Below are 453,929 nucleotides of genomic sequence, written 5' to 3'. Positions count from 1 at the left end.
TAACGTGAATTCGGCGCATGTGGACATTGACCTCGCGCGTGGGCTCGTCTAGAAACCCGCCACGAGAGAGGTGCGGGCATTCCGCGCCCTTGCATATGGATTTTCCCATGAAGACGTTTTCGGCAAAACCCGCCGATATTCAGAAGAAATGGGTCGTGATCGACGCTTCCGGCCTCGTGGTCGGCCGTCTCGCGACCATCATCGCTACCCGCCTCAAGGGCAAGCACAAGCCGATCTACACCCCGCATGTCGATTGCGGCGACAATATCGTCGTCATCAATGCCGACAAGGTGGTGCTGACCGGCCGCAAGCGCGACGACAAGGTCTATTATCACCACACCGGCTTCCCCGGCGGCATCAAGGAGCGGACTGCTAAGTTCATCCTCGAAGGTCGTTTCCCCGAGCGCGTGGTCGAAAAGGCCGTGGAGCGCATGCTGGCGCGCGGCCCGCTTGGCCGCAAGCTGATGGGCAATCTGCGCGTTTACAAGGGCGCCACCCATCCGCATGAAGCCCAGCAGCCGGAGACGCTCGACGTCGCCGGGCTCAACCGCAAGAATGTGGGGATCTGATCATGGCTGAGCTCATCCAGTCGCTCGACGGGCTCGAAGCCCTCAAGTCCCAGGCCCCCGAGGCCCCCAAGCATGTCCAGAAGCTGGACCGCCAGGGCCGTGCCTATGCCACCGGCAAGCGCAAGAACGCGGTCGCCCGCGTCTGGGTCCGTCCCGGCACCGGCAAGATCCTGGTCAATGAGCGCGAGATCGAGGTGTATTTCGCCCGTCCTGTGCTGCGCCTCATCATCCAGCAGCCCTTCACCACGGCGGCCCGTACCGGCCAGTATGACGTGGTCTGCACCGTCTCCGGCGGCGGCCTCTCCGGCCAGGCCGGCGCGCTGCGCCATGGCATTTCGCGCGCGCTCACCTATTACGAGCCCGAGCTGCGCGCCCCGCTGAAGAAGGGCGGCTTCCTGACCCGCGATTCGCGCGTTGTCGAGCGTAAGAAGTACGGCAAGGCCAAGGCCCGCCGCAGCTTCCAGTTCTCGAAGCGCTGATCGGCGTCTCTACCAATACGAAAGGGCGGGTCCTTGGACCCGCCCTTTTTGTTTGCCTCTCGCTCTGTGTGCCGGGTGCTTCCGTGGCTGCCGTACGGCGCCAGCGGGCGGCGAAGTCGGCAATCGCCGCCCCGCCGCCTCCGCTTTGAAGAGGGTCAGAACGGCACGGTCAGCCGGGCGGTGCCGGTCCACACGCTGTAATCGGCGCCAATGCCGCCATATTCGCCGCCGAGCGACAGCGATCCGGCCGTGAGAACACGCATGCTGAAACCGCCCGTGACCCGTGCCGACCAGCCGTCGCCGATGCCGGTGTCGGGCACATCGGCCACCACTGCATCGTCCGAGGCAAAGCGCCAGTCGGCGTAAAGACCGAGATAGGGCATCACGCCCTCGACCCAGTGCGGCGCCGTCACCTTGCCGCCCAGCGCGACGCGCCCGGTGGAGAAATCGCGCGAATCGTGGAGACCTCCCAGCGTGTCGATATAGTTGCCCTGGCTTTCCCAGAGGGCGAACACATCGGCGGAGGGTTCGACGACATAGCCGCCGACATCAAAGGTGCCGTTGATCCCGGTGGAGAGCAGCCAGCGCGAGCCGTCGAAGCTGCCGGCCGCCAGCCCGGCGGAGGCGTCGTAGCTGAGCCCGGTCCAGCCGACCATGCCCTTCCAGCGCAGCGTCGGCGTGATCTGCCAGCCGGCATAGGTGCCGACCGTGGCGCCGTCGCCTTCCAGATTGCCGGTGAGCCAGGCGAAGTCATAGTTGAAATTCTCGTAACCGCCGAACACGCCAACCACCACGGTGGGGGCGAGGCGATAGGTGAGGCCGGCGGTGGCGTTGATCTGCGTGCCCTTCATCAGGTCGGAATCGGACTGCTGGAATCCGCTGCCGCGCACATCGACCCAGGCGCTCCAGTTCTGCTCGGCCATCGGCGTGGCGAACGAGAGCGACTTGTTGACGTTCGCATAGCTGAGGGCCGAGAAGGCCTCGTCGGTGGTTCCCGACACGCCGGAGCGGCCCTCGGCAGTGAACCGGGAGGCGACCGAAGATTGTGCCACCCACTTATAGCCGTCCGCCGTCCGTACCGGCACCTGACCCTTGGCAAGATATAAATCGTAAAGCTGCAGCGCCTCCTTGTAAAAGTAATTATAGACCTTCGCACTAGGGCCGCCGTTTTCCGGGCCTGCCCCATGAGAGGCCTTCCGGGCTACGTAATCAGCAAACTCCTCGCGGGTCATCGCCACGGCGGCCGGTGTCGAGGTGCCGGGTGCGCCCCCACCCAGCGTGGAATCGATGGCGGTGGACACCGAGGTGCTGATGGCGGCGCCCGACGTGTTGGCCACGACCGTCGAACCGATGGACTGGACGCTGGTCAGTTTCTTGCTGTCGGTGACGCCGCCGCTCCCACCGCCGCCGGCCGTGCAGCTCCACGAGAAATTCGAGCCTGCGTTGGACTGCGTGCCGCTGATGATGAACTCATCCGAGGTCGCCTCCGGCACGACATAGGTCTGCGATCCGACCGTGTCGAAGCTCAGGATCAGAGGATTGTGGGTCGTGGCGTCATAGAGGCCGAGCCTGTCGGAGCCGCCGACGGCGGTGACGGTCAGCTTGATCGTGTCGCCGGCCACGAACCCCGTGCCGGAGGTGCTGCCGGAGATCGAACCGCCGGAGAAGGTGCCGTTGAAAGCGGAGCAGCCGGCCGACGCGAGCGCGGCGCTGCTGGTCCCCAGCAGCAAGACGGACGCGAAGGCGCCCAACACGGTATGACGCATATAACCCCCCTGAGGTACCACAGGAAAGTCCTACACGATTCACGCGTGCGTGACAGAGCTGGATTAGGTTACCGCTGGATTTCCGCAGCAAATCGACGGGTGGGCCCACGAAAAAAGGGCGCCTCGCGGCGCCCCTTTCCGTTGGTCGAACGGCGTGCCGGTCAGACCGAATAGTACATCTCGAACTCGACCGGGTGCGGGGTCATTTCGAACCGCATCACCTCGACCATCTTCAGCTCGATATAGGCGTTGATGAAGTCGTCCTCGAACACGCCGCCCTTCTTGAGGAAGTCGCGATCCTTGTCGAGCGACGACAGCGCCTCGCGCAGCGAGCCGCAGACGGTCGGGATCTTCTTCAGCTCCTTCGGCGGCAGATCGTAAAGGTCCTTGTCCATGGCCGGACCGGGATCGATCTTGTTCAGGATGCCGTCGAGGCCGGCCATGAGCAGTGCCGCGAAAGCGAGGTAAGGGTTCGCGCCGGGGTCCGGGAAGCGGGTCTCGACGCGCTTCGCCTTCGGCGAGGTGGTGTAGGGGATGCGGCAGGAGGCCGAGCGGTTGCGCGCGGAATAAGCGAGCAGCACGGGAGCCTCATAGCCGGGAACCAGCCGCTTGTAGGAATTGGTCAGCGGGTTGGTGAAGGCATTCAGCGCCTTGGCGTGCTTGATGATGCCGCCGATGTACCACAGGCATTCCTGGCTGAGGTCGGCATATTTGTTGCCGGCGAACAGCGGCTTGCCTTCCTTCCAGATCGACTGGTGCACATGCATGCCCGAGCCGTTGTCGCCGAAGATCGGCTTCGGCATGAAGGTGGCCGTCTTGCCATAGACGTTGGCGACCTGGTGGATGCAGTACTTATAAATCTGCAGCTGGTCGGCCATCGTCACCAGCGTGTCGAACTTCAGCCCCAGCTCATGCTGGGCGGAGGCGACTTCGTGGTGGTGCTTCTCGACCTTGGCGCCCATGCGGGCCATGGCGGCGAGCATCTCGCCCCGCAGGTCCTGGCAGCTGTCCACCGGCGGCACCGGGAAATAGCCGCCCTTGGTGCGGACGCGGTGGCCGAGATTGCCGCCTTCATATTCGGTGCCGCCATTGGTCGGCAGTTCGACCGAATCGAGCTTGAAGCCGGTGTTGTAGGGGTCGGCCGTGAAGCGCACGTCGTCGAAGATGAAGAATTCGGCTTCGGGCCCGATATAGATGGTGTCGCCGATCCCGGTGGACTTCAGATAGGCTTCGGCCTTCTTGGCCATGCCACGCGGGTCGCGGCCATAGGGCTCGCCCGTGGTCGGCTCCAGCACGTCGCAGACCACGACCATGGTGGTCTCGGCGAAGAACGGGTCGATGCTGACGGAGTCGAGATCGGGCTGCAGGTGCATGTCCGATTCGTTGATCGCCTTCCAGCCGGCAATGGAGGACCCATCGAATGCCTGACCTTCGGCGAAGAAATCTTCGTCGACCATCGTGATATCGAAGGTCACGTGCTGCCACTTGCCGCGGGGATCGGTGAAGCGCAGGTCGACGTATTTAACGTCGTTGTCCTTTATTAGCTTCAGTACATCCTTGGCCGTCGTCATATTGTTCGTACCTCTTCTGATACTGCCGACTTTTGAGGGGCAGCTGGTCCCAAGCGGATGGTCAACGACGATACGCGCCGCACCCTGTCAGGATGCGGCGCGCTCATATGCGCGACCATACTACGCTGGCTCTCAGATGGCGTCGACGCCCGACTCGCCGGTACGAATGCGAATGGCCTCTTCGATGTTGGACACGAAGATCTTGCCGTCGCCGATGCGGCCGGTCTGGGCGGCGCGGCGGATGGCGTCGATAGCGGTTTCCACCGTCTCGTCGGCAACCACGATCTCGATCTTCACCTTGGGCAGGAAATCGACGACGTATTCCGCGCCACGATACAGTTCCGTATGCCCCTTCTGCCGGCCGAAGCCCTTGGCTTCCGTGACGGTGATGCCCTGCAGGCCGATTTCCTGCAACGCCTCCTTCACCTCGTCGAGCTTGAAGGGCTTAATGATGGCCTCAATCTTCTTCATCTGACCTCGTCTCCCTGACTCGTCGATCCGCGACGCCCGGCCGAGTCGGGTCGCGAAGAAGCAGAACCCATGCCAAGCATCCCAGTGTCGCCGGAAACCGTTAATAGCGCATCATCGCACGCCGCTACCGAGCGGGCCAAACAGCTTCATTTTTGATGGACGATGAAGTTGTAGGCATATTGCTTAAGGAATGGGCTATTTGAGGCGGACTTCGCCGCCGAGGGCTGCGTGGAAGTTGGGCATTTGCCCCCGTTTGCTGCGACGATGCCACGGCTCGCCGGGAGTCGCCGGTTTCAGCTAGGCTCTCGTGTCCGCCCGCCGCACCGCCAGACCGTGCAGGAGCAAGGCTTCATGGAGCTACTCACCCCCAGCGAGATGGCGCGCGCCGACGCCTTCACCATTGCCGCCGGCATGCCCGGTGCCGTGCTCATGGAAAGGGCGGGAGAGGCGGTCGCCCGCCTCGCCGCGCGGGTGACTTTGGCGGGTGGGCGCGTGCTGGTGCTGTGTGGGCCGGGCAACAATGGCGGCGACGGATTCGTCGCCGCACGGCTGCTGCGCGAGGCCGGCTACCGGGTGCGGCTCGCGCTGCTCGGGGACCGCGCGCAGTTGCGCGGCGATGCCGCACTCATGGCGGCGAAATGGACGGGGCCTGTCGAGCCGGCGGAAGGCGCGGCACTGGAGGCCGTCGATCTCATCATCGACGCGCTGTTCGGCGCCGGGCTGGCGCGCGATCTCGAGGGTCCGGCGCGGGCGCTGGTGGAGCGGGTGAATGCCGCCATAGCCGCCGCCGGCCTGCCGGTGCTGGCGGTCGACCTGCCCTCGGGCATTGACGGCGCCACCGGCGCCGTGCGCGGGGCGGCGGTGAAGGCGCGCTGGAGCGTCACCTTCTTCCGGCCCAAGCCCGGCCATGTGCTGCTGCCGGGCCGCCTGCATGCGGGCGAACTGAGCGTCGCCGACATCGGCATCCTGCCTGAGGCGCTCGACGAGATTCGTCCGCTGACCCACGAGAACGTGCCGGCGCTGTGGGCGGATCATTTCCCGGTGCCGGCGCCGCAGGGTCACAAATACAGTCGCGGTCATCTCGTCGCCGTCTCCGGACCGGCACAGGCGACGGGCGCGACGCGGCTGGCCGCCCGCGCCGCGCTGCGGGCCGGGGCGGGGCTGGTGACGGTGGCATGCCCGGCCGAGGCGCTGCCGATCCACGCGGCGAATCTCTCCGCCGTCATGGTGCGGCCGGTCGAGGACGCCGCCGGGCTGGCGCATGTGCTGGCCGATCAAAGGCTGACCACTGTGGTGCTCGGCCCCGGCCTCGGCGTGGGGCAGGGCGCGCGGGACCGGCTGGCGGCCTGCGGCGACCGGCGCCTGGTGCTCGACGCCGACCTTCTCACCTCGTTCATGGGTGGGGTGGACGCGCTGGCACATGCCATCGCCGCTGCGCCGGCCGCGGTCGCCACCCCGCACGACGGCGAGTTCGCGCGGATTTTCGAGGGCTGCCCGCAGGTGCTGGACGCCCCCTCGCGGCTGGAGCGGGCGCGCGCCGGCGCTTTGCGGCTGGGGGCGACGCTGCTGCTGAAGGGGCCGGACACGGTGGTCGCGAGCCCGGACGGCCGCGCCACTATTGCCGCCAACGCGCCACCCTGGCTCGCGACGGCAGGGGCGGGCGACGTGCTGGCGGGCATCGTCGGCGGGCTGCTGGCGCAGGGCATGCCGCCCTTCGAGGCCGCCTGCGCTGCCGTATGGCTGCACGGCGAGGCCGCGCAGGAGGCCGGGCCCGGCCTTGTCGCCGACGATCTGATCGACGCGCTGCGTCCGGTCTATCGCCGGCTGTTCGCGCTTCTGGGGGCCGTGTAGCGGGTGGGCGAGGGCGCGCATTTTGCGCTGGCGCAGCGTCATGACCGTGTTATAAGCCCGCACCCGGCTGGCGGTACCTTCTCGGGTGCGCGCCCATGCGTCCATGCGCGTCCTTCCCGGACGAGGTGGCGGGCGACAGGCGCGACCGCGGGCGTGGCGGAACTGGTAGACGCGCTGGATTTAGGTTCCAGTGGCGAGAGTCGTGGGGGTTCGAGTCCCTCCGCCCGCACCAGTGCCTTCCCTTGTCCGGTGCCGCCTTCCGACCCATTTGCACCGAGCGAGGCTCGCTCCGTTCACGCGGTGGGCCCGCACACAGACATTCGAGAGCTCGCGCAAGCGGCAAACAAGACGAAGGCCGATTGAAAATGCAGGTCACCGAACTCCTCGCCGAAGGTCTCAAGCGCGAATATCGCGTGGTGCTGCCGGCCGCCGAACTTGACGCCAAGGCCAATGCGCGCCTCAGCGAGCTCAAGGACAAGGTCCGCCTCAACGGCTTCCGCCCCGGCAAGGTGCCGGTCGCCCATCTCAAGCGCATGTACGGCAAGTCCGTGCTGGCCGAGGTGATCGACCAGGCGGTGAACGAGGCCAACACCAAGATCATCGAGGATAACGGCTTCAAGCTCGCGATGCAGCCCAAGGTCGAGCTGCCGCAGGACGAGGCGGCGGTCAACGAGGTGATCGAGGGCAAGGCCGACCTGTCCTACACCGTGAACCTCGAAGTGCTGCCGGCGATCGCGCTCGGCGACTTCAAGAGCATCACCCTCGACAAGCCGGTGCTGGCGGTGTCCGACGAGGAGGTCGAGGAGACCGTCAAGCGGATCGCCGAGGCCAACCGCCCCTACGCCGCCAAGCCCGACGGCATCGCCGAGAACGGCGACCGCGTCACCCTGTCCTTCGTCGGCTCGATCGACGGCGAGGCGTTCGAGGGCGGTTCGGGCGAGGACGTGCCGCTGGTGCTCGGCTCCAACAGCTTCATCCCCGGCTTCGAGGAACAGCTCGTCGGCATCAAGGAAGACGAGACCCGCACCGTCAACGTGACCTTCCCCGAGGCCTATCAGGCGGCGCATCTGGCCGGCAAGGAAGCCTCGTTCGAGGTGACGGCGAAGATGATCGAATCCCCGACCGAGATGGACATGGGCGACGAGTTCGCCAAGACGCTCGGCATGGACAGCCTTGAGGCGCTCAAGGAGCAGGTGAAGAGCCGCATCGCCCAGGAGCACAACGCGCAGAGCCGCAACAAGGCCAAGCGCCGCCTGCTCGACGCACTCGACGGGCTGCATCAGTTCGACGTGCCGCCGACGCTGGCCCAGCAGGAATTCGACGGCATCTGGGGCTCGGTGACGGCCGAGATGGAAACCCAGAAGAAGACCTTCGCCGATGAGGACACCACCGAGGAAGCCGCCCGCGCGGACTACCAGAAGATCGCCGAGCGCCGCGTGCGCCTTGGCCTGGTGCTTGCGGAAATCGGCGAGAAGAACAACATACAGGTTACGGACGACGAAGTGACCCGCGCCGTCGTCGAGCGTGCCCGCCAGTTTCCCGGGCAGGAGCAGCAGGTGTGGGAGTTCTACCGCAGCAACGCCCAGGCGCTGGCCAGCCTGCGGGCGCCCATCTTCGAGGAGAAGGTCGTCGACTACCTTCTCGAACTCGCCACGGTTAATGAGATCCCCGTCACCCGCGAGGAACTCTACGCCGACGACGAGGATGAAAAGGCGGCCTGAGGCCGACGGAACTCGCGGAGTCGTGCGCTGCGCGCGGCTCCGCCCACCGCGGCTTTCGCGCCGGCGGGCTGGTAGGGACGCGCTTTCCCTTTATTGTAGGGTGGTTGGATTCGCGGGCGGCGCCGGCGCGCCGTACCGCCGAGGATCGAAATATGCGTGACCCGATTGATACCCTCAATAACTACCTGGTCCCGATGGTGGTCGAACAGACCAACCGGGGCGAGCGTTCCTACGACATTTATTCCCGGCTCCTGAAAGAGCGCATCATTTTCCTGACCGGCCCGGTCGAGGACGGCATGGCGACCCTCATGGTCGCCCAGCTGCTGTTCCTCGAAGCGGAGAATCCGAAGAAGGAAATCTCGATGTACATCAACTCCCCGGGCGGGGTGGTGACATCGGGACTGGCGATCTACGACACGATGCAGTTCATCAAGCCTGCGGTGTCGACGCTGTGCATCGGCCAGGCGGCCTCGATGGGCTCGCTGCTGCTGACGGCCGGCGAGAAGGACATGCGTTTCGCCCTGCCCAACGCGCGAATCATGGTGCACCAGCCCTCGGGCGGCTTCCAGGGCCAGGTGACGGACATCATGCTGCACGCGAAAGAGATCATGAGCCTCAAGCAGCGGCTCAACGAGATCTACGTGAAGCACACCGGCCAGGACATCAAGGCGGTTGAGGACGCGCTGGAGCGCGACAACTTCATGACCGCCGACGTCGCCAAGTCCTTTGGCCTTATCGACAAAGTGATCGACAAGCGTCCCGAAGAGGCCCCGGCGAAGCCCTGACGGGCGTTTGCGCCGTGTTTCCGAAGCCGTGTCGGCTTCCTATATTGAGACTGGGGCCCGCGCCGAGATGAAGCGCGGGCTTGCATGCTTCGCGGTATCGCGCTTGCATGACTTCAGAATGAAGTGTCGCCCGGAGGTGTGACGGGGGTACGACGGGACCAGCGCCCCATCCGCGAAATCGGGGATGGTTCGATTGCCCGCTTGATCGTGTCGCTGCTAGCGTGCTTGGCTGTGCCATCGAACAAGGACCCTTAAGTCGCTTCCTTTTGACGGCGTTTTCGAGCCGTCGCGTTTCTCCCCTCTTGGAGGCCCGCGGCGGCCGCGGGACTGGGGCGGTTCCGGGCAATGCCTGGACCGCCGAGCGGACGGAGAGACGCATGAGCAAGGTTGGCGGCGGCGACAGCAAGAATACTCTTTACTGCTCGTTCTGCGGCAAGAGCCAGCACGAGGTCCGCAAACTCATTGCGGGACCGACCGTGTTCATCTGCGATGAATGCGTCGAGCTGTGCATGGACATCATCCGCGAGGAGAACAAATCCTCGCTGGTGAAGTCGCGCGACGGCATCCCGACCCCGAAGGAAATCTGCAAGGTCCTTGACGATTATGTGATCGGCCAGTTCCATGCCAAGCGCGTCCTCTCGGTGGCGGTGCACAATCACTACAAGCGCCTGAACCACGCGACCAAGCACGCCGGCGATGTCGAGCTGGCCAAGTCCAACATCATGCTGATTGGGCCGACCGGCTCGGGCAAGACGCTGCTTGCGCAGACGCTCGCCCGCATCCTCGACGTGCCCTTCACCATGGCGGACGCGACCACGCTGACCGAAGCGGGCTATGTCGGCGAGGATGTCGAGAACATCATCCTCAAGCTGCTGCAGTCGGCCGACTACAATGTCGAGCGGGCGCAGCGGGGCATCGTCTATATCGACGAGATCGACAAGATCAGCCGCAAGTCCGACAACCCGTCCATCACCCGCGACGTCTCGGGCGAGGGCGTGCAGCAGGCGCTGCTGAAGATCATGGAAGGCACCGTCGCCTCCGTGCCGCCGCAGGGCGGGCGCAAGCATCCCCAGCAGGAATTCCTGCAGGTGGACACGACCAACATCCTGTTCATCTGCGGCGGCGCCTTCGCCGGCCTCGACAAGATCATCTCCTCCCGCGGCAAGGGCACGTCGATCGGCTTCGGCGCGGTCGTCCACGCGCCCGAGGACCGCAAGCCGGGCGAGGTGTTCCGCGAGGTCGAGCCGGAAGATCTGCTGAAGTACGGGCTCATCCCCGAATTCATCGGCCGCCTTCCCGTCATCGCCACGCTGGGCGATCTCGACGAGGCAGCGCTGAAGAAGATCCTCTCCGAACCGAAGAACGCGCTGGTGAAGCAGTATCAGCGCCTGTTCGAGATGGAGAATGTCGAGCTGACCATCCACGAGGAAGCGCTGGGCGCCATCGCCCGCAAGGCTATCGAGCGCAAGACCGGCGCGCGTGGCCTGCGCTCGATCATGGAGGGCATCCTGCTCGACACGATGTTCGACCTGCCGGGCCTGGAAGGGGTCGAGGAGGTCGTCATCAGCAAAGAGGTCGTCGAGCAGAACGCCCGTCCGCTCTACATCTATGCGGACCGCGCAGCTGGCGATGCGGGCGCGAGTGCCTGAGGAACCGGCGGTGGGCACGGCCGGGCAGCCATGCCCGGCCAGCGGCGCGGCCCGCTCCCTTGACGGGGGGCGGGGGCATCGCCATCTGAGCCCCAACCCCCGGTCCTCGACCGCATCGACGTGCCCAGCGCGCCTCACGCAGCCCCCGCACAGAGATCAACGTTCGCGTTCCGGCCGCATTGCGGCACGGTTCCGCCCGACGACGCCTGTCGTCCGGGCACGTCGCCTGCCGCCAACAGAAAGGAAAGAGCCATGACGAGCCCCAAGCCTCGCACCGCGCTCACCCCGGGAGTCGCGCAGACCTTCCCGGTCCTGCCGCTGCGGGACATCGTCGTGTTCCCGCACATGATCGTGCCCCTGTTCGTCGGCCGTGAGAAATCCATCCGCGCCCTCGAAGAGGTGATGCGCAACGACACCTTCATCCTGCTGGCGACGCAGGAGAACGCCTCCGACGACGACCCGGAGACCTCGTCCATCTACAAGATCGGCACGCTCGCCTCGGTGCTGCAGCTGCTCAAGCTGCCGGACGGAACGGTGAAGGTGCTGGTCGAAGGCATTTCGCGCGCCAAGGTCAACCACTACACCGACCGCGCCGACCTCTATGAGGCCGAGGCGGAAGCGCTGGAGGAAGAGCTTGGCGCCAAGGTCGAGGCCGAGGCGCTCGGTCGCTCGGTGTTGGCCGAATTCGACAGCTATGTGAAGCTGAATAAGAAGGTTTCGCCGGAAGTCGTCGGTGTCGTCACCCAGATCGAGGAGCACTCGAAGCTGGCGGACACGGTGGCCTCGCATCTCGCGGTCAAGATCCCCGAGAAGCAGGCGGTGCTGGAAATCCTCAAGGTCACGACCCGCCTTGAGAAGGTGCTCTCGCTGATGGAGAGCGAAATCTCGGTCCTTCAGGTCGAGAAGCGCATCCGCACGCGCGTCAAGCGCCAGATGGAGAAGACCCAGCGCGAGTACTATCTCAACGAGCAGATGAAGGCGATCCAGAAGGAACTGGGCGACGGCGAGGACGGCCGTGACGAAATGGCCGAACTGGAAGAGCGCATCAAGACCGTCAAGCTCTCCAAGGAAGCCCGCGAGAAGGCCACGCACGAGCTGAAGAAGCTGCGCCAGATGTCCCCCATGTCGGCGGAAGCCACCGTGGTGCGCAACTATCTCGACTGGATGCTGTCGATCCCGTGGAGCAACCGCAGCAAGGTCAAGAAGGACCTGCCCTTCGCCCAGAACGTGCTCGACACCGATCATTTCGGCCTCGACAAGGTCAAGGACCGCATCGTCGAATATCTCGCCGTGCAGAGCCGGCAGAACAAGCTGACCGGCCCGATCCTGTGCCTGGTTGGCCCGCCCGGCGTCGGCAAGACCTCGCTCGCCAAGTCCATCGCAAAGGCGACGGGCCGCGAATATGTGCGTGTGGCGCTTGGCGGCGTGCGGGACGAGGCGGAGATCCGCGGCCATCGCCGGACCTATATCGGCTCCATGCCCGGCAAGATCATCCAGTCGATGCGCAAGGCCAAGAAGTCCAACCCGCTGTTCCTGCTGGACGAGATCGACAAAATGGGCGCCGATTTCCGCGGCGACCCGTCCTCTGCCCTGCTCGAGGTTCTCGACCCCGAGCAGAACCACACCTTTGCCGATCACTATCTGGAGGTCGACTATGACCTCTCCAGCGTGATGTTCGTCACCACGGCCAACACGCTGAACATCCCGCCGGCCCTGTTGGACCGGATGGAGGTGATCCGCATCGCCGGTTACACCGAGGACGAGAAGTTCGAGATCGCCCGTCGCCACCTCATTCCGCAGACGCTGACCAAGCATGGTCTGCAGCCCAAGGAATGGTCGATCGACGACGAAGCGCTGCTGACGCTGGTGCGCCGCTATACGCGGGAAGCGGGCGTGCGCAACCTTGAGCGCGAGATTTCCAACCTCGCCCGCAAGGCGGTGAAGGACCTGATGCTGACCAAGAAGAAGTCGGTCAAGATCACGGTCCAGCAGCTGGAGGACTATCTCGGGGCACCGAAGTACCGTTACGGCGAGGCCGAGACCGAGGACCAGGTCGGCGTGGTGACGGGCCTTGCCTGGACCGAGGTGGGCGGCGAGATCCTGACGATCGAAGGCGTGATGATGCCCGGCAAGGGCAAGATGACCGTTACCGGCAACCTGCGCGACGTCATGAAGGAATCGATTTCGGCAGCGGCCTCTTATGTCCGCTCGCGCGCTCTCGATTTCGGCATCGAGCCGCCGCTGTTCGACCGTCGCGACATCCATGTCCATGTTCCCGAGGGGGCGACCCCGAAGGACGGCCCGTCGGCCGGCGTCGCCATGGCGACGGTGCTGACCTCGGTGCTGACCGGCATCCCGATCCGCCGTGACATCGCCATGACCGGCGAGGTCACATTGCGCGGCCGGGTGCTGCCGATCGGTGGCCTCAAGGAGAAGCTGCTGGCGGCCCTGCGGGCCGGCATCAAGAAGGTGCTGATCCCCGAGGAGAACGCCAAGGATCTGGCGGAAATCCCGGACAATGTGAAGAACGCGCTGGAGATCGTGCCGGTGTCGCGGATGGACGAGGTGCTGCAGCATGCGCTCATCCGCCAGCCCGAGGCGATCGTCTGGGAAGAGAAGGTGCTGGCGCCGACCACCGAGGTCGAGCCGGTGATCGCCCGCGATGAAATCGGCGGCCTCGCCGCTCACTGAACGGGCGTTTCAGAACGGAGCGCGATCCGCTCGGATTGAGTGGGTCGGCGCATACGGAAACAGAAACGGCGGTGCCCGGCAGGCGCCGCCGTTTTTGCGTACCGGGCGTGTGGCGGCAGGCCGCCACCGTGGGCCTTTCTTGGCCAATGCTGGCAAACTATGGCGACATAAAAACGCTCCGGCCGATGAGCCGCAGAGCCCTTTCCTGCTTATCCTGTACTTTCATCCGGTCGGAAAAGCCTCCCGCCCGGTCCGCCGCCCGGCGCGGGTGGAGAATGGGTCGCATCCGCCTAAATTGCGGGCGTGCTCGATTGTCACAAAATGCGGTATCAAAATACACGCGAACCCCTTGAAGTCGTGTATTTGTGCGGGTTTCTCGGCGCGGGCGCTTGCAATCGCCGCATTTTGGGGAAAGTGTGCCCGCCCGTCGTCGGTGCATGCGACCGACGATTCTTGTGCAATCAAGGGAAGGACCGGTCAAATGACCACGAAGAACGAACTCGTCGCCGCCGTGGCCGAGCAGGCCAAGCTGACGAAGGCCGCTGCTGCGGCCGCGGTCGACGCGACCTTCGATGCTATTGCCGCCTCGCTGAAGGCCGGTGAAGAAGTCAAGCTGATCGGCTTTGGCAGCTTCTCCGTCGTGACCCGCGCCGCGCGCGAGGGCCGCAACCCCCGCACCGGCAACCCGGTCAAGATCGAGGCCTCCAAGGCCCCGAAGTTCACGCCCGGCAAGGGCCTGAAGGAAACCGTCAACGGTTGATCTTCATCCGGGGCCGCGCCCCCCGTGCCAAACGGCGCGGGGCGTGGTGCGGTACCACAGGGACAGGTTCGCCGGTAGCATTACCGGCGGACCCGTACCCGAAAGCCGGCCCGGCAGATCCTGCCTGGTCGATCCAGGCCCGGCCAGTGGGGGCTGGTGGGGTTCGGCGGTCCGGATATACCGCCTCTGCTATTGCCGCAGCGCGCCACCGTCGCGCTGTTGCAGCCCCGGGGCCGATGCCCGCCACGCGGGCAGTGCGGCAGGGCGGCGCCAGCTTTCATATGGAAGCGTGCCCCGCATAAGGCGCTCTCCTCAGTAAGCGCTGTCCTCAGTAAGCTCTTGCCCCCTTCCGCCGTCGATGCTTAAAGGCGGCCGGCGAAGGCCGTTCGGGCGGTTAGCTCAGTTGGTAGAGCATCTCGTTTACACCGAGAGGGTCGGCGGTTCGAGCCCGTCACCGCCCACCATTTGCGGCCCGCCGGGTAGCGCCAGCGACCACGCAGCGGCCCGGTGCGACGGGGCGGAGAGCCGGCGACGGCAAGGGGCTTCTGCCGATGAAACTCATCCTGTTCGATTGCGACGGCACGCTGGTGGACAGCCAGCACGTCATCGTCGCCGCCATGGGCCGGGCGTTTGCCCGCGCCGAACTCGCCGTGCCGCCGCGCGAGGCAGTGCTGGGCATTGTCGGCCTGTCGCTGGTCGAGGCGATGCAGCGGCTCGGCGAAGACGATCCGCGTTTTCCCGCCGAGCGCCTGGCCGATCTCTACCGCGAGGCCTTCCGCGAATTGCGCACCGAGCCGGATTTCAGCGAGCCGATGTTCCCCGGCATGCGGGGGCTGATCGACACGCTTTCCGCCCGCGACGACGTGCTGCTCGGCATCGCCACCGGCAAGTCGCAGCGGGGCGTGGCGGCGGTGCTCGGCCATCACGGGCTGGAAGGGCGCTTCGTCACCATCCAGACGGCGGACGACGCCCCCTCCAAGCCACACCCGGCCATGGTGCTGCAGGCGATGGCGGCGACCGGGACCGAGCCGGTCGACACGGTGCTGATCGGTGATACCAGTTTCGACATGGTGATGGCCCGCGCCGCCGGCGCCCGTGCCATCGGGGTCAGCTGGGGCTACCACGCACCGGACCTGTTGCAGCAGTCCGGCGCCGAATGGCTGGTCTCGGACGCCGACGAGTTGCTGCGAGCGATTGACCATGCATGGGAGCCGGTAGCGTGAACGATGCGAGCCCCGACACCCCCAAGGCGCCCGCCCGGCCGGGCTTCACCGAACGCACGCCGCTGCCCAAGCGCTTCTACAAGGAGGCGCGGGCGGCAGCGACGGAGGACGGGCGGTTCCGCATCGAGCTCGACGGGCGCCCGGTGCGGACGCCGGGCCGCAACCTCGTCGCCGTGGCGAGCCAGCCTCTGGCGGCGGCGCTGGCAGTGGAATGGCAGGCGCAGGTTGAGGTCATCGACCCCATGACCATGCCGATGACCAGGCTGGCCAATTCCGCAATCGACGGCGTCGCCCCGGCGATGGAGGAGGTCGGCGCCGAGATCGTGCGCTATGCCGGCAGCGACCTGCTCTGCTACCGCGTCGACACGCCGGCGCAGCTGGTGGCGCTGCACGCGGAGCTGTGGGACCCGCTGCTCGCCTGGGCGCGCGAGCGCTTCGGCGCGACCTTCATGCTGAGCGAGGGCGTGGTGCATGTGGCCCAGCCGCCGCGCACGCTGGAGGCGCTGGCCGCCGCGCTGCCAGACGACCCGCTGCGTCTGGCGGCACTCAACCTGATGACGACGCTGAGCGGCTCGGCCCTTCTTGCCTTCGCCGTTGCGCATGGCCGCCTCTCCCCGGAAGAGGCGTGGCGCGCCGCCCATGCCGATGAAGAGGTGCAGGAACAGCTCTGGGGCACCGATGCCGAGGCGCAGGAGCGTCGCGCCAAGCGTTTTCGTGATTTCGAGGCGGCATCACGGGCCTACGCTCTGATTTAGGCAGGGCGAAGCAGGCGCAGCGTGTGCAGGGCGATCATCCGCTCCTCGTCGGTCGGGATGACGAGCACATGCGGGCCGGTCCCTTCGGCGTCGATCCAGGTCTCGCCGGCTGCATTGGCAGGCGCGTCGAGGGCGACGCCGAGCAGGCCGAGCCGGGCGCAGATGCGGGCGCGGATGTCCGGGGCGTGCTCGCCGATGCCGGCGGTGAAGACCAATGCGTCGAGCCCTCCCAGCGTCACGGCGAGCCCCGCCACCGCCTGCGCGACATGAAGGGCGAAATAGTCGACCGCCAGCGCGGCGGCGGGCACATCGCTCGCCAGCAATTCGCGCATGTCGCTTGAGAGACCGGAAAGGCCCTTCAGTCCGCTGTCGTGATAGAGCATGTGGCCGACCTGGGCCGGGCTCATGCCCTTCTGCTCGATGAGGTGCAGCACCACGCCGGGGTCGAGCGCCCCGCAGCGCGTGCCCATCGGCAGGCCGTCGAGCGCGGTGAAGCTCATGGTCGATTCCATGCTGCGCCCGTCCAGCAGGGCGCAGGCCGAGGCGCCCGAACCGAGATGGCAGATGACCACCCGCCCGCGCGCCAGCTCCGGCGCCAGTTCGCGCAGGGCGCCCGAGACATACTCATAGGACAACCCGTGGAAGCCGTAGCGACGCACGCCATCCTCGTAGAGGGCGCTGGGCAGAGCGAAGCGATCGGCGATGTCCGGGTGGCCGCGGTGGAAGGCGGTGTCGAAGCAGGCGACCTGCGGCAGGTCCGGCCGGCGTTCGGCGATGACGCGGATAGGGTCGAGATTGGTCAGCTGGTGCAGCGGCGCGAGCGGGATGAAGCTTTCGAGCGTGCGCAGTACCTCGTCGTTGACCCGCTCCGGGTGGGAATAATGCGGCCCGCCATGCACCACCCGATGGCCGACGCCGATCAGGTCGACGTCGGCGAGATGCGGCAGTACCCATTCGCTGATGGCGTGCTGCGCCTGCGGGGCGCTGGCTATCTCTTCGGGTGCGAAGCGGCGGTCCACCAGCACCGTGCCGGCCTCGTCCTTCGCGTGCAGGCGCGGGCGGGTGCCGATGCCGTCCAGCGCGCCGCCGAGCACGAGGGCGACATCGCGGCCGGTGACGCGGTAGAGCTTGAACTTGATGCTGGACGAGCCGGCATTGACGACGAAGATCGCTTCGCTCATTCGATCACCCTCCCAGTCCCGGCTGTCGCAGCCGCGCTTGCGCGTAAAGCACCGCTACCGCGCAGGAGGCGAGGCGGGTCTTCAGCGTGTCGGCGCGGCTGGTCAGGATGATCGGCACCCGCGCGCCCAGAACGAGGCCCGCCGCATCGGCACCGGCCATGAAGGTGAGGTTTTTCGCCAGCATGTTGCCCGCTTCGAGGTCTGGCGCGACGAGGATCTGCGCCCGGCCGGCGACGGGGGAGACGATGCCTTTGATCCGCGCGGCTTCCGGCGAGATGGCGTTGTCGAGCGCCAGCGGTCCGTCGAGATCGGCGCCGGTTATCTGGCCGCGATCGGCCATCTTGCACAGGGCGGCGGCGTCGATCGTGCTGGGAATGGAGGTGGTGACGGTCTCCACCGCCGAGAGGATGGCCACGCGCGGACGCCCGAGGCCGAGCCCGAGATGCAGGTCGATGGCGTTCTGCACGATGTCGCGCTTGGCATCGAGGTCGGGAAAGATGTTGACCGCCGCATCGGTGATAAACAGCGGCTCGGCATAGCGCGGCACGTCCATGACGAAGACATGACTGATGCGCCGCCCGGTGCGCAGGCCGGTGTCGCGGGCGGTGATGGCGGCGAGCAGTTCGTCGCTGTGCAGGCTGCCCTTCATCAGGAGGCTTACGCGCCCCTCGCGCACCAGTTCCACAGCCCGCGCCGCCGAGGCGGCACTGTGCGGGGTGTCGACGATCTCGGTGCCGGCCAGGTCCAGCCCTTCCGCCAGCGCCACCGCGTGGATGCGGGCGCTCGGGCCGACGAGGACCGGAAGGATGAAGCCGGCCTTGGCCGCGTCGAGCGCGCCCCTCAGCGAGGCCGCGTCGCAGGGATGGGCGATGGCGGTGGCCATTGCCTCAACCGCGCGGGCACCGCCGATCAGGCGCTCGTAATTGCCATGATCGATGCCGGGGACGGTGCCGGGCCGGGTGGCCGTGTCCATGTGCTCGCTTCCCGTTCCGCCGGCGCCGTGCCGGTCTGTGCCGCTTTCCAGTGTCATCATTGCCGCTGACGACAGGACGACACAGGCCGGCCCTCGGCGCCAGCGTCCATGATCTGACGCAACGGCATCGGTGAGGGCGCTCAGCCCGGGCGGTGGGCGACGAGGTCGATCTCCACCAGCGCGTCGCGGGCGAGGCCGGTGACGCCGACGCAGGTGCGCGCCGGGCGGCGGTCGCCGGGGAAATAGGAGGCGTAGACCGCGTTCATGGCGGGGTAGTCGCCCTTGAAATCGGTGAGGTACACGCGCGCCTGCACCACATGCGACAGGTTCAGCCCGATGCCCCCAAGCACCAGCACCAGATTGTCCATGACGCGGCGCGTCTGTGCTTCGGCCCCTTCGGGAAGCGGGCGGGAATCATCGTCCGGCCAGGTCGGCATCTGGCCGGTGATGAACACCCAGCCATCGGCCTCCACCGCATGGCTGAAGGGGGCGACCGGCGTGGGCGCGCCGGGGATCGTGTGGAACTGCGCCAAGGTTTCGTCTCCTCATTGGCCAACGGTTCCGGACCTTTCACCGGTGGCACCGGCGCCGTCAATGCGGCACGCGGGCGGGCGGCGTGGGGGGCTGGCATTCGGGATGGACCGGGAGGACAATGGGCGCGTCGACGGCCCGTGCCGGGCGCGCCCGGAATTTCCTGAGTAGCGAGCATGAACCACCGCGTCTGCGCCCGTATCCTGCGCGAGCCTTTCGGCAGCCTGCCCGATGGAACCGAAATTCAGCGATTCCGGCTTCTTGGCGAGGGCGGATTCGAGGTCGCGGTGCTCGACCTCGGCGCCATCGTGCAGGCGCTTCACGTACCGGACCGCGACGGGCGGCTTGCCGACATCGTCCTCGGCCATGAGGCGCCGGGCGCCTATATCAGCGAGCCGCGCTTTTTCGGCGCGGCGGTGGGGCGCTATGCCAACCGCATCGCCGACGGGCGCTTCGCGCTGGACGGGATGGAGTATCGCGTTCCCGCCAATGATGGCGACCACGCTTTGCATGGCGGGCCGCAGGGGTTCGACCGGCGCGTGTGGAAGCTGGCCGAGCTGTGCGAAGGGCAGGCGCCTTCGCTTCGCCTCACCCTGGTCAGCCCGGATGGCGACCAGGGCTTTCCCGGCACGTTGGCGGCCAGCGTGACCTACACGCTGAGCGGGGCGGGCGAACTCACCATTGCCTTCGAGGCGACCACCGACGCGCCGACCCTCGTCAACCTCACCCATCACGGCTATTTCAACCTTGGCGGGGTGGAGGCGGGCGGCGACGTGCTGGACCATCGGCTCACCATCCATGCCGACGATTACCTGCCCGTCGGCGACGGAGCGGTTCCACTGGGCAGGCCGGAAAGCGTGGACGGCACGCCGTTCGATTTCTGCACGCCGCACCCGATCGGCGCCCGCATCCGCGACGCCCACCCGCAGCTTCATCGCGGGCGCGGGTATGACCACAATTACTGCCTCGACGACCGCCCTGCCCCAACGCCGCGCCTTGCCGCCCGGGTCGAGCATCCCGGCTCCGGCCGGGTGATGGAGTTGCTGACCGACCAGCCGGGGCTGCAGTTCTATTCCGGCAATTTTCTCGATGGCACGGCGGCAGGCAAACAGGACCGGCTCTACCGCCAATCCGACGGCTTCTGCCTGGAGCCGCAAATCTGGCCCGACGCGCCGAACCGGGCGGACTATCCCTCCGCCCGGCTCGACCCCGGCGAGACCTACCGGCACGTCTCCGTCTACCGCTTCTCGGTCGCCTGAGGCGTCGGCGCGCTCAATCCGCGAGATATCGCCGGGCGAGATGAGCCTTGAACACAGCGGCATCGAGCGGGCGGCCGGTGGCGCGGGTGAGCAATTCGTCAGTGTCGAGCCGCGCGCCCTGCGCATGCACATGGGTGCGCAGCCAGCCGACCAGCGGGGCGAAATCCCCGCGCGCGATGCCGGGCAGCGTGTCCGGCTCGGCTTGGCAGGCGGCATCGAACAACTGGGCGGCGGCGATGGCGCCAAGGGTGTAGGTGGGGAAATAGCCCCAACCGCCGCTCGGCCAGTGAATATCCTGAAGGCAGCCCAGCCGGTCATTGGGCGGCACGGTGCCGAGCAGGTCCCGCATGCCGGCGTTCCAGGCCGCGGGTAACTCGCTGAGCGGCATTGTGTCGGCAATCAGCGCCTTTTCCAGGCGGTAGCGCAGGATGACATGGGCGGGGTAGGTGACTTCGTCGGCATCGACGCGGATGAAGCCGCGCTCGATGCGGGTGTAACGCCGCCAGAGCGCGCCCGCCTCCCAGTCCGGCCCGGAGGCGTTGAACGCCTCGCGCATCAGCGGGGCGGCGAAGCCGAGGAATTCGGGTGAGCGGCAGGCTTGCATCTCCATCAGCAGCGACTGGCTCTCGTGCAGCACCATGCCTCGCGCCTGCCCCACGGGCTGGCTCATGAAGGCGGCGGGGCGGCCCTGCTCATAGAGCGCATGGCCGGTCTCGTGGATCACCCCCATCAGCGCCTTGGAGAAATCGGCCTCGTCGTAGCGGGTGGTGATGCGCACGTCATTGTCGGCCCCGCCGCAGAAGGGATGGGTGGAGACATCGAGCCGCCCACGGTCGAAATCATAGCCCAGCGCCGCCATCATCCGCTGGCCGAGCCCACGCTGCGCCTCGATGGCGAAGGGGCCCTCTAGCGGGGCGGGGGTGGGGTGGCGGGACTGCACTGCCAGTGCCTGCTCGGTGAAGCCCGGCAGGAAGGCGGCGAGGTCGTCGAACAGCGCGTCGATCTTTTCGGAGCGCCCGCCCGGCTCATAGTCGTTCAGCAGCGCGTCATAGGGGGAAAGGCCGAGCTTTTCGCCCTTGGCGGCGCCAGCTTCGCGCTGAAGGCGCAGCACTTCGGCGAGAAAAGGCAGCAGCGCCAAGAAGTTGGAGTCGGCGCGGGCCTGCCGCCACGCCATCTCGCAGGCGGAAATCGCCTTGCTGGAGGCCTCGACGAGATCGGCGGGGAGGGCGGTCTGGGCCGTCCACACCCTTCTGATCTCGCGCAGATTGGCCCGCTCCCAGTCGCCGACGCCGGCGTCGCCGTCCGCTGCTTCCAGCCACTCGCCCAACTGCGGGTGTGCTGCCATCTCATGCTGCAGAACGCGCAGCAGTGCGAGGCTTTCCGCCCGGCTGGAGGCGGCGCCCTTCGGCATCATGGTGTCACTGTCCCATTGCAGGATGCCGATGGCGTTCGACATCGCGGCGATGCGGCCGAAATGGACGGTGAGGGAGGCATAGGCGGACATGAAAGCTCTCCGGCGGCTGGCGGCGCGGGCCGCCCTGCGGCCTGTTCTAGAGCACGCGCCGATCAGCTTGCAACGCAAGGTGATCGGATAACGCGTTCTCTATCATAGAGTTAGAGGGCGACTGACTGATCAGATTGGTTCAATCTGATCAGATCGCACTCTAGCCGAGGCGATGTGGCGGCGGAACAGGGCCGGCACCGGCCGCGGCGCCATTGAGCCCCACCTCGCGGACAATTCCCGCCATCTGCTCGAAGAAGCCAGCGAGCGGGTTGGTCCGGCGCCAGACCATGCCGATGGTGCGCGAGGGGCGCGGCGTCGCCAGCCGGGCGACCGAGACGGCGGCGGAGCGGGTCTCGATGGCCACCGCCATCTGCGGGATGAGCGTGACACCGATGCCCGCGCCCACCATCTGCACCAGCGTGGTCAGGGAACTGCCCTCCATCAGGTCGCGCGGCAGGCGCGAGGAAAGATTGCAGAACGACAGCGCCTGCTCGCGAAAGCAGTGACCTTCCTCCAGCAGGAGGAGGCGCATCTCGCGCAGCGTTTCGGAACTGGGTACCGGCAGCTCCGCATCGTCCAGCGGACGCACAAGCACGAACTCTTCCTCGAACAGCGCGTGCTCGCTCAGCGAGGGCTCGGAGACGGGCAGGGCGACGATGGCAGTGTCGAGCCGGCCCTCCACCAGATCGTCCACCAGCCTCTGCGTCACCGCCTCGCGCGGGCGCAGGTCGAGGCCGGGGAAGCGGGCTGCCAGACGCTGCATGACGGCCGGGAGAAGATACGGCGCGACGGTGGGGATCACGCCGATGCGCAGCCGGCCGACAAGCGGGCTGTGCGAGGCGCGGGCGAGGTCGTCCAGCTCGTCCACCGCCCGCAATATGCTGCGGGCCCGTGTGGCGAATTCCGCGCCGAGACGGGTGAGCCTTATCTGCCGCATGCCGCGCTCGACCAGCGGCGCGCCGAGGATCTCTTCCAGTTCCTTGACCTGCAGCGACAGCGCCGGCTGCGAGATCGCGCAGGCCTCTGCCGCCCGGCCGAAATGGCCATGCTGGGCCAGCGCCTCGAAATAGCGCAGATGCCGCATTGAGATATCGGTCATAAGCCTAGCTTATCGAGCCAATTAGAAAATGCAAATTTTCATTATGCCCGACCTACGATAAGACCTCTTCTAATTCCAAGGCTCTCGCGCAGGCGGGACGCCTGAGAGAGGCCGGGCTGCCTCGCCGCCGCCGGCACGCCACGACGATTGGAGACTGCAATGGACGACATCACGAACAAGCCGGCCGGCAAATGCCCTGTCATGCACGGCGCCATCACCGAAGTCGGGACGTCGAACATGGATTGGTGGCCCAAGGCCCTCAATCTCGACATTCTCCACCAGCACGACACCAAGACCAATCCGCTCGGCACGGATTTCAGCTACCGCGAGCAGGTCAAGACGCTCGATTTCGACGCGCTGAAGGCCGACATGCGGGCCCTGATGACCGAAAGCCAGGAGTGGTGGCCGGCGGACTGGGGCCATTATGGCGGGCTGATGATCCGCCTCTCCTGGCATTCGGCGGGCTCCTACCGGCTGGCCGACGGGCGCGGCGGCGGTGGCACCGGCGACCAGCGCTTCGCCCCGCTCAATTCCTGGCCGGACAATGTGAGCCTCGACAAGGCGCGCCGGCTGCTGTGGCCGATCAAGAAGAAGTACGGCAACAAGGTGAGCTGGGCCGACCTGATCGTGCTCGCCGGCACCATCGCCTATGAGACCATGGGCCTGAAGACCTTCGGCTTCGGCTTCGGCCGCGAGGATGTGTGGCACCCCTCCAAGGACACCTATTGGGGTTCCGAGCGCGAGTGGCTGGCGCCGAGCGACAACCGCTACACCGACGTCAACGTGCCCTCGACGATGGAGAACCCGCTCGCCGCCGTGCAGATGGGCCTCATTTATGTCAACCCGGAAGGCGTGAACGGCCAGCCGGACCCGATGAAGACCGCCGCGCAGGTGCGCGAGACCTTCGCCCGCATGGCGATGAATGACGAGGAAACCGCAGCGCTGACCGCCGGCGGCCACACGGTCGGCAAGACCCACGGCAATGGCGATGCCAAGGCGCTGGGGCCCAACCCGGAAGCGGCCGCGCTGGAAGAGCAGGGCATGGGCTGGTCCAACCCGAACCAGAACGGGCTCGCCAGCCGCGCCGTGACCTCCGGGCTGGAGGGCGCCTGGACGACGCACCCGACGCAGTTCGACATGGGCTTCTTCGACATGCTGTTCGGCCATGAATGGGAGCTGCGCAAGAGCCCGGCCGGCGCCTTCCAGTGGGAGCCGATCGACATCAAGGAAGAGGACAAGCCGGTCGACGCCAGCGACCCCTCGATCCGCCACAGCCCGATGATGACCGATGCCGACATGGCGATGAAGGTCGACCCGATCTACAACGCGATCTGCCAGAAATTCATGGCCGATCCCGAATACTTCAAGGACACCTTCGCCCGCGCCTGGTTCAAGCTGACCCATCGCGACATGGGCCCGAAGGTCCGCTATATCGGCCCTGATGTGCCGGGCGAAGACCTGATCTGGCAGGACCCCGTTCCGGTCGGCCGCGCCGATTACGACGTGATGGCGGTGAAGGCGAAGATCGTCAATGCCGGCCTCACCATCAGCGAGCTGGTCAGCACCGCCTGGGACAGCGCCCGTACCTATCGCGGCTCCGACATGCGCGGCGGCGCCAATGGCGCGCGCATCCGCCTCGCCCCGCAGAAGGACTGGGAAGGCAACGAGCCGGCGCGCCTCGCCAAGGTGCTGGGCGTGCTGGGGACCATCGCCGCCGAGACCGGCGCGAGCCTTGCCGATGTCATCGTGCTTGGCGGCAATGTCGGCATCGAGCTGGCGGCCAAGGCGGCCGGGCACGACGTTTCCGTGCCGTTCGCCCCGGGCCGTGGCGATGCCACCGACGACCAGACCGACGCCGCCTCGTTCAGCGTGCTGGAGCCGCTCCATGACGGCTACCGCAACTGGCTGAAGAAGGACTATGTCGTCACCCCGGAGGAGATGCTGCTCGACCGCACCCAGCTGATGGGCCTGACCGCGCCGGAGATGACCGTGCTGGTCGGCGGCCTGCGCATGCTGGGCACCAACCATGGCGGCAGCAAGCATGGCGTGTTCACCGCCCGAGAAGGCGCACTGACCAACGACTTCTTCGTCAACCTGACCGATATGGGCAATTCGTGGAAGTCGGTGGGCGAGGGGGTCTATGAACTGCGTGACCGCAAGACCGGCGCGCCGAAATGGACGGCCACCCGCGTCGACCTCGTGTTCGGCTCCAACTCGGTGCTGCGCGCCTATGCCGAGGTCTATGCCCAGGACGATGCGCAGGAGAAGTTCCTCCGCGATTTCGTCGCCGCCTGGACCAAGGTGATGAACGCGGACCGCTTCGACCTGGTGAACTGACCGCCGGATGCGAATTGCGCCTTTCCCGCCGCCACCCGGCGGGGAGGGACACGGACGACAGGCCCGTTGCGCATGGCGCGGCGGGCCTTTAGTTTTTGGGGCGGCGCGGCGCGGCTGGGGGAAGCGCATGACCGAACCCGTTCTCATCGCCGGGGCCGGCCCGGTGGGGCTGGTGGCGGCGCTCGAACTGTCGCGCTATGGCGTCAAGGTGCGGATCGTCGACCCGATGACCGCGCGGGCGACCACCTCGCGCGCCGTGGCGATCTGGCCGCGCACGCTGGAACTGCTGGAGCGGGCCGGGGGCGGGCTCTCCGCCAAGCTCGTCGCCCGCGGCAACAAGGTGACGGCCGGCAATATTCTGGCGGACGGGAAGCACCTTGCCCGGCTTCCCCTCGACGATGTCCAGACCCTTTATCCCTACGCGCTGATGCTGCCCCAGAGCGAGACCGAAGAGATTCTTCTCGCGCATCTGGAGGCGCTCGGCGTCCACCCGGAGCTTGGTGTTTCACTCGCCGACTTTACGCAGGACAGCGAGGCCGTCACCGCCACGCTGCGCCATGCCGATGGCCGCGAGGAAACGGGGCGCTATGGCGCGCTGGTGGCCTGCGACGGCGCCCACAGCCCGGTGCGCCACCGACTCGGCCTTTCCTTCGCCGGCGACACGCTGGGCAGCGACTGGGCGCAGGGCGAATTCCACCTCTCGGGCATGCCATTTCCGGTGGGGGAGTTCGTCACCTGCCTGCACGAGGACGGGCCGGCCGTGCTGTTTCCGCTGGCGCCCGGCCGCTACCGCCTCATCGTCGGCCTCGGCGCCTCGACGGGGGAGGTGCCGTCGCCGCCGTCCATGGAGGGCTTCCAGGCCCTGCTCGACCGGCGCGGCCCCGGTGGCATCGTGCTGCACGACACGCTGTGGACGACTTCGTTCCGCATCAATGAGCGACAGGTCGAGAACTACCGGGCCGCGCGCGTCTTCCTCGCCGGCGATGCCGCCCATGTCCACAGCCCGGCCGGCGGGCAGGGCATGAACACCGGCATGCAGGACGCGGTGAACCTCGCCTGGAAGCTGGCGCTGGTGCTGCGCGGGCTCGCCACCGCCCCGCTGCTGCTCGACAGCTACGACCCCGAGCGTCGGGCGGTGGGGGCGGCCGTCATCGCCACTTCCGGCCGGCTGACCCGGATGGGAACGCTGAAGAACCCGCTCGCCCGCCATCTGCGCAACGCGGTGATGCCCTTCGTGCTCGGCCTGGTGCCGGTGCAGCACAGGCTGGAAGGTGAACTCACCGAAACCGCGCTCCATTACGAGGACAGCCCGCTGAACGGCGTCTCCTGGGGCGCCGGTCCGCGTGCCGGCGATCGCATGCCCCCGCTCGGGGGCGAGGCACCCTATGGCGCCGGCGACACGCCCCGCTTCACCCTGCGCGTCGGCGCCTCGGTCGGCGCGCCGCCCCCAAATCTGCCGGCCGCCCTCGTCGACCCGGCCGTGCGGGCCCACAACGTGGCCAGCGGCATCGAACTGATCCGGCCGGACGGCTATCTCGCCATGGCGGTGGCGGACGGGGAATGGGAGCCGATCGCTTCCTATCTGCGCCGGCTCGGCCCGGTCTGACCGCGAAGGAGAGACGTATGAGCGTGTCCTTCCGCCATTCGCGCGGCGATGAGCCGCCGATCCGCATTCCGGCCATCGGGCTCGACCTGCTCGTCCGCCTGCCCCCGGCAATGAGCGGCGGCGCCTTCTGCTGCATCGAGACCACCAACGCCCCCGGTGCCGGCCCGCCGCGCCACCGCCATCGCGAGGCGGAGATTTTCCGCGTCATCGAGGGCCGCTATCTCTACGAGGTCGACGGGCGGCGCTTCTTCGCCGAGGCCGGCGACGTGGTCAGCATTCCCGGCGGCGCCGCGCATGGCTTCGTCAATGTCTCCGATGCGCCGGCGCGCCAGTACATCCTCATGACCCCGGCGCTGGACGCGGTGGCCTTTTTCACCGAACTCGCCGGGGTGATGCGTGACGGCCTGCCCGACACCGCCGCCCTGAACGCCTTCGGGGCGACATGGCAGGTGGAATTTCTCGGGCCGCCGGTGCGGGCGGCGGAGGGGCCGACGGGGTGATGCGGCCTGAATGGCGCGTGCCGCAGCCTGCTCGCCCTGCCGGGTGAAGGCGCGAACCGGCGCGGCGTTACGTGCGGTTGCCGGCGTGGTCCTGGGGAGCCTCTGGGTGCGGCGTGCCGGGCCGGCGGCGCGATCGGGAACGAGGCCGCCGATGGGCCGGTTAAGGCGAACGACGCGACCGGTCCGGCAGCACAAAATCAACCGCAAGAAAATATACCGCACGGGATAAGAACATATTGCGAACATCGAACAAAGCAAGTACGTTCACGCCAGTCTCAGAGCCATCCCCCTTTTCCCTTGCGTACAGCCCGGAGCCCGGCAATGACTCAGTCCTCACTGCGACTCGTTGAAGGATCTTCCATGGACAAGTCCAAGGCGCTCGACGCCGCCCTGACCCAGATTGAGCGCCATTTCGGCAAGGGCTCGATCATGCGCCTGGGCAAGAACGACAAGATCATGGAGATCGAAACGGTCTCCACCGGCTCGCTCGGGCTCGACATCGCGCTCGGCATTGGCGGCCTGCCGCGCGGGCGGGTGGTGGAAATCTTCGGACCGGAATCCTCCGGCAAGACGACGCTGGCCCTGCACACCATCGCCGAGGCGCAGAAGAAGGGTGGCGTGTGCGCCTTTATCGACGCCGAACACGCGCTCGACCCGATCTATGCCCGCAAGCTGGGCGTCGACCTCGACAATCTGCTGATCTCCCAGCCCGATGCCGGCGAGCAGGCGCTGGAGATCGCCGACACGCTGGTGCGTTCGGGCGCCGTCGACGTGCTGGTGGTGGATTCGGTGGCGGCGCTGACCCCGCGGGCCGAACTCGACGGCGAGATGGGCGACAGCCAGCCGGGCATGCAGGCGAGGCTGATGAGCCAGGCGCTGCGCAAGCTCACCGCCTCGATCAACCGCTCCCACACCATGGTCATCTTCATCAACCAGATCCGCATGAAGATCGGCGTCATGTATGGCAGCCCGGAGACCACCACGGGCGGCAACGCGCTGAAATTCTATGCTTCGGTGCGTCTCGACATCCGCCGCATCGGCGCCATCAAGGAGCGCGAGGAGGTGGTGGGCAACCAGACCCGCGTGAAGGTGGTGAAGAACAAGCTGGCCCCGCCGTTCAAGCAGGTCGAGTTCGACATCATGTATGGCGAGGGCGTCTCCAAGATGGGTGAACTCATCGATTTGGGCGTCAAGGCCGGTGTGGTCGAGAAGTCCGGCGCCTGGTTTTCCTATGACAGCCAGCGGCTCGGCCAGGGGCGCGAGAACGCCAAGTCGTTCCTGCGTCAGCACCCCGAGGTCGCCGGCCGCATCGAGGCGACGATCCGGCAGAATGCCGGCCTCATCGCCGAGCAGATTCTTGCCGGCGCCAGTGAGAACGAGGACGGCGACGACGCCGAGTGATGCTGGCGCCGGGGCTTCGATCTCCTTGCAGGGCAGGTCCTGCCGGCCAACCGCTTTCGAGCCGGCGCCGCGGGCATGCTTGCGGTGGGCCTCTGTGCGAGGGCAAGCGCGCGAAGGCAAGTGCGCGAAGGCAGATGCGCGCGTGGGTGTACCCGGCGAGACCCTTGCTCTTGTTCTGCCGGGCCGCGCGCTGTGTCGCGCAAGGGCCCTTGATGACCCTCGGCGCCCCAGGTGCCGGGGGTGGGGAAAGGCGACGTTGCCGCCCGCCGCCCGGCCGGGGCGTTAGCCGGCGGCTAGTCAGCGGGGCGGGGACGACGACGGCCTGCTTTCTGGACAAGGTGTTGATGCGTCGTTAGAACCGTTGCGCCCGCGCCCGATGGTGCGGGCCGGCGCTTCTGCGGCGCCGGTATCTGGCATCGGCGGACCCGGGTTCATGAGCGGCGTAAACGAGATTCGCGCGACCTTCCTCGACTATTATGCCCGCAACGGGCACCAGGTGGTCGATTCCTCCCCGCTCGTTCCGCGTAACGACCCGACATTGATGTTTACCAATGCCGGCATGGTGCAGTTCAAGAACGTCTTCACCGGCATCGAGAAGCGGCCTTATTCGCGCGCTGTCACCTCGCAGAAATGCGTCCGCGCCGGCGGCAAGCACAATGACCTCGACAATGTCGGCTACACCGCCCGGCACCACACCTTCTTCGAGATGCTCGGCAATTTCTCCTTTGGCGACTATTTCAAGGAGAATGCCATCGAGTTCGCCTGGAACCTGATCACCCGCGAGTTCGAACTGCCGGTCGAGAAGCTGCTCGTCACCGTCTACCATGAGGATGACGAAGCCTTCGGGCTGTGGAAGCGCATTGCCGGCCTGCCGGATTCCCGCATCATCCGCATCGCCACCTCCGACAATTTCTGGCAGATGGGCGACACCGGCCCCTGTGGTCCCTGCTCGGAGATCTTCTTCGACCACGGACCGCACATCGCCGGTGGTCCGCCCGGCTCGCCCGAGGCCGATGGCGACCGCTTTATCGAGATCTGGAATCTCGTCTTCATGCAGTTCGAGCAGTTGCCGGGCGGTGAGCGGGTTCGTCTGCCGCGCCCGTCCATCGACACCGGCATGGGGCTGGAGCGGATTTCCGCCGTGCTGCAGGGCACGCACGACAATTACGAGATCGACCTCATGCGGGCGCTGACCGGCGCCGTGGAGGAATTGACCGACGTGCCCGCCAACGGCCCGCAGAAGGCGAGCCACCGGGTGATCGCCGACCATCTGCGCGCCGCCACCTTCCTGGTGGCCGATGGCGTGCTGCCCTCGAATGAGGGCCGCGGCTATGTGCTGCGCCGCATCATGCGCCGTGCCATGCGCCACGCCCAGCTGCTCGGGGCCCGCGACCCGCTGATGCACCGCCTGGTGCCGATACTGGTGCGCGAAATGGGCCGCGCCTTTCCGGAGATCGTGCGCGCCGAGCCGCTGGTGGTCGAGACGCTGCGGCTGGAGGAAACCCGCTTCCGCAAGACGCTGGAGCGGGGCCTTTCCATTCTGGAGACGGAGAGCGAGGGGCTTGGTGCCGGAGCCAAATTCTCCGGCGAGACGGCTTTCAAGCTTTATGACACGTTCGGTTTCCCGCTCGACCTCACCGAGGACGCGCTGCGGGCGCGCGGCGTTGGCGTCGATGTCGACGCCTTCAACACCGCGATGGAGCGCCAGCGGGCCGAGGCGCGCGCGTCCTGGTCGGGTTCCGGCGAGGCGGCGACTGACGCGGTGTGGTTCTCGGTGCGCGAGGATGCGGGAGCGACGGAGTTCCTCGGCTACGACACGTTGAGCGCCGAGGGCACGGTCACGGCGCTGGTCTCCGAAGGCCGGCGGATGGCGGAGCTTGGTGCCGGCGCCACCGGGCTGGTGGTGCTGAACCAGACCCCGTTCTACGGCGAATCGGGCGGCCAGGCCGGCGATACCGGCCTGCTGACCGGCGAGGATGGCCTGCGGGCCCGTGTCATCGGCACGCAGAAGAAGCTCGGCGACATTTTCGTGCATGAAGTCGAGGTCGAGAGCGGCACGCTCAAGGTGGGCAGCGCGCTGGCGCTGAACGTGGACGGCGAGCGCCGCCAGGCGATCCGCGCCAACCATTCGGCGACCCATCTCCTGCACGAGGCGCTGCGGCGGGTGCTTGGCGACCATGTCGCGCAGAAGGGTTCGCTGGTGGCGCCCGACCGGCTGCGCTTCGACTTCTCCCACCCCAAGCCGGTCGACGACGCCGAACTGCGGCAGGTCGAGGATCTGGCCAACCGCATCGTGCTGCGCAACGAGCCGGTGGTCACCCGCCTGATGGCGGTGGACGACGCCATCGCCTCCGGCGCCCGGGCGCTGTTCGGCGAGAAATATGGCGAGGAGGTACGCGTCGTCACCATGGGCACCGATCCCGGCAATGGTGCGCCCTATTCGATCGAGTTGTGCGGTGGCACCCATGTGGGGCGCACCGGCGATATCGGCGTCATCAGCCTGGTCAGCGAGAGTGCCGTCGGCGCCGGCGTGCGCCGGGTCGAGGCGATGACGGGCGATGCCGCCCGCCACGCGCTGACGGCGGACCGTCAGGCGCTGCAGGCGGCGGCGGGTCTGCTCAAGGCGCCGGTCGGCGAGGTGGAGGCGCGCCTCGCGCTGCTCGTCGAGGAGCGGCGCAAGCTGGAGCGCGAACTCGGCGAGGCGCGGCGCAAGCTCGCCATGGGCGGCGGTGCCGGCGCCGAGGAGCCGGTGCGCAGCGTGGGTGACGTGAAGCTGCTGGCACGCGAGGTCACGGGCATCGAGCCCAAGGACCTCAAGAGCCTGGTCGACGAGGGCAAGAAGCGCATCGGTTCGGGGGTGGTAGCGATTGTCGGCATCACCGGGGAGGGCCGCGCGGGGCTGGTGGTCGGCGTCACCGAGGATCTGACCGGGCGCTTCGACGCGGTGGCGCTGGTGCGGCGCGGTGCCGAGGTGCTGGGCGGCAAGGGCGGCGGTGGCCGGCCCGATCTCGCCCAGGCCGGCGGACCCGATGGCGCGCGCGCAGGCGAAGCGCTGGCGGCGATCGAGAGCGCACTGGCAGGCTGATCGCCCCAAGGGGGCGGGGGAGTGGCCGTTCATGGCGGCGCACAGGCGCGAGGGCGGTTCGTTCACGGCGTCCAGGTGGCGCGTCTGGCGCCGGCGCTGCTACGAGATTTTGGAGCGCGACGCTGCGCATGACCGGACGGCCTACAGGGTCGAACTCGGCCTGATCGTGCTCATCGTGCTGAACGTCGTCGTCGCCGTGCTGGAGACGGTGCCGAGCCTGTATCTGCGCGAATATGTCGCCTTCCTCGCCTTCGAGCGGCTGTCGCTTCTTGTCTTCGCCGCCGAATACGCCCTGCGCCTCTGGGTGGCGCCGGAAAACCCGCGCTATCGCGGCGTCGCGCCGCTGTGGGCACGGCTGCGCTACGCCCGCACGGCAGTGGCGATCGTCGACCTCATCGCCTGGCTTCCCTTTGTGATTTCGGCGCTGTTCGGGGTCAATCTCGTCACGCTCGCCATCTTCCGGCTGCTTCGCTTCATCAAGCTGGTGCGCTATTCGCCGGGCATGCAGTCGCTGCTCGAAGTGCTGCACCGCGAAAGCCAGTCACTGATGGCGTGCTTCTGGCTGCTCTCGGCGGCGGTCCTGATTGCCGCCTCGGCGATGTATGTCGCGGAGGGGCATATCCAGCCCGAGCATCTCGGCTCGATTCCGGCGGCGATGTGGTGGGCGATGGCGACCGTGACGACGGTCGGCTATGGCGATGTCTACCCTCTCACAGTGCCGGGACGGATCATCGCCAGCCTGACCATGGTGACGGGCATCGTGATGATTGCCCTCCCGGTCGGCATCATCGCGACCTCCTTCGTCGATGTGATCAAGCGGCGCGACTTCGTCATCACCTGGGGGATGGTGGCGCGGGTGCCGCTGTTCGCCGATCTCGATGCCGCCGGCATCGGCGAGATCCACAAGATGCTCTCGGCCCATACCGCCCAGCCCGGCGAGGTGATCGCCCGCCGTGGCGAGGTGGCGCGCTCGATGTACTTTATTGCCTCGGGCGAGGTGGAGATGGAGTTCGACGACGGCCTGCATCTGCTGGGCGAGGGCCAGTTCTTCGGCGAAATGGCGCTGCTCCATACGGCCCGGCGCGCGGCTACCGCTCGGGCGCGCACCCGCTGCATGCTGCTGATGCTGGAGGCGGAAGCCCTGGCCGATGTGATCCGGCGTCATCCGGAAATCGGCAAGCGCATCCGCGCCATGGCAAGGGATGAAGAAGGCCCTCGCGCGGTGCGCCGCAGCGCCGATATTGCCGACGATGAACTGAGCGCGGATCCGGACGGGGCGGGGTCCTGATCGCGGCGCGGGCGAGAGGGGTTAGAGGCCGGGGCACGTGGGCTCGCCGGAGTTTCTGAAGACCGGGACGCGCCGCGCGCGCCAGAGCTTTTGGAAACCGGGGTACGTGGGCACGCCGGAGGTTCTGGAGACCGGGAGGCGCCAAGCGCGCCGAGGTTCTGGAAACCGGGACGCGCCGTGCGCGCCCCGGGACGTGGCGAAGGTCGGGCAAGAAAGCTCAGGCGAGCGCCTTGCTGAGATTTTCCGAGATCTTGTCGAGGAAGCCGGTGGTGGAGAGCCACTTCTGGTCGGCGCCGACGAGCAAGGCGAGGTCCTTGGTCATGTAGCCGCTCTCCACCGTGTCGATGCACACCTTCTCCAGCGTGGCGCAGAAGGCGGCGAGATCGGCATTGTTGTCGAGCTTGGCACGATGGGCGAGGCCGCGGGTCCAGGCGAAGATCGAGGCGATGGAGTTGGTCGAGGTCTCCTTGCCCTTCTGGTGCTCGCGGTAATGGCGCGTCACCGTGCCGTGAGCGGCTTCGGCTTCCACCGTCATGCCGTCCGGCGTCATCAGCACCGAGGTCATCAGGCCGAGCGAGCCGAAGCCCTGCGCCACGATGTCGGACTGCACGTCGCCATCATAGTTCTTGCAGGCCCAGACATAGCCGCCCGACCATTTCAGCGCCGAGGCGACCATGTCGTCGATCAGCCGGTGCTCATACCAAATCTTGTGCTTCTCGAACTCGGCCTTGAAGTCGGCCTCGTAGATGTCCTGGAAAATCTGGCGGAAGCGGCCGTCATACTGCTTGAGGATGGTGTCCTTGGTGGAGAGGTAGACGGGGTACTTCCGCATCAGGCCGTAATTGAGCGAGGCGCGGGCGAATTCGGCGATGGATTCGTCGATGTTGTACATGGACAGCGCCACGCCGGCGCCGGGGTACTTATAGACCTCGTGCTCGATCACCTGGCCGTCGTCGCCGACGAACTTGATGGTCAGCGTGCCCTTGCCGGGAACGAGGAAGTCGGTGGCGCGGTACTGGTCGCCAAAGGCGTGGCGGCCGACGATGATCGGCTGGGTCCAGCCCGGCACGAGGCGCGGCACGTTCTTGCAGATGATCGGCTCACGGAAGATGACGCCGCCGAGGATGTTGCGGATCGTCCCGTTGGGCGAGCGCCACATCTTCTTGAGGTTGTATTCGGTCATGCGGCCGGCATCGGGCGTGATGGTGGCGCACTTCACGCCGACGCCGACCCGCTTGATCGCTTCGGCGGCGTCGACGGTGACCTGGTCCGCCGTCGCGTCACGATTCTCGACGCCGAGATCGTAATATTCCAGCGCCACGTCGAGATAGGGATGGATCAACTTGTCCTTGATGTACTGCCAGATGATCCTGGTCATCTCGTCGCCGTCGAGCTCGACGACCGGATTCGCCACCTTGATCTTCGCCATGAAATGTCACCTCGCACGGAAATCGTTGTCGGAGGGGTTGCGGCGCGTGTCCGCGCGGGCAGGCGCCGGGTGCGCGGGTGATACCGCGCGGGGCCGTACAGGGGAAGCAGGTAACGGGCCAAATCGCGGATAAAGCGGTGCCTGAGGCGCCTTCGCCCCCGACGCGTTCTGGCATTTGGTATGCCTTGCACGCGCCGGGCCGGCGGGAGCGCGCCGCTTCGCAAGCGCGACCCATCCGGCTATAGAGCCCACCAAACGCCACCGAGGAGAAAACCGCCATGTCCGGCACCGACAGCACGAAGCCCTGGCTGGAAGGCGGGCCGGTGGTGATCCTGGTCGAGCCGCAACTCGGCGAGAATATCGGCTCGGCGGTGCGGGCCATGGGCAATTTCGGCCTGTCGCGGCTGCGCCTTGTCAATCCACGCGAGGGCTGGCCCAACCCGAAGGCCGTGACCTTTGCCTCCGGCGCAGACCGCATACTGGACAATGCGCAGGTGTTTCCCGATCTGCGCGCGGCGCTGGCCGACCTCAATTTCGTCGCCGCCGCCACGGCGCGCGAGCGCGGGATGCAGAAACCCGTGCTCGGCGCCGATGAGGTCGCGCGCGAGGTGGTGGGGCACATGGCGGGGGGCGAGCAGGTGGGGCTGGTGTTCGGGCGCGAGCGCACCGGCCTCTACACCGAAGAAGTGTCGCTCGCCGACGTGATCCTCACCCTGCCGGTCAATCCCGCCTTCGCCTCGCTCAATCTCGGCATGGCCGTGGCGGTGGTGGCCTATGAATGGTTCAAGCTGTCCTCGGGCGGCGCGCTGCCGTTCCAGCCGCCGGACCGCTACCGCCTTGCGGACAAGGGGGACCTTCTGGCCTTCTTCGATCATATCGAGCGCGAGCTCGACGCCGCGCTGTTCTTCCGTTCGCCGGGCAAGAAGCCCGTAACCACCCGCAACATCCGCAATATCTTCCACCGCGTCGGGCTGACGCGGCAGGATGTCGCCACGCTGCACGGCATCGTGGCTGCGCTTGTGGAGGGAAGGCAGATGCGCGAGGCGCGCACGGCGGCGCGGCTGGAGGGGCGGATCGAGGAGGAACCGGCGGGCAAAGGCGGGGCGGTGGACTGAATCGCCTGCAACGAAGCATTCACCAAGATGCGCCACAATGATGCCCGGGATGGAGGACATCAGATGCGTATCGAGGCTTCTCCTGTAATCGCTGCCGGCCTGCGCGGCGTCTCGTCACCCGCTTCGTCCACCGGGGCTGTCGCCGTGTCGTCTGTTCGTACACCTGCCGCCCTGCACGCGCCGACCATACTGGTGTTTGATTCCGGCCTTGGCGGGCTCTCGGTTTTTCGCGAGCTGGCCCGCGCCCGGCCCGATGCGCGCTTCATCTATGCCGCCGACGATGCCGCGTTTCCCTATGGCGCGTTGAGCGAGGAGGCGCTGGTCGCCCGGGTGATGGCGGTGATGGAGCATTTGATCGCCCGCACCGCGCCGGATGCCGTGGTCATCTCCTGCAACACCGCCTCGACGCTGGTTCTGCCGCCGCTGCGGGCGCGCTTCCCCATTCCCTTCGTCGGCACGGTGCCGGCGATCAAGCCGGCCTGCGAAAGTTCGCTGACGCGGCAGGTGAGCGTGCTCGCCACGCCCGGCACGGTGAAACGCGACTATACCCAGAAGCTCATCCAGGATTTCGCCGGCGATTGCCGGGTGACGTTGGTCGGCTCGACCCGGCTGGCGCCGCTGGCGGAGGCGGCGATGCGCGGCGAAGCGGTGAGCGACGAGGAGATCGCGGCCGAGATCGCTCCCGCCTTCGTGCGCGACGGGCGGGGGCGGACCGACACGGTGGTGCTTGCCTGCACCCATTATCCCCTGCTGCTCGACCGGCTGCAGAAGGTGGCGCCGTGGCCGGTGCGCTGGCTCGACCCCGCGCCGGCGATCGCGCGGCGCCTGTCCTCGCTGATCGGCCCGGTCGCCTTCGCGGCCAACCCGGCGCCGATGCGGCTGTTCTCCACGCGCCAGCCGCTTGACCCGGCCCTGATCGAGCGCATTGGCGGGCGGCGCACGCGGGCGGGCGAAATCCTGGTCATGGACGCGCCGGCGCCCGCGTGATCCACTCTGGCTGCGGTGCCTTGCCGGTGCCGCTATCCCTGCCCAACATGCCGCAACGGCAGGAGCCTTGACGTGACGCGCGACCTTTCCAATGCCCATCCTCCGGCGATGCCCGCCAGCCGCCGTGCCTTCATGCTCGGTGTGGGCGCCAGCCTTGGTGCGCTCGCTCTCGGCGGCGAGGCTGTCGCGCAGGTCGCCAAGCAGCGATTCGAGGCGTGGGTGGTGGCGTTCCAGCCCCGTGCCCGCGCCAAGGGCATCTCCGACGGTGTGTATGAGCGGGTGATGGGCGGTTTGCGGCCGGACATTTCGGTCTACGCCAAGGACAGTGCCCAGCCGGAATTTCGCGAACAGCTCTGGCAGTATCTCAACCGCCGCATTTCCGACTGGCGTCTGATCACCGGCCGGGCGGCGGCGAAGGAGAAAGCGGCGCTGATGAAGCGCCTGCAGAAGGATTTCGGCGTCGAGCCGGACGTGCTGCTCGGCCTGTGGGGCATGGAGAGCGCCTTTGGCGAGCTGGTGCTGGACGAGGACCACATGAAGCCGGTCTTCCCCGCGCTGGCCGCGCTGGCCTGGGGCGAGCCGCGCCGCCGGACCTATTGGGAAACCGAGCTCGTCAACGCGCTCGCCATCGTGCAGCGCGGCTGGGCGCGCCCGGACCAGATGCTCGGCTCCTGGGCCGGGGCGATGGGCCACACGCAATGGATGCCGGAAGTCTGGCTCAATCTCGGCGTCGATTATGACGGCGATGGCGCGCCCTCGCCCTACAGCGTGCCCGATGCGCTGGCGGGCTCCTCGCTCTACCTCATCAAGCGCGGCAAGTATCAGCGCGGCGTGCCCTGGGGGTTCGAGGTGCGGATGGACGGGGTGCCGGATAAATACGCCGACGCCAAGGCGTGGCGCACGGTGGCGGATTGGGCGAAGCTGGGGGTGACGCCGGCCGGGGGCGGGCGCTTCGCCTTCCCCAAGGCGCGCACGCGGCTGTGGGCGCCGGTGGGACCCGAAGGCCCGTGCTTCCTGCTGACGCAGAACTTCTACGCCGTGCGCAGCTACAACCCGTCGATGAACTATGCGCTGGCGGTCTGCCATCTCGGCGACCGGGTGCTCGGCGGCGATCCCTTCATCACGCCGTTCCCCGGCGGCGAGCGTCCGCTCACCCTGGCCGAAATCCAGGACGTGCAGCGCCGGCTGACCCGCGCGGGATTCGATACCGGCGGCGTGGATGGCCGGGTGGGCAACATGACGATGCGCGCGGTGGCCGGCTTCCAGCGCAAGATGGGGGTGGCGCCGGACGGCTATGCCAGCCTTGAGGTGCTGGCGGCGCTGCGGGGTCGCTAGAGTTATTGCTCGGCGTGACGGCCGGATGACGTTTCACCGGCCGAGCCCTTGACCTCCGGGCCTTTTGTGCCTATGCACCCGATCACTTGCGGGGCTGGAAACGGCCCCGCTTGGAGTTTCACGCACCCGTGGGTCGGTCCGGCGCGTTCGGACGATCCTGTCGGCTCCCGAAATGGGGGTAGAGGAGGGGGCGCGATCCAACCCGCAACGATATGCGAGAGGACCTGCGCATGAGCAAGCGCGTTTCGGCCAAGCACAAACTTGACCGTCGTATGGGCGAAAACATCTGGGGCCGCCCGAAGAGCCCCATCAACAAGCGTGAATACGGCCCCGGCCAGCACGGCCAGCGCCGCAAGGGCAAGGTTTCCGACTTCGGCGTGCAACTGCGCGCCAAGCAGAAGCTGAAGGGCTATTACGGCTCGATCGGTGAGAAGCAGTTCTATGCGGTGTATGTCGAGGCCTCGCGCCTCAAGGGCGACACCGGCGCCAACCTGATCGGCCTGCTCGAGCGTCGCCTCGACGCGGTGATCTACCGCGCAAAGTTCGTCCCGACCGTGTTCGCCGCCCGCCAGTTCGTGAGCCACGGCCACATCAAGGTGAACGGCCGCCGCGTCAACATCCCGTCCTACCTCGTGAAGGTCGGCGATGTGATCGAGGTCAAGGAAGCCTCCCGCCAGCTCGTTCTGGTGCTGGAAGCCGTTGCCTCCGGCGAGCGCGACACCCCGGACTATCTCGAAGTCGACCACTCCAAGATGACGACCAAGTTCGTCCGCATCCCGGAGCTCAACGAGGTGCCCTATCCGGTCGTGATGGAGCCCAACCTCGTCGTCGAATTCTATTCGCGCTGATCTCTCACCGGATCGTGAGAAACGAAAAGCCGCCCGGTTGGGCGGCTTTTTTGTTGGGCGGGGCGGCGGGGGAGTTGCTCAGTGCGGCGCGCGGCGCAGCAACAGGGCGAGGTGCAGAAGATGGGCGCCAACAAAGGACAGCGCCGCGACCATTAGCGCCCATGAGGCATCGGCGTTGCCGCGCAGCAGCACCGCCAGCCCGGCAAGAGTCACCGCCGCGAGCAGAGGTGTGAGCGCCAGTGCCAGGGGGCGCGGCGCCGACCAGTTGACCGTGCCCGACAGCGACCACTGCATCGGCAGCCGCGCGTGATCGCGCAGTCGGCCATTGGCGAACAGTGACATGCCGGCGAGAATGGCGAGGCAGGTCAGGACTATTAGTACGTCGATGCTCAAAGTGCAGAACTTCCCAAGGTTCCGAACAGGCTAGCGGCGGCCCGGCACCGCGGCAACAAAAAGCCGCCCCGAAGGGCGGCTTTGCAGAAGCGTCCAGCCGGCCGTGAGCCTCAGGCGGTCGCCTTGCCCATGACGACGACGCCCTTTTCTTCCAGCAGGGTCTGCAACTCGCCGGACTGGTACATCTCGCGGACGATGTCGCAACCGCCGACGAACTCGCCCTTGACGAAGACCTGCGGGATGGTGGGCCAGGAGGTGTATTCCTTGATGCCGGTGCGCATCTCGTCGGAATCGAGCACGTTGATGCCCTTGTAGTCGACGCCGAGCAGGGCGAAGACCTGCGCCACCTGGCCGGAGAAGCCGCACATGGGGAATTGCGGCGTGCCCTTCATGAACACGACGACGTCGTTGCTCTTCACCTGGCTGTCGATGAAATCCTGAATGCTCATGGCGTGCCTTTCGCCCTTGCGGGCCTCGCGAGAGGTGTCGTGGCGGCTGCGGTCAGACGAGCCGGCCGCCTTCAGTCGGGTACATTGGTCTGAAGCGCGAGGGCGTGCAACACGCCGCCCATCTGGCCCTTCAGCGTCGCATAGACCATCTGATGCTGCTGCACGCGGCTTTTGCCGCGGAAGCTTTCGTCAATGACCGTCGCGGCATAGTGATTGCCGTCGCCGGCGAGATCGCGAATTTCGACCGAGGCGCCCGGCAGGCCTTCCTTGATCAGCCGCTCGATTTCGGCCGCTTCCATTGCCATCCGTCAGGCTCCCCTCACATCAAGCCCGCGCCCATATAGATGGGCAGCCAGGCCTCGTGCCGCTCGCGCAGCGCGTCCACTACAATTGGGCGCTCGCCCGCGATATGCAATCGGTCGCCGCCGGTGCTGCCGAGCTTGGCGACGCTTACCCCGGCCAGCTCCGCCCGGCGCAGCACCAGCGCCTTGGCGCTGCTCTCCACGGTGACGATGTAGCGGGCCTGATCCTCGCCGAACCAGAAGGCGAAGGGGTTCATGTCCGGCGGCGGGGCGGCGAGATTGGCACCGATGCCCGATGCCAGCGCCATTTCCGTCAGCGCCACCAGCAGCCCGCCATCGGAGACGTCGTGCACGGCGGTGACGAGGCCGTCAGCGATCAGCCCGCGGACGAGATCGCCGGTCTTGCGCTCCAGCGCCAGGTCGACGGGGGGCGGGGCGCCCTCCTCGCGATCAAGGATTTCCGAGAGGAAGGCGGACTGGCCGAGCCAGCCCGTGGTGACGCCGAGGACGAGGATGGTCTCGCCGCTCGCCTTGAAGTCGAGCGTCGCCATCTTCTCGATGTCGTCGAGCACGCCGACTCCGCCAATGGTCGGGGTGGGCAGGATGCCGCGCCCATTGGTCTCATTGTAGAGGCTGACATTGCCGGAGACGACGGGGAAGTCGAGTTCCAGCGCCGCCGCCGCGATGCCGCGCAGGCAGCCGACGAGCTGGCCCATGATCTCGGGCTTCTCGGGGTTGCCGAAATTGAGGTTGTCGGTCAGCGCCAGCGGCCGGGCGCCGACGGCGGTGATGTTGCGCCAGGCTTCCGCCACCGCCTGCTTGCCGCCCTCGAACGGGTCGGCCTCGCAATAGCGCGGGGTGACGTCGCAGCTCATGGCGAGGCCCTTGGGGCCGTCTTCCACCCGCACCACGGCCGCGTCGCCACCCGGGCGCTGCACGGTGTTGTTGAGGATCAGGTGGTCATACTGCTCCCAGATCCAGCGCTTGGAGGCGAAGTCGGGCGAGCCGATCAGCCGTTCCAGCGCGCCGGGAATGGTGGCGGTGATGTCGAGCGAGGCGGGGTCGATGCGCTGCTGCTTGGGCGTTTCCACCCAGGGCCGGTCATAGAGCGGGGCCTCGTCGCCCAGTTCCTTGATCGGCAGGTCGGCCTTGATCTCGCCCTTGTGCCGGACGACGAAGCGCAGCGTGTCGGTGGTGTAGCCGACAATGGCGAAGTCGAGGCCCCATTTGAGGAAGATGGCTTCCGCCTGCTCTTCCTTGCCGGGGGCGATGACCATGAGCATGCGCTCCTGGCTTTCGGACAGCATCATCTCATAGGCGCTCATGCCGGTTTCGCGGCAGGGCAGCTTGTCGAGGTCGAGCTCGATGCCAAGGTCCCCCTTGGCGCCCATCTCCACCGCCGAACAGGTGAGGCCGGCGGCGCCCATGTCCTGAATGGCGACGACGCAACCCGCCTCCATGATCTCAAGGCAGGCCTCCAGCAGCAGCTTCTCGGCGAAGGGATCGCCAACCTGCACGGTGGGGCGCTTTTCCTCCGCGCCCTCGCCGAATTCGGCCGAGGCCATGGTGGCGCCATGGATGCCGTCGCGGCCGGTCTTGGAGCCGAGATAGACCACGGGCAGGCCGACGCCGGTCGCCTTGGCGTAGAAGATCTTGTCGGCGTCGGCGAGGCCGACCGCCATGGCGTTGACCAGGTTGTTGCCGTCATAGCGCGTGTGGAAGCCGACCAGGCCGCCCACGGTGGGCACGCCGAACGAATTGCCGTAGCCGGCAATGCCGGCAACCACGCCACCCACGAGGTGGCGGGTGCGCGGGTGCTTGGGGTCGCCGAAGCGCAGCGCGTTCAGCGCCGCGATCGGGCGGGCGCCCATGGTGAACACGTCGCGCAGGATGCCGCCGACACCCGTACCGGCGCCCTGATAGGGCTCGATATAGGAGGGGTGGTTGTGGCTCTCCATCTTGAACACGGCGGCCTTGCCGTCGCCGATGTCGATGACGCCGGCATTCTCGCCCGGGCCCTGGATCACCCACGGCGCCTTTGTCGGCAGCCCGCGCAGGTGCAGGCGCGAGGACTTGTACGAGCAGTGCTCGTTCCACATCGCCGAGAAGATGCCGAGCTCGGTGAAGGTCGGCTCGCGGCCGATCAGCGTCAGGATGCGCTCATACTCGTCGGGCTTGAGGCCATGCTCGGCGACGAGTTCGGGAGTGATTTTCGGTTCGGAGGGGTTCATGCGAAGGCCGTCATTCCGTTACGCGGTCGGGCAGGGCGGGCGAGGGCGGGGTCACGCCTTCTCCAGCGCGCCGACGAGGCTCTCGAACAAAGCGCGCCCGTCGGTCGGGCCGACCAGCGGGTCCACATGGTTTTCGGGGTGCGGCATCAGGCCGAGCACGTTCAGCTTCTCGGAGACGATGCCGGCGATGGAGTTGGCGGCGCCGTTCAGCACCTGCGCGTCGTCGCGGTGCCCGTCGGGCATGACATAACGGAACAGCACGCGCCCCTCATCCTCCAGCCGCTTCAGCGTCTGCGCATCGGCGGTGTAGTTGCCCTCGCCATGGGCGACGGGGTAGCGCACGATGGCGCCCCGTGCGTAGCGGCGGGTGAACGGGGTGTCGTTGCGCTCGACCTTGAGCAGCGCCTCGCGGCAGATGAAGCGCAGGCGGGCGTTGCGCACCAGCACGCCGGGCAGAAGCCCGCTCTCGCACAGGATCTGGAAGCCGTTGCAGATGCCGAGCACGAGGCCGCCGCGCGCGGCATGGGCCCGCACCGCGTCCATGATGGGCGCGCGGGCGGCGATGGCACCGCAGCGTAGGTAGTCGCCATAGGAAAAGCCGCCCGGCAGGACGACGAGGTCGGTGCCCTGGGGAAGCGCGCTGTCGGCGTGCCAGACCATGGCCGGCTTGACGCCCGAGACCATGTGGAGCGCGCGCGCGACATCGCCCTCGCGGTTGGAGCCGGGAAAGACGAGGACGGCGGATTTCATGGCGTCAGTCCACGAGCTCGATGCGGTAGGTTTCGATCACCGTATTGGCGAGCAGCTTCTCGCAGGCGTCCTTGAGCGTCGCCTCGGCCTTGGCCGGATCGCTGGTGTCCAGCTCGACATCGAAGACCTTGCCCTGGCGGACACTGGAGACGCCGGGAACGCCGAGCGAGCGCAGGGCGCCCTCAATGGCCTTGCCCTGCGGATCGAGCACGGCGGATTTCAGGGTGACGAGGACGCGCGCCTTCATGGAATCACTCTCGGGGAGGTTCGTGCGACAGAAGCATCGAAAAAACAGAAACGGGGGCTTTGAGGCCCCCGCCTACCATTTGGCCGCGAACGGCTCAATGCTGGAATACGGAATGGCTGACCCGAGGGCAGCGCATCGCGCATCCCGGCACGTCACTCGTCGGGCTCGGACTTCACCAGAACCGGGCCGCCCGTCTGGACGCGCTCGTTCTCGGACATGATGCCGAGGCGACGGGCGACTTCCGAATAGGCTTCGACCAACCCGCCCATGTCGCGGCGGAAACGGTCCTTGTCGAGCTTGTCGTTCGACTTGATGTCCCACAGCCGGCACGAATCCGGGCTGATCTCGTCGGCGACGACGATGCGCATCATGTCGTTTTCCCACAGGCGGCCGCATTCCATCTTGAAGTCCACAAGACGGATGCCGACGCCAAGGAAGAGGCCGGAGAGGAAATCGTTGACGCGGATCGCCAGGGCGATGATGTCGTCGATTTCCTGGGTGGTGGCCCAGCCGAACGCCGTGATGTGCTCTTCCGACACCAGCGGGTCGTTGAGCTCGTCGTTCTTGTAATAGAACTCGATGATCGAGCGCGGGAGCTGGGTGCCCTCCTCGATGCCGAGACGGGTCGACAGCGAGCCGGCGGCGACATTGCGCACGACGACTTCCAGCGGGATGATCTCGACCTCGCGGATGAGCTGCTCGCGCATGTTCAGCCGCTTGATGAAATGCGTGGGGACACCGATCTCGTTCAGTCTGAGGAAGACATATTCCGAGATGCGGTTGTTCAGCACGCCCTTGCCGTCGATGACATCGTGCTTCTTGTTGTTGAAGGCGGTGGCATCATCCTTGAAATGCTGAATCAGGGTGCCAGGCTCAGGACCTTCATACAGGACCTTCGCCTTACCTTCGTAAATGCGGCGGCGGCGGCTCATGGGTGGGTACCGTCGGTTGAGGAAGTCCATTAGGATGCCGGGGCTCCGGTTCCGGGTTCACGGCTGGGGGCGCCGCACGTCTGCGCGAACTCTCGGCGCTCTGACGATTCGTCTCGCATTGGTGCTGACACCCACGGGCGGACACTAGCCCATCGGGGGGGCGGATACAAACGCCGCCGCGCGTCGTCTCGTCCCTGCAGGATCGGGCGCGACACCGTCCACCGCAAAGGCGCGCTTGAGAACGTCACATTGCCGTGGGGGCAGGTGCGCGGCATTCGGCGGCGTTGATTTGGGGGCGGGGTCGCGATAATCAAGCCGACGCTTTCATCGAGAAACGGGGCGATCACATGAGCACGTTCGACGACCGCGGAGACGCGTTCGAGTCCAAGTACGCCCACGACCAGACCCTGCGCTTCAAGGCGATGGCGCGACGCAACAAGGCCCTCGGCCTGTGGGCGGCCGAGAAGCTCGGCCTGACGGGCGAAGAGGCGAGCGCCTATGCCGGCTCCGTCGTGGCGGCCGACCTGGAAGAGGCCGGCGACGAGGATGTCTATCGCAAGGTGAAGGCGGACTTCGACGCCAAGGGCATCGACGTTTCCGAGCACCGCCTCCGCCGCACCATGGAAGAGCTCCTGTCCGAGGCGATCGAGACCCTGCAGAAGAACGGCTGACGCGGCGCGCTCGCCTTTCCGCGAGCCGTGAACGACGCGAGCGCTGGCCGGCGAGCCCCGCCAGCGCTGATTTCCAAAGCTGCTTTCCAGCCCGCTGCGGCGCGACGCAAGGCCCCGCGCCGCTCGCCCGCTTTCAGCGGCCCGGTGAGGTGCGCTGGCGCGGACATGGGCCGCATCCGATCCCGTGACGACCCTGCGCTCCCGCTCTGATTTTGGGGGGTGGGTCGGTGATGCAACCAATTCCGCCCGATTCGATTGTTATCGAGGCGACGTGGTTCGATCGGGTCCGCCGGAAAAGGCACCAGCGGCGCTCCCGCAGGGAGGTTCACATGCAAAAATTCATCAAGACGCTGACGCTGGCCGCCAGTCTCCTTGTCGGCGGGGCGGTGTTCAGTGCCGCGTCGGCGGCCGTGGTGACGCGCGATCTCAACGTGCGCAGCGGCCCCGGGACAAATTACCGTGTCATCGGCACTCTGCCGGGCGGCACACGGGTGGAGGTCGGCGGCTGTCGCGGCAATTGGTGCCAGGTGGCCGGCGGCTGGGCGAGCGCCAGCTATCTCGCCGGCGGCAGCCAGACCGTGATGGTCAATCCCAGTTATGTCGCGGACGATGTCGCCCTCGGTGTCGGCGCCTTCGCGCTGGGTGCCGTTGCGGGCTCGGCCTGGGGGCCGGGCTGGGGCGGTGGCTATTACGGACCCGGCCCCGGCTGGGGGTATGGCCCGGGCTGGCGCCCGCGTCCGATCTGGTGGGGCGGTCGTCCGGGCTGGGGCCCGCGTCCCGGCTGGGGACCGCGTCCGGGCTGGGGCCCGCGCCCGGGATGGGGACCGCGCCCGGGATGGGGTCCGCGTCCGGGTTGGGGTCCGCGCCCCGGTCGTCCGGGTCGTCCGGGCTGGGGCGGTCGTCCCGGCATGGGGCCGCGCCCGGTCTTCGTTCGCGGTGGCGGCTTCAGCGGCGGCCCGCGCGGCTTCGGCGGGCGCGGCTTTGGCGGTCGCGGCGGCTGGCGCTGACAGCACGCGGATATCAGAATCGGAAGAGGCCGGGGGAAACCCCGGCCTCTTTGCGTTGTGAGATGCGTGGCGTCGCGGCGTGATCAGCTGCGGCCGAAGACCCGCTGGAAGATCGTATCGACATGCTTGAGGTGGTAGCCGAGGTCGAACTTCTCGGCGATTTCCTCTTCCGACAGATACTCTCGCACGTCCGGGTCGGCGGTGAGCAGGGTCTGGAAGTCACCCTCGCCGCGCCACACCGGCATGGCGTTGCGCTGGACGAGGCGATAGGAATCCTCGCGGCTGGCGCCCTTCTGGGTCAGGGCCAGCAACACGCGCTGGGAATGGACCAGCCCGCCGAGGCGGTCGAGGTTCTTCTGCATGGTCTCGGGATACACCAGCAGCTTTTCCACGACACCGGCGAGCCGGTTGAGGGCGAAGTCCAGCGTCACCGTCGCATCCGGGCCGATCATCCGCTCGACCGAGGAGTGCGAGATGTCCCGCTCGTGCCAAAGCGCGACATTCTCCAGCGCCGGCGTGACCATGCCGCGCACGAGACGGGCGAGGCCGGTGATGTTCTCGGTCAGCACCGGGTTGCGCTTGTGCGGCATCGCCGAAGACCCCTTCTGGCCGGCGGAGAAGAACTCCTCCGCTTCCAGAACCTCGGTGCGCTGCAAATGGCGGATTTCGGTGGCGACCCGCTCCATGGAGGAGGCGACGACGCCGAGCGCGGCGAAATAGGCGGCGTGCCGGTCACGCGGGATCACCTGCGTCGACACCGGCTCGACCTTCAGCCCCATCTTCGCGGCGACGTGTTCCTCAACGCGCGGGTCGATCTGCGCGAAGGTGCCGACGGCGCCGGAGATGGCGCAGGTCGCCACTTCCTCGCGCGCAGCGACAAGGCGGGCGCGGTTGCGCTGGAACTCCGCATGGGCCTGCGCGAGCTTGAGCCCGAACGTGGTCGGCTCGGCATGGATGCCATGCGAGCGGCCGATGGTGGGGGTGAGCTTGTGCTCGAAGGCGCGGGCCTCCAGAGCGGCCAGCAGCCGGTCGACATCCTTGATGAGGATGTCGGCGGCGCGCACCAACTGAACCGAGAGGCAGGTGTCGAGCACGTCGGAGGAGGTCATGCCCTGATGGACGAAGCGTGCCTCGGGGCCGACGATCTCGGCGAGGTGCGTGAGGAAGGCGATCACATCGTGCTTGGTGACGGCCTCGATCTCGTCGATGCGGTCGACATCGAAGGTGGCGTCCTTCGCCATCTCCCAGATCTTCGCGGCGGCTTCCTTCGGCACCACGCCTAGCTCGGCCAGCGCATCGGTGGCGTGCGCCTCGATCTCGAACCAGATGCGGAAGCGGGTCTGCGGCTCCCAGATGGCAGCCATTTCGGGGCGGGTATAGCGCGGGATCACGGGCGGGCTCTTTCGTCGTGGGCCGGGGTCAAGCGCGGCATTAGCAGGGCACCGGACCGCACGCAACCAAACGAGGTCATCTGTGCATGTGCAACCTTGTGGTGTAGTATGCCTCCCATCAACCATTGGGGGGTGATATGGGCTTCGACATCAAGGCGCACAGGCTCCGGCAGGATGGCAAAGAGACACGCTTTGTCCGCACGCCCAATCAGGGCGGAAAGGTTCAGCCGCTCTATCTGATCATGCACTACACGGCGGGTGTCTCTGCGGAGGGGGCCATCAGCTGGCTCAGCCGCGCCGAAGCGAAGGCCTCGGCCCATCTCGTCATCGACCGCGACGGAACGGTCACCCAGATGGTGACGTTTGATCGGGTTGCCTGGCACGCGGGGAAGTCACGGTGGCAGGATCTGGAGGGCATGAACAGCTATTCGATTGGAATTGAGCTGGTCAATGCGGGCAAGTTGAAGAGGGTTGCCGGCAAGTGGGTGAGCTGGTCGGGCACGGTGATCGCCGAGGCCGACGTGATGGAGGCCACCCATAAGGACGAGACGGCCCCGGCCGGATGGCACACCTATCCTCAGGTGCAGATTGAGACAGCGATCGACGTCGCGGTGGCACTGAATGCAAGCTACCGGTTTCTCGACGTGCTCGGGCATGAAGATGTGTCGCCCAAGCGGAAGGTCGATTCCGGCCCGGCCTTTCCGATGCGGAGCTTCGAATCCCGCGTCATCGGCCGCGCCTGAGCCCTAAACCAGTTCGCCGCGCTCGCGCAGCGCGGCGCTGCGGATGGCGTCGATGTTGCCGGCATAGGCGTCAGCGCCGCCCTTGAACACGGCGGAGCCGGCGACCAGAGCGTTGGCGCCGGCCCTGATGCACGCCGCCGCCGTGTCCTTCGTCACCCCGCCGTCGATCTCGATATGGATTGGCCGCTCGCCGATCATCGCGGCAAGCTGCGCCACCTTGTCCATGACCGAGGGAATGAACGCCTGCCCGCCGAAGCCGGGATTGACCGTCATTACGATGATCACGTCGACGAGGTCGAGCACATGCTCCACGGCGCTCGCCGGGGTGGCGGGGTTGAGCGCGACGCCCGCTTTCTTGCCCAGCGCGCGGATCGCCTGCAGCGAACGGTGCAGATGCGGGCCCGCCTCGGCATGGACGGTGATGTGGTCGGCCCCCGCCTTGGCGAAGGCTTCGAGATAGGGGTCCGCCGGCGCGATCATCAGATGCACGTCGAAGGGTTTTGCCGAGTAGGGGCGGACCGCCTTCACCACGTCAGGCCCGAAGGAGATGTTGGGCACGAAATGCCCGTCCATCACGTCGATATGGATCCAGTCCGCGCCGGCGGCATCGACCGCGCGCACTTCCTCGCCGAAACGCGCGAAATCGCAGGCGAGGATGGAGGGGGAGAGGATCAGCGGGCGGGTGGTCATGGCGCGGGGCTCCGGCTGTTTGCCGGGGCGTAGCATCATGGAGCCGGGGCGGCAATGCCGTCCCGGCCCCGCTTGGGCTCACAGGCCGCAAGAGGCCGAGAGCGTTCCGGCCGGAACCGTGGCCCCGCCGATGGCGAAGACCTGCCCGCCGGTCTGGATCAGCTCCGTGCCGGACCACGCCCCCGCATCCGCGCTGCACGGGGCGGCGACGTTCGTCGTCGCGATATCGCCGGTGATGTCCTGGATCGGGCCCGAGACATAGACGGCGGAACTGCCGCTGGCGACCACCTCGACGTCCGTGAAGCTGACACCCGTCACCGGCCCGCCGGCGAAACCATAGGCGTCGCCATAGAAGTAGACGCCGTAGCTGCCGGGATTGACGATGGTGACATTGGAGAAGCTGATATCGCTCGACGGGTTGAGAAAGATTCCGGCGCGGTACGTGTCTTCGATGAAGGCGTTGGACACGGTGATGTCGGTGGTCTCGCCCGGCAGGTTGAAGGACGAGGCGAACATCAGCCCGTTGATGCCGCCCTTCAGGTTGAGGTTGTCGAGCGTGGCGTGCGAGGTCTTCTGCAGCACGATCAGGTCCATCGAACGCTCAAGGGCGGAATTGTCGATGGCGATGGAGCGCAGCGCGGCGCCGTCCACGCCGACAAGCAGGATGCCTTCGCGGCGGCTGTTGACGATGGAAAGGTTGTCCACGGTCAGGTTGCCGCTCTGCCCGGTGACGACGTTCTCCCAGTCAATCTCCTCATACTGGCTGCCGACGAACAGGCCATAGGTGACGTTTTCCATCGAGACGTCGCGGATCGTCAGGTCCTCCACCGCCAGCGCCGCGATGCCGGCATTGCGCACCTCATTGGGGTTGAAGATCGACCATTCGCATTCCGTGTTGTTCTCGCAGAAGGCGAGATCGTGGATGCGGGTGGCGCTGATGGTGGCGCCGGCGACGTTCTCCAGCGAAATGCCGTGCTCGTCGGTGCCGCCGATGTCGAGATCGCGCATGACGATGCCGGAGACGCCTTCCGCCACCACGCCGGAACGGCCGCCGCGAATGGAGAGCGAGGCCACCGCGCTGCGGTCGCCATCGAGCGAGACAACGTCGTCGAGCGGGTCGATGCCGTTCAGCGTCGCCGCCGGCAGGGCGTTGCGGAGCACTGCCGTACCGCCGCTCATCGCGCCGCGCACGGCCAGCGCGCCGCCACCACCGAGCAGGAACTGGCCGGTGCCCAGCGAGACGGCGGCTTCGAGGTCGATGGTGCCGGAGGCGAGTACCAGCGCGCCGTCACCCGCCGTTGCCAGTTTGGCGCCGATGGTGCCGTCGTCGTCAGCCGCGCCGATGGCGACGACCTTGCCGGCGACGGCGCCGGTCTCGGTGTAGACCGCCGCTTCCGCCGCGCCGGTGGCGCCGACATGAGTGCGGACCGCGTCGGAACGCTCGACCCGGCGGTAGAGCGGATCATAGGGCGCCTGTGCCGACGTATCGCCGAGCGGCACGCGCAGGCGGGCGAGGAAGACGCCCTGCGTGTCGTACTGCTCGTCATGGGTCAGTCCGGCGATGAGCGTCAGCCGCGAGCCATTGCCGAAGGCGGGAAGCCCGGCGCGCGAGACCTCGATCCGGGCGGCGACGCCCGGCACGTCCTCGACGCCCTCGCCGGTGTACCAGTAGCCGCCGGCGAAGAGCTTGATCTGGGTGAGATCGTCCGGGGTGAGGAAGGGCAGGCGGTAGCCGATCTCGCCGTCGAAACCCTGCAGCGCGGTTTCCTCGCCGGCGCGGAACACCAGCCGCCCGGCTTCGACCAGCGCGGCATTGGCGCTGGCCAGCGCGGCCTCGATGTCGCCCACCGGGAGATAGCCATTGGCGCGCAGTTCCCAATCCTGGCTCAGCGCTTCCACGCCGAGGCCGAACTGGGTGAAGCCATTGTCGTACTGGCTGTTGAGATAGTCGAAATAGCCGTTGAACCCGTACACCCAGCCATTCTCGTGCCGGAAGCGGTAGCCAAGGCCGACCGAGCCCTGCTCGATCTCCTGCTCGCTGCCGAAGCTGGCGCGGGCATCGAGGAACAGCAGGCGGTTATCATCGCCCAGCATGGGAAGGAACAGGTCGAAGCTGCCGAAGGCCTCGTCTCCAACGCTGCCGAGCGTCGCTTCCACCGAGGCGGGGGAGATGCCCCGCGGGTCGGCCATCGCCGGCAGACTCACCGTGGCCGCGAAGATCACGGGAAGTACGGCGCGTCTCATGTGCACTCTCCTGGAAAATGTGTCGGAGAATTTCCAGACCCCGAACCGGCCGTCCGATAGCACCGTTCTGCGTCGCAATGAACGACGAATGACTCTAAGGTATTGAAAATAAATGTATCTTTTAATTGTTCGTACTCTAATGAAGGCTCCCGATGTCGTGCCTCCCGCAGCGCCGATGCGTTGCGGGGCAAACGGACGACGCGGTGCGAAACTCACTTATTGCCGGCCGGCCGGAAAAGGCGTCCCATTACCGCAGCGAATCCGCTGCGCGCGAGGCGGCGCCGGAGGCGTTGTTCCGAGGAGGGAAGTGTCATGATGAAAAAGAGCATGCTCGCCGCGCTGGCGGTGCTGTCGACCGCCGGCCTGTTCGGCATGGTTCAGGAGGCCAGCGCCTGGCGTGCCGCCGGCTGCGGCGGACGCGGTTGCGGCGTTGCGTGGGGCGGCGGGTGGCGCGGCCCCGGCCATTATTACGGCCCCGGCCGCTATTACGGCCCGGTGCCGCGCGGTGGCGGCGTGGTCGTGGTCAATCCTCGCCCCTACTGGCCGCCCGGCGGCGCTGTTGCGGCTGGCGCCGCGATCGGCTTTCTCACCGGGGTCGCCGCCGCCAATCTCGCCGGCCCGCCGCCGCAGCCGAATTATTGCTGGTTCTACACCAACCCGCAGCGCACCCAGGGCTTCTGGGAACCCTGCCCCTGATAGTTGCGCCAACGAAAAAAGGGCGGCCGGAACGCACCGGCCGCCCCAAGGGGAGGGTACCCATCCGGGATTGACCGGCCGGGCTCGTTCGCGAGGGCGGGCAACCGGCCCGCTCACTCCTATCGACGCCACGGCGTCGATTTCAGCGCGCAGCTTTACGTCGCGCGTCGCGCCGGCCGGCGCGTCATCCGGCCGGCTTCAGGCGGATCACTTCATCCAGGCGTCGACCGTGGCCTTGTTCGCGGCGACCCAGGCCTTGGCGGTGGCGGCCGGATCAGCGCCGGGCTTGTTGTTCTCGACCATCACCTTCTGTTCGTCGTCGAGCGACAGGCTGAAATTGTCGAGGATCTTGTAGGCCTCAGGCGCCTCTTCCTTCAGCTTGGTGGAGACGATGGTGTTGACCGTCTCCTCGCCGCCGAACACGTTCTTGGGGTCGGCGAGGTACTTCAGGTCCCACTCGGCGAACATCCAGTGCGGCGTCCAGGTGGTGATGACGATCGGCTCCTTCTTGGTGTAGGCGTCCTTGAGCGCGGCGACCATGGTGGCGTCCGAGCCTTCGACCAGCTTCACCTTCAGGTCGTATTCCTTGATCGCGTTCTCCGACGCCTTCATCAGGCCGGCGCCGGGGTCGATGCCGATGACCTTGCCGCCGAACTTGGCCGGGTCCTTGTTGATGTCCTCGATCGAGGCAATGTCGACATAGGTCGGCACGGCCCAGCCGATCTTGGCGCCGGAAAGGTTGGGGCCGAGGTTGACGACCTTGTCCTTAAGCTTGGCGTTGTAGGCCTCATGCGTGGCCGGCAGCCAGCCGGCCACCATCGCATCGGCCTCGCCGGTCGCCACGGCCTGCCACATGGCGGCGCCGGAGAGCGGCACGAGCTTGACCTTGTAGCCGGCCTCTTCCAGCACCGTCTTGACGATATTGGTGGCGACCACGGTGTCGGACCACTCGACATAGGCGAGGGTGAGGTCCTTCTTTTCCGCCTGCGCGGCGCCGGCGGCGAGGCCGAGCGCGGTGGCGGCGACGGCTGCCGTCTTCAGGAATTTCGCGAGAATTGCCATTGCGTTTTCTCCACTCCGTGGGTTGTGAGGTCGGAAGTCCCGATCCGCTTCCGTTGGCGAAGGGTTCAGCCCTGCTGGTGATCGCGTCGCATGTGGCGGGCGATGTGCTGGGTGATGCGGTCCAGGATGACGGCGAGCACAACGATGGCGATACCGGCCTGGAAGCCCTGTCCCGCCTCCAGCCGCTGGATCGCCCGCCACACCTCGCCGCCAAGGCCCCCGGCGCCGATCATCGCGGCGATGACCACCATGGACAGTGCCAGCATGATGGTCTGGTTGACGCCGGCCATGATGGTGGGGATGGCGAGGGGCAACTGGATCTTGAATAGCTTCTGCCAGCGGCTGGAGCCGAAGGCGTCCGCCGCTTCCACCAGTTCCGGCGGGGTCTGCATGATGCCGAGCGCCGTGAGGCGGATGGTCGGCGGCATGGCGAAGACAATGGTGGCAAAGCAGGCCGAGACCGCCCCCAGCCCAAAGAACGGGATGGCGGGGATGAGATAGACGAAGCTCGGCATGGTCTGCATCATGTCGAGCGCCGGCCCGACAATGCGCCAGAACCGCTTGCTGAGCGCCGCCGAGATGCCGATCGGAATGCCGATGGCGAGCGCGAACATGGTCGAAACCAGCACCAGCACCAGCGATTGCAGCGTCGCCCGCCACAGTTCCAGGTTCCACAGGAAGGCGAAGCCGACCACCGTGCCGATGGCGATGCGGATATTGGTGAGGCGCCAGACCAGCAGCCCGCAGGCGATGATGACCAGCCAGGGCGGCAGGCCGACGAGAAAGTCGGTCGTCGTCTCGATAGCGGTGCCGACCACAGCGCTCATCGCGCGGGTGACGCCGGAAAAATGCTCCGTCGCCCAGTCGAGCGCGATGTCGCACCATTCGGCGAGGGGAATGCGCGGGACCTCGAATGCCATGATTCCCTCCCGTCAGTGCGCGGTCTCGACCCGTCGCCGCGCGAGGGCAGCGATGAGGTCGGCATTGGCGATGACGCCGAAAAGCTCGCCATCCGGGCCGGTCACAGCGATCTCGCCGCGGCCGGAGGCGAGACGGGCGACCGCTTCGTTGAGCGTGGCGGTTCCGGGCACGAAGGCGGTGCGGTCGCTAAGCAGCAGCCGAAGCTCGGTAGCGCCCGCGCCCTTAAGCGTGTCGGCGTCGACCGTGCCCTGGAAGCGGCCCAGCTCGCAGACCACCGTCATGACAGGCTCGCCGGACTGGGTGAGCATCTCCAGCGCCTCGGCGGCGCTGCTCTGCCACGGCCGGACCGCCACGGGCGGGCGCATGGCGTCGCCGGCGGTGACCACGCCGAGCACGTCGATGTGCTCCACGAAGCGACGCACATACTCGTCCGCCGGGTTGGCGAGGAAATCGGCTGCGGTGCCCTGCTGGACCACGCGGCCGTCCTTCATCAGCACAATCCGCCCGCCGAGCGCGATGGCTTCGTCGAGGTCATGGCTGACGAAGACGATGGTCTTCTTCAGCCGTTTCTGCAGGGCGACGAGTTCCTGCTGCATGTCGCGGCGGATCAGCGGGTCGAGCGCGCTGAACGCCTCGTCCATCAGCAGCACGTCCGGGTCCAGCGCCAGCGCGCGGGCGAGGCCGGCACGCTGCTGCATGCCGCCGGAGAGCTGCGAGGGAAAATGCTGGTCCCAGCCCTTGAGCCCCACCGTCTCGATGGCCGCCAGCGCCTTGTCGCGCCGTGCCGCCGCCGGCACGCCCTGCACCTCAAGCCCATATTCGACATTGCGCTGGATGGAGCGGTGGGGGAACAGCGCAAATTGCTGGAACACCATGCCGAAGCGGGTGCGGCGCAGTTCCATCAGGTCGCGCTCGCCCAGCGCGGTGACGTCGATGTCGTCGATGTGGACGGAACCGGTGGTCGGCTCGACCAGCCGGTTGATGCAGCGCAGGCAGGTCGACTTGCCGGAGCCCGAAAGACCCATGACCACGAGGATTTCGCCCTCGGCGACATCGAAGGTCACATCGTGGAGGCCGATGACGGCGCCGGTGGCCTTCTGCACCTCGTCGCGATTTTTCCCGGCCTGAAGTAGCGGAAGGGCCGTCTCTTGCTCATCGCCAAAAATCTTGGTGAGGCCGCGAACCCGGATGCGTGGCTGCTTTTCGCTCATGCGCTCCCCTCATTATTGAGGTGAGTGTCAGACGCATAGCTGCCATGCAGATTGGACAGATGCGACAAGCGGGGCTGCAAATACGACAGCAAAGTGGCAGGCGCGGCGAGCGAAGACGACGGCGACGAAGCGGGGAAGGCGATAGTCAGCGATCTTTTCCTCTGTCTGACCCGGAGGCGGGCATCAGTTGGGGATCAGGGGCGATGGCCCCAGCGGTCACGCCAGGCGGGAAGCGTTCCCGGCTGCGGAAGGGCGACCGCCTCGTAAACAGCCCGGGCACAGGCGCGGGCGAGGGTTCGAACCACTGTATCGCCGATCAACGCGAGATCGAAAATCGGATCGGCGAGGGGTTTCCTGCTCGTGGCCGCGGCGAAGATCGTGTCGCCATCGAGCGGTGAATGGACCGGCCAGATGGCGTGTGCATACCCATCATGGGCCATCACCGCAAGCCTTTTGCACTGTGCCTTTGTGAGAACGGCGTCGGTGGCGACGATGGCGATGGTGGTATTTGCCCCCGGCGGCAGGCCCTTCAGCGCCGGGCGCACGGGCAGCGGCGGCAGCGGATGGGGCAGCCCGAGGCTGCCGAATTCGCCGTCCTGCTCGAAAGGAGCCGCCCAGAAATGCGGCCCGCCGGGGAAGTTGGTAGCGCCGCAGGCGTTGACCGCCACAAGGGCGCCCACGGTGTGGCCGGTGGGCGACATCATCGAGGCGGAACCGAGGCCGCCCTTGAGGTCCACCGTCGTCGCCCCAGTGCCTGCGCCCACCGTACCCAGCGGAAAATCGAGACCGGCGGCATTGGCGGCGGCGTAGCCGAGATCGCGATAGGGCGAAAACCGGCCCCAGTTCTTGTCGCCGCCATTGATGAGGTCGAACAGCACCGCGCCGGGCACGATCGGCACCCGGGCGTCGCCGACGGGAAAGCCGATGCCCCGCTCGGCGAGCGCCGCCGCCACCCCGCCGGCGGCATCGAGCCCGAAGGCGGAGCCGCCGGACAGGGTGAGGGCATGAATCGCGCCCACCGTCTCGTCGGGGGCGAGGAGGTCCGTCTCGCGCGTGCCCGGCCCGCCGCCGCGCACATCGACCGAGGCAACACTCGGCTCGTCGAACAGCACGACGGTGACGCCGGAAGCGAGGGCGAGGTCGGTGACATTTCCGACGGTAAGTCCGGCGACATCGGTGATCAGGTTACGCATATGATCCTCGTTCACGGTGCTTCACATCACGGCGCATCACATCACGGGTAGAGGCCAAGCCGCCGCATTGCGCAAGCCCGCATGGCGGTGCATTGGGAGGCTTCGGACAAGGCTAGGGTTGCTCATTTCATGGCTGACGTCACTCTTCCGGCCGCTTTTCTGGCCGGCATCGCCAGCTTCGCCTCTCCCTGCGTGCTGCCGCTTGTGCCGCCCTATCTGTGCTATCTCGCCGGTACCAGCCTCGACCAGATCACCCACAAGGCGCCGACCGATGCGGCGGCGCGGCGCACGCTGGGCGCGGCGGCGCTGTTCGTGGCGGGCTTCTCCACGGTGTTCGTGGCACTGGGGGCGGGGGCCTCGGTAGCGGGGGCGTATCTGCGGATGTACTCGCAGGAACTCGCCATGGTGGCGGGCGTCGCCATCCTGCTGATGGGCCTGCATTTCCTCGGCATTCTGCGCTTCGGCTGGCTGACCCGCACCAAGCGGGTGCATGTCGATGCGCCCACCACCTTCCTCGGCGCCTATGTGATGGGCCTCGCCTTCGCCTTCGGCTGGACGCCCTGCATCGGGCCGGTGCTGGCGGCGATCCTCGCCGTGGCGGCGAGCGAGCAGACGCTGACCCATGGCGCGGGGCTGCTGGCGGTGTATTCCGCCGGGCTCGGCGTTCCCTTCCTCGCCGTTGCGGCGATGGCACGCCCGGCGCTCGGCGTGCTCGGCCGTGCCAAGCGCTATCTGCCGATCATCGAGAAGGTGATGGGCGCGCTGTTGGTGCTGACCGGCATCGGCTTTCTCTCCGGCTGGATGGCGCAGATGAGCTACTGGCTGCTGGAAACCTTCCCCGCGCTCTCGGCCTTCGGCTGAACCGCCCGCGGCCACCGCGCAGCCAAAATAAAACCCGCCGGATCGCTCCGGCGGGTGTCGTCACAGGCGCGGTGGAAACCGGCGCCGCGCGGCGAGGCGCGCGGCAGGCGGCTCACATCTGCGAGTAGCCGCCGTCCTTCCAGACGTACAGCACGTAGTCGAGGGTGGTGCGGTCGCCCTTCTTGTCGAAGATCAGGTCGCCGAGCACCGTCTTGAAGGTCTTGCCCGAGTGGATGTACTCGGCCAGCTTGGCGTTATCGAGCGACTTGGTCGCCTCGGCAGCCTGCTGGAACACCTGGCCGGCGGCGTAGGTGTAAAGCACGTAGCCTTCCGGATCGATGCCCTTCTTCTTGAACTCCTCGACGACGGCGGTGGCGGCCGGGCTGTTGCGCGGGTCGGGACCGAACGTCATCAGGGTGCCGGCGGCGCCCGGACCGGCGATGGTCCAGAACTCCTTGTCGGTGATGCCATCGCCCGAGAACAGGACGGTGGTCATGCCCTGGTCGCGCATCTGGCGCACGAGCAGGCCGGCTTCGGTGTGGAGGCCGCCATAGTAGAGCACGTCGACATTCGCGGCCTTCAGCTTCGAGACGAGCGCGGAATAGTCCTTCTCGCCCGGGTTGATGCCTTCATAGACCACTTCCTTGACGCCGGCGGCATTCATGGACTTCTGGGTCTCGTCGGCAAGGCCCTTTCCGTAGGGGGTCTTGTCGTGGACGATGCCGATCTTCTTGTCTTTCAGGTTCTTGGCGATGTAGTCGCCGGCGACGGCGCCCTGCTGGTCGTCGCGGCCGCAGACACGGAACACGGTGGTCATGCCGCGCTCGGTGAAGGTCGGGTTGGTCGAGGCCGGGGTGAGCTGGAGGATGCCGGCTTCGGCATACTGCTCGGAGGCCGGGATCGACACACCCGAGTTGAAGTGGCCGAGAACGACCTTGACGCCGTCCGAGATGAACTTGTTGGCCACCGAGACGCCCTGCTCGGGCTTGGAAGCGTCGTCGCCGATGATCAGCTCGACCTTCTCGCCGAGGATGCCGCCCTTGGCGTTGACGTCGGCGGCCCACTGTTCGGCACCGTTCTTCAGCTGGGCGCCGAAGGTGGCGTTCGCGCCGGTCATCGGACCGCCAACGCCGACCTTGATCTGCGCCGACGCCGGAACGGCCAGCGCCGCCATGGCGCCGAGCGCGATGCCGGCTATCAGAAGCTTCTTCATGAACGTCTCTCCTGGTTCTGGAAGGTGGAAAGCGCGGCCTCAATGGCTCGGCGGCTGTCGCCCCGGGCCGATATCATGCCTTTTTCGGTGCTCTTGTCGACGAGCAAGCGAAACATGGTGAAAGTGCCCTTCAGGCGTCGCCGGAGCGACGGCTGTCGCCACCCTCAAGCCAGCCGAAGAAGCCCGACTGGCGGTAGATCCAGCCGTAGCGGGTGGCCATCTGCCGGGCCCGCTCGGCGCGGAAGCCGAGGGTGGCAATGGCGACCAGGAAGGCCGTATCGGTGACAAAATAGTGCAGCGAAAGCAGCGTGCCCTCGAACAGCGCGTAATGGAAGAACCGCACCACGCAGCCCAGCAGCAGCGCATAGAGCACCGCCTGCCGGTAGGGCCGCCAGGTGGTGGCGATGGAGCGGCCGGTCAGCCACGCCGCGCCGCCGCCCAGGAACAGGGTGACAAGCACGAAATCGGCGCGCGACACCTCGACCACGAGCGTCGGCATGACGACGGCCGAGGCAATGACAAGGACGACTACCAGAGCGGGCAGGGTGACGGCCAGGCTGGCCGAACTGCCCTTGGAGACGAGGGAACCGGAAATGGCAGCCATCAGTGGGCCCCCCCTTCGAGATAGGCGGCGCGGACTTCCGGACGCTCCAGCAATTCGCGGCCCTCGCCGGAAAGCGTGATGGCGCCATTGACGAGAACATAACCGCGATGGGCGAGCTTGAGCGCGTGGAAGGCGTTCTGCTCCACCAGGAAGACGGTGAGCCCCTCGGTACGGTTGAGCTCGCGGATGGCGTCGAAGATCTGGCGCACCACCAGCGGCGCAAGGCCGAGCGAGGGCTCGTCCAGCATCAGCAGGCGCGGCCGGCTCATCAGCGCCCGGCCGATGGCCAGCATCTGCTGCTCGCCGCCCGAGAGCGTGCCGCCGCGCTGGTTGATCCGCTCCTTCAGGCGCGGGAACAGCACGAAGACTTTTTCGAGGTCGGCGTCGAAATGGGCGAAGCCATCGACCGCCGCGCCCATTTGCAGGTTCTCGAACACGCTCATGCGCGGGAAGATGCGCCGCCCCTCGGGCGACTGGGCGATCTTGAGATGGGCGATCTCATGGGTCGGCACGTTGGTGATGTCGCGCCCTTCAAAGGTGATCGTGCCCTCGCGCGGACGCGGCTGGCCGAAGATGGTCATCATCAGCGTCGACTTGCCGGCGCCGTTTGAACCGATGAGCGTGACGATCTCGCCCTTGTAGACGTTCACATCGACGCCGCGCAGGGCCATGATGTTGCCGTAGAAGGTCTTGACCCCGCGCACCTGCAGCATTGGGGCGTCGGTGCGTGCGGTGGCGACGGGCGCCGTGGCGGTGAGAGTATCGCTCACGAGATGGCCCCCGTCGCACTGTGTTCGATGTGAAGCTCGGCCTCGACCTCCTCCACCGCGTCCTCGTCGACGCCGAGATAGGCGGCGATGACGCGCGGGTCGTTCTTCACCGCTTCCGGCGAGCCGTCGGAAATCTTGGTGCCGTAGTCCAGCACGACCACATGGTCGGAAATCTCCATCACCACGCTCATGTCGTGCTCGATCAGCAGGATCGAGGTGCCGTGCTCGGCGCGGATAGCACGCAGCAGCGTGTTGAGTTCGAGGCTTTCGCGCGGGTTGAGGCCGGCGGCGGGCTCGTCGAGGCAGAGCAGGATGGGCTCCGAGCACATGGCGCGGGCGATCTCCAGCCGGCGCTGGGCGCCATAGGGCAGGTCGCCGGCCGGGTCGTCGGCACGGTCGGTGAGGCCGACCTTGTCGAGCCAGTAGGTGGCCTTCTCCGTGGCCGCGCGCTGGGCCTTCGTCCAGCTCGGCAGCCCGAACAGCCCCTTGAGCGAATAGCCCGAGGCGACCATCAGCGCGTTGTGCTGGGCGACCATGAGGTTTTCCAGCACGGTCATGCCGGTGAACAGCCGGATGTTCTGAAAGGTGCGGGCGACCTTGGCCTCACCGGAGACCAGATAGTCGGGCATCCGCTCCAGCAGGAACACGCCGGCGTCGCGCCCGACCAGCGAGCGCTCGCCGATGCGCGTCACTTCGGCGATTTCGCCGGGCGTCGGCGCGCGGCCATGCGCCAGGATGAGGCGGCCCTCGCTCGGCTTGTAGAAGCCGGTGATGCAGTTGAACACCGTGGTCTTGCCGGCGCCATTGGGGCCGATCAGCGCGGTGATGTCGCCGCGCCCGACCTTGAAGCTGAGGTCGTTGACCGCGATCAGGCCGCCGAAGCGCATGAACAGGTGTTCGACGATGAGGATGGGGTCGGCTTCCCAGCGCGGGAGGCCGGTTGCGGGAGAAGTTGCCATCAGCCGTGGCCCTCCTTCACGAGATCGCCGGAAACCGCCTTGCGCTCTTTGAGGAAGATCGTCGGGTCGCGGGTGGAGACGAGGCCGCGCGGCTTCCAGATCATGATGGCGACCATGGCGAAGCCGAAGATCAGCATGCGGTAGAGGCTGGGGTCGAAATCATTGCCGAAGATCTGCCGGAGGAAGCCGAGATTGCGCAGCATCTCCATGCCGCCCATCATCACCGCCGCCGCCACGGCGACGCCGATCTGCGAGCCCATGCCGCCGAGCACGACGATGGCCAGGATCATCGCCGACACGTCGAAGGTGAAGCTCTCCGGGCTGACGAAGCCGGCGCGCACGGCGAAGAAGCAGCCGGCGAATCCGCCGAACATGGCGCCGGTGGCGAAGGCCGAGAGCTTGGTCGTGGTGGTGTTGATGCCGAGCGAGCGGCAGGCGATTTCGTCCTCGCGCAGCGCTTCCCAGGCGCGGCCCACCGGCAGCCGGCGCAGGCGCACGGTGACAAAGGCGGTGAGCAGCGCCAGCGCCAGAATGACGAAATACAGGAAGACGATGCGGTGCATCGGGCTGAACGGCAGCCCGAACAGGGCGGCGAAACCATCCGGCCCGGCATTGAAGGGAATGCCGAAGAAGGTCGCGCGCGGGATCGAGGCGATGCCCGCCCCGCCATTGGTGAAGTCGACCCAGTTGATGAGCACCAGGCGGATGATCTCACCGAAGGCCAGGGTGACGATGGCGAGGTAGTCGCCGCGCAGGCGCAGCACCGGAAAGCCGAGGATCATGCCCCACACGCCGGCGAAGATGCCGGCCATCGGCAGGCAGAACCAGAACGCCCAGTTGGCCCAGAAGGTGGCGCCGAACAGGCCGGCGAAGAAATCGTTGATCGGTGCCGAAGTGGCCAGCAGCGCATAGGTGTAGGCACCCACCGCGTAGAAGGCGACGTAGCCGAGATCGAGCAGGCCGGCGAGGCCGACAACGATGTTGAGGCCCCAGCCCAGCATCACATAGGTGAGGATCAGGATGCCGAGATCGATGAGATAGCGGCTCTCGTTCAGCCCGCCTTGCGAGAACACGGCGATGGCCGGGAACAGCACGGCGAAGGCCAGCAGCGCCGGCTTGACGCCGGGACCCATCCTCGTGCCGGCGCGATCAAAGAAGGTCGGGCCGGTGTGCGTGGAGGGTTTGCGGTTCGGCGACCAGATGGTGAGGTTGAGCAGCAGCCGGCCGAAGAAGATGATGCCGACCATGATGGCCAGCAGCGAGGGTCGGTAGGCCAGCCCCAGCGCGCCGTCGATGATGATGGTCTCGAACCCGATGAGCGGGCCGAACAGGCCCAGCGCGATAAGGCCCGCGATCAGCGCGTCCTTGAAGGCGGGGCCTAGCACGGGGTTGGTGGCTGCGGGGGCAGCGGTTTCGGCGGTCTGGACAGCCATGATGCGCGACCTCAGACCTTCTCGACCTCAGGCCGGCCCAGAAGGCCCTGCGGCATGAAGATCAGCGTGATGGCGAGGATCGAGAATGCCGCCACGTCCTTGTATTCGATGGAGAAATAGGCCGACCAGAAGGTTTCGATCAGCCCGATCAGCAGCCCGCCGAGCACAGCGCCGGGGAGCGAGCCGATGCCGCCGAGCACGGCCGCGGTGAAGGCCTTGACGCCGGGCACGAAGCCGTCGGCGAAGTTCGCTACGCCATAATACATCAGGTACAGCGTGCCGGCGACGGCGGCCAGCGCGGCGCCGATGACGAAGGTCAGCGAGATGGTGTGGTCGACATTGATGCCGAGCAGCGCCGCCATCTTGCGGTCCTGTTCGCAGGCGCGCTGGGCGCGGCCGAGCGAGGTTTTCTGCACCAGATACCAGAAGCCGGCGAGCAGGATGGCGGTGATGGCCATGATGATGACCTGCTTCCAGGCCAGCGTGACCTGGTAGGAGCCGTTATCCATCAGCACGATCACGTCGGTGACCATCGGCGGGATCGGCTTGTTGCGCGGGCCCTGCGTGACCTGGACGAAATTGGCGAGGAAAATCGACATGCCGATGGCGGAGATCATCGGCGCCAGCCGGAACGAGCCACGCAGCGGCCGGTAGGCCACACGCTCGATGGCCCAGTTCAGCAGCGAGGTGAACACCATCGCCACGACAAGCACGATGGCCAGTGCCAGGAAGATGGAGGTGATGCCCATCACCGTCGTGACCAGCAGGAAGCAGATCAGCGCGATGAAGGCGGAGACCATGAAGACGTCGCCATGGGCGAAGTTGACCATGCCGATGATGCCGAACACCATGGTATAGCCGATGGCGATCAGCCCGTAGATCGAGCCGAGCGTCAGCCCGTTGATGAGCTGCTGAACAAAGATTTCCATGATTGTGCCGGCTCCCCTCAGCCGCATTTGCGCAAGGCGCTGCCGTCGGGCTTTTGCACAGTTTGTAACCGTGCCCGTACGGTGTGCGCCTCTGACTCTTAGCCTGCGCCACGCTCCGATACAATTCGATCGAAAGACGAAATGCAATCGATCGAAAAGCATGATACTAGAGTATCTAAATACCCTTTTTGTGAAACCCCTTGCAACTCAAACGGTTAATGTGGTGGCGCTGCGTTCGCTTTGTGGCGCGGACGGCCATTTTTGTCTTCACATCGTCATGTCCGGCGGCGCGCACCGCGCGGTTTCCAAAAGCGCCCCGTAAGGGTTATGCACAGCGAAGCCGCGTGGAGTGGATCCTTCGCCCCACGCGAGGCCGCAGGAGGCAAGGCAGCGTGGACCAGCCCAAGGCACATGACGCGGCTCACCATGACGCGGCACACGGGGTCGAGGCCGGGCTCTATCGCGAGGCGATGAGCCGTCTGGTGGCGGCCGTGCATGTGATCACCACGGATGGCCCGGAGGGGCGCGTCGGGTTCACCGCCACCGCCGTCGCCTCGGTTTCCGACAGCCCGCCGACCCTTCTGGTCTGCCTCAACCGCCGCATCCGCTCCGCACCCGCCTTTCGCCAGTCCGGCCGCTTCGCGGTGAACATGTTGGGCGCCGACCAACAGGGCGTGGCGGAGAGCTTCGGCGGGCGTGGCGGGCTGGAAGGCGAGCAGCGATTCGGCGTCGGCCATTGGCATGAGGGGGCGTTGGGCCTTTCCTGCCTCATCGGGGCGGTCGCGGTGTTCCAATGTCGCATGGTGGAGATACGCACCATCGCGACCCATGACGTGCTGGTGGGGCGGGTCGAGGCGGTGACGCTCGGCCCCGACAAGGCCAAGCTCGCCTATCTCGGGCGGGGATTCCTGTCGGTCTGAAGGAGAAGGCGCGGCGCGCTCACGCTACCTGCCCGGCGACCCAGCCGGACGACCAGGCCCATTGGAAATTATAGCCGCCGAGCCAGCCGGTCACGTCCACCACCTCGCCGACGAAATAGAGGCCCGGCACCGCGCGTGCCTCCAGCGTGCGCGAATCGAGGCCGGCTGTGTCGACGCCGCCAAGCGTCACCTCGGCGGTGCGGTAACCCTCCGAGCCGGTCGGCTTCAGCCGCCAGCCATTCACCGCCTCGTCGATCCGCCGCAACGCCTTGTCCGAGAGGTCGGCGAGGTTGACCGCACCGGCTTCGCGCTCGGCGATGAGCTGGGCGAGGCGCTTGGGCAGCAGTGTGGCCAGAGCGGTGGCGGGCGATTGCCGGCCATGGGCGGCACGCGCCTCGCGCAGCCGGGCGAAGAGGTCCGTGCCGGGCGCGAGCGCGAGCGCGATTTCGTCGCCCTCGCGCCAGAAGGAGGAAATCTGCAGGATCGCCGGCCCCGACAGGCCGCGATGGGTGAACAGCAGCCCTTCCTCGAACCGGGTCTCATTGCGTCCCTTGCCATGGCTCACCCGCGCTTCCACCGCCACCCCGGCGAGCGGGCCGAGGCGCTCCAGCAGCGCGGGATCGAGGGTGAGGGGTACGAGGCCGGGACGGGTGGGTTGCAACGCGAGGCCGAAGCGCTCCGCCACCTCGTAGCCGAAGCCGGTGGCGCCCATTTTCGGGATCGACTTGCCGCCGCAGGCGATGACCAGCGACGTAGAGGCCAAGGTGCCGTTGACCGTCGCCACGGTGAAGCCGTCGGCGGTGCGCTCGATGCCGGTCACGGCGGTGGACAGGCGCAGTTCACCCCCGGCCTCGCGCAGGTCGTCGGTCAGCATGTCGACCACCTGCCGCGCCGAGCCGTCGCAGAACAGCTGGCCGAGCGTCTTCTCGTGCCAGGCGATGCCGCGCCGGTCCATGCGGGCGATGAAGTCCTGCGCGGTGTAGCGCCTGAGGGCCGAGATGGCGAAGCCGGGATTGGCCGAGAGGTAATTGCGCGGTGCCGCATCGCGATTGGTGAAGTTGCAGCGGCCGCCGCCGGAAATACGGATCTTCTCACCCGGCGCGCGGGCATGGTCGAGCACCACGACGCGGCGCCCGCGTCGGCCCGCCTCGATGGCGCACATCAGCCCGGCCGCTCCGGCGCCGATCACGACCACGTCCACCGGCACGGGGCGGCTCATACACCCTCTCCATAGGCATGCACGCCGCCGCAATAGTCGGTGACGCGCCAGCCCTCCGGTGCCGGCTCCAGATACCCCGGCCCGACCGGCACCTTGCCGTGACCGCCGGGGATGTCGAGCACATAAGTTGGCAAAGCAAGGCCCGAGACGCGCCCGCGCAGCGCCGCCATCAGGGCCTGCCCGCGCTGGATGGTCAGGCGGAAATGCGCGGTGCCGGGGGCGAGATCCGGGTGGTGCAGGTAATAGGGCTTCACCCGGCATTCCACGAGCGCGCGGAACAGCGCGGCCAGCGCCTCCGCCTCGTCATTGACCCCGGCGAGCAGCACGCTCTGGCCGACAAGCGCGATGCCAGCATCGGCGAGGCGGGCGAGGGCGGCACGCGCCTCCGGCCCCAGCTCGCGGGCATGGTTGGCATGGACGGCGACATAGGTCGTCACATCAGCAACGCGCAGCGCCGCCACCAGAGCGGGGGTGATGCGCTCGGGCGCAGCGACGGGCACGCGGGTGTGGAACCGCACCACCTTCACGTGGGGAATGGCGGCGAGCCGGGCCATGAGTTCGGCAAGGCGGCGCGGGGCGGCGATGAGCGGGTCGCCGCCGGTGAGTACGACCTCCCATATCTCCGGCCGGGCGGCGATATAGGCGAGGGCGGTCTCCAGCGCCGCCTCGGAGAGGCTGGTTTCCGCACCCGGGCCGACCATCTCGCGGCGGAAGCAGAAGCGGCAATAGACGGCGCAGGCGCCGACCAGCTTCAGCAGCACCCGGTCAGGGTAGCGGTGGACGATGCCCGGCACCGGGCTGTGCGCGTCGTCGCCGATCGGGTCCTCGCGCTCTTCCGGCCGTGTGTCCAGTTCGCGCGGGTCCGGCACGAACTGGCGGGCGATGGGGTCGGCGGGATCGTCGCGGTCGATCATGCCGGCCAGCGTCGGCGTCACCGCCACGGCATAGCGCGCGGCCACCGCCTCCAGCGCCGCGCCGGGCGCAACCAGCCCGGCTTCCGCCAGCTCGCCGACACGGCGCAGCGTCCGCCCGGGCAGCGTGGTGGCGGCAGGCGGGGCGAGGGAGGAACGAGCAGGGGAGTTCATGCGCGGTCTTGTGATCGTTTCCGCGCGCGCCGGCAAGGCGCAGCCGCGTTGCGGCGCTATACTGGGGCAAATGGTCGAACGCGAAGGGGGAGCCGATGCTCACGCGCGAGGAAGATGTATTGCAGGCGGCGGCAAGCTGGCGGCAGGAGGGCCGGGGCGTGGCGCTGGCCACAGTGGTGGAGACCTGGGGCTCGGCGCCGCGCCCGGTGGGCAGCCATCTGGCGATCGACGAGGAGGGAAATTTCCTCGGCTCGGTGTCGGGCGGCTGCGTCGAGGGCGCGGTGGTGGCGGAAGCGGCAGAGGTGATCGCCGACGGCCGCCCCCGGCTGCTCGAGTTCGGCGTCGCGAACGAGACCGCCTGGCAGGTCGGCCTGTCCTGCGGCGGGCGCATCGCCGTCTATGTCGAGAAGGTTTCCTGATGGATCTGTCGCTGCTTGAAGCGCTGAATCGCGAGCGCGCCGCGCGCCGCCCTATTGTCCTCGTCACGGATCTCGACGGCGGCCGGCAGCGGCTGGTGGGCGCCGCCGAGGTGGCGGGCGACCCGCTGGCGGAGCCTCTCACCGAAGCGCTGCGCAGCGGGCGCAGCGGGCGGGTTGAAGTGGACGGGCAGCGCCTGTTCCTCACCGTCCATCTGCCGTCCCCGCGCCTCGTCATCACGGGGGCGGTGCATATCTCGCAGGCGCTGGCGCCGATGGCCAAGGCTGTCGGCTTCGAGGTCATCATCGTCGATCCCCGCACCGCCTTTGCCACCGAGGAGCGTTTCCCCGAGGTGGAAGTGCGGGCGCAGTGGCCGCAGGAGGCGCTGGCCGACCTGGCGCTCGACCCGTTCACGGCGGTCGCGGTGCTGGCGCATGATCCCAAGATCGACGATCCCGCGCTGGTGGCGGCGCTCACGGCCGGCTGCTTCTATGTCGGCGCGCTGGGCTCGCGCAAATCCCATGCGGGCCGGCTGGCGCGGCTGGCGGAACGGGGCGTGCCGCAGGCGGCGCTGGAGCGCATTCGCGCGCCGATCGGCCTCGATATCGGCGCCGCAAACCCGGCCGAAATCGCCGTGTCCATCCTCGCCCAGGTCGTCGGCGAACTGCGCCGCCGCCCGGCCCGCCCGCCGGCGGCGCTGGTGCTGGCCGCCGGGCAGGGCACGCGCATGCCGCACACGCACAAGCTGATCGTGCCGATTGGCGGCGTGCCACTGGTGCGCCGGGCGGTGGAGACGGCGCTTGCCGCCCGCGCGCGGCCGGTCATCGTGGTGACGGGGCATGAGGGGGACGCGGTGCGCGCGGCCTTGGCCGGGCTCGATGTCACGTTCGCGCCCAATCCCGACTTCGCGCAGGGGCTGTCCACCTCGCTCAAGGCCGGCGTCGCGGCGCTGCCGAAGGAGGTGGAGCGGGTGGTGGTGATGCTGGCCGACATGCCGAAGGTGGAGCCTTCGCTGGTCGATCGTCTCGCCGATGCGCTCGATCCCTCGCGCGGGCGGCTGGCGGCGGTGCCGGTGGCGCAGGGGCGGCAGGGCAACCCGGTGGCGCTGGCGCGGGCTCTGTTCCCGGCGCTGAAGACGCTCTCCGGCGATGTCGGCGCGCGCCAGATCCTCGCCGAGAACCGCGACTTCGTGGTCGAGGTGCCGGTGGAGGGCGCTGGCGCCTTTCTCGACATCGACACCAGCGAGGATCTTGAGGCGCTGGAGATTCACGCCATCGCCGCCGCGTCGGATATCGACGCCGACGCCGCGCTGGAGGCGATGAAGGCGGAAGACGCCTGAGCGGGGGCGGCCTGCGGTTCAGAACGGCATGAACAGCGACAGCGTGCCGTAGGGGCTGGCGTCGCTGTCGCTGCTCCAGCGCCAGCCGGCCGAAGCACGCAGTTCCTGCCCGGCCAGCGGGCAGGCGAGAAACAGGCCGAGGCGGGCGCTCTGGTCGAGCCAGTCGGTGGTGGCGCCGGTCTCGACGCCGAGGTCGAGCCAACTGAAAGCCTGCCAGCCGGCGGTGGCGCGCCCGTTCACGGTGCCGTCCGCCGTGGAGGCGTTGAAGGCGGCCGTCAGCGTCCAGCGCGCGTCGACGCGATAGAACCATTCGGCGACGAATTTGGCGCCAAACTGCGTGCCCTGGTCGCGATTGCCGGGGTCGGGATCGTCGAGGCGGTTGTCGACCACGTTCACCCCGCCATAGAGGGCGAGCGCGTGGGCGCCGCGCAGGAACTGCCAGCCCAGCAGCACCTCGCCATCCGTCTTGTTGCCGGTGTTCCAGCCGCCGGCCACTGCCTGCGTGCGGTACTGGTAGCGCCCGCCGCCGGTCTGGGTGCGCAGGCGCAGGCCCTCCTGATCCATGGGCGCGAAGGGCGCCCACGCCATGCCGCCCCAGCCATAGCCATTGTCACGGGCGATATCGAGGCCGGTATAGAAATAGAGCCGCCGGCGCAGCGACGCCTCCGCACTCTCCTCGGCTGCCGCGCTAGGCACTGGGCACGCGGCGGACAACGCCGCCAGGAGGGGCGCGAGGGTTCGCGCCGGCGAAGGGAACATCGCCGCGCTCACGGTTGCATAGGGTCAGGAAGTACCCCTCATCCGAGCACCGTATCGGAGTGCCCTCAATCAACTGCAGGGCGAGTGAGAAGGCCTTTGCACGCTCCGGCATGGCGCATTTTGTCGCAGGGGAGGGGTGCGGCAGGGATTAGACCGGCGGCGCCATCAGGTGCTGGACCTCGACACCAGCGCGTTCGCAGATGAGATCGGCGACCATCTGCCGGTGGCAATGCTCGGGATGGCGCTCGAAGCACAGCACGCAGACCCGGCGGCCGGCCTTCACCAGCGCCGTGAGTTCGTCGAGCTGCTCCACCGCCCCAGGAGTGGCGAGGTGGGCGTCGTAAATGCGCCGCAACTGGTCGTAATGACCGCTGCGCGCGGCTTGCCGGCCTTCCGCCGGGGTACCGAGCCCGCGCAAATGCAGGTAGCCAATGCCCCGCTCGCTCACGCCGGCGGCGAGGTGGCTCTTGGAGAAGCCGGCCCGGCGCGAGGCGGCGACCGCGCGCACATCGACCAGAAGATCGACCCCGGCGCCGCTCAACGTGTCGAGCACGGCGGCGGAGGAGACCTGTTCATAGCCGATGGTGAAGAAGGGCGGGGACGACATGGGGCGAGGATGACCCCAAGCACGGGGCTTGTCGAGCCGGGCCGAATCTGTGGAGTTCTAGCGCGAGCTCGGCGCTAGGCCTTGTCGCGTGCTAAGGCAGGGCCGAGCGGGGACGGCCGGGCGGGTCCTTCCGTCGGATCGTCCGGTTTTGGGGGCTCGGACAATCAAACCATTAGGCCTTTCCGCATAGGATGGGCCGGCCCAGGGATGCGTCATCGCAGATGAAGATCGGTATCGAGCTCGGAAGCAGCAACGCCGGACAGCCGGTTCGGCTCGATCTGGAAGAGCTCCTGTCCACCCGCCTGCTGGTGCAGGGCAATTCCGGCTCGGGAAAATCGCATCTGCTGCGCCGCCTGCTCGAACAGAGCGCCGGCCATGTGCAGCAGGCGATTATCGACCCCGAGGGCGATTTCGTCGGGCTGGCCGAGCGCTTCGGCCATGTGGTGATCGACGCCGAGCGCACCGCCGGGGAAATCCAGCGCATCGCTGCCCGCATCCGCAAGCACCGTGCCTCGGTTGTGTTCAACCTTGAAGGGCTGGACGCGGACGCGCAGATGCGCTCGGCCGCCGCCTTCCTCAACGGCCTGTTCGACGCCGACCGCGAGTACTGGTTCCCGATGATGGTCGTGGTCGACGAGGCGCAGCTCTTCGCCCCTTCCGGCGGCGGCGAGATTTCCGACGAGGCGCGGCGCGTCTCGCTCTCGGCGATGACCAACCTGATGTGCCGTGGCCGAAAGCGCGGCCTTGCCGGCGTCATCGCCACCCAGCGCCTCGCCAAGCTGGCCAAGAACGTCGCGGCGGAAGCCTCCAACTTCCTGATGGGTCGCACCTTCCTCGACATCGACATGGCGCGTGCCGCCGATCTGCTCGGCATGGACAAGCGCCAGGCGGAGAGTTTTCGCGACCTCAACACCGGCTCCTTCGTGGCGCTCGGCCCGGCGCTGTCGCGCAGGCCGCTGCCGGTGAAGATCGGTCATGTCGAAACCGCCAGCCGCAACGGACGGCCGTCACTGCTGCCGCCGCCGGAAATCGCCATGGCGGAACTGCAGGACCTGATCTTCGACGATCTCGGCACCGAGCCGCTGCCCGTCCCGCCGCCGCGCGGCGAGCCGCGCGCCACCGCTGCCATTCTGGAAACGCTGGAGGACGCACCGGCGCCCGAGTCGGTGCCGGTCGACCCGGAAGTGGCGGCGGCGTTCGATGCCGAGCGCGAGGCGCTGGTCGAGGAGATCGTGCGCCAGTTCGTGTCCGATCCCGAAGCACCGTTCCGGTCCGCCGCCGCGCTCTATCCCGATTTCCTGGTGCATTGCCGGGTGCGGCGGGTCGGCTCGAAAGTGCCGGATCTTGCCGCCTTCACCCGCCGGCTGGCCATTGCCCGTGCCGGGCTCGATTCCCGCCCCGGCGACGAGGGCTGGGCGCGGGCGGTGGAGCAGGCGACCGGGCTGCCGGAAGAGATGCAGGGCGTGTTCCTGCTGCTGGCGCGGGCCGGCATGGAGGGGGCGCCATCGCCCGCCGACGAGGCGCTGGCGCGGGCCTATGGCAGCCGCTCGCCCTCGCGCGGGCGCTGGCTGCTGACCTATATGGAAGAGCGCGGGCATCTGGTCTGCGAGGCGGATTTCCGTGGCCGGCGGGTGGTGCGCTTCCCCGCGCTCGGCTGGAAGACCGCGCCGGGCGACCCCAAGGCGCTGTCCGCCTGAGCCACCTTCGCCGTCGCACATGAAAACGGGCCCCGTCGGGGCCCGTTTCCGTTTGGCGCGGTGCTCGTTGGCCTCAGCCGCCGTAGATATAGTTGGGCAGCCAGAGCGCGAAGCCCGGGAAGGTGTAGAGCAGGATCATCGCGAAGATGACGATGAAGATGAAGGGCATGACGCCGGAGAAGATCTCTTCGATCGTCACATGTTTGGGTGCCACGCCCTTCAAATAGAACGGCGCCATGGCCACAGGCGGGGAGAGGAACGAGGTCTGCAGGTTCAGCGCCACCAGCACGCCGAAGAAGATCGGGTCGATGCCGAAATGGTCGAGCAGCGGCAGGAAGATGGGCAGGAAGATCACGATGATCTCGGTCCATTCCAGCGGCCAGCCCAGCACGAAGATGATGATCTGGGTGAGGATCAGGAAGCCAATCGGCCCGATGTCCAGCCCCATGATGAACTCTTCCACCACGCGCTGGCCGCCGAGCAGGGCGAACACCGCAGAGAACACCGCCGATCCCACGAACAGCCAGCACACCATCGCCGAGGCACGGGCGGTGAGGAACACCGAATCCTTCAGCTTCTCGATGCTGAAGGTGCGGTAGGCCAGCGCCAGCAGGATAGCGCCCGCCGCGCCGATGGCGGCAGCCTCCGAGGGGGTTGCCAGGCCGAGGATGATGCAGCCGAGCACCGAGACGATCAGCGCGACCAGCGGGAAGAACGAGGTCAGCAGCGCCCAGACGATGGTCAGCGTCGGCACGTTGCGCTCCGCCGCGGGCAGCTTCGGTGCCAGCGAGGGGTTGAGCATGGCGCGGATGATCACATAGGCGATGTACATGCCCGCCAGCGCGAGGCCCGGAAAGAAGGCGGCGGCGTAGAGCTTCACCACCGAGACGCCGGCAGTGGCGCCGTAGAGGATGAGCATGACGCTCGGCGGGAGCAGGATGCCGAGACAGCCGCCGGCGCAGACCACGCCCGAGGCGATCTTGGTGTCGTAGCCCGCCCGCAGCATGGCCGGAAAAGCCAGCAGGCCCATCAGCGTCACCACGGCGCCGACAATGCCGGTGGCGGTGGCGAACAACGCGCAGGTGATGAGGGTGGCAACCGCCAGCGAGCCGGGAATCCAACCGGCCGCCAGCTGGATGGAGCGAAACAGCCGGTCGAGGATGTTCGCCCGCTCGATCACATAGCCCATGAACAGGAAGAGCGGGATCGAGATGAGCACGTCGTTCGCCATCACCGAATAGGTGCGCTGGACGAAGAGCTGGAAGATTCCGTCGCCGATCGAGAGGTAGCCGAAGGCAACGCCGAGCGCCATCAGGGTGAAGGCGATGGGGAAGCCGAGCATCAACAGAATAAGGAAAACGACCAGCATCAGGATGCCGAGCGCGGGATCGGAAAGAAACATCACAGGGACCCCCGCGTGGTGGATTCGCGCTCGACGGCATTGAGCCGGGCCTCTTCCTCGGCGGCTTTCGCGGCGGCCTCGTCGAGAATGACCTTCTCCAGCTCCTCCACGTCCTGCAGGCGTTGCGGCCAGTCGCCGTCGCGGATGCAGATCCAGCAACGCACCACCTCGACCAAGCCCTGCAGCAGCATCATCACGCCGGTGATGGGGATCAGCGCCTTGAACGGCCAGATCACCGGCCCGTCCGGGCTGAAGGAGGAATGCTCGTTCAGCAGGTAGGAGAGGTAGAAATAGCCCCAGCCGGAATAGATCAGCGCCAGGATGCCGGGGAAATAGAACAGGAAGTAGAGAACCAGATCGGTCTTGGCCTGGGTGCGCGGGTGCCACTTCCTGTACAGGAAGTCGGCCCGGACATGGCCGTTGCGCGAGAGCGTGTAGGCGCCTGCCATCATGAACAGCGCGCCATAGAGCATCAGGCTGACATCATAGGCCCAGGTGGTGGGGTCGCGCAGCCAGTAGCGGCAGAAGACCTCGTAGCAGATGGCCGCCATGAGAATGACGATGCACCAGGCGAAAATCTTGCCGATGAGGCCGTTCAGCCGGTCGACGCCGAGTAGGATGGATTGCATGGAGAGGGGCCTCTTCGGGCAAGGCAAGGGATGACGCGCCGTCCGCCACGGTCGCACCGCCGCCGCACCACGCCGTCACGTCCGGTGCGGGGATCGCAAATGCTCTACCGAAACGAAAAACCCCTCTCCGTCGCCGGAGAGGGGTGCACGCGACAGGAGGTCAGGCCGACTTGAAGAAGTGGTCGTAGGCGAACTTCGAATCCGGCTCGTATTCGAGGCGGAAGCCGACGATGCGCTTGGCCCATTCCTTCTGGCTGTCCACGACCTTCTTGAACACCGGATCGGCCGAGAGATTGGCGATCACCGTGTCCCAGGCGTTTAGCTGGGCTTCCAGCACCGCCTTGGGCGTCGGCATAACCTTAACGCCGCGCGCCTTGATAGCGGCGAGGTCCTTGGAATAGCGGTCCTGCGCCTTCCACATCATGGTGGCGGAGGTAGCGTCGGACGCGCCCTTGAGGATTTCCTGCACGTCGGCCGGCAGGCCGTCGAACTTGGTCTTGTTGAACAGGATCTCGAAGCATTCGAGCGCCTGATGGTAGCTGCCGAGCATGTAGACCTTGGCCACGTCGGGGAAGCCGAGGATGAGGTCGGAGGAGGGGTTGTTGAACTCGGCACCGTCGAGCAGGCCGCGGTCGATGGCCGGCACGATTTCGCCTCCCGGCACGATCGTTACCGCCGCGCCGAACTCCTTGAACAGGTCCGCGCCGAGGCCGACGGTGCGGTATTTCATGCCCTTCATGTCGTCGGCGCTGGTGATTTCCTTCTTGAACCAGCCAAGCGGCTGGCCGGGCATCGGGCCGGTGAGCATGCCGACAACGTTCAGCTTCAGCGTGTTCTGCACCAGGTCGTCATAGAGTTCCTGGCCGCCGCCGTAGCGAACCCAGCCGAGCAGCTCGTCCGCGTCCCAGCCGAAGGCCGGGGCCGTGCCGAACAGCGAGAACGCCTTGCTCTTGCCGTACCAGTAGGCGGCGACGCCGTGGCCGCCGTCGAGAATGCCCGACGACACGGCATCGAGCATCTGGAAGGCCGGGACGACCGAGCCGGCCGGCAGGATTTCCAGCTCGACGCGCCCGCCGGTCATGGCGTTGACGCGCTTGACGTAGTCGCCGGCGAACTCGTGGAAGATGTCCTTGTTCGGCCAGGTGGACTGGAATTTCAGCTTGATGGGCGCCTGCGCATGGACCGCCGGGGCGGCGATGGTGACGCCGGCGGCGGCCGCTGCGGCGGTGGCGATGAAGCGGCGACGGCTGGTACGGACATCCTGACGCGCGTCCGTGCTCTTCCCTGACGTGTCGGTCATGGGCGGTTCCTCCTATGGCGTTTCCTTGCGGGTCGGGCCCGCCGGGCGGCGCTTCAGCGCCTTGTCCCGATACTCCAAGGAGACGATGACGCAGGGTTGAGTGCAAGCCCTAATTTCAGGCTTTTTGGCCGAATTCCCTCGTCCGAAAGTCGAAGGCCGGACGGTAAGGGCTTCATCTGGCGCGGCGAGAGGCTTTTTCGGGCAGGCGCGGCTGAATGCGAGCCCTCGCGCCAGCCATCCCAGACGCGGCGCCATGAATTGCCGTCCGTCTTCTGCGCTTCGTCATCCGTCTGTCATCGGCAGGGACTTGAACGCTCAGCAGCGCGGGCTGTCCGCCCGCATCCTGATGGGAGTCCCCTCCATGCGCCCGATGCTTCTCGCCAGCGCTTCCGCCGCCGTGCTCGCTCTTGTTGCCCTGGGGTCACCGGCCCTCGCGGCCGACGCGCCGTTCAACCGCATCGCCACCTTCAACGTGGTCGACAACCTGCCCGCCGGCGTCGACCCTGCCAAATCGACGGCCGCCGAGATCATCACCTTTACCGAGGACGGCAACACGCTGATCTACAGCGACAGCCCCGGCCAGCGCATCGGCTTCATCGACATCACCGATCCTGCAATGCCGAAATCCGCTGGCGTGATCGCCCTCGATGGCGAGCCGACCACGACCGTGGTGATTGGCGCCAAGGCCTATGTCGGCGTCAACACCTCCGAATCAAAGGCCAAGCCCTCCGGCCATCTCGCCGTGATCGACCTTGCGACCCGGAAGGTGGAGGAGAAGATAGACATTGGGGGCCAGCCGGATTCGATCACCAAGAGCCCGGATGGCAGCTATCTCGCCATCGCCATCGAGAATGAGCGAGACGAAGATCTCAACGACGGCGCGCTGCCGCAACTGCCGGCCGGCAACCTCACCACCTTCGAGGTGAAGAACGGCCGCGTGGTCGATGCCTCGAAGAAGGTGATCGACCTCACCGGCCTCGCCGCCGTCGGCTCGGAAGATCCGGAGGCGGAATATGTCGACATCAATTCCCGCAACGAAGTCGTCGTAACGCTGCAGGAGAACAACCACATCGTGGTGGTGGACCTGCCCACCGGCAAGATCCTGGCGCATTTCCCCGCCGGCACGGTGGATCTCGACAAGATCGACACCAAGAAGGACGGCATCATCGACCTCTCGGGTTCGATGAAGGCAGTGCCGCGCGAGCCCGACACCGTGCAGTGGATCGACGACGATCGCTTCGTGATCGCCAATGAGGGCGACTGGAAGGGCGGTTCGCGCGGCTTTTCCATCTTCGACAAGACCGGCAAGCTGCTGTTCGAGAGCGGCGCGGCGCCGGAGCACATGGCGGTGCGCCTCGGCCACTATCCCGACAAGCGCAACAAGAAGGGCATCGAGATGGAGGGCGCGGAAGTCGCGACCTTCGGCGATGACCGCTTGATCTTCGTCGCCTCCGAGCGTGGCTCGCTGGTCTTCGTCTATCGCGACAAGGGCGGGGCGCAGGCGCCGGAATTCCTGCAGGTGCTGCCGGCCGGCGTCGGGCCGGAAGGGCTGGTGGCCCTGCCCAAGCGCGACCTCTTCGTCACCGCCAGCGAGACCGACGGCCGCGAGGATGGCGGCATCGGTTCGGTCGTCACCCTGTATCAGCGCCAGCCCGGCGCCATGCCGGCCTATCCCACCATCGAATCGGTCGACGGCCCGGACGGCCTGCCGATCTGGTGGTCCGCGCTGTCCGGCTTCGCGGCCGATGCCAAGGAAGCGGGCAAGCTCTATGCCGTGACCGACAGCGCCTACGCCCAGGCGCGCATTCTCACCGTCGACGCCGCCGCCATGCCGGCGAAGATCACCGCTGCCACCGTGCTGACGCGGGACGGCGCGCCGGCCAAGGGCCTCGACCTTGAAGGCATCGCGGTGCGTCCCGAGGGCGGCTTCTGGGTCGTTTCCGAGGGCAATCCGGAGAAGAAGGAGAAGGCGACGCAGAACCTCTTGCTGCGCGTCGGGGCCGACGGAGTGATCGCGGAAGAGATCGCCCTTCCCGAGGCGGTGGCCGCGCAGGCCGGGCGCTTCGGCTTCGAGGGTGTCGCGGTCATTGGTTCGGGGGCGGACGAGACGGTGTGGATCGCCGTCCAGCGCGAGTGGAAGGACGACGCGAAGGGTTTCGCCAAGCTCATCGCCTACACGCCCGCCACCAAGGGCTGGGGCGCGGTGCGCTACCCGCTCGACACGCCCGCCAAGGGCTGGGTCGGCCTGTCCGAGCTGACGCCCTACAAGGACGGGCTGATCGTCATCGAGCGCGACAACCTCATCGGCGCGGACGCGGCGCTCAAGAAGCTCGTCTATGTCTCGCTCAAGGATGTGAAGCCGGCGCCGCTCGGCAGCGAGGCGGCCCCGCCGGCGCTGGAAAAGAGCGAGGTGAAGGATTTGCTGCCGCTGCTCAAGGCGCCCAATGGCTATGTGCTCGACAAGGTCGAGAGCTTCGCCATCGACGCGGCCGGCAATGCCTTCATCGTCACCGACAATGACGGCGTGGACGGTTCCTCCGGCGAGACGCAGTTCATCCCGCTTGGCAAGATGAACTGATCACCTGCACTGCCGAATTTTGCGACGGGCGCCTGCGGGCGCCCGTTTGCTTTGCCGGGCGTCAGTCGAGCACGGCCGCCTTGAGCAGGCAGACCATGGTGGCGTGGGCGGGCTCGGTTGTGAGGTTGCGGATGACGTGGCGGCGGTCGCAGCGGTAGCGGAGGGTTTCTCCGGCGCGGGCGGTTTCAAGCACGTCGCCGCACTCCACCTGAAGCTCGCCGGAGAGCACGGACAGGCATTCTACCGAGCCGCGCTGGTGGCCGTCGGATATCAGCTCGCCGCCCGGCCCGGCGACGAAATCGAACCATTGCAGCCATTCCACCGTCTTAATCCAGCCGGTGATGGTGAGGCGGCACTTGCCGTCCTCGGAGACGAGGATCGGCGTGTCGGCGCGGGTGAGATGCTCGACGAAGGGCTCGTCATCGGTGGCCGCCATGAAGCGGTCGATCGACATGTCCAGCGCCTGCGACAGCCGCCAGACGGTGGCGAGCGTCGGGTTGGTCTCGTTGCGCTCGATCTGGCTGATGATCGACTTGGCGACGCCGGACTGCTCGGAAAGCTCGGACAGCGAGAGGTTGTAGGCCTTGCGCAGGCGCTGGATGGTGCGGCCAAGCTGGCCGGTGATCGCCTGCGCGCCGGCATCCATGTCGCCCCGATCGAGGCTGCGCGTTCGGCCCGACATGCCGTCTCCTGTTTGGCTTATGGGACATGTATTTAGGTCGGGCCGCCGAGGCGGCGCAAGCGTGCCGGCCGCATCGGGGAAATTGGTGCCGGAATAACGGTGAATTCGCATGCAGGCGTGCTGTCGGCGGACTAAGCTGGACCCATGATGCAGAGCAACGCCCTTCCCACCTTTGACGACATCGTTTCGGCCGCTGAACGCCTCGCGGGCGTGGCGGTTCGCACGCCGCTCCTCTCCAGCACCCGCCTCGACGCGATCACTGGCGGGCGTGTGCTGCTTAAGCCGGAGGCGCTCCAGCGCACCGGCTCGTTCAAGTTTCGCGGCGCCTATAACCGCATTTCGCGCCTTCCCGACTCGCAACGGGAGGGCGGCGTGGTCGCCTGCTCCTCCGGAAACCACGCGCAGGGTGTCGCGGCGGCGGCGGCACTGATGGGCATGCCCTCCGTCATCGTGATGCCGAGCGATGCGCCGGCGATGAAGAAGGCACGCACCATCGCCTTCGGTGGCGAGGTGGTTGAGTATGACCGCGAGACGGAGGACCGCGACGCCATTGCCGGCGAGATCGCGCGGGCGCGCGGCGCCGTCTTCGTGCCGCCCTATGACGATTTCCACATCATCGCCGGGCAGGGCACGGTGGGGCTGGAGATCGCCGAGGACCTGCTGGCGCGCGGCCTCACGCCCGATCTCGTGGTGGCGAACGCCTCGGGCGGCGGCCTCGTCTCCGGCATCGCGCTGGCAGTTAAGCACCATTTCCCCGACGCGCAGGTGATGACCGCCGAGCCGGCCGGTTTCGACGATCACGCCCGCTCCTTCCGCTCCGGCGGGCGCGAGCGCAACAACCAGGCGACCGGCTCGATCTGTGACGCGCTGCTGGCGGCGACGCCGGGGCGGCTGACCTTCGAGATTTCGTCCCGCCTCGTCGGCGCGGGCGTGTCCGCCACCGACGAGGAAGTGGCGCGGGCGGTGGCGTTTGCCTTCGAGGAACTGAAGATCGTCGTCGAGCCCGGCGGGGCGGTGACGCTGGCCGCCGTGCTCGCCGGAAAGCTCGACCTCACCGACAAACTGGCCGTGCTCGTGCTGTCGGGCGGCAATGTGGATGCTTCCACCTTCGCCCGCTGCCTCGCGGTGGCGTGAGGCTGACGCTATCCGCGGCCGTGGCCGGGGAGCCTGCCCTTGCAGGGCGTTGGCAACCCCGGCGTGCCTGCGCCCGCCGCTCAGCCCGCTGCCATCCGGGGCGCGGAGACGCGGGCATGGGCGAGCGCGATATTGTGCAGGAACTGCTCGGTGCAGGCCCGCCAGGAAAAGCGCAGCGCGTAGGTGCGGCAGTCTTCCCTGTCGATGTCGAGCGCGGCAAGTGCCGCCTGCCGAAGGTCGCCGCCCAGCACGCCGACCGAAAGGTCCGCCTCGCCGATCACGTCCTTCGGGCCGGTGACGGGGAAGGCGGCGACCGGCAGGCCGCTGGCCAGAGCCTCCAGCAGCACGATTCCGAAGGTGTCGGTCAGGCTGGGAAACACGAACACATCCGCCGCCGCATAGATGCGCGCGAGCGCTTCGCCTTCCCTAAGGCCGAGGAAATGCACGTCGGGATGGCGGGCCTGAAGCTCGGCGCGGGCCGGGCCTTCGCCGACCACCACCTTGGAGCCGGGCAGGTCGAGGTCGAGGAAGGCGGAAATGTTCTTTTCCACCGCCACGCGGCCGACCGAGAGGAAGATTGGGCGGGGCAGGGCGGCAACACGCGCGTCCATCTCGGCTTCCGGGCGCGGGCGGAACAGTTCGGCGTCGACGCCGCGCGACCAGCGCATGATGTTGCGGAAGCCGCGTCCCTGCAGTTCCGCTTCCAGCGTCGGGGTGGAGACCATCATGCCCGCTCCCGCATTGTGGAAGCGCCGGAGCCACGCATAGGAGAACGCTTCCGGCACCGGCGCGCGGGCCGAGAGATATTCGGGAAAGCGCGTGTGATAGCTGGTGGTGAAGCTCTGGCCGCGCTTGATGCAGGCGCGCCGCGCCATGATGCCGATCGGCCCCTCGGTAGCGATGTGTACATAGTCGGCGCCGCTCTCGCTTATCCGGCGGGCGACGCGGCCGGGCGTCGTCAGGGCCAGCCGGATTTCCGGATAGGTCGGCATCGGCAGGGTGCGAAAATCGGCGGGGGTGAGGAAGTCGATCCGCGCGCCGAGCTTTTCCGCCTCGCGGCAGGTGTTCTGCAGCGAGCGGACGACGCCGTTGACCTGCGGCAGCCAGGCATCGGTCGCAATGAGAATGTGCATCAGGCGGCGACTCTCGGCGGCTCTACCAGCAACGGCGCGCTTACCCGCGCCCGGGACTGGCGCGCCCAGTCGATCAGCTCGAAGCGCCCGTCGGCATGTTCGACGATCGCCGTGCAGCTTTCCACCCAGTCGCCGCAGTTAATGTATTCGACGCCGAAGCTGTCGTGAATGACCGCATGGTGGATATGCCCGCACACCACCCCGTCCACCTTGTGGCGCCGGGCCTCGGTGGCCACCGCCTCCTCGAAGCGGCCGATGAAGTTGACCGCGTTCTTGACCTTCAGCTTGGCCCACTGGCTCAGAGACCAATAGGGAAAGCCGAGCTTGCGCCGGGCCCAGTTGAGATAGGTGTTGAGACCGAGCGCGGCGGTGTAGGCGCCATCGCCGAGGAAGGCGAGCCAGCGGGCGTGGCGCACCACGACGTCGAACACGTCGCCATGGATGACGAGGTAGCGCTTGCCGTCGGCGCCTTCGTGGATCGCCGTCTCGACCACTTCGATGCCGCCGAAATGATTGCCGTAATAATCGCGGAGGAATTCATCGTGGTTCCCCGGCAGATAGACCATGCGGGTGCCCTTGCGGCTCTTGCGCAGCAGCTTCTGCACCACGTCATTATGCGCCTGCGGCCAGTACCAGCCCGAGCGCAGCCGCCAGCCATCGACGATGTCGCCGACGAGATAGATGGTGTCCGCGTCGTGATAGCGCAGGAAATCCAGCAGAAGATCGGCCTGGCAGCCCTTGGTGCCGAGATGGACGTCTGACAGGAACAGGCTGCGATAGCGGTGTGCCTCGGGTGCGTCGTTCACCTCGAAAGCCCCCTCGATCAGGCCCGCAAACGGGCTGGGCAATGTCTCCATGGGGAAAGCATAAGCCCGAGTCGCATCACGCTTTTATGACGATGCTGCGCTGCACCGTCCGGCGCGTCTTTCAGAGGAAGAGCATGAACACGCTCAAAGCCACCAGCGCCGCCATCGCGTAGTTGACGAGGCGCTGCTGGCGCGGGGTCGAGAGCAGGCGGGCCAGCAGCGCGCCGAACCCCGCCCACAGGCACAGGCTGGGGAAGGTGACGAGACCGGACACCAGCGCGATCATCGCCACTTCGGCGAACAGGTCGTCACCGCCCACCGTGGTGAAGGCCGGCACGATGGAGAGGGCGATGGTCCACGCCTTGGGGTTCACCCACTGGAACAGCGCCGATTGCAGCAGGGTCATCGGCTTTTCGACCGTCGTGCCGCCCCCCGGCCCGCCGGCATTGGCGATTTTCCAGGCGAGGTAGAGCAGATAGAGCGAGCCGACGATCTTCAGCGTCTGGTGCATGTAGGGAATGGCGAGGAACAGCGTGCCGAGCCCCATGCCGATCGCCACCACCATGATCGCGAAGCCCACCGTGACGCCCCATATCTGCGGCAGGGTGCGGCGGAAGCCGAAGGCGGCGCCCGATCCCGCCGAGATCATGTTGTTCGGCCCCGGCGTCAGCGCGCCGGCCAGCGCGAACAGGAACATCGGCAGGAACTGGGAGGATAGCGGCACCGGATTTTTCCTCGGCAGGCAGCGGGCCGGATCGGCGCCGCAGAGCTAGGGCGCGCGCGGCCTTCCCGCAACCTAGAATCACCTATCGTTTGCACGAAACGAAAACCGCCGGCCCCTCGTCGGGACCGGCGGTTAGGCTGAGCAAACGAAGGGCGCGGTGCCCCGCCGCTTAATGGGCGACGAACAGTGGCACCGGCGGGTCGACCAGCAGCGAGGCGGTGACGCCGCCGAGGATCATCTCGGCCAGTCGCGAGCGGCTGTAGAGCCCCATCACCAGCAGGTCGGCGCCGAATTTCTGCGCTTCCTGCGCGATGACGTCGCCCGCCTGCCCGTCCGTGACATGACGGTGCCGGGCATTGACGCTGTGGGTCGAGAGATATGCGGCGAGCTTGGCGCCGGAGGCGGCGACATCCACCTTGCTCTCCTCGACGGTGAGCACTTCCACCTCGTCGGCGAGGGCCATCAGGGGAAGCGCGAAACGCACGGCGTGGCCAGCCTCGCGGGAGGGCTTCCACGCCACCAGCACCTTGCCGATGCGGGCCGGCACCGGCTTGCCCGTCGGCACCACGATCACCGGGCCGTTGCAGGCGAGGGCTAGGTGCTCGGGCAGGGTGGCGGCGAGTTCGTCGTCGACCGTGCCATAGCGCGTCTCGCTGACCACGGTAACGTCGGCGAACGTGACCTCGTCGCGGAGCGCGGCCGTGACCTCGCCTTCGATGATCTGCCACACGCCGACCACACCGGCTTCCGCCACGGCGGCCTCGAACTGCGCCTTGATTGTGGTTTCCTTCTCCTTCGCCTCCCGCACCAGCTCGTTCACATAGATCGACAGCGCACGCCCGACGCGCGGAACCCCGGCGGGGTAAAGCGTGTAGACCGCCTTGAGTTGTGCCCCGGTCTGGCGCGCGAGCCCGGCGGCGTAGGCCAGACGATCGCTGAAGCCCGAATCAGGCGCGGCATGCAGCAGGACGGTACGGATGGACATGGCGTTTCTCTCCTGACGACTGATGTTCTGACGTAGGGTTATCGCCGCCCAATGAAAATGCGGGAAACCACGAACCGCAAGAAACATTACATGCCCGCCATGCCTGCTTGTCCCGCCATCACGAGCGCGCGACCACGAGCTGCGGATCATTGCCATCGGTCCGACGCGCAATAAGCTCGGGCGGCGCGCGCGCCTTTCCGGCGCGTGAATGAGGGAGCATTTCATGGTTCGTCGCCTGACGGTTGCGCTTGCAGCCGGCATACTCACCGCCATTGCCGCAACGGCGGCGGTGGCCCAAGCCGATGTGGTGAAGGAACGCCAGACATTGCTCAAGCAGTTCGGCGATGCGACCAAGCCGGTCGGAGGCATGCTGCGGGGCAGCGTGCCCTTCGACCTTGCACAGGTGCAGGCGGCGTTGGACCTCTATGTGAAGGACGCCAAGGTGCTGCCAACCCTGTTCCCGGCGGGCTCCGGTTCCGGTTCCGACACCGACGCGCTTCCGGCGATCTGGACCAACACGGCGGATTTCGACGCACGCTTCGCCAAGCTCGGCACCGATGCCGCGAGCGCGCGCGCGGCCATCACCGACGAGGCCAGCTTCAAGGCAAACTTCCCCGGCGTGATCCGCAATTGCGGCGGATGCCACGACAATTACCGGCAGAAAAATTGACCGAGGCGTCTCTCCTGTCTCCCGCGCCAGCGCCGCTGCTGGCGTGGGACTTGCCGACCCGGCTGGCCAAATGGGGCCTCGCCGCGCTGGTCGGGCTTGCCTTCGTCAGCCGCTATTACGGCGATGTCGGCCTGGTCTGGCACCAATGGAACGGCCTCGCCATTCTGGTGGTGGTGGTGTTCCGCGTGCTGTGGGGGGTGGTCGGCGGTTCGACCGCGCGCTTTGCCGGCTTCCTTCGCGGCCCGGCGGCGGGTCTGCGCTATGCCGCGAGCCTGCTCAAAGGGCGCCCGCAGCACTTTCTCGGCCATAATCCGCTCGGCGGCTGGGTGGTGATGGCGCTGCTGGCGCTGGTGGCGGCGCAGGGGCTCACCGGCCTGTTCACCAGCGACGACATCATCGTCTATGGCCCGATGACGAACGTGGTCAGCGACGAGACCATCCGCAGCGCCTCCACGTGGCACCACCGGCTCTACCCGTTTCTGCTGGGGCTGATCGGGCTACATGTGCTGGTCAATCTCGCCTATTCGCTGTTCGGCCGGGACAATCTGATCCGCGCCATGATCACCGGCACCAAGCCGGCGGCCACCTATGTCGATCGCGCCCCGGCGACGCCGGGCGGGGTGGGGCTGGCGCTCGCGTGCCTCGTGCTCGCCATCCTCGTCGTGTTCGGCGGTATCGCGCTGGCGGGAGGTCATCCCTTCCCGTGAAATAACACCTTCGGCCGGCTTGCCGGGGGGTAGGAACCGTGCTCCATGGCGGCCCCATGAACGCGCTCAAGGGCATCGCGCTGCAGATCGGCGCGACGTTCCTCTTCACCATCATGTCCGCCCTCGTCCGTATCGTCTCGGATCACGTTCCGACCGGCGAGATCGTCTTCTCGCGCTCGTTCTTCGCGCTGTTTCCGCTGCTGGCGCTGCTCGCCTGGCGCGGCGAGATCGGTGCGGCGGTGCGGACGGATAATCCGCTCGGCCACATCGCCCGCGGCACCATCGGCGTCTGCGCCATGGGGCTGAGCTTCGCGGCGCTGGCGCGCATTCCGCTGGCGGATGCCACGGCCATCGGCTTCGCCGCGCCGCTGCTGACTGTCATGCTGGCCGCTCTGCTGCTGCGCGAGCGGGTGCAGATCTTTCGCTGGGCGGCGGTGATTGTGGGGCTGGGCGGCGTGGTGGTGATGCTGTGGCCGCACATGCACGGCTCCTTCGACACGCCGGGCCATATGTTCGGCGCGCTCTACGCCCTGATGGCGGCGGCCTTCACCGCCGGGGCGATGGTGCAGGTGCGCCGTCTCACCCAGACCGAGACCACCGCCGCCATCGTGTTCTATTTCCAGGCGCTGGCCGCCCTTGCCGGCCTTGCCACCGCCGGCTGGGGCTGGGTGCTGCCAAGCGGGTACGAGGGGGCGCTGCTGCTGACGATCGGCTTCCTCGGCGGGGTCGGCCAGATCCTGCTGACCGAAAGCTATCGCTACGCCCCGGCCTCGGTGGTGGCGCCTTTCGCCTATTCCGGCATGCTGTGGTCGCTGCTGCTCGGCTTCATCCTGTTCGCCGAGATTCCGCCGCTGCTGGTGCTGGTCGGCGGCGCGATTGTCATCGTCGCCGGTCTGTTCGTCATCTGGCGCGAGCGCCAGCTCGGCATCGACCGGACGCGGGAGGAGGCGGCGACCACGCCGCCCGCCGCGCCGACCCCGTGAGGGCTCAGAACGCCTTGAAGGTGATGAGGGTGCGGGTGTCCTGGATGCCGGGGAAGAGCTGCACCTTCTCGTTGACGAAATGGCCGATATCGGTGCCCTCCGGCACATAGAACTTCACCAGCAGGTCGAACTCGCCAGCGGTGGAATAGATTTCGGAGGCGATCTCGGCGTCGGCGATGGCGTTCGCCACTTCATAGGCGCGGCCGAGCTGACATTTGATCTGCATGAAGAAGGGAACCATCGCGGCATTCCAGCTTGGGTCGGGGGAGGCCGATATGGACCAGAAGGTGGAAGACGGCGCAACCCCCGTGGCGCGACGAAGCCTTGCGCGCGCCCGTGTCCTCGCCTATCTCGCGGGGACGATCACGTTGGGGTGCCCAAGGCGCGCAAGCCCTCCGGGCTGAGAGGTTCAGGCGTGCCGCAGGGGGCGCCGCCAACCCACGAACCTGATCCGGGTCATGCCGGCGGAGGGAACGGATCGCGCGCATTCGGGGCGATTTTCCCCGAGGGGCGACGCTTCCGGCTCTCGACGGCGAGGGAGGCGTAGCATGGCAGGCTCCACACCGATCGCGGTGACGATGGCAGGCTCGGATTCCGGCGGCGGCGCCGGCATCCAGGCCGATCTCAAGACCTTTTCCGCGCTTGGGGTCTACGGCGCCAGCGTCATCACCGCGCTGACCGCGCAGAACACGCGCGGCGTCACCGCGATTCACGACGTTCCGCCCGCCTTCATCGCCGCGCAGATCGACGCCGTGCTCTCCGACCTCGCAGTCAATGCCGTGAAGATCGGCATGCTCTCGCGCCCCGAGGCGATCCTGGAAGTGGCCTCGGGCCTCAAGCGCCACGGCATGGAAACGGTGGTGCTCGATCCGGTGATGATCGCCGCCTCCGGCGACCGGCTTCTGGTGCCGGAGGCGATCGAGACGCTGCGCCGCGAATTGTTGCCGCAGGCGCTGCTGATCACCCCGAACCTGCCGGAGGCCGCCGCGCTGCTCGACGCGGCGCCGGCGGAGGATATCGCCAGCGTGCGGGCGCAGGCGCAGCTTCTGCTCGCGATGGGGCCCCGCGCGGTGCTGATCAAGGGCGGCCATGGCGAGGGGCCGGACAGCATCGACGTGCTGCTCGATGCCGACGGCTTCCTCGAACTTTCCGCGCCGCGCCTCGTCACCCGCAACACCCATGGCACCGGCTGCACGCTTTCCTCCGCCATCACCGCCGGGCTGGCGAAGGGCCTCGGCCTGCGCGCGGCGGTGGAAGCGGCGAAGGAATATCTCACGCGGGCGCTGGCGCGCTCGGAAGAGCTCGCTATCGGGCAGGGCCACGGGCCGGTGCATCACTTCCACGCCTGGTGGTGAGCGGAGTCCTGCGGGTCGGTGGCGCGTAACGCGCTCGCGCCCGGTCGCCGGGCCTGCTAAGCGAAGCAGCCCTCGCTGCGAGCCGCCTCGTGCCCCTCATTGCCCCGCGCCACGCCATCGCCGCCGTCTATGCCGGGCTGTTCTTCGGCATCGGCGTGTTCATGCCGTTCTTTCCGGTCTGGCTGGAAGGGCGCGGCTTCGATGCGTCGATGATCGCGTTGGCGCTGGCCGTGCCGCAGGTGGTGCGGCTCGTCACCATGCCGCTCGGCGGCCTGCTCGCCGACCGCAGCGGACGCCCCCGCGCGACGCTGATCGTCTACGCCGCCGCCACGGCGCTCTGCTTTGCCGGGATCGCGCTGGCGCCAAGCATGACCTTTATCCTGATCGGGCTGGGGCTCGCCGCCGTATTCTGGCAGCCGAGCCTGCCGGTGCTCGACGCCTATGCGGTGGCGCGCCGGCGCGAGGGGCTGATCGACTATGGCCGGGTGCGGCTGTGGGGCTCCATGGCCTTCATCGGCGGCAATCTGCTGGCGGGCGCGCTGCTCGGCGGCGTGTTTCTCGTGAAGGTGCCGGCCGACACGGTGATCTGGCTCATCGCCGGGGCGAGCGTCGCGGCGGCACTGGCGGGGGCGACGCTGAAGGAGGCCCGGCCGGCGCCGCACGAGACGGCGGTGCGCCGCCCCACGCTCGCCGGCATGGCGCCGGTGCTGCTGGTCGGCCTTGCGGCGGCGGCACTGGTGCAGGGCTCGCACGCCGTGCTCTACGCCTTCGCCTCGCTGATGTGGCAGGGCAGCGGGCTTTCCACGTCGGTGATCGGCCTGCTCTGGTCGCTCGGCGTGCTGGCTGAGGTGGTGCTGTTCCATTCCGGCACGCGTGTGACGCGGCGGCTGGGGCCGGAAAAGCTGCTGCTGATCGGCGGGCTCGCCGGCGTGCTGCGCTTCGGGGTCATGGCGCTCGACCCGCCGCTGCTGCTGCTTCTGCTGCTGCAGCCGCTGCATGCGCTCACCTTCGGCTGCACCTATCTCGGCACGGTGGAACTCGTCGCCCGCCATGCCCCGCCCGGGCGGGGGGCAAGCGTGCAGGCGCTGGCAGCGTGGGCAACGGCGATCGCCATGGCCGGCGCGACGCTCGCCGCCGGTCCGCTGTGGCAGTCCTTTGGCCCGGGAGCCTTCCTCGCCTCGGCCGGGCTGGCTCTGGCGGGAACGACGCTCGCGCTGATTGCCGGGCGGTTGCGTCAGCCCCAGAGCGCGGGTTCGGGCGGGTAGACGACGCTGCCCTCATAGCGCAGCGCGGGGCTACGGTCTGCGGCGAGCAGCAGCGGGCCGTCGAGATCGACGAAGCGCGCCAGCGGCGTCAGCAGCAGCGCCGGCGCCATGGCCAGCGACGTGCCGACCATGCAGCCGACCATGATGTCGAGCCCGGCCGCCTGCGCCGCGCGGGCCAGCATAATCGCTTCGGTCAGCCCGCCGGTCTTGTCGAGCTTGATGTTGAGCGCATCGTAGCGCCCGGCCAGCGTGTCGAGACTGTCGAGCCCGTGCGCGCTCTCGTCGGCGCAGACCGGCACCGGGCGGGCGATCTGCGCGAGGAGCGCGTCGTCGTCGGCCGGAAGCGGCTGCTCGACCAGTTCGACCCCCACTTCGGCGCAGGCGGCCAGATGCGCCACGAGATTGTCCGCCGACCAGCCCTCATTGGCATCGACGATGAGCCGCGCCTGCGGCACCGCCGCGCGGATGGCGGTGAGGCGGGCAAGGTCGCCCTCCGCGCCGAGCTTGAGCTTGAGCAACTCATGCCCGGCCTCGCGGGCCGCCTGCGCCATCGCCTCCGGCGTGTCGAGGCTCAGCGTGTAGGCGGTGACGACCGGCTGCGGCGCCGGCAGGCCGGCCATTTCATGGACGCGCATCCGGGCGCGCTTGGCCTCGATGTCCCACATCGCGCAGTCGAGCGCGTTGCGCGCCGCCCCCGGCGGCAGAAGCGTCATCAGATCCTCGCGCCGGAGCCCCTCGGCGATCAGCTTTTCCAGCGCGGCGAGCTGATCGACGACCCCCTCCACGCTCTCGCCGTAGCGGCCATAGGGCACGCATTCGCCACGCCCGACATAAGCGCCATCCCGGAGCTCGACGGTGACGACGGCGGCCTCGGTCTTGGAGCCACGGGCGATGGTGAAGCGGCCGCGGATCGGAAAGCGTTCCGAGGTGATGATGAGTTCGGTCATGGGCCAGGCCGCCGGTCACGTGGGAATCGTGTCGAGGGGCCAGCATAAGGCCCGCTTGCGCCGGCGGGGCGTCGCATTGAAAGCACAGTGCCGGTGATTACGCCGGCGATGTCACGTCATTGACCGGAATCGCCGGACGGCTCTCTCGACGTCCGCAGGCCCCAACGCTAAGTAGTTCAGTGCGAATTCGTATCGGCGTCGCGGCCGGAGGGTGGTCGTGCCCGCAGGAGAGGTCATCTTGGGAGCTGCTGAAGCGCCGCTTCTGGCCACCGCCCGCAATGGCCGCGAACTCGTGTTCGTGGGCAATGGTCGCTGGGTGGCCGGGCAGGGGCGCGCGTTGGAGGGCAGCGTGGACGCCGCTCTGGTGGAAGTCGGTGCCGGGGCAGGCGAGACGGCCCGGATCGACCTTTCCGGCGTGCGCAGCTTCGACACGCTTGGCGCCGTGGTGCTCGACCGCCTGCTGCAATCCCTCGACAAGGCCGATATCCGCGTCCAGATCGTCGGGCTTGAGCGCCGTTTCCGGCCACTTCTCGATGACATCGTCAAGGGCAGCCACCAGAACCCGTCGCGCCTGCGCCATGTGAACCCGGTGCTGGGCGGTATCCAACTCGTCGGCAAGACGTCCGCGTCCATGGCGGAGGACGGGCTGGCGCTGCTGTCCTTCATCGGCGCGCTGGTGCTGGCCTTCCTGCGTGTGCTCGTGCGCCCGCACACCTTCCGCTTCACCTCGATGATCTATCATCTGGAGCGCGCAGGGCTGCGGGCGGTGCCGATCGTGGCGCTGATCACCTTCCTCATCGGCTGCATCATCGCGCAGCAGGGCATCTTCCATTTCCGCAAATTCGGCGCGACGACCTATGTCGTCGACATGGTCGGCATCCTGACCCTGCGCGAGCTCGGCGTGCTGATCGTCTCGATCATGGTGGCGGGCCGCTCCGGCAGCGCCTTCACGGCGGAACTCGGCTCCATGCGCATGCGCGAGGAAGTCGACGCGCTGCGGGTGATGGGGGTCGATCCCAACGAGGTTCTGGTGCTGCCCCGTCTGGTGGCGCTGATCATCGCCGTGCCGCTGCTCACCTTCATCGGTAACATGTGCGCGCTGTTTGGCGGCGGGCTGGTGGCGTGGCTCTATGGCGACATCTCGCCGACGATCTTCATCGCCCGGCTGCAGGAGGCCATCGCCCTCAACACCTTCGAGGTCGGCATGATCAAGGCGCCGTTCATGGCGGCGATCATCGGCCTCATCGCCTGCATGGAAGGCATGCGGGTCGGCGGCAGCGCGGAATCCCTCGGCGCCCACACCACCGCCTCGGTGGTGAAGGCGATCTTCCTGGTGATCGTGGTGGACGGGCTGTTCGCCATGTTCTTCGCCGCGATCGACATGTGAGGCGCCGGTGAGCACCGAAACCGCAGCGCGACACGCCGACAGCCCGGCTGTCCCCGAAGTCGCTCCCGGGGAGCCGATCATCCATGTGCGCGACCTCGTGGTGGCGTTTGGCGAGCGGACCATTCTCGACGGGCTCTCGCTCGACGTGATGCGCGGCGAGATCCTCGGATTCGTCGGCGCCTCGGGCGGCGGCAAGTCTGTCCTGACCCGCACCATTCTGGGGCTGGTGCCCAAGCGCGCGGGCACAGTGGCGGTGTTCGGCCAGGACCTCGACGGGCTGACCTATGCAGGACGCCGGGCGCTGGAGCAGCGCTGGGGCGTGCTGTTTCAGCAGGGGGCTCTGTTCTCCTCGCTCAGCGTGCGGCAGAATATCCAGTTCCCGATGCGCGAATATCTCGACCTGTCGCAGGGGCTGATGGACGAACTGACCATCGCCAAGCTGGAAATGGTCGGCCTCGCCCCGGATGTTTCCGAGAAGGCGCCTTCCGAACTCTCCGGCGGCATGATCAAGCGCGTGGCGCTGGCCCGCGCTCTGGCGCTCGACCCGGAAATCCTGTTCCTCGACGAGCCGACTTCGGGCCTCGACCCGATCGGCGCGGGCGAATTCGATGAATTGATCGCGACCCTGCAGCAGACTTTGGGGCTGACGGTATTCATGGTAACCCACGATCTGGACAGCCTGCATACGGTATGCGATCGCATCGCGGCACTTGCCGACGGCAAGGTCATCGCCGTCGGGCCGATTGAAACCATGCTGGCGTCGAAACATCCCTGGGTTTCGGCCTATTTTCACGGCAAGCGGGCGCGCGCCGCCGGCTTCGGATCCGAAGGGGCGCGCTGAGGACACCATGGAGACACGCGCCAACTATACGATCATCGGGCTGTTCACCCTCGCCATCGTGGCGGCGGGCTTCGCCTTCGTCTGGTGGTTCACCGGATCGGCCAATCGCGGGCCGCGCACCTCCTATGATGTCGTGTTCAGCGGCGTGGTGAGCGGGCTGCAGACGGGTTCCGCCGTCACGTTCAACGGCATTCCGGTCGGCGAGGTCACGGCGCTGCGCCTCGACGTCCAGGACCCGCGCAAGGTGATCGCCCGTATCGCGGTGCAGCCGACCACGCCGGTCAAATCCGACACCCGCGCCACCCTCGATTCGCAGCTGCTCACCGGCCTTGCCTCGGTCGGCCTTGTCGGCGGCTCGACGCAGGCCGCGCCGCTGCCGGCGCCGCCGGAAGGTCAGCTTCCGCGCATCGAGGCCGATACCTCCGCGGTGCAGGACCTGATGCGCACCGCCCGCGACGTGCTGGGGCGGGTCAACGACATCGCTATCCGGGTCGACGACCTGATCAAGGCCAACGACGCCAAGATTTCCTCGGTCATCGACAATGTCGACAAGTTCACTGCGGCGCTGGGCGAGAACTCCGGCAATATCGACACATTCCTCAAGGAAATGGGCGGTGCCGCCAAGCGCATCACCTCGCTGGCTGAAAACCTCGACAAACTCGTCGTGGCTGTCGATCCTGGAAAAATCAGCAACACGATCAATGACATCAGCGGCTTCACCGCCCAGCTCGACGCCATGGCCGGCAAGGTCAACGTCATCCTCGACAATGTGGATTCGATGACCACGAGCGAGGAGGGCAAGGGCATGTTCAACGAGATTTCGGGCGCCGCTGCCGAAGTGCGCAAGCTTGCCGCCAATCTCGACACCCGCACGGCCGAGCTGACGGCCAATCTCAACAAGTTCGCCGGGCCGGGCCTGCGGCAATACGAGGCGCTGGCGGTGGACGGGCGGCGCACGCTTGGCGAGATCGAGCGCGTTTTCAGGAATTTCGAGCGCAACCCGCGCCAGTTCATCTTTGGCGGGTCGAACGTACCGAGCTACAATGGGCGCTAGGCGATGGGGCGCCATATGATGGAATTTCAGTCGGCCGACGGGGGCAGGGGCGTTCGCGTGACCTTTGACGACACAGGCGGCAACTCGACCGAGCCGCGCCATCCTGGGCGCAAGGTTGCCGGCGCGCTGGGCGTGGCGGCGCTGGCCCTCATGCTCGGGGGCTGCGGCACGCTGCTATCGGGCGGCGACAAGGCCGTGCCGACCTTCGATCTGAGCGCGCCGGCGGATTTCAGCGCCCCCCGCCGGGGAACCGGCCTTCTCGTGGTGGGCCCGCCCAGCGCGCTGGCGGTGCTCGACACCGAGCGGATCGTCGTCGAGCCGCAGCCCGGGCAGATCACCTATCTCGACCAGGCGCAGTGGAGCGACCGGCTGCCGGCGCTGTTCCAGGCGCGGCTGATCGAATCCTTCGAGAACGGCAACCGCGCCCGCTCGGTCGGCCGGGCCGGCGAGGGGCTGAGCGCCGACTACATGCTGCTCTCGGACCTGCGCGCTTTCGGCATCCGCACCTATGAGGGCGGGCCGGTGGCGGTGGTCGAGGTGTCGGTCAAGATCGTCGGGGCCAGTTCGGGCCGCATCGTCGCCGCGCAGGTTTTCACCGCCCGCGCTCCGGCCACTTCCACCAGCGGGCCGGACGCCACGGCGGCACTGGACCGGGCTTCGGACGAGGTGTTCGTGCAACTGGTGCGCTGGGCGTCCAGCCGCTTCTGACGCAGTACGTGGGCGTCGCGCCGCTGTTGACGCGTCCTGTTCCCGCGTTCGGTTGACCCCTTCGCAAGACACAAAAAAAGCCCGGCTCGCGCCGGGCTTTTCCGTTTTGTCAGCAGGCGCGGATCAGAACTTGTAGCTGATCGCGGCGCGGACGATGTTGCTGGTCAGATCGGCTTCGGCGCTGATGAAGCTGCCGGGGGCGCCGGCGAGATAGGTCGTCACGTCGGTGCTGCCGAGATCGACATAGAGGTATTCGGCGCGCAGGATCCAGTTGTCGGTCAGCGCATATTCGACGCCGCCGCCAAGGGTCCAGCCGGTGTTGATGTTGTCATGCGAGCCGGAGGCCGCCGTGGTGAAGTCCGGAGCGCCGCCGCCGTCGAGACCCATGACGGTGGTGGTGCTGCTGACCTTGCCATAGGCGAAGCCGCCGGTGCCGTAGACGAGCAGGCGGTCGAAGGCGTAGCCGAGGCGGGCGCGCACGGTGCCGAACCACTCAAGCTCAGCGCTGGTCTGGTAGTAGGGGCCTTCCGGGGTGGCGTAGAAGGCGAGGCCTTCCTCGGCGCCAGTCCACTGGAAGTCGGCCTCAACGCCGACGACGACGTTGTTCTCAAGCTGGAAGTTGTAGCCGATCTGGCCACCGGCAACCCAGCCGTCCATATTGCCAAAGTTCACGTCGTTGCCGGCATAGAGACCGCCGGGGGTGTAGGTGCCGCCGATGCTGTCGAAGAACAGCACGTCGGTCGCCTTGGATTCACCCCAGGCATAGCCGGCGTTGCCGCCGAGATAGAGGCCGGTCCAGGAGAAGGCCGGGACGAAAACCGCGACCGGCTCGGCCTTGACGGGATAGGGCATGTCGGCGGCAAGGCTGGCGGTGCCGGTGAAGAGCAGGGCAGTCGCGCCAAGAAGCAGCGAGCGGTTCATTGATGTTCTCCAGGTAAGCGTACTGTCTGCATAATGACATTCCCGGCTAAGAGTTCGGCTGTGGTGGGCTACCCCAAGCGTTGTTCTGGGCGGTGCAGCCAAAATGCAACAGATGTAGTTTTATGATACCTTTTCGATGCCATTTCATGGGCAATTAGCCGTGAAAGGTGCTGGAACCATAGCCGTGCTGCGCGAAAGACGGGCGGAGCGTCCTCAAGCGTGACCGGCGCTCGGCAGCAAAAAGGGCGCGGCTTGCGCCGCGCCCTCCCGAAATCGCTTTAGCGATCGATGCCCGCGGAAGCGGGGGCGAACGGACTTCCTCAGAAGTCCATGCCGCCCATGCCGCCCATGCCGCCGCCCGGCATGGCCGGGGCCGCGCCGCCCTTCTTGGGGACGTCGGCGATCATCGCTTCGGTGGTGATCAGCAGCGAGGCCACGGAGGCCGCGTTCTGGATCGCCGAGCGCAGCACCTTGGCCGGGTCAATGACGCCGGCCTTGTACATGTCGACATACTCGCCGGTCTGGGCGTTGAAGCCGAAGGCGTAGTCGTTCTTCTCAAGGATGCGGCCGACGATCAGCGAGCCGTCTTCGCCGGCATTGCTGGCGATCTGGCGCGCCGGGTACTGCACGGCCTTGCGGACGATGTCGACGCCGGTCTTCTGGTCGGGATTGGCGGTGACGACGGCGTCCAGCGACTTGATGGCGCGCAGGAGGGCGACGCCGCCGCCCGGCAGCACGCCTTCTTCAACGGCCGCGCGCGTGGCGTGCAGCGCGTCGTCGACGCGGTCCTTCTTCTCCTTGACCTCGACCTCGGTCGCGCCGCCGACGCGGATCACCGCGACGCCGCCGGCGAGCTTGGCCAGGCGCTCCTGGAGCTTCTCGCGGTCGTAGTCCGAGGTGGTCTCCTCGATCTGCGCCTTGATCTGCGAAACGCGGTCCTCGATCTCCTTCTTGGCGCCAGCGCCGTCGATGATCGTGGTGTTCTCCTTCTCAAGCACCACCTTCTTGGCGCGGCCGAGCATGGCGAGCGTCACGGTGTCGAGCTTGATGCCGAGATCGTCGGAGATGGCGGTGCCGCCGGTCAGGATGGCGATGTCCTGCAGCATGGCCTTGCGGCGATCGCCGAAGCCGGGCGCCTTGACGGCTGCGACCTTGAGGCCGCCGCGCAGCTTGTTGACCACGAGGGTGGCGAGCGCCTCGCCCTCAATGTCCTCGGCGATGATCAGCAGCGGCTTGGAGGTCTGCACCACGGCTTCGAGCACGGGCAGCAGTTCCTGCAGGCCCGAGAGCTTCTTCTCGTGGATGAGGATATAGGGGTCCTCGAACTCGACCCGCATCTTCTCGGCATTGGTGATGAAGTAGGGCGAGAGATAGCCGCGATCGAACTGCATGCCTTCGACGACGTCGAGCTCGGTGTCGGCGGTCTTGGCTTCCTCGACGGTGATGACACCCTCGTTGCCGACCTTCTGCATCGCCTCGGCGAGGTACTTGCCGATTTCGGCATCGCCATTGGCGGAGATGGTCCCGACCTGGGCGATCTCGGCGTTGGACGTCACCTTGCGGGCGTTCTTCTTGAGATCGGCGACGATGGCTTCGACGGCGAGGTCGATGCCGCGCTTGAGGTCCATCGGGTTCATGCCGGCGGCAACCGACTTGGCGCCTTCGCGGACAATGGCCTGGGCCAGCACGGTGGCGGTGGTGGTGCCGTCGCCGGCGAGGTCGTTGGACTTCGAGGCCACTTCGCGCACCATCTGCGCGCCCATGTTCTCGAACTTGTCTTCGAGCTCGATTTCCTTGGCGACGGTGACGCCGTCCTTGGTGATGCGGGGGGCGCCGTAGCTCTTCTCGATCACCACGTTGCGGCCCTTGGGACCCAGCGTGACCTTGACGGCGTTGGCGAGAATGTCGACGCCGCGCAGCATCTTCTCGCGCGCCTCGCCAGCGAACTTAACTTCCTTGGCAGACATGTTCTTTTACTCCGGTAATGCGTTGCGAGCAGCGTGAGAGGCTGCCTCAGGCGGCTTTCTTGGCCGACGAGGCGCCGTCGAGCACGCCGAGGATGTCGGACTCCTTCATGATGAGGTAGTCGACGCCATCGATCTTGACTTCAGTGCCCGACCACTTGCCGAACAGCACCCGGTCGCCAGCCTTCACGTCGAGCGGGACCAGCTTGCCGGCCTCGTCGCGGGCGCCGGGGCCCACGGCGATGGCTTCGCCCTGCGAGGGCTTTTCCTTGGCAGTGTCGGGAATGATGATGCCGCCCGCGGTCTTCTCTTCCGCATCGATACGCTTGACCACGACCCGGTCATGCAGGGGACGGAACTTCATCGGCTCTCTCCAATCGTGAACGATCGTTTGATCCTGCACCTGCGCCCGCCCAGCCGGATGGCCAGCTGGGGGTATCTCGCAGTGCCGTGCGACATCTAGGCGCCGGGGATAGGGGGCGCAAGGTGCGGGCGGCAAAAAACTGGCAGTCTGGGAGAGGGAGTGCCAACGCTGCGGCCGCGTTCCTGTCAGCACTCTGCCATATATGCTGCTAATATATTGATAGTAAACAAGTATTGGAATTTTTAGCCTTGCCGGAAGCCGGCGGCGGCCCCACACTCCTCTTTAGTCACGAAAGGAGCGTCCGCATGACCGATCATGGGGTGTCGTCGCGTAGTGGGCCGTCGCGGCAGGCGGCGGGGGAGGGCGCGGGTTCGGGCGGGCGCGTGTCGCCGGATTTCCGCCGGCAGCTGGAGGGCTACGGCCTCACCACCGCGCAGATTCTTTACCGGATGCCCGATCATCCGGGAATTCTGCAGACCTTTCTCTGGCAGCACTATGATCTGTGCCCGCATTTCCCGGAGCTGAACCGCTTCCTCGCCTTCTGGAAGCGCGAGCTGGAAGGCCCGCTGCATTCGGTGCGGGTGGCGCATTCGCGGCTGATCGGCCCGGCCGAATTGCGCCGCGTGGACGATGAGTTCCGGCTGAACTGAGGCGCGCGGGCCTGCCGCGTCTTTTGAGCGTGCCGCCCTCTTCTTGCCGCGTGCGACGTGCTATGAGCGGGCGAGGGAGGCCGATCCGGCGTCCCAGGGAAGTCAGGCAGCTGGTCACGCCGGTGGATCATCGTTCTCCGCGCACGTCGGAATTGCTCTCGGCGATCGTCACCGCCCATTCGGCGGAACGCATCGGCGTGGGCGAGATCGTGCACGCGCTGCGCAACCGCGCTTTCGGTCTGTCCATCCTGCTGCTGGGCCTGCCAAACTGTCTGCCGATGCCGCCGGGCCTGCCGGTCATCTGCGGCATCCTGCTCTGCCTTGTCGGCGGACAGATGGTGATGGGGCGCGACGAGCTGTGGCTACCGCGCTGGCTGGCCAACCGCACCCTTTCGCGCGGGCTGCTGGAGAAGATCGTCAACGGCTCGCTGAAGCTGATCCGCCGCTTCGAGGGCTATTCGCGCCCGCGCCTGCCCTATTTCTCCTCGCCCTCGGCACGCTTCGTGCTCGGCGGGCTGGTCGTGGTGCTTGGCCTGCTCCTTCTGCTGCCGATCCCGATCTTCGGCAATCTGCCGCCCGGCATCGCCGTGGTGATTCTCGGTCTCGGTCTGGTGGAACGCGACGGCGTTTTCATCCTTGCCGGCGTCGTGGCGACGCTGGTCAGCTTCGGCGTGATGGGCCTTCTGAGCTGGCTGCTGTTCCAGGGCGCGCTGGCGGTGATCTGATCCCACCACCGCGCCAAAGCGCATCGTCCCGCTCCGGTTGCATTTTGTTGTATGCAACTTAAAGTAAATCCTTGCTCTGAGCACACCTTGCTGTGAGGGACGGGGATGGCACCGGAAATTCGCAATCAGGCTGAAGCCAGGCCGGTCCCGGCGCGCACCCGCCGGCGTCTCATCCTGTGCCTGGATGGCACGTGGAATACCGCCAATGGTGAGGAAATCACCAACATCGTCCGGTTGCGGGACATGCTTCAGCCGGGCGTCACCGATGGCGTGGAGCAGCGCATCTATTACGACGAGGGGGTTGGAACGCTGGGCGGGCTCGACAAATATGTCGGCGGCGGCTTGGGGAAGGGCCTCGATATCAATGTGCGGCAGGCCTACCGCTTCCTCAGCCAGTTCTATGAAACGGGCGACGAAATCTACATCTTCGGCTTTTCGCGCGGCGCCTTCACCGCGCGCAGCCTCGCCGGTTATGTCGGCGCGAGCGGCCTGCTGCATCGCGACACCTGCACGCGCGACAATGAGGAAGCCACCTGGCTGCACTACCGGACCCACTCAAAGGACCGCTATCCCACCGAGGGAATCCGGCTGTCGGCGTTGTGCCACGCCGATCTTCGCATTCGCATGCTCGGCGTGTTTGACACGGTCGGTTCGCTCGGCATTCCGCTCGACGCGGTCGATTTTCTCACCGGCCGCCGTCGGCAGTACCAGTTTCACGACACGACCTTGTCCTCGGTTATCGACCATTCGCTGCACGCTCTGGCCATTGACGAGATGCGCCGGTTCTTCCCGCCTTCGCTCTGGCAGGTGCCGCAGCACGCCAATTTCACCACGGTCGAGCAGGTCTGGTTTCCCGGCGTCCATTCGGATATCGGCGGCGGCTATGGCATGGGTGGTATCGGTGCGGTGACGCTCGACTGGATGCTTCGGCGCATCGACCAGCTGAACGCCGATGCCGGGCAGCCGTCTCTCAGCCTCCGTCCGGGGCATCGGCTGGTCTTGTCCGGCGCTGCCCCGCTGGATATCCACGAATCCCGCCACGGTGTGCGGTCGATCTTCAGCAATATCAAGCCGTCGCTGCGGGTGATCGCTCAGCAGCGGCCGGCCGACAGGGGATACAAGCTGGCCTCGCTGCCCCCGCACGCTAGGCCCATCGGCGAATATGTGCATGTTTCAGCGCTGCGGCGGCTGACGGGCGGAAAGAACGCCAAGGGCGGCATCTATCGGCCCCGTAATCTAGGCCACACGCTCGACAGTTTTTTCGCCCCGGCGCATGTGGCGCTGGGCCATCCCACGGTGGAACTCGGCTTCATGGGCGATACCGGACCGCTGGACTGGCTGGACGATCCGGCCGACTTGACGACGCTTAAACAGGCGCTGCCCACGGCTCATCACGCAGCATTGGCGACGGCGCGGGTGAACTGGACCTGACGCCGGCTCCGCTCACCCCCGGCCGATAAACGGCGCGCTGGTGGCCATGATGGTCATTGTGAGGATGTTGGCGTCGAGCGGCAGGCTGGCCATGTGGGCGACCGCGCGACCGGCATGGGCGGCGTCGAAGGTCGGCTCGACCATGATCTGGCCGTTGGGCTGCAGCACGCCAGACTTCATCTTCGCCGTCATGTCGGTCTCGGCATTGCCGATGTCGATCTGGCCGCAGGCGATGTTGTGGGCGCGCCCTTCCAGTGCCACCTGCTTGGTGAGCCCGGTGACGGCATGCTTGGTCGCCGTATAGGAGCCTGTCAGCGGGCGCGGCGCGTGGGCCGAGATCGAGCCATTATTGATGATGCGCCCGCCCTTGGGGTCTTGGGCTTTCATCAGCCGCATGGCGTGCTGGATGCACAGGAACACGCCGGTGAGGTTCACATTCACCACATGCTGCCAGTCAGCGAGCGGGATGTCCTCGATCGGCGTGGCGGGCGACCAGCCGCCGGCATTGTTGAACAGCACGTCGAGCCGGCCGAAGCGCTGCTGCACCGCCTCGAACAGCGCCGCCACCGACGCGGGGTCGGCGACATCTGCCGTGATCGCGTGGCCCCTGCCGCCCATGGCGGCGGCGACCGCGTCCAGTGGCTCGGCCCGGCGCCCGGTCAACAACACGGTGAAGCCGGCCTCGCCTAGGGCGATCGCGGCAGCCTTGCCGATGCCCGTGCCGGCGCCGGTGACGAGGGCGATGCGATTGGCGTCCATGTGGAAGTCTCCCGACGAGCGCGCCGTTGGCCGACGCTTAGGCTGTGTGCCGATGTCCCGGTTGCGGACAGAGGCAACGTTATGTCACGGTTTCGGGCACGATAAGGAACTCAAAAGCAATTTCGACGTTATCAAGGCGAACCCCACGCTTGCTAACCCGGAGGGCAAAATCATGCCTATTCTTTTGTGGCTTATCGGTATTCCGATTCCGATCATTCTTTTGATCTGGCTGCTCACCTGACGGTGAAATGGCTTCTGGTCTGACGCCAAGCGCAGGCTTTTACAAATTGGGTCGCTCGTATACGCATGCGGGCGGCCCATTTTGCTTTCGATCGCCCATCAGCGCCCATAGGGTGGGCGCGGGATTGCAGTATGCGCGGCCCGCAGCGCCGCCGACCAGCGCTCGCGCAGATCGTGATAATAGGGCTCGCCCGCTTCGATGCGATAGTTCACCTCGGCCTGTCCGGCATCGCGCCGCGCCGCCAGAATGTCGATCGGCATGCCGACGCCGAGATTAGAGCGCATGGTCGAATCCATCGAGATCAGGCCGGATTTCAGCGCGTCCAGCAGATCGGTGTCGAAGGTGATGGAGCGGTCCAGCACCGGCTTGCCATATTTGTGCTCGCCGATCTGCAGGAAGGGCGTGTCGCTGGTGCACTCGATGAAATTGCCGGCGGCATAGATCATGAACAGCCGCATGCGCCCGCCATTCACCTGGCCGCCGAAGAGGAATGAGACGTCGAAGCGCAGATCGGCTTCCTTCAGCGCGGTGCCGTAGAGATCATAGACATGACGCACTGCTCGCCCGACCAGCTGGGTGGCGCGGAACATGCTGCTGCAGGTCGCGAGCGTCTCCTTGGCGCCGGTCTCCGGATTCTCCAGCCCCTCCTGCAGCGTGCTGATCACCGCCTGCGAGATCGACAGGTTGCCGGCGGTGGACAGCGCCAGCACATGGCGGCCGGGCTCCTCGAAGACATGGAGCTTGCGGAAGGTCGAGACGTTGTCGAGGCCGGCATTGGTCCTCGTATCGGCGATCATGACGAGGCCGTCACGCACCAGAATGCCGCAACAATAGGTCATGAAAAGGCACTTCTCCCATCCGCGCCGGCGCCAAACAGCGCCGCCCCGCGCCCTTATACCGGGCCGCTTTCCTGCGGGGCAACCTCGGCAATGCCTGTTCGGCTGAGATACTTCAGCCCTGCACCTGGCGGCTCGACTGGTCGACCTTCAGGGCGACGGTGAGGTTTTCATCCCCGCCGCCATAGCGGTTGCCCCGCACCGGGGCGGCGCCGAGATAGTCGAGCCCGACCGCAAGGCGGACATAGGCCTCGGTCGGGCACTGGCACTGGGCGGCGTCGAAGCCGATCCAGCCCAGCCCCTCGACATAGGCTTCCGACCACGCGTGCCCGGCCTGATGGCCGGCGCCCTGCGCGACCTCGGCTCCGTCGCCCACGAGATAGCCGCTCACATAGCGTGCCGGCACACCGATATGACGGGCGCAGGCGGTGAAGACATGGGCGAAATCCTGGCACACGCCGCTCTTCGCCTTGAAGGCGGCGGCGGCGGTGGTGGAGGCATGGGTCGGGTCGTCGTCGAATTTCATCGTCGCGGTGATGGCGTCCATCAGCGCGTGCAGGCGGGCGATGCGGTCGCTCTCGCCGCCGGCGACGGATTCCGCGAAGGCGATCAGCTCGGCGTCGGGGCTGGTGAGCTCCGAGCTTCGCAGGAAGAAGGTCGGCGGGAAGCGCTCGTTTATGCCGCGGATGACGCCGGCGGTGTCCTGCGTCTCGACCTCGCCCTCCACCAGCACGCGCAGCTCCTTGATCGGGCCGTCCAGCGCGAAAGTGTGGGTCAGATTGCCGAACGCGTCCTGATGGGCGCGCAACTGGCAGCCTTCCGAGACGTCGATGCGCCAGCCGACGACATACTGGCCATCATGGTTGCGCGGCGTCAGGCGCAGGGTCTGGATCGCGCCATTGGCCGGCGGGTCGTAGGTGTAGATGGTGGCGTGGTTGACATGGATACGCATGACGCAGGCCGGTTCAGAGCAGGTATTGCTCGTTGACGATGGAGCCGAGGCGGTTGTTCTCGGTCACGAAGGTGTCGATGTATTCGTGCAGTCCGGTCTGGAAAATGTCCTCCATGCGGCTGTTGCCGAGCCGGGTCAGGGTTGAGCGCGCCAGCCTCTGCGAGCCGCCCTGGCGGCCGTAAAAGTTGGCTATATCGTCGAGATAGCGCGTTATGTTCTGGTAGCAACTGGTCAGCGAGCGCGGCATCTGCGCGTTGAGGATCAACAGGTCGGCCACCAGCCACGGCTTCACGCTTTCGCGGTAGACCCAGTGGAACGAGGTCAGCGCCGATACCGAGCGCAGGATCGACGCCCACTGGAAGTAGTCCAGCGGCCCGCCGATGTGCTCGGAATCGGGCAACAGCACATGGTATTTCACATCAAGGATGCGGGCCGTGTTGTCGGCGCGCTCGACATACATGCCCACGCGGGAGAACCAGAAGGCATCGTTGCGCAGCATGGTGCGGTAGGCGGCACCGTCGAAGCGCAGCGAGGTTTCCTTGACGAAGGCCATGAAGCGCGCGAGTTCCTCGTGCGTCATGTTCTTGGTGGAATAGCGCTTCAGCTCCAGCCACGAGGAGTTGATCGTCTCCCACATCTCCATGGTCAGCGCGGTGCGGACCGAGCGGGCATTGGTGCGGGCGATCTCGAAGCAGTTGCGGATCGAGGACGGGTTTTCCGGCGAGAAGGCCAGGAAGGCGATGACGTTCTGCTCGCTGATGTCGTCGCCATAAACGAGCTTGAACTGCTCGGCGCAGCCGGCGGTGAGCAGGGCCGAGCGCCACTCATTGGTCGAGCCGCCATAGGCCGCCGGCAACTGGGCGAGACGCTGCGTCACATCGAGAATGCGGGCGAGGCAGTCCGCCCGCTCCATGTAGCGGGACAGCCAGTAAAGATTGTCGGCAGTACGAGAAAGCATGGGACCCGCGTTCTATTTGGCGTTGCGCCAGGCGAGCGTTGCGACGCCCGCCGCGATCAGCAGCGAACCGCCGACCCGGTTGATGATAGCGACCCGTCGCGTGTTCTGCACCGTCCCGCGCAGGCGACCGGCGAGCAGCGCATAGCCGAAGGCGTTGGCGGCGGCGAGGAACAGGAACGTTGCCTCGAAAATCGCCAGCTGGGTGAGAAAATCCCGCCCCGGATCGAGGAATTGCGGCAGGAACGCCACGAAGAAGGTGATGCTCTTGGGGTTCAGCGCCGTGACGACCCAGGCATGCGCCACCATCGAGACGGCCGATCCCGCCGGGCGGGCCTCGCCGAAGCTGGCCTGCCCGCCGGCGCGCCAGAGCTTGATGCCGAGCCAGATGAGATAGGCGGCGCCGATCCATTTCAACGCGGTAAACAGCGTCGCCGAGGTGGCCAGCAGGGCGCCGAGGCCGAGCATGGACAGTGTCATGGCGGTGAAGTCACCCAGCGCCACGCCCAGCGCCACCGGGAAGGCGACCTTGCGCCCCTGGCCGAGCGCATAGGACACGACGAGCAGGATGGTCGGCCCGGGGATCACCAGCAGGACCGCCGAGGCGGCAACGAAGGCCAGCCATGTTTCAATCGACATCGGGGCTCCCTCAATGCGTTCCAGAGAGCACCGTCATCCCGAGGTGCGAGCGAAGCGAGCCTCGAAGGATGCTCATCTGGGGCGATTATCCCTTAAAGCCCGGCTGCGCCGGGCACCTCAGGATGACGTGGTCCTTTCCGTTTTCCGAATGCCGACCTCAGCTCTCCTCCAGCACCCAGGTGTCCTTGGTCCCGCCGCCCTGGCTGGAGTTGACCACCAGCGAGCCGGCCTCCAGCGCCACGCGGGTCAGCCCGCCCGGCACGATGCGCACCTTGTCGGAGCCGGTCAGCACGAAGGGGCGCAGGTCGACATGGCGCGGAGCGATGCCTTCCTCGACGAAGGTCGGGCAGGTCGACAGGGCCAGCGTCGGCTGGGCGATGAAATTGTTCGGGTCCTGCTTCAACTTGGCGCGGAAAAGCTCGATCTGCGCCTTGTCGGCGCGCGGGCCGATGAGCATGCCGTAGCCGCCGGAGCCGTGGACTTCCTTCACCACCAGCTCGTTCAGATGGTCGAGCACGTATTTCAGGTGGTCCGGCTCGCGGCACCGCCACGTCGGCACGTTCTTCAGCAGCGGCTCCTCGCCGAGATAGAAGCGGATGATATCCGGCATGTAGCTGTAGACCGCCTTGTCGTCGGCAACGCCGGTGCCGACTGCGTTGGTCAGCGTGACGTTGCCGGCATTGTAGGCGCTCATCAGCCCCGGCACGCCGAGCGTGCTGTCAGGGCGGAAGGTGAGAGGGTCGATGAAATCGTCGTCGAGGCGGCGATAAATAACGTCGACGCGGCGCGGCCCCTCGGTGGTGCGCATGTAGACGACATCGTTGCGCACGAACAGGTCGCGGCCTTCCACCAGTTCCACGCCCAGCTTGTCGGCGAGGAAGGAGTGCTCGTAATAGGCCGAGTTGTAGATGCCCGGCGTCAGCACCACCACGGCGGGGTCGCTGTTGGAGGTGCCCGGCGCCAGCGATTTCAGCGTCGCCAGCAATTCATCCGTGTAGTTCTCCACCGGCGCGACGCGGTTATCCGCGAACAACTCCGGGAAGAGCCGCATCATGATCTCGCGGTTCTCCAGCATGTAGGAGACGCCGGAAGGCGTGCGGGCATTGTCCTCCAGCACATAGAACGTTTCGGAATCGACGCGCACCACGTCGATGCCGGCAATGTGGACATAGAGGTCGTGCGGCACCTTCTGGCCGTTCATTTCCGGCCGGAAGGCGGGGTTCTGGTAGACGAGGTCCTCCGGCACCACGCCCGCCTTGAGAACCTCGCGCCGGGAATAGATGTCCTTGAGGTAAAGGTTCAGCGCCTTGGTGCGCTGTTCCAGCCCCAGCGCCAGCCGGCGCCACTCGCTGCCGGCGAGGATGCGCGGGATGATGTCGAAGGGGATCAGGCGCTCCTGCGCATCGCTCTCGCCATAGACGGCGAAAGTGATGCCGATGCGCCGGAAAATGAACTCGGCTTCCCGGCGGCGATAGTCCAGCACGTCGGGCGGCACATTGCTCAACCAGCGGGAGAGCGCGGCATAGGCGGGACGGATCGAACCGTCCGCATTGGTCATTTCGTCGAAGGCGACGCTCATTGGTGCAAATCTACTCCCCAACTCCGCCAAGTTAGCTACAAAGCTCGTGCCAGCGGAAGGGGAGGAACCCGTCCCAAGGCGATAATTGCGAGATAGCGCACCATTTGCCCATTTCGAGGGCATTGTGCCCTCGCAAGCGGCGACGAGTGCGGTGAATTGCGGCGGATGGCGGCGTCGTCATCCCGGTTGGGGGGAGAATCGAATGGCGGATGCGGCAGAGCCGGTGTCGGCAGCGGTGTTGGTCATCGGCGACGAGATACTTTCCGGGCGCACCAAGGACCGGAACATCGGCTATATCGCCGAGTATCTCACGGCCATCGGCGTCGATGTGCGCGAGGTGCGGGTGGTGCCCGACATCGAGGACGAGATCGTCGGCGCAGTTAACGCGCTGCGCGCCCGCTACACCTATGTCTTCACCACCGGCGGCATCGGCCCGACACATGACGACATCACGGCGGATTCGGTGGCCAAGGCCTTCGGCGTGCCGATCGACGTCGACCCCCGCGCCCGCGCCATGCTGCTGGAATACATCAAGCTGGAAGACCTCAACGAGGCGCGCCTGCGCATGGCCCGCATCCCGCAGGGCGCCGATCTCGTGGAGAACCCGGTCTCCAAGGCGCCGGGCTTCTGGATCGGCAATGTGATCGTCATGGCCGGCGTGCCGACCATCATGCAGGCGATGCTCGACCAAGTGGCGCCCAAGCTTCGGACGGGCGTGCGTATGCTCTCGCAGACCGTGCGCGCCGATGCGCGCGAGGGCGATGTCGGCGGGCCGCTTGGCGCCATCGCCCTCGCTCACCCCGAGGTGAGCATCGGCAGCTATCCCTTCATGGCCGAGGATGGGCGGCCCAACACCAATCTCGTGGTGCGCGGGCGCGATCCGGAGCGGCTGGCGGCGGCGGTGGCGGCGGTCGAGGCCATGGTCGCGGCGCTGGCGCAGCGGAAGTGAACCTCCCGGTCCGATTTTCCCGTGCGAAGCGGGGAATTTCCGCCCGGCGGCACTGGAGAAGGCGCGGCGCTGCCGCTAATGATCGCCGCTGACGTTTCTGCCAGCCTTGCCGGGATTTCGCCTGATGTCCGATGACCGCCAGAACAAGGCCTTTCCGGTCTCCTGGGATCAGTTTCACCGCGACGCGCGCGCCCTTGCGTGGCGGCTGGCCGGCGCGGGCCCTTTCGAGGGCATCGTCTGCATCACCCGGGGCGGGCTGGTGCCGGCGGCGATCGTGGCGCGCGAGCTTGGCCTGCGCATGATCGAGACGGTGTGCATCGCCAGCTATCACGACTACACCAAGCAGGGCGAGATGCAGGTGTTGAAGCCTATCGCCGATGTGGTGACGGCGGTGGCGGGCGCGGGCGGAAAGGGGCTGCTGGTGATCGACGACCTGGTCGATACCGGCAAGACGGCGCGCCTCGTGCGCGATATGCTGCCTTCCGCGCATTTCGCCACCGTCTACGCCAAGCCGCTCGGCCGGCCGCTCATCGACACCTTCATCACCGAGGTGAGCCAGGATACGTGGATCTATTTCCCGTGGGACATGGGGCTGAGCTTCCAGCCGCCGATCCGCGACGGGGTAGCGTGAGGACAGGACATGGCCGATAGCATCACGGACAACCCGGAAGATGAAGCCGACGAAGGTTATGACGCCGCCTTCGATCAGCATCGCGCGGCGCTCTACGACATGCTCATGGAATATGCCGACGATCACGATTTGAGCGACGGCTTCATGGCGGTGCTGGCCTCCGATATCGGCCTGTCACTGCGCATGGTCGCCTATGCCGCCGAGACCGAAAAGCCCTCGGTTGGCGGGCTCCGGGTTGATCTCGACCGCTACGCCCGCGAACTCGGCGACAGCGTGCGCGACGCCAAGAAATACGCCGCCGAGTTTATCGCCGAGGCCAAGGCCGCCCAGGAAGGTGACGAGGACGAGGACGAGGACGCCACTGGGCCGGATGAGGACGGGTCGGACGGTAAGGACGGCGATCCGAAAAGCCGGCCGTCCTGAGACAAGGAGGCCGGCGGGCACCTCGCCTTTCGGCCTCCCCTGCGTTATGCCGGCATGCGGCAAATCGCGCCGCTTAAGGGCCCTCACCGATGACACCCGCGATCATCTCCGGCATTCTGCGCTCGCCGATCACGGCCTTTGTTGCCCGTCTCCTGCTTGTCTTCATGTTCCTCGGCAGCGCCATATCCAAGCTCACCGATTTCGCCGGTGCCGAGGCCGAGATGGCCCATTTCGGCCTCAGCCCGCCATGGCTTTTCGCAGCGGCGACCATCATCACCCAACTTGTCGGCGGGCTGCTGATCCTGCTGAACCGGGCCACGTGGCTGGGGGCCGGGGCGCTGGGCATCTTCACGCTGCTGACCATCCCTATCGCGCACCATTTCTGGAGCATGGAAGGTCCGATGGCGCAGTTTGAATTCTATGTGGCTGTCGAGCATCTGTCGGTGCTGGGCGGCATGTTGCTGGTCGCTATCCTGGCCGAGCGCACGCGCGCGGCCTGATGGCGGAAGGGATAAGGGGAGCCGACATGAACACCGCGCTGCGCACGATCGACCCTACCAGCGATGCGGCCATCGCGGCATCGGTCACGCCGCGCCCCATCGAGGAGATCGGCGACAAGCTGGGCGTGCCGGCCGCCGCGCTCTACCGCTACGGTCCCGACAAGGCGAAGATCGCGCTCGACTTCGCCCGCGCTGCCGAGGCAAAGGCGGATGGCAGGCTCATCCTCGTCACCGCCATCAACCCGACCCCGGCAGGCGAGGGCAAGACCACCACGACCATCGGCCTCGGCGACGCGCTGGCCCGCGTCGGCAAGCGCGTGGCCATCGCCCTGCGCGAGCCGAGCCTCGGCCCGGTGTTCGGCTCCAAGGGTGGCGCCACCGGCGGCGGCCATGCGCAGATCGTGCCGATGCAGGACATCAACCTGCACTTCACCGGCGATTTTCACGCCATCAGTGCCGCGCACAATCTGCTCGCCGCCGCCATCGACAACCACATTTACTGGGGCAATGCCCTCGACATCGACACCCGCCGCATCAACTGGCGGCGCGTGGTCGACCTGAACGACCGCGCCCTGCGCAGCGTGGTGGTCGGGCTCGGCGGGCCGGGCAACGGCTTCTCGCGCGAGGACGGCTTCGACATCACCGTGGCGAGCGAGGTGATGGCGATCTTCTGCCTCGCGCGCTCGCTGGAGGACCTGGAGGAGCGGCTCGGCCGCATGGTGGTGGCGCAGAACCGCGCCCGCCAGCCGATCACCGCCGGCCAGATCAAGGTGACGGGGGCGATGACCGCGCTGCTGCGCGACGCCTTCCAGCCCAATCTGGTGCAGACGCTGGAGGCGACCCCGGCGGTGGTGCATGGCGGCCCGTTCGCCAACATCGCCCATGGCTGCAATTCGGTTATTGCGACCCGCACCGCACTCGGCCTCGCCGACTATGTGGTGACGGAGGCCGGCTTCGGCGCTGATCTCGGGGCGGAGAAGTTCCTCGACATCAAGTGCCGGCAGGCCGGGCTGACGCCCTCCGTGGTGGTCATCGTCGCCACGGTGCGGGCGCTGAAGATGCATGGCGGCGTGTCGCAGAAGGATCTGGGGCCGGAGAATGTCGCCGCCGTGTCGGCCGGCACCTCGAACCTTGTGCGGCACATCGAGAACATGAAGGCGTTCGGCCTGCCGGCGGTGGTGGCGATCAACCGCTTCACCAGCGACACATCAGCCGAGATCGAGGCCATCAAGGCGGCCTGCGCGGCGGTGGGCGCCAGCGTGCATCTGTGCTCCCACTGGGCCGAGGGATCGGCCGGGGCGATGGGCCTCGCCGAGGAGGTGGTGGCGCTGGCCGCCGGCCCTTCCAATTTCCGCCCGCTTTATGACAGTGCGCTGCCGCTCGTGGAGAAGATCGAGGCAATCGCGACGCGCATCTACCGCGCCGGCGCGGTGGCGATCGAGCCCGGCGCGCGGCGCAAGCTCGCCGAGTTCGAGGCGCAGGGCTATGGCGACCTGCCGATCTGCATGGCCAAGACCCAGTACAGCTTCTCCGCCGACCCGACGAAGCGCGGCGCGCCGGAAGGGTTCACCTTGCCGGTGCGCGACGTGCGCCTCTCGGCCGGTGCCGGCTTCGTGGTGGCGCTGTGCGGCGAGGTGATGACCATGCCGGGCCTGCCTTCCCGTCCGGCGGCGGAAGACATCTTCGTCGACGAGACCGGCTTCATCGGCGGGGTGTTCTGACGGAAGCGGATCGCCACCGCTGAACGGCCTCGCGGGCGTGGCGAAACTGGTAGACGCAACGGACTTAAAATCCGTTTCTCTCTGAGAGTGCCGGTTCGAGCCCGGCCGCCCGCACCATCTCTTTTGCACCTTGCCGCCTGAAAACCCAAGGCGCGGGTTCGACTTCGCTCCGCTCAGCGGTACTATTGACCATCGTACGGCCCGGCACGACCGGGGGCCGTGACATCGCGGGCGTGCGGTCGCCGGCGCGGCGGGCGTTCCGTTTGTGCGACGCTTGATGGCGGATTCGAGATTAGCGGGGTCGTCGTGCCTTCGCCGCGACGGGGGGCGGCGCACTTTCCGCATGGACCCCGCGTGCCGCCGGCCGCTCGGTCGCGCCTCCTGCCGTCCATGATCGAATACACGTAAAAAGTGTATCAGAAATACAAACGTATCTCAGATTGCGCTTGACAGTTGGGTCCGGTCTGCGGAACTTAACGTGGGTTGCAACTTGGAGTTTTAATTCTCCAATATATGCACTTTTGATCGCCTTTCAGAGCCTGTTTGAGATCGTTCGAGGGAGACCGTCATTCCAGCCGGAGCTGGCGGATGGTCGCCGTGAGCGTGTGCCTGGATACCGTGCCGATACCGGATCGAGTTTGCGGTCTTTCCGGGATAGGGCCTGCGGTTCATCGGTGATGACGCGGGCGGAAATGTAGTCGGACAGATTCCCGACAGGCAGGGCGGACTGAATAAATCGTCTGGGATTAGTAAAAATCGGGTCTGGGGGCAGCTTCCATGAAGACATTTCATGTCGATCTCAGCGATCTCGACATTTCCGGAGACCTGCAGCTCGCCATCGGCGCGCGGCATTTCGATATCCGCGAACACGATGACAAGACACTGGGCGCTGCCGTCGATTCAAACCGCCTTTTTGCCTATTCCGAGACGGCTCGGTCGACATTCACCCACTACATCCGTGTCCCCCCGGAGGAAATAGGGCCTCGCGGCGTGACGATTGTGCGGGTGGTGATGCCAGAGCGCCCGGAGATCCATCTGCGGCAGATGGTACGCATGACCCACCACATTCCCGAGGACGCGCTGCGGGAATTCTTCCGGATGCAGATCGCCCATTATCGTCGCCCGGCCGCCGAGCACGCCGCGTTCGGCGTTCGCAGTCGGTTCGTACGCCCCACGAATTTCTCGGCGATCCTCGATGGGCTCGGCGTACGCGAACTGCCGAAAGACCCCGAGGAGGCGGTGAGGCTTCTGGTCGCCAGCAACAGCGTAGTCAACCTGACCTCCACCGCCGGAAGCCTGGTGGGCCACCATCCCGATCTCGCGAGCGTGCAGCCCTACACGCAATCGGTGCTGATGTACGACCATATACTGGGCGACCCGCGCACGGACCCCGACCAGTTCAACAACATCCAGATACTCAGTTCCGCGATCGACGATGCTGGCGCCGACTGGGCCCCTGTCGTTCCCTGCACCGATCATGAAGGCAATCCGCTCAAGGCCGAATACGATCTCGCGCCGGAGGAGGGCGGGTTCAGGACCGGCCAGCAGCTCTATACCTACACCGTTGTCCCCGGCGTCGAAGACGCTATGGGCTCGCCCATCGCGCGGGCAAACCTGACCGCTGCCAACGACACCCGGCTTCAGGGAAAGACGTGGACCCCGACCGCCGGACAGACCGCGACGCGACGCGAGGGGGCCGCCACTGCCCGATCCACAGCGCGGCGCGCCGGTGCCGGCGACGCGGCCTCGTATAAATGGACGCTGGACCATACCGGGACCAGCTTCGGTGTCCGTGCCGACGCGAAATCGATCAAGGTCAACGCCCAGGACCATTTCTCGATCGATGCAAGCAACGTCTTCATGCGGACGCTGTTCGTCGGCTATCGACTGCTCAATGAGAAGGGCGAACCGATCGGCGGGATAAAGAGGCTCTGGTCGATCTCCGCCACCAACGCGGTTGCCGGCATTCCCATGCCGACCGACCCGACCGGGCTCGATTTCGACCTTGAGGGAGCGGCGGCGGTCGAACTGCTCTTCGGCAGTCTGGGAACATCCGATTGGGAAGAGGATGTCTCGACCTCCGGCGCGCTGCTGACCGGGCTGTGGCAGTACGCCATCCCCGGCATCTTCATGGTCGCCGGCAAGGTCGTGACCTCGACCAAGACTTTCAACGCCATTGTCAGCGATCGCGATCTCACGGCGGCGGCCATCGCGATTGCGATTCCGATCATCGGTGGCGGGTCGGCAACTGTGGCGGCGCTTACCAACGTCAAGAAGGTCGTGTTCGGGCTGGCCAGCGCGGCTCTCGGAATTATCTTGAAGAAGGGACTGGAGAAGCTCGGCGAATGGGTGCTCAAGCAGGTCGCGGCGGGCGAGCTTTCCAATGCCTTCGGGCCGGTGGGCCTTATCCTCAAGGCCGCTGCGGTGGCTGTCGGGTTCGTGGCCATCGCCGAGACGACCATCGAGGTGCTGGCCTCGCCCGCGACCGTGCGGATCAAAGCCACGCGCGCCATCGACGTGACGCTGGTCATGCATCCCGACCCCACCCATGGCGAAGCCGGCAATCCTTCCACGGCGGTCTGGCCGGCCGTCGGCGCGCGATACTATGCGCTCCTGCAGTATAAGAACGGGACGAATTTCGAGCTCAAGGGCCCGATGTCCGACACCACATCGAATGCGCCGATCGCGCTGAGGTTCGAGGATGTGCCGGCTGGCGGCGCGTTCAAGATCATCTTCGGCATCTATTCGAGCAATGGCTGGCTGGCCGGGTCGTGGGAGAGCGGCAACCTCAAGGCGGTTCCCACTGAGGGCACCACGCTGGTTCTGCCGGATGCCAGCATCACCGAGATGCTGGTGCCGTTGTCGGCCGACACGCAGTATCGTTTCAAGGAACAGATCGCCTTCGAGAACGGGGCCTATGTCTGGAAAGGCGGCGCCCCGCCCGCAGCCACCCTTTCCGCGCTGGACTGCGGTGGCAGCGGAACGCTGTGCCAGCCAGTGGCGATCACGGTCAACAACACGGCCTCCCAGATCGGCTATATCTGGCGCGCCTCCGGCATGTCGCTGCCGCCCGACCATCTCTCGGCGCCGACAAGCAACGAGCAACTCTACGCCGTGCAGAACCTCTCGGTATTGGCGCAGCCCAATTCCCGGTTGAAATTCTCCAGGATCGGCTTCACCCAGTCGCCGCAGGTGGCCTATGCGACAGCGCTGGGCGACGGGAAGACCATCAACCAGCAGAATTTCATTCTCGATCCCCGCGAGGGCGGAAACAACCTGCGGCAGGTGGTGCTCAATGACGGCTCAAGCGATTTCGGCCTGACCGGAAGCAATCTGAAATCGTGGGCGCGCTTTCCGATCAATCAGCTCGATGCGCTGGCGGTTCATCCCTCGAACATGGTCGTCGCTGCCTCGTTCCAGAAGCAGAAGATCCTGCTGGCCCCTCTGCCGGAGATCCCGACCGACGACGACAAGGCGCCCGAGGCCTTCTACGTCTCGGGCGACGGAATTCGCGAAGGCCTGATCCGGGGGCCGAAGGCGATGGCGGTGGCGCCGGACGGTCGCCTGCTGCTGCTCGAATCCATCAACAGGCGCGTGCAGGCCTTCGACACCAGGGGCAACCCGGTGCCGTGCTTCACCTGGTCCGGTACGCTGTTCGACCTGCCCACGGCGTCGATTGGCGATGAACTGGATAGCGGCGCGATTCCGGAGGCGTTCAACACCGCGCTGGTCACTGTTGGCCAAACCCTTCTGGGCATCATCGACGCTGATCTCACGGGAGAACTCGACACCGGCCACTACGCGCCCGATGGCCCGCTGGTCTGCGCCCTCTCGAACACCGGCATCACGCCGAGCTTCGATCCCGAGGACATGGACAACCCCGATGTCAGCGCGCAACTACGCGTCATCCGGGCGGGGGAGGCGTGGCGCATCGTCGACCCTCGCGGCCTTGTCTGGCAATTGGAGGCGGTGGACGAGGCGATCAGTGTCTACGGCCTTCCCGGCCGCGCCCAGATCGAGGTGGTCGATCCCGGCAAGGCGTGGACGATCATCGCGCCGCTGCTCGGGAGCGCCTGGGAGGTTTCCCCGTCCACGGCGGACCCGCGCCGGTCGCTGATCAAGCGCAGCTTCTCCTTCTTCCCCCTGGCTCCCGCGCCCGCCACCCCGACCTATCTCGATCTCGGCGTCGAGGCGCAGGGCCACATCTATGTTCTGAGCTATTACGGCGACGGCAGCCAGCCGCAGAACTACATGCTCGACATCTATGCCCCGGACGGAACTCATCTGTCACGGAGCCCCGATCCTTCCGTGATTCAGGATCTGCAGTACCCCGTGCTGTCGAAATTCGCGGTCGATATCTGGCGCAACGTCTTCGGCCTGGGCTACGGCACGCTGCGCGGCGCCGACGGTCGCCCCGAGCCGCAGGTCAGTCACTGGACGCCCACCCCGCCGCTGTTCGATCTCGACATCGCGGTGCAGAAGGCCCTGAACGACCGCAACATCACCGTTGTCGCGGCGGCGTTCAAGGCCAAGAGCCACCCCCTCAGCCCGAACGCCTCCATCGAGGTGATTGACCGCGAAGGTGCCTGGGCGATCAAGGACGGGCTGATCGTCTACCACATCTATCGCACCGGCCAGACGATCCAGGTCTACACGGTTCCGGCTTGAGGAGTATCAGAGATGACCGTTCAGGGCGTTACCCTTGCCATTGGCAAGAAGGGCATCGAGTTCTTCTCTCAATCTCTGGTCAGCGGCGCGGCCGTCAAGAAGTTGCAGAATCTGACCCCGCCATCCAACACAATCAACATACCGGATTTCATGGATGTGGGATTCGGCTATATGAGCTCCTACTCCAACTTCAAGATCCAGCTGTCCAATGGCAGGCTGAACGGGTTTAATCCGTCCTATTCGTCGGTCGCGCAGGGCAGCGGCGGCACGCCGGCGGGCAACCAGTTCCAGCTGATCCTGAGCGCGGGGGGCTTCTCGGCAACCTTCGACTGGCGGGAGACCTACGAGAAATATACCTGTTTCAATTCCGGCGACATGGTGCCGCCTTCCTGCAATACGACGTACCCGGACAAGAGCTTCAGCTACAATCCGGGCTTCGGTGGCATGACGGTCACCGTGCCGACGGAATTCGTCTACAACGCGACCACCAACACCTACAGCTTCAATGTGACGGCGGCGACTGGCGCGGCAAGCGGGCCGGTCGCCAACATTCCCGGAGGGAGCGCGGTCAACGGACAGACCAGCGCGGGCTGCTTCTCGACCAAGGTGAGCGATGCCACCGCGTCGGCGATCTCCAATATCGACTTCAAGACGCCGATCAGCCAGATTCTCTCGGGCGTGCTGAAGTCCATCGACGGCAATACGGATCTGGGCAACGGGATCAAGTTCAACTACGCGCTGGGGCCGGGCGGTCTTGGCTTTCCGAACGCAAGGGGAGTGACGGTCGGGACCACCGGCGTCGCGTCCTACGGCAGCGAGATCTATGCCGGAGACAAACCTCCGGTCCTGCCGATCCCCGCAGTGCCAGCGGACAGCGACGATCACTTCATGAACATCTACGTCTCGGATTGGTCGATAAACGGCTTGTCCTGGGCGTATTTCAAGGCCGGCCTGCTGAACCTGACGCTGACGCCGTCGGATTTGCCCAATCCCTCTGCCCTGAAGGCTGCGACCTACGCCGCTTATGAGCCGGCGTTCAAACAGTATGGGAATGTCGCGCTCACCGCCCTGATCTCACCCCTCGACGCGCCCGTGACGACATTTCAGCAGGTCTGGCTGTTCACCACCGCAGCCATGACACTCCTGCAATCGCAGCTGCCGGCGTCGGTCTACCAAATGCTCATGGCGTTCTCGGGAAACGCCTATGCCAGCCTGTCGACGCTTGAATCGGCAATGACGGATACGCAGATCCCGCCGCAATATTTTGCGACGATCGAGAACGCGGTCAGCCAGAAGGGCAAAGTGACCAACCAGACGATGGAGCTGCAGATTCTGGTCGAGAACGGGGCGACGCCCCGTCCGAACCTCGTCTTCGATCTCCAGCGCACGGACATCATGACCGATCTGTCGCTGGGCACGACCGCCACCAACGCCCAATCGATGATGTTCAGCTTCGCCAATGCCAGCAACCAGGTGACGTTCAAGTCGACCACCATCCCCGGATTCTCCAAGAAGAATTTCGGCGACTTCGTCTGGCCGGTGGTGGGCGAGAGTTCCTATGCCACCGCCATGCAGGGAATGGGACAGCGCGGCGTGGCCATTCCAATCGCCCAGGGGTTCTCGTTCCTCCTGACCCATTCGACGCTAAGCGTCCAGGAGGGCTACATCTCGATCGCGACACAGCTTGAGTTCAAGCCGGCTCAGCTGCCCATGGCCGTGCGCGGGCTGGTTCACACGCTGGTCCATAAAAGGGATGATGAGACCGGCCTGATGCGCGTTTACGCCATCGCGGCGGAGTGAACGCCGTTGGCTGGGGACTTTGCCGGCAAGTTCACCTTTGCATCGTCGGGCATGGGCGCTGTGGTCTATCTCGCCCCGCAGCTCATACGCATCTCCGGCTCGAAAACGATCGAGCTGCCGTGCATGGGCCTTGCAAGCCCGGGAGCTACGGCACTTGCCACGCTCTATCAGTCCGGGGCGAGCAGCGACTTTCTGATCCAGCTGGCGAACGGGCGGTGGCTGAGCTTCGACGCCTCGAACGAACTCAACTGGATCGTCTTTGCCGATGATCGCGCGCAGGCGTCGCCATTTCGGCGAACCGCCAGCGGCGCTGGAAAGGAAAGCTGGGGCCTGTTCGACGGCGCGCAATGGAGGGCCGTGTACTACGCCACCAACGCCGCCGCCCCGCTTCTGACGCTCAACCCTTCGGAGACGAGCGGCAACATCTTCGCCCCGACGACCATCACCCCGTCCCTTGCCGACCTCCGGGTGGCCGCTGCGCGCAAGGCTGATCTCGCGGGTGTCGACTTCACCGGCGCGGACCTCACCGGGATCGACTTCACGGGTGCCGATCTGTCAGGCGCGATCCTGGACGGGACCGTGGCACAGCGGGCCGATTTTTCGGGCGCGCGGATGGCCGGCCTGCGGCTGGGATCGGCGAAAGCGGACGACGCCATTTTCGACGGGGCCGATATGACGGGCGCGGATCTCAGCGGTTCCGCCTGGGGCCGCCCGAAATCCGCCCGCAACCTTGTGCTCGTCAAGGCGATCGTCACCGGCGCGACGCTGGGATCGTCCTCCGCTTCGCTTGATATGCGCGGCGCCAATTTCACCGGGGCGGAACTGACCAAGGCCATGCTCGACGGTCTCGATCTCACCGGAGGCACTTTGGCCGACGCCATCATGACCGAGGCGTCGCTGCAAAAGGCCGTGCTCGACGGCGCCGCCCTCGACCGGGCGACGATCACCCGGTGCCGGCTAAACAAGGCGAGCCTGCGAGGCACGCGCGCGCACGGCACCAATTTCATCGGCGCCGACCTGTCGGGAGCCGATCTGGCGAAGGCGGCCTTCGGATCGCGATCCTATCTTTTCGCGCTCGCGACGAGCTTCGCCGGCGATCTCGACCACAAGGCCTTCCCCACGCCCGCCCTGATCGCGGCCTTCCAGTCCTCGGGTGCCACGCTGGACGGCAGCGCACCCGTATTTGCGCTGATGCCGGGTTTCAAATGGCGCCTCGACGACGAGCGGAACGGGCCGTTCATGCTCACGCTGCTCGCCGGCAGGATTGAGGTGTTCAGGGAGACGGCGCTGCCGCCCGCCTGCCTGTCCGGAATACTCGCCTTCGGGACCAAGGCCAGCGGTGCCGGGCTGTCCGGCGCCGATCTCAGCTTTGCGCGGTGGTATGGCGACGGCGCCACCCTCGACCATGCCGATCTGGAGAATGCCGCCCTGTCGAACGGGTTCTTCGTCGGCACCGATTTCACCCAGGCATTCCTGTCGGGTGCCGATTTCAGCAATTCGGTCCTGTGCCAAGCGAAGATGGCCGGCGTGCTGGTCACCGCCGGCGCGGGAGGCGGCATGACCCGCTTTGCCGGGGCGGCCGTGGCCGGGGTCAATTTCTCGCAGGCGACGCTTTTGTCGGCGCAGTTCTACCGCGCCATGGTGGCGACCGGGAAGGGGGTCCCGATCCTGATCCTGCCGGGCGACCAGAAGCCTAAGCTCGCGGCGGGGGACCTCTCGGGCGCCGCGCCGCTCTTCGCCGCTGCGGGCTACCCGTTCGGGGCCCGGGCGAGCGTCTCTACTGTGGATTTCTGGCAGATCGACAATGCGGCGGTGACGGACCCGACGGCACCGCGCGCCTATCGCGTCGAGACGGCCGCTACGACCTTTCTCGTATTCGATGCGAAGTCAGGCGTGTTCCTGTTTCAGCTGGCGAAGACGAGCGCGACGGATCTCAAGAAACCCACTGCCAGCGCAGCGCTGGTTGCCGCGTTCAGGGGCAATGGCTACGCGCTGGCAGGTCAGGCGCCGATTGCGGGCGACGCCTATTTTTCCATCCTGCCGGCATCGTCTTCCTATGGCGGGCCCTACGGCTTTTCGCGGATCGCGGTCTTTGAAGACGATGCCGGGCTCAGCGCCCATGGAACGGATCTGCTCCTGCTGCGCGACTGGACTATTCTTCCGCAAGGCGCCGCCTTTACGGGAAGCATCGGTTTCACCGATGCGCTCGGCGATTCCGTCATCGGGCCTTCCGGGTCGCGCTATGCCTTGGTGCGGGACGGCAGGATGCCGGAGTTCCAGTTTCTGGCCGCGAGACGCGCCGGCTAAAGGGCATTCCGGGACCGGGCCTGCGGCCGATCCCGGAAGAGTCTTACGTTGGCGATGTCGCCTCCCAGGCGTCAGTCGACCAGCTCGATTTTGTGCTCGTAATGTCCAGCATCGCGGCGCGTCGTGGTCATCTGCCCGCGCTTGCCGATGAACCGGCCTGTGCCGCCAACGATGGCGCGTACCTGCGGGGCATCCACCACCATTTCGCCGGCGCCCACGGCGTAGGTGGAGCGGCCCGCGATCACCAGCGTGTCGGTGCCGCCGAAATCGAGAACGATGTCGGCGAGGCGGTCGAAGAATTTGTCGCCGGAACCGTCGGGCACATCCACCGTGGTGATGAGGCCGCTCATCGTGCCTTTCTTGCCGTCAGGGGCGGTGAAGCCCGCCTCGAAGGCGAGCATGTCGCCATGCGATGCCCCCTCCTTGCCGAGGTCGATATGGACCAGTTCCGGCTTGTCCTGGACGATGCTGAAAGTCTCGCCGGCCTGTGCGGCGGCGGTGGTGAGCAGAAGCGCGGAGAGAAGGCCTGCCAGAGGGGAGAGAATGTTCATGAGGCACGTCCTTTTGGGCGCTGATGCCCGTCCGGAAGCACGATAGCTTCCCATATCGCGGTACCAATCGAGTGGTGCCGCCGTCAAAGGCTATTTTTGACCGCATGTCGTTGTCGGCTCTTGCGTCCGGGTGCCCCGCCGATTCTTGAGGCGCGCTCACTCCGGGCAGGCGGCGCCTGTGTCGACCCAGGCCTGTGCGAGGGCCTTCGCTTCCTTCTGGGTGCCCGGCACCGGGGTGCGCCCGGGGCCCGGTGCCCACCCCCAGCCGACGAGGCCGTCATCGCCGATATGGTGGACGAGGTCGGCCAGCGAGCGGTCGCCATTGGTCTTACGGTCCTTGATCTGGGCGCAGAGCTGGGCGAGCGTCCGGCCCTCGAACGCCATTTCGCGCGGCGCCAGGAACCAGGGGTCATGTCCCGGCATGCGCGCGGGATCGTAATTGGTCGCCTGATGGCAGACGGTGCAGCGCAGGCTGGCGAGGCCCATTCCATCCTCGCCCCGAAACACCGGGGGCTGGTGTGGGCGCTGCGCGTCGCCCTGCAGCGGTCGGTCGCCGACAGGGTGGCAATTGACGCAGCGCGGGCTGGTCAGCACGCGGCCAAGCTCGGTGAACAGCGCCGCCGAGCGCTTGGCCTCGTCGGTGATACCGGCAAAGCTGGCCGGCGGCGCCAGCGCGTCCGCGGCCGCGCCGGAGACCGGGGCGGGCGCCAGCAGCGCCATCCCCATTCCGAGGGCAAGCGCCGCCACGCCAGTGACGGCGATCAGGCTTGGGAAGCGCAGGAGGTTGCTCATCGCCGTTCCCCGTCACCGTAGATAGCGGGCGGGGTCGGCGAGCACGACGTCGCGGACCGCCCCATGGTAGCGCACATAGCCCGAGCACCGGCACAGATGCCCGTCCAGCGATTCGAGAATCGCCTGTTCGAGCCCGGCGCGCGGGATCGGCGTGGCTTGGAGCCCTTCCAGAAAAACCTGCGCTTCATTCAGGAACCCGGCGGTGCAATAGCCGCACTGGAACGCATAATGGGCGACGAATGCCTTTTGCAGCGCGGTGAGCTTGCCCTCTTTGGCGTGCCCCTCCACCGTGCGGATCTGCGTGCCGTTGAAGCTGATTGCCGGCGTGACGCAGGTGGGCCGGGTGGCGCTGGTGCCGTCGTCATCGTCGACGATGACGACGCAGCTCAGGCACTGGGCGGCGCCGCAGGCGAACTTGGTGCCGGTCATCCCCAGCACCTCGCGCAGGAAATCGTTCATCGACAGGTCGTCGCGAACCTCGATCGGCCCGTGCGGCGTCCCGTTGATGGTGAGCGAAAGCGCGGTCATGAGATCACCTTGCGCAGCATGGCTGATGTCACCGGCAGCGACTGGAAGCGGTGGCCGGTGGCGTCGAAGATGGCGTTGAGCAGCGCCGGCACGACGGGGATCATCACCACCTCCGCCATGCCCTTGGGAGGCTCCTTAGGCGACACAGGGGGCAGCACCTCGATCTCAAGCGCGTGCAGCGGCAGGTCGGAGGCACGGGCGATCACATAGTCGCCGAGGTTCCACTGGCCGTTGCCGGGGCCGTCCTCGAAGGGCGGCAGGTTTTCCAGCAATGCGTAGCCGACACCCATGGCGAAGCCGCCCTGCGCCTGCCCCTGCACCAGTTCCGGTACAAGCACTTCGCCGCACTCAAACACGCTATAGGCCTGCGCGATGCGAATTTCCCCGCCGGGCACGTTGATTTCCACCCGCACCGCCGTCCCGCAGGAAGAGGTGAAGGCCGTGCCGATGCGGTTATAGTCCGTGGGCGGGAAGAACACGAAGCTCCGGTCCAGCACCTCGAACGGCCCGTCGCCCTGCCGCACCGCCAGCGCGTCGATTTCGGCCGCCCAGTCCAACCCGCCGAGCGGGAAGGCCGCCTGCGCCCATGCCCAGCGCGAAAAGGCGTGCGCCATCGCTCCGGTAATTCCCTTGCGGGCGTGGGCCTCGGCGGCGATGGCGGTCTGCGCGAGAGGTGGAAGGCCGGACATGATGAGGAACCCGTCCTGCCAGAACGCCTCCTCCCACAGGAATTCGCGGGGATCGCCGGCTTTGATGCCCCAGAGGTCGAGCGCGGCGGGCCAGAGGCCGAAGCGGAAGAGGACCCGTGCCGCCTGCGCCGCCGCCTGCGTGCCGACATGGGCGCCGATAGAGGCGCTGGTGGCCGAGCTGATGGCCGGCACCCAGCGCGGGTTCTTTGCCGCCGCGTCCTGCGTCGCCTGCGTCATCGAATAGGGATCGCCCGAAGTGACGAGGCCGAGCTCCTGGAAGGTGTCGATGCGGGCAACGGTCACGGCGTCGGCGGTTTGGCCCAGGATCGCCGCCACGCGCCGGGCGATCGCGGTGCCGATGCCATTGCCCATCTCCACCGAGTCGGCATGGAGGGTCACGTGGCCCTGCGCGTCGATCTCCACACGGCCCAGCGAGCAGTCGGCGCCGGTGCCGTAATCCTTCGTGCAGCAGGCGAGCCCGGTGCCGACGAGTACGCCGGCGGGGGCCGCCGCTTTCCGGGCCGCACGGTCGCGCCAGATCGGGTGGGCATCCAGCTTGTCGAGAATCTCCGGCGTGCGGACCGACACCGTCCACGGATTGCCGGTCATGGTGCGCCCGCCGGCAGTGAGCAGGTTGCGCCGACGCAGATCGACCGGGTCGATCTTCAGCGCGGTGGCGGCCTCGTCGATCAGCGTCTCGATGGCGGTCATGGTCTGCAGCGTGCCGTAGCCGCGCATCGAGCCGGCGGTGACGCCGCGCGTGTGCTCGGCCACCGTGGTTACGTCGACCTTCGGGATGCTGTAGATGCCGGTGGCCGCGGTGGCGCCAACGGTGGCGACGCTCGGCGAATAATTGGCGAGACCGCCGCCGTCGAGAACGTGGTCGGCGGCAAAGGCGCTGATCAGCCCGGTGGCGCGGTCGATGCCGATCTGCGAGCGCATGTGGAAGGCGTGGCGCTTTATGCCGCCTTGGAACTGCTGGTAGCGGTCATGCGCCAGCCGGATCGGCCGGCCGGGCAGGAACAGCGCGGCGAGGCCGGCATAGAGCGGGAAGGGCGTGTGGTCGCGGCCGCCGAAGCCACCGCCGAGCGAGGCAAAGTCGAGGTCCAGCCGCTTCGGCCGTACCGTGGCGGGCGCCTCCGCCAGCATGTAGTCGAGCGCCTCGGCCGCCTCGAAGGGCGACTGCACGCCGAGCACGAGGTGCAGCGCGCCGGCGCCTTCCTCATACCAGCCAAGGCCACATTCCGGTTCCAGGAACATCGGGTCGACGGACTGGGTCTGGAAATCGCGCTTGAGCACCAGAAGGTCGGAACTTTCCGCCGCCAGCAGGGCGCGAATTTCCTCGCCATAGGTCGCACCGCGCGCATAGTCGCCGCCTTCCGCTGTCGGCAGCGGGCGCCAAATCGGCCGGCCGCTATCCTCGGTGAAGCCGGGGCTGATCCAGCCCTGCTGGAGCGGGGAATAGACATCCGGCGCGCCCGGCGTCGGGCCGGCGATGCGCGTGAACCGCAGCGCGGCGTAGTTCGGGCCGGTGCGCGGGCCGGTCTCGGCGCCGAAGCGCAGCAATGCGCGGTTGTCGCGAAAGGCGATGCGTGCCCGGTCATAGGCATCGAAGCTCTCGAATAGCAGCAGCGCCACCGGCTGGCCGAGATAGAGCGGCGTCTGGCCGACCGGGCAGAACAGGTCGCCGGCGTAGAAGGGCGGGGCGCGCAAGGCGGCGGCCGCGACATCAGTGGCGCCCACCACCTTCGTCGGCCGCGCCTGCGGGGGCAGTGCGTCGAGGTTCAGCCCCTCATAGACATGGCTGGCATCCGGCGTTCGCACCAGCAGCGCGTGCGCGGTGGTGGCCGGCCAGCCCTCCATGTCGGCGGCACGGAAATCGGACGCATAGAGCTTGGCGCCTGTGACCTTGGCGACGCCGTCGATGCGGGCGCGGCCGATCAGCGGCGCGTTGGCGGGGCCCGGCAGGGTCTGGCTCGCCTCGAAGGGCAGGGCGCCAGCCGGGGACAGGCGGGCGAGCGCGAGTGTGAGGCCGCTGGCGGCTACCCAGCGGACGAATTCACGACGTGTTGGCTGCATCGCCTATGGCCCCCGCCACTCGCCGAACCGGCGGCCAAAGCTAGAACACTTCCGAAGAAAGAGCCACCGGAGCGCGATCCGTTGCGATGGAATGAATCCCCGCTATTGAACGCTCTTTAACTCTTTGTAAAAGAACGAATTATCCGGCTTGAGTGCCATCCCGGCTGACCGGCGCGGGCTCTGAACCGCAGCCGGCCCCGCGCTGCTTGCCGGCAGGCGCGCTGCCGCGCAAATCCAACGCCAGCAAGGGCGGCGCGGGGATCGACTGACTTGCCGCGAACACATCAAAATACTTTAGAAATTGCTTGGGAATTTGTATTTGATGCCGCGCTCGTTTGTCTGGCGCCGTGCTACGGTAGCGTGCGGCAATGTAGTCGCGTGGGGTGGCAAGTTGGGCAATCTGGTTCGTGTCGTCGCTCCGGCGATGGTTTCCGCCTTTTTTCTTTGGCTTCCGGGCGCGGGGGCGACATTCGCCCAACCCGCGACCTACCAGCCCCCGGAATACCGGGAGCCTGTGGTGCTTTCCGGCGTCGATGGCGTGTTGGAAGTCACGCTGACCGCCCATCAGGGCGAAGCCAGGCTCGACACGTCGGCGGTGCCGGTGAAGAACACGCTGCTCTATGGCTATGAGCTGGTGCGCGGCAAGGCATCCAACGGCGTCAGCGCCAACCTGAACAATTATCCCGCGCCGACGCTGCAGGTCTTTCCCGGCGAAAAGCTCATCATCCATTACCAGAACGGGCTAGCCGGGCTGTCCATCCGCGACTTCTACGACCCGCTCTACACCCGCGAGGGCGAGGAGGTGCCGATCTATCCCCCGCAGCTCACCGTCTCGCCACTGAACCTGCACACGCACGGCCTGCACGTCAGCCCCAAGGCGAATTCCGACAATGTGCTGCTGCACATGCCACCGGGAACGGTGAATACCTATGTCTATGACGTGCCGCGAAACATGCCGCACGGCATGTACTGGTACCATCCCCATCTGCACACACTGACCTCTCCCCATGTCTATCTCGGCCTCGCCGGCCTGCTGGCGATCGGCCGGCCGGACGGCAATCTGCCTGTCGTGACGCAAAAATCCATTCCGGTGCGCAGCATGGCGCTCCAGTACAATTTCGTGTTCGACCGCACGGGAGCGGAGCCGGGCTTCGGCAATCCCAACTGGCCCCAATTCGTCAGCACGCGGGCGGTGCCGAAAGAAGGCGAACTGGCCGCCGGCACCTATCGCCCCATTCTGGCGCCGGTGGATTTCGCGGCGTCGCCAAAGGGCTCGCGCTTCGCCACCGTGTGGTATGCCGGCCCGCTGTCGATCCACAACATGCGCGGCCGCTTCCAGTTCATCCCCAACAACCTGCAGAGATTTACCGCTTCTGCGGGACCTGAGGGCAACGTGCCGGCCAATCCGGCGCTGCCGGACCATCTGCGCGACATCCAGTTCACGGTGAACGGCCAGTTCCAGCCGGTGCTGCGCGGCAAGCCGGGCCAGACCGAGATCTGGGTTCTCGCGAACATCAGCGAGATGGCCTATATGACCGTGCGCCTCACCGAGACCGCCACGGGGCGCCATCCGAAGATCGCCATCGTGGGCCAGGACGGCAATCCCAGCCCCGCCGTTCGCACTCCCGTGGAAGGGGACGGCACCCGCCTCGTCATCCCCCCGGCCTCGCGCTTCGCCATTGCCGTGACACTGCCGACCGAGGGCGAACTGGTGCTCGACATGCCCGCGCGGGGCGGCGGCGCCCGGACGGAGAACGCGCCGGGCATCCTCTACACCAGCAACGGCACGGAAAACCCGCCCGCCGTGCTGGGCGCGCTCAGCGTGGAGCCCGCCGCCGTGAGCTATTATGACGGGTTCTTCTTCTTCCCCACGCAGAAGCTCATGAGCGCTGTGGTGGAAGGCGAGAAGGGCGAGAGCACGCCCTTCCCCGAGGGCCAGTCGCTTGGCGCCTTCACCTCCTTCGACGACCTGTCCAAGGTGACGCCGGACGTCACCCGCAACATCCTCATCAATGGCGGCTTCCTCAACAACCTCGCCAGCAAGGCGGACCCCAAGGCGTTCATCTACGCCTTCGACAGCGGGGCGTTCCCGAATGTGCCGCTGATGCAGCCGAGGCTGGATTCGGTGGAGGAATGGGTCTTCCGCAACGAGAACAATGACGAGCACCCCATCCATGTGCACGTCAACGACTTCCAGATCATCTCGGTGTCCGATCCCACCATCGGCCTCAAGGTCGGGGCGGTGCAGCAGGGCATCGACAATGCCAATGTGCCGGCCCCCAATCTCGGCCCCGAGGAGTCGGTGATCGAGGCAGGCGAACTCACCATCCGCACCCGCTTCGAGGATTATGCCGGCCTGTTCGTGATGCACTGCCACCGGCTCAACCATGAGGACAACGGCCTGATGGCGCTGGTCAACGTCATCCCGGCGATCTCTTCCTATGCCGTGGCGGTGCCCGGTGCGCCGGGCCGCGCCGCCACCGTGCGGGTGATGGACGGTGACAGGCTGCTGGCGACGGTGACGCCCTTTCCGGGTTATGAGGGCACGCCGAGTGTCGCCATCGGCGATGTCGACGACGATGGCATCTACGATCTCGTTGTCGGCGCCGGCCCGGGCCATGCGCCCGAGGTGGCGGTGTTTTCCGGGGCGGCCCGGCAGGGCGGCGGCGTCTTCGCCACCGAGCTTGCGCGCTTTCTCGCATTCGATGCCGCCGCTACGGGCGGTGTAAGCGTCGCGGCGGCGCAGGTCGACGGGCTGGGCACTGGCGACAACGTCATCGCCGGCTCCGGCCCGGGCGTGTCGAGCGAAATCCGGGTGTTCGTCTCGAAGCTGCCGGCCGTGGGAACGGCGCCGGAGCTGTTCGCGACGTTCAACCCCTTCTATGGCGAGCGCAACGGCGTCACCCTTGCCACCGGATTCGTCGATTTCACCACCGGCCGCCAGAGCATCGTGGCCGCGCCCGGTGCCGGCTCGCCGGCGACCGTCAAGGTGTTCGTGTTCCCGGGGCTCCGGGCGATGGAGGGCGAGATCGGCAGCCACGCGCATCGCAGCAAGGGCCCGCCGCGCCCGGTGCTGTCGGCGTCGTTCACGCCCTTCGGGCCGGACTATCGCGGCGGCGTGTCGCTCGCCACCGGCTGGCTGGCCGGCGTGCTTGGCGGTGCAGAGCGCATCGTCATCGGCCAGCAGGACGGTGCCGAAGTGGCGGTGTACTCCGCCGGCTCGGCGCTCGATGGCGGCCCGCCCATGTATCTGCAAAGCGCCGCGGCCCACCAGAAGGCCGACTTCACCGAGATGGCGCGCTTCACCCCGTTCGGCGCGCAGGCGCGTGGGGTGAGCGTGGCGACATCGAGCACCACCACGGGCGCCGATCTTCTGGTCGCAACCGTGCCCGGCGGGGGCGCCGCCACGGTGCGCCGTTTCGCCATGGAGCGGGCCGGGGAGGGCGCGACCACGCTCGCCGCCTCACCGCTTGGCGAGGCAAGGGTGGAGAGCGCCGGGGCCGTGGTTCTCGGCGGCGACTGAGGTTCGCTCAAGGCACGATGAGGCCGGTGGCGAGACCATAGGTGCAGGCAGCGCCACCGATAAGCGTGACCAGGAATATGCCGAGTTCGACGGGCTTGAACATCACCGCCCCCTGCTCACGCCGGGCCCAGACATAGAAGGCGGTGCCGGGCGCGAACAGCACTGTCGCCAGCAGCATGTATTCAAGGCCGGCGGCGACAAACATGAACAGCGTGTAGACCACCGCGATCCAGGCGAAGATCTGGTCGCGGGTGCGCTCATGCGGCGCCGCCTCATAGCCGACCCCGCTGCGCGCCAGCATCACCGCATAGCCGGCGACCAGAAGATAGGGCAGCAGCGAGGTGACGCTCGCCATGTCGAGCATGACGTTGAAGGCATCGCGTGACCAGTAGGTCGAGATCACGAACAGCGACACCACGATATTGGTCAGCCAAAGCGCGTTGGCGGGCACGCGGTGAGTGTTCTGTGCCGCGAACATCCGGGGCATATCCTTGGATTGGGCAGCGGCGAAAAGGACCTCGGCGCAGATCAGCGTCCATGCGAGATAGGCCCCGAGCACCGATACGAGCACGCCGACCGAGATGAACACCGCCCCCAATGCCCCACCACCAATTCGAGCGCGCCGGCCAGCGAGGGATTGGCCACGCCGGCAATCGCCGCGCGCGGTGCGGTGGCATAGGGCAGCAGCGTCACGGCCACCATCAGTCCGGTGACGGCGACGAAGCCGAGAATGGTTGCCGAGCCGACATCCGAGCGTTTCCGAGCGTAGCGCGAATAGACGCTTGCGCCCTCGATGCCGAGGAACACGAAGACGGTGATGAGCATGGTGTCGCGCACCTGCGCCAGCAGCGACTTCTCCGGCATCTCGACGCCGCCGAAAAAGTTCTCCGAGAACTGCTCACCATTGAAGAACAGCATCAGGATGATGACGGCCACGATCAGCGGCACGATCTTGGCGATGGTGACGATGGTGTTGATCAGCGTCGCTCGTTCCACACCCCGCAGGATGACGAAGTGGAACGACCAGATCCCGACCAGCGAGACGAGAATCGTCATCGCGCTGGCGTTGTCGCCGAAGAACTGCGGGAAGAAGCGACTGAGCGTAGAACCGATCAGCAGCCAGTAGAACACGCTGCCGAGGCAGGTTCCGAGCCAATAGCCGAAGGCCGAGAGGAAGCCCATGTAATTGCCGAAGCCGGCCTTGGCATAGGCGAACACGCCGGCGTCGATATCCGGCCGCTTTTCCGCCAGCGCCTGGAACACCCGCGCCAGCATGTACATGCCGGTGCCGGCGATGGTCCAGGCGATGATGGCGCCGAACGGCCCCGTCGCGGTGGCAAAGCGGCCGGGCAGGTTGAAGATGCCGGCCCCGACCATTGAGCCGACCACCATGCCGGTGAGCGAGAGCAGTGATAGTGAGCCGGCGGACCTTTCGGCCATGATGGCCCTCCTGCGCTGCGCGATAGCCGGCGCCTGGCGCGGGCGGGAAAGGTAGAGCTGAATTCTTCCGTAACGGATGCTACCCGCACTGGCCGATACTTAATTGAATACCCAAGGCTGCCGCCAGTATTGGCTGGCGCCTTTTCCATGGACAAGTATCGCTAACGCTACGTGCGGTCACGGGTTTTTGCATCAGGAGAATGCACGCCCTGCACAAGCCAAAAGGTGACACCGGCGCGGTCCGGTCGTTCAGGCGATGCTCTCGCCGCCGTCGACCACGAGCGCCTGGCCGGTCATGAAGGAGGAGCGGTCGGAGACGAGGAACAGGATCGCCTGCGCGATTTCCTCTGCGCTCGCCCAGCGCCCCATCGGGATCTTCTCGCGCACATAGGCCTCGATGGCGGCGCGCCCGCCCATCTGGGCGATGAACGGCTCGTTGAACGGCGTGTCGACCCAGCCCGGGCACAGCGCGTTCACCCGCACATTGTGGCGGGCATAGTCGACGGCCATCTGCCGGGCCATGGCGATGACGGCGTGCTTGGAGGTGGTGTAGGCAATCATCTCGCGGTCGTAGAACACGCCGGAGTTGGAAGCGGTGATGAGGATCACGCCGCCGCCCTGTTCGATCATCGCCGGCATTGCGAGGCGCGCCGCGAGATAGGACGCGCGCACATTGATCCGCCAAGAACGGTCCATACCCTCCGGCTCGACCTCGGTCAGCGGCCCGCCAACCTGGATGCCGGCGTGGCTATGCAGGATATCGAGCCGGCCATGGCGCGCCAGCGTGCCGGAAATCAGCGCCTCGATCTGCGCGTCGACATCCACGTCCGTCGCCACCGCTTCGCCCCGCCCGCCGGCAGCGCGGATCGCTTCGGCGGTGGCTTCGCCGGCGGCGCGGTCGCGGTCGGCGACGATGACGAGCGCCCCCTCGGCGGCCATGGCGAGGGCCCCCGCGCGCCCTATCCCTGAGCCTGCGCCGGTGACGATGGCGACCTTGTCCTGCAAAATCATGATCTACCTATGGGGAAGTCGGGCGGCGCCGGCGGAGCAGGAGTTGCGCCGCGACGATGAGCACGATGGAGGCGGCCAGCACCAGCGCGCCGATGGCGTTGATTTCCGGCGTGACGCCGCGCCGGATCGAGGCGAAGACGTACATGGGCAGCGTGGTCTGCGATCCCGCGACGAAGAAGGCGATGATGAAATCGTCGAAGGAGAAGGTGAAGGCCAGCAGGAAGCCGGCAAGGATGGCCGGCAGGATCTGCGGCAGCACGATCGAGCGGAAGGTTGTGAAAGGGCTCGCATAGAGGTCGCTGGACGCCTCCACCATGTCGCGCCCGAGCGCGCCGAGCCGGGCCCGCACGATCATGGTCACGAGCGCGGTCGAGAACAGCCCGTGGGCGGCGATGATCGAGCCATAGCCGAGCGACAGGCGCGGCGGGGCATCGCCCGGCCACAGCACCGCGATCGCCGGATTGACGATCCCGAACAGTTGCACCAGCGCCACCAGCGTCGCAATGCCGATCACCACGCCGGGCACCACGATGGCGGCGCCGAACAGCGCGTCAAACACGGCGCGGGTGCGCGGGCCGGCGCGGCCGAGGCCGATGGCCGCCGCCGTGCCGCACAGCGAGGCCAGTGCCGCGCTGGTCGTCGCCACGATCAGGCTGTTGGTCAGCGCCTCCATGAGGAAGGTGTTGGAAAGCGCCCGCCCGTACCACTGGACGGAGAAGCCGGTGAAGTCGCTCGCGTGCCGGCCCGCATTGAACGAGAACACCACCACGAGCACGATCGGCAGATAGAGGAAGCCGTAAACGGCGACGACGAAGGCGCGCATCATAGGAGGTCGACCTGTCGGGCGCCGGAGAGCCGGGCGGTAATGCGGTTGGCGGCCAGCAGCAGCGCGACGGCGATGGCCACCAACGCCACCGCAATGGCCGAGCCGAACGGCCAGTTGCGCGATTGCAGGAACAGGTCGACCAGCGCATTGCCGATGAAGAACACCTTGCCCCCGCCCAGCAGGGTCGGGATGAGGTATTCGCCCAGTAGCAGGATCAGCACCAGCGAGAAGCCGGTCATCATGCCGGGCAGCGAGAGCCGCAAGGTCACGCCAAAGAAGGTAGAGAACGGCGTGGCGCCAAGGTCGGCCGAAGCTTCCAGCAGCCGGCGGTCGAGCCGCTCCAGGCTGATATAGATCGGCAGGATCATCAGCGGCAGATAGCCGTAGACGATGCCGAGCAGCACCGCGCCCGGGGTGTTGATGAGGCGCAGTTCCGGCAGGCCGATCATCTCCAGCCAGGCTGGAATGCCGCGCCCGCCGAGAATGTACATCCAGGCATAGGTGCGGATCAGCAGGCTGGTCCAGAACGGGATGACGATCAGCGCCACCAGCAGAAGCCGGCGCTGCGGCAGCACCTTCAGGGCCAGATAATAGGCGACGGGATAGGCAATGAGCAGGCAGGCCAGCGCCCCGGCCGGCGCCAGCAGCAGGGTGTTCCAGAATGCCGTCGCCCGTGCCGGCAGATTGGCATATTGGGCGAGGGTGAGGGCAGGTTGGTAGCCGCCGGCCGGCGCCCGCTCGCCCAGGCTGAACACCACGATCGCCACGAAGGGCAGCACCAGGAACAGGAACAGCCACACCGCAGCCGGAGCGAGCAGCAGGGCCGTGACCAGTCGCTTGCGAGCGGCGCCAGACATTCGAGGTCCTGTTCACAGGGTGGCACCGGGAGCGTCGCGCGCTCCCGAGCGAAGACGAGACGGGAGCGCGCGGCGGCGCTCCCTGAGTGATGTCGGGAGCGCGCGGGCGCCCCCGACAGGTCGCAGGATCAGGCCGACTTGAAGCGGGCCATCAGTTCGGCGCGGGCCGGGTCGGTCAGCGTGGCCGCCGCGCCGAATTCCAGCGGGGCGAGCAGATCGGCGGCGGGATAGAGGATCGGGTTGTCGAGCAGGTCCTTGGGCAGCAGGGCGTTGACGCGCGCATCAGTGGAGGGCGCACCATTGGCGATGTGCTCCTTCACCGCCACCTTGGGGTCCATCAGATAGTTCAGCAGCGCATAGGCCGCCGCCTTGTTCGGCGCGTCCTTCGGAATGGCGTAGAAGTCGGTCCAGATCTCGCCGCCTTCCTTGCCGAGCACATAGTCGATCTCGGGAATGTCGCGGTGCAGCTGGGCGCCGTCATTGGTCCAGCACATGGTCAGCCAGGCGTCGCCATTGCGCATGGCGGGCTGGTAGTCGCTGGAGATGGCGAACAGATGCGGCTTGACCTTGAGCAGCAGCTCCTCCGCCTTGGCCAATTCTTCCGGCTTCAGCGAGTTGAAGGAATAGCCGAAATATTTCAGCGCGTTGCCAATAGTGGTCAGCTGATAGTCATGCACCATGGCGCGCCCACTGCCGGTGGTCATGGCGGTGTCGAAGAAGTCCTTCCAGCTCGTCATGGGCGGGGTGAGCTTCTGGGTGTTCACCGCGAAGCCTGTGGTGCCCCAGTTCTTCGGCACCGCGCACAGCACGCCGTCCACTTCGCCCTCAGAGGTAAAACGCTTGTTCTGCGCGGCGGCGTCGTAATTGGGCAGCTTCGACACGTCGAGCGGGTCGATCAGGTCGAGCTGGCGATAGGTGGAGATGGTGTAATTGGTTGGCACGAACAGCGACCAGCCGGAGGCGCCGGCCTGCAGCTTGGCCAGCATTTCCTCGTTGGAGCCGAACACGTTCACCTCGACGGCGACGCCGGTATTGCTCTGGAAGTCGATAAAGGTCTGGGGGTCGTGGTAGTTCGGCCAGGTGGCGATCGACATGCGGTCGCCGAGTTCTCCTGCCGCATAGGCCGGCGTCGGCTGGAGGCCGAGTTCGCTGGCCAGCACCGCCGTGGCGACGCCGAGGCCGGTCACGCCGAGAAAGTGGCGGCGGCTGATGGAGCCGCGGCGGAAGCGCAGGAGCTGGTCGACAAATTCCCGTGCCGATAGCGGCAGGCCGTCACGATACGACTTCGACATGGCTGGTTTCCCTCTGGCTGGTCTTGTTGTCCGACGCCGGAAACGCCAGCGGCGCGCCGGGGTTGAAGCTGATGGTGACGCGATCGCCCGGTTTCAGGAGATCGCTCTGCGCCGCATTGTGGTCGGCAGTGGCGAGAAGGGTGCCGAGAAGCGGTACCTCGATGGCGTACTCGGCGGTCGAGCCGAGAAAGATGCGGTTGCGGATGATGCCGGACAGGCCGGTCTCGCCTGCGGGCGCGCCGAGGCGCAGAGCCTCCGGCCGCAGGCTCACCGCCGCCGCGGCGCCGGCGGCGACAGCTCCGCTCTGACGGGCGCTGATCTCCATGCCGTTGGCGAGTCGGATACGGGCGGCCCCATCCGTGCTCTCCAGAACGGTGCCGTCGAGGAAATTGGTCTTGCCTACGAAGGCGGCGACGAAGCGGTCGGCCGGGCGATCATAAATCTCGTCCGGCGCGCCAAGCTGGACGATGCGCCCGCCATTCATCACGCACACCACGTCGCTCATGGAGAGCGCCTCTTCCTGGTCGTGGGTGACGAGCACAAAGGTGATGCCCAGCTCGCGCTGCAAATTCTGTAGCTCGATCTGCATGTCGGTGCGCAATTTCTTGTCGAGCGCCGCCAGCGGCTCGTCGAGCAGCAGCACGGAAGGGCGGTTGACCAGTGCCCGTGCCAGCGCCACGCGCTGCTGCTGGCCGCCGGACAATTCATGCACCTTGCGCGCGCCGAAGCCGGCGAGCTGCACCATGGCCAGCGCATCGGCGGTGCGCCGGCCGATCTCGGAGGAGGTCAGGCGCGGGCGAATCTGGCGAAGTCCATAGGCGACATTGGCGCTGACATCGAAATGCGGGAACAGCGCATAATGCTGGAACACCATGTTGACCGGGCGCCGGTGGGGCGGCACCTCCGCCATGTCGGTGCCGCCGATCAGCACCTGCCCGGTGCTCGGCTGCTCGAAGCCGCCGATCATGCGCAAACAGGTGGTCTTGCCGCAGCCCGAGGGGCCGAGCAGGGCGATGAACGCGCCTTTCGGCACGGCGAAATCGGTGGGGTGGACGGCGGTGACATCGCCATAGCGCTTGCTGACGCCGCGAAACTCGATGTCGAGGGTCTGCTGGCCTGCCACCGGACGTTCTCCGCAGCTTTCCGGCCGCCGTCGGAGCGCGGCCGGGTCGTCATTGGTCAAAAAGCTAATACCGGCGCGTTTGAGGGTATATACCTTTGCAGTGGTAGAAAGAGCCTATTTATTCGTCACGAGGGGTATAGATGCTGGGCAGGCGCAAAGCCTCTGCGGGCGGGGCCGGGCAGGGAGAGGGTACGCGCCGAGAAGGCGAGCGGCCCTCGGCTGCGTGGCTGCTCGCCGAAACCATCGCGGCCGCCCATGAGCGCAGCGCCGATGTGCTTACCGGGCCGGGCGACGACCCCTTCGGCCACGCGCTCATCGCGTGGCTGCGGGCTCATGTGCCGTTCGACCATTGCGTGACCTTCGGCTATCGCGGCACGGCGCGCCCGCCGCTGCTGTTCGAGACCTTCAACCCGGCGGAGAGCCACGTCTACGTGACGCTGTACCAACTGGGGCCCTATCTGCTCGACCCATTCTACCACGCCGCGATCGAGCGCGTTGAGGGCTTCCGGCGCATGCGCGAGCTGGCGCCGGACCGCTTCTATGCCAGCGAATATTACCGCTCCTATTACAGCCAGACCGTGCTGGCTGAGGAGGTCGGCTTCTTCGTGCCGCTGGCCAATGGCGCGAGCGTGGTGGTCTCGCTGATGCGCAAGGCGGCGTCCGGCACGTTCGGCGCGGCGCAGGTTCGCCTCCTGCGCGAGCTGTCGCCGGTCGTCCTCGCTTTGTGCCGGCTTCGCTGGAGTGGGGAGGTCATTGGCGAGGCAGGGCGCGGCCGCCCGGGACGCGGGACGGACGGGCAGGGTGGGCGCGAGCTGGACCGCGGCACCATCTGGCAGGAACTGGCGCTGACCGCCCGCGAGGGCGAGGTGGTCGACCTCATCCTCCAGGGCCATTCCGCCGATTCCATCGCCCGCCTGCTGTCCATCTCAGCCGGCACGGCGAAGGTTCACCGTCGCAACATTTACCGCAAGCTCAACATCAATTCGCAGGCCGGCCTGTTCGCCCACTTCGTCGCCACCATGCAGCGCAAGCCGTGAACCGTTAAGACTTCGCCGCTGCCGCGCTCTCGCGCATCATCAGCGCGGCGCCGAGGAAAAAGCCGAACGCGCCGAGGCCGAGCAGGATGTTGGCAAGGTCCGGTATCCACCACGCTTCGCCCCCTCGCGGCACATAGGCGAGGGTCGAGGCGGCCATGAAGGCAAAGCAGCCAAGCAGATTGACGAACACGATCTGCCAGTCGAGCTGCCGGGGTCGCCAGCTCCAGTAGCGGTGCGCGGTCTCGACGAAGGCGAGATAGCCGGAGGCCAGGAACAGCACCGAGCCGATCATCCCCGGCAGCCACACGGCGAGGTCCTGCACCTCCCAGCCGTCACCGACCACGAGCGGGTCGAAGGTGTTGAAATTGAACGCCACCGTGCCGACGAACTGGCAGAAGGTGCTCAGCCATCCCGGGCTTTGCGGGTGCCAGCCGATCAGCGCGATCCGGCGCGGCGCGGCGGTGTCGCTCGGGTCGAGCGTGAAGGCGCTCGCATTGGCGGCCTGGAAGTGCTGGAGATACCCCGCCAGCGTGAAGGGGATGGACCCCATGAAGAACACGACATTGATCGGAGTCGCGGCAAGCCCGAGGTCGGCCGGCAGCAGGCTGAGCAGGCTGCCGAGCAGGAACAGCAGCGAGCCGAGCGCAAACAGCCCGCCGGTCCACCAATTGTAGCCCTGCGTCTGCCAGAACGGGACCGGCGCGTTCTCCAGCGCCCGGGCCGCGCGCGCCAGCCCCTTTCGGTGCTGGCGCGCCTTCCAGACGATGCGCCGGCCGGCATAGCCGTAGCTGCGCCTGGTGATGAAGGGCCCCGGTCCGGCGACATGCATGCGCAGGCCGGTGGAATGAAGGAGCGTCGCCTTCATCCGGCTTGTCCGCGGGGTTCTTCGCCGCGCGCGCCGGGTCTCACGTCGCCGTCGCCGCTTTCAGCGCCGCCGTGGCATCGCTTGCCTCCTGGTGGAGCAGGTGAAGCGGAAGCACCTTCGGCTCGGTCGCATCGGCCAGCGCGGCGAGGTCGAAGCGGGAGAAGTTGAGGCTCCTGTAGTCGCGCAGGAAGAACAGCTTGCGGTCGAGGTCCGACAGGCTGGTCCAGCAGGTGTATTCGGTGGCGTAGGTTTCGCTCGCCGGCTGGTCGAGCCCCGCCACCTCCATATGGCCGCCGCCCCCGCCGGGAGGGTCGATGCTCACCCCGCGCGGCCGGTCGAAATTGTTGAGGACGTGCGCCAGCGTTTGCACGGCGAGGTCCGGCGTCGCCGCCTTCTCGGTGAACTGGGCGTAATAGGCGGCGCGAACGAAGCGCCCGACCGAGGTGTTCGAGGCCGGCAGGCCGGCGGTGGCGATGCCGGAATCCGGCTGCACCGCCGTGTAGCCCCCAAAGCTGGCCGACGACTTATCGACATTGGAGAGGAAGGTGTAGTTGTTGAGATTGGTGAGGTGCCAGCCGAAATCCGGCCCGTTGGTCATCACCCCGACCGGATTGTCATAGATCTTCATCTCGCCGCGATCGAACTCGATCACCAGCGCCGCCCCGGTGGCGTCGTGCACCACATAGTGGAACGGTGATTCCACCCCGCCCAGCATCGCCAGCGGCACGAGCAGGATCGGCTGGGCCGCGACCGCCGCTTTCACCTCGGCGACGGTAGCGAATTGGCCGAGGCACCAACTGCCGAGATCGGAGGCGGAAAGCACGGCCTGCGTCATCGCCACCGAGCGGTACCCGCCACCGGCGGTGGGGTAGGACAACAGGCTGAAGGTCAACCCCTGGTCGTTCAGCCCTTCCAACACCTTCAGATCGTCGATGCCGGCGGGAGCCTCCGGCGTCGGTACGCGGTACGGCATGGTGACGGCGAGCATGGCGTAGCGCGCGGTGTATTCCGTCGCCGGATGCCCCTCGACCTGCGAGCGGGTGCGGAACCCGGCGGGAAAGAAGGCGATCTGGTAGGGCAGGTCGATGGTGAGTTCGAGCGTGCGGCCGAAATAGGCCCTGCCGCCTGCGTCGCGATAGCCGAGCGATGTGCACATCTCGTCCGTCCTTCCCGTTCGAGCGAGGGCCTGTGCCCCGCCACCGCGCCTCTCCTGTCGCGCCGCGCCGCCGGCCGGCGGACGTCGCCGCCCGTGGTTGGTGGCATGATTCAGCGGGAGGGGAAAGGCCGGCTCCCGTTTCATGCGGGTCGCCGCGCGGAGGTGAGGGGAGAACCGGCGGACGGTGCGCCATGCCATCTCCAAGCCTCGGATCGTGGCGGAAATTTGCCCTCACCCCAAGCCCTTGCTACCCCTTTGCCCAGTGTTTCCGACTCGCACGCCCTGCCGGAGAGTGGCGTTGACCTATTGGTGTCCCGTCTCAGCACGATCGGGTCGGTGGTGGCCGCGCGGTGCCGCCGCGCCGCTGCGCGCGGCAGTGGTGTGCCTCGCCGCGTTGCCGCTCGCCGGTTGCATGACGACCGGCACGGCGCCGGCGATCCCGCTGTTCGGCGCCTATTTTCCTTCCTGGCTGCTTTGCGCGCTGATCGGCATTCTCGGCGCCGTTATCGTCCGGCTCGTGTTCATCCGGGCCGGTCTCGACGATGCGCTGCCGATCCGGCTGCCGGTCTATGTCTGCATCGCCGCTGCCATCGGCTTTGCCGTTTCTCTCCTCGGCTTCGGACGCTAGGCGGTGGACGAGGAGGTGCACACCACCCCCCGCCGCCGGCTCGGCATTCTGGTAAGCCTTCTCGCGGTGCTGGCGGCGGCCTTTTTCGGCTGGCACTATCTGCGCCATGCCGAACTCAACCCGCTGTCGCAGGATGCCGAACTGACGGCGGACGTCACCGCCATCTCCGCTTCCGTGGCCGGCCGGATCGTCAGCATCGCCGTTCGCGAAAACCAGTCGGTGGCAAAGGGCGAGCTGCTGTTCGCCCTCGACCCGACGACGTACCGGCTGCTGGTGGAGCAGGCGGGCGCCGACCTCAAGCTCGCCGAGGCGGCGCTGGCCGACAAGCAACGCACCGTCACCGCCGAGCGGTCCAATGCCGTGATCGCGCAGGGCCAGATAACGCGGGCGCGGCAGAACCTCGCCCTTACGACGCAGACCCTCGCCCGGCTGGAGGCCCTGCGCCCCAAGGGCTATGTCAGCGCCCAGCAGGTGGACGACGCCGCCACCGCCAAGCGCGATGCCGAGGTGAGCCTCAAGCAGGCGATCCAGCAGGAAGCGGCGGCCCTTGTGCTGGTCAGCGACACGGCGGCGGCGGTGGCGCTGGTGGAGGCACGGCGCGCGGCGCTGGCGATCGCCGAGCGCGCGCTGGCCGACACGCAGGTGGCGGCGCCGTTCGACGGCAAGGTGGTGGGGCTGGAGACAGCGGTGGGCGAATATGTGCTGCCCGGCCAGTCGATCTTCGTGCTGATCGACACCGGCGCCTGGTTCGCCTCCGCCGCCTTCGTCGAGACAGAGCTTGCCGGCATCCGTGCCAGCAATTGCGCCACCGTCTATACGCTGGCCAACCGCGACGTGAAGATACGCGGCCGGGTGGAAGGCATCGGCTGGGGCGTGCAGTCGACCGAGCAGATCACGCTGCCGCGCAAGATGCCGATCGTGCCCAAGAGCCTCGACTGGGTGCGGGTGGCGCAGCGCTTTCCGGTACGCATCCGCCTGCTCGATCCCCCCGCCGATCTGATGCGGATCGGCGCCTCCGCCACCGCGACCGTGCATCATGACACGGAGTGCTGAATCGCCCTGGGGCGGCATCCTCCGCGAGGCCTGGGCCGACCTGCAGCCCACGCCCGGCCGCTTCGCCATGGCGTGGCGGGTCGCCCTGCTGTGCGCGCTCGTCTGCGGTACGGCGATGCTCTACAAAGTGCCGGAATCGGCGATCAGCTGCTACCTCATCATCTTCCTGATGCGCCCGAACGGGGCGGAGAATGTCGGGCAGGCGCTCGGGCTCATCGTCCTGGTGAGCCTCATCGTCCTGCTCATGGCTCCCATCATCCAGCTGACGGCGGAGCAGCCGCTGCTGCGCATTGCGGTGATCGCCGCGACCTCGTTCGCCTTCCTGTTCCTCAGTTCGGCGTCCCAACTGGGCGAGATCGGGGCGATCATCGCGCTGGTCATCGCCTTCGTGCTGACGCTCGTGGACCAGGTGCCGGCCGGCGAAATCGTCACGCGCGGCCTGCTCTATGCCTGGCAGATGGCGGTCATGCCGATGGTTCTGCTGGCGATTTTCTCGATGGTGCTCGGCACGTCGCCGCACCGCCTGCTGCGCCGGACGGTGATCCGGCAGCTCGACGCCGCTACCCTTGCGCTGTCGGGCAAAGGACGCCACGCCCTGCACGCGGCGCTGGAGGAGGGGCGGGCGGCGAGTGACAAGCAGGCCCTGCTGGCGCGCCTGTTCCACACCGCGCCGCGCCGTGAACTCGCCTGGCTTTCCGGTTCGGTGGCAACGACGTATCGCCTTCTTCTGGCGGTGGCGGCCCTGCCGGCCGGGCTCACCGACGGGGCGCTGGCGCAGCAGTGCCGGGCGATGGCCGCACAGGTTCGCGGCAGAGGCCGGCCGACGGCCGAGGCTGCACCCCTCCGCGAAGGCGAAGGGGAGGGCGCGCTGGACGCGGCCCAGAGGGCGCTGGCGGACCTCGTCCGGCCCAATGGCGGCACGGACGTGGTGGCGGCCAAGCCGCCCTTTCTGGCGGCGGACGCCTTCACCAATCCCGACCATCAACGCTACGCGCTGAAGACCACGGCGGCGGCGATTTCCTGCTACCTCATCTATTCGCTGATCGACTGGCAGGGCATCCATACGGCGATGGTGACATGCTATGTCGCGGCCCTCGGCACCACGGGCGAGACGGTACACAAGCTGGCGCTGCGCATCACCGGCTGCCTGATCGGGGCGGTGATGGGGCTGGGGTCGATCCTGTTCGTGATCCCGCATCTGCAATCGGTCGGCGGCCTTATGGCGCTTGTGTTTGCCGGCGTGCTGGTTGCCGCCTGGGTGTCGTCGGGAAGCGAGCGCATTTCCTATGGCGGCGTCCAGATCGGCCTTGCCTTCCTGCTCACCATCCTCGACGGTTTCGCGCCCAGTACCGACATGGATTCAGCGCGCGACCGGGTGGTCGGCATCCTGCTCGGCAATCTGGTCGTCTATGTCGTCTTCACCCAGATATGGCCGAAGAGCGCCGTGGCCGATGTGCGCGAGAGGCTCGCCAAAGCGCTGGGGGCGCTGGCGCGACTGGCCACGCTGGATCGCGCGGCGCGCGGACAGGCGGTCAACGAGGCCGGTATGGTGGAGACCGAACTTGCGAGGGCGCGCGACGTGCTCGCGCTGCTGCCTTTCGAGCCGGCCCATCAGCGGCCTCCCGCCGCGCGGGTCCAGCGCCTGCACCGGCTGGTGGAGGAGGCCGGCGCGGTGCTGCCGCTGCTGGTCTTCGCCGGGAACGTGCCGCAGGAGACGGCCCGGCGTCTTGCTGCGGCGGCGGAACAGGTCGCCCGCCGCGACGGCTGGCAGGCGCATGCGGAGGCGAGTGCGACGCCCGGCGGCGAGGCCACCGATGCTCTCGCCCGGCACACCGAGCGCATCGCCGATCTGGCAGCGGTGTAGCCCATGGAAACGAGGCGCTCATCCCCCCTTTCCCGAGCCGGCCCGCTTGCGCTGCTGCTGGCGGGGCTCCTGCTGTCCGGCTGTGCGACCAGTGCCCTGAAGACCGCGCCGCAGGACTCCTCGCAGCCTTGGGCGCCGATTGACGCAGCGTCGCCGGCTTCCGTCGACGGCGGAACGTCGGACTGGGCGACGAAGCAGTTCAGCGTGCCCGCCGACCCGGAAGTGGCGCAGATGCAGCCGGCGCCGGGCATCGACCCGCGCCGCGCCTATGGTCTGCCCGAGCTCATCGACATCGCCCAGACCCAGAACCCACTGACCCGCCTTGCCTGGCAGCAGGCCCGGCAGGCAGCGCTGGCGACAGGCATGGTGGAGGCGACCTATCTGCCCTTCATCTCGGCCAATGTGATCGGCGGCTGGCAGGAGACCTCGGCCTCACTGCCCGTGGCGGCCGGCAGCACCAACCAGGTGTCCAGCCGGATCGAGGGCGTGTCGCCGCAGGTCGCGCTGCAGTGGCTGCTGTTCGATTTCGGCCAGCGCGACGCGCTTCACAAGACGGCGCGCCACAACGCCACGGCCGCCAATATCCTGTTCAACGGCGCGCACCAAAAAATCATCCACGACGTGACGCGCAGTTATTTCCTCTACAGCGCTGCCCGCAGCCGGGTGCGGATTGCCGAACAGAACGCCGCCAACGCCAGAAAAGTCTCCGCTGCCGCCCAGGCGCGCAATGACGAGGGGCGGGGAACCACGGTGGAGGTGGCGCAGGGGCGGCAACTCGTGGCGCAGGCGCAGTTCGGCCTGGTGCAGGCGCAGGGCACGGAGCGCGATGCCTATCAGCTGCTGCTGGGGGCCATGGGGGTATCCCCGATGACGAAGATCACCATCCGCGAGGCTGGCCGGCGCGCGCTGCCGGCCAGCGTTGGCGCACCGACCGAGGAGATGATCAAGGCCGCGCTTGCCCGCCGGCCGGATGTCCTCGCCAGCTTCTCTGCCTTGAAGGCGAGCCGCTCGGCGATTGGCGCGGCGCAGGCCGAGTTCATGCCCAAGGTGTTCCTCGGCGCGGTGGCGGCCGGCGGCGATGCCAGCTTTAGCGCGACCGGCCTGCCGACCATCGGCCAGCAGGCCTCCGCCACCGGGGTGCTGCTGGGCGTGACCATGCCGATTTACGATGGCGGGCTGCGCGCGGCGCAATTGAAGAACGCGGAATCGCTGGCGGCGGCGAGCGAGGCCACCTTCGAGCAGACGCGCGACGCGGCGGCGCGGGAGATCGTCATCAGCGCCGACACGCTGCGCTCGGCGCTGGCCTCTTATCGCGCCGCAACGGCGCTGGTGAGCGCCGCGACGGTCACCTATGACGCCGCGCTCGACGCCTACACCAGCGGCGTCGGCGACATCACCGCCGCCACCGCCGCCGATAGCGGCCTGCTGACCGCGCGACTGGCGCAATCCGACGCCCATGCCGCCTCGCTGGTGGCGGCCGCCAACCTCGCTTTTGTGCTCGGCGCCATGACCTCCGCCGAGGTGCCTGCCGGCTTGACGGGGCGGTGAGCGAGGCCTTCCGTCGCCCGGCGGTAGCCGAAGCGGGGCGGATTGCTTGCTCTCACCGCCCCTCTGTCGCTACCCTTCGGTCATACGCGGCCACCGCGGTCGCCGATCCCACTTGCCTCCGCCTCGTGAAAGGACGCCCGTCTTGACGTCAGAAAAGTCCAGCGCCGACCTGCGCAGCGACCTCCTAGACGACATCTATTCGTCGGCCGACCTGCTGGGGATGCTGCCGAAAACCCAATTCCCCGCGACGGAGCGAGAGCCGCGCCACGTCTTCGCGGCGGTGCGCGACGAACTGATGCTGGATGGCAATTCGCGCCAGAACCTCGCCACCTTCTGCCAGACCTGGGTCGATGACGAGATCCGCGACCTGATGGACCTGTCGATCGACAAGAACATGATCGACAAGGACGAGTACCCGCAGACCGCCGAGATCGAGGCGCGGTGCGTGCGCATGATGGCCGATCTGTGGAACGCGCCCGACCCCCAGGGCACGCTCGGGTGCTCCACCGTCGGCTCTTCCGAAGCGGCGATGCTGGGCGGTCTCGCTCTGAAATGGCAGTGGCGCAAGCGTCGCGCCAAGGAGGGCAAGCCGGCCGACCGGCCGAATATGATCTGCGGCCCGGTGCAGATCTGCTGGCACAAATTCGCCCGCTATTTCGATGTCGAACTGCGCGAGATTCCGCTTGAGGGCGACCGGCTGATCATGACGCCGGAGGAAGTGCTCAAGCGCGTCGACGAGAACACGATCGGCGTCGTGCCGACGCTGGGCGTCACCTTCACCTGCCAGTACGAGCCGGTGAAGGCGGTCAGCGATGCGCTCGACAAGCTGCAGGCCGAGACCGGGCTCGACATCCCCATTCATGTCGACGGCGCCTCGGGCGGTTTCCTCGCTCCCTTCTGCGCGCCTGAGATCGAATGGGATTTCCGCCTGCCGCGCGTGAAGTCGATCAATGCCTCCGGCCACAAATTCGGCCTCGCACCGCTGGGGGTGGGCTGGGTCATCTGGCGCGAAGCCGGGGACCTGCCGCCGGAACTCGTCTTCGACGTGAACTATCTCGGCGGCGACATGCCGACATTCGCCCTCAACTTCTCGCGCCCGGGCGGCCAAATCATTGCGCAGTACTACAATTTCGTCCGGCTCGGGCGGGAGGGCTACGCCAAGATCCAGAACGCCTGCTACGACACGGCCGAATATCTCGCCCGCGAGATCGCCGCGCTCGGGCCGTTCGAGATGCTCTATGACGGTAACCGGGCCGAGGGCATTCCCGCGCTGTGCTGGAAGCTGAAGGACGACAAGGGAATTGGCGGCTACACGCTCTACGACCTTGCCGACCGGCTGCGCTCGCGTGGCTGGCAGGTGCCGGCCTATTCCATGCCCGCGAACCGGCAGGACATGGTGATCCAGCGCATTCTGGTGCGCCACGGGGTGAGCCGCGACCTGGCCAGCCTGCTGCTCGACGATCTCCGTCGCGCGCTCGACTTCTTCGCCAAGCATCCCGTCACCCACCCGCTCACCGACGACGAGGCGGCCGGGTTCAATCACAACTGAGCGCGGAAGGGCCGGGCGCTTCGGAGTCTCCGGCCCTTTTCGCTGCCTCAGCCGAGCGTCATCAGGCTGGCATTGCCGCCGGCGGCGGCGGTGTTGGTGCTGGTGGAGCGCTCCAGCATCAGGAGGTCGAGCGGGTAGGTCTCGCCACGCGCGACATCGTCCGGCGCCAGCCCGTGCACCAGCACGATCGACCCCTCCCGGCCGGCGATCGCCTCGTTGAGCCGGCGCAGCGCATCGCCATCGCCCTCGAACAGCACGGCGTCGAAGCTCGCATCCGCGTGGCTGGCGGTCAGGCTGATCCGGTCTTCCAGCCCGTTTGGCAGCGCCGGCATCCGGGAGCCTTCCAGCAAGACCCGATTGCCGGTGGCGAGCGCCGAGGCGATCTGCACGGCGAAGCCTTTTTCGGTCGCCGCCAGGCACAGCACGGTGCCGCGCGGAGACAGCGCATACATATTGCGCTCGCCCACCGGGCCCGGCAGCTCTGCCCTGTGGCCGTGCGGCGAGGCGTCGAGAACCGCGCCGCATAGCGTCCTCGTGCCGGCATCGGACTGGAAGTCGACCCAGAGCTGCGCGAGGGCGGGGGCATCGGTTCCGATCTTCGCCAGCAGGGCGGCGGGACGACGCGCGAGCAGGCGGCCGAGATAAAGCGGCCCGCCGGCTTTCGGTCCCGTACCGGAAAGCCCATGCCCGCCAAAGGGTTGCACCCCGACCACGGCGCCGATGAGGTTGCGGTTCACATAGACATTGCCGACCTCGATGCGCGCGCAGACGCGGGCGATGGTCTCGTCGATGCGGGTATGCAGGCCGAAGGTGAGGCCGTAGCCGGTCGTGTTGATCGCGGCGATCAGATCGTCGATCTCTTCGCGGCGGTAGCGCACCACATGCAGCACCGGGCCGAACACCTCGCGGGTGAGCGCGCCGACACCGTCGATCTCGATCAGCGTCGGAGGCACGAAAGTGCCGTGAAGCGTGTCCTCGCCGAGCGCGATCTGCTCGACGGCACACCCGCTCTGCCGCAGGCGCTCGATATGGGCGTCGATTCCGGCCTTCGCCTCGGCCGTAATGACGGGGCCGATATCGGTCGAAAGAAGCACCGGGTTTCCGACGCTGAGCTCCTTGAGCGCCCCGCGCAGCATGGCCAGGATGCGGTCCGCGACATCCTCCTGCAGGCAGAGAATGCGCAGCGCCGAACAACGCTGGCCGGCGGAATCGAAGGCGGAGGCCAGCACGTCGGCCACGACCTGCTCGGCCAGCGCCGAGGAGTCGACGATCAGCGCGTTCTGGCCGCCCGTCTCGGCGATCAGGGGAATGACACTGCCATCGGGGCTGAGCCGGGTAGCGAGTTGGCACTGGATGAGGCGCGCCACTTCGGTCGAGCCGGTGAACATGACGCCGCGCGTGCGGGCGTCGCCCACCAGCGCCGCGCCCACCTCGCCGCCGCCGGGCAAAAACTGCACCGCGCCCGCCGGCACGCCGGCCTCTCGCAGGATTTCCACCGCCGCGAAGGCGATGAGCGGGGTCTCCTCCGCCGGCTTGGCCAGCACGACATTGCCGGCCGCCAGCGCGGCACTGACCTGCCCGGTGAAGATGGCGAGCGGGAAGTTCCACGGGCTGATGCAGATCACCGGGCCGAGGGGGCGGTGCGCGTCGCTGGAAAATCCGTCGCGCACCTGCGCGCCGTAATAGCGCAGGAAATCAATGGCTTCGCGCACCTCGCCAACGGCGTTTGGATAAGATTTCCCGGCCTCGCGCACGATGATGCCGATCAGCGCCGGCATCCGCGCTTCCATCAGCTCGGCGGCGCGGAACAGGCAGGCGGCGCGCTCGGCCGGGGGTGTGGACTGCCAGATCGGGGCGCTCGCATGGGCATGCTCCATGGCGCGGGCGACGATCTCCGGGGTGGCCTCGACCACCGTGCCGACCTGGTCGCGGTGGTCGGCCGGGTTGAGCACCGCGCGGGCGCTGCCCGCCACAGGGCCGTCGGCCAGCAACGGCCTGGCCGCCAGCGGCACGGCGCTGCCGGCCAACAGGGCGGCGGCGAGGGAGCCGAGGCGCTGTTCGTTGGAGAGGTCCAGCCCGGCCGAATTGCGCCGCTCGGCACCGAACAGATCGGCCGGGGCGGCGATGCCGGGATGCGGCGCGCCGAGCGGCTCGATGCGCTGGGCGGCCTCCACCGGGCTCTCGGTCAGTTCGTCCAGCGGCACGTTCGGGTCGGCGATGCGGTTGACGAAGGAGGTGTTCGCGCCATTCTCCAGCAGGCGCCGCACGAGATAGGCCAGCAGCGTCTCGTGGGTGCCGACGGGCGCATAGATGCGGCACGGCCGGCCCAGCTTCTCGCGGCCGACCACCTCCTCATAAAGCGGCTCGCCCATGCCGTGCAGGCACTGGAATTCATACTGCCCGGCATAGTAGTTGGCGCCGGCCATTTCCATAACGGTAGCAAGGGTTTGCGCATTGTGGGTGGCGAACTGCGGAAACACCGCATCCGGCGCCGCCAGCAGCTTGCGGGCGCAGGCGAGGAAGGCAACGTCGGTGTGGACCTTGCGGGTATAGACCGGAAAGCCTTCCAGCCCGTCGACCTGCGCGCGCTTGATCTCGCTGTCCCAGTACGCGCCCTTGACCAGCCGCACCATCAGCCGGTGGCCGGAGCGGCGGGCGAGGTCGATCAGGAAGTCCACCACATAGGGGCATCGCTTCTGATAGGCCTGAATGACGAAACCGATGCCGTTCCAGCCATTTAGCGCCTCATCGAAACAAAGAGATTCAAGCAGGTCGAGCGAGATTTCCAGCCGGTCGGCCTCCTCGGCGTCGATGTTGAGGCCGATATCATAGTGGCGCGCCAGCTTCGCGAGGGCGGTCACACGCGGCAGCAGCTCGTCGACAACGCGGGAATATTGCGCGCGGGTGTAGCGGGGGTGCAGGGCGGAGAGCTTGATCGAGATGCCCGGCCCTTCATAGATGCCGCGCCCCGCCGAGGCCTTGCCGATGGCGTGGATGGCTTGCTCGTAATCGGCGAAATAGCGCTGCGCGTCGGCTTCCGTGGTGGCGGCCTCGCCGAGCATGTCGAAGGAAAAGCGGAAGCCCTTCGCCTCCATGCGGCGGGAATTGGCGAGCGCCTCGGAGATGGTCTGGCCGGTGACGAACTGCTCGCCCATCATCCGCATGGCGACATCGACGCCGCGCCGGATCAGCGGCTCGCCGCCGCGACCGATCAGCTTGGTGAGCGCGCCTGTGAGGCCCGCCTCGCTTGAGGTGGAGGTCAATTTGCCTGTGAGAACAAGGCCCCAGGTGGCGGCGTTGACGAAGAGCGAGGGGCTGTGGCCGAGATGGGCCTGCCAGTCGCCATGGCCGATCTTGTCGCGGATCAGCGCGTCGCGGGTGGCGCGGTCGGGAATCCGCAGCAGCGCCTCGGCGAGGCACATCAGCGCGACGCCTTCCTGGCTGGAGAGCGAATATTCGTGGATGAGACCTTCCACCGCCCCCTTCTGGCCCTTCTCGCGCAAGGCTTCCACCAACGAGCGGGCGCGCTCCCGGGCGACTTCGGTCTTCGCCGGCGGCAGGGTGGCGGCCCCCATCAGCACGGGAACGGCTTCGGTTTCCGGCAGGCGATAGGCCGAGGTGATACGGGCGCGCAGCACGCTCTGGGGTTGGATGCCGCGGGCGAAGGGCAGGAATGGGCCGTCGGACGGTGCGTCACCGAGGGTGGGCGCTGCTGCCACATCAAGCTGCAGAACGGCGCCGAGACCGCGCTCGGTGCGCTCGATGGCGGCAGTGAGCGCGTTCTTGACCAGTGCATGCGGGGTGCAACCCTGGCGCTCGGCAGCGGCCTTCAGCCGGGCACGGAGCGCCTCGTCGATCTTTACGCCAATCGTCGTGCTGCTCATGCCGGTTGCTCCCCATAGATTGCCGCTTCTGGATAACGTGTAACCCTTGATTCAGGTAGGTGCAACCGGCTGGTTGCTCCGCTTTTCTGGCAGGTGATCGCCAACGCGACGGGAAGCCCGGCACGAGATCTGGCGCCGCCGAACCGCCATCGGGGGCTCACGTTCTCTTGGTCACATCGAGGATACTCCTTGGCAGGTGCCGGGGGCGTGCTTACGTCCCGCCTATGACCCGTCTCGCAAACACACCTCTTTCCGTTCTCGACCTCTCCTTTGTCGCTTCTGGCGGCACAGGGCCGGAGGCGCTGCGCGGCACGCTCGACCTCGCTCATCATGTCGACAATCTCGGCTTTTCCCGCTTCTGGGTGGCAGAGCATCACAATCTCGCTTCCGTCGCTTCGGGTGCGCCAGATGTGATGGCAGGGCAGATTCTCGCCGCCACATCGCGCATCCGGGTCGGTTCCGGCGGGGTGATGCTGCCCAATCATGCGCCGCTGATGGTGGCGGAGCGCTTCAAGGTGCTGGAGGCGCTCTATCCCGACCGGGTCGATCTCGGCCTAGGCCGGGCGCCGGGCACCGACCAGTTGACGTCGCACGCGCTGCGCCGGCGGCAGGATGTCGATCCCGGCGATGATTTCCTCGACCGGCTGAAGGAGCTGATGCTCTGGGATACGGGCCTTTGGCCGGCGGACCACCCGTACCGCAACATTCAGGTGATGCCGGTGGATGTGAGGCTGCCGCCGATCTGGCTGCTCGGCTCGTCCGGCTACAGTGCTCGGCTCTCGGCGCAGATCGGGGTGGGCTATGCCTATGCCCACCATTTCGCCCAGCACGACGTGCTGGACGCGATGTTGAGCTACCGCGCCGGCTTCCAGCCCTCCGAGAGGCTGGCCGCTCCCCATGCCATCCTCGCGCTGGCGGTGGTGTGTGCGCCCACCGACGAGGAGGCGGAATATCTCGCGGGCAGTGTCGATCTCGCGCATCTCAGGCGCGCGCGCGGCCATTACGGCCCTATACCTACTGCCGATGAGGCTGCCGCCTATCCCTACACGGAGGCCGACCGCGCCTTTATCCGCCGCAACCGCGACAAGGTTCTGGTCGGCGGGCCGGACAAGGTGGCGCAGGGGCTGGAGCACCATCTCGACGCCACGCTGGCGGACGAGCTGATGATTACCACCGCCATTCCCGACCTCGCGGCCAAGAAGCGTTCCTACACGCTGATCAAGGCGCTGCAGGCGGCGGCCGAGGCGGCCTGACGCTGCATCCCTGACACAGCGTCATCCCGGACGGCCGCAGGCCGATCCGGGATCGCGTGCCGATACCGGATGACGACCCCGGCTCTCCGCTGCGCTGCGGCTGGGATGACGTCTGGGGAGGCTATGCCCCCGCCTTCGCCGGGCGCGTCACCAGCCAGATGCCAAGGGCGATCGGCACGATGCCGAGAATGTCGAGCGGCGGCACGGCCTCCCCGAGCAGCAGCCAGCCGAAGAACAGGCCGAGCGGCGGCATGAGGAAGTGCAGGCTCGAAGCCGCCGTCGCCGAGGCGCGGGTGAGCAGATAGAACCACAACCCATAGCCGCCTATTGACACCGCGATCACCAGGAAGGCGAGCCCGCCGACCAGATTGGCGGTGAGGCGGATATCGCCGGCGCTCTCGGTGGCCAGCGCCACGGGAATGAGCGCGAGCCCGCCGGCCAGGCACTGCACGGCATTGCCGCTCCACACGCCGCCGCGCGGGGCGAAGTACTTGAACGCCAGCGTGCCGGCGGCCAGCGCGGTCACCCCGCCGCCGATAAGCAGCGTGCCGGCCAGCGTCTCGTGCGCGCCGGCGAGGCGCGAGCGCAGCACGATGACGACGCCAATGAGCCCGAGCGCGATGCCGGCCCATTTGGCGACATTCATCCTCTCGCCCAGCAGGGGCCCGGCGCCCAGCGCCACCAGTAGCGGCAGGCAACTGGTGAGCACCGCCGTATAGGCGGAGGAGGTGAAAGTGAGCGCGGTCCAGTTCAGCCCGAGATAGACGGCGTTGTTGAGGATGCCGATGCCGATGAGCGCGAGGATGTCGCGCCGGCGAATGGGCGGCAGATCGCGGCGGCGGGCGTCGCTGTCCCAGAGCGGGGCGAGGGCCAGCATGATCGAGCCGGCCAGCAGCAGGCGCACCGACAGGAGGATCAGCGGCGGGCAATCGGCGAGCGCCAGCTTGGCCCCGGCAAAGGCCGAGGACCACAGCACGCAGAACAGCGCGACAAGCAGCGGCAGGGGCAAAAAGGTGCGGGGCGCGGAGGCGGCCGCCGCCAATGGCGCCGGGGTCGCCTTCGATGCGGGTGGCATCGCTCGTCTCCATTCTCGGTTGCGCGCACCCTAGGCGAGGCCGCCTCGATCGGAAAACGAGATGTTTTCATGCCCCCCATGAGGAAATTCGATCCTGACGGGGGCGCGGTCACGGTGGGGGCGCCTCACGCCCGCCAGTCATAGATCCAGCGATAGCGCTCCAGCACCGCGTTTTCCGACTGCGTCCGCATGACGAGATCGCGGGCGATCCGGGCCGGGCCGGAGAGGTGATAGATCCGGTCCATGCCGCGGGCGGCGCGCTGTACCCGCGCGGTGCGGGCAAGGCGCGCGGCCTCGTATCGGCGCAGCGCGGCCGGGATGTCTGGCGCGCCTTCTATTTCGCGGGCGAGCACCAGCGCGTCCTCGATCGCCTGCGCCGCGCCCTGCGCGAGGAAGGGCGGCATGGCGTGGGCAGCGTCGCCCAGCAGCGTCACCGGGCCCTCACCCCAGCGGGGCAGCGGGTCGAGATCGAACAGCGCCCAGCGCAGCCAGCGCTCGGGCGACCCGAGCAGCGCGCGGGCGTCGTCGCACCAGCCACGATAATGCGCCAGCAACTCTTCGCGCGGGCCGGCTTCGCTCCAGCCATGCGCCTCGCGTTCGTCCGGGGTGACGGCGACGAGGTTTATCGCCCGGCCGGCTTTGACGGGGTAGCTGACGAGGTGGGCGCCCGGGCCGAGCCAGAGCCGGGTCACCGGATCGGTGAGGCGGGCGGGCAGGGCCTCCACCGGCACGGTGGCGCGCCAGGCGGCGCGGTGGCGGAACGAGGGGGCGGCCGAGGGATGGAGGCCACCGCGCACCACCGAGCGCAGGCCATCGGCACCGATAAGCGCATCGGCGGCCAGCGACGCCTCGGCCCCTGCGTGGCGAAGCTTCAGGGTGACGCCGGCGCTGTCGTGAGTGAAGCTCTCAAGCGCGTGGCCGAGCCTGAGCGTGATCGCCGGCCGCTCGCTAACCGCGTCGAGCAGGGCGGATTGCAGATCGGCGCGGTGGATGACGAGGAAGGGCCCGCCGAACCGCGCCTCGGCGGCCACACCCATCGGGCCGCCGGCGAGCCGCGTGCCGCGCCGCCCGTCGAGTACCGCGAAAGCCGTGGGGACCACCGCCTGTTCGGCGACGCGCTCATAGACACCGAGCGCCTGGAGGCAGCGCGTGGCATTGGCAGCGAGCTGGACGCCGGCCCCCGCCTCCTCCAGCGCCGTCGCGCGTTCAAGCACCGTGACGGCACAGCCTGCCTTCGCCAAAGCAAGGGCGGCCGTCAGTCCGCCTATGCCGGCGCCGACGATGGCGATGGAGCGGGCCGGCATGAGCGCCGCTCAGGCGGCGGCCGGAATCTCGAACAGCGCGCCGGGCGGGGTCGATTCGGTGCCGTGCAGGTGGGAGTCGAGCTTGTAGAGCGTCGAGCAATAGGGGCAGACGATCTCGTCGTCCGAGCCCATGTCGAGGAAGACATGCGGGTGGTCATAGGGCGGCAGCGCGCCCACGCACATGAACTCCCGCGCCGCGATGAGGATCTTTGGCACGCCGGCCGTATTGTGGAAGTGGGGAACGACGTGGCCCGCCATGATGTTCGCCTGTCCGCGCTCGTGTTGAAACCGGCGCGACCATAGCCGCTGGCGCGCCGCGGTCCAAGGGGCCGGATGCCGCGCCTGTGCATCGCGCCCCATCGCTTCGCCATAATGGACGGGCAGAAAGAGGCAATCGCGCCGCGTGATCCCCATATCATTGCCATGTACCGCTTCTTCGCTGCCTTCGGCTGCCTGCTCGCCTTTGCCGGCGCCGCCCATTGGGTGGTGCCGGCGGGACGGCATGCCTTTGCGCTGGTGAGCGCGCAGGACGACGCGGCGCGGCTGGCCGATCTCCAGCTCGACGGGGTGCTGACCCCCGAGCGGGCCGCCGTGGAAATCGACGCCGCGCTGGTGGACGACGACGCCGAAATGGCGGCCAGCTTCATCGAACTTGCCGACGCGCGCGGCGTGCCTGTCACGGCCGAACGCCGGGCGAGGGTCACGCTGGCCAATGCGCCGGGAGCGAGCTTCGCGCGCGGCGCCGGCAGCTTCGGGCAGGGGTTCTTCACCGGGCAGGGCGAGGACCTCGCGGGGCTCGCCGGCGCGACGGCAGGCGATCTCACCGTGTGGGGCGATGTGCGCGACCTCAGCCGCGAGGCGATGAACTGGGCACGTGGCGAGCCGGTGGACCAGTTCATGGTGAACCTTGCCGGCATCGGCATCGTGGCGACAGGGGCGACCTATGCCGCCTTCGGCGCGCCGTTGACCCTGCGGGCCGGGCTGTCCGTGCTGAAGGGCGCAAGGCGGGCCGGCGTGGTGGGCGGGCGCTTCGCCGGCAACATTACGGCAGCGCTGCGCGGCGGCTCGAAGGCGCAGCTCACGGCGCTGGTGGGCGATCTCGGCACCGCCGGAAGCAAGGCCGGCACGCGCGCCACCTTCGCCGGGCTGCGCCATGTCGACGACGCGGCCGGCGCGGCGCGGCTGAAGGTGCTGGCGCAGGCCAAGGGCGGCAAGACGCTGGCGGTGGTGAAGACGCTGGGGCGCGGGGCGCTGTTCGTCACCGAGGCGATGGCCAAGCTCGCCTTCTGGACGATGGCGGCGGTGCTCAACGTGTTCGGGCTCATTGCCTCGTTCAATTCCATGGTGGTGGCCATGGTTCGCCCGATGTGGAAGAAAAGGCGGCGCCGGCGGCTCTTCCTCCCGGCGTGAGGCTTTTGTGGAGGCGATGATGCGCCGTTCGCTGCTAACGCTTGCTGCCCTTGCCGGGCTCGCGCTGGCGGCCCCGCCGGCCGGTGCGGCGGAGAACCGCTGCGGCTGGTATGTGAACCCGACGCCGGGCAACTGGTACCTCTCCGACCGCGACGGCGACTGGTGGATGCGCTCGCAGGGCGGGATGGAGGCGGAAGGCTTCGACAACGCTCCCGATTTCAACAGCAAGGAATATGTGAAGCTGCAGCCTAACGGTTATGGCTATGGCTGCGCCTGCCTGAGTGTCGACACCGACAAGGCGAAAATGAACATCACCCGCATTTATTCCGGCACCATCCTGCCGCTGTCGCGCTGCCGCAACGACAAGGCGCTGAACAAGCCAGGCTAGCGCTTCGGGGCGCCGGGTTCTGGACCGACCCGCATGCCTTAGGACAACGAATCCTCGCATCCGAGGCGGTACCTGCGCTCTGCGGCGCGGCGGCCGTTCCATTGGCAACTCCGGTGCATCGATGATCAACCTGCATGCCATCAAAGCCAACATCACCACTCTTGCCGTCGATGCCATCGTCAATGCGGCCAATTCGTCGCTGCTCGGCGGTGGCGGAGTGGACGGCGCGATCCACCGCGCGGCTGGACCGGAGATGCTGCACGAATGCCGGCTACTCGGCGGTTGCCGGACCGGCGAGGTCAAGATCACGCGCGGCTACAAGCTGCCGGCGCGCTTCGTCCTGCATACGACGGTCGGTCCGGTCTGGCGTGGGGGCGGGCATGGCGAAGATACGCTGCTGGCGCAATGCTATGGCAGAAGCATCGAGCTCGCGCGCACGCATGGCCTCGGCAGCATCGCCTTCCCGGGCATCAGCACCGGGCGCTACGGCTATCCGATCGAGCGTGCGGCGGGGATCGCGGTGGCGACGGCGGCGGAATTCCGCGACCAGGCGGGCGTGCTGGGGGAAATCATCTTCTGCTGCTTCTCCGACGCCGACCTTCGGGTCTATGAGGCTTTCCTGGCCGGACTGGAGGCGTGACGCTGTCGCGCAGCCCTTGGCAGCGGCGGCGCGGCTGACTAGCGTGCCCGCTCCCCCGGATGGAGCACCTTATGCCGACTTTTCGCCATGACGGAATCGAGCTTGCCTATCTCGACGAGGGGGAGGGCGAGCCGATCGTGCTCGTGCACGGCTTCGGCTCGACCAAGGAGATCAACTGGGTCGGGCCGGGCTGGGTCTCGACGCTGACCGGGGCCGGGCGGCGGGTGATCGCGCTCGACAATCGCGGCCACGGCGCCTCCGCCAAGCTCTACCAGCCCGAACTCTACGACCCGTGGCTGATGGCCCGCGACGTGATCGGGCTGATCGACCATCTCGACCTCGGCCGGGTCGACCTGATGGGCTATTCGATGGGCGGGCGCATCAGCGCCTGTGCTGCGCTCACCGCGCCGGAGCGGGTGCGCAGCCTCGTTCTCGGCGGCATCGGCATCCATCTGATCGCCGGCGCAGGCTTGCCGATCACCATTGCCGACGCCCTGCGCGCCCCCAGCCTCGCCGACGTGACCGACCCGATGGGACGCATGTTCCGCGCCTTCGCCGACCAGACCAACAGCGACCGCGAGGCACTGGCGGCGTGCATCGTCGGCTCACGCCGCACGCTGAGCCGCGAGGAGGTGGCGCGCATTGCCGTGCCGACGCTGATCGCGGTGGGCACGCGCGACGAGGTGGCCGGCGCTCCGGCCCCGCTCGCGGCGCTGATCCCCGATGCGCGGGCGATCGACATTCCCGACCGCGACCATATGCGCGCGGTGGGCGACAAGGTGTTCAAGGAGGCGGTGCTGGCCTTCCTCGACGAGCCGCGCTGAGGCGGCCGGGTGGGGGTGCCAGAATGCCGGACGGGCACGCTTGCATTTTGATTCAACAACGCCCGAAAGCTGAATCAACGGAATCGCTTGGCGGACGTAGTTGCCACGGCGATTCAGGTCGGCTTCATGTTCTGATTCAACGTCGCCGCCTGCCGCCGTGGGGGCGCCGATCATGCATTTGTGCAATGGCGGCGGCGTAGGCCGGCCGGGGCGCCTGTGCTAGGCTCACCCCAACTCGGGACATCCGGCTGACGCCTGCGGGCGAACGGCGAGGGTAGAAAAATGGCTGTGAATTCTCTTCAGCGCGTCGAGGCGCCGCGCGCGCTCGACAAGGTCGATCCGGTCTGGGCGCGCATTCGCGCCGAGGCGGAAACGATCACCCAGCGCGAGCCGGCTCTCGCCAGCTTCGTGTTCTCCACCGTGCTCTACCACACCACGCTGGAACGGGCGGTGGCGCACCGCATCGCCCAGCGGCTCGACCATGGCGACGTGCCGGCGGACATCATCCGCCAGGCCTTCGAGGAGGCGGTGGCGGACGAGCCCGGGCTCGGGGTCGCCATCCGCGCCGACATCGTCGCCGTGCTCGACCGCGACCCGGCGACCGACCGGGCGATCCAGCCGCTGCTCTATTACAAGGGCTTCCACGCCATCCAGACCCATCGGCTGGCGCACTGGTTGTGGAAGAACGGGCGCACCGACTTCGCGCTCTATCTGCAGAGCCGCTCCTCCGCTGTGAACCAGGTGGACATCAACCCGGCGGCGCCGTTCGGGCGGGGCATTTTCTTCGACCACGCCACCGGCATCGTGGTGGGCGAGACGGCTGTCATCGAGGATAATGTCTCCGTGCTGCAGGGGGTGACGCTCGGCGGCACCGGCAAGGAGCATGGCGACCGCCACCCGAAAATCCGTCACGGCGTGCTGCTGGGCGCCGGCGCGAAGGTGCTCGGCAATATCGAGGTGGGCCATTGCGCCCGCGTGGCCGCCGGCTCGGTGGTGCTGAAGCCGGTGCCGGCCCGCACCACCGTGGCCGGGGTGCCGGCCAAGGTGGTGGGCGAGGCCGGCTGTGCCGAGCCCTCGCGCAGCATGGACCAGATGTTCGACCAGTTCTCCGACATGCCTTCCTTCCTCGGCGAGGCGATCTGAGCTGATGGTGTGAACAGCCGATTGTGCCGGCGCGGTTGCGCCGGCCGGCCCGTCGTGGCAAGCCTGCCGCCCGATCAACCCCCTTGGGAGCACGGACTTGGAAAAGAAGGACCTGGAGCGCGTCCAGACCTATATGCGGCGCCTGTTCACCAACACGCAGCTGCGCGTCGTCGCGCGGCCGAAGAAGAAGGATTCGGCCGAGGTCTATCTCGGCGACGAGTTCATCGGCGTCCTGTTCGAGGACAAGGAAGACGGCGAGCTCTCCTACAATTTCCAGATGGCGATCCTCGACACCGACCTTGAGGACTGACGGCGATGCCCGTCTACGCACTCGACGGGGTGGCGCCGGACCTGCCGGCGCTGGGCCGCTGGTGGATCGCCCCCACGGCCGAGGTGATCGGCAATGTGCTGGTCGGCGACGAGGCGAGCGTGTGGTTCGGCTCGGTTATACGCGGCGACAATGAGCGCATCACGCTCGGTGCCCGGGTGAACATCCAGGAACTGTGCGTGCTGCACACCGATCCCGGTTTCCCCATGACCATCGGCGACGACTGCACCATCGGCCACAAGGCGATGCTGCACGGCTGCACGATCGGCGCCAACAGCCTGATCGGCATGGGTGCGACGCTGCTGAACGGCGCAAAAATCGGCCGCAACTGCCTGGTCGGCGCCGGGGCGCTGATCACCGAGGGCAAGGAATATCCCGACAATTGCCTCATCGTCGGCGCGCCGGGCAAGGTGATCCGCACCCTCGACGAGGCGATGGAAAAGCGCATCCACGGCACCGCCGCGCACTATGTGCGCAACTGGCGGCGCTTCGCCGAAGGGCTGCGCCGGATCGACTGAGGCGCGTTTTCGCCATCCCGGACGGCCAAGGGCCGATCCGGGATCGCGCGGCCGCGGCGTACGATCCCGGCTCTCGCCGCGCTCGGCCGGGATGACGGGGTAAACCCTAGTTCCGGCCAACCGAGAGCGGGGCCAGCACGTCGCCGAGCGAGACCCAGCTGTCGGTGTCCTGCTGCGCCTGACGCTTGACGAAGCGGTAGCCGGTTTCGTGCCATAGCACGATCGCGGCTTCCTGGTTGTCGAGCACGAGGTCGCCGCGGTCGGTGACGACGGTGAGAACCGCGTGGCCGTCTCCCTGATGGTCGCGCACCACGGTGGCGAGCAGCGTATCGCCCGGCCAGCCCAGCGCCACCAGCGTGCGGCGCTTCAGCAGCACATAGTCCTCGCAATCGCCGAAGCCGTCATCGGGGTAGGTCCAGCGCTCGATCTCGCCATAATGTTCGAGGTCGGTCATCGGCTGGATGCGCCCGTTGATCTCGTCATTGACCTCGCGCAGCTGGGCGAAATTGGCCTCGGTCAGCGCCACCTTGCCGCCGCTGCCAGTGCGGGGGCCGCAATCGGCGGGGTTCTCCGCGCAGAACTGGAAATAGCCCATCGGCACGGCGGTGTGCGCGCCGACCGCCATGTTGGCGGCGAAGCTGGAAAGCATCGCCACCGTCTTTTCCGCCTGGGCGGGCGCGGCATGCGTGAGCACCGCCGCAACGGTTGCCGCAAGAACCGCCTGACCCGCCGCGAGAAGGGCCCGTTCGAGCCTCTTTTTCATCGCGTACCTCATCCCTGTCACTGAATGAGAGCTTAGCGCAGAGGGTTTTATACCCGTCTAAGCGATGTCGATGATTCGTAACAACGCTAGACAGGGAATGTTAATAGGTTTTCTAGTGTCGTTAACCACGGCAATAGGCAAACTGTTCATCACGCCGCTTAAGCCCGCGGCAAGGCATGTGTCGCGAGGAGAGGTGCCGCGCTCACGGCAAGATGCCTTGCCGCCGGGCCTGTGCCGGCCTATGTGATCGGCGTGCTCGAACCGCCCCGCCTTGCCGCCCACAGACGCGAACCTATTCTCAACGTGCCGCCGGTGATCACCGTGCTGGCGGCGGTGATGCTGCTCATCCAGCTGGTGCGCGACTGGGTGGACCTTGAGACGGGGGTCGAGATCCTGGCGTTGTTCGCCTTCATTCCGGCGCGCTTCGACCCCTCCGTGCTGGCCGAGGGCGTGCTGCCGGGCGGCCTGGCGGCGGATGTGTGGACGTTCGTCACCTATGCGTTCCTGCATGGCGGCTGGGCCCATGTCGGCCTGAACCTGTTGTGGATGCTTGCCTTCGGTACGCCGGTGGCGCGTCGCTTCGGGGTGCTGCGCTTCCTGCTCTTCTTCGCCGTCACGGCGGCGGCGGGTGCGGGGCTGCATCTCGTCACCCATGAGGGTGAGCTGGTTCCCATGATCGGCGCGTCAGCGGCGGTGTCGGGCTGCATGGCGGCCGCCCTGCGCTTCATGTTCGCCCAGCCGAGCCGGGGTGCCTGGCGGCCGGGTGCCATGGAAAACGCGGTGCATCTGCCGGCGCCGCCGCTGATGGAAGTGATGCGCGACCGGCGGGTGATCGGCTTCGTCGCCGTGTGGTTCGTCATCAATCTCGCCTTCGGCCTCGGCGAGCCGGCCGGCTTTGTCGATGGCAGCATCGCCTGGCAGGCGCATATCGGCGGCTTCCTCGCCGGCCTGCTGGCGTTTCCGCTGTTCGACCCGATCAAGCGCCGGCCCGGGGGCGACAGCTTTTCCCGCGCCACCCGCCACTGACGGGCCTCAACTGATTGGTGCGCCGCCCCTTGCCTGACGCAGGGTTAAAGCGGATCATTCCCGACATGGCTCGCCCGCACAGCGGGAAGAAGCCGAATGAACGGGTGGCGGACCACAGGGTGATCCGTCCGCCCGGACAATCCGGGAAGGAGGCTTGCATGACGGTTCGGACCATTCTTGAAGAAAAGGGCTTCGACGTTCAGACGATCGCGCCAGAGGCGACGCTGCGCGAAGCGACGGAGCTTCTCGCCGCCAAGCGTATCGGCGCCATCGTGGTGACGGACCCGGAGCGCCGGGTGGTCGGCATCCTGTCGGAGCGCGACGTGGTGCGCGTGGTCGGGCTGGACGGGCCGGGCCGCCTCGACGACACGGTCGCCTCGGTGATGACCTCGCGGGTCGTCACCTGCGAGGGCAACGAGACCGTCCACCAGATCATGGAGCACATGACCGCCGGGCGCTTCCGCCATCTGCCTGTCGTGCAGGGCGGCAAGCTGGTCGGCATCATCTCCATCGGCGACGTGGTGAAGCAGCGCCTCGCCGAAATGGAGCGCGAAAGCCACGCCATGCGGGAATACATCCTCTCGGCGTGAGACCTGCCTGTGAGGGGCGTCACTCCGGGCGGCGGCCGGCCGGGATGACGCCCAAGGCCGCCGCCGGCCCTAGAAGCGCGGCGTGTCGGTCTTCTTCGGCGCGCCATAGACCTTGGCAGGGTCGAACAGGCGGCCTTCATCGTTGACGGCGAGCTTCAGCTCCGGCGACGGCGCCGTGCCGAGCGGCACGGAGCGGAAGAAGCAGGAGCGGTGCCCGGTGTGGCAGGCGGCGCCGGGCACGCCGGGGCCGAGGGCCGGCATGCGCACGCGCAGCACCACGGCGTCCTGGTCGCAGTCGACGCGTAGCTCGACCAGCGTCTGGAAGTGGCCGCTCTCCTCGCCCTTCTTCCACAGCTTGCCACGCGAGCGGCTGTAATAGTGGGCAATGCCGGTTTCGATGGTCAGTGCCAGCGCCCGCGCGTCCATATGCGCGACCATGAGCACGGTGCCGTCATCGGCGTCGACGGTGACGGCGGTGACGAGGCCGTCGGCGTCGAATTTCGGGGAGAGGCGCTCACCCTCCTCGATCTCGGCCTTGCTGCCGGGGGAGGCGAAGAACGAATCGGTCACGGGAGCCTGCGCAGACGCGCGCTCACGGACGCATGCCGCGCAGCAGGCTCATGAAGCGAACCTGCTCCTGCGGGTCGTCGCGGAACACGCCGGTGAACTGGGTGGTGACGGTGGAGGCGCCCTGCTTGCGCACGCCGCGCATGGCCATGCACATATGCTCGGCCTCGATCAGAATGGCGACGCCGCGCGGCTTCAGGATCTCGTCCATCGCGGTGATGATCTGCGAGGTCAGGTGCTCCTGCGTCTGCAGGCGCCGGGCGAAGATGTCGACGATGCGGGCGATCTTCGACAGGCCCACCACGCGCTCGACCGGGAAATAGGCGATATGCGCCTTGCCGACGAAAGGCACCATGTGGTGCTCGCAATGGGAGTGGAACTCGATGTCGCGCACCATCACCATGTCGTCGAAATTGCCGATCTCGCCGAAGGTGCGGTCGAGAATGGATTCCGGCGCCGCGCGGTAGCCGCTGTACAGTTCCTCATAGGCGCGCACCACACGCTTGGGCGTGTCGAGCAGGCCCTCGCGCTCGGGGTCGTCGCCGGCCCACGCGATCAGCGTGCGAACGGCAGCTTCAGCGTCCTCGCGGCTCGGACGGCGCGCGGCAGACGCCTCCATCTCGCTCTGGGCGCTGCGCATCAGTGATTTAAGCACGGCATCCATGACGAACTCCGTTCGACGCATTTCCCGCCGGGCACCGTCGCGTGCCCGGTCAGATCCGTCCTACGTGCCAATACCCGCCACGGATCAGCATCATACCAACCTTAGCCGCCCCGCGCGCCTGCTGGAAGGCAGATCGCGCGCGTTGCTTTCGCCCGGCGCCCACCACACCTATATAAGCCAGTGCGGGCAGGCCGCAATGCGGGCGGGAGTGGCCCTTGCGGGGATGAACGCTGCCTTTGAACGGATCGAACCGGCATGCTGAACGACGTCTATAACCGCCGCATCCTGGAACTGGCCGCCGACATACCACGGCTCGGGCGGCTCGCCGCGCCCGATGCGTCGGCAACGGCGCATTCCCGGCTTTGCGGCTCCACAGTCACCATCGATCTTGCCGTGAGCGAAGGGGTGGTGACGGATTTCGCCCATGAGGTGCGTGCCTGCGCCCTCGGGCAGGCTTCCTCCTCGGTGATGGGCGCGCTCGTCGTCGGCGCCACCACGGAGGAACTGCGCGAGGTGCGCGAGGCGATGCGCCGCATGCTGAAGGAGAACGGCCCGCCGCCACAGGGGCGCTGGGCGGAACTTGCCGTGCTGGAGCCGGTGCGCGACTACAAGGCGCGCCACGCCTCGACCCTGCTGACCTTCGACGCTGTCGTCGATGCGATCGGCCAGATCGAGGCCCGCGATGCTGCCCGTGCGGCGGCGGAGTAGGGTCTTTTTCGCTGGTGGCCGTCAGCCCGGCCGAAGCGAAGCGGAGAGCCGTGATCGCTGCCGTGCTGCAGGCGATCCCGGATCGGCCGGCGGCCGTCCGGGATGGCGGTGCGTTCTGGAGCGGCCTCACTCCCAGCAGGGGCTCAGCGTTCGGTGAAGAAGGTGAACAGCACTTCGTCCTTCTCGCCGGTGAGGCAGAGAAAGCGGTTGGCGGTATCGGAGCGGTCGCGTTGGATATAGGCCTCGCCCATGATGATGCCCTTGACCGCCGTGTCGCCGAGCTTGCCTTCGGCCTGCGCGATGGTGAGGCCGTCCACGTCCATATAAATGTCCTCGATCGAGGGCGACGCCTTTTTGAGCTTGGCAAGCGCGTCGGCCTTGCAGGCCGCGACGCGCTGCATGTCCGGGTCGACCTCCGGGGACGTGGCGGCGGAAGGTTCGGGCTGGGTGCCGCCGGCCGGGCCGGGCGGGACATGCCCCGCTGCCGGCGGTTCGGGGGCGGGCATTGGTTGCGCGGGCGTCTCCGGCGCGGGCGGCTGCTGAGAGAGCGCGGGGCTCGCGGCAGCGAGGCTTCCAGCCAGAGCCGCCATCATCCAGAATCTGATTGCCGTCATCGCGCTCTCCCCCTGGCGGCCGGCACCCGTGCCGGCCCTCCACAGGGGCAACGCGGCCGAGTCCGGACGGTTCCGGGTTAGGGGCGGAGAATGCGCGAACCGAACGCAAAGACCAGCCTTGTCGCCCTCGTGGCGCGGCTGCCCCGGCTGATGCTGCGGGTGCCGATCCTGGTCTATCGCTACACCTTCTCGGCTTTCATGGGGCGGCAGTGCCGCTATCTCCCCACCTGCTCGGAATTCGCCGAGGAGGCGATTGACCGGCATGGCGCCTGGGCGGGCGGCTGGATGGCGGCGGGGCGCATCTGCCGCTGCCAGCCCTGGGGCGGGTCGGGCTTCGAGCCGGTACCGCCCGAATTGCCGGCAAAAGCCACGTGGTATATGCCGTGGCGCTATGCGCGGACCCCGAAGGCAGAGGGCGCGCGCGACACGTGACCACCCGTTGAGCCTACCTGCGTGGTTCGCAGGAGTGGGCAGGAGAAAAGCTGATGACCGAAATCCATTTGACCTTCCCCGATGGCGCCGTCCGAGCCTTTGCCTCCGGCATCACCGGCACCGAGGTCGCCGCCTCCATCGCCAAGTCGCTGGCCAAGAAGTCGCTGGCGATGAAGCTCGACGGGGTGCTGAGCGACCTTTCCGACCCCATCACGTCGGATGCGAAGTTCGAGCTCGTCACCCGCGAGAGCCCCGAAGCGCTGGAACTCATCCGCCATGACGCCGCCCATGTGCTGGCCGAGGCGGTGCAGGCGCTGTGGCCGGGCACGCAGGTGACGATCGGCCCGGTGATCGAGAACGGGTTCTATTACGACTTCTTCCGCAACGAGCCGTTCACCCCGGACGATTTCGCCGCCATCGAGAAGAAGATGCGCGAGATCATCGCCAGCGATGCGCCTTTCACCAAGGAGGTGTGGGAGCGCGAGGAGACCAAGCGCGTCTTCAAGGAGAAGGGCGAGGCGTTCAAGGTCGAGCTGGTGGACGCCATTCCCGCCGACCAGTCGCTGAAAATCTACCGGCAGGGCGAATGGTTCGACCTCTGCCGTGGCCCGCACATGCCGAGTGTCGGCAAGGTGGGCGACGCCTTCAAGCTGATGAAGGTGGCCGGCGCCTATTGGCGCGGCGACAGCAACAACCAGATGCTGACCCGCATCTATGGTACGGCCTGGCGCACCCGCGAGGAACTCGACGCCTATATCCTCCAGCTTGAGGAAGCGGAGAAGCGCGACCACCGCCGGCTCGGCCGGGAGATGGACCTGTTCCACTTCCAGGAGGAAGGGCCGGGCGTCGTGTTCTGGCACGCGAAGGGCTGGACCCTGTTCCAGAACCTCGTGTCCTATATGCGCCGGCGCTTGGCGGCCGACTATGCCGAGGTGAACGCCCCGCAGGTGCTCGACAAGTCGCTGTGGGAGACCTCCGGCCACTGGGGCTGGTACAAGGAGAACATGTTTAAGGTCCAGTCCGCCGGCGACACCGAGGACAATGACCGTGTCTTCGCGCTCAAGCCGATGAACTGCCCCGGCCATGTGCAGATTTTCAAGCACGGGCTGAAGAGCTACCGCGACCTGCCCATGCGCCTCGCCGAATTCGGCAATGTGCACCGCTACGAGCCTTCCGGCGCGCTGCACGGGCTGATGCGGGTGCGCGGCTTCACCCAGGACGACGCCCACATCTTCTGCACCGAGGAGCAGATGGCGGCGGAGTGCCTGAAGATCAACGAGCTGATCCTGTCCACCTATGCCGATTTCGGCTTCGAGGAGATCGTGGTCAAGCTCTCCACCCGGCCGGAAAAGCGGGTCGGGTCGGACGCGGTGTGGGACCACGCCGAGGACGTGATGGGCCGGGTGCTGACCCAGATCGAGGCGGAATCGGGCGGCAAGATCAAGACCGGCATCCTGCCGGGCGAGGGCGCTTTCTACGGCCCCAAGTTCGAGTACACGCTGCGCGACGCGATCGGCCGCGAATGGCAGTGCGGCACCACGCAGGTCGACTTCAACCTGCCGGAGCGCTTCGGCGCCTTCTATGTCGATGCGGACGGCTCGAAGAAGACGCCGGTCATGATCCACCGCGCCATTTGCGGCTCGATGGAGCGCTTCACCGGCATTCTCATCGAGCACTTCGCCGGCCATTTCCCGCTCTGGCTGGCGCCGGTGCAGGCGGTGGTGGCGACCATCACCTCCGAGGGCGACGACTACGCGCAGGAGATTCTTGCACTGGCGAAGAAGCGCGGGCTGCGGGTCGAGCAGGACCTGCGCAACGAGAAGATCAACTACAAGGTGCGCGAGCACTCGCTTGCCAAGGTGCCGGCGCTGATCGTGGTCGGGCGCAAGGAAGCGGCGGAGCGCACCGTCTCCATCCGCCGCCTCGGCTCGCCCAACCAGACCACGTTGACACTGGACGAGGCGCTGGCCTCGCTGGTGGCGGAGGCGACCCCGCCGGACGTGCTGCGGGACTGAGGGCTGCAACATCGTACTGCGCGGCCGGCCGTTGGCCGGCTCCGCATGACGGCGGGTTGAACGGATGAGGGGCGCTTTCCCTTATTTCTCCGGTGTTTCCGCCGGGCGGATGGGCGTGGGGATCGGCGGGGGCGGGTAGGGCTCGGTCTCGCGCCGCAGGCTGGGATTGCTGGTGGCGCCGGGCACGTTGAGCCGGCGCTGCTGGGGCGTCCAATAGGAGGGGCCCTGCATCAGGTTCTGGCTGTTGGGGCGAACCGCATTGGGGCGCTTTGGCATGTAGGGGCTCGGCTTTGTCGTGACCTGGGCGAAGGCGGTGCTGGCCATAAGCGCCGCTGTCCCTGCGAGAAGGAACGTTCGGACTCTCTTCATTGCAGAACGTGCGCCTCCCATGTCCTTCATGTAGGGCGTCGTGCAGCGATCCGCCATGCCCACCCTGCCACCCTGCCGCCCTACCCGAATAGGGGACAGGGGGGTGGAGGGCGGAACACGCAGAGTTTGTCGTCGGTTGGCGCCGTCGGCGGCGTTGCTAAGGGCGGGCATTGTGTGGATAGTCCGGCCTGCCCGCGTCCGGGCAGAGGTCGGGAAGACGGTGGAAACGCGCTCATGACAGACCAGAATGCGTCGATTCTGGTGGTCGACGATGTCGCCGAGAACCGCGACCTGCTGATGCGCCGGCTCAAGCGGCTGGGCTTCAGCCATATCGACGAGGCCGCCAACGGCATCGAGGCATTGGCCGCGATCGACCAGAAGCCCTACGACCTCGTGCTGCTCGACATCATGATGCCGGAACTGGACGGGTTCGGCGTGCTCGACCGGCTGCGGGCCGACGGGCGGATCAACGATCTGCCGGTCATCGTGGTCTCGGCGCTCAACGAGATCGAGCCGGTGGTGCGCTGCATCGAGCTGGGCGCCGACGACTTCATCTTCAAGCCCTTCAACCCGACGCTGCTGCGTGCCCGCGTGCTCGCCACGCTGGAGAAGAAGGGGTTGCGCGACCGCACCCGCGATGAACTGAAGCGCAAGCACGCGGAACTCATCGAAGCGCGCACGCTGCAGCTCGCGCTGGTGCCGCCGGCCTTCGCGGGGCTGGTTGGCGGGCGCGGCCTTGCCATCGACGTGCTGCTGGAGCCGGCCAAGGAGGTCGGCGGCGACCTTGTCGACTATTTCCCCGCAGGCGAGGGCAAGATGGCGCTGGTGATCGGCGACGTCTCCGACAAGGGCGCGGGCGCGGCGCTGATGATGGCGCGCACCCATTCCATGTTCCGCTCGCTCGGCACCCGGCCGGACGCGGCCGAACTCTTCGCCGATCCGGCGCGGGCGGTGGGTCTGGTGAACGACGCGCTGGCGCGCGGCAACGCCTCCTGCATGTTCGTGACGCTGCTGCTGGCAGTGCTGGACATCGCCACCGGCACCCTCGCCTATGTGCGCGCCGGCCATGTGCCGCCCTATCTGCGCGCCGTCGATGGTTCGGTGTCGCGGCTCACCGCCGCCGGCGGGCCGGCGCTCGGCGTGGTGGAGGACTTCGTCTTCCGCGCCGCTTCCGTCACCCTCGCTCCGGGCGAGCGGCTGCTGGTGGTGACGGATGGGCTGACCGAGGCGCATGACCATGCCGGCGAGCTCTACGGCGAGGAGCGGGTAGGCGATTTTCTGGCCGCGCTTGGCGCGGAGAAGGCGCCCTTGCCGCGTCTGGCGGCGGGAGTGCGGGCCTTCGAGGCCGGGCTGCCGGCCTTTGACGACATGGCGGCGCTGCTGCTGACGCTGGACCCGCCCGGCGCGGCGTGACGATCAGGGGAAGATGGGATGACGGAAGACGAGTGGGTGAGCGAGGCGACGCTGCTGCGCGCGACGCTGGAGAACATGTCGCAGGGCGTCGCCATGTACGACGCCAGGCACCGTCTCGTCACCTGGAACCAGCTGTTCCGCGACTATCTCGACATGCCGGAGGAGTTTCTCGGCACCGAGCACACCTTTTCCGACTATATCCGCTATCTCGGCGCGCGCGGCGAGTTCGGCGAGGTCGATATCGAGACGGCGCTCGCCCAGCGCCTCGCCCAGCTGGAAAAGCCGCACCGTTTCGAGCGCACGCGGCCGGACGGCACCGTGCTCGAAGTGCGGCGCGACCCGGTGCCGGGTGGCGGCTTCATCGCCATCTACACCGATATCACCGAGCGCAAGCTCGCCGAAATGAAGCTGCGCGAGGATGAGGAGCAGCTTCGTGCCATCGACACCGCCGCGCCGATCGGCCTGCTCATCATGGACATGGCGAACAAGGTCGTGCGCCATTCCAATGGCTGCTTCGGCCGGCTGATCGGGCGCGACGCCGGCGCGCTCATTGGCTGCGCGCTGCGCGATCTTTTCGCCGACCCCACGCGCGGGCAGGAACTGGCGGACATCCTCGCCACGCCGTCGAGCGAACGGCAGGAGTTCAACCTGCCGCATGCCGACGGCTCGGCCATCTGCACCATGGTCTCGCATGAGCATCTGGAATTTCGCGGTACCCCGGCGGTGATCGCCACCTTCGTCGACATCAGCGACAGGGTCCGCATGGAGCAGCAACTGCGCGAGGCCAAGGAGGCGGCGGAATCGGCCAGCCGGGTGAAGTCGGCGTTCCTGGCCAATATGAGCCATGAGCTGCGCACGCCGCTCAACGCCATCATCGGCTACAGCGAAATTCTCTCCGAGGACGCCGCCGATGCCGGCGACAGCGCCATGGTGGCCGATCTCGACAAGATCCAGGCGGCGGGCAAGCACCTGCTGGGGCTGATCAACGACATTCTCGACCTTTCCAAGATCGAGGCCGGGCGGATGGATGTCTATCTGGAACAGGTGTTCCTGAGCCGCATGGTCGAGGAGGTGAAGACCATCGTCGGGCCGATGATGCAGAAGAACGGCAACCGCTTCGTCATCGACTGCCCGGTGGAGATCGGCACGCTGCGCACTGACGTTACCAAGCTGAAACAGAGCCTGATCAACCTCCTGAGCAACGCCGCCAAGTTCACCAAGGACGGCACGGTGACGCTGCGCATCGCCCGCGAGACGCTGCCGGACGGCGCGGGTGCCGTGCGCTTCGACGTCTGCGACAGCGGCATCGGCATGAGCGAGGAGCAGATGGGCCGCCTGTTCCAGGCGTTTACCCAGGCGGATTCCTCCACCACCCGCAATTTCGGCGGCACCGGGCTCGGCCTCACCATCACCAAGCATTTCGCCGCCATGCTCGGCGGCGGCATTTCGGTGGCGAGCGAGCCGGGCAAGGGCTCCACCTTCACCATCGAGCTGCCGGTGGAAGCGCGGGTGGCCGGCGCCCAGCCGGACGAGGACGACATCGACGATCCCGGCGCGCCGGCCGCCCCCGGGGCGATCACCGTGCTGGTGGTGGACGACGACCCGGCGGTGCATGACGTGCTCACCGCCACGCTCGGCAAGGAGGGCTATGTTCTGCGCCATGCCCGCGATGGCGTCGAGGCGCTGAACATCATGCGCAAGGAGCCGCCGGATATCGTGACGCTGGACGTGATGATGCCGAAGATCGACGGCTGGTCAGTGCTTGGCATCATGAAGTCGGAGCCGGCGCTGGCGCATATCCCGGTCATCATGCTGACCATCGTCGACGACCGCAATCTCGGCTATTCGCTCGGTGCCTCGGAATACATGACCAAGCCGATCGACCGGCAGCGGCTGATCGCCCTGATCCACAAATTCGCGCCCGGCAACGAGGATGGCGTGGTGCTCGTGGTCGACGATGACGAGCAGGTGCGCGCCATCATGCGCACGACCATCGAGGGGGTTGGCTTGCCCGTCGCCGAGGTGGCGAACGGGGAGGAGGCTCTGGAATGGCTCGGCGCCCACCCGCTGCCCGCCCTCGTCCTGCTGGACCTGATGATGCCGAAAATGGATGGCTTCGAGTTCCTGACAAAGGTCCGGGCGCAGGAGGCCTTCGCGGAACTGCCCATCGTCGTGCTCACCGCCAAGGAACTGACCGAGGACGAGCGCGAGTTTCTCGCCCGCAACACGCTGCTGATCCTGAACAAGGGCGCACAGCCGATCGGCTCGCTCGGCGCGGCGCTCGGCACGATCGCCAGCCACGGCCATTGAGAGGGCGCGATGACGAAAATTCTGCTCGTCGAGGACAATGAGATGAACCGCGACATGCTCTCGCGGAGGCTAGCCCGCAACGGTTTCGAGGTGGTGATCGCGGTCAACGGGCAGGAGGGGGTGGACCTTGCTCTCTCCGAAAAGCCGGCGCTGATCCTGATGGATATGAGCCTGCCGGTGCTGGATGGCTGGGAAGCGACGCGGCAGGTGAAGGCGAACCCGGAGACGGCCGGGATTCCGGTGATCGCCCTCACCGCCCATGCCATGGCCTCGGACCGCGAGCAGGCGATGGCGGCGGGATGCGACGATTTCGATACCAAGCCCGTGGAACTGCCGCGCCTGCTGGAGAAGATCAAGACACGGCTCGGCCTGCAGGAATGAGACAGGCGGGCCGCCGTCACCGTTCTGTCATGCGAAGTTTCCATAACGGCCCGCGCCTTGCGCCCGTGCCGAATCCTCGTGACGCGGCAACGGTTCTCCGCGCGCACATTCGATGATCAATCCGACGACAAGGTAGGCCTATGGCAACCATCGCGCTCATGTTCAGCGGGCTGGGGCTGTTCTTCATCGGGGTGCGCAGTCTTTCCGCCAATCTGGTGCCCCTTGTCGGGCGGCGGGCGCGTGCGGCCTTCGCGAGGGCGCTGCGTGGCAATGTCAGCGCTGCGATCAGCGGCACGCTGGCCGGCATGATCACCCAGAGCTCCACCGCCGTGTCGTGGATCGTCGTCTCCTTCGTGCGTGGCGGCGTGCTGGCCGACGGGCCGGCATTGCTGGCGCCGAGCTGGTCGAATGTCGGCACCTCGCTGCTGCCGCTGATCGTCGCCGTCGACACCTCGACCGCCGCCGGGCTGGTCATCGGCGTCGTCGGCTTCGTCACCTATTTCCGCCTGGCGCGCGGCGACCGCATGCGCAACGTGCTGGAAGCGGCCCTCGGGGCGGGGCTGCTGCTGTTCGGCATGCATCTGGTCTCCGTCGCCGTCGGGCCGATGCGCGAGGGGCTGCTGGGCCATCCCTGGTGGGAATCGGCGGTGCAGAATCCCTGGCTGCTGGCGCTGATCGGTGCCGGCTTCTCTGTGGCCGCGCAATCCTCCTCGGTCGCGGCAGCGCTGGCGGTGGCGGCGGTGGGCGGCGGCCTGCTGGATTTCGGCGCGGCCCTGCCGCTGATCGCCGGCGCCAATGCGGCGGCCATGATCAACAACGCCGTGCTGATCCCCGGAGAGACGCGACCGGGCCGGGTCGTGTTTGCCCTTCAGGTGGTGCAGAAGGGCGGCGGGTCGCTGCTGCTGCTGGCGCTCGCGCTTCTTGCCGCCTGGCGCCCCGATCTGCTGAGCGAGCTGCTTCAACCGAACAATCAGGATGTCGGCGCCAAGCTGGCACTGATCTTCCTCGCCGCGCAGATCGGCGGTTCGCTGATTTCCGCCCTGCTGGACGGAGCGACCCGCCGCGCCGTGGCGCGGCTGCTGCCGATGAACGCGGTGGAGACGCTCTCCCAGCCGGCTTTTCTGCTGCGCGAGGCGCTGTCCGACACCGAGGCGGCGCTGGACCTCGCCACGCGGGAGGTGGCGCGCCTGAGCGCCCGGCTGCCGCAGATGATCGAGCATGTGCGCGAGGAGGGCGACCGCGCGGCCCCCTCCACCGCCGTGCTCCGTGCCGCCGGCGCGAGCCTGACCGAGGCCATCCGCGCCTATCTCGCCTCGCTGCTCGACGCGCAGCTGGCGCGCGACCAGGTGGCGGTGGCACTGCTGCTCGACGATGCGGCGAACAACACCGGCGCGCTGCACGAGGCGCTCGCCGACTACGCGGCAGAGGCCGAGGCCGCTCGCGCCGTGCCGACCGCGCAACGACTCAACGAGGCGCTGCACCTGCTGCTGGGCGCGGTCGCCGACCATGCCGAGAGCCTTGGGGCGGAGGAGCCGGAACTGGTGCTCGCCCTGCTCGGCCATCGCGACCGGCTGATGGAGGATCTGCGCCAGCGCCTCTCCTCGCACAGCGAGCTCACCGCTGAGCAGCAGAACGCGCTGTTCCGCATGACGGTGCTGTTCGAGCGGATCGTGTGGCTGGCGCGGCGGCTGGTGAACGGCTTGACGCAGGTGCAGCGCGCCCAGCAGGCCGAGTGACGACGGTCCGAAGGGTCAGCCGGCCAGCGCGAAGGTAAGGCGCTTCACGTTGCGGCCATTCTCGCGCGCATAGGCAAAGCTGTCGCAGAGGGTGCGGACGAGGTGCACGCCGAGCCCGCCGATGCGCCGCTCCTCCACCGTCCCTTCCAGATCGGGTGCCGGGGCGGCGAACGGGTCGAACGGATTGCCATCGTCGCTGAAGACCAGATGCAACTGGTCGCCCACCCGCCGCACCTCGATGCCGATCTCGCCGGATCGGCCGTCGGGGTAGCCATAATCGACGGCGTTGTTGAAGAACTCGTCGACCGCCAGTTGCAGGCGGTAGGCCGGGGTCGGGGCGATGCCGGCCGCCTCCATGAAGGCCTCGATCCGCGAACTGAGGGCGTCGAGCTCGGCCAGGTCATTGGGCAGGCGCAGATCGAGCTCAGTGTCGGTCATCGCCCGCTCCGCCGTGTTTGCCGGGACTGTCAGGTCATGGTGGCGAGGGCAGCCTCGCGGCTGGGATGGATGGGGATCAGCGTGGAGAAGCCGCTGACGTCGAATACCTCGTGCACCTGCGGGATGAGGCCGCACACCGCCAGCGTGCCGCCGGCGCCGCGAACCAGCTTGGTCGCCTTGAGCACGACCCGCAGGCCGGCTGAACTGATATAGGTGAGCTCGGCGAAATCGAGCAGGATGTTGCCTTCATGGGGAGCGCCGGCGAGGAATTCCTCCAGCTTCGGCGAGGAACTGCTGTCGAGCCGTCCCTTGACGGCGGTGACGACGATGGTGCCCGCGACGATGCGGTCGATATGAATCAAGGCCTGGCTCCCGAATTCGGCTGGCGGTGAATTGGCTCGGTGGCGGAATCTGGCTTCGTCGTCGGGGTGGCCGCCCTGCCCATCGCCTGCCAGCCCACGCGCGCGAAGAGGCAAGGATTATCGGCAAAGGCAGGGCCACGCAAGCGCTTGGCCCGGCGGGTGCTCCCGCCAAGGCCCCCCGGCAAAGGCGCCTCCGGCAAGGCGCCGCCCCGGCGGGATCAGTGCTCGAAGCGCAGGGTCAGCTTCTGGTGCGTGCCGTCGGTGCCGAGGACCAGCTTGTCCGCCCGCTTGCTCAGCATATAGCCGACGAAGCGCGCCACGGCCTGCGCGTCGCCCAGGAGGTCTTCCGGCGAGGGCCGGTGGGTGGGGATGGCGATCGGCTCGCCGTCATAGATCAGGCTGACGTCGAAATTCTCCTCGTCGAAATGGGCCCGCATTTCCAGCTTGCCCGGCGCGACGCCGGTGTCCAGCAGCATCTCAACACCTTCGGCGACGACCGGGATGGCAATGGCGACGACATCGCGCCGCGCACCCCAGAGATCGCCCTGGTTCTCAAGAAACTCCGTCGCCACGGTGAAGGGGTTCTCTTCCACGGTAACGTCGCGCGAGGCTTCCTGGCGGATGCCGATGCGGAAGATCAGGTTGAGGATGATGGCGACCGCCGTGGCCACCGAGAGCGGCGATTCGAGGATCGGCTGCATCCATTCCGGCGTGATGTGCACAAGCTCGGGAAGGATCGCCACGGCGAGGCCCGCGAGGATGGCGAGACCGACCGTGAAGATGCGCCGGTCGCTGAGGCGGCGGGACAGGATGAGTTCCATGCCGGCGACGATGAGGAAGGCGGCGGCATAGACAAGGATGGCGCCGATCACCGACGAGGGGATGATGGTCAGCAGGCCGATAAGTCGCGGCGAGAAGGCGGCCAGCACCATGAGGATGCCGGAGATGGCGCCGACGCGCCACGCCGTGGTGCCGGTGGCGAAGGCGACGCCGATGGCGGCCGAGGATGAGGCGCTGGCGAAGCCGCCGGTGACGGCGGTGCCCATGTCGGCGATGGTATTGGCGCGGATGGCGCGGCCGGCCTGGCCGAGATCGGCGCGGCGCCAGTCGGCATCGTCCATGCGCTGCATCGACACCACGGTGCCGAGCATGTCGACCGCCGAGATGATGCCGGTGATGATGGCGGCCGGGATCAGCGCCCAGGAAAAGAAGCTGAGGCCGGGGAAGCCGAGGCGCGGCAGGTCGATATAGGCCAGTGTGGCGAAGCTCTCCGCCGGCTGCGGCGCGACGCCGACATAGACGGCGAGCGCCCAGCCCGCGCCGGCGCCGATGGCGACCGCGAACAGGCGAAGCAGGCCTCGCGAGAAGATGGCCAGCACGATGATGATGACCAGAGTCACCACGCTGACCATGGCGTAGCGCAGGTCGAGGTCCGGGGTGATTTCTCCGGTGATGCCGAAGACGCGGCGCAGGGCGGGATCGGCCAGCGCCACGCCCAGCATGGTGACGGCGACGCCGCAGACCTCGGGCGGAAACACCGCCCGCAGGGCGCCGATGAAGCGCGAGAGGGTGAGCTGCGACACGGCGGCGATCAGGCTCATGCCGGCATAGAGCGCCGGCCCGCCGGCGGCCAGCGACTGCACCGCCAGCGGCAGGTGCGCCATATTGGGAATCTGCACCAGCAGCAGGCCCGACCCATAACGGGGCAGGCATTCCACCAGCGTGGCTATCCCCATGAAGATGATGCAGCTGGTGATGAAGATCTGCGTGTCGTCGAAGGACAGCCCGGCCTCGGTGGCGGCGACCAGGGGATAGACGATGAACAGCAGGGCCAGCGTGGCGTGCTGGACGCCGAGGACCAGTTGCGTGCCGAGCGGTGGCGTCTCGTCGGCCGAGTAGATGATGTTCGACGGCTTGCGCGGCATGGGGGGCGTGCCCTTGAGAGACGTGATGGAGGCCGGCGCCGCTGCGCCCGTCTGGAACCGAAACGAGGCTCTCCAGCCGCCGCTGTCGAGGGACGGAGAATCTGTTTGTGCAACTATGTGATTTCGCCGGGAGCCGGGCAAGGTCACCCGCCTGCCAACTTTCGGCCACGATGAAGTAGGGGCGAGCATGCGGCTGGCGCGCAGCCGCGTCGCGGGGGGCACCCATCAAGGTCGGCTTTCACTGAGGCGTTGCGGATCGTCGCCCACAACGCGGCGTGACGCTCCCTATCAACCGCCATCAGCACCACGCGGGCTGCGGAGCGCTCCTGTCCTCCCCAACACCCGACATGGCCCGCAGGCACGCAGCCACTTCGCAGACAGCCCTTGTGACCGCTATTGATATAATGTATCAAATTGTTGCCCTTGACGACGGATTGCGAGCGGTTACGGTCACGGCCGATCAAGGTTCTTCGGGTCCCCGCCCGGAGCTAAGAGGGAATTCGGTGAGGCGTTCGCGCCAATGCCGAGGCTGCCCCCGCAACTGTAAGCGGCGAGCCCTCTGCCCATCGTCCACTGGCACCACGGCTCAGGCCGCGCGCTGGGAAGGCCGGGCGGAGCCAGCGTCGACCCGCGAGCCAGGAGACCTGCCCTGATCGCGACCAATCTTTCGGGCGGGGTGCTCCGGAGGTTGCCGGCCGTGCAAGGGCTCGAGGGAGCCCTGCCGGCGCCGGTTCCCTTTGCGCTTCCCGTCTTCCTTTTTCAGGAAGCGGTGACAATGCTCAACACGATTTCCCATCCTCTCCGCAGGCCGGCCCGAACCGTCGCGCTGGCGCTCGGCCTTCTCGCCGGCGCCGGCATGGCCGGGAATGCGCTAGCCGGCACGACCTACCCGCTGACGCTGGAGAATTGCGGCCATCAGGTGGTGATCGACCACGCCCCGCAGCGTGTCGTCAGCGTCGGGCAGGCGCAGACCGAAATTCTCTATGCGCTCGGCCTCGGCGAGCGTGTGGTCGCCTCCGCGCTCTGGTTCGGCCCGGTCGCCAAGCCCTATGAGGCGGTGAATGAAGGGGTGAAGCGACTCGCCGACAATGATCCCAGCTTCGAGGCGGTGGTCGGGCAGGAGCCGGACCTGGTGGTCGCCATGTACGAATGGCACATCGGCCCGAACGGCATCATCGGCAAGCGGGACCGTTTCGACGGCGTGAAGGTGCCGGTCTATGTCTCGCCCACCGATTGCGTCGGCAAGGACAATACCGGGGCCGGCGACGGCGTTCGCACGCAGATGTATTCGACCGAGCTGCTCTACCGGAACATCCTGGAATATGGCGCGATCTTCGACGTCTCCGACCGCGCCGAGGCACTGGTCGCCAGCCTGAAGGCACGCGAGGAGGCCGCCGCCCGCACGCTCGCGACGCTGAAGGGCAGGGACGTCTCCATGGCGCTGTGGTTCTCCAGCAAGGACATCAAGGGCGATGCCTTCCTTGCCGGCAGGAACGGCGTGCCGGCCTATGTGATGGCCCAGCTTGGCGCCCGCAATATCATCACCACCGAGGAGGAATGGCCGCTGGTCGGCTGGGAGACCATCGCCGCCAATGATCCCGACGTGCTGGTGCTGGTGAAGATGGACCGCCGCCGCTTTCCCGCCGACGACATCGAGGCCAAGCTCAATTTCCTCAAGACCGATCCCGTCGCCAGCCAGCTATCGGCGGTGAAGAACAGCCGGATCATCATCGTCGATGTCGGCTCCACCCGGCCGGGCATGGACACGGTGGAGGGCATCGAGGCCATCGCCGAGGCGGTGCAGGGCTTCGGTCTGGTCAATTGAGCCATCTCGTCATCGGGCCGAACTGGCCGGCGCGGATCGCTCTCGCCGGCCTTTCACTCGTCGCGCTGGCCTTCGCCATCGCGCTGGCGGTGACGGTGGGCGAGATGCCGATCCCGCTCAATGTCGCCTTTCGCGCGCTCGGCAACGGGCTGTTCGATCTCGGCTATCCCGTGAGCGCCATCCAGCAGGGCGTGATCTTCGAGTACCGGCTGAGCCGGGCCTTGATGGCGGCGCTGTGCGGGGGCGCGCTCGCGCTTTCCGGCGCCATCCTGCAGGCGCTGCTGCGCAACCCGCTGGCCGAGCCCTATATTCTCGGCGTCTCGGCCGGCGCCTCCACCGGGGCGGTGTGCGTGATGATCCTCGGCTTTGGCGGGGCGACGCTCGGTCTCTCCGGCGGGGCCTTCCTCGGCTCGGTTGCGGCGCTCGTCATGGTCGGGCTGCTCGCCGCCGGGGCGGGCGGTGGCAGCGACCGGGTGATCCTCGCCGGCGTCGCCGGCTCGCAGCTGTTCAACGCCGCGACCGCCACCATCGTCACCACCATGGCCAGCGCCGAGCAAGCACGCGGAGTCATGTTCTGGCTGTTGGGCAATTTCGGCGGCGTGCGCTGGTCGGATTTGTGGGTGGCGGCGCCGGTGGCGCTGCTCGGCTTCCTCGTCTGCATGGTGCACGCCAAGGCGCTCGATGCCTTCGCCTTCGGCGCGGATGCCGCCGCCTCGCTCGGCATCCATGTCACGCGGGTGCGGCTGGTGCTGCTGGCCACCACGGCGCTGCTGACCGCCACCATGGTCGCGATTGTCGGCACGGTCGGCTTTGTCGGGCTGGTCATTCCCCATGCCGCCCGCTTCCTCGTCGGCCCCTCTCATGCCCGGCTGCTGCCGGCCTGCCTGATCGTTGGCGCCGTGTTCATGATCCTCGCCGACGTACTCTCGCGCATCCTGGTGCCGCAGCAGATCCTGCCGATCGGCATCGTCACCGCGCTGGTCGGCGCGCCGGCCTTCGCGTTCATTCTCTATCGCGCGAGGCGGCCGGCATGACCCTCGCGACCCATGACGTGCGCTGGGGAGCCGGCGGCCGGCTGATCGTCGACGGCGTCAGCCTCGCGGTGGAGCCGGGCCGCGTGCTCGGGCTGATCGGCCCCAACGGTTCGGGCAAGTCGAGCCTGCTGCGCCTGCTCTGCCGCCTGCGTAGGGTGGCGAGCGGGGTGGTGACGCTGGACGGGCAGGACATCGCCGGCGTCGGCCGCCGCGACTTGGCCCGGCGCCTCGCCTTTGTCGAGCAGCAGGCGAGCACCGACATCCAGCTGACCGTGTGCGACGTGGTACGGCTGGGGCGAACGCCGCATCGCGCCGCCTTCGCCTCCTGGACCGCCGAGGACGAGAAGGCCGTCGACGCCGCCTTGCAGCGCGTCGGCCTGATGGGGCGGCATGACCAGCACTGGCACACGCTGTCGGGCGGCGAGCGCCAACGCGTCCACATCGCCCGGGCGCTGGCGCAGGAGCCGCGCGAGCTCATTCTCGACGAGCCGACCAACCATCTCGACATCCAGCACCAGCTCTCCATCCTTGGCCTCGTCCGCCGCCTCGGCGTGACCTGCATCGTGGCGCTGCACGATCTCAACCTCGCCTCGCTGTTCTGCGACCGCATCGGCGTGCTGTCCGCCGGCCGGCTGCTGGCGGCAGGGCTTCCCGAGGAGGTGCTCACCCCCGCTCTCATCCGCGAGGTGTTCGGTGTGGACGTGACGATCCGCGTGGGCGCCAACGGCCATCGCCACATTGACTACCTCGTCGATCATGAGCCGGGTCCGCGCCCGTGACGATGCGTGAAGGGAAGGGGTACCCCATATGACCAGGGCTGACGCTCAGGCCGCCGTCACCGCCCATTGGAGCGCCCGAGCGCCGTTGTTCGACGGTGTCGCCTCGCATGTCGCGCAGGCCGAGCTCTGGCACGCGGTGCTGGAGGCCGCCTTCGCGGCCGATGGCCCGCGCGACGTGGTCGATCTCGGCAGCGGCACCGGGGCCTGCGCGCTCATCGCCGCCGCCCTCGGCCACCGGGTGCGCGGGTACGACGCCTCGCCCGGCATGGTCGCGGCCGCCCGTGCCGCCGCCCGCGCGGCAGGGGTCGAGGCGGGGTTCGAGACCGCGTTGATCCGCGATATCCCGGCCGCGGACGCCTGCGCCGATATCGTCACGCTTCGCAATGTCCTGTGGACGCTCGAACAGCCGATGGAGGCGCTGCACACGGCTCATCGGCTGCTGCGCCCCGGCGGGCGGCTCGTCGTGTCGGATGGCCTGTGGTCGGTCGCCCCGCAATATCGCTCGACCTATGCCCTGGAACTCGCGGCCCGCCTGCCGCTGCATGACGGGATCACGGAGCCGGCGATGCGGCGGATGCTGGAGGAGGCGGGATTTGCGACCATCCGCCCGTGGCAGCAGCTTTTCCCAGCCTCGCCCTATCCCGGCGATGTTCCCATCTTCGTGCTGAGCGCCGAAAAGGCCTGAACCCGGAACCGCTGCCAGCGCGGGCGCGATGGGCGGATGGGGGGTGGAAATCCTGCCTCCGCGCATCTGCTGCGGCTTGCCGGAAACGGCTCAGTGCCCGTGCCGCAGCCTGCCGAAAATACTCAGGCCGGTATGCCCCCCGCAGCCTGATCTGTCTCGAACACCTGCCCGATGGCGAACAGGCGCTCGCGTAGGCGTGGAGTCACGAAATCCAGGAAGGCCCTGAGCTTCAAAGGCTGGTGCGCGCGAGACGCATGAACGATCTGCACGGGGAAGGGAGGTGGCGCCCATTCGCGCAGGATCGGCACGAGAACGCCATCGCGAACGCTTTCGGCGGCCTGATAGGAAATGATGTAGGCAATTCCGATGCCCGCCGCGGCTCCCTCGATCACGGCATCGGCGGTGTTCACCGAATAGCGCGGACGGACGATTGCGGTCTGTTCGCCGCGCGGGCCTGCGAAGGTCCAGTCCCGCCAGAGCTGGAGTCCTTCAAAGGCGATGCATTCGTGATCGGCCAGTTCGTCGGGCGATGCGGGCGCGCCGCGACGGGCTATGTAGCCCGGGCTCGCGCATGCCACCCAGCGCACGTCGCCCACACGTCTGGCTACAAGCGTGCTGTCGGGAAGTTTACCCAATCTCACGGCGACATCGACATGCGATTCGACGAGATCGACGACACCGTCGGTCAGTGTGAGCCTGACCGTCACTTCCGGATAGGCGCCGAGGAAGTCGTGGACGATCGGCGCGACATGCATCTTGCCGAACATAATCGGGGCCGTAATCAGAAGCTCGCCACGGGGCGCGCGATATTCGCCCGATGCGGCGCGTTCGGCCTCGGTCAGATCCTCGAGAACGCGCCGTGCCGAGGCGACATAGGCGCCGCCCGCTTCGGTTATTGGTGACGGGCTGAAACTTGGGCTTGCTGGCCTCGGCGTCGGCGGTTTGTTTGCTGGCGCCAAGGCTGCCGCTTCAGACCTGGCACAATTGAACGCCGAAGCGCAGAAAGCCGGCGTCCAAGTCGAGAAATTTCAAGAGCTTGGTTACGCGGCCCAAGGTGCGCTGGTCGGGCTGGATGCCATGGCCGACGGGCTGAAGGAGCTTCAGCTTCGGGCGGATGAGTTCGTTGTCAGCGGCGCCGGAAGTGCTGCGGAAGCGTTCCAGCGTCTTGGCTATAATGCCGCTGATCTCAAGGAAAAGCTCGCGGACCCGTCGGCACTGTTCGAAGAGATCATCGAAAAGCTGGGCCGACTCGACAAGGCCAGCCAGATTCGCATCTCGGATGAGCTCTTCAGCGGCAGCGGTGGTGAGCAGTTCCTTCGGCTGATCGACCAGGGCTCTGGTTATATTGCCAAGATGCGGCAAGAAGCTCGCGACACTGGCAACGTGATCGACGCCGAGCTCATCCAGCGGGCCGTCGAGATCGACCGCGCCTTCGCGAAGCTGTCCACGACCGTCGGCACTAACCTCAAAGGCGCGATCGTCTCCGTCGTGGCGGAAATGCGGACCTTCGTCGATCTGCTCAACGCCACCGAGGCGCAGTCGAACAGCACGCTCCAGCGTCGGATCGACCTTCTGACCGCTGCCGCTGACAACATGCGGAAGTCGTCTTCGGCCTTCGTCTTCGGCGGTGGGCAGGAGGGTATCGACCGGCGACTGGCCGAAGCCGCTGGCTTGCAGTCGCAACTCGATGCCCGGCCGCAGCGCGTAACGATCAATCCGACCGGCGGAATGGGCGACCTGTCCAAGGTCAAGACGCCCGCCGGTGACGCGGCGGACCGGCTTGCCAAAGCCTATGACTCGATCGTCCTGTCTGCCGAAGCGCGCATCACGCAGATGGCGACCGAACAGCAGGCCCTCGGCATGACGACAGCGGCAGCGGAGGCGTTGCGTGTTAAAACAGAACTGTTGCTGGAGCTTCAGCGCGCGGGCATCGAGGTGACGCCTGCCTATGCCGCCAAGATCGACGAGCTCGCCGCCCGCTCCGGCCAGGCGGCTGCCGCCTTGGAAAAGCAGGCAACGTCGCAGGCGGCCCTGGTCGACTCGATGGATGAGATCCGCGGCACTGCCTACGACGTCCTTGGCGGTTTCGTCTCCGACATCCGCAACGGCGTGAGCGCAGCGGACGCGCTGTCCAACGCCCTAAACAGCGTGCTCGACAAGATTATCGACATTGGCCTGCAGCAGGCTCTGACCGGCCTACTGAGCGCACCGGGGACGGCTGGCGGTGGGTTCTTTGGTGACGTGGCCACCCTCACGAATTTTACAGGAGCAGCGAGATGAGCGCCTTTTTTGCGGCGGCCTATGCTGACCGCGTCGAGCTACTGACTGACGGCGCCATCTATGACGATGATGGCGTAGTGATCGAATTTCGGACCAAGGTCTGGACGTCCGACACCTTGCCGCTGGCCTTCGCTGGCCGGGGCGGCACCACCACCATCGAATTGATGGGCATGGTGATCGACCTGTGTTCCTGGCGAGGATCCGTGGACGAGGCCCTTCGGATGTTCTCCGACAGGCTCGAGAGCCGGGCCGACAGGGGCCAGGAGCAGGCCGCGCTCGACGGCGTCATCGCCGGCATCTCCGAGACCGATGGACCCGTGCTCTACTACTTTCACACCTATAAGGGCGGCGGAGCGGAGTTTGGTGACATCGCGCCTTTCCGCCTTCACGAGGTGCCGGAAATGCTTGGCGCGCCGCATCCGTCGCCGCGCGAATATCGCGAGTCCGGCCTTCCGATGTTCTGGGCATGCGATGGCTTGGCCGAGCACGGACCCCGGCTCTTCGACCTGCTCCGGCGCAATCCGCTCAAGGCCGTCGCACTGCCCGGCCAGCCGCTGATCTATGGCATCGGTGGACACGTCGACCACACCGTCCTGCGCGCCGAAAGCGTTGTGACCGAGCGCATTCATGAGTGGCCGGACGACGTGGTGGGCGAGAAGATTGTGCCGGGGCCTCGGCGCACAGGATTGCAACACGTCGCGGCATAGGGCCGACCGCGGGTGAGACTAGCCCTGCCGCGCCTCGTCGATCATCGCCTCGATAGCAGCGAGAGCCACTTCCATGTCGGCAATTTTGCGTAGCGCGTTGTCCGGTGGCACCGCTCCCGCCTCTGCCGCCGCGACGATGAGTTCGCGTTGGGCGGCCAGCAGGCGGCTGCGAAGGGCTTCCAATTTTTCGGTCATGGGCGGGGCTTAACCCGCTACGCGACGGTGAGCAAGCGGCGGACACGCACGGGCGACGATCGGAACGCGAGCGGAGAGCAGTTGTGGACTGGATCGACTATATTCACACACAGTCGCCGAAATTGCTAAGATCGCACCGCTGTCCCGGTTGGAAAGACGACGCGATGTCACTTTTGGTAGAAGAAGTTTTTGTCACCGAGGGCGTTCCTGCTTTCACCTTTGTAAGGCCGCCAAATTACAACCGGATTCTTGTGGACGTTAGAACGCCCGGAAAGCCAGTTATTTTGGAAGGACAATCAGGAACCGGAAAGACGACTTGCATAAGACAGATTCTGACTGACTTGGGAGAGTCATTTGGAACGGTGTATTTTACAGCGCGAGATCCGGTCGATGTATCAAATATCGAATCGATAGCCCGAGATCGACCTTCTGGCCGTTATGTTATTGATGATTTTCATAGACTGTCGGCGGCGTTACAAGAGTCATTAATCGACATATCGAAACTGTCCGCGGAAAGCTCAGACGTAACGAATATTACTAAGCTTATTATTGTTGGAATTAACCAATTAGGATCAAGTTTGATTCAATTGGTTCCAGATATAGCGAAAAGAATAGGCATCCATCGAATACAGCCAGGCGGTCTTAGTGAAATATCGGAACTTATTTCCACTGGGTGCGTAAAATTAAATATCAACATATTGCAATCTGAACAAATATACGAAGAATCTCGTGGTGATTATTGGCTAACTCAGCAATTATGTCAGGAGATTTGTATTAAAGCTGGGATTTTATCAACTAGGGAACATATAGTTGATATTGATTTTGACATTAATACCATACGTCGCGATGTCGTTGAGCAACTATATTCGGCTCACTACCCTGCCGTCAAAGAATTCTGTAGGGGGAAGAGATTTAGGCCGAGCAACCAGCCATATTTTAAGGTGTTGAAAGCCATAGGACAGAATGGCTCTTCAAATGTTGATCTTAATGAACTAGCAAATTCGGATCCAGATATTAGGGGTAGCATAAATAATATCAAAGAAAGGCGACTGCCGATTCTAATGGATTCCAAGCCGATGGTGGCTAGAAGCTTTTATTACAATAAAGAAACGAAAAATTTCTCGATCGATGATCCTGCCCTTTTTTATTTTATCCAGCACTTAGATTGGGAGAGACTTAGGAAAGATTGCGGTTTTCGTGATGATTCGAGCGAATACGAATTCGAAATAGCACTTTCTTTTGCCGGAGAGAATCGTGAACTGGCGAGTCATATCGCTGTCCAATTGGAAGCGCTAGATGTTCCGGTATTCTATGACGAAATGTTTGAGACAAATTTCTTGGGTAGGGCATGGCATAGTATTTTCACGGAAATTTTTACGAACCGTAGCAGATACGTTGTGTGTATTCTTGATGAGCATCATCAGAGGAAAATTTGGCCGACGTTCGAACGAGAAAACTTTGCCCCACGTGTCGCTGACGAAACCGTGATTCCCATATTCTTGGACGACACAAAATTCGTCGGCATTCCTTCGGATATCGTGGGCATTAAGTTCTCGTTCAATCCCAGCGACGAAGGTTGGCGCAAGAAGGCTGATGAAGAGATCGTTTTAAAGCTCGTCGACAAGATAACTTGATGCGATCGGACGCCAGAGGCCGCACCGCAGCCCCTGGCGCCTAATGGCTAACGGAAGATGCCGTTAGGCCATATGGCCTTGATCAAGCCTGCAAGTGCGGCGAGCAGCAGCGCAATGTCTCGCATCACCGCAGGATCTGGCGCACTCATGCGCGAACTCCTGGCGTCCATAGAATCGGAAGGGTGATGCGAACTGGCGAGTTTCGCGATTAGGGGTCCCGACGCCCTAGACAACGCCTTCAGGTGAGGTGTGCACCACTCACCTAGGATCGAGATCTATAGAAGACCAAGGCCCATAGAATATCGCACAACTTGCAATGCGGCAAGCAGACGTCATCAACATTGTCACCCCGCCGCCCGCTCCAGCGCCCGCTGCGCCGCCTCCAAGCGCGCCAGGACGTAGCGTGCCGGCATTGGTCATGGTTCATCCTCATGTTCTGATACGTCCGGACCTGGGGCGCGCCATTCCGTCGGCAAGGGTGTTGCGGCCCCTCCGCGAGCCGCCAACCGCTGGTCAATGTGCTTGCTGTACTTCATCACCATTCCCGCCGACATGCCGACCATGGCGGCGATCTGCTGGTGCGTCTTGCCTGCGATCCGCTCGTCGCAGACCTTCGTCGCGCGCAGGTCGTGCGGGGTGAACCCGGCGAGCGCGGAACCGGCCTCAGTCTTGATGTAGCCGTTCCATGCGTCGCGCATGGAGTCCGTGTCGTAGCGCCTGCCGTCCGGCCGCATGACATACGGCGTTGCCGGGCCTACGCCCCATCCGTCGATCGTGGCCGCCTCTTCTGGCTTCAGCAGGCTCCAGTGCGGCTTGTCGCGCAGTTTGGTGATCGTGTGGCTGATGCCGTCCTCGTCGCGGTCGGCGGGCCTTAGGCGGATAAGGTCGGATATCCGCTGCCCTGTGGCCCGGCCAAGCACGGCAAGCCTGTACACCGCCTGCGGGCACTCCGGCGCCATGAGGGCCGCCCACGCGCCGGGTGTCAGCGGCTTGGCGCCGTCGGTGTCCTCGAATAGCGCATCAACGTCACGGGCCGGGCTATCCGCCCGGTGCCCGCGCTGCACCGCGAACTTCATCAGCTTCTTGACCATAACCAGCACCATGTTCCCCATGGACGGCCGACTGGCGAATTTGTTGATCAGGTCGATGACGTGCGCGACGGATATCTCACCAGGCTCGCGTTCGCCCCAATATTTCAGGATGGGCGCCATGGCGGACTCATAGGTGGCGATCGTCGCCGGGCGCTTGGTGCCCCACTGCGGGTCCGACTTATAGTCGGCGATCATCGCCGCGATATTGTAGCGAGCCGATCGACGACGGCTCGCCTTCTTCCCGCCCTTGGCCACCTGCAGCGCCTCATTGAAGGCGGGGCTGCCAAAGTCCGGCAGGCGCACGAGCGGCCCGCGGGTCGGCTTGCCCTTGTCGCGCTGATAGTACCAGTAGGTCGTCCCATTGGGCTTGCGTGTGCAGAATACGCCCTTGGGGTACTTCGACTGCCGTCGGTGCCTTGGCGTTTGGTCTGCAATCGGTTGCGAACCGGGTGACGGTTGCGCCAGTTTCGCTTCCACGCTCGGCCAGTGCCAGCGGCTGACCTTTCCGTGAGCCACTGCCGCAGCCGGTACGAACCCAATCCGCACCCACTGGTCGAACATGCGCTCTGTGATCTCAAGCCTGGCAGCGGCTGTGCGACGGGATACGAAGACGGCGGACTCGGTGCCTGCGGCGGGGGCCATGTCGTGCTCCTGATGCTTCCGGCGAAGCATATCGGGATGCAGCAGGACGTCACGCTGGCTCTGGATCGGTGGGCTTTCGCGGCTCTCTGCCTTCCAGCACCGCTTTGGCGCGAGCCATAGCCGAGGACTTGGATTCGGCTTCCGCGATCTCGCGCTCGCACCTCTCGAAAAGCGGCAGCGCGGACTCGCCGAACTCGTCCACGAGCCTGGCGCAGATCACCAGCATGCGCCGCCATTCCTCGATGGTTACGGGACCAGATGGCTCGCGAGGTCCGATCTGGACGCCGCCGAACTTGGTAACGCGGATGGTCGGAACACCGCCTGACGAGCGCCGGCCAGAGCCCTTGCCGGACGGTGGTTCTTTCTTGCTTGCCATTGGACACACACCATCTGCTCACGCCGATTGGCGCGAGGGGTACCCGCCAGCGGGCATCAGCGTGTTCGTCAGATGTGGAGAAGTTAGGGCTGACCGCTCTTCGCAGCGCACAACGCAAAACGGCCGCCCGACGTAGGGCGACGCTTGCGCAAATCAAGAATCAGGGGCACCGTGTCCGTGGGCTTGAACACCCGGACCAGTGATAGGCCGCATTCCCTGGCAGGAATTGTCACGACGCCTGGCAGCGTCGGACGGCGGCTGAAATGCATCGCATTGAGCGATGCGACGGACGCGCTTGGCGGCGCGGCTCCGAACCCGACCATATTGGCCGGGGGCGAGCGCGCTGTCCAGAGGGGCAACCCTTAAAAGCGTTCGGCCTGTCTCACTGGCAGGTGTTCAACCCCCGGCCGCCGGTCCCGCCGACCGGCAACGGCCTTGAACAGCCGATACCAGTGAGCCAACCCCCATGAACCTCCACACCCCGATCAACGACAACGCCATCCCGGCGCAGAGACAGCCTTCTGTCGCCCCTCGCTCCATCCTCGAGCTTGAAGCAGATTACTGGCGCGCGCGGGCCGAATGGCTGCCCCTTAACGCCCACTGGAAACCGCTGCACGACGTTGCCATGAAAGCCGCCGAGGCGGCCATCAAGGCGCTGGGCGGCACCAGCAGGGTCCAGACCGGCGACCAGCAGTGGGCAATTGCTTCGGCGATCTACGACGCCAACGGCGCGACGGCTGCCGGACGGGCAGAAAGTCAGGTGGAAGTGCGCATGGACAACGCGCTCGGTCAGCTCGTCGACACGCCAGCGTGCTCGCTCCTGGAGCTTGCCGCAAAAGCCCGCCTTGCGTTGCTTGACCTGCACGGCATCGAGGATGCTGGCGCCGTCGATTGCGCAGAGGCCGACTGGCCGGAGCACGTCATGACCAAGCTCGTGCTGGACATCGAGCGCCTCGCCGGGAGGCGGGCATGAACGTCCACAGCCCCATCACTCCGACATCCGTGTCAGACACCATCGACCGCCTCGACGAGCTCAGCGCGCTCTTAGAGGCGATCCATATGATGGCGGCGGACTTGGAATCGAACCAAGCGAACGCCCTGCAGCGGGTCGTCGTCGTCGGTCAGGGCATGGTCGAAGGAATCAAGGACGCGCTGCGACCTGACGCTCTATGATCAGTTGTCCGGCCGGGCCAGCGACGCGCCCCAGCCGGCAAGAGCCGGGCCGGACACCCCCGTCGCCCTCATCGGCGGCGGGGTTTTATTTTTGGTTCGACTCCATGGTGGAGCCACGCGAGCGGGGAGGGGGCGGATTCGGCGCATGAAGCGCGAGAATCGCGGCCCCAAGCAGCGCATACAAAGTAGGGAAATGAGCAGGGCTGCGCCAATGACTGGCAGGAAAAGCTAAGCAACATCAACGCTTTAGCTTAAAATGGTGGCTCCCTGAGCAGGACTCGAACCTGCGACCATTCGATTAACAGTCGAACGCTCTACCAACTGAGCTATCAGGGACCGGGGACGCCGTGGCGTCTCGGAGGCGGCGATATAGCAATGCGGGATCGGTTTGTGAACCCCTGATCCCGCACCATGTGGATATCCTCAGGCGCTGAGGCGCTCCTGCTGCCCGGCGAACTGCAACTGGTGGAAGGTGAAATAGCGCCCACGCTTGGCCACGAGCTCTTCGTGGCGGCCGCTTTCGACAACGCGACCCTTCTCGATGACGCAGATCTTGTCGGCGTTGATGACCGTCTGCAGGCGGTGGGCGATGACCAGCGTGGTGCGGTTGGCCTGAAGCGACTGCAGTGCCTTCTGCACCTCGGCCTCGGATTCGCTGTCGAGGGCGGCGGTGGCCTCGTCGAGCAGCAGAATCGGTGCGTCCTTCAGGAAGGCGCGGGCGATGGCGATGCGCTGGCGCTGACCGCCGGAAAGCTGGGTGCCACGCTCGCCGACAAGGCTGTCATAGCCGCCCTCGAAGCCCATGATGAAGTCATGCGCGTGGGCCGACCGTGCGGCGGCGATGATCTCCTCCTCGGTGGCGCCGGGACGGCCGGCGGCGATGTTCTCGCGCACCGTGCCGGTGAACAGGAACACATCCTGGCTGACGAAGCCGATGGCCTGGCGCAGCGAGCGGCGCGTGACTGTGTCGATCCGCTGGCCGTCAATGGTGAGAACGCCCGAATCGACGTCGTAGAACCGCTCCAGCAGGTTCATCACCGTGCTCTTGCCGCCGCCCGAGGGGCCGACCAGCGCCGTAGTCTGCCCGGGCTCGGCGACGAAGCTGAGGCCGCGCAGCACCGGCTCGCTCTCGCGATAGCTGAACACGACGTCCTCGAAGGCGATCCCGCCGCCGGTGACGACGAGTTCCGGCGTGCCCGGCAGGTCCTGCTCGACGGCCGGCCGGTCGAGCAGGGCGAACAGCATGCGCGCGCCCAGCAGATGGGTGGTGAGGTCGATGTTGAGACGGGCGAGGCGCTTGGCCGGCTCGTAGCAGAGCAGCAGGGCCGTGATGACGGAGAAGAACTCGCCCGGCGTGCGGCCGCCATGCAGCACGCTCCAGCCGGCATACATCACCACCAGACCGATGGAGACGCCGCCGAGTGCCTCCATCAATGGCCCGGACTGCGATTGCGCCCGCATCATCCGGTTCGAGGCCTTCTCCATCTTGTCGATGCGGCCGTAGATCTTGGCCCGCTGGCTGTCCTCCAGCGTGAAGGACTTGATGGTGCGGATGCCCTGAAACGCGTCGATCGATTCGGTCATGATCTGGATCGCGCTATGGAATTCGCGGCTGAAGATCTTCTGCACCTTGCGGATCAGCGAGCGCACGCCGCCCACCGCGATCGGCATCACGATGAAGCCGATCAGCGCCATGAACGGGTCCTGCAGGATCATCACGAGGGTGAGGCCGATGACCGAGAGAAGGTCGCGCCCGAGGCTGCTGACGATGAGGTTCAGCACATTGCGCGCCGCCTGCGCGCCGGTGTTGAAGCGCAGCATGATCTCGGCGGTGTGGCTGCCCGAAAAGAAGGTGACATCCTGTGTCAGCAGCCGGTCGAGCACGCGCTTCTGATTGTCGGCGACGATCCGGTTGCCGACCTTGGCGAGCGTGACTGCCTGCCCATAGGCGGCGAAGCCCTTGGTGACGGACAGCGCGACCACGGCTCCCGACAGGATCCAGATCGCGGATGTGCTCTGCTCGACGAAGATGCGGTTGATGACGTCGCCCATGAGATAGGCGAGGCCCGAGGTCGTCCCGGCCATGAACGCCATGAAGACGAAGGATAGCGCATAGCCTTTCCAGTGGCGGCGCCCGTCCTGGATGAACAGCCGGCGGACCGTGTCGCGGGTCTCGGGGCTGATCATGTTGGCGAGCGCGTTGGCCATCTTGGGAGGCAACATCAGCGAAAATCCTTTTCACGGGCCCGGCCGGATCGGGCGTCGCCCCTTCGCTCCGCGTCGCAGACGCCGGAGGGCGGGATCATCAACGACGATCATGGGTTGTTGTCAAACCCATGACGGCGGGTGCGCCGGCAGCCAAGAAAGGCGGTGACGACACCCGCCGCCGACACTTTTTCAAGGCCGGCGGCGGGTGCGTGAACTGGAGGCCACGCCCGGAATCGAACCGGGGTGCACGGATTTGCAGTCCGCTGCGTAACCACTCCGCCACGTGGCCCGACCGAGGTCGCCGAAAGGCGCCTCATGGGCCGGGGCGGCTCATAACAGAGCTAGGGGCGATGAGCAACGCCACCCGGCACGAGAAGCTGGGGACGGCGGCGCCGGGCCGGCCCAGGCCGGGCGATCCGGGGGAGGGGCATGGCAGGTCCTCCGGTGGCGTGGGGCTCTCGTGGCATGGTGCCCATCGCGCATTGCTGCGCCTCCAGCCTTGCGGGATGGGCACCATGCCGCAGGGCTGCGCCTCCAGCCTTGCGGCCCTCCCTCGCAACGAGGGCGCGGCGTGCCATGATCGCCGATCGAGGGACCGGAGTGCTGGCGGACCATCGGCCCGCAGCCACGGTGGCACGCCAGGCTGGAAATCTTCGAGAACGCCCGTCGAGAACGCTTGCAATGGACGCGCCGGTGCCGCAATTCTGGCGCCGTTCGCTCGCGCCGCCAGTGCGCGCTCGTCCCCGCGCGGCCCGCGCGCGTCCTTGCCGTCTGCTTTCGAGGTTGTCGCCGAATGATCGATTTCGCCGAACTGCGCCGCGCCATGGTGGACGCCCAGGTGCGCGCCAACGACGTCACCGACCTGCGCATCGTCGCCGCCATGCTGGAGACCCCGCGCGAGCGCTTCGTTCCCGCCAGCCTGCGCAACTTCGCCTATATCGACGACGACGTGCTGGTGAAGGAGGGCGCGCCGGCGCGCTACCTGATGGAGCCGATGGTTCTCGCCAAGCTGCTGCAGGCGGCCGAGATAGGCTCCGACGCGCTGGTGCTCGATGTCGGCGCGGCGAGCGGCTATTCCACCGCCGTGCTGGCCAAGCTGGCCGGGCAGGTGGTGGCGCTTGAGGAAGATGCGGCGCTCGCGGCGCAGGGCTCGGCCCTGCTGCTCGAACTGGGCCTGCTCAACGCCGCCTATGTGCAGGGGCCGATGGCTGCCGGCTGGCCGGGCGAGGCGCCCTATGACGTAATCCTGCTCAATGGCGGGATCGATGCGGCGCCTGAATCGCTGCTCTCCCAGCTCAAGCCGGGCGGACGCCTTGTCGCCGTGGTCGGGCGGGGGCGTGCGGGGCGTGCGACGGTGTTCACCCACACGACGGGTGGCATGGGCTCGCGGGTGGTGTTCGACGCCGCAGTGCCGACGCTGCCGGGCTTCGAGGCGCGGCCGGGCTTTGTTTTCTAAGGGTTTCAACCGTACCCTGTGGCTGATCTGCCGCGTGTTCGACTAAATCGTCCACAGGACCAAACCGAGCGGTTCACAGCCCCTCTCCAAGCACCTATCTTGCGTTCGCGTCATACAGAGATTGAGAGAGTCGCCCGGGGGCAGGCGATTCCCATCAGATTAGCGTTCGCAGAGGTTGGACATGTGGGTGTCGACTACCGGGGGTAAGGTCGTCGCGTGGGCGGCGGTCGCTTTTTTTGCTGGCATCGCTATGCCGGCGAATGCCCAGACCCTCGATCAGGCGCTTTCGGCCGCCTATCGCAACAATCCCACATTGAATTCGCAGCGTGCTGCCACCCGCGCTACGGATGAATATGTGCCGATCGCGCTAGCGGGCTATCGCCCGCAGGTGTTCGGCAGCGCCTATGTCGGCGCCCAATGGGCGGAAACCCGACTCGATTCGGGCTATGCCGCATTGCAGGGGTCGGGTTCTCTCAGCGTCACCAAGACCTACCCGACCGGCTTCGGCATCACCATCAGCCAGACCATCTATGATGGGTTGCGGACCGCCAATTCAGTGCGCAGCGCTGAATCGCAGGTGCGCGGGCAGCGCGAATTGCTGCGCAACACCGAGCAGCTGGTGCTTCTCGATGCCGCCACCTCCTATATGAACGTGCTGCAGAACGCCGCGCTGGTGGAACTGCAGAAGCAGAACCTCGAAGCCCTGCGCGAAGAACTGCGCGCCGCACGCGACCGTTTCTCGGTCGGCGAGATCACCCGCACCGACGTCGCCCAGGCCGAAGCCTCCGTCGCCAACGCCCAGAGCGAGCTGGCGCTTGCGGAATCGAACCTCAACACCGCCAATGCGGTGTTCTATCAGGTCATTGGCCTGCGCCCGACCAAGCTGAGCCCGGGCCGTCCGATCGACCGCCTGCTGCCGAAGAGCGAGAAACTCGCCGTCGATTCCGGCCTGACCCGGCATCCGGCGGTGAAATCGGCGGAGTTCGCCGTCGATGCCGGCTTGTCCAATGTGAAGGTTGCGGAGTCGGCGCTGTCGCCGACGCTGAGCCTGAACGGCTCGGCGTCCTCGGGCTATAATAGCAGCCAGAGTGTCAGCCGTCAGACCGCTGCCGCCGCAACGCTGAACCTGACCGTGCCGATCTACCAGGGCGGCAGCGAATACGCGACCATCCGCCAGGCCAAGGAGACCCTCGGCCAGCTGCGGATCGAGGTCGACGTGAACCGCGAGCAGGTGCGGGCCAATGTCGTGCAGTTCTGGGGTGCGCTCGAAGCGGCGAAGGCCGCCATCGAATCGGCACAGGCCGCCGTGGCGGCGAACGAGATCGCCCTGCGCGGCGTGCGCGAGGAATGGCGCGTCGGCCAGCGCACCACGCTCGATGTGCTGAACGCGCAGACGGCGTTGTTCAACGCCCGTGCCAGTCTCGTCATCGCCCAGCGTGACCGGGTCGTCGCCTCCTATGCGGTGCTGTCCGCCAGCGGCCATCTGAGCGCCGTCACGCTCGCGCTCAAGGTTCCGGTGTACAACCCGCAGATTCACTACAACCAGGTGCGCGACGCCTGGATCGGCGTGCGGACGCCGGGCGGGCAGTGAGCCTGAGGCCCGCCCGCACGGCGCCGGAAGATCGGCGCCTGCGGTAGCGGGGGAGGGGCAGCTCACTGCGAGCGGGTTTGCGGGCGGCGTTAACCCTAGCGGTCGAACGTTGTTGGTCCCGCCGGGTTACATCTTGGCGTTCCGCCTCGGGCGGTTCACACTTTACGAAGTGTTAACGGGTTGAGTCGTGCGCCTCGGCCGAGCGCCATCAACCCTGGGATCGGAAAGCAGCGCATGCCGGTGAATGCGAGAGGCAGTGAGCCGTCGATGGAGGAAATCCTGGCCTCCATCCGTCGCATCATTTCCGACGAGGTCGCTGCCGATCCGGCGGCGACACGCAGCGATGCGCCGCGCCCCGCGCGCGAGGCGCCGGCCAGCCGGGATGTCGCGCCGGTCCGCGAGCCTGCTCCGCGCCCCGTCGCCGCCGCGCCGCAGCGGGCGATGGCGAGCACGGCGTCGTCCGAAGCGCTCTCCTATGCGCCCCCGCCCTACCGCGAGCGGGTCGAGAACCCCGTGGACTACGCGCCGCGTGGCCGTGCGCCGGCGACCGACCCGTTCACGCCGCGCCCCGTGACGGTTTCCGCTTCCGTGCTGGCCGCCGCCCCGTTCTCGACCCCGTCCGTCGCGACCCGTGCGCCGGCGGGTGCGGTCTATTCGGGCGGTTCTGCCGCGCGCGCCCTTGAGGTGCCACTGCCGGCCCGTCCGGCGAGCGAGAGCCGGGCTCCCGAGCCTCGCCGCGTCGAGCCGCGGCTGTTTCCCGATTCCCGGCCCATGCCCGATCTGCGCCCGCTGAGCGAGGCACGGCCGCGGCCGGAGCCCCGGCTCGTCGAGCCGCGCAGCCCGGCGCCGGATTCGCTGCCGGAAATACGTGCGTCGGCGCCAAATGCCCCGGCACCGAGCGCCCCAGCGTCAACTGCCTCGGCGCCAATTGCCCCGGCGCCAAGTGCCCCGGCCCGGCCGGCCCTCGGCGCCTCGCTGTATCCGCCGCGTGGCGGGATTGACGGCGGCACCCGGATGAGCGGACTGCCTCCCGTGCGGCCGTCCTTCTCCCGCCCATCGGTCGTCAAGCCGCTGGCACCGCTCGATAGCGATCTCGACAAGCCGCTGGCGGCCGCGCTGCTCGACCTAGCGCTGGTGGAACAGGCCGTTCAGGCCGAACTGGCGAATGTGGCGATGAACGAGCCGGCGGTGTCCGGGCCGGTGACAGCGGAAAGCGCCGCGACGGTGCCCGAATCCGCAGAGCCGTCCGGCACGGATGTCTCCACGGCCGAGGTCCGCACGGTCCAGAGCGAGCCAGCCAAGGCCGATCCTGTCGTGTCGCCAGCCCCGGCGAGCCCGACGGCCATCGTGGCGCCCGCGCCGGGGCGCGAGGCGCTCCCGGTTGCCGAGCCCACCGAGATGCCGGCGCCGGCGGCGCGCACGTCCCATTTTGAGCCGACCCGCGAGGGCGCGGTCTTTGTCGTGCCGGTAAAGGATGAGACTTCATCAGCGGTGCCGCCGGTCGCGCCCGCGTCGCGCCCGGATTTTCGCGCGACGGAGACGCGTCCTTCGGAAGCCCGCCCGATGGAGCCGCGTTCTTCCGAGGTGCGCGGGCATGAAGCGAACCTCGCGGAGGCCCGTCTCGCGGAGACCCGCCTGTCGGAATCGCGCCTGGTGGCCAGCAACCGGCAGGGCGCCACCGATCAATCCGAGCCGGCGCGCGAGCGGCTGGTGTCGGCGCCGGCCAGCAGCGCCGTGTCGGCCGCCTTCGGATCGTTGCAGCGCACGATGAGCGCCGCGCCGCACCGTTCGGTCGACGATCTCGTCACCGACGCGCTGCGGCCCATGCTCAAGGCCTGGCTCGACGAGAACCTGCCGGCCCTTGTCGAGCGGCTGGTGCGAGCGGAAATCGAGCGTGTCGCCCGGCACGGGCAGTAAGCCGAAGCCGGCCTCGGCTTCCCGAAAACGCCCTCCCGACGCCGCCGAAAGCGGCGCCCGACCCCTGCTTTAGGGACGTGCTGGCTGCTGGCGAGTTGACTCGCGGCATCCGCTCCGCTTTCTCTCGCACCCATTCAATTGAGGTGCCGGAGCCAAAATGCTCGACAACAGGTTCGATCCCGCCGCCGTCGAAGACCGCATCTACCAGAGCTGGGTGGAGGCGGGAGCCTTCACGGCCGGGCGTCCGGAGCGGGCAGGGGCCGAGCCCTATTGCATCGTCATCCCGCCGCCCAACGTCACCGGCTCGCTCCATATGGGGCACGCGCTCAACAACACGCTGCAGGATATTCTCGCCCGCTTCGAGCGTATGCGCGGCAAGGACGTGCTTTGGCAGGTCGGCACCGACCATGCCGGAATCGCCACCCAGATGGTGGTGGAGCGCCAGCTCGCCGAGCGCCAGCTTCCCGGCCGCCGCGACATGGGCCGCGCCGCCTTCGTCGAGCGCATCTGGGCGTGGAAGGAAGAATCCGGCGGCACCATCATCAACCAGCTGAAGAAGCTCGGCGCGTCCTGCGACTGGTCGCGCGAGCGCTTCACCATGGATGAGGGCCTGTCCCGCGCGGTGCTCAAGGTGTTCGTGCGGCTCTACAAGGAAGGGCTGATCTACAAGGACAAGCGGCTGGTAAACTGGGACCCGAAGTTCCAGTCCGCCATTTCTGACCTTGAAGTGCTTCAGGTCGAGGTGAAGGGCCATCTCTGGCACCTGCGCTACCCGCTGGCCGATGGCGTGACCTATGAGCACCCCATCGCTTTCGACGAGCACGACCAGCCCACCGAATTCGAGACCCGCGACTATATCGTCGTCGCCACCACCCGCCCGGAAACCATGCTCGGCGACACGGCCGTGGCGGTGCACCCGGAAGACCCGCGCTATCAGGGCCTTGTCGCGGCCAATGCGAAGGTGCGCCTGCCGCTGGTCGGCCGGCTGATCCCCATCGTGCCGGACGCCTATTCCGACCCGACCAAGGGCACCGGCGCGGTGAAGATCACCCCGGCGCACGACTTCAACGATTTCGAGGTCGGCCGTCGGCACGACCTGCCGATGATCAACGTGCTCGATGCCGAGGCGCGGGTAACGCTGGCCGGCAATGAGGACTTCCTCACCGGGGCGCAGGCGGGCGCGGATCTTGACGCCGCGCTGGCGCTGGACGGGCTGTCGCGCGAGGCGGCGCGCAAGGCCATTGTCACGCTCATGGAGGAGCGCGACGTTCTCGACCGCATCGAGCCGCACACCCACATGGTGCCGCATGGCGACCGCTCCAACGTGGTCATCGAGCCGTGGCTGACCGACCAGTGGTATGTCGACGCCCACACCCTCGCGCAACCGGCGCTCGCCGCCGTGCGCGAGGGGCGGACGAACTTCGTGCCGAAGAACTGGGAAAAGACCTATTTCGAGTGGCTGGAGAACATCCAGCCCTGGTGCGTCTCGCGCCAACTGTGGTGGGGCCACCAGATCCCGGCCTGGTATGGGCCGGACGGCACCATCTTCGTCGAGGAGACGGAAGAGGCGGCTGTTGCCGCCGCGCTCGCTCATTGCGTGCAGAACGGCATCATCACCGACGCCGAGGCGCAGGAACTCGCCGCCGACCCGGAAAAGCGCGCGGCGCTGATCACCCGCGACGAGGACGTGCTCGACACCTGGTTCTCTTCCGCGCTGTGGCCGTTCTCGACGCTGGGTTGGCCGGACGAGACGGCGGAAGTCACGCGCTTCTACCCCACCACGGTGCTCATCACCGGCTTTGACATCATCTTCTTCTGGGTCGCCCGGATGATGATGATGGGGCTGCACTTCATGCCCGACGTGCCCTTCAAGGATGTCTACATCCACGCCCTCGTCCGCGACGAGAAGGGCGCCAAGATGTCGAAGTCCAAGGGTAACGTCATCGACCCGCTCGACCTCGTGTCGAAATACGGTGCCGACGCGCTGCGCTTCACGCTTGCCGCGATGGCGGCGCAGGGGCGCGACATCAAGCTCGCCCCGGCTCGCGTCGAGGGCTACCGCAACTTCTCCACCAAGCTGTGGAACGCCGCCCGCTTCGCCGAGATGAATGGCTGCGGGCGCGATCCCGCCTTCGTGCCGCGCAATGCCGAATCCCGGCTCAACCGCTGGATTCTCTCGGAGACGCAGAAGGCCGGCACGGAGATCACGCAGGCGCTGGAGGCCTACAGATTCAACGAGGCGGCCGGCGCGGCCTATCGCTTCGTGTGGAACATCTTCTGCGACTGGTATCTCGAACTCGCCAAGCCGGTGTTCAACGGCAATGGCGGCTGGAAGGACGAGACGCGGGCGACCACCGCCTTCGTGCTCGACGAGATACTGAAGATGCTGCACCCCTTCATGCCCTTCCTTACCGAAGAGCTGTGGGCGCGCACCGCCGAGACCGGCGCCCCGCGCGCGAGCCTGCTGGCGCTGGCGCAATGGCCGGCGCTGGAAGGGCTCGAAGCACCGGACGCGGAAGCCGAGATCGGCTGGCTGCTCGATCTCATCACCGAGATTCGCTCCGTCCGCGCCGAGATGAACGTGCCGGCGGGCGCGCAACTGCCGCTGGTTCTGGTGGGGGTGCCCGAGGAGGTGCGCGAGCGGGTGGTGGTGTGGCTCGACACGCTGACCCGCCTTGCCCGCCTGTCCTCGATCTCCTTCGAGGCCGAGGCCCCGGCAGGTTCGGTGCAGATCGTCGTGCGCGGCGAGACGGCGGCGCTGCCGCTGGCGGGCGTCATCGACATGGAGGCAGAAGGCGCGCGCCTCGCCAAGGAACTGGCCAAGGCCTCCGACGATATCGCCAAGGTCGACGCCAAGCTCGGGAATGCCGATTTCATCAAACGTGCACCCGAGGAAGTTATCGAGGAGCAGCGCGAGCGCCGCGAGGCGGCCTCCGACCGGGCCGCGCGCATCCGCGAGGCGCTGGCACGGCTTGGCCGCATGGGCTGAGGCGCCGGGCCGTCCGGCTGAGCGTCCCGCCCCACCCTACGGCCCTCTCCTGCTTGCGGCGGCAAGCGGGAGAGGGTGGCGCGGCGGCGCGGGTGGTATATTGGTGAGGTTCGTGGGGTGCCGAAGGCACCGACAGATCGCCAACCGGGGACGTGATGCAGTTTCTCGAAACCTTCCGAGGCAGCGATTTTGCCGACACGCTGGCAAGCCTCATCGCGGCCTTCGCCTTCGCCACGCTGATAGGGGCGGAGCGGCAGTGGCGCCAGCGCACGGCTGGGCTCAGGACCAATGTGCTGGTGGCCGTCGGCGCCTGCCAGTTCGTCGACATGGCGATGAACCTGACGGGGCACGACGGGGCGGTAAGGGTCATCGCCTATGTCGTGTCGGGCATCGGCTTTCTCGGCGCCGGCGTAATCATGAAGGAGGGCGCCAACATCCGTGGCCTGAACACGGCGGCGACGCTGTGGTGCTCGGCGGCGGTGGGGGCGTGTGCCGGGGCGGACCTGATCGCGCAGGCGGGCCTGCTCACCCTGTTCGTTCTCGCCGGCAACATCATGCTGCGTCCGCTGGCGAAGTGGCTGGAGCGGCTGCCGACCGATGTGAGCACGGGGGAGGCGACCTTCGAGGTCGTCCTCGTCGTGGAGACGTTGCGCGCGGCCGACCTGAAGGCCCGCGTTACGGCGGAACTGCAGGCCGCGAAATACCCGGTAGCCGACATCGTGTCCAACCGGCAGGGCGACCAGTCGGAAGAACTCACGGCTCGTCTGGTGGCAACCTCGGCAAAGGGCGAGGAACTCGACTCGGTGGTCGAGACCCTGCGCGAGCTGCGCGGCGTCAGCAGTGCCGGCTGGCTGAGCCGGACGCTTTAGGTGCCTCCGGCCGGTGGGGCCCCGGAGCGGGCTCGCCTAGCCTGCTTCCCGCTTCCGCTCAACGCTGTCCGGTCGCGGGGCTGGGAGCCGGCGCCCCGGATGCCGCCGCCAGCCGCGATTCCATGCGGTCGAGCTCCGCGCGCAACCGCTCGATGACATCGGCGGCTTCTGAAAGCTCGTCCTCGACCTTGTCGCAGCGGAACTGGTCCATATCCGCCGCCATCGCCCGCAGGCGCTCCACGATATTGCCGCTCGGCATGTTGCTCTCCCTGGTTTTCCCGACGGCCCGCAGGCCGCCGAAGAGGCCGATTCTTCACCCGTCTCGCTATCGCGATTTTGTGACTGGCTGGCAACAGTGTCACGCATTCGCAACCATAACCGGAGGCTGCGACGCGGACGCCGCGATGCCGCCACAAACCGGCACGAAATCCGACGGATAGACGGGGGATAAAGGTGCCGGATGCGGCGCCGACAAGAGCCTCCGCACCGGGATGCGTGAAGAAAATGGACGTCAGGACGATCATCGACAAGCGGAACCTGCCGAGCCGCCATGTGACGGAAGGCCCGTCGCGCGCGCCGCACCGCTCCTATCTCTACGCGATGGGTCTGACCCGCGAGCAGATCCACCAGCCGCTGGTCGGCGTCGCCTCGTGCTGGAACGAGGCCGCGCCGTGCAATATTTCGCTGATGCGCCAGGCGCAGGCGGTGAAGAAAGGCGTCTCCGCTGCCGCCGGCACGCCGCGTGAATTCTGCACCATCACCGTCACGGACGGCATCGCGATGGGCCATGACGGCATGAAGGCCTCGCTGGCCTCCCGCGAGGTCATCGCCGACTCGGTCGAACTGACCATTCGCGGCCATGCCTATGACGCGCTGGTCGGACTGGCGGGCTGCGACAAGTCGCTGCCGGGCATGATGATGGCGATGCTGCGCCTCAACGTGCCGTCGATCTTCATTTATGGCGGCTCCATCCTGCCGGGCTCCTTCCGGGGCCAGCCGGTGACGGTGCAGGACATGTTCGAGGCGGTCGGCAAGCATTCGGTCGGCCTGATGTCCGATGACGACCTCGATGAGCTGGAGCAGGTTGCGTGTCCCTCCGCCGGGGCCTGCGGCGCGCAGTTCACCGCCAACACCATGGCCACCGTTTCCGAGGCGATCGGCCTCGCGCTGCCCTATTCGGCCGGCGCGCCGGCGCCCTACGAGATCCGCGACCGCTTCTGCATGGCGGCCGGCGAGCAGATCATGGACCTCGTCGCCCGCAATATCCGCCCGCGCGACATCGTCACGCTGAAGGCGCTGGAGAATGCCGCGACCGTGGTCGCTGCGTCGGGCGGTTCCACCAATGCGGCGCTGCATCTGCCGGCGATGGCGCATGAGGTCGGCATCAAGTTCGACCTGTTCGACGTCGCCGAGATCTTCAAGCGCACGCCCTACATCGCCGATCTCAAGCCCGGCGGGCGCTATGTCGCCAAGGACATGTTCGAGGCCGGCGGCATTCCGCTGCTGATGAAGACGCTGCTGGACAACGGCTTCCTGCACGGCGACTGCCTCACCGTGACCGGCCGCACCATCGCCGAGAACCTCGCCTCGGTGAAATGGAACCCGCACCAGGACGTGGTGCGTCCGGCCAACGACCCGATCACCGTCACCGGCGGCGTGGTCGGCCTGCAGGGCAACCTCGCCCCCGATGGCGCCATCGTGAAGGTGGCGGGCCTCAAGACCCAGAAATTCACCGGCCCGGCCCGCTGCTTCGACGGCGAGGAAGCGTGCTTCGAGGCCGTGACCCACCGCGCCTATGAAGAGGGCGAGGTGCTGGTCATCCGCTATGAGGGGCCCAAGGGCGGCCCTGGCATGCGGGAAATGCTGTCCACCACCGCCGCCCTTTACGGGCAAGGCGTGGGCGACAAGGTGGCGCTGATCACCGACGGACGCTTCTCGGGCGCCACGCGTGGTTTCTGCATTGGCCATGTCGGGCCAGAAGCGGCGGTCGGCGGCCCGATCGGGCTGCTGCGCGACGGCGACATCATCACTATCGACGCGATCGAGGGCACGCTTGACGTGGCACTTTCGGACGAGGAACTCGCCGCCCGCCGGGCGGAGTGGAAACCCCGTCCGTCGCCCGTCGGCTCGGGGGCCATCTGGAAGTTCGCGCAGGCCGTGGGACCCGCCCGTGATGGCGCGGTCACTCACCCCGGCGGCGCGGCCGAGACGGCGTGCTATGCGGATGTATGATGCTTCGGGCCTGCGGCCCCTAATCCTCCTTTTCACGCTCGTGCTGGCGCCTTCGCTGGCGTCGGCTTTCGACGGCACGCCGGGCGCGGATGCGCCTGCGGGTGCGGCCGCCGTCGTGGGCAAGCCGCGCACGATTGAAGAATCCGTTCGATTCGGCGCGCAGGCGCTGCGTTCGGGCCAGACCGAGCAGGGCATCGACTCGCTGCGCTACGCGGCCGACCAGGGCCATGCCGGCGCGCAGTGGAAGCTCGGCCGCATGTATGCGGAAGGCGAGGGCGTCGAGCGCAACGACATCAAGGCGTTCGATTATTTCAGCCAGATCGCCAACATGCATGCCGACGACAACCCGGCGACGCCGGAGGCGCGCTTCGCGGCGGATGCCTTCGTGGCGCTCGGGGCCTATTATCTGGTCGGCATACCCAACAGCAAGGTGCGCCGCGACGCCACGAGGGCGCGCGACATGTTCGCCTATGCCGCGTCCTATTTCGGCGATCCCGGTGCGCAGTATCATCTGGCACGGCTCTATATCGACGGCGATGGCGTCGACCGCGACCCGCGCTTTGCCGCGCGCTGGCTCGGTCTGGCGGCGCAGAAGGGCCAGTACCAGGCGCAGGCGGCGCTCGGTGGACTGCTGTTCAAGGGCGATGACGGCATTCCCCGCCAGGCGGCGCGCGGCCTGATGTGGCTCACCCTTGCCCGCGACGCCGCTGCCGGCCCGCAGGACAAATGGGTGGTGGACCTCTATGAGGACGCCTTCACGAATGCCAGCTCCGACGAGCGCGCCATGGCGCTGGTCTATCTCGAACAGTACATGAAGACGGTGCGCTGAGCGGGCGCTGCGTCCATCGTCATCCCGGAAGTAGTAGCAGGCCGATCCGGGGATGCGCGAACAGCGATCCCGGCTCTCGCTAGGCTCGGCCGGGATGACGTCGCCTTGAGCAAGGCGCCTCATTTTCCCGGGATGACAGCTCTGTAGCGAAAACCCGTCAGGTCCCGAAGGCGAGTTCCGCCCATACCGGCACATGGTCCGAGGGCTTTTCCCAGCCGCGCACATGCTTGTCGACGCCCACCGCCGTCAGCCGGTCGGTGGCCTGCGGCGAGAGCAGAAGATGGTCGATGCGGATGCCGTTGTTCCGTTGCCAGGCGCCGGCCTGATAGTCCCAGAAGCTGTAGATGCCGGCTTCCTGCGTCGTGGCGCGCAGCGCGTCGGTCATGCCGAGGTTGAGGATGTCGCGGAACGCCGCCCGCGTCTGCGGCAGGAACAGCGCGTCCTCGGTCCAGGCCTCCGGGTGGGCGGCGTCCTCCGGCTCGGGAATGACGTTGTAGTCGCCGCAGACGACGAGCGGCTCCTCGAAGGCGAGGCGCCCGGCGATATGGGCCTTCAGCCGCTGCATCCAGCCGAGCTTGTAGGGATATTTCTCCGTACCCACGGGATTGCCGTTGGGCAGGTAGATGCCGCACACCCGCAACGAGCCTTCCGGCGTTGAGACCACCACCTCGATGAAACGTGACTGCACGTCGGCCTCGTCGCCCGGCAGGCCGGTCGTCACCTCGTCGAAGGGCAGGCGGGAGAGCACGGCGACGCCGTTGAAGCCCTTCTGGCCGTGCACCGCGACATTGTAGCCGAGCGCCTCGAACGCCTCGCGCGGGAACGCCTCGTCGGCGCATTTCAGCTCCTGCAGGCACACCACGTCCGGCCGGGTCTCGGTGAGCCAGGCCACTGCGTGCTCCTGGCGTTGTCTGATCGAATTGACGTTCCAGGTGGCGATACGCATAGGGCTCTCACGGCAGGCGAGGGATTCGGGCCGCCACTCTACAGCACCGGCAGCAGCCGACGCACGATGAGGGCGGAGGACAAAGCCACTTCGTCGACGAACTGCCGGAAATCGAAATGCGAGTTGCGCCCGGCGAGATCGGACAAGGTCCGCACCACCAGCCAGGGCACGCCATAGGCGGCGGCGGCCTGCGCCATCGCTGCGCCTTCCATCTCCACCGCCGCCCCGCCCAACTCACGGAAAAGCCGCTCACGCAGCGTCTCGGAATTGACGAACTGGTCGCCGGTGAGGATGCGCCCGTAATGCAACTGCGGCACCCTCTCGCCGCCGGCAGCCGAGAGCGGGGCCAGAGAGAGATCGGCCAAGGCCGCACGCACCCGCTCCAGCAACGCGCCATCCGCGCTGTACCCGAGCTCTTCCTGCGGAGCGAAGAAGGGCAGGTGCCCGGCCTGATAGACGATGAACGCCTCATCCGGGTCGTAATAGCCGGCATCGTGCTGCACGACATGATCGGCGATCACCACATCACCGACCGAAAGCGCCGGGTCGAGCCCGCCGGCAATGCCGGAGAACATCAGCAGGCGGCAGTCGAACCGCTCCAGCAGCAGCGTCGCGGCGATGCCGGCATTCACCTTCCCCATGCCGGCGCGGGCCAGCACCACGCGGTGCCCGTCCAGCCGGCCGGAATGGAAGACCATGCCGGCGCGCTCGGTGATTTCGGTGCCGGTGAGATTGTCGGCGAGAAAGGCAAATTCCTGCGGAATGGCGCAGAGCACGCCGGTCGGGCGCATCAGAGGGCGAAGCTGGTGCCGCAGCCACACGAGGCGGTGGCCTGCGGGTTGGCAATGCGGAACGAGGCGCCGATCAGGTCGTCGACATAGTCGATATGCGAGCCCGACATATATTCCAGCGAGACGGGGTCGATCACCACGCTCGCCTCGCCCTCGGCGATGACGATGTCGTCCGCCTCGCGGGAGCGTGTAATGTCGAACTTGTACTGGAAGCCGGAGCAGCCGCCGCCTTCCACGCTGACCCGCAGCATGCTCTCGGGTGGCTCGCCACGGAGAATGTCCGCGATGCGCCGCGCCGCGCTGGCGGTGACGCCAACGGAGGCTACCGCAACGATGTCGGGCGAAGAACCTGCGCTCATGTTGCACACTTACCGTTGAATATGACCTGTACCGATAGTTAAGTGCTGCCGCCCGCGAGTCAAAGGGGCTGCGCGCGCGACTGGCAGGAGAATTGCGCATGGCGGTGGCCGGGGCGGCGCCGCGCGCGCCATGGGCGTCGAAAGCCGAAGAGAGCCGCGGGCGGCTCCATCCCGAGCCCGACGGGGACGCGCGCAGCGCCTTCCGCCGCGACGCCGACCGCATCATCCATTCCAGCGCCTTCCGCCGGCTGGCCTACAAGACCCAAGTCTTTTCCTACCACGAGGGCGACCATTACCGCACCCGCCTCACACATACGCTGGAAGTGGTGCAGGTGGCGCGCTCGGTCGCCCGCGCGCTCGGCCTCGACGAGGATCTAAGCGAGGCGCTGGCGCTGGCGCACGATCTGGGCCACCCGCCCTTCGCCCATGCCGGCGAGCGGGTGCTCGACGCCTGCATGGCGGCCTATGGCGGCTTCGACCACAATGCCCAGTCGCTGCGGGTGGTGACGCGGCTGGAAAATCGCTATCCGGATTATGACGGGCTGAACCTCTCCTGGGAGACGCATGAGGGGATCGTCAAGCATAACGGCCCGCAGGCCGGGCCGTTGCCGCACGCCATCGCGGTGAATGCCGAGCGGCAGGATCTATGGCTGTGGAGCTGGCCCAGCGCCGAAGCGCAGGTCGCCGCCATCGCCGACGATATCGCCTATGACGTGCACGACCTCGATGACGGGCTGCGGGCGGGCCTGTTCGATCTCACGGAACTGGCCGCCCTCCCGCTGGTCGAGACCATCCTTGCCGATATCCGTGCCCGCTGGCCCGGGCTCGACCGGGCGCGGATGTTCCACGAACTCGGCCGGCGGATGATCACCGTGCTGATCGCCGACGTGGTGGAGGAGAGCCGCCGGCGGATCGCACAGGCGGCCCCCGATAGCGCCGACGACATCCGCCGGCTCGGCCATGCGGTGGTGGGGTTCTCGGTGGAGACGGCGGCGGCGGAAAAGGCGATCAAGGCGTTTCTGTTTCCGCGCATGTACCGGCATCCGCGCGTCATGGAGACGATGGAAGCCGCCGGCGACGTGGTGCGTGACCTGTTCACCCGCTACATGGACGACACGCAGGCTCTGCCCGAGGAATGGCGCGCCAGCGTGGAGGGCCGAACAGAGGCGGCGCGGGCGCGGCGCATCGCCGATTTCCTTGCCGGCCAGACCGACCGCTATGCCCTGGCGGAGCATGCGCGGCTCTTTGACAGGGCACCGGAACTGCGGTAGCGGCAGCGGCCCCTTCTGGGTCTGCCGTGCCGGGAGCTGCCGCTATGAACCTCTTTGCCCTCTTCGTCGACCACGTCCGCGACGCGCTCGTCCAGCTCGCGAGCGAGGGGGTGGTGCCGCCCGGCGTGGATACCGCGCGGGTGGTGGTGGAGCCGCCGCGCGACGCCAGTCATGGCGACCTCGCCACCAACGCGGCGATGGTTCTGGCCAAGGACGCCGGGCTGAAGCCGCGCGAACTGGCGGACAAGCTGGCGGCAAAGCTCGCCGCCGTGCCCGGCGTGGCGAAGGTGGATGTGGCGGGTCCCGGCTTCATCAACCTGACCCTCGACGGCTCCTACTGGCCGCAGGTGATCGCCGCCGTATTGCAGCAGGGCCAGGATTTCGGGCGCTCGGATACCGGCGCCGGCCAGCCGATCAATGTGGAATATGTTTCCGCCAACCCCACCGGCCCGATGCATGTCGGCCATTGCCGGGGCGCGGTGTTCGGCGACGCATTGGCCAATCTTCTGGCCTTTGCCGGCTGGAAGGTAACGCGCGAATATTACATCAACGATGCCGGCGCGCAGGTCGACGTGCTCGCCCGCTCCGCCTTCCTGCGTTACTGCGAGGCGCTGGGCGAGCCGATCACCATTCCCGAGGGGCTCTATCCCGGCGACTATCTCGTCCCTGTCGGCAAGGCACTGGTGACGAAATACGGCCGCACCCTGCGCGACAAGCCGGAGGCCGAGTGGCTGCCGGCGGTGCGCGATGTCGCCATCGACGCGATGATGGCGATGATCCGCACCGATCTTGCGGCGCTGAACATCCATCACGACGCGTTCTTCTCCGAGCGGACCCTGCACGCGCGCCCCGACGGCGCGCCGAGCACCATCGACCGCCTGCTCGACACGCTCCGGGCGCGGGACCTCGTCTATGAGGGACGCCTTGCGCCGCCCAAGGGGCAGCCGGTGGAGGACTGGGAGGACCGCGAACAGACGCTGTTCCGCGCCACCCAGTTCGGCGACGACGTGGACCGGCCGCTGATGAAATCGGATGGCGCCTACACCTATTTCGCCGCCGACATCGCTTATCACAAGGATAAATTCGACCGCGGCTTCAAGCGGATGATCGACATTTGGGGCGCTGACCATGGCGGTTATGTCAAGCGCATGCAGGCGGCGGTGAAAGCCGCCTCGGACGGCGAGGCGAGCCTTGATATCGAGCTGTGCCAGCTGGTGCGCCTGCTGCGCAATGGCGAGCCGGTGAAGATGTCGAAGCGCTCCGGCGACTTCGTCACCCTGCGCGACGTGGTCGACGAGGTCGGCGTCGACGCGGTGCGGTTCATGATGATCAACCGCAAGAACGACGCCGTGCTCGACTTCGATCTTGCCAAGGTGATCGAGCAGTCGCGCGACAATCCGGTGTTCTATGTGCAGTACGCCCATGCCCGGGCGCGCTCGATCCTGCGCAATGCCGCACAGGCGTTTCCCGGCCTGCCGGCGGCGCCGGCCGATTTTGCCAGCGGAGCGCTGGCACGACTGGACGACGAGGGGGAAGTTGGCCTCGCCCGGCTGATCGCCAACTATCCGCGCCTGATCCAGCAGGCGGCCCCGGCGCGCGAGCCCCACCGACTGGCGTTCTATCTCTATGAACTCGCCAGCGCGCTGCACGGACAGTGGAATCGCGGAAAGGAGCTGCCTCATTTACGCTTCATTATCGAAGATGATCGAGAGTTGACTTATGCGCGGCTGGCTTTGGTGCATGCCGTCGCGCTGATCATCGCTTCAGGACTTTCCATTCTTGGAGTCGATGCTCCCGAAGAAATGCGGTGAGCGCCTCGCGACGGTTCGTTCGACCTGCCGCTCCCGTGATGCCGCCCGGTGGGCGGTCCTAGTTGTGATCGTGGCGAACAGGTTCTGAAGATGGGCAATGAGAACATGCGTGACCGGCCGGAAAATGCCGCCGAGGACCCGCTTGCCGAACTTGCGCGCCTGATGGCCCAGGAGGACGATTTCGCCGATCTGCTGCGGCAGGCGCCACCCGCCCGTCAGCCCGCCCCGGCCCAGCCTCCCTCTAACCGGCCCGCAGCCCCCCCACCGACGCGCCCGCCGCTGACGGCCCGCCGCCCGGCGGAGGAGGGGCGTCCGACGCCCGGTTCTTTTGCCGCGCTGGCGGCCGAGGTCTATGGCGAGGGCGTGCCGCGCGCCGCGCCGCTGTCGCGCTCCGGCGCGGAGGAAGCGGCCCGCGACGCGCATCGCGAGCCCGCCCGTGGCGAGCGCCCTGATCCGCGCGCGCCCTATGTTCCCCCGCGCCCGCAGGCTACCGATGCGACCCGCCGCATGCCGACGCCGCGCGCGGAGGCCCCGCAGGCCGCCGCTCCATCGGCGCCGCAGCGCCCGATGGCTCCCCGCCCCGAGCCGTCGCGCGCCGATGCCCCGCGTCCTGACGCTCTTCGCCCAGAGACTCAACGTCCCGAGACTCAACGTCCCGAGACTCAACGCCCCGACGCCCCGCGCGCACCGGCGGCGCGGCCGCCGATGACGCCGGCGGACATGGCCCGGCAGGAAGCGCTCCGACAGGAGGCTTCGCGGCAGGAGGCTGTGCGTCTGGATTCCGCCCGCCAGGACCTTGCCCGCCAGGACCTTGCCCGCCAAGACCTTGCCCGTCAGGATCTCGCCCGCCAGGAAGCGGCGCGTCAGGAAGCGGCGCGCCAAGAGGCGATGCGCCGGGAGGCACTGCGTCAGGAAGCCGTGCGTCAGGAAGCCGTGCGTCAGGACTCGGCGCGTCGTGAGGCGGCCGCCCGCGAGGCCGTGCGCGCGCCTTCCGCACCGCCGGCCGGTGCCGACGAGAACTCCGCCGATTCCCGCGTGCCGGCCTGGATGACCCGGGCGACGACCGCCGCCCGCGCCGTCGATGCCCCGGTGCCGCCCGCTTACGCGGCGGCGCCGACCGCTGCTCCGGCTCCGGTCAGCCGACCCGCGAGCGCCCCGGCCCCGCAGGCCGTCGATCTCGACGAGGACGCCTATGATTATGGCCGCTCGGCCGGCGACTATCCGCCGGATGAAGAGGCCTATGAGGACTATGCCGCCGAGGAGGAGGCCCCCCGAGGGCCCAACCGCAAGCGCCTGCTGATGATGGGCGGGGCGGTGCTGGTGTTCATCGCGGCGGCGGCCATCGGCTACGTCCTGGTGTCCGGCCCGTCGGGCTCGGGCGTGTCGGGCACGCCGCCTGTCATTCGCGCCGAACAGGGGCCGAACAAGGTGGTGCCGAACCAGCCGGCGGCGGAGCAGACCGCCGATGGCCAGAAGCTGATCTATGACCGCGTCGGCGGTGGCGCGACCACCGGCAACGAGCAGGTGGTGTCCAGCGAAGAGCAGCCGGTCGACGTGTCGCAGGCGGCGCAGCCACAGCCGCGCGTCATTCAGACCACGCCGTCGGGTGGCAGCGCCTCGTCGCAGGCCGGCTCGGGCGAACCCAAGCGGGTGCGCACGCTTACCGTGCGCGCCGATGGCACTGTCGTGGAAATGCCGGTCCCCGCCGCGCCTTTGCCGCCCGGCGCGTCTGCGTCGCCGGCGGGCAATCCCGTTGCGCTGAACCTCGGCTCAGGTGGCGCGGTGCCGACCACGCCGACCCCGCTTTCGGCCACGCCCTCCATCGTCGAGAACATGCCGGCGGACACGGCACCGGCTGCGGAACCGGCACCTGCGCCGGCGGCGGCGCCTCCTGCCCGGGTGGCGGCAGCCCCTCCCGCCTCGGCGGCGAGCAATGCGGCGGTGCCGGCTGGCGCCTATGTCGTGCAGATCGCCGCCGTTCGCTCCGAGGCGGAAGCTCAGGCGACTTGGCGTAGCGCCCAGGCCCGGTACGCGGACCTGCTGCGCAACCAGCCCTTCAGCGTGAAGCGGGCCGATCTCGGCGATCGCGGCATCTATTACCGCGCCCAGGTAGGCTCGTTCGGCTCGCGTGAGGGCGCCGTCAACCTGTGCGAGGCCCTGCGCGCTCAAGGCACGACCTGCATGGTCGCGCGCAACTGACACGCCGGACCGTCATGAACGCCCTCAACGTGCCGCGCGCCTTCATCACCGGCTGCGCCACAACCGCGCTCACCGCCGACGAGACCGCCTTCCTGAAGGAGGCGGCCCCGTGGGGGCTGATCCTGTTCCGCCGCAATGTGGAGACCCCCGCGCAGGTGGCGGCGCTCGTCGCCGCCTTCCGGGAGGCGGTGGGGCGCGCCGATGCGCCGGTGCTTATCGACCAGGAGGGCGGGCGGGTGCAGCGGCTCGGGCCGCCGCATTGGCCGGCCTATCCGCCCGCCGACCTCTTCGCCCGCCGGGCCGAGGCCGGCGATGTGGACGGCGCGGCCGAGGCGGCGTGGCTCGGTGCCCGGCTGATGGCGGCCGATCTCGCGGCGCTCGGCATCACGGTGGACTGCGTGCCCTGCGCCGACCTGCGCCTGCCGGAAGGCCACGGAATCATCGGTGACCGTGCCTATGGCGCGACGCCGGAACAGGTGGCCCATCTCGCCCGAGCGGCGACCGAGGGGCTGATGAGCGGCGGCGTGCTGCCCGTTCTCAAGCACATTCCCGGCCATGGCCGGGCCCGCGCCGACAGCCATGAGAGCCTTCCCATCGTGGAAACCTCCCGCGCCGAGTTGGAGGCGACCGATTTCGCGCCGTTCCGCCTGCTCGCCGACCTGCCGCTGGGCATGACGGCACATGTGGTCTACGCCGCCATCGACCCCGACCGGCCGGCGACCACCTCGCCGAAAGTGATCGCGGAGATCATTCGCGGCCATATCGGTTTCGACGGCGCGCTGATGAGCGACGATCTTTCCATGGGCGCGCTGGCGGGCTCGCTGGCCAGCCGCACCGAGGCGTCCTTCGCCGCCGGCTGCGATCTCGCGCTGCATTGCAACGGGCGACTGGACGAGATGAGCGAAGTGGCCTCCCGCACCCCGATACTGCAGGGTGAGGCGGCGCGGCGCTGTGCGGCGGCGCTCGCGCGTCTCGTCGCCCCGGAAGAAATCGTGCTGGGCGAGGCGCGGGCGCGTTTTTCGGCTATGATCGCGACGTCCTGAACGTCGATCGCGGTCCCGCATGGTTCAAAGCCAGTTCACCTTCGATGCCGACGCCGCACGCCAGGCGGGCGAACCCGCTCTTGTGGTGGATGTCGACGGCTTTGAGGGACCGCTCGACCTGCTGCTGGCGCTGGCGCGCACGCAGAAGGTGGATCTGCACCGCATTTCCATCCTCCAGCTCGCCGAGCAATATCTGTTGTTCGTCGAGGAAGCGCGCCGCATCCGGCTGGAGCTGGCGGCCGACTATCTGGTGATGGCGGCGTGGCTGGCTTACCTCAAATCGCGCCTGCTGCTGCCCGATCCGCCGAAGGAGGAAGGGCCGAGCGCGTCCGACCTTGCCGCCGACCTCGCCGAGCGCCTGCGCCGGCTGGAACAGATTCGCGCGGCCGCCGCCCATCTGGCCACCCGCGACCGCATCGGCCATGAGGTGTTCGTGCGTGGCGCGCCGGAGCCGCTGCAGGCGGCCGGGCCTATCGTCTATGAGGCGACGCTTTACGACCTGCTCGCCGCCTATGGCGCGCAGCGCCAGAAGATGGCGCTCTCGCAGGTGCGGTTTCCCCCGCGCAACGTCATTTCGCTGGCCGAGGCGCGCGAGCGGCTGGAGCGTCTGATGGGCCGGCTGGCACTGCATGGCGAATGGTCGCGGCTCGACGGCTTCCTGCTCAACTGGATCGCCGACCCGAAGATGCGGGCGACGGCGCTGGCGTCGGGCTTCTCGGCGACGCTGGAAATGGTGCGCGAGGGGCTGATCGACGTGCAGCAGGAGGAGAGCTTCGCGCCGATCTGGATTCGCAGCCGACGCGACGGGCCGGGGGAGGGCGCATGAGCGCCGAAGCCGCACGGATCGCGCAGACAGACCGGGAGATGCAGGAGACTGCGCCCTTGCCTCCGCCCGGACGCGATCCTGACCTGCGTTTGCTGGAGGCCATGCTGTTCGCCGCCGGCGAGCCGCTGGACGAGTCGATCATCGCCGCCCGGCTGCCGGAAGGCGCGGATGTGCGGGCGCTGCTCACCGCGCTGTCGGCCGATTACGCCGACCGCGGCTTCAATCTGGTGCGGGCGGCCGGAAAATGGATGCTCCGCACCGCCCCCGACCTCGGCTTCCTGCTCGCCCGCGACAAGCCGGAGCCGCGCCGGCTCTCGCGTGCCGCGCTGGAGACGCTGGCCATCATCGCCTATCACCAGCCGGTCACGCGCGCCGAGATCGAGGAAATTCGCGGCGTCTCCACCAATAAGGGCACGCTCGACGTGCTTCTCGCCGCCGGCTGGGTGCGCCTGCGCGGGCGGCGGCGCAGCCCCGGGCGACCCGTGACCTATGGCACCACCGAGACCTTCCTCGTCCATTACGGGCTCGACGCCATCCAGGACCTGCCGGGCCTCGACGAATTGCGCGGCACAGGGCTGATCGATTCGCGCGTCACGGCCGGCCTGACCATACCTCTGCCCAGCGACGACCCCGGGCTGAAAGACGACGAGGACCCTCTGGAGCCGGAATTCGAGCTCTCCTTCGCGCCCGAGCCGGACGGGGACGAGGATCAGGACGGCTGAGCCTAAATGCTGACAGAGACAGGAACCGCCATGCCGTCCCAGCCTTCACGCACGCCGGTCTCGCTCGCCAGCCGGCTGGTGATCGAGGATGTGCGCCACGGCTATGGCGAGGTCGAAGCCGTGCGCGGCGTCAGCCTCACGGTGGAGCCGGGCGAGATCATCTGCCTGCTCGGCCAGTCGGGCTGCGGCAAGACCACGCTGTTGCGGCTGATCGCCGGCATCGAGCGGCCGACCCACGGGCGAATCCTGCTCGACACGCAGGTCGTGGCCGGCCCTGGGGCCTTCGTGCCGCCGGAAAAGCGCGCCATCGGGCTGGTGTTCCAGGACTACGCGCTGTTCCCGCACCTCACCAATGTCGAGAATGTCGCCTTCGGCCTGCGCCGTCTCGGGCCGGCGGGTGCGCATGACGAGGCGCTGCGGGCGCTGCAGCGTGTGCGTCTGGAGGGCTACGCGGAAAACTATCCACATGCTTTGTCGGGCGGCGAGCAGCAGCGTGTCGCGCTCGCCCGCGCGCTCGTGCCGCGCCCCGGCATTCTCCTTATGGACGAGCCGTTCTCCGGGCTCGACAGTCGGCTCCGGGGAAGTGTGCGCAGCGAGACGCTGAAGGTGCTGCGCGACGCCCGCGCCACCTGCATCATCGTCACCCATGACCCGGAAGAAGCGCTGCGGCTGGGCGACCGGATCGCGCTGATGCGCAAGGGAAAGCTGGTTCAGGTGGGACCGCCGGAAGAGCTCTACCGCCACCCCACCGACATTGAAGTGGCGCGTTTCTTCTGCGAAATCAATGAAGTGGAAGGGGAGGTGAGCGGCGGTCGGGTGACAACCGCACTCGGTCGCTTCGCCGCGCCCGGCCTTGCCGAAGGCGCCGGAGCGATCGCCGCCATCCGCCCGCAGGGGATCGAACTCAAGGCCCCCGGTTCGGGCGTGCCGGGACGAATCGTCAACCACCGCTTCCTCGGCGAGCTGGACCTTTACGAGGTGGCGGTGGAGGGGCTGGACCGGCCATTGGTCGCACGCCGGCGCACCACGGCGGGCCTATTGCGTGGGCATGACGTCGGAGTGAACATCGAGCCGGCGGAGGTTCTTGTCTTCGCCACGGGCCGGCCCTAGTGTCCGGGTTCAATTGCGATGCGCGGCCGAAAGGGGCCGGCGGCGCTTCGGACAAGGGAGTTTTGTGATGGGTTCGTTGAGCATCTGGCACTGGATCATCGTGCTGGTGGTCGTGCTCCTCCTCTTCGGTCGCGGCAAGCTGTCGGAGCTGATGGGCGATGCCGCCAAGGGTATCAAGGCGTTCAAGAAGGGCATGGCCGACGAGGACGAGACGCCGGCCAAGCCCGGTGAGCCGGCGCGTTCGATCGATCACCAGGCGAAGGTGGAAGCCGAGCAGACCAAGGTCAGCTGATTCCGGCCTCACGGCTTTTCGATCGGGGAGGGTCGCGCTTCAGCGACCCCGCGTAATGCATGTTTGATATCGGCTGGACGGAATTTCTCGTCATCGGCGTCGTCGCCCTCGTGGTGATCGGCCCGAAGGAGTTGCCGCGCGTGTTGCGCTCGATGGGGCAGGGCGTGCGCAAGCTGCGCCATATGGCCGGCGAGTTTCAGGGGCAGTTCAACGAGGCGCTTCGCGAGGCGGAGCTTTCCGACCTCAAGGACAGCGTGAGCGGGCTGCGAAGCGACCTCTCCGGTTTGGCCAGCAATGCGCGCGAGTCGATAGCGAAGGCGCTGCCGACCAATCCGCTGCAGGATATCGAAACCGATCTGAAGGCCCCCACCGGCAGCGTCGAGGCAGGCACAGGCTTGCCGCCGGCTGCGGTTGCGGTGGAAACCGCGGTGCCGTCGCCGGGCGACCTGGAGCCGCACCCGTTCGAGACGGTGGAGGACGAGGTTCGCAGCGCGGCTGCCGGGCTTGAAGCGGCGGCCCCGGCCCCGCCGGCGGCTTCTGCCGCGCCTGTCCCGGCTTCTGCGAGCACTCAGGCTGCCGTCGCGCCGCGCCCGCAGACGGCCGCCGCCCCCGTCGAGCCCCCGAAACCAGCCGAGCCCACTCCCGCCCTCGCGCCGGCCGCCAGGCCGAAGCGGGTGCGCGCCGCCGCTCCGGTGGCGGAGGGGGCTGCACCGCCTGCGGAGGCGGCACGGCCCGCCCCCCGCCGGACGGCGCGCAAGCCGGTGGAGGCGCCGGGGGCTGCGGAGCCCGAGGTCTCCGAGGCGGTTGCCTCGCTGGATCAGGCCGCGCCTGCCAAACGGGCAGCCAAGCCGCGCGTCAGGGTCAAGCCGGCCTCCGGCAATGAAGGGCCGGCCACATGAGCCAGGATGACATCGACTCGTCGAAGGCGCCGCTGATCGAGCACCTGATCGAGCTGCGCTCGCGGCTGATCAAGTCGCTGATCGCGTTCTTCATCGCCTTCTTCGCCTGCTTCATGCTGGGCAAGTTCATCTACAACATCCTGCTCTGGCCCTATGAGTTCGCGGCGGGCGGCACGGAGCACGTCAAGCTCATCTACACCGCGCCGCAGGAGTTCCTGTTCACCCAGATCAAGCTCGGCATGTTCGGGGCGGCGTTCATCTCCTTCCCCATCGTGGCGACGCAGATCTACATGTTCGTGGCGCCGGGGCTTTACAGCCATGAGCGCAACACGTTCCGCCCCTATCTGATCGCGACACCGGTGTGCTTCCTGATCGGGGCGGCCTTCGTCTATTTCGTCGCCATGCCGCTGGCGATGACCTATTTCCTCTCCATGCAGCAACTGGCCGGGCCGGATTCGCCCGAAATTTCGATGCTGCCGCAGGTCAGCGAGTATCTGTCGCTGATCATGACGCTGATCTTCGCCTTCGGCATCTGCTTCCAGCTACCGGTCATTCTCACATTGCTGGCGCAGATCGGGGTCGTCACCTCCGACCAGCTGCGCAAGGCCCGGCGCTACGCCATTGTCGGCGTGTTCGTCGCGGCGGCGGTGCTGACCCCGCCGGACATTGTGAGCCAGTTCGCCCTCGCCATCCCGACCCTGCTTCTCTACGAGGTCTCGGTCTATCTCGTGCGCCTTGTCGAGAAGAAGAAGGCCGCGCCGGAGGAAGAGGCAGACGCCGCCGTCTGAGGCCGCGCTGCCCCGCCGAAGCCGAGCCCTTGATCCTTCGAGGCCCGGCTTTGCCGGTCGACTCAGGATGACGCCGCTCGTTTTGGCTTGGCGTTGCCCGTCATGCCGAGGCGCGAGCAAAGCGAGCCTCGAAGCAGGCACGTCTTTGCCGCTCACGCGCTTTCGCAGGCGCCGCACTTGTCCCCGCCGTCCCGATTGGCTACGTCCCTCAAGTCCCGGCGCGAGGCCGGAGCGGCGCGTTTGAAGGCGAGACTGCCATGCACGACATCAAGTGGATCCGCGAGGAGCCGGCCGGGCTCATCAACGCGCTGGTGCGGCGTGGGACGTCTTCGGAGGAGGCGAAGGCGCTGGTCGACGGGCTGATTGCCCTCGACGAGACCCGCCGCGCCGGCATCGTCAAGCTGGAAGAGCTGCAGGCCCGCCGCAACGCCGCCTCCAAGGAGATCGGCGCCGCCAAGAAGGCGGGCGAGAACGAGCGTGCCGAGGCGCTGATGGCCGAGGTCGGGGCGCTGAAGACCGACATTCCGGCGCTTGAAGAGCAGGTGAAGGCGGCCGAGGGCGAGTTGCACAGCCGCCTCGCCGCCATCCCCAACGCGCCCCTGCCGGACGTGCCGGAAGGGGCGGACGAGCACGGCAATGTCGAGATCGCGCTGGTCGGCCAGAAGATCGGCTTTCCCTTCGTCGCCAAGCAGCATTTCGAGATCGGCGAAGGCCTCGGCCAGATGGATTTCGAGGCGGCGGCAAAACTCTCCGGCGCGCGCTTCGTGGTGCTGAAGAACAAGCTCGCCCGGCTGGAGCGCGCGATCGGCCAGTTCTTCATCAACACCCACACCGAAGAACACGGCTACATGGAAGTCGCGCCGCCCATTCTGGTGAACGACGCCGCCATGTTCGGCACGGCGCAACTGCCGAAGTTTGAAGACGATCAGTTCGCTGCGCTATCGTTGAATCTATTTTCCGATGATACAATGAAATCGCTCGCGAAAGATATTGCGAGTGTAATATTCAATAATTACGTCAATGCGGAATACGATTGGCCAATTTCAGTTCCGGATAATATGGACCTCAGTGAGGAGGATGTCTCAGCGTTTTACAAGAGGCTTACTGGCGCTGAAAATGTCGGTCAATTTCGTCAAAAACTCCATGAGTACGCAGGGGCTGTAGCTCTAGACCGAATTGGCGAGGCAAGGCTGTCTCGCCGCTGGCTCATCCCCACCGCCGAAGTCCCGCTGACCAATCTCGTCGCGCAGTCCATCCTCTCCGAGGAAGAACTGCCGCTACGCTTCACCGCGCTCACCCCGTGTTTCCGCGCCGAGGCGGGGTCGGCGGGGCGGGATACGCGTGGGATGATCCGCCAGCACCAGTTCAACAAGGTGGAGATGGTCTCCATCACCACGCCGGAACGGTCTGCGGACGAGCATGAGCGCATGCTGTCCTGCGCGCAGGCGGTGCTGAAGAAGCTCGGCCTGCATTTCCGGGTGATGACGCTGTGCACCGGCGACATGGGGTTCGCCTCGGCCAAGACCTATGACATCGAGGTCTGGCTGCCGGGGCAGAACGCCTTCCGCGAGATTTCCTCCTGCTCCACCTGCACCGATTTCCAGGCGCGGCGGATGAATGCACGCTACCGACCGGCGGGCGCCAAGGCGCCGCGCTACCTGCACACGCTCAACGGCTCGGGCGTCGCGGTCGGCCGGGCGATGGTGGCGATTCTGGAGAACTACCAGAACGAGGACGGCTCGGTGACCGTGCCGGATGTGCTGGTGCCCTATATGGGCGGGCTGACGCGGATCGAGCGCGTCTGATCGCACGCAGAATGAAGAGCGATCCCGGCTCTGCGCTTCGCTTCGGCCGGGATGACGTCGAAAATAAAGGCGAGGACAGATGCGGATTCTGGTGACAAACGATGACGGCATCCATGCGCCGGGGCTCGACGCCTGCGCCCGCATCGCCCGGGCGCTGTCGGACGATGTGTGGGTGGTGGCACCGGAAACCGACCAGTCCGGCGTCTCGCATTCGCTCTCGCTGTCCGACCCGTTGCGCCTGCGTCAGGTCGAGGAAAAGCGCTTTGCCGTGAAGGGCACGCCGACCGACTGCGTGATCCTGGCGGTGCGGCACATCCTTGCCGACCACAAGCCCGATCTCGTGCTCTCCGGCGTCAATCGCGGCCAGAACGTCGCCGAGGATGTCGGCTATTCCGGCACGGTGGCCGGCGCCATGGAGGGCACGGTGCTCGGCATACCCTCCATCGCCCTGTCGCAGGCCTATGGTTTCGAGACCAAGAAGGCGCCGCCCTATGATGTCGCCGAGCACTGGGGTCCGCAGGTGGTGCGCACGCTGCTGGAGGAGGGTATCCCGCCCGGTATCGTGATGAATGTGAACTTCCCCAACCGCCCGGTGGACGCGGTACGCGGCATTGCTGTGACGGCGCAGGGCCGGCGCGACCAGGACCTGCTGCGCATCGACGGGCGCAATGACGGGCGGGGAAATCCCTATTACTGGATCGCCTTCGAGAAGCGTATCTTCGAGACGGTGAACGGCTCGGACCTGCACGCGCTCGACGAGGGCTGCATCTCCGTCACGCCGCTGCGTCTCGACATGACCGACGAGCCGATGATGACCCGGCTCGCGCAGGTTTTCGGGCCGGCACCGCACTGACGCAGTTCCCACCGTTCCGGGTCGGGCAGGGAGGTCGCGCTTGGGCGACGCCGAGAAGAGCGAAGATCTGCAGCGCGCCGAGCTGCTGCTGGCGCTGCGCAAGCGCGGGCTGCGCGAGCGGCAGGTGATGCGCGCCATGGAGCAGGTGCCGCGCGAGCGCTTCGTGGAACCGGCCTTTCGCCCGATCGCCTGGCAGGACCTTGCTTTGCCGATCGACTGCGGCCAGACCATCAGCCAGCCGACCGTGGTGGCGCTGATGACCGAGGCGCTGGAACTCGGCCCCTCGCACAGCGTGCTGGAGGTGGGCACCGGCTCGGGCTATCAGGCCGCCATTCTCGCCAGCATCGCCGGCCATGTGGTGACGCTGGAGCGCTTCCGCACATTGGCCGACAGCGCGGCTCGCCGGCTCGCCTCGCTCGGTTTTGCCAATGTCGAGGTGCTGGTCGCGGATGGGAGGGAAGGTGCCCCCCAGCGCGCGCCCTTCGACCGCATCATTCTCACCGCCGCCGTGGAGGAGGTGCCGCCGGCGCTGTTCGAGCAATTGGCCATGGGCGGCATTCTCGTCGCCCCGGTCGGCCCGGCCGAAGGCACGCAGTTCCTCATGCGCCACCGGCGCGGATTGCAGGGGCTGGAGACGCGCGAACTCGGGCTGGTGCGGTTCGTTCCCATGCTGCCCGGTGTCGCGGTAGTGCTCTGAGAATGCCGGGAATCCGCCATTTTTCCTGACGTGTCGGCTTCGGCTTAAGCGGCTGTTTACCTGTACGACGCATTAATCTCACCGAGTCCAGCGTTCGGGTGGGGTGCGATGCGTAAATTTCTGACGGCGTCCGGTTGCGGTCCACTCATGCGGATTTCCTTCGTCGCGCTGACGGCGGGAGGATTGGCCGCATGCGGTGCCGATTCCGCCCGGTTCAACAGTCCCAATGCCAATCCTTTTGCCGCGTCACCGACCTATACGGGCTCGGTCGCCGCCGCGCCGACGGGTCAGGTGCAGAGCGCGCCGATGGGCGGCGGATATCCAGGCGGCATGGCGCCGCCGGCTGGCCAGCCGGTAGCCGGCGCCGCGCCCGGCCCCTACGGCGCCCCGGCTAATTATGGCACCCCCGCTCCCTACGGCACGCCGGTGGCAAACGCCCCCTATGGCGCCCCGGCGCAGCTTTCGGCCGCCCCGACCTATGTTCCCCCCGCCGCCGCGCCGCAGCCGGCCTATGGCGGTACGCAGCCGCTTTATGGCAGCCAGCCGCAGCAGCTGAGCGCGCCGGTTGCCGCCGCCCCGGTTCGCACCTCCACCCCGCAGGTCGCGGCGAGCGGCGGCGCGCATGTAGTGGCGCCGGGCGAGACGCTGAGCTCGATCGCTCGCAATTACGGCCTGACGCGCAGCGAACTGGCGAATGCGAACGGCATCGACTTCAACACCATGGTGCGGATCGGCCAGAAGCTGACCATTCCCGGCTCCACGGGCGGGGCGGTGATTGCCGCCGCGCCGAAGCCGGCCGTCGCCACCCCGGCGACGCCGAAGCCGACCCCGGTGGTCGCCACTGCACCTGCGACACCTGCTGCCACGCCGGTCGCCCAGGCGCCTGCCGGGCCGAAGCCGCAGACCATCGCCGCCGTCAAGCCTTCCGAGACCCCGGACGAGATCCGCACCGCCACCGCTGCCGGCCCGCAGTTCCGCTGGCCGGTGCGTGGGCGCGTCATTTCCGGCTTCGGGCCCAAGCCCGGCGGCCAGCAGAACGAGGGCATCAACATCTCGGTGCCGGAAGGCACCTCGGTAAAGGCGGCGGAGGACGGCGTCGTCGCCTATGCCGGCAGCGAGTTGAAGGGCTACGGCAATCTCGTCCTCGTCAAGCACGCCGACGGCTGGGTCACGGCCTATGCCAATAACAGCGCGCTGGACGTGAAGAAGGGGGACACCGTCAAGCGCGGCCAGGTGATCGCCAAGGCTGGCCAGACCGGCAACGTCACCTCGCCGCAGCTGCACTTCGAGATCCGCAAGGGCTCGCAGCCGGTCGATCCGTCGCAATATCTCGCCGGCCTCTGAGCCGCCATTGCCTATCCGACGGCGGAGCCGTGCGCTCCGCCGCACCCATCCGGCGCGACGTTAGGACCTTGGCGCCGGTCAGCGCGGGGCGGCCGGCGGTTCGGACAAGGAAACGCCAAGCCGCCCCGCGACATCCTGCACATATTGCCACGCCGTGCGGCCCGAACGCGCCCCGCGCGTGGTCGACCATTCCAGCGCCTCCTGCCGCAGCGTTTCCGGCGCGATGGGGATGGCGAAATGGGCGATGTAGCTGTCGATCATCGCGAGATAATCGTCCTGGCTGCATTTGTGGAAACCGAGCCACAGCCCGAAACGGTCGGACAGCGAGACCTTTTCCTCCACCGCCTCGCCGGGATTGATGGCGGTCGAGCGCTCATTTTCCACCATCTCGCGCGCCAATATGTGGCGGCGGTTGGAGGTGGCGTAAAAGATCACGTTCTCCGGGCGCCCCTCGATGCCGCCTTCCAGCACCGCCTTGAGCGACTTGTACGAGGTGTCGTCGGCGTCGAAGGACAGGTCGTCGCAGAAGATGACGAATCGGAACGGGGCCGGCCGCACCAGGCTCATCAGCGCCGGCAGTGTCTCGATATCCTCGCGGTGAATTTCCACCAGCTTGAGCGGCGGCTTGCCTTCGCGTGCCATATCCGCGTTGACCGAGGCATGCGCGGCCTTGACCAGCGAGCTCTTGCCCATGCCTCGCGCGCCCCATAGCAAGGCGTTGTTGGCCGGCAGGTCGCGGGCGAAGCGCAGCGTGTTGTCCATCAACAGATCGCGGGTCCGCTCGATGCCCTTGAGCAGTTCCATCTCGACCCGGCTGACGCGCGGCACGGCTTCCAGCCGGCGTTCGTCGGCGTGCCAGATGAAGGCGTCGGCCTGGGTGAAGTCGGCGGTGGCGGCGCGGGCGGGGGCGAGGCGTTCGAGCGCGTCGGCGATGCGGGTGAGAACGGCGCCGAGATCGGCCGGTGTATGGGTCATGATGGGCTCCTCCGCCTGCGGGAATAGCCATTGCGCCGGCGCGGGACAAGCAGAACCGTAACGTTCGGTACGCCATGGCGCGGCTGTGACCGCGCATTCGGGCGAGGGCGTTTGCAATCGGCGGGCGCGTCAGTATAGTCCGCGCCGCTTCGCCGGGCCTTTCGCCCGCCTTTTTTCGACGGACAAGGAACCGACATGTTCATCACGCCTGCTTTTGCGCAGACCGGCGGCGCCGGCGGTACAGACATGCTGATGTCGCTACTGCCCTTCGTGCTGATCTTCGTGATCATGTATTTCCTGATTCTGCGCCCGCAGCAGAAGAAGGTGAAGGCGCACCAGGAAATGGTGAAGAGCGTGCGTCGCGGCGACACGGTCGTGACTTCCGGCGGCCTCATCGGCAAGGTTTCCCGGGTGATCGACGATGGCGAGATCGAGCTGCAGCTTGCGGAAGGCGTGAAGATTCGCCAGCTGCGCGGCATGATTTCCGAGGTTCGCGCCAAGGGCGAGCCGGCCAAGGAAGATACCGAGTCCTGACCGCTGACCTCTTGCGGCCGTAACCGCTAGGGCGGCCGGAAGGAACCCCATGCTTTACTTCTCGAAATGGAAGGCGTTCGCGATCCTGGCGGTCTCGGCCATCATCTGTCTGATGGCCGTGCCCAGCCTGTTGTCGCAGTCCGCCTATGACAGCCTGCCGAGCTTCCTCCAGCGCAAGATCGTGCTGGGCCTGGACCTCCAGGGTGGGTCCTACATCGTCCTGCAGGTCGATGCCCAATCGGTGCGCAAGATCCGGCTTGAGCAGCTGCGCGACGACGCCCGTCGCGTGCTGCGCGACGCCAAGATCGGCTATACCGGCCTTGCCATCCAGGGCGAGGCGGTCGAGGTGCGTATCCGCGAGGGCCAGGATGTCGAGGCGGCGCTCACCCAGCTGCGCACGCTGGCGCTGCCGATCGGCGGCGCCATGGCGACGACGGGCCAGCTCGACACCGATGTCTCGCGCTCAGGCAACACCATCGAGCTGGCGCCGACTTCGGCCGGCGTCCAGTCCCGCACCATACAGGCGGTGTCGCAGTCGATCGAAATCATCCGCAAGCGCATCGACCAGCTCGGCACTACCGAGCCCTCCATCCAGCGCCAGGGTGCCGACCGCATCCAGGTGCAGGTGCCGGGCTTGCAGGACCCCTCGCGGCTGAAGGCCCTTCTCGGCCAGACCGCGCAGCTGACCTTTCGCCTCGTCGATAACACGATGAGCCCGCAGCAGGCGCTGCAGGGCCGCGCGCCGGCCGGGACGGACGTCCTCACCTCCCAGGACAACCCGCCGGTTCCGTATCTGATCGAACAGCGCGTGCTGGTCGCCGGCGAGGACCTCACCGACGCGCAGCCGGGCTTTGAACCGACGACGCGCGAGCCGGTCGTCACCTTCCGCTTCAACACCAATGGCGCCCGCCGCTTCGCCGAAGCGACGCAGGCCAATGTTGGGCGGCCCTTCGCCATCATCCTCGACAACCACGTCATCTCGGCGCCGGTCATCCGCGAGCCGATCCTGGGTGGTTCCGGCCAGATCAGCGGCAATTTCACCGTTCAGGAAGCGAACGACCTCTCCATCCTGCTACGCGCCGGTGCCCTGCCGGTGCCGCTCCAGGTGGTGGAAGAGCGCACGGTCGGGCCGGGCCTCGGCGCCGATTCGATCCGGGCCGGCCTCATCGCCTCGATTGTCGGCGCGACTCTGGTGGCACTGTTCATGGTGGCGACCTACGGCCTGTTCGGCGTCATCGCCAACATCGCCGTGGCGATCAATGTCGGCATGATCTTCGGGCTTCTGGCCATGCTTGGGGCGACGCTGTCGCTGCCCGGCATCGCCGGCGTCGTGCTCACGGTCGGCATCGCGGTGGACTCGAACGTGCTGATCTATGAGCGCATCCGCGAGGAGGCGAGGGCGGGACGATCGGCGATTTCGGCCATCGACGCCGGCTTCTCCCGCGCGTTGTCGACGATTCTCGATTCCAACATCACGACCTTCATCGCGGCAGCGGTGCTGTTCTATGTCGGTTCCGGCCCGGTGCGTGGTTTCGCCATCACCTTCGGCATCGGCATCATGACCACCGTCTTCACCGCCTTCACGCTGACCCGCCTTATGGTGGCGCTGTGGGTGCGCTGGCAGCGCCCCCAGCGCGTGCCGATCTAAGAAAGGCGAGCATCTCCATGCGTCTGCTCCGCATCGTTCCGGACGACACGAATTTCGACTTCATCCGCTTCCGGCGGATCAGTTTCCCGATCTCGGCCCTGCTGTCGATCGTGGCGCTGGTGGCGTTCTTCACCATGGGTCTGAATTTCGGCATCGACTTCAAGGGCGGCACGCTGCTTGAAGTGCGCTACGCCAACAACACGCTGAACATTGCCGATGTCCGCTCCCGGCTGGAGTCGCTCGATCTTGGCGAGGTGCAGATCCAGGAGATCGGCGGCGAGGGCGAGGTGCTGATCCGCGTCGCCCAGCAGCCAGGCGGCGAGCAGGCGCAGCAGCAGGTGGTCAGCAAGGTGCGGGCGGCGCTCGGCGAGGGGGTCGAGTACCGCCGTATCGAGGTGGTGGGCCCGCGCGTGTCGCAGGAACTGCTCAGCTACGGCATTGTCGGGCTGATGATGGCGGTGGTCTGCATCCTCATCTATCTCTGGTTCCGCTTCGAGTGGCAGTTCGCGCTCGGCGCCTCGATCGCCAATTTCCACGATATCGTGCTTACCATCGGGTTCATGGCGATCTTCCAGATCGACTTCGACCTGACCAGCGTCGCCGCCCTACTCACCATTCTGGGCTACTCGCTGAACGACACTATCGTCATCTATGACCGCATCCGCGAAATGCTGCGGCGCTACAAGAAAATGCCGACGGACGAACTGCTGAACGCTTCCATCAACTCGACCCTGTCGCGCTCGGTCATCACCCATGTGACAGTGACGCTGGCGCTGCTGGCGCTGGTGCTGTTCGGCGGCCGGGCGATTCACTCTTTCTCGGTGACGATGATGTTCGGCGTGGTGCTGGTGGGCACCTACACCTCGATCTTCATCGCGTCGCCTCTGCTGATCTATCTCGGTGTTTCGACCCGGGCGATGGCGGAGAAGGCGGAGAAGGAAGCCAAGAGCGCCAACTCCAAGGCGGAACGCCTCGCGCCGTGAGCGCGGGCGTGCCGGTCCGGAGGATGGGCTGATGGCGATGCCGGACGCCCACCTGCCTACTCAGGTGCCGATCGACGGCTACGGCCGCGGCGCGTTCCACTTTGCCGGCATGGCGTCGTCGGGCTCCATCCTGGCGCTGCCGTCCGGCATTCACGCGTGGGCGCCGCGTGTGCCGGCGGAAATCGACGCGGAGGCGCTGGCGCGCGTGCTGGCCGAGGCCGGGCGCATCGAACTCCTGCTGATCGGCACCGGCCCCGACCCATGGCCGCTGCCCGACGCCTTGCGCTGGCAATTGCGCGATGCCGGTGTGTCGGTGGACACCCTCCCTACACGGTCGGCCGCCTCGACCTATAATGTGCTTCTGGCGGAAGGCCGTGCGGTCGCCGCCGCGCTTCTCGCGCTGCCCTGACGCCACCGCGCCGCAAACCCTTTCGGACCCGAGACATGAGCCGGCCGAGCCTGACAACGGACACGGAGTATTGCGCGGCGCTGGTGCGCGATCTCGACCGCGACCGCTATGTCGCCGACCTGTTCGCTCCCGCCGAGCGTCGGGGGGCGCTGTTCGCGCTGCATGCCTTCAACGTCGAGGTGTCGCGGGTGCGTGAGGCGATCACCACCCCGCTTGCCGGCGAGGTGCGGCTGCACTGGTGGCGCGAGGCGCTGGCCGGTGGGGCGCGGGGCGACGTGCGCGCCAACCCGGTGGCGGCGGCGTTGCTGGAGGCCATCGAGACCCACCGCCTGCCGCGTGCGAGCCTGGAGGCGCTGCTGGAGGCTCGGCAATTCGATCTCTATGACGACCCGATGCCGACGGTGAATGACCTCGAAGGCTATGCCGGCGAGACCTCCTCGGCGCTGATCCGGCTCGCCACGCTGGTGCTGGCGCCGCAGGAAGGCGCGGGCTCCGCCGAGGCGGCGGGCCATGCGGGGGTGGCCTATGCGGTGACCGGGCTCCTGCGGGCCTTTCCCGTCCATGCACGGCGCGGCCAGTGCTATGTGCCGCTCGATCTGCTCAACGCCCACGGACTGACGCGCGAGGACGCGGTCTCGGGACACGCCAGTCCGGCGCTCACCGAAGTTCTCGCCACGCTACGCGCTCTGGCGCGCCGGCATTACGGGGCGGCGATGACGGCGCTGGCGGGCGTGGACCCGGCCGAATTGCCGGCCTTCCTGCCGCTGATCCTGGTGCCGGGCGATCTCGACCGCATGGAGCGGCCGCACGACCCATTCGCTGTCGTCCCGGTCGCACCCGCGCTCTCCCGCCTGTGGCGGCTCTGGCGCGGCGCGGGGATGCTGCGGAGGGTAGCCCGCGCAGCCTGAAGCCCGCGCTCAGCCGGCGCGGTCTTTCGCTATCCGGTCGAATGCCTGCAGGCGGGCGACAAGGGCCTCGAACTCGTTCAACGGCAACATGTTGGGGCCGTCGGAGGGGGCCTTGTCGGGATCGGGGTGGGTCTCGATGAACACGCCGGCAACGCCGACCGCCACCGCCGCCCGCGCCAGCACCGGAACGAATTCGCGCTGTCCGCCCGAGGAGGTGCCCTGTCCGCCCGGCTGCTGCACCGAATGGGTGGCATCGAAGATCACCGGCGCGCCGGTAGTCTCCGCCATGATCGGCAGCGCCCGCATGTCGGTGACAAGCGTGTTGTAGCCGAAGGAGGCGCCCCGTTCCGTCACCAGCACGTTCGGATTGCCACCCTCGATGAGCTTGGCGACGACGTTCTTCATGTCCCAAGGCGCGAGAAACTGGCCCTTCTTCACGTTGACGACCCGTCCCGTGGCGGCAGCGGCGATGAGCAGGTCGGTCTGGCGGCAGAGAAAGGCGGGAATCTGCAAGATGTCGACCACTTCGCCGACGGGTGCGCACTGGTCGTTCTCATGCACATCGGTCAGCACCGGCATGGAGTAGCGCTCGCGAATTTCCGCGAAGACGGGCAGGGCGGCCGCCATACCCATGCCGCGCGCGCCCTTGATCGAGGTGCGATTCGCCTTGTCGAACGAGGCCTTGAACACCACGCCGACACCTAGGCGGGTGGCGATTTCCTTGATCGCGGCGGCGCATTCGAGCGCGTGGTCGCGGCTTTCCATTTGGCAGGGGCCGGCGATCAGCGCCAGCGGCAGGTCGTTGCCGAACCGCACATTGCCAATGGTGACCACGGAATTGGCGCCTGAGCCGCTCATGAGATGTTCCTTGAAATCGGGCGCTCGGGTCAGACGACGCCGGCGCGCAGGATGTCGTGAATGTGGAGAATGCCGACCGGCTTGCCATCCGCCACAGCGAAGACGACCGTGATCGGTACCGGGCGCCGGTTCATCAGGCCCAGCGCGGCGCTGGCGAGTTCCTGCGGATCGACGACGAAGGGCGAGGACGTCATCACCTTCTCGACCGGCGTGACCAGAAGCGCGTCGCTCATGTGGCGGCGCAGGTCGCCATCGGTGACGATGCCAGCCAGCGCGCCCGAGCCGTCGACAACCCCGCAGCAGCCGAAGCGCTTGCCGGTGATTTCGATCAGCACCTCGCTCATCGGCGTGCCGAGCCGCGCCAGCGGCATTTCCGCCTCCTGGTGCATGATGTCGGCGACCTTCAGCAGGCGCGCGCCGAGCTTACCACCGGGATGGAACACGCGGAAATCGGAGGCGGAGAAGCCCCGGCGCTCCAGCAGCGCCACCGCCAGCGCGTCGCCAATGGCGAGTTGCATCAGGGTGGAGGTTGTGGGGGCGAGGCCGTTCGGGCAGGCTTCCTCGACGCGCGGCAGCACCAGCGCCACATTGGCGGCACGGCCGAGAGTGCTCTCGGCGCTGGAGGTGATGGCGACCAGAGGCACGGCAAAGCGGCGCGTATAATGGACGATATCGCCGAGTTCGGCGGTCTCGCCCGACCAGGATATGGCGAGCAGCACGTCGTCCGGCGTCACCATGCCGAGGTCGCCATGGCTGGCCTCGGCAGCGTGAAGGAACAGGGCGGGCGTGCCGGTGGAGGCGAAGGTGGCGGCGAGCTTGCGCCCGATATGGCCGCTCTTGCCCATGCCGGTGACGATGACGCGGCCGCGCGCGCCCTCGATCAGCCCGATGGCGTTTTCCACCGCGTCGCCGAGTTGCGCCTCGATCGCAGCGCTGAGCGCTGCCAGACCCTTCGCCTCGATGGCGAGGGTGCGCAGCACCTGCGCACGCAATCGGTCGTCCCGCGGGGGCGCGGCTGTGGCGGAGTTTGTCTGAGGCTGGGCGGTGCCCAAGGTTAGTCTCCCTTGCTCCTGGCGACCGGGCGCGCTGAGCCCGGACACCCTTCAGCGCCACGCAGGGCGTCAATAGTCGCCAAACGCCCGCGATGCAATGGAAGAGCCACCCCCGGAGCAGGAGTGGCGCACGGAACCGCCGATACCTCCCGCACGTTGGGTGGCGCGGATGGCCGCGGCTAGAGGGCAGAAGAATGAATATGGGGCGCGACGGGGCTGGCGGGACGGGGGCCTCTGCGGAAGTCGTGGTCACGGAAAAGCGCAATGAGTGGCTGTGGCGGCGCCTGTCGCAGGTGGCGGCAGTCGCCATCGCCGTGGTGGTGGTCGGCGCGGCCCTGGTCGCCGCGCGCCCGGTGCTGGTTCCCATCGTCGCCGCCATTATCATCGGCAGCGTGATCGGCCCGGCAATCGAGGGCTTGTCACGCCGGGGGGTGCCCACCTGGCTGGGCTCGATGCTGATGGTCGCCGGCATTGCCGGGCTTTTCTATGCTCTTGCGGCTGCCCTGGCCACGCCGCTCGCCGACTGGACCGCTCGGGCGCCGGAGATCGGCGAAACGCTGCGCGAACGATTCGCTTCGCTGAAGCCCGCGATGCAGACCTTCGCCTCGGTGTTCGAATCGATCCAGTCGATCGGCCGCGTCGCCGAACCGCCCATGGTGGTGGAGGTGGCTGACTCGCAGATGCTGGGCAGCGTGGTGGCGCTGGTCACGCCGGTGATCGGCCAGTTCATCCTGTTTCTCGGCTCGCTGCTGTTCTTTCTGGCCGGCCGCGTGCAGATCAAGCGGCGGGTGGTGCAGGTGATGACCCCGCGCAAGACGCGGCTGGCCGCGCTGCGGGTGTTCCGCGAGATCGAGGAACGGCTTGGCGCCTATCTCGTGACCGCGACCTTCATCAATATCGGCCTCGGCATCGCCACCAGCCTGATGACGTGGGGTCTTGGCCTGCCCAATCCCCTGCTCTGGGGCGTGTTGGCCGCCGTGCTCAACTATGTGCCCTATGTCGGGCCGGCGGTGACGACACTGATCCTCGCCATGGCCGGCATTGTTTCCTTTCCCGGCCTCCTGCCGGGCCTGCTGCCGGCGGCGGCGTTCCTGTTCATTACCAGCATAGAAGGGCAGTTTCTGACGCCAATGATCATCGGACGGCGCGTGTCGCTCAATCCCTTCGCTGTGTTCCTTTCCATGGCCCTGTGGACGTGGCTGTGGGGACCGGCGGGAACTTTCCTGTCGGTGCCGCTGCTCATTGCCGCCATGGCGCTCGGCGACAGTCTGCTCACCAAAAACCGTCCGCAGCTTCCGGGCTGAGACTATTCACAGGCTTGGGAGGCCCCACGCTTGACACCCGCCGGGGCGTGCCTTAACACCCGGCCACTCGCTGCGGGGCCGTTGCTTCGGACCCGCGCCGGGGGGTGTAGCTCAGTTGGTTAGAGCGCCGGCCTGTCACGCCGGAGGTCGCGGGTTCGAGCCCCGTCACTCCCGCCATCCCTTGTGATGGAGCGGCCGAGCGAGAACGATTTCCCTGTTTTGTCTCGCGATCACCAGCCTTCCTTGTCGCTTTGAAGCTGTCGCCATCGAAGCGGCCGCCAACGCAGTCCTGTTTCCTCGCAGCGCCGGCTTTTGCGCACGCGGATCGCCTGATAGGTTCATGTCAGGCGTTGCGAGCGAGGTAGGGCGCATGATGAAAGAATTTCCGTCGGCCAGCCTTCTGGCTTCCGTACTGCTGCTGGCCGGCGCTGCCGTGCCGGCGCTCGCCCAGGACGGAATGACCCCGCCGCCGGGTCAAGTCTCCCCCAACCCCTATGTCGACAGTCTCGGTCCGGATGCGCCGCAGCCGCAAACCGGCGAACTGGTGCCGCTGCCGGGCCCGCCGCCCGAGGGCAAGGACGCCGAGATGAAGCTTCCCGACTGCGCGCCGCCCAATTGCGGGACGCCGCAGATCATGGAATAGCGCCTGGCATTGTCGGCGACACGCCGGACGACGCATGAGCCGGGGCAGGGGCCACCCGCCCGAAGCGCGAACACGCGCTGCCCGCTATCCGGCCCCGTCCAGAAAAATCACTTACTGGGAGTCGACTCCGCCACGGCCCCGCATTGAATCCGCGCTTCCCTCGGTCGCGCGGCCATGCGCGAACTCCAAAAGGCCCCGCTGCCGCCCCAAGAGGCCGCGAAGAGGCGAGCGCCCTGGCGCGAGCCGGGGCCGCGCTCTCGAAACGTCACGGCATCCCGAGTCCATTGACCGTGTGACAATGGCATGACCGCTCGTGTAGCGTGGTAGCTGCATACGCGACTCGGACGGTGATTCAACGAGGCGGCCATGGACGCGATCATCGACTTTCTGAATACCGTCTTCTGGGGCTATGTGCTGATTTACGGTCTGCTGGCGGTGGGGGTCTATTTCACCATCCGGCTGAAATTCCTGCAGATCCTGCATTTTCCCGAGATGATCCGCTCGGTCCTCGGGTCCAGTGAAACCGACCATGCCGGCATCACGCCGTTTCAGGCGCTCTGCACCAGCTTGGCCTCCCGCGTCGGCACCGGCAACATCGCCGGCGTGGCGGTGGCGCTTTATCTCGGCGGGCCGGGGGCGATCTTCTGGATGTGGGTGGTCGCCTCGCTCGGCATGGCGACCGCCTTCGCCGAAAGCACGCTCGCCCAGCTCTACAAGATCAAGGACGAGGACGGCCACTATCGCGGCGGCCCCGCCTTCTACATGGCCAAGGGACTCAAGGCGCCGTGGGCCGGGTCGATCTTCTCGGTGTGCCTGATCCTCTCCTTCGGCCTCATCTTCAATGCGGTGCAGGCCAACTCCATCGCCGACGCCATGGAGGGCGCCTTCGGCGCACCCAAGCTCGCCACCGGGCTGGTGCTTGCCGCCATCACCGGCATCATCATCTTCGGCGGCATCGCCGTTATCGCCCGCGTCGCCGAAATTGTCGTGCCGTTCATGGCAGTGGGCTATCTCGGCATGGCGCTTTTTGCCGTGGCGATGAACATCGGCGAGGTCCCCGCCATGTTCTCGCTCATCATTGCCAGCGCCTTCGGCTTTGCCCCGGCGGCGGGCGGCGTCGCCGGCTCTGTGGCGGCGGCGATGCTCAACGGCGTGAAGCGCGGCTTGTTCTCCAACGAGGCCGGCATGGGCTCGGCGCCCAACATTGCCGCCGTGGCGACTCCCGATCCGCACCATCCGGTCAGCCAAGGCTTCGTGCAGGCGCTGGGCGTGTTCATCGACACGATCCTCATCTGCACCGCGACGGCGTTCCTGATCCTGCTTTCCGGCCTGCTGGAGCCGGGCTCCGGTCTCACCGGCACCCAGCTTACGCAGGCGGCGATGGAGCACCATATCGGCTCGGCCGGAACCTACTTCGTCGCCGTGGCGATCTTCTTCTTCGCCTTCACCTCGATCATCGGCAATTACTCCTACGCCGAGGGGGCGCTGGTCTATCTCGGCATAGGCGGGCATGCCGGCAGGGCGGTGCTGCGCGTGGCGGTGCTCGTCATGGTGATCTGGGGTGCCTACGAATCGGTGGCGACCGTGTTCAACGCCGCCGATGCCTCGATGGGGCTGATGGCGAGCGTCAACCTCATCGCCATCGTCCTGCTGTCGGGCCTCGTGTCGCGGCTGACCCGCGACTATCTGGAGCAGCGGCGGGCCGGCAAGAAGCCGCGCTTCACGGCGGCTTCCATGCCCGAACTCGCCGGCCAGATCGATGCCGATATCTGGAGCCGGCCCTGAGCGCAGGGGGGCTCCTTTCGCCTCGGCCTTCGGATGGGGGCGGAAGGCTTGGGCGGCCTCAGCGGGTAGCAAGTGGCTTGCGGATGGCGTCGCCGATGCTCTCGCCGCTTGGCTGATGCCCCGGCGCGCGCCGATGCGCACACCGGGCGAGGCGCCGTTCTTTGGCGCGTCGCGTTCGCCGGCCTGCCTTTGGTAATTGCCTGCACGCGGGCCGGGCGTTGCTGCCGCCGATTGCGCGGCAATCCCTGTTGTTTGCCTTTATTTTACGGGTCCCTTCGGGGGGATACGCCGGTGCGCGCCGTGCCCCTGCGCAAGGTGTGAATTCTGTATACCAGACCTGCGTGATTGCCGGCCGATGCCCTTGCCTCGGTCCGGGCGGTGCGATAAGCCTGCCGCGTGCTTTGAATATTTCGCAACTGCGATTGCACGACCGATGACCTGTCCTGACGAGGGAGGATCCCATCCATGAGCAGCCTGCTTCAGGATTATCTGCCCGTCGTGATCTTTATCGGCGTGTCGGGATTCATCGGCATCGCCCTTCTGGTTGCGCCGTTCCTTGTCGCCTTCAGCCGGCCCGATCCGGAGAAGATGTCGGCTTATGAATGTGGCTTCAATGCGTTCGATGACGCGCGCATGAAGTTCGACGTGCGATTCTATCTGGTGGCCATTCTCTTCATCATCTTCGATTTGGAAGTCGCCTTCCTGTTTCCCTGGGCGATCACATTCGGGGAACTCGGCAATTTTGGCTTCTGGTCCATGATGGTGTTCCTCTTCGTGCTCACCATTGGTTTTGTCTACGAGTGGAAGAAGGGAGCGCTCGAATGGGATTGAGCGCGCATAGCCCTCTCGTCGCCCCGGCGGCCAAGGGTATCATCGACCCCAATACGGGCCGCCCGATCGGCGCCACCGACCCGTTCTTCGTCGAGGTCAATGCGGAGCTCGCTGACAAGGGCTTTCTCGTCACCGCGACGGATGACCTGATCAACTGGGCGCGTACCGGCTCGCTGATGTGGATGACCTTCGGCCTCGCCTGCTGCGCGGTCGAGATGATGCAGACGTCGATGCCGCGCTACGACGTGGAGCGGTTCGGCTTCGCGCCCCGTGCGTCTCCGCGTCAGTCCGACGTGATGATCGTTGCTGGCACGCTGACCAACAAGATGGCTCCGGCGCTGCGCAAGGTCTACGACCAGATGCCGGAGCCGCGCTACGTCATCTCCATGGGCTCCTGCGCCAATGGCGGTGGCTACTACCATTATTCCTATTCGGTCGTGCGCGGCTGTGACCGCATCGTGCCGGTGGACATCTACATCCCCGGCTGCCCGCCGACCGCAGAAGCCCTGCTGTACGGGGTGCTGCTGCTGCAGAAGAAGATCCGCCGCACCGGGACGATCGAGCGCTGAGGGTTCGAGGCGATATGGACGAGACGCTGAAAGAGCTGGGCGCGCATGTGAAGGAGTCGCTTCCCGACGCGGTCGAGGAAGTGATCATGTCCTATGGCGAGCTGACGTTGGTGGCGTCGGCTCCCGAGGTCATCAAGGTGCTGACCTTCCTGCGCGACGACCCGTCCTGCCGCTTTGTCAGCTTCATCGACATTTGCGGCGTCGACTGGCCCCAGCGCGAGAAGCGCTTCGACGTGGTCTACCACCTGATGTCGCCGACCCTGAATGCCCGCATCCGCGTGCGGGTCGAGACGGATGAGACGACGCCGGTTGCCTCCGCCACGTCCGTGTTTGCCGGCGCTTTCTGGTTCGAGCGCGAAGCGTTCGACATGTACGGAATCCTGTTCTCCGGACATCCCGAGTTGCGCCGAATCCTCACCGATTACGGCTTCGACGGTTATCCGCTGCGCAAGGACTTCCCGACCACGGGTCTCGTCGAGGTGCGCTATGACGACGAGCGCAAGCGCGTGGTCTACGAGCCGGTGAAGCTGGCGCAGGAGTTCCGCAGCTTCGACTTTCTCTCGCCATGGGAGGGGCCCGACTACGTGCTCCCCGGCGACGAGAAGGCAACCACCCCGAAGGCGGGCTGAGGTGAGGTCCGAGCGATGAACGCACCCGGCAAGATCGACCCCAACGTCCGCAATTTCCAGATCAATTTCGGCCCGCAGCATCCGGCGGCGCACGGCGTGCTGCGCCTTATCCTTGAACTCGACGGCGAAATCGTCGAGCGCGTCGACCCGCATATCGGCCTGCTGCATCGTGGCACCGAGAAGCTGATCGAGGCCAAGACCTATCTCCAGGCGATCCCCTATTTCGACCGGCTGGACTATGTCGCGCCGATGAACCAGGAACACGCCTTCTGCCTGGCGATCGAGCGCATGCTCGACATCACCGTGCCCAAGCGCGGCCAGCTGATCCGCGTGCTCTATTCCGAGATCGGCCGCATCCTCTCCCACATGCTGAACGTGACCACGCAGGCGCTCGACGTCGGCGCGCTCACCCCGCCGCTGTGGGGCTTCGAGGAACGCGAGAAGCTGATGATGTTCTATGAGCGGGCCTCCGGCTCGCGCATGCACGCGGCTTATTTCCGTCCCGGCGGCGTCCATCAGGACCTGCCGCGCGCGCTGGTCGAGGACATTCTCGCCTGGACCCACACGTTCCCTGGTTTCATGGACGACCTCGAAGGCCTGCTCACCGACAACCGCATCTTCAAGCAGCGCAATGTCGATATCGGCATCGTCAGCCTCGAAGACGCCTGGGCGTGGGGCTTCTCCGGCGTGATGGTGCGCGGCTCGGGAGCGGCGTGGGATTTGCGCAAGTCGCAGCCCTATGAGTGCTATGACGAGCTGGAATTCGACATTCCGATCGGCAAGAACTGCGACAATTACGACCGCTATTGCATCCGCATGGAAGAGATGCGGCAGTCGGCCGAAATCATGCGCCAGTGCTGCGAGCGCCTGCTGAAGGAAGCCGGCCCGGTGTCGGCGGTCGACAACAAGATCGTGCCGCCCAAGCGTGGCGAGATGAAGCGCTCGATGGAAGCGCTCATCCATCATTTCAAGCTCTACACGGAAGGCTTCCACGTTCCCGCCGGCGAGATCTACGCCGCCGTGGAGGCCCCCAAGGGTGAATTCGGCGTCTATCTCGTCGCCGACGGCACCAACAAGCCCTATCGCTGCAAGATTCGCGCACCTGGCTTCGCGCATCTTCAGGCGATGGATTTCCTGTGCCGCGGCTACATGCTCGCGGACATTTCGGCGATCCTCGGATCGCTGGATATCGTGTTCGGTGAAGTGGACCGCTGATCCCTCGGGGACGCGGTTCGATCGGAAGGGTACGGCATGTCTGTCCGTAGGCTTGCTCCAAAAGAGGTTCAGCCCGAGAGCTTCGTGTTCACGGGGGATAATCTCGCCTGGGCCGAGATGACCATCGCGAAATTCCCGCCCGGCCGGCAGGCCAGCGCGGTGATTCCGCTGCTCATGCGCGCGCAGGAGCAGGCGGGCGGCTGGGTGTCGGAGCCGGCGATGCGCTATGTCGGCGACATGCTCGGCATGGCACCGATCCGTGTCTACGAGGTTGCAACCTTCTACACCCAGTTCCAGCTCCAGCCGGTGGGCAAGCGCGCCCATATCCAGGTGTGCGGCACCACGCCCTGCATGCTGCGCGGGGCGGGCGACCTGATCAAGGTCTGCAAGAGCCGTATTCACGACGAGCAGTTCCACCTCTCCGCCAGCGGCGACTTCTCTTGGGAAGAAGTGGAATGCGCCGGCACCTGCGTGAACGCGCCGATGATCCAGGTGTGGAAGGATGTCTATGAGGACCTGACGCCGGAAGATCTGGAAAAGATTCTCGACGCGTTCGAGCGCGGCGAAACGCCGGCTCCCGGTCCGCAAAATGGTCGGCACACCTCGGCGCCCGTCACCGGGCTGCGGGTGCTGACCGCCCCGGAACTGTTCGACGGGTCGATGGTCGGGCAGGGCGCTGGCCTTGCGCTTGCCCGTGAGGCGCTTGCCGCCAAGGCCAAGGGCGAAGCGGCACCGGACGCCCCGCCGCCGGCTGCCGCGGCCGCCGCGCCGCCGCCCCCGCCCAAGAGCGACCCGGCCCCCGCCGCCGCGCCCGCTGCCAAGGCAGTCGAGGCCGCTGGCGAGGCCGACAAGGAGAAGCCGAAGAAGCCCGTCGCCCCGCCGATCGCCGGCAAGGCTGCGGACCCCAAGGCGGAATGAGGAGCGAACCATGCTTGCCGACAAGGATCGCATCTTCACCAATATCTACGGCCACCACGACTGGGGCCTGCAGGGCGCGCTCAAGCGTGGCTCGTGGGATGGGACCAAGCTGTTCCTCGATGCCGGGCGCGACTTCATCATCGAGCATATGAAGGCCTCGGGACTGCGCGGGCGCGGCGGCGCCGGCTTCCCGACGGGCCTCAAATGGTCGTTCATGCCCAAGAACAATGACGGGCGCCCGCACTACCTCGTCGTCAATGCCGACGAATCCGAGCCGGGCACCTGCAAGGACCGCGAGATACTGCGCCACGACCCGCACCATCTGGTCGAGGGCTGCCTGATTGCCGGCTTCGCCATGGGCGCCCACACCGCCTACATCTATGTGCGCGGTGAGTTCATCCAGGAGCGCGAGAACCTTCAGGCGGCGGTCGACCAGGCTTATGAGGCCCGGCTGATCGGCAAGAACAACGTGCATGGCTGGGACTTCGACATCTATGTCCACCATGGCGCCGGCGCTTATATCTGCGGCGAGGAAACCGCGCTGCTGGAGAGCCTTGAGGGCAAGAAGGGCCAGCCCCGGCTGAAGCCGCCTTTCCCGGCCAATGTCGGCCTGTATGGCTGCCCGACGACGGTGAACAACGTCGAGTCCATCGCCGTGGCGCCCACCATCCTGCGGCGCGGCGCGTCCTGGTTCTCCTCCATCGGCCGGCCGAACAATGTGGGCACCAAGCTCTATGGCATCTCCGGCCATGTGAACACGCCCTGCGTCGTCGAAGAGGCGATGAGCATTCCGTTCAAGGAACTGATCGACAAGCACGGCGGCGGCATTCGCGGCGGCTGGGACAATCTGCTCGCCATCATTCCCGGCGGCGCGTCGTGCCCGATCATCCCGGCCGACCAGTGCGGCGACCTGATCATGGATTTCGACGGCTGCCGCGCCGTGAAGTCCAGCTTCGGCACCGCCGGCGTGCTGGTCATGGACAAATCCACCGACGTGGTTCGGGCCATCGCCCGTATCTCCTATTTCTTCCGGCACGAGAGCTGCGGCCAGTGCACGCCCTGCCGCGAGGGCACGGGCTGGATGTGGCGCGTGCTCGACCGCATGGTCGAGGGCCGGGCCCAGAAGCGCGAGATCGACCTGCTGTTGCAGGTCACGACCCAGGTCGAGGGCCACACCATTTGTGCGCTCGGTGACGCGGCGGCGTGGCCGGTGCAGGGGCTGATCCGGCATTTCCGTCCCGAGATCGAAAGGCGGATCGACCAGTATTCGGCGAACCCGCATTCCGACCCGGTGCCGGTGGCGGCGGAGTAAGAGAGCATCATGGCCAAGATCATCGTCGACGACATCGAGCTTGATGTTCCGCCGGAGTTCACGCTGCTCCAGGCCTGCGAGGCGGCGGGCGCGGAAATCCCGCGCTTCTGCTTCCATGAGCGGCTGTCAATCGCCGGCAATTGCCGCATGTGCCTTGTCGAGGTGAAGGGTGGTCCGCCCAAGCCGACGGCAAGCTGCGCGATGAATGTACGCGACCTGCGCCCAGGCCCGAATGGCGAGCCGCCCGTCGTGCTCACCAAGAGCCCGATGGTGAAGAAGGCGCGCGAAGGGGTGATGGAGTTCCTGCTCATCAACCACCCGCTCGACTGCCCGATCTGCGACCAGGGCGGTGAGTGCGACCTGCAGGACCAGGCCATGGCCTATGGCGTGGACACGTCCCGCTATGCCGAGAACAAGCGCGCGGTCGAGGACAAATATATCGGCCCGCTGATCAAGACCTCGATGACGCGCTGCATCCAGTGCACCCGCTGTGTGCGCTTCACCACCGAGGTGGCGGGGGTCGCCGAGCTCGGCGCCATCGGGCGCGGCGAGGACATGGAGATCACCACCTATCTCGAAGCGGCGATGTCCTCGGAACTCCAGGGCAATGTCGCCGACCTCTGCCCGGTCGGCGCGCTGACGCAGCGGCCCTATGCCTACCATGCCCGACCCTGGGAGCTCACGAAGACCGAGTCCATCGACGTGATGGACGCCGTCGGCTCCAACATCCGCGTCGACACGCGCGGCCGCGAGGTCATGCGCGTCCTCCCGCGTCTGAATGAGGACGTGAACGAGGAGTGGATCTCCGACAAGACCCGCTACATCTGGGACGGTCTGAAAACCCAGCGCCTCGATCGCCCCTATGTGCGCGTCGGCGGCAAGCTGACGCCAGCGAGCTGGCCCCAAGCCTTCGCCGCTATCGCCGAGAAGGTGAAGGGCGTGCCCGGCAACCGCATCGGCGGGCTGGTTGGCGATCTCGCCTCGGTGGAAGAGGCGTTCGCGCTGAAGGCGCTGCTGGCCGCGCTCGGCTCGTCCAGCATTGACTGCCGCCAGGACGGGGCGAAGATCGACCCGTCGCTCGGCCGCGCCAGCTATCTGTTCAACGCCACCATTGCCGGCATCGAGCAGGCGGATGCGCTGCTGATCATCGGCTCCAACCCGCGCCTTGAGGCGAGCGTGCTCAATGCCCGCATCCGCAAGCGCTGGCTGCAGGGGGGCTTCCCGATTGGCCTGATCGGCGAGCCGGTCGATCTGACCTACCCCTATGACTATCTCGGCGCCGGTTCCGACACGCTGGCGGACCTGCTCGCCAGCGGCAGCTTTGCCGAGACGCTGAAGGGCGCCAAGCGTCCGCTGATCCTGATCGGGCAGGGCGCTCTCGCCCGTGCTGACGGGGCGGCGGTGCTGGCGCTGGCCGCCCGCGTGGCGGTCGGTGTCGGCGCGGTGGCGGAAGGCTGGAACGGCTTCTGCGTGCTGCACACGGCCGCCTCCCGCGTCGGTGCGCTCGATATCGGCGCGGTGCCTGATGAGAACGGGCTCGACGCGGTGACGATGACCAATGCCGGCGGCGCCGATGTGGTGTTCGCCCTCGGCGCCGACGAGATCGACATCGCCCCGGGGGCCTTCGTGGTCTATCTCGGCACCCATGGCGATCGCGGCGCCCATCGCGCCGACGTCATCCTGCCGGGCGCCGCCTACACAGAGAAGTCCGGCACTTACGTGAACACGGAAGGGCGGGCGCAGATCGCCAACCGCGCCGCCTTCCCGCCCGGCGAGGCGCGCGAGGACTGGGCCGTGCTGCGCGCCCTGTCCGACGTCGTCGGCCATCGCCTGCCGTTCGACAATCTGGCGCAGCTTCGCGCGGCGCTCTATGCGGCGCATCCGCATCTGGCCCGGATCGACCATGTGACCCCGGCGGACCCGGCCGGCGTAACCGCGCTGGCCTCGGCGAGTGGAACGCCGGTGAGCGGGCCGTTCCGGGGCGTCGTCACCGATTTCTATCTCACCAATCCGATCGCACGCGCGTCTGCCGTGATGGCCGAATGCTCCGCGCTCGCGTCCAGCCGCCTCGCGGCGGCGGCCGAGTGAGGGGAGGGAGCACATGACCGAAACGACTTGGTTCGACACGCTGATACAGGTGCTCATCATCGTCGCCCAGAGCCTCGCGCTGCTGGTCGGCCTGCTGATCGTCGTCGCCTATGTGCTGCTGGCCGATCGCAAGATCTGGGCGGCGGTGCAGCTTCGACGCGGCCCCAACGTGGTCGGGCCGTTCGGCCTGTTCCAGTCCTTCGCCGACCTGCTCAAATTCGTGCTGAAGGAGCCGGTGATACCCGACGGCGCCAATAAGGGCGTGTTCCTGCTGGCGCCCTTCGTCACCTGCTTGCTGGCGCTGGCCGCCTGGGCGGTGGTGCCGATCGACGCCGGATGGGTGGTCGCGGACATCAATGTCGGCGTGCTCTACATTTTCGCCATTTCCTCGCTCGGCGTGTACGGCACCATCATGGCCGGCTGGGCGTCGAACTCGAAATACCCGTTCCTGTCGGCGCTACGCGCTGCCGCGCAGATGGTGTCTTATGAAGTCTCGATCGGCTTCGTCATCGTCACCGTGCTGCTCTGCGCCGGCTCGCTGAACCTGACGGCCATCGTCGAGGCGCAGAACACCCCGTGGGGCATCCTCGGCTGGTACTGGCTGCCGCTGTTCCCGATGTTCGTGATCTTCTTCATCTCGGCGCTCGCCGAGACCAACCGCCCGCCCTTCGATCTGGGAGAAGCGGAATCGGAGCTGGTCGCCGGCTTCATGGTGGAGTACGGCTCCACGCCGTACATGATGTTCATGCTCGGCGAGTATGTGGCGATCATGACCATGTGCGCGCTGACCGCCATCCTGTTCATGGGTGGCTGGCTGCCGCCGGTGCCGGTGGCGCCGTTTACCTGGGTGCCGGGCATCATCTGGTTCCTGCTCAAGGTACTTCTGGTCTTCTTCATGTTCGCCATGGTGAAGGCGATGGTCCCGCGCTACCGCTATGACCAGCTCATGCGGCTCGGCTGGAAGGTGTTCCTGCCGATCTCGCTGGCGATGGTCGTGATCGTGGCCTCCGTCCTGCACTTCAGCGGCATGGCCGCAGGGGGATGAGATGGATGAGGGCACGCTTCACGCCCTGATGGAAGCGTCCGCCATAGGCTGGGCGGGCGCGGCTGCGGGTGCCGTCTTCGGTGCCCTCGAATGGTTCATTCTGCCGGGGATCGTCGAAACGTCGATCCGCGGTTCCAAGGAGGCCCGCAAGCTGGATTCTGACCAGCTGGCGGGAGTGATTTCATGGTGGAAGACGGTCATCCGCGTTTTCGCCGTTTCGATGCCGCTGGTGGGCTTCGGCCTTGCCGCGGCCATGGCCGATTGAGGAGAGCGACATGAGATTGGATCTGGCCGCACGCCAGCTGCTGCTCACCGAGTTCGTCTCGGCGTTCTTCCTGGCGATGCGTTATTTCTTCAAGCCGAAGGCGACCATAAACTACCCCTTCGAGAAGAACCCGGTGTCTCCGCGCTTCCGGGGCGAGCATGTGCTGCGCCGCTATCCCAACGGCGAAGAGCGCTGCATCGCCTGCAAGCTCTGCGAGGCGATCTGCCCGGCGCAGGCCATCACCATCGAGGCCGGCCCGCGCCGCAATGACGGCACCCGCCGCACCACCCGTTACGACATCGACATGGTGAAGTGCATCTATTGCGGTTTCTGTCAGGAAGCCTGCCCGGTGGATGCCATCGTCGAGGGGCCGAACTTCGAGTTCGCCACCGAGACGCGCGAAGAACTCTACTACGACAAGGCCAAGCTGCTCGCGAATGGCGACCGCTGGGAGCGCGAGATCGCGCGCAACATGGCGCTGGATGCGCCGTACCGTTGAGCGCGCAGGGGGCTGGGAACGTGAAGACCGAAACGATACGGGCCGCCAAGGCCCTTCGCGCCGCGACCGCCGGGATGACGGGCGCCGGACTGATTGAGGGGGGCCGGGCATGAGCCTCGCTGCGCTGTTCTTCTATCTCTTCGCCGGGGTCGCCGTGGCCTCGGCCTTCATGGTCATCGCGTCGCGGAACCCGGTTCATTCGGTGCTGTTCCTGATCCTGACCTTCGTCAACGCCTCGGGCCTGTTCATCCTGATCGGCGCCGAGTACATCGCGATGCTTCTCATCGTCGTGTATGTCGGCGCGGTGGCGGTGCTGTTCCTGTTCGTGGTGATGATGCTCGACGTCGATTTCGTCGAGCTTCGCCAGGGCTTCCTGCAATATCTGCCGGTTGGCGTGCTGATCGGGCTGGTCTTCCTCGCCGAGCTGGTGCTGGTGGTTGGTTCCTGGACCTTCGGTGCGGGCGTCACCGGCGCCGTGACTTCGGCCGCGCCGGAAGTGTCGAACGCGGTGGCGATCGGCCGGGTGCTGTACACGGATTATGTCTACTTCTTCCAGGCGGCCGGTTTCATCCTGCTGGTTGCCATGATCGGTGCCATCGTGCTGACGCTCCGTCACAAGGAGAACGTCAAGCGCCAGAGCATCCCGGTCCAGAATGCGCGCACCAAGGCGATGGCGATCGACGTCGTCAAGGTGCCGTCAGGCAAGGGGCTCTGAGCATGATCGGCCTTCCCCATTATCTGACTGTCGCGGCGATCCTGTTCACGTTGGGCACGCTCGGTATCTTCCTCAACCGGAAGAACGTCATCGTCATTCTGATGTCGATCGAGCTCATCCTGCTGGCGGTGAACATCAACCTCGTCGCCTTTTCGATCTTCCTCGGCAACATCGTCGGACAGGTCTTTGCCCTGTTCGTGCTGACGGTCGCCGCCGCAGAGGCCGCCATCGGCCTCGCCATCCTCGTGGTGTTCTACCGCAATCGCGGGTCGATCGCCGTCGAGGACATCAACACCATGAAGGGTTGAGCGGGCTTCATGTACCAGGCGATCGTATTTCTCCCCCTTGTCGGCTTCCTCATCGCCGGCCTGTTCGGCCGGCTGATTGGCGCACGCGCCTCGGAGCTGGTCACGACCGGGCTGCTCGCCCTCTCCGCCTTCTTCGCGTGGATCGTGTTCTTCCAGACCGCCTTTGGCGGCCATGACGGCACGGTCGAGCAGTTCACCTGGATGGCCTCGGGCGACCTTGTCGTCACCTGGGCGATCCGCGTCGACACCCTCACAGCGGTGATGCTGATCCTCGTAACCACGGTGTCCTCGCTCGTGCACCTGTACTCCATGGGGTACATGCACGAGGACCCGAGCCGGCCCCGCTTCTTCGCCTATCTCTCGCTGTTCACCTTCGCCATGCTGATGCTGGTGACGAGCGACAACCTCGTGCAGCTGTTCTTCGGCTGGGAGGGCGTGGGCCTTGCGTCCTATCTGCTGATCGGCTTCTGGTACGACAAGCCCTCGGCCTGTGCGGCGGCGATGAAGGCGTTCATCGTCAACCGCGTCGGCGATTTCGGCTTCGCGCTGGGCATCTTCGCCATTTACCTGATGACCGGCTCGGTGGCCTTCGAGCAGGTGTTCGCCGCCGCTCCGGCGCTGATGGACAAGAACATCCTGTTCCTCGGCCATGAGTGGCACGCGCCGACGGTGATCTGCCTGCTGCTGTTCATCGGCGCCATGGGTAAGTCGGCGCAGCTCGGCCTGCACACCTGGCTGCCGGACGCCATGGAAGGCCCGACCCCGGTCTCCGCGCTCATTCACGCGGCGACCATGGTGACGGCCGGGGTGTTCATGGTGGCGCGCATGTCGCCGCTGTTTGAACTCTCGACGACGGCGCTGAACGTGGTTCTGTTCGTCGGTGCGTCCACCGCCTTCTTCGCGGCGACGATCGGCTGCGTGCAGAACGACATCAAGCGGGTGATCGCCTATTCCACCTGCTCGCAGCTCGGCTACATGTTCACCGCGCTCGGCACGGGTGCCTATTCGGTCGGCGTGTTCCACCTGCTGACCCACGGCTTCTTCAAGGCGCTGCTGTTCCTTGCCGCCGGCTCGGTCATCCACGCGATGCACCATGAGCAGGACATGCGCCACATGGGCGGCCTGTGGCGGAAGATTCCCTTCACCTATGCCACCATGCTGATCGGCGGCCTGGCGCTGACGGGCTTCCCCTTCACCGCCGGCTATTTCTCCAAGGACGCGATCATCGAGACCGCCTTCGTCAGCCACAGCCCCTTCGCCACCTATGCCTGGGTGATGACGGTCGCGGCGGCAGCGCTCACCGCCTTCTACACCTGGCGGCAGATGTTCATGACCTTCCACGGCAAGACGCGCGCGGACCACCACACCTTCGACCACGCGCATGAATCGCCGCTGACCATGCTGATCCCGCTTGGCGTGCTTTCGCTCGGGGCGCTCTTCGCCGGCATGATACTCTACCCCTATTTCGTCGGGCACGACGTGGATCACTTCTTCCGGGAGTCGATCTTCATGGCCTCGGACAACAAGATCCTCGAAGAGATGCACCACATCCCGGCCTGGGCGAAATGGGCCCCGACGGTGATGATGGCGATCGGCTTCGCCATCGCCTACTGGATGTACATCGCCAACACCGCCGTTCCCAAGGCGCTCGCCAAGCAGAACGACGTGCTGTACCGCTTCCTTCTCAACAAGTGGTACTTTGACGAGATCTATGACTTCCTGATCGTGCGCCCGACCATGTGGCTCGGCAGCTTCCTGTGGAAGCAGGGCGACATGCGGGTCATTGACGGCTACGGCCCGAACGGCGTCTCAGCCCGCGTCATCGACGTGACCAACCGCGTCGTGCGGCTGCAGACCGGCTATCTCTACCACTATGCGTTCGTGATGCTGGTGGGTGTCGCAGCCTTCATCACCTGGTTCATGTTCGGGGGCGCGCACTGATGTACGACTGGCCCATTCTTTCCGTCGTCACGTTCCTGCCGCTGGTCGGTGCGCTGCTGATCATCCTGATGATCCGCGGCGACGACGAGGTGGCCAAGCGCAACGCCCGCTGGGTGGCGCTGTGGGCGACCCTCGTCACCTTCGTCATCTCGCTGCTGTTGCTGTTTGGCTTCGACCCGTCGAATCCCGATTTCCAGTTCGTCGAGTACCAGGCCTGGCTCGGCGACGTCGCCGCCTACCGGATGGGCGTCGACGGCATTTCGCTGCCCTTCGTGCTGCTGACGACGCTGCTCATGCCCATGTGCATTCTCGCGAGCTGGGACGCGATCCAGCACCGCGTGAAGGAGTACATGATCTGCTTCCTGGTGCTCGAAACGCTGATGATCGGCACCTTCTCCGTCCTCGATCTGCTGCTGTTCTACTTCTTCTTCGAGGGCGGCCTGATCCCGATGTTCCTTATCATCGGCATTTGGGGGCATGGGCGTAAGGTCTACGCTGCGTTCAAGTTCTTCCTCTACACGTTGGCCGGTTCGGTGCTGATGATGCTCGCCATCATGGCCATCTACTGGCAGGCGGGCACCACCGACATCGCCGTTCTCCTGAAGCACGATTTCCCGGAGGGCATGCAGTACTGGCTCTGGATCGCCTTCTTCGCCTCCTTCGCGGTGAAAATGCCGATGTGGCCGGTGCATACCTGGCTTCCCGACGCGCATGTCGAGGCGCCAACGGCGGGTTCGGTGATCCTGGCGGCGATCATGCTGAAGATGGGCGGCTACGGCCTGCTGCGCTTCTCGCTGCCCATGTTCCCCGATGCCTCGACCTATTTCGCGCCCTTCGTCTTCACCCTCTCGGTGATCGCGATCGTCTACACGTCGCTGGTCGCGCTGCGGCAGGATGACATGAAGAAGCTGATTGCCTACTCCTCCGTCGCCCATATGGGCTACGTGACGATGGGCATCTTCACGCTGACGCAGGAGGGCATCCAGGGCGCGGTGTTCCAGATGGTCAGCCACGGCTTTGTGTCGGGCGCGCTGTTCCTGTGCGTGGGCGTCCTCTATGACCGCATGCACACCCGCGAGATCGCGGCCTATGGCGGCCTCGTCTTCCGCATGCCCGTCTACGCCACGCTGTTCATGGTCTTCACCATGGCCAATGTCGGCCTGCCGGGGACGTCGGGCTTCGTCGGCGAGTTCCTGACCCTGCTGGCCGCCTTCGGGCGCAACACCTGGGTAGCCTTCTTCGCCACCACGGGCGTCATCCTTTCCGCCGCCTATGCGCTCTGGCTCTATCGACGGGTCGTCTTCGGCGCGCTGGAGAAGGAAAGCCTGAAGAACATCCAGGATGTGAGCCCGCGCGAACTGGCCACGCTCGTTCCGCTGCTGTTCTTCACCATCCTGTTCGGCATCTGGCCGCAGCCGATCCTCGACGCCTGCAATGTTGCGGTGAACGCGATTGTCGCGCGCGCCGATGTTGCGGCCGGCGCCATCAAGGCCGCCGCGCTGGTGCTGCCTTGATCCGACACATGACCATCGCGGAGCCCGTTCAATGACCCTCACCCTCGCCGCGCTCGGCCCCGCGCTGCCCGAACTGCTGCTGGCCTTCTCCGCCTTGGCGTTGCTGATGTTGGGCGCCTTTGCCGGACCGAAATCGACCGATACGGTGAACGGGCTGGCGCTCGCCGCCCTGTTCGCGGCGCTGGTGCTGGTGCTGCTGGGGCCGACCAACGCGACGCTGTTCAACGGCGCGTTCCATGTCGACGCCTTCGGCCGCTTCATGAAAGTGCTGGCGCTGCTCGGCGCCGGCGGCACGCTGGCGATGTCGGTGGATTGGCTGAAGGCCGAGAAGCAGGACCGCTTTGAATACGCGATCCTGGTGCTGCTTTCGACGCTCGGCATGATGATGCTGATCTCGGCCGGCGACCTGATCGCGCTCTATATGGGCCTCGAACTGATGAGCCTGGCGCTTTACGTGATCGCGGCCAACAACCGCGATTCCGTGCGCTCCACCGAGGCCGGCCTGAAGTATTTCGTGCTCGGCGCCTTGTCCTCCGGCATGCTGCTTTACGGCGCCTCGCTGATCTACGGCTTCACCGGCTCGGTGAACTTCGCGCAGATCGCGCTGTCCGCCCGCGAGCCCTCGCTGGGTCTCATCTTCGGCATCGTCTTCATGTTTGCCGGCCTGTGCTTCAAGGTGTCGGCGGTGCCGTTCCACATGTGGACGCCGGACGTCTATGAAGGCGCGCCGGCGCCGGTGACGGCGTTCTTCGCTTCGGCGCCGAAGGTGGCGGCGATGGCGGTGTTCGTGCGCTTCGCCATGGAGGCGCTGCCCAATGTCACCCACCAGTGGCAGCAGATCGTCGTCTTCGTATCCATCGCCTCCATGGCGCTGGGCTCGTTCGGCGCTATCGGCCAGCGCAATTTCAAGCGCCTGATGGCTTACTCCTCGATCGGCCATATGGGCTTCGCGCTGGTCGGCCTCGCCGCCGGCACCGAGCAGGGCGTGCAGGGCGTTCTGGTCTACATGGCCATCTACATGGCGATGACGCTCGGCACCTTTGCCTGCATCCTGTCGATGCGGCGCAAGGACGGCATGGTCGAGACCTATGACGAGCTGGCGGGGCTTGCCCATACCAGCCCGGTGAAGGCGTTCATGCTGGCGGCGCTGATGTTCTCGCTGGCCGGCATTCCGCCGCTGGCCGGGTTCCTGGCCAAGTACTACGTCTTCCTCGCCGCCATCGAATCCGGGCTGTATGCGCTTGCCGTCATCGGCGTGCTCACCAGCGTGGTCGGCGCGTTCTACTATCTGCGCATCGTCAAGATCATGTATTTCGATGAGCCGGCGGCGCCCTTCATGCCAATGCGCTCGGAGCCGAAGGTCGTGCTCGCCGTGTCCGGCGCCTTCACGCTGCTGTTCTTCGTTTATCCGGCGCCGCTGATCGCGGCGGCGGGTGTGGCGGCCCGGGCGCTCTTCTGAGAATGGCGCCCACGCCGGTTGCCACGCCGGTCGTCCGTTTCGCTACGGTCGGTTCGACCAATGAGGCTGCTCTCGCCGAGGCGGGCGGTGCGGCGCCGCGCTGGTTTGTCGCCGAGCGGCAGACCGGCGGGCGCGGTCGGCGGGGCCGCCCCTGGGCCTCCGAGCCGGGCAATCTTTATGCCTCGCTGCTTCTGGTGGACGCCGGGCCGGTGGCGCGCCAACCCGAACTCTGCTTCGTCGCCGCGCTGGCGCTTTATGACGCGGTGCGCGCCGTTACCGGCATCGACCCCTTGCGCATTGGCCTGAAATGGCCGAACGACGTGATGATCGACGGCGCCAAGCTCGCCGGCATCCTGCTTGAGGGGGCCGTGCCCCCGGGCGGGCAGGCGGCGACGGTGATTGGCTTCGGGGTGAATTGCGCGCACCATCCAGCCAACACGACCTATCCGACGACGGATCTTGCCGCATCCGGCTATCCGACCGACCCGCCCGCCCTGCTCGCCGCGCTCGACGTGGCGATGGGCGAGCGGCTTGCCGAATGGGAGCGGGGGACGGGATTTGCCCGCACCCGCGAAGCGTGGCTGCGCCGGGCGCAGGGCCTTGGCACGGCCGTGACCGCGAGGCTTGGCAGCCGCGAGGTCGAGGGAGTATTCGAGGCACTCGATTTTTCGGGTGCCATGGTTCTGCGCCGTCCCGACGGCGTGCGCGAGACGATCAGCGCCGGCGACGTGTTTCCCACGCCCGCCGCGCCAGTGTGAAAGGCAGGAATGTGAGCAAGTGGCCGGACGAACTGGTCTTCGCTCCCCTCGGTGGGGTCGGCGAGATCGGGATGAATCTCGGGCTGTATGGTCTGGGGCCACGCAACCGGCGTAAATGGCTCGCGGTCGATCTCGGCATCTCCTTCGCTCCTCCGGAAGTGCCGGGCATCGACCTGATCATGCCCGATGTCGCGTTCCTCGAACGCGAGGCGGAGGCGGGCAATCTGGTCGGTCTGGTCATCACCCATGGGCATGAGGACCATGTCGGCGCGCTGGTCGATCTGTGGCCGCGCCTGCGCTGCACCGTCTACACCACCCCCTTCACCCATGCGCTGGCCGAGGCGCGGCGCCTGGGCGAGCCGGGGGCGCCCAAGATTCCCTTCCACATCGTACCCACCGGCGGGCGCACCAGCATTGGCCCGTTCGATGTCGAATTCGTGCCGGTGGCGCATTCGATCCCGGACAGCCACGCGCTGGCCATCCGCACCCCGCTGGGCATGGTGGTGCATACGGGCGACTGGAAGATCGACCCGACGCCGGTGGTCGGCAACGTCACCGATCCCGTGCGCTTCTCGGCGCTGGGCGACGAGGGCGTGCGGGCGGTCATCTGCGATTCCACCAACGCCATTCGCGACGGCATCTCGCCCTCGGAAGTCGACGTGCAGAAGGTGCTCACCGAACTGATCGGCGCCGCGCCGAACCGGGTCGCGGTGACGACCTTTGCCTCCAATGTGGCGCGCATCCGTTCCATCGCCGAGGCGGCGATGAAGAACGGCCGCGAGGTCGTGCTGGTCGGGCGGGCGATGGAGCGGGTGATCGGGGTGGCACGCGAGCAGCACATGCTCGACGGCCTGCCGCCGTTCCGCTCGGCCGACGCCTATGGCTTCCTGCCGCGCGACAAGGTGGTGGCGATCCTCACCGGCAGCCAGGGCGAGCCCCGCGCCGCGCTGGCGCGTATCGCCGATGACGACCATCCCGAGATCGCGCTGTCGCCGGGCGACCAGGTAATCTTCTCCTCGCGCACCATCCCCGGCAACGAGCGGCCGGTGAACCGCATCATCAATGCGCTGATCCTGCAGGGGGTGAAGGTCATCACCGACCGCGACGGGCTGGTGCACGTATCCGGTCATCCGCGTCGCGGCGAGATGGAGCAGATGTACCAATGGCTGCGCCCGCAGGTGGCGGTGCCGGTGCATGGCGAGCCGCTGCACCTGCACGAGCATGCCGAGCTTGCCCGCCGCATGGGCGTGCGCGAGGTGATCCGGTTGGTCGATGGCGACGTGGTGCGCCTGATCAGCGCCGATCCCTCGCTCAGTGCCGAGGTGATCGAGGAGATCCATGCCGGCAAGCTTTACAAGGATGGGCAGGTGCTGATCGCCGCCGACGACCCGGCGGTTGCCGAGCGCCGGCGGCTCTCCTTCAGCGGGCTGGTTTCTGTGGCCATCGCCATGTCGTCCAAGGGCGAGGTGGTGGGCGACCCGATGATCGACCTGTCCGGCCTGCCGCGCCTCGGCCTTGGCGGTACGCCGCTTGACGAGGTGGTGGAAGACGCGGTTCTGAACTGTCTCGACGGCCTTCCGAAGGGCCGCCGGCGCGATCCCGACGCGGTGGCTGAATCGGTCACGCGGGCGGTGCGCGGGCAGATCAACGCCGCCTGGGGCAAGAAGCCGCTCTGCCATGTGCTTGTCATCACGGTATGAAAGCCCGGCCGGGTGCCACGCCGCGCGGAAAGTGACCATATCCCGCGCGGCGCGCGTACTCTCCCGGTACTGCCGCCGAAACGCCCGGGGATCTTGTCCCGGGCGGGGCTGAACGGGGAGGGGACCTGCATGATCGGCCGTCTGAACCACGTCGCCATCGCCGTGCCGGACTTGGAGGCGGCGATCGCGACCTATCGCGACACTCTGGGGGGCGAGGTTTCCGCCATCGAGCCCCAGGCCGAGCATGGGGTGAACACGGTTTTCGTCACCCTGCCCAACACCAAGATCGAATTGCTGGGCGCGCTCGGCGAGAACTCGCCGATCACGCGGTTCCTCGACCGCAACCCCGAGGGCGGCATCCACCATCTGTGCTACGAGGTCGACGACATCGTTGCCGCCCGCGACCGGCTGGTGGCGGCGGGAGCCCGGGTGCTGGGCTCGGGCGAGCCGCGCCCCGGCGCGCATGGCAAGCCGGTGCTCTTTCTGCACCCGAAGGATTTTCTCGGCACGCTGGTCGAGCTGGAACAGGCGTAAGGCGGCACCATGGGCGTCGGTACCTATTTCGCGATCTATTTCATTGTCTGGTGGGTGGTGATCTTCGCCGTGCTGCCCTTCGGCGTGCGCTCCCAGCACGAGGACGGCACCGTGACCGACGGCACCGAGCCGGGGGCGCCGCAGCGGCCGCTGCTGCTGCGCAAGGCGCTGGTGACGACGGTGGTTGCGGCGGTGATCGTGCTGCTCTTCGCCTGGCTGGTGGAAACCGAGCGGCTGCGCCTCGACATGTTTCCCATGCCGTTCAATCTCTACGAGATGAAATAGCCGGCCCCGCCGGAATCGAGGCAAAAAAAGAGGCGGGACCGAAGTCCCGCCTTCCTTGTCTGGCCGCCCGCACCTGATTCCGCGCCGTTTCGACGTCTGCCAGGGGGCTTTCTTAGCCGTCATTCCTCCCGAGACCTGGACCATTCTGCACGCTTGGAAGCGTTCAGCGGACCTCTTTCTAGAGACCGGCACCATAAAGCAGAAAATACGACCTTGTCATCCTTGCGTCGCAATAGAGCCATGGTGCATTGCAACAAAATTGGGCGCGCTGGCACGCTATCGCCCCAAACACAGGCAGGGCGCGCCGCTTCACGGTGCGGGGAGGGCGCAAGGGCTTGTCTTTTGCCGGACGATCCGGTTTCACTCCGCCATCGCTGCCGCGCTGCCGATCCCGGCCGAATCGTGAGTTTCCGCTAATGCGCCTGTCCCGCTACTTCCTTCCCATCCTCCGCGAAGTCCCGAAGGAAGCGGAAATCGTCTCGCATCGCCTCATGCTGCGCGCCGGCATGGTGCGCCAGGAGGGCGCGGGCATCTATGCGTGGCTGCCGCTGGGCAAGCGCGTGCTGGACAAGATTTGCAACGTCATCCGCGAGGAGCAGAACCGTTCCGGCGCCATCGAGATCATGATGCCGACCATCCAGTCGGCCGACCTCTGGCGCGAGAGCGGGCGCTATGACGACTATGGCAAGGAGATGCTGCGCATCAAGGACCGGCACGAGCGCGACATGCTGTTCGGGCCGACCAATGAGGAAATGCTCACCGAGATCGTCCGCGCCTATGTGAAGTCCTACAAGGAACTGCCACTGAATCTCTACCACATCCAGTGGAAGTTCCGCGACGAGGTGCGCCCGCGCTTCGGCGTCATGCGCTCGCGCGAATTCCTGATGAAGGACGCCTATTCGATCGACCTCGATTTCGAGAGCGCGGTCGTCGCCTATAACCGCATGTTCGTGGCCTATCTCCGCACTTTCGCCCGGCTCGGGCTGAAGGCGATTCCGATGGTGGCCGATACCGGCCCGATCGGCGGCAATCACAGCCATGAATTCATCATCCTCGCCTCGACCGGCGAGAGCCAGGTGTTCTGCCATTCCGACTATCTCGGCATGGATACGCCGGAAGAGGGCGTGGACTTCCAGGACCCGGCGGCGCTGCAAGAGATCGTGAACCGCTGGACAAGCCTTTATGCGGCCACGGAAGAGAAGCATGACGAGGCCGCGTTCGAGGCTATTCCCGGCGAGCAGCAGGTGTCGGCGCGCGGCATCGAGGTGGGTCACATCTTCTATTTCGGCACCAAATATTCCGAGCCGATGGGCGCCAAGGTGACGGGCCCCGATGGCGTGGAGACGCCCGTTCACATGGGCTCCTACGGGATCGGTCCCTCGCGTCTGGTCGCCGCCATCATCGAGGCGTCGCATGACGAGAACGGCATCATCTGGCCGGAGGCGATCGCGCCGTTCCGGGTCGGCCTGCTGAACCTCAAGGTGGGCGACGCGGCGACGGACGAGGCCTGCGAGGCGATCTATGCCGAACTGGTCGCGCGCAATGTCGACGTATTGTACGACGACACGGCGGAGCGGCCCGGCTCGAAATTCGCCACCGCCGACCTGATCGGACTTCCCTGGCAGATCATCGTCGGCCCCAAGGGACTGGCGGCCGGCACGGTGGAACTGAAGCGGCGGGCAGACGGCACGCGCGAGACGCTCACCATCGCGGCGGCGCTGGAGCGGATCATCGGTTGACCTCAGGACGCGCGCGGCCGATCGGGGCCGGGCGAAGGGCGGAGCAGGCATGGCGGCCAAGAGCGCAGCGCGTCGGGTGAAGACAGCAAAGGCCCAATCGGCGCAGGCGACTGCAGGCGAGGAGCCGAACGGCTCGAAGCCGTTCAGCGCCTTCGAGTGGATGCTGTCGCTGCGCTATCTCAGGGCGCGCCGCAAGGAAGGCTTCATCTCGGTCATCGCCGGGTTCTCGTTTCTGGGGATCATGCTGGGCGTGGCGACGCTCATCATTGTCATGGCGGTGATGAACGGATTCCGCACCGAGCTTCTGTCGAAAATCCTCGGTCTCAACGGCCACATGCTGGTGCAGCCGGTCGACGGCCCTCTGACCGACTATGACGCGGTCGCCAAGCGTATTGCCGGCGTGCCGGGGGTGACGCTGGCGGTGCCGCTGGTGGAAGGACAGGCGCTCGCCTCTTCGGCCTTCAATGCCGGCGGCGTGCTGGTGCGCGGCCTCTCGGAGGCCAGCCTGCGGGCGCTCCCGGCCATTGGCGTGAATATCCGGGCGGGCACGCTGGAGGGCTTCGACGAGGGCTCCGGGATCGCCATCGGCAAGCGCCTCGCCGACCAGCTCTCATTGCAGGCGGGTGACAACCTCACCCTTGTCGCCCCGCGCGGGGCGGTGACGCCCATGGGCACGACGCCGCGCATCAAGGTCTACAAGATCGCCGCGGTGTTCGAGATCGGCATGTCGGAATATGACAGTGCCTTCGTGTTCATGCCGCTGGCGGAAAGCCAGGCCTATTTCAACAAGGATGGCGATGTGACCGCTATCGAGGTCTATGTCGACAATCCCGACGATGTGGAGCGTTACCGCCCGTTGGTGCAGGCGGCGGCGGAACGGCCGATCTACATCGTCGACTGGCGACAGCGAAACGCCACCTTCTTCAACGCGCTGCAGGTGGAGCGCAACGTGATGTTCCTGATCCTGACGCTGATCGTGGTCGTCGCCGCGTTCAACATCGTGTCGGGGCTCAACATGCTGGTGAAGGACAAAGGCCGCGATATCGGCATCCTGCGCACCATGGGGGCGACGCGCGGGGCGATTATGCGCATTTTCCTCGTCACTGGCGCCGCCATTGGCGTTGTGGGCACGCTGGCCGGTTTCCTGCTCGGGCTTCTTGTGTGCCTCAATGTCGAGGAAATTCGCCAGTTCATCTCGTGGCTCACCGCGACCGAGCTGTTCTCGCCGGAGCTCTATTACCTCAGCCGCCTGCCGGCTGAGATGAACGCCGGCGAAACCGCGACGGTTGTTCTAATGGCGCTCGTGCTGTCCCTTCTCGCTCCGCTCTACCCGTCCTGGCGCGCCGCGCGCCTGGATCCGGTGGAAGCGCTGCGCTACGAATAGGAGGGCGAGCAATGTCGACCACTCCACCGCGCGCCGCTCTCCACCTCGAAGGGGTCGAGCGCCGCTATGTCCAGGGCGAGGGCACGCTGGAAATCCTGCGCGGCGCCGACTTCACCGTGCTGGAGGGCCAGTCGGTGGCCCTCGTCGCGCCGTCCGGCACCGGCAAGTCGACGCTGCTGCACATTGCCGGCCTGCTGGAGAATCAGGACGCCGGCGAGGTCTTCATCGGCGGCACCGCGACGGCCGGGCTTCCCGATGCCGAGCGCACGCGCATCCGCCGCACCGGCGTCGGCTTCGTCTACCAGTTCCACCATCTGCTGCCCGAGTTCTCGGCGCAGGAAAACGTCATGCTGCCGCAGATGATCCGTGGCCTTTCGCGCCGCGAGGCGGCGTCGCGGGCGAAGGAACTGCTGAGCTATCTCGGCCTCGCCAAGCGGCTGGAGCACCGGCCCGGCGAACTCTCCGGCGGCGAGCAGCAGCGCGTCGCCATCGCCCGCGCCGTCGCCAACGCCCCGCGCGTGCTGCTGGCCGATGAGCCGACCGGCAATCTCGACCCGCACACCGCCGACCACGTTTTCCATGCGCTGTCGCAGCTGGTGGAGGCCACCGGGCTGGCGGCTGTCATCGCCACCCATAATCTCGAACTCGCCTCCCGCATGCACCGCCGCGTGACGCTGCGGGAGGGGAAGGTCGTCGAGCTGGCCTGAGAGGCGGCCTGACGCCGAATCGGCGCGGTGGGTTCGTGGCTGTTTTGATTTCGTCAACCATGAACTGGAACGAAAGAAGAACATGGATTGATTGCGGGGATAATGGGCGTCATGTTCTCTCTATGTTCCATGGAGGTCGACATGATCCGCGTTCTAGTCCAGGAAACCGCTGCGCTCGCGTCCATCGCTCTTTTCGTCGCCATGATCGGCCTGTGGGCCGGCGTCATCACCGGGGTGTGAGCTTAGGCGCGGGTCTCAACCTTGGGGCCGAAGGTCAAGCCTTCAGCCTGAGGCATGAAGGTCCCCGACCTTCAGCCTGAGGACAGCGGGGAGGAAGACCCCGCGAGGGTGGACGCCGCCCGGATGGGCGCCCACCATGCAGGGCTTCGAGTCGCGGGAGGATCAGGGATGGCGCAGGCTGATGTCGGGTTCGTGCATCTTCATGTCCATTCCTCCTTCTCGCTGCTGGAGGGCGCGCTTGGCATCGGCAAGCTGGCCGATCTCGCCAAGAAGGACCGCCAGCCGGCCATCGCGCTGACCGACACCGGCAATCTGTTCGGCGCGCTGGAATTCTCCGAGAAGATGGCCGGCGCCGGCATCCAGCCGATTCTGGGGTGCGCGGTGGCGGTGGATTTCCCCGGCCCAGCCCCGCGCGGCCCCGCCAGCCTGGAGCGCCCGCGCATCGTTCTTCTCGCCGCCAGCGAGGAAGGCTGGAAGAACCTGATGGCGCTTGTCTCGCGCTCCTTTCTCGAAACCGCGACGGACGGCGCCCCCCATATCAAGGCCGACTGGCTGGACGACCACACGGACGGCCTGATCGCCCTCACCGGCGGCCCCAACGGCCCCATCGACCGTGCGTTCGCGGCCGGCAGCGCCGACCACGCCGAGCAGCGGCTCGCCGTGCTGCAGGGGCTGTTCGGCGACCGGCTCTATGTGGAAATCCAACGCCATGGCGTCGCCGAGGAGCGCCGCGTCGAGCCAGCACTGATCGAACTGGCCTACCGGCTCGACCTGCCCCTGGTGGCCAGCAACGAGCCCTTCTTCGCCGCCCAGGACGATTATGAGGCGCATGATGCCCTCATCTGCATCGCCGAGGGCCGGCTGGTGGCGGAGGCCGATCGCCGGCAACTCACGCCCGATCACCGTTTCCGCACCCGCGCCGAGATGGCGGCACTGTTTGCCGATCTGCCCGAGGCGCTCGCCAATACGGTCGAGATTGCCCGGCGTTGCGCGTACCGGCCTCGCACGGTCAAGCCGATCCTGCCGCGCTTCACCCTCGATCGCGACGAGGCGGAGGAACTGCGCCTGCAGGCGGAGGAGGGGCTGCGCAACCGTCTGGCGGTCCATGGCGCCACGCCCGGCTTGAGCGAGAAGGACTATGAAGACCGGCTAGCCTTCGAGCTCAGCATCATCGAGAAGATGAAGTTCCCCGGCTATTTTCTCATCGTGGCCGACTTCATCAAATGGGCGAAGGCGCAGGGCATTCCCGTGGGGCCGGGCCGTGGCTCGGGCGCGGGTTCGCTCGTTGCCTATTCGCTGACCATCACCGATCTCGACCCGCTGCGCTTCGGCCTGCTGTTCGAGCGCTTCCTGAACCCCGAGCGCGTGTCGATGCCGGATTTCGACATCGACTTCTGCCAGGAGCGGCGCGACGAGGTGATCCGCTATGTGCAGCAGCGCTATGGGCGTGACCAGGTGGCGCAGATCATCACCTTCGGTACGCTGCAGGCGCGCGGCGTGCTGCGCGATGTCGGCCGCGTGCTGGAAATGCCCTATGGCCAGGTCGACAAGCTGTGCAAGCTGGTGCCGCAGAACCCGGCCAACCCGGTCACGCTGAAGCAGGCGATCAACGACGAGCCCAAGCTGCAGGGCGAGAGCGACGCCAACCCGGTGGTGAAGCGCGCCTTCGACATTGCAACCCGGCTGGAAGGGCTCAACCGCCACGCCTCCACCCACGCCGCCGGCATCGTCATCGGCGACCGGCCACTATCCCAGCTGGTGCCGCTCTACCGAGACCCGCGCTCGGACATGCCCGTCACCCAGTACAATATGAAATGGGTCGAGCAGGCAGGGCTGGTGAAGTTCGACTTCCTCGGCCTGAAGACGCTCACCGTATTGCAGACCGCCGTGCGCCTCGTCGCACAGCGCGGCATCACGCTCGACCTGTCGACCATCCCGCTGGACGACAAGAAGACCTACGAGATGCTGACCCGCGGTGAGACGGTCGGCGTGTTCCAGGTGGAAAGCGCCGGCATGCGGCGTGCGCTGGTCGACATGAAGCCGGACCGGCTGGAGGACATCATCGCCCTCGTCGCCCTGTATCGTCCGGGCCCGATGGCGAATATTCCGGTCTATTGCGCGGTCAAGAACGGGCAGGAGAAGGCCGCCTATGCCCATCCCGCGCTGGAGGCCAGCCTGAAGGAAACCTACGGCGTCATCATCTACCAGGAACAGGTGATGCAGATCGCGCAGACCCTGTCGGGCTATTCGCTCGGCGAGGCCGACATGCTGCGGCGCGCCATGGGCAAGAAAATCCGCGCCGAGATGGACCAGCAGCGCGCCCGCTTCGTCGATGGCGCGGTGGAGCGCGGGGTACCGAAGGCCAAGGCCTCTGAGATTTTCGACCTGCTCGCCAAATTCGCCGATTACGGCTTCAACAAGAGCCACGCGGCGGCCTATGCGCTGGTGTCGTACCAGACCGCCTACATGAAGGCGAACTACGCCACCGAGTTCATGGCCGCCTCCATGACGCTCGACATGGGCAACACCGACAAGCTGGCGGAATTCCGCCAGGAATCGCAACGCCTCGGCATTGAGGTGGTGGCGCCCTCGGTGAACCTTTCCGGGCGCGAATTCTCGGTGAAGGATGGGCGCATCCTCTACGCGCTTGCCGCCATCAAGGGCGTTGGCGGCCACTCGGTCGACGCCATTGTGGAAGCGCGCGGCGGGAGGCCCTTTGCCAGCCTTGCCGATTTCGCCTCGCGCATCAACGCCAAGGCGCTGAACAAGCGGACGATGGAGAGCCTCGTCAGCGCCGGCGCCTTCGACACGGTGGAGAAGAACCGTGCGCGGGCCCAGGTGGCCGTCGATTCCATTCTCGCCCATGCCGCCTCTGTTGGGGCCGAAGTGGCTTCGGGGCAGGGCAACATGTTCGGTGGGCCGTCAGTGGAGGCGGAACTGCCGATTCCCAATGCCGCCCCCTGGCTGCCGGCCGAGAAGCTCCAGCGCGAATATGATGCCATCGGCTTCTTTCTGACCGGGCATCCGCTCGATGATTACGGCAAGGCGCTTGACCGTCTGCGGGTGCAGCGCTGGACCGACTTCACCCGCTCGGTACGGGCCGGCTCCATGGCCGGGCGCCTTGCCGCTACGGTGGTGAGCCGGCAGGAGCGGCGCACCAAGAGCGGCAACAAGATGGGCATTGTCGGCCTGTCGGACCCGTCCGGCCAGTTTGAGGCGGTGCTCTTCTCGGAGGCCCTGGCGCAGTATCGCGAATTGCTGGAGCCGGGAAAGGCGCTGCTTCTTCAGGTCTCGGCGGAACTGCAGGGCGAGGAGGTGCGGGCGCGCATCCAGACGGTCGAGCCGCTCGACGAGGCGGCCTCGAAGACACAGAAGGGCATGCGGGTCTTCCTGCGCTCGGCCGAGCCGCTGGACAGCGTGGCGGCGCGCCTCGGCTCGCTCGGCGGCGGGCGCGGCGATGGCGAGGTGTCTCTGGTGCTGCTGCTGGGCGAGCGTGGTGATACCGAGGTCGAGGTGAAACTGCCCGGCCGCTTCAGCCTGTCGCCGCAGATCGCCGGCGCGCTGAAGGCCGTTCCCGGTGTCGAAATGGTCGAGATGGCGTAGCGCACGGCCCCAGGTCCGCCGACCGCCGACAGAAGGGCGGACGGCGCACAGCCCTTCCGCCGGTGCCGGCCGCCCGCCACGTTCGCGGCCATCGACGTCCGCAATGGGGGCTGCACGCGGCAGATGACGCATGCTCGCACGACCGATTAAACTCCAGGCTTTATCCGGGCACTATTCAACCGAAGACGCGATCAACTCCACGTTGAAAGAAAGAGCGACAGGTATTTCTGGGAGACGCCATGTCTGTCTCTTTGTTTCCGAATTATTTCTGTATGGTTTCGTGATGCCTCCGGTGTCGTTTTTGCTTGATATTTTTGGGGCGAACACCCTTTTTGCCGCCGATGATTCAGCGGGGGCGTTAAGGTCGGTGGTAGTCGAGGGTTCGGAAAAGCGGCGGGCAATTCTTATTTTGGGCATGCACCGGAGCGGCACGTCGGCACTGACGCGGACGGTCAATCTGCTCGGGGCCGCCACGCCACAGACGTTGATGGGCGCCACGTCTGGAAACCTTCGCGGCCACTGGGAATCGAAGCCGATCGTCGATCTGAACGACGAGATTCTCGCGGCCTGCGGCCACAGATGGTATTCGCGCCGACCGATCGCGGTGTCGCCGAGCGAGGTGGTGCGGGCCAACGGCATGTGGCAGCGGCTGCGCGACACGCTGGAAAGCGAGTTTGACGGCGCGTCCACGGTGGTGCTGAAGGACCCGCGCATCAGCCGCCTGGTTCCGCTCTATCGGGAAGCGCTGGCAGAGGCCGGCTATGGGGTCGAGGCCCTGCTCACCCTGCGCAATCCGCTGGAGGTTGCCCAGTCGCTGGCGCGCCGCGACGACATGGAGCCCCGCCGGGCGCTCGGCGTCTGGATGCGCTACACGCTGGACGCGGAACGTGGGACCCGCGGCCTTCCCCGGGCATTGGTGGTCTATGAAGACCTGCTTGCCGACTGGCGGGGCACGACAGACCGTATGAAGCAGCAGCTGGGCGGCCATTGGCCTGAAATGACACCAGAGGTCGCGGCAACGATCGACGAATTTTTAACACCGACCCTGCGCCATCACACCATCGAGGTGCCCAAGTCCGGCCTCGGTCGAACGGCAATCGCCGGCCTGCTCTATCGCGATTTCGCCCGTCGCCTCGTCGAGCGGCCCTCCGCCACGCCGGGCCTTCTCGCCGTGGCCCTGGCCGAATGCAGCCTGCGCGCCGGCCGCGCCTCCAGTGGCCGGGTGCCGGCGCCGGCGTAGACGTGTCTCGCAGACGTGTCTCGCACACGTGCCACGCAGACTTGCCACATGGACCGCACTCCCCTATAAGCCGCGCCATTCCGCACGCGGACTCGCGGCCGGAAGCCCATTGTCACGACGTGATTACGGGCTCCAGCGCCGCTCCGGTGCCGTAAGCCGAATCCCTCGGCACGGCCATGTCCGCGGAGGCTCAACCGGACGAGAGACGACAATGGCACTCCCTGACTACACCATGCGCCAGCTCCTGGAAGCTGGCGTGCATTTCGGGCATCAGTCCCACCGCTGGAACCCGAAGATGGCACCGTTCATCTTCGGCACCCGCAACAACATCCACATTCTCGACCTGGCCCAGACCGTGCCGGCGCTGCACCGCGCCCTGCAGGCCGTGTCCGACACCGTGGCCCGTGGCGGCCGCGTGCTGTTCGTCGGCACCAAGCGCCAGGCGGCCGATGCCGTGGCGGATGCCGCCAAGCGTTCTGCCCAGTACTATGTAAACTCCCGCTGGCTCGGCGGCATGCTGACCAACTGGAAGACCATTTCCCACTCCATCGCGCGCCTGAAGAAGCTTGAAGAGCTGCTCGCGGCCGGCGAGGGCGTCGGCTACACCAAGAAGGAGCGCCTGACGCTCCAGCGCGAGCGGGAAAAGCTTGATCGCGCTCTCGGTGGCATTCGCGACATGGGCGGCATCCCCGACCTGCTGTTCGTCATCGACACCAACAAGGAAGACCTCGCGGTCGCCGAGGCCCGCCGCCTTGGCATCCCGGTCGCGGCGATCCTCGACACCAACTGCGATCCGGACGGCATCGCCTTCCCGGTTCCCGGCAATGACGACGCCGGCCGCGCCATCAACCTCTATTGCGACCTCGTCGCCCGCGCCGCCATTGACGGCATCGGCCGCTCGCATGGCGATCTCGGCATCGACGTCGGCGCTTCCGAGGCCCCGATGGTCGAGGAACTGCCGGCTGAGTCGACCTGGACCAGCCTCGAAGCGCTTTCGGGCCCGCGCGGCATCGCCGACGACCTGAAGAAGCTGACCGGCGTGTCGCCCGCGATCGAGAAGCAGCTGACTGATTTGGGCATCTTCCATTTCTGGCAGATCGCCGCGCTCAACGCCGATGACGCTCACCGTCTCGGCGAAGAAGTCGGCCTGCCGGGCCGTGTCGATGGCTGGGTGGCACAAGCCAAGGAGCTGACCGCCGAGGTCGAGTGACCCCGGCGTCCGCTTCGCAACGGCGTCACATTCCGGCGCCAAGCATTGTATCGCACGGCCGGCCCGGATTTCGTCCGGCCGGCCGTGTTGTCGATTGACACAGAGATCGTTGAGGAACGGAACATGGCCAACATCACCGCGGGCATGGTGAAGGAACTGCGCGAGAAGACCGGCGCGGGCATGATGGACTGCAAGGCCGCGCTGATCGAAGTGGACGGCGACATCGAGGCCGCCATCGACTGGCTGCGCAAGAAGGGCCTCGCCAAGGCGGCTAAGAAGGCCGGGCGCGTCGCCGCCGAGGGTCTGATCGGCCTCGCCGTGTCGGGCACCACGGGCGTCGTCGTCGAAGTGAATTCGGAGACCGACTTCGTTGCGCGCAACGAGCAGTTCCAGCAGCTGGTGCGCGACATCTCCACCGTGGCGCTGGGCGCCGAGGACGATGTCGAGGCGCTGAAGGCCTCTGCCTACCCGGCCGGTGCCACTGTCGCCGACGCCATCAACACCGCAGTCGCCACCATTGGCGAGCACATGAACCTGCGCCGTTCCAAGAAGCTTTCCGTCTCGGCGGGCGTCATCGGCTCGTACGTCCATGGCTCGGTCGGCGAAGGCCTCGGCAAGATCGGCGTGCTGGTCGCGCTCGAGTCGGAAGGCAAGGCGGATGAGCTCGCCGCGCTCGGTCGCCAGATCGCGATGCATGTCGCGGCGGCCAACCCGCAGGCGCTCGACTCCGCCGCCATCGCCGAGGACGTGATCGCGCGCGAAAAGGGCGTGCTCGCGGAGAAGGCCAAGGCCTCCGGCAAGCCCGACAACGTCGTCGAGAAGATCGTCGAGAGCGGCCTCAAGACCTTCTTCAAGGAAGTCACGCTCGTCGAGCAGGCTTTCATCCACGACCCTTCCAAGACCGTCGCCCAGGCGGTGAAGGAAAGCGAAGGCAAGGTCGGCGCGCCGATCAAGCTCGTCGGCTTCGTCCGCTTCGGCCTTGGCGAGGGTGTCGAGAAGCAGGAGAGCGACTTCGCCGCCGAAGTCGCCGCTGCCGCCGGCGTCTGAGTCGGATTGCGTTGATAAGTCACGCCGGGCCGCCCACGGGCAGCCCGGCGTGTTTTACTGTGCGCGGCGTCGCGAGTCGCGCCAAGTCAGAGGTGCCCCATGTCGATCCCTGAGCCGCACGGCGCCATTTACGGGCGTGTCCTGGTCAAGGTCTCCGGCGAGGCGCTGATGGGTAACGAGGCGTTCGGCCTGCACTGGCCGACCATCGAGAACATCGCCCAGGATCTCGTCGAAGCACGGGCCACCGGGGCTGAGATTGCCGTCGTGGTGGGCGGCGGCAACATCCTGCGCGGCGCCAGCGTGGCGGGGCAGGGGCTCGACCGCGCCACCGCCGACCATATGGGTATGCTGGCGACAGTGATGAACGCGCTGGCACTGGAGAAGGCGGTTGAGAAGGCCGGTGTTCCCGCCCGCACCCTTTCCGCCATTCCCATGCCGACCATCTGCGAGCCCTATGCCCGCCAAACCGCATCGCGCCATCTGGGGCGCGGGCGTATCGTGCTGCTGGCCGGCGGCACCGGAAACCCCTATTTCACCACCGACACCGGCGCCGTCCTGCGCGCCGCCGAGCTGGAATGCGACGCGGTGATGAAGGCGACCAATGTCGATGGCGTCTACACCGCCGACCCCAAGCGAGACCCGTCGGCGCGCCGCTATGAGCGCCTTACCCATGACGAGGCGCTGGCGAAGGACCTCAAGGTGATGGATGCTGCCGCCTTCGCGCTGGCACGGGAGGCCAAGCTGCCGATCGTCGTGTTCTCGATCCGCGAGCCGGGGGCGATCGCCGCCGCCATCCGTGGCGAGGGGCGCGCCACGACGGTGGCGCCCTAGCACGCCCAAGCCGCGTCGCGGTGACGGCGTAAGGCTTGCCATGGGCGCCGTTAGGTTGGATAAGCCGCCAACCGGCGCCTGTCGGCCTCGTGCCGGCTGATGAATGAATGAGGTTCGTGATGAGCACTGGTCCGATCGACATCGCCGATATCAAGCGTCGCATGCAGGGCGCGATCTCCGTTCTCAGGACCGAGCTTTCCGGCCTGCGTACCGGCCGCGCCTCGGCCAGCCTGCTTGAGCCGATCCAGGTGAATGCCTATGGCAGCAACATGCCGCTCAACCAGGTCGCGTCGGTGAACGTGCCGGAGCCGCGCCTGCTGTCGGTGCAGGTGTGGGACCGCGGCATGGTGGCGGCGGTCGAAAAGGCCATCCGCGATTCCAATCTGGGCCTCAATCCGCAGACCGAGGGCCAGGTCCTGCGCGTGCGTATTCCCGAGCTGACGCAGGATCGTCGCCTGGAACTGGTCAAGGTGGCGCACAAATATTCCGAGGCCGCGCGCGTTTCCGTGCGCCATGTGCGCCGCGACGGGCTCGACATCATCAAGAAGGCGGAAAAAGACGGCGAGATGAGTTCCGACGACCTCGACCGGCTCGCCGAGCAGGTCCAGAAGGCAACCGACCAGTCCATCGCCGACATCGACCAGGTCGTTGCCGCGAAGGAAAAGGAAATCCTCGCGGTCTAGTCGGCGGGCGCCAGGGGGGCTCCGTGAACATTGCAAGGCGCGGCGAGGCCTCAGGTGCCGCCATCGAGACCGTCGGGGGCGAGGCCACTTCGCCTTGCCCGGTGCCGCGCCACGTGGCCATCATCATGGATGGCAATGGCCGCTGGGCGAAAAGCCAGGGCCTGCCGCGCTTCGAGGGGCACCGGCGTGGCGCGGAGGCGGTGCGCCGTATCGTCGCCGACGCCAAGGAGCTCGGCATCGAGGCGCTGACCCTCTACAGCTTCTCCAGCGAAAACTGGTCGCGTCCGGAGCGGGAGATCGGCGAGCTCATGGGGCTGCTCAAGCGCTTCATCCGCTCCGACCTCAAGGAACTCCACGCCAAGAATGTGCGCCTGCGCATCATCGGCGAAGGCCATCCCACCGACAGCGAAGTCCAGGCGCTGTTCGACGAGGCGCAAACGCTCACCCGCGACAATACCGGGGTGCGGCTGACCGTGGCGTTCAATTACGGCTCGCGCGGCGAGATCGCCCGCGCGGCGCAGGCGTTGGCGCGGCAGGTGGCGGCGGGCGAGCTGCGTGCCGAGGACATTACCGCCGAGCGCTTTGCCGAGGCGCTCGACACGGCGGGGCTGCCGCCGCTCGACCTGATGATCCGCACCAGTGGCGAGCAGCGCCTGTCGAATTTCCTGCTGTGGCAGGCGGCCTATGCCGAGCTGGTGTTCCTGCCGGTGTTCTGGCCGGACTTCAACCGGAGCTGGCTTGAGCGGGCGCTTGGCGAGTATCGCCAGCGCGAACGCCGCTTTGGCGGCGTCGACGCCGCCGGGGAAAGCTGAGCCGTTGCGAATTGGAGAGGATTTCCTGCCCCGCCTGGGCTCGGCACTGGTGCTCGGGCCTTTCGTCGTGCTGGTGGCGGTCGTCGGCGGCTGGGCCTTCAGTGTTCTCGTCACTCTCGCTGCGGTAATTCTCTTGTGGGAATGGCTGCGGATGATCGGCGCCAAACCGCGCACGCCGCTGCTGGTCATTGGCGGGACGGCGCTGGTCGGCGCGATTCTGCTGCTTGCCATCCGCCCGCCTCCGGCTGCTATCGGCATGGTGGTCCTGGGGGCAATCATGGCGGCGCTCGTCGCCCGCTCCAATCGGGAGCGAAGGACCTGGGCGCCCTTCGGCGTGCTTTATGCCGGCGCGCTAGCGCTCCCCACCCTGATCCTGCGCGACGATAGCTCCTTCGGGCTGGTGAGCCTGGTCTGGCTGCTGGCGGTGGTCTGGTCGACGGACATCGCCGCTTATTTCTGCGGTCGCCTGATCGGCGGCCCCAAACTCTGGCCGCGCGTCAGCCCCAACAAAACGTGGGCCGGCTCGCTCGGCGGGGCGTTCTTCGGCATGCTCGCGGGGATGGCGACGCTGTATCTGGCCGGTGTCGAAACCGCCTTGCTGGCGGCGCCGGTGGCGCTGCTGGCCAGTTTTGCCAGCCAGGGTGGCGACCTGTTCGAATCGGGGATGAAGCGGCATTTCGGGGTGAAGGATTCCAGCCAGCTGATTCCCGGCCACGGGGGGCTGATGGACCGTCTCGACGGTTTCATTACGGCGGCGGCGTTGGCGCTGCTGATCGGGCTTATCCGGGACCCCGACGCGCCGGCGCGCGGGTTTCTGCTGTGGTGACCCGCCCAGGTACGACATCGGCCGTTGCGCCGTGCGGGGGCGGCGCAATTTCGGGTGTCGTGCCGTATTTTGCTCACCTTCGCCTTAAACGCTCCTTATGCAACAAGCGGCGCGCCCGTCGGCGTGCGTGTCTGGGAAATCGCTGATGGAATTTCTTGCCTCGATGGGCGGCAATGCGAGCTGGCTGCTCGGCTATGTCGTGCCGTTTCTGTTCGTGCTGACGATCGTGGTGTTCTTCCACGAGCTCGGTCATTTCTGGGTGGCGCGGCGGGCCGGGGTGAAGGTGGTGGCGTTCTCGGTCGGCTTTGGCCCCGAGATTGTCGGCTTCAATGACCGGCACGGCACGCGCTGGAAGATTTCGGCGATTCCCCTGGGCGGCTACGTCAAGTTCCTCGGCGATGAGAATGCGGCCAGTGCCCCGGACCGTGGCGCGATCTCCCAAATGAGCGAGAGCGACCGCCGCGACAGCTTCTTCCACAAATCGGTCGGCGCCCGCGCCGCGATCGTCGCGGCCGGGCCGATCGCCAATTTCATCCTGGCGATCGTCATTTTCGCCGGGCTGTTCATGACCGTGGGCCGGCAGGTGACGACGCCGCAGGTCGACGCGGTGCAGGCCGGCAGCGCCGCCGAGCGCGCCGGCTTCCAGCCCAGCGACGTGATCCTGGCGATCAACGGCGATCCCATCGATTCGTTTGGCGACATGCAGCGCATCGTCAGCGCCAATGCCGGCGAACCTCTCGCCATCGACGTCGAGCGTGGCGGGCAGCGGGTGACCCTCGAGGCCACACCGGACCTGCGCGAAGTGACCGACACCTTCGGCAATGTGCATCGCATCGGCGTGCTCGGCATCTCCCGCGATACCGGGGGAGGGCAGGTTCGCACCGAACGATTCGGCCCCATCGAGGCCGTGACCCAGGCGACGACTGAAGTGTGGTTCATCGTCGACCGCACGTTCAGCTATCTCGGCGGCGTGGTGACGGGGCGCGAGCGGGCCGACCAACTCGGGGGCCCCATCCGCATCGCCCAGGTCTCCGGGCAGGTCGCGACCTTCGGAATCGCGGCCCTGCTGCAGCTTGCCGCTGTTCTGTCGGTGTCGATCGGACTTCTTAACCTCTTTCCGGTACCGCTTCTGGATGGCGGCCACCTGCTTTTCTATGGCATCGAGGCGCTGCGCGGACGACCGCTCAGCGAACGGGCCCAGGAAGTGGGCTTCCGCATAGGTCTGGCGCTTGTGCTTATGCTGATGCTCTTTGCGACGTGGAACGATATTCTCAATATATCAAAATCTTGAGCTCGATTCGGGACGGCGTTGCCGAGGCGCCACGCCGTCCGGAAAAGGCACTGAAAGCAGCACGTCCGGTTTGCAGGCTCTGGAAAAGTCTGTATCAAACGGAGTGCAGGGTGAGGAGTGTCGCCGGGTGCGCGCCTAAGGGTGTGCAGTCGGACGTCTCCCAGAACAACGGTAAGGTTGCGCACCAAATGGCTCGTTCCCGGTTCGTGAGTAGATTGGCCTCGGTTGTCGGCTTCGCCGTTATGGTTGCGGTCGGCAGTGTTTCCGGTGCCGTCATGGCGCCCGGGGTGGCCATGGCTCAGTCGGCGAATTCAATTGTCGTCGAGGGGAATCAGCGCGTCGATGCCGATACCATCCGCTCGTATTTCCAGACCACTCCCGGCCAGTCGCTGACGCCTTCCAAGATCGACGAGGCGCTGAAGTCGCTCTATGCCACGGGTCTTTTCTCCGACGTCACGATCAGTAACCGCGGTGGTCGCATGGTCGTTTCGGTCGTTGAGAATCAGGTGATCAACCGCGTTGCCTTCGAGGGCAACAAGAAGGTCAAGGACGACCAGCTGGCGCTGGAAGTTCAGTCCAAGCCCCGCAGCCCGCTCTCCCGGACCACGGTGCAGGCGGACACGCAGCGCATCATCGACGTCTATCACCGCGCCGGTCGCTACGACGTGCGCGTCGAGCCGAAGGTCATCGAGCGCGGCCAGGGTCGGGTCGATCTGGTGTTCGAGATCAATGAGGGCGACAAGCTGGGCGTGGCCGAGATCAAGTTCGTCGGCAACAAGGCCTATTCCGAATACAAGCTGAAGGAAGAGGTCACGACCACGGAGACCAATTGGCTCTCCTGGCTGAAGAACACCGACATTTATGACGTCGACCGCATCAACACCGACCAGGAGCTGCTGCGCCGCTTCTACCTGAAGCACGGCTATGCCGATTTCCGCATCATCTCGGTGACGGCCGATCTCGACCGTGAGCGCGACGGCTTCGTCCTGACCTATGTGCTTGACGAAGGCCCGCAGTACCGGGTCGGCACGGTCGATGTCGTCACCGGCATCAAGGATGTCAGCATCAACGATCTGCGCGCCGCTTTGCGCGTCGCGCCCGGCCAGGTCTACAATGCCGAGCTGGTCGAGAAGTCGGTCGAGAACGCGACCATCGAAGTCTCGAAGTCGGGCTATGCCTTCGCTCAGGTCCGCCCGCGTGGCGACCGCAATGTCGAGACCCGCACCATCTCGCTGGTCTTCGCCGTCGAGGAAGGCCCGCGCGTCTATGTCGAGCGCATCGAGATCCGCGGCAATGTCCGTACCCGCGACTGGGTTATCCGTCGCGAGTTCGATTTCGCCGAGGGCGATGCCTATAATCGGGTGATGGTGGACCGGGCCGAGCGTCGCCTGCGCAATCTCGGCTACTTCAAGGACGTCAAGATCACGAACGAGCCGGGCACAGCGCCGGACCGCATCATCCTCGTGGTGACCGTCGAGGATCAGCCCACCGGCGAGTTCTCGGTTTCGGGCGGCTATTCGACCTCGGACGGCTTCATCGGCGAAGTGGCGATATCGGAGAAGAACTTCCTCGGTCGCGGCCAGTATGTCCGCCTCGCCGGTCAGCTCGGCGAGAACGTTCAGGGCGCCGATTTCAGCTTCACCGAACCCTACTTCCTTGATTACCGCATTGCCGCCGGGTTCGACCTGTTCTGGAAGACGACCACCGCGAACAGCTACAGCCAGTACGACACGGAGACGATGGGCGGCACGCTGCGCATCGCCCTGCCGTTGACCGACGAACTGACGCTGGGCCTGCGCTACATGCTGTCGCAGAAGGAAATCTCAGTCAGCATCGAGGACGAGGTCTTTAACGACGTCTCGTGGGCGCTGTTGGAAATCAACAACGAGTCGATCATCACCTCGGCGGTCGGCTACACCCTGTCCTACAACATGCTCGACGATAACCGGAACCCGTCGAACGGGTACCTGCTTGAGCTGAAGCAGGACTTTGCCGGCCTGGGCGGCGACACCACCTATATTCGTTCGACTTTCGATGCCCGCTTCTACACCCCGATCGTCGGCGATTTCGTGCTGCTGCTGCGCGGCCAGGTCGGCAACGTGACTGGGTGGGGTGACGAGGACCTGCGTATCACCGACAATTTCTTCAAGGGTCCCGACCTCGTTCGCGGCTTCGCCCCGAACGGCATCGGCCCGCGCGATCTGGCTTCCGGCTATTATGGCCAGGACATGGATGCGCTCGGTGGTACGATGTACTGGGGCACGTCGGCGGAAATCCAGTTCCCGCTCTCCTTCCTGCCCAAGGATTTCGGCCTGAAGGCGGCGGTGTTCGCGGATGCCGGTTCGCTCTGGGACTACCAGGGCAACACCACCTTCGCGAACATTCCGAACTGGGAAGACAATCTCGTGGATTGCAGCACGCTCGCGGGCTCATCCACCAAGGGCAACGCGAATGTCTGCGTCGCCGACAGCGACAGCATCCGCTCCTCGGTCGGTGTCAGCTTGATCTGGCAGTCGCCCTTCGGTCCGCTCCGCTTCGACTATGCCTGGGCGCTGACCAAGGAGTGGTATGACGAGGTGCAGCAGTTCCGCTTCAGCGGCGGCACCCGTTTCTGATAAGCTTCAGCCCATCGTACAGCACGGCGGTCCGGTCATCCGGGCCGCTTGTGCGTTTGGGAACCGGCACGGCAGTCGACAGGCGGCAATGAGCGATCCCTTCTTCCATTCCGCGCCGGTGCCGCTGACGCTGGCCGAGATCGCCGCACTTCTCGGGGCGCAGATTGGCTACGCTTCCGGGGACGCTTCCGCCGGCGCGCCGGCGGTGCGGATTTCCGGCGTGGCCTCGCTCGAAGAGGCCGGCCCCGGCGATATCGCATTCATGGACGGCGCCCGCCATGTGCCGGCGTTGCGCGAGACCCGGGCCGGCGCCTGCCTCGTCACCGAGCGCTTCGCCGACCATGTGCCGGAAGGCACGGTGGCGCTGCGCGTGGCGAAGCCGCACGCGGCCTTCGTCGCCGTCACCCGCCACCTCTATGCCGCCAGCCTGCGGCCGGGCTCGATGTTCGGCCATTTCGGCATAGCCGCCGGTGCGGTGGTGCACCCGCAGGCGCGGATCGAGGCGGAGGTGACGGTGGATCCCGGCGCCGTGATCGGCACTGGGGCGGAAATCGGCAGCGGGACGGTGATCGCCGCCGGGGCCGTGATCGGGCCGGGGGTCCGCATAGGGCGGAACTGCTCCATCGGCGCCGGGGCGACCCTGCAGCACGCGCTGCTCGGCGACCGGGTCATCGTCCATCCCGGCGCGCGGATCGGCCAGGACGGTTTCGGCTATGTCGGCAGCGCCAGCGGCCACGCCAAGATTCCGCAGATCGCCCGGGTGATCCTGCAGGACGACGTGGAGATCGGCGCCTCGACGACGATCGACCGGGGTGGGCTGCGCGACACGGTGATCGGCGAGGGCAGCAAGATCGACAATCTGGTGCAGATCGCGCACAACGTGGTCATCGGGCGCCACTGCATCATCGTCTCCCAGACCGGCATTGCCGGCAGCGCGACTCTGGGTGATTTCGTGATGCTGGGCGGGCAGGTCGGTGTCATCGGCCATGTCCGCATCGGCGACGGGGCACGCATCGCCGCGACCAGCAATGTGAAGGACGACGTGCCGCCGGGCGCCGAATGGGGCGGTTCGCCGGCCAAGCCGATGCGCGACTGGTTCCGCGAGGTGATGGCGGTCCAGCGGCTGGGGCGTGGCGAGGGGTCGAGTTCTGCCCGGCGCGGCGCCGCCGGCGAACAACAGGGGCAGTAGGGATGGACGTGCAGTCGCAAGCCGAAGTTGAAACCACGGCGCTGGGTGTTGCCGATATTCAGCGTATCCTGGCGACGCTGCCGCACCGCTACCCGTTCCTGATGGTCGACCGGATCGTCGGCATCGAGGGCGACAAGAAGGCGATCGGCATCAAGAACGTCTCGGCGAACGAGCCGCATTTCCAGGGCCATTTCCCGGACAACCCGGTCATGCCGGGCGTTCTCATCCTTGAGGGCATGGCGCAGACCGCCGGCACCATCTGCCTGCTGAACCGCCCCGAGGACGGCGCACCCTCGCTGGTCTATTTCATGACCATCGACAAGGCCAAGTTCCGCAAGCCGGTTTTGCCGGGCGACGTGCTTGAGTATCACATGACGCAGATGAGCAAGCGGCGGAACATGTGGTGGTTCCGCGGCGAGGCCAAGGTCGGCGGGCAAATCGTCGCCGAGGCGGAAGTGGGCGCCATGATCGCCCGCGGAGAGCGTAAATGAACGAGACCGAGGCGAAGGTTGACCCGCTGGCGCGTGTCGAGGCGGGCGCCGTTCTTGGCGCCGGTGTCGAGATCGGCCCGTTCTGCACGGTGGGTCCGAATGTGGTGCTCGGGGCCGGCGTGAAGCTGATCTCGCATGTCGCGATCAGCGGGCACACATCCATCGGCGAGGGATCGACGATCTATCCCTTCGCCTCGCTCGGCTTCGCGCCGCAGTCGCTCAGCTACAAAGGCGAACCGACACGGTTGGTGATCGGTAGCAATTGCTCGATCCGCGAGCATGTGACGATGAACACCGGCACGGCAGGCGGGCATCAGGAGACGCTCGTCGGCGATAATTGCCTGTTCATGGTGAACAGCCATGTGGCACATGACTGTATCGTCGGCAACAATGTGATCTTCGCCAATAACGCGACCTTGGCCGGTCATGTGAGCGTGGGAAACAACGTCTTCCTCGGTGGCATGGCGGCGATCCATCAGTTCGTCCGCATCGGCGATTACTCCATTGTCGGCGGCCTCTGCGGGCTGCAGCATGATCTCATCCCGTTCGGCGCCATGATCTATGGCCGCAGCGGGCTCGGCGGGCTGAACATCATCGGCATGAAGCGTCGTGGCCTCAGCCGGCCGCAGATTCACGCGCTGCGCGCGGCCTATCGCGAGCTGTTCTATTCCGGGGGGACACTGGGCGAGCGCTCCGCGCGGGTAGCCGAGCGCTATACCGACGACGCCAATGTGATGCATGTCGTCGATTTCGTGCGCAACGGCGGCAAGCGCCGCCTCACCGTGCCTGACGACACGGCCGACCATGTCGCCGAACCCGACGCCGCCTGAAGCGCGGTCCTTGCAGGGGGAGGGCGATCCCATGGACGCGCCGCTGGCGATCATCTGCGGCGGCGGGACTTTTCCTCTCGCCGTGGCCGCAGGCGCCCGCAAGGCCGGGCGCAAAGTGGTGCTGTTTCCAGTGCGCGGCTTTGCCGACGTTGATTTTACCGCCTGGCCGCATGTGTGGATTTCGCTCGGCCGCTTCGGCTTCCTGAAGAGCGAGCTGCGCCGCAGGGGCTGCCGCGACATCGTCTTCATCGGCAATGTGCTGCGCCCGCGCATCCGTGATCTCCGCCTCGACTGGACGACGCTGAAGCTGTTGCCACGCGCCTTTGCGACGCTGCGCGGCGGCGACGACTATCTGCTCACGGGTCTTGGCCGGCTTATGGAGGAATCGGGCTTCCGCCTGGTCGGCGCGCATGAAGTGGCGCCGGAAATTCTCATGCCCGCCGGCCAGCTCGGTGCCGTGGCGCCGGACGCCGGCGCGCGCGAGGACATCGCCCGCGGGCGTGAGGCGCTGGCGGTGATGGGGCCGCTCGACATTGGGCAGGGGCTGGTGGTGATGAACCGCCATGTCGTCGCGGTCGAGGCGGCCGAAGGCACCGATCTCATGCTGGGGCGGGTTGCGGAATTGCGGGTCAATGGGCGTATCAAGATGCCGGCGCGCTGCGGCGTTCTGGTCAAGCGGCCCAAGGCGGGACAGGATCTGCGGCTGGATCTGCCCTCTTTCGGCAGTCGGACGGTTGAAGGTGCGGTGCGGGCCGGCCTGGCGGGCATCGCTTTGGAGGCTGGCGGCGTCATCATGGCCGACAGCGCGGCGCTGATCCGGCTCGCCGATCAGGCGGGACTGTTCATCCACGGCTTCGAACGCGAGGGGACACAAGGCTCATGAGCGGGACGGCTCCGCTCGACGTGTTCATCGTCGCCGGCGAGGAATCGGGCGATGTGCTCGCCGCCGGGCTGATGGCGGAACTGACGGCGCTGCATGCCGGGCCGGTGCGGTGTCGCGGCGTCGGCGGTGCCCGCATGCAGGCGCAGGGGCTGGTGCCGCTCTTTCCCATGGACGACATCACCGCCATGGGCTTCGCGCAGGTGATCTCCGGCCTGCCGCGCATCCTGCGGCGCATGGGCGAGACGGCGCAGGCCATCGTTGCCCAGCCGCCGGACGTGCTGGTGATGGTTGACGCGCCCGATTTCACCCATCGCGTGGCCCGCAAGGTGCGGGCGCGGCTGCCCGGGCTGCCGATCGTGAAGTATGTCGCGCCCACGGTGTGGGTCTGGCGTCCCGGGCGTGCCCGGGCGATGGCGCCGGACTTCGACCGCGTTTTGGCGCTGCTGCCGTTCGAGCCGGAGGCGATGCACGCGCTGGGCGGGCCGCCGACCACCTATGTCGGGCATCCACTGCTGGGCGAACTGGCCACGCTTAGGCCGAATTCCGACGAGGCCCGCCGCCGCGTCGCCGCGCCTCCGGTGCTGCTGGTGCTGCCGGGCAGCCGGCGGGCGGAGCTGGTGCGGCTTGGCGCGACGTTTGGTGAGGTGTTAGCGCGGCTCAAGGCGGAAGGGCCGGGGTTCGAGCCGGTGTTGCCGACCCTGCCGGGCCGCCGGGCGCAGGTCGAGGAGATGGTGGCGTCCTGGCCGGTCAAGCCACGCATTCTGGTGGAAGACGACGAGAAGCGTGCCGCCTTTCGTGTGGCGCGGGCGGCGCTGGCCGCGTCCGGCACGGTGACGCTGGAACTGGCGCTGGCGGGTGTCCCGACGGTGGCGGCCTACAGAGTGCCGTGGCTTGAAGGCCGGATTGTGCCCTATTTCATCCGGGTGAAGACGGCGATCCTGCCCAATCTCATTCTCGATGCGCCGGCCATGCCGGAATATCTCCAATGGCACATCGACCCGCCGGCCATGGCGGCGCAGCTCGCACGGCTGATCGCGGGCGGGGCGGAGCGGGAGGCGCAGCTTACCGCCTTCGCGCTGCTCGACGCGGTGATGGGCGAGGGCGCCGAACCGCCGAGCCGGCGCGCGGCAAGGGCGGTGCTGGAGACTCTGGCGGTCCGGCGCAGCGTGGCCTGACGCGCGCGGCGCGGCACGCCCGACAAAAAAATCCCCGCCGTCCGGTCCGGAGGGCGGGGATTTCTGTCTCTGGCGGTGTTCCGCGCGGCCTTACTTGCGGCGGGCGATGGGGACGTAATCGCGCTGGGTGGCGCCGGTATAGAGCTGACGCGGCCGGCCGATGCGCTGGCTCGGGTCCTCGATCATCTCCTTCCACTGGCCGATCCAGCCCACGGTGCGGGCGAGCGCGAACAGGACGGTGAACATGGAGGTGGGGAAGCCGAGGGCGCGCAGGGTGATGCCGGAATAGAAGTCGATATTGGGGTAGAGCTTGCGCTCGACGAAATACTCGTCCTGCAGAGCGATGCGCTCCAGCTCGACCGCGATGTCGAGCAGCGGATCGTCCTTGATGCCGAGCTCGCCGAGCACTTCATGGCAGGTGCGCTGCATGATCTTGGCGCGCGGGTCGTAGTTCTTGTAGACCCGGTGGCCGAAGCCCATCAGCCGGAACGGGTCGTTCTTGTCCTTGGCGCGGTTGATGAATTCGGGAATACGGTCGACCGAGCCGATCTCGCCGAGCATCTTCAGCGCCGCCTCGTTGGCGCCGCCATGGGCGGGGCCCCACAGGCAGGCAATGCCGGCGGCGATGCAGGCGAACGGGTTGGCGCCCGAGGAGCCGGCGAGCCGTACCGTCGAGGTCGACGCGTTCTGCTCGTGGTCGGCGTGCAGGATGAAGATGCGATCGATGGCGCGCGAGAGGATCGGGTTGACCTTGTACTCCTCGCAGGGCACCGAGAAGCACATGCGCAGGAAGTTCGAGGCGTAGTCGAGATCGTTCTTCGGGTACACGAAGGGCTGGCCGATCGAATATTTATAGGCCATCGCCGCCAGGGTCGGGATCTTCGCGATCATGCGGATCGAGGCGATCATGCGCTGCTGCGGATCCGAGATATCGGTGCTGTCGTGGTAGAAGGCCGACAGCGCGCCGACCGAAGCCACCAGAACCGACATGGGGTGTGCGTCGCGACGGAAGCCGTGGAAGAAGCGGCTCATCTGCTCATGCACCATCGTGTGGCGCGTGACGCGGTAGTCAAAATCGGCCTTCTGGGCGGCGGTTGGCAGTTCCCCGTACAGCAGCAGGTAGCAGGTTTCGAGGAAGTCGCTCTCGGCCAGCTGCTCGATGGGGTAGCCGCGATAGAGAAGGACGCCCTCGTCGCCGTCGATATAGGTGATCTGGCTTTCGCAGGAGGCGGTGGAGGTGAAGCCGGGATCGTAGGTGAACATGCCGGTCTGGCCGTAGAGCTTGGCGATGTCGATGACATCCGGCCCTATTGTGCCATTCAGGATCGGAAGCTCCCAGCTTTCATCGCCAATGGTGAGCGTGGCGGAATTTGGCGCGTTGCTTTGGCTGGCGTCCATGCGGAGTCTCCCTGAACCTTGAGAACCGGATCTGAAACGGATCGCGTCTTTTTGCGGGGGCCGCGCCTGCCTTGCGGCAATGTGCAGCGGAGACGGGGGATGTCCCACGGCGGCCCATCACCAAAGTCGTAGCGGTTTCGATCCGCCCTCGCAAGCGCAGCGAAACCGCTGCCGCATTGCGGCGGGCCCCCGCGAAGATGCCTTTTCAGACGCGCTTGGCGACCCTGCGAGGGGGCCTTACGCCGGGTCAGTGGCGCCCGTCTGGTCGGCGATGCGGGCCAGCGATTCCTCCCGGCCGAGCACGGCAAGGACATCGAAAATGCCGGGCGATGTGGTCTTGCCGGTTACGGCAGCGCGCAGCGGCTGGGCGAGCATGCCGAGCTTCACCCCCTGCGCCTCCGCCACCGCCCGCACGGCCGCCTCGGTCTCGCTCGCGCTCCATTCCACTACATTCGCCAGCTGCGCGGCGGCCGCCGCCAGAAGACGGCGGGCCTCGTCGGTCAGCAGAGCCTGCGCCTTCTCTTCCAGCGGAAGCGGCCGCGTACGCCAGATATAGGCTGAACTTTCAATGAGTTCGAGCAGGGTCTTGGCCCGCTCCTTCAGTCCCGGCATGGCGGCGAGCAACTGGGCGCGGCGCTCCGGCGTCAGCGCGGCGGCAATCGCGGCACCTTCGGGAATATGCGGGAGAACAGCGTCGATGGCCTCGATCAGCTCGGCATCGGGGGTCGAGCGGATATACAGGCCGTTGATGTTTTCCAGCTTGGCGAAGTCGAAGCGCGCCGCCGAGCGGCCGACCCGGTCGAGGTCGAACAGGCTGATCATCTCCTGCGTCGAGAAAATCTCCTGGTCGCCATGGCTCCAGCCGAGGCGCACGAGGTAGTTGCGCAGCGCGGCGGGCAGGTAGCCCATGGCGCGATAGGCATCGACGCCGAGCGCGCCATGGCGCTTGGAGAGCTTCGCCCCGTCCGGTCCGTGGATCAGCGGGATGTGCGCCATCTTGGGCACCTCCCAGCCTAGCGCATGGTAGATCTGCGTCTGGCGCGCAGCATTTGTGAGGTGGTCGTCGCCCCGGATGATGTGGGTGACGTCCATGTCGTGGTCGTCGACCACCACCGAGAGCATGTAGGTGGGCGTGCCATCGGAGCGCAGCAGGACGAGGTCGTCGAGGTCCCTGTTGGGAATCACCACCCGGCCCTGCACGAGATCGTCGATGACGGTCTCGCCCTCGGTCGGCGCCTTCAGCCGGAACACCGGCTTGCGGTCGGCCGGCGCCTCCGCCGGGTCGCGGTCGCGCCAGCGCCCGTCATAGCGCGGCGGGCGACCCTCCTTGCGGGCGGTCTCGCGCATCTCCTCAAGCTCCGCCGCACTGGCGTAGCAGGGATAGGCGCGGCCGGCGGCGATCATCTTCTCCACCGCCTCGCGGTGCCGCTCGGCGCGGGCAAACTGATAGATAACCTCGCCGGACCAATCGATGCCGAGCCATTTCAGCCCGTCGATGATGGCGTCGATCGCCTCGGGGGTGGAGCGCTGGCGATCCGTGTCCTCGATGCGCAGCAGCATGGTTCCGCCCTTGGCACGAGCATAGAGCCAGTTGAACAGCGCGGTGCGGGCGCCGCCAATGTGCAGGAACCCGGTGGGCGAGGGGGCGAAGCGGGTAACGACGGTCTCGGACATATCTCTTCCGTCTGCGCCGGAGGGACGGCGTCGAAGCATGGCGGGCGGGGAGCGTGCGTGTACCATAGGTGTGCGACACGGGAAAAGCGGGGCTTCCGCCGCCTGTGGTCGCTCTCACGGTTGCATAGCAGGGCAGAGCAGCAGGACCGGACAGCAGGGCAAGCGCGCAGGGGCGACGGGGAATGCAAGGGGGGCCGCAGCAGGGGCCGGGGAACGCGCAGCGGGCGCGGGCGCGGGCTGTTGTGCTGGGCAAGGGACTGGCGACGCGGAGCCCGGCGAAATGGGAGCTGCGTGGCCTGTCTCTGGCAGGGTTCTGGGAGGGCACGGCGATAGCGCTGGCGCGCGAACTCGACGACCGGCGCGGCTTCCTGTTCCTGCCGATCGGCTTTGCCGCTGGCGCCGCGCTCTATTTCGCCGCGCCGCGAGAGCCGCTGCCCTATGCCGGCTTTGTGCCCGCCCTCGTCTTTGCCGGTCTCGCCCTGCTGGCCCGGGCGCGACCCTTCGGCTTTCACCTGCTGGCGCTTCTTGCCGTGATTGCCGCCGGCTTCGCGGTGGCGGCGCTGCAGGTTCAACTAATGGCGCACCCGGTGCTGGGCACGACGCTGAACGCGGTGGAAATACGCGGCTATGTCGAGGTCGCGGAACGGCGCCCGCGCGGCAGCCGCGTCACCCTCGCCGTCACTGGGATGGAGCGGGCACGCACGGAGGCGCCGACGCGGGTACGTGTGACCCTCGCCGGGCGGGACCCGCCGGCGGTGGGCAGCCATGTAACAGTGCGGGCCACGCTCGGCCCGCCGCCGGGACCGTCCTATCCCGGGGGCTTCGATTTCGGGCGGGCGATCTGGCTGGATGGCATCGGCGCTACCGGCTACGCGCTCGGCCGGCCGCAGCTGAGCCCGGCGCCAGGCGCGCCGCCCTGGGGCCTGTCGCTGGCCACCTGGCTTGATGGCACCCGGCACGCCATCGCGGCACGTATCCGCGCGGCACTGCCGGGGGAGGATGGGGGCGTGGCGGTCGCGCTCGTCACCGGGCTGCGCGATGCCGTGCCGGAATCAATTGAGGAGAGCATGCGCATTTCCGGCCTGTCGCATGTGCTGTCGATCTCGGGCCTGCACATGGCGCTGGTGGCCAGCACCGTGTTTTTCCTGGCGCGGGCGCTGCTGGCGCTGGTGCCCGGCCTCGCGTTGTACCGGCCGATCAAGGCCTGGGCGGCACTGCCGGCCATGCTGTCCGCCAGCTTCTATCTCCTGCTCTCGGGCTGTGAGGTGCCCACCCAGCGGGCCTATGTGATGACGTTGCTGGTGCTTGCCGGCATCGTGCTCGGCCGGCCGGCGCTGACCTTGCGGACGCTGGCGGTGGCAGCGCTGGCCCTGCTGATGCTGTCGCCCCGGGCGGTGCTCGATCCCGGGGCGCAGATGTCGTTTGCCGCCACGCTGGGCCTGATCGCCGCCTATGAACGCTTTGGCGGTCTCATCGCCCTGCCGTCGGGCAAAGCGGGCCGCTGGCTCGGGCTGCCGGGGCGCTATATCGCGGCGCTTGTGCTGGCCTCGCTGGCAGCTGGCCTGGCGACAGCGCCCTATGCCGCGTATCATTTCCAGCGTCTCGCGCCGCTGAGCTTGGTGGCCAATCTCGCGGCCATGCCGGTGGTGTCGTTCATCGTCATGCCGGCCGGGCTGGCCGGCTCGATCCTGATGCCGTTCGGCTGGGACGATCCGGCCTGGCGGCTGATGGGCTGGGGCATCGCCCGCATGCGCGACATTTCCGAGCTGGTCGCGGCGCTACCCGGCGCCGATCGCGGCGTGCCGGCCATGCCGGCGGCGAGCCTGGTGCTGGTCAGCCTCGGGCTTGTGGTGCTGTGCCTCTCCCGCACAAGGCTGGTGCTGCTCGCGCCGGTGCTGGCGCTCGCCGGCATGGCCACGTCGGCCACAGTGCCGCGTCCCGACCTGCTGGTGGATACTGAAGCGCGCACGGTGGCGGTGCGGGGGAGGGACGGCGTGCTCGCCGTCATGGGCGACCGCGACACCGGGGTGGGCGGGCGCTTCGCGGTTGAGCAATGGCTCAACGCGGACGGGCAGCGGGGACGCTTCGGCGCCAAGGACCTTGCCGCTGCCGCCGCCTGCGATCCGCTTGGCTGCACTCTTCCACTGCCGGATGGCCGGCTGGTGGCGCTGTCGCGCGACCGGGAGTCGATGGAGGATGATTGCCGCCTGGCGGCGGTGCTGGTGACACCCTTCGCGCCGCCGCTCGACTGCGCGGCGACGGTGATCCATCGCGACACGCGCACCGCCATCGGCGGCGTGGCCGGCACCCTGCTGCCCGACGGCAGCCTCGCCCTCGCCAGCGCCCGTCCGGTGCAGGGCACCCGGCCCTGGGAGACGAACGCGCCGCGCCCGCCGCCTTCCGCGCGGCGTCCCTCAGCCGCCGTGGTCAACCCGGCGACGCCCGGGTCGACCGCGCCCTTATTTTCCGCGCCATCAATGTCATCGCCCGAGACGGCGCCGGCCGTCGACGATCATGAGTAGCGGCGGAAAAGCCCGACGAGCTTGCCCTGGATACGCACCCGGTCCGGGCCGAAGATGCGCGTCTCATAGGCCGGGTTGGCGGCTTCGAGCGCCACCGAGGCGCCCTTGCGGCGCAGGCGCTTCAGCGTGGCTTCCTCGTCGTCGATCAGCGCGACAACGATCTCGCCGGTGCTGGCCGCATCGCATTTGCGGATCAGCGCTAGATCGCCGTCGAGAATGCCGGCCTCGATCATCGAATCGCCGCGTACTTCCAGCGCGTAATGCTCGCCGCCCGACAGCATCTCCGGCGGCATGCCGATGGTGTGGTCGCGCGACTGGATGGCGGAAATCGGCGTGCCGGCGGCGATGCGGCCCATGACCGGGATAGACACCACGCGGCGGTCCGCATCGTCCTCCGAAGAGGGGCGTACCTTGCCGAGACTGCCCTCGATGACATTGGGCGCGAAAGTGCGGGCCGGCCGCTGGGGCTGCGCGTCCTCCGGCAGGCGAACCACCTCCAACGCGCGCGCCCGGTTCGGCAGGCGGCGGATGAAGCCGCGCTCCTCCAGAGCCGTGATCAGCCGGTGAATGCCGGACTTCGAGCGAAGGTCCAGCGCTTCCTTCATTTCCTCGAAGGAAGGGGGGACGCCGTCCTGTTGGAGGCGTTCATTGATGAACAGCAGCAGTTCATGCTGTTTGCGGGTGAGCATCACGAGAACCCCGTCTGCCGGCCGATGCCGTAACGAAACAAATCACGAACAAAGACTAGCCGTTCTTATTGTGTTCCACAATGGGTAAAGGGAGGCCAAACACCCGCCTTGGCGCCGAAGAAGCGCTTTTCGGCCGTGATCGGCGGGCCCGGAGCTCTGGCAAGACGTTGCGGAATGTCGGGCATGCCCCGTCCGCGCCCGCCGGGCGAATCGCTGCGGGCCGTCAAAGCGTCTGCGCGTATTGCTCATAGGCGTCGTGGACGATGGCGATATGGTCGCGCATCGCGCCTGCGGCTCCGTCGCGATCACCGCGCAGGATGGCTGTCGTCACCCGGTCATGTTCGGTGTGCGAAAGCGCCAGCCGCCCGAGCGCGCGGAACTGGGCGCGGCGGAAGGGCGAGAGCCGGCGGCGCGTGCCCAGCGTCAGTTCGATCAGATAGTCATTGTGGCTGCCGGCATAGATCGAGGTGTGGAACTGCTCGTTGAGTTCGCGATAGGCGGCGAAGTCGCCCAGCCGCATGAGTTCGCCCATATCTCCGTGCAGCCGCTCCAACTGCTGGCGCTCCGGCGGCGTCATGTTGAGCGCGCTGATTCCGGCGCAGAGCGCCTCCAGTTCGGCCATCACCTCGAACATATTCTGCAGCCGCGCCACGCTCGGGCGGGCCACCACGGCACCGCGATGCGGGCGGGCATCGACCAGGCCGGAGGCGACCAGTTCGCGCAGCGCCTCGCGGACCGGCGTGCGCGAAACGCCGAAGCGGGCGGCGAGCGCGGTCTCGTCGAGCGCCGTTCCGGGGGGCAGCGTGCCGCGCGTGATCTCGTCGGCCAGCTGCAGGCGCAGCTCTTCGGCGCGCGTGACGCGCAAGGGTCGTGCTCCGGTGGCTGGCGGATCGAGAGGCAGGCGGATGGGCAGCACCGACATGAGCGAACACACGACAGACAGGCGCGCCCGAACGCCGGACGGCCGGTGGCATCTTTAGCGGCCGCGCCTGCTATCACCAAGAGGCTCAGTGCGGATCGTCGATCACGCTGACATGGGCGGCGACGACCTTCCAGCCCTCCGGAGTCCGCATCCAGGTCTGCATCTGCCGGCCGATGCGGCCGGCCGCCCGGCGGAACAGGGTGGAGGCCACCGCCATGTCGCGTCCATAGGTGGTGATGACGGTGCCTTCCAGCGTGCGCTCCAGCCCCGTGGGCGAGCGGGCGGCCCTAAACGCGCGGATGGCCTCAATGCCGTAGAGGTTCTCGCCGCCGCCATAGCGGATGGTGCGGGCATCGTCCCAGAATAGCGCGTCGAGTCCGGCGACATCATTGCCGACCAGCGCCCGCTCATAGCGCTCGAAGGCGGCGCGGACCTCGGCCATCACCTCGGGAAGATTGATCTCCATGCGCTGCCCTTCCTCTCGCCGCCGAAACGGCGAGCACACAGGCCGAGCGAGGTCGCGTCAATCCTCCAGCCGGAGAATTTCGCACATCTCCCCGGCCTGTGCCGCCGGAGCGTGCGGGCGGCGTACCAGCAGGGCGTTGGCGCGGGCGAGGTTGCGCAGCATGGAACTGTCCTGCACCGGCAGCGCCCGCACCAGCGGCACGCCCTCGTTATGGCCGACAATCTCCGCCCGCTGGAAATCCATGCGCTGCTCGTTCGCCTTCACATCGGCGGCCAGCCGCGCCGGCTCCAGCTCGGGATGCGCCGGCACCGCCAGCCCCTGCAGCGCCTTGATCAGCGGCACGAGGAACAAAAGCGCGCAGACATGCGCCGAGACCGGGTTGCCGGGAAGACCCAGCACCTGTGTGTGCGTTTCGGCGGAGCGGCCGAACATCAGCGGCTTGCCGGGGCGCAGCGCGATCTTGTGAACCGCGAGGGCGACACCCTGCGCGGTGAGCGCGGGGGCGATCAGGTCGTGGTCGCCGACCGAGGCGCCGCCGGTCGTTACTAGAACGTCGAAGCCGCCATCAAGCGCGGCCCGCACGCCCGCCTGCGTCGCGTCCATCGTGTCGGGCAAGAGTCCGAGGTCCGTCACCTCGGCCCCGGCACCGCGCGCCAGCGCGGCGACCGAATAGAGATTGGAGACGATGACCTGATGCGCGCCCGCCCCGGCGCCGGGGCGGACCAGTTCGTCGCCGGTGGAAAGCAGGGCCACGCGCGGGCGGCGGGCGACGCTGACGGTGGCAAGATCGGCGGCGGCTACCAGCGCGAGATCGCGCGCCCGCAGGCGATGGCCGGGGTGCAGAAGCGTTTCGCCGGTCGCGAAGTCGCCTCCCGCACGTCGGATATGGCGGCCCGGCGTTGCCGCCTCGGTCGCGGTGACAGCGCTGCCCTCGCGTTTGGTGTCTTCCTGAATGACGATGGCGTCGGCACCTTCCGGGAGCACGGCGCCGGTGAAGATCCGCACCGTGGTGCCCGGTGCGACGCGCCCGGCATAGGGCCGGCCGGCGGCGGATTCGCCGATGAGTTCAAGCGTGGCGGGCACGCTGGCGGCGTCCTGCGCGCGCAGGGCGTAGCCGTCCATGGCGGAGACGTCGGCGCCCGGGGTGGTGCGGCGGGCGATGACCGGGGCGGCCAGCACGCGGCCGGCGGCGTGCTCAAGCGAAACGCTTTCGGCGGCAAGGGGCTGGGCGGTGGAGAGCAGGAGGGCCAGCGCCTCCTCGACCGGCATCAAGGCCATCGGTATCTCCCTCAGTCGGCCTGCCAATGGCCTGAGCGTCCGCCGCTTTTTTCGAGCAGTCGCACGTTCTCGATCCGCATGAAGCGATCGACCGCCTTGGCCATGTCGTAGACAGTGAGGCAGGCCACGGTGACGGCGGTCAGCGCTTCCATCTCTACCCCGGTCTGGCCGCTGGTGCGGACGGTGGCGCGGACGATGAGGCCGGGCAAGGCAGGGGCGGGCTCGATCTCCACGGCGACCTTGGAGAGCAAAAGCGCGTGGCAGAGGGGGATCAGCTCATGCGTGCGCTTGGCCGCCATGATGCCGGAAAGTCGTGCCGTTCCAATGACATCGCCCTTCTTGGCATTGCCGGAGACGATGAGCTCCAGCGTCTCTCCCTTCATGACCACCTGGCCTTCGGCAACCGCGATCCGGTCGGTCACGGCCTTGTCGGCGACGTCGACCATGTTGGCGGCGCCTGAGGCGTCGAGATGGGTGAGGCGGGGGGCGTCGCTCATTGCTCAAACAGCCGCATTCGCGGTAGCGGAGGGTGCTAGCAGCGCACGCGTCGCTGCTGCAACATCAAGCTGCCGCATGAGGCTTTCGCCCACGAGGATGCAGTTGATGTTCACCTGCGCCAGACGCGCGATGTCGTCGGGGGTGAAGATGCCGCTCTCGCCGACGATGACGCGGTCGGACGGTATGCGGGGGGCGAGGCGTTCGGAGGTTTCCAGGCTCACCTCGAAATCGCGCAGGTTGCGGTTGTTGATGCCCACCAGCTTCGCCGGCAGTTTCAACGCGCGGTCGAGCTCGGCATCGTCATGCACCTCCACCAGCGCGTCCATGCCGAGGCCGTGGGCGGTCTCGACAAGGTCGAGCGCCAGCGAATCGTCGACCGAGGCCATGATGACGAGGATGCAATCGGCGCCCCAGGCCCGTGCCTCGAACACCTGATAGGTGTCGTAGAGGAAATCCTTGCGCAGGGCCGGCAGCGAACAGGCGGCGCGCGCCGCGACGAGGAATTCCGGCGCGCCCTCGAAGGAGGGGCGGTCGGTCAGCACCGACAGGCAGGCCGAGCCGCCGGCCTCATAGGCCTTTGCCAGCGACGGCGGGTCGAAATCCGCGCGGATCAGCCCTTTGGAAGGGCTGGCTTTCTTGATCTCGGCGATCAGCGCGGGGGTGCCGGCAGCAATCTTCGTCTCGATGGCGTTGAGGAAGCCGCGCGCCGGGGGCTGCGCCTCGGCGTCCGCACGCAGCCCAGCCAGCGGACGTTCGCGCTTAGCGGTGGCGATCTCCTCGCGCTTATAGGCGCCGATCTTCTCCAGAATGTCGGCCATGGCGCGCTCCTATTCCGCCGCCGCAACGGCGGAGGCCGCGACCAGCCGGTCGAGTGCCGCCGCCGCATGGCCGCCATCGAGACTGGCGCGGGCGAGTGCCAGCCCGGCGCCGAGTTCGTCCGCCTTGCCGGCGACGACCAGCGCGGCGGCGGCGTTGAGGAGGGCGACGTCGGCATAGGCGCTCGGTTCGCCATTCAGCACGGCGCGCAGCGCCAGCGCGTTGGCCGCACCGTCGCCGCCCTTCAGCGCTTCCGGCACGGCGCGGGCAAGGCCGAACGCTTCCGGCGTGATCTCGAAAGAGCGGATGGTGCCGTCCTTCAGCTCGGCGACATGGGTCGGGCCTGTCGTGGTGATCTCGTCGAGTCCGTCGGACCCGTGCACCACCCAGGCGTGGGTGGAGCCGAGCGTGCGCAGCACCTCGGCAATGGGCTCGACCCAGCCCCGGGCGAACACGCCGACCATCTGCCGTGTCACGCCGGCCGGGTTGGACAGCGGGCCGATGAGGTTGAAAATGGTGCGCGTGCCCATTTCCACCCGGGTCGGGCCGACATGCTTCATTGCCGGGTGATGGGCGGGGGCGAACATGAAGCCGATGCCGGCCTCGCGGATGCAGCGGGAGATGGCGGCCGGCAGAAGGTCGATGGTGACGCCCAGAGCCATCAGCACGTCCGCGGCGCCGGACTTGGAGGAGAGCGCACGGTTGCCGTGCTTGGCCACCGGCACGCCCGCGCCGGCGACGATGAAGGCGGCGCAGGTCGAGATATTGTAGGAGCCCGAGGCATCGCCCCCGGTGCCGACCACGTCCACGGAATCGGCCGGCGCTTCCACCCGCAGCATCTTGGCGCGCATGGTGGAGACGGCGCCGGCAATCTCCTCGATCGCCTCGCCACGCACCCGGAGCGCCATGAGGATGGCGCCGATCTGCGAGGGCGTCGCCTCGCCCGACATCATCACGTCGAAGGCGGAAGCCGCCTCCGCGCGCGTCAGCGTGGTGCCGGTCGCCAGCTTGCCGATGATGGGCTTGAGGTTGTCCATTTGGCCCTGCGTCCCCGCCTGTTGTGCCGCGCTCACGCTGCCCGCGTCCGGCCGGGGCCGGCATTCCAGGCGCGTGCGAGATCGAGGAAGTTCTTGAGGATGGTCCGACCGTGCTCGGAGGCGATGCTTTCCGGGTGGAACTGCACCCCATGCACGGGAAGTGTCTTGTGCGAGAGGCCCATGATGAGCCCGTCATCGGTCTGCGCGGTGACGGCGAGCGCGTCTGGCAGCGTGTCGCGCTTCACCACCAGCGAGTGGTAGCGCGTCGCCCGCAGCGTGCCGTTGATGCCGTGGAAGACGCCGCCGCTGCTGTGGCTGATGTCGGAGAGCTTGCCGTGGATGGGCTGCGGGGCGCGCACAACATCGCCGCCGAACACCTGGCCGATGGCCTGGTGGCCGAGGCACACGCCGAACACCGGCACGCCCTCGGCCGCCGCGCGGGCGATGAGCGCGCAGGAAATGCCGGCCTCGTTCGGTGTCGCCGGTCCCGGCGAGATGACGATGGCCTCGGGCCTGAGGGCCATGGCCTCGTCGACGGTGAGGGTGTCGTTGCGGCGCACCTCCACCTCGGCGCCGAGGCCGCCGATATAGTGGACGAGGTTCCAGGTGAAACTGTCGTAATTGTCGATGAGCAGGATCATCGTGCGTCCATCCGCCGGCCTGATGCGGCTGTGAAGAGGTCTAGGTTGTGTTCCGGCGCGGGGTCAAGCCGCGCCGTCCGGCGATCGTCTCTATCGCCAGCCACGCCATCGCTGGCACCGCACGCACCCGCTCATCGCTTTACTGCCCCCGCCCGGCCCGGGCGGCGAAGCGCACGGCTTCCTCGCCGGCGCGGAACAGCGCCTTGGCCTTGTTGACGCATTCCTGCAATTCGCTCTCGGGCACGGAATCATAGACGATGCCGGCGCCCGCCTGCACATACATGCGCCCGCCCTTCACCACGGCGGTGCGCAGGACGATGCAGGTGTCCATCTCGCCATCGGCGCCGAAATAGCCGATGGCGCCGGCATAGATGCCGCGCTTGTCGCGCTCCAACTCGTCGATGATCTCCATCGCCCGCACCTTCGGCGCCCCCGACACGGTGCCGGCCGGGAAGCCGGCGGCGAGCGCGTCCAGCGCGTCGCGGCGCGGGTCGATCTTGCCTTCGACATTGGAGACGATGTGCATGACCTGGCTGTAGCGCTCGACGAAGAAGCTGTCGGTGACATGCACCGAGCCGATGGTGGCGACCCGGCCGACATCGTTGCGGCCGAGGTCCAGCAGCATCAGGTGCTCGGCCCGCTCCTTGGGATCGGCCAGCAGTTCCTCCTCCAGCGCCTTGTCCTCATGCGGGGTGGCGCCGCGCCGGCGGGTGCCGGCGATGGGGCGGATGGTGACGGTGTCGGCCCGCAGGCGCACCAGAATCTCCGGGCTGGAGCAGACCAGCGAGAAGCCGCCGAAGTTGAAATAGACCAGAAACGGCGCCGGGTTGATCCGCCGCAGCGCGCGATAGAGCGAGAAGGGCGGCAGGTTGAACGGCGCCTCGAAGCGCTGCGAGAGCACCACCTGGAAGATATCGCCGGCGCGGATGTATTCCTTCGCCCGCTCGACCATGTCGAGATAGGCCGCCGGCTCGGTGTTGGACTGCGGTTCCACCGCCTGGTGGAAGGCGTCCTCGGAGGGCAGGTTGGGCAGCGCGCTGTCGAGCGCCGCGACCACCTTCTCCAGCCGCTCGCGCGCCGCCTCATAGGCCGCGGCCGCCGCCACATCGGGCGCAGGGCGCACGGGGGTGACGACGGTGATCTCGTCGCGCACGGCGTCGAACACCACCATCACGGTGGGCCGGATGAAGATGGCGTCCGGCACGCCGAACACGTCCGGCTTGGGGGCGGGCAGGCGCTCCATCTGCCTCACCATGTCGTAGCCCAGATAGCCGAACACGCCCGCCGCCATGGGCGGCGCGCCCTCCGGCAGGTGGATGCGCGATTCCTCGACCAGCGCGCGCAGCGCCAGCAGCGGTGGCTGTGCGCAGGGCTCGAAGGCTTCGGCGTCGCTTGCGGCGCGGCGGTTGATCTCCGCGCGATCGCCGTGGCAGCGCCAGATCACGTCCGGGTCGATGCCGATCATCGAGTAGCGCCCGCGCGTGGCGCCGCCCTCGACCGATTCGAGCAGGAAGCTGTTGGGCCGCTCGCCGGCGATCTTGAGGAAGGCCGAGACCGGGGTCTCCAGATCGGCGATCAGCGTCGTGGTGACGACCTGCGCTTCGCCGCGCTGATAGGTGGCGGCGAAGGCGTCCGCTTCGGGAGTGAGGCTCATGACCCGCGTTCCGCCTCAGTTCACCGCGTCGGTGCCGACGATCTGGTCGAGCGCGGCGCGGTTGATGCGGGCGCCGAGGCGCGACTGCAACTCGACGAGATACTCGGTCATCAGGTCGTTCTGCAGGTTCTGGCGCAGGTCGGAGACCAGCTTCTCGTCGGCAGCGGCGGTGGCGGCGGGCACGGTGGCGCGCAGCACCTGGAACAGCAGGCGGCTCTCGCCGGCTTCCGCCAGCGAACTGCCGACCCCGCCCTCGGGCGTCTCGAACACGGCCGCCATGATGTCCTGCGGCACGCCATCGGCGGTCCGGCCCCGACGCAGGCCGTTGGCGGCGCGCAGTTCGAGCCCGGCCTGGCTGATCGCCTGGTCGAAGGGGGTGCCGGCGGCGATCTGGGCCTTGATCTCCTCCACCCGCGCGTCGAGCGCCTGGGCGGTCCGGTCCTGCTTCCAGCGGTCGAGAACCTGCGCGCGGGCCTCCTCGAAACTGCGCTCGCGCGGGGGGGTGATCTCGTCGACCTGGTACCAGACATAGCCGGCGTTCTGCGGCAGCTGGACGGGGTCGTTCTCCGCCCCGACCTCGGTGGCGAAGGCGCCGCGCAGCACGTCCGAGCGGGCGGGGAAGGAGGCGATGGCGGTGCCGTCCGGTGCCTGACCCTGGACGCTGGTGTCGAAGTTCTGCACCGCGAGGCCCATCTTGCCGGCGATCTCGGCGAGCTGGGCGCCGCCGGCGCGCTCATCCTCGATGCTGTCATAGGTGGTGAGCATCGCCCGGCGGGCGGCGTTGACCTGCAGCGCGGCACGAATCGCCGGCGCCACGTCCGCCAGAGGCTGGAGGCTGCCCGGGGTGATGGCACCGATATGCACGATGACCGGGCCGAAGCGGCCGGCGATGACGCCGCTGGTGCCGTTCTCGGCGAGCGAGAAGGCGGCGTCCGCCACCTGCTTGTCGACGATGTCGGCGCGGGAGACGTCGCCGAGGTCGACATCCTTGGCGCTCAGCTTGCGCTCGGCGACGATGTCGGCGAAGGGCGTGCCGGCGGCGATCCGCTCGGCCGCCGCATTGGCTTCGTCCTGCGAGGGGAAGACCAGTTGCTGGACGACGCGCTTTTCCGGCGTGCCATAGGTAGAGAGATTGGCGTTATAGGCGGCCTCGACCTCGGCCTCGGACACCGATTCAGCCGACGCGAGCGCTTCCGGCGTCAGCACCAATACGCCGATCTTGCGGAATTCCGGTGCCCGGAACGCCACCTTGCGCTCATCGAAGAACTTGCGCAGTTCCTCCTCTGACGGATCGGCGGGCGCGGTGAGGGAGGCGGGGGTCAGCATCGCGTAATTGACCGAGCGCTCTTCGCCCTCATAGCGGGCCAGCGCCCCCTTAAGCACTTCCGGCACCTCGATGCCGCCGCCGAGCGACTGGATCAGCTGCTGGCGCAGGGCGAGCCCGCGTTCCGCCTCGACGAAACGGGCCTCGGTGAAGCCGTTGGACCGCAGCAGCTGGTTGAAGTAGCCGGGGTCGAAGCTGCCGCTCGGGCCGTGGAAGGCCGGGTTGGCCTGCACCCGCCGGGCGATTTCTTCATCGGACAGCGCCAGCCCGAGCGACTTTGCCTGGTCGTTGAGCGCCGCCTCGGCGAGTTGCTCGTTCAAAAGCTGGTCAGGAATGCCGAACGCGCGCGCCTGGTCGGGCGTGATGCCGCGCTTGAGCTGCTGGCTGATCTGCTGGAGCCGCTCCTGATAGGCCTGGCGGAACTCCGGCACGGTGATCTCGCTGTCGCCGATGGTCGCCAGCGTCTGGCCACCGAAGCCGCGAAACACGTCGGCGATGCCCCACACCGCGAAGCTGAGGATAAGGAGACCCATCAGGATCTTGGCGACAATTCCGGTAGAGCTCTTGCGCAGCGACTCAAGCATTTCATTCTCGTCTGGCGTCGGACGGGCAACGGCCCGGGGCGCGAAAGGCGCGCATAATAGGGAGGCGTCCCCGCCGCCGCAACGTCACTGATGCGTCCTTCCCGCAACGAAAGCCGCTGCACCGGGACACCCGGTCTGTTATGAGGCGGTGGCGCGGAGCTTTTACAGTGCAGGAGCTTGGAACGGTATGAAAATGCGTCGTCCGCTGGTTGCCGGCAATTGGAAGATGAACGGCCTCAAGGCCTCGCTCGCCGAGTTCGGTCGTATCGTCGAAGGGTATGACGCTGCGTTGAAGGACCGGGCCGATCTGCTGGTGTGCCCGCCGGCGACGCTGCTGGCCGCCTTTGCCGGCGCGCGCGGCGATGTCGGTGTCGGCGGGCAGGACTGCCACGCCAAGCCCTTCGGCGCCCATACCGGCGACATTGCCGCCGAAATGCTGGCCGATGCCGGCGCCGGCGCGGTGATTGTCGGCCATTCCGAGCGCAGGCAGGACCATCGCGAGAGCAATGGCCAGGTGCGCGCCAAGGCCGAAGCAGCCCGCCGCGCCGGGCTCGTCGCCATTGTCTGCGTCGGCGAGACGCGGGCCGAGCGCGAGGCGGGGCAGGCGCTGGACATCGTGCGCGGCCAGTTGGAGGGATCTATCCCAGACGGCGCCACGGCGGGCGACCTTGTGGTCGCCTATGAGCCGGTCTGGGCCATCGGCACCGGCCTGACGCCGACCAATGAAGACATCGCCGAGATGCATACCGCACTGCGCGCGGCGCTGAAGGCGCGATTCGGCGAAGCGGGCGAAGGGTTCCGCCTGCTGTATGGCGGCTCGGTGAAGCCGGACAATGCCACTGAGATTCTCGCCGTGGCCGATGTGGACGGCGCGCTGGTCGGCGGCGCCAGCCTGAAAGCCGAGTCTTTTATCGCCATCGCCCGTGCTTATCTCTAGGCGCGGGGCTTCCTATCTCCACGCTTGGCGTGTCCTTCGGGCCTGCCGCCGGCGGTGTTCGCCAACCGGCTTAGGCGTGGTGGCTGGAAACCCCGGTCGCAATCGTGTAGGAACGCGCCCAAAGATTGCGGCGCGCCGAGTCCGGGTCAGGGCTCGCGTGCCGTTGCATGAGCATTTTGAAGGCGTCAGATGCAAACCGTACTCATCGTCATCCATCTCATGGTCGTTCTGGCCCTGATCGGCGTGGTGCTGATTCAGCGCTCCGAAGGGGGCGGGCTCGGCATTGGCGGCGGTGGCGGGGGAGGCGGCGGCGGTGGCGGCTTCTTCAGCGCGCGTGGCACGGCCAATGTGCTGACCCGCGCCACGGCGGTTCTCGCCGGCATTTTCTTCGTCACCAGCCTGTCGCTCACTATTCTTGCTGGCTGGGGCCGTGGCCCGACCACCATTTTCAACGCGCCGACCTCGGTGCCGGGCGTGCCGTCGGCTCCCGCGCCGGGCAGTTCGGTGCTGGACCAGCTCAATGCCGCCCAGCCCGCGCCGCCGGCCGCTCCGGCTGTGCCGCAGGCTCCGCAGTCGCAGTGACATCGGCGCCGCGCCGGACCATCCCGGCACGGCATTCGATTTAGCCACAGGCGAGTGCCCGCTCGGCAAGGCGGGCCCTCGTCGAATCGCGTTTTTGCCGGTAGAAACCAGAATCCATGGCGCGCTATATCTTCATCACCGGCGGCGTCGTGTCCTCGCTTGGCAAGGGCCTCGCCTCCGCCGCACTCGGTGCATTGCTGCAGGCCCGTGGGTACAAAACCCGGCTGCGCAAGCTCGACCCCTATCTCAACGTCGATCCGGGCACGATGAGCCCGTATCAGCACGGCGAGGTTTTCGTCACCGATGACGGCGCCGAGACCGATCTGGACCTTGGCCACTACGAGCGCTTCACCGGCCGTCCCGCGACCAAGCAGGACAACATAACGACCGGGCGCATCTATCAGGACATTCTCACCAAGGAGCGGCGCGGCGACTATCTCGGCGCCACCATCCAGGTGATTCCGCACGTCACGAACGCCATCAAGGATTTCGTGCTCGCGGGCAATGAGGGCTACGACTTCGTGCTGGTGGAAATCGGCGGCACGGTCGGCGACATCGAGGCGATGCCGTTCCTGGAGGCGATCCGCCAGATCGGCAATGATCTGCCGCGCAAGCACTGCATCTACATTCACCTCACCTTGCTGCCGTTCATCCCCTCGGCCGGTGAGTTGAAGACCAAGCCGACGCAGCATTCGGTGAAGGAGCTGCGCTCCATCGGCATCGCGCCCGACATCCTGCTCTGCCGCACCGACCGCGAGATCCCGCGAGAGGAGCGCCGCAAGCTCGGCCTGTTCTGCAATGTGCGCGAGAGCGCCGTGATCGAGGCCCGGGACGCCGACAGCATCTATGCCGTGCCCTCGGCCTATCACGAAGCCGGGCTGGACACCGAAGTGCTGGCCGCCTTCGGCATCGAGCCGGCGCCTGAGCCGGACCTGACGCGCTGGAAGCGGGTCGAGGCCGGCGTGCGCAACCCGGAAGGCTCCGTCACCATCGCCATCGTCGGCAAGTACACGGGCATGAAGGACGCCTACAAGTCGCTCATCGAGGCGCTGACCCATGGCGGGCTCGCCAACAACATGCGGGTCAATCTCGACTGGATCGAGAGCGAGATCTTCGAGCGCGAGGACCCTTCGCCGTTCCTCGAACATGTGCACGGCATTCTCGTGCCGGGCGGCTTCGGCCAGCGCGGCGCCGAGGGCAAGATCCGCGCGGCGCAGTTCGCCCGCGAGCGGCGCGTGCCCTATCTCGGCATCTGCTTCGGCATGCAGATGGCGGTGATCGAGGCGACCCGCAATCTCGCCGGCGTCGGCACGGCCAATTCGACCGAATTCGGCCCCACTGACGAGCCGGTGGTCGGGCTGCTCACCGAATGGCTGCGCGGAAACGAGCTGGAGCGGCGCGGCCTCACCGGCGATCTGGGCGGCACCATGCGGCTGGGCGCCTATCCCGCGGCGCTGGCCGAGGGCAGCCGGGTGGCCGATATCTATGGTGGCACCACGATTTCCGAGCGTCATCGCCACCGCTACGAGGTCAACATGGCCTATCGCGAGCGGCTGGAGGCCTGCGGCATGCTGTTCTCCGGCCTCTCGCCGGACGGGCTGCTGCCGGAAATCATCGAATATCCCGACCACCCCTGGTTCGTCGGCGTGCAGTTCCACCCCGAGCTGAAGTCGCGCCCATTCGAGCCGCACCCGCTCTTCGCCTCCTTCATCGCCGCCGCGGCGGTGCAGAGCCGGCTGTTCTGAGCCCCGGGGCGCGAAAGCTGCATGCCCGGGGACGTCCCGATAATGCGTGCTCGATCAATCGGTTGGGTCGCGATGCTGGCATGTTGATTCAGGCTGTTGGGGGCAGGGTCGACGCGGCGCGGGCCGCCGATGTCAGTCGAGGCTGGATTCACCGGCGGCCGCCGTGCTCTCATGGCGGTGTGGGGAAACCGTGCCGGAGCGTTCAGCGCGCCGGCCGAACGGGGAGAGGTGCTGGTGGAGCGCGGTCTTGATCACGTCGTCCATGTCGTCCGCGATCTGGAGGCGGCCGGCGAACTCTACGACATGCTCGGCTTTACGGTCGGCTCCCGCAACCGCCATCCCTGGGGGACCGACAACCGGATCGTCCAGATGCCGGGCTTTTTCGTCGAATTGCTGGAAATCGCCGAACCGGACCGCATCCCGCCGCACAGCGAGACAAGCTTCTCCTTCGGCGCTTTCAACCGCGATTTCCTTGCCGAGGTCGGCCCCGGCTTGTCCATGCTGGTGCTGGAAGGGCGCGACCCTGCCGGCGACAAGGTGGAATTCGACGCGGCCGGGTTTGGCGGGCTCGACCTGTTCGATTTCGAGCGCGAGGGCAAACGGCTGGACGGGGTGAACGTCAAGGTCGCCTTCTCGCTGGCCTTCGCCCGCGACCCGGCCTCCCCGCATGCCGGGTTCTTCACCTGCCATCAGCTCTATCCCGAGAATTTCTGGTCGCCGGACCTGCAGCGCCACATGAACGGCGCCGATGGCGTCGTCGGCGTGGTGTTCACCGCCGCCGACCCGGCCGCCCATACCGGCTTCCTCAGTGCCTTCGCCGGCAGCGAGGCGCGGCGGGCGGTGGATGGCTGGCAGATCGTCAAGACCCCGCGCGGCGACATCGACGTGATGAGCGACGCGCTGTTCGCCCAGCGCTTCGGCGTGGCGGCGCCGGCCGGGCCGGGGCTGCGCCTCGCCGCCGTGCGCTTCGCGGTGGGCGACATGGACCGGCTGCGCCGGCGCATCTCCTCCTCGCGCATGTCGGTGGAGGATATCGAGGGCGTTGTGGTCGTTGGGCCGAAATCCGCGCTGGGGGCGACGCTGGTGTTCGAGGCCGCGCCCTGATCCGCGCTGACTGCTGCTGAACTGAAAAGCAAAGCCCCGGAATCGCTTCCGGGGCTTTTTTCATGCCGCCTGTGAGGCGGGAGCTGGGCTCAGCCGATCTTCTCCGGGATCGCCGCCGGCACGACGCTGCGACCCGGCAGGAGCGCCAGGCCGCGGCCGCGCAGGGTGCTCCAGGTGGCGAAGGAGTTGAGCGTCGAGCCCTCCAGCCAGCCAATGCCGGCGGCCGCGACGAAGGGCAGGCTCTGGATGCCGAGGGCGAGGGCGAACAGGTCGACTTCCACCACCGCGTGCCAGTTGGTCATGCGCAGGGCGACGGCCGAGAGCATGAGCCCGGCGCCGATGATCGCTTCCGGCAGGGCCGGGAAGGCGCGGGCGGCGTCGGCCAGCCACGAGCCCTTGGCCGTGCGGGCAAAGGCGAGGTCCTTGTAGCGGAAGCTGTCGAACACCGCCTTGGCCACGGTGAACTGCACCGCCATCGCCGCAAAGGCCGCGCCCAGCATGCGGACCGGCGTGGTCGCCACGCGCAGCCTGTAGAGGGCGATGAAGTGCAGGAGATAGATGCCGAAGCAGAACACGATCGGGATGGTGAGGATGCGCTGCGGCACGGCGATGCCGAGGCCGAGCACGAAGGGCACCCAGAGCAGCGACAGGATGGCCACGAGGGCACCGACGCTCTCCGAGCCGAGCCAGCTTACCCAGCCGATGCTGAACTCGCGGCGCTGCCCGGAGGTGAGGCGCGTGCCGGCGTTCGGCAGCATGCGGTGCCAGTGCTTCTTGATGATCTGCATGCCGCCATAGGCCCAGCGGTGGCGCTGCTTCTTGAACGAGGCGAAATCGTCCGGCAGCAGGCCCCAGCCATAGCGGGTGCTGGTGTAGTGGCTCTTCCAGCCGCGCTCGACGATGGCGAGGCCGAGATCGGTGTCCTCGCAGATCGTGTCGCTCGACCAGTCGCCCGCCTCGACCATGGCGGCGCGGCGCATCAGGCACATGGTGCCGTGCACGACAATGGCGTCGTGCTCGTTGCGCTGGACCATGCCGATGTCGAAGAAGCCGGCATACTCGGTGTTCATCGCCTCGTGCAGCAGGCTGCGATCGGCGTCGCGATGGTCCTGCGGCGCCTGCACGATGCCGACGGTGGGGTCCTCGAAGGTGGGGACGAGGTCCATCAGCCAGTTGGAATCGACGACATAGTCGGCGTCGATGATGCCGATGATCTCGGCGTCCGGCGCGGTCTGCAGCATGGCGGCGCGCAGGGCGCCAGCCTTGAAGCCCGCGACCTTCGGCAGGTTCAGGAACTTGAACTGGTCGCCAAGCGCGCGGCAATGCGCCTCGATCGGCTCCCAGAAGGCCGGGTCCGGCGTGTTGTTGATGATGACCAGGCACTCGAAATTCGGCCAGTTGAGCCGGGCGACGCTGTCGAGCGTCTGCTTCAGCATCTCCGGAGGTTCTTTATAGGCCGGGATGTGGATCGAGACCTTGGGGGTGCGGGAAGGTGCGGCGACATTGTCGCGGCGCAGCAGGCGGCGCGGGGTGCGGCCGAAGGCGATGGTGGCGAGTTCCTCGACCCGGTAGAGCATCACCACGACAAGGGGCACCAGCAGCACGAGGCTGGCTACCATCGTCACCTTGTTGCCGCCGACGACGTAGTGAGTCAGCCAATGGTCGGTGACGGTAGCGATCCAGGCGCCGACGAGGTTCGCCGCGCCCACCATCACCAGCGCCTGGGTCAGCGTCAGGCGGGCGAAGCGGAACACTGGGATCGAGAAGGCGATGCCGAGCAGCAGCGCGATGGCGGCGGTGGCGGTGTAGGTCGAAGGGGTGATCGGGCCGGCAAGCGGGAATTTCGCAACCCGGTCGGCGTCGAGAATGCCCCAGTACTGGCCGACGCTGCCCTCGAAGCTCTTCCACGGCGCGTCGAACGCCTCGATCAGGTTGTATTCGATGCCGAGCGCATCAGCGCGGGAGGCAAAGGTGCGGATGATCTGCGCCTGGGCGAGCTCACCGGGAATGGCGCTGTCGCGATTATAGCCCTGGCTGGGCCAGCCGAACTCGGCGATGACGATGCGCTTGCCGGGATAGGTGGCGCGCAGCCGGTCATAGATGGCGATGGTATGGTCGACCACCTGCTCGGGCGAGACGCCTTCCCAATAGGGCAGCATGTGGGCGGCGATGTAGTCGACCGCGGAGACCAGCTCGGGATGGTCGAGCCACACGTCCCAGGTCTCGCCGGTCGTTACCGGAACGTTCGTCTCGCGCTTCACCCGGCGGATGGTTTCGATCAGCTGCTCCGGCGTGCGCTCGGCGCGCAGGATCGACTCATTGCCGACCACGATGCCGACGACGTTGGAATTCTTGCGCGCGACGTCGATGGCGTTGGTGATTTCGCGCTCGTTGCGCTCCTCGTCCTCGTCCAGCCAGGCGCCGACCGTGGTCTTGAGCCCCTTTTCGCCGGCAAGCCGGGCGACGAGGTCGAGATTGCCGGTCGAGGCATAGGTGCGGACGGCGCGCGTATAGGGAGCCACCGCCTCCACATCGGCGCGGATCTGCGCTTCGGTGGTCGGCTCGCCCTTGTCAGGGTTGGCGTCCCGGCCATAGGGCGCGAACGACATGCTCTGGAATCGGTCGGGTGCGGCAGGAGCGGAAACCTCCTGACGCAGAGCCAGCCAGACAAAGACATGGACGCACGTCACAACCGCAACAGCTGCGGCAGCGACACGGATGGCGGGGCGCATGAGACAAACCCACGATAAAAGGGAGGCTGACGGGTGGAATATAATACAGTTTCAACGCATGTGCAGCACGATCTTTGCCGCAACGCGCCACAGCGCGCTACGTCGGTCGAAAATGCCGCTATGCAGTGGAAAATGCGTCAGAAGGACAATGGTTCCGCACTATGGCGTCGCCATGACGCGCCGATGACGCCGGCAGGGCCGGGGCGCGGATTTATTGCGCAGCGGCAGGGGCAGGTGTCGCGGCGGCCGGCGGCGCGTCCGGGTTGACCCAGCAGGCGTGTACGCGCTCGGACAGCCGCTCCTGCGCCTTGCTGTCGATATTGCCCTGCCGGACCAAGCAGCGGAACGCGATCTTCAGGTGCTCGGTCGGGCAGCCAAAGCGCTCATAGAGTTCGAGGTGGCGGCGCGCCGTGTCGATGTCGTCGCGCCAGAGCAGCATCGCGATGCGCCGGCCGCTCCACACGCATTCCGGCAGGCCACCATTGCCCGGCAGCTTGGCGGCCTCGGCATATTCCTCGACCGAACGGCGCAGCGCCTCTTCCTTCGCCTGTTCCTCCGGAGACTTCTGCTCGGCAGGCTTCTGTTCCTGCGGGGCACTCTGGGCCCACGCGCCGACAGGGGCGACGGTCATCAGCATCATGCCACCGAACAGGGCGGCGGCGAGGGGACGTACGGAGCACAACATGGGGAAACGTCACACGCAAAAGGAGGAAACACCGGACCGGCCAGAACAGTAGGAGAAGCAATCGAATTTGTCAGCATGACGGCACGTCTGCGGGCGGCCTTCCGGCGCAAAATTCCGCCGCTTTGCACACGCCTCTTGCCGTGGCGGCAAAGCACCGCTACCCGGCAGGGTGAACGTGCCGGCCGAACCCATCAGACTGACCCTCGCGACCCAGCCCCAGGCGACCGATCCCTGGTGACCGACCTTTGGCGGAGATTCCTCGCATGCGACTGCCCCTCGCTCTCGCCGCCCTTGCCTGCGTGGCGATCGTCGCTGTCTGGGCGTGGCTCGGGCAGCCGGTGCCGGCACCTTTCGCGCCGATGGCCGCCGGCGAGAAGCTTCCCTGCGTCTCCTATGCACCGTTTCGTCCCGGCCAGAGCCCGTTCAGCGAGGATGTGGCGTTCTCGTCGGCGCAGATCGACGACGATCTCGCCCGGCTGGCGAAAATCACTCATTGCGTGCGGACCTATTCCTCGATCCAGGCCGGGCTCGCCGCCGTGCCGGAACTTGCCCGCAAGCATGGGCTCACCGTGCTCCAGGGAATCTGGATCGCCGCCGACCCGGTGCGCAACCGGCTGGAGATCGAAGGCGGCATCAAGGCGGCGCAGGAGAACCCTGACGTCGTCAAGGCGGTCATCGTCGGCAATGAGGTGCTGCTGCGCGGCGAGCAATCAGCAAATGACATCGCCGGCTTCCTGAACGAGGTGAAGGCGAAGGTTCCCGCTGGCGTCGACGTCACCTATGCCGATGTGTGGGAGTTCTGGGAGCGCAACCGCTCGCTGGCGGATTCGGTGGATTTCGTCACCGTCCATATCCTGCCCTTCTGGGAGGACATGCCGGTGCCGGCCGAGGATTCGGTCGCGCATCTCGGCGAGATCCGCGAGCATGTCGGCGAGATTTTTGCCGGCAAGGAGATCCTCATCGGCGAAACCGGCTGGCCGAGTGAGGGCCGCATGCGCGAGGGGGCGCTGCCCTCGCCCTCCAACCAGGCCAATGTGATCCAGGAACTGCTCGCCCTCGCCAAGGCGAAGAACTACCGGCTCAACGTCATCGAAGCCTTCGACCAGCCGTGGAAGCGGGTGCTGGAAGGCACGGTCGGCGGGCATTGGGGCTTCCTCGACGCCTATACGCGCGAGTTCAAGTTCCGCTGGGGTGAGCCGGTGTCCGACCATCCCTACTGGATACTCCAGGCACTGGCCGGAAGCCTCTTCGCCGGCGCCGTTTTCGCGATGGCGGGTTGGGCCGGGCGGCGCGCCGGCGGGCGCCCGCTGGGCATGCGGGAATGGTCGGCGGTGGCCGGGATCGCCTTCTTCGCCGGGCTGATGATCGGCCGGCTTCTGGCGTCGGTATCGGCGGAAAGCCTTGGCGTCGGCGGCTGGATACGCGCCAGCGCGCTGGTCGGGCTGGCGCTGTTGGTGCCGCTCGCCTGTGCGGTGGCAATCGGCCGGCGCACAAGGCTGGTGACGCTGACGCTCGCGCTCAACAGCGAGGCGACGCCGGGGGCGCCGTTCTTCGACCGCTGCCTCGCGCTGCTTCTCGCCGCCTCGATCGTACTGGTGGCGCAGATCGGCTTCGGGCTGGTGTTCGATCCGCGCTACAAGGATTTCCAGTTCGCCGGGCTGACGCCGATCATCACGGCCTTCGCGTTCTACGCGGCGGTGGCCGGACCGGGGCGGTTCACCGAGGGGAGGCAGGCGGAAACCATCGCCGCCGGCCTCTTCCTCGCCGCCGGGGTCTATGTGGCGCTGAACGAGACGTTGGCGAACTGGCAGGCTTTGTGGACCGGAAGCCTGTTCGTGGTGCTGGCCTTCACCCTCTGGCGCCTCGCCACGGCCGGGCGAAGGATATGAGCAGCAGCCCGCCGGCCACGCCCGAAAGGCTGTTATTGTAGACAACCAGCCCCACGCAGGTGGCCATCAGCGCCACGGTGAACATCACCAGCGAGGGGCGGATAAGCTGGATCACGGCGGCCACGAGCGCTGCGATGCCGAATGCCGACTGGCTGAACAGCGCTATCACCAGCGTGCGGGTTTCGCAGGTCATGGTTTCCAGCGTCCGGCAGGCAAGGCCGACGGAGGACTGTTCGAGCAGCGCATAACGCACATAGATCGCCCAGCCGAGGGCGAAGGCGCCGAGCGCGAGGATGACATTGGCGGCGCGGGCGCCGGGCAGGAAGCTGCGATGGGCCAAGGTGACGGTCCTCCTCCGACGGTCTTTGTCGACCGCGCGTCGCGGATGTTGCTGCATCGCACGCCACGACGGGTCGATCAATCCGCCGGGCGCGCGAAGGGTTCCCGGTGGCGGGTGGCGAGGATGACGCCGCCGAGGATCAGCACGAAGCCGACGCCATGGTAGAAATGGAGTTCCTCGCCCAGCAGCAGCACCGCCAGCAGCACGCCATAGACCGGCATGAGATAGAGGAAATTCGCCGTCACCGGCGCGCCGGCGGCCTTGATCGCGAACTGGAACAGGCCGAAGGCCAGCACCGAGGGGAAGATCGCGAGGAAGGCGATGGCGCCCCACGCTTCCAGCGTCGCCGGGGTCGTGGCCCCGCCGGCAGCCTCCCACAGCGCCATCGGCGCGAGCAGCACCGTGCCGGCGATGGCGTTGGCGGCAAAGGCCGTCTGTCCGCCGAGCTGGGTTAGCGGCCCCTGCCGCAGCATCAGCGAATAGGCCGCCCAGCCGATCGCCGCCACCAATATGCCGAGATCGCCGACGTTGAATTCAAGGCCGAGCAGCCGGCCCGGCTCGCCATGCACGGTGATCAGCGCGATGCCGGCAAAGCCCGCCAGCGAGCCGCCGAACTGGATGGCCGGCAGTCGCCGGCGCTTCAGCAGGGCGTCGAGCACCACGATCATCAAGGTGGAGGTGGTGTAGATCAGCGTCGCATTGGTGGCGCTGGTATGGGCCAGTGCGATGTAGACATTGCCCCCGCACAGCACCATTCCGAGAAAGCCGAGCAGCAGGATACGCCGCCATTCCCTGCGCAGCAGGCGGCGGTGGCGCAGCAGGGGGAGGGCGGTGAAGGGTAGCAGCATCGCCACCGCAATCGCCCAGCGCCAGAAGGCCAGCGACCAGGGCGGCACGATATCCACCACCGCCCGGCCGACGATCAGGTTGGTCGAGAAGAACAGCGGCGTGGCCAGAAGCGCCGCGAGCACCCACGGGTCGTGCAAGGGGCCCCGCGCGGCGGGCGGGGAATCGCGGTGGGCGGGGTGGCTGGTGGGGTGGCGGTGCTCCATGGCGCGGGGTGATACACGCTTCCCGACACGGCGTCGCCGGCCCCCCTTGTCGGCTCACGCGACCCGGGCGCTCTTTTCGCCCTGCCCGCGGCAGGCTAGATAGCCCCTTCCCCGGTGCGGGCCGCGCCCCGGTTCCTGCGTCCAGCTTCTGGAGTTCGCCGATGCGCCAGCTTCTCGTCATCGTCCTCGCCGCCGGCGAAGGCACGCGCATGCGCTCATCCGTGCCGAAGGTGCTGCACGCGGTGGCCGGCCGGCCGATGGTCTCGCATGTGCTGGACGCTGCACTGGCCGCCGGCGCGGCGCGGATCGCGGTGGTGATCGGCCCCGACCATGACAAGGTCGCCGCCGAGGTGCGCCGGGTGGCGCCGGACGCCGAGGTGTTCGTGCAGTCCGAGCGGCGCGGCACGGCCCATGCCGTGCTCGCCGCGCGGGCGGCGCTGGAGCGCGGCTATGACGATGTCGTGGTGATGTATGGCGACACTCCGCTGGTGCGGCCGGAGACCCTCGCCGCGCTGCGTGTGCCGCTTGCGGAGGGCGCTGGCGTGGCCGTGCTCGGCTTCCGCCCGGCAGATCCCACCGGCTATGGCCGCCTGCTCACGGAGGGGGACGAACTCCTCGCCATCCGCGAGGAGAAAGAGGCGAGCGCGCAGGAGCGCACCATCGGCCTGTGCAATGCCGGGCTGATGGCGCTGGACGGGCACGCGGCGCTCGACCTGCTCGACCGGGTCGACTACGCCAATGCCAAGAAGGAGTTCTACCTCACCGACGTGGTGGAGATCGCGCGCGGCCTCGGCCGCCGGGCCGGCGTGTGCGAGGTCGCGGCCGAGGACGTGGCCGGCGTCAACAGCCGCGCCCAGCTGGCGCAGGCCGAGGCCATCTTGCAGCGGCGCCTGCGGGCGCGGGCGATGGAGGCCGGCGTGACGCTGGTGGCGCCCGAGACCGTGTTCCTCGCGGCCGACACCCGCTTCGGCCGCGATGTCATTGTGGAGCCGAACGTTTTCTTCGGCCCCGGGGTGCGGGTCGAGGACGGGGCGACCATCCGCGCCTTCAGCCATGTCGAGGGCGCCCATGTCGGCCCCGGTGCCATTGTCGGCCCGTTCGCGCGGCTGCGTCCCGGCGCCGAACTGGGGCAGGGGGTGCATGTCGGCAATTTCGTGGAGATCAAGGCCTCCGACCTCGCGCCGGGGGTGAAGGTGAACCACCTCTCCTATGTCGGTGACAGCAGCGTCGGGGCGAACACCAATATCGGCGCCGGCACCATCACCTGCAATTATGACGGCTTCCGCAAGCACCGCACCACCATCGGCGCCAATGCCTTCATCGGCACCAACAGCCTGCTGGTGGCGCCGGTGAGTGTCGGCGATGGCGCCTATCTCGCCACGGGATCGGTCATCACCGACGACGTGCCGGCGGACACGCTAGCCATCGGCCGGGCGCGGCAGGTGAACAAGCCGGGGCTGGCGGCGCGGCTGCGGGCGAAGCTTTCGGCCGGGCTGGCGCCGAAGAAGTGATGCGGCAGCGCGATACGAAGCGACACCGGAATTGATTTCGACACTTCGGTGACGGGCGGTTAAACCCGGCGGCATAGCCTTGCAGAACGTCGCTTCACGAAAGGGCCGGCTCATGTGTGGAATCATCGGCATCGTCGGCACGGCACCCGTCGCGGAACGGCTGGTCGACTCGCTGAGGCGGCTGGAATATCGCGGCTATGATTCCGCCGGCATTGCCGCGCTGGAAGACGGCCACATCGGCCGCCGCCGCGCTGAGGGCAAGCTGCGCAATCTGGAAGAGGTGCTGCGCGAGGCGCCGCTGCAGGGGAATATCGGCATCGGCCATACGCGCTGGGCGACCCATGGGCGGCCCAGCGTCGCCAATGCCCACCCCCACGCGACCACGGAAGTGGCGGTGGTGCATAACGGCATCATCGAGAATTTCCGCCAGCTGCGCGACGAACTGCTCGCGACCGGCGCCAATTTCGAGAGCGAGACCGACACCGAAGTGGTGGCCCATCTCGTGACCCGCGAGCTGCGCAACGGGCTGAGCCCGGAGGATGCGGTGGCGGTGGCGCTGCCGCGCCTTCAGGGCGCCTTCGCCCTGGCCTTCCTGTTCGACGGCGACGAAGACCTGCTGATCGGCGCCCGCAAGGGCAGCCCGCTCGCCATCGGCTATGGCAAGGGCGAGATGTATCTGGGCTCGGATGCCATCGCGCTGGCTCCCTTCACCGACACCATCGCCTATCTCGACGATGGCGACTGGGCGGTGCTGCGCGCCAAGGGCATCGAAATCCGCGATTCGTCCAATCACCGGGTCGAACGGGCGGTGCAGAAGACCACCGCCACCGCCTTCCTGGTGGAGAAGGGCAATTTCCGCCACTTCATGGCCAAGGAGATGCACGAACAGCCCGAGGTGGTGGCGCACACGCTGGCGCATTATCTCGACATGGCGAACGAGACCGTGCAACTGCCGGAACTGCCCTTCGACTTCGCCAAGCTGGAGCGCGTCTCCATCGCCGCCTGCGGCACCGCCTATTATGCCGGGCTGATCGCCAAATACTGGTTCGAGCGCTATGCGCGCCTCTCGGTTGAAATCGACGTCGCCTCCGAGTTCCGCTACCGCGAGGCGCCGCTGCCGGCCAATGGCCTCGCTATCGTCATCTCGCAATCGGGCGAGACCGCCGACACGCTCGCCTCGCTGCGCTATGCCGGGCAGGAAAAGCAACATCTGCTGGCGGTGGTGAACGTGCCCACCTCCACCATCGCCCGCGAGGCGGATGCCGTGCTGCCGACACTGGCGGGACCCGAGATCGGTGTCGCCTCGACCAAGGCCTTCACCTGCCAGCTGGCGACGCTGGCCGCACTTGCGGTGGCGGCGGGGAGGGCGCGCGGCGTGCTCTCGGTGGAGGAGGAGCGGCAGCTGGTTCACGCGCTGGTGGAAGTGCCGCGCCTGATGAACCGGGCGCTCGATCTCGGCCCCGACATCGAGCACCTCGCCCGCTCCTTCGCCAAGACCAAGGACGTGCTCTATCTCGGCCGCGGCACCTCGTTTCCATTGGCGATGGAGGGCGCGCTGAAGCTCAAGGAAATCTCCTACATCCACGCCGAAGGCTACGCCGCTGGCGAGCTGAAGCACGGGCCGATCGCGCTAATCGACGAGAACATGCCCGTCGTGGTGATCGCGCCCTATGACGGCGTGTTCGAGAAAACCATGTCGAACATGCAGGAAGTGGCGGCGCGTGGCGGGCGCATCATCCTCATCACCGACGAGACCGGGGCGAAACACGCGGCGCTGGAGACCGAGGCGACGCTGGTGCTGCCGGACATGAACCCGTTCATCACCCCGCTGGTCTACGCCATCCCCATCCAGCTGCTCGCCTATCACACGGCCGTGGTAATGGGCACCGACGTCGACCAGCCACGCAACTTGGCCAAGTCGGTGACGGTGGAGTAGGGGGGCGCAGAGCGCGCGACACGCCGTCATCGTGAGGTGCGAGCGCCGCGAGCGCCGCGAGCCTCGAAGGTTGACGGCGCGCGCTCGGCTACCTCACCCTCGCCCGCGATAGGGCGCCACGCCCTGGTCGGGCAGCCACACGCCCTCCAGCGGGGCGCTGCTTTGCCAGAACACGTCGATCGGGATGCCGCCCCGCGGGTACCAGTAGCCGCCGATGCGCAGCCAGCGCGGCGCCAGCAGATCGTGCAGCCGCAGGCCGATGGCGACCGTGCAGTCCTCGTGGAAGGCGCCATGGTTGCGGAAGCTGCCGAGATAGAGCTTCAGCGATTTCGATTCGACCAGCCAGTCGCCCGGCACATAGTCGATCACCAGCTGGGCGAAGTCCGGCTGGCCCGTCACCGGGCACAATGAGGTGAATTCCGGCGCGGTGAAGCGCGCGACGTAGTTCGTGCCGGGGTGTGGGTTGGACACCCGCTCCAGCACCGCCTGTTCAGGCGAGGCGGGCAGGGCGGTGGCGCGGCCAAGCTGGGTCGTGCCGTCGGAAACGTGATTCATGGCGGGCTCCTGAGGGCGGAGGGGCGGGCGATATGTCGCTGGCACCTCTTTCGCATGTCACATGGCCGGAGTAGAAGCGCCTCGACCATCCTGACCGAGTTGAGAATTGGGGAAACGCATGACCGCCATCGTCGATATTGTTGGGCGCGAAATCCTGGACAGCCGCGGCAATCCCACCGTCGAGGTGGATGTGATGCTGGAAGACGGCTCTCAGGGCCGTGCCGCCGTTCCCTCCGGCGCGTCCACCGGCGCGCACGAGGCGGTCGAGCTGCGCGACGGCGACAAGGGGCGCTATCTCGGCAAGGGCGTGCTGAAGGCGGTCGAGGCAGTGAATGGCGAGATCTTCGACGCCATTGGCGGCATGGACGCCGAGGACCAGCCGGCTATCGACCAGATTCTGATCGAGCTCGACGGCACCCCGAACAAGGCGCGCCTCGGCGCCAACGCCATTCTCGGCGTCTCGCTGGCGCTGGCCAAGGCGGCGGCGTCGGCGCGCGACCTGCCGCTCTACCGCTATGTCGGCGGCGTCAATGCCCGCACCCTGCCCGTGCCGATGATGAACATCATCAATGGCGGCGCCCATGCCGACAACCCGATCGACTTCCAGGAATTCATGATCCTGCCGGTCGGCGCCCCCAGCTTCGCCGAAGGGCTGCGCACCGGCGCGGAAATCTTCCACACGCTGAAGAAGGCGCTGAAGGATGCCGGCCACAACACCAATGTCGGCGACGAGGGCGGCTTCGCCCCGAACCTGCCGTCGGCCGACGCCGCGCTCGCCTTCGTGGTGAAGGCCATCGAGGCCGCCGGCTACAAGCCGGGCGAGGACGTGTTCATCGGTCTCGACTGCGCCGCGACCGAGTTCTTCAAGAACGGCAAATACGACTATGAGGGCGAGGGCACCGTGCGCGATATCGAGGCGCAGGTGAAGTACCTTGCCGACCTCGTCGCCCGCTACCCCATCTGCACCGTCGAGGACGGCATGGGCGAGGACGACTGGGAGGGCTGGAAGCTGCTCACCGACACCATCGGCTCCAAGTGCCAGCTGGTGGGCGACGACCTGTTCGTCACCAACGTCGACCGCCTGTCCGCCGGCATCAAGCAGGGCGTTGCCAATTCGATCCTGGTCAAGGTCAACCAGATCGGGACGCTGACCGAGACGCTGAACGCGGTCGAGATGGCGCACAAGGCCGGCTACACCGCCGTCATGTCGCACCGCTCGGGCGAGACCGAGGATTCGACCATCGCCGACCTCGCGGTGGCCACCAATTGCGGGCAGATCAAGACCGGCTCGCTGGCCCGCTCCGACCGTACCGCCAAGTACAACCAGCTGCTGCGTATCGAGCAGGAACTGGGCCCGCAGGCGATCTATGCCGGCCGTTGGGCGATCAAGTCGCTGGCCTGAACGCGCCGTCTTCGACCGAAAACAAAAAAGGCCCCCGTCCTCGAGGCGGGGGCCTTTTGCTTCTGTGGGGTCCGTCGCCGGGCTGGGCGGCGTCCCGCCGTCAGCGCCTCAGGCGCTCATATTCCGCGACCCGTTGGGTCAAGTCCGGCACCTGCGTCACGTCAGGCTGCATCAGGCCGCCACTGATCTCCAGCGCGGCGATCGGCCAAAGGCGTTCCACCAGCGCGGGGATTTCGGCGGGCGGTACGGCGGCCATCTGCGCGTCCATGGCGCAAAGGGCGCGGGCACGTTCTTCGCTATTTCTGTCCATGCATCGGGCCTCCGTGTATCCGGCCACTGCCGGAACCACCGGGGAAGCTGCTCCGGTCCAGCATACGGCGTCGATCGACGCCTCATGCGCAACAAGTGTCACGCGGGGCTCGCTGGATCGCCATCCCAGCTACCGGTAAGACCTTAACACCGCCCGGCGTCGCGCAATGTCCAACACTACACATTGGGCGACGGCGATGAGCCACCAGGGCCTCACATTCGCGACATCGCGCTACCGCCGGACGCCAGGATCATACCGCGCGCGGTAGCTGGAAACGGATGCGCGCATGTGTTTTGCGATCGCTATGGCGTTATCGTTAACCGGGCCTCAACCGCCCCGCTCTAGGCTGCGTGCCCATGATCATTCGCACGCGCTGGCGCTCCTTCTTCCAGACCGTCACCCTGCATCTCGGGGCGGCGGCCCTCGTCGGCTATTTCGCCTTCCAGGGCTATAATGGCCAATACGGCCTGCTGGCCCGCCGCACCTTCGAGCAGCAGCATGCCGACCTGACGCAGGAGCGCGACAAGCTCCAGGCCCAGCGCAAGGCGCTTCAGGCCAAGGTGGCGCTGATGTCGCCCGACCTCGTCGACGCGGACATGCTCGACGAGCAGGCGCGCGCCCTGCTGAACCTCGTCCATCCCAAGGATCTGGTGCTGTTGCGGGTCCCGGGCGGCCCTCAGGCTAATTAGGCCACCCGCCGATCCGAGGGGAACAATCGGATCGGATGACGCGCTGAACGAAAATTCATCGGCAGAGTGAATCCGTGGCATGCCAGACGGGTTCCGGTAGGAAACCACGCTATTCCAGAAGCTTAACTTGATTTGAGCTAAACCCGTATTTGAACTGAAATCAAGTTCAAAGCCGGAAACCATTGCGCCAGCAACATGTTGTGCGTCGCAGCATTGCGTCCAGCGCGTAGCGCGGTGAGGAAAGGTGCGTTATTAACGTGCCGACTTTGTCCCCGAGCTGAGGATGCGCCATGGTAGTCGCCGCCAACAAATCGGCCGTCGGAAGAGCCCCCACCGCGAAAGCGCCGGCGCGTGCCGCGGCCAAGAGCCCGGCCCGGCGTTCGGAAAAGATGGCGGCGGTTCCCGAATTCACCAAGGCCGAGGAACTCGACGCCTATCGCCGGATGCTTGAGATTCGCCGCTTCGAGGAGAAGGCCGGCCAGCTTTACGGCATGGGCCTGATCGGCGGCTTCTGTCACCTCTATATCGGCCAGGAGGCCGTCGTCGTCGGCATGCAGGCCGCCCTCAAGGAGGGCGACCAGGTCATCACCGGCTATCGCGACCATGGCCACATGCTGGCCTGCGGCATGGACCCCAAGGGCGTGATGGCCGAACTCACCGGCCGGCGCGGGGGCTATTCCAAGGGCAAGGGCGGCTCGATGCACATGTTCAGCACCGAGAAGGGCTTTTTCGGCGGCCACGGCATCGTCGGCGCCCAGGTCTCGCTCGGCACCGGCCTCGCCTTCGCCAACCACTACCGTGACAATGGCAATGTCACCCTGGCCTATTTCGGCGATGGCGCCGCCAATCAGGGCCAGGTCTATGAGAGCTTCAACATGGCGGAGCTCTGGAAGCTGCCGGTCGTCTACATCATCGAGAACAACAAATACGCCATGGGCACCGCGGTGAACCGCGCCTCCGCCCAGACCGATTTCTCCAAGCGCGGCTCCTCCTTCAACATTCCCGGCGAGCAGGTCGACGGCATGGATGTGCGGGCGGTGAAGGCCGCCGGCGAACGTGCGGTCGAGTTCGCCCGCGCCGGCAAGGGCCCCTACATCCTCGAAATGCTCACCTATCGCTATCGCGGCCACTCCATGTCCGATCCGGCCAAGTATCGGTCGAAGGAGGAGGTGCAGAAGATGCGGACCGAGCACGATCCGATCGAGCAGGTGCGCAACCGTCTTCTGGAAAAGAAGTGGGCCACCGAGGAAGAACTCAAGGCCGTCGACGCCGAGCTGCGCGACCAGATGAACGCGGCGGCGGATTTCGCCAGCGCCGACCCGGAGCCGGACCCGTCCGAGCTCTACACCGACATCCTGCGCTGAGCGCGGGCCGATGCTGGTCGAATTCTTTTGGGTCGCGGTCGTTGCCGGCGCCTCGGCGGCGGCGGTCATCTGGGTCCTCGCGACCCGGATCGCCCTCGGCATCCTGCGTGTCACCAATGCGGGCGCCTTGCGCTACCTGCTCGCTTTGCTGTGGCCGTTCGGCACCCGTCTGGTGCCCGGCGCCCCGCCTGCCGAGGCGACCAGGCTCAACAAGATGCTGGTCGGCTTCTTCGCCGCCCTCCTCGTCGCCATCGCCTCGATGGCCGTCTACAGCAATCTGACGTTCATGCTTCCGGCACCGACGCCGTGACGCGCGATTTTAGACGCACGTTTCTTTGGGGAACGCCGCCATGCCGACCGAAGTTCTGATGCCTGCCCTTTCTCCCACCATGGAGAAGGGAAACCTCGCCAAGTGGCTCAAGAAAGAGGGCGACCAGGTCAGGTCCGGCGACGTCATCGCCGAGATCGAGACCGACAAGGCCACAATGGAAGTCGAGGCCATCGACGAGGGCACCCTCGGCAAGATCCTGGTACCCGAGGGCACGCAGGATGTCGCGGTGAACACGCCGATCGCGGTCATTCTCGCCGAGGGCGAGGACGCAAGCGCGGCCAGCGCGCCAAACCCCAAGGCCGCTGAATCGGCACCGCCGGTGGCCGCCGCGCCGATGGAGCCCTCGCCGGTAGCGGCCTCCGCGCCGGCAACGCCGGCCGTCGTCAATTCCGCCGTCGCCGCGCCGCCCCAGCCCGAGATGGTAATCGAGCCGGACGTTCCCGAAGGAACGGAATTCGTCAACCAGACCATGCGCGAGGCGCTGCGCGACGCCATGGCCGAGGAGATGCGCCGCGACGGCGACGTCTTCGTCATGGGCGAGGAAGTCGCCGAGTATCAGGGCGCCTACAAGATCACCCAGGGGCTGCTGCAGGAATTCGGCGCGCGCCGCGTCATCGACACGCCGATCACCGAGCACGGCTTTGCCGGCGTCGGCGTCGGTGCCGCCATGGCCGGGCTTAAGCCCATCGTCGAGTTCATGACCTTCAACTTCGCCATGCAGGCGATCGACCAGATCATCAACTCCGCCGCAAAGACGCTTTACATGTCCGGCGGTCAGATCACCTGCTCGATCGTGTTCCGTGGCCCCAACGGCGCCGCTGCCCGCGTCGCTGCCCAGCACAGCCAGGACTACACCTCCTGGTACAGCCACATTCCCGGCCTCAAGGTCGTCGCGCCCTATACGGCGGCGGACGCCAAGGGCCTGCTGAAGTCGGCGATCCGCGATCCCAACCCGATCATCTTCCTTGAGAACGAGATCCTCTACGGCCATTCCTCGCCGGTGCCCAAGCTCGACGACTTCACCGTGCCGATCGGCAAGGCGAAGATCGCCCGCCCCGGCAAGGACGTGACGCTGGTGGCGTGGTCCATCGGCATGAACTATGCGCTGAAGGCTGCCGAGGAGCTCTCCAAGCTGGGCATCGAGGCGGAGGTGATCGACCTGCGCACCATCCGCCCGATGGATGTCGATACCATCCTTGCTTCAGTGAAGAAGACCGGGCGCTGCGTGACGGTGGAGGAGGGCTGGCATCAGTCCGGCGTCGGCTCGGAGATCGTCGCCCAGCTGATGGAGAAGGCGTTCGACTATCTCGACGCCCCGGTGCTGCGCGTGAGTGGCAAGGACGTTCCCATGCCCTACGCCGCCAATCTCGAAAAGCTGGCCTTGCCGTCGGTGCAGGACGTCATCGACGCCGCCCGGGCCGTCACCTATCGCTGAGGTCGGAGAAGCGCCATGTCCATCGAGATCCTGATGCCGGCCCTGTCTCCCACCATGGAGAAGGGCAATCTGGCCAAATGGCTGAAGAAGGAGGGCGACAAGGTCGCCCCCGGCGACGTCATTGCCGAAATCGAGACCGACAAGGCCACGATGGAAGTCGAGGCCATCGACGAGGGCGTTCTGGCGAAGATACTGGTGCCGGAAGGCACCGCCGATGTGCCGGTGAACCAGCTCATCGCGGTGCTCGCCACCGAGGGCGAGGATGTGAAGGCCATCGCTGCCGGCTCCGGCTCTGCGCCGGCCAAGGCGGAAGCGCCGAAGGAGGCTCCCAAGGCTGAGGCCCCCAAGGACGCGCCGAAAGCCGAGGCGCCCAAGGCTGATGCTCCGAAGGCCGAGGCACAAGCTGCCGCGCCGGCCCCGGCCCCTGCCGCCGCGTCCGCCGATCGGATTTTTGCCTCGCCGCTGGCGCGCCGTCTGGCCAAGGAAAAGGGCGTCGAACTGTCGGGCGTGAAGGGCTCCGGTCCTCGTGGCCGTATCGTCGCCGCCGATGTCGAATCCGCTCCCGCGGGTGGCGCAGCCAAGGTCGCCCCGTCGGCCAGCGCAGCGCCCGCCGCGGCCCCGGCCGCACCTGCGCCGGTGTCGAACAGCGCACTGCTGGAACAGGTGAAGGCCTATTACGAGCCGGGCACCTATGAGGAGATTCCGCTGGACGGCATGCGCCGCGTCATCGCCCAGCGCATGGCCGAGGCCCGCCAGACGGTGCCGACCTTCTATCTCACGGTGGATTGCGACGTCGACGCGCTGCTCAAGCTGCGCGAGGAGCTGAACAAATCGGCTCCGGAGAAGGACGGCAAGGCCGCCTACAAGCTTTCGGTCAACGACTTCGTCATCAAGGCCTATGCGCTCGCCTTCCAGCAGGTGCCCGATGCCAACCAGGTGTGGGGTGGCGACCGCTACCTCAAGCTGAAGCATTCCGACATCGGCGTCGCGGTGGCGATCGACGGTGGCAAGGGCCTGCTCACCCCGATCATCCGCAAGGCCGAGACCAAGACCTTGTCGGCCATCTCCAACGAGACCCGCGAACTCGCCACCCGCGCCCGCAACAAGAAGCTGGCGCCGGGCGAGTATCAGGGCGGCTCCTCGGCGATTTCCAATCTCGGCATGTTCGGGATCAAGGACTTCACCGCCATCATCAACCCGCCGCACGCCACCATCCTCGCGGTCGGCGCCAGCGAGCAGCGGGCCGTGGTGAAAAAGGGCGAGCTAGCCGTTGCCACGGTGATGACCGTCACCATCTCCTGCGACCACCGCGTGATGGACGGCGCCATGGGCGCGCAGCTCATCGGCGCCTTCAAGCAGATCATCGAAAAGCCGATGTCGATGCTGGTCTGATCAGTCGTCATGGCCGGGCTCGCCCCGGCCATCCACGTCTTTCGCAAGGCGCGCGGGGCACTGCCCGGGTCGAGCCAGGGCATGACGGAAGAACCCACATGGCGAACAATTACGACGTTCTCTTCATCGGCTCCGGCCCGGGCGGCTATGTCGGCGCCATCCGCGCCGCCCAGCTCGGCCTCAAGGTCGGCGTCGTCGAGCGCACCCATATCGGCGGCATTTGCCCGAACTGGGGCTGCATCCCGGCCAAGGCCTTGCTGCGCTCGGCCGAGATTTTCCACTATATCGAGCACGCCAAGGATTACGGGCTGATCGCCGAGAAGACCGGCGTCGATATCGCTGGTGTGGTCAAGCGCTCGCGTGGCATCGCGGCGCAGATGAGCAACGGCGTCGGCTTCCTGCTGAAGAAGAACAAGGTGGACGTGATCTGGGGGCAGGCGACCCTCACCGCTCCCGGCAAGGTGACGGTGGCCGCGTCCGCCGAGCCGGCGCCCAAGGGTGCGCTTGCGGCGGGCGAGTACACCGCCAAGAACATCGTCATCGCCACCGGCGCCCGCCCGCGCGCGCTGCCAGGCATCGAGCCCGACAAGAAGCTGATCTGGACCTATTTCGGGGCGCTGGCCCCGGCCAGCGTGCCCAAATCGCTGCTGATCATGGGCTCGGGCGCCATCGGCGTCGAATTCGCCTCCTTCTACAAGGCGATGGACTCGGACGTCACCATTGTCGAGCTGCTGCCGCAGATCCTGCCCGTCGAGGATGCCGAGATCGCCGAGCATGCCCGCAAGCGCTTCGAGAAGCAGGGCATCAAGATCCTCACCGGCGCGAAGGTGTCGAAGGTGGTGAAGGGCGCTGACAGCGTCACCGCCACGGTCGAGACGGCGGACGGCAAGGTGCAGACGCTGACCGCCGACCGGCTGATTTCCGCCGTCGGCGTGGTCGGCAATATTGAGAATCTCGGCCTCGAGGCGCTCGGCGTGAAGACCGATCGCGGCTGCGTGGTGGTCGACGGCCTGTGCCGTACCAATGTGCCGGGCGTCTGGGCGATCGGCGATGTCGCCGGCCCGCCGATGCTGGCGCACAAGGCCGAGCATGAGGGCGTGATCGCCGCCGAGGCCATCGCCGGCAAGCACGCCCACGCGATGGACAAGCTGATGATCCCCGGCTGCACGTACTGCATGCCGCAGATCGCCTCTGTGGGCCTGACCGAGGCGAAGGCGAAGGAAGCCGGCTACGAGCTCAAGGTCGGCCGCTTCCCCTTCATCGGCAACGGCAAGGCGGTGGCGCTGGGCGAGCCCGAAGGGCTGGTCAAGACCATCTTCGACGCCAAGACGGGGCGCCTGCTCGGCGCGCATCTGGTCGGCGCGGAAGTCACCGAGATGATCCAGGGCTTCGTGCTGGCGATGAATCTGGAGACCACCGAGGAAGAGCTCATCAACGCCGTCTTCCCGCATCCCACGGTTTCTGAAACGATGCACGAGAGCGTGCTCAGCGCCTATGGGCGCGCCATCCATATCTAGCCGGGCCTCGGGCCCGCGGGCGGAGAGCCTTCGATGGAAGCGGATACCTATGCAGCGCTGAACCAGCCGGAAGTCGGCTGGTTCACCATGATCATCATCGGCCTTCTCGCCGGCTACATCGCCGAGAAGGTGACGGACAGCGACCACGGGCTGTTCGCCAACCTGCTGTTCGGCCTGATCGGCGCTTTCCTCGGAAAATATCTCGCCGAGATGGCGGCGATCCCGGTGTTCGGCTTCTTCCGCACCCTGATTGCCGCCACGGTCGGCGCCATCATCGTGCTGTTCCTGTGGCGGCGGATTCGCGGACGATAAGCGTCCGCTTCCTCGCCGCCATGCGCGAGACACAAGGCGGGTGCCTGCGCCGCCCCCTTTCGCCCGCGGGGCGCGAGGCTTAACTGTGGGGCAGGCGGCGTGTGCCGCGTGTCTCGACTGCAGCCAGCGGAACACCAATGGTCGTCGTTCTAAACACTCTCAACCGCGCCTTGGAGAAGCCTCGCCATCCTGAAAAGGCGAAGCGGGCGGAAACGCCTGTGCTCAAGAAGCCGGACTGGATTCGCGTGCGCGCGCCCGGCACGCCTGGCTGGCAGGAGACGGCTGATATCGTCCGCGCCAACGGCCTCGTCACCGTGTGCGAGGAAGCGAGCTGCCCCAATATCGGCGAGTGCTGGCAGAAGAAACACGCCACCTTCATGATCATGGGCGACACCTGCACCCGCGCCTGTGCCTTCTGCAATGTCCGCACCGGCATGCCCGGCCCGCTGGACGCCGACGAGCCGCAGAAGGTGGCGGACGCGGTTGCCAAGCTGGGGCTTGAGCATGTCGTCGTCACCTCGGTGGACCGCGACGACCTCGACGATGGCGGCGCCGAACACTTCGCCCGCACTATCCGTGCCATCCGCGCCACCAGCCCGAAAACCACGATCGAGATACTCACCCCGGATTTCCTGCGCAAGGACGGGGCGCTGGAAGTGGTGGTGGCGGCGCGGCCGGACGTGTTCAACCACAATCTGGAATGCGTGCCCTCTCTCTATCTCAAGGTTCGGCCGGGCGCGCGCTACTTCCATTCGCTGCGGCTGCTGCAGCGGGTGAAGGAGCAGGACCCGACCATCTTCACCAAATCCGGCATCATGGTGGGGCTGGGCGAGGTGCGGCACGAGGTGCTGCAGCTGATGGACGATCTGCGCTCGGCCGACATCGACTTCATGACCATCGGCCAGTATCTTCAGCCCACGCGCAAGCACCACCCGGTGATGTCCTTCGTGACGCCGGAGGACTTCAAGTCCTATGAGACGGTGGCCTATGCCAAGGGCTTCCTCATGGTGTCGTCGAGCCCTCTGACCCGCTCCTCCCACCACGCCGGCGAGGATTTCGCCCGGCTGCGCGCGGCGCGGGCGAGCCGGCCGGCCGTGGCGGCGCCGGTTCTCGCCTGACGATGCCGTCCTTCACCAACAAGCGGCGCGTGCGCCACTCTGCCACCGACATGTTCGCGCTGGTGGCGGATGTGGAGAGCTACCCCGAATTCGTGCCGCTGTGCGAGAGCTTGCATGTGCGGCGCCGGGTGGCGAGCGGGGAGGGGGTCGACATCCTCGTCGCCGACATGAGCGTCGCCTACAAGATGTTCCGCGAGAGCTTCGCCAGCCGGGTGACGCTCGATCGGCCGCGCCTGTCCATCGTGGTGGAATATCTGGACGGGCCGTTCAGCCGGCTTGAGAACCGCTGGACCTTCCGGCAGCTGGATGACGGCGGCTGCGACGTGGAGTTCTTCATTTCCTACGAATTCCGCTCGCGCACGCTCGGTCTGCTGATGGGCGCGATGTTCGACGCCGCCTTCCGCCGCTTCGCCCAGGCCTTCGAGGAACGCGCCGACGAGGTCTACGGCCGGCGCGCCGTGGCGGGGTAGGGGGCGTCGCCGGTCCGCGCCAATCGATGCGCGTGTTCCAAAATACGATCCTGCGCCGTCTTTAGCGCGCTGTCGCGGCTCAAATGCCACCGATCCTGCCGCAGCACCCGCGCTACCGTTGCAGACGCGCGCATGGTCGCAAGAGTCCGCAGGCGGCGAAGATACCGATGCGGCACGCGTTCAATCACTCCTTCCGGCAGTGTGCCAACAATGGACGTAGGTTCGAGACCGAGGCTCCTGCGCCAGTCATCCCATTTGAATTGGCTGGTTCGCCCCTCTGTGAGCCCGCTGCTGATGCGACACGGCGCCCAAGGGATGCGGAAGGCGTCGGCGAGGATTGCGCCATGCATCGCTTCGGTGACGACTTTTTCTGCCGTTCTCAGCGTGGCGATGAACTGATCCACGTCGGAGGTGATTGGCAGGGGATGAAGGCCGGTGTCCCGGCATACCCGGTCAACCACTTTCGCCGGCGTATCGAAATAGGGGATGAAAAGCGATAACGGTCGTTGGGTCGACGGCGGCTGTTCTGCTGTTTCGGGGGAAATCTTGCGCGCGGAAGTGATTGGCGAGACGGCGGTGTAAAGCGGCGTCAGAACCGCCGGATCGCTGATATACTCTATCTCTCCCCACCCCATCGCTGACAGCGCCGCTGAACTCAGCGGGCCCCGCACGAAGCGGATATCAACATCGGGGCGACGAGGCAGAGGCCCCATTGGGCCCCTCATGCCAGCACCGAAGACCGTCGCGCCGTTTGGGTGTGGCTGGCAGAAAACACGCTCGTCCAGCACCGAGCCAATCCCGAAAAAGCGCCTGCCCGCGGCGCGATCAAGAAATTCACGTTCAAACACCCTTGGCCACAACCACGGGTTCAGATCGTCTCCGACATTACCATCCGGAGATTTCCAGTAAAATATCTCCATGAGAATCAGGCCGTTTTCGTTGAATGAGCGGGCAATAATCCTATTGCGAATATACTATTTTCTGTAAATATTGATTCGATTCAATAAGTAAGTCCATCCGCTTTCATTCGCGGCAATGTAGTTTTGTGTTGCTTGGGTGTTTACGAATCCACGCGGACCGATAGTATGATCATCTCTAATTTCTCGCAATATAAATCCATGTTCATAAAGAAACGAGGATATCGCATCAACGCCGATGTCGCGCTGCTTCATGATGTCCGGGCTTATCTCGATCAACATATAACGGATGCGCCCCTCTGAAAGGTATGGCCCCAGACTTCGCAGGCCGTCGATCTCAAATCCCTCTATGTCGAGCTTGAGAAGATCCACGGATGTCACATCAAGCGATGACAATATGTCGTCAAGTCGCCGTCCCTGTACCGCAAAGCTGGTCGTATGGATGTGGGGCAGCTCAACTAACGAGTGATTTGAGTGCCCCCCTCCGGTGTGCAGATAGACGTCTTGATTTTCTTGCGTTATGGCGTTCTCAACGACCGTGACAGGCAGGCTCTGCACATTCGAGCGAAGGCAGGCGGCGTTCTCCGGGTGGGCCTCGATCGCGATGACACGGCCGGTGCTACCCACAGCGCGGGCAAACTGGCGGGTGAGGTACCCGATATGTGCGCCGCCATCAACGACAACATCGCCAGGCGTGAGGAGTTGACGGACAATCAACGTCGTGGGGTGTTCCAGCAATGCGAGGGCGCACTCGCACTTCCAGATTGCCCCCGGCGCACTGTATGCTGTACCCGCAAGAGAAATGTCCGCTCTTCTGATCAGAAATCTTCCAATAAGATTGATGAATTTTGCAAGAATGGGGATTCGATTGGCGACCTTAACAATAACCCAACGAATTCGATAATATTCGCGCCCAATCCTGTCAGAAAAATAAGTAGAATGATGCGTGTTGGTGCGGCCAAAAAACGGATCGCATCCATCCATCGCTCCACCGCGAGGGCGCATCGGTCCGGTGTAATGGATGATGAAATCATCGGGGCGCGCAGGTGGTTTTATTTTATTCCATCGGTCGTCCAGTATGCGAGTCTTGGTGCTGAACTGATCCTGTTTTAGAAAATGTATGAAATGACCATTTTCACCATACTCTGTGACTTTGTCTTCTTCAGGAATTTCTTTGTTTCGATTAGACAGGCACTCTTCGAGGAAGCGAAGGGCTGTGCAATTTTTTCCGCCTCTAAAGACGACAACGCCTGAGTTAGGCCGACCTGACCATCCGTTGACAATAAATATATCATGTTCGCTGTCTGTTCTTAGCAAATCTGTAAAGCGTGGCGTCGTTGCCCGTACGTATGCGTCAGAGTCGATCAATAAGACATCATGGCCTTCTGATAGAAAATTAATACACACTCTCACTTTCGACCAGTGAGGTGTCAGTTCCGGATATTCATTTGTCGTTATTAATTTGTAATCAAATCCATATCGATCCGCGTAGCGCTTGTGACTGTCTATGCAACTCATCCAGAGATGCTGGAATCCATTGGTCGCAATGCAGACCAAAGCTGGTTTAATATACGACATGGCGTTTCGTTAGCCTTTTCAATAAATCGGAAATTTACAGCGATTCAAGTAAAATTATGAAGATAATAGACTGGTTCAGCCAGGCAAGTTCTTAGGATCAAAAAAATCACGCTCGTTCTGCTCCAGCAACTCCTCCAGCGCCGCGCGTTGCCGCTGGTTCCAGTCCTTTGCCGCCGCGCGGGCCTGTTCGCTGGCGCGGGCGCAGCGTTCGGGGTCCAGCGTCAGTTCGCACAACGCTGCGGCATAGGAGGCCCAGTCGCCGTCGGGCAGAATGCGAAGCGCGTCGCCTGCCAGCGAGCCGAGCCCGCGGGCGCCGGTCTCGGTTGCGATTACGGGAGCGCCGGCCGCCAGCGATTCCAGCGCTTTCACCGAAATGCCGGAACCGCTCAGCACCGGATTGAGCGAGATGGGCGCCTGGGCGAACACATCGCCCAGGCACGCGAAGCGGCCGAACTTGTCCATGCCGGGATGGTCAGGCACCTCGCTGCAGATGGCGCCGGCCAGCAGCAGGCGGAATTCGGGATCGCGCCGGACGACCTCGGGCAGGCCCCGCTCCAGAAAAAGCGACAGTGCCTGCATATTGGCGCTGTTATAGGAGGCTACGAAAGCCGCCCGATGGGTAACGCCGCGAGGCGGGGAGGGCTTCACGCGGGGTGGGAAGTGGCTGACCACCCGAACCGATGGGGGGTGAGGGTGCCCTTCCAGCATCCGGGTGAAGGCCTCTGCCTCATCCTCCTGGATGGCGAGCACGCCATCGGCACGCATCAGCGCGCGTGCCTCGGCGCCCGGGCGCAGCGACACCCAGTAGGAGTCGCCGAGGCCGTTCGCGGCGTATCCGACATGGCGATTGGTGAACAGGTCATGCGTGTCGATCAGCTTGCGCACGTGGCCGGGGAGACCCACCAACACGCCCGAATGGAAGACGTACTCCACCAGGCAGATATCGCAGCTGCGCGTCGCGATGATCCTGTGCACGGCGCGGACGGTTTCGGGGGAGAGATGCGAATCCAGGGGGCGCCAGTAGCGCCAAGGGGTGTCGATACGCAGTTTCTTCGACAGCCAGGAGACCGCCCGCACCGGCAGGACCTTGAGCCAATTGGCGCCGCGGGCGAACGCCGAGAGGTGGCGCAGGTCGTAGTAATTGCCCTGGCCGAGAAGCTCCTCGTGGCGGGCGGCACTTTCGGGAGCGTCGTGGGGCCCGCTCGGAATCTGGAGGAAGATCGGCTCATGGCCGAGTTCCTGCAGCGCCTTCACCAAGGCGAGGACCCGCGCCCGGTTCCCGGCGGTGGTTGGATAGAGGGGTATGTGCGAGACAACAGCGAGTCGCTTCGGCATCTGTCACTCTACCTTGATGCTGCGATGTTGCTGGTGGCTTACGGGAATGCAAGACGCATTCCTGAACGGCTCGGGAGCGTGGTTACTAGGAAGGTTGCGGGTTCGTGGAAGGCGCGCGGGCCTTCTCCCTTCCAGCCAGTTCCGCCAGCATGGCGAGCGCGGTCAGCACGGAAAGGCGGCGCACGCCGGCGCGGTCCTGGCCGGCGAACACCTCACGGCGGGCGATTACCGTGCCGGTGCGGGTGCCGGCGGCGAAATGCACCAGCCCGACCGGCTTCCCGGCCGAGCCGCCACCCGGGCCGGCAATGCCCGTTATCGAGACGCCGAGCGAGGTTTTCGCCGCCCGCAGCAGGCCGGCGACCATCTCGCGCGCCGTCTCCTCGCTCACCGCGCCATGGGTCTCCAGGGTCGCCGGCGAAACGCCCAGCATCTCCTGCTTGGCGGCGTTGGAATAGGTGACGAAGCCGCGATCCACCACATCGGAGGAGCCGGCGATTTCGGTCAGTGCGCCGGCGACGAGGCCGCCAGTGCAGGATTCGGCAGTCGAAACGGTCAGCCCGCGCGCCCGGCATAAATCGAGCACCCGCATCGCCTCAAGCAGGATGGCATCGTGTGTCTCGTCCATGGCGCTTTCCTCAGTCGATCCATGCCTCAGTCGATCCAGGGCAGGCGGACCGTCGCGGCGGCGAGTGCGGCGATGCCCTCGCGCCGGCCGGTGAAGCCAAGTTGCTCGCTGGTCGTCGCCTTCACGCTGACGCGGGCGACGGGAATCCCGGCAATGGCAGCGATCCGTTCGCGCATCGCCTCGCGGTGCGGGCCGATCTTGGGCGCCTCGCAGATCACCGTGGCGTCGAGATGGGCGATGCGCCCGCCGGCCGCGCGTACGAGGTGGGCGGCATGGGCGAGGAACTGGTCGGAGGCCGCGCCCTTCCATTTCGGGTCGGAGGGCGGGAAGTGATGGCCGATATCGCCGCTGCCGATGGTGCCGAGCAGGGCGTCGGTCAGGGCATGCAGCACCACGTCGGCGTCGGAATGGCCGGCGAGGCCGTGAGTGTGAGGAAGGCGCAGCCCGCCCAGCACCACATGGTCGCCCGGCCCGAAAGCGTGCACGTCGAAGCCGGTGGCAGTGCGGACATCGGCAAGCTCGGCCAGCAGGCGGCGTTCGGCGGTCACGAAATCCTCCGGCGTGGTCAGCTTGAAATTGGCGGGGTCGCCGGGGAAGGAGGCCACCGGGTGCCCGGCGGCCTCGGCCACGGCAGCGTCGTCGGTGAGGTCGTCCGCTCCTGCCTGCGCCCGATGCGCGGACCGGATCAACTCGTAGCGGAAGGACTGCGGCGTCTGGACGCTGCGGACGGCGTTGCGGTCGGGGCCGGTGGCGAGGAAGCCGGGCGCGGCCACGGCCTTCAGCGTGTCGACCAGCGCCAGCGCGGGAACGGCAGCGCCCTGTGCCGCAGCGGCGGCGATAGCGTCCGCCACCAGACGCGCCGAAACGAAGGGCCGCGCCGCGTCATGGATGAGCACCAGGTCGGGTGGATCCTGTGCCAGTGCCTCCAACCCGGCCCGCACGGAGGCCTGCCGCGTGGTGCCCCCTGTCACCGGGGGCAGCACGCCATCGAGCCCGGCGAGGGCTGCGTTGCAAAGGTCTGTATGTTCCGGCGAAATGACCGGCAGGACATGGCGGATGCCCGGTTGCCCGAGAAAGCGGAGCATCGTCTGGCGCAGTACCGGCATTCCACCCACCGGGCGGTATTGCTTGGGCACTCCCTCGCCCGCTCGCAGGCCATTGCCTGCCGCCACCACGATAACGTCGGTCCGCATTGCCTAACGAATCCGCCCTTCCCCTGACTGCCGCTTCATCAGCGCAGACTTGCCCTGTCGGCTCGTTTAGCGCAAAAGCGGCACATATTTGCAAAAGATTTGACATAAGCCCTTCGCATGGGTTGATGGCGCGCTCGGCATGGCTATTATCTAGGCACCGCTGGTCGGGCTTATTTAATGTGCATCGAGTGATCGCCGCTTGACCCTTTGTTTTTCTGCCGTCGGCAATCTCCAGATCGGCACCGTCGCGTTGCCGGGTGCGGTGCTGCTTGCGCCAATGGCGGGCATCACCGATGCACCCCTGCGGCGCATGGCCTTGCGCTATGGCGCATCGCTGGCGGTGTCGGAAATGGTCGCCGCCGGCGCCTTCGAGACCGGGCACGAGGAAACCGTGCTGCGGGCGGAAGGGGCGGGGGTGGCGCTGCACGCCGTACAGCTCGCCGGCAACGAGCCCGAATCGATGGCCCGGGCCGCCAGCCTGGCCGAAGCCGCCGGGGCAGCGCTGATCGACATCAATATGGGCTGCCCGGCCAAGCGGGTGACGACCGGGCTGGCCGGCTCGGCGCTGCTGCGCGACCTCGACCTCGCCACCCGCCTCATCGCGGCGGTGGTGGGGGCGGTGAAGGTGCCCGTGACGCTGAAGACACGGCTCGGCTGGGACGACGCCGCCACGGTGGCGCCGGAACTGGCCCGCCGCGCCGAGGCCATCGGCGTCCGGATGATCACCATTCACGGGCGCACGCGCTGCCAGTTTTACACCGGCCGCGCCGACTGGGCGGCGATCCGTGCGGTGAAGGACGCAGTGTCCATCCCCGTCCTCGCCAATGGCGATCTGGTGGCGATCGAGGACGCGACCGCGATGCTGGCCGCTTCCGGCGCCGACGGGGTGATGATCGGTCGTGGCGCGCAGGGGCGCCCCTGGTTTCCCGGTCAGGTCGCCACCTTCCTGCGCACCGGCCGGGCACCGGAAGATCCGCCGCTTGCCGAGCAGCGCGACGTGCTGATCGAGCTCTATGAAGGCTGGCTGTCGCATTACGGGCGCGAGCTTGGCATGCGCTGCGCCCGCAAGCATGTCGGCTGGTCGCTGGCCTCGGCCACGGCTAGCGCCGGCCGGACGCCCGACGTCGCCGCCTCCTGGCGCCGGCGGCTGCTTACCCTTGAGGATCCGGCGCGCGTCGTCACCGGAATCCGCGACGCCTATGACGACATTGGATGGAGAGAAGCTGCATGAGTTCGGTTTCCTCGCAACGACCCGGCCCGCGCGCGGGCAGCGCGACTGCGGAGGCCGTCGTGAATGCGCTGCCGCATCCAGTCATTACGGTGGCGGAAGACAACCACCTGATCGACGCCAATGTGGCGGCGGAAGCCTTCTTCGAGGCTTCGCTGGCGGTTCTGGTGCGGCACCGGCTGCAGGATTTCGTGCCCTTCGGCAGCCCGATCCTGTCGCTGGTGGATCAGGTGCGCTCGCGCGGCGCGGCGGTGAACGAGTACCGGGTCGATCTCGGCACGCCGCGCAATGGCGGTGAGCGCATCGTCGACATTCATGTGGCGCCGCTTTCGGAAGTGCCCGGCAGCGTGGTCATCATGCTGCAGGAGCGCACCATCGCCGACAAGATGGACCGCCAGCTCACCCATCGCGGCGCCGCGCGCTCGGTGACGGCGCTGGCCTCCATGCTGGCGCATGAGATCAAGAACCCGCTGTCCGGCATTCGCGGGGCGGCACAGCTTCTCGAACTGTCGGCCAGCGACGACGACCGCTCGCTGACACGGCTGATCACCGACGAGGCCGACCGCATCGTCAAGCTGGTCGACCGCATGGAGGTGTTCTCCGACGAGCGGCCTATTGAGCGCGAGCCGGTCAACATCCACGCGGTGCTGGAGCATGTGCGCACGCTCGCCAGCACGGGGTTTGCCCGCAACATCCGTTTCTTCGAGGAGTACGACCCCTCGCTGCCGCCGGTGCTGGCCAATCGCGACCAGTTGGTTCAGGTGTTCCTCAATCTGGTGAAGAACGCCGCCGAGGCTATTGGCGATTCGTCCGATGGCGAGATCCACCTCACCACCGCCTTCCGCCCCGGCGTGCGGCTGATGATGCCCGGCGCCCCGGCGCGGGTCAGCCTGCCGCTGGAGTTCTGCGTGCGGGACAACGGCCCCGGCGTGCCGGAAGACCTCATGCCGCATTTGTTCGACCCCTTCGTCACCACCAAGCCGACCGGCACGGGCCTGGGCCTGGCGCTGGTGGCCAAGATCGTCGGGGACCATGGCGGCATCATCGAATGCGACAGCCAGCCGCGCCGCACCACTTTCCGTGTCCTCATGCCCATGTACCGCGCCAGTCGCGGTGACGAGAAGAGTTGAGAACCGCCATGCCGACGGGAAGTATCCTGGTTGCCGATGACGACGCTGCCATCCGCACCGTGCTCAATCAGGCGCTGTCGCGGGCGGGCTATGAGGTGCGCTCCTGCGGCAACGCCGCGACGCTGTGGCGCTGGGTCAGCCAGGGCGATGGCGACCTCGTCATCACCGATGTGGTGATGCCGGACGAGAACGCCTTCGACCTGCTGCCGCGCATCAAGAAGGTGCGGCCGGACCTGCCGGTCATCGTCATGAGCGCGCAGAACACCTTCATGACGGCGATCCGCGCCTCGGAGAAGGGCGCCTATGAGTATCTGCCCAAGCCCTTCGACCTGAAGGAGCTGATTTCCATCGTCGGCCGCGCTCTGTCCGAGCCGAAGAAGCCGGAGAACGCGCTCAAGGGACTGGGCGAGGACGCCGACAACATCCCGCTCGTCGGCCGCTCGCCGGCGATGCAGGACATCTACCGCGTGCTGGCGCGGCTGATGCAGACCGACCTCACGGTGATGATCGCCGGCGAGAGCGGCACCGGCAAGGAGCTGGTGGCGCGGGCGCTGCATGATTACGGCAAGCGCCGCAACGGGCCTTTCGTGGCCATCAACATGGCGGCGATCCCGCGCGACCTGATCGAATCCGAGCTGTTCGGCCATGAGAAGGGGGCCTTCACCGGCGCCAATGCGCGCTCGGCCGGCCGCTTCGAGCAGGCGGAAAGCGGCACGCTGTTTCTCGATGAGATCGGCGACATGCCGATGGAAGCGCAGACCCGGCTGCTGCGCGTGCTGCAGCAGGGCGAATACACCACGGTTGGCGGACGCACGGCGATCAAGACCGATGTGCGGATCGTCGCCGCTACCAACAAGGATCTGCGTATCCTCATCCAGCAGGGCCTGTTCCGGGAGGATCTGTTCTTCCGCCTCAATGTGGTGCCGCTGCGCCTGCCGCCGCTGCGCGAGCGGGCGGAGGACGTGCCGGACCTCGCGCGCCACTTCTTCCTGCAGGCCGAGCGCGAGGGGCTGCCGCGCAAGCAGATCGACGCCGCCGCGCTCGACCGGCTCAAGCGCTACCGCTGGCCGGGCAATGTGCGCGAGTTGGAAAACCTGATTCGCCGCCTCGCCGCGCTGTACCCGCAGGAGGTCATCACCGGCTCGATCATCGAGGCCGAGCTGTCGACCCCGATTTCACCGCCGACGCCGGAGGAAAATGGCCAGGACGAGACGCTCTCCGCCTCGGTGGAGCGCCATCTCAACGCCTATTTCGGTGGCTTCGGCGATAACCTGCCGCCGCCCGGCCTTTATCACCGCATTCTCAAGGATGTGGAGTACCCGCTGCTCTCCGCCGCGCTGGCGGCGACACGCGGAAACCAGATCAAAGCGGCCGAATTGCTGGGCCTCAACCGCAACACGCTGCGCAAGAAAATCCGGGATCTCGACATCCAAATAATCCGCACCAGTCGGTGAGCGCCTTACGCCCTTCGCAAATTAAGGCGGGGGCGGCTCGCCAATGTCACATTTTTGCACCAGTGTCGTACCACTGCATCAGTAGGGCGGACTGATTCCCGCCGCCAACATGGTGATGGATGAGCGACGCTTCGACCGGCGGAACTGACAGGCAGGAAACGCTCGACCTCGGCGGGATGGGATTCCGATTCTCGCTCTGGGGTCTGGCGCCGCTGGCGGTGCTGCTGGCGCTGCTGATCGCGCTGGCCAGCTTCATCATCCTGATCGGCATCACCCCGCTAGTGCCCTCGCAGGACGTGATCATCGTCGTCCTGTGCCTCAACGGGCTCATGTCGCTGGTGCTGCTCGGCATCATCGGCCGCGAGGTGTGGCGCATCGTCAAGGCGCGAAAGCGCGGCCGGGCGGCGGCGCGGTTGCATGTGCGCGTCGTCGGGCTGTTTGGCGTGGTGGCGGTGGTGCCGGCGCTGTTGGTGGCGATCCTCGCCAGCATCACCCTCGACAAGGGGTTGGACCGCTGGTTTTCGGTCCGCACCCGCGCCATCGTCGACAATGCCGTATCAGTGGCGCAGACCTATGTGCGCGAGCACGCCTATTCGATCCGCGGCGATGTGCTCGGCATGGCACGCGACCTCCAGCGCATCCGGCCGCTGTGGGACCAGGATCGCAGCCGCTTCCGGCAGGCGCTGACCGCGCAGGCGGTGGTACGCGGCCTGCCCGCCGCCATGATCATCGACAAGGACCTTCAGATCGTCGATCGCGCCACCATCCGTGTCGGTCGCGAATTCGTGGTGCCGGCCAATCTGGCACTGAAGGACGCGACCGATGAGCAGCCGCTGATCTACCTGCCAGGTGACGCCGATTATGTTGGCGCGGTCATCCCGCTCAAGGATTTCGGCGACCTCTATCTCTATGTCGCGCGCGCCGTCGACCCGCGCGTGATCGAGTATCTCAAGGAGACGCAGGCGGCCGTCGTCGACTACCGCAACCTTGAACAGCAGCGCGTGGGCGTGCAGGTCGCCTTTGCGGTGCTCTATGCGGTGATCTCGCTCACCGTGTTGCTCTGCGCCGTGTGGCTCGGCATCAATTTCGCTAACCGGCTGGTGGCGCCGATCCGCCGCCTGATCGGCGCCGCCGATCTCGTCGCCGCCGGTAACCTTTATGTCGAGGTGCCGGTGCGCCGCACCGAGGGCGACCTGTCGAGCCTCGCCGAAACCTTCAACAAGATGACGCAGGAGCTGCGCACCCAGCGCGATGATCTCGTGCAGGCGCGCGACCAGATCGACACCCGCCGCCGCTTCACCGAAGCGGTGCTCTCGGGCGTCGGCGCCGGTGTCATCGGCCTCGACCCGCAGGGCCGCATCTCGATCATCAACCGCCCGGCGGAGAAACTGCTGGGCGTGGTGGAGGCGGACGCGCTCGGTGGCGAGTTCGGCGCGGTGGTGCCGGAAGTCGCCTCCCTTCTCGCCCAGGCCATGGAGGCCGGCGAGCGCAGCGTGCAGGCCAATGCGACGCTGACCCGCAATGGCCGCGACCGGGTGATCGCGGTGCGCGTCACCACCGAGCAGTCGCGCGAGGCCGAGCATGGCTGGGTGGTCACGCTCGACGACATCACCGAACTGGTGATGGCGCAGCGCAGCTCGGCCTGGGCGGACGTCGCCCGGCGCATCGCCCATGAGATCAAGAACCCGCTGACCCCGATCCAGCTTTCCGCCGAACGGCTGCGCCGGCGCTACGGCAAGGTGATCGGGGAGGATCGCGAGGTGTTCGACCAGTGCACGGAGACCATCATCCGGCAGGTCGGCGACATCGGCCGCATGGTGGACGAGTTCTCCTCCTTCGCCCGCATGCCCAAGCCTGTCGCGGAAGCGCAAGACATTGGCGAGACGGCGCGGCAGGTTGTGTTCCTGATGCGGGTCGGCAATCCCGACATCACGCTCGACCTCGAACTGCCCGAGCAGCCGGTGATAGCCCGCTTCGACCGCCGCCTGATGTCACAGGCGCTGACCAACATCATCAAGAACGCTACCGAGGCGCTGGCGGCGGTGTCGCCGGAAGAGCGCACGGAGCCGCCGCGCATCCAGGTGGCGGTGCATGCCGATGAGCGGATGGTGACGATCGACGTTATCGACAATGGCAAGGGTCTGCCGACCGAGAACCGGGCGCGGCTGCTGGAGCCTTATGTGACGACGCGGGAGAAGGGCACCGGGCTCGGCCTCGCGATCGTCGGCAAGATCATGGAAGAACATGGCGGCGGCATCGAACTCGACGATGCCCCCCAGGGGCGTGGTGCGTGGATTCGCCTGCGTTTCGCGCGCGATGGCGGCCCAACCGCCACCAATGACGGAAAAGGCAACGGCGGGGCCTCCGCTGCCCGGCTGGTCGGCTGAAGGAGAAGAGACTGATGGCGACGGACATTCTGATCGTCGACGACGAAGCCGATATTCGCGGGCTGGTCGCTGGCATTCTGGAAGACGAGGGCTATGGCGCCCGCACCGCCAAGGACAGCGACGAGGCGCTGGCCGCCATCGAGGCGCGCCGCCCGCACCTGATCTTCCTCGACATCTGGCTCGAACGCTCCAAGCTCGACGGGCTTCAGCTGCTCGAACGCATCAAGAAGAGCCACCCGGACGTGCCCGTCGTGATGATATCCGGCCATGGCACCATCGAGACGGCGGTGGCGGCGATCAAGCAGGGCGCCTACGACTTCATCGAGAAGCCGTTCAATTCCGATCGCCTGATCCTTGTCGCAGATCGCGCACTGGAAACGCTGCGGCTCAAGCGCGAGGTGCGCGACCTCAAGCAGCGCACCGCCGTGACGCAGCTGCTGGTGGGCAAGTCCTCGGTGATGAACCAGCTGCGCCAGGGCATCGAGCGCGTGGCCCCGACCAACAGCCGGATTATGATCGTTGGCCCCTCCGGTTCCGGCAAGGAACTGGCCGCCCGAATGATCCACGCCGCTTCGGCACGCGCGAATGGCCCATTCGTGGTTATCAACGCCGCCGCCATCACGCCTGAGCGCATGGAGGTCGAGCTTTTCGGCGTCGAGATCGGGGAAGGGCAGGGCCGTCAGGTCGGCGCGCTGGAAGAGGCGCATGGCGGCACGCTGTTCATCGACGAGATTGCCGACATGCCGCGTGAGACGCAGAACCGCATCCTGCGGGTGCTGGTCGACCAGAACTTCCTGCGGGTCGGTGGCGCCACGCGCGTGTCGGTGGATGTCCGCATCATCTCGTCCACCGCGCGCAATCTGGAAAAGGAGATTGCCGAAGGGCGTTTTCGCGAGGATCTCTATCACCGCCTCGGTGTCGTGCCGGTGCGGGTGCCGCCGCTCGCCGAGCGGCGCGAGGACGTGCCGGAACTGGTCGAGTTCTTCCTCGACCAGATTTCGCAGTCCACCGGCCTGCCGCGCCGGCGCGTCGCCGACGACGCTCTCGCCGTGCTGCAGTCGCATGACTGGCCGGGCAATGTCCGCCAGCTGCGCAACAATATCGAGCGCCTGCTCATCCTCGCCTCCGGCGACGCGGACGCGCCGGTGACGGCCGACATGCTGCCCCCCGATGTCGGTGCGCTGGTGCCGAGCCTGCCCAGCGGGGCGGGCGGCGAGCACCTCATGGGCCTGCCGCTGCGCGAGGCGCGCGAAGTGTTCGAGCGCGAATATCTGGTGGCGCAGATCAGCCGGTTCGGCGGCAACATCTCGCGTACCGCCGAATTCGTCGGCATGGAGCGCTCGGCGCTGCATCGCAAGCTCAAGGCGCTCGGCATCGGCTGAGCGCCTGCTCTCCCGGATGCAGTAAGATGTGCGGAGCGCGCCCACGCGCGTCTGCCACCTTGCGCGAACCTGCTATAGAGAGACTCACGAGAGAATGCCGGGTGCGCCGTCGTGGGTGCCGGCGGTGAGTGTGGGGTCGCCATGAAGGTCGTCATTTGCGGGGCGGGGCAGGTGGGGTTCGGCATTGCCGAACGTCTGGCCGCAGAGCAGAACGACGTCTCGATCATCGACACCTCGCCCCGCCTCATCCAGGCCGTAACCGACACGCTCGACGTGCGCGGCTTCGTCGGCCATGGCTCGCATCCGGACGTGCTCGCCCGGGCCGGGCTGGAGGCGGCGGACATGTTGATCGCCGTCACCCTGCACGACGAAGTCAACATGATCGCCTGCCAGGTCGGCCACGCGCTGTTCGACGTGCCGACCAAGATCGCCCGGGTGCGGGCGCAGAGCTATCTCCAGGGCCATTGGCGCGACCTGTTTTCGCGCGATCACCTGCCGATCGACGTGGTGATCTCGCCGGAGCTCGAAGTGGGCGAGATGGTGCTGCGGCGCCTGTCGCTGCCGGGCGCGGTTGACACGGTGAGCTTCAACGACAGCCAGGTCGTGGTGGTGGGTGTGCGCTGCCAGGAGGATTGCCCGGTCCTCGACACGCCGCTGCGCCAGCTGACCGACCTGTTCCCCGACCTGCGCGCCGTGGTGGTCGCGGTCTATCGCAACGGTAAGACCTTCGTCCCGCGCTCGACCGATTCGCTGCTGGCCGGCGATCTCGCCTATTTCGTCGCCCACACCGACCAGGTCAGCCGCACCCTGTCGATCTTCGGCCATGACGAGCCGCCGGCGCAGCGCATCGTGATCGGCGGCGGCGGCAATATCGGGCTTTATGTCGCGCGCGAACTGGAGCGGCGCAACCCGAAGGCGCGGGTAAAGATCATCGAGGAAAACATCGGCCGCGCCGAAGAGATCGCCCAGCAGCTGACACGTACCGTGGTGCTGCGCGGCAGCGCGCTCGACCGGGCCATCCTGGAGGAGGCCGCCGTCGGCGATGCCGACACCATGATCGCCGTCACCAATGACGACCGGGTCAACATTCTCTCCTGCCTGCTGTCGCGCGAGCTTGGCGCAAAGCGCATGCTGTCGCTGCTGAACGATCCGGCGTACCCTGCCTTCGCGCGCGGGCTCGGCATCGACGCCTATGTGAATCCCCGGCAGATCACTGTCTCCAAGATCCTTCAATATGTCCGCAAGGGGCGCATTCGCGGCGTGCATTCGCTGCTGAACGGCGCCGGCGAGGTCATCGAAGCCGAGGCGCTGGAAACATCGCCGCTGGTGGGCAAGCCGCTGCGCCAGCTCGACCTGTTCGACGGCATGCGGATCGGCGCCGTCATCCGCGGCGGCCGCGTGATGCTGCCGCGCGGCGATACGGTGATCCAGGCGCGCGACCGGGTAGTGATGTTCGCGCTCGCCGACAAGGTGAAGCGGGTCGAACAGTTGTTCCGGGTGAGCCTTGAGTTCTTCTGAGAGGGGCCGACGCTGATGATCGCCGTCGCCCGCCACAGCGCACAGACGGCCGGGGTCATGGCCGGCTTCCTGCTGCTTTCGGCGCTGGTGTCGCTGTTCCGCCGGGAGGCGGGCGCCGATATCTTCCTGATGACGGCGCTGCTGACCGTGTTCGGCGCGGGAGCGGTGTATCTCGCGGTGCGCAATCGCCCCGGGCGGCTCGACCGGCTGGCGGCCTATGGCCTTCTGCTGGTGCTCTGGCTCGGCGTGCCGATCATCGCCGCCGTGCCCATCGCGGCGACGACGACACTGACGCCGATGCATGCCTGGCTGGAGGCGGTGGCCGCGTTCACCACCACGGGCCCGGTGCAGATCCACGACCTTGAGAACGTGCCGCGGGCGACGCTGGGCTGGCTGCTGACGCTGCAATGGTCGGGTGGCCTGCTCACGCTCGTCGGCTTCGTCGCTGTGCTGGGTCCCGCCGGCATGGGCGGCCTGCCGGACCGCAGCGCACGCTCCAACCTGCTCGCCGCCACCCAGCAGATGACGCTCGACGATGCGCTGCGGCTGGTGCTGCCGCTTTATCTCGGCGCCACCATCCTGTGCACCTTCGCTCTGTTTCTCATGGGTATGCGGCTGTTCGAGGCGCTCGGCTTCGCCGGCGCGGCACTGTCCACCGGAGGCCTGCTGCCGGATGCGGACGGCATTGCCGGCTATGGCCAACTTGGCATCAAGGCCGTGCTTATCGTGTTCATGCTGGTGGGGGGAACGAGCATATTGTGGCAGCGCCTGCTGCTCACGCGACGCTTTCGCGTCGCGGCGGGACAATATGAGAACATTGTCGTTTTTGTACTGTGCCTCGGCCTCGGTATTGCCGCCGCCGCCATCGGTTTCCGCACTCTGGGGGGCGGCATCTCGCTGCCCATCGCGCTGGAGGACGGGCTGTTCACCGCCGTCGCTCTCGTCACCACGACCGGCATCGAGCCGCATGCCGGCGCCTTTGCCAGCCTGCCGGTGACGTTGGTTCTGGCGGTGATCTTCGTCGGCGGCGCCAGCTTCTCCACCACCGGCGGCATCAAGATCTACCGTGCCGGGATAATGGTGCTGCAGAGCCTGCGCGAGCTGGAGCGACTGGTGCACCCGAGCGCCGTGTACCAGCGCCGGCTCGGGCAGCAGAATGTGACGCTTCAGATGATGAAGGCGATCTGGATCATGTTCGGCGTGGCCTGCACGGTGATCGGCGCGCTGACCGTGGCGCTCGCCCCGGCCATGCCGAGCTTCGAGGCCGCTTTCGTCGCGGTGCTCACCGCGCTGAGCAATGTCGGCCCGGTCTATGCGGCGAACTGGCAGCCACAGGTCAACTGGCCGGAATGGGGCGCGCTGCCGGCCTATGCGCAGCTTATACTGGCGCTCGCCATGATTCTCGGACGGCTGGAAATTCTGGTGGTGCTTGGTCTGGCCAATTTCGCGCTGTGGCGGCGCTAGAGCGTAAAACGTCGACAAGTCAATGTATTGACGAGATTCGTTCGCGCAAGAGGCGATCTGAATTCAAGCCGGAATGAGCAGGCCCACGGGGACGGACGATGTCGCGCATTGCCTATGTAAACGGTTCCTATGTGCCCCATGCCGACGCGGGCGTGCATGTCGAGGATCGCGGCTACCAGTTCGGCGATGGCGTCTATGAGGTGTGCGAGGTGCGCGGCGGCCACATGGTGGACGAGCGCCGCCACATGGAGCGGCTCGTGCGGTCGCTGGGCGAACTGCGCATCCGCCTGCCGATGTCGCTCGCCGCACTCGGCGTGGTGCTGCGCCAGACCATCGCGCGCAACCGTGTTCGCGACGGCCTGATCTATCTGCAGGTGACGCGCGGCGTGGCCCGCCGTGACCATTATTTCCCCGACCCCGCAACGCCTCCCTCGATCGTGGTGACGGCCCGTTCGGTCGATCCGGCCAAGGGCGAGGCGGTGGCGGGGCAGGGGGTCGCCCTTATCACCGTGCCGGATAACCGCTGGGAGCGGGTCGACATCAAAACCATCGGCCTGCTGCCCAATGTGCTGGCCAAGGAGGCCGCCAAACAGGCCGGCGCGCGGGAGGCCTGGTTCGTCGACGCCTCCGGCCACGTCACCGAGGGTGGCTCGACCAATGCCTGGATTGTCACCCGGGAGGGGGCGCTCGTCACCCGCCCGGCGGAAAGCGGCATCCTGCGCGGCATCACCCGCACGGTCATGATCGAGGTGGCGGAGAAGCTCCAGTTGCGGGTGGAAGAGCGCCCGTTCACGGTGGCGGAAGCGCTCAATGCGCGCGAGGCCTTCGTCACCTCGGCCACCAATTTCGCCACCCCGGTGGTGCGAATCGATGGGCAGGTGATCGGCGATGGCCGCCCCGGCCCGGTGGCGCGCTCCCTGCGCGAGAACTTCCACGGGGTTGCCGAGATCGCCCGCTAGGGGAGGAAATCGGGCCCGTCCGGCATGCAGCGCCGCACGGAAAGACCTTGCCAAGCGCCGCCAACTTGGCGAAAGCATCTTGCGCGCCAGACATGCTATGCCATGTTTGGGGCGCACGTCTTCATGCTTGCCCGCTCCCGGACGGGGCGCAGAGCTGAAGGCGACCGCGCCGACCTACGAGCAACAACAAACAAACGGATTAAAAAACCATGGCCGCGGAACGTTCGCAGAACCTCCAGGACACCTTTCTCAACCACGTCCGCAAGAACAAGACGCCGCTCACCATCTTCCTGGTCAATGGCGTGAAGCTGCAGGGTGTCGTCACCTGGTTCGATAATTTTTGCGTGCTGCTGCGCCGCGACGGCCACTCGCAGCTGGTCTACAAGCACGCTATCTCGACGATCATGCCCGGCCATCCGGTTCAGTTGTTCGAGCCGGACGAGACCGGCGAGAAGGGTTGATCTTGGAGCTTAAGGCCGCCCGTACGTCCCATGCCGGCCGCGCCGCCGGCCTGCCTGTCGAGAACGAAACCGCCGGCGACGCCACGCGTGTCGTGGTGATCGTGCCGCATGTGACCCGTCGCGGGGGCGGGGAGGGTGGCGTGCGCCGGTCCCCCGAGGCGCGGCTCGACGAGGCGATCGGCCTCGTCCTGGCCATTGATCTCAAGCTCGTCGGCAGCGCGCTGATAGGGCTCTCGCAGGTGCGGCCGGCGACCTATCTTGGCAGCGGCAAGGTCGAGGAAATCGCCGAGCTGGTGAAAGCGGAGGAGGCGGGGCTGGTCTTCGTCGACGCCCCGCTTAGCCCGGTGCAGCAGCGCAACCTTGAAAAAGCGTTCGCCGCCAAGGTGATCGACCGCACCGCTCTCATTCTGGAGATCTTCGGCCAGCGCGCCCGCACCAAAGAAGGCGTGCTGCAGGTCGAGCTTGCTCATCTGAACTACCAGCGCAGCCGGCTGGTCCGCTCCTGGACCCATCTGGAGCGCCAGCGCGGCGGCTTCGGCTTCCTCGGCGGCCCGGGCGAAACGCAGATCGAAGCCGACCGCCGGCTCATCGGCGACCGCATTCTCAAGATCGAGCGCGAACTGGAGCAGGTGAAGCGCACTCGCGCCCTGCACCGCGCCAGCCGCAAGAAGGTGCCCTATCCGGTCGTCGCGCTGGTGGGCTACACCAATGCCGGCAAGTCGACCCTGTTCAACCGGCTGACTCGTTCCGACGTCATGGCGCAGGACCTGCTCTTCGCCACACTCGACCCAACCTTGCGGGCGGTGCAACTCCCCACCGGCGACAAGGTGATCCTGTCCGACACGGTTGGCTTTATCTCCGACCTGCCGACCCAGCTCGTCGCCGCCTTCCGGGCGACGCTGGAGGAGGTGATCGAGGCCGATCTGATCCTGCACGTGCGCGACATGGCGCATGAGGATGCGGATGCGCAGGCGCATGACGTGAAGGGCGTGCTCGGCGATCTCGACATCGACCCCGAGGACGACCACCGGGTCATCGAGGTCTGGAACAAGATCGACCGCCTGGACGACGAGAGCCGGGCCGGCCTGTTCAACACCGCCGCCCGCCGCGAGGGCGACGCGCGCCCCATTCCGGTCTCGGCGCTTACCGGCGAGGGTATGGAGCCGCTGCTCGCCACCATCTCGCAACGCCTGTCGCGCGAGCGGATCAGCCTCGCCATTGATCTCGACGCCGCCGACGGCGGCAATCTGAGCTGGCTCTACCGGCACAGCGAAGTGCTGGAACGGCGCGAGGACGGGGAGGGGCGCCTGCATCTGGCGGTGCGCGTGCCGCCGGACCGCGCCGAGCAGATCGAGCGCCGCTTCGGCGCCCGGCGGATCGCCCGGACGGCCGAGGGCTGAGCGCCCTACTCGCTCTCCGGCGCCGCCGTCTTGAGTGCCGTCTTTGCCGCCTGCCACAGCGCTTCCATCTCAATGAGGCTGGCACCGTGGGGCGTGCGGCCTTCCTCAGCGAGCCGGTCCTCGATATAGGCGAAGCGGCGGACGAATTTCTGGTTGGTGCCGCGCAGCGCCGCCTCGGGATCGACATCGAGGTGTCGGGCCAGATTGGCCAGCGCGAACAGGAGGTCGCCAACCTCTTCGGCCGCCGCTTTTCGGTCGCCCGAGATAATCTCGGCCTCCACCTCGTCGATCTCCTCGCGAATTTTCGCCAGCACCGGGCGCACGTCCGGCCAGTCGAACCCGACTTTGGCGGTCTTATCCTGCAGTTTCACCGCGCGGGTGAGGGCAGGGGCGCCGACCGGCACGCCGTCCAGCGTGCGGCCCTGCTCCGGCTCCGGCGGCAGCCCCCGCGCGAGCCGGCGCTGTGTCCGTTCAGCTTTCTCCTGCGCCTTGATCGTCTCCCACGCCACATTGACCGCCGCCACGTCGCGGCCTCGGGCGTCGGCGAACACATGCGGGTGCCGGCGGATCATCTTTGCCGTTATGGCCTCGACCACGGCGCCGAAATCGAAGGCGTCGCGCTCCTGCGCCATGCGGGCGTGGAAGACGACCTGAAGCAGCAGGTCGCCAAGCTCGTCGCACAGATCGTCAAGGTCGCCGCGAGCAATGGCGTCGGCCACCTCATAGGCTTCCTCGATCGTGTAGGGGGCGATCGTGTCGAAATCCTGCGCCAGATCCCAGGGGCAGCCGGTCTCCGGCGTCCGCAGCGCTTCCATAATTTCCAGCAGGCGATGAATGTCGCGGGAGGGCGTCAAAATGCCGGTTCTCCGATTCGCAGAAGACATATTATGGAAAATACATTTATTCACTAGGGTAGCGATGCGCTTGAGCGTATACGTGTAACCTACTGATCTACAAAGATTTCCATTCCGTCAAAGGCTGCGCTTACGCCGTGCGGCAGTTCGCGCGTCAGCGTGGCATAGTCGAGGTCCGTGTGCAGATTGGTCAGCACCGCGCGGCGCGGCTTCATACGCTCGATCCAGGCCAGGGCCTCGCTGAGCGACAGATGGGTCGGATGCGGCTTGGGTCGCAGCGCGTCGATGATCCAGACATCGAGACCCGCGAGATAAGGCAGGCTCTCCGCCGGCAGGTCGTGCAGGTCGCTGGAATAGGCCAGCCCGCCGATGCGGAAGCCGTAGGAGATGATGTTGCCGTGAAACTGCCGGAAGGCGGTCGCTTCAACCGTCCCGCCGGGTCCATCGACGCGGATGGTGTCGCCGGCGTGGAAGCGGTGCTCGGTCAGAATCGGCGGATAGTCGCTGCCGAGCGGCGTCTGGAAGCAGTAGCCGAAGCGCTGGTGCAGCATCGCCGACGTCTCGGGATCGACATGCACGTCGATGCGGCGCCGGTGCAGGATGGTCAGCGGGCGCAGATCGTCGATGCCATGGGTGTGGTCGGCATGCTCATGGGTGAACAGCACCGCGTCGAGCCGGTCGACCCCGGCGTCGATCAGCTGCTCGCGCAGGTCCGGCGACGTGTCGATCAGCACCCGCGTCGGCTGGTCGATGCCGTCGGCGAACCGTTCCACCAGCAGGGAGCAGCGGCGGCGGCGGTTGCGCGGCTCCTTCGGGTCGCAGGCGCCCCATCCCTGCCCGACTCGCGGCACCCCGCCGGAGGAACCGCAGCCGAGAATGGTGAAGGTGAACGCCATGGGCGTGGGATGCCTCTAGGATGCGCGGGAGAACAGGCGGAAGAAATTCTGCGTCGTCAGCGCAGCGATCTCGTCGAAGGAAACGCCGCGGGCCTGCGCCAGAGTATGGGCAGTTTCCACGACATAGGAAGGCTCGTTGCGCTTGCCGCGATGGCTGTTGGGCGCGAGATAGGGCGCGTCCGTCTCCACCAGCACCCGGTCGGCCGGCAGGCTGGCGGCGATCTCGCGCAGCGGCGCGCCGGACTTGAAGGTGAGGATACCGGAGAATGAGACGTAGCCACCCAGCGCTACCGCGCGGCGGGCAAGTTCCGGCCCGGCGGTGAAGCAGTGGAGCACGAAGGCGAAGGCGCCCTTCCCGCTTTCCTCTTCCAGAATCGCCGCCACATCCGCGTCCGCGTCGCGGGCATGGATCACCAGCGGCAGGCCGGTACGTCGCGCCGCCTCGATATGCAGGCGGAACCCCGCCGCCTGCGCGTCGCGCGGGGCGGTGTCGTAGTGATAATCGAGCCCCGCCTCGCCGATGGCCACCACCTTGGGGTGGTCGGCGGCGGCGAGCAGTTCGTCCAACGTGACGTCGGCTTCCTCGCCGGCATTGTGCGGGTGGGTGCCGACCGAACAGAACACGTCGTCGAAACGCTCGGCGATCGCCCTCACCTGCCCGGAGCGGCGCACCCGCGTGCCGATTGTCACCAGCCGCCCGACGCCGGCGGCGCGGGCGCGCGCGACCACGTCGTCAAGCTCGGCGGCGAAGTCCGGAAAGTCGAGATGGCAGTGGCTGTCGACGATCATGAGGCTGCCGGCGCCTCGGGCTCGACATAGCGCGGGAACACGCCGACGGGGGCCGGCAGCGCCGTGCCGCCGGCCAGACGGCCAGCCTCGCCAAGGCTGGTAAAGCTCCGGGATGACTCGTCAATCGCAAGCAAATCCAGCAGCTTGCCGGCGCTTGTTGGGATGAAGGGCTGGGCGAGCAGGGCGACCTGGCGAACCACTTCGGCTGTCGTCCACAGCACCGTGCCGAAACGCTCGGGGTCGGACTTGCGCAATTCCCACGGCGCTGCGCCGGCGAAATAGCGGTTGGCGTCCGCCACCACTGACCAGATGGCGGCGAGCGCGTTGTGAATCTGCTGCACGTCCATCGCCTCGCGCACCTTGGCGCCCATCGCGTCGGCGCTGGCGAGGATCGCCGCATCGTCGTCCGAGAGCGGGCCGGGCGCGGGCAGTGTGCCGCCGAGGTTCTTGGCGATCATCGACAGCGAGCGCTGGGCGAGGTTGCCGAGATCATTGGCGAGGTCGGCATTGGTGCGGGCGACGATGGCGTCGTGGCTGTAGGAGCCGTCCTGGCCGAACGGAATCTCGCGCAACAGGAAATAGCGCAGCGCGTCGACACCATAGGCACGGGCAAGGTCGAACGGGTCGATCACATTGCCGACCGACTTCGACATCTTCTCCCCGCGATTATGAATGAAGCCGTGCGCGAACACGGTTTGCGGCGGCTCGATCCCGGCCGACATCAGGAAGGCCGGCCAGTACACCGCATGGAAGCGGATGATGTCCTTGCCGATGATGTGGAGATTCGCCGGCCAGTAGCGCTGGAAGCTGGCGCTTTCCGTGTCGGGGTAGCCGACGCCGGTGATGTAGTTAGTGAGCGCGTCGACCCACACATACATCACGTGGTCCGGGTCGCCCGGCACCGGAATGCCCCAGGAGAAGGTGGTGCGGCTGATCGACAGATCCTGCAGCCCGCCGCGCACGAAGCTCGTCACCTCGTTGCGACGCACCTCGGGGCGGATGAAGTCCGGGTGGGCGTCGTAATAGTCGAGCAGCTTCTGCTGATAGGCGGAGAGGCGGAAGAAATAGCTCTTTTCCTCGGTCCACTCCACCGGCGTGCCCTGCGGGCCGAGGCGCACGCCGTCCGGGTTCACCGTGGTCTCGTCCTCGGCGTAATAGGCTTCGTCGCGCACCGAGTACCAGCCGGAATAGGCCCCGGCGTAAATGTCGCCGGACTCGACCATGCGCTGCCAGATCGCCTGAGTGGAGGCGATGTGGTCGGCGTCCGTGGTGCGGATGAAGCGGTCGTAATCGACGCCGAGCAGCGCATCCATCTCCTGGAAGCGGGTGGCGTTCTTCGTCGCCCATTCCAGCGGCGTCAGCCCCTGTTTTTCCGCCGTCTGCGCCATCTTCAGCCCGTGCTCGTCGGTGCCGGTCAGGAAGAAGACGTCGTAACCGTCGAGCTTCTTGAAGCGGGCGAGCGCGTCCGAGGCGATCTTTTCATAGGCGTGGCCGATATGGGGCGCGCCATTGGGGTAGTCGATCGCGGTGGTGATGTAGAAGGCGGGTCTCACGGCGGTTTCCTGCGGGGCGGCCGGCCGGCGCGCGATCAGGGGCGCAGGGCCTCGTTGAGCGACGCGAAGATCCGGAAGACGAGGGTCTTGCGGTCGAGATTATAGACATCGGCGTCGACCGCAGCGCGGCGAACCTTCTCCCACACCTCCGGAAGCCGTGCAAGGCGCAGACGGTGCGTCTGGCGGCGCCCGGTGGCATGGTCGCTGATCCACGCCTCGACCGTGCCGACGAAGGCGTCCAGCGCCCCTCCCCGGTCGCCGGCCAGCCGCTCGCCCAGCGCGTGCAGCGATTTCGGGTCGGCATCGGGCAAGCCATCGAGCAGCACATTGGTGGCGTTGCGCACCGCGAGACCGTCGCCTTCCATCAGGCCCAGCGCCTCGCGCACGCTGCCCCCGGCGGCTGCCGCCGCCTCGGTGAAGCGGCTGCGGTCGAGCGTGGGCAGGCTGGTGCTCAGCGTCTCCAGCGCCTGCACCACCTGCTCGTCCGATAGCGCCCGTAGCGGCACCGTGCGGCAGCGCGAGCGAATAGTCGGCAGCAGCCGGCCCGGCGCGTGGCTCACCAGGAGGAACAGCGCGCGGTTGGGCGGCTCTTCGAGTGTTTTCAGCAGCGCATTGGCGCCCTGGGCGTTCATTTCGTCCAACGTGTCGACGACGCAGACTCGCCATCCGCCAAGTGCCGCCGTGGAGCCGAAGAAACTGCGCACCCGGCGCACCGTCTCGGCGGGAATCATCGAGGGCAGCTTGCCGGCATCGTTGGGGGTGCGCCGCAGCACCAGAAGGTCAGGGTGCGAGAGAGCCGCCACCTGCCGCACTGTGGGGTGGTCGGAAGCGACGGCGATCGAATGCGCCGGTGCCGCACCGCCCGAGAGCACGAAGCGGGCGATGGCATAGGCCAGCGTCGCCTTGCCGATGCCCTCCGCCCCGCCGAGCAGGAGCGCGTGCGGCATCCGCCCGGCATCCCAGGCGGTGCGGACCATGGCCTGCGCCTCCTCGTGGCCGATGAGGTGCCGGGTCTCGCGCGGTGCCGGGGCGGTGCCGAAGCGGTCGCCTTCGAGCGGGGCAGCGTCCTTCATAGGCGGCGTCTCCGGCGCGGCGCGGGCGGTTTCAGGTGGGTTGAGACCGCCTTCCAGATCGCCTCCTCCACGCCATCGACGTCGCCGCTGGCGTCGATCAGCACGCAGCGTCCCGGCTCGCTGGCGGCCAGCGCGCGAAAAGCGTCGCGCAGCGCCCGGTGGAAGCTCAGCCCCTCGCTCTCGAAGCGATCGGCATCGCGGCCGGAGCGGGCGGCGGCGCGGGCCAACCCTTCCTCGGCGGGAAGGTCGAGGATGAGCGTGAGGTCGGGCCGCGTCTCGCCCACCGTCACCTCCTCCAGAGCGGCGATGAGGCGCGGATCGACATTGCCAAGCGCGCCCTGATAGACGCGGGTGGAATCGGCAAAGCGGTCGCACACCACCCAGGCACCCCGGGTCAGCGCCGGGCGGATGGTGGCGTCGAGATGGTCGGCGCGCGCGGCGGCGAACAGCGTCGCCTCGGCCAGCGGCCCGAGCGGCTTGGCGGCGCCGGACAGGATGAGGTGGCGGATGATCTCGGCCCCGGTGGAGCCGCCGGGCTCGCGCGTGCCGATGGCATCTATGCCCGCCGCCTTGAGCCGGGCCAGCAGCCGGCGGAGTTGCGTCGACTTGCCCGCCCCCTCCCCGCCTTCAAGTGTGATGAAACGTCCGGGCGGAATCGGCTTCGCGGCGGATCTGGTCGCCGGCCCGGTAACCGCCTTGGGTGTCGCGCTTTTTTTCGCCCTCGCCCTGGCTGCCGTCGGCTCGCCCTTTGCCTTCACCGCTTCCGACTTTGCCGGCCGTTTTGCCGGAGCCTTGGCAGGCTTCCTGGCGGGCTTGTCGCTCGGATTCGCGACGGGGCTTTGGGCCGGAGCGGTCGTGGTCGCAGGCGCAGTCGTGGGCGGTGGCGTGCGGATGGGCATGCTCAGCCGGTCAGCTTGGCGTAGCCCTGACGCAGCAGGCTCACCACCAGTTCGTAGGCGCCATCCATCGCCCGGCGCCAGAGCGGGCCGGCCGGCACGGTCTCGGCCGCCATCAGCGGCACGTCGAGCGCCAGTTGTTCGCCGCGAAACACCATCAGTCGCGCGAGCTCCGCGCCCTTCTCCACCGGCGCGGGAATCGGTCCCTCGAAGCGGATGCGAGCCACCAGCTTCTCGTCGCCCTGGCGCGAGATCAGAACGCGGATTGGCCCGTCGCTGGTCAGCGGCGCCCCATTGCGCGCGCCACCATAAAGCGTTGCCTCGCCGACGATCTGGCCGGGCTCGAACAGGGTCCGCGATTCGAACGAGCGGAAGCCCCATTCGAGCAGCCGGCGGGCGTCATCCGCGCGCTCCTTCTCGCTCTTCGATCCCATGATGACGACGACGAGGCGCTGGCCGTTCTGGATCGCAGATCCGACGAGGTTGAAGCCGGCATCCTTCTGATAGCCGGTCATGAAGCCATCGGCACCGAGGCTCATGCCCAGCAGCGGGTTGCGGTTGTTCTGCCGGATCTTGTTCCACAGGAAGTCCGGCTCGCTGTAGATTTTGTAAAGGTCGGGGTAGTCGCGGATGATGTGCGCAGCGACCTTGGCCATGTCGCGCGGCGTCGTCTTCTGGTCGGGGTCGGCGAGGCCGCTCACATTGACGAACATCGAGCCGGTCAAGCCGAGTCGCTTGGCCTCCTGGTTCATCTTCACCGTGAAGGCCAGCTCATTGCCGGAAATGCCCTCGGCCAGCACGATCGCGCCGTCATTGCCCGAAGGGATGATGGCGCCGCGCAGGAGATCGCTGACCTTTATGGTGCTGTTGACGGCGGCGAACATTGTGGAGCCGCCGGAAGGCGCCCCTCCCCGCCGCCAGGCATATTCGCTCACCTTGAACTCGGCGTCCTGGGAAAGCCGTCCGGCGGTGATCTCGCCGAACACCACCGCCATTGTCATCAGCTTGGCGATGCTGGCGGGTGGGCTGGACGTATCGGCGGCGCGCTCAAACAGCACCGAGCCGCTGTCGAAATCGAGCAGGATCGCCTGCGGCGAAGCGATGTCCGGAGCGGTCTGCGCATGGCCGGGGCCCATGCCTGCGGCGAGCATGAGGGCTGCCGTCAGCCAGAGGGCCACGCGCGCTCCATCGGCGGAACGGCGGCCCGGGAACATGATGCGCAACAGGCTCACGGTCGATCCTCCCTGGCTCCGGGCAGAGTTAACAGCCGAGCGCCGCCACCGCAATGCGACAGCGACGCCGGCTTTGCCAGAACGCAGGCAGTCGGAAGATGTCAGTACAACCCGCGACCCATATCAGGCGAGCCCTCGGTGCCGGACGGGGCATAGCCCATCACCGGCTGCGCGCCGACCATCCAACCCGTCGGCGCACCGGCCGCCGGGGCGGCCGCGGTCCGGGTGGCCGGCTGCAGGCTGGCCACCTGTACGCCGCCGGTCGGCGCGGGAATGGTGGCCTTGGCGCGCTTGGTGGAGGGCGTTTGCGGGCGCGGGGCCGGCAGCGCCGCGGCTACAGCGGCGGGGCGGGGCTTGCTGGTCACACGCACCGGGGCGATTTGGACGGCAACCGGCTCAGAGTAGGCGGCTTGCGCCACCTGCTGGCCGTCGCCCGGTCCGCCGAGATCGAACGGCCGGCTCGGCGGCAGCGGCACATTGGCGGCGGTCAGGCCGCGCAGCGAACCGGCGGAAGCGACCATGACGGCGGGCGCCTCGGCGGGCTTGCCGTTCATGCGCAGGGTGGAGGCAAGCTGGATGTCGTCGGAACCCTCAAGCGGTGCCTTGCCGATATAGTCGACACGCACCCGCGCGGTACCGTTGGATTTGAAGCCAAGCATGTCGGCCGCGCGGTGGGAGACGTCGATTACCCGGTTGCCATGAAACGGCCCGCGGTCGTTCACCCGCACCACCATGGAACGGTTGTTCGACAGGTTGGTGACGCGGACATAGGACGGCATCGGCAGCGTCGGGTGCGCGGCGGCGATGGAATGCATGTCGAAGACTTCGCCATTGGCGGTCAGCCGGCCGTGGAAATCGTCGCCGTACCAGGAGGCGAGGCCCTCGGTCCGGTATTTTTTGGTCGGCTCGGTCGGGACATAGGTCTTGCCGGCGACCACATAGGGCTTGCCGACGCGGTAGGTGCCGCCGCCCTTGGGAACGGGCTGGCCGGCCGCGACGACCCGCGGACTGGCGGAAACGCCGTATTTCGGGTCGATCTTGCTCGTTAGCTTGGCGCCGCCGCCCGTGCAATTGGCAACCAGAAGGCCAATACCGCACAGGGCCGCGATCCGGCCGAACCGGACGAAGGCTCCATCTGCCGCGTGGCGACCGGAAGCATTCGCAAGAGCAGGATATTTCCCCATTCACCCCGAACCGTCTGTGAGCGTCGTCCGACCCGGAAAAACCGGAATCGCGACGAACGCACCGCACTCAAGATCTCCGGCAAGATACCGGGGATCCGACTTCGTGTCTCTCAGGAGGCTGTCCGAGTGAGGCGAAAATGCGGCGCATCGTCCGACATGGTGAACGAAGTGTAAGTGACGAAACGGCAACGACATTTTCGCGCAAATTCGATCGGTGCCAAGGCACCCCTGCCCGATTTCGGGCCCGCGCCGGCGTGCGACGTCACATCAGGCGCAACCGGCCGGTGGTGCCGACCGGAGAGGTAGATAGATACTGGATCGAGCAGCGCACCAATTCGGGCAGGCTGGTGGCGCCAAGCTTGGCCTTGAGCGCCGAGCAGGTGTTGGCAACCGTCTTGTAGCTGATGCCCAGCTCGTCGGCGATGTGGGTGTAGTCCTTGCCCTCGGCGAGCAGCGAAAGTGTTTGTAACTCGCGCGGCGTGATGTCGGCGAGCGGCGCCGTCTTGCGCGAGCCTAGCATCGCCACCTGCAAGGCGAGGTCGTGGCTCATATAGGGTTGGCCGCGCCGCACCCGTTCGAAGGCTTCCAGCAGCGCGCCGGAGGAGGTGTCCTTGAGCACATAGCCATTGGCGCCCGCTTCCAGCGCGCGGCTGGCGATGACCGGGTCGCCATGCATGGAGAAGACGAGGATGGGGGTGCGGGCATCCTGCATCCGCAGGCGGCGCACCAGCACCAGCCCGCTGAGGCCGTTGCCCTGTAGGGCGAGGTCGACGATGACCACATCCGGCTTCTCCCGACGGAACAGGCGATAGCCTGCCAGTACGGTGGAGGCCTCCAGCACCCGCTCCACGCCCGCATCCTCCAGCAGCCGGCGGCAGCCTTGGAGCACGATGGGGTGGTCGTCGATCACGAGGGCGCAGGTCATTGGGCGGCGAGCCTTTCCGGAGCGGCCGAGAGGCCGAGTTCAGCGGGGTGGGCGGGAATAATCACTTCGATTCGCGTCCCGCTCGGCTCCGCCGGCAGGATACTCCATTTGCCGCCCAGGGCGCCGATGCGCTCTTCCATGCCGATCAGCCCGAAGCCGTGCGGCGCGTCGGCGACGATGCCGGTGCCGTCATCCTCGATGGTGAGGTCGATCCGGCCCGCGCGGCGATCGGCGCGCAGGATGATGGCGATGTTGCGGGCATCGCCATGGCGCAGCGCGTTGGTCACGGCTTCCTGAATGCAGCGATAGAGCGTGATGTCGACGCTGTCGCCATAGCGCTCGGCGAGGCCCTCGGTGGACAGGGTGATGCTGCGGCCGGGAGAATGGCTCTCGAAATCGGCCACCAGATCGGCGAGCACCGCCGCCAGCGGCACATGGCCGAGCGCCATGGGGCGGATCTTGCGCAGGAGGCGCCGGTTGAGGCCCTGAATGCGGTCGAGAATATCGGTCATGGTGGCGATCCGCTCGCCCATGCGCTGGCCCAGCGCCGGCTCGGCCCGCGCGGTGAGGCGCTCGATCGATTCGAGATTGGCCCGCAGCCCGAACACGCAGGGACCGAGTTCGTCGTGGAGATCGGAAGCGATATGCCGGCGTTCGTCGTCCTGCACGCTCACCAGCCGTTCGTTCAGTCGGCCATTATCGTCGCGCGCCGCCTTCAGCGCCGCGCCGAGCGCGTTGAAGCGGTCGGCGATCAGCGCCAGCTCGCGCACGCGGGGCGGAGCGAGCCGGTGCTCGAAGCGCCCCGCCTCCAGTTCGAACATACCGGCCGAGAGGGTGCGCAGAGGCATCAACAGCCGGCCGAGCACGAAATAGAGCGCGGCGAGAATGGCAATGTTCACGGCCACCGCCAGCACAGCGAGGTCGGACATGTCCTCCCACACTTCGGCGATCTCGTCCGAGGCTTCGCCGGCGACGCGCACCTGCCCCACCCGGGCGCCATTCTCGACGATGGGGATGATACTTTCCTGGCCTTCCACCGACACCAGCCGGGTGAACCAGGCGGGTACGTCGCCCTCGTGTTCCTCTTCCTCTGCAGCCGCCGGCGCGATGTCCAGCGCGTTGCCCGCCTGATCCTCGATCCGGATGCGGACGTGGCGCAGCCGGCTGATGTGGAGTGGCAGCTGCGCCAGCGAACCGCCGGCGCCTTCCGCGCTGGCCAGGCGCTCGACCGTCTCCTGCACGAAGCGCTCGGCCACGGCGAGCGAGGACAGCATCTCGGTTTCCGTGGCGCGGCGGGCATTGGCGATGATGACGACCACGGCAAGCAGCGCGGCGCACAGATTGATGGCGACCACGGCGGCCAGCACCTGGGCACGCAGCGAGTGGCGCTGCCACCAAGCGAACGAAGCCGGGCGGGAGGACGCAGCCGGCGAAGAAGCGTCTCTGGCAGGGGTCACGGCGCGGAATTCCCAGATTTCAAGGCCGGCTCGTCAGCCAGCGCCGCCAGCGCGGCGGTGCGGTCGAGGCCCTGTGTACGCAGATTGTAATAGTGTTGGCACAGATCGCTGAAGCCCGCGCGGGACCCGTTCCCCGCGAGGGTGGAGAAATCGGCGATGATCTCGCGGGCCGTCTCCCTGATGCCGATCTCCGCCAGCATGGTTTCCAGCTGCACGGCGCGGTTCGCGATCATCCTGCCGGTTTCGCCGAAACGGCCATCAGCTTCATCAAGCACGCCGTGCCACTCCTTTGCCGCCGGAGCGTTCGCCGCGACATCGGCACCAGCGTCGCGGCTGGCGAGCCACACATCCGGGTCGGTTTCCTCGGTCGGCTGGAGCCATGTCTTGCGCGCAATGGCATCGCTTGTCGGCGCGGTGACACGCTCGCGCTTTTCCGGCTCGCTCTCACCCGGACAGCCGGCAAGAGCGAAAGCGAGCGCGGCGCTCAGCGCCAGACGCAAGAGAGAAAAGGGCGATGTGTTCATTTATACTTATGAACTTCTTATGACATTGGTCGCAACAACGATCCATGACAGTACCGCCCTGGCGACGACGGCGCCAGCACCATCGTCGGGGCACCGGCCGAGGTCGACGCGGCTGGCGTCAACCTGCTGAAAGGTAAACATTTTCGGCAGATTTCGGCAAGGCTTCCGGGAAGACTGGGTGAATTATCTTTGAGTACGGGAAGAAGTTCCTGCCCCGAATTTCCATTCTGCCTAAAGACAATAAATCCACGGACAGCGAACAATACTCCCAGAACAGCCAATGTTCTTAGAAAATCATAAGAATTCTCCGCCGATCCCAAAGACAATCTCATGGAACTGCCCACCCATGAGAGGGCACGGCGAGGGATAAAAGAGACCCGCACGTCGACGGCAAAGCCGGGGCGCAGCGGGACGGCCTGGGAAGTAGGAAACGCGAGGGAAGACCCAATGAGCCGACTGCACACTTCGGTGTCCGCGCTCTCCGTCGCCGCCGTCATGGCGGCCGCGGTGAGCCTCGGCGCCTCGGCGCCGGCGGTTGCCAACGACAAGCTCGTCGAGCTGTCGAAGAGCACCGACAATTGGCCGATGACCGGCAAGAACTACAACGCCAACAATTACAGCGAGGCGAACCAAGTCACCAAGGAGAACGTCAAGCAGCTTCGTCCTGCCTGGTCGTTTTCCACCGGCGTGCTGTCGGGCCATGAGGGTACCCCTCTCGTCGTCGACGGTGTGATGTACATCCACTCGCCCTTCCCCAACACGACCTTCGCGGTCGGGCTGGACGATCCGGGCAAGATCCTCTGGCAGCACAAGCCGAAGCAGAACCCGACCGCCCGTGCGGTGGCCTGCTGCGACGTCGTCAACCGCGGCCTGGCCTATTGGCCCGGCAATGGCACGGTCGACCCGCTGATCATCAAGACCCAGCTCGACGGCCATGTGGTCGCCCTCAACGCCAAGACCGGCGAGGAGTACTGGAAGCTCGAAAACTCCGACATCAAGGTCGGCTCGACGCTCACCATCGCTCCCTATGTCGTGAAGGACCTGGTGCTGATCGGCTCCTCGGGTGCCGAGCTCGGCGTGCGCGGCTACGTCACCGCCTACGACATCGCCACCGGCGCCCAGAAGTGGCGCGCCTATGCCACCGGCCCGGACGAGGAAGTGCGCCTCTCCGACGACTTCAACAACGCCAACCCGCATTATGGCCAGAAGGGCCTGGGCAAGGCGACCTGGGAAGGCGAGGCCTGGAAGATCGGCGGCGGCACCAATTGGGGCTGGTACGCCTTCGACCCGGACACCAACCTCTTCTACTACGGCTCGGGCAACCCGGCGCCGTGGAACGAGACGATGCGTCCGGGCGACAACAAGTGGACGATGACCATCTGGGGTCGTGACATCGACACCGGCAATGCCAAGTTCGGCTACCAGAAGACCCCGCACGACGAGTGGGACTATGCCGGCGTCAACGTCATGATGCTCTCCGAGCAGCAGGACAAGGAAGGGAAGATGCGCAAGCTTCTGACCCATCCCGACCGTAACGGCATCGTCTACACGCTCGACCGCACCAATGGCGACCTCGTCTCGGCCGACAAGATCGACGACACGGTCAACTGGGTGAAAAAGGTCGACCTGAAGACCGGCCTGCCCGAGCGCGACCCGGAATTCGGGACCCGCATGGACCACAAGGGCCGCGACATCTGCCCCTCGGCGATGGGCTACCACAACCAGGGACATGACTCCTACGATCCGGAGCGCAAGTCCTTCTTCATGGGCATCAACCACATCTGCATGGATTGGGAGCCCTTCATGCTCCCCTACCGTGCCGGCCAGTTCTTCGTCGGTGCGACCCTGTGGATGTATCCCGGCCCGAAGGGTGATCGCCAGACCTATGAAGGTCTCGGCCAGGTGAAGGCCTATGATGCCATCAACAACAAGTTCAAGTGGCAGGTGATGGAGCGCTTCGCGGCCTGGGGTGGCACGCTCGCCACCGCTGGCGGCGTGATGTTCTACGGGACGCTGGACGGCTTCATCAAGGCGCGCGACAGCGACACCGGCGAGCTGCTGTGGAAGTTCAAGCTTCCCTCCGGCGTGATCGGCCACCCGATGACCTACACCCATGAGGGCAAGCAGTACGTCGCCATCTATTACGGCGTCGGCGGCTGGCCGGGTGTCGGCCTGGTGTTCGACCTGAACGACCCGACCGCCGGCCTCGGCTCGGTGGGCGCCTTCAAGCAGCTCCAGCACTACACCCAGATGGGTGGCGGCGTGATGGTGTTCTCGCTCAATGGCGACGGCCCCTACAGCGACCCGAACGTTGGCGAGTTCTCGACCGACGTGATGCAGGGCGGCGGCTGATACCGCCAGGCACGCCGCCTGCCGCGCCTGGCGCGGTGGGCGGCGACGTCTCCGAAAAGGCAGATCGTCCGGCAGCTGATGGTTCCGCTCTGAGGTTCCGTTCCTGCCGGTTGCCAAAGGGACGGGGCGGCGCGTGCCGAAGGCTCAGTGCCCAGAAGGCTTGGTGCCCGAACGCTTGCGCCCCCCTGCCCCGCAGGATCTCCCGACCTCGAAATTTCGTCCAGGAGGACTCCCCCATGTCCACGCGACAGGTCGTCAGCCGGCTTTCCATTGCCGCCGGTCTCGCTTTTTCCGGTTTCGCCTTTGCCGGGCTCGCAGGCGCCGCGACCGTCGAGGCCGACAAGGCCGCGGGCCGCAATCCCAACGAACTGCGCATCTGCGCCTCGAATGTCGAAGCGCCCTTCTCCGCTGCCGATTCCAGCGGATTTGAGGACCGCATCGGTGTGGTGCTCGCCCAGGCCATGGGCCGCAAGGCAGTGTTCGTGCGCAACGACAAGCCCGGCATCTATCTGGTGCGCGACCAGCTCGACAAGAACAATTGCGACGTGGTCATGGGTGTCGATGTCAGCGATGAGCGCGTGCTCGTCTCCAAGCCCTATTACCGCACGGGCTATGTGCTGGTGACGAAGGCAGACCGCAACATCACTACCAGCGACTGGGAAGACCAGCAGATCAAGGACCAGAGCCGTTTCGCGGTTCGCTTCTATTCGCCCGCCGAGACGATGCTCAAGCGTATTGGCCGCTTCGAGGACAACGCGGCCTACATGTACTCGCTGGTCAACTTCAAATCGCGGCGCAATGAGTGGATCCAGGTGCCGGGCGACCGCATCGTGACCGAGGTCGCCAGCGGCGAGGCCGATGTCGGCATCGCCTTCGCCCCGGAAGTGGCGCGCTACGTGAAATCCTCGTCCACCCCGCTGCGGATCACGGTCATCACCAAGGACATCGACCGGCCCAACGATGCGCCGATCCCGATGCATTACGACCAGGCGATCGGCGTGCGCAAGAACGATCCGGAACTGCTCAAGGAGATCAATGCGGCGCTCGAAAAGGCACGCCCGCAGATCGAGCAGATTCTGACGCAGGAAGGCATTCCGCTGCTTGAGCCGAATACCTGACCACCGCTTTCGACGACCCGCGTGTCTGCCGGGCCGCGGGTGCGCCCCTGATCTCTTGCAGTGAACAAGGTTCGATGACGAAGACGATTTTCACCAAGAAAGCGGCCGCGCTGCTTCTCGCCGGGGCCCTCGGGGCCGGTCTGGTCGGGTTCGGTGCCCGTGCCGCGATCATGCTGACCAACACCGTCACCGGCCAGCCGCTCGATCTTTCCGAAGCGCCCGAGGAAGGCCGCGACACCGAGGCGGTGAAAACCTTCCTGGAGACGGGTAAGAACATCTACAACGAAAAGGCGGTGTGCCTGCCCAAGGCGCACGAGATCTATCTCTCCATGTGCTCGGGCTGCCACGGCCACTATGGCGAGGGCAAGATCGGCCCCGGCCTCAACGATTCCTACTGGACCTATCCGAAGAACGAGACCGACCAGGGCTTGTTCGAAACGGTGTTCGGTGGCGCCAACGGCCAGATGGGCCCGATGTATGGCGCGCTGAACATGAACGAAATGCTGCTCGCCATGGCGTGGGTCCGGCATCTCTACAAGGACGATCCGAAGGGTGCCGTCTGGCTGACCGACGAGCAGCGCAGCGCGTTCAAACCCTTCGATGCGAACGCCAAGCACGTGGAGGCAGCCGAAGAGCTTCCCGACGCGTGCGGCGGGCCGGCCGGCTGAACCGCGCCGGTCGAAGACGGGTGGAACACGACCAGGAGACTGAACATGAGCATCATCGACCGTAGCGTTGCCTTCGCCTTGACCCTCGCCGGCGCCGGTGCGCTGAGCCTCGCCATGATGGGCGGGGCGAGCGCCTATGACGGCACCAACTGCCGGGCGCCCGGCAATTGCTGGGAAGCCAAGCCCGGTTTTCCCGACAAGGTGGCCGGCTCCAAGTACGACCCCAAGCATGATCCCAAGGAACTGAACAAGCAGTCGCAGTCGATCAGCGCGATGGAAGAGCGCAACGCGCAGCGGGTCGCCAATTTCCAGAAGACCGGCAAGTTCGTCTACGACGTGACCAAGATCCCGAATTGACGGTTCCGGCACGGCTTGTTTTTCGAGAACCCACTTGCGGGCGGACGCAATTCTCCTGTCCGCCCCGCGATCCTCCGGGCAAGCCGCCCGGTTTGTGGGCAACTGGCGCGGCCGACGTCGAATGGGCTTCCCCCGTTCGGCGTGGGCCGCGCCCTTTTCCGGCACATGCGGCCCTTGCGCCCGGCCGCCTGAGAGGCTTCCCGATGCATCTCGTCCGCGATCCCGACAATATTCTGTCGGACTGGCACGCCCACGCGCTGCGTTTCGAACGCGAGATCGGCAAGGTCGTGCTGGGGCAGGAGCGGGTCATCCGCCTGTTGACGATTGCCACCTTCGCCCGTGGCCACGTGCTTCTTGAAGGCGATGTCGGCGTGGGCAAGACCACGCTTCTGCGGGCCATGGCGCGGGCCATTGGCGGCGCCTTCGAGCGTATTGAGGGCACGATCGACCTGATGCCGGGCGATCTCGTCTACCACGCCCATCTCGGCGAGGACGGCAAGCCGCGTATCGATCCCGGCCCGCTTCTGCGGCAGGGCGAGGATCTCTCCATCTTCTTCTTCAACGAGATCAACCGCGCCCGCCCGCAGGTGCACGCGCTGCTGCTGCGGCTGATGGCGGAGCGCTCGGTCTCGGCCTTCAACCGCGAATACCGCTTCCCGCATGTGCAGGTCTTCGCCGACCGCAACCGGGTGGAGCGCGAGGAGACGTTTGAACTGCCGGCCGCCGCCCGCGACCGCTTCCTGATGGAGGTGCAGGTGGTCATGCCGCAGGCGGACGAGGCCCGCCGCAGCCTGGTGTTCGAGCCGCGCTTCCACGACGTCGACACGCTGCTGATGGATGTCGAAAGCGGCGTGCTGGACCCGCAGGCGCTGGGTACCGTGGCGCGCGCCATCCAGATCGGCGTCCAGGCCAGCCCGGCGCTGGAGGCCTACACGCTGGCGCTATGGGACGGCGTGCGCCGTCCGCAGGCACTCGGCATCGGCATTGACGGCGTCGATATCGGCCGGCTGGTGCAGGGGGGCGCCAGCCCGCGCGGCATGAGCTATCTCGTCCGCGCCGCGCGCGTTCGGGCCTGGATGGAAGGGCGCGACATGGTGGTGCCGGAGGATCTGCGCGCCGTGTTCCCCGAAGTGATGGCGCACCGTATCTTCATCGATCCCGTCTACGAGATGCGGCGCGAGCCCATTGTCGCCGCCCTCATCGCGGGGGTGTTCGAGAGGGTGCCGGCGCCATGAAGCGGCATGCCGGCGCTGGTACATCTTCAGAAGCGCGGCCGGTCGAGAGACGCCCCGACGACTTTAACCCCGATTTGCGCCCCGATGTCCTGCGCCCTCTCCCCTATCGCCTTCGCTGGCGGCCGGAGGGCATCTTTCCCGGCGCGCATCCCGGGCGCGGCGAGGGCTCGGAGGGCGAGTTCCGCCGCCATGTGTCCCTGCTGCGCCAGCCCGATCCGCGCCGCATCGATCTGCGCGTCTCGCTGCGCGATCCCCATGGCGAACTGCATGTGCGCCAGTTCGCCCCGCGCCGCTCGGTGCCGGTGGCGGCGCTGGTCGATCTGTCGGGCTCGATGCGCTTCGGCGAGGCCGTGGCGGGACGGGTGGCGGAACTCGCCGCGCTGCTGGCTCTCTCGGCCGTGCGCTCGGGCGACAATTTCGTCCTTCTCGGCTGCGATGCCGGGGTTAACGAGGCAGCCAGCCTGCCGCTGTCGCGCCGGCGCGGGCTGGAGGAGGAGGTGCGCCAGTGCCTCGGCGCCGCCCAGCCACGCGGTACCGGCACCGCCGGGCTGTTCGAGGCTGCGGGGCGACTGCCGGGTCGCCGGTCGCTGGTGTTCCTGGTTTCCGATTTCCTGATGCCCACCGGCGAGATCGAGCGCCTGCTCGACGCGCTCTGGCGGCACGATGTCATCCCGGTGGTGGTGCGTGACGGCGCGGTGGAAGAGGGCCTGCCGCACTGGGGGCTGATCGAACTCGGCGATCTGGAGACCGGCGCGGCCCGGCTGGTGTTCATGCGCCCCAGCCTGCGGGCGCGCTGGCTGCGCGCGGCGCGGGAGAGGGAGGCGGCGCTGGCGGCGCTGTTCGCCCGCCGTGGGCTGCGCCCCGTCGATCTCAAGGACGCGCTCGATACGGACGCGCTGGCCCAACGGCTGATGGAGGGCTGAATGGGGCGGCTTGCGAGCATCCTTGCCACGCTGGGCCTGCTGGCGCTGACGGCCTCCCCTGCCCTGGCGCAGCTGCGCGAGGTGGAGCTCTACGCGCCGCGTGCCTTCGGCCATGTGATAGGCGACACGCTCACCCTGACCGCGGAAATCACGCTCGACGCGCCCTTCGTGCTCGACCCCGCCTCGCTGCCGCCGCCGCGGGCGCTCAATTACTGGCTCGACCTGCGGGAGGTGCGGCTCGACGACCATGGCGTGAGCGAGGGCGCACACCGCTACACGCTCGATTTGGTCTACCAGACCTTCTATGCGCCGCTGGAACCGCGCCGGATGACCATTCCCGCCGTGGCGCTCTTCGCCATTGAGGGCGAGCGGCGGGTGCCGGTGGCGGTGCCGGCCTGGTCGTTTCTGATGTCGCCGCTGCGCGAGATCGTCGCTACCGGCCCGGGGCCGGCAATGCAGCTGCGGCCCGACATCCCGGCGCGCCCGCTACCGACGGTCGGACTCGTGCGAGGGCTGGCTCTCGCGCTCGGCGTGGCGCTGCTGGCCGGGCTGCTGCTCGCCTGGCAGATGGGCTGGGGGCCCTTCGGCCGGCGGCGCTCGCGCCCCTTCGCCCGGGCGGCGCGGGCGATCCCGTCGACGCTCGCCTCCCCGGCCGGCGATCCCACCCTTGCCGCCTCGCGCTATGGCAACGCGTTGCAGGCCCTGCACCGGGCGTTCGACGCCACCGATGGCAAGGGGGTCTTCGCCGAAGATCTGCCGGGCTTCTTCGAGCGCCACGCCGCCTTCCGGGCGGCCGAAGCGGAGGTGCGGCGGCTCTTCGAGGCCTCCCGCCGGGCATTTTTCGGTGCCGATCCCTCCGGGGCGCAGCGCGAACTGCCGCCCGATGAACTGGTGGCGCTCTCGCGTCGCCTGCGCGCCGTCGAGCGGGGTACGTCATGAATGCCGTCGGCGCCGTCTGGGAGGGGCTGACGCGCGGCTGGGGCGTCGATCACCCCGCCGTGCTGGCGCTGCTGCTCCTCGCGCTGCTGCCGCTGATGGCTACGGCGTTCCGTCGGCGCGGCATTGCGTCCGCCGGGCTGGTGCCGGACGATCCGTTGTCCCGGCTCGTCGGCGGCGGGCTGCGGGTGGCCGGCGTGGTGGCGATCGTGGCGCTGGTGCTGGGGCTTGCCGGGCTGCATCGGCGCGAACAAAGCGTCGAGCGCGAGGGCACGGGCGCCCATCTGGTGCTGCTGCTCGACCGTTCCTCCAGCATGGACAACAGCTTCGCCGACGCCGCGCCGACCGGCGACCAGGAATCGAAATCGGCTGCCGCCAAGCGCCTGCTGGCGCAGTTCGTTGCCCGCCGCCCGCATGACCGCATCGCCGTCGCCGCCTTCTCGACCTCGCCCATGCCGGTGCTGCCGCTGACCGACCATCACGAGGTGGTGGACGCGGCGATCGACGCCATCGACCGGCCGGGCCTCGCCTTCACCGATGTCGGGCGGGGGCTGGCGCTGGCCTTCTCCTATTTCGCCGAGGACACGGACGAAGCCTCGCGGGCGGTGCTGCTGGTATCCGATGGCGCGGCGCTGATCGACCGCCGGGTGCAGGATATGCTGCGCGATGCGGCGGCGCGCACCCCGGTGCATCTCTACTGGCTTTTCCTGCGCTCGCGCGGCGCGCCCGGCATCTACGACGTGCCGACCTCCGGCAATGACACGGCGCAGGCCAATCCCGAGCGCCATCTGCATCTGTTCCTGCAAAGCCTCGGCGTGCCCTACCGCGCCTTCGAGGCCACGAGCCCGCAGGCGGTGGCTCAGGCGATCACCGAGATCGACCGGCAGGAGACGCGGCCGATCCGCTATGTCGAGCGCATCCCGCGCCGCGATCTGGTCCGCCCCGCCTTTCTCGTTGCCGCCATCGCCGTCGCGCTGCTGATGGCCGCCAAGCTGGCGGAGCGGCAGCTGCGTCCCGCCGGGCGGGGAGGCACAAAGGCGGAGGGCGCGCCCGCCACCGACCTCAGGAGGGCTGCATGAGGACAAGGCGCCTAGCGCTGGTCGCCACGTTTGCGCTGCTTCTGGCCAGCCTGGCTGCCGCCGGCTGGCTAGCCGCCCGGCTGTTCGTGGTGGAACGCGACAACGGTCTGATCGCCTCGCTCGCCTCCGGCCACGATCTCGCGATCAGCGCCGAGGACCCGCCGGCGCTGCTGTTCGCACGGATGCATTTCCTCACCAGCCGCGACCGGCTGGACGAGGCGCAGCCCCTGCTCAACCGGCTCGCTGCGGGCGAGGATCGCCGCCTTGCCGTCGCCGCCCTGTACGACATGGCCAATGCCCGGCTTCGTGTCGCCTTCAGTCATCTGGAATCGAACCGCATCGACCCCGCCATCCCGCTGGTGCGGCTGGCCAAGGACAATTACCGGCGCGCGCTGGTGCTCGATCCCGGCTTCTGGGACGGTAAGTACAATCTCGACATCGCCATGCGGCTGGTGCGTGATTTCCCGCAGATCGACCTTGAGGGCGAGGAACTCCCCCCCGACGCGGTCAAGAAGCTGTGGACCGACCTGCCCGGCCTGCCGAGGGGGCTTCCATGAGCAAGGCGATAACCGGGAAGCTAGCGGCCGGGGAGGGCAGTAGCCGGTACGGCAACCAGCGGCGCGACTGGCGGTTCTGGCTGCTGCTGGCGGCGCTCCTCGGCATCGTCGCCGCCCTGTTCGCCCCGCGCATCGTCCAGACCGGCAATGTGCGCGATGCACTGCTGGTCGTCGATGTCACCGGCAGCATGAATGTGCGCGACGCTCTGATCCAGAACGCGCCGGCCACCCGCCTCGTCGCGGCCAAGCGCGGCGCCCGTGACATTCTGGCCGGCCTCCCCTGCGGCTCGCGGTTGGGCCTTGCGATCTTCACCGAGCGGCGCAGTTTCCTGCTCTTTGAGCCGGCCGAAGTGTGCGCCAACTTCGCCGCGATCGCCGGCTCGATCGACGATCTTGACTGGCGCATGGCCTGGGAGGGCGACAGCTATGTCGCGCGCGGCGTGCATTCGGGCCTCGCCATGGCCGCTGGCCTGAAGGCCGATCTCATCTTCATGACCGACGGGCATGAAGCCCCTCCCTTGCCGGGCGGAGCCCTGCCGGACTTCGAGGGCAAGCCAGGCGAGGTGGCGGGGCTTCTCATCGGCATCGGCGGCGCCGACCCCTCCCCGATCCCGAAATTCGATCAGGACGGGAGAGAAACCGGCTTTTACGCCGAGGAAGACGTGCCACAGGAAAACCGCATGGGGCCGCCCCCCGAGGATGCCGCCTCGCGCGCCGGATGGAACCCGCGCAACGCCCCCTGGGGCGGCGAGGAGGCGACCGGCACCGAGCATCTGAGCTCCCTGCGCGAGGAGCATCTGCGGGCCCTGGCGGCCCAGACCGGGCTGGGCTTCGTGGCGCTTGGCGATGGGCGCGGCCTGCTCGCCGCCGTCGAGGCCGACACGCGCCCCCGGCCGGTGGAGATGCGTGTCGATACCGCCGCTATACCGGCCGCGTTGGCGCTGTTCTGCCTGGCGCTGCTGTTCGGGCTCGGCGCCACCACCTCAAGGCGGCCCGAGCGACTTCCCACCCGATAAAGGAAAAAGACGATGCTTCAACGACTTGCGCTCGCGTTCGGCCTGCTTCTGCTTGGCCCTGCCCTCGCCTTCGCGCACGGGCCGACGCCCCAGCGCGCCGACGAGACGCTGGTGATCGCCGCCCCGCCGGAGGCGGTTTGGGCCGTGCTTTCCCGCTTCGGCGGCATTGGCGAATGGCATCCGCTGGTAAAGAAGGTGGATGCGACCGGTGGCGACGCGGCCGGCGCCGAGCGCGTGCTGACGCTGGAGAAGGGCGAGGTCAAGGAAGGGCTGGACGAGGTCGATCCCGCCGCACACCGCATCTCCTATCGCCTGCTGACGGAGAATGCCGAGGCCATTCCGGTCAGCTTCTACACCCAGACCATCGAGGTGAAGCCGGACGGGGCCGGCAGCGAGGTGATCTGGGGCGCCCGCTTCTACCGCGCCGACACCACCAACGAGCCGCCGGAGGACCGCAATGACGAGGCCGCCATCGCCGCGATGACCGCTTTCATCCAGCAGGGGCTCAAAGGGCTGCAGGCCAAGGTGACGGGCAAGTGAGAGGCAAAGCGGGGGAGCGCGTGCCGGGCCGGGGGATTGCGCAGTGAACGGCGCCCTCCTCCGGCATGGTCGGACGCGGGTGGCTCGGGCGCTGATCGCCCTTGCCGTCGGTCCCCTCGCCGCCCTCGCCGCCTCGGAGCCGGCCAGTGCTGACGCCCCCTCCCCGCTGGTCGCCGTGGTGTCGCAGAAGGCTGCGGAGGTGGCGTTGGTCGATATCGACGCCCGGCGGGTGCGGGCGGTGATCGCGCTCGCCGCCGTCCCTGCCGGGTTGGCCGCCAGCCCGGACGGGACGACCGTCTACGTCACCCATCCCGACCTCAGCCTGGTCAGCCGTATCGACCTCGCCTCCCGCACCGTCTCGGCGACCTTCAAGGTTGGCCTTGAGCCCTTCGGCATCGCGGTGCGCGCGGATGGGCGCAGCGTGCTGGTCAGCGACTGGAGTGCCAATGCGCTGATCCGGCTCGACGCCGCCACCGGCGCGGAAACCGGCCGCGTCGCGGTCGGGCGCGCCCCGGCCGGGCTTGTGGTGGACGAGGCGGCGGGTCTCGCCTATGTCGCCAACCGCGAGAGTAATCATGTCACCGTGGTGCGCCTGGCCGACATGGCGCGCGTCGCGACGGTGGCGACCGGGCGGGCGCCCTTCGCATTGGCGCTATCACCCGGCGGCGAGCGGCTCTATGTCGCCAATGTGCAGAGCGGCGACCTCTCGGTGATCGAGACCGGCACCGCGCCGCGCGAAATCGCCCGCCTCAAGGTGGGGCTGATGCCCTATGGCGTGGCGGTCACGCCGGACGGGCGTACGGTGCTAGTCAGCAACCAGCAGAGCGGCAAGCTCGCCATCGTCGATGCCGAAACGCTGGCCCTGGCGTCCGCGCAGCCGAGGCTCGGCACGTTTCCGGAAGCCATCGCGGTGGTGTCGCCCACCCGCGCGGCGGCGGTCGACTGGGCCGAGGACGAGGTGGTGGTTATCGACCTTGTCGAGCGCACGATCCTCGGCCGGGTCAAGGTTGGCACCAGCCCGCGTAATCTGGTTGCGCTGCCCGGCACCGGACACTAGCTGTCCCAGTCGATCCGCGGCATTTCGCGCTGAACCGCATCGACGGCCGCGCGCAGCTGCTCCAGCCGCCACTGCTTGTAAGCGTGCCCGCCGCCGCCCTGCCGGGCGATCCGTGCGGTCCAATTCGGGGCGTCGCCATTCGCCGGCACCGGATAGATGCCGACTTCGTGCGCGTCGATACGTCCGAGGCGGGGCTGCACCCTCTCCGCGATCCGCCGTGCCACGTCGATTGCCGTCATCATTGCCGCGCTCCAAACCTCGGTCGAGGCGGGTCGGACATACACCGGCAATGAGTGTTCATGATGGCCGCGATCTGTCTTGGCAGTGTCAGGCCAAACACCGGGCCGAACTTCCGCAGCCATCGCGGGTTAACCCCGAGATCAAGGAGGTGATCATGACGCTTCATCATTCGGCCAAGCCGCCCGAGGACCTTGCAGATAGCAGGGCCATCCGCTTCTTCTTCCGTGGCGACACGGACATCGTCGAATGCCTTGTCAGCTGGGGCGCGCTTGAACGGCTGGAGAACAGCCCGCTGGACAGCCGCGCCGATCGGATGGCTCGGTTCGAGCAGCACCGGCTGGTCATTGAGGCGGCAGCCCTGCGCAAGATGGAGAAGGCCGGCGCCGACGCCGGCCCGCTCACCCTCGACGCGGAAGACGTGCTCGCCGGCCCGGTGGCCTGAGGCTTTTCCCAGCTTAAGCGTGCCCCGCCGCCCGTTTCCGGGAGGCGGGGCTTTTGGTGTCTCACCCACGGATCAGCTTTTCCGCCTCGTCGAGCGCGTTGCCGCACCCGGCCGCGTCTCCGCTTGCATCGGCCTGACGGGCGCGCGCGAGGGCGTCGGAGAGTTCGTCGGCCGTGGAAGCCCCGCCCTCGGCCGCCGTCTTCTGGCCGGACGTCTGGGCACGGACATCGCCGGGCGAAGCCGCCTTGCCGGCCAGCGCGTCGTTCATACCGGCCGTGCCGCCGGTGCCGGGCGCTTCCCCGGCGCGGGGCACGCCGGCATCCGGGGCGGTAGTGCCGGCCGCCGGCAACTGGGTCGGTCCCGATCCGGCATCGGTGGCGGCGACGTTCTTTTCAACCTGCGCGAGGCGGTCGGTACATGGTCCGGCCAGGGCGGCGCCGGCCAAAAGGCTCAGCGCGGTGCCCAAAAAGACAGTGGTGGCGATGGTCCGGGCATTTTTCCGGGTGGTTGTCATTGGCGTTCCTCCTGCCAAGGGTTTTGGCTGCGGGAAGAACTTCCCGACGAAACACTCGTTCCCCGCACCCCTGCCCCGCGCCCACCCGCCGCGTTCCGCCGTGCCGGTGTAGAGAGGTTCAAAAAGTCAAACAGTATGACTATTCAGCCCGCCAAGACTGTGGCATAGATTCACCGCCGGCAAGCACCCGACAGTGGCGCGACGGCTTGATCTCATGGGAGAAACGCCAATGAATCTCAGGGCATTGCTGCTTGCGTCCGCCGTTTCCGGCGCGCTCTTCTCCGTCGGCGCGCAGGCCGCCGACATGACCATCGGCTTCTCGCAGATCGGCTCGGAATCGGGCTGGCGCGCCGCCGAGACCACCGTTTCCAAGGCCGAGGCCAAGAAGCGGAACATCAATTTCAAGATCGCCGACGCCCAGCAGAAGCAGGAGAACCAGATCAAGGCGATCCGCTCCTTCGTGGCGCAGGGCGTGGACGCCATCTTCCTCGCGCCCGTCGTCGCCACCGGATGGGATTCGGTGCTGAAGGAGGCCCAGGAGGCCAAGATCCCGGTCGTGCTGCTCGATCGCGACATCGATCCCGCCGGCAAGGACCTCTATCTGACCGCCGTGACCTCCGACAGCGTGCATGAAGGCAAGGTCGCCGGCGAATGGCTGGTGAAAACCGCCGCCGGCAAGCCCTGCAACGTGGTGGAACTTCAGGGCACGGTCGGCGCCAGCGTCGCCACCAACCGCAAGAAGGGCTTCGAGGACGGCATCGCCGGCGCCTCCAACGTCAAGATCGTGCGCAGCCAGACCGGCGACTTCACCCGTGCCAAGGGCAAGGAAGTGATGGAGAGCTTCATCAAGGCGGAAGGCGGCGGCAAGAACATCTGCGCCGTCTACGCCCACAATGACGACATGATGGTCGGCGCCATCCAGGCGATGAAGGAAGCCGGGCTGAAGCCGGGCACCGAGGTCCTCACCGTCTCCATCGACGCCGTGCCGGATATCTTCAAGGCGATGGCGGCCGGCGAGGCCAATGCGACGGTCGAACTCACCCCGAACATGGCTGGCCCGGCCTTCGATGCGATCATCGCCTTCAAGGACAAGGGCACGATGCCGCCGAAGTGGATCCAGACGGAATCGAAGCTCTACACCCAGGCCGATAACCCGATGGCGGTCTACGAATCCAAGAAAGATCTCGGTTACTGAGCGGACCAAGGGACGCAGGGCCGTCTCGGCTCGCCGCTGCGGTCCTCTCCCGCAGCCCCTGCCCCGCGCGAGCCGGCTCAACTCCGGCCGGCTCGCGCCGCTTTCCCGCCGCTTCCGAGGCCGCCATGCACGCCACTGAAACGCTGCCGCCGCCGCTTCTGGCACTCACCGGCTTCTCCAAATCGTTCGCCGGCTTCGTCGCTCTGGACCATGTCGACTTCACCCTGCATGCCGGCGAGATTCATGCGCTGCTGGGCGAGAACGGCGCCGGCAAGTCGACCCTCATCAAGGCGATGACCGGCGTGGTCCACCGCGATGCCGGCACGTTGCGGCTCGATGGCGTGGCGATCGCCCCACGTTCCGCAGAGGAAGCGGTGCGGGCCGGCATTGCCACGGTCTATCAGGAGGTGAACCTCGCCCCCAATCTCTCGGTGGCGCAGAACCTATTCCTCGGCCGCCAGCCGACCCGGTTCGGGCTGGTGCGCGAGGGCGAAATGCGCCGGCGCGCCCGCGCCCTGCTCGGCGAATTCGGCCTGTCCATCGATGTGAGCGCGCCGCTGGAGAGCTACTCCGTCGCCATCCAGCACATCGTCGCCATCGCCCGTGCCGTCGACCAGTCGGCGCGCGTGCTCATTCTTGACGAGCCGACCGCCAGCCTCGACGCCCATGAGGTGGAGGTGTTGTTCGCCGTCATGCGTCAGCTCACGTCGCGCGGCATCGGCATCGTCTTCGTCACCCATTTCCTCGACCAGGTCTACGCCGTCTGCGACCGCATCACCGTGCTGCGCAACGGGCGCCTCGCCGGCAGCGCGCCGGTCGACGAACTCCCCCGCCTCGACCTCGTCCGCCTGATGCTCGGCCGCGAACTGAGCGAGGCGACATCGCGGCGCCCGCCGGTGGTCGAGGGCGAGGCGCGCGCCGATGTCGCGACCTTTCGGGGGGTGGGCAAGGCCGGCACCATCGCTCCCTTCGACCTCGCCCTTCGCGCCGGTCATGTCGTCGGGCTCGCCGGCCTGCTCGGCTCGGGCCGCACCGAGACGGTGCGCCTCGTCTTCGGCGCCGAGCGGGCGGATTGCGGCGCGGCGGAAGTCGCCGGCCGCGCCGTGTCCATCGGTTCACCGAGAGAGGCGATGGCGCTCGGCTTCGGCTATTGCCCGGAGGAGCGCAAGACCGAAGGCATCGTCGCCGAACTCACCGTGCGCGAGAACATCGCGCTGGCGCTTCAGGCCCGACGCGGCGCGCTTTCCCCGCTCTCGCGCCGCGAGCAGGACGCGCTGGCGGCGAAGTTCATCGGCTTGCTCGATATCCGTCCGCCCGATCCCGAGCGCCCCGTCGGCCTGCTCTCGGGCGGCAACCAGCAGAAGGTGCTGCTGGCGCGCTGGCTCGCCACGGCCCCGCGCCTGCTAATCCTCGACGAGCCGACGCGCGGCATCGATGTCGGCGCCCATGCAGAAATCATCGGGCTGATCCGCAACCTGTGCCGCGAGGGTATGGCGCTCCTTGTCGTCTCCTCCGAGCTGGAGGAACTCGTCACCTATGCCGATGAGGTGGTGGTGCTGCGCGACCGTGCCCATGTCGCCCGGTTGACCGGGGCGCAGATTGAGGTTTCCACCATTCTCGCCACCATCGCCGAAGCGCCGTCGTCCGTGCCGCTTTCGGCCGACGCGGCGTGAGGGAGTGGGCATGGCACTGCGTCTTCCCCGCATCGGCACCTCGCAGATCGTCGCGCTGGGGCTTATCCTCGTCGCCAACTGGATCGTCTCGCCGCAATTCTTCGACATACGGGTGCAGGACGGGCGGCTGTTCGGCAGCCTGATCGACGTGTTCAATCGGGGCGCCCCGGTGGCGTTGCTGTCCATCGGCATGGTGCTGGTGATCGCCATGCGCGGCATCGACCTCTCGGTCGGCGCGGTCATGGCGATCTGCGGCGCCATCGCCGCCAGTCTCGCCGACACCCATTCCCTGCCCGTCGTGCTGGCGGCGGCGCTGGGCGCCGGGCTGCTTTGCGGGCTGTGGAACGGGCTGCTGGTCGCGGTGCTCGGCATCCAGCCTATTGTCGCCACGCTGATCCTCATGGTGGCGGGGCGCGGAATCGCCCAGCTCATCACGGAGGGGCGCATCGTCACCTTCACCTCGCCCGACCTCGCCTTTCTCGGCGGTGGCTCGGTGCTCGGCCTGCCGACGCCCGTGGTGCTGACGCTGGGCATGATGGCGCTGACCCTTGCGCTTGTACGCGGCACGGCCCTCGGCCTGATGATCGAGGCCACGGGCGGCAATCCCCGCGCGAGCGCGCTGGCCGGCATCGGCACCCGCTTCATTACCGTCGGGGTCTATGTCTGGAGCGGCCTGTGCGCGGCGCTCGCGGGCATCGTCGCCAGCGCCGACATCCTCGGCGCCGACGCCAACAATGCCGGTCTGTGGCTGGAGCTGGACGCCATTCTCGCGGTGGTGATCGGCGGCACATCGCTGTTCGGCGGGCGGTTCTCGATCATCCTCGCCGTGGTCGGCGCCTTCATCATCCAGGCGATGAATACCGGCATCCTGCTCTCGGGCTTCCCGCCCGAGACCAATCTGGTGGTGAAGGCCGTCGTCGTGCTCACCGTGCTGCTCGCCCAGTCGCCGCGCCTTGGCGGTCATTTCGCCGGGATCGGCGTGCTGTTCAAGCGCTCGAAATCGGGAGGCAAGCGCTCATGATCCGTTTTCTGAGCCGGCTGACGCCGGTGCTCGCCACGGCTGCGGTGTTCCTTGCCGGCTTCGTGGTCTGCTCGCTCATCTATCCCAATTTTGCCTCGCTGCGGGTGGTGATGAACCTGCTCACCGACAATGCCTTCCTAGTCATCGTCGCTGTGGGCATGACCTTCGTCATCATCTCGGGCGGCATCGACCTTTCGGTCGGCTCCGTCATCGGCTTCACCACCGTGTTCCTGGCGCTGGCGATCGAGCGCTGGGGCGTGCCGCCGCTCTGGGCTTTCGTGCTGATCCTTGTCATCTGCGCCGCCTTTGGCGCGTGCATGGGCGCGATCATCCAGTATTTCGAGCTGCCGGCCTTCATCGTCACCCTGGCCGGCATGTTCCTGGCGCGCGGGGTGAGCTTCCTCCTGTCGACGGAATCGCTGCCGATCACCGCCGACCTCTACGCGCATCTGTCCGATCATGCGCTGCGCTTCGAGGGGGGCGCCCGCCTCACCGTGCCGGCCCTCGTCATGCTGGCGGTGGTGATCGGCGGCATGGTGCTTCTGCACCTCACCCGTTTCGGCGCCAATGTCTATGCGCTGGGCGGCTCGCGTACCGCCACCGGGCTGATGGGCATCAATGTCGCCCGCACAACGGTTCTCATCTACATCCTCTCCAGCGTGCTGGCCGGGCTCGCGGGAATCGTATTCTCGCTCTACACCTCGTCGGGCTATTCGCTCTCGGCGGTGGGGGTGGAGCTGGACGCCATCGCAGCCGTGGTGATCGGCGGCACGCTGCTCTCGGGCGGCTACGGCTTCATCTTCGGCTCGTTCCTCGGGGTGATGATCCAGGGGCTGATCCAGACCTACATCAGCTTCGACGGCATGCTCTCCAGCTGGTGGGCGAAGATCGCCACCGGGCTGCTGCTGTTCGCCTTCATCGCTTTCCAGCAGCTTACCCTGCACCTCGCCCGCCGCTCCCGGCGCGCCCCGGCCGGAGTCCATCCATGAGCGCGCCAAACACGTCGCAGATCATCGTCATCCCGGCCCGGCGCTCCCACTCCAACCACGCGGAAGTGGCGCGCACGATTGGCATCGACATCATTGCCGGCCGCTATGGCGAGGGCGCCAAGCTGCCGGGCGATGCGGAGCTGACGCTGATCTTCGGCGTGTCCCGCCCGGTGCTGCGCGAGAGCGTGAAGACGCTGGTGGCGAAGGGGCTGCTCTCCACCAAGGCGCGCGTCGGCACGGTGGTGCGCGAGCGCGCCTTCTGGAACATGTTCGATTCCGACGTGCTGGCCTGGCATCTCGATGCTGGCATCGACAAGCGCTTCCTGCGCGACCTCTCGGAGATCCGACTCGCGGTGGAGCCGCGCGCCGCCGCGCTGGCCGCAGAGCGCCACACGGCGGAAGACCTCGCGGTGATGCGCCGGGCCGTGGCCCAGATGAAGGACGAGCCCGGCGCCTCGGAAGGTTTCGCCGAGGCGGATTTGACGCTGCATGTGGCGGTGGCCACCGCGTCGGGAAACCCGTTCATGCGCTCCATCGGCGCGGTGATCGAGGCGGCGCTGCGCGCCTCCTTCGTGCTCTCAGCGCCCGGCGACGCGCGCGAGCACGACATCGCGGTCGTTGCCCATGAGCGCATCGTCGAGGCGATTGCCGACGCCGATGCGGAGGCCGCCGCGGCCGCCATGACCAATGTGATTTTCAACGGCCTGCGCCGCCACGGCGCGGCTGGCTGAACAGGTGCCGACATGAGCGATGACGGATCGAACAACGACAACAAGAAGACGCTGCGCAGTCAGGCCTGGTTCGGCCGGCAGGACAAGATGGGGTTCTATTACCGCTCCTTCCTGAAGAATTCCGGCCAGCCGCAGGACCGTTTCGACGGTCGGCCGGTGATTGGCATCTGCAACACCTGGTCCGAGCTGACGCCCTGCAACATCCATTTCCGCGATCTCGCCGAGCATGTGCGGCGCGGCGTGCTGGATGCGGGGGGCTATCCCCTGGAATTTCCCGTCTCCTCGCTCGGCGAGGTTACGATGCGTCCCACCGCCATGCTGTTTCGCAACCTCGCCTCCATGGATGTGGAGGAAGCCATCCGCGCCCATCCGCTCGACGGCGTGGTGCTGCTGATGGGCTGCGACAAGACCACGCCGGCCCTGCTGATGGGTGCCGCCTCCGCCGATCTGCCGGCCATCGGCGTCTCCGGGGGGCCGCAGCTGCGCGGCAACTATCGCGGGCAGATCATCGGCTCGGGCACCAACATCATCTCGATGAGCGAGCAGCTGCGGGCCGGCGAGATCACCATGGCCGAGTTCCACGAGGCGGAAGCGGGCATGAACCGCTCCTCCGGCTCCTGCATGACCATGGGCACCGCCTCCACCATGGCTTCGATGGTGGAAGCGCTCGGCATCGGCCTGCCGGAGAACGCCGCCATCCCCGCCGTCGATGCCCGGCGTAATCTGCTGGCGCGCATGGCCGGGCGGCGCATCGTCGACATGGTGCATGAGGACCTCAAGCCCTCCGACATCCTCACCCGCGCCGCCTTCGAGAACGCCATCCGCACGCTGGCCGCCATCGGCGGCTCGACCAATGCGGTGGTGCATCTGCTCGCCATCGCCGGCCGGGTCGGCATCGATCTCACGCTGGCCGATTTCGACCGGCTCGGGCGCGACATCCATTGCCTTGTCGACCTGATGCCGTCGGGCCGCTTCCTGATGGAGGATTTCTACTATGCCGGCGGCCTGCCGGCGGTGCTCCGCGCGCTGGGCGAGCGCGGGCTGCTGCACAGGGACGCCCTCACCGCCAATGGTCGGACGATGTGGGAGAATGTGGCGGCGGCGCCGAACTGGAACGCCGAGGTCATCACCCCGTTCGAGGCGCCGTTCAAGCCGGAGGCCGGCATCGCCATCCTCACCGGCAACCTCGCCCCGGATGGCGCCGTCATCAAGCCGTCCGCCGCCTCGCCGGAGCTGATGGTGCATACCGGCCGCGCCGTGGTGTTCGAGAGCGTCGAGGAAATGCACCACGCGGTGAACGACGAGGCGCTCGACATCGACGCCACCTGCATCATGGTGCTGAAGCATTGCGGCCCGAAGGGCTACCCGGGGATGGCCGAGGTCGGCAACATGCCGCTGCCGGCCAAGCTGCTGCGCGAAGGCGTGCGCGACATGATCCGCATTTCCGACGCCCGCATGTCCGGCACCGCCTATGGCACGGTCGTGCTCCATGTCGCCCCCGAGGCCACCGCCGGTGGGCCGCTGGCGCTGGTACGGAATGGCGATTTGATCACGCTCGACGTCCCTGCCCGCGCGCTGCACCTGCATGTGAGCGAGGAGGAGTTGGCCGCCCGCCGCGCCGCCTGGGTGGCTCCCGCCCCGCATGCCACGCGCGGCTACCAGCGTCTCTACATCGACCACGTGCTGCAGGCCGACCGCGGCGCCGATTTCGACTTTCTGGTGGGACGCTCGGGTTCGCCCGTCGCCCGCGACAATCACTGAGGTGCAGGATGACGAGCCTTTCCGCTGCCGGCCCATATAAGGGTGTGTTCCCGGTCGCCCCGACCGTGTTCGACGCCGAGGGCCGGATCGATCTCGACGGCCAGAAGCGCGCCATCGACTTCATGATCGACGCCGGCTCGCACGGCCTGTGCATCCTCGCCAATTTCTCCGAGCAGTTCGTGCTGGCCGACGACGAGCGCGATTTGGTGATGGCGACGGTGCTGGAGCATGTGGCGGGCCGGGTGCCTGTCATCGTCACCACCACCCATTTTGCCACCCATATCTGCGCCGAGCGTTCGCGCCGGGCGCAGGAGCTCGGGGCAGCGATGGTGATGGTGATGCCGCCTTATCACGGTGCCACTTTCCGCGTGCCGGAGGCGCAGGTCTACGCGTTCTACAAGGCCGTCTCCGACGCCATCGACATCCCGATCATGGTGCAGGACGCGCCCGTCGCCGGCACGCCGCTCTCGGTGCCGTTCCTCGCCAAGATGGCGAAGGAGATCGAGCACCTCGCCTATTTCAAGATCGAGGTGCCGCAGGCGGCCAACAAGCTGCGGGCGCTGATCGAGGCCGGCGGCGATTCCATCATTGGTCCGTGGGATGGCGAGGAAGCCATCACCCTGATGGCCGATCTCGATGCGGGCGCCACCGGCGCCATGACCGGCGGGGGCTATCCCGACGGCATCCGCGCCATCCTCGACCCCTATGTCGCAGGCAATCGCGAGGCGGCGCTGGCCACCTATGAGCGCTGGCTGCCGCTGATCAATTACGAGAACCGGCAGGCCGGCTTCGCCACGGCGAAAATCCTGATGCAGGAGGGCGGCGTGATCGCCCACGATACGTTACGCGCCCCGCTGCCGCCGGTTCATCCCACAACCCGCGCCGGACTGATCGAACTCGCCCGCCGGCTCGACCCGCTGGTGCTGAGCTGGGGGAAGTGAGGAATATGGCCATGACCGACATCACCGGCGCCACCCTGATCGGTTCCCGCGACATTTCCGGCGAGGCGACCTTCTACGCCGTCGATCCCTCGTCCGGCGCGGCATTGGAGCCGGGCTTCCATGAGGCCGGTGCAGCCGAGGTGGTGCAAGCCGCCGTGCTCGCCGCCGAGGCCTTCCCGCTCTACCGCGCCACCCCACCGGAGGTGCGCGCCGCCTTCCTCGAAGCCGTTGCCGCCAATATCGAGGCGCTGGGCGAAACCCTGGTCACGCGCGCCGCGCACGAGACCGGCCTGCCGGTGGCCCGGCTCACCGGCGAGCGGGGCCGCACCACCGGCCAGCTCCGGCTGTTCGCCAGCTGGGTGCGCGCCGGCGGGGCCGACGAGCCGCGCCTCGACAGCCCCCTGCCCGAGCGCACGCCGCTGCCGCGCGCGGATTTGCGGATGCGCCATATCGGCCTCGGCCCGGTGGCGGTGTTCGGCGCCTCGAACTTCCCCCTCGCCTTCTCGGTGGCGGGCGGCGACACAGCCTCGGCGCTGGCGGCGGGCTGCCCGGTCATCGTCAAGGGTCATCCCGCCCATCCCGGCACCTCCGAGCTGGTCGGCCGTGCCATCCGCGCCGCTGTGGTTGAGGCAGGACTGCCGGAAGGCGTGTTTTCGCTTCTCACCGGTACCTCGAACGACCTCGGCGGCGCGCTGGTGGCCGATCCGTGCGTCAAGGCGGTGGGCTTCACCGGCTCCCGCACGGGTGGGCTGGCGCTGTGCCGCATCGCCGCCAGCCGTCCCGAGCCGATCCCGGTTTTCGCCGAGATGAGCAGCATCAACCCCGTCTTCCTGCTGCCCGCCGCGCTGGAGGCAAGGGCCGAGGCACTGGCGACCGGCTTCACCGCCTCGCTGACCATGGGCGCCGGCCAGTTCTGCACCAATCCCGGCCTCGTCATCGCGATGGCCGGCGCGGCGCTCGACCGTTTCCTCGCGGCCGCCGGCAGCGCCGTCTCATCCGCCCCCGCTGCGACCATGCTCACGCCGGGCATCGCCGGCGCCTATGGCAGGGGCATTGAGGTGCTGGAGGGCCGGGCCGAGGTGGCCGAGATCGCCCACGGCAACGAGGGCGGCCCCAACAGCTGCCGCCCGGCGCTGTTCGTCACCGAGGCGGCGGCGTTCCTGCGCGAGCCGGTGCTGTCGCACGAAGTGTTCGGCGCCTCGTCGCTGGTGGTGCGCTGCACCGACGCCGACGAGATGCGGTCGGTGGCTGGCGCGCTGGAAGGTCAGCTGACCGCGACGCTGCATCTCGACGCCGCCGACCACGCCCTCGCCGCCACCCTGCTGCCGCTGCTGGAGGACAAGGCCGGGCGCATCCTCGCCAATGGCTGGCCGACCGGGGTGGAGGTCTGTCACGCCATGGTGCATGGCGGCCCGTTCCCGGCGACCAGCGACCCGCGCTCGACCTCGGTCGGCACGCTGGCCATCCGCCGCTTCCTGCGGCCGGTCTGCTACCAGGACCTGCCGGACGAACTGCTGCCCGCCGCCGTGCAGGCAGGCAACCCGCTCGGCCTGCCCCGCCTCATCGACGGCAAACCGGAGTTGTCCGGGGAGGCGCAGCGATGAGCCCGATCCGCCTCGCCCTTGTCGGCCTCGGCAAGATCGCCCGCGACCAGCATCTGCCCGCCATCGCGGCGACGGACGGCATCGAGCTTGTGGCGGTGGCGAGCCGTAACGCCGCGCTCGACGGCGTCGCTCATTTCGCCACCCTCGCCGACCTGCTGGCGAGCCGCGAGGCGTTCGACGCCGTGGCGCTGTGCACCCCGCCGCAGGGGCGGCACGACCTCGCGGCGCTGGCCTTGAGCGCGGGAAAGCACGTGCTGCTGGAAAAGCCGCCCGGCGCCACGGTGAGCGAACTCGGCCCGCTCGTCGCGGCGGCGGAGGTGTCGGGGCGGACCTTGTTCGCCACCTGGCATTCGCGCTTCGCCCCGGCGGTGGAGCCGGCCCGCGCCTTCCTCGCCGAGGTGGCGCCGCGCGCGGTGACGATCACCTGGAAGGAAGACGTGCGGGTCTGGCATCCCGGCCAGCGCTGGATCTGGGAGCCCGGCGGGCTCGGCGTGTTCGACCCCGGCATCAACGCTTTGTCGATCCTCACCGCCATCCTTGCGCGCCCGGTCTTCGTCACCGGAGCGGAGCTTTCCTTCCCGTCCAACTGCGCCGCCCCCATCGCCGCCACGCTTGATCTCGCCGATGCGGGCGGGCTGAAGGTGCGGGCCGATCTCGATTTCCTGCAGACCGGGCCGCAGAGCTGGGACATCGCGGTGGACACCGACCGGGGCACGCTGCTCATCGCGCAGGGCGGGGCCCAGCTGACGCTGGACGGCCAGGTGCTCTGCGCCCAGCCGGAGGCCGAATACAGGACTATTTACAAGCACTTCGTGGGACTTGTTGCTCAGGGAAGGTCGGATGTCGACCTCGCCCCGTTGCAACTGGTCGCCGATGCCTTCCTGCTGGGGCGGCGCGTTTCCGTCGCGCCGTTCCACGACTGAGCCGAGGACAAACCGATGGACGGCAAAGCCCCCAAGAGCGACCGGCCGCTGCGCTCCCGCGCCTGGTTCGACAACCCGGACAATATCGACATGACCGCGCTCTATCTGGAGCGCTACCTCAATTTCGGCCTCAGCCAGGAGGAACTGCAGAGCGGGCGCCCGATCATCGGCATCGCGCAGACAGGGTCGGACCTGTCGCCCTGCAACCGCCACCATCTGGAACTCGCCAAGCGGGTGCGCGAGGGCATTCGCGAGGCGGGCGGCATCGCCATCGAATTCCCGGTCCACCCGATCCAGGAAACCGGCAAGCGCCCCACCGCCGGGCTCGACCGTAACCTCGCCTATCTCGGCCTGGTCGAGGTGCTTTATGGCTACCCGCTCGACGGCGTGGTGCTGACCATCGGCTGCGACAAGACCACGCCGGCCTGCCTGATGGCGGCCGCCACGGTGAACCTTCCGGCCATCGCCCTCTCCGTCGGCCCGATGCTCAACGGCTGGTACAAGGGCGCGCGCACCGGCTCGGGCACCATCGTGTGGAAAGCCCGTGAGTTGCTGGCGGCCGGCGAGATCGACCATGCCGGCTTCGTCAAGCTGGTGGCGTCCTCCGCGCCCTCCACCGGCTACTGCAACACCATGGGCACGGCGACGACGATGAACTCGCTCGCCGAGGCGCTGGGCATGCAGTTGCCCGGCTCGGCCGCCATTCCCGCGCCCTATCGCGACCGGCAGGAAATCGCCTACCGCACCGGGCTGCGCATCGTCGACATGGTGCATGAGGACCTGAAGCCCTCCGACATCCTCACCCGCGACGCCTTCATCAACGCCATCCGCGTGAACTCGGCCATCGGCGGCTCGACCAACGCGCCGATCCACCTCAACGCGCTGGCGCGCCATGTCGGGGTGGAGCTGTCCATCGACGACTGGCAGACCTATGGCGAGCATGTGCCGCTGCTGGTGAACCTCCAGCCGGCCGGGGAATATCTCGGCGAGGATTATTACCATGCCGGCGGCGTGCCGGCGGTAGTTAGCCAGCTGATGGGCCAAGGCCTCATCGCCGAGGACGCGCTCACCGTGAACGGACAGACCATCGGCGCCAACTGCGCCGGCGTCAGCATTCAGGACGAGGCGGTGATCCGCCCCTATGACCAGCCGCTGAAGGAGAATGCCGGCTTCCGGGTGCTGCGCGGCAATCTGTTTTCTTCCGCCATCATGAAGATGAGCGTCATCAGCCCCGAATTCCGGGTGCGCTATCTCTCCAATCCTGACGACCCGGAAGCCTTCGAGGGCCGCGCCGTGGTGTTCGACGGGCCGGAGGACTACCACGCCCGCATCGACGATCCGGCGCTGGCCATCGACGACATGTGCGTCCTGTTCATGCGCGGCGCCGGCCCGATCGGCTATCCCGGCGCGGCGGAAGTGGTGAACATGCGCGCGCCGGATTACCTCATCAAGGCGGGCGTCCACGCTTTGCCCTGCATCGGCGACGGGCGACAGTCCGGCACGTCGGGCTCGCCCTCGATCCTCAACGCCTCGCCCGAGGCGGCGGTCGGCGGCGGCCTCGCCGTGCTGCGCACCGGCGACCGGGTCCGCATCGACCTGAAGCGCAACAGTGCCAACATGCTGGTGGCCGAGGACGAGCTGGCGCGCCGGCGGGCCGAGCTTGAGGCGGTCGGCGGCTATGCCTACCCCGCCAGCCAGACCCCCTGGCAGGAAATCCAGCGCGGCCTCGTCGGCCAGCTGGAAACCGGCGCCGTGCTGGAAAGCGCCGTTCGCTACCAGCGCATCGCTCAGACCAAGGGGATGCCGCGTGACAACCACTAGCGCCCCTCGATCAGCCGGGACCCCTGCCATGGCGCCCGCCCTTGAGGCCGTGGCGGTCTCGGTGCTGTGCGCCGAGCGCTGTCATCTCGGAGAGGGCCCGGCCTATGATTCCGCCAGCGACACCGCCTGGTGGTTCGATATTATCGAGCGCCGCCTGTTCGAGGCGCGGCTGGGAACGGGCGAGGTCGCCATCCACGCGCTCCCGGCAATGGCCAGCGCGCTGGCGATGGTCGATGCCCGCCGCCAGTTGCTCGTCACCGAGGACGGGTTGGCCCTGCGCGATATCGCCACCGGCGCGCTGGAGCGTGTCGCCGCCGTCGAGGCCGACAATGCGGCTACCCGTTCCAACGACGCTCGTGTCCATCCCAGCGGCACCTTCTGGTTCAGCACCATGGGCCGGAAGGCCGAGCCGGGCGCCGGCACCCTCTACGCCTTCCACGCGGGAGCGGTGATCCCGCTGCTTCCGGGCATCACCATTCCCAATGCCATCTGCTTTTCGCCTGACGGAACGGTCGGCTATTTCGCCGATACGGCGGCCGGCCAGCTTTTCCGGGTGCGGCTGGACCCCGCCTCCGGCCTGCCGCTGGAAGCGCCGACGCTGCTGCACGTCCATGCCGGCGCGGGCGGCCTCGATGGCGCCGTCACCGATGCCGAGGGGCTGATCTGGTGCGCCATCTGGGGCGGGGCGCGGCTCAATGCCTATTCGCCTGCGGGCGATCTTGTCCGCAGCATCGCCCTCCCCGCGCGGCAGACGACCTGCCCGGTCTTCGTCGGGCCGGCCTTCGACCGCGTGCTCGTCACCTCGGCCTGGGAGGGCATGGACGAGGCCGCACGTGCCGCCGACCCCGAGCACGGCCGTACGTTTCTGCTCGATATCGGCGTGAAGGGCCGCGCCGAGCCGCGCGTCCGGCTCGGAGGGCTGTGATGATCGGTGTCTCCCACATCGTCGTCGACTGGGGCACGTCGAGCTTCCGCCTGTGGGCGCTCGACCGCGCCGGCGCCGTGCTGGCCGAACGGCGCAGCGCGCAGGGGCTGGCCGCCTCGGCGGCGGAAGGGTTCGAGACCGTGCTCGAAACCCACCTCGCCGCCCTCGCCATTCCCGAGGGCGTGCCGGTCATGATGTGCGGCATGGTCGGCTCGCGTGCTGGCTGGGTCGAGGCCGCCTATGTCGACACCCCCGCCGGGCTCGACAGGCTGACGGAGAAGGCCGCGCTTGTGCCCTCCGCGCGTCGTCCCGTCCGCATCCTCCCCGGCATCGCCCAGCGCGGCGCGCAGGGATCCGATGTCATGCGCGGCGAGGAAACCCAGTTACTGCCGCTGATCCGGGAGGGCTTTGCGGGGCTCGCCTGCCTGCCCGGCACCCATTCCAAATGGGTGCGGGTCGAGGAGGGCAAGGTGAGCGGCTTCGCCACCTTCATGACCGGCGAGCTGTTCCATCTGCTGCGCAGCGCGTCGATCGTCGCACCGGCGGTGGACGGGGCGGCGACGGTGGACCCCCGGTCGGAAGCCTTCGCCCGTGGCGTCGGCGACGGGCTTGCGGCACCCGACATGCTGGGCAGTGAGCTTTTCCGCCTGCGCGCCGCCTGGCTGCTGGAGGGCGCGGGGCCGGACGCGGCACTGGCGCGGCTGTCCGGCCTGCTGCTCGGCGCGGAATTCGCCGGCGCGGCACGCTTCGGCGGGCGCGGGCCGGTCGCGCTCATCGCTTCCGGGCCGGCGGCGGCGCTGTACCGGGCGGCGCTGGCGCAGGCCGGCGTCGCCACCGTCACAACCCATGACGCCGAAGACTGCGTGCGGGCCGGCCTGCATGCCGCCGCCGTCTCCGCCTTCCGGCTGGAAAGGATGTCCGCATGACCGCCCCCCTCTCTCCCCGCATTGTCTGGCCGCCGATGCGGAGGGCGCTGGTCGCCATTCTGCGCGGCATCCGCCCGACCGAGGCCGAGGCGATCGTCGCCGCGCTGATCGAGGAGGGGCTGGAGGCGATCGAGATCCCGCTCAACTCGCCGGACCCGTTCGTCTCCATCGAGGCCGCCGCCCGCCTCGCCCCGCCCGGCGTGCTGATCGGTGCCGGCACGGTGCTCACGGTCGAGGAGGTTGATCTGCTCAATTATGCCGGCGGCCGGCTGATGGTGAGCCCGAATGTCGATGCGCAGGTGATCGCCCGCGCCAGCGCCCACGGCATGGTGACGATGCCCGGCGTGCTGACCCCCACCGAAGCGCTTGCGGCGGTGAAGGCGGGGGCGTCGGGGCTCAAGTTCTTTCCCGCCAACCTGCTCGGCCCGTCGATCATCCAGGCGATCTCGGTGGTGCTGCCGCCGGGGACGGTGATCGGCGCGGTGGGCGGGGTCGGCGAGGCGGAATTCGCCGCCTATGCGAGCGCCGGCATCCGCACCTTCGGTCTCGGCTCCAGCCTTTACCGGCCGGGCGCCACGGTCGCCGAGGTGCGGGCGAAGGCGCGCGCGGTGGTCGCCGCCTATGACGCCGCCTTTCCATTCATCGAGACACGGCGCGCCGCCCGATGAGGGGCGCGCCCTCGCGCGGGACTCCCCGCCAAGAACCCGGAACGCCAAAGGCGACCGCTGAACATTTGAAACGTGAAACGCTCAAGGAGCCGACGATGAAACGCCTGACGACGCTCTTTTCCGCTACCGCCTTCGCGCTTGGCGCGCTGGCCCTGGCCTTCCCCGCCGCCGCCCAGGACAAGGCGACGGTCGGTATCGCCATGCCGACCAAATCCTCCGCCCGCTGGATCGCCGATGGCGACAACATGGTGAAGGTGCTCAAGGAACGCGGCTACAACACCGACCTGCAATATGCTGAGGACGACATTCCCAACCAGCTCTCGCAGATCGAGAACATGGTGACGAAGGGCGCCAAGGTGCTGGTGATCGCCTCCATCGACGGCACCACGCTCTCCGACGTGCTGAAGCAGGCGCAGGCCCAGGGCATCAAGGTCATCGCCTATGACCGGCTGATCCGCGAGACGCCGAATGTCGATTATTATGCGACTTTCGACAATTTCCAGGTCGGCGTGCTGCAGGCGCAGTCGCTGCTCAAGGGCCTCGGCTATCCCGAGAACAAGGGCCCCTTCAACGTCGAGCTGTTCGGCGGCTCGCCGGACGACAACAACGCCTACTTCTTCTATGACGGCGCCATGTCGGTGCTGAAGCCGCTGATCGACAACGGCACGCTGAAGGTCGCTTCCGGCCAGATGGGCATGGACAAGGTCTCGACCCTTCGCTGGGACGGCGCCACCGCCCAGTCCCGCATGGATAACCTGCTGAGCGCCTATTACTCCGACAAGACGCTCAATGGCGTGCTCTCGCCCTATGACGGGTTGTCCATCGGCATCCTCTCCTCGCTCAAGGGCGTGGGCTATGGCTCGGGCAACATGAAGATGCCGGTCGTCACGGGCCAGGACGCCGAAGTGCCGTCCATGAAGTCGATCCTCGCCGGCGAGCAGTACTCCACCATCTTCAAGGACACGCGCGAGCTCGCCAAGGTGACGGCCGACATGGTCGACGCGTCGCTCAGCGGCAAGGAGGTCACGGTGAATGACACCAAGACCTACAATAACGGCGTCAAGGTCGTGCCCTCCTACCTGCTCAAGCCGGTGGTGGTCGACAAGGACAACTGGGAACCCGTTCTGATCGGCTCCGGCTACTACAAGCCGGGCGAGATCAACTGACCCCATCCGCACCCGCCGATCTCCGCGCCGGAATGGCTCCGGCGCGGACCCGGCCTTTGGAGCGAGCCATGAACGCTCTTCTCGAAATGCAGGGCATCAGCAAGCACTTCGCCGGGGTGAAGGCGCTGAGCGATGTCACCTTTGCCGTGAGACCCGGCGAGATCCATGCCCTCGTCGGCGAGAACGGCGCCGGCAAGTCCACCCTGATGAAGGTGCTGAGCGGGGTCTACCCGCACGGTTCCTATGAGGGCGCGATCGTCTTTGACGGGGAGGAGCGCCGCTTCAGCGACATCAGCGCCTCGGAAGCGCTGGGCATCATCATCATCCACCAGGAACTCGCGCTCGTTCCGCTGCTCTCGATCGCCGAAAACATCTTCATCGCCAACCCGCCCGGCCGCTTCGGCATCATCGACCGCGGGGCGGTGCACCGGCGTACCAAGGAACTGCTCGCCAAGGTCGGGCTGGACGAATCCCCGGACACGCTGGTGACGAATATCGGGGTCGGCAAGCAGCAACTGGTCGAGATCGCCAAGGCATTGTCCAAGAAGGTGCGGCTGCTCATCCTCGACGAGCCGACCGCCAGCCTGTCGGAGAAGGACAGCGCGGCCCTGCTCGACCTGCTGCTGGAATTCAAGGCGCAGGGCATCGCCTCCATCCTCATCTCGCACAAGCTGAACGAGGTTTCCAAGGTCGCCGACCGCATCACCGTGCTGCGCGACGGGCGCGCGGTCGACACGCTGGACTGCGATGACGGGGCGGTGGAGGAAGACCGCATCATCGCCAAGATGGTCGATCGCGACCTCGAACACCGCTACCCCAAGCGCCAGCCCACCATCGGCGAGCCGATCTTCAAGGTCAGCAACTGGTCGGCCTATCACCCGCTCCATTCCGACCGGCAGGTCATCAAGAACGTCGATTTCGAGGTCCGGCGCGGCGAGATCGTCGGCATTGCCGGCCTCATGGGCGCGGGGCGCACCGAGTTCGCCATGAGCATTTTCGGCCGGGCCTGGGGCCAGAAGATCAGCGGCCGGGCGGAGATGGAGGGGCGCGAGGTCGACCTTTCCACGGTGCGGCGCGCCATCGACGCGGGGCTCGCCTATGTCACCGAGGACCGCAAGCATCTCGGCCTGCTGCTCGCCGAGGACATCCGCAAGAACGTCACCCTTGCCAACCTGCCGGCGATCGCGCCGGGCCGGATCATCGACGACATGAAGGAATTGCGCGTCGCCTCCGACTATCGCGGGCGGATGCACATACGCTGCCACAGCGTGTTCCAGGAGACCGGCAAGCTCTCCGGCGGCAACCAGCAGAAGGTGGTGCTGTCGAAATGGCTGTTCACCGACCCCAAGGTGCTGATCCTCGATGAGCCGACGCGCGGCATCGATGTCGGCGCCAAATACGAGATCTACTGCATCATCAACGAGCTGGCGGATGCCGGCAAAGGCGTGGTGGTGATCTCCTCCGAGATGCCGGAACTGCTCGGCATCTGCGACCGCATCTGCGTCATGAACGAGGGGGCCTTTGTCGGCGAGTTCCCCGGCGCCGAGGCCTCGCAGGAGAAGATCATGCGCGCCATCATGCGCAAGGGAGAGCAGCGCCCCATGGAGGCATTGGCATGAGCGATACCGCTCTCAAGGACAAGCCGCAGCATGCCGGCTTCCTGAAGAACAACCTGCGCGAATACGGGATGCTGATCTCGCTCTTCGCCATCATGATCTTCTTCGAGGTGGTGACGAACGGCACGCTGATGCGCCCGCTCAACCTCACCAACCTCGTGCTGCAGAACAGCTACATCGTCATCATGGCGCTGGGCATGCTGCTGGTCATCGTCACCGGCCATATCGACCTTTCGGTCGGTTCGGTCGCCGGCTTCATCGGCGCGGTGGCCGCCGTGCTGATGGTGAAGTTCGACGTCCACTACATTCCCGCGACGGTGATCTGCCTGGCGCTGGGCGGGCTGATCGGCGCCGCGCAGGGCTATTGGGTGGCCTATTTCAAGATTCCGTCCTTCATCGTCACCCTTGCCGGCATGCTGGTGTTCAAGGGGCTGGCCCTCGCCATCCTCGCCGGCCAGTCGGTCGGCCCGTTCCCTCCCACCTTCCAGAAACTGTCCTCCGGCTTCATCCCGGAACTGGGGCCGGAGACGAGCGGCCTTTACCCCACTTCGCTGGCGGTGGGCGCCCTGCTAGCACTGGCCATGGTCTGGCTCAATTTTCGCGGCCGGGCGCGGCAGGAGGCGCACCATGTGGAGACCGAGCCCTATGGGTTCTTCGTCGCCAAGAACGTGGCGCTGTTCGGCGTCATCACCTACTTCGCCTATCTGATCGCGTCCCATCGCGGCATGCCGAACGTGCTGATCATCATGACGGCGCTGATTGCGCTCTATGCGTTTGTGACCACCCGCACCACCATCGGTCGGCAGATCTATGCCGTCGGCGGCAATGAGAAGGCGGCCAAGCTCTCGGGCATCAAGACCGAGCGGCTGACCTTCCTCACCTTCGTCAACATGGGCGTGCTGGCGGCGCTGGCGGGCCTCGTCTTCGCGGCGCGGCTCAATACCGCGACGCCGAAGGCGGGCCTCGGCTTCGAACTCGACGTCATCGCCGCCTGCTTCATCGGCGGCGCCTCGGCCTATGGCGGCGTCGGGCGGGTCGGCGGCGCGGTCATCGGCGCGCTCATCATGGGCGTGATGAACAACGGCATGTCGATTCTCGGCATCGGCATCGACTACCAGCAGGTCATCAAGGGCCTCGTCCTGCTCGGCGCCGTCTGCCTCGACGTCTACAACCAGCGCCGCGCCTGAGGTCTTCGCGCAAGGCCCGGCAGTTCCAAGGGAGTGCCGGGCCGGCGGCTGGTACCGCGCGGCTTGACAAGAGCGGCGTGCTGGACGACCCCGGTTGTGCCGGTCGGGATGAACCCCTCGCCCGATACCCCCGCGTGTCGAAACCCTCAGGTGCCCGGCGAGCCATGTTCCGCTTCATCCATTCCAGCGATCTGCATCTGGGCAAGCGCTTCGGCAATTTCTCGGGCGACCTGCCGGGCCGCCTGCGCGAGGCCCGCCACGGCGTCATCGCCCGGCTGGCGCAGCACGCGCGCGAACAGGGCGCGGATACCATCCTCCTCGCCGGCGACACGTTCGACACGGAGACCCCTGCCCCGGACGTGCGCCGTCAGGCGCTCGCCGAAATGCGCCACCACGCGCCGCTGCGCTGGGTGATCCTGCCGGGCAACCACGATTCCCTTCAGGCAGCGCAGCTCTGGGCGACGCTGAAGGCGGAGGCGCCCGCCAATGTATTCCTCGCCACCGAGCCCCGCCCTCTCGCTTTGGCGCCGCAGGTGACGCTGCTGCCCGCCCCCTGCACCACGCGCCGGCCCGGCCGCGACCTGACCGAGTGGATGGATGCGCAGACGACGCCCGAGGGCACAGTGCGTCTCGGCCTTGCCCATGGCGCCATTCGCAGCTTTTCGGAGGACGCGGTGGGGGGCGATGTGATCGCGCCCGACCGCGCCCGGCGCGCGGGCCTCGCCTATCTCGCGCTCGGCGATTGGCATGGCGCGGTGGAGGTCGATTCCCGCACCCGCTACAGCGGCACCCCCGAGCCCGACCGCTTCAAGCACGAGCGCCCCGGCGAGGCACTTCTGGTGCGCCTTGCCGGCATGGACGCCCTGCCCGAGGTGACGGCGCTGCCCACGGCGAGCTTTGCCTGGCGCTCGCTCGACCTGCATCTGCTGGAAGGCGACGACCCGTTGCCCGTGCTGAAGGCGCTGCTGCCGGAAGTCCGCACGCGCCGGCAAACCCTCGCCCGCGTTGTTGCCACTGGGCGCACCCGTCTGGCCGGCCATGCGGCTCTGGCGGCCGCCGTGGCCGAAGCGACGCCGGACTTTGCCGTGCTGGAACTGGACGATGCGGCGCTCGCCACCGCCTGCGAGACCGACGACCTCGACCGGATAGACCGTGCCGGCGCGCTGCGCGAGGCGGCCAATGCGCTGCTGGCGGAAGCCAATGACGCCAGCCGCTCGGCCGCCGAGCGCGAGGTGGCGGGCGCCGCCCTGGCTCGGCTCTATTCCTATGCGCAGCAGTCCTCTACCAACGCGGTGGCGTCATGAAGATATCGGCGCTGCGCCTGTTCAACGTGAAGCGTTTCGCCAATCGCGGCGTGGCGATCGAGGACATCGGCGACGGCGTCAACGTGCTGTGCGCGGTCAACGAATTCGGCAAATCGACCAGCTTCGAGGCGCTGCACGCGCTGTTCTTCCAGCCCCATTCCGGCACGCCCGGCGATGTGCAGAAGCTGCGGCCCTATAGTGGTGGCAGCCCGCTGGTCGAGGCCGACATCTCGACCGCGGAGGGCCGCTTCCGCATCACCAAGCAGTATTATGGCGGCCGCTCGGCCCGCGTCACCGATCGGACGACCGGCCGGCTGGTTGCGCAGGCGGACGAGGCGGAGAACTTCATCGCCGGCCTCATCAAGGGCGGCACGGCCGGGCCGGCCGGTCTGCTCTGGGTGCGCCAGGGAATTACCGGCATCGAGAAGCGCAGCAAATCGGACGATGAAAGCGAGAAGCAGGTGCGCGCCAGCCTGCTCGAGTCGGTGCAGGGCGAGGTCGAGGCCGTCACCGGCGGGCGGCGCATGGCGGAGATCGTGACGGCGACGCAGGCGGCGCTGGCCGAACTCGTCACCGCTACGGGCCGCCCGAAGGCCGGCGCGCGCTATGCCGCCGCGATCGACGCGCGCGACCGGCTGGTAACGCAGGAAGAACGGCTCGCGGCCGACGTGCGCACCCTGCGCGAAGCGCTGGACCGCCGCGCCGGCGCCGTGAAGCGGCTCGCCGAGTTGGAGAATGCCGAGGACCGGCAGGGCCGGCGCCGGGCGGTGGAGGTCGCGCAGGCAACCTTCGACGCGGCCAAGGCGCAGGGCGAGGCGCTGCGGACGGCCGAGGCGGAGCTTGGGCTGGCATGCGAGCGCCGCGACGCCGCCGAGCGGGAACTCGCCGCCTACCGGACCGCCCTCGAAAAGGCCGAGCAGCAGCGGGCCGCCCTGCAGGAGGCCGAGCGGCGCCGCGAGGAAGCCGTGGGCAAGCGCCACGCCGCGGGCGCCGGGATCGAGAAGGCCCATGCCGCTGTAGCGGCGGCAGAAGCCGTCGAACAGGAAACCCGCCAGCTGCTGGCGCGCCTCGACGCGGCCGTGAAGGCGCGCGAGGCGATGGAGCGGCAGGCGGCGTTGAGCGAGCGACTGGCCGGTGCCGAGGCGGCCCGTCAGGCGCTGGAGGCCGCCGAGGCAAGGCTCTCCACCGAGAAGATTCCGCCAAACGCGGTGGAGGAACTCCAGGCGCTGGAGATCGACATCGCCAAATTGCGCGCCGTCGAGGAAGCGGCGCGTCCGTCGGTGACTATCGCCTATGATCCCGGCGCGGCCTCGCCCGTGGTCATGGAGTCCGTGCCCCTGCGCAATGGCGAGGAACGCGGCTATGACGGACAGGCGGAACTGGTCATCGCCGGCATCGGAACCCTCACGCTGCGCTCCAACCGGCCTGCGCAGGACAACAGCCGGCTCGAACAGGCGGTCGCCAAGCGGCGGACCCTTCTCGCGTCGATGGGCGTCGAGGATCTTGCCGGCGCCCGTGCGCGGCAAATACGGGCGCAGCAACTCGACGCCGAGCGGCGGGAGCAGCAGGGCCGGCTGATGCTGCTGGCGCCCGAGGGGCTGGCGAAGCTCCGGGAGGATGTCGCGGCGCATGCTGCCGTCGGCATCGACGACCTTGAGCTGAAAGAGGACCCGGCACAGGTGCGGGCGTCCCTCGCCGCCGCCGAGGAACGGCGCACCCTAACCCGGCAGGCGCTGCGCATGGCGGAGCCGCTGCGGGCGCGCGCCGACGACGCCTTTGTGACGGCGGAGACGGCGCTGGCCGCGCTGAACGCGGAGCGCACCCAGATCGAGGCCCTTCTCGGCCCAGTGGAAGCGCGCGGCGCCCGCCTGCAGGAACTGTCGGAACGCTGCCAGGAGCGGGACCGGCATGGCGCGGCCGCCGAAGCGCAGGTGCAGCGGCTGCGCGCGGCCGTCATCGATCTGGAATCGGCCGAAGCGGCGCTGAAGCGCGCCCGCTCGGTCGAGGAGGCGGCCGACAAGGAGGCCACCACCCTTGGAACGACCCTGGCAGTGCTGAATGCCGAGATCAGCGCCCGCTCCGACGACGCGGTGGAGGAGATGTGGGGCGAAACCCGGGAGGCGCTGTCGACCGCAAGCGCCCGCGTCGACGCCTTCGCCGCCGAGGTCCGCGTGCTGCAGCGGCTGGCGGCGGCGCTGGAGGCAGCGCGGGCGCAGGCGCGCGATCTCTACCTGAAGCCCGTCATGGCCGAACTGACGCCCTTGCTCGGCCTGCTGTTCGACGATGCCTCCATCACCTTCGACGACAAGACGCTGTTGCCCCAGACGCTTCGCCGCAACGGCCATGACGAGGACATCGAGCGTCTCAGCGGGGGGATGCGCGAACAGCTCTCGGTGCTGACCCGGCTCGCCTTCGCCCGGCTGCTCGCCCGCGATGGCAGGCCGGCGCCGGTCATTCTCGACGACGCGCTGGTCTATTCCGACGACGACCGCATCGAACGGATGTTCGACGCCCTACACCGCCAGTCGCGCGACCAGCAGATCATCGTCTTCTCCTGCCGCCAGCGCGCCTTCCAGAAACTGGGCGGCAACGTGCTCACCATGACCGACTGGCAGCCATAGACGATTGGCACCCTGAGCGCGGGCTTCTGGCGGCTCAGGCCCGCACCACCTTGCCGGGGTTCATCAAGTTGGCGGGGTCCAGCGCCGCCTTGAGGGCGCGCATCATGTGAAGCTTGGCCGGGTCGCCATAGCGCTCCAGCAGATCCAGCTTGACGATACCAATGCCGTATTCCGCGCCGAAGGAGCCGCCCATCGTCACCGCCAGATCATACACGCGCGGGGACACTTCGCGCTCGAACCAGGGCTTGTAGCCGGCGGGGTCCGCCCCTGCCGGGGCCACTACGTTGAAGTGGACATTGCCGTCGCCGACATGGCCGTAGATCGACAGCCGCCCGCCGGCGCCGTGCGTCTCCACCAGCGCGCTGGCCTGCGAGATGAAGGACGGCAAGGCGGAGGTCGGCACCGAGACGTCGTGCTTCACCGAGCCACCATTGGCCACTTCGGCCTCCGGGATATGCTCGCGCAGATACCACAGCTGGTCGCGCTGCTGCCCCCCGGCGGCAATCGTGCCGTCGTTCACCAGCCCCTCGCCCAGCGCCTCCTCCAGAAAGGCGGCCATCGCCTCCTCCAGTCCCAGCAGCGGCGAGCAGGTCTGCGCCTCCATCACCACATAGTGGCGCGCCGGCGCTTCAAGCGGATGGCGAAGGCCCGCCTGCGCGGCGAGCAGCAAGCCGAGCGAATGGTGGGAGATATATTCGAACGAGGTGACGTTCTCGCCGGTGAGAAGCTGGGCGCGGGCGAGAAGCGTCGTGAGCGCGTCGATCTCCGCGACGGCGAGGAAGGCGGTGACGGTCTGTGCCGGCTTGCGCGCCAGCTTCAGCGAGGCGGCGGTGACGATGCCGAGCGTGCCTTCGGCGCCGAGCAGCACCTGCTTCACGTCATAGCCGGTGTTGTTCTTGCGCAGCGGCTGGAGCACGTTTAGCAGTTGCCCGTCCGGCAGCACGGCCTCAAGCCCCAGCACGAGGTCGCGGGCCATGCCGTATTTCAGCACCGAGATGCCGCCGGCATTGGTGGAGAGGGCGCCGCCAAGCTGGCAGGACTGGCGCGAGCCGAGGTCGAGCGGCAGCATCAGCCCGGCCGCGTCGGCCGCTTCCTGCAGCACGCTCAGCACGCACCCCGCCTCGGCCGTCAGCGACAAATTGGTGGGGTCGATCGCCCGCACGGCGTTCAGCCGCTCAAGGCTCAGCACCAGCTCTCCGCCCAGCGGCGAGGGGGTGGCGGCGGCGCAATAGGAGGTGTTGCCACCCTGCGGCACCAGCGGCACCCCGTGGGCGGCGCACGCGGCGACGATACGCTGCACCTCCGCCGTCGTGCGCGGGCGCAGCACGGCGCGGGAGGCGCCGGTGCGGAAGTGGCGGAAATCGGTGAGATACTTCGCCACGACGTCCGGGTCGGTGATGTAAAAATCCGGCGGCAGGCTGCCGAGCAGGCTGGTGATCGGGTCCATCTGTGCCGTCGCCCTTCTTCGTCCACCCCGCGCGGGTCGGGCGAGATAGCCGGTGTGCGGCGCGGCTGGCAAGCCGGCGTGTTCCGGCAGACGCTGTCAGATACGAGCGAGGATGGCGCCGGCGAGGCGCGCCACGGTGGCGACATGGGCGCGGCTCGCCTCATGGGCGCCCTCCCCGTCCCGCCGCAGCAGCGCGGCGTGCAGCAGCCGCATTTCGGCGATGGCGGCGGCGTGCCGCCCCTCCTGCGCGATGGTCATGGAGCGCAGGTGGTTGATGCGGGCATTGAGCGAGCGCACGACGTCCCACGCCACTTCCTTGCCGGCGGCGCCGAACAGTTTTTCGTAAAACTCCGTCGTCCGCCGCAGCACCTCGCGCGGGCTGCCGGTCTGGAACGCGACGTCGATTTCATCGATCACCCGGCCGAGTTCGGCAATCGCCGCCTCGGAGGCCTGAAGCGCGCAGGCGCGCGCCGCCTCGCTTTCCAGCAAGGCGCGTATTTCATAGATCTGCGCCGCCTGCGCCGGGTCCGGCTTGGTCACCGCCGGGCCCTGATGGGGAATGGTCTCGACCAGCCCTTCGGCCTCCAGATGCCGCAGCACCTCGCGCACCACGCTGCGGCTGACTCCCAGCCGCTCGCACAGCGTGCGCTCGACCAGCCGCTCGCCGGGCTTGAAGCGGAAATCGAGAATGGCGTCGCGCATCTTCTCCAGCGTCAGGCTGCGCAGCGTGGTGCCGCTGCGCTCGACCTTCATCTCCTGGCTCGTCTCTTTCGATTCCGTCGTCGCGACCATGGAAGTCTCCGTTCCCGCCTCTTGTCGCCCGAGCGGGGCGGGATGACAATTGACTCGACCATCTTATGGTATACCATCATACGAAACGTGAGAACACCCGTCCCGGAACATCTGCTTCCGGCCACCCGATCAGGCCCCGTCTTTCATGGGACACGCCATGCCGTTGCAGCTGCGCAAGCTCGTCACCTACGCTGAGTCCACGCTGATCGAGGGCGGGCGGGCCGCTCCCACCCCGCTGCGCCTGTATGCGGCGGCGGCCGTGCTCACCAACCCCTGGGCCGGGCGCGGCTTCGTCGAGGACCTCAAGCCCGAGATTCACGACATCGCTCCCCAGCTCGGCGCGCTGCTGACCGAGGAAATCCTGCGCCTTGCCGGCTCGGGCGAGGTAGTCGAGGGCTATGGCAAGGCGGGGCTGGTCGGCACCTCCGGCGAGGTGGAACACGCCTCGGCTCTGATCCATACGCTGCGCTTCGGCAATCACTACCGCAAGGCGGTCGGGGCCAAGAGCTATCTCGCCTTCACCAACACGCGCGGCGGGCCGAATGCCTCCATCGCCATCCCGCTGATGGACAAGCTGGATGAGGGGCGCCGCTCGCACTACCTCACCATCCAGTTCGCCATCAACGACGCTCCGGCGCCGGACGAGATCGTCGTCGCGCTCGGCGCGTCCATTGGCGGACGCCCGCATCACCGCATCGGCAATCGCTATCAGGACCTTGAGGAACTCGGCTCCACCCAGGGGCTGGACGCGGCGTCCGGCGCGGACGCCTCCCATGGCTGAGGTGCGCACCCTCGGCTTTGCCGGCCGCGACGGCGCCCCCGCGCATGTCGCCTATCGCCGGGCAGGGCCGGCAGGCGCGCCGCCTGTCGTGCTGATCCACGGCGTCGGCATGGCGAGCGAGGTGTGGGCCCCGCAGATCAAGGCGCTCGCCGCCCGCCACGACGTGATCGCGCTCGACATGCCCGGCCATGGCGGCTCCAGCCTGCCGCCGGAAGACGCCCGCCTGTCCGACTATGCCGGCCAGATTGTTGCCCTGCTCGACGGTCTGGCGATCCCCTCGGCGGTGCTGATCGGCCATTCCATGGGCGCCCTGGTGGCGCTGGAGACGGCGCTGGCGCATCCCGTCCGGGTTCGCGCCGTCGCCGCGCTCAATGCCGTATTCTGCCGCACGCCGGAACAGCGCGCCGTCGTCACCGCCCGCGCCGGAACGCTGGACGCGCAAGGCCGTGCCGCCTCGCACGCCGCCGCCGTGCGCCGCTGGTTCGGCGAGCCGGTGCCGGAAGCGCTGCAGGCGAGCGCGGCGCAGGTCGCCACCCTGCTCGCGGCGGGCGATCCCGTCGGCTATGCCCGTACCTATGCGCTTTTCGCCGCCTCGGACGCCGCCCATCGCGACCGGCTGGCAGGCCTTGCCATGCCGGCGCTGTTCATGACCGCCGATGGCGATCTCAATTCGACCCCGGAAATGTCGCGGGCGATGGCCGCGCTCGCCCCGCACGGGCGGGTCGAGGTGCTGGAAGGCGCGCGCCACATGATGGCGCTCACGGCACCGGACGAAGTGAACGGGCGGCTGCTCGCCTTTCTCGACGCGCTGGCCCCCGCTCCTGCTCTCGACGTCGATACGCCAGCCTCCGACGCCCAAACCTTCGATCCGAAAGCTTTCCGTCAGGCGCTCGGTGCCTTCCTTACCGGGGTAACGGTGGTGACGACCCGCACCGCGGACGGCGAGATGCGCGGTTTCACCGCCAATTCCTTCTCCTCCGTCTCGCTCGATCCCCCGCTCATCCTCGTCTGCCTCGCGAAAGCCGCGTCGAGCTTCCCGGTGTTCAGCGCGGCGGAAAACTTCGCCGTCTCGGTGTTGGCGGGCGACCAGAAGGACGTCTCGGCGCTGTTCGCCTCGAAGTCGCCCGACAAATTCGCCGGCGCCCCGTGGCAACTCGGCCCGGCTGGCAGCCCGGTCATGTCGGGCGCGGCGGCCTGGTTCGACTGCACACGCCACGAGGTGGTGGAGGCCGGCGACCATGTGATCCTGATCGGCCATGTGCGCGGCTTCGGTGCCGGCACCAAGCCCCCGCTCGGCTATTGCCGCGGCGCCTATGTCGACTTCTCGCTCGGTCCGCAGGCACTGGCGAAGCGCGACGAGCCGGCCCGGGTCGGCGCCATTCTGGAATCGGATGGCGCGCTGCTGCTGGTCGAGGACGGCAAGGGCGGGCTCGATCTTCCCGCCGGCTCCTGCCTCGAACCGGCGTCGAACCCGCACAGCCTGCGCGGTGCGCTGGCCCGGCTTGGCGTCGAGGGTCGGCTTGGCTTCCTGTTCGCGGTGTTCGAGACACAATCGGCCGGCAAGGGCCCGCCCACCGTCTCGATCTATTATCGCGGCGGCCTTAGTGGCACGCCCTCTGCGCAGGCCGGCGCCGTTCTGGTGCCGCTGGACGAGGTCGACCTTTCCCGCCTGCCAGACGAGGCCACCCGCTCCATGCTGGCGCGCTATCTGCGCGAGCGCCGCGAGGACACGTTCGGCATCTATGTCGGCGACGCCGCCCGCGGCACCGTGCACCCGCTCGCCGCCGTCCCCGCCAACCCCGGCTGGGACACACCGGGGGCACCCGCATGAAGTTCTCCCTCTTCGTCCATATGGAGCGCGCCGATCCCGCCATCCCCCATGCCAGGCTGTTCGCCGAGCTGGAGGAGCTGGCGCTCACCGCCGAGGGCGCAGGCTTCGAGACGGTGTGGATCGGCGAGCACCACGCGATGGATTTCACCATCGCGCCCAATCCCTTCATCCAGCTGGCGCATCTGGCGGCGAAGACCTCGACCCTGCGCCTCGGCACCGGCAATATCATCGCCCCGTTCTGGCACCCGATCCGACTGGCCGGCGAGGCGGCGATGATGGATATCGCCTGCGAGGGGCGGCTCGATCTCGGCGTGGCGCGCGGCGCCTACAGCTTTGAATATGAGCGCCTGCTGCCCGGCCTCGACGCGATGGGCGCGGGCCTTCGCATGCGCGAGCTGGTGCCGGCGATGCAGAAGCTCTGGGCCGGCGACTACGCCCATAAGGGGCAGTTCTGGAGCTTCCCCACCTCCACCGCCTCGCCCAAGCCGGTGCAGGCAGGCGGCCCGCCGATCTGGATCGCTGCGCGCGATCCGAACAGCCACGCCTTCGCCGTTGCCAATGGCTGCAACGTACAGGTGACGCCGCTCGCCTCGGGCGATGGCGAGGTGGCGACCCTGATGGAGCGGTTCAACACCGCCGTGGCCGACCATCCGGATGTGCCGCGCCCGCAGATCATGCTGCTGCAGCACTGCTTCGTTACGGGGTCGCCCACCGAGACCGATCAGTTCGCCGAGGATCTCTCTGCCTGGTACGGTCTGTTCGGTGCCTGGTTCGCCAATAAGCGGCCGATCCATCAGGCGATCATGGCCCCGCTCTCCCCGGAGGAGCGCGCCGCCAGCCCCCAATATGCGCCGGATGTCATCCGTAGAAATCTCGTCATCGGCGAGCCCGACGAGGTGATCGCCCGGCTGAAGGGCTATGAGGCGCTCGGCTTCGACCAGTTCGCGCTGTGGATCGACGCCGGCATCGGCCATGCGCGCAAGGCGAAATCGCTCGACCGCTTCATCCGCCACGTCCTGCCGGCCTTCGCGTGAGGATAAACCGATGACCGCCCTGCGCGACGATTTCCGGCTTTATATCGACGGCGCCTTCGTCACGGGGGGTGCCAGCTTCGAGAGCCTCGATCCGGCATCAGGCCAGCCCTGGGCGGTGATGCCTGCCGCGACAGCCGCCGACGTGAACCGTGCGGTGGAAGCCGCCCACCGCGCTTTCGAGGTGCCGGAATGGACCAATCTCACGGCCACCCAGCGCGGCAAGCTGCTGTCGCGGCTCGGCGATCTCGTCGCTGCCCATGCCGGCGAACTGGCCGAGCTGGAAACCCGCGACACCGGCAAGATCATCCGCGAGACCCGCGCGCAGATCGGCTATGTCGCGGAGTATTATCGCTATTTCGGCGGCCTTGCCGACAAGGTCGAGGGCTCGCATTTGCCCGTCGACAAGCCTGATATGGAGGCGTGGCTGCGCCGCGAGCCGATCGGCGTGGTCGCCGCCATTGTTCCGTGGAACTCGCAGCTTTTCCTGTCAGCGGTGAAGCTCGGCCCGGCTTTGGCGGCGGGCTGCACCGTGGTGCTGAAGGCGTCGGAGGAAGGCCCCGCCCCCCTGCTCGCCTTCGCCCGGCTGGTGCATGAGGCCGGGTTTCCCCCCGGCGTCGTCAACATCATCACCGGCTTCGGCGAGGAGTGCGGGCGCACCCTCACCGCGCACCACCTCGTCTCCCGCGTCGCCTTCACCGGCGGGCCCGCCACCGCGCGCCATGTGGTGCGCAATACGGCGGAAAACCTCGCCTATACGACGCTGGAACTCGGCGGCAAGTCGCCGGTGCTGGTCTTCGCCGATGCCGATCTGGAAAGCGCCGCGAACGCGGTGGTGGCCGGCATCTTCGCCGCCTCCGGCCAGAGCTGCGTCGCCGGCTCCCGCCTCTTCGTTGAGGAGAGCGTGCGCGGGAAGCTGCTGGCTATCCTGACCGACAAGGCCGAGCGCATCCGCATCGGCGACCCGCAGGACCCGGCGACCGAGATGGGCCCGCTCGCCACGCTGCGGCAGCTCGCCCATATCGAGCAGGTGGTCGCCGCCAGCCTTGCCGCCGGCGCAGAACTCGTTACCGGCGGCCAGCGGGCGGAGGGCCACGGGTCCGGCCACTACTACGCCCCGACCATTCTCGCCTGCGCCGGCAATGAGGTGCCCTGCGCGGCGGAGGAACTTTTCGGGCCGGTGCTGAGCGTCATCGGCTTCGCAGATGAGGCCGACGCCCTCGCGAAGGCCAATGACAGCCCATTCGGCCTCGCCGCCGGCGTGTTCACCCGCGATCTCGCCCGCGCCCACCGGCTGATCCGCACGCTGCGCGCCGGCATTGTCTGGGTGAACACCTACCGCGCGGTCTCCCCCATCGTGCCCTTCGGCGGCTATGGCCTGTCCGGCCTCGGGCGCGAGGGCGGGGCGGAGTCCATCCGCGACTACACCCGCACCAAGTCGGTCTGGCTGCGCACCAGCGACGAGCCGATCGCCGATCCCTTCGTGATGCGCTGAGGCAAAGCCATGCTCTACGAGATGCGGACCTATCGCCTGAAGACTGGCACCGTCCCAGCCTATGTGAAGCTGGTCGCGGAGGAGGGCATCGCCCTTCAGAAGAGCCATCTCGGGCAGCTCGTCGGCTATTTCACCAGCGAGATCGGCCCGCTGAACGAGATCGTCCACATCTGGGCCTATGCCAGCCTTGATGAACGGGCCGCCCGCCGCGCGCGGCTGAACGCCGATCCCGCCTGGCTCGCCTTCCTGCCGAAGATCCAGGCGCTGATCGAGACCATGGAGAACAAGATTCTCCTGCCCACCGCCTTCTCGCCGCTGGACTGACCGAGAGCGGCCGCCTCGCCTCAACGCAACGACCGAGCGCCCAACGCGCCGCCTTCCACACCGAACGCCAACCAAAGGGGACTAACATGTCGCGCACATCACGAGCCCTCGGCATCACCGCACTCGCCCTCGCCGCCGGCCTCGCCGGCGCCGCCATGGCGCAGTCGGGCTCCATCGTCTTCACCAGTTGGGGCGGCACCACCCAGGACGCCCAGAAGAAAAGCTGGGCCGTGCCCTTCACCAAGGAGGCCGGCATCACCGTTAAGCAGGACGGGCCGACCGACTACGGCAAGCTGAAAGCCATGGTCGAAAGCGGCAACGTCTCCTGGGACGTGGTGGACGTGGAGGCTGATTTTGCTGCCGCCGCCGCCAAGGACGGGCTGATCGAGCCGATCGACTTCTCCATCGTCAAGCGCGACGAGATCGACCCGCGTTTCGTCACCGACCATGCCGTGGGCAGCTTCTATTATTCCTTCGTGCTCGGCTTCAATCCGGCGAGCCTCAAGGGCAAGGTGCCCAAGAGCTGGGCGGACATGTTCGACACCAAGACCTTCCCCGGTAAGCGCACCTTCTACAAATGGTCGGCGCCCGGTGTGCTGGAAATCGCCCTGCTCGCCGATGGCGTGCCGGCCGACAAGCTCTATCCGCTCGACCTCGACCGCGCCTTCAAGAAGCTCGACAGCATCAAGAAGGACATCGTCTGGTGGGGCACCGGCGCGCAGTCGCAGCAGCTGCTCGCCTCCGGCGAGGCACCCATCGGCCAGTTCTGGAACGGGCGCCTGTTCGCGCTGGAGCAGAGCGGCGAGAAGGTGGGCATCTCCTGGGAGCAGAACCTGACCGCCGCCGACATGCTCGTCGTACCCAAGGGCGCGAAGAACAAGGAGGCCGCGATGAAGTTCATCGCCGAAGCGACCAGCCCCGAGGGCCAGGCGAGCTTCGCCACCGATAGCGGCTATGCGCCCGTCAATGTGAAGTCCGCTGCCCTGATGCCGAAGGACGTGGCCGCCAACCTGCCCGATCAACACACCACCTCGCAGATCAATCTCGACATGGGCTACTGGGCGGCCCATCGCGACGAGATCGGCAAGCGCTGGTACGCTTGGCAGGCTGAGTGACCGGAAAGGCGCGTGGCAGGGCGCCCTGCGTGCCCTGCGCGACATGACCGCCTGCGGTCCCCGCCCCGAGGCGTAACCAGCGCACCGCATCGGCTTGGCGGGCCTCAACGCCCGCCCCCTCGCCCTCAACGAACCGACGTGACCGAGCCCTCATGACCGTCACCGACGTGCCGCTCGCCAACCCCTCCCCTGCGACCGCCCGGCGGCGCGGACGGGGGATTGTGCCCGTGATTCCGGCGTTGGCGGTCGTGGTGCTGGTGTTCGTGATTCCCGTGCTCGCCCTTCTGCTCCGCAGTGTGCTGGAGCCCGAGCCGGGCCTGCAGAACTACGCGGCCTTCTTCGGCTCGACGACTTATCTGAAGGTGCTGGGCAACACGTTCCTGGTGGCCGGGACCGTGACGCTGGCGACGGTTCTCCTCGGTTTTCCCGTGGCCTGGTTCCTGGCCATAGCGCCGTCCTTCTGGTCGCGGCTGCTGTTCGCCATCATCATCCTGTCGATGTGGACCAACCTTCTGGCCCGCACCTATGCGTGGATGGTGTTGCTCCAGCGCACCGGCATCATCAACCGCACGCTGATGGATCTCGGCCTCATCTCCGAGCCGCTGCCGCTGATCAACAATCTGGCCGGCGTTACCATCGGCATGACCTACATCATGCTGCCCTTCATGATCCTGCCGCTGCACGCCACGATCCGCGCCATCGACCCCGCCGTCTTTCAGGCGGCCGCCTTGTGCGGCGCCAGCCGCTGGCAGGCTTTCACGCGGGTGATGCTCCCCCTCGCCGCCTCCGGCATCGCGGCCGGCGCGCTGATGGTTTTCGTCATGTCGCTCGGCTATTTCATCACCCCGGCGCTGCTCGGTGGCACTTCCAACATGATGCTGGCGGAGCTTATCGCCCAGTTGGTGCAGTCGCTGCTCGACTGGGGGCTGGCGGGCGCGGCGGCCTTGGTGCTGCTGGTCGTAACGCTTGCTATCTATCTGGTTCAGCTGAGGTTTTTCGGCTTTGGTCAGGCGAGGAGCTAGGGCGTCATGCTGCTCGATTTTGCCCGTCTCGGCCCCTGGCGGGTCGTCCTGATCGTCATTGCGGTGCTGGTCGGCGCCTATCTGCTGCTGCCGATCCTGCTCATCGTCGCCCTCTCCTTCGGCTCCTCGCAATGGCTGCAATTCCCTCCCCCCGGCTGGACGCTGCGCTGGTATGAGGAATTGTTCGACGATCCCGAATGGATCGCCTCCTTCCTCACCAGCTTCCAGATCGCTGCCGTCGTCACGGTGCTGTCGGTGGTGATCGGGCTGATGGCCTCCTTCGGCCTGACACGCGGCGAGTTTCGCGGGCGGGAGGTGCTGCGGGCGCTGTTCCTCACGCCGATGATCCTTCCGGTGGTGGTGCTTGCGGTCGCGCTCTACGCCTTCTTCCTCAGGCTGCACCTCAACGGCACATTTCTCGGCTTCGTACTGGCGCATCTGGTGATCGCCCTGCCCTTCTCGATCATCGCCATCTCCAATGCACTGGAACGCTTTGATCGCGATATCGAAACCGCTGCCATCGTCTGCGGCGCGAGCCCGCTGGAAGCCAAGATCCGCGTCACTCTTCCCGGCATCCGGCTGGGTCTGATCAGCGCGGCGATCTTCTCCTTCCTCGCCTCGTGGGACGAGGTGGTGATCGCCATCTTCATGGCGAGTCCCGATCTCCAGACCTTGCCGGTGCGGATCTACAGCACGCTGCGCCAGGATCTCTCGCCTGTCATCGCGGCCGTTTCGACGCTGCTGATCGCGCTGACCGCCGCCCTGATGGCGCTTGCCGCCCTCTTCCGCAAGGACGCCCGCTCATGACTTTTCTGGAAATATCCAATATTTCCAAGACGTTCGGAAACGTCGCCGCCGTCAATGATGTCTCACTGGATATCGCGCAGGGCGAGTTTGTGACCTTTCTCGGGCCTTCGGGTTCGGGCAAGAGCACGACGCTCTATATGATCGCCGGATTCTTCGAGCCGTCGGGCGGCGATGTGCGGCTGGGGGGGCGCAGCATCCTCGCCGAGCCTTCCAACAAGCGCAACATCGGCATGGTGTTCCAGCGCTACACGCTGTTCCCGCATCTCTCCGTCGCCGAGAACGTGGCCTTCCCCTTGCGCGTGCGCCGACGGTCGGCGGCCGAGATCGGCCGCAAGGTCGAGGAGATGCTGGCACTGGTACGGCTGGAGGGCTTCGCCGACCGGATGCCCGCCCAACTGTCCGGCGGCCAGCAGCAGCGCGTCGCGCTGGCCCGGGCGCTGGCCTACGACCCGCCGCTCCTGCTCATGGACGAACCGCTCTCGGCACTGGACAAGAAACTGCGCGAGGAGATCCAGGATGAGATCCGCCGCATTCATCGGCAGACCGGCGTCACCATTCTTTACGTTACCCACGACCAAGAAGAGGCGCTGAGCCTTTCCGATCGTATCGCCCTGTTCAACCACGGCCGCATCGAGCAACTCGGCAAGGGTCGGGAACTCTATGAGGCGCCCCGAACGCGCTTCGTCGCCGACTTCGTCGGCCACTCGAATTTCCTCGACTGCACCATCACCCGGAGCGAAGGCGAGAGCGCTGACATCGTGCTTCCGGACGGCGGCATGCTGAGCGGCATATCGCTGCACGGCGCCGCCGTCGCCGGCGCTCGCGCCGGGCTGATGATCCGACCCGACCGCCTGCGCCTTTCGCCTCTCGGACAAGCGGCGGAACCCGGCATCGACGCCGTCCTGTCCGACGCAACCTTTATTGGTGAGACCTACCATTTCGTCCTCGCCACCGGATGGGGTGCCAGCGTCAATGTGCGGATGCCCGCCAGCCGCGTCCGCCCCGACGAGGTCACTATGGGGGCCCACATGCAGCTGCATTGGGAGGCGACAGACGCCCGGCTCTTCTGCCACTGAAGCAGAGGCCGACTGCCATCGTTTCCGCATCCGTAGCCAGTCGGGTCCGCGCCTGCTATTTCCCCGGGCATGACAGCGGAAGAATTCCAGGAAGCGCTCGGAACGCTCAACACCACGCCGGCGGGCTTCGCCAGGCTCATCGGCGTGGACATCCGCACGGTGCGCCGGTGGAGCACGGGCGCAAAAATGATCCCGGACACTGTCGCCGCCCAGCTTGGCGTCCTTCTTCAGGCCGGGGGCTTGCCATCAACCAGCGCGGCCGACTTGCAGGCTCTCCGAATTAATGAGGAAGCGGATCGGCCCACGTCGTGTTTCGTTTGGGTCCAGCGAAAGGACAGCGATCCTCTCTGGACGGTCGCGGAGCACGATCTTGTTTCCGACGTGTTTTATCTGCCCGGCCGCATCGAGCGCTTTGTCGCTGACGAATTGGTCATCGGTCCGGCAGTGGTCGCGCCGGAGTAAGTTCGACCGTATGGGCGGTGGTGGCCGGCCCCCCGCCCAGCGCGGTCAATTCGTCCTGTATGTGGCACACTTCACGCCTAATTCCGCCGGGTGCCTTCGTCAGCCATCGACTCGGACACGGGTTGGGAGGTATCGAAGAAGGGCTGTTTGCACGCTTCCCCGGCAGAGATGCATGAATAATTCGACGGACGTCATCGTCGCCTATTTCGCCGAAACCGCCCGGCTGATGGGGCGCCTTGACGCTGTTGCGGCAGACGTTGCCAGGGCGGCCGAGGCCTGCATCGCCGCGCTGTCGTCCGGGGGCAAGGTGATGTTCTGCGGCAATGGTGGCTCGGCCGCCGATGCCCAGCACCTTGCGGCGGAACTGATGGGGCGCTTCCTGTTCGAGCGTGATCCGCTGCCCGCTCTGGCCCTGACCCTCGACGCCTCGGCCCTTACCGCGATCGCCAACGACTATGGCTATGAGCATGTTTTCGCGCGCCAGATCCGGGGCATGGGCCGGCGCGGCGATTTGCTGGTTGGCCTTTCGACCAGTGGCCACAGCGCCAACGTCGTGAAGGCTTTCGAGATTGCCCGGCAGATGGGCATCGTCACCATCGGCCTCACGGGCGCGAGCGGGGGGGCTCTCGAACAGCATGCCGATATCCTGATCGCCGTGCCGCACGGGCAGACCAGTCATATCCAGGAGGCGCACATCACGATCGGGCATCTTATCTGCGGGATTGTCGAATCCGCCATGCGCTCGCCACCCCGCTGAGTCCGGTCGGGCGGCTCAATCGAAGCGCGAAACCGTCGATCCGGCGTCGGTCAAGGCGATCGGTATGACATTGCCGGCCCCGAAATGGTCCACGAAGGCGCCATGAAGTGCCGGCTCGGCGATGAACAGCATGAAGCCGTCCCCGCCCGCCCCCAGAAGCTTGGCGCCTTTCGCGCCGAGCGCTTTTCCCTGCTGATAGAGGAGGTCGATGGCCGGGTTGGTGACACCTTCGCCCAGCTTTCGCTTCAGGCGCCAGCCTTCATCCAGCAGGTCGGCGAAGCGCGCAACGCTGGCTTTGTCGCTGCCGCCTGCTTCCAGAATTTGCGTCCCCGTGCGCGTCATCTCGTACATTTCGCGCAGATAGACGCGGTTATCGCCGTTGGCGGTGCGTCGGTGCTGGCTGTAAAGCGCGTCCATGGCGCGTCGCTGGGCGCCGGTATAGACGAGCAGAAGCGAGGCGTTGAGGGTTGCCAAGCGGCTGGTGGTCAGTCGCAGCGGCTCGATGGCGATGGTGTCGCCGGAAAACTCGTAGCGGGCGAGCCCGCCGAAAGCGGCATGGATCTGGTCCTGGATGCCGACATTCTCGCGGAGAATGTCCTGTTCCATCCGGATCGCCTGCCGCGCGAGTTCATAACGCGTGAGTTCGATACCGCGCATGCGGTGCAGCAGGTTGATGAAGCCAACGGTGAAGGCCGACGAACTGCCGAGACCCGTATTTCCCGGAAGATCGGACATGGTGGCGATGTTGAGCGGCGCAGTCCAGCCATACAGCTTCAAGGTTTCGCGGATCACCGGATGCTGGATGTCCTCGATCCGCTGCACGCTCTCGGTCGTGCGGTAGGTGACGCGAAACCTCTGTTCGGCGACGGGGGAGAGAGGAAGTGCCTGTATGTAAATGTATTTGTCGATGGTGCCGCCAAGCACGGCGCCCGGACTGGAGTGGAAATGCGAGGGGTAGTCGGTGCCGCCGCCGAAGAAGCTCGCCCGAAGCGGCGTTCTGCTGATCCACATAATATTACCGCTTAAAACGAGGTGGTCAGGATGTCGAGCATTGATCCGCCCTCGTAACGAACGGCGCGCAGGCCAGACGCGCGCGCGGCCTCCATGTCGACCTCGCCATTGCCGATCAGGAAGCTGCGGCGCCGCTCCACCGGCCAGGCTGCCAGCAGGTCGAGAATCATGCCGGGGCCGGGCTTCCGGCGGGAGCAATCCTTCCGATAGGCGGGAACCGCCGCCTCGACATGGTGTGGGCACCACTCGAACGCGTCGACATGAGCGCCGATCTGCGCCAGCGATTCCTGCATGGCGCGATGAAACATCTCGACTGCGGCCTCGTCATACAAACCGCGCGCGATGCCGGATTGGTTCGTGACGACGAAGACGAAGTATCCCCTGTCATTGGCGAGGGCGATGGCCTCGCGCGCCTGTGGCATCCAGTGAAGATCCTCGACGCGGTGGGTGTAGCCGCTGTCGCGCGTGAGGGTTCCGTCCCGATCGAAGAATATGGCGGGGCGGGTGCGGATGCCGATCAACTCTTCCCGGACCCGGGCGAGGGTTTCCGGGATGCCGATGTCGACGAAATAGGCGCCCTCGCGCACGGGCGCGGCCACGACACGTCCCTCCCGCACGAGGCGGGGCAGGATTTCCCGCTCCAGCGAGCAGGCGGCATGGCGCGGGATGAGGTCCACAATCCGGCGGTCGACAATGTAGACGCCGGCATTGATGAGACCCGACACCTCCCCGCGCCGGTCGCCTTTGTCGTCGAAGGCCGCGACACGGTCGCCATCCAGCACGAGCCGGCCGAAGCGGGTGGTGTCGGCTACGCGATGAGGCAACATCTGGGCGATCAACGCTGGGTCCCGTTCCCGGGACCGCCGCCAGGCCAGCACGAACCGCGTGAGATCGGCGTCGATCCAGGAATCGCCGTTCAGCAGCAGGAACTCCGGATCGAGGCGATCGACGGCGAAACCCAGAGCGCCGCCGGTGCCGAGCGGCGCCGGCTCGGCCAGCACCTCGATCTGCGCGCCGAAAAGTCGATGACCGTGGAAGGTTGCCGTGATCTGGTCGCCGAAGCGGCCAGCCAACAGCGTGATCCGTTCCACGCCGTGGCGGGCGACCTCCTGGATAAGATGCAGCAGGAAGGGGCGCCCGCCCACCTCCAGCATGGGTTTCGGCGTCGTTTCGGTGAGCGTGCCGAGGCGGGTGCCGATGCCCCCACACAGGATGACCGCCTGAGAGACCAAGCTACGCCCCTAATTGAACCGGGGCGCCTGCCGGCGCGGCCGGGTGCCCGCTGATGTGGAGTGATGGTTGGATGGAGGGCCGAGCGAGGAAAGGATCGAACAGCCCGCATGCAGGAAGGGAGATCGCCACGCTTATCACGCTCGCGACCACCTGCCGGCATGTAGCCGAACCACGGCCCAAGTGGAAGGCGGATGGCGATACCCATGATGCACATGATCGAGAGTATGCAAAAGGGCGGCCGATTGAGACGGCCGCCACGGTTGCGAAGGTGGACGAAGGGCATTCGCCGGGAACGAGCGCCGCGCCGATGAGCGTCACCGCGCGATAGTTTCGCCCGGCGAGGTTGTCTCGCGTTGATCCAAGGTATTCTTAATCCGGCAAAAGCTCGCTAGTATCCCGATAGGGAGTGGGCCGATGCATATCACGGATACAATTGTTTCGGAGTCAGAAGGCCCCGGTATCGGGTCGTCGTCCAAGCATCCGACAATCATTGCCGACATTGCCACCAGCTTTACCTATGCGTCTTACCAGAACGCGATTCCGGTTGTCCGGTCGATCCGCATCGAGAACCACACGGATCATCATGTCGAGAACTGTCGGGTTGATCTGATATCCTCTCCTGCATTTTTGCGACCGAAATCCTGGACGGTGGATAGACTTGTTCCGGGCGACAATCTGCAGTTGAGCGATCGCAAGGTGGAGCTCGACGCCGTCTATCTCGCCGGCCTCAACGAGGCCGAACGCGGCGAAATAACGCTTCGTCTGTCGGCGGGGGGCGAGGTGCTCGGGGAGCAGCGCTTCGCGGTCCGGCTGCTGGCACGGGACGAATGGGGCGGCGTTGCCGACATGGCGCAGTTGCTGCCGGCCTTCGTCATGCCGAACGACCCGGGGATCGCCACGATCCTGCGGACGGCGGCCGAACGGCTCGCGGCGCACGGCCACCCCAGCGCGCTCGACGGCTATCAGTCGCAGAGCCCGCAACGGGCCTATATGCTCACCGCGGCGATCTATTCCGCCATCGCCGGCATGGGCCTGCACTATGCCGAACCGCCGGCGAGCTTCGAGCATCGCGGCCAGAAGGTACGGCGCCCCAGCACCATCGCCGAGGAACGGCTGGCGACCTGCCTCGACACCAGTCTTCTCTTTGCGGCCGCCCTGGAAGCTGCCGGCCTGCACCCGGTAATCCTCATGTTCGCCGGCCATGCCGCAGTGGGCGTGTGGCTGGCGAAGCGGACCTTCGCCACGGGGATCGAGGCGGATCCCATGGAGGTCCGCAAGGCGCTGGCCTCGCGCGAGCTCATCGTCTTCGAGACGACGGGCGTGACGCATCGTCCGGCGCTGACCCTGGAGGGCGCGCAGCAGGCGCTCGATCGCCGTCTGCACGACGACGAGGCGCATGCCTTCGTCGCGGCGGTCGACGTCCGGCGGTTGCGAAGTGGCGGGATCACGCCGCTGGCGTCGCACGAGCCGCTCCGTCGAGGCACTGTCGACGAGGCGATGGCGCCGGTCGGGGATCTTCCGCTCCCCGCCGCGCCGAGCTTTAGTGAGCTGCCCACTGAGAGCGTCGAGGTGAAGCCTACCACGGCCGCCGGCCGTATCGACCGCTGGCAGAGGAAGCTTCTCGACCTCACCCTTCGCAACCGCCTCCTCAACTTTCCGGATTCGAAGAAGACCATCCCGTTCCTCTGCACCGATGTCGCCTATCTCGAAGACCGGCTTACCGACGGTGCCGCGATCCGGATCATTTCGCTGCCGGAGCAGAACCCCCTCGGCGAGCGCGACGCGGCGCTTTATCGCGAGGTGCATGGCCGGGATCTCCAGCGCGGCTTTGCCGCCGAGGCGCTGCTGCGCGACGAGCTTCCTTCCCTTCTCGACGCGCGCCAGCTGGACGCCCGGCTTATCGACCTGCACCGTCAGGTCCGCAACGATTTCGCCGAGGGCGGGGCGAACACTCTGTTCCTCGCAGTGGGCTTCCTGCGCTGGAAGAAAACGCCGGAGGATGAGCGCTTCTATCGGGCGCCGCTCCTGCTGGTGCCGGTGACGCTGGAACGTCGCAGCGCGAGCTCCCGCTTCTCCATCCGCTTTCACGAGGACGAGCCGCGCTTCAACGCCACCTTGCTTCAGTTTCTCGAGCGGGAGTTCGATCTGAAGCTCCCCCAATTCGGGGACGGCCTGCCGCGCGACGAGAACGGGATCGACGTTCCCCAGCTGCTCGCGATGATGCGCCACGCGGTGCGCGATGTGGCGGGCATGGAGGTCGTGGACGAGACGGCCCTGTCGACCTTTTCATTCGCGAAGTTCCTGATGTGGAAGGATCTGGTCGAGCGGACGCAGGCGCTGCGCGAGAACAGGGTCGTCCGCCATCTGATCGATACGCCGGAACAGTCCTTCGACGCCGGCAAGGGGCAGGTCCCGTTCCGCGATGAGCGTGAGCTCGACCACGCCTACGCGCCGTCCGATATCGTGTCCCTGCTGCCCTCGGATTCGTCGCAGACGGCGGCTTGCCTCGCGGCGACCGAAGGGCGGGATTTCGTCATCGTCGGCCCGCCCGGCACCGGCAAGAGCCAGACCATCGCCAACATGATCGCCAACTGCCTGGCGGTGGGAAAGACGGTGCTGTTCGTCGCCGAAAAGACGGCCGCGCTCGATGTCGTCTATCGCCGCCTGCGCGAACATGGCCTTGCCAATCACTGCATCGAGCTGCACTCGAACAAGGCCGACCGCCGGCATTTCCTCGGGCAGCTCAAGGCCGCCTGGGAATATGGCGGGCGGGACGATGCTTCGGAATGGGTGGCGATCAACGAGCGGCTTCGGCTGCGCCGCGACCTGCTGAACGGCTATGTCGCGGCCCTGCACCGGCGCTACCCGAATGGCTGGACGCCGTACAAGGCGCTGGGGATCGCGCTCAGGGCGCACGACGAGCCGGCCCCCGCCCTTGCGTGGCCGGAGAGTGAACCGCACGACGCCGAGACTGTGCGCGAACTGGAGGAGATCGCCGCCGACCTCGGCCGCGTTTTCGCCTCCGTCAAGCGGCAGCCGGCGCTCGATCTGGTCAATGTCGCCGCGTGGAGTTCCAGCTGGCAGGAGAGCATGCTGGCGGCGGTCGATTCACTGCGCAATGCCATCCAGCTGTTGGCGGGCTCGCTCGATGCCTTTCGCGCAAGCCTGGGACTCAAGCCGCAGCACAGTTGCTCCCAGGAAGAGGTTCGCGCGCTGGCGCTGCTGGGGGCCGCGCTGCGGAAATGCCGTGGCCGCGATGTCACCATCGCCTTCGATCCGGAATTTCTCCAGTGCGGGCCAGCGCTGGCGGGCCTGGCGACGGCGATCGAGGCCTATAGCGAAGCCGAACAGGGGCTCGCCGCCTCCTATGGCGTGTCGGCCCTGCGCGCCCTCGACACGGAGCTGCTGAGCCGGCAATGGCAGGAGGCAAGCGCCTCGCTCTGGCCGAACGCGATGCTCGGCAAGCGCCGGGTTCTCAAGCAGATGCAGGCCCACGTCACTCAGGGCATGTGCGCGCCCGAAATCGACCTGCCGTTGCTGGGCCGCATGAAGGCGAGCCTCATCGCCATCGAGCAGAACCTGCTGGCCGGCAAGAAGCTGCCGGTCGAGGGCTTGGAAACCGATGTTGCGGCGGTTGCCGATCTGCTGGAGCGCGCCGGCGAACTGCGCCGCGCCCTGCGCCTGCCTGGCCTTGAGCGGGATGACGTCCGCTCCATGCTCCGCACCATCGTGCCGTGCCTGTCGGGAGAGGTCGAGCACCATCCGATCCTTGCTGCCGGCCCGCGGCTGCTCGCCGCAATCGCCGGCCTTGAAGCGGCGCGGCGGGATTTTTGTGTCGTGGCGGGGCGCGATCTCGTGCTCATCCCCGACAGCGCTCATCTCGACGCGCTGGATGCCACTCTCTCCGCGCTGGTCGACGGGCGGCATCTGCTGCGCGACTGGTCGGACTGGTGCCGCGTGCGCAACCGGGCGACGGATCGGGGCCTTACCCCTCTCGTCGCCGCCATTGAAAGCGGCGCGATCGCTCCGGACGGGGCACACGCCGCCTTTGTGCTCGCCTATGCCCGTTGGTGGCTGCCGAAGATACTGGATGGCGACCCGGTTCTCAGGGATTTCCGCCGTTTCCAGCATGAGAACGCCATCAAGGAATTCCGCGAGATTGACGATCTCGTGCGCTCCCACGCCGCCCGGCGTGTTATCAGCGCCATCGCGCACGGGCTGCCGCCGGTGCAGAGCGTGCCGCGCCACTCGGAGCTCGGCCTGCTGCGCCACCAGATGGGATTGCAGCGGCCGAACCAGTCGATCCGCGACATGATCGGCAAAATGCCGCAGAGCTTCTCGAAGCTGGCGCCCTGCATGCTGATGTCGCCGCTGTCGATCGCCCAGTACCTGCCGCCGAACCAGGCGCTGTTCGACGTGGTGATCTTCGACGAAGCTTCGCAAATCAGCACCTGGGATGCCGTGGGCGCCATTGCGCGGGCGCGCCAGACCATCATCGTCGGCGACCCCAAGCAGCTGCCGCCGACCAATTTCTTCGGCAGCAACGAGGACGAAGAAGACCTCGAAGATCACGAGAAGGATCTGGAGAGCATTCTCGACGAATTGGAAAAGGTCATCCCGGTGAGGGTATTGCGCTGGCATTACCGCAGCCGCAGCGAATCCCTGATCGCCTTCTCCAACCATCATTATTACCAGAACCGCCTGGTCACGTTCCCCTCCCCCGCCGTCGAAGACCGCGCGGTGCATCTGCGCAGGGTGCCGCACGGCGTCTATGACCGTGGCAAGAGCCGGACGAACAAGATCGAGGCTGAAGCCGTCGCGCGCGAGGCGGTCGCCCGCATGAAGGCGTGGCTGAAACTGCCGGAAAAGGAGCGCCCGACGCTCGCGGTGATCACCCTGAACGCCCAGCAGCAATCGCTGATCCTCGACCTGCTAGACGCCGCGCGCCGGGACGAGCCCGAGCTTGAGTGGTTCTTCTCCGAGGAGCGGGTCGAGCCGACCATCGTCCGCAATCTGGAAAATGTGCAGGGCGACGAGCGCGACGTCATCCTGTTCTCCCTCACCTTCTGGAAGGACGCCGCCGGCAAGCTGTCGATGGATTTCGGCGCGCTCAACCGCGACGGGGGCGAGCGGCGCCTGAACGTTGCCATCACCCGCGCGCGGCAGGAGCTCATTGTCTTCTCCGGCTTCACGGCGGACCTGATCGACGCAGGCCGGGCCAAGGGGCTCGCCGTGCGCCATCTGAAGACCTTCCTGGACTATGCGGAACGCGGCACCATCGCCTTGGCGGCGCAGGATATCGGTTCGGTCGGCGGCTTCGACTCGCCCTTCGAGGAGGCCGTTGCCGCGCAGCTGGAGCGTCGCGGCTGGACGGTGGTGCCCCAGGTCGGCATTTCCGGTTTCCGGATCGACCTCGGGGTGCGCCATCCCGATCTTCCCGGCGCCTATCTCGCCGGCGTCGAATGTGACGGCGCGACCTATCACAGCTCGGCAACGGCGCGTGATCGCGACAAGGTGCGCGAGCAGGTGCTGAAGGGCCTCGGCTGGAACATGGTCCGCGTCTGGTCCACCGATTGGTGGTTCGACGCCGCCGGCTGTGCCGAGCGCCTTCACACCAGGCTGACCGAGCACCTGGAAATTAGCCGGGCGCGGCGAGCCACCGAGGCCGCTGCCGCCGAAGGGGGGACGGTCGCCACCCGATGGGACATGGGGCACGAAGTCGAGGGTTTGGAGCGCGACGAGAACGACGCGGTTCCCGCTGCGGTGTCGACGGCTCCTGTCGATCCGATGCCGCCGCCTGCGATTGCCAGCGAGTCCGAGCTGGTATCGGAAGGGCTGGCCGGGACGGACGCCGCCGTGCCGGACAGCGAAGTGTCGCCCATCCGCATCGTCGCCACGGAGGCTTCCGGCGGGCGCCATTATCGACTCACCGACCTGTCCGGCTTTACCGTCGACCCGGAGCAGTTCTACGAGTTCGGCTACCGTGAGACGCTGCGGGGCATGATCGAGGCCATCATCGAGGCCGAGGCCCCGCTGCGGACAGACCTTCTCGCCCAGCGTGTGTCGCGCGCGCATGGCTGGCTGCGCACGGGTGGCCGGATCCGCGAGAGGATCGACCTCCATCTGCGCCATCTGGACAGGACGATGGAGTCGAGCGGCGAGTTCATCTGGAAGAAGGGGACGATCTGCGATGTCCTCGCCTACCGCCCGCCCGGCAGCGAGGCGGCTCGTCGGGGGATCGGCGACATTCCCCTCGCGGAGCTCGCCTCTGTCGTGCTCGACAATATCGACGTGCTGGAGAAGCTCGATCCCGCGCGGGAAATCGCGCGCCTTCTCGGCGTGGATCGTCTCGCGGCCGTCTCCCGCGCCCGCCTGGATGAGGCGATGGCACAAGCGCGCCCGTTGGTCGTGACGGCTCATCCCAGGGGGGCAGCAAGCCCGAGCGATCCGTGACGATTGGTTAAGCGCGGCCTCGCCGGCCTTGCCTATCCCGGAGCCGCGACATGTCGTGTCCGGGTCGGCCGTTCAGCTCCATTGCGCGGCGTGGTCGAAACACGCGATCAGCATTTCCGTGAGAACCCGAACCTTCCGTGCGGGATAGGCCCCCGGCGGCCGGAGCACATAAATGCCGGCCGGAGGCGGAGGATGGCCCGTCATCACCGGAACAAGTGCGCCGGAAGCCAAGAGTTCGTGCGTGAGGCCGTCGGGCAGGTAGGCGATCCCCAGCCCGGCGGTCGCGGCCGCGACCAGTGCCGTGCCGTTGTCCGCCTTGAAGCGCCCCTGCGGACGCACAGTGACGACCTTGTCGCCGTCCATCAACTGCCAGGCCTCGGTGCCCTGCATGAGGGCTTGATGGGCGCCGAGTTGCTCCGGCGTCTCGGGCGACCCATGCGCCCGGATATAGGCCGGGCTCGCCACCAGCCGGCCATAGATAGGCCCGACGCGTCGGGCGAGCAGGTTTGAATCCTGGAGATGGCCGACGCGGATGGCGCAGTCGTAACCCCCTGTGACGAGATCGACGAAATTGTCGGTGTAGCAGGTGTGGATGTGGAGCTGGGGGTGGCGCCGGGCCATGTCCGCCAGCACATGCGCGAAGTGGGTCGGGCCGAAGGAAAGCGGTGCGGCAATCCGCAAGCGGCCCCGCAGTTCGCCGGCGGGCAGGATCGTTTCCCGCGCCACGTCGATTTCGGCGCACACTCGGGCGGCATGGTCGCGGAACGTGACCCCGGCCTCGGTGAGCGCGGCGCCGCGGGTGGTGCGTGCTAACAGCTGGACGCCAAGTTCTGTCTCCAGCCGATGCAGCCGCCGGCTGACGATGGACTTGGAGAGGCCAAGGCGCCGCGCCGCGGGCGACACGCCGCCGGCATCGGCGACCTCCACGAAGGTTCTGAGCTCCTCAATATCCACTTCGGCGTTCCTCATTGCGCGACACAGCGTGGCGCGAAGGCGCGCTATCGTAGCACGAGCCGCGATGAGACTGTCCTGCCAGCAGCGCCCGGGGGCGCATGCAACTGGCGACCAACCTCACCGATAACGGCAGCAGAGGATACTCATGACCTTTCGCAACGGCCTTGCTTTGCTTCTTCGTCCCGAAGACTCCGTCCTCGTTCTGATCGACCACCAGCCCTACCAGCTGGCGAATGTGAACAGTCACGAACCGCAGATGGTGATCAACAATACGGCGGGCCTGGCAAAGGCCGCCAAGGCGTTCGGCGTGCCCACCATCCTGACCTCCGTCATCGCCGAGCGCGGCGGCCTGCTCTTTCCGCAGATCACGGATGTGTTTCCCGGCCAGGAGGTGATCGACCGAACGTTCATCAACACCTGGGAGGATGCCAAGGTGGTGGACGCGGTCAAGGCGACGGGTCGCAAGCAACTCATCATCGCGGGTCTCTGGACCGAGGTGTGCGTGGCGATGCCGGCGATCCAGGCGCTTGGCGAGGGGTGGGATGTGACGGTTGTCACGGATGCCTCCGCGGGCGTCTCGGTCGAGGCACACACGGTCGCCATCCAGCGCATGATCGGGGCCGGTGCCAACATGATGACATGGCTGGCGGTCGCGGCGGAGTGGCAGCGCGACTGGGCGCGGATGGATACGGCCATCAAGATAACCGAGGTAATCACGCAACATGCCGGCGGCAGCGGCATTGCGTATCTTTGGGAGCAGCAGCTGCTCAACACGCCGGTGCCGAGCCGCGCAGGCTGATCTGGCAGCGGCGCGAAAGCCCTCGCTGACAGAGCGGCCGGCCCTGCCCGCCTGGGGGCCGGCCCGGCGCAGGTCCGGAAAAACCGGACCTGCTCACGCCGTCATTCCGGCCGCAGCCGCTGGCGACGGGCCACTGCAAGGATCGCTGCGTCAAGTCGAAGAGCCACCTGAAGCCGGGCTGAACGCGCTTTCCAGCAGGGCGCGCAGATCGGCGGCCGACAGGGCGCGCGGATTGGTGGCACAGCTGTGATCGGCCAGCGCCCGCTCGACCAGCCAGTCGATCTTGGCATGGGGAACGCCGAGCGCGGTGAGGCTGGCGGGAATGCCGAGCCGGAGATTCAGCGCGTCCAGTTCGTCCGCCAGATCAACCGTCGCGCCCAGCCCGAGAACGTTGTTCAGGCGTTCCGCCTTCTCGACGATCTCCGGTCGGTTGAAACGCAGCACGTCGGGCATCAGCAAGGCGTTCAGCGTGCCATGGTGGAGGTTGGGCTCGCCAAGGCCGCCAAGAGCGTGCGAGAGGGCATGGACGGCGCCCAGCCCCTTCTGGAAACTCAGCCCTCCGTGCAGCGAACCCATCATCAGTTCGCGGCGGGCCTCGACGTCTCCGCCCTCCCGGAATGCCCGCTCGATATGCCGCCAGATGCGCCCGGCGCCATCGAGCGCGATGGCGTCGGCGGGAGGATTATAGCGCGGCGAGAGAAAGGTCTCGACGCAATGCGAAAGCGCGTCGAGCGCCGTCGCGGCGGTGAGGAAGGGCGGCAGTCCATAGGTGAGCTCAGGATCGCATATGGCCTTTCTGGGAAACAAATGCGGGCTGATGAAGCCGAGCTTTCTCCCATCGGCGAGGGTGAGAAGCGCGGCTCGCCCCACTTCGGCCCCCGTGCCAGCCGTGGTCGGCACGGCGATCACCGGAGCGACCGCAGCCGTGATCCGGCCGAGCCCGCCATAGATGACCGCGTAGCTCTCCAGCGGCCCTTCATGGGTGGCGAGCAGGGCGACGCCCTTGGCGAGGTCTATCGGCGACCCGCCGCCGAGGGCGACGATCCCATCGGCGCCGCTGTCGCGATAGGCCGCCAGAGCGGCCAGCACCGCCGCTTCGGTCGGATTGGACGGCACATCAAGGAAAACCGCCGAGCCGGGTGGACAAAGCGCGGCGACACGGTCGACCAGGCCGGTCGCGGCCAGGCCGTGATCGGATATGATGAGAGGACGCTGGATGCCCGCGAGCCCGAGATGCTCGCTTAGGCGGTCGATGGCTCCCTCTCCGAATTCGATCGTCGTCAGATAGGTGATCGTGCCTTGCACGGGCTTCCTCCCTTCACATGGCGGCGCCTGCCGACGGCCCGCCATCGTCGCGCCTCGCGGGCTGCCGCCTCGATCATGCCACAGGGCACAACAATGCGTGTGAGGCCGCGTCACGCCGCCCGGCTATAGGTCCGGGGAATGCCCGCCTTCGCCACATTGCCCAGAAGCGCCGTGTCACGCAGCCCGCGCTGCAGCACCTCGCGCGCGCGAAAAAGCCCGTCGAGATCGATGCCCGTCGAAAAACCCATGCTCTCCAGCATGAAGACGAGGTCCTCGGTCACGATGTTGCCCGAGGCACCCGGGGCGAAGGGGCAGCCGCCGAGCCCGGCAAGCGCCGAATCGAAGCAGCGTATGCCTTCTTCCAGACCGGCCAGCGCGTTGGCGAGGCCGAGACCCATCGTGTCGTGAAGATGCAGCCGATCAAGGGCCGCCCCGATCTCGGCCCCTACCGCGCGCACCGTCGCGTGCACCTGGGCCGGGTTGCCGTAGCCGACCGTGTCGGCCAGGACCACGCCGTCCACTCCGGCGTCGGCGAGCGCGGCGGCGATCATGACTACCCTGCCCACCGGCACCTGCCCCTCGATGGAGCAGCCGAAGGCCGTGGCGCAGCCGGCCTCCACCTTCATCGGCAGTTCCTGACCCTTCACCCACTCGACGATGGCGCGTACCTCGGCCACCTGTTCCAGGCTGCCCTTGTTGGTGTTGGCCCGGCTGTGTCCTTCGCTGACCGAAACCGGAACGATGACGCCATCGGCACCGTTCTCATGGGCCCGCTGGGCACCCTTGAGGTTCGGCACCAGCGCGATGACGGTGAGTCCGTCGATGGCACGGCTCGCGCGTACCACCTCGCCGGTGTCGGCCATCTGCGGGATGAGCGTGGGTGGCACGAAGCTGCCGACCTCGATCTCCCGCAGGCCTGCGCGCGCCAACGAGGCGATCCACTCGATCTTGATGTCGGTCGGCATGATCGACGCCGCCATCTGCAGGCCGTCGCGGGGGCCGACCTCGCACAGTTTAACCGTCTCGCCCACAGGGCCCTCCTTCGATTGAGTATGTGAAACGTTTTCCAACTTGAAGCCTATTGGCAGAGTTCGGCGCCGGTCAAGCGGGAACAGGATCGCCACCGCTTCGCACGGGCCGGGATTGAACGAGCTCTTGCGCGGCACACCTAAGACGTGGACCGGCGCCCGTTCTCCCGCAAACGCCGTCGCGCGCTGACGCGAGTTCGGCTAAGCATGGAACGTTCTCGCGCCTGAGCGGGACGCACAGCGAGTGTCGACCCGATGGATGAAGGCAAGTCCGGACGAATTCCGCCCCGCGCGACGATCAGTGACGTGGCGCGCCAGGCGGGCGTGTCGATCGGCACCGTTTCGCGGGTGCTAAACAAGGCCCGCAACGTGAAGCCTGCGCTGCAGCGCAGCGTGCTGGACGCTGCCGCTGCGCTGGACTACCGGCCCGACAGCTTCGCCCAGGGCATGCGGTCGAAGAAAACCCATGTGATCGGCGTCATCGTGCCCGATCTGCGCAACCCGCTCTCTGCCGAGGCGGCGGCCGGAGTGGAAGAGGAACTCACCCAGCAGGGCTATTCCTTCTTTCTCGCCAACTCGCGCTACGAGCGCGGGCGCGAGGAGAACATTCTCAACGAATTCGCCCGCCGGCGTGTCGACGGCATCATTGCCATCCTCGCCCGCGACCAGGACCCGCGCACCGTGGAGCAGCTTCGCCGGCTGCCCATGCCGGTGGTGCTGCTCGAACGGGAGATCGGCACGGAATTCGACGCCGTGCGCACCGATCAGGTGCAGGGCACGTATCGGGCGACCCGCTATCTCGCGGCCCTCGGCCATCGGCGCATCGCGCTCATCACCGTTCCCACGGACAACATGTCGGGCCGCTACCGGCTTCAGGGCTACACCGAAGCGCTGGCCGATGTCGGCGTATCGGTGAGCGACGATCTGGTGCACATGGCCGGCTATACCCGCGATTACGCCGTCAACGCCGCCTATGCCGTGCTGTCCCGGCGCACCAAGCCAACCGCGCTCATCGTCTCGGGAGGAATGCTGCCGGGCGTGCTCGACGCTATGCGCCAGCTCAACCTTTCGATTCCCGAGGAGCTTTCGTTGGTCGTGCTGGGCGATACGGAACTCGCCGCCCTCACCCGACCCGGGATCACCGCCATACGCTATGACTGGGCGCAGACGGGCCGAGTCGCCGCCCGCCTCACCATTTCGCGGATAGGTGGCAGCGAGACGCCGTCCGAGCGTGTGATCGTGCCCTACGAATTCATCCTGCGCGAATCCTGCCGCGAGTTGTCTTCCGACGGCTGAGCGGGCCGATCGTCCCATGTGTCCGCTTTCATCAAGGGCGACTCCGAGCGGATCGCCGATCGTCCTTCAGCTTGCCGCAAGGATCGGCCCGGCCGGCAGTAGCGGGGTGGAGCGCGCCTTGGCGTAGGCGTCGTCGACCAGCCGCATGACCGGCACCATGTCAGCAAGGCTGGCGAGCGGGGGCTGGCCCGCGCGCACCCGCGCCAGCACGTCGTTCACGAAAGTGCGGTAGTGCGGGACATTGGTGGTGACGGACGGCCATTGGCGGGAGGTGCCGTCATTGGCGAGGCTCTCCACCGTCTGCGTGTCGTGGGCGATGGTGTAGCTGCGGGGCGAGCGCAGGGCATAGTGCATGTCGAAATTGCTGGTTGGTGCCGGAAAGAGATAGCCGGTTTCCACCACGCAAAGCGCGCCCGCACGCTCGAAGGTGACGACCGAATAATCCTCCACCCGCTCGCGCCAGGCATGGTTGGCCATGGTGGCGTTCAGCACGCGCACATCGGGCCCCAGCAGGCGGATCGCCAGATCGAAAAAGTGGATGGCGAGGTTGATGGTGCAGCCGCCGCCGGACAATGACGGGTCGAGCATCCAGGCGCAGCCGGCCTGCCGGTAGCGGGCGGGGAAGCCGGCGATGAAGCGGAAGCTGGCGTAGCTGAGATCGCCCTCGTCCTTCAGCGATTCGAGGTGCTGGGCGAAATCGCCATTGCGGAAGACGAGCGGCACGGCGGCGAACGCGCCCTTCTGGGCGGCGAGCGCGGCCATCGGCGCAACATCGGCGGACGACAGACCGCAAGGCTTTTCCAGCGCGAAGGGGATTTCCTCCTCGATAAGGAACCGCGCCTCCTCCGGCATGTCGGCATGGCGGCCCAGCGCGAAGACGAAATCGGGCCGCACGCGGCGGCACAGCGCGCGAAAGTCAGTGTCACCGGCGCAGCCGAGCCGCTGGGTCAGCCGGGCGACGACGTCGGGATCGGGATCGGCAATGCCGACGAGCTCCGCCTCGGGATTGTCGAGCAACGGAAGCAGATAGAGATCGAGGTGCCAGTGCGATGCACCGATAAAAACGATTTTCATCTCTTCCCTTCCCATGTGCGCAGCGAAGAATGCCTACGATTCTTTATCCATAGGGCTGAATGGGCCGTCTCCGCAGAGTGTCCAGTCTGTCACGTTCGCTACATCTTGAAAACGTTTCATAGCGGAGTAAGGTGGCGTTCAAGGAGGACACGCCCCGCCAATGGGCACGTCCATCCGCTGAGGAGCGGCAGAACAAGACGCTAGGTGAGGAGACCTGCATGGCTGTTGACGAACTGGTGGATCACATCACCCCCGACGTGCGCGCCGTGATCGGTGCCCGTTCCGACTGGCTGGAGGCGCCGCACCCGGTGGAGGCGAGCGAGGTCCGGCGCTTCTTCCAGGCGCTGATGGACCCCAACCCGCGCTTTTGGGACACGGAACACGCGGCCGGCACGCGCTATGGTGCCGTGGTCGCCCCGCCCGGCTTTCCCGTTCATGCGTTTCGCCGCCCGGCGGACGACAGCACCGATTCCCTTGCCGCCGCGGGCGATCCCGATTTCGACGGCGTCTCGCGCGCCATGCGCGTCGGCCTGCCGAAACTGCCGATCGCGCTCTCCGGCATTCTTAACGGCGGCTACGAATACGAGTTCTTCAGCTACCCCAAGGTCGGCGACCGCATCCAGTGCCGCTCGGCCTATCTCGACATCTACCAGAAGCAGGGCAAGGCCGGCCCGATGGTGCTCGTCGTCATCGAGGACGAGTACCGCACCGCCGACGGCCGCCCGCTGCTGAAGTCCCTCAACACCATGATCATGAGATAGACGATGGCCGAAACCGTGTATTTCGAGACTGTCGCGGTCGGCGACGACATCCCTGTCCTCGCCAAGGGCCCGATGACTACTGCCCACATCATCCGCTGGTCCGCGGCGATGGAGAACTGGCACAAGATCCATTATGACTGGCGCTACGCCACCGAGCATGACGGCCTGCCGGACGTGCTGATCAACGGCTCGTGGAAGCAGCACGTCCTGGCGCAGGTACTGGTCGACTGGGTCGGCGAGACCGGCTGGCTGTGGAAGATGAACTTCCAGTACCGCGGCATGAACATCCCCGGCGACACCCTCACCGCCTGGGGCCGTGTGACCGGCAGGAGCCAGCGCGGGCGCTATGGCGTGATCGAACTGGACATCGGCCTAAAGGACCAGAACGGCAAGGAAGGCTCGCCCGGCACGGCGGTGATCGTGCTTCCGCTGCGCGACGGGCCGCCCGTCCCCTACCCGTTCCATCCGGCCGCGTTGCACTGAGACGAAGCCGGCGCTTCTCGCGAAGTCCCCCTCCGGGCACCTCCCGGCCGGCGCGTGCGCTGGCCGGTCTTCTTTGAGGTGTGCTTTTCAGTAGGGCGCGTAACTGTTCGCCAGGTCGAGATAAGCGGCGGCCTCGCCGAACGCCGAGGCCTCAAAGGTGAAATTCCCCGGCGCGCTCAGCCCCACCATGACCAGAAAGTCGGTTCCGACCTCCCTCGGATAGGCGAAGACACGCAGTTGCACCGTGCCCGGCGCTCCGGCAAAGGACGCCTTCGCCCCGGCGATGACCGCCTCACCCAGCCCGGCGGGCGTGGCGCTGAAGCGCAGCAGCACGGTACGCACGGTTGGCACCGTTACCTCGTCGCCGGGAAAGATCTGCTCGCCTGCGGAACGGTACACCTTCACCCGGCTGGTCACGCGGCGGGTCCACGGGCTGGCCCGGTCGGCCGAGACGCGCAGATAGGATTCAGTTTCAAGCACCGCTTCGTTCGCCATGTCATACATGGCGAGGTAGCGGGGATGCCCGTCTCCGCAGACATAGCGGCGCCCGCTCTCAAAACCTTCCACCGCCACGCGCTCGGGCACATGCTCCGTGTCGTACCAGGCGTTGAACTCGTCCTCAAAGGCCGGCGGCGGCTGCATGAGAACGAGGAGGAAGCCTTTATTGGCCATGTTCACACTCCGGAAGTGGGGGCGGTTCCGACCTCGCGGCCGATGAAATCCAGCACCCGTTCGGCAAAGCGCGCCGGCTGCTGGTAGGGAACGAAATGCGCGGCATCCTCCATCACGATCAGCTGGGCGTGAGGGGCAAGCGCCGCGACAGCTTCCGCCCGTTCCAGCGGCAGAAGAACGTCGTGGCGGCCGGGCACTAATAGAGTGGGGCACGCGATCGCGGCAAAAGCCTCCGTCGCATCCGCCTGCGCTGCCGCGAGCAGCGCCGAGGCATAGCTTGTAGGGTCCTGCCCGGCGAAACGTTTCATGTATTGGAAATAGCGCGCATCCTGCGGCTGTTCGAGGAAAGCGCGCTCCACCGCGCCCGGCAGCACTGCCGCCATGCCGCCCGTACGCACGGCTTCGGCCCGCTCCGCCAGCATCTGGCGGGCGGCGGGTGCGCTGGCCGGGGTGGGGTTGGCCAGAACGAGGGCAGTAATGACCTCGGGGAAGGTTGCGGCGTAGAGGCCGGCCGTCATTGTCCCGACCGCACAGGCAATGATGGCGATCCTGTCGATCTCCAGGGCCTGCCGCAGGCCTTCGAGCGCGGCGACCCGAGCGTCGAGTGACACCGGCCCGCTGCCGCCCGGGCTGGAGCCGGCACCGGGAAGATCCACTGCCAATGTCGTCGCGCGCCCGTCAACCGCGAGAACGAAATCGTCCCAGAATGTCAGGTCGGCGCCCATCGGATGAATGAGCAGCAGCGCAAAGTCACGCCGGGTTCCGGTCAGCACATGCGAAAGGGGATGTTCCATGGCCGCAGCGCCTTAGCCCGCGCCGACAGGCCGGCCGGCCAGAAAATTGCTGACCGCTTCGGTGAACAGGCCGCTGGTTTCCAACTGCATCATGTGCGGCGCGCCGGGAAGCGTTACGCTGCGGGCACTGGGGATGGCGGCGGCAAGCGCGGCGGAGGCGGCCGGCGAGGTGGCCGCGTCCTGCTCCCCCGCGACGACGAGCGTGGGCACGTCGATAGCGCCGAGGCACGGCAGGGCGTCGAAGTCGCTGATCGCCTGCCAGCCTTCGGACCAGGCGCGGACGCTGTTGCTGCGCAGCCGCGCCCGCACCCGTTCCACCACTGGACTGTCGACAAAAGCGGGCGTGAACCACCGATCGACGGTGAGGGGAACGACGGATTCCATGCCGTCGCGCTCGGCCGCGGCGCCCCGCTCGCGCAGGGCCGGCCGCGCCTCGGCAGGAATGCCGCCGGGGCATCCGCACAATATGAGCCGGGACACGCTCCCCGGATGTTCCAGCGCCAGGGTCTGGGCAATCATGCCACCAAAGGACAGGCCGAGCACGGCGGGGCGGTGAAGGCCGTGCCGGCGGATCGCGTGAAGCACGTCGGCGGCATAGGCCTGGATTGGCGCGGGCTCAACCCCCAGCGAGGAGCCGCCAAAGCCCCGCAGGTCAAGCCGCAGAACGCGGTGGGTGTGGGCGAGCATGGCCGGCATCGCTCCCCAGAAAGTGCTGTCGAGCCCGATGGGGTGGAGAAGAACCAGTTCCTCGCCGGAGCCCCCTACGGTGCCGTGCAGGTCGACCACTTCCATGGCTGGCTACTCTTCAAGTGGAGCGGTGCCGGAAGGCATACGGCAGCGCGGAGCAAAATGTCGACCGCCTCACGCTGACAGGAGGACAAATCCCCCGGACGCACAACGGCTGAGCGCGAACGAATAAATAGTGTCGACAGAATTGGCGTGTTGCCTACCGCCTGTCAAGCGGTGCTGGAGGTGCCCCGGCCCGTTCGCGCCGCGCCTGCCGCCCAACACCTGCCGGCTGGACCAGCTTGCTGCGCCACCGAACATGAGCCTAAAGTGCCGCTCGCGCCAACGGCGTGCGCCCCGCGCCGATGGCGCAGTTCCCCTCCGATTTCAGCACCTGCCCTCTTCGTGAAAAAGCCGCCCGCCCGTTCAGCAGCCGTCACCATCAAGCATGTCGCCCGGCACGCCGGCGTCTCGCTTGGCACCGTGTCGCGTGTGCTGAATCATGCGGAAAATGTCGACGCGTCGCTGCGCCAGCGCGTCGCGCAGTCCATTCTCGAACTCGGCTATGAGCCTAATCCGGTGGCCCAGAGCCTGCGTTCGCGTCAGAGCCGCGTCATTGGCGTCCTCATGCCGGATATTCAGAATCCGCTCACCGCCGCCGCCGTGACGGGTCTTGAACCTGTTCTGACGCGGGCCGGCTACACATTGTTCCTGGCCAATTCGCACTCCGACCGGGAGCGGGAGAGCGATGTGCTGGAACAGTTCAAGCGCCGACGGGTCGATGGCGTCATCGTTATGGTGGCGAATGACAAGGATGAAGCGACCCGGGCCCAGTTGCACGACTTCTCTGTCCCGCTGGTGATGCTGGAAAGGGTCATCGACCTCGATGTCGACTGCGTCCTTACCAATCAGTACGAGGGCACCTATCGCGCGACGCGCTACCTGCTCGGCCTCGGCCATCGGCGCATCTGCCTTATCACCGTGCCTGCCATCACTCACTCAGGCCGCGAGCGCTTGCGCGGCTTCGAGGCCGCCTTCACCGATCTCGCCGTCGAGGTGCCGCGCGATCTCATCCATTCCGGCGGGCGCCAGCATCCCTATGGAAGGGACGCGGCCTACTCCTCGTTGATCGGCCGGGACCCGGCCACGGCAATCGTGGCGAGCGGCGGCCACCTCGCGGGTGTCATCGAGGCGGTGCGGCTGCTGAACCTGAGCATTCCCCGGCATTTGTCGCTGGTGACGCTCGGCGATACCGAATTGGCGGCGCTGATCGAGCCCCCGATCACCGCGATCCGCTATGATTGGGCGGCGACGGGGCGCTGCGCGGCGGAATTGTTGCTGGACCACCTCGCCGGCGGGCACAGCTCCACCTGGCAGCGTATCACCGTCACGCATGAATTCATCATTCGCGGCTCCTGCGCGGCCCCGAGCGACCGGACGCCCCGCCCCGGCTAGCACCGCCCGGGCCCCCTCGCCACGACGCGCCGGACGTCTCGCGATTGAGTGATGAACCGTTTCATTTCTTTCTTGCCACATCGTTTAACGCGGCATATCGTTCAATCAAACGACCTGCATAGACAGGCACGGACGTTGCCAGCGCTTCGGTTCTTGACCGACCGCGCACAGGGCGACGCCATTCAGGAGGAAATCATGTCCCAGCCCGGAGCGCCGCGCTGTCGCGCGGCTGCGTGCGCGGTTTTCACCGCCAGATCTTTTCGCCCGCTGACACCGCCATGGACAGCCAGACGCGCGGCCGGGGTCAGCCCGCTGCCCGGCCGGGAGCGTCGTGGCCTTCCGTCCGCCGGCCTTGCCCGCGCCTTCCACCCTGCCCTTCCCGCCGTCAGCGAGGCCCTGTCCCATGCTTGACGTCTCCCGTCCCGCCAAGCACCTCGCGCCCTATGGCGATGACGAAGCCCGCGCGGCGCCGTTTCTGCGTGTTACCGGCATCGACAAGCATTTCGGGAGCTTCAAGGCGCTTTCCAATGTGACGCTGGATGTGGAGGCTGGCGAGTTCGTCTGCTTCCTCGGTCCCTCGGGATGTGGCAAGTCGACGTTGCTGCGCATCATCGCCGGGCTTGAGCGCCAGAATGCGGGCACCATTCACAGCCTCGACCAGGACATTTCCGACCTGCCGCCAGCTCAGCGCCAGTTCGGCATCCTGTTCCAGTCCTACGCGCTGTTTCCCAATCTCAACGTGCGTGAGAACATCGTCTACGGGTTGCGCAACCGCAGGCTGGCGTCGTCGGATATCGATTCCCGATTGAACGAACTGCTTGAACTCATCGACCTGAAGGGCTCGGAGAAGAAATACCCGGCCCAGCTTTCCGGTGGTCAGCAACAGCGCGTCGCCCTTGCCCGCGCCATCGCCCCCTCCCCCCGGCTTCTGCTGCTCGACGAGCCACTGAGTGCGCTCGACGCCAAGGTTCGCGTTCATCTGCGCCAGCAGATCCGCGATTTGCAGCGGCGGCTGGGCCTCACCACCATCATGGTCACACACGACCAGGAAGAGGCGCTCAGCATGGCCGACCGCGTGGTCGCGATGCGCGATGGCGAGGTGGAGCAGATCGGGACGCCGACGGAGATCTACCACAGGCCGCGCAGCCTCTTCGTTGCCGGCTTCGTGGGAAAAATGAACATCCTGCCGGGGTATGTGAGCAACGGCCGGTTGACGGTCGGAAGCCTGAGTTTCCCCGTTCCCGCTCCCTATGACACGCCGGAAAACCAGGGCGACGTCATTGCCTGCCTGCGCCCCGAACAGCTTCGCCTGCGGGCGCTTACCGGCAGCGAGGCCGGCGATACCTTGCCGGCGCGGTTGACGCATCTCGAGTTTCTGGGCGCGTTCTGGCGGGCCAGCCTTGTCGTGCCCGCGCTTGGCGATGCCGAAGTGGTGGCGGACCTGTCGAGTCGCGACATGTCCGACCTGCCCGTGACGGTCGGCGACCGCGTGGGCGTCTGCCTGCCGCGCGAGCGTTGCGCGGTGTTCCCGGCTTCCCAGTCCGGGCAGATTCGCGAGGCGGCACAGCCATGACCGATCTCGCCACCAGCCCCGCTCCGGCGCTTCGCCCGGGTATCGACTGGGAGAAGGCATCGCGGCTCGTGACGGGCGTGCTGATGCTCACCATCGCGCTCGTCATCATCGTGCTGCCGCTCTATGCGCTGCTGTCGCAGAGCTTTGAAGATCATCAGGGCAATTTCGTCGGGCTGGCCAACTTCGTCAGTTACGCCACCGACCCGATCCTGCGGCAGTCGCTCATCAACAGCCTGTGGGTCGCTTCCCTGACGGTGGCGCTGGTGGTGCCGCTCGGCTTCCTGTTCTCCTACGCGCTCACCCGCAGCTGCATTCCGCTGAAGGGGGCCTTCAAGGGAATTGCCCTGCTGCCGATCCTTGCCCCGTCGCTGCTGCCAGCGATCGCGCTGATCTATATCTTCGGCAATCAGGGCTATCTGAAATGGCTGATGTTCGGCCACACCATCTATGGCCCGGTCGGCATCATCATGGCGCAGGTGTTCCACTGCCTGCCCTTCGTCGTGCTCATCATGACCACCGCGCTGGCGACTGCCGATGCGCGCCTTTATGAAGCCGCCGAGACGCTGAACACGTCGCGCTGGCGCATCTTCTGGACCATCACATTCCCCGGCGTGCGCTACGGCCTGATCAATGCGAGCTTCGTGGTCTTCACCACGGCCATCGTCGATTTCGGTATTGCCAAGGTTATCGGCGGCAAATTCAACATGCTCGCGGTGGATGTCTATCGACAGATCATCGGGCAGGCGAACTTCCAGATGGGCGCGGTGATCGGCGTCATCCTGCTGCTTCCCGCGGTTCTGACCTTCGTGGTCGAGCGCCTGACCTACAAGCACCAGACCTCGCAGCTAACTTCCCGGGCTGTCATGCTGCAGCCCACGCCCTCGCGCCTGTTCGACCGCCTCATGCTGGCGGTGGCGGTACTGATTTCCATACCGATCCTTGGCATCATCGGCACCGCCATCTTTGCGTCCTTCGTGACGCTGTGGCCGTACAATCTCTCCTTCTCCTTCGACAACTTCAATTTCGGCGCCTTCGATCCCGGCGGCTGGCTGTCCTATTGGAACAGTGTCGAGATGGCGGCGTGGACCGCGCTGTTCGGCACCGTCATGGCGTTCTGCGGGGCCTATCTCACCGAAAAGCACCGCAGGGGTTCGCGCGTGCTGCTGGGCTACCACATCGTCGCCATGGTGCCGCTGGCGGTGCCGGGCATCGTGCTCGGCCTCGGCTACGTGTTCTTCTTCAACCTGCCGAGCAACCCGCTCAACGTGCTCTACGGCACGATGGCGATCATGGTGATGTGCACCATCGGCCACTATTACACGGTGCCGCACCTTATGGCGCTGACCGCGCTGAAGCAGATCGACAATGAATTCGAGGCCGCTTCGCAGGCGCTCGGCGTGTCCTTCTGGACCACGCTGCGGCGGGTGACGATCCCGATCTCGATCCCCGCCATCATCGACATCGCCACCTTCTTCTTCGTCAACGCGATGACGACGGTTGCCGGCGTCATCTTCATCTACGCCTCGACCACCAAGGTCGCCTCGATAGCTGTGGTGGCGCTGAACGACACCGGCGATGACGGCGCCGCGTGCGCCATGGCCCTGATGATCCTCTACACCTCCGCAGGCGTGAAGCTGCTGCAGGTGCTCATCACCAAGGTCCTTCTACGAAGCCAGCAGCAATGGCGCTCCAGCCTGCGCGACGCCTGACACCGACCCACGACGCCTTCGCCCGCCAAATGATACGACCGCAACATGTCGAGACTGATATGAATCGTTTCACACCCCCTCCTTTTCGAGGCCCGCTGGCCGATCTCAAGGTGCTTGAGCTCGGCTCCGACATCTCCGTCGCCTTCGGTGCGCGCCTGCTCGCCGATCTCGGCGCCGAGGTGGTCAAGGTAGAGCCGCCGGAGGGCGATGCGCTGCGTGGCCAGGGGCCATTCACGCCGGGCGGTGAAAGCGCGCTCTTTGCCTATCTCAACTGTGGCAAGACGCTGGTAAGCCTTGACGGCGAAACGGCGGGAGGCTGGCATCTTCTCGGCGAACTCGCCGGACGGTCGGACCTCGTGATCGCCACCGACCGTGCGTTGCGCGGTGCCGCGCCTGATTGGGTTCAGCGTCCCGCCACGCTCGTCGTCTCGGCGCAGGGCCTGTCGGGACCGGGGACGGGCCGCCCCTCCTCCTCTTTCATTCAGCAGCATGCGAGCGGTTTCGCCTTCCATCAGGCAAGCCCGGTCACGGACCCGGAAGCAACGCCCCCCGTCGGCTGCGCGGATTGGGAGGGCGACATGGCCGGTGGCCTTGTCGTTGCCATTGCCGCGCTGTGGGCCGTCGAGGCCGCAGACGGCGCGCGGCCCGGGCCGCTGGTCGACCTTTCCCATGAGGATTTGCTGGTCTACATGCTGGTGGAGCCCTTCGCCGACTGGCAGGCGGGCATGGACGTGACCAACCGCCGGCGCGACCCCTCCAAGGGTCTCACCATCGCCGGGGGGCTCGTCTGGTATCTGCCCTGCGCCGACGGCGCGGTGATGGTGTCGCCGCGCGAGGACCATCAATGGGCACGCTGGTGCGAGGTGATGGGCCATCCCGGCTGGACGCGCGATGCCAGCCTGTGCGGCGACCGGGTCGTGCGCACCGGCAACGCCGCCCGGTTGCAGGAATTGATGGCTCAGTGGTCGACCACACAGCGCAACCGCGACGTGGTCGAGGCCGCCAAGCAGGCGCGCGTGGCCTGCTTTCCGGTCAGCACCCCGCGAGACCTCATCGAGAACGTACAACTCCGGGCCCGCCAGTTCTTCAACGATGTCCGCTTCGCCGACGGCACGGCGCTGCCGATGCCGGCCCTTCCCTTCCGCTTTGTCAGCCAGAGCGGCGACGAACTGGCGCGCGGCGGGGAGATGGCGGCACCCGCAAGGACCGGCGGGGGGCAGGCCCTGCTCGCCGCTCTCCTCGCCGAGAGCGGCATGACCGCCAAGCGTAGCGCCGTGGGAGGCCTGTGATGAACGAACTCGCCCTCGAAGGCATCCGCATCATCGATTTCAGCTGGGTCATGGCCGGCCCGATGACCACCAAGATGCTCGGCGCCATGGGCGCGGAGGTCATCAAGATCGAATCCTCCACGCGGCCGGAATTCTCCGTCCGCGACGGCATGTTCTCGGTGATCAACAACAATAAGCGGAGCGCCACGCTCAACATCACCACGCCCGAGGGGCAGGAACTGATCCGCGATCTCGTGCGCTCCAGCCATGTGGTGGTCGAAAACTTCTCCTCGCGCGTGTTGTCGAAATACGGCCTGTCCTACGACACACTGCGCGAGATCAAGCCGGACATCATCTTCGTGTCTGCCTCCGGTATGGGACGGACCGGGCCGGAGAAGGACCTTCTGGCCTATGGCTCGTTGCTGCAGGGCTATAGCGGCCGGGTCGGCATGATCGGCGAGCCCAATGCGGCATTGGAGGCGATGGGCATCCTGCCGGCCTGGACCGACCCGATCACCGCACTGTGGGAGACCACTGCCATCCTCGCCGCCATCCGTCACTGGCGGCGGAGCGGACAGGGCGCCTATGTCGACCTGTCCATGCTTGAGGCGACCGTCGCCCTGCTCCCCGAGGCACTGCTGCACGCCGCGCTGGGCCGCGATGTGCCGGAGGCGCGCAGCACGACCGAGACGGGCGCGGCGCCCTCCGGGTGCTTCCGATGCGCCGGCGACGACGCCTGGCTGGCGCTCTCGGTGCGGACGGATGAGGAATGGCGGGGCCTGTGCCGTGTCATGGCCGAGGCCAATCTCGACAGCCAGCCCTTCGCGGCGACGGCGGAGGAGCGCCTGGCGGCCAAGGACGAGATCAATAACCGCGTCGCCGCCTGGTTGCGCACGCGCGACGCGCGCGCCATCGAGGTCGCCTTGCAGGCAGAGGGCGTGCCGGCCTCGCGCTCGCGCCACATGGCGGACATTGTCGCCGATCCGCACATGCGCGAGCGCGCCATGTTCGGCGAGATCGACGGCAAGGTGCAGATGGCCACCCTGCCCTGGCTCACCGAGGATGGTTGGCGCGGCGCCTTCGCGCCGACGCCGGCTATCGGACAGGACAATGATTACGTGTTCGGCACGCTTCTCGGCCTTTCCGCCGAGCGCCGTGCCGCACTCGCCGAGGCCGGCACGATCCGCTAAGGCGGCGTCCGGCAACCAAACCAGAAAGATCCGCCTCAAGGCGGGCGTCATGGGCGATGGAAACAAGGAGGAAAAGATGCGTAGGTTTGCTTGCTTGCTCTCTACCGCTGCCGCGACGGCTCTCGTCGTCGGCATGGCCGGCCCCGCAGCGGCGAAGACCCAGCTGACGGTCTATTCGACGCTGCAAAAGGAAGTGCTGACCCCTTACGAACAGGCCTTTGAGAAGGCCCACCCGGACATCGATATCACCTGGGTGCGCGATGCCGGCGGCGTCATTCACGCACGCCTGCTTGCCGAGCGCGCCAATCCGCGCGCCGACGTGCTCTTCGGCGTTCCGGTAACGAACATCGTGTCGCTGGCGCGCGACGGGCTCATCGAGCCGTATGCGCCGAAAGACTACATGAACCTTCAGCCGATGTTCCGGGACAAGAACGACCCGCCCTTGTGGACCGGGCTCGAAATGTACCTGAACATCGTGTGCTTCAACACGGTGGAGGCCGAGAAGCGGGGTATTCCCAAGCCCAAGACCTGGGCTGATCTGGCGGATCCGATCTATAAGGGCCAGATCGCGATGCCGAACCCGACCATGAGCAACACCGGCTATGGTTATGTGCATAGCTGGATCCAGAAACTGGGCGACGAGAAGGCCTGGGCGTTCCTCGACAAGCTGCACCAGAACGTCTCGGTCTACACCAACTCCTCGTCGACCCCCTGCAAATACGCGGCGACGGGCGAGTATGTCATCGGGCTCTCGACCGACCTGACAGGCCCGTTCCTGAAGACCAAGGGCGCGCCGATCGACCTGCTCGTTCCTAGCGACGAGACAGCATGGGACATCGAATCGACCGCGATGGTGAAGGGCAGCCGCAACCCGGAAGCCGCCAAAGTGCTTATCGACTGGGGCGCCAGCCGTGAGGCACATGAGCTGTTCAACAAGTATTACGGCTCTGTCGGCATGGATGGCATCAATGGTGGCCCGCCGAACTCCATTCCGGATGGAGCGAAGAAGGCGCAGGACTACAGCGTCGAATGGTCGATCGACAACCGCACGCCGATCCTGACCGAATGGGCGAAGCGCTACGATTCCAAGTCCGAGCCGAAGTCTAACTGATCTGGTTCGGCGCAAGTCGATGGCGTAACTCCATGGGGCCCCGGCATGCCGGGGTCCTTTTCTTTGGGTGGTCGGGTTCCCGACCCGAGGGAGCTAAGCACCTATGGACCACGCCTCAGGCGCCATCGACGCCTTCCTGCGCTCGCGCGCTTCCCGCCCGCACTGGCACCCGGTTGCAGCTGAATTTCGCCCCCGCGACATGGGCGAGGGCTACCGGCTCCAGCACCGTCTTCACGCGGCGCTGGCGTTGCAGGGCGTGAACCTGGTGGGCTACAAGATCGGTTGCACCTCGACGGCGGGGCAGCGCAGCTTCGGCCTCGACGAGCCGGTCTATGCCGGCATCTTCGACACCACCCGCGCCACCACACTGCGCGAGGCGCTGGCCATCCCTCTGATCGCCCCGATGGTGGAATGCGAAATCGCCTTCGTCATGGGTGTTTGCCTCGACGGCGGGTCGGACCTCTCCGACGAGGCCCTGGCCGCCGCCGTCGCGACCGCGCATGTCGCCTGCGAGGTCGTCGATGCGCGCTATGGCGTCCCGCCGGCCGATATCGGCGCGCCGACGCTGCTGGCTGACGATTTTCTCCATGCCCGCTTTGTGCTCGGGCCGCCCATGCCGGAATGGCGCGCACTACCGCTCGGCGCGCTCTCCGGCGCCATCGAAATCGACGACGCCACATATGCCGGCAGCACCGCCGAGGTGCTCTCGCCTTTCGAGGCGCTAGGCTGGCTGGTGCGCAAGCTGACCGCCAATGGCGAGCGACTTGAGGCCGGCGCCACCGTGCTCACCGGCTCGCTGGTCGTGCCAACCCCGATCCACCTGCCGGCACGCCATGTCGCGATCGCGGTCGAGGGATTCGGGCGGCTCACCTTGGCGGATTGAGCCGCGCCGTCAGGGCATGAAGGCGGGCGTCTTCGCCGGGCGACCGTCCAGCACGGCCAATACGTTGTCGACGCACAGCCGCCAGGCGGATTGCCGGCTTTCCACGGTGCAGCCCGCCATGTGCGGTGAGAGCACCACATTGGACATGGCGAACAGGGCCTCCGGCACGAGCGGCTCGAATTCGAAAACGTCCAACCCCGCCCCGCCGAGATGGCCGCTTTCGAGCGCGGCGACGAGGTCGTCATTCTTCACCACAGGACCGCGGGCGACATTAATGAGGATGGCGCCTTGTTTCATCCGTTCCAGTCGTTGTGCGTCGATCAGATGGCGGGTCGAGGTGTTGAGCGGGCAGTGGAGCCCGACGACGTCCGACGTGGCCAGCAGTTCGTCGAGCGGCAGCCAGCCCTCTTCGCCCGTGTCGGTGGGTGAATGGTGGCTCACGTCCATGCCGAACGCACGCACACGCTGCGCCACCTGCCGGCCGATGGCGCCGTAGCCGACGACGCCATAGCGCTTGCCGGCAAGTGACACGCCGTCCCAGCGCCCGCCCGGCATCCATCCTTCGGCCTGCCATCGCCCGGAGCGCACATAGGCGTCGGCCTCGATCAGACGCCGGGTCAGCGCGAGCAGCAGCCCCACCGTGTGCGTCGCCGTATCGGCGGAGTAGGCGTCGGGGCAGTTGGTGCCGATCACGGCCCGCTCGCGCATCGCCGCCACGTCCATATTGTCGAAGCCGGCCGCAGCATTCGCCACGAGCCTCAGGTGCGGAGCGGCGTCCAGCAGCGCGGCGTCGATCTTCAGTTCGTTCTGGTTGATGATCGCGGTTGCGTCCCGCAGATGGGCGAGAACCTCGTCGCGACGCATGGCCTTGGCCGGATGATCGCCGAGGACGACGGTGGCGACCTTGCGGATCTCGTCGACCAGAGCCTCGGGCAGCCGGCTTGTTAGGATGACCGTATCGCCTCTCATGGCGCCTCTCCATTTAAGCGATCGGACCGATCGGGGCCACATTGGCCAGCATGTTCGGCGAGAGCTGGCTCAGGGCCGATACGCCGAGCAGCCCCATGGCGCGGTCGATCTCATCGCGAAAAAGCTCCAGCACATGGGCGACACCAGCCTCGCCCCCCACCGCGAGAGCCCACAGGTAGGGCCGCGCGATGAAGCAGGCGGACGCTCCCAGCGCCAGCGCCTTGACGACATCGGTGCCCCGCCTGATTCCACCGTCCAGCAGCACCGGGATGCGGCTATCGACGGCTTCTACGACAGCGGGCAGTGCCTCTATCGAGCTTACCGAATGGTCGAGCTGACGGCCGCCATGGTTGGAGACGACCACGCCGTCCAGGCCTCGCGCCACCGCCTCCGCCGCCTCGGCGGGGTGCAGCACGCCCTTAAGGATGAGCGGGCCCTTCCAGATGCGGCGCAGATCGTCGACATCCGCCCAGGTCATCGCCGGGTCGAACATGTCGTGCATGCGCGCCGCCAGCGACGCTATGTCGGAGGGCTGCCCTTCGCGCCGGTAATTGCCAAAAGTCAGCGTGGGCAGCTCGCGCCTCATGCGCAGCAGCCAGGGGATTTTGGTTGCCATGGCCAGCGTGTCCGCCGCACCGAAGCGCGGGGGAATGGTGAAGCCGTTGCGCAGGTCGCGGTCCCGCTTGCCGTGCAACTGGTTGTCGATCGTCAGCACCAGCGCCTTGTAGCCCGCCGCCGCTGCGCGCTCGGCGAGTTCACGGGTAAAACCACGATCACGATAGATAAACACCTGCATCAGGCGGTTCGGCGCCCCGGTGGCGGCGATGTCCTCCAGCGTGCAGACGGAGCCGTGACTGGCGCAGTAGGCGGTGCCGGCGTTGTTCGCGGCGCGCACCGCCAGCTGTTCGGCGCCCGGCCAGAACAGGCCAGCGAGGCCGGTGGGGCCAATCATCACCGGCATGGAAAGGTCCATTCCGAACAGCCGGCACGACTGATCGCGGACAGCAGCCCCGTCGAGCGGGCGTGGCAGGAAAGCGTAGCGACCGAACGCCGCCTCGTTGCGGCGCAGGGTCTGTTCATCCTCCGCACCGCCATCGGAAAAGTCGAACACCGGACGCGGCAGCGCGCGGCGGGCCATGAGACGCAGGGCCGGGACGCTGATCGCCTCGCGCCGGAGCCTGGGGGCGAGAGCGGGGCGCGCATCTGGGTGATTGCTGGCTGACATGGGGATGATCCTTGGGGGCGGGAGCCGCGCCTGGCGATGGCGTCAGCTCTCCTCCTGGAAAGCGACTTCGCGGGTTCGCCGGAAGGCGGGAAGCAACACCAGCACGAGACACCCCGCCGCAACCGCCAGCAGCACCGCACTGATCGGCCGGGTGACGAAGATGGCGGGGTCGCCATAGGAGACCTGCATGGCGCGGCGCAGATTCTCTTCCATCAGCGGCCCGAGCACGAAGGCGAGCAGCAGCGGCGCCGGCTCGCAATGCCACTTGATGAACATGTAGCCGAAGAAACCGAAGACCATCAGCAGCATGACGTCGAGCACGCTGTTGTTCACGGTGAACACGCCGATGCAGCAGAAGACGAGGATCATCGGGTAGAATAGGTGGTAGGGCACGCGCAGGAGTTGGGTCCACAGGCCGATCAGCGGCAGGTTGATGACCACCAGCAACAGGTTGCCGACGAACATCGAGGCGATAAGTCCCCAGAAGATCTCCGGGTTATTGGTGATAACCCGCGGCCCTGGCTGGATGCCGTGGATGAGCAGTGCACCGGCCATCAGCGCCATAAGCGCATTGGAGGGAATGCCGAGCGTCAGCAGGGGAATGAACGAGGTCTGCGCCCCGGCATTATTGGCCGCCTCCGGCGCGGCAACGCCCTCAACCGCGCCCTTGCCGAAGCGTTCGGGCTGCTTCGACACCTTTTTCTCGAAAGTGTAGGCCGCGAACGAACTCAGCATCGCGCCGCCTCCGGGGAGGATACCGAGAATGCAGCCGATGAACGTGCCGCGCGTCGCGGCCGGCCAGGAGCGGCGGAAATCTTCGCGCGAGGGCCACAGGTCCCGCACCTTGGTCTGCATCACCGACTGGTGGTGGCCATTCTCGATGTTGCGGATGATCTCGCCGACCCCGAACAGGCCCATGGCCAGCGGAATGAAGCCGATGCCGTCGAACAGGCCGGGTATGCCGAAGGCCATGCGCAGCGCGCCGGAATCGACATCCGTGCCGACGCAGCCCAGCAGCAGGCCGAGCACGATCATCCCCAGTGCCTTCAGCACCGAGCCGTGCGCCAGAACGATTGCGGCGATGAGGCCGAGCACCATCAACGAGAAATACTCGGCCGGGCCGAACATCAGCGCGAGCTGTGAGATGGGCGGTGCGAACAGCGTGATGACGAGAGTGGCGAAGACGCCGGCAAACAGCGAGGCCAGCGCCGCCACCGCGAGGGCGGGGCCCGCCCTGCCCTTGCGCGCCATCTGGTGCCCGTCGAGGCAGGTGACGACCGACGAGTTCTCGCCCGGCAGGTTGAGAAGGATGGCCGAGGTAGAGCCGCCATACTGGGCGCCGTAATAGATGCCCGCCAGCATGATGAGCGCCGACACCGGCTCCAGATAGAAGGTAATCGGCAGAAGGATGGCGATGGCGGAAAGCGGCCCGATGCCGGGGAGCACGCCGATAAGCGTGCCGACCAGCGTGCCGATGAGGCAGTACAGCAGGTTGGCCGGCTGCAGCGCGATCGAGAATCCGTGAAAGAGCGAGACGAAGCTGTCCATCAGTACACGTACCCCCAGGGCCAGATGCGCAGCGGCAGGCCGAGGCCTACGCGGAAGACAAGCACCACGAAGGCTGCCATGCCCGCCGCGACCAGCACCGCCTCAATCGGGCGGGTCTCGCGGCGCGCGAGGCAGGAAACGAGCACGGTTCCCATCACGGCGACCACGCTGCCCAGGCGGTCGATCGTGGCGGCAAAGAAGCCGATGCTCGCCAGAACGAAAAAGATCTGGCGCGGGAACCACCGCTCGAAGGGCGAGCCCTCCTTCAGCATCCCTTGGGCGATGATGGCGAGACCGAAGCCGATCTCGATGACGGCAAGGGAGCGCGGGAAAAAACCGGGTCCCATGGCGTCGAGCGTGCCGGGCTTGAGCGGCCAGGCCAACACAAGCGCGAAAACCGAGATGGCGATGAGAACCAGCCCCACCATCACGTCGTTGAGGTTTTTTATCGGAGGCATGGCCAGTCCACCGGGATGCGGAACGGCCGCTACAGGCCGCTCCGTCCGAGGGTGATTTCCGGAGGCGATTGCCTCCGGGACACGTTCGACGTCGCTCGTGGATCGACCGAAACGGATGGTGCCCATCCGTCTCCAAAAGTCACTCCACCAAATTAGTGCTTGTGGACCGACCGGGTCGCGACATCAGGAATCCGAATGTCGCGGTCGGACCATCCGGACGTCAGAGCGAAATCTTCGCTTCGCGTACGACTTCCTCGACGATGCCCTGCCAGTTGGCGAGAAACGCCGTGAAGTCCGCCGTCGAGCTGCCGACCATGATCGTCCCCTGTGCCGCCAGCTTGTCATAGGCGGACGGCATCTTGGCGGCCTTCGCCACCGCCGCCTGCATCTGCTGGACGATATCGGCGGAGACGCCGGCGGGGGTGAAGATGCCACCCCAATCGGCATGGTTGGCCTTGGGCAGGCCGAGCTCGGCAAGGGTCGGCACGTCGGGAAACTGCTCCAGCCGCGTGTCGTTGCCCACCGCCAGCAGCCGCACCTTGTCGGCCTGGATCATCGGCGTGAGGGTGGAGACATTGAGCACGGCGAGGTCGAGTTGGCCGCCCACCACGTCGCGGGCGATTTCGGGAGCAACCCGGTAGGAGATGTTGCGGAACTTCACGCCGCCATAAAGCTGGATCGCCTCCGCGACGATGTGCGGAACGCCGCCTATGCCGGAGGTGCCGTAGCGGATGCGATCGGGATTGGCCTTGGCGTAGGCCATCAGCTCCTCAAAGGTCTTCCACTGGGAATCCTTCGCCACCGAAATGGTTTCGGGGTATTTCACCATCTGGGTGACGGGCTGGAAATCCTTCTCGAAGTTGATCGGCAGGTCCTTCATCAGCAGCGGTGTGACAAGCTGCTGCAGGCCGTTCATCAGGAAGGCGTAGCCATCATGGGGCAGGCTGAGAACGGCCTGCGCCGCGACCAGCGAATTGCCGCCGGTGCGGTTCTCAACCACCATCGGCTGCTTCAGGACTTCCGAGACGGCCTGATAGGTGACGCGCGTGGCGATGTCACCACCGCCGCCCGGCCCGAAGCCGGTGACGACCTGTACTGGCCGGGTGGGCCAGGCGGCGCCGGCTGATTCCTGCGCACCGAGGCGCCCGGCGGCCAGCACAACGGGTGCGGCCAAGGCGAATTTGAGTGCGTCGCGCCTGTCGATCTTCGGCATTCGTTCCTCCCACATGCTGGCTGAAGGCGCGCTCTGCGGCGCGCTGGGCGCGAGACGGCGGCGCTCTCCAACGAGCCCCGCCGCGTTTCGCGCCATTGCCAGTATCGAAGACCATGAAAAGACGCTTGTCAATCAATCTGTCGACACATTGAAGTCATTCAGTATAATTGGTCCTGCGGCGGGCGGCGTGGCTCACGCGCGTCAACGTTACGTTTGTTTGCACTGCGGTATAAGGCTTGGGGTTGTGACTGCCGTGTCGGGTGGCGGTGCCGTTTCGCATTTCCATTTATGTCGACACTCGATAACCTCCCGCCATCCACGGGTTAGGCCTTCAGGAGCGTGCAATGAGGATAGCGGCCCTTCATACCCACATCCTTGAAGCGGAGCTGACGCAGCCTTTCGGATGGTCGTTCGACAGCGCCCGCAGTCGCGGGGCGTGCATCGTCGAGATCGTCACCGACACCGGCCTCATTGGCTGGGGCGAATGCTACGGCCCGGCGCGGATGAACGCGGCGGTGATCGAGGGCTTTCGCCGGCATCTGCTCGGCGCCGACCCGATGGCGGGCGAGGTACTTTGGCAGGTGCTCCACAGCCGCTTTCGCGATTATGGCCAACGCGGGCTCGTCATTTCGGCCCTCAGCGGCGTCGACATCGCGCTGTGGGACCTGCGTGGCAAGGCGTTGGGCGTGCCGGTACACCGCCTCATGGGCGGGCCGCTCCGCACGCGGGTGCAAGCCTATGCGACCGGCACCTATCGGCTGGAACAGGGCGATCCGCTGGACTATGTGGTCCGCGAGGTTCGCGGTTACGTCGACGAGGGATTCCAGGCGGTGAAGCTCAAGATCGGCCTCGATCTGGAGGAAGATATCGCGCTCATCCGGGCGACGCGGGCCGCCATCGGTCCGGAGCGCGAAATGATGCTGGACGCCAATCACGGATTTGACGCTCTCGACGCCATCGCCCTAGGCCGCTGCGTGGCTGACCAGAACATTTCGTGGTTCGAGGAGCCGGTGATCCCCGAGGACCTCGCCAGCTATCGCGAGGTGAAGGCCGGCCAGCCCATTCCGGTCGCGGGCGGTGAATGCACGGCGACGCGCTGGGGATTTCTCGACATCCTGACCACGCGGGCGATGGACATCATCCAGCCCGACACGGCCGCCGCCGGGGGGCTGACGGAATGCAAGAAGATCGCCGACATGGCGGCGGCCTTCGGCATTCGCTACATCCCGCATGTCTGGGGCACCGGCATCGGGCTGGCAGCAGCGCTGCAACTGCTCGCGGTGCTGCCCCACACCCCTCCCCGCCATACCCCGCGCGAGCCATTGCTGGAGTTTGACCGCTCGGAGCACCCGTTCCGCCAAGCCGTGCTTGCCGAGCCGATCGAGCATGTGCGGGGTTGGGTCGACATTCCGACCCGTCCGGGCCTCGGCGTCGAGATCGACCGCGCCGCCCTTCGGCGCTTTTCCGCCGCCTGAGTTTCTCGGTGCGGCTATGATGCCTTTCCCAGGAGATCTTCATGCCGTCAGTGCAAGACCACGTCGTCCTCGTCACCGCCGCCGGACAGGGCATCGGGAGAGCCATCGCGAGTGGGTTCATCGCGGCCGGCGCGCGCGTCTGGGCGACAGATATCAATGACGGCGCTCTTGCGGGCCTTGAAGGCGCGCGGGCATGCCGTCTCGACGTGCGCGACACCGACGCGATCGCGGCCATCGTCGCCGAGATCGGCCGCGTCGACATCCTCGTCAACGGCGCCGGCTTCGTCCATGCCGGCTCGGTGCAGGACTGCACGCCGGAGGATCTGGACCTCGCCTTCGACCTCAACGTAAAGTCGATGTACCGCACCATCCGCGCGGTGCTGCCCGGCATGCTGGAGCGCGGAGATGGCGCGATCATCAACATCGCCTCGGTGGCGAGCAGTCTCAAGGGCGTGCCCAACCGCTTCGCCTATGCCACCACCAAGGCCGCCGTCATCGGCCTCACCAAATCGGTCGCGGCCGATTATGTGGGGCGCGGCATACGCTGCAATGCTATTTGCCCCGGCACGGTGGAGAGCCCCTCGCTGGAGAACCGCCTGCGCGCTCTCGGCGATTATGAGGCCGCCCGTGCCGCCTTCATCGCCCGCCAGCCCATCGGCCGCATCGGGCAACCGGAAGAGATCGCCGACCTCGCCGTATATCTCGCCGGCGCGACCTTCACCACCGGCGCGGTCCACATCATCGACGGTGGCTGGTCGATGTAGCGTGCGGGTGCGGTCGCCGCCGGAAGGGCAGCGACCGCCCCCTCACTCATGCCTTCGTCTTGGCGTCGTCCAGCCTGGGCCTGGGCAGCTTTGGCTGGTAGCCGCGACGGTAGAGCATGATGGTGCGCCGGAAGGTGATGATGACCTTGCCATCCTGGTTGAAGCCGGTGGTCGACACCTTCACGATGCCGACGCTCTCGCGCGATTTCGACAGGCGCTTCTCCAGCACTTCCGACTGCGAATAAATGGTGTCGCCCTCAAAGACGGGGTTGGGCAGGCGGATTTCGTCCCAGCCGAGATTGCCGAACACGTTCTGCGAGAGGTCGGAGACGCTCTGCCCCATCACCGTCGCCAGCGTGAGCACCGAATTGACCAGCGGCTTGCCGAACTCGGTCTGCGCAGCATAGTGATGATCGAAGTGCACCGGCGAGGGCGCACCCATCAGCAGGGTGAACCAGGAGTTGTCGCAGGAAAGCAGTGTGCGCCCGATCTGGTGTGGGTAGACGTCGCCGACCTCGAAATCCTCGTAGAAGCGTCCCTGCCAACCGATTTTTTCTGCCATTCTGGCCTCCTTGTCGTTGAACCGTTTGTCATGCGATGGACTTCGTCGTCGCAGCCGCACCGCGCGCGAACTCGGCGCGTATGGCGGCACTGTCGGCGCCGAGCGCCGGCACCTTGCTGCCCGAGGCGACGGGCCGCCCCGCCGGCCGTGGCATCTCGACCCGCTCGCCGCCCGGCATCTCGACAGAGATGCGGCGCAATGCCGGGTGAACCGAGAGATCGTGCAGCGTCGACACCCGCGCCCAGGCGATCTGGCCCGCCTCCAGCCGCTCGATCATCTCCGCGCAGCCATGGGGCGTGAAAACCGCATGGACCGCGGCGTCGAGCGCGTCGCGGTTCTGCACCCGTGCCCAGTTGTCGATGAAGCGCGGGTCCTTCGCGAGATCGGGAAGGCGCAGCACATGAGAGCAGAAACGCACCCATTCGGCGGTCGACTGGATCGACACCACGATGTCGCCATCGGCGCAGTGATAGGGCCGATAGGGGTAGACCGAGGCGTGCGATAGCCCGAAGCGTGCCGTCTCCACGCCCATATAGTCGTAGTGCAGCAGCGGCAGCGACATCCACTCGGCCATGGCGTCGAACATGGCGACCTCGATGGCCTGCCCGTGCCCGGTGCGCTCGCGCTGGAGCAGTGCCTCCAGCACCGCGCAATAGGCATTCGTGCCGGTGCCGATATCGGCGATTGAGATTCCGACCTTGGAAGGCACATCCGGCGTGCCGGTCACGGCGCAGATGCCGCTTTCCGCCTGCACCAGCATGTCGTAGGCGCGCTTGGCCGCGTGGGGCGTGCCGCGCCCATAGCCCATGATGTCGACGATGATCAGGCGTGGAAACTCCGCGATGAGCTGGGCGGCGCCGAGCCCCAGCCGGTCGCTGGCGCCGGGGGCGAGGTTCTGGACGAAGACATCGGCCTGCGACAGCATCGCCTTCACGAGGGCGAGATCGTCGGCGTCCTTGAGATTGAGGACGACGCTCTCCTTGCCGCGGTTCAGCCAGCCGAAGGCGGCCGAGGTGCTGCCCAGCGCCGTGTCGTAGTCGCGCGCCCGGTCCCCCTCGCCGGCTTCGATCTTGATGACGCGCGCGCCCGCATCGGCGAGCCGCATCGAGCACAGCGGTCCCGCGACCGCCTGGTCGATCGACACCACGAGAAGGCCGCTGAGGGGGCCAGCTGGCGAGGCATCGGCGGAGAGGCTGGGCATGGCGGAAGGCTCCGTTGTCATTTCTGCTGCCCCGCGACCTTGTCGAGGCCGACCAGCCGATCGAGAAGGAGGACGAGGATGAGGGCGATGTAGATGGTGCCGGCGGACACCGCCGCGATCATCGGATCGACCGAGTACTGGACGTAGTTGAAGACCTTCACGGGGATCGGCGATTGCGCGATCACGGTGTTGAAAATGCTGACCTCGACATCGATCCAGCTCATGATCAGGCCGAACAGGCAGCCGGCGATGATGCCGGGCTTGATCAGCGGCAGGGTCACAAGGAAGAAGGTGGAAAAGCCCGAAGCGCCGAGGTCCTGCGCGGCTTCCTCCAGCGACGTGTCGAAGCCCTCAAGCGAGGCGAGCGTGGTGCGCACGATGTAGGGCAGTATGATCACGACATGGCCGACCAGCATCGCCTCGAAGCTGCGGGCGAAGCCAAGCGTGCCGGATATCTGCAGCACCCCGACGCCGATGATGATGGCGGGAAGGATCAGCGGCGACAGGAACAGATTGCCCAGCATCTGCGCGCCGGGCAGCCGGCCACGCTTCAGCACCAGCGCCGCCGGCACGCCGAGCAGGAAGCCGATCAGCGTCGAGCCGAAGGCCAGCCGTCCGCTCAGCAGGATCGCGTCGACATAAGAAGGGTCGGCCAGGAAACGCTGATACCAGTTCAGCGTGAAGCCGACAGGAGGAAAGGCGAGATATTCCGTCGTGGTGAAGGAAATGGCGATGACCACGGCCAGCGGCAGCACCAGATAGACCAGCACCGCCCAGGCGATGATCGAAATGAGCAGCGGCCCGGCAGCGTCGCGGGCGCGGTTGAGCCGACGGCGGTTCATGGGGACGCCCTCCGTCCCGGCCGGCGTTCCAGTAGAAGCGTGTAGGCGACGATGAGCGCGAAACTCGCCACCAGCAGCACAACGGCGATAGCGCTGCCGAGGTACGGATTGAACACCAGCATGAACTGGTCGTAGATCAGCATCGACGACACCACCGAGCGCCCGCCGCTCATGATGCGCGGCGTCACATAGCTCGAAATGCTGAGGGTGAAGACGATGAGCGTGCCGGCCACGATGCCGGGCGCGCTGAGCGGCAGCGTCACCTTCAGAAAAGTGCTGAAAGCGGTGGCCCCGAGGTCCCGTGCGGCTTCGCGCAGGGCGCCGTTCATGTTCTGCAGCACGCTGGCGATGGCCAGCACCATGAAGGGCAGCATGACGTAAATCATGCCGATGATGATCGCGATCTCGGTCGACAGCAGCCGCAGCGGCCGGTCGACGATGCCGAGCCACATGAGCGTCTCGTTCACCAGCCCCTCGCGTCCGAGCAGCACGATCCAGCCGAAGGAGCGCACTATGTTCGAGGTGAACAGCGGCATCAGGATCAGGATGAAACACAGCCGCCGCACGGCGCGTCGGCGCTCGATCAGGCTCATGTAATAGGCCAGCGGATAGCCAAGGATCAGCGTGGCGACGCAGGTCACGAGCGCGATCCAGAATGTGTAGCCGAGCACGCGCCAGTAATAGCTGTCGCCGAGGACGAGGGCGTAATTCTCCAATGTGAGCTCCCCCTCCCGATTGGAGAAGCTGTCGACCACGACCATGCCAAGCGGCGTGATGAAGAAGACCACCAGATAGATCAGCGGGATGCCGAGCAGGATTGCGGCCCAGAAGCGGTTGATGTGCATCGCTTAACCCGTCAGCACGCGGGCGGCCTCGCGCGCCCAGCCGATGCGGACTTGCGCGCCGGTGCGCAGGGCATCGTTGGGGCCGGCACCCGCCTGCTGGATGACGATCGACTGGCCGCTCGCCGTTCTCACGAACAGCCGTGTGGCGTTGCCGATGAACACGCGATCGGTCAGCGTGCCGGACAGGCCGACACCGCCGTCCGGCGCGGCACCGATGCGGATCTCCTCCGGCCGAATGAGCAGGGTCGGGGCGCTGGCGCCATCCGGCGCGAGATAGGGCAGCAGTTCGGTCTCGCCGACGATGCGCAAGGCGCCGTCCGCAGAAGCCTCCAGCGGCAGCAGATTGGCCTCGCCGATGAAGTCGGCGACATAGCGGTTCGCCGGCCGGGCGTAGATGTCTTCTCCCGTGCCGATCTGGGCGATGCCGCCATCCTGCATGACGACGATGCGATCGGCCATGACGAGGGCTTCTTCCTGATCGTGTGTCACGAACAGGAAGGTGATGCCGAGCTTCTGGTGCAGATGCTTCAGTTCCATCTGCATGCGCTTGCGTAGCTTGAGATCCAGCGCGCCCAGCGGCTCGTCGAGCAGCAGCACCTTCGGCTTGTTGGCGATGGCTCGGGCGAGCGCGACGCGCTGCTGCTGTCCGCCGGAAAGCTGCGCCGGCAATCGGTCGGCATAGGCGGCCATCCCGACGGTTTCGAGCGCCGGATCGACAATGGCGGCGATGCCCGCCTTATCGACGCCGTTGCGGCGCGGGCCGAAGGCGACGTTGTCGCGCACGGTGAGATGGGGGAACAGCGCGTAGTTCTGGAACACCATGTTCACCGGCCGCCGGTTCGGCGGTTCGTTGGCCATGGAGTGGCCGCCGATGGCGATCGTGCCTGTGTCGATGTCGACAAAGCCCGCAATGGCGCGCAGCAGGGTGGTCTTGCCACAACCGGAAGGCCCGAGGAGAGCGACGAACTCGCCCTCCTCGATATCCAGCGACACGCCCTTCAGCACCTGCAGCGACCCATAGCTCTTGGTCACGCGGTCAATGGCGATCAGCGGCATGGGCTCACCTCCGGGCGGTACGACACACAGGCTCAGCGACGGCCGAGCACGTCGCGGTTCCAGGCGTCGACGATCTCCTGCCGATTTGCGTTGATCGCGTTGGCGTCAGAGAAGCGCAGGTCCTTGATCGAGCCGTTCGGTCCCCAGGGAAGACGTGCCCTGGCCTTTTCGCTGAGTTCTATGTCCTTGACCGACGGACCGTAGAAATAGTTCTCGACGAAGCACTTCTGGGCATCGCTGGTCAGGGCGTGGTTTATGAAGGCATAAGCGGCCTCGGACGGCTTGATGAGATGCAGCCGCGTGCCGGAGGCGAGGCCGCCTTCCTTCGGGATGGTGAAGCCGACCTTGAACGGGTTCGCATCGGCCAGCGACCAGACCGCGCCGCTGTCCAGCACGCCGATGATGGCTTCCTTGCGCGACAGGATGTTGCTGGCATTACCGCCGGAGTCGTAATAGGCGGCGACTTCCAGTTCCTTCATCTTGTCGACGCCGGGCTTCAGATTGTTCACGCCGCCGCCGAGCAATTCGGCGACATAGACCAGCATGGGCGGCCCGGAACCATCAGACATGGAGGGCCAGGTCGACAGGCCCTCATATTCGGGCTTCCACAGGTCGAACCAGGAGGTTGGCGCCTGCTTGACCTCGTCTTCATTGTAGACGATGCCGACCGAGTAATAATAATCGTCCAGCCCGGTAATCTTGCCATCCTTGTTCTTGTGGACGGCCTCCGGGATGATGTTGGCGATGTTTGGCACCTGGGCCGGATCGATGTCCTGGAAGACGCCTTCCGCTTCCGCCGCCTGCGAGACCTCGCCATCCAGCCAGATCACGTCGAGCGATTGGTTTCCCTTCTGCTGCTTCAGCTTGGCAACCGTGACCGACGATACGCCCTGATCCACCGTGACCTTGATGCCGGTCTTGGCGGTGAAGGTATCGATCACGCATTTCTGCAGCGTCTGGCCATGCTTGCCGCCAAAGGCCGCAACCACCAGCGATTCCTGCGCGCCGGCCGGCCCGACGGCGAGAGCGGCCAGGAAAGTTCCACTGAGGAGATAGGAAAGGCACCGGGTCATGACGTTCCTCCCATGAATGTTCTTTTCGTTTGCAGGCGCATTCAAGCGGATTGCAATCGGTCTCGTCAACCCATCTGTCGACAGATTGCCGATGTTCGTTGAGCGCGTGAGCGAAAGACAAGATGAGGTGCGCGTGCTGCACGCCCCGCCAACATTCCAAGGTCCGATTTAAAAACCGGTAGTTACGACATTTTTCGATCACCGAGCTGCGGCTATTGGCCCGACAGGCAAGGCCGGAATAGGGCGCCGTGTTCGGCGGTGGATCGGCGCCTCATTCAATTATGTCGACATAAATTCCTGTCAGGCACGATACGACAGCCTGCCGGATGGGCTGTGCCGGAACCTCGTACCGAGGCGCTTCCGCGCCGATCCTGTCGACAGGATCAATCGCGAGCCTGTACATTGACGCCGGAAGCCCGGCCGAGTCCGTCGACGGGCGCAGCGGCTGAAGGCGACCCTTTCCTTGACGACAACGACCTTCGAGCGCGCCGATTCCTGGATCGCGACGCCCCCGTCCAGCCAGTCTGAATCCTTTCTCAGCGCCGTGCTGGTGGTCCGCCGCATCGTCGCCGAACATCACGATCGCCCGTCGCTTGTCTCGCGCGTGGCCTGCGAGGTCGGCGCGGAGATCATCGAGAACGTCCGGCACAGCGGCGAGGACCTCAGCTCGGTCGAGCTCGCGGAACGCTACGAGACCAGCCGCACGCCGATCCGCGAAGCCTTGCTGCTGCTGGAGAAGGAAGGGCTGGTCCGCATCCCCCAACGCCGGCGTCCGCATGTGGCGGTGCTGGACATTGCCGAGGTGCGAGAAATTTACCGCGTGCGCGCGGTGCTCTTCGGTGCGGTGGCTTCCGATGCGGCGACGCTGCGCACGCCCGAGGACCTCGCCGCCCTGCGCGAGTTGCTCGCCCGGCTCAGCACCGCTCATGACGCGCAGGATCTCTCCGCCTATCTCTGGGCGAATGTCGAGTTCTACAACCGGCTTACCATTGCCGCGCACAACGCTACCGCCAAGCGCATTCTCGATTCCCTGCTGCTGCGGACCCTGCGGCTGCGCCGGCTCTCCCTCTCTCAGCCGACCCGGCGCGAGAAGTCGATGGCACATCACGTCCAGCTCATGAGCGCGATCGAGGAACAGGATGCGCCGCTCGCCGACGTCCTCATCCGCTCCAACCATTTGCATGCGCTGGCCGTGCTGGAACAGATCTACGCCGATGGCGGCGTCCCCTCGCCCATGCGCTCGCGCCGCCGACGGCGCCAGGCGGCCGCGGCGACGGAGTAGCGGAATGGGCGGCGGGGTGCCCCGGGCGGCTCAGGCCTCGCCTTCGATCGGCACCAGGAAGCGGCCATCCTCGATGCGCTTGACGCCGTCGACATAGAGCGTCGGCTCCAGGATGACGCCGTCCATATGGATCTTCGACATGATGGAGCCGCCGACATCGACATTAGTGCCGAGGCCGAAATGCATCGTGCCCATGATGTTCTTGTCCTCGCGCTGAATGCCGCGAATGACCGCCTTGGCATTGACGCCGACCGAGGCCTCGGCCGGGCACATATAGGCATTATCGTCGCCATAGGTGGCGAGGAAGTCGCGCAGGATGCGCGCATCGGCGCCGCCGTCGATGCTCACCACCCGGCCGTTCTCAACGGTCAGTTCGATCGGTGAGCCGAGCTTGCCGAGATGGTGCATGGTCAGGTCGATCACCAGCTTGCCATTGGCCGTGCCCTCGATGGGGGCCACGTTAAACTCGCCGGTGGGGTAGAGGTAGTAGTAGAGCTTGCCGGCCGGCCGGTTCTCGTCCTTCTGGAAATTGATGATCTTGTAGGGATCGAAGCTCTCGCCGGGCAGCGGCGGAATCCAGATCATGTTCTCGACGCTGTAGGTGAAGTCGGTGCCGAAGCGCGACGTCACACGGCAGGTCTTGGCGCCCTCCCCGAACACATTCTTGCCGACATAATGCTTGCGCACGGCAATCTGCTTCATGTCGTCGGCAATGGCGCCGGACTGCAGCCATTCCAGCCGCATGCCGCCATCGAGGCAAATGGAGGGAATGCCGGCTTCCATGGAGCGCAGGCTGGCGGCGCAGTGGAGCATGCCGGTGGACGAGCACAGGATGTTCACGTCCGACTTCATCATCGCCTCGCACACGGCGGCCGGCGGGTCGTAATAATCGGCGGGGCGGCGGCCGAACAGGCAGAGCGTCGCGTCCGCCTCGATGTCTGCCAGAATGGTCATGATCGCCTGCCACACGCGGGGGTCATGCTCGGTGTCTGACAGCACGAGCACGCGCTGCCCCTTCGTGATGTTGCGCACCAGCGGGCGGCGCAGATGTTCCAGCGTGCCTGTGATCAGGCCACTCACTCCCGACATTTTTCTCTCCTCACTGCCGCGCGGCGCGCTGCGGCTTGAATGAAAATAGTGTCGACATTTTTATAATTGAGGTCAAGGGGCGCGCAGTCGGCAGAGGGGGGTGATCGTTCTTTGCCATGTTCCTATAAGGCATAAGCGCCAAAGGGTGACGCTGGCAGACGACGCGCGCGAGTGAGAGGTTGTATAAATGTCGACTATTACGCTGCCGAGGCCGGCATGAGGCAGAGCCACGCGCCGCCTAGCGCCAGCGCCCCGAGCACCAGAAAGGCGATGGGAAATCCCGCCAGCGCTGCCAGGCCACCGAACAGTGGCGGCCCCAGCACGATGCCGAGATAGGAGAACAGCAGCGCCCCACTCGCCGCGAAGCCGGCCTGCGAGGCCGGCACCGCTTGCATCAAGCTGGCGAGGAACACGCCGTTCCACCCGCTGGTCGTCGCGCCCAAGAGGAACGCAACCAGCGCGATGATCACGTCCGGCGTCGCCGGCGTCAGCGCCCACGCCATGATGCAGGCCGCCGTCATGCCGAGCCCGATGGCGCCGAGCGTCCCGCGCAGGCGCCCGATCCGGTCTGCAAGGAAGCCCCAGCCGATCCGCCCGCACACCGCCGCCGCCTGGCTGATCCCCAGCATCATTCCCGCCGTCACGAGGTCGCGCCCGAGTTCGCGCATCACGAACACGACCAGCAGCGAACTGACGACTAGCTGCAGGGCGCCGTAGATCATCGAGGCGAACGACATGGCGAGCAGCGCGCGATGGCCGAGCATCAGCCGCAGGGGCGCCAGAAAGCCTGCACGGGCGACCGGACGCGGCTCGCGCTTTTCGTTCCGCACGATGCCGAGCAGGCTTCCGGCCAGCAGCCCCGTCAGCGTCGCCGTGCCACCCACGATAAACAGCGCGGTTTCGAGATCGGACCGCACGACCAGCGCCGGCACGATCAGCCCTGCCAGCATGCCGCCCAGCGGAACCGCCGTCTGCCGCACCGACAGAAAAAGGGCGAGGTTGGCGATAGGCTCGCCATTGGCGATGGCCTGCTGGCCCGCCGGGGTCAGTGGGCCGTAGCACAGGCCCATCAGGGCTGTCGCCAGCAGGACAAAGGCGAGCGAGCCCAGCCCGAACAGCGCCAGCGCGCAGCCTCCGGCGACAATGCAGCCGAAACTCAGCCGAAGCGGCCCGATGCGCGGAATGACCGAGGCGGTGGACAGGGTGCCGATGGCGACGAAGACGTAGCTGGCGGCCGCATAGACCCCCGCCGTCTCGGCGGGAAGGCCGTAGGCCGCCGTGACCTGCGCGGCCACCACGGGTGGCGTGAGCACCATCATCGACATCACGGTCTGCGGGTACATGGTGGCGAACAACAACGCCAACGGGCCGTGACGGGACATGGGCCTTCCGCAGAACCGGACGGCGCAGAAGGAACCCGCGCCGGGATGGCCGGCAGGCCGAAGAGACGACCGTCCAGCATCTTCATTTATCGTTTTCCACCTAAGCCACGCTGGCACAAGCGTGTCAACGTGGTAGAAACAGCCACCTCATGCATCTGCTCGGTATAACGTTTACCAATCAGGAGAACCGCGTGCCTCCTCGCTATGACACCTTGCTGGTCGAAACGCTCGGCCATGTCCAGTTGCTGACGCTGAACCGGCCGGCCTCCGGCAATGCCATCAATCTCGCCATGGCGGAAGAACTGAACCACTGGCTGTGGGAGCTCTATGTCGATGCCGGCGCCACACGCTGCGTCGTACTCACGGGGGCCGGCGAGCGCATCTTTTGCGGCGGGGGCGACATGAAGGAACGGCAGACCATGGACCCGTCGGCGGTGCGCCGCCAGCGGGCACTGATGGAACGGTTGATCCGGCAGCTCACCGACTGCCCGGTCCCGATCATCGCGGCGGTGAACGGCGCGGCTGTTGGCGCCGGCTGCGAGATCGTCGCCGCCGTCGATTTCGCCTATGCGAGCGAGGCGGCGCGTTTCTCGCTGCCCGAGGTCCGGCGCGGTATTTCGCCGGGCGCCGGCGCGACGCAGACGATCCCCCGCGCGTGCGGCGTCCGGCGCGCAAGGGAGATCATCCTGACAGGCGCGATGTTTTCGGCCGCTGAAGCGCTGGAGTGGGGGCTGGTCAACAAGGTGGTGCCGGCCGCCGCGCTGCTTGAGGAGACGCTGGGGGTTGCGCGCATGATCGCCTCCAATGCTCCCCTCGCCGTGCGCCAGGCCAAGCAGGCGCTCGATGTCGCCGAGGACGCCGATTTTGCCACCGGCTTCCGCTTTGAGTTGATGGCACACGCGCCGACCGCGCGCTCACATGACAGGCAGGAAGCTCTCGCTGCCTTTGCCGAGAAGCGCGAGCCGGTGTTTCGCGGCGAGTAAGGCCGTCCCCCGGTAAAGCCGCCACGCGGGGCGTGGCGGCCCAGGGACAAAGTGCCCGTCAGTGATTGAAAACGGGTTTGCGGCGTTCGAGGAAGGCCGAGATGGCCTCCTTGTAGTCCGGTCCATCGACGAGGCGCGCGGCGCTGACCTCATGGGCCGCATCACGCCCTTTCTCCCAACCGATCCGGTCGATGAGGTTGGCGCTTTCCTTGATGGCCCGCACGGCCGCCGAGCTCTTGGCGGCGATCAACTCGGCAAGTTCCATCGCCTTGGGCAGGACCCCGTCTTCCGGCAGCACATAATTGAGGAAGCCGACGTCGCGCAGCTCCGCGGCATTGAGCCGGCGACCGGTGAGAATCATCTCGCGGATGAAGCTCACCGGCAGGTTGAGCCGGTTGAAATAGGAGCCTGCTCCGCCCGTGAGGCTGCGGTCGACTTCCGGCATGGAGAAGAAGGCGGTCTCCGCCGCAACAATGATGTCGCAGACGCTGGCAAACACCATCCCCCCGCCGATCGCCGGCTTGGTGACGGCCGCGATGGTGGGGCACGAAAGCCGGTAGAAGCGGTCCGTAACCCCTTCGACATAGTCGTGGCGCGCCCGGCGGGTCTCTGCGGTGAAGGAAAGAAACTCCTTCAGGTCCCCGCCGCCGATCCAGGCTCGCGCATCCGGCTTGCAGGCCAAAACGACGACACGGATCGCCGGTGTCGCCTCGATATGGTCGATGACCCTGTCCAGGCTCTCATACAGGTCGCGCGAGAGCGCATTGACCGGCGGGCGGTCGATGGTGAGGACGGCAACGCCGTCTTTCGCCACGAATTGAAAAAAGTCGAAGGCGGGCTCCTCGGACATGGACTGTTGTTCCTCGTTTCATGTGTTCGCCGGTGCGCCGATGCCTCCCCCTTTGCCGTGGGCCAGCGCCCGGCGGAGGCTGCGAGCATGCCGTTGCCCGGCAGGCTATCACGCGCAATCGTCTCGGGTAAACGTTTCATTTAGTGAGTATAGAGGATATCTAAAGTATTGTATAAATGAAGAAAATTGGTATATTACGTTTTCAGATTTCAGCGATACCTCTGCGAGGTAGACGTCGTGACGTCCCCGCCTTCCCACTCCGGCAAAATGCATGTCGCTATTGTCGATAAAATGTTATAACAAATATCACATTGGTGTGCAGTGGAGGCTGGCATGACGGCACGAGCGAAGGTTCATGTCCTTCTCATTGGCTGCGGCAACATGGGATACGCGCTGGCCGTCGGCTGGTTGACCGGCGCGGAGGCGGTAGATGTGCATGTCGTCGAGCCGGCCGCGACCCTGCGCGAGCGGGCCGCATCGGCCGGCGCCATGACCTCGGTCGAGCTGATCGCGGTATCCACCCTGCCCGCACCCGATGTCGTGGTGCTCGCGGTCAAGCCACAGCAGATGGACGCTGTTCTGCCTGACGTCAGGCGTTTCGTCGACAACGGAGCGCTTGTCATTTCCGTGGCCGCGGGCGTGGGGCTCGGGCGCATGGAAGCAGCTCTTGGAACCCGGGCCTGCCTCATCCGCTGCATGCCCAATACGCCCGTCGCCATTGGCGCCGGCATGATGGTTTGTGTGGCGAATGGCCAGGTGTCGCCGGACCGGCGCGCGCTGGCGCAGCGCCTGCTCTCCGCCACGGGGCGGGTGTGCCTCATCGAAGACGAGACATTGATGGACGCCGTCACCGCCGTCTCCGGCTCCGGCCCGGCCTATGTGTTCCACATGATCGACTGCCTGGAGCGCTCCGGCATTGCGCAGGGACTGCCCGCCGATCTCGCCCGCGAACTGGCTCTGCAGACCGTCTATGGCGCCGGGCGCCTCGCGCGCGACAGCGACGCCGACCCGGCAACGCTGCGTCGGCAGGTGACCAGCCCCAACGGCACCACCGCTGCCGCTCTTGCCGAGCTCATGGGCGATGCGGGGATCGACCCGGTCATCGCCCGTGCGGTCGCGGCCGCGCGCCGGCGCTCGGTCGAGCTTGGCGACGGCTAGGGTGCCGGTGTAGCTCTCTGCTGCGTGGTCCCCTCGGGTCCTCGTTCCCTCCCCTCGCCCCCTGGCGGTCCATGCTGCCCCTGTTCAATCGCCTGATCAGCCCAGCCAACGCCCACGCGTTCTGGATCGGCGTCGCCTTCATGGTGCTAGGCAATTTCTTCTTCGCGCTCAACGACACGATGGGCAAGATCCTGGTGGGAACCTTCGCGGTCAGCCAGGTGCTGGCGATCCGCTCCATCGGCGCCTTTCTGGTATTGGGTCCCATGCTGTGGGCGGGGCGCGGCACCGGGCGAATTCGTCGCCCCTGGCTTCAGCTCGTTCGGATCGGCGTGGCGACGGGCGATACGGCCCTGTTCTACGCCGCCGTTGCCTATCTCCCGCTGGCCGATGTCTTTACCTTCTACATGGCCGGGCCGATCTATGTCGCCGCCATGTCCAGCGTCATGCCCGGAGGTGCGGTCGGCTGGCGGCGCTGGCTGGTCATCCTCGCAGGGTTCGGCGGGGTGGTGATCGCGCTTGGCCCCTCGTTTACGGTTTACTCGCCCGGCATTCTCTACGCGCTCGTGGGCAGCTTCTGCTATGCGGGCGCGTTGATGATGAACAAGGTGCTGGTGAAGACCAGCGACACCGCGCTGGCCACGCTCCAGGCGCTCGGCGCGCTCATCGGCGGCGGGGCGTTCGCCTTCTTCCAGTGGACGCCGCCGGGCGCCGTCGATATCGGCCTTCTGCTGCTGCTCGGCATTGTCGCGTGTCTGGCACATCTGCTCATCAGCCGCGCGGTCAAGCTCACCCCGGTCAGCGTGCTGGCGCCTTTCCAGTACTCGCTGCTGCTCTGGGGCATCGGCTTCGGCATTCTGGTCTTCGGCGACGTGCCGAATGAGCGCATCCTGCTGGGCGCCGCCATCATCGCCACGGCTGGCCTGTTCCTGCTCTACAGCGAATCGCGCGCCCGCGGGCGCCTGCGCGCCGACGCGGTAATGAAGGACTTTCCCTGACCGCGCCGGCCGCGCCGCCTCAGCCGGCTGCCGTGCGGGCGGCGAGGTTGCGGAAGTACAGCACCTCGATCTCCCGCAGCACCGCCTTGGGCTCGTGCTCGTAGCTCTCGGAGAAAGTGCCGGTCGCGCTTTCCACGGTGATCGCCCAGCGGCCGCGATGCGGGTTGAGGGCACAGGCGGGGAAGTTCATGTGGTGGTGCCAGTGAACGCCCTGCGCGTCGATTTCGCGCACCCGCGCCAGAAGCGCCGAACCGGCCGCTTCCGCCGGGTCCGCCGCCCGCGCCGCCGCCTCGTCGAGGATGTCGTCGCCGTGCAGCATGCGGACGAAGACCTTGTCGACTTCCGGGAACCCCTCCGACGGGGCGATGTAGGCGACATGGGTGCCATCGTCCTCGATCACGATGGCGTAGAGCCCGTCATAGGGGTTGAAGGCGCAGCCGGGCGAGAGAACATGCGAGTGCCATTTCGTGCCGACGGCGATGAAGCCTTCGACCAGCGGCAGGCAGTGCTCAAGCGCGATCACGTGGTAGGTGATGTCGCCATGAGTCAGGGTCTGGTTCATCGGCTCGCCTCGTCTCACAGGGGGTGGGTCAGCCGCGCGGCGTCGAGCATGGCGGCATGGAGATTGCGCGAGGACCAGGCGTCGCCGACCTTGTAGAGCACAAAGCGGCCCTCGCTGTTGCTGACGATGGTCTGCTCGCGCGCCTCGGCGAGCGCCCGCAGATCCACCTCGCCAAGATTGCGCGAGAGCGGCTTCAGCGCGGTGTAGACATCGTCATTGGGCAGCGTGCCATTGTCGCCGATCACCAGGTCGACCGGGATCTCGCGGCGCTTCTCGCTATAAGTGTTCTCCACCGTCGCAACGAGCCCGTTGCCCTCGCGTCGCAGCGCGATGAGGCGGGTGTCGGTCTCGATCGCCACGTCGTGCTTGTAGAGTTCGGTCATGTGGGCGCCGAGATTGGTGCCGCCGATCTCGCGGCCGAATTCCCGGTCCGGCGTGACGATGCGCACCCGCGCCCCCTTCGCGGCGGCGAACTCGGCGGTTGAGGCGACCGAGGCGGTGCCGTTCTCGTCGGCAATCAGCACCGTGGCGCCGACGTTGGTCTGGCCGGACAGCACGTCCCAGGCGGAAACCGCTAGTTCCACGCCCTCGAAGCGGCCGAGATTGGGCAGGCCACCGGTGGCGATGATGACCGCGTCCGGCGCCTCGGCCAGCACCTCCTCGGCCTCGGCATAGGTGTTCAGCCGAACATCGACGTTCAGAATCTCCATCTGGCGGGCAAGCCAGGCGGTGATGCCGGAAATCTCGCGCCGCCACGTCGCCCGTGCGGCCAGAAGAAGCTGGCCTCCGAGTTGCTCCCCCGCTTCAAACAGCACCACCTCATGGCCGCGTCGTGCACTCACCCGGGCCGCCTCCATGCCGGCAGGGCCGCCGCCGACGATCACCACCTTCTTCTTTACAGCGGCGGCGGCCACGTCTTGCGGGATGGTCGCCTCGCGGGAGGTCGCGACATTGTGGGCGCACAGCGCGTCGATGCCGCGAATGGCGCGGTCGACGCAGTAGCCGACGCCGACGCAGGGACGGATGTTTTCTTCATCGCCCGCCTTCAGCTTGTTGGCGTAATGCGGGTCGGCGATGAAGACCCGGGTCATGCCGACCATGTCCACCGCTCCGCTCTTCAGGGCGTGCTCGGCGGTGGCGGCGTCGGTGATGCGGGTGGCGTGGAAGATCTTGACCTTTCCCTGCACCTCGTCCCGGATCGCCTTGGCAAGCGGCAGCCACGCGGCGGATGGCACCCACATGGTGGGCCAGATGCGCGCTTCCGACTTGTAGTCGGAGGCCTGGCCGCCGACCACCGAGATGAAGTCGATGAGGCCCGAACCGGCATAGGTGGAGGCGATGGTGAGGCAGTCCTCCCGGGTGAGGCCTCCCTTCAGCATCTCGTCGCCCGGCATGCGGATGCCGATCACGTAGTCGTCGCCGAGCCGCCGGCGCACCGCTTCGAGGATTTCCAGCCCGAAGCGCATGCGGTTGGCGAGCGGGCCGCCATAGCCGTCCGTGCGGTGGTTCATCGCCGGCGACCAGAACTGCTCGATCAGCGTTCCGGCCTGACAGGAAATCTCCACCCCATCGACATCGCCCTCGCGCACCCGGACGGCCGCCGCGACATAATTCTCGATGGTCCGCCTGATGTCGTGGTCTTCCATGGTCGCGGGAAAGGTGCCGTGGATGATCTCGCGCAGCGGCGACGGAGAGAACGTTGGCAGCCAGTTGGTGAGATCCCAGCGCTCGCGCCGCCCGCCATGGGTCAGCTGGACCGTGCAATGGGCGCCATGGGCGTGGATCGCGGCCGCCATCCTGCGAAACTGCGGGATGACCTTGTCCACCGAACCGTTGATCTGGCCGTAATAGAACGAGTTCTCGGCCGAGACAGCCGTTGCCCCGCCAAACTGCGTCAGCCCGATGCCCCCCTTCGCCTTCTCCGCCTGATAGGCGATGTAGCGGTCGGTGATATCGCCAGCGAGGACATAGCCGGGCTCGTGGCTGGTGGAGAGGAAGCGGTTGCGGATCGTCAGGTTGCGGATCTGCAACGGCTGGAACAGGACATCATAGGCCGCCATGGTGCGCTCCGATGGGCCGGAAATCGAAACCCCCGCCACCGTCCACGCTCCCGGGCGCAAACGGCACGGGGCGGAAAGGGCCGCCTCAGCTCAGGCCGAGCCGGTCCTTGGCTTGGTAAAGGGGGAAGACAAGGCGTGCGGCCCGCACCTTCAGCGCCCACAGCGGCACGTCGCGGCGCTGCTCGATCACCGACACCGGCACATCGTCGAGGGCGCGCGTGCCGGCCGCGAACTCGCCGACCACCCGCCCAAGGTTCTGCGCCAGATTGACGCCGCGGGTAGAGAAGCCCACCACCGCGAACACTTCTTTGCCGAGGCGCTGCACATGCGGCAGGTAGCTCTCGGTGACGGCGCAGTAGCCTTCCCAGTAATCCTCGAATTCGGCATCCGCCTCGGTGAGCTGGGGGAAAAGCTGGCGCATGCGGGCTCGCGCGTGGGCGATGCCGTAGGCGCGCTTGTCGCCGAAGGCGAACACGGCGCCGCCGGAGATCAGCCGCCCGTCATCGTCCAGCCGGCCGAAACCGCCGGACTTGCGCAAATCGGTGAAGCATTCCCCACCCGGCAGGATCGACGCCCGCAGTTCTGCCCGCAGCGGGCGGGTGGCTGCGTGGTAGAGATACACCGGCAGGGTTGCGCGCTGCACCTGCGGCAGGAAATCGCCCGTATAAGCATTGGTGGCAACGATGACGCGGCGGGCCAGAACCCGGCCGGCGCCGGCCTTGACTGTGACCCCGCCGGGGCCTTCCTCGATCCCGTCGACCGGGCTGTTCTCGAAGATGCGTACCCCCTCCTGAACCGCCGCGCGGCCGAGGCCGATGGTCAGGCCATAGGGATTGACGGTGCCGCCGGTCGGGTTGAACCAGCCGGCGATATAGCCGGCCGCCCCGAGGCGCGCGGAGAGGTCGCCCGGCGATAGCCAGGTCACATCCGCGCCCCAGGCCTTCCAGGCGTCGAAAACCTTCTTCACCTTGACGAGCGACGCTTCCGAATGCGCCGGCTGCACCCATCCGTGCTGCACCGCAGAGCAATTGATCTGGTAACGCTCGATCTGCCGGAACACCGCATCCGCGCCGCCGAGCACCAATTCGGACAGCGCCTGTCCCTTCCTCTTGCCGATCATAGCCTCTACGGCGCCGGGCGTGATGGGGCCGGGGAATTGGGGAACGTTGTAGCCGCCATTGCGCCCCGAGGCGCCGCTGCCGACGACGCCCGCTTCCAGCAGAATGACCTTCTGCCCAGCCCTGGCGGCGGCGAGGGCGGCGTTGAGACCGCAGAACCCCGCTCCGACGACCACGATGTCGGCGCTCTCCTCTCCGGCAAGGGCGGGATAGGCGAGCACCGGCTCCTTCAACGTCCGCTTCCAGACGACGCCTTCGAGTTTGCTGTCGATCGGACTGGCCAGCGACATGGGACGGCCCCTGCTTTCGGACATTCGGGAGGTGGGGTTCAGATCAGAGAAAGGCTGCGGCGCGCCATGTCGAGCGCCTCGCGCGGCGGCGCGCGCAACTGGAGGCGCGTGCTCTTCACCGTGCCGAGCTTCAGCGCGATGTCGGTCATGGCCTCGAGATATTTGAGCGCGACGGTGGAGGAATCGACCACCGGCACGCCGGTGCCCGGCACTTCCGAATAGCCGGCCATGCGCAGCAGCGGGCCGTAATAGGCGCAACCGATGAGGATGACGTCGGCGCCATCGGCGATGCAGCCCCTCGCCACTTCCTCGATGCGCGGGATGAAGGCCGCATGGGGATCGGAGACGGCGCCGAGAAGCAGCCCGGCGTCGGATTCCGGCATGATTGTGCGCACCGGGCGGACGATCGCGCGGTCGCGCAGCCCGTAGGCCAGCAGGTCGTTCTCGATGGCGACCGTGGTCTTCTGCGACACGGTGATCACGGCCAGCCGCTTGCCCATGGCGAGCGCCGCCAGCATGGACTGCTCGCTGACCGAGCCGACGGGCACCGAGAGCACCTCGCGGGCCTCCCAGAGCGGGTCGTTCCAGCAGCCGAGGAAGATGCCGTCGAAGCCGTCCGCCTCCGCCTTCAGCGCCGCCTCGACAATGTGAACCGAATTGATGTGTTCGGCATAGGCGGAGCGCACGAAATTGCCGCTTTTCGGCAGAAACCGGAATTCAAGCTCGGTGCCCGGATGGAGCGCCGGCCGCACGGCCGCGTCCAGCTTGTCCCACAGGGGCGCGAGGGCATCATTGGCGGTGGTGGGATGTATCCAGCAGAGTTTCACGCAACCAGATCCTTTGTGTGGACCGACCGCCGCGACGCGACCGCCTTGGCATCGACTGACGCAAAGTGTAATATGTTATAAAAGTTTTGCAACAGTGCGCGTGCGTTGCGACGGGATGGCTTGATCCGGCCCCAAAAGACCCCGCACCAAAGGCTATGAGCTTGACGCGCGTGATGCATATCATAACAAACAAAGAAATTGGCCGGGAACGCACCATGGTTGAAGCTCTCTCGAACTTCTCTCCCTTCCAGCGCACCGAGACGCTCGGCGTGCGGGTGCGTGACCAGTTGCGGCACGCGATCATGGCCGGCCTGTTCAAGCCGGGCGAGAAGCTGACCCTGCGCGCCGTGGCTGGTTCGCTCGGCGTCAGCCTCACCCCGGCGCGCGAGGCGCTGTTCAATCTGGCGGCCGAAGGCGTGCTGGAACTGGGCGGCAACGGCTCCATCTACATCCCCCGTCTGGATGAAGAAAATATCCGAGAACTGGTCAAGATCCGATGTTCGCTTGAAAGTCTCGCCGCTCGCGAAGCCGCGCCAAATATCACCCGCGACGATATCATCGAGATCAGCTCCATTAACGACAGACTCATCGAAGCAAACCGCGAAAAAGACTATACTTTGCTTACCGAACTGAACTGGATATTTCACTTCACTATTTATGAGGCATCGAAAATGCCGCTTCTGGTGAAGATGATCGAGAGCTGCTGGCTGCGTACGGGGTCGTATATCAAGACGATCTATCCCGCCTTTTCCAACACCGATGACGGCATCCTCAACCATATCGCCATCATCCGGGCGGTACGCGAGGGCAACCCGCAGGCCATCGCGGACGCCATCGCGCACGACATCGAATTTTCCTCGCAGGCCTTTTATCGCGCGGTGCGCGAGGAGGAATGAGGGCAGGCGGTCGATAGAATCACCCATGCCGCGCTGCATTGCCCCCAGAAACCGTTGAGCGGGTTGCCGCGCGTCCCCGCGCCGGCGCGGACATTTCGTGTTCAAACGACATGTGACAGCCGCCTCCGGGCTCGAAAGCCGATCCGCAATCTACGCTTGACGTCGACTTGATATAACAAATAACATCCCTCGGATTGAATTATCCGAGAGGGACGTTCTCCATGCTTGAGAAGGGAATGCGCGCTCTGGTCACGGGCGGCAGTGGCGGCCTGGGGTCGGCCATGGTCCGCATGCTGGCCCGCCATGGCGTCTACGCCATCGCCCTGTCGAACGATCAGGCAAAGCTCGATACGCTGAAGGACCTCCCCGGGGTCGAGACCGTCTTCATGGACGTGACCGATTCGGAAGCGATGCGGAGCACCTTCTCCGGCCAGCAGATCGACATTCTGATCAACGCCGCCGGCGTGCTGGGCGTGACCGGTACGATCTATTCGGTGCCCACCGCCTCGGCCCAACGTATTCTCGACGTCAATGTGATGGGCATCCATAACGCGCTCTCAGCCACCGTGCCGGGCATGGTGGAGCGCAATCGCGGCCATATCGTCAATTTCGGCTCGCTCGCCGGCCCCTACCCTTCCGCCGGGCAGCCGATGTACAGCGCCTCCAAGGGCGCTGTACACAATATGAGCGCCAACCTGCGCATGGAGTTGTTCGGCACCGATGTGCGGGTGACGGAAATCCGCCCCGGCCGGGTGCGCACCGGCATGCATGCCGAGATGTTCGACGGCGACCATTCCAAGTCCGACGCCCTGCTTTATGACCCCTATGAGTGCCTGAAGGCGACCGACATCGCCGACGCCATCGAATATGTGCTCGGCACGCCCCCGCATGTCTGCGTCTCGCAGATCGAGGTGGTGCCGACCCATCAGGTCGTCGGCGGAACCCGCATGTACAACCGCCAGCTCGGCACATGAGCGGTGGGTCCGTACAGCGCTAGCGGAGGTCTCCATGCCGGCACCGGATGAGCAGAACATAGCCGTCATCGGCGCGGGCATCGTCGGCATCTCCTCGGCTCTCTATCTCCAGAGAGCCGGGTTCGCCGTCACGCTCATCGACCGCGACGAGCCCGGCCATGGGGCCTCTTTCGGTAACGCGGCCGCGCTGGCCCCCCATGCCTTCGTGCCGATCAACAGCCCGTCCATTCCCCGGCGCCTGCTGCCGCTGCTTTTCGCCTCCGGCTCGCCCCTGAGCATCGACTGGGGCTACGCGCCGCGCATGCTGCCCTGGCTGCTGTCTTTCCTGTCCCATTGTACGCCGTCGGAAGTGACGCGCATCGCGCAGGCGATGCACACGCTGCTGTCGCGCAATCTCGACTACGCGCTGCCGCTGTTCCGCGAAAGCGGGGCGGACCGCCTGATGCGGGCCGGCGGCTATCTCCATCTCTATGAGAGCGAAGCCGCCTACCGCGCCAGCGCCGGTGAGGTCGCGCTCTACAAGCGGCTCGCCGATGATGTCGAGGAGATCGACGCCGCCGCGATCCGCCGTCTGGAGCCCAATCTGGCGCCGGTCTTCGTCAAGGCGTTGTATTTCCATTCGGCCCTGCATTATCTCAGCACCGTCGATGTCTGCGCCACGCTGGTGAAGCAGTTCTGCGCGCGCGGCGGGCGCTTCCTGCGCGACGAGGTGCGCACGCTGGACGCCGAGGCTGACGGCCGGATCCGTGTCGCCGGCACGCAGCAGGGCGTCTACGACCAGGCCGTCCTTGCCGCCGGAGCGCATGCGCGTCGCCTGTTCGGCAGCTCTGTTGAGAAGCTGCCGCTGGAGACCGAGCGGGGCTACCACATCATGTTCGGCGGGCAGGCCGGCATCATCAGCCGCACCTGCTCCAGCGCCACGGCGGGCTTCGCCATGACGCCGATGAGCGAGGGCCTGCGCTGCGCGGGCATGGTGGAACTCGCCGGTCTCGACAAGCCGCCCAACCCGGCCTGCCACGCCTATCTCGACCGTACCGCCAAGCGCTTCCTGCCGGACATTACCGAGCGTCCCTCATCGACCTGGATGGGCTTCCGCCCCTCCATGCCAGATGCGCTGCCGGTGATCGGGCGTTCCGGCCGCACGGCGAACGTCATCCTGGCCGTCGGCCACCAGCATGTCGGCATGTCGAGCGGCTGCGTCACCGGCGCCATCGTCGCCGACATCGCCGCCGGCCGCACCCCGCCGATCGACATCACCCCCTTCTCGCCCGCCCGTTTCTAGAGGTCGCGATGCTCCCCTATTACGACCGAGACCAGATCGCCGCCGTGCTCGACATCGAGGCGCTGATCGACGCCATGGAGAAGGCGCTCATCGCCTTCTCCACCGGCGCCTCGATCCAGCCCGTTCGGATGCGGGTGATCGACGAGAAGGCGGGTGGCGACATGTGCCTGATGCCGGCGGTGACCGATGTCTTCGCCGTTAAGCTGGTCGGCAATTATCCCGGCAACCATGACAGGGATCTGCCGAGCCACAATGCCGTGGTGGTGGTTTTCGACCGCTGGACCGGCATCCCCCGGGCGGTTCTGGACGGCACCTACATCACCCAGATGCGCACCTCTGCCGTCTCGGCCATGGCGGCGCGCCGCCTCGCCGCCCCGGATGCAAAAATTCTCGCCATCATCGGCAACGGCATCCAGGCGCACGGCCATTTCGAGACGATGCGGCGCGTGCGCGCCTTCGAGGAAGTTCGCGTCTGGGCGCGCGATTTCACCAAGGCCCAGGCCTTCGCCGCCGAGATCGGCGCCACGGCCTATGCCAGCGCCGAGGACGCGGTGCGCGGTGCCGATGTGATCGCCACCACCACCTCCGCCCGCGAGCCGGTGTTGAAGGGCGAATGGCTCAAGCCCGGCGTCCATGTCAGCGCGGTTGGCTGGAATGGGCTCGATGGGCGCGAGCTGGACGATGCGGTGATGAAGAACCTCATCCTGGTGGAATCGCGGGACGCGGCGAGCCAGGAATCCGGCAACATCCTCCTCTCCGGCGCCACCATCCACGCCGAACTGGGCGAGGTGCTCGCCGGGACAGTCGAGGTCGATAGCTCCCGGACGACGGTTTTCATATCGGTCGGCATCGCGACCGAGGACGCCTTCGCGGCCAGTCTGGTTCTCTCCGCACTCGGCGGCTGAATCCGACGGGAAACCGTCGCAAGGGCGTCGACTTATCGCAAAGAATGTTACAACATATATCGTGTAACGATGCCGGGTCGGCATCGGAGGTTCGAAAATGAAGAATGCGCCTTCCCTCGACGAACAGCTTGAGATGCATCGCAAGATGTTCGTCGTGCGCCGGCTGGAAGAGCGGCTCGGCGAACTTCACAAGGTCGGCAAGACGCGTGGGCCAATCCACCGCTGCGATGGTCAGGAAGCTGTCGGCATCGGTGCCACCGCTGTGCTCGGTACCGGCGACTTCGTCACCAGCACCCATCGCGGCCATGCCCACTACATCGGCAAGGGCGTCGACATTCGCGGCGTAACCGCCGAAATCCTCGGCCGCGCCACCGGCACCTGCGGCGGGCGTGCCGGGCACATGCTGATCGGCGACCGGGACAAGGGGATGATCGGCGGCAACGCCATCGTCGGCGGCTCCATCCCGGCCGCCACCGGCATGGCCCTGTCGATCCAGGTCCGCGGCACGTCGGATGTGGCCATGTGCTTCTTCGGCGATGGCGCCGCGCAGACCGGCATCTGTCACGAATCCATGAACATGGCGGGGCTGTGGAAGCTGCCGCTGGTGTTCATCCTTGAGCACAACCAGTTCGGCCTCACCGTCCACCACTCCGTCCAGTCGCCGGTGGCGGATCTCAGCATCCGCGCCGCCGGCTACGCAATGGCGGCCGAGATCGTCGACGGCAACGACACGGTGGCTATGTACCGCGCGACAGCGACTGCCGTAGAGCGCGCCCGCCGTGGTGATGGCCCGACCCTGATCGAGGCCAAGACCTACCGCATGCAGGGCTTTTCCACCTCCGACATGGGTGGTTACCAGAGCGAGGCCGACCTTGCCGATTGGAACCGGCGCGACCCCATCCAGGTGAGCCGCCTGGCGCTGGCTGATTCCGTCGGCACCGAGCGGCTTGACCAGGTCGAGGCCGGGGCCGTGGCCGAGGTCGATGCCGCCGTCGAGGAAGCCCTCGCCGCGCCGCTGCCGACCTTCGAGCTCTTCACCCGGAGCTCCCCCTACGCCACCGCGCCGGAGGCCGTCTGACATGGCGATGATGCGATATGCCGAAGCGCTGAATCAGGCGCTTCGCGAGGAAATGCAGCGTGATCCCAGCGTTTTCCTGTTCGGCGAGGACATCGGCCGCTATGGCGGCGTGTTCAAGGTGACCAAGGGGCTGATGGACGAGTTCGGCGAGAGCCGGGTGCGCGACACGCCGATTTCCGAGCAGGCACTGGCCGCCATGGCGGTCACGGCCTCCATGACCGGCACCCGCCCGGTGCTGGAGATCATGTATGCCGACTTCATGCCTCTCGTGCTCGACGCGCTCATCAATCAGGCCTCGATCTACGAATATCTCTGGCAGAACGTGACCATGCCGTTCGTCCTGCGCACCCAGGGCGGCGGCGGCGCCGGGGCGGGTGCCCAGCACTCCAAGAGCCTTGATTCCCTTGTCGCCCACATTCCGGGCATCAAGGTGGTGGCGCCGGTGACGCCGGCAGACGCCAAGGGCTTGCTGAAGTCGGCCATCCGCGACAGCCAGCCCGTGGTCTTCCTTGAGCACAAGCTGCTCTACAATCTGCGCGACGAGGTGTCCGACGATCCCGACCTGCTGGTGCCGATCGGCAAGGCGAAGACGGTACGGGTGGGCGCGGACGTGTCGATCTTCGCCACGTCGCGCATGGTGTTGGAGAGCCAGAAAGCCGCCGAACTCCTGGCCCAGGACGGCATTTCGGCCGAGGTGATCGACCTGCGCACACTGCGCCCGCTCGATCTCGATGCCATTATCGGCTCCATCACCAAGACCCACCACGCGGTCGTGGTGAATGAGGGCTGGCGCTTCTGCGGTTATGCCGCCGAACTCTCCGCCACCATCATGGACTTCGCCTTCGACGCTCTCGACGCGCCGGTGGCACGGGTGACCCTGCCCGACATGCCGGTGCCCTATGCCGAACCGCTGGAACTCGCCGTCCTGCCGAACGCCGCGCGCATCGCCGATGCCGCGCGCGCCACGCTGAAGTGAGGTCGGCCGTGAAGGGGAGGATCTTGCCGTGACCGATATCACCGTCGTCGGCGCTGGCGGCGAATACATGGAATCCGTCGTCGTGGTCGCCTGGCACAAGAAGCCCGGCGAAAACGTCGCGGCGGGCGAACTCGTCGTCACTGTCGAGACTGCCAAGGCGGCCACCGAGATCGAGGCCCCGGTCTCCGGCGTCCTCGCCGACATCCGGGCGCAAATCGGCGAGGAAGTGGCGATCGGCACGGTGCTCGGTACGATTCGCGACGGTGCCACGCAGGGCGCGCCGGCGACGGCCGTCGCCCCGCCCGCTGCCCCCGCGCCTGCCACGCCTGCGGCACCTGCAGCGCGTACTCCTCCTGCCGTGGCGCCACCCGTCGCTGCGAACGGCTCGGTACGCGTCACCGCCTCGCCGCTGGCACGGCGCATCGCCGCGAGCCGGGGCATCGACCTGAATGAAATCATCCCCTCCAGCCCCTCCGGCCGCATCAAGCTGCGCGACGTCGATGCCTTCACCGAGGCGCGCCCTGCTGCCGGAAATGCGCCAATTGGGGTCCCCTCTCCCGCGGCCAGCGCGATCAGTCTCGCCCGGCGCGGCAGCGCAACCGGCACGCCCTTCGTGTTCCTGCACGGCTTCGGCGCCGATGGCTTCTCCTGGCAGCCGCTGCTCGCGACGCTCGGTGCCGACCATGCCGCCGTGCTGGTGGACCTGCCCGGTCACGGTCGGTCACCGGCGGACGCCGGAGCGAGGAGCTTTGAAGACCTCGCCTCCACCATCGCGCAGGCGCTCAACGAGGCCGGCATCGAGGAGTGCCACCTCGTCGGGCATTCGCTTGGCGGCGGCGTCGCCATTGCTCTCGCGGAAACCGGCCGCGTGGTCCCGCGCTCGCTCACGCTGATCGCGCCGGCGGGCCTGGGGCCGGAGATCGACGGGGATTTCCTCGACGGTTTCAGCCGCGCAACTCGCGTGGAGAGCCTGAGGCCCTGGATGCTGCGCCTGTTTGCCGATCCGTCCATCGTGTCGCCCGGCTATGTCCAGGCGGCGTTGAAAGCGCGGACCGAAGAACTCCGGCAGGCGCAGGCCGTGCTTGCCGACAGGCTGTTCCCGGACGGCACGCAAGCGGGGGAAATGCGCGCGGCGCTGCGCCGGATCGCGGTGCCCCAGAGGATCATCTGGGGCGAATGCGATCGCATCATCCCGATGCGCCACGCGCTGGGTGCCGGCCCCGAAGCGGCCATCCACCTGCTGCCCAATGTCGGTCACATGCCCCATGTCGAGGCTCCCTCGACGGTCGCGCGGCTGATCCTGCAAAACGCCCGCAGCGCCGGCTGAAATGGAGCGGGGGGCGACATGAAACCGACGGCGATCGTCACAGGCGCTACGGGCGGCATCGGTCGCGTCATCGTCGCGCAACTCACGCAGGCGGGCTATGCGACGCTCGCCCTCGGCACCAATGAGAGCGCCCTCGCCGATCTCGCCGCCCGAACCGGCTGCCGCACCCGCACGCTCGACATCTGCGACGCGCAGGCGGTGATGGCGGCACTTGCCGGTGAGAAAACCGACGTGGTGATCCACAGCGCCGGCGTCCTCGGGCCGCAGCTTGCCCTGCACGAGACCCCCGACGACGTCGCGCACAGGCTGGTCGCGATCAATATTCTCGGCACCGTCAACATTCTGCGGGCAGTTGTGCCGGCCATGAAGGCCGCCGACGCGGGCACCATCGTGATGCTGGGCTCCATCTGCGGCACGGTTCCTGGCACGGGGCCGGCGCTCTACAGCGCCACCAAGGCCGCCATGCACGCAATGTCCGCCAATCTGCGGGTGGACATGCGCGACAGCCATATCCGCGTGACTGAAATCCTGCTCGGCCGCGTGCAGACCGGCATTCACGACCAGCTCGGCGCCGATGAAGAATTCTATGACGGCTATGAGTGCCTCACCCCCGCCAACGTCGCCGCGACCATTCTTCATGTCCTGAGCAGCCCGGCTTTCGTCGATCTCACCACCATCGAAATGCTTCCCACCCGGCAGGTCGTCGGCGGTGCGCTTTTCTCCAAGGGATAACAGTCACATGCCTTCGCTCTCTTTCACGCTGGACGGGGTCGCGCACGAGATCGAGCTCTATCCCGACCTCGCGCCGGTGACGATCGGCAAGGTGATTGCCAACCTGCCGGCGGCGCTCGACATCCACTGCGCCAAAATCGCCGGACAGCACATCTTCTGGCATGCGCCCGTGGTGGCCGACATTGAGAAGCCGGCGGACATTCTCACCCTCCCGGCCGGCACCTTCCTGTATTGGCCGGAGCGCCAGTTCCTCGAGCTGATCTATGGGGATCTACAGGCCGAGAAGGCGCAGGTGTCCGTGCTCGGCCGGCTCACCGGCGATATTGGTTGGCTGAGGGCCTTCGGCCGCCGCGTGGTCGAGAACCACGGGCAGGCGCCGTTGCTGGCCCAGCTCACCGCCAATGAGGACGCGCTTGCCCTCGCTGTGCCGGAAAAGCCTTTCACCTCGCCGGGGTTGAACGCCCTGCGCACCGCACGCAAGGCGATGTGGCAGGCGCCGCCGGAAGAGATGTACGCGCTGCTGCGCCGGCAGGGGATGATGATCCCCTATGGCCCGCTCGCCATGGCGGAAGGCGAACTGCGCAAGCTGCATGAACTGATCTGGCGCCTGCGCAGCGCCGCCCACGGCATCGGCACGGCCGAGCGCGCCCGCGTGCTGGAGTTCCTCATTGATGCCTTCAATGCCCGGATCGACGGCTTCTGCGCCCTGCACGCCACCGGCAAGGTGCTCGACGACGCCAAGGCGCTGCTCGGCGCGCCTGAAGACATCGACGATGTGATCGAGGAACTGGTGCTGTTCACGGGCCGCGCTGCCGCGTGGCTGGACACGTTTATTCCCTGGAACGCCCTCAACGAGGCGACCCAGGCAGCCCTTGCGCGGCAGGAACTGCGATGAGCCCACGCGCTCCTGCCAGCGCGAGAACGGGCGCCTCCTCACGGGGGCGCCCGTTTCCATATGTGCCGCACGCTCAGGTGAGGCCGAAATAGATCCGCTCGATGCGGTTCAGCACCCGCGAGGGCTCGTCGGCATAGTCGTGGATCGCGGGCTCGCGGCCGTCGATCTCGACGAAAAGCCGCCATTTACCGTCCGAGGTATTCAGTCCGCAGGCTGGGAACATCATGTGATGGTGCCAGCTCGTGCCCGCTTTCGCCGCCGCCTCGATGGTCGCGAGCAGGGCTTCGTCTTCTTCCGCGAGGCTGGCGTCGGCCGGCGTGTCGGCAAGGGCGTCGGCGCCGTGCAGCAGTGGAAGAAGCTGCTTGTTCACTGCCGTCGGTTTCTCGTCGTAATAGGCGCAAAGCGCGCGCTTCGCGTCGGTCAGTTCCAGCAGGAAGGTGTAGGCGCCGGGCTTGGGGCTGAAGGTGCAAAGGGGCGCGAGCACATGGAAGTGCCAGGCCTGCCCGCCCGCATGGGCGGCGGTCGCCGCCGCGACGATGCCCGCCTCGTCCACCACGTCAAAAGTCAACGGCAGGCCTGAATGGCAGGACTTGCACATGGGAAATCTCCGTCCGTTCTCGCCCGCTCATTCGCACCCGATGACGGCCGTCGCCGAAATCTCTACCAGCACGCCGGGAACCGGGAACGCCACCACCAGCGCGGCATTGGTCGGCTGTATGTCGCCGAAGATCACGCCGAGTTCCGGGCCGACTTCCTTGAAGACCTCCGGCGTCGTCACATAGGTGGTGATCTGTACGATATCCTTCAGCGAACCGCCGGCGGCGGCGAGCGGCATCTCGAAGTTCTTGATGATCTGGCGGACCTGGCCGACCGCATCCTCCGGCATCTTGCCGGCGGCGTAGTCCATGCCGATGGTGCCGGAAATGTAGAGCGTGTCTCCCGCCTTCACGGCACGGGAATAGCCGTAGAGCTTTTCGAACTGCGAGCCGGAGGAAATGTTCTGGCGCTTTACCATGGGGGGTCTCCATCAAAAATGCGGACCTCGGGCGAGGACCTGCCGAGGGATCAGGCGCCCGCCTTGGGCGCCATGAGGAAGCCATTGGCGAGCCAGCCGCCATCGACGGCGAGGTGATGGCCGGTGGTCATGCCCGCCTCGTCGCCGACGAGGAAGCCGCACGCAGCGGCGACCTCTTCCGGCTCGGCGATGCGGCGCAGGGGCGTGCGGCGCGAGACGGCATCCACATCATAGATGCCACGGTCGATCAGCCCCTGAACCATGGGCGTGCGGGTGCCGGTGGGCGCCACGCTGTTGACCCGGATGCCGAGCGGGCCCCACTCCACCGCTAGCGAATTGGTGAGATTGACGACGCCCCCCTTGGACGCGCAGTAGGCGGTGCGGCTGGGGGCCCCCTGGAAGCCGTAAACCGAGCTGATGTTGACGATCGCCCCGCTACCGGCCTTCACCATGTGGCGCGCCGCTGCTTGGCAGACGATCCAGGTGCCGACGAGGTTGACCTCGATCACCTCGCGGAAAATATCGATCCGGGCCTCCAGCGCCGGCTCGACCACTACCACTCCCGCCGAGTTCACGACCGCATCGATGCCGCCATAGGCCGCGACCATCGCGTCGACCACGCCGGCGATCGCCACCTCGTCGGTGACGGAGACGGCATGGCTCAGCGCCTCGGTGCCGGGAGGCAGCTTGTCGAGGGTGGCCGCCAGCGCCCCGGCGTCGACATCGACCAGGCACAGGCGCGCGCCCTCGCCCGCGAAGAAGCAGGCCGCCGCCATGCCTATTCCATTTCCGGCGCCGGTGATGAGAACGCGCCGGCCTTTATGACGCTGCATATCTGCCTCCCCAAATTATTATATAACAAATGACATAACTTCAGAGGGAGGCAAGGGGAAAGGGGCCGGCCGTCCAGCGCGAGCCAGCATGGAACGGCGCCGCCAAGTTCGGAACGAAATGAAAAATCCTGTATTATCAGATACTTAAAAATCATGATAAGTGAGCTTGCCACCTAGCAAATCTTCATTTGACAGAGCGCATAAGATTTATACGATATAACAAAAATCAAACAGGAACCTGATTGTCCGCTTGCGGCGGACATCATCCGTGCATATCGGCTTCCGCAAAGGGGAACACACAATGACTTTAGCTCGCGTTTGGAAGAAGTTTGCAAGGCTCTGCACGCACGGCATCGGCGCGGGCGCTCTCGGCCTTGCCATGGTTGCCGGGCTGCAGGCGACGCCTGCCCATGCCGATGGCTACTGGTCGGAAGTGCAGAAGCGCGGCACGCTGCGCTGCGCCTCCGCCATCTCGCCGCCCTATGTCATGAAGGACCTCAAGACGGGCGAATATGGCGGCGCCTATCTCGACCTGTGCAAGCAGTTCGCCGAGGTGCTCAAGGTGAAGGTCGAGTTCGTCGACACCACCTGGGACAACATCGTCGCTGGCCTGCAGGCGGGCAAGTGGGACATGTCCCCGGCGCTGAACCGCACCCCGGCCCGCGCCCTCGTCATCAACTACAGCGGCATTGCTGGCTATGATGAGATGAACTTCGCCTATCTTCTGGCGAGCGAGAAGACCAAGAACCCCGCTACCGACCTCTCTTCCTTCGACGTGGCCGGCATGCGCATCGGCGTGATGTCCGGCTCGGCTCAGGACCACAAGGTTACCGAGCGCTTCAAGAAGGCGCAGATCGTCCGCCTCCCGGATGCCAACGGCCTCAACCTGGCGCTTCTCTCGGGCCGCGTCGACGTCGCCGGTGCCGACTCGACCACCAATCTGCTGCTGCAGACCGCCAATTCGGAAAAGGTCGGCCTGCTCGAAGCCCATCCTGCGCTGATGAAGCAGGGCATCTCCTTCGGCCTGCCGCCGCAGTTGACCTATCATGACATCCAGGTGCTCAACATCTTCCTCGAAGAGAAGGTGTCCCTCGGTTCGGTCGATGCGTCGCTGAAGCATTGGAGCGAAGTGTATCTCGCCGGCGCCAAGTGAGCTGACGGTTTCCGGAGCGGACGGCGCCGCACGGTGCCGTCCGTCTCCCAATGCAAGAAAGAGGGGTCGGCATGTCGTCCAGCTTCCTGAACGTGCAAGGCCTGCGAAAGTCGTTCGGCGGGCACCTGGTCGTCCTCGACGACATCAACTTCCAGATGGAAGCCGGTGAGCGTGTCGTCGTCATCGGGCCGAGCGGCAGCGGCAAGAGCACTCTGCTGCGTTGTGTGATGGGCCTGGAGAAAATCGACCATGGCCGCATCGAACTCGAAGGCGTGCGTTACATCGAGGCGGACCCGAAGTCCACGAAGGACAATTTCGTCAACATCCCGGTCCGCAACAAGGTCGGGATGGTGTTCCAGCACTATACGCTGTTCCCGCATCTCACCGTGCTCGGCAACCTCATCCTCGCGCCGATGCGCGCCCGCGGCGAAAGCCGGTCGAGCTCCACGGAACGGGCCATGCAACTGCTGACCCGCCTCGGCCTGGAGAGCAAGGCCGGTGCCTTCCCCGGCATGCTGTCCGGCGGCCAGAAGCAGCGCGTCGCCATCGCCCGCGCCTTGCTGCTCGACCCGAAAATCATGCTCTTCGACGAGGTGACTTCGGCCCTCGACCCCGAGCTCGTCACCGAA

General features: G+C 66.9%; 406 protein-coding genes, 6 tRNA genes, 1 pseudogene and 1 riboswitch (1 of these 414 running past the window's edge). Of the genes and pseudogenes, 255 read left to right on the top strand and 158 right to left on the bottom strand.

Translation table 11 applies throughout. The annotated features are described in order from the left end of the window. Window positions 1-107 precede the first annotated feature (107 nt). Together rplM and rpsI are read left to right on the top strand one after the other, a co-directional pair. The gene (gene rplM / locus EV667_RS13455; protein WP_131835827.1) at window positions 108-569 is read left to right on the top strand and encodes a 50S ribosomal protein L13; all 462 of its coding nucleotides are present in this window, start codon (window positions 108-110) and stop codon (window positions 567-569) included. Between the two features lie 2 nt (window positions 570-571). Further along, window positions 572-1,048: a 30S ribosomal protein S9 gene (gene rpsI, locus EV667_RS13450; RefSeq protein ID WP_131835826.1), complete on the top strand. Its 477-nt coding sequence runs from the start codon at window positions 572-574 to the stop codon at window positions 1,046-1,048. A 155-nt stretch (window positions 1,049-1,203) separates the two neighbouring features. On the opposite strand, the gene EV667_RS13445 is transcribed toward rpsI, so the two are convergent. The 3 genes from EV667_RS13445 to EV667_RS13435 all read right to left on the bottom strand — a co-directional run bounded on the left by EV667_RS13445 (window position 1,204) and on the right by EV667_RS13435 (window position 4,856). Then, entirely contained in the window at window positions 1,204-2,814 is a 1,611-nt protein-coding gene (locus EV667_RS13445) for an autotransporter outer membrane beta-barrel domain-containing protein (RefSeq protein ID WP_131835825.1), read from the bottom strand. A gap of 161 nt (window positions 2,815-2,975) precedes the next feature. Next, the gene (gene glnA / locus EV667_RS13440; RefSeq protein ID WP_131835824.1) at window positions 2,976-4,385 is read right to left on the bottom strand and encodes a type I glutamate--ammonia ligase; all 1,410 of its coding nucleotides are present in this window, start codon (window positions 4,383-4,385) and stop codon (window positions 2,976-2,978) included. A gap of 132 nt (window positions 4,386-4,517) precedes the next feature. Further along, window positions 4,518-4,856 (bottom strand): P-II family nitrogen regulator, encoded by a 339-nt coding sequence (locus EV667_RS13435; protein ID WP_018386933.1) that lies wholly within the window; start codon window positions 4,854-4,856, stop codon window positions 4,518-4,520. 351 nt (window positions 4,857-5,207) lie between these two features. Here EV667_RS13435 and EV667_RS13430 point away from each other — a divergent pair, with 351 nt between their 5' ends. The 10 genes from EV667_RS13430 (at window position 5,208) to EV667_RS13385 (ending at window position 16,291) form a co-directional block, all read left to right on the top strand. Beyond that, entirely contained in the window at window positions 5,208-6,707 is a 1,500-nt protein-coding gene (locus EV667_RS13430) for an NAD(P)H-hydrate dehydratase (RefSeq protein WP_131835823.1), read from the top strand. 147 nt (window positions 6,708-6,854) lie between these two features. Continuing rightward, window positions 6,855-6,939, top strand: a tRNA-Leu gene (locus EV667_RS13425). A gap of 133 nt (window positions 6,940-7,072) precedes the next feature. Beyond that, the gene (gene tig, locus EV667_RS13420) at window positions 7,073-8,428 is read left to right on the top strand and encodes a trigger factor (RefSeq protein ID WP_131836346.1); all 1,356 of its coding nucleotides are present in this window, start codon (window positions 7,073-7,075) and stop codon (window positions 8,426-8,428) included. A 152-nt stretch (window positions 8,429-8,580) separates the two neighbouring features. Beyond that, window positions 8,581-9,213 (top strand): ATP-dependent Clp protease proteolytic subunit, encoded by a 633-nt coding sequence (locus EV667_RS13415; RefSeq protein ID WP_131835822.1) that lies wholly within the window; start codon window positions 8,581-8,583, stop codon window positions 9,211-9,213. A gap of 377 nt (window positions 9,214-9,590) precedes the next feature. Beyond that, entirely contained in the window at window positions 9,591-10,862 is a 1,272-nt protein-coding gene (gene clpX / locus EV667_RS13410; protein ID WP_131835821.1) for an ATP-dependent Clp protease ATP-binding subunit ClpX, read from the top strand. A gap of 252 nt (window positions 10,863-11,114) precedes the next feature. Continuing rightward, entirely contained in the window at window positions 11,115-13,553 is a 2,439-nt protein-coding gene (gene lon, locus EV667_RS13405) for an endopeptidase La (protein WP_131835820.1), read from the top strand. 481 nt (window positions 13,554-14,034) lie between these two features. Next, the gene (locus EV667_RS13400; RefSeq protein WP_018386927.1) at window positions 14,035-14,313 is read left to right on the top strand and encodes an HU family DNA-binding protein; all 279 of its coding nucleotides are present in this window, start codon (window positions 14,035-14,037) and stop codon (window positions 14,311-14,313) included. A 388-nt stretch (window positions 14,314-14,701) separates the two neighbouring features. Next, window positions 14,702-14,777 (top strand) — tRNA-Val (locus EV667_RS13395). 87 nt (window positions 14,778-14,864) lie between these two features. After that, a complete protein-coding gene (locus EV667_RS13390; RefSeq protein WP_131835819.1) occupies window positions 14,865-15,536 on the top strand; it encodes an HAD-IA family hydrolase in 672 nt (223 codons plus the stop codon). Continuing rightward, entirely contained in the window at window positions 15,518-16,291 is a 774-nt protein-coding gene (locus EV667_RS13385) for an ATP12 family chaperone protein (protein WP_425359033.1), read from the top strand. Before EV667_RS13390 ends, EV667_RS13385 begins: the two co-directional genes overlap by 19 nt. Here EV667_RS13385 and EV667_RS13380 read toward each other — a convergent pair. The 3 genes from EV667_RS13380 to EV667_RS13370 form a co-directional block, all read right to left on the bottom strand. Continuing rightward, complete coding sequence (locus EV667_RS13380) at window positions 16,288-17,472, bottom strand: acetate/propionate family kinase (RefSeq protein WP_131835817.1); 1,185 nt, start codon at window positions 17,470-17,472, stop codon at window positions 16,288-16,290. The two genes, EV667_RS13385 and EV667_RS13380, sit on opposite strands and share 4 nt — an antisense overlap. 4 nt (window positions 17,473-17,476) lie before the next feature. Next, window positions 17,477-18,445 (bottom strand): phosphate acetyltransferase, encoded by a 969-nt coding sequence (locus EV667_RS13375; RefSeq protein ID WP_131835816.1) that lies wholly within the window; start codon window positions 18,443-18,445, stop codon window positions 17,477-17,479. A gap of 140 nt (window positions 18,446-18,585) precedes the next feature. After that, window positions 18,586-18,978, bottom strand: a complete 393-nt coding sequence (locus EV667_RS13370) for a RidA family protein (protein ID WP_207907748.1) — start codon at window positions 18,976-18,978, stop codon at window positions 18,586-18,588. Window positions 18,979-19,152: 174 nt separating this feature from the next. On the opposite strand from EV667_RS13370, the gene EV667_RS13365 reads away from it, so the two are divergent. Continuing rightward, on the top strand, window positions 19,153-20,235 hold the full coding sequence (locus EV667_RS13365; protein ID WP_131835815.1) for an aldose epimerase family protein: 1,083 nt from the start codon (window positions 19,153-19,155) through the stop codon (window positions 20,233-20,235). Between the two features lie 13 nt (window positions 20,236-20,248). On the opposite strand, the gene EV667_RS13360 is transcribed toward EV667_RS13365, so the two are convergent. Together EV667_RS13360 and EV667_RS13355 are read right to left on the bottom strand one after the other, a co-directional pair. Continuing rightward, entirely contained in the window at window positions 20,249-21,739 is a 1,491-nt protein-coding gene (locus EV667_RS13360) for a carboxypeptidase M32 (protein ID WP_131835814.1), read from the bottom strand. A 160-nt stretch (window positions 21,740-21,899) separates the two neighbouring features. Then, a complete protein-coding gene (locus EV667_RS13355; protein WP_131835813.1) occupies window positions 21,900-22,838 on the bottom strand; it encodes a hydrogen peroxide-inducible genes activator in 939 nt (312 codons plus the stop codon). 159 nt (window positions 22,839-22,997) lie between these two features. Here EV667_RS13355 and katG point away from each other — a divergent pair, with 159 nt between their 5' ends. From katG to EV667_RS13325, 6 genes are all read left to right on the top strand, one after another. Next, window positions 22,998-25,175 (top strand): catalase/peroxidase HPI, encoded by a 2,178-nt coding sequence (gene katG / locus EV667_RS13350; RefSeq protein WP_131835812.1) that lies wholly within the window; start codon window positions 22,998-23,000, stop codon window positions 25,173-25,175. Between the two features lie 127 nt (window positions 25,176-25,302). Further along, on the top strand, window positions 25,303-26,781 hold the full coding sequence (locus EV667_RS13345) for an FAD-dependent monooxygenase (RefSeq protein ID WP_131835811.1): 1,479 nt from the start codon (window positions 25,303-25,305) through the stop codon (window positions 26,779-26,781). A 17-nt stretch (window positions 26,782-26,798) separates the two neighbouring features. Next, the gene (locus EV667_RS13340; protein WP_131835810.1) at window positions 26,799-27,281 is read left to right on the top strand and encodes a cupin domain-containing protein; all 483 of its coding nucleotides are present in this window, start codon (window positions 26,799-26,801) and stop codon (window positions 27,279-27,281) included. A gap of 321 nt (window positions 27,282-27,602) precedes the next feature. Then, window positions 27,603-28,682: a recombinase RecA gene (recA, locus tag EV667_RS13335; protein ID WP_026221056.1), complete on the top strand. Its 1,080-nt coding sequence runs from the start codon at window positions 27,603-27,605 to the stop codon at window positions 28,680-28,682. Between the two features lie 433 nt (window positions 28,683-29,115). Continuing rightward, on the top strand, window positions 29,116-31,767 hold the full coding sequence (gene alaS / locus EV667_RS13330; protein ID WP_131835809.1) for an alanine--tRNA ligase: 2,652 nt from the start codon (window positions 29,116-29,118) through the stop codon (window positions 31,765-31,767). 31 nt (window positions 31,768-31,798) lie between these two features. Then, window positions 31,799-33,055: a cyclic nucleotide-gated ion channel gene (locus EV667_RS13325; protein WP_131835808.1), complete on the top strand. Its 1,257-nt coding sequence runs from the start codon at window positions 31,799-31,801 to the stop codon at window positions 33,053-33,055. 217 nt (window positions 33,056-33,272) lie between these two features. On the opposite strand, the gene EV667_RS13320 is transcribed toward EV667_RS13325, so the two are convergent. Continuing rightward, complete coding sequence (locus EV667_RS13320) at window positions 33,273-34,484, bottom strand: NADP-dependent isocitrate dehydrogenase (protein ID WP_131835807.1); 1,212 nt, start codon at window positions 34,482-34,484, stop codon at window positions 33,273-33,275. Window positions 34,485-34,762: 278 nt separating this feature from the next. On the opposite strand from EV667_RS13320, the gene EV667_RS13315 reads away from it, so the two are divergent. The 4 genes from EV667_RS13315 (at window position 34,763) to rpsD (ending at window position 38,769) form a co-directional block, all read left to right on the top strand. After that, the gene (locus tag EV667_RS13315; RefSeq protein WP_131835806.1) at window positions 34,763-35,599 is read left to right on the top strand and encodes an RNA methyltransferase; all 837 of its coding nucleotides are present in this window, start codon (window positions 34,763-34,765) and stop codon (window positions 35,597-35,599) included. A gap of 63 nt (window positions 35,600-35,662) precedes the next feature. Continuing rightward, window positions 35,663-36,586, top strand: coding sequence for a glutamate racemase (gene murI, locus EV667_RS13310; protein ID WP_207907747.1), 924 nt, complete (start codon window positions 35,663-35,665; stop codon window positions 36,584-36,586). 72 nt (window positions 36,587-36,658) lie between these two features. Further along, complete coding sequence (locus tag EV667_RS13305; RefSeq protein ID WP_131835805.1) at window positions 36,659-37,921, top strand: lytic murein transglycosylase; 1,263 nt, start codon at window positions 36,659-36,661, stop codon at window positions 37,919-37,921. Window positions 37,922-38,151: 230 nt separating this feature from the next. Beyond that, complete coding sequence (gene rpsD, locus EV667_RS13300) at window positions 38,152-38,769, top strand: 30S ribosomal protein S4 (protein WP_131835804.1); 618 nt, start codon at window positions 38,152-38,154, stop codon at window positions 38,767-38,769. A gap of 78 nt (window positions 38,770-38,847) precedes the next feature. On the opposite strand, the gene EV667_RS13295 is transcribed toward rpsD, so the two are convergent. The 7 genes from EV667_RS13295 to purC all read right to left on the bottom strand — a co-directional run bounded on the left by EV667_RS13295 (window position 38,848) and on the right by purC (window position 44,103). Beyond that, entirely contained in the window at window positions 38,848-39,162 is a 315-nt protein-coding gene (locus EV667_RS13295) for a hypothetical protein (protein ID WP_245516138.1), read from the bottom strand. 110 nt (window positions 39,163-39,272) lie between these two features. Beyond that, a complete protein-coding gene (gene grxD, locus EV667_RS13290; RefSeq protein ID WP_131835803.1) occupies window positions 39,273-39,611 on the bottom strand; it encodes a Grx4 family monothiol glutaredoxin in 339 nt (112 codons plus the stop codon). A gap of 71 nt (window positions 39,612-39,682) precedes the next feature. Continuing rightward, window positions 39,683-39,916, bottom strand: a complete 234-nt coding sequence (locus EV667_RS13285) for a BolA family protein (RefSeq protein WP_131835802.1) — start codon at window positions 39,914-39,916, stop codon at window positions 39,683-39,685. Window positions 39,917-39,930: 14 nt separating this feature from the next. Further along, window positions 39,931-42,144 carry a phosphoribosylformylglycinamidine synthase subunit PurL gene (gene purL / locus EV667_RS13280; RefSeq protein ID WP_131835801.1) on the bottom strand — a complete coding sequence of 738 codons (2,214 nt, stop codon included), beginning with the start codon at window positions 42,142-42,144 and terminating at the stop codon, window positions 39,931-39,933. A gap of 51 nt (window positions 42,145-42,195) precedes the next feature. Beyond that, on the bottom strand, window positions 42,196-42,894 hold the full coding sequence (gene purQ, locus EV667_RS13275; RefSeq protein ID WP_131835800.1) for a phosphoribosylformylglycinamidine synthase subunit PurQ: 699 nt from the start codon (window positions 42,892-42,894) through the stop codon (window positions 42,196-42,198). A 4-nt stretch (window positions 42,895-42,898) separates the two neighbouring features. Beyond that, a complete protein-coding gene (gene purS, locus EV667_RS13270; protein ID WP_131835799.1) occupies window positions 42,899-43,141 on the bottom strand; it encodes a phosphoribosylformylglycinamidine synthase subunit PurS in 243 nt (80 codons plus the stop codon). Window positions 43,142-43,293: 152 nt separating this feature from the next. Further along, complete coding sequence (gene purC / locus EV667_RS13265) at window positions 43,294-44,103, bottom strand: phosphoribosylaminoimidazolesuccinocarboxamide synthase (protein ID WP_131835798.1); 810 nt, start codon at window positions 44,101-44,103, stop codon at window positions 43,294-43,296. 317 nt (window positions 44,104-44,420) lie between these two features. On the opposite strand from purC, the gene EV667_RS13260 reads away from it, so the two are divergent. Both EV667_RS13260 and EV667_RS13255 read left to right on the top strand, forming a co-directional pair. Further along, the gene (locus EV667_RS13260; protein ID WP_131835797.1) at window positions 44,421-44,744 is read left to right on the top strand and encodes a DUF1476 domain-containing protein; all 324 of its coding nucleotides are present in this window, start codon (window positions 44,421-44,423) and stop codon (window positions 44,742-44,744) included. Window positions 44,745-45,073: 329 nt separating this feature from the next. After that, window positions 45,074-45,751, top strand: coding sequence for an SH3 domain-containing protein (locus EV667_RS13255; RefSeq protein ID WP_131835796.1), 678 nt, complete (start codon window positions 45,074-45,076; stop codon window positions 45,749-45,751). A gap of 83 nt (window positions 45,752-45,834) precedes the next feature. Here the strand turns inward: EV667_RS13255 and purB are convergent, their stop codons facing one another. Continuing rightward, the gene (gene purB / locus EV667_RS13250; RefSeq protein ID WP_131835795.1) at window positions 45,835-47,142 is read right to left on the bottom strand and encodes an adenylosuccinate lyase; all 1,308 of its coding nucleotides are present in this window, start codon (window positions 47,140-47,142) and stop codon (window positions 45,835-45,837) included. Between the two features lie 137 nt (window positions 47,143-47,279). On the opposite strand from purB, the gene EV667_RS13245 reads away from it, so the two are divergent. Continuing rightward, the gene (locus EV667_RS13245) at window positions 47,280-47,885 is read left to right on the top strand and encodes an N-acetylmuramoyl-L-alanine amidase (RefSeq protein WP_131835794.1); all 606 of its coding nucleotides are present in this window, start codon (window positions 47,280-47,282) and stop codon (window positions 47,883-47,885) included. A gap of 3 nt (window positions 47,886-47,888) precedes the next feature. On the opposite strand, the gene rpe is transcribed toward EV667_RS13245, so the two are convergent. Together rpe and EV667_RS13235 are read right to left on the bottom strand one after the other, a co-directional pair. After that, the gene (gene rpe, locus EV667_RS13240; protein ID WP_131835793.1) at window positions 47,889-48,575 is read right to left on the bottom strand and encodes a ribulose-phosphate 3-epimerase; all 687 of its coding nucleotides are present in this window, start codon (window positions 48,573-48,575) and stop codon (window positions 47,889-47,891) included. A gap of 78 nt (window positions 48,576-48,653) precedes the next feature. Further along, window positions 48,654-50,819 carry an inverse autotransporter beta domain-containing protein gene (locus EV667_RS13235; RefSeq protein WP_131835792.1) on the bottom strand — a complete coding sequence of 722 codons (2,166 nt, stop codon included), beginning with the start codon at window positions 50,817-50,819 and terminating at the stop codon, window positions 48,654-48,656. Window positions 50,820-51,131: 312 nt separating this feature from the next. Between EV667_RS13235 and EV667_RS13230 the strand changes: the two genes are divergently transcribed. Then, complete coding sequence (locus EV667_RS13230) at window positions 51,132-51,515, top strand: hypothetical protein (protein WP_131835791.1); 384 nt, start codon at window positions 51,132-51,134, stop codon at window positions 51,513-51,515. A 207-nt stretch (window positions 51,516-51,722) separates the two neighbouring features. Here the strand turns inward: EV667_RS13230 and EV667_RS13225 are convergent, their stop codons facing one another. The 4 genes from EV667_RS13225 to EV667_RS13210 all read right to left on the bottom strand — a co-directional run bounded on the left by EV667_RS13225 (window position 51,723) and on the right by EV667_RS13210 (window position 55,902). Beyond that, window positions 51,723-52,577 carry a glycine betaine ABC transporter substrate-binding protein gene (locus EV667_RS13225; RefSeq protein WP_131835790.1) on the bottom strand — a complete coding sequence of 285 codons (855 nt, stop codon included), beginning with the start codon at window positions 52,575-52,577 and terminating at the stop codon, window positions 51,723-51,725. 65 nt (window positions 52,578-52,642) lie between these two features. Next, window positions 52,643-53,497, bottom strand: a complete 855-nt coding sequence (locus tag EV667_RS13220) for an ABC transporter permease (RefSeq protein ID WP_131835789.1) — start codon at window positions 53,495-53,497, stop codon at window positions 52,643-52,645. 12 nt (window positions 53,498-53,509) lie between these two features. Next, complete coding sequence (locus EV667_RS13215; protein ID WP_131835788.1) at window positions 53,510-54,709, bottom strand: quaternary amine ABC transporter ATP-binding protein; 1,200 nt, start codon at window positions 54,707-54,709, stop codon at window positions 53,510-53,512. Window positions 54,710-54,903: 194 nt separating this feature from the next. Further along, window positions 54,904-55,902 carry a P1 family peptidase gene (locus EV667_RS13210; protein ID WP_131835787.1) on the bottom strand — a complete coding sequence of 333 codons (999 nt, stop codon included), beginning with the start codon at window positions 55,900-55,902 and terminating at the stop codon, window positions 54,904-54,906. A 129-nt stretch (window positions 55,903-56,031) separates the two neighbouring features. Between EV667_RS13210 and EV667_RS13205 the strand changes: the two genes are divergently transcribed. Further along, window positions 56,032-56,763: a cytochrome c biogenesis CcdA family protein gene (locus EV667_RS13205; RefSeq protein WP_131835786.1), complete on the top strand. Its 732-nt coding sequence runs from the start codon at window positions 56,032-56,034 to the stop codon at window positions 56,761-56,763. Window positions 56,764-56,875: 112 nt separating this feature from the next. Here the strand turns inward: EV667_RS13205 and EV667_RS13200 are convergent, their stop codons facing one another. From EV667_RS13200 to EV667_RS13175, 6 genes are all read right to left on the bottom strand, one after another. Beyond that, window positions 56,876-57,976, bottom strand: a complete 1,101-nt coding sequence (locus EV667_RS13200) for a branched-chain amino acid ABC transporter substrate-binding protein (RefSeq protein ID WP_131835785.1) — start codon at window positions 57,974-57,976, stop codon at window positions 56,876-56,878. A gap of 130 nt (window positions 57,977-58,106) precedes the next feature. After that, a complete protein-coding gene (locus tag EV667_RS13195; RefSeq protein ID WP_207907774.1) occupies window positions 58,107-58,475 on the bottom strand; it encodes a DUF6867 family protein in 369 nt (122 codons plus the stop codon). Between the two features lie 104 nt (window positions 58,476-58,579). Further along, window positions 58,580-59,293 (bottom strand): ABC transporter ATP-binding protein, encoded by a 714-nt coding sequence (locus EV667_RS13190; RefSeq protein ID WP_131836342.1) that lies wholly within the window; start codon window positions 59,291-59,293, stop codon window positions 58,580-58,582. Between the two features lie 53 nt (window positions 59,294-59,346). Beyond that, complete coding sequence (locus EV667_RS13185; protein ID WP_131835783.1) at window positions 59,347-60,309, bottom strand: ABC transporter ATP-binding protein; 963 nt, start codon at window positions 60,307-60,309, stop codon at window positions 59,347-59,349. Beyond that, window positions 60,309-61,742 (bottom strand): high-affinity branched-chain amino acid ABC transporter permease LivM, encoded by a 1,434-nt coding sequence (gene livM, locus EV667_RS13180; RefSeq protein ID WP_131835782.1) that lies wholly within the window; start codon window positions 61,740-61,742, stop codon window positions 60,309-60,311. The genes EV667_RS13185 and livM overlap by 1 nt, the downstream gene beginning before the upstream one ends. Before the next feature lie 11 nt (window positions 61,743-61,753). Continuing rightward, window positions 61,754-62,671 (bottom strand): branched-chain amino acid ABC transporter permease, encoded by a 918-nt coding sequence (locus tag EV667_RS13175; protein ID WP_131835781.1) that lies wholly within the window; start codon window positions 62,669-62,671, stop codon window positions 61,754-61,756. 392 nt (window positions 62,672-63,063) lie between these two features. Between EV667_RS13175 and EV667_RS13170 the strand changes: the two genes are divergently transcribed. Further along, window positions 63,064-63,591: a flavin reductase gene (locus EV667_RS13170; protein ID WP_131835780.1), complete on the top strand. Its 528-nt coding sequence runs from the start codon at window positions 63,064-63,066 to the stop codon at window positions 63,589-63,591. 19 nt (window positions 63,592-63,610) lie between these two features. Here the strand turns inward: EV667_RS13170 and EV667_RS13165 are convergent, their stop codons facing one another. Continuing rightward, window positions 63,611-64,810, bottom strand: coding sequence for a BaiN/RdsA family NAD(P)/FAD-dependent oxidoreductase (locus tag EV667_RS13165; protein ID WP_131835779.1), 1,200 nt, complete (start codon window positions 64,808-64,810; stop codon window positions 63,611-63,613). After that, window positions 64,807-65,895: a lysine-2,3-aminomutase-like protein gene (locus tag EV667_RS13160; protein WP_131835778.1), complete on the bottom strand. Its 1,089-nt coding sequence runs from the start codon at window positions 65,893-65,895 to the stop codon at window positions 64,807-64,809. Before EV667_RS13160 ends, EV667_RS13165 begins: the two co-directional genes overlap by 4 nt. A 95-nt stretch (window positions 65,896-65,990) precedes the next feature. Between EV667_RS13160 and EV667_RS13155 the strand changes: the two genes are divergently transcribed. Together EV667_RS13155 and EV667_RS23170 are read left to right on the top strand one after the other, a co-directional pair. Beyond that, a complete protein-coding gene (locus tag EV667_RS13155; protein WP_131835777.1) occupies window positions 65,991-66,314 on the top strand; it encodes an XdhC family protein in 324 nt (107 codons plus the stop codon). After that, window positions 66,314-67,651 carry an XdhC family protein gene (locus EV667_RS23170; protein WP_131835776.1) on the top strand — a complete coding sequence of 446 codons (1,338 nt, stop codon included), beginning with the start codon at window positions 66,314-66,316 and terminating at the stop codon, window positions 67,649-67,651. The genes EV667_RS13155 and EV667_RS23170 overlap by 1 nt, the downstream gene beginning before the upstream one ends. Before the next feature lie 18 nt (window positions 67,652-67,669). On the opposite strand, the gene bcsS is transcribed toward EV667_RS23170, so the two are convergent. Both bcsS and EV667_RS13140 read right to left on the bottom strand, forming a co-directional pair. Continuing rightward, window positions 67,670-68,347, bottom strand: coding sequence for a cellulose biosynthesis protein BcsS (gene bcsS / locus EV667_RS13145; protein ID WP_245516136.1), 678 nt, complete (start codon window positions 68,345-68,347; stop codon window positions 67,670-67,672). 211 nt (window positions 68,348-68,558) lie between these two features. Beyond that, window positions 68,559-69,017, bottom strand: coding sequence for a DUF488 domain-containing protein (locus EV667_RS13140; protein ID WP_131835775.1), 459 nt, complete (start codon window positions 69,015-69,017; stop codon window positions 68,559-68,561). Between the two features lie 221 nt (window positions 69,018-69,238). Between EV667_RS13140 and EV667_RS13135 the strand changes: the two genes are divergently transcribed. After that, window positions 69,239-70,714, top strand: a complete 1,476-nt coding sequence (locus EV667_RS13135; protein WP_131835774.1) for an ATP-binding protein — start codon at window positions 69,239-69,241, stop codon at window positions 70,712-70,714. 73 nt (window positions 70,715-70,787) lie between these two features. Here the strand turns inward: EV667_RS13135 and EV667_RS13130 are convergent, their stop codons facing one another. From EV667_RS13130 to EV667_RS13120, 3 genes are all read right to left on the bottom strand, one after another. Next, entirely contained in the window at window positions 70,788-72,116 is a 1,329-nt protein-coding gene (locus EV667_RS13130; protein WP_131835773.1) for a TRAP transporter large permease, read from the bottom strand. Beyond that, window positions 72,116-72,745, bottom strand: coding sequence for a TRAP transporter small permease subunit (locus tag EV667_RS13125; protein WP_131835772.1), 630 nt, complete (start codon window positions 72,743-72,745; stop codon window positions 72,116-72,118). The genes EV667_RS13130 and EV667_RS13125 overlap by 1 nt, the downstream gene beginning before the upstream one ends. Window positions 72,746-72,905: 160 nt before the next feature. Next, a complete protein-coding gene (locus EV667_RS13120) occupies window positions 72,906-74,045 on the bottom strand; it encodes a TRAP transporter substrate-binding protein (protein ID WP_131835771.1) in 1,140 nt (379 codons plus the stop codon). A gap of 361 nt (window positions 74,046-74,406) precedes the next feature. Here EV667_RS13120 and EV667_RS13115 point away from each other — a divergent pair, with 361 nt between their 5' ends. After that, entirely contained in the window at window positions 74,407-76,623 is a 2,217-nt protein-coding gene (locus tag EV667_RS13115) for an esterase-like activity of phytase family protein (protein WP_131835770.1), read from the top strand. 61 nt (window positions 76,624-76,684) lie between these two features. Here EV667_RS13115 and EV667_RS13110 read toward each other — a convergent pair whose 3' ends face one another. Continuing rightward, window positions 76,685-77,305, bottom strand: coding sequence for a helix-turn-helix domain-containing protein (locus tag EV667_RS13110; protein ID WP_131835769.1), 621 nt, complete (start codon window positions 77,303-77,305; stop codon window positions 76,685-76,687). Between the two features lie 144 nt (window positions 77,306-77,449). Here EV667_RS13110 and EV667_RS13105 point away from each other — a divergent pair, with 144 nt between their 5' ends. Continuing rightward, window positions 77,450-78,439 carry a threonine ammonia-lyase gene (locus tag EV667_RS13105; RefSeq protein ID WP_131835768.1) on the top strand — a complete coding sequence of 330 codons (990 nt, stop codon included), beginning with the start codon at window positions 77,450-77,452 and terminating at the stop codon, window positions 78,437-78,439. An 80-nt stretch (window positions 78,440-78,519) separates the two neighbouring features. On the opposite strand, the gene EV667_RS13100 is transcribed toward EV667_RS13105, so the two are convergent. The 4 genes from EV667_RS13100 to EV667_RS13085 form a co-directional block, all read right to left on the bottom strand. Further along, window positions 78,520-79,572 carry a glycosyltransferase family 4 protein gene (locus tag EV667_RS13100; RefSeq protein WP_131835767.1) on the bottom strand — a complete coding sequence of 351 codons (1,053 nt, stop codon included), beginning with the start codon at window positions 79,570-79,572 and terminating at the stop codon, window positions 78,520-78,522. Beyond that, window positions 79,572-80,429: a UDP-2,3-diacylglucosamine diphosphatase gene (locus EV667_RS13095; RefSeq protein ID WP_131835766.1), complete on the bottom strand. Its 858-nt coding sequence runs from the start codon at window positions 80,427-80,429 to the stop codon at window positions 79,572-79,574. The genes EV667_RS13100 and EV667_RS13095 overlap by 1 nt, the downstream gene beginning before the upstream one ends. A 70-nt stretch (window positions 80,430-80,499) precedes the next feature. Then, on the bottom strand, window positions 80,500-81,102 hold the full coding sequence (locus EV667_RS13090; RefSeq protein ID WP_131835765.1) for a LysE family translocator: 603 nt from the start codon (window positions 81,100-81,102) through the stop codon (window positions 80,500-80,502). 169 nt (window positions 81,103-81,271) lie between these two features. Further along, window positions 81,272-82,087 (bottom strand): universal stress protein, encoded by an 816-nt coding sequence (locus EV667_RS13085; protein WP_131835764.1) that lies wholly within the window; start codon window positions 82,085-82,087, stop codon window positions 81,272-81,274. A 223-nt stretch (window positions 82,088-82,310) separates the two neighbouring features. Here EV667_RS13085 and EV667_RS13080 point away from each other — a divergent pair, with 223 nt between their 5' ends. Genes EV667_RS13080 through EV667_RS13070 form a run of 3 tightly spaced genes read left to right on the top strand, consistent with a single transcriptional unit; the run spans window position 82,311 to window position 84,447 of the window. Then, window positions 82,311-82,757, top strand: coding sequence for a c-type cytochrome (locus EV667_RS13080; RefSeq protein WP_131835763.1), 447 nt, complete (start codon window positions 82,311-82,313; stop codon window positions 82,755-82,757). Beyond that, window positions 82,754-83,464 carry a cytochrome b/b6 domain-containing protein gene (locus tag EV667_RS13075; protein ID WP_245516135.1) on the top strand — a complete coding sequence of 237 codons (711 nt, stop codon included), beginning with the start codon at window positions 82,754-82,756 and terminating at the stop codon, window positions 83,462-83,464. The genes EV667_RS13080 and EV667_RS13075 overlap by 4 nt, the downstream gene beginning before the upstream one ends. 56 nt (window positions 83,465-83,520) lie before the next feature. After that, window positions 83,521-84,447, top strand: a complete 927-nt coding sequence (locus EV667_RS13070; RefSeq protein WP_131835761.1) for a DMT family transporter — start codon at window positions 83,521-83,523, stop codon at window positions 84,445-84,447. Between the two features lie 4 nt (window positions 84,448-84,451). Here the strand turns inward: EV667_RS13070 and EV667_RS13065 are convergent, their stop codons facing one another. Then, window positions 84,452-84,688, bottom strand: coding sequence for an Lrp/AsnC ligand binding domain-containing protein (locus tag EV667_RS13065; RefSeq protein ID WP_018391378.1), 237 nt, complete (start codon window positions 84,686-84,688; stop codon window positions 84,452-84,454). Window positions 84,689-84,995: 307 nt separating this feature from the next. On the opposite strand from EV667_RS13065, the gene thiD reads away from it, so the two are divergent. Continuing rightward, on the top strand, window positions 84,996-85,802 hold the full coding sequence (gene thiD, locus EV667_RS13060) for a bifunctional hydroxymethylpyrimidine kinase/phosphomethylpyrimidine kinase (protein ID WP_131835760.1): 807 nt from the start codon (window positions 84,996-84,998) through the stop codon (window positions 85,800-85,802). Window positions 85,803-85,891: 89 nt separating this feature from the next. Beyond that, the gene (locus EV667_RS13055; protein WP_131835759.1) at window positions 85,892-87,067 is read left to right on the top strand and encodes an MFS transporter; all 1,176 of its coding nucleotides are present in this window, start codon (window positions 85,892-85,894) and stop codon (window positions 87,065-87,067) included. Here EV667_RS13055 and dgcA read toward each other — a convergent pair. Then, a complete protein-coding gene (gene dgcA, locus EV667_RS13050; RefSeq protein ID WP_131835758.1) occupies window positions 87,037-88,014 on the bottom strand; it encodes an N-acetyl-D-Glu racemase DgcA in 978 nt (325 codons plus the stop codon). The genes EV667_RS13055 and dgcA overlap by 31 nt on opposite strands. Window positions 88,015-88,252: 238 nt before the next feature. On the opposite strand from dgcA, the gene EV667_RS13045 reads away from it, so the two are divergent. Genes EV667_RS13045 through EV667_RS13030 form a run of 4 tightly spaced genes read left to right on the top strand, consistent with a single transcriptional unit; the run spans window position 88,253 to window position 92,004 of the window. Then, window positions 88,253-89,401 carry an ABC transporter permease gene (locus EV667_RS13045; RefSeq protein ID WP_131835757.1) on the top strand — a complete coding sequence of 383 codons (1,149 nt, stop codon included), beginning with the start codon at window positions 88,253-88,255 and terminating at the stop codon, window positions 89,399-89,401. 7 nt (window positions 89,402-89,408) lie between these two features. Further along, the gene (locus tag EV667_RS13040) at window positions 89,409-90,242 is read left to right on the top strand and encodes an ABC transporter ATP-binding protein (protein ID WP_131835756.1); all 834 of its coding nucleotides are present in this window, start codon (window positions 89,409-89,411) and stop codon (window positions 90,240-90,242) included. Window positions 90,243-90,249: 7 nt separating this feature from the next. Then, window positions 90,250-91,296 (top strand): MlaD family protein, encoded by a 1,047-nt coding sequence (locus EV667_RS13035; protein ID WP_131835755.1) that lies wholly within the window; start codon window positions 90,250-90,252, stop codon window positions 91,294-91,296. A 57-nt stretch (window positions 91,297-91,353) separates the two neighbouring features. Beyond that, window positions 91,354-92,004 (top strand): ABC-type transport auxiliary lipoprotein family protein, encoded by a 651-nt coding sequence (locus EV667_RS13030; protein WP_245516134.1) that lies wholly within the window; start codon window positions 91,354-91,356, stop codon window positions 92,002-92,004. A gap of 123 nt (window positions 92,005-92,127) precedes the next feature. Here EV667_RS13030 and EV667_RS13025 read toward each other — a convergent pair whose 3' ends face one another. From EV667_RS13025 to groES, 3 genes are all read right to left on the bottom strand, one after another. After that, complete coding sequence (locus tag EV667_RS13025) at window positions 92,128-92,925, bottom strand: outer membrane protein (RefSeq protein ID WP_131835754.1); 798 nt, start codon at window positions 92,923-92,925, stop codon at window positions 92,128-92,130. A gap of 320 nt (window positions 92,926-93,245) precedes the next feature. Then, complete coding sequence (gene groL, locus EV667_RS13020) at window positions 93,246-94,892, bottom strand: chaperonin GroEL (protein ID WP_131835753.1); 1,647 nt, start codon at window positions 94,890-94,892, stop codon at window positions 93,246-93,248. Window positions 94,893-94,938: 46 nt separating this feature from the next. After that, on the bottom strand, window positions 94,939-95,253 hold the full coding sequence (gene groES, locus EV667_RS13015) for a co-chaperone GroES (RefSeq protein ID WP_131835752.1): 315 nt from the start codon (window positions 95,251-95,253) through the stop codon (window positions 94,939-94,941). 305 nt (window positions 95,254-95,558) lie between these two features. On the opposite strand from groES, the gene EV667_RS13010 reads away from it, so the two are divergent. From EV667_RS13010 to EV667_RS13000, 3 genes are all read left to right on the top strand, one after another. Beyond that, the gene (locus EV667_RS13010; protein ID WP_131835751.1) at window positions 95,559-95,903 is read left to right on the top strand and encodes an usg protein; all 345 of its coding nucleotides are present in this window, start codon (window positions 95,559-95,561) and stop codon (window positions 95,901-95,903) included. Window positions 95,904-96,025: 122 nt separating this feature from the next. Continuing rightward, the gene (locus tag EV667_RS13005; RefSeq protein WP_207907746.1) at window positions 96,026-96,628 is read left to right on the top strand and encodes an exopolysaccharide biosynthesis protein; all 603 of its coding nucleotides are present in this window, start codon (window positions 96,026-96,028) and stop codon (window positions 96,626-96,628) included. 105 nt (window positions 96,629-96,733) lie between these two features. Next, window positions 96,734-98,059: a DUF2235 domain-containing protein gene (locus EV667_RS13000; protein WP_131835750.1), complete on the top strand. Its 1,326-nt coding sequence runs from the start codon at window positions 96,734-96,736 to the stop codon at window positions 98,057-98,059. A gap of 12 nt (window positions 98,060-98,071) precedes the next feature. Here EV667_RS13000 and EV667_RS12995 read toward each other — a convergent pair whose 3' ends face one another. Beyond that, a complete protein-coding gene (locus EV667_RS12995; RefSeq protein ID WP_131835749.1) occupies window positions 98,072-98,818 on the bottom strand; it encodes an SDR family oxidoreductase in 747 nt (248 codons plus the stop codon). Between EV667_RS12995 and EV667_RS12990 the strand changes: the two genes are divergently transcribed. Further along, a complete protein-coding gene (locus tag EV667_RS12990) occupies window positions 98,817-99,059 on the top strand; it encodes a hypothetical protein (RefSeq protein ID WP_131835748.1) in 243 nt (80 codons plus the stop codon). The genes EV667_RS12995 and EV667_RS12990 overlap by 2 nt on opposite strands. 98 nt (window positions 99,060-99,157) lie before the next feature. On the opposite strand, the gene EV667_RS12985 is transcribed toward EV667_RS12990, so the two are convergent. The 5 genes from EV667_RS12985 to EV667_RS12965 all read right to left on the bottom strand — a co-directional run bounded on the left by EV667_RS12985 (window position 99,158) and on the right by EV667_RS12965 (window position 104,020). After that, the gene (locus tag EV667_RS12985) at window positions 99,158-99,898 is read right to left on the bottom strand and encodes a proteasome-type protease (RefSeq protein WP_131835747.1); all 741 of its coding nucleotides are present in this window, start codon (window positions 99,896-99,898) and stop codon (window positions 99,158-99,160) included. Between the two features lie 112 nt (window positions 99,899-100,010). Then, window positions 100,011-100,847 (bottom strand): transglutaminase family protein, encoded by an 837-nt coding sequence (locus EV667_RS12980; RefSeq protein ID WP_131835746.1) that lies wholly within the window; start codon window positions 100,845-100,847, stop codon window positions 100,011-100,013. A 13-nt stretch (window positions 100,848-100,860) separates the two neighbouring features. Continuing rightward, window positions 100,861-101,805, bottom strand: a complete 945-nt coding sequence (locus EV667_RS12975; RefSeq protein WP_131835745.1) for an alpha-E domain-containing protein — start codon at window positions 101,803-101,805, stop codon at window positions 100,861-100,863. Between the two features lie 12 nt (window positions 101,806-101,817). Continuing rightward, window positions 101,818-102,441, bottom strand: coding sequence for a LysE family translocator (locus EV667_RS12970; RefSeq protein ID WP_131835744.1), 624 nt, complete (start codon window positions 102,439-102,441; stop codon window positions 101,818-101,820). A gap of 157 nt (window positions 102,442-102,598) precedes the next feature. Further along, complete coding sequence (locus EV667_RS12965) at window positions 102,599-104,020, bottom strand: circularly permuted type 2 ATP-grasp protein (protein WP_131835743.1); 1,422 nt, start codon at window positions 104,018-104,020, stop codon at window positions 102,599-102,601. A 202-nt stretch (window positions 104,021-104,222) separates the two neighbouring features. Between EV667_RS12965 and EV667_RS12960 the strand changes: the two genes are divergently transcribed. The 9 genes from EV667_RS12960 (at window position 104,223) to EV667_RS12920 (ending at window position 117,019) form a co-directional block, all read left to right on the top strand. Further along, window positions 104,223-104,969, top strand: a complete 747-nt coding sequence (locus EV667_RS12960) for a competence/damage-inducible protein A (protein WP_131835742.1) — start codon at window positions 104,223-104,225, stop codon at window positions 104,967-104,969. Between the two features lie 124 nt (window positions 104,970-105,093). After that, a complete protein-coding gene (gene gpt / locus EV667_RS12955; protein WP_131835741.1) occupies window positions 105,094-105,600 on the top strand; it encodes a xanthine phosphoribosyltransferase in 507 nt (168 codons plus the stop codon). Between the two features lie 9 nt (window positions 105,601-105,609). Continuing rightward, entirely contained in the window at window positions 105,610-106,023 is a 414-nt protein-coding gene (locus EV667_RS12950) for a hypothetical protein (RefSeq protein WP_131835740.1), read from the top strand. Between the two features lie 89 nt (window positions 106,024-106,112). Then, a complete protein-coding gene (locus EV667_RS12945) occupies window positions 106,113-106,523 on the top strand; it encodes a DoxX family protein (RefSeq protein ID WP_131835739.1) in 411 nt (136 codons plus the stop codon). 26 nt (window positions 106,524-106,549) lie between these two features. Then, complete coding sequence (locus EV667_RS12940) at window positions 106,550-108,244, top strand: formate--tetrahydrofolate ligase (protein WP_131835738.1); 1,695 nt, start codon at window positions 106,550-106,552, stop codon at window positions 108,242-108,244. 31 nt (window positions 108,245-108,275) lie between these two features. Next, a tRNA-Leu gene (locus tag EV667_RS12935) sits at window positions 108,276-108,361 on the top strand. 660 nt (window positions 108,362-109,021) lie between these two features. Next, window positions 109,022-112,912 (top strand): hypothetical protein, encoded by a 3,891-nt coding sequence (locus EV667_RS12930; RefSeq protein WP_131835737.1) that lies wholly within the window; start codon window positions 109,022-109,024, stop codon window positions 112,910-112,912. Between the two features lie 12 nt (window positions 112,913-112,924). After that, window positions 112,925-114,712 carry an LBP/BPI/CETP family protein gene (locus tag EV667_RS12925; protein WP_131835736.1) on the top strand — a complete coding sequence of 596 codons (1,788 nt, stop codon included), beginning with the start codon at window positions 112,925-112,927 and terminating at the stop codon, window positions 114,710-114,712. A 6-nt stretch (window positions 114,713-114,718) separates the two neighbouring features. Beyond that, a complete protein-coding gene (locus EV667_RS12920; RefSeq protein WP_131835735.1) occupies window positions 114,719-117,019 on the top strand; it encodes a pentapeptide repeat-containing protein in 2,301 nt (766 codons plus the stop codon). 71 nt (window positions 117,020-117,090) lie between these two features. On the opposite strand, the gene EV667_RS12915 is transcribed toward EV667_RS12920, so the two are convergent. From EV667_RS12915 to EV667_RS12900, 4 genes are all read right to left on the bottom strand, one after another. Next, the gene (locus tag EV667_RS12915) at window positions 117,091-117,570 is read right to left on the bottom strand and encodes a hypothetical protein (protein ID WP_131835734.1); all 480 of its coding nucleotides are present in this window, start codon (window positions 117,568-117,570) and stop codon (window positions 117,091-117,093) included. A gap of 156 nt (window positions 117,571-117,726) precedes the next feature. Then, complete coding sequence (locus tag EV667_RS12910; protein WP_131835733.1) at window positions 117,727-118,362, bottom strand: Isoquinoline 1-oxidoreductase subunit; 636 nt, start codon at window positions 118,360-118,362, stop codon at window positions 117,727-117,729. Window positions 118,363-118,374: 12 nt separating this feature from the next. After that, on the bottom strand, window positions 118,375-118,890 hold the full coding sequence (locus tag EV667_RS12905) for a (2Fe-2S)-binding protein (RefSeq protein WP_131835732.1): 516 nt from the start codon (window positions 118,888-118,890) through the stop codon (window positions 118,375-118,377). Continuing rightward, a complete protein-coding gene (locus EV667_RS12900; protein WP_131835731.1) occupies window positions 118,887-121,658 on the bottom strand; it encodes a xanthine dehydrogenase family protein molybdopterin-binding subunit in 2,772 nt (923 codons plus the stop codon). Before EV667_RS12900 ends, EV667_RS12905 begins: the two co-directional genes overlap by 4 nt. Before the next feature lie 322 nt (window positions 121,659-121,980). Between EV667_RS12900 and EV667_RS12895 the strand changes: the two genes are divergently transcribed. Then, a complete protein-coding gene (locus EV667_RS12895) occupies window positions 121,981-125,181 on the top strand; it encodes a multicopper oxidase family protein (protein ID WP_245516133.1) in 3,201 nt (1,066 codons plus the stop codon). A 7-nt stretch (window positions 125,182-125,188) separates the two neighbouring features. On the opposite strand, the pseudogene EV667_RS12890 reads toward EV667_RS12895, so the two are convergent. The 6 genes and pseudogenes from EV667_RS12890 to EV667_RS12865 all read right to left on the bottom strand — a co-directional run bounded on the left by EV667_RS12890 (window position 125,189) and on the right by EV667_RS12865 (window position 131,730). Then, a pseudogene (locus EV667_RS12890) lies at window positions 125,189-126,558 on the bottom strand (basic amino acid/polyamine antiporter). 312 nt (window positions 126,559-126,870) lie between these two features. Beyond that, a complete protein-coding gene (locus EV667_RS12885; RefSeq protein ID WP_131835730.1) occupies window positions 126,871-127,632 on the bottom strand; it encodes an SDR family NAD(P)-dependent oxidoreductase in 762 nt (253 codons plus the stop codon). Between the two features lie 7 nt (window positions 127,633-127,639). Beyond that, on the bottom strand, window positions 127,640-128,455 hold the full coding sequence (locus EV667_RS12880; RefSeq protein ID WP_131836337.1) for an ABC transporter permease: 816 nt from the start codon (window positions 128,453-128,455) through the stop codon (window positions 127,640-127,642). After that, complete coding sequence (locus EV667_RS12875; protein ID WP_131835729.1) at window positions 128,455-129,315, bottom strand: ABC transporter permease; 861 nt, start codon at window positions 129,313-129,315, stop codon at window positions 128,455-128,457. The genes EV667_RS12880 and EV667_RS12875 overlap by 1 nt, the downstream gene beginning before the upstream one ends. A 128-nt stretch (window positions 129,316-129,443) precedes the next feature. Further along, on the bottom strand, window positions 129,444-130,607 hold the full coding sequence (locus tag EV667_RS12870; RefSeq protein WP_131835728.1) for an ABC transporter substrate-binding protein: 1,164 nt from the start codon (window positions 130,605-130,607) through the stop codon (window positions 129,444-129,446). Continuing rightward, a complete protein-coding gene (locus EV667_RS12865; RefSeq protein WP_131835727.1) occupies window positions 130,588-131,730 on the bottom strand; it encodes an ABC transporter ATP-binding protein in 1,143 nt (380 codons plus the stop codon). The genes EV667_RS12870 and EV667_RS12865 overlap by 20 nt, the downstream gene beginning before the upstream one ends. A 140-nt stretch (window positions 131,731-131,870) precedes the next feature. On the opposite strand from EV667_RS12865, the gene EV667_RS12860 reads away from it, so the two are divergent. After that, the gene (locus EV667_RS12860; RefSeq protein WP_131835726.1) at window positions 131,871-132,767 is read left to right on the top strand and encodes a helix-turn-helix transcriptional regulator; all 897 of its coding nucleotides are present in this window, start codon (window positions 131,871-131,873) and stop codon (window positions 132,765-132,767) included. 4 nt (window positions 132,768-132,771) lie between these two features. Here EV667_RS12860 and EV667_RS12855 read toward each other — a convergent pair whose 3' ends face one another. Together EV667_RS12855 and EV667_RS12850 are read right to left on the bottom strand one after the other, a co-directional pair. Then, complete coding sequence (locus tag EV667_RS12855; RefSeq protein ID WP_131835725.1) at window positions 132,772-133,632, bottom strand: hypothetical protein; 861 nt, start codon at window positions 133,630-133,632, stop codon at window positions 132,772-132,774. Window positions 133,633-133,672: 40 nt separating this feature from the next. Beyond that, window positions 133,673-134,788 carry a linear amide C-N hydrolase gene (locus tag EV667_RS12850; RefSeq protein WP_131835724.1) on the bottom strand — a complete coding sequence of 372 codons (1,116 nt, stop codon included), beginning with the start codon at window positions 134,786-134,788 and terminating at the stop codon, window positions 133,673-133,675. A gap of 298 nt (window positions 134,789-135,086) precedes the next feature. On the opposite strand from EV667_RS12850, the gene EV667_RS12845 reads away from it, so the two are divergent. From EV667_RS12845 to gad, 5 genes are all read left to right on the top strand, one after another. Continuing rightward, on the top strand, window positions 135,087-135,416 hold the full coding sequence (locus tag EV667_RS12845) for a YtcA family lipoprotein (protein ID WP_245516132.1): 330 nt from the start codon (window positions 135,087-135,089) through the stop codon (window positions 135,414-135,416). A gap of 3 nt (window positions 135,417-135,419) precedes the next feature. Beyond that, window positions 135,420-136,469, top strand: a complete 1,050-nt coding sequence (gene mdtN, locus EV667_RS12840; protein WP_131835723.1) for a multidrug transporter subunit MdtN — start codon at window positions 135,420-135,422, stop codon at window positions 136,467-136,469. Beyond that, complete coding sequence (locus EV667_RS12835) at window positions 136,453-138,333, top strand: FUSC family protein (RefSeq protein ID WP_131835722.1); 1,881 nt, start codon at window positions 136,453-136,455, stop codon at window positions 138,331-138,333. The genes mdtN and EV667_RS12835 overlap by 17 nt, the downstream gene beginning before the upstream one ends. Before the next feature lie 3 nt (window positions 138,334-138,336). Next, the gene (locus tag EV667_RS12830; RefSeq protein WP_245516131.1) at window positions 138,337-139,881 is read left to right on the top strand and encodes a TolC family protein; all 1,545 of its coding nucleotides are present in this window, start codon (window positions 138,337-138,339) and stop codon (window positions 139,879-139,881) included. A 142-nt stretch (window positions 139,882-140,023) separates the two neighbouring features. Further along, window positions 140,024-141,430 (top strand): glutamate decarboxylase, encoded by a 1,407-nt coding sequence (gene gad, locus EV667_RS12825; protein WP_207907745.1) that lies wholly within the window; start codon window positions 140,024-140,026, stop codon window positions 141,428-141,430. A 47-nt stretch (window positions 141,431-141,477) separates the two neighbouring features. Here gad and putA read toward each other — a convergent pair whose 3' ends face one another. Next, window positions 141,478-145,314 (bottom strand): trifunctional transcriptional regulator/proline dehydrogenase/L-glutamate gamma-semialdehyde dehydrogenase, encoded by a 3,837-nt coding sequence (gene putA, locus EV667_RS12820; RefSeq protein ID WP_131835721.1) that lies wholly within the window; start codon window positions 145,312-145,314, stop codon window positions 141,478-141,480. A 224-nt stretch (window positions 145,315-145,538) separates the two neighbouring features. On the opposite strand from putA, the gene EV667_RS12815 reads away from it, so the two are divergent. Continuing rightward, window positions 145,539-146,567, top strand: coding sequence for an LLM class flavin-dependent oxidoreductase (locus tag EV667_RS12815; RefSeq protein WP_131835720.1), 1,029 nt, complete (start codon window positions 145,539-145,541; stop codon window positions 146,565-146,567). Between the two features lie 121 nt (window positions 146,568-146,688). On the opposite strand, the gene EV667_RS12810 is transcribed toward EV667_RS12815, so the two are convergent. The 3 genes from EV667_RS12810 to EV667_RS12800 form a co-directional block, all read right to left on the bottom strand. After that, a complete protein-coding gene (locus tag EV667_RS12810; RefSeq protein WP_245516130.1) occupies window positions 146,689-147,642 on the bottom strand; it encodes a DMT family transporter in 954 nt (317 codons plus the stop codon). A 125-nt stretch (window positions 147,643-147,767) separates the two neighbouring features. Then, window positions 147,768-148,946, bottom strand: coding sequence for an FAD-dependent monooxygenase (locus EV667_RS12805; RefSeq protein ID WP_131835719.1), 1,179 nt, complete (start codon window positions 148,944-148,946; stop codon window positions 147,768-147,770). 9 nt (window positions 148,947-148,955) lie between these two features. Next, window positions 148,956-149,204, bottom strand: a complete 249-nt coding sequence (locus tag EV667_RS12800; RefSeq protein ID WP_131835718.1) for a zinc-finger domain-containing protein — start codon at window positions 149,202-149,204, stop codon at window positions 148,956-148,958. A gap of 75 nt (window positions 149,205-149,279) precedes the next feature. Here EV667_RS12800 and EV667_RS12795 point away from each other — a divergent pair, with 75 nt between their 5' ends. The 7 genes from EV667_RS12795 to EV667_RS12765 all read left to right on the top strand — a co-directional run bounded on the left by EV667_RS12795 (window position 149,280) and on the right by EV667_RS12765 (window position 154,197). Further along, window positions 149,280-150,356: a hypothetical protein gene (locus tag EV667_RS12795; protein ID WP_245516129.1), complete on the top strand. Its 1,077-nt coding sequence runs from the start codon at window positions 149,280-149,282 to the stop codon at window positions 150,354-150,356. A gap of 19 nt (window positions 150,357-150,375) precedes the next feature. After that, window positions 150,376-150,744, top strand: coding sequence for a DUF4087 domain-containing protein (locus tag EV667_RS12790; RefSeq protein ID WP_425359032.1), 369 nt, complete (start codon window positions 150,376-150,378; stop codon window positions 150,742-150,744). Window positions 150,745-150,865: 121 nt separating this feature from the next. Further along, window positions 150,866-151,384, top strand: coding sequence for an O-acetyl-ADP-ribose deacetylase (locus EV667_RS12785; RefSeq protein WP_131835716.1), 519 nt, complete (start codon window positions 150,866-150,868; stop codon window positions 151,382-151,384). A 71-nt stretch (window positions 151,385-151,455) separates the two neighbouring features. Further along, entirely contained in the window at window positions 151,456-152,208 is a 753-nt protein-coding gene (locus EV667_RS12780; RefSeq protein ID WP_131835715.1) for an alpha/beta fold hydrolase, read from the top strand. Between the two features lie 282 nt (window positions 152,209-152,490). Continuing rightward, window positions 152,491-153,351: a serine O-acetyltransferase gene (gene cysE / locus EV667_RS12775; protein ID WP_131835714.1), complete on the top strand. Its 861-nt coding sequence runs from the start codon at window positions 152,491-152,493 to the stop codon at window positions 153,349-153,351. A 97-nt stretch (window positions 153,352-153,448) separates the two neighbouring features. Beyond that, window positions 153,449-153,661 (top strand): DUF3126 family protein, encoded by a 213-nt coding sequence (locus EV667_RS12770; protein ID WP_018391302.1) that lies wholly within the window; start codon window positions 153,449-153,451, stop codon window positions 153,659-153,661. A 5-nt stretch (window positions 153,662-153,666) separates the two neighbouring features. Continuing rightward, the gene (locus tag EV667_RS12765; RefSeq protein ID WP_091436554.1) at window positions 153,667-154,197 is read left to right on the top strand and encodes a gamma carbonic anhydrase family protein; all 531 of its coding nucleotides are present in this window, start codon (window positions 153,667-153,669) and stop codon (window positions 154,195-154,197) included. Between the two features lie 106 nt (window positions 154,198-154,303). Here EV667_RS12765 and EV667_RS12760 read toward each other — a convergent pair whose 3' ends face one another. Continuing rightward, complete coding sequence (locus tag EV667_RS12760) at window positions 154,304-154,960, bottom strand: transglutaminase-like cysteine peptidase (RefSeq protein ID WP_131835713.1); 657 nt, start codon at window positions 154,958-154,960, stop codon at window positions 154,304-154,306. A 252-nt stretch (window positions 154,961-155,212) separates the two neighbouring features. Here EV667_RS12760 and EV667_RS12755 point away from each other — a divergent pair, with 252 nt between their 5' ends. Both EV667_RS12755 and EV667_RS12750 read left to right on the top strand, forming a co-directional pair. Further along, window positions 155,213-155,986 carry a rhomboid family intramembrane serine protease gene (locus EV667_RS12755; RefSeq protein WP_245516128.1) on the top strand — a complete coding sequence of 258 codons (774 nt, stop codon included), beginning with the start codon at window positions 155,213-155,215 and terminating at the stop codon, window positions 155,984-155,986. A 158-nt stretch (window positions 155,987-156,144) separates the two neighbouring features. Then, window positions 156,145-156,576, top strand: coding sequence for a CBS domain-containing protein (locus EV667_RS12750; protein WP_018391296.1), 432 nt, complete (start codon window positions 156,145-156,147; stop codon window positions 156,574-156,576). A gap of 69 nt (window positions 156,577-156,645) precedes the next feature. Here the strand turns inward: EV667_RS12750 and hisI are convergent, their stop codons facing one another. Together hisI and folE are read right to left on the bottom strand one after the other, a co-directional pair. Continuing rightward, window positions 156,646-157,146, bottom strand: coding sequence for a phosphoribosyl-AMP cyclohydrolase (hisI, locus tag EV667_RS12745; RefSeq protein ID WP_131835711.1), 501 nt, complete (start codon window positions 157,144-157,146; stop codon window positions 156,646-156,648). A 22-nt stretch (window positions 157,147-157,168) separates the two neighbouring features. Then, window positions 157,169-157,807 carry a GTP cyclohydrolase I FolE gene (gene folE, locus EV667_RS12740; protein ID WP_131835710.1) on the bottom strand — a complete coding sequence of 213 codons (639 nt, stop codon included), beginning with the start codon at window positions 157,805-157,807 and terminating at the stop codon, window positions 157,169-157,171. A gap of 255 nt (window positions 157,808-158,062) precedes the next feature. On the opposite strand from folE, the gene EV667_RS12735 reads away from it, so the two are divergent. Beyond that, a complete protein-coding gene (locus EV667_RS12735) occupies window positions 158,063-158,515 on the top strand; it encodes an iron-sulfur cluster assembly scaffold protein (protein WP_131835709.1) in 453 nt (150 codons plus the stop codon). Between the two features lie 143 nt (window positions 158,516-158,658). On the opposite strand, the gene EV667_RS12730 is transcribed toward EV667_RS12735, so the two are convergent. Next, on the bottom strand, window positions 158,659-159,129 hold the full coding sequence (locus EV667_RS12730; RefSeq protein WP_131835708.1) for a hypothetical protein: 471 nt from the start codon (window positions 159,127-159,129) through the stop codon (window positions 158,659-158,661). Window positions 159,130-159,219: 90 nt separating this feature from the next. Between EV667_RS12730 and yidD the strand changes: the two genes are divergently transcribed. Both yidD and thrS read left to right on the top strand, forming a co-directional pair. Then, the gene (yidD, locus tag EV667_RS12725) at window positions 159,220-159,561 is read left to right on the top strand and encodes a membrane protein insertion efficiency factor YidD (protein WP_131835707.1); all 342 of its coding nucleotides are present in this window, start codon (window positions 159,220-159,222) and stop codon (window positions 159,559-159,561) included. 53 nt (window positions 159,562-159,614) lie between these two features. Next, complete coding sequence (thrS, locus tag EV667_RS12720; protein WP_131835706.1) at window positions 159,615-161,576, top strand: threonine--tRNA ligase; 1,962 nt, start codon at window positions 159,615-159,617, stop codon at window positions 161,574-161,576. 81 nt (window positions 161,577-161,657) lie between these two features. Here the strand turns inward: thrS and EV667_RS12715 are convergent, their stop codons facing one another. After that, window positions 161,658-161,900: a hypothetical protein gene (locus EV667_RS12715; protein WP_245516127.1), complete on the bottom strand. Its 243-nt coding sequence runs from the start codon at window positions 161,898-161,900 to the stop codon at window positions 161,658-161,660. 279 nt (window positions 161,901-162,179) lie between these two features. Here EV667_RS12715 and EV667_RS12710 point away from each other — a divergent pair, with 279 nt between their 5' ends. The 4 genes from EV667_RS12710 to EV667_RS12695 all read left to right on the top strand — a co-directional run bounded on the left by EV667_RS12710 (window position 162,180) and on the right by EV667_RS12695 (window position 167,785). Then, window positions 162,180-163,358, top strand: a complete 1,179-nt coding sequence (locus tag EV667_RS12710; RefSeq protein WP_131835705.1) for a PP2C family protein-serine/threonine phosphatase — start codon at window positions 162,180-162,182, stop codon at window positions 163,356-163,358. A gap of 18 nt (window positions 163,359-163,376) precedes the next feature. After that, window positions 163,377-165,668 (top strand): response regulator, encoded by a 2,292-nt coding sequence (locus tag EV667_RS12705; protein WP_131835704.1) that lies wholly within the window; start codon window positions 163,377-163,379, stop codon window positions 165,666-165,668. 9 nt (window positions 165,669-165,677) lie between these two features. Further along, window positions 165,678-166,049: a response regulator gene (locus EV667_RS12700; protein WP_131835703.1), complete on the top strand. Its 372-nt coding sequence runs from the start codon at window positions 165,678-165,680 to the stop codon at window positions 166,047-166,049. A 140-nt stretch (window positions 166,050-166,189) separates the two neighbouring features. Beyond that, window positions 166,190-167,785, top strand: a complete 1,596-nt coding sequence (locus EV667_RS12695; protein ID WP_131835702.1) for a Na/Pi cotransporter family protein — start codon at window positions 166,190-166,192, stop codon at window positions 167,783-167,785. Window positions 167,786-167,800: 15 nt separating this feature from the next. On the opposite strand, the gene EV667_RS12690 is transcribed toward EV667_RS12695, so the two are convergent. From EV667_RS12690 to EV667_RS12680, 3 genes are all read right to left on the bottom strand, one after another. Next, on the bottom strand, window positions 167,801-168,223 hold the full coding sequence (locus EV667_RS12690) for an ATP-binding protein (protein WP_131835701.1): 423 nt from the start codon (window positions 168,221-168,223) through the stop codon (window positions 167,801-167,803). Window positions 168,224-168,252: 29 nt separating this feature from the next. Then, window positions 168,253-168,585, bottom strand: coding sequence for an STAS domain-containing protein (locus EV667_RS12685; RefSeq protein ID WP_131835700.1), 333 nt, complete (start codon window positions 168,583-168,585; stop codon window positions 168,253-168,255). Between the two features lie 218 nt (window positions 168,586-168,803). Next, complete coding sequence (locus EV667_RS12680) at window positions 168,804-170,510, bottom strand: uracil-xanthine permease family protein (protein WP_131835699.1); 1,707 nt, start codon at window positions 170,508-170,510, stop codon at window positions 168,804-168,806. Window positions 170,511-170,956: 446 nt separating this feature from the next. Further along, window positions 170,957-171,176, top strand: a riboswitch (cobalamin riboswitch). 109 nt (window positions 171,177-171,285) lie between these two features. Between EV667_RS12680 and EV667_RS12675 the strand changes: the two genes are divergently transcribed. The 4 genes from EV667_RS12675 to EV667_RS12660 are packed head-to-tail and all read left to right on the top strand — an operon-like array spanning window position 171,286 to window position 174,833. Then, entirely contained in the window at window positions 171,286-172,335 is a 1,050-nt protein-coding gene (locus tag EV667_RS12675) for an ABC transporter substrate-binding protein (protein WP_131835698.1), read from the top strand. Then, complete coding sequence (locus EV667_RS12670; protein ID WP_131835697.1) at window positions 172,332-173,369, top strand: FecCD family ABC transporter permease; 1,038 nt, start codon at window positions 172,332-172,334, stop codon at window positions 173,367-173,369. Before EV667_RS12675 ends, EV667_RS12670 begins: the two co-directional genes overlap by 4 nt. Continuing rightward, on the top strand, window positions 173,366-174,148 hold the full coding sequence (locus EV667_RS12665; RefSeq protein ID WP_131835696.1) for an ABC transporter ATP-binding protein: 783 nt from the start codon (window positions 173,366-173,368) through the stop codon (window positions 174,146-174,148). Before EV667_RS12670 ends, EV667_RS12665 begins: the two co-directional genes overlap by 4 nt. Window positions 174,149-174,176: 28 nt before the next feature. Beyond that, on the top strand, window positions 174,177-174,833 hold the full coding sequence (locus tag EV667_RS12660; protein WP_131835695.1) for a class I SAM-dependent methyltransferase: 657 nt from the start codon (window positions 174,177-174,179) through the stop codon (window positions 174,831-174,833). Window positions 174,834-174,955: 122 nt separating this feature from the next. Here EV667_RS12660 and EV667_RS12655 read toward each other — a convergent pair whose 3' ends face one another. Beyond that, on the bottom strand, window positions 174,956-175,792 hold the full coding sequence (locus EV667_RS12655) for a LysR substrate-binding domain-containing protein (protein ID WP_131835694.1): 837 nt from the start codon (window positions 175,790-175,792) through the stop codon (window positions 174,956-174,958). On the opposite strand from EV667_RS12655, the gene EV667_RS12650 reads away from it, so the two are divergent. Both EV667_RS12650 and EV667_RS12645 read left to right on the top strand, forming a co-directional pair. Then, window positions 175,776-177,113 carry a hypothetical protein gene (locus tag EV667_RS12650; RefSeq protein ID WP_131835693.1) on the top strand — a complete coding sequence of 446 codons (1,338 nt, stop codon included), beginning with the start codon at window positions 175,776-175,778 and terminating at the stop codon, window positions 177,111-177,113. The two genes, EV667_RS12655 and EV667_RS12650, sit on opposite strands and share 17 nt — an antisense overlap. Then, entirely contained in the window at window positions 177,110-177,820 is a 711-nt protein-coding gene (locus EV667_RS12645) for a hypothetical protein (protein ID WP_131835692.1), read from the top strand. The genes EV667_RS12650 and EV667_RS12645 overlap by 4 nt, the downstream gene beginning before the upstream one ends. A gap of 18 nt (window positions 177,821-177,838) precedes the next feature. On the opposite strand, the gene EV667_RS22585 is transcribed toward EV667_RS12645, so the two are convergent. Further along, entirely contained in the window at window positions 177,839-178,015 is a 177-nt protein-coding gene (locus EV667_RS22585; RefSeq protein WP_165901609.1) for a hypothetical protein, read from the bottom strand. 83 nt (window positions 178,016-178,098) lie between these two features. On the opposite strand from EV667_RS22585, the gene EV667_RS12640 reads away from it, so the two are divergent. Continuing rightward, entirely contained in the window at window positions 178,099-179,649 is a 1,551-nt protein-coding gene (locus EV667_RS12640) for a TIR domain-containing protein (protein WP_245516126.1), read from the top strand. 416 nt (window positions 179,650-180,065) lie between these two features. Here EV667_RS12640 and EV667_RS12635 read toward each other — a convergent pair whose 3' ends face one another. Together EV667_RS12635 and EV667_RS12630 are read right to left on the bottom strand one after the other, a co-directional pair. Further along, window positions 180,066-181,382, bottom strand: coding sequence for a tyrosine-type recombinase/integrase (locus EV667_RS12635; protein WP_131835691.1), 1,317 nt, complete (start codon window positions 181,380-181,382; stop codon window positions 180,066-180,068). A 49-nt stretch (window positions 181,383-181,431) separates the two neighbouring features. Further along, on the bottom strand, window positions 181,432-181,758 hold the full coding sequence (locus tag EV667_RS12630) for a hypothetical protein (RefSeq protein WP_131835690.1): 327 nt from the start codon (window positions 181,756-181,758) through the stop codon (window positions 181,432-181,434). Between the two features lie 466 nt (window positions 181,759-182,224). On the opposite strand from EV667_RS12630, the gene EV667_RS22895 reads away from it, so the two are divergent. Together EV667_RS22895 and EV667_RS12620 are read left to right on the top strand one after the other, a co-directional pair. Further along, window positions 182,225-182,731, top strand: a complete 507-nt coding sequence (locus tag EV667_RS22895; RefSeq protein ID WP_245516125.1) for a hypothetical protein — start codon at window positions 182,225-182,227, stop codon at window positions 182,729-182,731. Further along, entirely contained in the window at window positions 182,728-182,931 is a 204-nt protein-coding gene (locus EV667_RS12620; RefSeq protein ID WP_131835689.1) for a hypothetical protein, read from the top strand. Before EV667_RS22895 ends, EV667_RS12620 begins: the two co-directional genes overlap by 4 nt. A gap of 260 nt (window positions 182,932-183,191) precedes the next feature. Here the strand turns inward: EV667_RS12620 and EV667_RS12615 are convergent. The 3 genes from EV667_RS12615 to EV667_RS12605 form a co-directional block, all read right to left on the bottom strand. Next, window positions 183,192-183,267 (bottom strand) — tRNA-Asn (locus tag EV667_RS12615). 87 nt (window positions 183,268-183,354) lie between these two features. Continuing rightward, window positions 183,355-185,154, bottom strand: a complete 1,800-nt coding sequence (locus EV667_RS12610) for an ABC transporter ATP-binding protein (protein ID WP_131835688.1) — start codon at window positions 185,152-185,154, stop codon at window positions 183,355-183,357. Between the two features lie 200 nt (window positions 185,155-185,354). Further along, a tRNA-Cys gene (locus tag EV667_RS12605) sits at window positions 185,355-185,428 on the bottom strand. Between the two features lie 504 nt (window positions 185,429-185,932). On the opposite strand from EV667_RS12605, the gene EV667_RS12600 reads away from it, so the two are divergent. From EV667_RS12600 to EV667_RS12580, 5 genes are all read left to right on the top strand, one after another. Continuing rightward, window positions 185,933-186,595 carry a protein-L-isoaspartate O-methyltransferase family protein gene (locus EV667_RS12600; RefSeq protein WP_131835687.1) on the top strand — a complete coding sequence of 221 codons (663 nt, stop codon included), beginning with the start codon at window positions 185,933-185,935 and terminating at the stop codon, window positions 186,593-186,595. Window positions 186,596-186,776: 181 nt separating this feature from the next. Beyond that, window positions 186,777-188,186, top strand: coding sequence for a TolC family outer membrane protein (locus EV667_RS12595; RefSeq protein WP_131835686.1), 1,410 nt, complete (start codon window positions 186,777-186,779; stop codon window positions 188,184-188,186). Between the two features lie 267 nt (window positions 188,187-188,453). Further along, window positions 188,454-190,103 carry a PopZ family protein gene (locus EV667_RS12590; RefSeq protein WP_131835685.1) on the top strand — a complete coding sequence of 550 codons (1,650 nt, stop codon included), beginning with the start codon at window positions 188,454-188,456 and terminating at the stop codon, window positions 190,101-190,103. Between the two features lie 157 nt (window positions 190,104-190,260). Next, window positions 190,261-193,092 carry a valine--tRNA ligase gene (locus tag EV667_RS12585; RefSeq protein ID WP_131835684.1) on the top strand — a complete coding sequence of 944 codons (2,832 nt, stop codon included), beginning with the start codon at window positions 190,261-190,263 and terminating at the stop codon, window positions 193,090-193,092. 155 nt (window positions 193,093-193,247) lie between these two features. Continuing rightward, window positions 193,248-193,961 carry an MgtC/SapB family protein gene (locus EV667_RS12580; protein ID WP_131835683.1) on the top strand — a complete coding sequence of 238 codons (714 nt, stop codon included), beginning with the start codon at window positions 193,248-193,250 and terminating at the stop codon, window positions 193,959-193,961. A 58-nt stretch (window positions 193,962-194,019) separates the two neighbouring features. On the opposite strand, the gene EV667_RS12575 is transcribed toward EV667_RS12580, so the two are convergent. After that, window positions 194,020-194,220 carry a hypothetical protein gene (locus EV667_RS12575; RefSeq protein ID WP_131835682.1) on the bottom strand — a complete coding sequence of 67 codons (201 nt, stop codon included), beginning with the start codon at window positions 194,218-194,220 and terminating at the stop codon, window positions 194,020-194,022. 245 nt (window positions 194,221-194,465) lie between these two features. On the opposite strand from EV667_RS12575, the gene ilvD reads away from it, so the two are divergent. After that, window positions 194,466-196,193: a dihydroxy-acid dehydratase gene (ilvD, locus tag EV667_RS12570; protein WP_131835681.1), complete on the top strand. Its 1,728-nt coding sequence runs from the start codon at window positions 194,466-194,468 to the stop codon at window positions 196,191-196,193. After that, a complete protein-coding gene (locus EV667_RS12565) occupies window positions 196,186-197,022 on the top strand; it encodes a tetratricopeptide repeat protein (protein ID WP_131835680.1) in 837 nt (278 codons plus the stop codon). The genes ilvD and EV667_RS12565 overlap by 8 nt, the downstream gene beginning before the upstream one ends. A gap of 157 nt (window positions 197,023-197,179) precedes the next feature. Here the strand turns inward: EV667_RS12565 and xth are convergent, their stop codons facing one another. From xth to EV667_RS12550, 3 genes are read right to left on the bottom strand one after another with little or no spacing between them, the layout of a single operon-like run. Continuing rightward, on the bottom strand, window positions 197,180-197,968 hold the full coding sequence (gene xth, locus EV667_RS12560; RefSeq protein WP_131835679.1) for an exodeoxyribonuclease III: 789 nt from the start codon (window positions 197,966-197,968) through the stop codon (window positions 197,180-197,182). A gap of 38 nt (window positions 197,969-198,006) precedes the next feature. Then, a complete protein-coding gene (locus EV667_RS12555) occupies window positions 198,007-198,759 on the bottom strand; it encodes a 5'-methylthioadenosine/adenosylhomocysteine nucleosidase (protein ID WP_131835678.1) in 753 nt (250 codons plus the stop codon). Further along, window positions 198,759-199,118, bottom strand: a complete 360-nt coding sequence (locus EV667_RS12550) for a HesB/IscA family protein (protein WP_131835677.1) — start codon at window positions 199,116-199,118, stop codon at window positions 198,759-198,761. The genes EV667_RS12555 and EV667_RS12550 overlap by 1 nt, the downstream gene beginning before the upstream one ends. Window positions 199,119-199,216: 98 nt before the next feature. Between EV667_RS12550 and EV667_RS12545 the strand changes: the two genes are divergently transcribed. The 14 genes from EV667_RS12545 to EV667_RS12480 all read left to right on the top strand — a co-directional run bounded on the left by EV667_RS12545 (window position 199,217) and on the right by EV667_RS12480 (window position 214,778). Continuing rightward, window positions 199,217-200,389, top strand: a complete 1,173-nt coding sequence (locus EV667_RS12545) for a deoxyguanosinetriphosphate triphosphohydrolase (RefSeq protein WP_131835676.1) — start codon at window positions 199,217-199,219, stop codon at window positions 200,387-200,389. 44 nt (window positions 200,390-200,433) lie between these two features. Continuing rightward, window positions 200,434-202,200 carry an arginine--tRNA ligase gene (gene argS / locus EV667_RS12540; RefSeq protein WP_131835675.1) on the top strand — a complete coding sequence of 589 codons (1,767 nt, stop codon included), beginning with the start codon at window positions 200,434-200,436 and terminating at the stop codon, window positions 202,198-202,200. Window positions 202,201-202,290: 90 nt separating this feature from the next. Further along, window positions 202,291-204,399, top strand: coding sequence for an SPOR domain-containing protein (locus tag EV667_RS12535; RefSeq protein WP_131835674.1), 2,109 nt, complete (start codon window positions 202,291-202,293; stop codon window positions 204,397-204,399). 14 nt (window positions 204,400-204,413) lie between these two features. Next, window positions 204,414-205,442, top strand: a complete 1,029-nt coding sequence (gene nagZ, locus EV667_RS12530) for a beta-N-acetylhexosaminidase (RefSeq protein ID WP_131835673.1) — start codon at window positions 204,414-204,416, stop codon at window positions 205,440-205,442. A 19-nt stretch (window positions 205,443-205,461) separates the two neighbouring features. Beyond that, window positions 205,462-206,268, top strand: coding sequence for a segregation and condensation protein A (locus tag EV667_RS12525; protein WP_131835672.1), 807 nt, complete (start codon window positions 205,462-205,464; stop codon window positions 206,266-206,268). Beyond that, a complete protein-coding gene (gene scpB / locus EV667_RS12520; protein WP_131835671.1) occupies window positions 206,265-206,990 on the top strand; it encodes an SMC-Scp complex subunit ScpB in 726 nt (241 codons plus the stop codon). Before EV667_RS12525 ends, scpB begins: the two co-directional genes overlap by 4 nt. 30 nt (window positions 206,991-207,020) lie before the next feature. After that, window positions 207,021-208,100: an ABC transporter ATP-binding protein gene (locus tag EV667_RS12515; protein ID WP_131835670.1), complete on the top strand. Its 1,080-nt coding sequence runs from the start codon at window positions 207,021-207,023 to the stop codon at window positions 208,098-208,100. 67 nt (window positions 208,101-208,167) lie between these two features. Next, window positions 208,168-208,392, top strand: a complete 225-nt coding sequence (locus tag EV667_RS12510) for a twin-arginine translocase TatA/TatE family subunit (RefSeq protein ID WP_131835669.1) — start codon at window positions 208,168-208,170, stop codon at window positions 208,390-208,392. A 59-nt stretch (window positions 208,393-208,451) separates the two neighbouring features. After that, on the top strand, window positions 208,452-209,291 hold the full coding sequence (gene tatB / locus EV667_RS12505; RefSeq protein WP_131835668.1) for a Sec-independent protein translocase protein TatB: 840 nt from the start codon (window positions 208,452-208,454) through the stop codon (window positions 209,289-209,291). Then, complete coding sequence (gene tatC, locus EV667_RS12500; RefSeq protein WP_131835667.1) at window positions 209,288-210,079, top strand: twin-arginine translocase subunit TatC; 792 nt, start codon at window positions 209,288-209,290, stop codon at window positions 210,077-210,079. Before tatB ends, tatC begins: the two co-directional genes overlap by 4 nt. Before the next feature lie 257 nt (window positions 210,080-210,336). Beyond that, window positions 210,337-211,884: a serine--tRNA ligase gene (gene serS / locus EV667_RS12495; protein WP_131835666.1), complete on the top strand. Its 1,548-nt coding sequence runs from the start codon at window positions 210,337-210,339 to the stop codon at window positions 211,882-211,884. Window positions 211,885-211,963: 79 nt separating this feature from the next. Continuing rightward, window positions 211,964-212,737 carry a 5'/3'-nucleotidase SurE gene (surE, locus tag EV667_RS12490; RefSeq protein ID WP_131835665.1) on the top strand — a complete coding sequence of 258 codons (774 nt, stop codon included), beginning with the start codon at window positions 211,964-211,966 and terminating at the stop codon, window positions 212,735-212,737. A 40-nt stretch (window positions 212,738-212,777) separates the two neighbouring features. Next, window positions 212,778-213,434, top strand: a complete 657-nt coding sequence (locus tag EV667_RS12485; RefSeq protein WP_131835664.1) for a protein-L-isoaspartate(D-aspartate) O-methyltransferase — start codon at window positions 212,778-212,780, stop codon at window positions 213,432-213,434. Between the two features lie 108 nt (window positions 213,435-213,542). Next, window positions 213,543-214,778, top strand: a complete 1,236-nt coding sequence (locus EV667_RS12480) for a M23 family metallopeptidase (RefSeq protein WP_245516124.1) — start codon at window positions 213,543-213,545, stop codon at window positions 214,776-214,778. 78 nt (window positions 214,779-214,856) lie between these two features. On the opposite strand, the gene EV667_RS12475 is transcribed toward EV667_RS12480, so the two are convergent. Next, window positions 214,857-215,753 carry an ATP-binding protein gene (locus EV667_RS12475; RefSeq protein ID WP_131835663.1) on the bottom strand — a complete coding sequence of 299 codons (897 nt, stop codon included), beginning with the start codon at window positions 215,751-215,753 and terminating at the stop codon, window positions 214,857-214,859. 195 nt (window positions 215,754-215,948) lie between these two features. Between EV667_RS12475 and yajC the strand changes: the two genes are divergently transcribed. Genes yajC through EV667_RS12450 form a run of 5 tightly spaced genes read left to right on the top strand, consistent with a single transcriptional unit; the run spans window position 215,949 to window position 220,235 of the window. Continuing rightward, window positions 215,949-216,287, top strand: coding sequence for a preprotein translocase subunit YajC (yajC, locus tag EV667_RS12470; protein WP_131835662.1), 339 nt, complete (start codon window positions 215,949-215,951; stop codon window positions 216,285-216,287). 49 nt (window positions 216,288-216,336) lie between these two features. Then, window positions 216,337-217,935, top strand: a complete 1,599-nt coding sequence (secD, locus tag EV667_RS12465; protein WP_131835661.1) for a protein translocase subunit SecD — start codon at window positions 216,337-216,339, stop codon at window positions 217,933-217,935. Between the two features lie 17 nt (window positions 217,936-217,952). Beyond that, the gene (secF, locus tag EV667_RS12460; protein WP_131835660.1) at window positions 217,953-218,918 is read left to right on the top strand and encodes a protein translocase subunit SecF; all 966 of its coding nucleotides are present in this window, start codon (window positions 217,953-217,955) and stop codon (window positions 218,916-218,918) included. A gap of 31 nt (window positions 218,919-218,949) precedes the next feature. Next, entirely contained in the window at window positions 218,950-219,327 is a 378-nt protein-coding gene (locus tag EV667_RS12455; RefSeq protein WP_131835659.1) for an Mth938-like domain-containing protein, read from the top strand. A 35-nt stretch (window positions 219,328-219,362) separates the two neighbouring features. Further along, a complete protein-coding gene (locus EV667_RS12450) occupies window positions 219,363-220,235 on the top strand; it encodes a phytoene/squalene synthase family protein (RefSeq protein WP_131835658.1) in 873 nt (290 codons plus the stop codon). Between the two features lie 9 nt (window positions 220,236-220,244). Here the strand turns inward: EV667_RS12450 and kdsA are convergent, their stop codons facing one another. Together kdsA and EV667_RS12440 are read right to left on the bottom strand one after the other, a co-directional pair. After that, window positions 220,245-221,093 carry a 3-deoxy-8-phosphooctulonate synthase gene (kdsA, locus tag EV667_RS12445; protein ID WP_131835657.1) on the bottom strand — a complete coding sequence of 283 codons (849 nt, stop codon included), beginning with the start codon at window positions 221,091-221,093 and terminating at the stop codon, window positions 220,245-220,247. Between the two features lie 29 nt (window positions 221,094-221,122). Continuing rightward, window positions 221,123-222,085 (bottom strand): KpsF/GutQ family sugar-phosphate isomerase, encoded by a 963-nt coding sequence (locus EV667_RS12440; protein ID WP_245516123.1) that lies wholly within the window; start codon window positions 222,083-222,085, stop codon window positions 221,123-221,125. A gap of 254 nt (window positions 222,086-222,339) precedes the next feature. Here EV667_RS12440 and EV667_RS12435 point away from each other — a divergent pair, with 254 nt between their 5' ends. From EV667_RS12435 to lpxB, 41 genes are all read left to right on the top strand, one after another. Further along, window positions 222,340-223,449, top strand: a complete 1,110-nt coding sequence (locus EV667_RS12435; RefSeq protein WP_131835655.1) for an AI-2E family transporter — start codon at window positions 222,340-222,342, stop codon at window positions 223,447-223,449. 100 nt (window positions 223,450-223,549) lie between these two features. After that, a tRNA-Asp gene (locus tag EV667_RS12430) sits at window positions 223,550-223,626 on the top strand. A gap of 193 nt (window positions 223,627-223,819) precedes the next feature. Next, the gene (locus tag EV667_RS12425) at window positions 223,820-224,092 is read left to right on the top strand and encodes a hypothetical protein (RefSeq protein WP_131835654.1); all 273 of its coding nucleotides are present in this window, start codon (window positions 223,820-223,822) and stop codon (window positions 224,090-224,092) included. A gap of 366 nt (window positions 224,093-224,458) precedes the next feature. After that, window positions 224,459-225,877, top strand: a complete 1,419-nt coding sequence (locus EV667_RS12420; RefSeq protein WP_131835653.1) for an alanine/glycine:cation symporter family protein — start codon at window positions 224,459-224,461, stop codon at window positions 225,875-225,877. A gap of 465 nt (window positions 225,878-226,342) precedes the next feature. Beyond that, window positions 226,343-226,708 carry an NADH-quinone oxidoreductase subunit A gene (locus EV667_RS12415; protein WP_126281515.1) on the top strand — a complete coding sequence of 122 codons (366 nt, stop codon included), beginning with the start codon at window positions 226,343-226,345 and terminating at the stop codon, window positions 226,706-226,708. Beyond that, entirely contained in the window at window positions 226,699-227,277 is a 579-nt protein-coding gene (locus EV667_RS12410; protein WP_131835652.1) for a NuoB/complex I 20 kDa subunit family protein, read from the top strand. The genes EV667_RS12415 and EV667_RS12410 overlap by 10 nt, the downstream gene beginning before the upstream one ends. A gap of 14 nt (window positions 227,278-227,291) precedes the next feature. Then, window positions 227,292-227,906, top strand: coding sequence for an NADH-quinone oxidoreductase subunit C (locus tag EV667_RS12405; RefSeq protein WP_131835651.1), 615 nt, complete (start codon window positions 227,292-227,294; stop codon window positions 227,904-227,906). A 15-nt stretch (window positions 227,907-227,921) separates the two neighbouring features. Further along, entirely contained in the window at window positions 227,922-229,121 is a 1,200-nt protein-coding gene (locus tag EV667_RS12400) for an NADH-quinone oxidoreductase subunit D (protein ID WP_131835650.1), read from the top strand. A gap of 36 nt (window positions 229,122-229,157) precedes the next feature. Next, window positions 229,158-230,039, top strand: a complete 882-nt coding sequence (gene nuoE / locus EV667_RS12395; protein WP_131835649.1) for an NADH-quinone oxidoreductase subunit NuoE — start codon at window positions 229,158-229,160, stop codon at window positions 230,037-230,039. A gap of 10 nt (window positions 230,040-230,049) precedes the next feature. Further along, window positions 230,050-231,351: an NADH-quinone oxidoreductase subunit NuoF gene (gene nuoF / locus EV667_RS12390; protein ID WP_131835648.1), complete on the top strand. Its 1,302-nt coding sequence runs from the start codon at window positions 230,050-230,052 to the stop codon at window positions 231,349-231,351. A gap of 9 nt (window positions 231,352-231,360) precedes the next feature. After that, a complete protein-coding gene (gene nuoG / locus EV667_RS12385) occupies window positions 231,361-233,439 on the top strand; it encodes an NADH-quinone oxidoreductase subunit NuoG (RefSeq protein ID WP_131835647.1) in 2,079 nt (692 codons plus the stop codon). Between the two features lie 13 nt (window positions 233,440-233,452). Next, a complete protein-coding gene (gene nuoH, locus EV667_RS12380) occupies window positions 233,453-234,484 on the top strand; it encodes an NADH-quinone oxidoreductase subunit NuoH (protein WP_131835646.1) in 1,032 nt (343 codons plus the stop codon). 1 nt (window position 234,485) lies between these two features. Continuing rightward, entirely contained in the window at window positions 234,486-234,749 is a 264-nt protein-coding gene (locus EV667_RS12375; protein WP_131835645.1) for a hypothetical protein, read from the top strand. A gap of 10 nt (window positions 234,750-234,759) precedes the next feature. Further along, the gene (gene nuoI / locus EV667_RS12370; RefSeq protein ID WP_131835644.1) at window positions 234,760-235,248 is read left to right on the top strand and encodes an NADH-quinone oxidoreductase subunit NuoI; all 489 of its coding nucleotides are present in this window, start codon (window positions 234,760-234,762) and stop codon (window positions 235,246-235,248) included. A 109-nt stretch (window positions 235,249-235,357) separates the two neighbouring features. Next, window positions 235,358-235,963 (top strand): NADH-quinone oxidoreductase subunit J, encoded by a 606-nt coding sequence (locus tag EV667_RS12365; RefSeq protein ID WP_131835643.1) that lies wholly within the window; start codon window positions 235,358-235,360, stop codon window positions 235,961-235,963. 2 nt (window positions 235,964-235,965) lie between these two features. Continuing rightward, on the top strand, window positions 235,966-236,271 hold the full coding sequence (gene nuoK / locus EV667_RS12360) for an NADH-quinone oxidoreductase subunit NuoK (protein ID WP_131835642.1): 306 nt from the start codon (window positions 235,966-235,968) through the stop codon (window positions 236,269-236,271). 9 nt (window positions 236,272-236,280) lie between these two features. Further along, window positions 236,281-238,212 (top strand): NADH-quinone oxidoreductase subunit L, encoded by a 1,932-nt coding sequence (nuoL, locus tag EV667_RS12355; RefSeq protein WP_131835641.1) that lies wholly within the window; start codon window positions 236,281-236,283, stop codon window positions 238,210-238,212. After that, complete coding sequence (locus EV667_RS12350; RefSeq protein WP_131835640.1) at window positions 238,212-239,726, top strand: NADH-quinone oxidoreductase subunit M; 1,515 nt, start codon at window positions 238,212-238,214, stop codon at window positions 239,724-239,726. Before nuoL ends, EV667_RS12350 begins: the two co-directional genes overlap by 1 nt. A 31-nt stretch (window positions 239,727-239,757) precedes the next feature. Further along, a complete protein-coding gene (gene nuoN, locus EV667_RS12345) occupies window positions 239,758-241,185 on the top strand; it encodes an NADH-quinone oxidoreductase subunit NuoN (RefSeq protein WP_131835639.1) in 1,428 nt (475 codons plus the stop codon). A gap of 2 nt (window positions 241,186-241,187) precedes the next feature. Further along, window positions 241,188-241,943, top strand: coding sequence for a biotin--[acetyl-CoA-carboxylase] ligase (locus EV667_RS12340; protein ID WP_131835638.1), 756 nt, complete (start codon window positions 241,188-241,190; stop codon window positions 241,941-241,943). Between the two features lie 71 nt (window positions 241,944-242,014). After that, window positions 242,015-243,643, top strand: coding sequence for a ribonuclease J (locus tag EV667_RS12335; RefSeq protein ID WP_425359037.1), 1,629 nt, complete (start codon window positions 242,015-242,017; stop codon window positions 243,641-243,643). A 129-nt stretch (window positions 243,644-243,772) separates the two neighbouring features. Continuing rightward, window positions 243,773-244,177 (top strand): methylmalonyl-CoA epimerase, encoded by a 405-nt coding sequence (mce, locus tag EV667_RS12330; protein ID WP_131835636.1) that lies wholly within the window; start codon window positions 243,773-243,775, stop codon window positions 244,175-244,177. A gap of 9 nt (window positions 244,178-244,186) precedes the next feature. Then, window positions 244,187-244,462: a DUF1467 family protein gene (locus EV667_RS12325; protein ID WP_131835635.1), complete on the top strand. Its 276-nt coding sequence runs from the start codon at window positions 244,187-244,189 to the stop codon at window positions 244,460-244,462. Between the two features lie 416 nt (window positions 244,463-244,878). Further along, window positions 244,879-246,201 carry a proline--tRNA ligase gene (gene proS / locus EV667_RS12320; protein ID WP_131835634.1) on the top strand — a complete coding sequence of 441 codons (1,323 nt, stop codon included), beginning with the start codon at window positions 244,879-244,881 and terminating at the stop codon, window positions 246,199-246,201. Between the two features lie 160 nt (window positions 246,202-246,361). Beyond that, on the top strand, window positions 246,362-247,585 hold the full coding sequence (locus EV667_RS12315; protein ID WP_131836328.1) for a lipoprotein-releasing ABC transporter permease subunit: 1,224 nt from the start codon (window positions 246,362-246,364) through the stop codon (window positions 247,583-247,585). 11 nt (window positions 247,586-247,596) lie between these two features. Continuing rightward, window positions 247,597-248,292, top strand: a complete 696-nt coding sequence (locus tag EV667_RS12310) for an ABC transporter ATP-binding protein (RefSeq protein WP_131835633.1) — start codon at window positions 247,597-247,599, stop codon at window positions 248,290-248,292. Between the two features lie 408 nt (window positions 248,293-248,700). After that, entirely contained in the window at window positions 248,701-252,135 is a 3,435-nt protein-coding gene (gene dnaE, locus EV667_RS12305) for a DNA polymerase III subunit alpha (RefSeq protein WP_131835632.1), read from the top strand. Between the two features lie 130 nt (window positions 252,136-252,265). Then, complete coding sequence (locus tag EV667_RS12300; RefSeq protein ID WP_245516122.1) at window positions 252,266-253,375, top strand: sulfotransferase family protein; 1,110 nt, start codon at window positions 252,266-252,268, stop codon at window positions 253,373-253,375. Between the two features lie 211 nt (window positions 253,376-253,586). Next, window positions 253,587-254,585, top strand: a complete 999-nt coding sequence (locus EV667_RS12295; RefSeq protein WP_131835631.1) for a 30S ribosomal protein S2 — start codon at window positions 253,587-253,589, stop codon at window positions 254,583-254,585. Window positions 254,586-254,708: 123 nt separating this feature from the next. Further along, a complete protein-coding gene (tsf, locus tag EV667_RS12290; RefSeq protein WP_131835630.1) occupies window positions 254,709-255,632 on the top strand; it encodes a translation elongation factor Ts in 924 nt (307 codons plus the stop codon). 99 nt (window positions 255,633-255,731) lie between these two features. Next, window positions 255,732-256,463, top strand: a complete 732-nt coding sequence (gene pyrH / locus EV667_RS12285) for a UMP kinase (protein ID WP_131835629.1) — start codon at window positions 255,732-255,734, stop codon at window positions 256,461-256,463. 119 nt (window positions 256,464-256,582) lie between these two features. Continuing rightward, a complete protein-coding gene (frr, locus tag EV667_RS12280; RefSeq protein ID WP_131835628.1) occupies window positions 256,583-257,146 on the top strand; it encodes a ribosome recycling factor in 564 nt (187 codons plus the stop codon). 101 nt (window positions 257,147-257,247) lie between these two features. Next, window positions 257,248-257,958 carry an isoprenyl transferase gene (locus EV667_RS12275; RefSeq protein ID WP_425359036.1) on the top strand — a complete coding sequence of 237 codons (711 nt, stop codon included), beginning with the start codon at window positions 257,248-257,250 and terminating at the stop codon, window positions 257,956-257,958. Next, window positions 257,897-258,784 (top strand): phosphatidate cytidylyltransferase, encoded by an 888-nt coding sequence (locus EV667_RS12270; RefSeq protein ID WP_245516121.1) that lies wholly within the window; start codon window positions 257,897-257,899, stop codon window positions 258,782-258,784. The genes EV667_RS12275 and EV667_RS12270 overlap by 62 nt, the downstream gene beginning before the upstream one ends. Before the next feature lie 145 nt (window positions 258,785-258,929). Beyond that, the gene (gene rseP / locus EV667_RS12265) at window positions 258,930-260,075 is read left to right on the top strand and encodes an RIP metalloprotease RseP (protein WP_131835627.1); all 1,146 of its coding nucleotides are present in this window, start codon (window positions 258,930-258,932) and stop codon (window positions 260,073-260,075) included. 188 nt (window positions 260,076-260,263) lie between these two features. Beyond that, window positions 260,264-262,690 carry an outer membrane protein assembly factor BamA gene (gene bamA / locus EV667_RS12260; protein WP_131835626.1) on the top strand — a complete coding sequence of 809 codons (2,427 nt, stop codon included), beginning with the start codon at window positions 260,264-260,266 and terminating at the stop codon, window positions 262,688-262,690. Window positions 262,691-262,778: 88 nt separating this feature from the next. Beyond that, window positions 262,779-263,879: a UDP-3-O-(3-hydroxymyristoyl)glucosamine N-acyltransferase gene (lpxD, locus tag EV667_RS12255; RefSeq protein WP_131835625.1), complete on the top strand. Its 1,101-nt coding sequence runs from the start codon at window positions 262,779-262,781 to the stop codon at window positions 263,877-263,879. 2 nt (window positions 263,880-263,881) lie between these two features. After that, window positions 263,882-264,370 carry a 3-hydroxyacyl-ACP dehydratase FabZ gene (gene fabZ, locus EV667_RS12250; RefSeq protein WP_131835624.1) on the top strand — a complete coding sequence of 163 codons (489 nt, stop codon included), beginning with the start codon at window positions 263,882-263,884 and terminating at the stop codon, window positions 264,368-264,370. Then, window positions 264,367-265,200, top strand: coding sequence for an acyl-ACP--UDP-N-acetylglucosamine O-acyltransferase (gene lpxA, locus EV667_RS12245; RefSeq protein WP_131835623.1), 834 nt, complete (start codon window positions 264,367-264,369; stop codon window positions 265,198-265,200). Before fabZ ends, lpxA begins: the two co-directional genes overlap by 4 nt. Window positions 265,201-265,231: 31 nt before the next feature. Beyond that, on the top strand, window positions 265,232-266,083 hold the full coding sequence (locus EV667_RS12240) for an LpxI family protein (RefSeq protein WP_425359031.1): 852 nt from the start codon (window positions 265,232-265,234) through the stop codon (window positions 266,081-266,083). Further along, window positions 266,080-267,258 carry a lipid-A-disaccharide synthase gene (gene lpxB, locus EV667_RS12235; RefSeq protein WP_131835621.1) on the top strand — a complete coding sequence of 393 codons (1,179 nt, stop codon included), beginning with the start codon at window positions 266,080-266,082 and terminating at the stop codon, window positions 267,256-267,258. The genes EV667_RS12240 and lpxB overlap by 4 nt, the downstream gene beginning before the upstream one ends. A 90-nt stretch (window positions 267,259-267,348) precedes the next feature. Here the strand turns inward: lpxB and gltA are convergent, their stop codons facing one another. Both gltA and gltX read right to left on the bottom strand, forming a co-directional pair. Beyond that, window positions 267,349-268,656: a citrate synthase gene (gene gltA, locus EV667_RS12230; RefSeq protein WP_131835620.1), complete on the bottom strand. Its 1,308-nt coding sequence runs from the start codon at window positions 268,654-268,656 to the stop codon at window positions 267,349-267,351. 237 nt (window positions 268,657-268,893) lie between these two features. After that, complete coding sequence (gene gltX / locus EV667_RS12225; RefSeq protein ID WP_131835619.1) at window positions 268,894-270,330, bottom strand: glutamate--tRNA ligase; 1,437 nt, start codon at window positions 270,328-270,330, stop codon at window positions 268,894-268,896. 182 nt (window positions 270,331-270,512) lie between these two features. Between gltX and EV667_RS12220 the strand changes: the two genes are divergently transcribed. After that, a complete protein-coding gene (locus tag EV667_RS12220) occupies window positions 270,513-272,852 on the top strand; it encodes a ComEC/Rec2 family competence protein (RefSeq protein WP_131835618.1) in 2,340 nt (779 codons plus the stop codon). Here the strand turns inward: EV667_RS12220 and lexA are convergent. The 10 genes from lexA to EV667_RS12170 form a co-directional block, all read right to left on the bottom strand. Beyond that, a complete protein-coding gene (lexA, locus tag EV667_RS12215) occupies window positions 272,843-273,541 on the bottom strand; it encodes a transcriptional repressor LexA (protein ID WP_131835617.1) in 699 nt (232 codons plus the stop codon). The genes EV667_RS12220 and lexA overlap by 10 nt on opposite strands. Window positions 273,542-273,764: 223 nt before the next feature. After that, the gene (locus tag EV667_RS12210) at window positions 273,765-274,463 is read right to left on the bottom strand and encodes a GntR family transcriptional regulator (protein ID WP_131835616.1); all 699 of its coding nucleotides are present in this window, start codon (window positions 274,461-274,463) and stop codon (window positions 273,765-273,767) included. Between the two features lie 85 nt (window positions 274,464-274,548). Continuing rightward, window positions 274,549-274,929 (bottom strand): oxalurate catabolism protein HpxZ, encoded by a 381-nt coding sequence (gene hpxZ, locus EV667_RS12205; RefSeq protein WP_131835615.1) that lies wholly within the window; start codon window positions 274,927-274,929, stop codon window positions 274,549-274,551. Between the two features lie 57 nt (window positions 274,930-274,986). After that, a complete protein-coding gene (locus EV667_RS12200; RefSeq protein WP_131835614.1) occupies window positions 274,987-276,207 on the bottom strand; it encodes a molybdopterin molybdotransferase MoeA in 1,221 nt (406 codons plus the stop codon). An 11-nt stretch (window positions 276,208-276,218) separates the two neighbouring features. Further along, window positions 276,219-276,704, bottom strand: coding sequence for a cyclic pyranopterin monophosphate synthase MoaC (moaC, locus tag EV667_RS12195; protein WP_131835613.1), 486 nt, complete (start codon window positions 276,702-276,704; stop codon window positions 276,219-276,221). 3 nt (window positions 276,705-276,707) lie between these two features. Then, a complete protein-coding gene (gene trpC / locus EV667_RS12190; RefSeq protein WP_131835612.1) occupies window positions 276,708-277,523 on the bottom strand; it encodes an indole-3-glycerol phosphate synthase TrpC in 816 nt (271 codons plus the stop codon). 9 nt (window positions 277,524-277,532) lie between these two features. Then, entirely contained in the window at window positions 277,533-278,558 is a 1,026-nt protein-coding gene (gene trpD / locus EV667_RS12185; RefSeq protein ID WP_131835611.1) for an anthranilate phosphoribosyltransferase, read from the bottom strand. Between the two features lie 32 nt (window positions 278,559-278,590). Beyond that, entirely contained in the window at window positions 278,591-279,199 is a 609-nt protein-coding gene (locus tag EV667_RS12180) for an anthranilate synthase component II (RefSeq protein ID WP_131835610.1), read from the bottom strand. A 139-nt stretch (window positions 279,200-279,338) separates the two neighbouring features. Beyond that, on the bottom strand, window positions 279,339-280,853 hold the full coding sequence (gene trpE, locus EV667_RS12175; RefSeq protein WP_131835609.1) for an anthranilate synthase component I: 1,515 nt from the start codon (window positions 280,851-280,853) through the stop codon (window positions 279,339-279,341). A gap of 15 nt (window positions 280,854-280,868) precedes the next feature. After that, entirely contained in the window at window positions 280,869-282,761 is a 1,893-nt protein-coding gene (locus EV667_RS12170; RefSeq protein ID WP_131835608.1) for a peptidylprolyl isomerase, read from the bottom strand. Between the two features lie 187 nt (window positions 282,762-282,948). Between EV667_RS12170 and tpiA the strand changes: the two genes are divergently transcribed. The 4 genes from tpiA (at window position 282,949) to EV667_RS12150 (ending at window position 287,129) form a co-directional block, all read left to right on the top strand. Then, complete coding sequence (gene tpiA, locus EV667_RS12165; protein WP_131835607.1) at window positions 282,949-283,698, top strand: triose-phosphate isomerase; 750 nt, start codon at window positions 282,949-282,951, stop codon at window positions 283,696-283,698. 189 nt (window positions 283,699-283,887) lie between these two features. Next, window positions 283,888-284,280 (top strand): preprotein translocase subunit SecG, encoded by a 393-nt coding sequence (secG, locus tag EV667_RS12160; RefSeq protein ID WP_131835606.1) that lies wholly within the window; start codon window positions 283,888-283,890, stop codon window positions 284,278-284,280. 116 nt (window positions 284,281-284,396) lie between these two features. Beyond that, on the top strand, window positions 284,397-286,025 hold the full coding sequence (locus EV667_RS12155) for a CTP synthase (RefSeq protein WP_131835605.1): 1,629 nt from the start codon (window positions 284,397-284,399) through the stop codon (window positions 286,023-286,025). 228 nt (window positions 286,026-286,253) lie between these two features. Beyond that, on the top strand, window positions 286,254-287,129 hold the full coding sequence (locus tag EV667_RS12150; RefSeq protein ID WP_131836324.1) for a VOC family protein: 876 nt from the start codon (window positions 286,254-286,256) through the stop codon (window positions 287,127-287,129). A gap of 89 nt (window positions 287,130-287,218) precedes the next feature. Here EV667_RS12150 and EV667_RS12145 read toward each other — a convergent pair whose 3' ends face one another. Both EV667_RS12145 and EV667_RS12140 read right to left on the bottom strand, forming a co-directional pair. Continuing rightward, complete coding sequence (locus EV667_RS12145; RefSeq protein ID WP_131835604.1) at window positions 287,219-289,738, bottom strand: glycosyltransferase; 2,520 nt, start codon at window positions 289,736-289,738, stop codon at window positions 287,219-287,221. Window positions 289,739-290,072: 334 nt separating this feature from the next. Further along, complete coding sequence (locus EV667_RS12140) at window positions 290,073-290,546, bottom strand: hypothetical protein (protein WP_131835603.1); 474 nt, start codon at window positions 290,544-290,546, stop codon at window positions 290,073-290,075. Window positions 290,547-290,809: 263 nt separating this feature from the next. On the opposite strand from EV667_RS12140, the gene EV667_RS12135 reads away from it, so the two are divergent. After that, entirely contained in the window at window positions 290,810-292,435 is a 1,626-nt protein-coding gene (locus tag EV667_RS12135; RefSeq protein WP_131835602.1) for a glycoside hydrolase family 17 protein, read from the top strand. Here the strand turns inward: EV667_RS12135 and EV667_RS12130 are convergent. Continuing rightward, window positions 292,395-292,775 carry a hypothetical protein gene (locus EV667_RS12130; protein ID WP_131835601.1) on the bottom strand — a complete coding sequence of 127 codons (381 nt, stop codon included), beginning with the start codon at window positions 292,773-292,775 and terminating at the stop codon, window positions 292,395-292,397. The two genes, EV667_RS12135 and EV667_RS12130, sit on opposite strands and share 41 nt — an antisense overlap. Before the next feature lie 77 nt (window positions 292,776-292,852). Continuing rightward, window positions 292,853-293,827, bottom strand: a complete 975-nt coding sequence (locus EV667_RS12125) for a DMT family transporter (RefSeq protein ID WP_131835600.1) — start codon at window positions 293,825-293,827, stop codon at window positions 292,853-292,855. A 161-nt stretch (window positions 293,828-293,988) separates the two neighbouring features. On the opposite strand from EV667_RS12125, the gene glmU reads away from it, so the two are divergent. Both glmU and glmS read left to right on the top strand, forming a co-directional pair. Continuing rightward, window positions 293,989-295,338, top strand: coding sequence for a bifunctional UDP-N-acetylglucosamine diphosphorylase/glucosamine-1-phosphate N-acetyltransferase GlmU (gene glmU, locus EV667_RS12120; protein ID WP_131835599.1), 1,350 nt, complete (start codon window positions 293,989-293,991; stop codon window positions 295,336-295,338). Window positions 295,339-295,450: 112 nt separating this feature from the next. Next, entirely contained in the window at window positions 295,451-297,274 is a 1,824-nt protein-coding gene (glmS, locus tag EV667_RS12115) for a glutamine--fructose-6-phosphate transaminase (isomerizing) (RefSeq protein WP_131835598.1), read from the top strand. Between the two features lie 93 nt (window positions 297,275-297,367). On the opposite strand, the gene queF is transcribed toward glmS, so the two are convergent. After that, window positions 297,368-297,829 carry a preQ(1) synthase gene (gene queF, locus EV667_RS12110; protein WP_131835597.1) on the bottom strand — a complete coding sequence of 154 codons (462 nt, stop codon included), beginning with the start codon at window positions 297,827-297,829 and terminating at the stop codon, window positions 297,368-297,370. 118 nt (window positions 297,830-297,947) lie between these two features. Here queF and eno point away from each other — a divergent pair, with 118 nt between their 5' ends. After that, window positions 297,948-299,231 carry a phosphopyruvate hydratase gene (eno, locus tag EV667_RS12105; RefSeq protein WP_131835596.1) on the top strand — a complete coding sequence of 428 codons (1,284 nt, stop codon included), beginning with the start codon at window positions 297,948-297,950 and terminating at the stop codon, window positions 299,229-299,231. A gap of 100 nt (window positions 299,232-299,331) precedes the next feature. Here eno and EV667_RS12100 read toward each other — a convergent pair whose 3' ends face one another. Continuing rightward, a complete protein-coding gene (locus EV667_RS12100; protein WP_131835595.1) occupies window positions 299,332-299,541 on the bottom strand; it encodes a hypothetical protein in 210 nt (69 codons plus the stop codon). A 356-nt stretch (window positions 299,542-299,897) separates the two neighbouring features. Here EV667_RS12100 and EV667_RS12095 point away from each other — a divergent pair, with 356 nt between their 5' ends. The 9 genes from EV667_RS12095 to EV667_RS12055 all read left to right on the top strand — a co-directional run bounded on the left by EV667_RS12095 (window position 299,898) and on the right by EV667_RS12055 (window position 308,169). Continuing rightward, on the top strand, window positions 299,898-300,230 hold the full coding sequence (locus EV667_RS12095; RefSeq protein WP_131835594.1) for an FtsB family cell division protein: 333 nt from the start codon (window positions 299,898-299,900) through the stop codon (window positions 300,228-300,230). A 389-nt stretch (window positions 300,231-300,619) separates the two neighbouring features. After that, complete coding sequence (pdhA, locus tag EV667_RS12090; RefSeq protein WP_131836323.1) at window positions 300,620-301,594, top strand: pyruvate dehydrogenase (acetyl-transferring) E1 component subunit alpha; 975 nt, start codon at window positions 300,620-300,622, stop codon at window positions 301,592-301,594. A 10-nt stretch (window positions 301,595-301,604) separates the two neighbouring features. Then, on the top strand, window positions 301,605-301,904 hold the full coding sequence (locus tag EV667_RS12085; RefSeq protein WP_131835593.1) for a hypothetical protein: 300 nt from the start codon (window positions 301,605-301,607) through the stop codon (window positions 301,902-301,904). 40 nt (window positions 301,905-301,944) lie between these two features. After that, window positions 301,945-303,360: a pyruvate dehydrogenase complex E1 component subunit beta gene (locus tag EV667_RS12080; RefSeq protein ID WP_131835592.1), complete on the top strand. Its 1,416-nt coding sequence runs from the start codon at window positions 301,945-301,947 to the stop codon at window positions 303,358-303,360. Window positions 303,361-303,375: 15 nt separating this feature from the next. After that, window positions 303,376-304,752 (top strand): pyruvate dehydrogenase complex dihydrolipoamide acetyltransferase, encoded by a 1,377-nt coding sequence (locus EV667_RS12075; RefSeq protein WP_131835591.1) that lies wholly within the window; start codon window positions 303,376-303,378, stop codon window positions 304,750-304,752. 98 nt (window positions 304,753-304,850) lie between these two features. Next, window positions 304,851-306,269: a dihydrolipoyl dehydrogenase gene (gene lpdA / locus EV667_RS12070; RefSeq protein ID WP_131835590.1), complete on the top strand. Its 1,419-nt coding sequence runs from the start codon at window positions 304,851-304,853 to the stop codon at window positions 306,267-306,269. Window positions 306,270-306,302: 33 nt separating this feature from the next. Beyond that, entirely contained in the window at window positions 306,303-306,581 is a 279-nt protein-coding gene (locus EV667_RS12065) for a GlsB/YeaQ/YmgE family stress response membrane protein (RefSeq protein ID WP_131835589.1), read from the top strand. Window positions 306,582-306,718: 137 nt separating this feature from the next. Then, complete coding sequence (lipA, locus tag EV667_RS12060; RefSeq protein ID WP_131835588.1) at window positions 306,719-307,699, top strand: lipoyl synthase; 981 nt, start codon at window positions 306,719-306,721, stop codon at window positions 307,697-307,699. Between the two features lie 2 nt (window positions 307,700-307,701). Next, window positions 307,702-308,169: a type II toxin-antitoxin system RatA family toxin gene (locus EV667_RS12055; RefSeq protein WP_131835587.1), complete on the top strand. Its 468-nt coding sequence runs from the start codon at window positions 307,702-307,704 to the stop codon at window positions 308,167-308,169. Here the strand turns inward: EV667_RS12055 and EV667_RS12050 are convergent. From EV667_RS12050 to EV667_RS12030, 5 genes are all read right to left on the bottom strand, one after another. Continuing rightward, entirely contained in the window at window positions 308,142-309,089 is a 948-nt protein-coding gene (locus EV667_RS12050) for a polysaccharide pyruvyl transferase family protein (RefSeq protein ID WP_131835586.1), read from the bottom strand. The genes EV667_RS12055 and EV667_RS12050 overlap by 28 nt on opposite strands. Window positions 309,090-309,143: 54 nt before the next feature. Continuing rightward, complete coding sequence (locus EV667_RS12045; RefSeq protein ID WP_131835585.1) at window positions 309,144-310,664, bottom strand: FkbM family methyltransferase; 1,521 nt, start codon at window positions 310,662-310,664, stop codon at window positions 309,144-309,146. A gap of 75 nt (window positions 310,665-310,739) precedes the next feature. After that, entirely contained in the window at window positions 310,740-311,918 is a 1,179-nt protein-coding gene (locus EV667_RS12040; protein ID WP_245516194.1) for a glycosyltransferase, read from the bottom strand. Between the two features lie 166 nt (window positions 311,919-312,084). Then, window positions 312,085-312,624: a CinA family protein gene (locus EV667_RS12035; RefSeq protein WP_131835583.1), complete on the bottom strand. Its 540-nt coding sequence runs from the start codon at window positions 312,622-312,624 to the stop codon at window positions 312,085-312,087. Window positions 312,625-312,650: 26 nt separating this feature from the next. Next, window positions 312,651-313,817: a bifunctional 2-C-methyl-D-erythritol 4-phosphate cytidylyltransferase/2-C-methyl-D-erythritol 2,4-cyclodiphosphate synthase gene (locus EV667_RS12030; RefSeq protein WP_131835582.1), complete on the bottom strand. Its 1,167-nt coding sequence runs from the start codon at window positions 313,815-313,817 to the stop codon at window positions 312,651-312,653. Window positions 313,818-314,016: 199 nt separating this feature from the next. On the opposite strand from EV667_RS12030, the gene dusB reads away from it, so the two are divergent. From dusB to hflX, 10 genes are all read left to right on the top strand, one after another. Continuing rightward, window positions 314,017-315,048: a tRNA dihydrouridine synthase DusB gene (gene dusB, locus EV667_RS12025; RefSeq protein WP_131835581.1), complete on the top strand. Its 1,032-nt coding sequence runs from the start codon at window positions 314,017-314,019 to the stop codon at window positions 315,046-315,048. Then, window positions 315,045-316,175, top strand: coding sequence for a two-component system sensor histidine kinase NtrB (locus tag EV667_RS12020; protein WP_131835580.1), 1,131 nt, complete (start codon window positions 315,045-315,047; stop codon window positions 316,173-316,175). The genes dusB and EV667_RS12020 overlap by 4 nt, the downstream gene beginning before the upstream one ends. A gap of 8 nt (window positions 316,176-316,183) precedes the next feature. After that, entirely contained in the window at window positions 316,184-317,629 is a 1,446-nt protein-coding gene (gene ntrC, locus EV667_RS12015; RefSeq protein ID WP_131835579.1) for a nitrogen regulation protein NR(I), read from the top strand. Window positions 317,630-317,748: 119 nt separating this feature from the next. Beyond that, on the top strand, window positions 317,749-320,016 hold the full coding sequence (locus EV667_RS12010; RefSeq protein WP_131835578.1) for a sensor histidine kinase NtrY-like: 2,268 nt from the start codon (window positions 317,749-317,751) through the stop codon (window positions 320,014-320,016). Between the two features lie 14 nt (window positions 320,017-320,030). Further along, a complete protein-coding gene (ntrX, locus tag EV667_RS12005; protein ID WP_131835577.1) occupies window positions 320,031-321,398 on the top strand; it encodes a nitrogen assimilation response regulator NtrX in 1,368 nt (455 codons plus the stop codon). A gap of 141 nt (window positions 321,399-321,539) precedes the next feature. Continuing rightward, on the top strand, window positions 321,540-322,916 hold the full coding sequence (gene trkA / locus EV667_RS12000) for a Trk system potassium transporter TrkA (protein WP_131835576.1): 1,377 nt from the start codon (window positions 321,540-321,542) through the stop codon (window positions 322,914-322,916). Between the two features lie 15 nt (window positions 322,917-322,931). Further along, the gene (locus tag EV667_RS11995; RefSeq protein WP_131835575.1) at window positions 322,932-324,380 is read left to right on the top strand and encodes a TrkH family potassium uptake protein; all 1,449 of its coding nucleotides are present in this window, start codon (window positions 322,932-322,934) and stop codon (window positions 324,378-324,380) included. Window positions 324,381-324,478: 98 nt separating this feature from the next. After that, window positions 324,479-325,339, top strand: coding sequence for a D-amino-acid transaminase (locus EV667_RS11990; RefSeq protein WP_131835574.1), 861 nt, complete (start codon window positions 324,479-324,481; stop codon window positions 325,337-325,339). Between the two features lie 209 nt (window positions 325,340-325,548). Next, on the top strand, window positions 325,549-325,800 hold the full coding sequence (hfq, locus tag EV667_RS11985; protein ID WP_013166585.1) for an RNA chaperone Hfq: 252 nt from the start codon (window positions 325,549-325,551) through the stop codon (window positions 325,798-325,800). After that, window positions 325,797-327,200 carry a GTPase HflX gene (hflX, locus tag EV667_RS11980; protein WP_131835573.1) on the top strand — a complete coding sequence of 468 codons (1,404 nt, stop codon included), beginning with the start codon at window positions 325,797-325,799 and terminating at the stop codon, window positions 327,198-327,200. The genes hfq and hflX overlap by 4 nt, the downstream gene beginning before the upstream one ends. 5 nt (window positions 327,201-327,205) lie before the next feature. Here hflX and mazG read toward each other — a convergent pair whose 3' ends face one another. The 11 genes from mazG to EV667_RS11925 form a co-directional block, all read right to left on the bottom strand. Next, window positions 327,206-328,054, bottom strand: coding sequence for a nucleoside triphosphate pyrophosphohydrolase (mazG, locus tag EV667_RS11975; protein WP_131835572.1), 849 nt, complete (start codon window positions 328,052-328,054; stop codon window positions 327,206-327,208). Window positions 328,055-328,143: 89 nt separating this feature from the next. Next, on the bottom strand, window positions 328,144-328,950 hold the full coding sequence (locus EV667_RS11970) for an MBL fold metallo-hydrolase (RefSeq protein ID WP_131835571.1): 807 nt from the start codon (window positions 328,948-328,950) through the stop codon (window positions 328,144-328,146). 15 nt (window positions 328,951-328,965) lie between these two features. Next, complete coding sequence (locus EV667_RS11965) at window positions 328,966-329,739, bottom strand: TatD family hydrolase (RefSeq protein WP_131835570.1); 774 nt, start codon at window positions 329,737-329,739, stop codon at window positions 328,966-328,968. After that, window positions 329,736-331,292 carry a methionine--tRNA ligase gene (gene metG, locus EV667_RS11960; protein WP_131835569.1) on the bottom strand — a complete coding sequence of 519 codons (1,557 nt, stop codon included), beginning with the start codon at window positions 331,290-331,292 and terminating at the stop codon, window positions 329,736-329,738. Before metG ends, EV667_RS11965 begins: the two co-directional genes overlap by 4 nt. A gap of 35 nt (window positions 331,293-331,327) precedes the next feature. Then, on the bottom strand, window positions 331,328-332,365 hold the full coding sequence (locus EV667_RS11955) for a DNA polymerase III subunit delta' (protein ID WP_131835568.1): 1,038 nt from the start codon (window positions 332,363-332,365) through the stop codon (window positions 331,328-331,330). Then, window positions 332,362-333,021 carry a dTMP kinase gene (tmk, locus tag EV667_RS11950; RefSeq protein ID WP_245516191.1) on the bottom strand — a complete coding sequence of 220 codons (660 nt, stop codon included), beginning with the start codon at window positions 333,019-333,021 and terminating at the stop codon, window positions 332,362-332,364. Before tmk ends, EV667_RS11955 begins: the two co-directional genes overlap by 4 nt. A 245-nt stretch (window positions 333,022-333,266) precedes the next feature. Next, on the bottom strand, window positions 333,267-334,493 hold the full coding sequence (locus tag EV667_RS11945) for a D-alanyl-D-alanine carboxypeptidase family protein (RefSeq protein WP_131835566.1): 1,227 nt from the start codon (window positions 334,491-334,493) through the stop codon (window positions 333,267-333,269). 101 nt (window positions 334,494-334,594) lie between these two features. Next, window positions 334,595-335,677: a septal ring lytic transglycosylase RlpA family protein gene (locus EV667_RS11940; RefSeq protein WP_131835565.1), complete on the bottom strand. Its 1,083-nt coding sequence runs from the start codon at window positions 335,675-335,677 to the stop codon at window positions 334,595-334,597. Window positions 335,678-335,939: 262 nt separating this feature from the next. Continuing rightward, the gene (locus EV667_RS11935) at window positions 335,940-336,602 is read right to left on the bottom strand and encodes a response regulator transcription factor (protein WP_131835564.1); all 663 of its coding nucleotides are present in this window, start codon (window positions 336,600-336,602) and stop codon (window positions 335,940-335,942) included. Next, the gene (locus tag EV667_RS11930) at window positions 336,599-338,059 is read right to left on the bottom strand and encodes an ATP-binding protein (protein ID WP_131835563.1); all 1,461 of its coding nucleotides are present in this window, start codon (window positions 338,057-338,059) and stop codon (window positions 336,599-336,601) included. The genes EV667_RS11935 and EV667_RS11930 overlap by 4 nt, the downstream gene beginning before the upstream one ends. Then, on the bottom strand, window positions 338,056-338,583 hold the full coding sequence (locus EV667_RS11925) for a hypothetical protein (protein ID WP_245516120.1): 528 nt from the start codon (window positions 338,581-338,583) through the stop codon (window positions 338,056-338,058). Before EV667_RS11925 ends, EV667_RS11930 begins: the two co-directional genes overlap by 4 nt. 447 nt (window positions 338,584-339,030) lie before the next feature. Here EV667_RS11925 and EV667_RS11920 point away from each other — a divergent pair, with 447 nt between their 5' ends. The 12 genes from EV667_RS11920 to EV667_RS11865 all read left to right on the top strand — a co-directional run bounded on the left by EV667_RS11920 (window position 339,031) and on the right by EV667_RS11865 (window position 350,421). Next, a complete protein-coding gene (locus EV667_RS11920; protein ID WP_131835562.1) occupies window positions 339,031-340,935 on the top strand; it encodes a methanol/ethanol family PQQ-dependent dehydrogenase in 1,905 nt (634 codons plus the stop codon). A 236-nt stretch (window positions 340,936-341,171) separates the two neighbouring features. Continuing rightward, complete coding sequence (moxJ, locus tag EV667_RS11915; RefSeq protein ID WP_131835561.1) at window positions 341,172-342,053, top strand: methanol oxidation system protein MoxJ; 882 nt, start codon at window positions 341,172-341,174, stop codon at window positions 342,051-342,053. 74 nt (window positions 342,054-342,127) lie between these two features. Further along, window positions 342,128-342,721: a cytochrome c(L), periplasmic gene (gene moxG, locus EV667_RS11910; protein ID WP_131835560.1), complete on the top strand. Its 594-nt coding sequence runs from the start codon at window positions 342,128-342,130 to the stop codon at window positions 342,719-342,721. Window positions 342,722-342,766: 45 nt separating this feature from the next. Continuing rightward, the gene (locus EV667_RS11905; RefSeq protein ID WP_131835559.1) at window positions 342,767-343,078 is read left to right on the top strand and encodes a methanol dehydrogenase [cytochrome c] subunit; all 312 of its coding nucleotides are present in this window, start codon (window positions 342,767-342,769) and stop codon (window positions 343,076-343,078) included. Window positions 343,079-343,281: 203 nt separating this feature from the next. Beyond that, the gene (locus EV667_RS11900; RefSeq protein WP_131835558.1) at window positions 343,282-344,313 is read left to right on the top strand and encodes an AAA family ATPase; all 1,032 of its coding nucleotides are present in this window, start codon (window positions 343,282-343,284) and stop codon (window positions 344,311-344,313) included. Then, a complete protein-coding gene (locus EV667_RS11895) occupies window positions 344,310-345,236 on the top strand; it encodes a DUF58 domain-containing protein (protein ID WP_131835557.1) in 927 nt (308 codons plus the stop codon). Before EV667_RS11900 ends, EV667_RS11895 begins: the two co-directional genes overlap by 4 nt. Continuing rightward, window positions 345,237-346,175, top strand: a complete 939-nt coding sequence (locus EV667_RS11890) for a nonribosomal peptide synthetase MxaA (RefSeq protein WP_131835556.1) — start codon at window positions 345,237-345,239, stop codon at window positions 346,173-346,175. After that, on the top strand, window positions 346,172-347,251 hold the full coding sequence (locus EV667_RS11885) for a vWA domain-containing protein (protein ID WP_131835555.1): 1,080 nt from the start codon (window positions 346,172-346,174) through the stop codon (window positions 347,249-347,251). Before EV667_RS11890 ends, EV667_RS11885 begins: the two co-directional genes overlap by 4 nt. Further along, the gene (locus EV667_RS11880; RefSeq protein ID WP_131835554.1) at window positions 347,248-347,808 is read left to right on the top strand and encodes a hypothetical protein; all 561 of its coding nucleotides are present in this window, start codon (window positions 347,248-347,250) and stop codon (window positions 347,806-347,808) included. The genes EV667_RS11885 and EV667_RS11880 overlap by 4 nt, the downstream gene beginning before the upstream one ends. Further along, window positions 347,805-348,824 (top strand): vWA domain-containing protein, encoded by a 1,020-nt coding sequence (locus EV667_RS11875; RefSeq protein WP_131835553.1) that lies wholly within the window; start codon window positions 347,805-347,807, stop codon window positions 348,822-348,824. The genes EV667_RS11880 and EV667_RS11875 overlap by 4 nt, the downstream gene beginning before the upstream one ends. Window positions 348,825-348,836: 12 nt before the next feature. Beyond that, window positions 348,837-349,364, top strand: a complete 528-nt coding sequence (locus tag EV667_RS11870) for an SRPBCC family protein (protein ID WP_131835552.1) — start codon at window positions 348,837-348,839, stop codon at window positions 349,362-349,364. A 43-nt stretch (window positions 349,365-349,407) separates the two neighbouring features. Beyond that, entirely contained in the window at window positions 349,408-350,421 is a 1,014-nt protein-coding gene (locus tag EV667_RS11865; RefSeq protein WP_131835551.1) for a YncE family protein, read from the top strand. Here EV667_RS11865 and EV667_RS11860 read toward each other — a convergent pair. Next, entirely contained in the window at window positions 350,418-350,663 is a 246-nt protein-coding gene (locus EV667_RS11860) for a hypothetical protein (protein WP_131835550.1), read from the bottom strand. The genes EV667_RS11865 and EV667_RS11860 overlap by 4 nt on opposite strands. A 152-nt stretch (window positions 350,664-350,815) precedes the next feature. On the opposite strand from EV667_RS11860, the gene EV667_RS11855 reads away from it, so the two are divergent. Beyond that, a complete protein-coding gene (locus EV667_RS11855) occupies window positions 350,816-351,103 on the top strand; it encodes a DUF1488 family protein (RefSeq protein WP_131835549.1) in 288 nt (95 codons plus the stop codon). A 61-nt stretch (window positions 351,104-351,164) separates the two neighbouring features. Here the strand turns inward: EV667_RS11855 and EV667_RS11850 are convergent, their stop codons facing one another. Next, a complete protein-coding gene (locus EV667_RS11850; RefSeq protein ID WP_245516119.1) occupies window positions 351,165-351,617 on the bottom strand; it encodes a hypothetical protein in 453 nt (150 codons plus the stop codon). A 229-nt stretch (window positions 351,618-351,846) separates the two neighbouring features. On the opposite strand from EV667_RS11850, the gene ytfQ reads away from it, so the two are divergent. From ytfQ to EV667_RS11760, 18 genes are all read left to right on the top strand, one after another. After that, window positions 351,847-352,812 (top strand): galactofuranose ABC transporter, galactofuranose-binding protein YtfQ, encoded by a 966-nt coding sequence (gene ytfQ / locus EV667_RS11845; RefSeq protein ID WP_131835548.1) that lies wholly within the window; start codon window positions 351,847-351,849, stop codon window positions 352,810-352,812. Between the two features lie 125 nt (window positions 352,813-352,937). Beyond that, on the top strand, window positions 352,938-354,485 hold the full coding sequence (locus EV667_RS11840; protein WP_131835547.1) for a sugar ABC transporter ATP-binding protein: 1,548 nt from the start codon (window positions 352,938-352,940) through the stop codon (window positions 354,483-354,485). A gap of 10 nt (window positions 354,486-354,495) precedes the next feature. Further along, window positions 354,496-355,506 carry an ABC transporter permease gene (locus tag EV667_RS11835; RefSeq protein ID WP_131835546.1) on the top strand — a complete coding sequence of 337 codons (1,011 nt, stop codon included), beginning with the start codon at window positions 354,496-354,498 and terminating at the stop codon, window positions 355,504-355,506. Next, window positions 355,503-356,495, top strand: coding sequence for a galactofuranose ABC transporter, permease protein YjfF (gene yjfF, locus EV667_RS11830; protein WP_131835545.1), 993 nt, complete (start codon window positions 355,503-355,505; stop codon window positions 356,493-356,495). The genes EV667_RS11835 and yjfF overlap by 4 nt, the downstream gene beginning before the upstream one ends. Continuing rightward, window positions 356,492-357,226 carry a FadR/GntR family transcriptional regulator gene (locus tag EV667_RS11825; protein ID WP_131835544.1) on the top strand — a complete coding sequence of 245 codons (735 nt, stop codon included), beginning with the start codon at window positions 356,492-356,494 and terminating at the stop codon, window positions 357,224-357,226. Before yjfF ends, EV667_RS11825 begins: the two co-directional genes overlap by 4 nt. A 12-nt stretch (window positions 357,227-357,238) precedes the next feature. Next, window positions 357,239-358,987, top strand: coding sequence for an IlvD/Edd family dehydratase (locus EV667_RS11820; RefSeq protein ID WP_131835543.1), 1,749 nt, complete (start codon window positions 357,239-357,241; stop codon window positions 358,985-358,987). An 8-nt stretch (window positions 358,988-358,995) separates the two neighbouring features. Beyond that, entirely contained in the window at window positions 358,996-359,928 is a 933-nt protein-coding gene (locus EV667_RS11815; RefSeq protein WP_131835542.1) for a dihydrodipicolinate synthase family protein, read from the top strand. A gap of 5 nt (window positions 359,929-359,933) precedes the next feature. Further along, on the top strand, window positions 359,934-361,532 hold the full coding sequence (locus EV667_RS11810) for an aldehyde dehydrogenase (NADP(+)) (RefSeq protein ID WP_131835541.1): 1,599 nt from the start codon (window positions 359,934-359,936) through the stop codon (window positions 361,530-361,532). Next, window positions 361,529-362,455 carry a Gfo/Idh/MocA family protein gene (locus tag EV667_RS11805; protein WP_131835540.1) on the top strand — a complete coding sequence of 309 codons (927 nt, stop codon included), beginning with the start codon at window positions 361,529-361,531 and terminating at the stop codon, window positions 362,453-362,455. Before EV667_RS11810 ends, EV667_RS11805 begins: the two co-directional genes overlap by 4 nt. A 15-nt stretch (window positions 362,456-362,470) precedes the next feature. After that, window positions 362,471-364,276, top strand: coding sequence for an IlvD/Edd family dehydratase (locus tag EV667_RS11800; protein WP_131835539.1), 1,806 nt, complete (start codon window positions 362,471-362,473; stop codon window positions 364,274-364,276). 28 nt (window positions 364,277-364,304) lie between these two features. After that, on the top strand, window positions 364,305-365,201 hold the full coding sequence (locus EV667_RS11795; protein WP_131835538.1) for an SMP-30/gluconolactonase/LRE family protein: 897 nt from the start codon (window positions 364,305-364,307) through the stop codon (window positions 365,199-365,201). Further along, entirely contained in the window at window positions 365,201-366,127 is a 927-nt protein-coding gene (locus tag EV667_RS11790; RefSeq protein ID WP_131835537.1) for a 2-dehydro-3-deoxygalactonokinase, read from the top strand. Before EV667_RS11795 ends, EV667_RS11790 begins: the two co-directional genes overlap by 1 nt. After that, window positions 366,124-366,795 (top strand): 2-dehydro-3-deoxy-6-phosphogalactonate aldolase, encoded by a 672-nt coding sequence (locus tag EV667_RS11785; RefSeq protein WP_131835536.1) that lies wholly within the window; start codon window positions 366,124-366,126, stop codon window positions 366,793-366,795. Before EV667_RS11790 ends, EV667_RS11785 begins: the two co-directional genes overlap by 4 nt. Window positions 366,796-366,890: 95 nt before the next feature. After that, the gene (gene chvE / locus EV667_RS11780) at window positions 366,891-367,961 is read left to right on the top strand and encodes a multiple monosaccharide ABC transporter substrate-binding protein (RefSeq protein WP_131835535.1); all 1,071 of its coding nucleotides are present in this window, start codon (window positions 366,891-366,893) and stop codon (window positions 367,959-367,961) included. 68 nt (window positions 367,962-368,029) lie between these two features. Then, window positions 368,030-369,580 carry a multiple monosaccharide ABC transporter ATP-binding protein gene (gene mmsA / locus EV667_RS11775; RefSeq protein ID WP_131835534.1) on the top strand — a complete coding sequence of 517 codons (1,551 nt, stop codon included), beginning with the start codon at window positions 368,030-368,032 and terminating at the stop codon, window positions 369,578-369,580. Continuing rightward, window positions 369,577-370,764 carry a multiple monosaccharide ABC transporter permease gene (gene mmsB / locus EV667_RS11770; RefSeq protein WP_131835533.1) on the top strand — a complete coding sequence of 396 codons (1,188 nt, stop codon included), beginning with the start codon at window positions 369,577-369,579 and terminating at the stop codon, window positions 370,762-370,764. The genes mmsA and mmsB overlap by 4 nt, the downstream gene beginning before the upstream one ends. Before the next feature lie 164 nt (window positions 370,765-370,928). Continuing rightward, window positions 370,929-372,068 carry a metallophosphoesterase family protein gene (locus EV667_RS11765; RefSeq protein WP_131835532.1) on the top strand — a complete coding sequence of 380 codons (1,140 nt, stop codon included), beginning with the start codon at window positions 370,929-370,931 and terminating at the stop codon, window positions 372,066-372,068. After that, the gene (locus EV667_RS11760) at window positions 372,065-374,689 is read left to right on the top strand and encodes an AAA family ATPase (RefSeq protein ID WP_131835531.1); all 2,625 of its coding nucleotides are present in this window, start codon (window positions 372,065-372,067) and stop codon (window positions 374,687-374,689) included. The genes EV667_RS11765 and EV667_RS11760 overlap by 4 nt, the downstream gene beginning before the upstream one ends. Window positions 374,690-374,723: 34 nt before the next feature. On the opposite strand, the gene EV667_RS11755 is transcribed toward EV667_RS11760, so the two are convergent. Together EV667_RS11755 and EV667_RS11750 are read right to left on the bottom strand one after the other, a co-directional pair. Beyond that, window positions 374,724-376,136 carry an FAD-binding oxidoreductase gene (locus EV667_RS11755; RefSeq protein ID WP_131835530.1) on the bottom strand — a complete coding sequence of 471 codons (1,413 nt, stop codon included), beginning with the start codon at window positions 376,134-376,136 and terminating at the stop codon, window positions 374,724-374,726. Window positions 376,137-376,232: 96 nt separating this feature from the next. Continuing rightward, on the bottom strand, window positions 376,233-376,928 hold the full coding sequence (locus EV667_RS11750; RefSeq protein ID WP_131835529.1) for a GntR family transcriptional regulator: 696 nt from the start codon (window positions 376,926-376,928) through the stop codon (window positions 376,233-376,235). Between the two features lie 157 nt (window positions 376,929-377,085). Here EV667_RS11750 and EV667_RS11745 point away from each other — a divergent pair, with 157 nt between their 5' ends. The 11 genes from EV667_RS11745 (at window position 377,086) to EV667_RS11695 (ending at window position 387,629) form a co-directional block, all read left to right on the top strand. Next, entirely contained in the window at window positions 377,086-377,709 is a 624-nt protein-coding gene (locus tag EV667_RS11745; RefSeq protein ID WP_131835528.1) for an amino acid synthesis family protein, read from the top strand. Beyond that, window positions 377,702-379,540 carry an alpha/beta fold hydrolase gene (locus EV667_RS11740; RefSeq protein WP_131835527.1) on the top strand — a complete coding sequence of 613 codons (1,839 nt, stop codon included), beginning with the start codon at window positions 377,702-377,704 and terminating at the stop codon, window positions 379,538-379,540. Before EV667_RS11745 ends, EV667_RS11740 begins: the two co-directional genes overlap by 8 nt. Then, window positions 379,537-380,574: an LLM class flavin-dependent oxidoreductase gene (locus EV667_RS11735; RefSeq protein WP_131835526.1), complete on the top strand. Its 1,038-nt coding sequence runs from the start codon at window positions 379,537-379,539 to the stop codon at window positions 380,572-380,574. Before EV667_RS11740 ends, EV667_RS11735 begins: the two co-directional genes overlap by 4 nt. 10 nt (window positions 380,575-380,584) lie before the next feature. Next, window positions 380,585-382,066: an aldehyde dehydrogenase gene (locus tag EV667_RS11730; protein WP_131835525.1), complete on the top strand. Its 1,482-nt coding sequence runs from the start codon at window positions 380,585-380,587 to the stop codon at window positions 382,064-382,066. Between the two features lie 9 nt (window positions 382,067-382,075). Further along, on the top strand, window positions 382,076-382,390 hold the full coding sequence (locus EV667_RS11725) for an NIPSNAP family protein (RefSeq protein ID WP_131835524.1): 315 nt from the start codon (window positions 382,076-382,078) through the stop codon (window positions 382,388-382,390). Between the two features lie 86 nt (window positions 382,391-382,476). Beyond that, window positions 382,477-383,505, top strand: a complete 1,029-nt coding sequence (locus EV667_RS11720; RefSeq protein WP_131835523.1) for an ABC transporter substrate-binding protein — start codon at window positions 382,477-382,479, stop codon at window positions 383,503-383,505. 152 nt (window positions 383,506-383,657) lie between these two features. Continuing rightward, entirely contained in the window at window positions 383,658-384,527 is an 870-nt protein-coding gene (locus EV667_RS11715; RefSeq protein ID WP_131835522.1) for an ABC transporter permease, read from the top strand. A gap of 6 nt (window positions 384,528-384,533) precedes the next feature. Further along, entirely contained in the window at window positions 384,534-385,334 is an 801-nt protein-coding gene (locus EV667_RS11710; RefSeq protein WP_131835521.1) for an ABC transporter permease, read from the top strand. Continuing rightward, window positions 385,331-386,410, top strand: coding sequence for an ABC transporter ATP-binding protein (locus EV667_RS11705; RefSeq protein WP_131835520.1), 1,080 nt, complete (start codon window positions 385,331-385,333; stop codon window positions 386,408-386,410). The genes EV667_RS11710 and EV667_RS11705 overlap by 4 nt, the downstream gene beginning before the upstream one ends. 69 nt (window positions 386,411-386,479) lie before the next feature. Further along, a complete protein-coding gene (locus EV667_RS11700) occupies window positions 386,480-386,872 on the top strand; it encodes a helix-turn-helix domain-containing protein (RefSeq protein WP_131835519.1) in 393 nt (130 codons plus the stop codon). A 172-nt stretch (window positions 386,873-387,044) separates the two neighbouring features. Further along, window positions 387,045-387,629 carry a D-sedoheptulose-7-phosphate isomerase gene (locus tag EV667_RS11695; RefSeq protein ID WP_131835518.1) on the top strand — a complete coding sequence of 195 codons (585 nt, stop codon included), beginning with the start codon at window positions 387,045-387,047 and terminating at the stop codon, window positions 387,627-387,629. Between the two features lie 15 nt (window positions 387,630-387,644). Here the strand turns inward: EV667_RS11695 and EV667_RS11690 are convergent, their stop codons facing one another. Together EV667_RS11690 and EV667_RS11685 are read right to left on the bottom strand one after the other, a co-directional pair. Further along, window positions 387,645-388,640, bottom strand: a complete 996-nt coding sequence (locus EV667_RS11690) for a GHMP family kinase ATP-binding protein (protein WP_131835517.1) — start codon at window positions 388,638-388,640, stop codon at window positions 387,645-387,647. 11 nt (window positions 388,641-388,651) lie between these two features. Then, window positions 388,652-389,872, bottom strand: a complete 1,221-nt coding sequence (locus tag EV667_RS11685; RefSeq protein WP_131835516.1) for an HAD-IIIA family hydrolase — start codon at window positions 389,870-389,872, stop codon at window positions 388,652-388,654. Window positions 389,873-390,287: 415 nt separating this feature from the next. Here EV667_RS11685 and EV667_RS11680 point away from each other — a divergent pair, with 415 nt between their 5' ends. Further along, window positions 390,288-396,326 carry a DUF3320 domain-containing protein gene (locus tag EV667_RS11680; RefSeq protein WP_131835515.1) on the top strand — a complete coding sequence of 2,013 codons (6,039 nt, stop codon included), beginning with the start codon at window positions 390,288-390,290 and terminating at the stop codon, window positions 396,324-396,326. Between the two features lie 72 nt (window positions 396,327-396,398). Here the strand turns inward: EV667_RS11680 and EV667_RS11675 are convergent, their stop codons facing one another. Then, on the bottom strand, window positions 396,399-397,280 hold the full coding sequence (locus EV667_RS11675; protein WP_165901607.1) for a LysR family transcriptional regulator: 882 nt from the start codon (window positions 397,278-397,280) through the stop codon (window positions 396,399-396,401). A gap of 145 nt (window positions 397,281-397,425) precedes the next feature. On the opposite strand from EV667_RS11675, the gene EV667_RS11670 reads away from it, so the two are divergent. After that, window positions 397,426-398,079, top strand: coding sequence for a hydrolase (locus EV667_RS11670; RefSeq protein WP_131835513.1), 654 nt, complete (start codon window positions 397,426-397,428; stop codon window positions 398,077-398,079). 150 nt (window positions 398,080-398,229) lie between these two features. Here EV667_RS11670 and EV667_RS11665 read toward each other — a convergent pair whose 3' ends face one another. After that, a complete protein-coding gene (locus tag EV667_RS11665; protein ID WP_245516118.1) occupies window positions 398,230-399,384 on the bottom strand; it encodes an iron-containing alcohol dehydrogenase in 1,155 nt (384 codons plus the stop codon). A gap of 110 nt (window positions 399,385-399,494) precedes the next feature. Further along, window positions 399,495-400,415 (bottom strand): hydroxymethylglutaryl-CoA lyase, encoded by a 921-nt coding sequence (locus EV667_RS11660; protein WP_131835511.1) that lies wholly within the window; start codon window positions 400,413-400,415, stop codon window positions 399,495-399,497. 303 nt (window positions 400,416-400,718) lie between these two features. Here EV667_RS11660 and EV667_RS11655 point away from each other — a divergent pair, with 303 nt between their 5' ends. Continuing rightward, entirely contained in the window at window positions 400,719-401,708 is a 990-nt protein-coding gene (locus EV667_RS11655; RefSeq protein ID WP_245516117.1) for a LacI family DNA-binding transcriptional regulator, read from the top strand. A gap of 66 nt (window positions 401,709-401,774) precedes the next feature. On the opposite strand, the gene EV667_RS11650 is transcribed toward EV667_RS11655, so the two are convergent. Next, window positions 401,775-402,782, bottom strand: a complete 1,008-nt coding sequence (locus EV667_RS11650; protein ID WP_165901606.1) for a Gfo/Idh/MocA family protein — start codon at window positions 402,780-402,782, stop codon at window positions 401,775-401,777. Window positions 402,783-403,000: 218 nt separating this feature from the next. Here EV667_RS11650 and EV667_RS11645 point away from each other — a divergent pair, with 218 nt between their 5' ends. Both EV667_RS11645 and EV667_RS11640 read left to right on the top strand, forming a co-directional pair. After that, window positions 403,001-403,543: an FAS1-like dehydratase domain-containing protein gene (locus EV667_RS11645; RefSeq protein ID WP_131835508.1), complete on the top strand. Its 543-nt coding sequence runs from the start codon at window positions 403,001-403,003 to the stop codon at window positions 403,541-403,543. Between the two features lie 3 nt (window positions 403,544-403,546). Continuing rightward, window positions 403,547-404,026, top strand: a complete 480-nt coding sequence (locus EV667_RS11640) for a hotdog family protein (RefSeq protein WP_131835507.1) — start codon at window positions 403,547-403,549, stop codon at window positions 404,024-404,026. Window positions 404,027-404,113: 87 nt separating this feature from the next. Here the strand turns inward: EV667_RS11640 and EV667_RS11635 are convergent, their stop codons facing one another. The 3 genes from EV667_RS11635 to EV667_RS11625 are packed head-to-tail and all read right to left on the bottom strand — an operon-like array spanning window position 404,114 to window position 406,284. Next, window positions 404,114-404,698 carry a DUF4286 family protein gene (locus EV667_RS11635; protein WP_131835506.1) on the bottom strand — a complete coding sequence of 195 codons (585 nt, stop codon included), beginning with the start codon at window positions 404,696-404,698 and terminating at the stop codon, window positions 404,114-404,116. A 2-nt stretch (window positions 404,699-404,700) separates the two neighbouring features. Continuing rightward, on the bottom strand, window positions 404,701-405,492 hold the full coding sequence (locus EV667_RS11630) for an alpha/beta fold hydrolase (protein ID WP_131835505.1): 792 nt from the start codon (window positions 405,490-405,492) through the stop codon (window positions 404,701-404,703). Window positions 405,493-405,504: 12 nt separating this feature from the next. Further along, window positions 405,505-406,284: an alpha/beta fold hydrolase gene (locus EV667_RS11625; protein ID WP_131835504.1), complete on the bottom strand. Its 780-nt coding sequence runs from the start codon at window positions 406,282-406,284 to the stop codon at window positions 405,505-405,507. Window positions 406,285-406,623: 339 nt separating this feature from the next. On the opposite strand from EV667_RS11625, the gene EV667_RS11620 reads away from it, so the two are divergent. The 7 genes from EV667_RS11620 (at window position 406,624) to EV667_RS11590 (ending at window position 415,407) form a co-directional block, all read left to right on the top strand. After that, window positions 406,624-407,673 carry a LacI family DNA-binding transcriptional regulator gene (locus EV667_RS11620; RefSeq protein WP_131835503.1) on the top strand — a complete coding sequence of 350 codons (1,050 nt, stop codon included), beginning with the start codon at window positions 406,624-406,626 and terminating at the stop codon, window positions 407,671-407,673. Window positions 407,674-408,076: 403 nt separating this feature from the next. Continuing rightward, window positions 408,077-409,246: a putative 2-aminoethylphosphonate ABC transporter ATP-binding protein gene (locus tag EV667_RS11615; protein WP_131835502.1), complete on the top strand. Its 1,170-nt coding sequence runs from the start codon at window positions 408,077-408,079 to the stop codon at window positions 409,244-409,246. Next, window positions 409,243-410,955, top strand: a complete 1,713-nt coding sequence (locus EV667_RS11610; RefSeq protein WP_131835501.1) for a putative 2-aminoethylphosphonate ABC transporter permease subunit — start codon at window positions 409,243-409,245, stop codon at window positions 410,953-410,955. Before EV667_RS11615 ends, EV667_RS11610 begins: the two co-directional genes overlap by 4 nt. A gap of 59 nt (window positions 410,956-411,014) precedes the next feature. Continuing rightward, the gene (locus tag EV667_RS11605) at window positions 411,015-412,244 is read left to right on the top strand and encodes a CoA transferase (protein WP_165901605.1); all 1,230 of its coding nucleotides are present in this window, start codon (window positions 411,015-411,017) and stop codon (window positions 412,242-412,244) included. Further along, window positions 412,244-413,413: a CaiB/BaiF CoA transferase family protein gene (locus EV667_RS11600; protein ID WP_131835499.1), complete on the top strand. Its 1,170-nt coding sequence runs from the start codon at window positions 412,244-412,246 to the stop codon at window positions 413,411-413,413. The genes EV667_RS11605 and EV667_RS11600 overlap by 1 nt, the downstream gene beginning before the upstream one ends. Before the next feature lie 76 nt (window positions 413,414-413,489). Continuing rightward, window positions 413,490-414,524 carry an extracellular solute-binding protein gene (locus tag EV667_RS11595; protein ID WP_131835498.1) on the top strand — a complete coding sequence of 345 codons (1,035 nt, stop codon included), beginning with the start codon at window positions 413,490-413,492 and terminating at the stop codon, window positions 414,522-414,524. 103 nt (window positions 414,525-414,627) lie between these two features. Further along, on the top strand, window positions 414,628-415,407 hold the full coding sequence (locus tag EV667_RS11590) for a 2-keto-4-pentenoate hydratase (protein WP_131835497.1): 780 nt from the start codon (window positions 414,628-414,630) through the stop codon (window positions 415,405-415,407). Window positions 415,408-415,416: 9 nt separating this feature from the next. On the opposite strand, the gene EV667_RS11585 is transcribed toward EV667_RS11590, so the two are convergent. From EV667_RS11585 to EV667_RS11565, 5 genes are all read right to left on the bottom strand, one after another. Further along, the gene (locus EV667_RS11585; protein ID WP_165901604.1) at window positions 415,417-416,376 is read right to left on the bottom strand and encodes a 2-hydroxyacid dehydrogenase; all 960 of its coding nucleotides are present in this window, start codon (window positions 416,374-416,376) and stop codon (window positions 415,417-415,419) included. A gap of 13 nt (window positions 416,377-416,389) precedes the next feature. Further along, a complete protein-coding gene (locus EV667_RS11580; RefSeq protein ID WP_131835495.1) occupies window positions 416,390-417,601 on the bottom strand; it encodes an alpha-hydroxy acid oxidase in 1,212 nt (403 codons plus the stop codon). 42 nt (window positions 417,602-417,643) lie between these two features. Beyond that, window positions 417,644-419,149, bottom strand: coding sequence for a tripartite tricarboxylate transporter permease (locus EV667_RS11575; protein WP_131835494.1), 1,506 nt, complete (start codon window positions 419,147-419,149; stop codon window positions 417,644-417,646). Next, complete coding sequence (locus tag EV667_RS11570; protein WP_131835493.1) at window positions 419,149-419,733, bottom strand: tripartite tricarboxylate transporter TctB family protein; 585 nt, start codon at window positions 419,731-419,733, stop codon at window positions 419,149-419,151. Before EV667_RS11570 ends, EV667_RS11575 begins: the two co-directional genes overlap by 1 nt. 94 nt (window positions 419,734-419,827) lie before the next feature. Then, window positions 419,828-420,820, bottom strand: a complete 993-nt coding sequence (locus EV667_RS11565) for a Bug family tripartite tricarboxylate transporter substrate binding protein (protein ID WP_165901603.1) — start codon at window positions 420,818-420,820, stop codon at window positions 419,828-419,830. A 344-nt stretch (window positions 420,821-421,164) separates the two neighbouring features. Here EV667_RS11565 and EV667_RS11560 point away from each other — a divergent pair, with 344 nt between their 5' ends. After that, window positions 421,165-422,295, top strand: coding sequence for a mandelate racemase/muconate lactonizing enzyme family protein (locus EV667_RS11560; RefSeq protein WP_131835491.1), 1,131 nt, complete (start codon window positions 421,165-421,167; stop codon window positions 422,293-422,295). 41 nt (window positions 422,296-422,336) lie between these two features. Further along, entirely contained in the window at window positions 422,337-423,059 is a 723-nt protein-coding gene (locus EV667_RS11555; RefSeq protein ID WP_131835490.1) for an SDR family oxidoreductase, read from the top strand. Between the two features lie 46 nt (window positions 423,060-423,105). On the opposite strand, the gene EV667_RS11550 is transcribed toward EV667_RS11555, so the two are convergent. The 6 genes from EV667_RS11550 to EV667_RS11525 are packed head-to-tail and all read right to left on the bottom strand — an operon-like array spanning window position 423,106 to window position 428,638. Beyond that, entirely contained in the window at window positions 423,106-423,621 is a 516-nt protein-coding gene (locus tag EV667_RS11550) for a MaoC family dehydratase (RefSeq protein ID WP_131835489.1), read from the bottom strand. 28 nt (window positions 423,622-423,649) lie between these two features. Then, the gene (locus tag EV667_RS11545) at window positions 423,650-424,822 is read right to left on the bottom strand and encodes a CaiB/BaiF CoA transferase family protein (RefSeq protein WP_131835488.1); all 1,173 of its coding nucleotides are present in this window, start codon (window positions 424,820-424,822) and stop codon (window positions 423,650-423,652) included. 17 nt (window positions 424,823-424,839) lie between these two features. Continuing rightward, window positions 424,840-425,664 (bottom strand): ABC transporter permease, encoded by an 825-nt coding sequence (locus EV667_RS11540; protein ID WP_131835487.1) that lies wholly within the window; start codon window positions 425,662-425,664, stop codon window positions 424,840-424,842. Continuing rightward, window positions 425,661-426,509 (bottom strand): ABC transporter permease, encoded by an 849-nt coding sequence (locus EV667_RS11535; RefSeq protein WP_131835486.1) that lies wholly within the window; start codon window positions 426,507-426,509, stop codon window positions 425,661-425,663. The genes EV667_RS11540 and EV667_RS11535 overlap by 4 nt, the downstream gene beginning before the upstream one ends. Window positions 426,510-426,512: 3 nt before the next feature. Further along, window positions 426,513-427,565, bottom strand: a complete 1,053-nt coding sequence (locus EV667_RS11530) for an ABC transporter ATP-binding protein (RefSeq protein WP_131835485.1) — start codon at window positions 427,563-427,565, stop codon at window positions 426,513-426,515. Window positions 427,566-427,597: 32 nt separating this feature from the next. Further along, window positions 427,598-428,638 carry an ABC transporter substrate-binding protein gene (locus tag EV667_RS11525; RefSeq protein WP_131835484.1) on the bottom strand — a complete coding sequence of 347 codons (1,041 nt, stop codon included), beginning with the start codon at window positions 428,636-428,638 and terminating at the stop codon, window positions 427,598-427,600. A gap of 463 nt (window positions 428,639-429,101) precedes the next feature. Here EV667_RS11525 and EV667_RS11520 point away from each other — a divergent pair, with 463 nt between their 5' ends. After that, a complete protein-coding gene (locus tag EV667_RS11520; protein ID WP_131835483.1) occupies window positions 429,102-429,920 on the top strand; it encodes a GntR family transcriptional regulator in 819 nt (272 codons plus the stop codon). A 30-nt stretch (window positions 429,921-429,950) separates the two neighbouring features. Here the strand turns inward: EV667_RS11520 and EV667_RS11515 are convergent, their stop codons facing one another. Both EV667_RS11515 and EV667_RS11510 read right to left on the bottom strand, forming a co-directional pair. Then, entirely contained in the window at window positions 429,951-431,009 is a 1,059-nt protein-coding gene (locus EV667_RS11515; RefSeq protein WP_131835482.1) for an aminopeptidase, read from the bottom strand. A 197-nt stretch (window positions 431,010-431,206) separates the two neighbouring features. Continuing rightward, window positions 431,207-432,391, bottom strand: coding sequence for an MFS transporter (locus tag EV667_RS11510; RefSeq protein WP_131835481.1), 1,185 nt, complete (start codon window positions 432,389-432,391; stop codon window positions 431,207-431,209). A gap of 191 nt (window positions 432,392-432,582) precedes the next feature. Between EV667_RS11510 and EV667_RS11505 the strand changes: the two genes are divergently transcribed. Then, window positions 432,583-433,374, top strand: coding sequence for an enoyl-CoA hydratase/isomerase family protein (locus EV667_RS11505; RefSeq protein ID WP_245516116.1), 792 nt, complete (start codon window positions 432,583-432,585; stop codon window positions 433,372-433,374). Window positions 433,375-433,432: 58 nt separating this feature from the next. Here the strand turns inward: EV667_RS11505 and EV667_RS11500 are convergent, their stop codons facing one another. Then, window positions 433,433-434,224 (bottom strand): enoyl-CoA hydratase/isomerase family protein, encoded by a 792-nt coding sequence (locus EV667_RS11500; RefSeq protein ID WP_131835479.1) that lies wholly within the window; start codon window positions 434,222-434,224, stop codon window positions 433,433-433,435. A gap of 333 nt (window positions 434,225-434,557) precedes the next feature. On the opposite strand from EV667_RS11500, the gene proC reads away from it, so the two are divergent. Then, window positions 434,558-435,382 (top strand): pyrroline-5-carboxylate reductase, encoded by an 825-nt coding sequence (gene proC / locus EV667_RS11495; protein ID WP_131835478.1) that lies wholly within the window; start codon window positions 434,558-434,560, stop codon window positions 435,380-435,382. Window positions 435,383-435,453: 71 nt separating this feature from the next. After that, window positions 435,454-436,377 carry a DMT family transporter gene (locus EV667_RS11490; RefSeq protein WP_131835477.1) on the top strand — a complete coding sequence of 308 codons (924 nt, stop codon included), beginning with the start codon at window positions 435,454-435,456 and terminating at the stop codon, window positions 436,375-436,377. Between the two features lie 19 nt (window positions 436,378-436,396). Here the strand turns inward: EV667_RS11490 and EV667_RS11485 are convergent, their stop codons facing one another. The 4 genes from EV667_RS11485 to EV667_RS11470 all read right to left on the bottom strand — a co-directional run bounded on the left by EV667_RS11485 (window position 436,397) and on the right by EV667_RS11470 (window position 441,234). Next, a complete protein-coding gene (locus EV667_RS11485; RefSeq protein ID WP_131835476.1) occupies window positions 436,397-436,939 on the bottom strand; it encodes a hypothetical protein in 543 nt (180 codons plus the stop codon). Window positions 436,940-436,953: 14 nt separating this feature from the next. Beyond that, on the bottom strand, window positions 436,954-438,999 hold the full coding sequence (locus tag EV667_RS11480) for an oxidoreductase (protein WP_131835475.1): 2,046 nt from the start codon (window positions 438,997-438,999) through the stop codon (window positions 436,954-436,956). Between the two features lie 85 nt (window positions 439,000-439,084). Beyond that, window positions 439,085-440,407 (bottom strand): NAD(P)/FAD-dependent oxidoreductase, encoded by a 1,323-nt coding sequence (locus EV667_RS11475; protein ID WP_165901602.1) that lies wholly within the window; start codon window positions 440,405-440,407, stop codon window positions 439,085-439,087. 38 nt (window positions 440,408-440,445) lie between these two features. Next, the gene (locus EV667_RS11470; protein ID WP_131835473.1) at window positions 440,446-441,234 is read right to left on the bottom strand and encodes an aspartate/glutamate racemase family protein; all 789 of its coding nucleotides are present in this window, start codon (window positions 441,232-441,234) and stop codon (window positions 440,446-440,448) included. Window positions 441,235-441,449: 215 nt separating this feature from the next. Between EV667_RS11470 and EV667_RS11465 the strand changes: the two genes are divergently transcribed. From EV667_RS11465 to EV667_RS11425, 9 genes are all read left to right on the top strand, one after another. Beyond that, window positions 441,450-442,130: a GntR family transcriptional regulator gene (locus EV667_RS11465; protein ID WP_165901601.1), complete on the top strand. Its 681-nt coding sequence runs from the start codon at window positions 441,450-441,452 to the stop codon at window positions 442,128-442,130. Window positions 442,131-442,366: 236 nt separating this feature from the next. Further along, entirely contained in the window at window positions 442,367-443,104 is a 738-nt protein-coding gene (locus EV667_RS11460; RefSeq protein WP_165901600.1) for an SDR family oxidoreductase, read from the top strand. 34 nt (window positions 443,105-443,138) lie between these two features. Next, complete coding sequence (locus tag EV667_RS11455; RefSeq protein ID WP_165901599.1) at window positions 443,139-444,386, top strand: NAD(P)/FAD-dependent oxidoreductase; 1,248 nt, start codon at window positions 443,139-443,141, stop codon at window positions 444,384-444,386. Between the two features lie 8 nt (window positions 444,387-444,394). Beyond that, on the top strand, window positions 444,395-445,291 hold the full coding sequence (locus EV667_RS11450; RefSeq protein ID WP_131835469.1) for an ornithine cyclodeaminase family protein: 897 nt from the start codon (window positions 444,395-444,397) through the stop codon (window positions 445,289-445,291). Window positions 445,292-445,388: 97 nt separating this feature from the next. Beyond that, complete coding sequence (locus EV667_RS11445; protein WP_131835468.1) at window positions 445,389-446,369, top strand: thiamine pyrophosphate-dependent dehydrogenase E1 component subunit alpha; 981 nt, start codon at window positions 445,389-445,391, stop codon at window positions 446,367-446,369. 1 nt (window position 446,370) lies between these two features. Next, window positions 446,371-447,345 carry an alpha-ketoacid dehydrogenase subunit beta gene (locus tag EV667_RS11440; RefSeq protein ID WP_131835467.1) on the top strand — a complete coding sequence of 325 codons (975 nt, stop codon included), beginning with the start codon at window positions 446,371-446,373 and terminating at the stop codon, window positions 447,343-447,345. Between the two features lie 28 nt (window positions 447,346-447,373). Continuing rightward, on the top strand, window positions 447,374-448,672 hold the full coding sequence (locus EV667_RS11435; RefSeq protein WP_131835466.1) for an acetoin dehydrogenase dihydrolipoyllysine-residue acetyltransferase subunit: 1,299 nt from the start codon (window positions 447,374-447,376) through the stop codon (window positions 448,670-448,672). Window positions 448,673-448,690: 18 nt separating this feature from the next. Beyond that, entirely contained in the window at window positions 448,691-449,404 is a 714-nt protein-coding gene (locus EV667_RS11430; RefSeq protein ID WP_131835465.1) for an SDR family oxidoreductase, read from the top strand. Window positions 449,405-449,411: 7 nt separating this feature from the next. Further along, window positions 449,412-450,299, top strand: coding sequence for a hypothetical protein (locus EV667_RS11425; RefSeq protein ID WP_131835464.1), 888 nt, complete (start codon window positions 449,412-449,414; stop codon window positions 450,297-450,299). Between the two features lie 73 nt (window positions 450,300-450,372). On the opposite strand, the gene EV667_RS11420 is transcribed toward EV667_RS11425, so the two are convergent. The 3 genes from EV667_RS11420 to EV667_RS11410 are packed head-to-tail and all read right to left on the bottom strand — an operon-like array spanning window position 450,373 to window position 452,147. Beyond that, entirely contained in the window at window positions 450,373-450,897 is a 525-nt protein-coding gene (locus tag EV667_RS11420) for a hypothetical protein (RefSeq protein ID WP_131835463.1), read from the bottom strand. A gap of 27 nt (window positions 450,898-450,924) precedes the next feature. Further along, on the bottom strand, window positions 450,925-451,314 hold the full coding sequence (locus EV667_RS11415; RefSeq protein WP_131835462.1) for a Rid family hydrolase: 390 nt from the start codon (window positions 451,312-451,314) through the stop codon (window positions 450,925-450,927). A 50-nt stretch (window positions 451,315-451,364) separates the two neighbouring features. Continuing rightward, window positions 451,365-452,147, bottom strand: a complete 783-nt coding sequence (locus tag EV667_RS11410; protein WP_131835461.1) for an SDR family NAD(P)-dependent oxidoreductase — start codon at window positions 452,145-452,147, stop codon at window positions 451,365-451,367. Between the two features lie 301 nt (window positions 452,148-452,448). Between EV667_RS11410 and EV667_RS11405 the strand changes: the two genes are divergently transcribed. Together EV667_RS11405 and EV667_RS11400 are read left to right on the top strand one after the other, a co-directional pair. After that, entirely contained in the window at window positions 452,449-453,300 is an 852-nt protein-coding gene (locus EV667_RS11405; RefSeq protein WP_131835460.1) for a substrate-binding periplasmic protein, read from the top strand. 71 nt (window positions 453,301-453,371) lie between these two features. After that, window positions 453,372-453,929: the 5' portion of an amino acid ABC transporter ATP-binding protein gene (locus tag EV667_RS11400; RefSeq protein WP_207907742.1), read on the top strand. Its footprint extends 219 nt past the window's final position; only the first 558 of its 777 coding nucleotides appear in the window; the start codon lies at window positions 453,372-453,374; the stop codon falls past the right edge of the window.

Source organism: Ancylobacter aquaticus (genome assembly GCF_004339465.1).
Classification (GTDB): domain Bacteria; phylum Pseudomonadota; class Alphaproteobacteria; order Rhizobiales; family Xanthobacteraceae; genus Ancylobacter; species Ancylobacter aquaticus.
Note: the sequence above shows the minus strand (reverse complement) of the source record. Positions and strands in the feature narration are given on the sequence as shown.

What these genes read in the sequence shown, in the direction of transcription:
- rplM (WP_131835827.1), top strand. Translation starts at nt 108, where the DNA reads ATGAAGACGTTTTCGGCAAAACCCGCCGATATTCAGAAGAAATGGGTC.
- rpsI (WP_131835826.1), top strand. Translation starts at nt 572, where the DNA reads ATGGCTGAGCTCATCCAGTCGCTCGACGGGCTCGAAGCCCTCAAGTCC.
- EV667_RS13445 (WP_131835825.1), bottom strand. Translation starts at nt 2,814, where the DNA reads ATGCGTCATACCGTGTTGGGCGCCTTCGCGTCCGTCTTGCTGCTGGGG.
- glnA (WP_131835824.1), bottom strand. Translation starts at nt 4,385, where the DNA reads ATGACGACGGCCAAGGATGTACTGAAGCTAATAAAGGACAACGACGTT.
- EV667_RS13435 (WP_018386933.1), bottom strand. Translation starts at nt 4,856, where the DNA reads ATGAAGAAGATTGAGGCCATCATTAAGCCCTTCAAGCTCGACGAGGTG.
- EV667_RS13430 (WP_131835823.1), top strand. Translation starts at nt 5,208, where the DNA reads ATGGAGCTACTCACCCCCAGCGAGATGGCGCGCGCCGACGCCTTCACC.
- tig (WP_131836346.1), top strand. Translation starts at nt 7,073, where the DNA reads ATGCAGGTCACCGAACTCCTCGCCGAAGGTCTCAAGCGCGAATATCGC.
- EV667_RS13415 (WP_131835822.1), top strand. Translation starts at nt 8,581, where the DNA reads ATGCGTGACCCGATTGATACCCTCAATAACTACCTGGTCCCGATGGTG.
- clpX (WP_131835821.1), top strand. Translation starts at nt 9,591, where the DNA reads ATGAGCAAGGTTGGCGGCGGCGACAGCAAGAATACTCTTTACTGCTCG.
- lon (WP_131835820.1), top strand. Translation starts at nt 11,115, where the DNA reads ATGACGAGCCCCAAGCCTCGCACCGCGCTCACCCCGGGAGTCGCGCAG.
- EV667_RS13400 (WP_018386927.1), top strand. Translation starts at nt 14,035, where the DNA reads ATGACCACGAAGAACGAACTCGTCGCCGCCGTGGCCGAGCAGGCCAAG.
- EV667_RS13390 (WP_131835819.1), top strand. Translation starts at nt 14,865, where the DNA reads ATGAAACTCATCCTGTTCGATTGCGACGGCACGCTGGTGGACAGCCAG.
- EV667_RS13385 (WP_425359033.1), top strand. Translation starts at nt 15,518, where the DNA reads ATGGGAGCCGGTAGCGTGAACGATGCGAGCCCCGACACCCCCAAGGCG.
- EV667_RS13380 (WP_131835817.1), bottom strand. Translation starts at nt 17,472, where the DNA reads ATGAGCGAAGCGATCTTCGTCGTCAATGCCGGCTCGTCCAGCATCAAG.
- EV667_RS13375 (WP_131835816.1), bottom strand. Translation starts at nt 18,445, where the DNA reads ATGGACACGGCCACCCGGCCCGGCACCGTCCCCGGCATCGATCATGGC.
- EV667_RS13365 (WP_131835815.1), top strand. Translation starts at nt 19,153, where the DNA reads ATGAACCACCGCGTCTGCGCCCGTATCCTGCGCGAGCCTTTCGGCAGC.
- EV667_RS13360 (WP_131835814.1), bottom strand. Translation starts at nt 21,739, where the DNA reads ATGTCCGCCTATGCCTCCCTCACCGTCCATTTCGGCCGCATCGCCGCG.
- EV667_RS13355 (WP_131835813.1), bottom strand. Translation starts at nt 22,838, where the DNA reads ATGACCGATATCTCAATGCGGCATCTGCGCTATTTCGAGGCGCTGGCC.
- katG (WP_131835812.1), top strand. Translation starts at nt 22,998, where the DNA reads ATGGACGACATCACGAACAAGCCGGCCGGCAAATGCCCTGTCATGCAC.
- EV667_RS13345 (WP_131835811.1), top strand. Translation starts at nt 25,303, where the DNA reads ATGACCGAACCCGTTCTCATCGCCGGGGCCGGCCCGGTGGGGCTGGTG.
- EV667_RS13340 (WP_131835810.1), top strand. Translation starts at nt 26,799, where the DNA reads ATGAGCGTGTCCTTCCGCCATTCGCGCGGCGATGAGCCGCCGATCCGC.
- recA (WP_026221056.1), top strand. Translation starts at nt 27,603, where the DNA reads ATGACTCAGTCCTCACTGCGACTCGTTGAAGGATCTTCCATGGACAAG.
- alaS (WP_131835809.1), top strand. Translation starts at nt 29,116, where the DNA reads ATGAGCGGCGTAAACGAGATTCGCGCGACCTTCCTCGACTATTATGCC.
- EV667_RS13325 (WP_131835808.1), top strand. Translation starts at nt 31,799, where the DNA reads ATGGCGGCGCACAGGCGCGAGGGCGGTTCGTTCACGGCGTCCAGGTGG.
- EV667_RS13320 (WP_131835807.1), bottom strand. Translation starts at nt 34,484, where the DNA reads ATGGCGAAGATCAAGGTGGCGAATCCGGTCGTCGAGCTCGACGGCGAC.
- EV667_RS13315 (WP_131835806.1), top strand. Translation starts at nt 34,763, where the DNA reads ATGTCCGGCACCGACAGCACGAAGCCCTGGCTGGAAGGCGGGCCGGTG.
- murI (WP_207907747.1), top strand. Translation starts at nt 35,663, where the DNA reads ATGCGTATCGAGGCTTCTCCTGTAATCGCTGCCGGCCTGCGCGGCGTC.
- rpsD (WP_131835804.1), top strand. Translation starts at nt 38,152, where the DNA reads ATGAGCAAGCGCGTTTCGGCCAAGCACAAACTTGACCGTCGTATGGGC.
- grxD (WP_131835803.1), bottom strand. Translation starts at nt 39,611, where the DNA reads ATGAGCATTCAGGATTTCATCGACAGCCAGGTGAAGAGCAACGACGTC.
- EV667_RS13285 (WP_131835802.1), bottom strand. Translation starts at nt 39,916, where the DNA reads ATGGCAATGGAAGCGGCCGAAATCGAGCGGCTGATCAAGGAAGGCCTG.
- purL (WP_131835801.1), bottom strand. Translation starts at nt 42,144, where the DNA reads ATGAACCCCTCCGAACCGAAAATCACTCCCGAACTCGTCGCCGAGCAT.
- purQ (WP_131835800.1), bottom strand. Translation starts at nt 42,894, where the DNA reads ATGAAATCCGCCGTCCTCGTCTTTCCCGGCTCCAACCGCGAGGGCGAT.
- purS (WP_131835799.1), bottom strand. Translation starts at nt 43,141, where the DNA reads ATGAAGGCGCGCGTCCTCGTCACCCTGAAATCCGCCGTGCTCGATCCG.
- purC (WP_131835798.1), bottom strand. Translation starts at nt 44,103, where the DNA reads ATGGACTTCCTCAACCGACGGTACCCACCCATGAGCCGCCGCCGCCGC.
- EV667_RS13260 (WP_131835797.1), top strand. Translation starts at nt 44,421, where the DNA reads ATGAGCACGTTCGACGACCGCGGAGACGCGTTCGAGTCCAAGTACGCC.
- EV667_RS13255 (WP_131835796.1), top strand. Translation starts at nt 45,074, where the DNA reads ATGCAAAAATTCATCAAGACGCTGACGCTGGCCGCCAGTCTCCTTGTC.
- EV667_RS13245 (WP_131835794.1), top strand. Translation starts at nt 47,280, where the DNA reads ATGGGCTTCGACATCAAGGCGCACAGGCTCCGGCAGGATGGCAAAGAG.
- rpe (WP_131835793.1), bottom strand. Translation starts at nt 48,575, where the DNA reads ATGACCACCCGCCCGCTGATCCTCTCCCCCTCCATCCTCGCCTGCGAT.
- EV667_RS13235 (WP_131835792.1), bottom strand. Translation starts at nt 50,819, where the DNA reads ATGAGACGCGCCGTACTTCCCGTGATCTTCGCGGCCACGGTGAGTCTG.
- EV667_RS13230 (WP_131835791.1), top strand. Translation starts at nt 51,132, where the DNA reads ATGATGAAAAAGAGCATGCTCGCCGCGCTGGCGGTGCTGTCGACCGCC.
- EV667_RS13225 (WP_131835790.1), bottom strand. Translation starts at nt 52,577, where the DNA reads ATGGCAATTCTCGCGAAATTCCTGAAGACGGCAGCCGTCGCCGCCACC.
- EV667_RS13220 (WP_131835789.1), bottom strand. Translation starts at nt 53,497, where the DNA reads ATGGCATTCGAGGTCCCGCGCATTCCCCTCGCCGAATGGTGCGACATC.
- EV667_RS13215 (WP_131835788.1), bottom strand. Translation starts at nt 54,709, where the DNA reads ATGAGCGAAAAGCAGCCACGCATCCGGGTTCGCGGCCTCACCAAGATT.
- EV667_RS13210 (WP_131835787.1), bottom strand. Translation starts at nt 55,902, where the DNA reads ATGCGTAACCTGATCACCGATGTCGCCGGACTTACCGTCGGAAATGTC.
- EV667_RS13205 (WP_131835786.1), top strand. Translation starts at nt 56,032, where the DNA reads ATGGCTGACGTCACTCTTCCGGCCGCTTTTCTGGCCGGCATCGCCAGC.
- EV667_RS13200 (WP_131835785.1), bottom strand. Translation starts at nt 57,976, where the DNA reads ATGAAGAAGCTTCTGATAGCCGGCATCGCGCTCGGCGCCATGGCGGCG.
- EV667_RS13195 (WP_207907774.1), bottom strand. Translation starts at nt 58,475, where the DNA reads ATGCCGACGCTCGTGGTCGAGGTGTCGCGCGCCGATTTCGTGCTTGTC.
- EV667_RS13190 (WP_131836342.1), bottom strand. Translation starts at nt 59,293, where the DNA reads ATGCTGCAGGTGCGCGGGGTCAAGACCTTCTACGGCAACATCATGGCC.
- EV667_RS13185 (WP_131835783.1), bottom strand. Translation starts at nt 60,309, where the DNA reads ATGGCAACTTCTCCCGCAACCGGCCTCCCGCGCTGGGAAGCCGACCCC.
- livM (WP_131835782.1), bottom strand. Translation starts at nt 61,742, where the DNA reads ATGGCTGTCCAGACCGCCGAAACCGCTGCCCCCGCAGCCACCAACCCC.
- EV667_RS13175 (WP_131835781.1), bottom strand. Translation starts at nt 62,671, where the DNA reads ATGGAAATCTTTGTTCAGCAGCTCATCAACGGGCTGACGCTCGGCTCG.
- EV667_RS13165 (WP_131835779.1), bottom strand. Translation starts at nt 64,810, where the DNA reads ATGAGCCGCCCCGTGCCGGTGGACGTGGTCGTGATCGGCGCCGGAGCG.
- EV667_RS13160 (WP_131835778.1), bottom strand. Translation starts at nt 65,895, where the DNA reads ATGAACTCCCCTGCTCGTTCCTCCCTCGCCCCGCCTGCCGCCACCACG.
- EV667_RS13155 (WP_131835777.1), top strand. Translation starts at nt 65,991, where the DNA reads ATGCTCACGCGCGAGGAAGATGTATTGCAGGCGGCGGCAAGCTGGCGG.
- EV667_RS23170 (WP_131835776.1), top strand. Translation starts at nt 66,314, where the DNA reads ATGGATCTGTCGCTGCTTGAAGCGCTGAATCGCGAGCGCGCCGCGCGC.
- EV667_RS13140 (WP_131835775.1), bottom strand. Translation starts at nt 69,017, where the DNA reads ATGTCGTCCCCGCCCTTCTTCACCATCGGCTATGAACAGGTCTCCTCC.
- EV667_RS13135 (WP_131835774.1), top strand. Translation starts at nt 69,239, where the DNA reads ATGAAGATCGGTATCGAGCTCGGAAGCAGCAACGCCGGACAGCCGGTT.
- EV667_RS13130 (WP_131835773.1), bottom strand. Translation starts at nt 72,116, where the DNA reads ATGTTTCTTTCCGATCCCGCGCTCGGCATCCTGATGCTGGTCGTTTTC.
- EV667_RS13125 (WP_131835772.1), bottom strand. Translation starts at nt 72,745, where the DNA reads ATGCAATCCATCCTACTCGGCGTCGACCGGCTGAACGGCCTCATCGGC.
- EV667_RS13120 (WP_131835771.1), bottom strand. Translation starts at nt 74,045, where the DNA reads ATGACCGACACGTCAGGGAAGAGCACGGACGCGCGTCAGGATGTCCGT.
- EV667_RS13115 (WP_131835770.1), top strand. Translation starts at nt 74,407, where the DNA reads ATGCGCCCGATGCTTCTCGCCAGCGCTTCCGCCGCCGTGCTCGCTCTT.
- EV667_RS13110 (WP_131835769.1), bottom strand. Translation starts at nt 77,305, where the DNA reads ATGTCGGGCCGAACGCGCAGCCTCGATCGGGGCGACATGGATGCCGGC.
- EV667_RS13105 (WP_131835768.1), top strand. Translation starts at nt 77,450, where the DNA reads ATGATGCAGAGCAACGCCCTTCCCACCTTTGACGACATCGTTTCGGCC.
- EV667_RS13100 (WP_131835767.1), bottom strand. Translation starts at nt 79,572, where the DNA reads ATGCACATTCTCATTGCGACCGATGCCTGGCTGCCGCAGGTCAACGGC.
- EV667_RS13095 (WP_131835766.1), bottom strand. Translation starts at nt 80,429, where the DNA reads ATGGAGACATTGCCCAGCCCGTTTGCGGGCCTGATCGAGGGGGCTTTC.
- EV667_RS13085 (WP_131835764.1), bottom strand. Translation starts at nt 82,087, where the DNA reads ATGTCCATCCGTACCGTCCTGCTGCATGCCGCGCCTGATTCGGGCTTC.
- EV667_RS13080 (WP_131835763.1), top strand. Translation starts at nt 82,311, where the DNA reads ATGGTTCGTCGCCTGACGGTTGCGCTTGCAGCCGGCATACTCACCGCC.
- EV667_RS13070 (WP_131835761.1), top strand. Translation starts at nt 83,521, where the DNA reads ATGAACGCGCTCAAGGGCATCGCGCTGCAGATCGGCGCGACGTTCCTC.
- EV667_RS13065 (WP_018391378.1), bottom strand. Translation starts at nt 84,688, where the DNA reads ATGGTTCCCTTCTTCATGCAGATCAAATGTCAGCTCGGCCGCGCCTAT.
- thiD (WP_131835760.1), top strand. Translation starts at nt 84,996, where the DNA reads ATGGCAGGCTCCACACCGATCGCGGTGACGATGGCAGGCTCGGATTCC.
- dgcA (WP_131835758.1), bottom strand. Translation starts at nt 88,014, where the DNA reads ATGACCGAACTCATCATCACCTCGGAACGCTTTCCGATCCGCGGCCGC.
- EV667_RS13035 (WP_131835755.1), top strand. Translation starts at nt 90,250, where the DNA reads ATGGAGACACGCGCCAACTATACGATCATCGGGCTGTTCACCCTCGCC.
- EV667_RS13025 (WP_131835754.1), bottom strand. Translation starts at nt 92,925, where the DNA reads ATGAACCGCTCGCTGCTTCTTGGCGCGACTGCCCTGCTCTTCACCGGC.
- groL (WP_131835753.1), bottom strand. Translation starts at nt 94,892, where the DNA reads ATGTCTGCCAAGGAAGTTAAGTTCGCTGGCGAGGCGCGCGAGAAGATG.
- groES (WP_131835752.1), bottom strand. Translation starts at nt 95,253, where the DNA reads ATGAAGTTCCGTCCCCTGCATGACCGGGTCGTGGTCAAGCGTATCGAT.
- EV667_RS13010 (WP_131835751.1), top strand. Translation starts at nt 95,559, where the DNA reads ATGACCGATCATGGGGTGTCGTCGCGTAGTGGGCCGTCGCGGCAGGCG.
- EV667_RS13000 (WP_131835750.1), top strand. Translation starts at nt 96,734, where the DNA reads ATGGCACCGGAAATTCGCAATCAGGCTGAAGCCAGGCCGGTCCCGGCG.
- EV667_RS12990 (WP_131835748.1), top strand. Translation starts at nt 98,817, where the DNA reads ATGTGGAAGTCTCCCGACGAGCGCGCCGTTGGCCGACGCTTAGGCTGT.
- EV667_RS12995 (WP_131835749.1), bottom strand. Translation starts at nt 98,818, where the DNA reads ATGGACGCCAATCGCATCGCCCTCGTCACCGGCGCCGGCACGGGCATC.
- EV667_RS12985 (WP_131835747.1), bottom strand. Translation starts at nt 99,898, where the DNA reads ATGACCTATTGTTGCGGCATTCTGGTGCGTGACGGCCTCGTCATGATC.
- EV667_RS12980 (WP_131835746.1), bottom strand. Translation starts at nt 100,847, where the DNA reads ATGCGTATCCATGTCAACCACGCCACCATCTACACCTACGACCCGCCG.
- EV667_RS12975 (WP_131835745.1), bottom strand. Translation starts at nt 101,805, where the DNA reads ATGCTTTCTCGTACTGCCGACAATCTTTACTGGCTGTCCCGCTACATG.
- EV667_RS12970 (WP_131835744.1), bottom strand. Translation starts at nt 102,441, where the DNA reads ATGTCGATTGAAACATGGCTGGCCTTCGTTGCCGCCTCGGCGGTCCTG.
- EV667_RS12965 (WP_131835743.1), bottom strand. Translation starts at nt 104,020, where the DNA reads ATGAGCGTCGCCTTCGACGAAATGACCAATGCGGACGGTTCGATCCGT.
- EV667_RS12960 (WP_131835742.1), top strand. Translation starts at nt 104,223, where the DNA reads ATGGCGGATGCGGCAGAGCCGGTGTCGGCAGCGGTGTTGGTCATCGGC.
- gpt (WP_131835741.1), top strand. Translation starts at nt 105,094, where the DNA reads ATGTCCGATGACCGCCAGAACAAGGCCTTTCCGGTCTCCTGGGATCAG.
- EV667_RS12950 (WP_131835740.1), top strand. Translation starts at nt 105,610, where the DNA reads ATGGCCGATAGCATCACGGACAACCCGGAAGATGAAGCCGACGAAGGT.
- EV667_RS12945 (WP_131835739.1), top strand. Translation starts at nt 106,113, where the DNA reads ATGACACCCGCGATCATCTCCGGCATTCTGCGCTCGCCGATCACGGCC.
- EV667_RS12940 (WP_131835738.1), top strand. Translation starts at nt 106,550, where the DNA reads ATGAACACCGCGCTGCGCACGATCGACCCTACCAGCGATGCGGCCATC.
- EV667_RS12930 (WP_131835737.1), top strand. Translation starts at nt 109,022, where the DNA reads ATGAAGACATTTCATGTCGATCTCAGCGATCTCGACATTTCCGGAGAC.
- EV667_RS12925 (WP_131835736.1), top strand. Translation starts at nt 112,925, where the DNA reads ATGACCGTTCAGGGCGTTACCCTTGCCATTGGCAAGAAGGGCATCGAG.
- EV667_RS12915 (WP_131835734.1), bottom strand. Translation starts at nt 117,570, where the DNA reads ATGAACATTCTCTCCCCTCTGGCAGGCCTTCTCTCCGCGCTTCTGCTC.
- EV667_RS12910 (WP_131835733.1), bottom strand. Translation starts at nt 118,362, where the DNA reads ATGAGCAACCTCCTGCGCTTCCCAAGCCTGATCGCCGTCACTGGCGTG.
- EV667_RS12905 (WP_131835732.1), bottom strand. Translation starts at nt 118,890, where the DNA reads ATGACCGCGCTTTCGCTCACCATCAACGGGACGCCGCACGGGCCGATC.
- EV667_RS12900 (WP_131835731.1), bottom strand. Translation starts at nt 121,658, where the DNA reads ATGCAGCCAACACGTCGTGAATTCGTCCGCTGGGTAGCCGCCAGCGGC.
- EV667_RS12895 (WP_245516133.1), top strand. Translation starts at nt 121,981, where the DNA reads ATGCCGCGCTCGTTTGTCTGGCGCCGTGCTACGGTAGCGTGCGGCAAT.
- EV667_RS12885 (WP_131835730.1), bottom strand. Translation starts at nt 127,632, where the DNA reads ATGATTTTGCAGGACAAGGTCGCCATCGTCACCGGCGCAGGCTCAGGG.
- EV667_RS12880 (WP_131836337.1), bottom strand. Translation starts at nt 128,455, where the DNA reads ATGCGCGCCTTCGTCGTCGCCGTTTACGGCTTCCTCTATCTGCCGATC.
- EV667_RS12875 (WP_131835729.1), bottom strand. Translation starts at nt 129,315, where the DNA reads ATGTCTGGCGCCGCTCGCAAGCGACTGGTCACGGCCCTGCTGCTCGCT.
- EV667_RS12870 (WP_131835728.1), bottom strand. Translation starts at nt 130,607, where the DNA reads ATGTCGAAGTCGTATCGTGACGGCCTGCCGCTATCGGCACGGGAATTT.
- EV667_RS12860 (WP_131835726.1), top strand. Translation starts at nt 131,871, where the DNA reads ATGCTGGGCAGGCGCAAAGCCTCTGCGGGCGGGGCCGGGCAGGGAGAG.
- EV667_RS12855 (WP_131835725.1), bottom strand. Translation starts at nt 133,632, where the DNA reads ATGAAGGCGACGCTCCTTCATTCCACCGGCCTGCGCATGCATGTCGCC.
- EV667_RS12850 (WP_131835724.1), bottom strand. Translation starts at nt 134,788, where the DNA reads ATGTGCACATCGCTCGGCTATCGCGACGCAGGCGGCAGGGCCTATTTC.
- EV667_RS12835 (WP_131835722.1), top strand. Translation starts at nt 136,453, where the DNA reads ATGACACGGAGTGCTGAATCGCCCTGGGGCGGCATCCTCCGCGAGGCC.
- EV667_RS12830 (WP_245516131.1), top strand. Translation starts at nt 138,337, where the DNA reads ATGGAAACGAGGCGCTCATCCCCCCTTTCCCGAGCCGGCCCGCTTGCG.
- putA (WP_131835721.1), bottom strand. Translation starts at nt 145,314, where the DNA reads ATGAGCAGCACGACGATTGGCGTAAAGATCGACGAGGCGCTCCGTGCC.
- EV667_RS12815 (WP_131835720.1), top strand. Translation starts at nt 145,539, where the DNA reads ATGACCCGTCTCGCAAACACACCTCTTTCCGTTCTCGACCTCTCCTTT.
- EV667_RS12810 (WP_245516130.1), bottom strand. Translation starts at nt 147,642, where the DNA reads ATGCCACCCGCATCGAAGGCGACCCCGGCGCCATTGGCGGCGGCCGCC.
- EV667_RS12805 (WP_131835719.1), bottom strand. Translation starts at nt 148,946, where the DNA reads ATGCCGGCCCGCTCCATCGCCATCGTCGGCGCCGGCATAGGCGGACTG.
- EV667_RS12800 (WP_131835718.1), bottom strand. Translation starts at nt 149,204, where the DNA reads ATGGCGGGCCACGTCGTTCCCCACTTCCACAATACGGCCGGCGTGCCA.
- EV667_RS12795 (WP_245516129.1), top strand. Translation starts at nt 149,280, where the DNA reads ATGCCGCGCCTGTGCATCGCGCCCCATCGCTTCGCCATAATGGACGGG.
- EV667_RS12790 (WP_425359032.1), top strand. Translation starts at nt 150,376, where the DNA reads ATGCGCCGTTCGCTGCTAACGCTTGCTGCCCTTGCCGGGCTCGCGCTG.
- EV667_RS12785 (WP_131835716.1), top strand. Translation starts at nt 150,866, where the DNA reads ATGATCAACCTGCATGCCATCAAAGCCAACATCACCACTCTTGCCGTC.
- EV667_RS12780 (WP_131835715.1), top strand. Translation starts at nt 151,456, where the DNA reads ATGCCGACTTTTCGCCATGACGGAATCGAGCTTGCCTATCTCGACGAG.
- cysE (WP_131835714.1), top strand. Translation starts at nt 152,491, where the DNA reads ATGGCTGTGAATTCTCTTCAGCGCGTCGAGGCGCCGCGCGCGCTCGAC.
- EV667_RS12765 (WP_091436554.1), top strand. Translation starts at nt 153,667, where the DNA reads ATGCCCGTCTACGCACTCGACGGGGTGGCGCCGGACCTGCCGGCGCTG.
- EV667_RS12760 (WP_131835713.1), bottom strand. Translation starts at nt 154,960, where the DNA reads ATGAAAAAGAGGCTCGAACGGGCCCTTCTCGCGGCGGGTCAGGCGGTT.
- EV667_RS12750 (WP_018391296.1), top strand. Translation starts at nt 156,145, where the DNA reads ATGACGGTTCGGACCATTCTTGAAGAAAAGGGCTTCGACGTTCAGACG.
- folE (WP_131835710.1), bottom strand. Translation starts at nt 157,807, where the DNA reads ATGGATGCCGTGCTTAAATCACTGATGCGCAGCGCCCAGAGCGAGATG.
- EV667_RS12735 (WP_131835709.1), top strand. Translation starts at nt 158,063, where the DNA reads ATGCTGAACGACGTCTATAACCGCCGCATCCTGGAACTGGCCGCCGAC.
- EV667_RS12730 (WP_131835708.1), bottom strand. Translation starts at nt 159,129, where the DNA reads ATGACGGCAATCAGATTCTGGATGATGGCGGCTCTGGCTGGAAGCCTC.
- yidD (WP_131835707.1), top strand. Translation starts at nt 159,220, where the DNA reads ATGCGCGAACCGAACGCAAAGACCAGCCTTGTCGCCCTCGTGGCGCGG.
- thrS (WP_131835706.1), top strand. Translation starts at nt 159,615, where the DNA reads ATGACCGAAATCCATTTGACCTTCCCCGATGGCGCCGTCCGAGCCTTT.
- EV667_RS12715 (WP_245516127.1), bottom strand. Translation starts at nt 161,900, where the DNA reads ATGGCCAGCACCGCCTTCGCCCAGGTCACGACAAAGCCGAGCCCCTAC.
- EV667_RS12710 (WP_131835705.1), top strand. Translation starts at nt 162,180, where the DNA reads ATGACAGACCAGAATGCGTCGATTCTGGTGGTCGACGATGTCGCCGAG.
- EV667_RS12705 (WP_131835704.1), top strand. Translation starts at nt 163,377, where the DNA reads ATGACGGAAGACGAGTGGGTGAGCGAGGCGACGCTGCTGCGCGCGACG.
- EV667_RS12700 (WP_131835703.1), top strand. Translation starts at nt 165,678, where the DNA reads ATGACGAAAATTCTGCTCGTCGAGGACAATGAGATGAACCGCGACATG.
- EV667_RS12695 (WP_131835702.1), top strand. Translation starts at nt 166,190, where the DNA reads ATGGCAACCATCGCGCTCATGTTCAGCGGGCTGGGGCTGTTCTTCATC.
- EV667_RS12690 (WP_131835701.1), bottom strand. Translation starts at nt 168,223, where the DNA reads ATGACCGACACTGAGCTCGATCTGCGCCTGCCCAATGACCTGGCCGAG.
- EV667_RS12680 (WP_131835699.1), bottom strand. Translation starts at nt 170,510, where the DNA reads ATGCCGCGCAAGCCGTCGAACATCATCTACTCGGCCGACGAGACGCCA.
- EV667_RS12675 (WP_131835698.1), top strand. Translation starts at nt 171,286, where the DNA reads ATGCTCAACACGATTTCCCATCCTCTCCGCAGGCCGGCCCGAACCGTC.
- EV667_RS12665 (WP_131835696.1), top strand. Translation starts at nt 173,366, where the DNA reads ATGACCCTCGCGACCCATGACGTGCGCTGGGGAGCCGGCGGCCGGCTG.
- EV667_RS12660 (WP_131835695.1), top strand. Translation starts at nt 174,177, where the DNA reads ATGACCAGGGCTGACGCTCAGGCCGCCGTCACCGCCCATTGGAGCGCC.
- EV667_RS12645 (WP_131835692.1), top strand. Translation starts at nt 177,110, where the DNA reads ATGAGCGCCTTTTTTGCGGCGGCCTATGCTGACCGCGTCGAGCTACTG.
- EV667_RS22585 (WP_165901609.1), bottom strand. Translation starts at nt 178,015, where the DNA reads ATGACCGAAAAATTGGAAGCCCTTCGCAGCCGCCTGCTGGCCGCCCAA.
- EV667_RS12635 (WP_131835691.1), bottom strand. Translation starts at nt 181,382, where the DNA reads ATGGCCCCCGCCGCAGGCACCGAGTCCGCCGTCTTCGTATCCCGTCGC.
- EV667_RS12630 (WP_131835690.1), bottom strand. Translation starts at nt 181,758, where the DNA reads ATGGCAAGCAAGAAAGAACCACCGTCCGGCAAGGGCTCTGGCCGGCGC.
- EV667_RS22895 (WP_245516125.1), top strand. Translation starts at nt 182,225, where the DNA reads ATGAACCTCCACACCCCGATCAACGACAACGCCATCCCGGCGCAGAGA.
- EV667_RS12620 (WP_131835689.1), top strand. Translation starts at nt 182,728, where the DNA reads ATGAACGTCCACAGCCCCATCACTCCGACATCCGTGTCAGACACCATC.
- EV667_RS12610 (WP_131835688.1), bottom strand. Translation starts at nt 185,154, where the DNA reads ATGTTGCCTCCCAAGATGGCCAACGCGCTCGCCAACATGATCAGCCCC.
- EV667_RS12600 (WP_131835687.1), top strand. Translation starts at nt 185,933, where the DNA reads ATGATCGATTTCGCCGAACTGCGCCGCGCCATGGTGGACGCCCAGGTG.
- EV667_RS12595 (WP_131835686.1), top strand. Translation starts at nt 186,777, where the DNA reads ATGTGGGTGTCGACTACCGGGGGTAAGGTCGTCGCGTGGGCGGCGGTC.
- EV667_RS12590 (WP_131835685.1), top strand. Translation starts at nt 188,454, where the DNA reads ATGGAGGAAATCCTGGCCTCCATCCGTCGCATCATTTCCGACGAGGTC.
- EV667_RS12585 (WP_131835684.1), top strand. Translation starts at nt 190,261, where the DNA reads ATGCTCGACAACAGGTTCGATCCCGCCGCCGTCGAAGACCGCATCTAC.
- EV667_RS12580 (WP_131835683.1), top strand. Translation starts at nt 193,248, where the DNA reads ATGCAGTTTCTCGAAACCTTCCGAGGCAGCGATTTTGCCGACACGCTG.
- EV667_RS12575 (WP_131835682.1), bottom strand. Translation starts at nt 194,220, where the DNA reads ATGCCGAGCGGCAATATCGTGGAGCGCCTGCGGGCGATGGCGGCGGAT.
- ilvD (WP_131835681.1), top strand. Translation starts at nt 194,466, where the DNA reads ATGGACGTCAGGACGATCATCGACAAGCGGAACCTGCCGAGCCGCCAT.
- EV667_RS12565 (WP_131835680.1), top strand. Translation starts at nt 196,186, where the DNA reads ATGTATGATGCTTCGGGCCTGCGGCCCCTAATCCTCCTTTTCACGCTC.
- xth (WP_131835679.1), bottom strand. Translation starts at nt 197,968, where the DNA reads ATGCGTATCGCCACCTGGAACGTCAATTCGATCAGACAACGCCAGGAG.
- EV667_RS12555 (WP_131835678.1), bottom strand. Translation starts at nt 198,759, where the DNA reads ATGCGCCCGACCGGCGTGCTCTGCGCCATTCCGCAGGAATTTGCCTTT.
- EV667_RS12550 (WP_131835677.1), bottom strand. Translation starts at nt 199,118, where the DNA reads ATGAGCGCAGGTTCTTCGCCCGACATCGTTGCGGTAGCCTCCGTTGGC.
- EV667_RS12545 (WP_131835676.1), top strand. Translation starts at nt 199,217, where the DNA reads ATGGCGGTGGCCGGGGCGGCGCCGCGCGCGCCATGGGCGTCGAAAGCC.
- argS (WP_131835675.1), top strand. Translation starts at nt 200,434, where the DNA reads ATGAACCTCTTTGCCCTCTTCGTCGACCACGTCCGCGACGCGCTCGTC.
- EV667_RS12535 (WP_131835674.1), top strand. Translation starts at nt 202,291, where the DNA reads ATGGGCAATGAGAACATGCGTGACCGGCCGGAAAATGCCGCCGAGGAC.
- nagZ (WP_131835673.1), top strand. Translation starts at nt 204,414, where the DNA reads ATGAACGCCCTCAACGTGCCGCGCGCCTTCATCACCGGCTGCGCCACA.
- EV667_RS12525 (WP_131835672.1), top strand. Translation starts at nt 205,462, where the DNA reads ATGGTTCAAAGCCAGTTCACCTTCGATGCCGACGCCGCACGCCAGGCG.
- scpB (WP_131835671.1), top strand. Translation starts at nt 206,265, where the DNA reads ATGAGCGCCGAAGCCGCACGGATCGCGCAGACAGACCGGGAGATGCAG.
- EV667_RS12515 (WP_131835670.1), top strand. Translation starts at nt 207,021, where the DNA reads ATGCCGTCCCAGCCTTCACGCACGCCGGTCTCGCTCGCCAGCCGGCTG.
- EV667_RS12510 (WP_131835669.1), top strand. Translation starts at nt 208,168, where the DNA reads ATGGGTTCGTTGAGCATCTGGCACTGGATCATCGTGCTGGTGGTCGTG.
- tatB (WP_131835668.1), top strand. Translation starts at nt 208,452, where the DNA reads ATGTTTGATATCGGCTGGACGGAATTTCTCGTCATCGGCGTCGTCGCC.
- tatC (WP_131835667.1), top strand. Translation starts at nt 209,288, where the DNA reads ATGAGCCAGGATGACATCGACTCGTCGAAGGCGCCGCTGATCGAGCAC.
- serS (WP_131835666.1), top strand. Translation starts at nt 210,337, where the DNA reads ATGCACGACATCAAGTGGATCCGCGAGGAGCCGGCCGGGCTCATCAAC.
- surE (WP_131835665.1), top strand. Translation starts at nt 211,964, where the DNA reads ATGCGGATTCTGGTGACAAACGATGACGGCATCCATGCGCCGGGGCTC.
- EV667_RS12480 (WP_245516124.1), top strand. Translation starts at nt 213,543, where the DNA reads ATGCGTAAATTTCTGACGGCGTCCGGTTGCGGTCCACTCATGCGGATT.
- EV667_RS12475 (WP_131835663.1), bottom strand. Translation starts at nt 215,753, where the DNA reads ATGACCCATACACCGGCCGATCTCGGCGCCGTTCTCACCCGCATCGCC.
- yajC (WP_131835662.1), top strand. Translation starts at nt 215,949, where the DNA reads ATGTTCATCACGCCTGCTTTTGCGCAGACCGGCGGCGCCGGCGGTACA.
- secD (WP_131835661.1), top strand. Translation starts at nt 216,337, where the DNA reads ATGCTTTACTTCTCGAAATGGAAGGCGTTCGCGATCCTGGCGGTCTCG.
- secF (WP_131835660.1), top strand. Translation starts at nt 217,953, where the DNA reads ATGCGTCTGCTCCGCATCGTTCCGGACGACACGAATTTCGACTTCATC.
- EV667_RS12455 (WP_131835659.1), top strand. Translation starts at nt 218,950, where the DNA reads ATGGCGATGCCGGACGCCCACCTGCCTACTCAGGTGCCGATCGACGGC.
- EV667_RS12450 (WP_131835658.1), top strand. Translation starts at nt 219,363, where the DNA reads ATGAGCCGGCCGAGCCTGACAACGGACACGGAGTATTGCGCGGCGCTG.
- kdsA (WP_131835657.1), bottom strand. Translation starts at nt 221,093, where the DNA reads ATGAGCGGCTCAGGCGCCAATTCCGTGGTCACCATTGGCAATGTGCGG.
- EV667_RS12435 (WP_131835655.1), top strand. Translation starts at nt 222,340, where the DNA reads ATGAATATGGGGCGCGACGGGGCTGGCGGGACGGGGGCCTCTGCGGAA.
- EV667_RS12425 (WP_131835654.1), top strand. Translation starts at nt 223,820, where the DNA reads ATGATGAAAGAATTTCCGTCGGCCAGCCTTCTGGCTTCCGTACTGCTG.
- EV667_RS12420 (WP_131835653.1), top strand. Translation starts at nt 224,459, where the DNA reads ATGGACGCGATCATCGACTTTCTGAATACCGTCTTCTGGGGCTATGTG.
- EV667_RS12415 (WP_126281515.1), top strand. Translation starts at nt 226,343, where the DNA reads ATGAGCAGCCTGCTTCAGGATTATCTGCCCGTCGTGATCTTTATCGGC.
- EV667_RS12410 (WP_131835652.1), top strand. Translation starts at nt 226,699, where the DNA reads ATGGGATTGAGCGCGCATAGCCCTCTCGTCGCCCCGGCGGCCAAGGGT.
- EV667_RS12405 (WP_131835651.1), top strand. Translation starts at nt 227,292, where the DNA reads ATGGACGAGACGCTGAAAGAGCTGGGCGCGCATGTGAAGGAGTCGCTT.
- EV667_RS12400 (WP_131835650.1), top strand. Translation starts at nt 227,922, where the DNA reads ATGAACGCACCCGGCAAGATCGACCCCAACGTCCGCAATTTCCAGATC.
- nuoE (WP_131835649.1), top strand. Translation starts at nt 229,158, where the DNA reads ATGTCTGTCCGTAGGCTTGCTCCAAAAGAGGTTCAGCCCGAGAGCTTC.
- nuoF (WP_131835648.1), top strand. Translation starts at nt 230,050, where the DNA reads ATGCTTGCCGACAAGGATCGCATCTTCACCAATATCTACGGCCACCAC.
- nuoG (WP_131835647.1), top strand. Translation starts at nt 231,361, where the DNA reads ATGGCCAAGATCATCGTCGACGACATCGAGCTTGATGTTCCGCCGGAG.
- nuoH (WP_131835646.1), top strand. Translation starts at nt 233,453, where the DNA reads ATGACCGAAACGACTTGGTTCGACACGCTGATACAGGTGCTCATCATC.
- EV667_RS12375 (WP_131835645.1), top strand. Translation starts at nt 234,486, where the DNA reads ATGGATGAGGGCACGCTTCACGCCCTGATGGAAGCGTCCGCCATAGGC.
- nuoI (WP_131835644.1), top strand. Translation starts at nt 234,760, where the DNA reads ATGAGATTGGATCTGGCCGCACGCCAGCTGCTGCTCACCGAGTTCGTC.
- EV667_RS12365 (WP_131835643.1), top strand. Translation starts at nt 235,358, where the DNA reads ATGAGCCTCGCTGCGCTGTTCTTCTATCTCTTCGCCGGGGTCGCCGTG.
- nuoK (WP_131835642.1), top strand. Translation starts at nt 235,966, where the DNA reads ATGATCGGCCTTCCCCATTATCTGACTGTCGCGGCGATCCTGTTCACG.
- nuoL (WP_131835641.1), top strand. Translation starts at nt 236,281, where the DNA reads ATGTACCAGGCGATCGTATTTCTCCCCCTTGTCGGCTTCCTCATCGCC.
- EV667_RS12350 (WP_131835640.1), top strand. Translation starts at nt 238,212, where the DNA reads ATGTACGACTGGCCCATTCTTTCCGTCGTCACGTTCCTGCCGCTGGTC.
- nuoN (WP_131835639.1), top strand. Translation starts at nt 239,758, where the DNA reads ATGACCCTCACCCTCGCCGCGCTCGGCCCCGCGCTGCCCGAACTGCTG.
- EV667_RS12340 (WP_131835638.1), top strand. Translation starts at nt 241,188, where the DNA reads ATGGCGCCCACGCCGGTTGCCACGCCGGTCGTCCGTTTCGCTACGGTC.
- EV667_RS12335 (WP_425359037.1), top strand. Translation starts at nt 242,015, where the DNA reads ATGAATCTCGGGCTGTATGGTCTGGGGCCACGCAACCGGCGTAAATGG.
- mce (WP_131835636.1), top strand. Translation starts at nt 243,773, where the DNA reads ATGATCGGCCGTCTGAACCACGTCGCCATCGCCGTGCCGGACTTGGAG.
- EV667_RS12325 (WP_131835635.1), top strand. Translation starts at nt 244,187, where the DNA reads ATGGGCGTCGGTACCTATTTCGCGATCTATTTCATTGTCTGGTGGGTG.
- proS (WP_131835634.1), top strand. Translation starts at nt 244,879, where the DNA reads ATGCGCCTGTCCCGCTACTTCCTTCCCATCCTCCGCGAAGTCCCGAAG.
- EV667_RS12315 (WP_131836328.1), top strand. Translation starts at nt 246,362, where the DNA reads ATGCTGTCGCTGCGCTATCTCAGGGCGCGCCGCAAGGAAGGCTTCATC.
- EV667_RS12310 (WP_131835633.1), top strand. Translation starts at nt 247,597, where the DNA reads ATGTCGACCACTCCACCGCGCGCCGCTCTCCACCTCGAAGGGGTCGAG.
- dnaE (WP_131835632.1), top strand. Translation starts at nt 248,701, where the DNA reads ATGGCGCAGGCTGATGTCGGGTTCGTGCATCTTCATGTCCATTCCTCC.
- EV667_RS12300 (WP_245516122.1), top strand. Translation starts at nt 252,266, where the DNA reads ATGCTCGCACGACCGATTAAACTCCAGGCTTTATCCGGGCACTATTCA.
- EV667_RS12295 (WP_131835631.1), top strand. Translation starts at nt 253,587, where the DNA reads ATGGCACTCCCTGACTACACCATGCGCCAGCTCCTGGAAGCTGGCGTG.
- tsf (WP_131835630.1), top strand. Translation starts at nt 254,709, where the DNA reads ATGGCCAACATCACCGCGGGCATGGTGAAGGAACTGCGCGAGAAGACC.
- pyrH (WP_131835629.1), top strand. Translation starts at nt 255,732, where the DNA reads ATGTCGATCCCTGAGCCGCACGGCGCCATTTACGGGCGTGTCCTGGTC.
- frr (WP_131835628.1), top strand. Translation starts at nt 256,583, where the DNA reads ATGAGCACTGGTCCGATCGACATCGCCGATATCAAGCGTCGCATGCAG.
- rseP (WP_131835627.1), top strand. Translation starts at nt 258,930, where the DNA reads ATGGAATTTCTTGCCTCGATGGGCGGCAATGCGAGCTGGCTGCTCGGC.
- bamA (WP_131835626.1), top strand. Translation starts at nt 260,264, where the DNA reads ATGGCTCGTTCCCGGTTCGTGAGTAGATTGGCCTCGGTTGTCGGCTTC.
- lpxD (WP_131835625.1), top strand. Translation starts at nt 262,779, where the DNA reads ATGAGCGATCCCTTCTTCCATTCCGCGCCGGTGCCGCTGACGCTGGCC.
- fabZ (WP_131835624.1), top strand. Translation starts at nt 263,882, where the DNA reads ATGGACGTGCAGTCGCAAGCCGAAGTTGAAACCACGGCGCTGGGTGTT.
- lpxA (WP_131835623.1), top strand. Translation starts at nt 264,367, where the DNA reads ATGAACGAGACCGAGGCGAAGGTTGACCCGCTGGCGCGTGTCGAGGCG.
- EV667_RS12240 (WP_425359031.1), top strand. Translation starts at nt 265,232, where the DNA reads ATGGACGCGCCGCTGGCGATCATCTGCGGCGGCGGGACTTTTCCTCTC.
- lpxB (WP_131835621.1), top strand. Translation starts at nt 266,080, where the DNA reads ATGAGCGGGACGGCTCCGCTCGACGTGTTCATCGTCGCCGGCGAGGAA.
- gltA (WP_131835620.1), bottom strand. Translation starts at nt 268,656, where the DNA reads ATGGACGCCAGCCAAAGCAACGCGCCAAATTCCGCCACGCTCACCATT.
- gltX (WP_131835619.1), bottom strand. Translation starts at nt 270,330, where the DNA reads ATGTCCGAGACCGTCGTTACCCGCTTCGCCCCCTCGCCCACCGGGTTC.
- EV667_RS12220 (WP_131835618.1), top strand. Translation starts at nt 270,513, where the DNA reads ATGCAAGGGGGGCCGCAGCAGGGGCCGGGGAACGCGCAGCGGGCGCGG.
- lexA (WP_131835617.1), bottom strand. Translation starts at nt 273,541, where the DNA reads ATGCTCACCCGCAAACAGCATGAACTGCTGCTGTTCATCAATGAACGC.
- EV667_RS12210 (WP_131835616.1), bottom strand. Translation starts at nt 274,463, where the DNA reads ATGTCGGTGCTGCCCATCCGCCTGCCTCTCGATCCGCCAGCCACCGGA.
- hpxZ (WP_131835615.1), bottom strand. Translation starts at nt 274,929, where the DNA reads ATGGAGATCAATCTTCCCGAGGTGATGGCCGAGGTCCGCGCCGCCTTC.
- EV667_RS12200 (WP_131835614.1), bottom strand. Translation starts at nt 276,207, where the DNA reads ATGGCCTTGATGCCGGTCGAGGAGGCGCTGGCCCTCCTGCTCTCCACC.
- moaC (WP_131835613.1), bottom strand. Translation starts at nt 276,704, where the DNA reads ATGAGCGACGCCCCCCGCCTCACCCATCTCGACGCCTCAGGCGCCGCC.
- trpC (WP_131835612.1), bottom strand. Translation starts at nt 277,523, where the DNA reads ATGGCCGACATTCTGGAGAAGATCGGCGCCTATAAGCGCGAGGAGATC.
- trpD (WP_131835611.1), bottom strand. Translation starts at nt 278,558, where the DNA reads ATGGACAACCTCAAGCCCATCATCGGCAAGCTGGCGACCGGCACCACG.
- EV667_RS12180 (WP_131835610.1), bottom strand. Translation starts at nt 279,199, where the DNA reads ATGATCCTGCTCATCGACAATTACGACAGTTTCACCTGGAACCTCGTC.
- trpE (WP_131835609.1), bottom strand. Translation starts at nt 280,853, where the DNA reads ATGAGCCTCACTCCCGAAGCGGACGCCTTCGCCGCCACCTATCAGCGC.
- EV667_RS12170 (WP_131835608.1), bottom strand. Translation starts at nt 282,761, where the DNA reads ATGCTTGAGTCGCTGCGCAAGAGCTCTACCGGAATTGTCGCCAAGATC.
- tpiA (WP_131835607.1), top strand. Translation starts at nt 282,949, where the DNA reads ATGAAAATGCGTCGTCCGCTGGTTGCCGGCAATTGGAAGATGAACGGC.
- secG (WP_131835606.1), top strand. Translation starts at nt 283,888, where the DNA reads ATGCAAACCGTACTCATCGTCATCCATCTCATGGTCGTTCTGGCCCTG.
- EV667_RS12155 (WP_131835605.1), top strand. Translation starts at nt 284,397, where the DNA reads ATGGCGCGCTATATCTTCATCACCGGCGGCGTCGTGTCCTCGCTTGGC.
- EV667_RS12145 (WP_131835604.1), bottom strand. Translation starts at nt 289,738, where the DNA reads ATGTCGTTCGCGCCCTATGGCCGGGACGCCAACCCTGACAAGGGCGAG.
- EV667_RS12140 (WP_131835603.1), bottom strand. Translation starts at nt 290,546, where the DNA reads ATGTTGTGCTCCGTACGTCCCCTCGCCGCCGCCCTGTTCGGTGGCATG.
- EV667_RS12135 (WP_131835602.1), top strand. Translation starts at nt 290,810, where the DNA reads ATGCGACTGCCCCTCGCTCTCGCCGCCCTTGCCTGCGTGGCGATCGTC.
- EV667_RS12125 (WP_131835600.1), bottom strand. Translation starts at nt 293,827, where the DNA reads ATGGAGCACCGCCACCCCACCAGCCACCCCGCCCACCGCGATTCCCCG.
- glmU (WP_131835599.1), top strand. Translation starts at nt 293,989, where the DNA reads ATGCGCCAGCTTCTCGTCATCGTCCTCGCCGCCGGCGAAGGCACGCGC.
- glmS (WP_131835598.1), top strand. Translation starts at nt 295,451, where the DNA reads ATGTGTGGAATCATCGGCATCGTCGGCACGGCACCCGTCGCGGAACGG.
- queF (WP_131835597.1), bottom strand. Translation starts at nt 297,829, where the DNA reads ATGAATCACGTTTCCGACGGCACGACCCAGCTTGGCCGCGCCACCGCC.
- eno (WP_131835596.1), top strand. Translation starts at nt 297,948, where the DNA reads ATGACCGCCATCGTCGATATTGTTGGGCGCGAAATCCTGGACAGCCGC.
- EV667_RS12100 (WP_131835595.1), bottom strand. Translation starts at nt 299,541, where the DNA reads ATGGACAGAAATAGCGAAGAACGTGCCCGCGCCCTTTGCGCCATGGAC.
- EV667_RS12095 (WP_131835594.1), top strand. Translation starts at nt 299,898, where the DNA reads ATGATCATTCGCACGCGCTGGCGCTCCTTCTTCCAGACCGTCACCCTG.
- pdhA (WP_131836323.1), top strand. Translation starts at nt 300,620, where the DNA reads ATGGCGGCGGTTCCCGAATTCACCAAGGCCGAGGAACTCGACGCCTAT.
- EV667_RS12085 (WP_131835593.1), top strand. Translation starts at nt 301,605, where the DNA reads ATGCTGGTCGAATTCTTTTGGGTCGCGGTCGTTGCCGGCGCCTCGGCG.
- EV667_RS12080 (WP_131835592.1), top strand. Translation starts at nt 301,945, where the DNA reads ATGCCGACCGAAGTTCTGATGCCTGCCCTTTCTCCCACCATGGAGAAG.
- EV667_RS12075 (WP_131835591.1), top strand. Translation starts at nt 303,376, where the DNA reads ATGTCCATCGAGATCCTGATGCCGGCCCTGTCTCCCACCATGGAGAAG.
- lpdA (WP_131835590.1), top strand. Translation starts at nt 304,851, where the DNA reads ATGGCGAACAATTACGACGTTCTCTTCATCGGCTCCGGCCCGGGCGGC.
- EV667_RS12065 (WP_131835589.1), top strand. Translation starts at nt 306,303, where the DNA reads ATGGAAGCGGATACCTATGCAGCGCTGAACCAGCCGGAAGTCGGCTGG.
- lipA (WP_131835588.1), top strand. Translation starts at nt 306,719, where the DNA reads ATGGTCGTCGTTCTAAACACTCTCAACCGCGCCTTGGAGAAGCCTCGC.
- EV667_RS12055 (WP_131835587.1), top strand. Translation starts at nt 307,702, where the DNA reads ATGCCGTCCTTCACCAACAAGCGGCGCGTGCGCCACTCTGCCACCGAC.
- EV667_RS12050 (WP_131835586.1), bottom strand. Translation starts at nt 309,089, where the DNA reads ATGGAGATATTTTACTGGAAATCTCCGGATGGTAATGTCGGAGACGAT.
- EV667_RS12045 (WP_131835585.1), bottom strand. Translation starts at nt 310,664, where the DNA reads ATGTCGTATATTAAACCAGCTTTGGTCTGCATTGCGACCAATGGATTC.
- EV667_RS12035 (WP_131835583.1), bottom strand. Translation starts at nt 312,624, where the DNA reads ATGGACGAGACACACGATGCCATCCTGCTTGAGGCGATGCGGGTGCTC.
- EV667_RS12030 (WP_131835582.1), bottom strand. Translation starts at nt 313,817, where the DNA reads ATGCGGACCGACGTTATCGTGGTGGCGGCAGGCAATGGCCTGCGAGCG.
- EV667_RS12020 (WP_131835580.1), top strand. Translation starts at nt 315,045, where the DNA reads ATGAGTTCGGTTTCCTCGCAACGACCCGGCCCGCGCGCGGGCAGCGCG.
- ntrC (WP_131835579.1), top strand. Translation starts at nt 316,184, where the DNA reads ATGCCGACGGGAAGTATCCTGGTTGCCGATGACGACGCTGCCATCCGC.
- EV667_RS12010 (WP_131835578.1), top strand. Translation starts at nt 317,749, where the DNA reads ATGAGCGACGCTTCGACCGGCGGAACTGACAGGCAGGAAACGCTCGAC.
- ntrX (WP_131835577.1), top strand. Translation starts at nt 320,031, where the DNA reads ATGGCGACGGACATTCTGATCGTCGACGACGAAGCCGATATTCGCGGG.
- trkA (WP_131835576.1), top strand. Translation starts at nt 321,540, where the DNA reads ATGAAGGTCGTCATTTGCGGGGCGGGGCAGGTGGGGTTCGGCATTGCC.
- EV667_RS11995 (WP_131835575.1), top strand. Translation starts at nt 322,932, where the DNA reads ATGATCGCCGTCGCCCGCCACAGCGCACAGACGGCCGGGGTCATGGCC.
- EV667_RS11990 (WP_131835574.1), top strand. Translation starts at nt 324,479, where the DNA reads ATGTCGCGCATTGCCTATGTAAACGGTTCCTATGTGCCCCATGCCGAC.
- hfq (WP_013166585.1), top strand. Translation starts at nt 325,549, where the DNA reads ATGGCCGCGGAACGTTCGCAGAACCTCCAGGACACCTTTCTCAACCAC.
- EV667_RS11970 (WP_131835571.1), bottom strand. Translation starts at nt 328,950, where the DNA reads ATGGCGTTCACCTTCACCATTCTCGGCTGCGGTTCCTCCGGCGGGGTG.
- EV667_RS11965 (WP_131835570.1), bottom strand. Translation starts at nt 329,739, where the DNA reads ATGATCGTCGACAGCCACTGCCATCTCGACTTTCCGGACTTCGCCGCC.
- EV667_RS11955 (WP_131835568.1), bottom strand. Translation starts at nt 332,365, where the DNA reads ATGAAGGACGCTGCCCCGCTCGAAGGCGACCGCTTCGGCACCGCCCCG.
- EV667_RS11940 (WP_131835565.1), bottom strand. Translation starts at nt 335,677, where the DNA reads ATGGGGAAATATCCTGCTCTTGCGAATGCTTCCGGTCGCCACGCGGCA.
- EV667_RS11935 (WP_131835564.1), bottom strand. Translation starts at nt 336,602, where the DNA reads ATGACCTGCGCCCTCGTGATCGACGACCACCCCATCGTGCTCCAAGGC.
- EV667_RS11925 (WP_245516120.1), bottom strand. Translation starts at nt 338,583, where the DNA reads ATGAACACATCGCCCTTTTCTCTCTTGCGTCTGGCGCTGAGCGCCGCG.
- EV667_RS11920 (WP_131835562.1), top strand. Translation starts at nt 339,031, where the DNA reads ATGAGCCGACTGCACACTTCGGTGTCCGCGCTCTCCGTCGCCGCCGTC.
- moxJ (WP_131835561.1), top strand. Translation starts at nt 341,172, where the DNA reads ATGTCCACGCGACAGGTCGTCAGCCGGCTTTCCATTGCCGCCGGTCTC.
- moxG (WP_131835560.1), top strand. Translation starts at nt 342,128, where the DNA reads ATGACGAAGACGATTTTCACCAAGAAAGCGGCCGCGCTGCTTCTCGCC.
- EV667_RS11905 (WP_131835559.1), top strand. Translation starts at nt 342,767, where the DNA reads ATGAGCATCATCGACCGTAGCGTTGCCTTCGCCTTGACCCTCGCCGGC.
- EV667_RS11900 (WP_131835558.1), top strand. Translation starts at nt 343,282, where the DNA reads ATGCATCTCGTCCGCGATCCCGACAATATTCTGTCGGACTGGCACGCC.
- EV667_RS11895 (WP_131835557.1), top strand. Translation starts at nt 344,310, where the DNA reads ATGAAGCGGCATGCCGGCGCTGGTACATCTTCAGAAGCGCGGCCGGTC.
- EV667_RS11890 (WP_131835556.1), top strand. Translation starts at nt 345,237, where the DNA reads ATGGGGCGGCTTGCGAGCATCCTTGCCACGCTGGGCCTGCTGGCGCTG.
- EV667_RS11885 (WP_131835555.1), top strand. Translation starts at nt 346,172, where the DNA reads ATGAATGCCGTCGGCGCCGTCTGGGAGGGGCTGACGCGCGGCTGGGGC.
- EV667_RS11880 (WP_131835554.1), top strand. Translation starts at nt 347,248, where the DNA reads ATGAGGACAAGGCGCCTAGCGCTGGTCGCCACGTTTGCGCTGCTTCTG.
- EV667_RS11875 (WP_131835553.1), top strand. Translation starts at nt 347,805, where the DNA reads ATGAGCAAGGCGATAACCGGGAAGCTAGCGGCCGGGGAGGGCAGTAGC.
- EV667_RS11870 (WP_131835552.1), top strand. Translation starts at nt 348,837, where the DNA reads ATGCTTCAACGACTTGCGCTCGCGTTCGGCCTGCTTCTGCTTGGCCCT.
- EV667_RS11860 (WP_131835550.1), bottom strand. Translation starts at nt 350,663, where the DNA reads ATGATGACGGCAATCGACGTGGCACGGCGGATCGCGGAGAGGGTGCAG.
- EV667_RS11855 (WP_131835549.1), top strand. Translation starts at nt 350,816, where the DNA reads ATGACGCTTCATCATTCGGCCAAGCCGCCCGAGGACCTTGCAGATAGC.
- EV667_RS11850 (WP_245516119.1), bottom strand. Translation starts at nt 351,617, where the DNA reads ATGACAACCACCCGGAAAAATGCCCGGACCATCGCCACCACTGTCTTT.
- ytfQ (WP_131835548.1), top strand. Translation starts at nt 351,847, where the DNA reads ATGAATCTCAGGGCATTGCTGCTTGCGTCCGCCGTTTCCGGCGCGCTC.
- EV667_RS11840 (WP_131835547.1), top strand. Translation starts at nt 352,938, where the DNA reads ATGCACGCCACTGAAACGCTGCCGCCGCCGCTTCTGGCACTCACCGGC.
- EV667_RS11835 (WP_131835546.1), top strand. Translation starts at nt 354,496, where the DNA reads ATGGCACTGCGTCTTCCCCGCATCGGCACCTCGCAGATCGTCGCGCTG.
- yjfF (WP_131835545.1), top strand. Translation starts at nt 355,503, where the DNA reads ATGATCCGTTTTCTGAGCCGGCTGACGCCGGTGCTCGCCACGGCTGCG.
- EV667_RS11825 (WP_131835544.1), top strand. Translation starts at nt 356,492, where the DNA reads ATGAGCGCGCCAAACACGTCGCAGATCATCGTCATCCCGGCCCGGCGC.
- EV667_RS11820 (WP_131835543.1), top strand. Translation starts at nt 357,239, where the DNA reads ATGAGCGATGACGGATCGAACAACGACAACAAGAAGACGCTGCGCAGT.
- EV667_RS11815 (WP_131835542.1), top strand. Translation starts at nt 358,996, where the DNA reads ATGACGAGCCTTTCCGCTGCCGGCCCATATAAGGGTGTGTTCCCGGTC.
- EV667_RS11810 (WP_131835541.1), top strand. Translation starts at nt 359,934, where the DNA reads ATGGCCATGACCGACATCACCGGCGCCACCCTGATCGGTTCCCGCGAC.
- EV667_RS11805 (WP_131835540.1), top strand. Translation starts at nt 361,529, where the DNA reads ATGAGCCCGATCCGCCTCGCCCTTGTCGGCCTCGGCAAGATCGCCCGC.
- EV667_RS11800 (WP_131835539.1), top strand. Translation starts at nt 362,471, where the DNA reads ATGGACGGCAAAGCCCCCAAGAGCGACCGGCCGCTGCGCTCCCGCGCC.
- EV667_RS11795 (WP_131835538.1), top strand. Translation starts at nt 364,305, where the DNA reads ATGGCGCCCGCCCTTGAGGCCGTGGCGGTCTCGGTGCTGTGCGCCGAG.
- EV667_RS11790 (WP_131835537.1), top strand. Translation starts at nt 365,201, where the DNA reads ATGATCGGTGTCTCCCACATCGTCGTCGACTGGGGCACGTCGAGCTTC.
- EV667_RS11785 (WP_131835536.1), top strand. Translation starts at nt 366,124, where the DNA reads ATGACCGCCCCCCTCTCTCCCCGCATTGTCTGGCCGCCGATGCGGAGG.
- chvE (WP_131835535.1), top strand. Translation starts at nt 366,891, where the DNA reads ATGAAACGCCTGACGACGCTCTTTTCCGCTACCGCCTTCGCGCTTGGC.
- mmsA (WP_131835534.1), top strand. Translation starts at nt 368,030, where the DNA reads ATGAACGCTCTTCTCGAAATGCAGGGCATCAGCAAGCACTTCGCCGGG.
- mmsB (WP_131835533.1), top strand. Translation starts at nt 369,577, where the DNA reads ATGAGCGATACCGCTCTCAAGGACAAGCCGCAGCATGCCGGCTTCCTG.
- EV667_RS11765 (WP_131835532.1), top strand. Translation starts at nt 370,929, where the DNA reads ATGTTCCGCTTCATCCATTCCAGCGATCTGCATCTGGGCAAGCGCTTC.
- EV667_RS11760 (WP_131835531.1), top strand. Translation starts at nt 372,065, where the DNA reads ATGAAGATATCGGCGCTGCGCCTGTTCAACGTGAAGCGTTTCGCCAAT.
- EV667_RS11755 (WP_131835530.1), bottom strand. Translation starts at nt 376,136, where the DNA reads ATGGACCCGATCACCAGCCTGCTCGGCAGCCTGCCGCCGGATTTTTAC.
- EV667_RS11750 (WP_131835529.1), bottom strand. Translation starts at nt 376,928, where the DNA reads ATGGTCGCGACGACGGAATCGAAAGAGACGAGCCAGGAGATGAAGGTC.
- EV667_RS11745 (WP_131835528.1), top strand. Translation starts at nt 377,086, where the DNA reads ATGCCGTTGCAGCTGCGCAAGCTCGTCACCTACGCTGAGTCCACGCTG.
- EV667_RS11740 (WP_131835527.1), top strand. Translation starts at nt 377,702, where the DNA reads ATGGCTGAGGTGCGCACCCTCGGCTTTGCCGGCCGCGACGGCGCCCCC.
- EV667_RS11735 (WP_131835526.1), top strand. Translation starts at nt 379,537, where the DNA reads ATGAAGTTCTCCCTCTTCGTCCATATGGAGCGCGCCGATCCCGCCATC.
- EV667_RS11730 (WP_131835525.1), top strand. Translation starts at nt 380,585, where the DNA reads ATGACCGCCCTGCGCGACGATTTCCGGCTTTATATCGACGGCGCCTTC.
- EV667_RS11725 (WP_131835524.1), top strand. Translation starts at nt 382,076, where the DNA reads ATGCTCTACGAGATGCGGACCTATCGCCTGAAGACTGGCACCGTCCCA.
- EV667_RS11720 (WP_131835523.1), top strand. Translation starts at nt 382,477, where the DNA reads ATGTCGCGCACATCACGAGCCCTCGGCATCACCGCACTCGCCCTCGCC.
- EV667_RS11715 (WP_131835522.1), top strand. Translation starts at nt 383,658, where the DNA reads ATGACCGTCACCGACGTGCCGCTCGCCAACCCCTCCCCTGCGACCGCC.
- EV667_RS11710 (WP_131835521.1), top strand. Translation starts at nt 384,534, where the DNA reads ATGCTGCTCGATTTTGCCCGTCTCGGCCCCTGGCGGGTCGTCCTGATC.
- EV667_RS11705 (WP_131835520.1), top strand. Translation starts at nt 385,331, where the DNA reads ATGACTTTTCTGGAAATATCCAATATTTCCAAGACGTTCGGAAACGTC.
- EV667_RS11700 (WP_131835519.1), top strand. Translation starts at nt 386,480, where the DNA reads ATGACAGCGGAAGAATTCCAGGAAGCGCTCGGAACGCTCAACACCACG.
- EV667_RS11695 (WP_131835518.1), top strand. Translation starts at nt 387,045, where the DNA reads ATGAATAATTCGACGGACGTCATCGTCGCCTATTTCGCCGAAACCGCC.
- EV667_RS11690 (WP_131835517.1), bottom strand. Translation starts at nt 388,640, where the DNA reads ATGTGGATCAGCAGAACGCCGCTTCGGGCGAGCTTCTTCGGCGGCGGC.
- EV667_RS11680 (WP_131835515.1), top strand. Translation starts at nt 390,288, where the DNA reads ATGCATATCACGGATACAATTGTTTCGGAGTCAGAAGGCCCCGGTATC.
- EV667_RS11670 (WP_131835513.1), top strand. Translation starts at nt 397,426, where the DNA reads ATGACCTTTCGCAACGGCCTTGCTTTGCTTCTTCGTCCCGAAGACTCC.
- EV667_RS11650 (WP_165901606.1), bottom strand. Translation starts at nt 402,782, where the DNA reads ATGAAAATCGTTTTTATCGGTGCATCGCACTGGCACCTCGATCTCTAT.
- EV667_RS11645 (WP_131835508.1), top strand. Translation starts at nt 403,001, where the DNA reads ATGGCTGTTGACGAACTGGTGGATCACATCACCCCCGACGTGCGCGCC.
- EV667_RS11640 (WP_131835507.1), top strand. Translation starts at nt 403,547, where the DNA reads ATGGCCGAAACCGTGTATTTCGAGACTGTCGCGGTCGGCGACGACATC.
- EV667_RS11635 (WP_131835506.1), bottom strand. Translation starts at nt 404,698, where the DNA reads ATGGCCAATAAAGGCTTCCTCCTCGTTCTCATGCAGCCGCCGCCGGCC.
- EV667_RS11630 (WP_131835505.1), bottom strand. Translation starts at nt 405,492, where the DNA reads ATGGAACATCCCCTTTCGCATGTGCTGACCGGAACCCGGCGTGACTTT.
- EV667_RS11625 (WP_131835504.1), bottom strand. Translation starts at nt 406,284, where the DNA reads ATGGAAGTGGTCGACCTGCACGGCACCGTAGGGGGCTCCGGCGAGGAA.
- EV667_RS11615 (WP_131835502.1), top strand. Translation starts at nt 408,077, where the DNA reads ATGCTTGACGTCTCCCGTCCCGCCAAGCACCTCGCGCCCTATGGCGAT.
- EV667_RS11610 (WP_131835501.1), top strand. Translation starts at nt 409,243, where the DNA reads ATGACCGATCTCGCCACCAGCCCCGCTCCGGCGCTTCGCCCGGGTATC.
- EV667_RS11605 (WP_165901605.1), top strand. Translation starts at nt 411,015, where the DNA reads ATGAATCGTTTCACACCCCCTCCTTTTCGAGGCCCGCTGGCCGATCTC.
- EV667_RS11600 (WP_131835499.1), top strand. Translation starts at nt 412,244, where the DNA reads ATGAACGAACTCGCCCTCGAAGGCATCCGCATCATCGATTTCAGCTGG.
- EV667_RS11595 (WP_131835498.1), top strand. Translation starts at nt 413,490, where the DNA reads ATGCGTAGGTTTGCTTGCTTGCTCTCTACCGCTGCCGCGACGGCTCTC.
- EV667_RS11590 (WP_131835497.1), top strand. Translation starts at nt 414,628, where the DNA reads ATGGACCACGCCTCAGGCGCCATCGACGCCTTCCTGCGCTCGCGCGCT.
- EV667_RS11585 (WP_165901604.1), bottom strand. Translation starts at nt 416,376, where the DNA reads ATGAGAGGCGATACGGTCATCCTAACAAGCCGGCTGCCCGAGGCTCTG.
- EV667_RS11580 (WP_131835495.1), bottom strand. Translation starts at nt 417,601, where the DNA reads ATGTCAGCCAGCAATCACCCAGATGCGCGCCCCGCTCTCGCCCCCAGG.
- EV667_RS11575 (WP_131835494.1), bottom strand. Translation starts at nt 419,149, where the DNA reads ATGGACAGCTTCGTCTCGCTCTTTCACGGATTCTCGATCGCGCTGCAG.
- EV667_RS11570 (WP_131835493.1), bottom strand. Translation starts at nt 419,733, where the DNA reads ATGGGCACCATCCGTTTCGGTCGATCCACGAGCGACGTCGAACGTGTC.
- EV667_RS11565 (WP_165901603.1), bottom strand. Translation starts at nt 420,820, where the DNA reads ATGCCGAAGATCGACAGGCGCGACGCACTCAAATTCGCCTTGGCCGCA.
- EV667_RS11560 (WP_131835491.1), top strand. Translation starts at nt 421,165, where the DNA reads ATGAGGATAGCGGCCCTTCATACCCACATCCTTGAAGCGGAGCTGACG.
- EV667_RS11555 (WP_131835490.1), top strand. Translation starts at nt 422,337, where the DNA reads ATGCCGTCAGTGCAAGACCACGTCGTCCTCGTCACCGCCGCCGGACAG.
- EV667_RS11550 (WP_131835489.1), bottom strand. Translation starts at nt 423,621, where the DNA reads ATGGCAGAAAAAATCGGTTGGCAGGGACGCTTCTACGAGGATTTCGAG.
- EV667_RS11545 (WP_131835488.1), bottom strand. Translation starts at nt 424,822, where the DNA reads ATGCCCAGCCTCTCCGCCGATGCCTCGCCAGCTGGCCCCCTCAGCGGC.
- EV667_RS11540 (WP_131835487.1), bottom strand. Translation starts at nt 425,664, where the DNA reads ATGAACCGCCGTCGGCTCAACCGCGCCCGCGACGCTGCCGGGCCGCTG.
- EV667_RS11535 (WP_131835486.1), bottom strand. Translation starts at nt 426,509, where the DNA reads ATGCACATCAACCGCTTCTGGGCCGCAATCCTGCTCGGCATCCCGCTG.
- EV667_RS11530 (WP_131835485.1), bottom strand. Translation starts at nt 427,565, where the DNA reads ATGCCGCTGATCGCCATTGACCGCGTGACCAAGAGCTATGGGTCGCTG.
- EV667_RS11525 (WP_131835484.1), bottom strand. Translation starts at nt 428,638, where the DNA reads ATGACCCGGTGCCTTTCCTATCTCCTCAGTGGAACTTTCCTGGCCGCT.
- EV667_RS11515 (WP_131835482.1), bottom strand. Translation starts at nt 431,009, where the DNA reads ATGTCGGGAGTGAGTGGCCTGATCACAGGCACGCTGGAACATCTGCGC.
- EV667_RS11510 (WP_131835481.1), bottom strand. Translation starts at nt 432,391, where the DNA reads ATGTCCCGTCACGGCCCGTTGGCGTTGTTGTTCGCCACCATGTACCCG.
- EV667_RS11500 (WP_131835479.1), bottom strand. Translation starts at nt 434,224, where the DNA reads ATGTCCGAGGAGCCCGCCTTCGACTTTTTTCAATTCGTGGCGAAAGAC.
- proC (WP_131835478.1), top strand. Translation starts at nt 434,558, where the DNA reads ATGACGGCACGAGCGAAGGTTCATGTCCTTCTCATTGGCTGCGGCAAC.
- EV667_RS11490 (WP_131835477.1), top strand. Translation starts at nt 435,454, where the DNA reads ATGCTGCCCCTGTTCAATCGCCTGATCAGCCCAGCCAACGCCCACGCG.
- EV667_RS11485 (WP_131835476.1), bottom strand. Translation starts at nt 436,939, where the DNA reads ATGAACCAGACCCTGACTCATGGCGACATCACCTACCACGTGATCGCG.
- EV667_RS11480 (WP_131835475.1), bottom strand. Translation starts at nt 438,999, where the DNA reads ATGGCGGCCTATGATGTCCTGTTCCAGCCGTTGCAGATCCGCAACCTG.
- EV667_RS11475 (WP_165901602.1), bottom strand. Translation starts at nt 440,407, where the DNA reads ATGTCGCTGGCCAGTCCGATCGACAGCAAACTCGAAGGCGTCGTCTGG.
- EV667_RS11465 (WP_165901601.1), top strand. Translation starts at nt 441,450, where the DNA reads ATGGTTGAAGCTCTCTCGAACTTCTCTCCCTTCCAGCGCACCGAGACG.
- EV667_RS11460 (WP_165901600.1), top strand. Translation starts at nt 442,367, where the DNA reads ATGCGCGCTCTGGTCACGGGCGGCAGTGGCGGCCTGGGGTCGGCCATG.
- EV667_RS11455 (WP_165901599.1), top strand. Translation starts at nt 443,139, where the DNA reads ATGCCGGCACCGGATGAGCAGAACATAGCCGTCATCGGCGCGGGCATC.
- EV667_RS11450 (WP_131835469.1), top strand. Translation starts at nt 444,395, where the DNA reads ATGCTCCCCTATTACGACCGAGACCAGATCGCCGCCGTGCTCGACATC.
- EV667_RS11445 (WP_131835468.1), top strand. Translation starts at nt 445,389, where the DNA reads ATGAAGAATGCGCCTTCCCTCGACGAACAGCTTGAGATGCATCGCAAG.
- EV667_RS11440 (WP_131835467.1), top strand. Translation starts at nt 446,371, where the DNA reads ATGGCGATGATGCGATATGCCGAAGCGCTGAATCAGGCGCTTCGCGAG.
- EV667_RS11430 (WP_131835465.1), top strand. Translation starts at nt 448,691, where the DNA reads ATGAAACCGACGGCGATCGTCACAGGCGCTACGGGCGGCATCGGTCGC.
- EV667_RS11425 (WP_131835464.1), top strand. Translation starts at nt 449,412, where the DNA reads ATGCCTTCGCTCTCTTTCACGCTGGACGGGGTCGCGCACGAGATCGAG.
- EV667_RS11420 (WP_131835463.1), bottom strand. Translation starts at nt 450,897, where the DNA reads ATGTGCAAGTCCTGCCATTCAGGCCTGCCGTTGACTTTTGACGTGGTG.
- EV667_RS11415 (WP_131835462.1), bottom strand. Translation starts at nt 451,314, where the DNA reads ATGGTAAAGCGCCAGAACATTTCCTCCGGCTCGCAGTTCGAAAAGCTC.
- EV667_RS11410 (WP_131835461.1), bottom strand. Translation starts at nt 452,147, where the DNA reads ATGCAGCGTCATAAAGGCCGGCGCGTTCTCATCACCGGCGCCGGAAAT.
- EV667_RS11405 (WP_131835460.1), top strand. Translation starts at nt 452,449, where the DNA reads ATGACTTTAGCTCGCGTTTGGAAGAAGTTTGCAAGGCTCTGCACGCAC.